The sequence below is a fragment of the Albimonas pacifica genome, from assembly GCF_900113695.1.
GTDB lineage: Bacteria > Pseudomonadota > Alphaproteobacteria > Rhodobacterales > Rhodobacteraceae > Albimonas > Albimonas pacifica.
In genome coordinates this window covers 110,332-562,894 of sequence record NZ_FOQH01000003.1, presented here as the reverse complement: position 1 = coordinate 562,894, position 452,563 = coordinate 110,332, and the positions used below count along the sequence as shown (strand labels likewise).

The following is a 452,563-nucleotide window of genomic DNA, read 5'->3' as shown; positions in this document are numbered from 1 at the left end:
CGCAGGCCCCCCGCCCGCGGGGTATGATCATCGCGACCCGGACGGTCCCTCCGACACGCCCGACACGCCAGCAGGAGAGCGTCATGCGCGACGCCCGCATTCTCCGCCAGACCGCCGCGGCGCGCGCCGAGCGCGCGCCGGGCCCGGTCGAGGCGACGCGCGCCCGCTTCCGCGGCGCGTCCGCCGCGCGCCCGGCCGCGCCGGCGCGCCGCCCCGGCCTCGGGTCCTGGCTGCGCGCGCTGGTGCTGGCGCTGGCGGCGACGCTGGCCTGGGCGGGCGGGCCCGCGCCCTTCGCCCCGACCCCGGCGGCGCAGGCGCAGGGGCTCGACGTGCGCAGCCTGTTCGCGCCGCAGTCCTCCGCCCCGCAGCGCAGCGGCCAGGACGCCGCCGCCGAAGCCGGCGCCGCCGCCGGCGGCGGCGGGAGCGGGGGCGACGCCGCGCAGGCGCCCGGCGCCCCGGTGCACGCCCGGCCCCCGGACCTCGCGGCCTACGGCCGGCTGGTGGCGACAGGCCAGTCCGACGACGACTCCGGCAGCCTCTCGATGCTGCGCCGGACCTCGGAGAACGTCTCCCTGTTCCGCCAGCGGCTGGAGCGGATGCTGCGCGAGGCGCGCTCGGGCCTCGGGCGGGTCGAGAACCGGCTGGCGGTGAACGCGCCGGACGGTCGGGCGGGCTATTTCGCGGGCGTGGCGCTGGTCTCGGTGATCCTCTTGATGATCGGGCGCGCGGTCACCCAGCTCTACGCCGTCTATCTCGCGCGGCCGGCGATGATCCGCGCCCAGCGCCACTTCCGACCCGTCGGCCTGACCGGCAAGCTGCCGGTGATCGCGCTGCGCATGCTGCTGACCGTCGCGGGCATGACCATCAACCTGGCGGTCGCGGCAGGGCTCGGCCTCGGGCTCGTCGCCGACCACCTGCCCACCCAGGTCACCGCCGGCATCATCATGGCCGCCTACGGCTCGTTCATGCTGATCGACACCGTCTGGCGGATGATCGTGAACCCCTACCTGCCCGAGTACCGGATCCCCCGGATCGGGGACCTGGGGGCGCGGCGGCTCTACCTGTGGCTGTCGGCGCTGACCGCGGTGACGGTGGTCTCGCGCTTCTACATCGCCTGGCTCAACGAACTGGGCGTGGACGTCGAGCTGGTGCGCCTGAACCACATCGTGGTGAACCTGCTGACGCTGAGCCTGATCCTCGGCCTGATCTGGACCAACCGCGCCGCCGTCTCCGAGGCGATCCGCCGGGGCCGCCCGATCGGCGAGGTCACCTGGATCGCCGCCATCGGCGCGACCATCTGGGCGCCGCTGACCACGCTCTACTTCCTCGTCGCCTGGATGGAGGAGAGCGTGCGCATCGTCATGGGGCTGGAGGCGCAGTGGTCGCTGCTGGCCGGCGCCTTCATCACCCTGCTGGTGGCGCTGACGGTGCAGGCCGCGGGCCTCTACGCGGTCGAGCGGGTGTTCGAGCGATCGCGCGCGCTGCGCGCCGCCGCAGCCGGCGGGCCGGCCCCCGAGCCCACGCCCGAGGCGATCGGCGCCGCGCCGCCGACGGTGAAGGTCGACCCGACCCCCGACCCGGCCCCGGTCGACGCCCCGGCCGCGTCCCCCGCGCGCCCGACGCCGGCGGCCGTGGCCCCGGCCCCCGCCGCCCCGACCGCGGAGGCGCCCGAGGCCGAGGCGCCGGACGCCTCCGGGTCGCCCGCCCCTGCCCCTGCCCCTGCCCCTGCCGCCGCGCCCGTCCGGCCGGCCGCCGGGCCCACGCCCCTGCGCGGCCCCACCGAGCCGGCGCCCGAGGCGACCCCCGAGCCGGACTCGACGCTCGGCCCCCGGGCGGGCGTCTCGGGCGACGACGCGGACGACGGCGACGACGGCGACGAGGAGGGCGGCGGCCCGATGACCCTGCCGCCCGAGGTCCGCCCCCATGCCCGCGACCGCGAGCGGGAGCGCGAGCGGGCGGCGGCCGCGGCCGCGGCGCATCCCGTCTACCGCCCCTCGACCACCATGCGCACCTTCGAGGACCTGGCCCGGCGCATCGTCAGCCTGTTCTCGCTGGGCGCCGCCGTCTACGTGCTGGTGCTGATCTGGGGCGGGCAGGAGATCTTCGCGGACGGCTCCGTCTTCGACGACTTCCAGGACGTCATCGACACGCTGTTCATCGGCTACATCGCCTTCCACGCGGTGCGCATCTGGCTCGACCAGAAGATCGCCGAGGAAGGCGTCGACGACGTGATGGCCGAGCCGGGGGACGAGGGCGGCGGCGCCTCGGCGACCTCGCGCCTGGGCACGCTGCTGCCGCTGTTCCGGGCCGGCATCCTGATCGTGATCGGGGGCGCGGTGGCGGTGATCGTGGCGACCGAGCTGGGCGTCAACGTCGCCCCCCTGTTCGCGGGCGCCGGCATCGTGGGCATCGCCATCGGCTTCGGCGCGCAGACCCTGGTGCGCGACATCCTCTCGGGCATGTTCTTCCTGCTCGACGACGCCTTCCGCAAGGGCGAGTACATCGACGTCGGCGAGGTGAAGGGCACGGTCGAGAAGATCTCGCTGCGCTCCTTCCAGCTGCGCCACCACCTCGGCGCGCTGAACACGATCCCCTTCGGCGAGATCAAGCACCTGACCAACTTCTCGCGCGACTGGGTGATGATGAAGCTGCCGCTGCGCCTGACCTACGACACCGACGTCGAGCGGGTGCGCAAGCTGATCAAGAAGCTGGGCCAGGAACTGCTGGAGCACCCGACCGAGGGCCACAAGTTCGTGCAGCCCCTGAAGAGCCAGGGCGTCTACATGATGGAGGACTCGGCGATGATCATCCGGGTCAAGTACATGACCCGGCCCGGCGACCAGTGGACCACGCGCAAGCTCGTCTACCAGCGCATCCGGGAGATCTTCGAGAAGGAGGGCATCCGCTTCGCCGCCCGCGAGGTGACGGTGCGCATCCCCGACCTGCCCCAGGACCGCCCCCTGACGCCCGACCAGCAGCACGCCGTCGGCGCCGCCGCCCGCCGGGCGATCGAGGAGGAGGGTCCCCAGCAGCCCTCCTCTCTCGCGGCGGCCGTCACCGGCCGCTAGGAGAGCCCGACGCGGCCCCGGCGCCGGAGGCCGGGGAGCAGCCCCCGGCCGGGGCCGCGTCGGACAGCCGGAAGCCGCCTCCCCACGGACGGTTCCGGATCGGCGGGGTTGGGCGCGCCCGCCCCGGTCGGCGCGCCTCAGGCGCGCGGGCGCCGGGCGCGCCGGCGGATCGCGCCGAAGCCCAGCAGCGACAGGGCCGAGGGCAGCAGCGCCAGCGTGGCCGGGACCGGCACGGGCGAGCCCGGGGGCTCGTCCCCGATCCCGCCGAAGCCCAGGGTGAAATAGGACGTCGAATAGGGGCCGGTCAGCGTCAGGGTCAGGGATTCGAACACCCCCTCCAGCAGCACCACGCCGGCGGAGAAGTTGTTCCCGCTCAGCTTCGTGGGGGACTCGAGCCGGAAGGGCTGGCAGCTCGCGACCCGGCTGCAGTTGTCCACGCCCTGCCCGTCGAGGTTCATCCGCGCGCCCGACAGCAGCTGGTACTCCGTTCCGAACTCCAGCGACGCGGCCAGGATCGCGAAGCTCAGGTAGATGTCGCGCACCGGCGCGTCGAAGACGAAGGTGTAGGCGCCCGTCGCGTTGATGCCGACGATGTCGGTCCCGGCGGGGATGTCGTCGACGCCCTTCGGCCCGACGCTGGTATAGGGCGAGGCGACCAGATCCCGCGCCCCGCCCGAGCCGACCGAGCCCCACAGGTCCGGCTCGCCCGCGGCGCCGGTCTGCAGCAGCGGCAGGTAGCCGGAGGAATGGGTCAGCGCGATCCCGGTCGAGTCGCCCTGCGCGTCCTGCGCCGTGCCGACCGCCCGGCGGCTGGTCGCGTCGCCGAACGGGCCTTCGAGCGCGGTCCAGTCCGTCCAGGCCACCGGGATCGCCTGCGCCGGCGCCGCGGCCCCCAGCGCCAGGCCCGCCGCCAGCAGGGCCCCCGCGAGGACCGGGCTCGCACACGTCTCTCTGACGATCATCTTCGTCTCCTGTCGTCCGCCCGGGAGCGGGCGGGGTCTCCGGAGCGCCGTTCTGATCCCGCTTCTGGTTCCTGCGAAGAGCCAGTATGATCCGATTTCATGGAACCAGATGGCCTCGCCTCGCTCGTCCCCCTCGACCCCGCCGCGGCCCGGCCGCTGACGGCGCAGATCTACGACGCCCTGCGCGGGGCGGCGCGCGAGGGGCGGCTGCCGGCGGGGGCTCGGCTGCCCTCGACCCGCGGCGCGGCGGCGGCGCTGGGGGTGGGGCGCAACACGGTCGCGGCCGCCTACGACCTGCTGCGCGCCGAGGGCGTGATCGAGATCCGGCCCGGCGCGGCGCCGGTGGTCCTCTGCGGCGCCGTCGCGCCCCGGCCGCGCCGGGGGCGCGCGAGGCCGGCCGCGGTCCCGGCGCCGGGGCCGCCGGCGCCGGCCACGCTCGGCCCCGCGGCGGCGGCGGACGTGCACAGCCCCGTGCGCCGCGCCTCCCCCGGCTGGTTCCACCCCGGCCTGCCGGACGAGGCGCTGCTGCCCCGCGATCTCTGGGCGCGGACGCTGCGCGCGCAGGCCCGCGGGACGCACGGGCGGCGGCTGACGGGGGGCGAGGACTCCCACGGGCTCGACCGCCTGCGCGCGGCGCTCGCCGAGCGGCTGCGCGCCGACCGCGGCGTGGTCGTGCCGCCCGAACGGCTGCTGGTCGTCAACGGGACCCAGGCGGCGCTGCTGCTGACGGCGATGACCGCGGCCCGGCCGGGCGAGGGGGCGCTGGTGGAATCCCCCGGCTACGGGGGCGCGCGCCTGGCCTTCGCCGCGGCGGGGCTGCGGGTCTCGGACCTGCCGGTCGACCGCCACGGCGCCGACGTCTCCCGCGCCGCCGATCCGGCCGCGCGGATCGCCTTCGTCACCCCCTCGAACCAGTATCCGACCACCGCGCGCATGCCGCTCCCCCGCCGCCAGGCGCTGGTCGACTGGGCCCGGCGGGCCGACGCGCTGGTGGTCGAGGACGACTGCGACGGAGAGTTCCACTGGCGCGGCCGGCGCATCGGCGCGCTGCAGGCGACGGGGCCGGAGGTGGTCGCGCACATGGGCTCGGCCGAGAAGACGCTGGCCATCGGCCTGCGCCTCGCCTGGCTCGCCGTGCCCGAGCGCTGGGTGGAGCCGATGCGCCGCGCCCACCGCAACCTTGGGCTCGGCGCCAACCTGCACGCGCAGGCGACGCTGGCCGAGCTGATGCAGAGCGGCGCCTGGCGCGCCCACCTGCGCCGGATCGCGCGCAGCTACCGGGAGCGGGAGGCGCTGCTCGCCGACGCGCTGACCCGGCGCCTGGGCCGCCGCGTCGGCCTGCGCCGGCCCGACGGCGGGCTGCAGTCGGCGGTCGAGCTGCCCGACCGCGCGTCCGAGCTGCGCTGCGTCGCGGCGCTGGCCGCCGCCGGCTTCTCGGTCGGCGCGCTCTCGGAATACGGGGGGGACGAGCCGGGGCCCTGCGGCCTGCTGGTGGGATTCGCCCAGGCGACGCCGGCGCTGGCCGAGCGCTTCGCGGCCGTCCTCGACGCCGCGCTGTCGGCCGGTGCGAAGGGCGAGACGACGGCCGATCCCGCCTCATTGCTTCCGCCGCGCGGGAGATCGTTTCAGTGTGGATCAAATTCCGCCTGAATCAGCCTTAATTCGACGTATTTCCTTTTTTCGGCCGCACCGCGTCGTTAACTGGGGGTCTTCCCCACAGAAGGCCCGATTTTTCTGATGAGCACCTGGTACATCCTCGATCCGATGAACCGCATCGTCGCGGCGGGCGGCGACTGGGACGCTTTCGCGGACGAGAACGACTCGCCCTCCGCCTCGGTCGAGAACGTGGTCGGCCGCAGCCTGGAGGAATACGTCTCCGGGCTGGAGACCCAGCTCTATCTCTCCTCCCTCTTCCAGCTCTGCCGCGAGGCGGAGACCGCGCATTCCTTCCTCTACCGCTGCGACGCGCCGTGGATGGCGCGCCTGTTCCAGATGCGCATCGAGCCGGGCGAGAAGCCGGGCGAGCTGCGCGTGATCCACGAGCTGATCCGCAGCCGCGCCGCCGGCGACGCCAAGGAGCTGGTGGACGCGGCCGCCGCCGAGGTCTCCGGCGCGCCGCGCTGCTCGATCTGCAACGCGGTCAAGCTCGGCGACGTCTGGCACGACGTCTACGCGCGGCCGGAGAAGAAGTTCTTCGTGTCGGGCTACGCGCTCTGCCCCTCCTGCTCGCAGCACGATCCCGCCCGGCAGGACGACAAGATGCTGCGGATCTTCGATGCGGTGCCGGCGCGCTCGGACCGCTGAGGCCGCCGCCCGCGGCCGCCGGGCGGCGCCAGGACGACACGCTGTCGCGACAAGCGGCGCCGCGGCGCGAAAAGCGCCGCCGCGGCTTGCATTGGACGGCCCGACCGGGGCTTAATCCAGATCCCGGCCCGGAGCCCCGATGCTCATCTACCTGCCCATCGCCGAAGTCTCCGTCGACGCGCTCCTGATCCTGGGGCTCGGCGGGCTGATCGGCGTTCTGTCGGGCCTGTTCGGGGTCGGCGGCGGCTTCCTGATGACGCCGCTCCTGATGCTGATCGGCATCCCGCCGGCGGTGGCGGTGGCGACCGGGGCGAACCAGATCTGCGCCTCCTCCTTCTCCGGCGCGCTGGCCCACTGGCGGCGCGGCACGCTCGACACCCGCATGGGGCTGATCCTGCTCGCGGGGGGGATCGCGGGATCCTTCCTCGGCGTGTGGGTGTTCGAGCTGCTGGGCCGGCTGGGCCAGGTCGAGCTGATGGTCTCGCTGACCTACGTGCTGTTCCTGGGCGTGGTCGGCGCGCTGATGTTCGTCGAGAGCCTGCGCGCCCTGATCCGCGCGCGCACCGGCGCCGCCCCCCGGATCCCCAAGCGCAAGCGCACGCTCGCCCACAAGCTGCCGCTGAAGATGCGCTTCCCGGTCTCGCATCTCTACATCTCGGTGATCCCGCCGGCGGCGATCGGGGCGCTGGTGGGGTTCCTCTCGGCGATCATGGGGGTGGGCGGCGGCTTCATCATGGTGCCGGCGATGATCTACCTGCTGGGGATGCCGACCTCGGTGGTGGTGGGCACCTCGCTGTTCCAGATCATGTTCGTCACCGGCGTGACCACGCTGCTGCACGCCACCCAGACCTTCACCGTCGACATGATGCTGGCGCTGCTGCTGCTGGTGGGCGGCGTGGTGGGGGCGCAGATCGGCGCCCAGCTCGGCATGAAGCTGCGCGCCGAGCAGCTGCGCATCCTGCTGGCGCTGATCGTGCTGGCGGTGTGCCTGAAGATCGCCCTCGACCTCGCCATCGAACCCTCCGAGCTCTACAGCCTCGCGCCCGCGAGCGCGCCGTGATCGGGCGCGCGCTTCTTCTGCCCGCGCTCGTCGCGGCGCTGGCCGCCCTGCCCTCCGGCGCGCAGGCGCCCCGGACCGCGGGCCCCGCGCCCGCCGAGCTGGCGCAGGAGGCCGCCTCCCCCGGCGCGCCCGAGCCCGCGGTGCGCAGCGCGCCGCGCACCGAGACGGGCGAGCCTCCCGACGGCGACGGCCCCGGCGTCGCCGCGCCCGGCCAGCGCGGCCCCCAGGCGCCCGCCGGCGGCGGCCAGGTGGTGATCCTGCCCGAGGGCCGCGACGCCCCGCGCGAGGGCGGCGACGACGAGAAGGTGGTCGCGGCGCTGTCGCACAACCAGGTCTCGATCACCACGACCTACTCGGGCTCGGAGATCTTCGTGTTCGGCGCGGTGAAGCGCTCGCGCCCGGCGCGGGCCGAGCGGCCGGACGTGATCGTCACCATCTCCGGCCCCTCGGGCCCGGTGACGGTGCGCCGCAAGGACCGCGGCTTCGGGATCTGGGCGAACCGGGAGTCGACCGTCATCGACCAGGCGCCCGCCTTCTACGCCGTCGCCGCCACCGGCCCGCTGGACGAGATCCTGTCGGCCACCGAGAACCTGCGCCACCGGGTCGGGCTGGACCTGCAGGTGCGCGCCATCGGCGCCGCCTCGGACGTCGAGGACCCCGAAAGCTTCCGCGAGGCGGTGATCCGCCTGATGCGGGTGCGCGGCCTCTACGTCGAGGCGCCGATCGAGGTCGACGTGATCGAGGACACGCTCTTCGCCACCCATGTCGCCCTGCCCGCCAACATCGTCGAGGGCGATTACATCGCCCGGGTCTTCCTGCTGAACGAGGGCAAGGTGCTGGACCTGCACGAATCCATCGTCGGCGTGCGCAAGGTGGGGCTGGAGCGGTGGCTCTACGCCCTCTCGCGCGAGGCGCCGCTGGCCTACGGGCTGCTGGCGCTGGCGGTGGCGCTGGCGGCGGGCTGGGGCGCCTCGGAAGCCTTCCGGGCGCTGCGGCGGTGAGCGCGCGCGCCCGTGCGGCGCGCCGAGGCCCCCGCCCCCCGCCTCCCCACGATGTCCAGGACCTTCCGAGGAGAGACCATGTCCGACCCCAACCCGTTCGAGGGGCGCGCCCTGCCGCCCGCGGCCGCCACGCTCGGCCACCGGTTCCTGTCCTTCGACCGCGAGGCGATGACCCTGACCCTGGGCTTCGAGGCGCGCGAGGACTTCGTGAACCCGATGGGCGTGGTGCAGGGCGGGTTCCTGACCGCGATGATCGACGACACCATGGGCCCGCTGGTGATGGCGCTCACCGGACGCGCCGGCGCGACCATCGACCTCTCGGTGCAGTTCCTGCGCGGCGTGCAGCCGGGCCCGGTCACGACCACCGCCCGCGTCACCCGCATGGGCCGCTCGGTGGCGTTCCTGGAGGGCCACCTCAAGGATTCCGAGGGCCGGATGAGCGTGCGGGCGACCTCGAGCTTCTTCCTGCGGGGCTGAACGCCCCTCCCGGGGCCCGTCGGCGGGGACGCCCGGGGCGGGCCGCTCAGGCGCCGGCGGCGAGGTCGGGGCCGGGCAGCTCCCGCTCCGCGCGGCGGGCGGCCCGGCGCAGCGCCGGCCAGGCGCCGCCCCAGCCGGGGCGGGCCTCCGGCGCCAGCGCCCGCGGCGGGGCCAGGCGCGACCAGCGCGGCGCCAGCCCCTCGGGCGCGCCGGCCGCGCGCAGGGCCGGGATCGACCAGGCGCTGCGCTCGCGCAGGATCGCGCGGTAGAGGTCCATGGCGCCGGGGCGGTCGTAGAAGCTCCAGTGGCAGACGCGGGGCGAGGCGTCGTCGAGCGGCACGCCCCGCCCCCGCGCCCAGGCGGCGAAGGCCGGCAGGTCGAGCTGCAGGTCGATCCAGTCCTCCCGCGCCTGCCCCAGCCCCGCCCGGCCTAGCGCCTGGCGGCGGCGGCCGGCGAGGCGCGGGGCCGCGGCCTCGAACAGCGCGTCGTAGGGATCGTTGTGGCGGGCGGCGACGTGGAAGACCTGGGGCCCCTCCTCTCCGCCGTCGGCCATGGCGGCGCGGGCCAGCGCCGCGTCCTCGGCCGGGCCCAGCAGCAGCGCCCGGCCCACCGCCGGCGCGACCCGCGGATCGGCCAGCGCCTGCAGCGCCACCCGCGCGCCCAGCGAATGGGCGAAGAGGTCGATCTCCAGGTCCGGGCGCAGGGCTTGGAGGTGGACGACGAGCGCGGCCAGGCTCTCGGCCGCGCCGGCGGCGCGGTCGTAGACCTCGGCGAAGCCGTTGCGCCGGCGCCGCGCGAAGCTCGGCCCATGGGCCGCCCAGGCGTCCCAGCCGAAGCCGATGCAGAGCCCGTCCGCGGGATCGAGCCGCGAGAACCCCAGCTCCGCCGGCCAGTCGGCGCCGCTGGGCCCCTCCCCCGGCAGGCCGTAGAGCCAGGCGTGCGGATCCCGCCCCCGCTCGAACGGACGATACTTGTAGCCGTGCAACAGGATCGTCACCGGGACGCCGCGGGGGATCGCCGCGACGGCCGGCCCGAGCGGGGCCGGTCGGCCACGCGCATCACGCACCAGGAGCGCTTGGGCCCTCGTCGTGACGTGCATCAGCGTCATGTCGGGTTCCTGCTCGGCCGGGTGCGGACTGTCGCCGCGTTGCCGGCCGGATACACCCAGTGTGCAACACCCCGGTTTCCGTTTCGTGACCGAAGCGCGACGCAGCGCGCGCTCCCCGGTTCCACGGCCGGAAGCTGCGGGTCCGCGCGTCTCCCTTGACGCCTCCGCGCGGAGCGCCTAGGGCAGGGGCGTGGCGATTTGGCAGACCGGATTGCGGGCCACGTTAAAGAAACCGCTAAAGAGGTCGGGCGACGCCGCACGGACCGCGTCCCGATTTCCGATCACCGGGGCAGTCGGCAAGGGGCCGGGCGTTCGCCCGGATGACGCATGACAGAACTCGACAAGACCCAGCGGGCGCTTTCGCCCCGCACCAACCTCGTTCACGCCGGGACCTGGCGCAGCCAGCATGGCGAGATGTCCGAGGCGCTGTTCCTGACCCAGGGCTTCGTCTACGACACCGCCGCCGCCGCCGAGGCGCGCTTCCTGGGCGAGGATCCGGGCTTCATCTACGCGCGCTACGGCAACCCCACCGTGCGCATGTTCGAAGAGCGGATGATGGCGCTCGAAGGGGCCGAGGACGCCTTCGCCACCGCGAGCGGCATGGCGGCGGTCAACGCCGCGCTGTTCTGCCAGCTCAAGGCCGGCGACCACGTGATCGCGGCCAAGGCGCTGTTCGGCTCCTGCCTCTACATCCTCGAGACGCTGCTGCCCCGCTTCGGCGTCGAGGTGACGCTGGTCGAGGGCACGGACCCCGACGCCTGGCGCGCCGGCCTGCGCCCCAATACCAGGGTCGCCTTCCTCGAGAGCCCGTCGAACCCGACGCTGGAGCTGATCGACGTGGCCGAGGTGGCGCAGATCGTGCACTCCGTCGGCGCGCGGCTGGTGATCGACAACGTCTTCGCGACGCCGATGTTCCAGCGCCCGCTGGAGCTGGGGGCGGACGTGGTGCTCTACTCCGCCACCAAGCACATCGACGGCCAGGGCCGGTGCCTGGGCGGCGTCGTGCTGGGCACGGAGGAGTTCATCCGCGGCCCGTTCGAGGGCTACATGCGCCACACCGGCGGCGCGATGAGCCCGTTCAACGCCTGGGTGATGCTCAAGGGGCTCGAGACGCTGGACCTGCGCTGCCGGGCCCAGGCGGCGACCGCGGCGCACCTGGCCGACATGCTCGCCGCCCACCCGCGGGTGAAGCGCGTCCTCTACCCCGGCCGCGCCGACCACCCCCAGCATGAGCTCGCCAAGCGGCAGATGAGCTCGGGCGGCACCATGATCGCCTTCGAGATCGAGGGCGGGCAGGAGGCGGCCTTCGCCGTGCAGGACGCGCTGGAGATCATCAAGATCTCCAACAACCTGGGCGATTCCAAGAGCATCATCACCCACCCCTCGACCACCACCCACCAGCGTCTGAGCGAGGAGCAGCGGCTGGGCCTGGGCATCTCGCGCGGGCTGATCCGCCTGTCGTGCGGCCTCGAGGACCCCGAGGACCTCGCCGCCGACCTCGACCAGGCCCTGCGCCGGGCCTGAGGACAGCCGCAGACCCGACGTCCGAGCCGCCCCGGGCCCCCGCCCGGGGCGGTCCGCGTTTCGGGGCGCCCCGGCCGGACCCCGGCCGCCGCCGTGGCGCGCGGAGGCCATGGCCGGGCGCCGCAGCGGCGGGGCGCGACCCGGCGCGGCGTGGCGGGGTGCGATGGGGTGGGATGCGGCGGGGCGCGGCGCATTGAAATGCGCCCTACGGGCTCTCGGGCCCCCCGCCGCACGGGCGCGCCCCGGGCTCGACGCGGGGCCTCTCCCGCCCTGCCTGACGCCGCCGGCGCGGGGCGGACGCCGGACCTCGCGGTCCGGGTTCGCCGAGCCGCCTGCCTCCAGGCAGGGGCGGCACGACAGGGCGGCGCGTCTCCCGAGGCCCGGACGGGGCGGGGCCCCGGGTCAGGCCCGGGGCGGACGCGTCGGGCGCGGGGCGCGGGATCGGCGACGTCGGGGGAGCGGCAGGGGCGCGCGCGGCCGTCCCGGCGCCCTTGCCGGTCACGGGCGGGGCGCTTTCGCGGGGCGGGCGATCCTGCGCGTTGACAGGCGGGGGGGGCCGGGCGATGCAGGCTCGATGCCGGATCTGCGCGCCGCCCTCCACCTGATCGGTCTGCTGGTCGCCGCCCTCGGCGCGACCATGGCGGCGCCGATGCTGGCAGACCTGATCGACGGCGATCCGAACTGGCGCGCCTTCGGCCTGGCGGGGTTCTTCTCGGTGCTCGCCGGATCGCTGCTGGCGGCGGCGGGCGGGGCGGACCGGGGCTCGCTCTCGGTGCAGGAGACCTTCCTGCTCACCACGCTGTGCTGGCTGCTGCTGCCCGTCTTCGGCGCCCTGCCCTTCGTGCTCGGCGTGCCCGAGGCGAGCCTGACCGACGCCTTCTTCGAGGCGATGTCGGGCTTCACCACCACCGGCTCCACCGTCTTCGTCGGCCTCGACCACATGCCGCCGGGCGTGCTGCTGTGGCGGGGGATGCTGCAGTGGTTCGGGGGCGTGGGCATCGTGGTGATGGCCATGGCCTTCCTGCCCGCGCTGCGCGTCGGCGGCATGCAGATCTTCCGCTCCGAGGCCTTCGACACCTTCGGCAAGATCCTGCCCCGGGCGGGCGAGATCGCGATGTCGATCTCCTGGGTCTACGCCGGGCTGACGCTGCTCTGCATCCTCGCCTACGCCGCCTGCGGGATGAGCGTCTTCGACGCCGTGGTGCATTCGATGACCACGATCTCCACCGGGGGGTTCGCCAATTACGACGCCTCGCTGGGGCATTTCCCGGGCGAAGTGGAGTATGTCTCGGCCCTGTTCATGATGCTCGCCTCCCTGCCCTTCGTGCGGCTGGTGCAGCTCGCCTCGGGCGAGGCGAGGCCGATCTGGCGCGATCCGCAGGTGCGCGGCTTCATGGCGGTGATCTTCGGCTTCGCGGGCGCGATCCTGCTCTACCGCATGGCGACCGACCCGGTCCCCCACGCCTGGGGGTTCGAGCAGCACCTGCGCGAGACGCTGTTCAACACCGTCTCGATCCTCACCGGCACCGGCTACGCGTCCGAGAACTACAACGAGTGGGGCCCCTTCGCCGCCGCCGCCTTCTTCCTGATGGGCCTCGTCGGGGGCTGCGCGGGCTCCACCTGCTGCTCGGTGAAGATCTTCCGCTACCAGATCCTGCTGGCGGCCGTCGCCAGCCAGGTCCGGCGCATCCACTCCCCCCACGGCGTGTTCCAGACCCGCTGGGCCGGGCGGCCGGTGGACGAGGAGGTGATCTCCTCGGTCATGGGGTTCCTGTTCCTGTTCTTCATGACGCTGGCGGTGCTGTCGGTGGCGATGGGGATGCTGGGGCACGACATCGTCACCTCCGTTTCCGGGGCGGCCACCGCGCTCGCCAACGTCGGCCCCGGGCTGGGGCCTATCATCGGGCCGGCGGGCAACTTCGCGCCGCTGTCCGACGCCGCCAAGTGGGTGCTGGCGCTGGGGATGCTGCTGGGGCGGCTGGAGCTGATGGCCGTCTACGTGATGTTCGTCTCGGCCTTCTGGCGCAACTGAGCTCAGCGGCCCGGGGCCTCCATGGCCTCCGTCTCGTCGGGGGGCAGCTGGAAGCGCCCGTGCTCCCAGTCGCCGGCGCGCCAGGCCTCCTTCGCCTCCTCGATCCGCTCCTTAGAACTCGCCACGAAGTTCCACCAGATGTAGCGCGGGCCGCCCAGCGTGGCCCCGCCCAGCAGGATCAGGCGCGAGGACGAGACGGCCCGGATCGCGATCGGATCGCCCGGGCGGAAGATCATCATCCGCCCCGCCTCGAACCGCTGGCCCGCGATCTCCACCTCGCCCGAGACCACGTAGATCCCGCGGTCCTCATGCTCGGCGTCGAAGGGCAGGACCGCGCCGGGCTCGAGCTGGGCGTCCGCGTAGACGGTCTCGGAGAAGGTCGAGACCGGCGCCCGCTCCCCCCAGCCCGAGCCGAGGATCAGGCGCAGGCGCTTGCCCTCCGCCTCCAGCTCCGGCAGGTCGGCCCTGGCGACGTGCTCGAAGCCGGGGTCGATGTCCTCCTTCCCGTCGGGCAGCGCCACCCAGGTCTGGATGCCGAAGAGGTCCGACGGCCCCTTGCGGACCTGCGTCCCGGTGCGCTCGGAATGCGTCACCCCGCGGCCGGCGATCATCCAGTTCACCGCGCCCTCGGTGATCTCGGCCGAGGTGCCGAGGCTGTCGCGGTGGTGCATCGAGCCGGAGAACAGGTAGGTCACCGTCGCGAGCCCGATATGCGGGTGCGGGCGCACGTCGATGCCCTGGCCGGTGAGGAACTCGGCCGGTCCCACCTGGTCGAAGAAGATGAAGGGCCCGACCATCTGCCGCTTCGGCGCGGGCAGCGCCCGGCGCACCTCGAAGCCGCCCAGATCGCGGGCGCGGGGGACGATCACCGTCTCGATCCGGTCGACGGCGTCGCCGGTGGGGCAATGCGGGTCGAGGGCGGGGTTCCAGGACATCGGCGGGCCTCCCTTTCCGGCGCCTCGCCAGGATAGCGCAGGCCGGCGCGAAGGTCGCGCCCCGGCCCGCACGCTCGACAGGAACCGCGCGCCATGGCCTTGTGCGGACAAAGCCCTCCCCGCCGAAGCCCCCTGCCCCCGGAGCCCGCCCCATGTCCCTCGACGCCCTCCGCCGCCATTCCGCCGTCGCGCTGCGCGAGATGCTGATCGCGCGCGAGATCTCGGCGGTGGAGCTGATGCAGGCGGTGCTGGGCGCGGCCGAGCGGCTGCAGCCCTCCCACAACTGCTTCATCACCCTCGCCCCCGAGGCCGCGATGGAGGGCGCCCGCGCCGCGGATGCGGCGCTGTCCGCCGGAGAGACCCCCGGCCTGCTGCACGGCCTGCCCTGCGGGGTGAAGGACATCGTGAACACGGCCGGCATGCGGACCACCTTCGGATCGCTCCTGCAGGCCGGGAACGTGCCGACGCAGGACGCCGTCGCGGCGGCCCGGCTGCGCGCGGCGGGCGCGGTGATCTTCGGCAAGACCACCACGCCCGAATACGGCGCCAAGTGCCTGACGGACGCCCCCCTCTTCGGCAGGACGCCCAACGCCTGGAGCCTGGAGCATTCCTCGGGCGGCTCGTCGGGCGGCTCGGCCGTGGCGACGGCGCTGGGGATCGGGCCGATCTCGGTCGCGACCGACGGCGGCGGCTCGACCCGGATCCCGGCGGCCTGCAACGGGGTGGTGGGGCTGAAGCAGAGCCTCGGCGCCATCCCGCACAGCCAGGTTCCGGACGCCTTCGGCAACTACACCTACGTGACGCCGATGACCCGCGACGTCGCCTCGACCGCGCTGATGATGCAGGCGATGGGCGGGGCGCACCCCAGCGACCCGTGGTCGGTCGGCGCGCCGGTCCCCGACTACCCCGCCGCGGCCCGGCCCGAGGGGGACCTTGCGGGCAAGCGCATCCTGTTCTGCCCCGCCCCTCCGGGCAAACCGATCTCGGCGGCGATGCAGGCGGCCTTCGACGCATCGTTGACACGGCTCGCGGACCTCGGCGCGGAGCTGGAGCCCTTCGACGGCGAGGGCCTCGACGTCGAGCCGATCTGGCGGGCGATCAACCACACCACCTGGCGCGCCCGCTTCGGCCCGATGGCCGAGCGCGACGGGGACCGCATGACCCCCTCCCTGCTGCGGCAGCTGGCGCTGGCGCAGGACGTCTCGGGCGTCGACTACCAGCAGGCGATGTTCGACCGCGCCGCCCTGTTCCGCCGGGTGCAGGGGCTGTTCGAGCGGGCAGACTTCCTCGTCACCCCCACGATCTCGCGCGCGGCGCCGGGCATCGGCCAGGACCTGTTCGACCCGCTGGAGATCGACGGCGTCGCCTACCCCGACATGCGCCCCAACTGGTTCCCCTGGTGCATGCCGTTCAACCTGACCGGCCACCCCGCGATCAGCCTGCCCTGCGGCTTCACCCCCGAGGGCCTGCCGCTGGGCCTGCAGATCGTCGGCCGGTTCCGCGAGGACGCCTCGCTCCTGCGCGCCGCCGCCCTTTTCGAGGCCGCCTCAGCCCTTCTCGACCGCTGGCCCGACGCCGCCTTCGCCTGACCCCGGCCGCGCCGGGCCCGCGAGCCGGCGCGCCAGCACGGGCGTCGCGACGGGGCGGACGCGCCGCCGGATGGAAGGGAAGCTGGAGCGGGCAGCGGGAATCGAACCCGCAACAAGAGCTTGGAAGGCTCGTGTGATACCGTTTCACCATGCCCGCGAGCCGGCCCCCGGACTAGCCCCGCGCGGGGGCGGCGTCAACAGGGGGCGTGGGCCGGGCGGCGCGCCCCGGCCGGCGCGTCGTCGGCGAGGGCGCCCTGCAAGGGCTCAGTCGGGGCCGGCCTTGCCGCCGTGGGCGGCGGACCAGCCGTAGGGGTCGTTGAGGAATGCCTCGACGGCGTCGAGGGTCTTGGCGTCGAAGGTCCGGCCCAGGTGGTCGCCGGTGCGGGCCACCGCGAGCACGTCGCGCCAGGTGGTCAGCTGGTGCAGCGCGAGACCGTGGGCGGCGAGGTTCGCGCGCGCGTCGGGGAAGATGTCGTAGTAGAAGATCACCAGCGTGTCGGTGCACTGCGCGCCCGCGGTGCGCAGGGCGTCGGCGAAGGTGAACTTGGAGCCGCCGTCGGTGGTCAGGTCCTCGACCAGCAGGACGTTGGCGCCCTCCTCGAAATGGCCCTCGATCTGGGCGCCGCGGCCGAAACCTTTCGGCTTCTTGCGCACGTAGAGCATCGGCAGACCCAGGCGTTCGGCGATCATCGCGGCCCAGGGGATGCCGGCGGTCTCGCCGCCGGCCACCGCGTCGAACTTCTCGAAGCCGCCCGCCGACAGGGCCCGGCCCGCGGCCATGTCCATCAGAGCAGAGCGCACCCGCGGGAAGGAGATCGGCTTGCGGCAGTCGACGTAGACCGGGGCAGCGAGGCCGGAGGTGAAGATGTAGGGCTCGTCGGCGCGGAAGTTGACCGCCTCGATCTCCAGCAGCATGCGCGCGGCCAGGGCGGCGGCCGTCTCGGGGTCGGGGAAGGCGAAGCTCATCGGGCGGACTCCTGCGCGGGCGGGCGGAAGGGGGATCGGGACCCGATTACAGGCTCCCCGGGGCGGAGGGAAGCCGGCGGGCGCTCAGCGCGCCCGGCCTTCGACGAGGGCCGCGGCCCGCTCGGCCACGGTCAGCAGGTGGGCGCGCATCGCGGCGGCGGCGGCCTCGGGGTCGCCGCCGGCGATGGCGTCGATCAGGGTCTCGTGGTCGCCCACGCCGTGCAGGCCCGAGACCTGGCGCCAGTCGGCGGCCTCCAGCGCGCCGCGCCAGGCGTCGCCGGCGCGCGCCGCGGCCAGCGCCTCGAAGGCGGCGAGCAGGCCGGGGTTGGCGGCGGCGACCGCGATCAGCCGGTGCAGGGCGCCGTCCCACAGCTCGCGCGCGTCGAGGTCGCCCGCGGCCTTCTCCCGCCGGGCGCAGAGGCGCATCAGGCGCAGGTCCTCGGGTCGGGCGCGCAGGGCGGCGAGGGCGGCGAGCTCCGGCTCGAGCCGCAGGCGCGCCTCGAGGATGCCGCCGACCGGGGAGAGGGGCGCGTCGCGCCGCTCGGGCAGGTTCACGAAGAGGGCGTCGGCGCGGTTGCGCCAGACCAGGCCCTCGGCCTCCAGCACCTCCAGCGCGCGGCGCAGCGCCTGGCGGCTGAAGCCGAGGCGTTTTTCCAGCGTGGGTTCCGAAGGCAGGCGTCCGTCAGGGCGTTCCAGTCCCGCGGCGAGAAGCCCGCGCAGGGCGGCGAGCGCCCGGCCGGAATGCTTCGGCTCGCCGCCGGCATCGGTCATCGTCACCAGAACCCGCCCCTCTTCTTCCGACCCCGCGCGCGATTCTCGCGATCGCGTGAGGAATCTGCCCACAGCCGACGGAACGCGAAACCGCCACGTGGCGGCCGCCGCATTCTGCGAGCGGATTGTGACGGTGAAGCCACGTTCAGGAAGAAGGCGGAGAGGAGGCGCCCGTCGCCGGCCCGTCCCGGGGCGGGGGACCGCGCCCCTGCGTCGGCCGGAGCGGCGGCGCGGCGGGGGCGCCCGGCTCCCCCTCGCCTGAGGCGGGCAGCGGCCTGGGGGAGGCGGGCGCCGGCCCGGGCGGGGCCGCGCCCGGCCTGCGGTCGGGAACCCGCGCCGGATCGACGGACGCCCAGGCCGCGCCCCCGCAGGGCAGGAGCGCGAGGACCAGCACGACCGCCCCGAGCCGAGCCCCCCAGGCGTCCCCCCGCGGGGGAAGGCGCGGCGATGGCCGGGGCTTCGGCATGGCGGATCTCCTCCTGGGCCGGACGGTCTGCGGCCCCGAGGATGCGCGAGAAGGGTTGGCGAGAGGTTTACGCCCCCCTCAGCGCGCCCCCGCCGCGAAGACGCGGGCGAGGGAGGCCACCGCGCAGGAGGCGAGCCGCGCCTTGGGCCCGTCGGCGCGCGAGGTCAGCACGATCGGCGCCCGCGCCCCCATCACCACGCCCGCGGCCTCGGCATGAGCGATGTAGCTCAGCTCCTTGGCGATCATGTTGCCGGCGTCGAGGTTGGGGGCGATCAGCACCTCGGCCTGCCCGGCCACCAGGGACTTGATCCCCTTGGTCCGCGCGGCCCCCAGGTCCACGGCGTTGTCCATCGCCAGCGGCCCGTCCACCAGTCCGCCGGTGATCTGGCCCCGCTCGGCCATCTTCGAGAGCAGCGCGGCGTCGATCGAGGAGGGGATCGCCGGGTTCACCACCTCGACCGCCGAGAGCACGCCGACCTTGGGCAGCTCGATGCCGACGGCGCGGGCCACGTCGATGGCGTTGCGCACGATGTCGGCCTTGGTCTCGAGGTCGGGCGCGATGTTGATGGCGGCGTCGGAGATCAGCAGCGGATGCGGCAGGCCCGGCACGTCCATCACGAAGACATGGGTCAGCCGCCGCCCAGCCCGCAGGCCCCGGTCGCGGTCCAGCACCGCGCGCAGCAGGTCGTCGGTGTGCAGCGCGCCCTTCATCAGGGCGGCCGCCCGCCCCTCGCGCACCAGCAGGCAGGCGGTCTCGGCGGCGGCGTGATGCCCGCAGGCCTCCACGATCTCGACCCCGTCGAGCGAGGCGCCCAGCTCCGCGGCGGCGGCGGCGATCCTGGCGGGGTCGCCCACCAGGATCGGCGTCGCCAACCCGGCCGCCGCCGCCTCCAGCGCCCCGGCGAGCGAGACGGCGTTCTCCGGCGCCGCCACCGCCAGGGTCAGCGGGCCGAGGGCGCGGGCCTCGTCGATCAGGCGGTCGAAATGCAGATGGCGCTGGACCACGAGGCCGGGGATCTCGTCCTCGACGAAGGTCATCTTGACCTGGGGCGCGCGGACCACCGCCTCGCCCCCCATCAGCGCCGTGCCGTCGTCGGCGCGGTCGACCTCCACCCGCAGGCGGATGCGGCCGCCGGGCTCCTTGGCGAGGACCTCGGCGCGGGCGACGAGCTGGTCGCCGGCCTGGGCCACGTCCATCCAGCGCACGCAGAGCGACTCCATCGCCACGCCGGGCCCGGGCAGCTTCCACCCCAGCAGGCCCGAGATCAGCGAGGCGACCCACATCTGCGGCGCCTGCGCCTCGTTCACCCCGTCGCCGTCGCCGTCGCGGTCGGCGAGATGCATCGGGTTGTGGTTGCCCGAGCAATGCGCGAAGGCGAACAGGTCGTCGGCCGCGCACAGGCGGGGCATCTCGGCCCGGTCTCCGACACGGATCTCGTCGTAGGTGCGGTTCTCGTGCATGGGGGGCTCCTGGGGACGGTGCGGCGCAACATCTAGGCGGCGCCCGGCGACGTTTCCTTGACGGGGATCAAGCGACGGGGGTCGAGCGAGGGGGATCGAGCGACGGGGGGCGAGCCCCGCCGCGTCAGCCGCAGTTCGCGCCCGGATGCAGGCGGATCAGGTTCGACAGCCGCTCCACCCCCTGCCGGTCCAGGAACCCGCAGGAATAGGAGGCGCCGCCGGAGGCGGTCTCGGGCCCCGTGCGCTCGCAGAAATCGTAGCTGCCCATGTCGAGGTTCATCGCCATCGCCGGCGCGTGCAGGCGCGCGAGCTCCTCGGCCGCGGCGTGCAGGGTCAGGGCGCGGGCGCCGCTCTGCCAGATCGCCAGCGCCCCGTCGCGGTCCTGGAACAGGATCCGGCGGATGGCGAGCGGGGCGTCGTCCACCGGGCGCAGGTCCAGCTCTCCGTCGCGGATCAGCAGGTGGGACTGCAGGGCCGAGGCGCCGGAGGATTTCGCCGCCGCGATGAAGGCGCGCCGCCCCTCGGGGTCGGTCAGGTCGTGGGCCCCGCCCGCGACCTGCGCGGCCGGGGCGGCGACGATGCGCGCGGCGCCGTCGGCCTCGATCACCAGCAGGCCGTCCATGCGCCCGTATTCCAGGCTGACCGCCCGGCCGCGGTGCAGGAACAGGCCCACGGGCTTGGGCTTGGTCTCGTCGCGCTTGTCGGTGGCGGTGTAGGCGCCGGTCACGGTCAGGGCCGCCGCCCCGTCGTCGAGCTTCGCCATCTCCTCGGGCAGCAGGATCAGGTCCAGCGCGCCCGGCCCCGGACAGGCGGCGGCGAGCACCCCCTCCCCTTCCGGAGCGGCGCCCAGCGGGCCTGCGAACATGAGCGCGGCGAGGAGGCATGCTCCCCGCCGCGCGACGGTGTGGAAATGTCTCCGGCGAACCGGGGTCGTTCGGGGCATCGTCAGCCTGGGCTCATGCCGCGCAGCCTCTCGGAGCGACGGCGCAGGATCTCCAGCGTCACCAGCAGGATCACCGAGACGCTGACCAGCAGGGTGGCCACCGCCAGAATGCTGGGGCTGATCTGCTCGCGCAAGCCCGTGAACATGCGCCAGGGCAAGGTCTGCTCGCCGGCCGAGCCGAGGAACAGGATCACCACCACCTCGTCGAAGGAGGTGATGAAGGCGAAGAGCCCGCCCGAGATCACGCCCGGCAGGATCAGCGGCATCTGCACCTTGAAGAAGGTGCGCACCGGCCCCGCCCCCATGTTCGCCGCGGCCCGCGTCAGCGAGCGGTCGAAGCCCACCAGCGTGGCGGTGACGGTGATGATCACGAAGGGCACGCCCAGGGCTGCGTGGGCCAGGACCACGCCGAACCAGGTGCCCTGCAGCCCGATGCGGGAGTAGAAGAAATACATCCCCGCCGCCGAGATGATCAGCGGCACGATCATCGGCGAGATCAGGATCGCCATCACCACGCCCCGGAACGGCATCTTGCCCGAGCTGAGCCCGATCGCCGCCAGCGTGCCCAGCGACACCGACAGAAGCGTCGCCGCCGGCGCGATCGACAACGAGTTCCACAGCGCCTGCTGCCAGGCGTCATTGTAGAAGAAGTCGCGGTAATGCTCGAGCGAGTAGGCGTCCGCCTCCAGCGCCAGCATCCCCGGCGTGAAGGTGAAGTAGGGCAGCGCGTTGAAGCTGAGCGGGATGATGATGATGATCGGGAAGATCAGGAAGAACAGGATCAACCCGCACAGCACCCGGAAGGTGTAGTACCAGATCCGCTGACCCGTGCTCGCGTAGGGCTGAAGCGCCATGGTCGTGTCCTCCTCAGCCCAGCTTCACGTTGTCGATGCCCACAATCCGGTCGTAGAGCCAGTAGAGCCCCAGCACCAGGATCAGCAGCAGCGAGCCGAGCGCGGCCGCCAGCCCCCAGTTGAGCGACGTCGAGATATGGAAGGCGATGCGGTTCGAGATGAAGGTGCCGTCGGTGCCGCCCACCAGTTCGGGCGTGATGTAGTAGCCGATGGCCAGGATGAAGACGAGGATCGCCCCCGCCCCGATGCCCGGCACCGACTGCGGGAAGTAGACCCGCCAGAAGGCGGTCCAGTCGGTCGCGCCCAGCGACTTGGCGGCGCGCAGGTAGCTCGGCGGGATGGTCTTCATCACCGAGTAGAGCGGCAGCACCATGAACGGCAGCAGGATGTGGGTCATGGCGATGATCGTGCCGGTCTGGTTGTTGATCATCACCAGCCGTCCGGCGTCGGAGACGATCCCGATGTAGACCAGGATGTCGTTGATCACCCCCTGTTCCTGCAGCAGCACCTTCCAGGCGGAGGTGCGCACCAGCAGCGAGGTCCAGAACGGCAGCAGCACCAGGATCATCAGCAGGTTGGCCGAGCGCGCGGGCAGGTTCGACAGCAGCCAGGCCACCGGATAGCCCAGCAGCAGGCACGACAGGGTGATGGTGCAGCTCAGCAGGATCGTGCGCCAGAACAGCTTGAGGTAGATCTGCTCGAACTCCGGCGCCATCTCGACCCCGCCCGGGGTCAGGCGCATGTCGGCGGCCTGCAGGAAATAACCCCAGGTGTAGCGCGGCGCGAAGGTCTTGATCACGGCCCAGGGCTCGACCTCGCCCCAGTCCTTGTCGAGGTCGACGAACTGCGGCTGCAGCGGCTGGTCGAGGTCGAACCGCTCCAGCCGGCGCTCGTTCGTCTTGCGGAACAGCGACGACATCCCCGACTCTTCGTAGTTCAGGCGGGAGCCGAGGCGGGTGTGGATCTTGAGTTCCGTGGCCTCCAGCATGTCGTCGTAGAAGGCGCGGTAGACCGGCTCGGGCGGGGGCCCGGTCTGCGGGTCCCACGCGTCCAGCGCCTCGACGGTGCGCGGCAGCGTGTCGGCGACGATCTCGTTCTCGACCGAGCGGAACAGCATGTCCGCGATCGGCGCGATGAAGGACAGCAGCACGAAGATCAGCAGCGGCGCCACCAGCAGGAAGGCGCGCAGGCGGGCGCGGGCCTCGGAGCGGCGGATCGATTTCTTGAGGGGCGTGCCGTCGGCGGCCAGGAGCTGTCCGGAGGCGCTCCGGTGCTCATCGGGCGCGATGTCCCCGTTCGCGGTCGCCTCGGCCATGCGTGATCCCCTCGCAGCGTCGGTGAATGTCTGGAACCGGGTCGGGCGGGCCGCCGGCGGCCCGCCCGGAGGTCGTCAGGCGCGTCCGTCCCGGGCCCGCGCGGGGCCCGGGAGGCGCAGGCCTTCAGCTCAGCGCAGCAGCCAGGCCTGGAACTTGGCGTCCAGGTCGTCGCGATAGTCCGCCCACCACTCGTAGTTGTAGAGGAAGGTGTTGGTGGCGTTCTCGGGGTTGGTCGGCATGTGCGGGGCCATGTCGATGCCCAGCTCGGCATGCTGGCCGACCAGCGGGGCCGAGGACTGGCGCGCGGGGCCGTAGGAGATGTACTTGGCCTGGTCCGCCAGACGCTGGGTGTCGGTGGCGAACTTCAGGAAGTGCATCACCCGGGCCTTGCGGTCCTCGGGCAGGCCGGCGGGCACGATCCAGCCGTCGAGGTCATAGACCTGCGCGTCCCACATCATGGCGACGGGCTGCTTCTGCTCCTCGATCAGCGCGAAGAGACGGCCGTTGTAGGTCGAGCCCATCACGATCTCGCCGTCGGCGAGCAGCTGCGGGGTCTCGGCGCCGGCCGACCACCACACGACGCTGTCCTTGATCTCGTCGAGCTTGGCGAAGGCCTGGGCCTGCCCCTCTTCGGTCTCCAGCGTGTCGTAGATGTCTTCCTTGGCGACGCCCGAGCAGAGCAGCGCCCACTCCATGTTGTTGATCGGACGCTTCTCCAGGGCGCGCTTACCCGGGAAGGCCTCCAGGTCGAACACGTCGCAGATGTCGTCGGGGGTCTCGCCGTTCCACTCCGCCACGTCGGTGCGGTAGCCGAAGGTGGTCGAGTAGGCGATCTGCGGGACGAAGCAGTCCGAGACGATCATCTCGCCGAAGTCCTCGGTCGCCACGGTCCCGTCGGGCGCCTCGGCGAGCGCGGAGTCGAAGTCGATCTCCTCGGCCAGGCCCTCGTCGCACAGGCGCATGGCGTCGGAGGCGACCACGTCCACCAGGTCCCAGGTGATGTTGCCGGCCTCGGCCATGGCGCGCAGCTTGGCGACGGCCTCGTTGGAGGACTCGTCCCAGACGAACTCGACGCCGGTCATCTCGGCGTAGGGCTCGGAGTAGGCCTTCTGCTGAGAGTTCTGGTAGGCGCCGCCCCAGGACACGACGGTCATCGAATCGGCGCAGCCCTCGCAGGCGGGCAGCTCGTCGGCGGCGTAGGCGGCGCCGGCGACGGCCGCGCCGGCGATCCCCGCGCCGGCCATCATCATCTTGAGCTTGAGGCTCATGAGGTCTCTCCCAGTTGCGATGCCCGATCGAATCTTCGCGGCGGCGCGCCTTCGGGCGGCGACGCGCCTTGGCCCCGCTCAGGCAGCGTCCAGAGCGCGGCAATCCTCGGCGACCCAGGACAGGGAGGCCGTCTCGCCCACCGACAGCGTCGCGTGACGAGAGGCGTTGGGCACCTTCACGACGAAGTCGTTGTTGCCCAGGACCTGCATCCGCACGCGGATGTGGTCGCCGAGGTAGATCAGTTCCTTCACCTTTCCGGCCACGCCCCATTCGCCCGGCTGGGCGAAGGTGACGCGCTCGGGGCGAAGGCTGAGGCGGGTCTTCTCGCCCGGTCCGCCGCAGTTCACGGCCAGCGCCTGCCCGGTCGAGCCGTCGACGAACTCCACCTTCACGAACTCGCCGTCGCGCTCGGCGATGGTGGCGTCGAGCGTGTTGTTCTCGCCGATGAACTGGGCGACGAAGCTGTTCTCGGGCCGTTCGTAGAGGTCGGGCGGCGGGGCGAGCTGCTGGATGCGGCCGTCGTTGAACACCGCGATGCGGTCCGACATCGTCAGCGCCTCGGACTGGTCGTGGGTCACATAGACGACCGTCACGCCCAGCTGTTCGTGGATGTGCTTGATCTCGAACTGCATCTGCTCGCGCAGCTGCTTGTCGAGCGCGCCCAGCGGCTCGTCCATCAGCACCAGCTCGGGGTCGAAGACCAGCGCGCGCGCCACCGCGACGCGCTGCTGCTGGCCGCCCGAGAGCTGGGCGGGACGCCGGCCGCCGAAGTCGCCCATCTGCACCATGTCGAGGGCGCGCTTGACGCGCGTCTCGATCTCGTCCTTGCCCATCTTGCGGACCTGGAGCGGGAAGGCGAGGTTCTCGGCCACCGTCATGTGGGGGAACAGCGCGTAGTTCTGGAACACCATGCCGATGCCGCGCTTGTGCGGAGGCACCGAGTTGATCGGACGCCCGTCGAGCCTGATGTCGCCGTGGGTCGCGGTCTCGAAGCCCGCGAGCATCATCAGGCAGGTGGTCTTTCCGGAGCCCGACGGGCCCAGCATGGTCAGGAACTCGCCCTTGCCGATGCCGAGGTTCAGGTCTTTGACGACGAGCGTCTCGCCGTCATAGCTCTTCTGCACGCGATCGAACTCGACGAAGGCGTCGTTGCTGGCGTTCATGCGTCTTCCCTGTCGTTTGCGGCGGCGCCCTCTGGCGGGGTCTTTCGTCCGACGAAGGGAGCTAAACATGCGGCTGCGGCGCCGCACAACCCCGTCCCCGGCTATTTCGTGAAGGAAAACGACCTCGGACCCGAGCCCGCGCCTGCGTCATCCCCCTGCCCCCGCAGCATTCTCCCGCAGAAATGACGCGTCGCAATGATGAACGGAAAAACATTGATGAACGAATGGTTTCGCTTTCGCCGTTTATGGTCGCACGCCCGTCGCGACGATTGACGCCCGTCGCTTTCGGGGCGATTTTGGTTGCATTGCAGCGGAGGTGGCATGGATCGGCTGAGCGAGATGGAGGCCTTCGTGCGCGTCGTGGACCTTGGCGGGTTCACCGACGCCGCGCGGAAGATGGGTCTCTCGAAATCGGCGGTGTCCAAGCACGTCGCCTCCCTGGAGGACCGGCTGGGCGCGCGTCTGCTCAACCGGACCACCCGCCGCGTCAGCCCGACCGAGATCGGGCTCGCCTTCTACGACCGCGCGATCCGGGTCCTGGCCGAGGCCGAGGAGGCCGACGCCATGGTCTCGACCATGCAGGACAATCCGCGCGGCGAACTGCGCATCTCGGCGCCCTTCTCCTTCGGGATCCGGGCGCTGGCGCCGGCGATCTCGGATTTCCTGCGCAAGTACCCCGACATCTCGGTGCACATGGTGCTCGACGACCGCTTCGTGGAGCTGGTGGCCGAGGGCTTCGACCTGGCGATCCGGATCGGCGACCTGCCCGACAGCTCGATGCGCGCGCGAAAGCTCGCCGACGCCGAGGTGATGGTGGTGGCGAGCCCGGGCTACCTGGCCGAGCATGGCACGCCCACCTCGGTGCAGGACCTCGCCTCGCACAACCTGCTGCACTACTCGAACCTCAGCTCCGGCAACGTCTGGCGCCTGTCAGGCCCCGGCGGGCAGGAGCGGCAGGTGCGCGCGGTCGGCCGGCTGACGATCAACAACGGCGACGCCCTGCGCCAGGCCGCGGCGGACGGGCTGGGCATCGCCATGCTGCCCGACTTCATCGTCGGCGACGGCGTGGCCAGCGGCGAGCTGGTCGAGCTGGTCCCCGAGGCGCGCCGCCCGCCGCTCGGCGTCTACGCCGTCTACCCCCAGGGCCGCTTCCCGCAGCCCAAGCTGCGCGCCTTCATCGACCACATGGTCGAGGCCCTGAAGGAAAGCTGCGCCTCGGGCGCGAGCCGCGCCGCCGAGTAGCGCCGCCGCGGGGCCCTGCGCCCCTCCGGGTCACTCGGCCGTGCAGACGAAGACGGTCGCCTCCATCGGGAAGGTCATGTCGGTCGGGGCGAACAGCACCTCGATCGCCCTGTGAACCGCGGCGCAGACCGTCTCGGGGTCGACGCCGCCGCGCGCCCGGATCTCGTCGATCAGCGGATTGCCGTAGACGAGGCCGCGGGCGAAGGCCTCCGCGTCGGCGATCCGGCGGCGGATGCGCAGGGTCTCGTGCGAGACGTCCCGCCAGCCGGCCGCGGCCAGGTCCGCGCGCACCTTCGCCGGGTCGCCGTAGTGGAAGGGCGCCTTGTAGAAGCCCGGCGGCTCGCCCGCGAAGAACTGCGCGGGCACGGCGTAGGCGATCTGGGAATGCGGGTTCGCCTCCATCGGGCCGAACGCGTTGAACAGGAACCGGCCCCCCGGCTTCAGCACGCGCCGCGCCTCGCGGAAGGCGGCGCGCTTGTCGGGAAAGAACATCACCCCGAACTGGCAGACCACGCGGTCGAAGGCGGCGTCGGGGAACGGCGTGCGCAGCGCGTCCGCCACCGCGAACGCCACCGTCTCCTGCGGCGCGAACTTCGCCCGCGCCACCTCCAGCATCGGCGCGCTGAGGTCCGAGACCGTCAGCGAGGCCCCCGCCGGCAGCCGGTCCCGCAGCTTGCGCGAGACGATGCCGGTGCCGGCCGCGAGCTCCAGAACCGCCGTCGGCGCGCCGGAACAGGCGGCCTCGGCCAGAAGCTCGGCGAAGCCCTCGAACAGGTTGGGCCCGAGGCCCGCGTCGTAGTGGGCGGGAATGTCCCCGATGAACCCGGATGCGTCGCCAGACATGCGCAAGCCCCCGACCGTCGAGACGGAACCTTACGCTACGTTAGCATATCTTCCGCCGGCGGCCTACCGGCCTCGCCGCCCGGTCAGACGTGCTGGCCGCCGTTGATCTCGATCTCGACGCCGGTGACGTAGGAGCTTTCGGCCGTGCACAGATAGTAGATCGTGCGCGCCACCTCCTCGGGCTTGCCGAGACGGCGCAGCGGCAGCTGCTCGGCCATCTTCTCGGTGCCGGGCGAGAGGATCGCGGTCTCGATCTCGCCGGGCGCGATGGCGTTCACCCGCACGCCCAGGGGGCCGAAGTCGTGGGCCATCTCCCTCGTCAGCGCCGCCAGCGCCGCCTTCGAGGTGCCGTAGGCCGCCCCCGCGAACGGATGCACCCGGGCGCCGGCGATGGAGGTGACGTTCACGATCGCCCCCTGCGCCGCCGCCAGCTCGGCGCGCAGGCCGCGGGCCAGAACCACGGGGGCGAAGAAGTTCACGTGGAACACCTTGCCCCAGTCGCGCAGGTCGGTGGTCAGGGTGGTCAGCCGCTCCCCCTGCGGACCCTTCGGCGAGATGCCGGCGTTGTTGACCAGCGCCTCCAGCCGGCCCCCGGGCAGGCGGGCGCGGATCTGCTCGACCGCGTCCATCGTCGACTGCGGATCGGCGAGGTCGAGCTGGATGTGGTCCTCCTCCCCCATCTCCCAGGGGCAGTCCTCGGGGAAGGGGTGGCGCGAGCAGGTGATCACCCGCCACCCCGCCGAGGCGAAGCGCTTCACGGTGGCGTGGCCGATCCCGCGCGAGGCGCCGGTCAGCAGCAGGGTCTTGCGATCGGGCATGTCGGGCTCCCGGGGCCGAGTCGGCCCCTGCATGGTTCGCGCCGATCACGCCGGGCGCGGGGATCGGATGCAACCCCCGGCGATCCGTCCGCGGCGGCGCGTCGCCGGGCGGCGAGGCGTTTCGATCAGGGGCGGCGCCGGCCGGCGCGCGCCCCGCGGCCCGCCCTGACGCCGACGGCCGGCCTGGGGCGGTCGTGGGGCTCAGGGGTTCAGGCGCCTCACGGTCCAGGTCCGCGCCTCGGGGCTGTCGCGGCGCCACTGGAAGCGGTCGTGCAGGCGGTGGGCGCCGTCGGCCCAGAACTCCATCTCCACCGGGCGCACCCGGAAGCCGCCCCAGAACGGCGGGCGCGGCGGGTTCAGCGGGTGGCGGGCGGCGACCTTCGCAACCTCGGCCATCAGATGCCCGCGCGAGCTCAGCTCCCGCGACTGCTCCGAGGCCCAGGCCCCCAGCCGCGACTGCAGCCCGCGCGAGGCGTAGTAGGCGTCGGCCTGCGGCCCCTCCTCCTTCTCCACCACGCCGCGCACGCGCACCTGGCGGCGCAGGCTCTTCCAGTGCAGCAGCAGCGCGGCCTTGCCGGTGGCGGCGAGCTCCCGCCCCTTGGCCGAGCCGTAGTTGGTGTAGAACACGAAGGCCCCGCCCGAGGGCGCGCCCATGCCCTCGATCTCCTTGAGCAGGACCATGCGCGAATTGGGCATCCCGGTCTCGTCGACGGTGGCGAGCGACATGGCGTTGCCGTCGTTGATCTCCGAGGCGAAGGCCTCCTCCAGCCAGCCCTGCGCCAGGGCGAACGGGTCGTCGCCGGCGAACTTGCCCTCGCGCCTCTCGGTCTCCTGGATGACGAACGGGCGGGGATCGACGGTGGCGTCGGCGGGCATGGGGCATTCCTCCATCAGGCCCGCCATAGGTCGCGCTCCCCCCGCCCCCCGTCAAGCCCGCCGCCCGCTTCCCGCACAGCCGAGCCAGCTTCCCGGCCGCCCCTGCCCGGCGCCCGGCCGGCCCGACGCCCTCCCCCTTCCACGTCCCTCGCCCCGCCCGCCGCCCGCGCCCCGGCGCGCCGCCGGCCGCGGGGCGCCGAGCGCCTGTTCTCCGGAGCCGTCCGTCGCTGATGCCGTGAGAGCGGCTCGCCCCCTCCGGTCAAGGATCGCGCAGCGACCGGCGAAGCCGGCTCGTCCTTGACCGGAGGGGGCGAGCCGCTCAGGCATCTTCAGCGACGGGCGGGTCCGGAGGACAGGCGCGCCCCCTGTTCTCTGGTGGGTCCCGAGCGGCCTCCCCGCGCGAAGCGCAAGCCCGAGCGAGCCCCGCCTCGCGAGGCCGCCGGCCCCGGGATCAGACCCGGGGCGTGCGCCCCGACATCACCTCCCGGTACTGCTCCGCATCGACGTTCCCGCCCGAGAGGATCGCGGCCACCTTGCGCCCCGCGATCCGCCCGCGCTCCGACAGCAGCCCCGCCGTCGCCACCGCGCCCGCGCTTTCGGCGAGGTTGTGGGTGTCGGCGTGCAGGGCGCGCATCGCTTCGGCCACCTGGTCCTCGGTGACCGTGATCACCCGGGCGGCGCCGCGCAGCAGGATCTCCAGCGCCTCGGGCGCGGGCGCGCGGCAGGCGACCCCGTCGGCGAAGGTCGCGGCGGTCTCGGTGCCCACCACCTTCCCCGCCGCGAAGCTCAGCGCATAGGCGGGGGCGGTCTCGGCCACCACGCCGACGATCTCGGTCGCAAGGCCCAGCCGGTCGCGCGCCTCGATCAGGCCGCAGCAGCCCGAGCCCATGCCGATGGGGACGTAGATCGTCGCGAGGTCGGGGACCGCGCGCATCAGCTCCAGCGCATAGGTGGCGACGCCGCGCACCAGCAGCGGGTGGAAGGGGCCGATGGCGTGCAGGTTCTCCTCGGCGGCGACGCGCATCGCCTCGAGGCGGGCGGCCTCGAAGTCGTGGCCGTGCTCGATCACCTCGGCGCCCCAGGCGCGCATGGCGGCGTTCTTCTCGACCGAGTTGCCATGCGGCACCCAGACCTTCACCGGAATCCCGTGTCGGCGCGCGGCGAAGGGGATCGACTGGCCGTGGTTGCCCCGCGTGGCGGTGGCGATCCCCGGCGCGCCCCCGCGCCGCGCGAGATCGTCCAGGTAGACCAGCCCGCCGCGCAGCTTGAAGGCGCCCGCGGGCGTGTGGTTCTCGTGCTTCAGCCAGACCTCCGCGCCCGCGCGCGCGCTCAGCAGCGGCCAGGCGTACTGGGGCGTCGGCGGCATCACGGCGTGCACCAGCTCCGCCGCGGCTTCGAGCTGGGCGAGGTCGAACAGGGCCATGGGAAACATCCTCGATCACGATCTGCGCGCCGACCCTATCCAGCCCCCGCGTCCCGCGCCACCGCCCCCGGCGCCGTCGCCCGCGCGCGCCCTCCCGCGGCCGGGCGGCGCGCCGGTGGATGCGTCGCGCGGGCGCATCGGTTCGCGCTCGCGATGCAGGGGCGTAACACTCTGAAACGCAGCGCGCCTTGATGGGGCGGGGAATATCGCATAGAGCCTGCCGCCACGAAGGAAGCCGGAGGAGCGGGGCATGGGCGGTCTGATGCAGGGCAAACGCGGCCTGATCATGGGCGTCGCGAACGACAAGTCGCTCGCCTGGGGGATCTCCAAGGCCTGCGCCGACGCAGGCGCCGAGCTCGCCTTCACCTACCAGGGCGACGCCCTGAAGAAGCGGGTCGAGCCGCTGGCCGCCTCCGTCGGCTCCACGCTGACGATGCCCTGCGACGTCTCCGACGCGGCCTCCATCGACGCGGCCTTCGCCGAGGTCGAGAAGACCTGGGGCAAGCTCGACTTCCTGGTCCACGCCATCGGCTTCTCCGACAAGTCGGAGCTGCGCGGGCGCTACGTCGACACCAGCCCCGAGAACTTCAAGCTGACCATGGACGTCTCGGTCTACTCCTTCACCGCCGTCGCGCAGCGGGCGGAGAAGCTGATGACCGACGGCGGCTCGATGCTGACGCTGACCTACTACGGCGCCGAGCGCGTCATGCCCCATTACAACGTGATGGGCGTGGCCAAGGCGGCGCTGGAGGCCTCGGTGCGCTACATGGCGATGGACCTCGGGCCGAAGAACATCCGGGTGAACGCGATCTCCGCGGGCCCGATCAAGACGCTGGCCGCCTCGGGCATCGGCGACTTCCGCTACATCCTGAAGTGGAACGAGCTGAACTCGCCGCTCCGCCGAAACGTGACCATCGAGGACGTGGGCAAGTCGGGCCTCTACCTGCTGTCGGACCTCGGTTCGGGCGTGACGGGAGAGACCCACCACGTCGACGCCGGCTACCACGTGGTCGGCATGAAGGCCGAGGACGCGCCGGACATCGACGTGGCGGTGAAGGGCAAGGCCGACTGACCGCGCCCGCCGTCGACGCAGCAAAGCGCCGGTCCCCCCAGGGACCGGCGCTTTGCGTCTCAGGGCCGAGGCGCCGCGTCCCGCGCCCGCCCGCCGCCGGCGTCCCGCCCGCGGCGCATCCCTGCGGCGCGCCCGGGGCGGCCGTCGCCGGGGGCGCGCCGCGGGGCCCGCGCCGCGGGCGCAGCGCCGGCCGCAGGCGCGGCCTCGACGCGGCGCCCCCCCTCGCGGCGCCCGTCCTGCGGCCGCGTCGCTGACGCGGACGTCTTGCCGGACGCCGCGCGCGACGCTAGGGGACGGGCGCAGCGCCCCTCGCCAGGAGACCCGAGCATGAGCCCAACCGACAGCCGCCTCCCCCACGAGAAGGGCTTCCACGTCAGCTGGGACCAGATCCACCGCGACAGCCGGGCGCTGGCCTGGCGGCTGGACAAGCGCGGGCCCGGCGAGGGCGGCGCCTGGAAGGCGGTGGTCGCGATCACCCGCGGCGGCATGGCGCCGGCGATGATCCTGGCGCGCGAGCTCGACATCCGCATCGTCGACACGATCTCGGTGAAATCCTACAACCACCAGGCCCAGATGGACGCCAAGGTGCTCAAGGCGCCCGACGCCGAGCTGATGGGCGACGGCGCGGGCATCCTCGTGGTCGACGACCTGGTCGACAGCGGCAAGACGCTGGAGCTGGTCCGCCGCCTCTACCCCAAGGCGCATTTCGCCACCGTCTACGCCAAACCCAAGGGCCGGCCGATGGTGGACACCTTCATCACCGAGGTCTCCCAGGACACCTGGATCTTCTTCCCCTGGGACATGGCCCTGCAGTACGTCGCCCCCTACCGCGGCGACTGAGCGCGCGCCGCCCCGGGGCCTGCGGGCCCCGCCGGGGCCGGCGCGGACGGCCCGGACGGCCCGAAGCCGAAAGCGGAACGCCCGAAGCCGAAAGCAGGACGGCCGCGCCCCCAGAGCGCGGCCGTCCTGCGTTCGGCGGGGTCCGCGGGGTTTCCGCGAGGGTCCGACCGGGTCGGGCGATGACGGTCCCGCGAGCCTCCCCATGGCTCGCGGGACCTGTGCCGCTGTTCAGCGCTTCGCCGTCTTGCCGCCACGGCGGAGACCTGAACGCGCGGCATCCCTGCGCGAGGCGCGGCGCGGCGGATCCTCGTCCGCAGCCCCGCCCGTCGCCTTTCAGGCGCCCCGACCGGAGATCCGCATGCGCAACAGCGCGACACGAATTCACCTGTCGTTCACCTACTAGTAGAGCGATTCCCCCCTCCGACGCCAGCGTTTTCTTCGAAACGAGATGTCTCTCCACCGGCGATGCGGATCACCCTCCGACATGCACCCTGAGGTTGCAAGCCCTTCCTGCGCCCGGCGACGCATCGGCCGGAACGCCGCCGCGCGCCCGCGAGGCCGCGGCGAGAAAAAAGCCGCGCCCGAAGGCGCGGCCAGTTCGACAGGGAGGAGTGCAGGCGCAGCCCATGTCGCGCCTGCAGGACCCACACTCGCCCAAAAAGGTTAACGCAACATGAGCCCCCGACGGTCCGTTCCCGGGCGCGACGTCCTGCGGCTCCGCCGCCCGCGCCGCGCCCGTCCTGTCCCGCTCCGCGCCCGGGCGCGCTTGACCCCGGGCGCGGCGGAACGGATGGTCGGGGCTCCGCGGGCCGCCCCCGCGCCGCGGCCCTCCCCCGGGCCCGCGCGGACCGGCCCCGCCCCCCGCCGCCGCCCGCCCCTCCGCGAGGCGGCCGCAGCGCAGGAGACCCTGATGGGAGAGATCGGCTGGTTCGCCTTCCTGATCGTCGGCATCGCCGCCGGCTGGATCGCGGAGAAGGTGATGAAGCGCAACCACGGCCTGCTGACCAACCTGGCGGTGGGCATCGTGGGGGCCTATCTGGGCGCCTACCTCTTCGGCGTGCTCGGCCTCGACCTGGGCGACGACTTCTTCGGCCGGCTCGCCACCGCCACCGCCGGCGCGGTGGCGCTGCTGGCGATCATCAACCTCGTCCGCCGGGCCTGAGCCCCGGCCCCGCGTGACCAGCAGGACCCCCATGACCGACATTCTCGAAGCCGGCGGCGCCGCGCTCGCCCCCCTGATCCGCGCAGGCCAGGTCTCGGCCGAGGAGGTGATGCGCGCCCATCTCGACCGCATCGCCGCGGTGAACGACGGCGTGACCGCCATCGTCTCCCAGCGCGACCCCGACGACTGCCTCGCCGAGGCCCGCGCCGCCGACGAAGCCCGCGCGGCCGGCGAGCCGCTGGGCCCGCTCCACGGCCTGCCGATCGCGATCAAGGACCTGACGGCGACGAAGGGGCTGCTGACCACGATGGGCTCGCCCCTCTACGCGGACCTGGTGCCCAATGCCGACAGCCCGATGGTGGCGCGCATCCGCGCCGCCGGCGCGCTGATCGTGGGCAAGACCAACACGCCCGAGTTCGGCCTCGGCTCGCACACCATGAACCCGATCTTCGGGGCCACGAAGAACCCCTGGGACCGCTCGCGCTCCGCCGGCGGCTCGTCGGGCGGCGCGGCGGTGGCGCTGGCGATGCGGATGCTGCCGATCGCCGACGGCTCCGACCAGATGGGCTCGCTGCGCAACCCGGCGGGCTGGAACAACGTCTTCGGCTTCCGCCCGTCCTGGGGGCGGGTGGCGAACGACTCGAGCTTCGACCTCTACGCCCACCAGCTCTCGACCGAGGGGCCGATGGGCCGCTCGGTCGCCGACATGGCGCTGCTCCTCGACGTCCAGGCCGGCTACCAGCCCGAGGCGCCCCTCTCCCACGGCAAGCGCGACGTCTTCACGCCCGGCCTGACCACCGACGACCCGCGCCCCTGGGCGAAGGGCCTGCGCATCGGCTGGATCGGCGACTGGAACGGCGGCTGGCCGATGGAGCCCGGCATCCTCGAGACCTGCGAGGCCGCCCTCAAGGTCTTCGAGGCCCTCGGCGCCGAGGTCGTCCCGCTGGTCCCCGACCACTCGCGCGAGGAGATGTGGGACAGCTGGACGACGCTGCGCCACTGGGGCGTCGCCGCCCGCTCGGCCGTGGAATACGAGAACCCGGAACGCCGCAAGCTCCTGAAGCCCGAAGCGATCTGGGAGATCGAGAACGGCCTCGCCCTCTCGGCGATGGACATCCACCGCGCCAGCGTCCAGCGCGCCCGCTGGCACCGCAAGCTCCTGCATGTCTTCGAGAGCGTGGACCTGCTGGCCATGCCCTCCGCCCAGGTCTGGCCCTTCCCGGTCGAGGACCGCTGGCCGCAGGAGATCGCGGGCGTGAAGATGGACACCTACCACCGCTGGATGGAGTGCGTGCTGCCCACCTCGCTGGGCGGGCGCCCCGCGGTCTGCGTCCCGGCGGGCTTCGGCCCCGCCGGCGGCCCCGGCGCCGGGCTGCCCATGGGCCTGCAGCTGATGGGCGCCCCGCGCGGCGACCTCGAGGTCCTGCGCGCCGCCGCCGCCTTCGAGGCCGAGGCCCCCTGGACCCGCCGGGCCCCGCCCGCCGCCTGACGCCTCGCGGGCGCGCCTCCCCCGGCGCGCCCGCCCCCGCGTTTCCAGCGCATCACGGGCCGCAAGCGCCCCTCGCCCCACGCCCCGCTCGGTGAGCGCCTGTTCTCCGGAGCCGTCTCTCGCTGATGCCGTAAGAGCGACTCGCCCGGAGCGGTCAAGGATCGCGAAGCGACCCCCGAAGGGGGCTTGTCCTTGACCGCTCCGGGCGAGTCGCTCAGGCATCTTCAGCGAGAGACGGATCCGGAGAACAGGCGCGGGCCCTGTTCTTGGGTGAGTCGGGAGCCCGCCGGAGGCTCCCGCCCCCGACGTCTCTTCCCGAAGCCCCTCGCAGGCGCCGCCCCTGCCAAGCCCGCCCGCAGGGCGCCTGTAGACCCATCCCCTCTCAGGACCAGGTGATCAGCTCCGGCCGGTCGTCGAGATGCGGCGTCTCGTTGAAGCTCAGCAGGCTCAGCCGCTCCGCCCGCCCGGCGAGCCGGGTATAGGAGCTGTTCTTCACCTGCATCTGCAGCCGCGCCGCCATCTCCGGCGGCGAGCCAAGGATCGTGCGCACCATCTGACCGATGGTCCCGCCCGACGAGACGCAGAACACCGGCCGGTCCGTCCCCTCCGCCGCCTGCCGCAGCGCATCGGCGACGTTCTCCTCGTAGTCCACGAAGGACTGCGAGCCGTCGATCTCGCCCCGGTGCCAGGCCATCAGCGCCTGCACCATGGTCCGGTAGTAGGTCTTGCGCTCGGCCTTGTCCGGCGCCGGGTTCCCCTTCGCGATCCAGTCCCGGATCAGGCTGTCGGCGTCGTTCTCGTTGAAGCCCGAGTGCACGATCGGCTCCGGCGCGCCGCCGAGGCCCTCGGCGAGGGCCTCCGCGGTCTCGCGCTGGCGCTTCAGCGTGCCGACCATCATCCGCGCCGGGCGGATGTCGCGGGCGGCCAGCCACTCTCCCAGCATGCGCGCCTGGGCGACGCCGTGGTCCGAGAGCTTGTCGTAGTCGGCCGCCCCGAACGAGGCCTGCCCGTGGCGGATCAGCCAGACATGGCTCATGCGCGCGTCCCCCTCTGCGGCCGCCTCACGACGGGTCCGCGCCCACGCGCACCAGCTGCTTGCCGAAGTTCTCGCCGCGCAGCAGGCCCAGGAAGGCCTCGGGGGCGTTCTCGAGCCCGTCGGTGACCGTCTCGCGGAACTTCACCCGGCCGGACTTCACCAGCGGCCCGACCTCGGCCAGGAACGGCTTCATCAGGTCCATGTGGTCCGAGACGATGAAGCCCTGCGCGCGCAGCTTCTTGACCAGCAGCGTGCGCCACAGCAGGGGCAGCTGGTTCTGGTCGCCCATGGTGTTGCCGGAATAGAGCGAGATCATCCCGCAGATCGCGATCCGCCCGAACGGCTTCATGTTGGGCAGCACGCCCAGCAGGGTCTTGCCGGCGACGTTCTCGAAATAGCAGTCGAAGCCGCCGGGCGCGGCCTGCGCCATCTTCTCGGCCATCTGCTTGCCGTCCTCGACCGAGCGGTGGTCGATGCAGGCGTCGGCGCCCAGCTCCTCGACCACATAGGCGCACTTGTCGGCCCCTCCGGCGACGCCGACCACGGTCATGCCCTTGATCTTGGCGAGCTGCGTGACGACCGCGCCCACCGCGCCCGAGGCCGCCGAGACGCAGATCGTCTCGCCGCTCTTGCCCTCCAGGATCCGGTTCAGCCCGACATAGGCGGTCTGCCCCGGCATTCCCAGCACGCCCAGCGCGGTGGAGATCGGCGCGATCGAGGGATCGACCTTGCGCATCCCCTCCCCATCCGAGACGCCATGCGTGGCCCAGCCCATCCGGCCCACCACGATGTCGCCGGGCTTGTAGTCGGGGTGGTTCGACTCGACCACCTCCGAGACGGTGCCCCCCTCCATGGTGCCGCCGATCTCGACCGGCTTGGCGTAGGAGGGGCCGTCGTCCATCCGCCCGCGCATGTAGGGATCGAGCGACAGCCAGATGGTGCGCGCGACGAACCGGCCGGGCCCGGGCGAGGGGATCTCGCCCTGCTCCAGCCGGAAGTTGTCGGCGGTGGGCCAGCCCTTTGGGCGACTGGCGAGGGCGATGCGCTGCATGGACATGAGGGGCTCCCTGGGCCTCGCGCGGCATACCCGCGCGTATGTTCTGGTCGGCCGGATAATGGCGACGGGGAAGGCGCGGATCAAGGCATGCGTCCGGGCGGGGGATCGGCGACGTGGCGGGACGGGCGCCGAGGCGCCGCGTCGGGCCGCGCGCGCGGGGCGAGGCCCCGCCCGCGGCGCAGGGCGGGCGCGGCGCCCGGGGCGGGCGTCGCCCGCGGCCGTCGCCGCACGGTCCGCGCGCAGCCTGCGCCTGCGGCGGGCCGGGCCCGCCCGCGGCCGCGCGAGGGCGAGAGCCGTCGGGCCTGTGCGCGGGGGCGGGGCGGGGGCGCGCGCGGCGGGTCCGACGCGCGGGCGCAGGCGGGCGCAGCGCGGTCTCGGCCCTTGACGGCCCGCCCCGGCGGAGCGGAGAGAGGGCCATGACGCCCGGTCCTCTCCCCCGCGCCCTGCCCGCCCCCTTGCATCGCCCATCCCGGGCGGCCGCGGGCGGCGCATGACGGGTTTCGTGCTGCCGCCGCTGCGCCCGCTCGCCTATGCGCCGCCGCCGGGCCTGCCGGTGATCCACGTGGACGCGCACCTCCTGGCCGTGGACAAGCCCTCGGGCCTGCTGACGGTGCCGGGGCGCGACCCCGGCCTCGCCGACTGCGTGGCGGCGCGGGCCGAGGCCGCCTTCCCCGGCGCCCGCATCGTGCACCGGCTGGACATGGACACCTCCGGCGTGCTGGTGCTGGCGCGCACGCCCGAGGCCCAGCGCCACCTGGGCCTGCAGTTCGAGCGTCGCCACGCCGCGAAGCTCTACGAGGCGGTGGTGGCGGGCCTGCCCGAGGCGGAGGCGGGGACCGTCGACCTGGCGCTCGCCGCCGACTGGCCGCAGCGCCCCCGACAGCGCCCCGACCCCGCCGGCCGCCGCGCCGTCACCGACTGGGAGACGCTGGCCCGCGACCCGCAGGCCCCGCCGCGCGGCGCGACCCGGCTCGCCCTGCGCCCGCTGACCGGGCGCAGCCACCAGCTCCGCGCGCATCTTCTGGCGCTCGGCCACCCGATCCTCGGCGACGCGCTCTACGCCGACGAGGCCGCCTACGCCGCCGCGCCCCGCCTGATGCTCCACGCCCGCCGGCTGGAGCTGCGCCACCCCGTCGGCGGCGCCCCCCTGACGCTCGAGGCGCCCTGCCCGTTCTGAGACGCGACGCCCGCCCCGGGCCGCGCCGCCGGCCATGCCTCGCAAAGCGCCTGTTCTCCGGAGCCGTCTCTCGCGGATGCCGGAAAGAGCGACTCGTCCCGGCCGGTCAAGGATCGCGCAGCGACCCCGCGAAGCGGGGCTTGTCCTTGACCGGCCGGGGCGAGTCGCTCAGGCATCCATCAGCGAGAGACGGCGCCGGAGAACAGGCGCGGGGCTTGTTCTTGGGTGAGTCAGGAGCCCGCCGGAGGCTCCCACGCCCGAAGCCCCCTCACCGCCCTCCGCAGCTGTGCGCCCCAGCCAAGCCCGCCCGCAGGGCGCCTGCAGACCGCTCGGAGGAGGCGCCTGCACCTCCCGCAGCCCGCGCCAGCCTAGAACTTCCCGTGGCGCCCTTCGCCCTCGCTGAAGCGGCCGGCGCCGGAGAAGCTCTCGCCGCTCGCCACCGTCTTCATGCCGATCTCGAACTCGCGCGCCAGGGCCCCGGCCTCGTCGAGGCCCCATTGCTCCATCGCCGCCTGCCGGTCGCCGCGCAGGCAGACCTGCGGGAAGGCCGCGATCTCGTGGGCGAGGGCCAGCGCCGTCGGCAGCGCCTCGCCCGGGGCGCAGACCCGGTTGGCGAGGCCGATGGAGACCGCCTCCTCGGCATGCACGGGCCGGCCGGTCAGGATCAGGTCCATGGCCCGGGAGTGCCCGATCAGCCGCGGCAGGCGGAAGGTTCCGCCGTCGACCAGCGGCACGCCGAAGCGGCGGCAGTAGACGCCCAGCACCGCGTCCGAGGCCATCACCCGCAGGTCGCACCACAGGGCCAGCTCCAGCCCCCCCGCCACCGCCGGCCCCTCGATCGCGGCGATCACCGGCTTGGTCAGCCGCATCCGCGTGGGCCCCATCGGCCCCGGCCCGTCCACGGGCATCCGGCGCCGGTCGCCCGCGGCCATGGCCTTGAGGTCGGCGCCGGCGCAGAAGAACCCGCCCTCGCCGGTCAGGATCGCGACCGAGGCGGAGGCGTCCGCCTCGAACTCGGCGAAGGCGCGGTGCAGGGCGAGCGCGGCGGCGCTGTCGACGGCGTTGCGCCGCTCCGCCCGGTTGATGGCGACGACGGTCGCGGGACCGTCCTTGAAGATGACGACGGACATGAGCTCCTCCCGGTTTCGGGGGAGCTTGCGCGGATTCGCCTCCCTGCGCGAGAGGCCGGGTCGACGGCCGGCGACCCGGCCCCGGCCCTACTCGGCCGGAGTGCGCACCTCCTCGGCCAGCGCGCGGTCGAGCTCCTGCGCCACGGCGGTGCGCGGCCGGGTGAAGCGGACCATCAGGTCGTAGAGCACCGGCGTCAGGAACAGGGTCAGCGCCGAGGCCGCCCCGAAGCCGCCGATGATCACCCAGCCGATCGCCTCGCGCGCCTCGGCGCCCGCGCCGGTGGAGACCACCAGCGGCAGCGCGCCCAGCAGCGTCGAGATCACCGTCATCATCACCGGGCGCAGGCGCGCCACCGCCCCCTCCAGCGCCGCCTCGCGCACCGAGGCGCCCTCGTCGCGCAGCTGGTTGGCGAACTCCACGATCAGGATGCCGTTCTTGGCCATCAAGCCGACCAGCAACACCAGTCCCACCTGCGTGTAGATGTTCAGCGACTGGTCGGTCAGCCACAGCGTCGCCAGCGCCCCCGACAGGCCCAGCGGCACCGTCATCAGGATCACCAGCGGGTCCACGAAGCTCTCGAACTGGGCGGCCAGCACCAGGTAGACCACCAGCACCGCGAAGACGAAGGTCCACACCGCCCCGCCCGAGGTCTCCTGGAACTCCCGGCTCTGGCCGTCGAAGGCGATCTGCGCCTCGGGGGGGAGCACCTCGGAGGCCAGGCGCTCGACCTCGGCGATGGCGGCGCCGAGGTCCATGCCGTCGGCGAGCGAGGCCGAGATCTCGATGGACGGCAGCCGGTTGAAGCGCGACAGCTCCGGCGTGGCCGCGCCCTCGGACGAGCGCACCAGCGCCGAGATCGGCACCAGCGCCCCGGTGGAGCCGGAGCGGACGTACATCGAACCCAGGTCCTCGGCCGTCCTGCGCACATCCTCGCGCGCCTGCAGGATCACGGGGTATTCGCGGCCCCGCTCGATCCAGCCGGTGACCTCGCGGCCGGCGAAGAAGGTCTGCAGCGTGGCGCCGATGTCCTCGATGGAGATGCCCAGATCGTCGGCCAGCGCCCGGTCCACCTCGATGCGCAGCTCGGGCTGCGTCTCCTCGAAGTCGGTGTCGAGGTTCTCGAGCCCCTCGATCGCGCCCATCGCCTCGAGCAGCGTGGCGCTCCATTCCTGCACCGAGAGGAAGTCCGGCCCCAGCACCTTCACCTGCAGGGGCGAGCTGGAGCCGCGCAGGCCCAGCCCCGAGGGCTGGATCGGGAAGGCGCGCGCGCCGGGGATCGAGACCATCTGCGGCACAAGCCCGTTGACGATCTCCTGGCTCGACCGCCGCCCGCTGCTCCAGTCCGACAGGCGCACCACCACGAAGGCGCGGTGGGTCTCGCCGCGGAAGCCGACGATGGAGAAGATGCGCGTCGCCTCGCCGCTCTCCAGCAGGGGCCGGAGGCGCTCTTCGACCTCGCGCACCTCGCGGTCGGTGTAGGCGACCGTAGAGCCCTGGGGCGCGGTGACCGAGACGAAGAACACCCCGCGGTCCTCGCGCGGCGAGAGCTCCTGCGCCACCTGCCCATTCAGCCACGCGGCCGAGGCGGCGATGGCGAGCGCCAGCGCCACCACCACCAACGGGAAGCCCATCACCGTCCGCAGCACGGCGCGGTAGAGCGTCTCGGTCCGGGTCAGCAGCCAGTTCACGCCGCGCTCCAGCGCCCCGCCCGAGCCCTGGCGCAGCACCTTGTGGCAGAGCACCGGGGTCAGGGTCAGGGCGACGACGGTCGAGAAGGCCACGGCGACGGCCATGACGATCCCGAACTCTGTGAACAGGCGCCCCACCTGGCCCTCGAGGAAGGAGATCGGGATGAACACCGAGATCAGCGTGACCGAGGTGGCGATGACCGCGAAGACCACCTGGTTGGCGCCGCGCATGGCGGCCGCCGCGGGGGGCTCGCCCCGCTCCACCCGGCGCTGGATGTTCTCCAGCACCACGATGGCGTCGTCGACCACGATGCCGATGGCCAGGATCAGCGCGAAAAGCGTGAGGATGTTGATCGAGAAGCCGAAGGCGTAGATGCCGGCCACCGCCCCGATCAGCGCCACCGGGATCACCACCGCCGGCGCCAGGGTGGCGCGGGGGCTGCCGAGGAAGAGGAAGATCACCAGCACCACCAGCCCCACCGCGATGGCGAGCGTGGTCAGCACCTCCTCGATCGAGGACTGGATGAAGACGGCGTCGTCGGAACTGACGAAGATCTCCATCCCCGGCGGCAGGGTGGCCTGGATGTGCTCCAGCTCCGCGCGCACCGCCTGGGAGATGGCGATGGTGTTCGCCTGGCTCTGGCGCGCGACGCCCAGGCCGATGGCGTTGCGGCCCTCGGAGCGGACCAGCGTCTCGTCGTTCTCGGCGCCGACGAAGACGGTCGCGACCTCGCCGAGGCGCACGGGCGTGCCGTCGACCATGGCCACGACCAGCTCGCGGAATTCGTCGGGCGTCTCCAGCCGGGTGGCGGCGCGCACCTGGAACTGGCGCCACAGCGAGACGACCTCGCCCGCGGGGAGTTCCACGTTGTTGGTGCGCAGGGCCTCGCCGATCTCGGTGGCGGTCAGCCGGCGGGCGGCCATCGCCGAGGGGTCGAGCCCGATGCGCATCGCGTAGCGCCGGTTGCCCCAGATGGTGACCGAGCTGACCCCCTCCAGCGTCGCCAGCCGGTCGATGATGTAGCGCTCGGCATAGTCGGTGATCTGCGGGGGCGTGTGCCGGTCCGAGACGATGGACAGGCGCAGCACCGGGTCGGCGTCGGAGTCGTTCTTGTAGATCCGCGGCTCCTCCGCCTCCTCCGGCAGGCGGGAGATCACGCGGCCCACCGCGCCGCGCACGTCGTTGGCGGCCTCGTCCACGTCGCGCGAGGTGAGGAAGGTGACGACGATGCGGCTGTCGCCCCGCTCGGACGAGCTCTCGATCCGGTCGACGCCGGCGACGCCGGCCACCGCGCTCTCGATCACCTCGGTGATCTGCGTGTCGACGACCGAGGGCGCGGCCCCGCGCCAGGAGGTCTGGATGGTGACGGTGGCCGCGTCCACGTCGGGCAGCTCGCGCACCGGCAGGCGGGTGAGCGAGACGAGGCCGATCACCACGATCAGCATCGACAGCACCGCCGCGAAGACCGGGCGGCGGATGAAGAAGCCGGGGAGCGACATGGGCGGGCTCCTCAACCGGCGGAGGCGGGGGCGGCGGCGCGCGCCTCGGGGGCGGACTCGCCGGCGTCGGTGCGCGGCTCCTCGCCCAGCACCCGCACCGGGCCGCCGTCGCGCACCTTCTGCACGCCGCGCACCACCACCCGCTCGCCCGCGCTCAGGCCCTCGAGGATCTCGGCCTCGCCGGCGCGGCGGCCGCCGACGGTCACGGCGCGGCGCTGCACGGTGTCCTCGGGGGTGACGACGTAGAGGTGGACGTCGCCCGCCTCGGTCACCAGCGCCTCTTCCGGCGCGATCACCCCGGGGCGGGAGCCCATCACCAGGTCGACCTGCATGAACACGCCCGCGGGCAGGCGCAGGCCGGGGTTGGCGAAGCGCGCCCGCACCAGGAAGGAGCGCGAGACCTCGTCCACCCGCCGGTCGATCGCCTCGACCACGCCCTCGAAGGTCTCGTCCGGGAAGATGCTGGTGCGCGCGCGCACCGGCGCGCCGATCTCGACGTCGCCGAAGAAGCGCTCGGGCACCATGAACTCGAGATCGAGTTGGGAGATGTCCTCCAGCATCGCGACGGGGGTCGAGGTCGAGACCACCGCGCCCTCGTCGAGCTCGGAGAAGCCGATCACGCCGCTGAACGGGGCGCGCAGGATCATGTGGCCGAGGTCGGTGCGCGCGGCGTCGAGGCGGGCCTCGGCGCGCAGCATCGCGGCCTTGGCGCTGTCGTAGACCGAGGCGGTGGTGCGCCCCTGCTCCTGCAGCGCCGCGGCGCGGTCGAAGGCGGCCTCGGCCTCGGCGAGCTCGGCCTGGGCGACGGCCAGCGCCGCGCGCTCGGACCCGTCGTCGAGGGTGGCGAGCGGCTCCTCCGCCTCCACCGGGTCGCCGTCGCGGAACTGGATCGCGGTCACCCGGCCGCCGACGGCGAAGCGCAGCTCGACCGAGCGCAGCGCCCGCCCGGTGCCCACGGCCGAGACCACGCGCTCCACCTCGCCGGCGGTCGCCTGCGCCACCACCACCCCGGGCGCGGGGCGGGCGCGCTGGGCCTGCTCGGCCGCGGGCTGCTCCGATTGCTGGTGGATGAACCAGCCGGCGCCGCCGGCGAGCACGGCGAGAACGAGGAGCTGCTTTGCGATCGAGGCCATTCACCGGGTCCGGAAAGACGACAGGCGCCGCGCCGGCGATTCCGGCGGGCGTCGCGCGGAATCAAGCGCGCTATGCGGCGCCGCGGCAAGCGCATTCTTCGTGACGCGCCTTCGCATTCGCGCGAGCGGGCGGGAGCCGGCGAGTCGCTCCGCAGGCCCCATTTCGGCCCCGTTTCGCCCTGAACCGGCGCCGGACGCCGCCGCGCCCGCCGATCCCGGGCGCGGCTCCGCGCGGCGCACGGGGCGGCTGCGACGGGGACAACGCGATGAAATCAATGCGCTTCCGGCCGAAGCCGGCCCGCGATCCCCCGCCATTCATCGTGTTTTTCGAATGAGAGCGATTTCAGGGCATTTCACTTTCTGTTAATCGCGGATATGAAGACTCGTACAAGTCGTGTGGTCGAGTATCGCGACGACGCTCGGTTCGATCGGGGGCAGGTCGGATCTGAAGCGTCGCCACTCGCGAATTTCCAAGCGTCAGCGTCTGTGAGTCGAGTTCGCACCGTCGGGGGGGTCCCGATGGCGCTGGGGACATGCGCGCGCTTGCCTTCTCGGGAACGGATGCGGCGCGGCATAGCGATCACGGGGATCTGCTGTGACGTACGGCTATTTGAACTATGGCTCCGGCTCGGGGTCCTTCTCGGGCTATTCGAAGGGCCATGGCGGCTCCGGCCATGACGCCTGGGGGTCCAAGGGCGGCTACGGCGGGTCGTCGGGCGGCCACGGGGGATCCTCGGGGGGCTGGGGTTCTTCGGGGGGATCGTCCGGGGGCTGGGGCGGGTCGAAGGACCACGGCGGATCCAAGGGCGGCTCCTCCTGGGGCTCTTCCTCCTCCTGGGGCGACAAGGACGATTGCGGCTGGGGCGGCTCGAAAGGCGGCTCCGGCTGGGGCGGGTCCAAGGGCGGCTCGTCCTGGGAGTCCTGCGGCGCCAAGGGCGGCTACGGCGGCTCCAAGGGCGGCGCCTCCTGGGGCGGCAAGGACGATCACGGCTGGGGCGGCAAGGGCGGCTGCGGCCCCGACGAGACGCCCGAATTCGAGCCCGGCGCCGAGGTGGCGCAGTGCAGCTTCACCCTCGAGCTCGACGGCGTGAAGGTGGTGGTCACCGTCACCCAGCTCGAGAACGACGCCCTGCGCTTCGACGTGGTCGTGGCCGACGACGCGGCCCGCATCGGCGACCTGCGCGGCCTGTTCTTCAACGTCGACGACGGGGTCGAGGGCGACCTCGCGATCTACGGCGACGACGTGACCGAGTCGAAGTTCGGCCACGAGTCGGTCAACGACCTCGGCAACGGCGTCAACGTCAAGGGAACCGGCGCCGCCTACGACGTGGGCGTCGAGTTCGGCAGCTCCGGCGTCGGCGCGGACGACGTGCGCTCGACCACGTTCTACCTGGTCAACCTCGACGGCGCGCTGACGCTCGACGACCTGGCCGACCAGGGCGTCGCCGCGCGCCTGACTTCGGTCGGCGAGGAGGGCGGCCGCCGCGAGGACTCGCTCAAGATCACCGGCGAGACCGGCGCGCTCGACTGCGGCGGCTTCAACAACGCCGCCCCGCCCGAGCCGGCCGACGACGCGGCCGCGGTCTGCGCCGGCGACCAGGTGACGATCGACCTGCTGGCCAACGACCTCGACCCCGGCGAGACCGACTTCGGCGCGGAGGAGAACTGGGGCCTGACCATCGCCGCGGTGTTCACCGCCACCGGCGCCCAGTATTTCGCCGACCTCGCCCCGGGCGAGTGGATCACCCTCGACAGCGGCGCGCGGGTGACGCTCGTCGACGGCGAGCTGGTCTACGACTCCGCCGGCGTCTGGGACGACCTGCTGATCGGCGAGCACGCGGTCGACACCTTCGAATACGCGGTGTTCGATTCGGACGGCGCCCCCGGCTTCGCCGAGGTGTCGGTGACCATCGGCGGCGCGCTGAACCTCGTCGAGACGATCGGCAACGACGACCCGGCTTCGGCCTTCGTCGACCTGCTGGGCCTGCCCGGCGGCGGCGGCATCACCGGCGCGTTCGACTTCGCGGGCGATCTCGCCGGCCTCGGCGGCGGCTACACGCAGATCTACTGCATCGACCGCGACCGGCCGCTGAACACAGCGCCGACCGACGTGCTGGTCTACTCGAGCCTCGACGCCGACGGCCTGCCCACGACCTCGTTCGACGGCGGCTCCTTCGTCGACAACCCCGAGAACCTCGACCTCGTGAACTGGATCCTGAACCAGGGCTACGAGGGGACCTACAGCTACAACGACATCCAGAGCGCGATCTGGCAGCTCGTGGACGACCGCGGCGGCATCGATACGCTGATCTTCACGCCGGGCATCCAGCTCAGCGCGGGGGCCGCGGCGATCGTGGCCGCCGCCCAGGCCGAGGGCGAGGGCTTCGTCCCCGACGCGGACCTCGGCCAGACGGTCGGCATGATCTTCCAGCCGGTCTCCGGCAGCGAGGAGAGCGGCTACGTCTCGAACGGCCAGATCTTCATCGCCGGCTTCCAGCTCGAGGACTGCGACGCGCATATGCTGATGTGATCGACGCGGGGCCGCGGGGGCGCGCCCCCGCGGCCCCGCGTCCAGGGACGGGGCGCCCGGCCGAAGGCCGGCCAGGCGCCCGCAGACGAGACCGAAACGACGCGGCACATGAGACGTGGGGGTCCATGAACATGCGATCTATCTTGATGGGAATCGTCGCGCTGCTGGGGCTGTTCCCGCTCGCGGCCGGCGCGGTGTCCATCAGCGACTACACGATCCTGATCCCGGACGGCGTGAACAGCGGCCCGGGCTACGAGGAGGGGGGCGTCGTCTATTTCGAGGACCGCTGGGTCGACGTCTGCGCGGCGACCTGCAACGACGGCGCGGTGATCACCTGGGACCTGGTGAACGACACCGCCTCGCCCTACGCGATCAGCGTCACGGGCTACGCCCAGAACGCCGGCGGCGGGAACCCCGAGTTCCTGAACTTCTTCATGTACGCCGGCAACGCCGACACCTACGCGGCCAGCACGCTGCGCTGGGTGCTGCTGCCGACCTCCGGCTCGGCCGGCAACGTCATGGCCCCGCAGCAGACCTCCCCCGCGGTGACGCTGATCATCCCGGCGATGACGACCTACTACGTGGTGGCCTCCTACGACACGGCCAAGGCGGCCGACTTCGTCGAGGTGGCGATCACCGGCGCGACCCCGATTCCCCTGCCCGCGGCCCTGCCCCTGCTGGGCGCCGGGCTGGCCGGGCTGGCGCTGACCGCCCGCGGGCGCCGGCGCGGCTGAGCCCGCGCCGCATCCCGGGACCGCCCTGCGATACGCCCGCCCCGCGCGTCGGGGCGGGCGCTTCGTTTTGCGGAGCCTCCTGCCCCCTAGGGGGTTGCGCCGAAGCCGGTCGAGGGTCTTATCTGTGTCGCCCGGGCGGGATCGTCTCCACGGCGACCGTCCGAACCGAACAAGGAGAGCGATGTGGAACTCAAGGGGTCTCGCGTCATCGCCGCGCCCCGCGCCGCCGTCTGGCTGGCGCTGAACGACCCGGACGTTCTGGGCGCCTGCATTCCCGGCTGCCAGGAGCTGACCGGCTCCCCCGAGGAAGGCTTCACGGCGACCGTCGTCCAGAAGGTCGGGCCGGTGAAGGCCACCTTCAAAGGCGAGGTCACGCTGGAGGACGTCGTCGAGGGCGAGAGCTACCGGATCGTGGGCGAGGGCAAGGGCGGCGCCGCCGGCTTCGCCAAGGGCGCCGCGGCGGTGAAGCTGACCGCACTGAGCGAAACCGAGACGCAGCTCGACTACGACGTCGAGGCGAAGGTGGGGGGCAAGCTCGCGCAGCTCGGCTCCCGCATCATCGACGGCTTCGCCAAGCAGATGGCCGACAAGTTCTTCGGCAACTTCCAGAAGGTGGTCGAAGGCGGCGACAAGGACGAGGCCGGGCCTGAGGACATGCTCGAGGCGCCGGCCGAGGAGAAACGCGGCTGGCTCAAGAAGCTGATCGGCTGAACGCCGGTCGGCCGGGCGATCCGGCGGCGAACACGAGCGAGCGAAACGCCAGCAAGACGGGGAGAACGCGGCGATGCCGACGATTTCGATGACGGTGAACGGCAAATCCGTTTCCGGCGAGGCGGAGGGACGCACCCTCCTGGTCAGCTTCCTGCGCGAAGAGCTCGGGCTGACCGGGACCCACGTGGGCTGCGACACCTCCCAGTGCGGGGCCTGCATCGTGCACGTGGACGGGCAGAGCGTGAAGGCCTGCACCATGTTCGCGGCCGAGGCCGAGGGCGCGCAGGTGACCACGATCGAGGGGATGGCCAATCCCGACGGCTCGCTGGGCGTGATCCAGCAGGCCTTCCAGGACAACCACGGCCTGCAGTGCGGCTTCTGCACCCCGGGCATGGTGATGACCGCGGCCGACCTTCTCAAGAACAACCCCAACCCCTCCGAGAAGGAGGTGCGGGAGTATCTGGAAGGCAACCTGTGCCGCTGCACGGGCTACCACAACATCGTCAAGTCGATCCTCGCCGCCGCCGCCACGATGCGCGGCGAGCAGGTCGCGGCCGAGTAAGGGGGACGCGCGCATGTACGCCTTCGATCTCGTCAAACCCAAGTCGCTGGCCGAAGCCATCGAGGCCCTGCAGGCCGACGAGGCGCAGCCGCTGGGCGGCGGCCAGACCCTGATCCCGACGCTGAAGCAGCGCCTGGCCATGCCCGGCTCGCTGGTCAGCCTTGCGGGCATCGCCGAGCTGGTGGGCATCTCCGCCTCCGGCGGCGTGCTGAGCGTGAAGGGCGCCACCACCCACGGCGCCGTGGCGGCCCAGACCGACTTCCCGGGCCTCGCCGGCCTCGCGGGCAAGATCGGCGACCCGGCCGTGCGCCACCGCGGCACCATGGGCGGCTCGATCGCCAACAACGACCCGGCGGCCTGCTACCCCTCGGCGGCGCTGGCCTGCGGGGCGACCATCGTCGTCGCCGGCAAGGACGGCACGCGCGAGATCGCGGCCGACGACTACTTCCAGGGCCTGTTCACGACGGCGCTCGAAGAGGGCGAGATCGTCACCGAGATCCGCTATCCGATCCCCCAGGCCTCGAACTACCAGAAGTTCGAGCAGCCGGCCTCGCGCTTCCCGCTGGTGGGCGTGTTCGTCGCGAAGTTCGCCGACAAGGTGGGCGTGGCGGTGACCGGCGCCGGCGAGAACGGCGTCTTCCACTGGGAGGAGGCCGAGGCGGCGCTCGCCTCGAACTTCTCCCCCGAGGCGGTCGAGGGGCTGACGGTCTCGGCCGACGGCCTGATGGGCGACATCCACGCGACGCCCGAGTACCGGGCGCACCTGATCAAGGTGATGACCAAGCGGGCCGTGGCGGCCTGCGCCTGAGACGAGTTCCGAAGCGGGCCGCCGGATCCTCCGGCGGCCCGTATGCCATCCATTGCGCCCGTGCGGAGCGGCGGCTATCGAAGGGACGCCGCGCCGCGGGGGCCCGTAGCTCAACGGTCAGAGCAGACCGCTCATAACGGTTTGGTTGCAGGTTCGAATCCTGCCGGGCCTACCAGCGCATGCCGGACATTCCCCGCCCCGACGACGCCCGCTGCGGGCGTTGTTCACGCGAAACGGGCGCCTACTTCCAGGACCAGCGAGCGCGCCACGAGACGCGGCCAGCCGGACCTGATCTCCGAAACCGGGAGGATCCCCGATGAATTACCCTGAGACCCAGCTTCTGATCGACGGCGAATGGCGCGGCGGCGTCGAGGGCAAGTGGATCGACGTGCTCGATCCCGCCACCGACGAGGTGATCGGCCGCGTCGCCCATGCGACCCGCGCCGACCTCGACGCGGCGCTGAAGGCCGCCAAGCTCGGCTTCGCCACCTGGTCGGGCATCTCGGCCTACGACCGCGCGAAGATGATGCGCAAGGCCGCCGACAACCTGCGCGCCCGCGCCGACGACATCGCCTGGATGATGACGCGCGAGCAGGGCAAACCGCTGGCTGAGGCCAAGGGCGAGGTCATGGCCGGCGCCGACGTCATCGACTGGTTCGCCGAGGAAGCCCGCCGCACCTACGGGCTGATCATTCCCGCCCGCGCCCCCGGCGTCACCCAGATGGCGATGAAGCTGCCCGTCGGCCCCGTCGCCGCCTTCACGCCCTGGAACTTCCCGATCAACCAGGTGGTGCGCAAGCTCTCGGCCGCTCTGGCCACCGGCTGCTCGATCATCGTCAAGGCGCCGGAGGAGACCCCGGCCTCCCCCGCAGCCCTGATCAAGGCCTTCCAGGATGCGGGCATCCCCGCAGGCGTGATCAACCTCGTCTACGGCGTGCCCTCGGAGATCTCCGAGTACCTGATCCCGCACCCCGTGATCCGGAAGGTGACCTTCACCGGCTCCACCCCCGTGGGCAAGATGCTGGCGGGCCTCGCCGGCCAGCACATGAAGCGCGCCACGATGGAGCTGGGCGGCCACGCGCCGGCGATCGTCTTCGACGACGCCGACATCGCGACCGCCACCAAGCAGCTCGTCGCCTTCAAGACCCGCAACGCGGGGCAGGTCTGCATCTCGCCGACCCGCTTCCTGGTGCAGGAGAAGGTCTACGACAAGTTCGTCGCCGACTTCACCTCGGCCTACGGCGCGATGGTGGTGGGCAACGGGCTGGAGAAGGAGACCCAGATGGGCCCGCTCGCCAACGAGCGGCGCATCCCGACCATCGAGGCGATGGTGAACGACGCCCGCGAGCGCGGCGCCGAGATCACCACCGGCGGCGAGCGGATCGGCAACGTGGGCAACTTCTACAAGCCCACCGTGATCGCCGGCGCGCCGCTCGATTCGAAGATCATGAACGAGGAGCCCTTCGGCCCCGTCGCCGTGATCAACCGCTTCAAGGACTTCGACGAGGTGGTGGAGGAGGCGAACCGCCTGCCCTACGGCCTGGCGTCCTACGCCTACACCGGCTCGTCGCAGACCGCGCAGAAGCTGGGGATGCAGGTCGAGGCGGGCATGACCTCGATCAACCACATCGGCCTGGCCCTGCCCGAGGTGCCCTTCGGCGGCATCAAGGACTCCGGCTACGGCTCCGAGGGCGGCTCCGAGGCGGTCGAGCCCTATCTGGTGCAGAAGTTCGTCACCACCCTGGCCTGATCGCGGGCCCAGGCGAGACAGGCGCCCGGCGGGACACCGCCGGGCGCTTTCGCGTTCTGCGGGCCTCGTCCGTCCCGACGATCCGGGCGGCCGGGCGCGGCCGCAGGATCGCGGCCCGTCCCGCGCGACAATTTGCGGTCTCAGCGCGTCGCCTAGCGGAACGCATCGCCATTGCACCCCGTCGCCCGCCCGGCGATAGTGCGCCCAACCGACAGACGGAGCGGCCATGCAGCCGCCCGCCCCCGAGGGGAGGACCCGTATGACCATAACCCGCGACCCGCGCTTTGATTTTACCGGCCGGAAGGTATTCGTGGCCGGCGGCACCAGCGGCATCAACCAGGGCATCGCCGAGGCTTTCGCCGTCAACGGCGCCACGGTCGGCGTGTTCTCGCGCAGCCAGGAGAAGGTGGACGCGGCGGTCGAGCGGCTGAAGGCGCTCGGCGACGCCCCCGCCTTCGGCATGGCCGGCGACGTGCGCAAGCCCGAGACGGTCGAGGCGGCCCTCAAGGCCTTCCACGAGGCGCATGGCGAGACCGACGTGCTGGTCTCGGGCGCCGCGGGCAACTTCCTGGCGCCGGCCGCCGAGATGTCGCCCAACGCCTTCGCCACCGTCATCGGCATCGACCTCAACGGCACCTTCAACGTGCTGCGGCTGGGCTATCGGTATACCGCCAAGCCCGGCGGCTCGATGATCGTGATCTCGGCGCCCCAGTCCACGCGCGCCACGATGTACCAGGCGCACGCCTGCGCGGCGAAGGCGGGCATCGACCAGCTGATCCGCGTGCTGGCGCTCGAGTGGGGGCCCGTGGGCATCCGCGTCAACGGCATCGTGCCCGGCCCCATCGCGGGGACCGAGGGCGTCGACCGGCTGTTCAACACCGACGCGGCGCGCAAGCAGCTGATCGAGAAGACGCCCCTGCGGGTGATGGGCGGGCTCGAGGACTGCGCCAACATGGCGATGGTGCTCTCGACCGACCTCACGAAATACGTCACCAGCGCGATCATTCCCGTCGACGGCGGCACCACCGTCGCCGGCGGATCCGACTACGGCTCCGACGTCTCGCGTCGGAACGCCTGATCCATCAGGACCTAAGGAGAACTCCATGAGCGGACTTCTGGACGGCAAGGTCGTCGTCGTCACCGGCGCGGGCGGCGGCATCGGTCGCGACATGGCGCTGGCCTGCGCCAAGGCCGGCGCCAAGGTGGTCGTCAACGACATCGGCGCCTCCGTCTCGGGCGAGGGCGGCGACACGGGCCCCGCCAAGCAGGTGGCCGAAGAGATCAAGGCCGCCGGCGGCGAGGCGGTTCCCAACACCGACTCGGTGGCCGAGCCCGCGACCGCGAACGCGATCATCCAGCAGGCCGTGGACACCTACGGGCGCGTCGACGGCGTGATCAACAACGCCGGCATCCTGCGCGACCGCATCTTCCACAAGATGTCCGAGCCCGAGTGGGACGCGGTCATCAAGGTGCACCTCTACGGCGCCTACTACATGTCCAAGGCCGCCGGGACCTTCTTCAAGGAGCAGGAGTCGGGCGCCTTCGTGCACATGACCTCGACCTCCGGGCTGATCGGCAACTTCGGGCAGGCCAACTACTCGGCCGCGAAGCTGGGGATCGCCGCGCTGTCGAAGTCGATCGCGCTCGACATGCAGCGGTTCAACGTGCGCTCGAACTGCATCGCGCCCTTCGCCTGGTCGCGCATGATCGCCTCGATCCCCGTGGACACGCCCGAGCAGGCCGCCCGGGTCGAGAAGATGAAGCGGATGACCACGGCCAAGATCGCGCCGCTGGCCGTGGCGCTGCTGTCGGACAAGGGCTCGGACGCCAACGGCCAGATCTTCGCCGTGCGCGCCAACGAGATCTTCCTGATGTCCCAGCCGCGCCCGATCCGCTCGGTCCACACCGCCGAGGGCTGGACCCCCGAGAGCGTGATCGAGACCGCCCTGCCCGCCCTGAAGGGCAGCTTCTTCGATCTCGACCGCTCGGGCGACATCTTCACCTGGGATCCCATCTGATCCCGGCCCCGGCCCGCCCAGCCGGGGCGGGCCTGCGCTTCCGGACCCGCCTCACCCGGGGCGGGCCGACCCCGGACGCGATCCCATGCGCCGGCCCCGCGCCGGCGCATCGCAACGCGCCCCAAGATCCCCGACAGGAGCTGACCATGGCCAACGCCGGCGTCGACGACGACATCTTCGAAGCCCTTCTCGAGACGGTCGAGCGCTTCGTGCGCGAACGCCTGATCCCCGCCGAGCCCACCGTCGAGGAGAACGACGAGATCCCCGCCGACATCGTGGCGGAGATGAAGGCCATGGGCCTGTTCGGCATCTCCATCGGCGAGGAGTACGGCGGACTGGGCCTGTCGACGATGCAGGAGGCCCGCCTGATCGAGGCGCTGTGCAACGCCTCCCTCGTCTTCCGCTCCCTGATCGGCACCACCGTGGGCATCGGCTCGCAGGGCATCGTCATGGACGGCACCGAGGCGCAGAAGCGCGAGTGGCTGCCCAAGCTCGCCACCGGCGAGGCGATCTCGGCCTTCGCGCTGACCGAGCCGGACTACGGCTCCGACGCCAGCCGCATCAAGACCTCGGCCCGGCGCGAGGGCGACGACTTCATCATCAACGGCACCAAGCGCTACATCACCAACGCGCCCTATGCGTCGGTGTTCACGCTGATGGCGCGGTCCAACCCCGAGATTTCGGGCGCGCGCGGCATCTCGGCCTTCATCGTGCCCGCCGACACGCCCGGCATCACGGTGGCCAAGCCCGACAAGAAGATGGGCCAGCGCGGCGCCAAGACCGCCGACGTGATCTTCGAGAACGTGCGCGTGCCGGCCGCCAGCATCGTCGGCGGGCCGGAGAACGAGGGCAAGGGCTTCGTCACCGCGATGAAGGTGCTCGACCGCGGCCGGGTGCACATCTCGGCGATGGCCACCGGCACCTCGCAGCGGATGCTCAACGAGGCGACCGACTACGCCATGGACCGCAAGACCATGGAGAAGCCGATCGCCGAGCATCAGCTGGTGCAGGCGATGCTGGCCGACTGCCAGACCGAGATCTACGCCATGCGCTCGCTCGCCCACATGGCCGCCAAGCTCTACGACGAGAAGGGCGCCGCGCCGATGGAGGCCGCCTGCGCCAAGTATTTCACCACCGAAGCCGCCGGCCGCATAGCCGACCGCTGCGTGCAGATCTTCGGCGGCGCCGGCTACATGGCCGAATACGCGATCGAGCGGCTCTACCGCGACGTGCGTCTGCTCCGCATCTACGAGGGCACCAGCCAGATCCAGCAGACCACCATCGCCAAGGGCCTGGTCAAGCGCCGCGCCGAGCAGCGCTGAGCCCCGCGACGCCGGGACCTGAGGGGGCGGGCGCGTCGGCGTCCGCCCCCTTCGCGTGCGCGCCCGGCGCGCCCCGCTCTCGCGGCCTCGCGAGCGCCCGCGGCTTGATGCATCGCCGCCGCGGGGTGTATCCATGCGGTCAGGCCGTGCGTGGGGAGCGGCGGCCGCGACCTGAATTTGGGATTGGGTGACTTCATGAAGCGCATCGCCAGCCGTCTGCCGGCCGTCGCCATCCTCGCGGCGCTCGCCGCAGCGACGGGACCGGGAGCGCCGGCGCGCGCCGCCTCCATGGACCCGTTCCTGGAGCAGCAGCAGACCGAACAGGCGCTGAACCAGGCCGTGATGCTGTTCGCCAAGGGCGAGTACGAGGAGGCGGAGAAGATCGCGCGCAACTACCTGCGCTTCGACCCCTCCTCGCCGAAGGGGCATGAGGTGCTGGGCGCCGTTCTCGCCAAGCAGGGCCGCGTGCAGGAGGCGATGGACGCCCTCGACATGGCGGTGCGCCTCGATCCCAACCAGCCCGCCCCGCACATCAACCGCGCCGTGCTGCTGATGGGCCTCGAGCGGATCGAGGAGGCGCGCGAGGCGCTGGAGACCGCCGTCGCCCTCGACCCCGAAATGATGGCCGCGCGCGAGCGCCTGGGCCGGGTCTACGAGATCCTGGGCCGCTACGACGACGCCATCGCCCAGTACGAGGCCTATGTCTCCGCCTCGGAGGAGAGCGGCCCCCCGGGCGTGCGGCTGAACCTCGCCAACCTCTACAACGCCCGGCGCGACTACGACCGCGCGCTGGCGGTGCTGTCGCCCTGGCAGCGCGACCGCACGGTGGACAGCGCCGTGCAGCGGGTGCTGGGCGACGCGATGCTGGGCCAGGGCCGCGCCGACGCGGCCGTGCGCCAGTTCCGCTTCGCCATGGACGTCGACCCGGAGAACGCCGCCAACCAGCTCGGCCTGGGCATGGCGCTGCGCGCGGCGGGCAACTACCGCCAGGCCATGGAGCTGTTCGAGGAGCTCGCCCGGCGGCTGCCGACCTCCCCCGTGCCCCGGGTGCAGATCGCCGAGACGCAGCTCGCCATGGGCGAGGTCGACGCCGCCAAGGCCACCTTCCTCGAGGCGATGGAGATGACCGACCAGCCCGGCGGGATCGAGCAGCGCTACGCCGCCGTCCTGATCGAGCAGGGCGAGGCCGCCGCCGCCGCCGAGGTGCTGGAGGCGGGCATGGAGCGCGACGGCGCCGACCCGCGCCGGCTCGCCGGGCTCGCCGCGGCCTACGGCGCCGCCGGGGACCCCGAGCGCGAGCGCGAGATCCTCGAGCGCGCCACGCAGGAGTTCCCCCAGGACGCCGGCGGCTTCGTGCGACTGGCCATGTACGAGCGCGAGCGCGGCGACGTGGAGGGCACGCTCGCCGTCGCGAGCGAGGGGCTGGAGATCCACCCCGAGGAGCCGGTGCTTCTGCGGCTGGCCGCCATCGCCTCGCGCGATCTGGGCCATGACGACGAGGCGGTGCGCCTGGGCGAGCGGCTGCTGCGCCTGCAGCCCAACAGCGTGCCGGACCGCTTCATCTACGCGACCCTGCTGGACCGCGCCGGCATGGACGGTCCCGCCGCCCAGTTCTACCGCCAGGTGGCCGAGCGGCAGCCCGACAACTGGGCGGCGATGAACAACCTCGCCCTGGTGCTCTCGCGTCTCGGCCGCGACCAGGAGGCGCTGACCTACGCCCGGCGCGCGGCCCAGCTCCAGCCCGAGAACCCCGCCGTGACCCACACGCTGGGCTACGTGCTCTACAAGGTCGGCTCGCTGGGCGAGGCGGAGAAGCTGATGGAGAAGGCGGTCGTGGCCCTGCCCGACGTCGGCGAGATCCGCTACCACTACGGCTACATCCTCCTCGCCCGCGGGCGGAGGGAGGAGGCGCGCGAACAGCTCGAGATGGGCCTGGAGATGGACCCCGAGAACAAGGAAGCCGCCAAGGCGAAGGACATGCTCCTGCAGATGTGACGCCCTGGCGCGACGCGCCGGCGCCCCGGAATGCAGAAGGCCCCGCGGTTCGCCGCGGGGCCTTTTTCGTGTCGGGCTCTCGGGCTTCGGGGCGGGCCTTGGTGCGGGCGCGCCCTGGGGCGCCGTCAGACCAGGCGGGACTGGCGGACGGCGGCCTCGACGAAGCTGCGGAACAGGGGGTGGGGGTCGAAGGGCTTCGACTTCAGCTCGGGGTGGAACTGCACGCCGACGAACCAGGGGTGGTCGGGCAGCTCCATGATCTCCGGCAGACGGCCGTCGGGCGAGAGGCCCGAGAAGCGTACCCCGCAGGCCTCCAGCCGCTCGCGGTACTTGATGTCGACCTCGTAGCGGTGGCGATGGCGCTCGGCGATGTCCGTGCCCTCGTAGATCTCGGCGACCCGGCTGCCCGGCGTCAGCACCGCGTCGTAGGCGCCGAGCCGCATGGTGCCGCCCTTGTCGTCGCCGACCTCGCGCTTGATGGTCTCGTTGCCCTCGACCCACTCGGACATGTGGAAGATCACCGGCTCGAAGCGGGCGTTCCCGTCCTTCGCCTCGTGGTCGAACTCCTGGGAGCCGGCGTTCTCGATCCCCAGCAGGTTCCGCGCCGCCTCGATCACCGCCATCTGCATCCCGAGGCAGATGCCCAGATAGGGCACCTTGCGCTCGCGCGCGAAGCGGGCGGCGTTGATCTTGCCCTCCGTGCCCCGCTCGCCGAAGCCGCCGGGGACGAGGATGCCGTGGAAGCCCTCGAGCTTGGCCGGCGCGTCGTCGGCCTCGAACACCTCGGCGTCGATCCACTCGACGCGGACCTTCACCCGGTTGGCGATGCCGCCGTGGGTCAGCGCCTCGTTGATCGACTTGTAGGCGTCCTCGAGCTGCGTGTACTTGCCCACGATGGCGATGCGGACCTCGCCGTCGGGGTTGTGCACCGCGTCGGCCACGTCGTGCCACTTGCGCAGGTCGGGGCGCGGGGCGGGGGAGATGCGGAAGGCGTCCAGCACCGCCTGGTCCAGCCCCTCCTCGTGATAGACCAGCGGCGCCTCGTAGATCGACTTCAGGTCGAGGGCCGCGATCACCCGCTCCGGCCGCACGTTGCAGAACAGCGCGAGCTTCTCCCGCTCCTTCGGCGGAATCGGCGTCTGGGCGCGGCAGACCAGCACGTCGGGGGCGAGGCCGATCGAGCGCAGCTCCTTGACCGAGTGCTGGGTCGGCTTGGTCTTCAGCTCGCCCGCCGCCGCGATCCAGGGCAGCAGGGTGAGGTGGATGAAGATGCAGTCGCCCGCCGGCTTCTCCTGGGAGAACTGGCGGATCGCCTCGAAGAAGGGCAGGCCCTCGATGTCGCCGACGGTGCCGCCGATCTCGCACAGCATGAAGTCGACCTCATCCTCGCCGATGCGGATGAAGTCCTTGATCTCGTTGGTGACGTGGGGAATGACCTGGATGGTCTTGCCCAGGTAGTCGCCGCGCCGCTCCTTGTCGAGGACGTTCTGGTAGATGCGCCCCGAGGAGATGGAATCGGTCTTGCGCGCCGCGACTCCGGTGAAGCGCTCGTAATGGCCCAGGTCGAGGTCGGTCTCGGCCCCGTCGTCGGTGACGAAGACCTCGCCATGCTCGAACGGGGACATCGTGCCCGGGTCGACGTTGAGATAGGGGTCGAGCTTGCGCAGCCGCACCGAGTAGCCGCGGGCCTGCAGCAGCGCCCCCAGCGCGGCGGAAGCGAGGCCCTTGCCGAGCGACGAAACCACGCCGCCGGTGATGAAGATGAAGCGCGCCATGTAAGCGGGTTCCCGTGGTCGATCCTGCGACGGCCGGAGGGGCGCAGGCCTGCGCCCGTCCCTCATGCACGGGACTCACGAAATACAGCATTTCGTGGCCCGCCACAAGGCGGCCGCTAGGTGGAGTGTCCTTGATTGACCGGAGCCCCAGCGGGGGCATCGGCGGATGGTGGGCGGTGACGGGATCGAACCGCCGACATCCTCGGTGTAAACGAGGCGCTCTGCCAGCTGAGCTAACCGCCCGGTCGCGCGAGGGGATAGGCGAAGCGGCGCGGAGCGTCAATCCGCTTGGCGGCCCCCTGCCCGCCTGCGCGCGACGACGCGGCCGCGCCGGCATCGCGTGGCCCCCGCGCGCGAGGCTGGGCGCGGACCGACGGACCGGGGACCTCGCGCCCCCTCGCCGGCCGCGGGCCCGGCCTGCGCGGGGTCAGTCGGTCATCGGCCCGGTCCCGACGCGCGGGTGCGGCCGGCCGCCGTCGGCGAAGGCGACGGCGAACAGGATCTCGCCCGGCAGCGGCGCGTCGGCGACGCTGACGGTCAACGTGTCGAAATGGGCGAAGGACCAGGCCTCGTCCTTGTGGCCCAGCGGGATGTCCAGCGTGGCCCCCGCCGCCCCGATCTTGGCGTTCGAGGGGATCAGCGCCGCGCCGCCCCCCGCCGCCGCCCGCATCGCGGCGCCGAGCCGCGGGTGGATCAGCGCGCCGCCATGCTCCATGTCGCCCGCCACGCCCACCAGCGCCGCCTTGCCGTAGCTGACCGGCGGCCCGGCCAGCGCCGCCACCGCCTCCTGCGCCATCTCGGGCCCCAGGCGGCGGGCGAGTTCGAACAGCGCCGAGAGGTCCGCCTCGAACCGCCCGGCGAAGGGATTCGCCACGACGGCGAGCGAGGCGACCCGGGTGATCGGCGCGCAGGGCTCGCCATGGGCGTCGGCGACGACGGTCTCGCGCCACAGCAGGCGCTTGCGGATCGGGAGAGGCAGGGGGTCGGTCATGCGGCGGGCTCCGGGGCCGGGACGGGCCCACACCCTGCGGCCGGATCCGCCCGCGGGCAAGCGCCCTGCCCGCGGCTCCGGCGTCGCGGCAGCCGCCGGCGAGGGGGCTCGACGCCCCCGAACCGGCGCCCCCGGACCGCTCGCGCGGGACGCCCGCCGCCCGGCGCGCCGGCAGGGCCGCATCGTGACGCTCGCGCGGGACGCCGGCTGCCGGTGCAGCGGCCGGGGCGGGCCCCCGGATCCGCCCGCAAACGCGGACGCCCCGCCTCCGGGCAGGAGGCGGGGCGTCGGGTCTTCGGGCCGTCAGGCGGCGATCAGTGCGGGCGCACCTCGGCGGCGGGCTGGGAGGCGCGGGCGGCGGCCTCGGCCTCGGCCTCGGTCCACTCGGTGGGCTCCGGCTGGCGGGTCAGGGCGTGGCGCAGGACCTCGGTCACGTTGTCCACGGGGATGATCTCCAGCCCCGTCTTCACGTTGTCCGGGATCTCCGGCAGGTCCTTCACGTTCTCCTTGGGGATCAGCACCGTCTTGATGCCGCCCCGCAGGGCCGCCAGCAGCTTCTCCTTCAGGCCGCCGATCGGCATGGCGTTGCCGCGCAGGCTGACCTCGCCGGTCATGGCGATGTCCTTGCGCACCGGGATGCCGGTCAGCACCGAGACGATGGCCGTGACCATCGCGAGGCCCGCCGACGGCCCGTCCTTCGGGGTCGCCCCGTCCGGCACGTGCACGTGGATGTCCACCTTCTCGAACACCGGCGGCTTCACGCCCAGGTCCACCGACTTGGAGCGGACGTAGGACGCCGCCGCGTCGATCGACTCCTTCATCACGTCGCCCAGCTTGCCGGTGGTCTTCATCCGGCCCTTGCCCGGCAGCTTCAGCGCCTCGATCGACAAGAGGTCGCCGCCGACCTCGGTCCAGGCGAGGCCGGTGACCACGCCGACCTGGTCCTCCTCCTCGGCGAGGCCGAACTTGAAGCGCGGCACGCCCAGGTGGTCGGCGATCCTGGCCTTCGTGACATGGACCGACTTGGCGCCGTCCTTCACGATCTCGGTGATCGCCTTGCGGCAGGTCTTGGCGAGCTCCCGCTCGAGGTTGCGCACGCCCGCCTCACGGGTGTAGCGGCGCACGATCTCCAGCAGGGCCTCGTCGTCGATCTGGTATTCCGCCGGCTTCAGCCCGTGCGCCTTCATCTGCTTGGGCAGCAGGTGACGCTTGGCGATCTCCAGCTTCTCGTCCTCGGTGTAGCCCGAGATCGAGATGATCTCCATGCGGTCCAGCAGCGGACGCGGCATGTTGTAGGAGTTCGCCGTGGTCAGGAACAGCACGTTCGAGAGGTCGTACTCGACCTCCAGATAGTGGTCCATGAAGGTCGCGTTCTGCTCCGGATCCAGCACCTCGAGCATCGCCGAGGCCGGGTCGCCGCGGAAGTCCTGGCCCATCTTGTCGATCTCGTCGAGCAGGATCAGCGGGTTGACCGACTTCGCCTTCTTCATCGACTGGATGATCTTGCCGGGCATCGAGCCGATGTAGGTCCGACGGTGGCCGCGGATCTCCGCCTCGTCCCGGACGCCGCCGAGCGAGATGCGGATGAACTCGCGCCCCGTGGCCTTGGCCACCGACTTGCCCAGCGAGGTCTTGCCAACGCCCGGAGGGCCGACGAGGCACAGGATCGGACCCTTCAGCTTCTGGCTGCGCTGCTGCACGGCCAGGAACTCGACGATCCGCTCCTTGACCTTCTCGAGGCCGTAGTGGTCGTCGTCCAGGATCTTCTGGGCGTTGTGCAGGTCCTTCTTCACGCGGGTGCGCTTGCCCCACGGGATCGACAGCATCCAGTCGAGGTAGTTCCGGACCACGGTCGATTCCGCGGACATCGGCGCCATCTGGCGGAGCTTCTTCAGCTCGGCCATCGCCTTGTCCTTGGCCTCGGCCGAGAGCTTGGTCTTCTCGATCCGGTCCTCGTACTCGCCGATCTCGTCGCGGCCGTCCTCGCCCTCGCCGAGCTCGCGCTGGATCGCCTTCATCTGCTCGTTGAGGTAGTACTCGCGCTGGGTCTTCTCCATCTGGGTCTTGACCCGGCTCTTGATCTTCTTCTCGACCTTGAGCACCGAGATCTCGCCCTGGATCAGGCCGTAGATCTTCTCCAGCCGCTGCTCGACCGACAGCGTCTCCAGCAGGGCCTGCTTCTCGGAGAGCTTGACCGAGAGGTGGCCGGCGATGGTGTCCGCCAGGCGCGAGGGGTTCTCGACCTCGGCGATGGAGCCGAGCGCCTCGTCCGGCACGGACTTGTTGAGCTTGACGTATTTCTCGAACTCGTCGGACAGCGAGCGGGTCAGCGCCTCGACCGCGGCCGCGTCGCCGACCTCCTCCTCGAGGATCTCGGCGGTGGCCTCGAAATAGGGGTCGGTCGAGGAAAAGTCGGTGATGCGCGCGCGCTTCTGGCCCTCGACCAGCACCTTCACGGTGCCGTCGGGGAGCTTCAGGAGCTGCAGCACGTTGGCCACCACGCCGGCGCGGTAGATGTCGTTCTCGTCCGGATCGTCCTCGCCGGGATCGGTCTGGGAGGCGAGCAGGATCGACTTGTCGGTCCGCATCACTTCCTCGAGGGCGCGCACGGATTTGTCGCGGCCGACGAACAGCGGGACGATCATGTGGGGGAAGACCACGATGTCGCGCAGCGGCAGGACCGGAAGGGTGACCTTGCCGGTGGGGGGGGCGCTCGTGGAGGTCTCGGCCATGGTGCTTCCTTTTCGGCGGATCGCCCGGTCCCGGCCAGCGGCGACGGGGGGATCCCGGGAGGGAGTCGCCGCCCGCGATACGCGGCGCGGCGATCCCTGAAAGTGGAGCGGGGAGAGGGCGGAATCAAGGAGTCGAAGGTCGCGGGGGCGGGGTCGGTCGGGACTTCACCCTGATATCCGCGGAGCCGCCCGGCAGGGGCCACGCCGGAGCAGGCGTCCCCGGCAGCCGGGTCGCGCCGCCCGCCGCAGGCCTGACCGCCGAGCACGCCGGGGCTCTTGAGGATTGCGCATGTCTGCGGAGCGGACGTGCCGGACCTTCGGAGGTCGGCCGCAGCCATGCTCGGACCGTCGCCCTTGATCCAGGACAATCCGCACGGGGAGGCGATGCCTTAGTTCTGGTCGGGGCAACCGACGACCTCGGCGGCGAATGCACCGACAGCGGGCAGCGCCCCGCGTCGACCGCAAGGAGGCGAGACATCCATGAAATTGCACCTGATCGCGACGGCCTTCTCCGTCCTGGCAGCCAGCGGATCCGTGGGAGCGGCCCAGGACTCGCAGCCGCTCTGGGCGCAGGCGCCCACGACGATCTCTCCCGACTGGAGCGCCTTCTTCGCCGAAAAGGGCAAGAACCGCGATCAGACAGTGCCTGCGCCCGACGACGTGGACGGCTGGACGACGGTTCGGACGGCGGCGGGGGCCCAGAATGCCGCCGCCGCCGAAGTCCTTGCAGCGGGCCTGGGCATCACGTTCCGCGACACCGAGATCGGAGGCGTTCCAGTCGTCGAGATCATCCCGGCCGATCCTGTCGGCGACGACAGGATCGGCGTCTACACCCACGGCGGCGCCTACGTGCTCGGCGTCGCCAAGACCCCGCAGGCGGTGCTCTTCGCCGCGGCGACCGGATTGAAGGTGATCTCCATAGAGTACACCCTCGCCCCCCACGCCCAGTGGGACCAGGCGACCGGCGAGGTCGTCTCGGTATTCGCCGCGCTGGCTGAAGCAGGCGTCGGCGGGCGCGACATCGTCCTTGCCGGGGATTCCGCGGGCGGCGGACTTGCGGCCGGAAGCGTCCTCAGGATGCGCGACGAGGGGCTCGAGATGCCCGCCGCGCTTGTCCTCTGGTCCCCCTGGGCCGACGTCACCGAGACGGGCGACACGTACAGAACGCTCCGCGATGCAGAAGCGAACTATACGTACAGGGCTGTGCTGGGTCCCTCCGCGATCGCCTATGCCGACGAGGCGGATCAGCGGAATCCCTATGTTTCGCCCGTCTACGGGGACTTCGCCGCGGGCTTTCCCCCGACGCTGATCCAGGGCGGCGGCACCAGGGAGTTGTTCGTGAGCGACTTCATCCGCCTGTATCAGGCGCTCGACCAGTCGGGGCGGACGGTGAAGCTCGATCTGTACGAAGGCATGCCGCATGTCTTCATAGCGCAACGGCCGGCGTCTCCGGAAGCCAAGGCCGCTTTCGCCAAGACCGGCGCCTGGGTGGATCAGCACCTGCTGCGGAAGTGACCGTGTTCCCCGGCGTGCGGCGACTGGCCCGCGCTGGATCCCGGCGCCTTCCCGCCCCGCCCAAACGAAACGGGAGCGCCCGGTTGGGCGCTCCCGTCGAAATCGTCGCGGCAGAGAAGGCTCAGGACGCCGACGCCTTGGCGTCCTTGTCCTGCTTCTCCGCGTAGATCAGCAGCGGCTTGGCGCGGCCCTCGACGACCTCGTCGTTGACCACCACCTCCTCGACCCCCTCGGAGCCGGGCAGGTCGAACATGGTGTCGAGCAGCACGTTCTCCAGGATCGAGCGGAGGCCGCGGGCGCCGGTCTTGCGCTCGATCGCCTTGCGGGCGACCGAGGACAGCGCCGAGTCCGTGAAGGTCAGCTTCACGTCCTCCATCTCGAACAGACGCTGATACTGCTTGACCAGGGCGTTCTTCGGCTCGGACAGGATCTGCACCAGCGCGGGCTCGTCGAGGTCCTTGAGCGTGGCGATCACCGGCAGGCGGCCGACGAACTCCGGGATCAGGCCGAACTTCAGCAGATCCTCGGGCTCGAGCTCCATCAGCACGTCGCCGATGCGGCGGTCCTCCTCGGAGCGGACCTCCGCCCCGAAGCCCATGGCCGAGCCCTTGCCGCGCTGGGAGATGATCCGGTCGAGGCCCGCGAAGGCGCCGCCGCAGATGAACAGGATGTTGGTCGTGTCCACCTGCAGGAACTCCTGCTGGGGATGCTTGCGCCCGCCCTGCGGGGGAACCGAGGCGACGGTCCCCTCCATGATCTTCAGAAGGGCCTGCTGCACGCCCTCGCCCGAGACGTCGCGGGTGATCGAGGGGTTGTCCGACTTGCGCGAGATCTTGTCGACCTCGTCGATGTACACGATCCCGCGCTGCGCCCGCTCGACATTGTAGTCGGCGGCCTGGAGCAGCTTGAGGATGATGTTCTCGACGTCCTCGCCGACGTAGCCGGCTTCGGTCAGGGTCGTGGCGTCGGCCATCGTGAACGGCACGTCGAGGATGCGGGCGAGCGTCTGCGCGAGCAGCGTCTTGCCGCAGCCGGTCGGGCCGATCAGCAGGATGTTCGACTTCGCCAGCTCCACGTCCTGCTGTTTCTGGGCGTGGTTCAGGCGCTTGTAGTGGTTGTGCACGGCGACGGACAGCACGCGCTTGGCCACCATCTGGCCGATCACGTAGTCGTCGAGCACCTGGCAGATCTCGGTCGGCGTCGGCACGCCGTCGGACGATTTCACCAGGGAGGTCTTGGTCTCCTCCCGGATGATGTCCATGCACAGCTCCACGCATTCGTCGCAGATGAACACGGTGGGTCCCGCGATCAGCTTGCGCACCTCATGCTGGCTCTTTCCGCAGAAGGAGCAGTAGAGCGTGTTCTTCGAGTCCTGTCCGGTCGGCTTGGTCATCCAGTTCTCCCGCCCCGTGGTTCGCGCCACGGGGTCACCGTAGGTCCTCGAACCTTAAGGGATCGCTAGCTTCGCGCAGCGAATCCCGGCGTTTCTCCCATTCCTGCACGCCGCGGCGGCCGAGGCAAGGGCGAAGCCCCCGCAAATCCGACGCAGCCCGACGACGAAACCGTGATCGCGTCGTCGCGCGCGGCCGTGCAGGCGCGCGCCGCGCGCCGGACTCCGTTCCGCGGAGCCCGGCGCGCCCCGATCAGGCCGAGGGGGCCTCGGGATCGGCGCGGCTGGTGACGATCTCGTCGATCAGCCCCCAGTCCTTCGCGGTCTCGGGGCTCATGAAGTTGTCGCGCTCCAGCGCCGCCTCGACCGTGGCGTAGTCCTGGCCGGTGTGGTGCACGTAGATCTCGTTCAGGCGCCGCTTCAGCGCCTCGGTCTCGCGCGCGTGGATCAGGATGTCGGTCGCCTGGCCCTGGTAGCCGCCGGAGGGCTGGTGGACCATGATCCGGGAGTTGGGCAGCGAGAAGCGCATGTCCTTCGCCCCCGCGGTCAGCAGCAGCGAGCCCATCGAGGCCGCCTGCCCCACGCACAGCGTCGAGACCTTCGGCCGGATGTACTGCATCGTGTCGTAGATCGAGAGCCCCGACGTCACCACCCCGCCCGGGGAGTTGATGTACATCGAGATCTCCTTCTTGGGATTCTCGGCCTCGAGGAACAGCAGCTGCGCCACGATCAGGGTCGACATGCCGTCATGGACAGGCCCCGAGACGAAGATGATCCGCTCCTTCAGCAGGCGCGAGAAGATGTCGTAGGCGCGCTCGCCCCGGGCGGTCTGCTCGACCACCATCGGGACCAGGGTGTTCATGTAATGCTCGACGGGGTCCTTCATGGATCGGCCTTTCGGATGCGGGCGCGCGGCCCTGAACGGGCGCGGGAGGGGTCATGGCGGGCGCCGTCGCGCGGACCCGGACGGGCGCGGAGAGGGCGATCAGAGAAACTCGCCCTTCTGTCCTATGCCTTCGCCGGGGGGCCTTCAAGGGCGCGCCCCCAAGCGGACCGACGCGGCCGGTCCCGGCGGCCACGCCGCGGCCCCCGGCCGGCCAAGAGATCCGGCGCGAAGCTTAACAAATCGTGAGCCGGCCGGGCCTCGGCCCGGAGATGCTTGCGGCTGCATTCATGTTGCTTAATCAGCCGTTTCCGATATCGGGACGCGGCGTTAGCAATTCGTTCGTCGTCTTGGGAGACAAGACGACTCGGACCCGGCCGAGGCGACCCCGCCCGCCGCCGGGCCCCTGCGCGACCGGCCGGGACGGGGGGGTGCAGGTTCAGCTTCGCGCGTCCCGCGCGGCCCGCATGGCCGCGCGACGCAGGTCGGCGGCCCGGGGGGCCGGACGGCATGCCGGATGAGACGGCGCGCCGGCATCGCATGTGGGAGGAGACGAGCCATGGCGGGTTCGAGCCTGATCGACGACCCGGCGCACCCGGGCGGGGTCCTGATCGACGGACTGGGCGGCGAGGCGGGCTTCGGCGAGGGGTCGGTCGCGCGCAGCGACGACGGCCATTCGGCGTTCGTCGACCTCACGGCCGTGTTCGAGACCGGGCTGCGCTTCTTCGGGACCGAGTACACGGGCCTCTACGTCAATACCAACGGCAACGTCACCTTCGCCCAGCCGCTGGCGAGCTTCACCCCCTTCGCGATCACCGCCGGCTCCACCGCCGGCCTGTTCGCCTTCTTCGCCGACGTCGACACCCGCTCCGGGCCCACGGCCGTCAGCCCCGGGGGGAATTCCACCGGCTCGAACCTGGTGTGGTACGACGTCGACCCCGTCCTCGACCGCGTGACGATCACCTGGGACGACGTGGGCCACTACGCCTACGGGAGCGAGCGGACCTCCGCCTTCCAGATCGTGCTCGAGGACGCCTCGGGCCAGGACGGGCGGTCGGCCGGCGACTTCAACATCATGTTCCGCTACGAGAACGTGAACTGGACCGCCGGCGACGCCTCGGGCGGCGAGGGGGGCCTGGGGGGCGCCGCCGCGCGCGCCGGCTGGACCGCGGGCGTCGACGGCGCCTATTTCGAGCTGCCCCCGTCCGGCGACCAGGCCGGCATGCTCGCGCTCGAGAGCACGCCCGGCAACACCGGCGTCCCCGGCGTCTGGTGGTGGGAGGTGACCGACGGGGAGATCCCGGTCTCGGTCTCCGTCTCCGCCCCCGCCTCGATCGTCGAGGGCGACGCGGGCGTGCAGACGCTGGAGTTCGTCGTCGCCCGCTTCGGCGACCCGTCCGAGGCGCTGGAGGTCGACTGGCTGCTGCGCGGCGACACCGGCTCCGGACGGGCGCTGGAGTCGGCCGATGTGGACGGCGCCCTGCCCCGCAGCGGCACGGTTTCGTTCGCGCCGGGCGTCGCCTCGGTCACCGTCTCGATCGACGTGCTGGGCGACACGAGCTTCGAGCGCGACGAAGTGCTCGAGATGCGGCTGACCGCGGCGCGCAACCTGACCAACGACGACCCGGTCGCGATCGGACGCGCCCGCGCCTCGGTCGAGGTCCTGAACGACGACGGGCTGCCCCCGCCGCCGCCGCCGCTGATCGCGCGGTTCTGGGGCGACCCGCACCTGACCACGCTCGACGGGCTGGGCTACGACTTCCAGGCGGTGGGCGAGTTCGTGCTGATCCGCGGGACCGCCGACCCCCTGCAGGTCCACGTGCGGACCGAGGCGCTGACCGACGCCGTCTCGGTCATCACCCAGCTCGGCACGCAGGTCGGGAACCGGCGCGTCACCCTCGACCTGACCCGCGACGATCCCCTGTGGATCGACGGCGCGGCCTCGGGCCTGCGGGAGGGCGACGGGTCGCTGAAGGTCGGCTCTGGCCGGGTCTATCTCAACGACGGCGTCTACACGATCGTCTACGCCTCGGGCGAGCAGCTGAAGGTCTCGCTGTTCGAGACCAATCTCAACGTGCAGGTGTTCCTCAACGGGGACCGGGCTGCGGGCTCGGTCGAGGGGCTGCTGGGCGACCTCGACGGCGACGCCTCCAACGACCTGCAGGTGGACGGGGTCGCGCTGCTGCTGCCGGTGGACTTCGACCTGCTCTACGGCGACTTCGCCGACGAATGGCGGGTGACCAACCGCACGTCCCTGCTCGACTACGGCGCGGGCGAGGGCACGCGCGACTACACCGACCGCGCCTTCCCGCGCGTGGCGGTCACGCTCGACGACCTGCCCGAGGATCTGGTGGCCTGGGCGACCGAGCAGGCGCAGGCGGCGGGCATCACCGATCCCGCGGCGCTGGCGGCGGCGGCGCTCGACTTCGCGCTGACCGGCGACCTGAACTTCGTCTCCGCCTCGGCCGGGCTGTCGGGGGCGACCACCTCGGCCGTCACCGCGCCCACCGATGCGCCGAGCCTGGGGACCACCCTGCTGCTGACCCGCACCGGCAACGACCCGGCGGAGGGGGACGAGGGCTCGATCCTCGTCGACTTCACCGTCGCCCGGGGCGGCGACGCGACCGGATCGCTGACGGTGAACTACGCCGTCTCGGGCACGGCGGACCGGCTGTCGGGGAACGGCTCGGTGACCTTCGCCGACGGCGAGACGGCCAAGACCATCCAGGTCGAGGTCGAATCCGACGCGGTCGCCGAGCTCGACGAGACGCTGACGGTGCGCATCTCGACCGAGGCGCCGGGGGTCTCGGTCCTCGCCGCGCAGCGCAGCGTCACGATCCTCAACGACGACGGCGACGTCGGTTCGATCTTCGCGCTGGCCGCGAACCGGGCCGCGGTCGCCGAGGGCGACCGGGGCGTGCGCGACGTGACCTTCACGGCGACCCGCACCGGCGACACGGCCGAGGCCGGCTCGGTCCGCTACGAGATCCTGACCGGGAACGGCCGGGTGGCGAAGTCGGACGTCGACGGGCGCAAGCTGACCGGGCGCATCGACTTCGAGGCGGACGAGGCCGAGCGGACCCTGACGCTGGGCGTGACCGGCGACCGGCTGGCGGAGGCGAACGAGAAGCTGATCGTGCGCCTGACCTCGGCGACCGGCGGCGTGCTGAGCGAGGAGATCCGCGCCCAGACCCTGGTGCGCGACGACGACGGCCGCGGCTCGAAGAAGGACGACCGCCTGGCCGGCGACGGGACGGACAACAAGCTCGTCGGGCTCGGCGGGGCCGACCGGCTGCTCGGCGGCGGCGGCGACGACCGGCTGATCGGCGGCTCGGGCGGGGACCTGCTGAAGGGCGGCGGCGGGCACGACCGGCTCGACGGCGGCCGCGGGAACGACGTGCTGATCGCCGGCGGCGGGCGCGACCGGATCGAGTTCGGCCGCGGCGACGGCCGCGACACGGTGAAGGACTACGACGACCGCCAGGACCGTTTCGTCATCGACGTCAAGGGCATGGGCTTCCGCGACCTGGACATCGAGCAGCACCGCAAGCACGCGGTGGTCGACTACGGCAGGGGCCAGTTCACGATCCTGAAGTTCGACGCCGACGACCTCGACCGCGGCGACTTCCTGTTCGGCTGAACCGGGGACCCGCCCAGCCGCCCGCTCCGCCCGCACGCGGACGCGGCCCTGCCGCCGTCGCGCGGGGTCGCCGGCCGCGCGCCCGCCTGGTCGCCGTCCGCCCTGCCCGCGGTCGCCGGCCGCCCGCCCGCGTGGCCGCCGTCCGCTCTGCGGGAGGCCGGCGGGGACCCCGCCGGCCTCCCGCAGGGCCGCGAGTCGCCCACCGGCGGGCGGCAGCGGCGCGGCGCGATCCCGCGGAGGCCGCCGCCCCCGGCGGCTTCCGGCCGAGGCGGCGGGCTCAGAACTCGAGGCCGCCCCCGACGCTCCAGCCGAACAGGTCGTCGCCGGTGATCGCCGAGATCCGCAGGCTGACGCCCTCGACGCCGAGGCCGCGGGCGACCTCGCGGTCGACCAGCTCGGCGCCCAGGCCGAACTCGGCGATCCAGCCGACGCCCAGCGCCTCGGCCCCGTCGCCGGTGATCCAGGCGCCGGCGGCGAACAGGATCCAGCGCAGCTCGCGCCCGAACACCGAATGGGTGGTGGGCCCGTCGAGCTCGCCATGCGCCGTGACCACGCCAAAGCGGGTGTCGCCCTCCAGCACCCGGCTGGAGGCGGAATAGGTCGTGCCGAACACCCAGTTCAGCCGCCCCCGCCCGGTGAAATTCACGTCCCCCGGCAGCGGCGTCTCGTAGTCGAGCCGCAGGGCGCCGCCGTAGAGGATCTCCTGCACGTCCCAGTTGAACAGCAGGTCGTCGGTGGCCCGGTCGAGCCGCCGCGCCCCCGGGCCCGCGAAGGTCGTGTCGTCCTGCACCATCCCCCAGCCCGCCGTGACGATGGGCGTCAGCGAGAGCGAGGGCGTCAGGTCGTAGGCCACGCCCAGCCCGCCGACGACCGTGTAGGCGTCGATCCGGTTGCGCGGCGCGGCCGCGAAGGCGGAGCCGGGCAAGAAGGTGGGGTAGTCGGTCTCGGCCGTGAACCAGCTGACCGTCGCCTCGGCGTAGAGGTCGCCGCCCAGGACGCCGAGGTCCTCGAACCGGCGGGAGGGCGCGCCGACCAGCCGGCTGAGCTCGGTCCGCGACGCGGCCCCGTCGTCGATCGTGAAGTTCGAGGCGCTGACCCCGGGCAGCGCCGCGAAGCCGGTCAGCCCCAGCACCGACTTGCCGAAATCGCTGGAACGGGCGGCGGCCCGGATCTCCTTGCGCACCTCGGCGACGGTCTGCGCCTCGGCCGCCGGCGCGCCCAGCGCGACGAGGGCGAGCGGCGCGGCCCATGCCCGGCCGCGCGGCCGCCCCGCTCCTGCGTCGCGCCCCCTCCCGCACGGGACTGAAGACCGGCGGCGGCGGGCGGCGAGGCGAGGCGTCATGCGGGGTCCTTTCGGCAAGCTGGGCCCCGGGCGGCGGCCGGCGCGCGGCGGGGCGGGCCCCGCCGTCTCACCTTACGGAAATTTCCCTGGAAACCAGCCCGAAATGTCCCCGTTTGGCCATGCGCCCGCCCCCCACGGCGCCGGACGCCCGCCCGCAAACGCGAACGGCCCGCCGCGAGGGCGGGCCGCAAGGGCGGTCGGGCCCCGCGAGGGGGCCGGATGGGCCGGATCAGGCCGAGGCGGTCTCGTCCTCGGCGTCCATCGCCTCGAGACGGGCCTGCAGCTCGTCCTTGGAGACGGTCACCTCGGTGACCTGCGCCAGCTCGAGGATGTAGTCGACGACCTTGTCCTCGAACAGCGGGGCCCGGATCTGCTGCATGGCGCCCTCGTTCTGGCGAACATACTCGAAGAACGCCTGCGGGGGCACGTTCATCTGCTGCGCCTGGCGCACGATCCGCTGCATGATCTCCTGCTCGGAGACCTGGATCTCGTGCTTGGAGCCGGTCTCGGCCAGCAGCAGGCCCAGTCGGACGCGACGGGCGGCGAGGGCCTTGTGCTCCTCGGTCGGCTCGATGGCGTCGTGGTTGTGGCCCTGCACCTCGGGGTGCTCCTCGTGCCACAGCTGGTGCGCGATCTGCTGCGCCTCGACGTCGAGCAGCGAGGCGGGCAGGTCGAACTTCACCGTCTCGTCCAGCGCGTCGAGCAGCTTGCGCTTGACCAGCGCGCGCGAGGCGACGTTGTACTCGTTGGCGAGCTGCTCGCGGACCTGGGTCTTCAGGCCCTCGAGGTCGTCGGAGCCGAACTGCTTGGCGAGCTCGTCGTCGACCTTCGCGGCCACCGGGGCGGCGACGGTCTTGGCGGTGCAGGTGAAGACCGCTTCCTTGCCCGCCAGATGCTCGGCCTGGTAGTCCTCGGGGAAGGTGACGGTCACGTCCTTCGTCTCGCCGGCCTTGATGCCCACGAGCTGCGGCTCGAAGCCGGGGATGAACTGGCCCGAGCCGATCACCAGCTGGAAGTCCTCGGCCGAGCCGCCCTCGAAGGGCTCGCCGTCGACCTTGCCCAGGAAGTCGAAGGTCAGCTGGTCGCCGTCCTCGAGGGCCGCGCCCTCCTCGCGGGGCTCGAAGGTCTGCGCGCCCTCGGCGAGCTTGGCCAGCGCCTCGTCCACCGCGGCGTCCTCGACCTCGGCCACCGGCTTCTCGAGCTGGATCTTCGAGAAGTCGGGCTCCTCGATGTCGGGCAGCTTGTCGTAGGCCAGCTCGAGGTGCAGGTCGTGGCCCTCGTCGAAGTCCTGGTTGGTGACCTTCACGTCGGGCTGCAGGGCGGGACGGTCGCCGGTCTGCTCGAAGTGCTGGCGGATGGCGCCGTCGACCGACTCCTGCACGATCTCGCCCAGCAGCGACTTGCCGAACATCTTCTTGAGGAGCGGCAGCGGGGCCTTGCCCTTGCGGAAGCCCTTCATCTGGACCTCCTCGCGGGCGGCCATGAGCTTCTCGTTCATCTTCTCCGCGAGCGCGGACGCGGGCAGCGTCATCGCGTAGGCGCGGCTCAGACCTTCGGACTTGGTTTCGACGACCTGCATTTTACGTCCTGTTCCAGCTTCTTCTCGGCCGCCGGCGTCGCCTGGTGCGGGCGGAGGGACTTGAACCCCCACGCCTTGCGGCACGAGAACCTAAATCTCGCGTGTCTACCGGTTCCACCACGCCCGCAGCGGCCGCCGCCGGCCGGAGCCGGCGCGGATTCGGGGGCTGACCTATCAGGCTTCCGCGCGGGGCGCGAGTCCTGATCGGCGATTCCGCGCGCCGGGCTGCGCCGGGCCGCAGCGGGGGCGGCGCGACGGGCGGACGCCGCGTCGCGCGGGGTCCGGGAAGGCGGCGCGCCGCGGCGCGGGCGCCTTTCCGCCGCATCCGCGGTTTTCGCGCCGCAATGCTCGTCCAGGGCGGGGGGGCGTCCTACCTCCATGCAGTGGAACGCGCGTCCGTAGCCGGGCGCATCGCCACGCACGACGGAGACCGAACCGATGGACCTGATCCGCATCATCCTGTCGATCCTGCTGCCGCCGCTGGGGGTGTTCCTCCAGGTGGGCATCGGCCTGCAGTTCTGGGTCAACATCCTGCTGACCCTGCTGGGCTACATCCCCGGCGTCGTGCATGCCGTGTGGATCATCGCGCGCCGCTGACGGCGCGCCCCCCCTCCCCTTCCCTACAGGACCCCCAGCGCCATGCGCCATGAGACCCCCATCGACGGCGAGATCCTGGAGCCCGCGGAGCGTCCCTCCGCCCGCGGCCCCGGCCGCTCGGGCGCCGACGCCGCCGCCCGCGGCTCCGCGGCCGGACCCGCCGGCGGCTTCGCCGGCTCCAGCCTGACCCAGGACGAGGTGGAGCTGCTGCGCCGGGCGGATCTCGCCTCCAAGTGGATGGACACCCGCTTCCGCCTGCCGCTGACCGAGTGGCGCTTCGGGCTCGACGGCCTGCTGGGCCTCGTGCCCGGCATCGGCGACGGCGCGGGGCTGGTGGTCTCGGGCTACGTGGCCTGGACCGCGTGGCACGCCGGGCTGCCCGCCACGCTGGTGGCGAAGATGGTCGGCAACATCGCGCTCGACGCGGTGGTGGGCGCGGTTCCGGTGCTCGGCGACCTGCTCGACTTCGGTTTCAAGGCGAACCGGCGCAACGCGGAGCTGATCCGCGCGCATCTCGAGCGGCGCACGGCAGGCCTCGCCTGACCGCGCCGCCGGCGCCGCTCTCGACCCGCGGCGCCGGGCGCGACGCGGCAGCCGGGCGCCGGGTCGAGGGCGCCGCCCCCGTTCAGGAGGAGGCGGCCAGCAGGCCCCGCATCACCCCCGGAAGCTGATCGGGCAGGTCCTCGGCGATCAGGCCGGGGCCGAACGCGCGGGCGGCCTCGACATGCAGCCAGGCCGCGAAGGCCGCGAGCCGCGCCCGCGGCGCCCCGCGCTGGGAGGCGAGCCCGGCGATGATCCCCGCCAGCACGTCCCCCGCCCCCGCCGTGGCCAGCCAGGGCGAGGCGCGTTCGCGCACCGCCGCGTGCACCCAGGCCTCCCCGTCCGGGTCCGCGATCACCGTGTCGGGGCCCTTCAGAAGCACGGTGCAGCCAGCGCGGGCGGCGGCCTCGCGCGCCGCTTCAAGGCGGCCGAAGGGCGTCCAGCGATCGTCCGACGGAACCGGGGACGAGAGGCGGGCGGCCAGGTCCGGAAACAGGCGTGCGAACTCGCCCGCATGCGGCGTCAGGATCGCGGCCCGGCCCCGGGTCAGGGCGAACAGCGCCTCCGGGTCCTGCGCGAAGACGGTCAGGGCGTCGGCGTCCAGCACCGCCGAGCGGACAGGTCCTGCCGAACTGGGCGCATCCGCCGGGGAGGCGGCGGCCAGCGCCGCCTCGACAAGGGCGCGGGTGCGGGGGGAGCGGCGCTCGTCCGCGCCCAGGCCCATGCCCAGAGCGACGCAGCGGATGCGCCGGTCCTCCAGCATCGCCGCGAAGGCGTCCGCATCGGCGACGGCGCGCAGCATCACCGCGTCGAGCCGGGCGGCGTTCTCGATCAGCGCCGAGGGCGGCGGGCAGACCGTGACCAGCCCCGCGCCCGTGCGCAGCGCCGCCCGTGCGGCCAGCCGCGCGGCGCCGCCCTTCCCGACGCCGCCCGCGGGGACGAGGACGTGGCCGTGCGCGAACTTGTGACCCTGCCAGAGGGGGCGCAGGGCCCTCATCTGCGCCCGCGCCTCCGGCGCGTCGAGCAGGAAGGACCGCGGGCCGGGCGCGTCGTCCGGCAGGCGCGCGGGAAGGCCGATGTCGAGCACCTGGACCTCGCCCAGCGCGCCGCCATGGCCGCCCGCGCGGCGGTCGATCAGCACGTGCCCGGGCTTCAGCGCCTGGATCGCCAGCGTGAGCTGGGCGGAGAAGGCGCAGCCCAGCGACGCCCCGGTCTCCGAGCACAGGCCGCTGGGAACGTCGATGGCCACGTGGCGCCGACGCGAGGGGTCGTCGGAGCCCAGGGCGGACCACACGCTCGGCTCGAAACTGTCGAAGGCGCGCAGGCTGGGCATCCGGCGCGTGGTTCCCATGCCCAGGAGGGCGTCGACAACCAGCGCGTCGTCGAAGGAACCGATCCGCTCCTCGATTTCGTCGTCGTCCCAGGGCCGGGTCTCTCCGCCCGCGGCGGCCCAGCGGCGGGCGGCCTCGGCGGCCTCCTCGGGCTGGGGCTTGTCGGGGGCGTAGCGATAGACGGTCGGGCGGAATCCCATGCCCCTCATCAGCCGCGCGATCACGTAGCCGTCGCCGCCGTTGTTGCCCGGCCCGCAGAGCACCAGCGCCGGAGCATGGCGCGGAACCCGCAGGTCGGGACGCCAGTCGAGGATCGCCTTCAGCGCCGCGGCGCCCGCCCGCTCCATCAACTCGACGCCGGAGACGCCCGAGGCCATGCCCGCGGCTTCGAGGGCGCGCATCTGCGCTGCGGAAACAAGCTCCATCGAAACCTCTTCGTTCTTGCCTATGCCTTGGGCAATCTGCCCTGATAACAGGCGCCGCCGCTCGATTCCCGGGTCCGTCCGGTCCCGGCGCAGCGGCGCCCATTGCATCCGCCGGGTCGATGCGCTTGGCATGCGGCCTGCATGAACATCACGCGCGACGTGCGGGGCGACCGGCCCCTCCGCCGCAGCGGACAACGAGGGAGCCCGGAGGTCCATGAAGAAGATCGAGGCCATCATCAAGCCGTTCAAGCTCGACGAGGTGAAGGAGGCGCTCCAGGAGATCGGCGTGCAGGGCCTTTCCGTCATCGAGGCGAAGGGCTTCGGCCGCCAGAAGGGCCACACGGAACTCTATCGCGGCGCCGAATACGTCGTGGACTTCCTGCCCAAGATGAAGCTCGAGGTCGTGGTCGACGAGGACATGGTCGAGCGCGCCGTGGAGGCGATCGTCGCCGCCGCGCGCACCGGCAAGATCGGCGACGGCAAGATCTTCGTCTCCAACGTCGAGCAGGCCATCCGCATCCGCACCGGGGAAGAGGGCGCCGACGCGCTCTGAGCGCCCCGACCGAGCCATCCGCGTCGGCCCGCCGCAGCGGCCGACGCCATACGAACGCCCCCGCCCGGCATACATGACGCCCGGGCCCGAGCGGGGCCCCATGCGACACCAAGGAGAGGATCCAGCATGACCGACGCCGCTTCCGTCGTGAAGAAGATGAAGGACGAGGAGGTCGAATACCTCGACCTGCGCTTCGTCGACCCCAAGGGCAAGCTCCAGCACGTCACCGTCATCGAGTCCGAGATCGACGAGGACTTCCTGGCGGAAGGCTTCATGTTCGACGGCTCGTCGGTCGCCGGCTGGAAGTCGATCGACAAGTCGGACATGAAGCTGCTGCCCGACTGCACCTCGGTCTACATGGATCCGTTCTTCGCCGAGAAGACGATGTGCATCCACTGCGATGTGCTCGAGCCGGACACCAACGAGTTCTATGAGCGCGACCCGCGCGCGACCGCCAAGAAGGCCGAGGCCTACCTCAAGTCGTCGGGCATCGGCGACGCCTCCTACTGGGGCCCCGAGGCCGAGTTCTTCCTCTTCGACAACGTCAAGTACGCGGTCGAGATGAACAAGGTGTCCTACGAGGTCGACGCCGTCGACGGCGCCTGGAACTCGGACGCCGACTTCGAGATGGGCAACATGGGCATGCGCCCGCTCATCAAGGGCGGCTACTTCCCCCTGCCCCCCGTCGACCACATGCAGGACATCCGCGCCGAGATGCTCTCGACGATGGCCCGCATCGGCATGAAGGTCGACAAGCACCACCACGAGGTCGCCTCGTGCCAGCATGAGCTGGGCCTGGTGTTCGGCTCGCTGACCGAGCAGGCCGACGCGATCCTGAAGTACAAGTACATCATCCAGCAGGTCGCCAACGCCTACGGCAAGTCTGCCACCTTCATGCCCAAGCCCATCGCGGGCGACAACGGCACCGGCATGCACGTCAACCAGTCGATCTGGAAGGACGGCAAGCCGCTGTTCGCGGGCGACAAGTACGCCGACCTCTCCGACGAGGCGCTGTGGTACATCGGCGGCGTGCTGAAGCACGCGAAGGCGCTCAACGCCTTCACCAACCCGTCGACCAACTCCTACAAGCGCCTGATCCCGGGCTTCGAGGCCCCCGTGCTGCTGGCCTACTCGGCCCGCAACCGCTCCGCCTCGATCCGCATTCCGTGGACCGAGTCGCCGAAAGCCAAGCGCGTCGAGACCCGCTTCCCCGATCCGTCCGCGAACCCCTACCTGGCGTTCTCGGCGCTGCTGATGGCCGGCCTCGACGGCATCAAGAACAAGATCGATCCGGGCGAGGCCGCCGACAAGGACCTCTACGACCTGCCCCCCGAGGAGCTGGCCGGCATCCCGACGGTCTGCGGGAGCCTGCGCGAGGCGCTGAACTCGCTCGAGGACGACTACGAGTTCCTGACCGCGGGCGACGTGTTCACCCGCGACCAGATCGAGGGCTATGCGGAGCTGAAGTGGGAGGAGGTCTACGCCTTCGAGCACTGCCCGCACCCCATCGAGTACAAGATGTACTACAACCTCTGATCGCTGAAGATCGGACCGAGGGAAAACCGGGGGCGGCGCCGAAAGGCGCCGCCCTTTTCCGTTCCGACGGCCTTCGTTCATCGACGGGCGCGGCGCGGGCAGGCAGGATGCCGTTGCGGAAGTCATCGCCGAGGGGGAGGGACCGCCATGGACTACATCAAGCGCCTGCCGGCGCCGGACCGGGGGAGCTACGCCTCGGCCCTGCAGCTGCTGGTCGACGCCGAGGCGGCGGACGGCTCCGGCCCGCCCGGCCAGGCGATCGTCGCGCATATCGACAGCGGGGTCGCGCCGCACGAGGGGATCGGCTGGGCGCCCGGCGCGCCGCCGCCCGCCTGGCTGCTGCTGGAGCGGGGGCGCAACTTCCTCGACGGGGCCTGCGACACGCCGGACGATCCGCCGCCGGGCACGGACGCGCGGCCGATCGCGGACATGACCCGCTCGGGCGGGGTCGGCGACGACCTGATCGAGTGGCCGGACCACGGGGTGAAGACGCTCTCCGCGCTCTGCGCCGACGTGCCGGGGCGGCTGCGGGGCGTGGTCCCGGGGGTGCGGGTGATCCCCTACCGGGTGGCGAACGGGCCGCTCTTCTACACCCCCACCGGCGCGGGCCCGCTGATGACCCGGCGCGCCACGCTGCGGGTGGCCTGGGCGATCGACCACATGCTGGCCCAGCCGCAGGTCCCGGGCGTGGCCACGATGTCGATGGGCAACCCCGGCTTCCTCGGCCCGGCCTACGAGCCGATCCGCCGGGCGCTGGGCGGCGAGATGGGCATGGACCCGGCCGTGGCCGAGGCGGTGAACCGCGCCTACGAGGCGGGCGTGATCCTGTGCTGCGCGGCGGGGCAGGTGATCGACTCGGTGATCTTCCCGGCCCGCTGGGACCGCACGCTGGGGATCTCGGGCTACGACGTGCAGGGCACCGGCGGGCAGTGCCGGCACTATCCGCCCGGGGGCTATCGCGACGACGACGCCCGCCGCTGGGTCGACATCCACTGCCAGGCGATGCGCATCAACCGCGCGGGCTACGACTTCTCCAGCCGCCCCCCGGTCCCGGAATGGGCCGAGGACGGCGAGGCGGGAGAGCCCTCCGGCACCTCCTACGCCACCCCCCAGGCCGCCGGCGCCGCCGCCCTGTGGCGCAACTTCCACCATCATCGGCTGGAGAGCCTGTGGGGCGCCGAGGGCCAGCGGTGGAAGATCGTCGAGGCCTTCCGCCACGCCCTGCGCGCCTCCGCCGCGACGATGCAGGCCGACATGCGCCCGCCGCCGGGCGCGGGCTGGAAGCCGATCCCCACGCTCGACATCCCCGCCCTGCTGGCGCTCGAGCCGCAGCCCGACTGGCCGCTCGAGAAGCGCAACCCGGCCCGTTAGGGCGCGCGCGGCCCCCGGGCCGCGCGGCCGGCGAGCGGGGGCCCGACGCCCCCCGAGCCGGCCCCCCGGCGCCCGGGCGGGGTCAGTCCGCCCGCGCCGCCTCCCGCGCCGCGCGGGCGCGCAGGGCCGGGCCCAGCTTGCGCGCGCCCTGCTCGGCCGGCAGCGCCGCGATCAGCGCGTCCAGCTCGCGCCATTGCGCGGCCGAGAGCCCGTCCGCCGGCGTCACGATCGTGCGCACCCCGAACAGGACCGCGCGGGTCCGCGGCAGGCGCGCCACCGTCTGGCGCTCGACCCGCAGCCAGGCCTCCTCGGTCAGGGCCAGGCGCTCGCGATACATGCGGGTCTTCTCGACCTCGGCCATCGGCGTCACGATCTCCGGTCCGCCCGCGAAGTGCCAGTTCGCCCGCCACAGCGGCCGCCCCGGCTGCACCCCGTCGAAGAACCGCTGCACCCGCCGCGCGAGGTCGCCGGGATACTCCGGCACCGGCAGGTGGATGCGCAGCAGCGGCCGGCCGATCTTCTCGCCCAGCGTCCAGTGCGCGGGAAAGCACAGGATGCCGGAGACCAGCACATGCTCCTCCGCCCCCTCCGGCCGCGCCATCAGCAGGAGGTCGTCCTGCACCAGCCGCCCCGCGGTCGCGATCGGCGGCAGGTCGTCCAGCCCCACCCGCACTCCGTCGGGGCGCACCAGCGCCCGCGGGCCGTCCTCGCGAAAGCCGTGGCGCGCGACCAGGTGGGGGATCATCAGCTCCAGCAGCTCGGCCTCCGCCGCCTCGCCCTGCGGCGTGCGGGCGAAGGCCCAGCCGGGGTGGTCGGCGACCAGGCGGTCGCGCTCGGCCATCTGGCCGGCGTAGTCCTCGGCGATCAGGAACCACTCGGCGGGGTCCAGCGGCTGGATGCCGGGCGCCACCGCCAGCCGCGGGCTCGCGAAGGGCGCGACGGGCGCGTAGGGCAGCGCCCAGGGCGGAAGGCTCCCCGCGGGCGCGGGCGCGGCATGGGCGGGCGTCATCGGCCGAGACCTTTCGAGCAGTGCAGCAGGTTCACCCCGACCAGCGCCCGGTACGCCGGCCCGAAGGTCGAGGCGAAGGCGAACCAGTCCATCCGCGCGGCCTTCGCGATCTCGCCGAAGCTGCGCTCGGCCGCCAGCGCCGGGATGAACGGCGCCGCGGCCTTCGGGATCGGAACCCGGTGGCGCAGGCCGGCCATGGTGATGGCGAAGCCGCCCTCGGCCTGCACCTTCGCGGCCAGCGCCCGCGGGTCCGGGCCGCCCCAGCGGGGGACCGCCTCGGCCGAGAGGCTCGCCATCGCCTGCCCCTCGCGCCCCGCCTTCACCGCATAGACCACGTGCATGCGCATGTTGCCCGACAACCGCTCGGCCAGCGCCCAGCGTTCGGCCGGGGTCATCCGCTTCAGCCGCTCGGCGAAGGCCGGCGTCGCGGGCAGGTGCGGGGCGGGGTCGTAGCGCAGCGGCTCGAGGAACGAGACGGCGGCCAGCCCCGCGGCCGAAAGCTCCGCCAGCAGTTCCGGAACGGCATAGGGGCGGTCGCGCGAGTGCAGCAGCAGGTCGTAGAGGCCGGCGTCCGAGGCCTCGTGGTCGCTCACGAACGGGTTGCGGCGGAAGCCGTTGGTCTCGGGGACCGAGGCCAGCGCCTCGCGCGCCATCGCCACCTGCACCTCCGGCGCATCCTTCCCCAGCAGCGACGCCAGCGCGTCCTGCATCGGGTAGACCCCGTCGCGGCCGTAGGGGGCGTAGACCATCAGCCCGATCCCGCCGCCCGGCGCCAGCGCCTCGCCCAACGCCCGGAACCCGGCCGAGGGATCGGGCAGGTGGTGCAGCACGCCGCAGCAGTCGATGTAGTCGAAGGCCCCCTGCTCGGCCGCGATCTGCGGCGCGTCGAGCAGCGAGCGGACCTCGTAAGTCGCGGTCAACCCCCGCGCCTCCATCCGCGCCTTCGCGATGTCGCGGGACGCCTCGGAGAGGTCGACGTAGTGGATCTCCGCCGGGCAGCCCGCGTCGGCCAGCTTCTGGGCCAGCATCACCAGGGCGTCGCCGGTGCCTCCGCCGGCGATCAGCGCCCGGAACGGGCGGCGCCAGTCGCGGCGGCCCCGGAACAGGAAATGGTCGATCTCGATCGGGTCCGAGGGCGAGCCCTCCACCAGCCGGCGCGCCTCGTCGGCGGGGTCGCGCGCGGGGTAGGGATAGCTCTCGTACTGGCGTTTCACCGGGTCCATGGGGCCTCCTCGTCCGGTCCCGTCTTCCGGCGCAGGCGCGGCCGGGTCAAGGGACGGAGGGCCGCGGTCCCCGCTGGCAATGCCCGCGCAAACCCGGTACCGTCGCGACTTAATCGCGCGATTAAACGTGCGGACCGATTGGGAGGATGCGATGCGACGCGAGACGGTTCACGTTCGGGGCCTGGAGTTCAGCTGCCTGGTCGACGGCCCCGAGGACGCCCCCCTGATGCTGATGCTGCACGGGTTTCCGGAATATTCTGGCGCCTGGGCGGACATGATCGGGCGCCTCTCGGACCGCTGGTTCTGCGTCGCCCCCGACCAGCGCGGCTACAACCTCACCGAGAAGCCGGCCGAGACCGAGGCCTACGCCACCGGCAAGATCGGCGCCGACGCGATCGCGATGATCGAGCACTGGCGCCCCGGCGGCAAGGCCCACGCCCTGATCGGCCACGACTGGGGCGCCGGCGCCGCCTACAACGCCGCCATGCGCGCGCCCGAGAAGATCGAGCGCCTGGTGATCGTCAACGGCGTCCACCCCCTGCCCTTCCAGCGCGAGCTGCTCAAGGACGGCCCCCAGCGCGAGGCCTCCCAGTACATCCGCTGGCTGCGCCGCCCCGACAGCCACGAGAAGCTGGCCGAGGACGATTGCCAGGGCGTGATCCGGATGCTCGAGCGCAAGATGGAGATGACCTGGATGACGCCCGAGAAGAAGGCCGCCTACAAAGAGGCCTGGAGCCGCCCGGGCGCGTTGAAGGCGATGGTCGACTGGTATCGCGCAACGCCGCTGGTGGTGCCCGAGATGGGCGAGGAGGCCGACGCCTCGATCCTCGAGAAACTCGATCCGGCGGCGATGCGCATCCGCATGCCGCACCTGCTGATCTGGGGCCTCGACGACGGCGCGCTGCTGCCGGAGTGCCGCGAGGGCCTGCCGGACCTTTGCGACGACCTGGAGATGGTCGAGATCGCGGGCGCCGACCACTGGATCATCCACCAGAAGCCCGAGGAGGTCGCCGGCCACATCCGCCGCTTCCTCGACCGCTAGGCCTCGCCCCGAGGTCGCAGGCGGCGCGCCGCCGTTGCCCTCTCCGCCGCCAGCGGGGAGGGTGGTCCTCGGCAACAGCAGGGGGATGCGCATGGGCGAGTGCTTCGTGGACCGCTTCGAGATCGCGGGCGCGGCCGAGGGGCCGCTCGCCGGCCTGAGCTTCGCCGCCAAGGATCTTTTCGACGTCGCCGGGCGCGTGACCGGCGCCGGCAACCCCGACTGGGCAGCGACCCATGCCCCGGCGCAGGCCCATGCCGAGGCCATCGTCCGGCTGCTCGCCAACGGGGCGACGCTGGTCGGCAAGACCGTCACCGACGAGATCTCGCTGGGCCTGCTGGGCGAGAACGCCTTCGACGGCACGCCCCTGAACCCGCGCGCGCCGGAGCGCGTGCCGGGGGGCTCGTCCTCCGGCTCCGCGTCGGCCGTCGCGCAGGGGCTCTGCGACGCGGCGCTGGGGACGGACACCGGGGGCAGCGTGCGCGTGCCCGCCTCGTTCTGCGGGCTTTTCGGGATGCGGCCGACCCATGGGCGGGTCCCCACTGCGGGGATGCTGCCGCAGGCGCCCAGCTCCGACACCGCCGGGTGGTTCGCCCGCGACGGAGGGACCTTCGCGAAGGTCGGAGAAGTCCTGATCGGCGAGGCGCCGGGCGCCCTGCCCTCCCGCCTGACCGTCGGCACGGATTGCTTCGGCTTCGCCGGGCCGGGGGTGGCCGAGGCGCTGGCCCCCGCCCTCGCCCGGCTGGAGGCGCTGGTCGGCGAGGGCCGCGAGGACCTCCTCGCCCCGCCCGGCCTCGCCGCCTGGGCGCAGGCGCAGCGCGCCCTGCAGCTGGCCGAGGCCTGGGCCACGTTCGGCCCCTGGGTGGAGGCGGAGGTTCCGCGGTTCTCCTACCTGGTCGCCCGCACCCTGATGGCCGGCTCGGCCACGACCGAGGCGCAGCAAGGCCCCGCCCGGCTGGTGCGCGACGACGCGCGGGGGCGGCTCGCGCATCTCACGAAGGGCGGAGGCGTCGTCGCCCTGCCCGCCACGCCCGATCCGGCGCCGTTGAAAAACCTGCCGCTGGCGCAGATGGATCGGGCGCGGGAGCGGATCAACGCCAATTGCGCCGTGGGCGGGCTGACCGGGCATCCGGTGCTGGTCCTGCCCGCGGGCGACGTCGAGGGCGCGCCGGTGGGGCTCGCCGTGATCGGGGCGCGGGGGGCGGACGCCTCCCTTCTCGCGCTCGCGCAAGCCTGGGAGCACGCATGACCGACCGCACGCCCAACATCCCCGAGGTGGTGGAGGAAGTCCGCGCCCTCTTCGAGCGCTACGAGACGGCGCTGGAGACCAAGGACGTGGAGGTGCTGGACGCCACCTTCTGGCGCTCGCCCCACACCATCCGCTACGCGCTGCACGAGAACGGCTACGGCTTCGACGAGATCCACGCCCACCGCGTCCGCCGTCCCCCGGGGCCGGGCATCAAGGAGAAGCGGATCCGGCTGGAGATCCTGACGCTGGGCCGCGACTTCGCCACCACGAACCTGGAGTTCAAGGTGCGCGGCAAGGACCTGATCGGCCGGCAAAGCCAGACCCTGGTCAAGTTCGACGACGTCGGCTGGAAGGTCGTCGCCGCCCATGTCTCGACGGTCAGCGAGGCGCTCTGGTAGCGCGTCAGCCTGCGCGCGACAGGGAGCGGCGGGTGAACTCGGCGTAGTGGTCGGCGAGCCAGGCGGCCCCGGTCTCCCCCCACAGCGCCGTCAGGCGGGGCAGCATCAGGGGCGCCGAGACGATCCAGCTGACCGCGGCGGAGGGATCCTCGACCTCGATCGAGCCGTCCTCGACCCCGGCCTTCACCAGGCGGATCAGGCGGCGGCCGAACCTGCGCTGCCGCGCGCGGACCTCGTCGAGGTCCGAGGGGTGCAGCGAGGTCAGGTCGGTCAGCACCGCGCAGGCGCCGAGGTCGGAGGTGATGCCCTCGACATAGAGCCGGGTGAAGGCCACGACCCGGTCGAGGGCGGCGCCGGGGCGGGTCTCGGCCTCGGCCAGGGCGGTCTCGGCCAGCTCGAAGCCGATCTCCACGCAGCTCAGCAGCACGTGGTTCTTGTCGCGGAAGTAGTAGTAGAAGACCGTCTTGGTGATCCCGAGGCGCGAGGCGACCTCGTCGAGCGAGACGTTGTGGTAGCCGCGGTCGTTGAAGGCCTGGGCGGCCTCGCGCAGGATCATCCGGCGCTTTTCGGCGTGCTGCTCGGGGGCGGCGAACCTGCCGTTCCAGCGGGCGCGCGGCTTGGCCTTCGAGTTCATACGGGTCGCCCTCGGCGGGCCGCGTCGCCCCGGGGGCGGTCGGCGGTCGGTGGTCTCGACGGGTAGCGGGCGGGGCGCGGGGTGTCCAGCGCGCCCCTGCCGCGCGGGTCAGGCGGGGTCCATCAGGGCGACCACCTGGTCCTCCTCGACCAGGTCGTCGACCCCGACCTTGATCTCGCGGAGGGTTCCGGCGCGAGGGGCGGTGACGGCGATCTCCATCTTCATCGACTCCAGCACCACGATCGGGTCGTCCTCGGCCAGCTGCTGGCCGGGGCTCGCCACCACCTCCAGCACGCGGCCGGTGATCTCGCTTTTCGCTTCCATGTCAGGTCCTTTTCAGAGGCTGGTGGGCCAGGTGGAGAGACGGTGGGCGCCGACCTCGCCCGTCGGGCGGCGGCGCATGACCTCGAGCATCCGCGACAGCCACGCCCGGGTCTCTCCCGGCCGGATCACGGCGTGGGCGGCGAACATGCCCGCCAGCTCCCACGGCGAGTTGGAGACGACCATGTCCTGCATCAGCGTCTCGTAGTCCTCGCCGTCCCCCCGCCTGCGGTTGTGGACGACCGAGACGGCGACGGCGGGGTCCACGAAGCCGACCTCGCCGGTGGTCATCACCGCCAGCGCATCGGCGATGCCGCCGCCGAGGTTGAGGTAGGCCTGCCCGTAGCTCTTGCGCACCACGACGGCCAGTTTCGGCACGGTGGCGAGCGTCAGGGCGCGGATGTTGTTCATGATCTCGCCCGCCACCCCCTCCCGCTCGGCCTGCAGGCCGACGAGGAAGCCGGGGGTGTCGGCCAGCAGGATGATGGGCACGTTGAAGCTGTCGCACAGCACCGTGAACTCGGTCATCTTGCGGCAGGACGGCCCGTCGATGGCCCCGCCCTTGCGCATCGGGTTGGAGGCGACGAGACCCACCGTGCGCCCGTCGATGCGCGCCAGCGCCGTCTCCAGCGTCCGCCCGAAGCGGGGCCGGAAGGGCATCACCGAGCCCTCGTCCGCCAGCAGCCCCACCAGCTTGCGGCCGTCGTAGATCCTGTGGCGCTCGGGCGGGATCAGCGCCTCGACCTCCTCGGGGTCGCCGCCGGGGGCGGGGGTCCCCATGGGCGGCGCCTCGGAGGCGTTGGAGGGGAGGTAGGCGAGGAACCGGCGCAGGGCGTCGATGGCCTCCTCGTCGGTGTCGGTCACCAGGTCCACCTGGCCGGTGGTCTCGGCGTGGAGGTCGGAGCCGCCCAGCTCCTCGGGCGTCACCTCCTGGCTCATGGCGACCGAGGTCACCTTGGGGCTGGAGACGGAGAAGGTCGCGTCCTTCCGCATCACCGCGAAGTCGGACATCACCGCATACCACGTCCCCATCCCGTAGCAGGGGCCGAGCACGGCGGAGACCCAAGGCGTGTCCCGGTCGCGGGACATCGAGGACAGCAGGCCGATGCGGCCCATTCCGGTGGCGCCCTGGATGTCGGGCATCCGGGCGCCGGCGCTTTCGATCAGGAAGGCGCAGGGGATGCCGGCGGCCGAGGCGCGTTTCTTCAGGAAATCCAGCTTGCGGATGTTGGTGGCGGACGACGAGGCGCCCAGCACCGTGAGGTCGAAGGAGGCGACGGCGACGTCGCGGCCCTCGACCTTGCCGAAGCCGGTGACGATGCCCTCGGCGGGGGTGCGGCCGCGGTCCTCCTCGCGGGCGGACCAGGCGAACTCGCCGATCTCGATCCAGCTGCCGGGATCGCAGAGGCGGTCGATCCGCTCGCGGGCGTTGAGGATGCCGGCCTCGCGCCGGGCGGCGAGCTTGGCCGGCCCGCCCATGGCGTGGACCTGGGCGCGGCGGGTCTCGAACTCCTCCGCGGTCACGGTCGGAGAGGGCGGGCGGGGTCGGGCGTCTGCGGTCATGGGTCCTCCGGTCGCCCGCGCGGCGCGGGCGGTGGCGGCGAGAGGGCGGAGGCGCCGGCCCGAAAGGGCCGGCAGGGGTTCAGGAACTGGCGATCACCAGCCGGTCGCGCTTGATGACGATGCCGGCCTTCTCGCGGTCCCAGGTGTCGGGGGTGATCCCCTCGGCGCGGAGCAGGTGCTTCTGCACCTTCTCGGTGGGGGTCCGGGGCAGGTCGTCGACGATGCGGAAGAAGCGCGGCACCATGAAATGCGCGAGCCGCGGTCGCAGGAATTCGACCAGCTCGGGCAGGTCGATGGTCTGGCCCGGGGCCGTGCTCATGATCGCCATCACCTCGTCTTCCGAGAGGTCCGAGGGCACGGCGACCACGGCGCAGTCGCGCACGGCGGGGTGGGCGGCGACCTCCTTCTCCACCTCGAAGGAGGAGATGTTTTCCCCGCGCCGCCGGATCGCGTCCTTCATCCGGTCGACGAAGTAGAAGTTGCCCTCGGCGTCCATCCGGAACCCGTCGCCGGTGTGGAACCAGCCGTTGCGCCAGGCCTTGGCGGTCGCCTCGGGGTTCTTGTGATAGCCGCCGTTCAGCGCATAGGGCATGTCGGCGCGCACGATCAGCTCTCCGGTCTCTCCGGGGGGCAGCTCGCAATCGTTCTCGTCCACCACCCGGCATTCCACGCCCGGCCGCGGCCGACCGGCGGTGCCGCGGGCCGTGGGCGCGGGGCCCACGAACAGCGGCGAGGACGTCTCGGTCATGTTGAAGGACGTGTAGACGTCGACGCCGAAGCGCTCGGAGAACTCGGCGTGCTGGTCCGACAGGGGGATCATCGAGACGCGCAGCAGCGGGTGGTCGCGGTCCTTGGGGCTGGGCGGCTCCTTGAGCAGGAAGGGGGTCATGGCGCCCAGCAGGATGGTGTGCTGGACGTCGAATTTCCGGACGATCTCCCAGAACTCCGAGGTGCGGAAGCTCTCGACCAGGGCGAAGGAGCCGCCGCGCATCAGGGTGGCCCAGATCGGGCCGGCGCCGCCGACATGGAACATCGGCAGGTTCACCAGGCCCCGATGCTCCATCCGCGTGGTGTCGTTGGGGATGAAGGTCGCCCACATCTGCAACTGCGAGATCAGCACCCCCTTCGAGGGCCCCGTGGTGCCGGAGGTGTAGATGATCGAGAACGTGTCCCAGGGCTGGATCGGCCGCTCCGGCTCGGGCAGCGCGTCGGGGTCGCCCTCGAGCACCCCGGCAGGCAGCAGCTCCAGGCCGGGAACCGGGGCCGCCTCGCCGCCCAGCACCACGACGTCGTGGAGCTCTGCGGTGTTCGCGCCCGCGAGGCGCTCCACCAGGGGAGCTGCGGCGATCATCAGGCGGGCGCCGGCGTTGTCGATCACGTGCTCCATCAGCCCGCCGCGATAGCCGGTGTTGATGGGCACGTAGACCGCGCCGAGGTAGTTCAGCGCCAGCATCACCCGCAGGCAGTCCTTGCCGTTGGGCAGCCACACCAGCACGAAGTCGCCCTGCCCCACGCCCAGCCGGCGCAGGCCGTCGGCGCAGCCGCGCACGGTCCGGCGCAGGTGGGCGAAGCTCCACTCCTCCCCGTCGTCGAAGATCACGAAGGTCTTGTCGGGCTGCGCCTCGGCATGACGGTCGAGGACGTGGCGGATCACGCACTCCTCGGGCGGGGGCATTCGGGGGTCCAGCATCGCGTCCTCCTCAGCTCGCCGCCGGCCCGACATGCTCGTAGCGCGGGCGCCCGAGCAGGTTGGGCCGGTAGCCGGTGAAGCGGTCCGAGACGCCGACGATGAAGACCTCGAACAGCAGCGGCACGAAGACGGCCTGCTCCAGCGCGATGCGCTGCACCTGGCTCAGCGCCTCCTTGCGGGCGGCCTGCGTGGTGCCCACGCGGGACTCGGCGATGGCGTCGTCCATGCCGGGGATCGCCTGGCGCCCGCCGTTGTAGGAGCTGTCCTTGCCGAAGATGATGTTGGGCACCATCGAGGGATCCGGCCGCGCCGTGATCGCGGCGAAGAAGCTGTTCACCGACTTCTCGAAGAAGAACTTCTGCGAGCCCTCGGCGACCGTCGTGGTGGTCACGTTCGCCTTGATCCCGACCTTGTCCCACATGCTCATCAGCACCTCGCGGCGCTGGATCGCGGCCTGGTCCTGGTAGGCGACGGCGGTGAATTCCACCTGCTCGACGCCGGTCTCCTTGATCAGCGCCCGCGCGCGGTCGGGATCGTAGGCGAGGATGTCCTCCAGCCCGTCGTCATGGGCCCAGTAGGCCTTGGGGTAGAGGGTGGTCGCGGGCTCGCCCAGCCCCCCCATCGCGGCCTTCACGAAGGCCTCGCGGTCGATGGCGAGGTTCATCGCCCGCCGCACCCGGATGTCGTCGAAGGGGGGCTTCGAGAAATCCATGTAGATCATGTGCAGGTAGAGCGAGGGCTCGGCATGCACCGTCACGTCGGGGGCCCGGTCGAGCAGCACCTTCTGCACCGCCGGCACCGTCACCACAACGTCGTTCTGCCCCGCGATGACCGAGCGGACGCCGGTGGTCACCTCGGGGATGATCGCCATGTTCAGGCGGTCGACCCTGGGCAGGCCCTCCTCCCAGAAGTCGTCGAACCGCGCGTAGGCGACGATCTGCATGTCCTGCCATTCGACGTATCGGAACGCCCCGGCCCCCACCGGATTGCGGTCGACCGAGCCGCCGTTGGCCTCGACCGCGGTCGGCGAGACCACCATCCCCGCCCGGTCCGTCAGGATCAGCGGCAGCGAGCGGTCGGGCGCCGTGAGCTTCAGCGTCACCGTGGTCGGCCCCGTAGCCTCGACCTCCTCGACCGAGCTCAGGTCCACCTTGATGTTCGAAGTCTCGGCCGAGCGCGCCCGGTCCAGATGCGCCTTCACCGCCGCCGCATCCAGGGCCGTGCCGTCGTGGAAGGTCAGCCCCTCGCGCAGCTCCAGCACCAGGGTGGTGTCGTCCGGGTAGGACCATTCCTTCGCCAGGCCGGGGATCGGCTCCATCGTCTCCGGCTTCCAGCGGATCAGCGTGTCGTAGAGGGGGTAGAGGAACTGGTGGTCCCCGCCGCTGCGCCCGGTCACCGGGTCCAGCGTGGACGGGTTGGTGTTCGCGGCCACCCTCAGCAGGGTCCCGCCCTGCGCCCGCGCGCCGCGCAGCCCGGGGGCGGCGGCCAGCGCGCCGGCGGCGAGGCCGCCCGCCAGCAGGTGGCGACGATGGATCTCGAGCGATTTGCCGTCGAGTTTCATTGTGGGTCTCCTCCCCGGGGCCGGCTTCCTGTCCGGTTCCCCATGTCAGCGTCCGGTCTCCCGCTTCAGATCGGCGAGATGTCCCGGTGTTTGGGCGGCCGGGCGCGGCCGCGGCGGCGGGGGGCGAGGCGGCTCAGCGCCTCGACCAGCACGGGGCGCGTGTCGCGCGGGTCGATCAGGTCGTCGACGCCGAAGCCCTCGGCGGCCTCCAGCGGGCCGACGCGGGCGCGGAAACCGGCGATCAGCTCCGCGCGGCGGGCGGCCGGGTCGGGGGCGGCGGCGATCTCGCGGCCGAAGGCCACGTCCGTGGCGCCCTCGATCGACATCGCGCAGATCTCGGCGCTGGGCCACGCCACGGTCAGGTCGGCCCCGAAGCTGCGCCCCCCGTTCATGGCGATGAAACCGAGCCCGTAGCCCTTCCTCAGCACCACCGAGAGCCGCGGCACCGTGGCCTTGCCCAGCTCATGGATGATGCGGGCCGAGCGGCGCACGAGCCCCGATTTCTCCGCCGGGGAGCCCACCAGGAAGCCGGGGATGTCCACGAAGAACACCAGCGGCAGCCCGAAGGCGTCGCAGAGCGCGATGAAATGCGCCGCCTTCTCGCAGGCGGGGCTGTCGAGCGTGCCGGCGAGGTGCAGCGGCTGGTTGGCGATGATGCCGACCGGCCGCCCACCCAGACGGGCCAGCGAGGTCACCACGTTGCGCGCATAGCCCGGCTTCAGCTCGAACAGGCTCTCCCGGTCCGCCACCGCCGCCAGCACCTTGCGCACGTCGTAGGCGCGGCGCGTGTTGGCGGGGACGAGGTCCAGCAGCGCCTCCTCGCGACGGTCGGCGGGGTCGTCGCAGGGCTGGATCGGCAGCGGCTCGGCGGCGTTGGAGGGGAAGTAGGAGAGGAACCTCCGGATCGCCTCCAGAGCCTCGGCGTCCGTGTCCACCGCAAGGTCGGCGATGCCGTGGCGGTCGGCCTGGGCGGCGGCGCCGCCCAGCGCCTCCTTGTCGATGTCCTCGCCGGTGGCGGCCTTCACCAGCGCGGGCCCGGCGATGCCCATGGTGGCGCCGCGGACCATCACCACGAAGTCGGCCAGCGCCGACATGTTCGACGGGCCGGCGAAGCCGGAGCCCATCATCGCCGCGCAGATCGGCGCCCAGCCCGACAGATCCACCAGCTGCTGGAAGTTGGTCGAGACCGCCGCGAAGTGGCGGCTGTCCAGCCCCTCCTGGATCCGGTGCCCGCCGCCGTCGAGCAGCGAGACATACGGGATCCCGTGATCCAGCGAGGCTTGCGTCTGCCGCAGGGTCTTCCTGGCCCCCGCCTCGCCGCTGCTGCCGCCCATCACCGAGAAGTCGTTGGCCACGATCGAGACCGGCCGCCCCCCGATCCGGGCCGAGCCCGTGACCACCCCGTCGCCCGGCGCATCGGGCTGGTCGCGCGGGCGCACCAGGGCGCCGGCCTCGACGAAGCTGCCGGGGTCGGCCAGCGCCGCGATCCGCTCGCGCGCCGTCAGCTTGCCGCGGGCGCGCTGGCGGGCCAGCGCCTCGGCCCGGGCCGCGTCGCCGACCGCCCGCTTCGCGGCCCGCACGAGGTCGAGCCGGGCGCGCAGGTCGTCGGGCGCCGGGCGCGCATCGGCGCGCAGGCTCATGCCGGCCGGGCCCGGAGGGCGGGCGGGCGCGCGCGGTCGGGCGCGCGCCGGGGGCGCAGGCGCTGGGTCATTGCGGATCCTCCCGTCGGCGCCTTCGGAGGCGCCTTGTGGTCCTCAGCCGGCGATTATACGCCAGCGTAAGTTTATCGACGCCAATGTAACCACCCTCCCCCGGCTGTCAATCGAGTCGGCGGCACGCCCCCGGCGCCGCCGGAGCCGCGTCCGCGGCGCGGCCCTCCCGCCCCCTCGGGCGCCCTGCGGGGACGGTTTTCGCCAGACGGCAGCCGGCGCCTGCCGGGGGACGCCGGGCTTGCCGCCCGTCGGTCGAGGAGGCAGGGAGGACCCGGGTCCGAAGCGCGGCCGCCCTGCGCGCCGGACCCCGGGCCTCGCCGGCCCGCGCCGCCCCGGACGCCGCCAGCGCGGGCGCCGGGGCCGCGATCCCGCCGTCCGGGCGCCCGCCCGGCAGGACCTCGCGCCGTCCGCCCGCCTCCGCCGGGCCTCGCGACGCCCCCCGGAGACCGCCGCGCCCCCGGCGCCCCGGCCTCCCAGAGACGGAAGGAGACGAGATGACCGACGACGCCCGCGACCGCGAGGTCGAGGAGGGAGCCGCCGCGCGCCCCAGCCGGTTCCCCGACCCGATGGTGATGATCTTCTACATCCTGCTGCTGGCGAGCTTCCTGACCCTGGTGGTCCCCCCCGGCGCCTACCGGCGCGAGGAGGTGGACGGCCGCGCCCGGGTCCTGCCCGACAGCTTCGCCTACACGCCCGACCCGGGGGGATTCTCGCTCGGTGGGGCCGTCGACTTCCTGTTCTCGATCTTCGTCGCGATCCCCCGCGGGCTGATCGACGCCGCCCCCTACCTCTTCATCGTCTTCATCGCCGGGGGCCTGTTCAACGTGATGACCCGCAGCCGGGCGATGGAGCACGGCATCGGCACGCTGGTGAAGCGCGTGGGGCTCGAGCGGCGGGGGCTGATCCTGTGGCTGGGGACCTTCGTCTACGGCCTGTTCGGCGTCGCCGTGGGGTTCGAGAACAACATCGCCCTGGTGCCGGTCGCGATGATCGTCTCGGCCACGCTGGGCTATTCCAACGTGGTGGGCGTGTGCATGGCGGTCGGGGGGATCGGCGTCGGCTTCGCGCTGTCGCCGATCAACCCCTACACGGTGGGCGTCAGCCAGACCATCGCGGGCCTGCCGCTGTTCTCGGGCGCGCTTCTCAGGACGGCGCTGTGCGTCGCGGCGCTGTCGCTGCTGGCGCTCTACATCAATCTTTACGTGGCGAAGACCGCCGACGCGCAGCCCGGCCGGCGCGACGCCGGCGAGGGGCTGACCCGGGACCTCGCCGACTACCGCATGCGCCGGTCTGACAAGATCGTCATCGGCGCCTTCGCGCTGGGCATCGTGGTGATCGCGGTCTGCTCCTACCTCGCGGGGACCGGCGCGCTGGGGCGGCCCTGGTACATCAACGAGATCGCGGCGGTGTTCCTGGTGATCTCGGTCGTCGCGGCGGCGGCGAGCGGGATGGGCGCCAACGCATACGCGGCCGCGATGATCGAGGGCGCCTCGAAGGTGACGGCGGGGGCGCTGGTGATCGGCCTCGCCGCCTCGATCCGCATCGTGCTCGAGGACGGGGGGATCATCGACACGATCATCCACGCCCTGAACGCCGCCGCCCAGGGCGTGCCGCTGGCGGCGCTGGCGCCTGTGATGAGCCTGATCCAGGGGGCGATCAACTTCTTCGTCCCCTCCGGCTCCGGGCAGGCGCTGGTGACGATGCCGATCCTGATCCCGCTGGCCGACCTGACGGGCCTGTCGCGCCAGCTGATGATCCTGGCCTTCCAGGTGGGCGACGGGCTGACCAACCTGATCGTGCCGACCTCGGGCGGGACGCTGGCGATGCTGGCGCTGGGCGGGGTGAGCTATCCGCAGTGGATCAAGGTGATCCTGCCCTTCATGATCGCCGTCTACCTGCTGTGCTTCGCCTTCCTCGTGGCGGGCTTCTACATCGGCTACTGAGCCGCGGCCCGGGCCGGCGCTAGAGCGCGCCGACCCGGGCCAGCGCCTGGCGCACCGCCTCGACCTGGGCGGGGGCGAGCGCGGGCTGCGGCGGCGCGGGGTCGCCGCACTCGAACCCCTGCAGGCGCAGCCCGGCCTTCACCGCGCCGGCGAGGTTGAACCGCGCGAAGACCTGGTTCACCGCCCACAGCCCGCGCTGCAGCTCCATCGCCTCGGCCCAGCGCCCGGCCTCGCACAGCTCGTAGAGGCGCACGCTCTGCTTCGGGATCAGGCACGACGGGCCGGCGAGCCACCCCCGCCCCCCGATCAGCATCACCGCGGCGGTGATGTGGGAGGAGGCGGCGAAGACCCCGATCCGTCCCTCGGTCCGCTCCAGGATCGACAGCAGCCGCCCGGTGTTGGTCGAGGCGTCCTTCACGAAGGCGACGTTGGGATGGTGGGAGAGCGCGTCGATCGCCTCCAGCGTCAGGTCCGAGCGCTGGAAGTTGGGGTTGGTGTAGAGCGTCACTGGAAGCCCGGTCGCGTCCGCCACGGCGGTGAAATAGGCGATCACCCCGGCGTCGGGGACCGGGAAATAGGCCTCCAGCACCGCGAGGATCCCGTCCGCGCCCAGCGCCGCCCAGCGTTTCGCCTGCGCGACGGCGTCCCGGGTGGCGGTCGCCGCCACGCCGGCGATCACCGGCACGCGGCCGGCCGCGGCCTCGACCACGCAGGCCACCACCCGCTCCTTGGCGGCGAAATCGAGATAGGCGAACTCGCCGGTGGAGCCGAGCGGGGTCAGCCCGTGCACCCCGCTCGCGATCAGGTGCTCGCACAGGCGCGCGAGCGCGGGCTCGTCCACCTCCCCCTCCGCGGTCAGCGGGGTGGGCAGGTAGGGGACCACGCCCCGCAGCTCTCTCGCGTCCATGGCCGGCGCCTCCCTCCGTCTCGCCCTCTCCCGGGGCTCCGCCAAAGGTGGAGCAGGCGCGCGGGCGGGGGTCAAGGCGCGGGCGTGGCCGGCCCCATGGCGCGGCGCCGACCGAGGCGCCCCCGCTCGCGCCCCGACCGCGCGCCTCCGCTGGAAGCGCCCGCTCCGCCGCACCTCCGCGCGCGGGAGAGCGGGGCAGGCCCCATGGCGCGGCGCCCCCGCGGGCTTGACCGCCGCGGCGCGGGCGCGGAAGCTCCGCGGCGCCGGAGCGGCCGGCGCGGGAGGGAAAGATGAGCGGATACGAGACCTTCGACCTCGGCCCCACGGCGCTGCAGTCGGGGATCACGCTGCCGGCGGCGCAGCTCGCCTACCGCACCTACGGCACGCTGAACGCGGACCGGTCGAACGCGATCCTCTACCCCACCTCCTACGGCGCCCAGCACGCGGACATCGACTGGCTGGTCGCCCCGGGCCGGGTGCTGGACCCCGAGCGGTGGTTCGTGATCATTCCGAACCAGTTCGGCAACGGCCTGTCGTCCTCGCCCTCCAACCTGCCGCTCCCCTTCGCGGACGGCCGCTGGCCCGTCTTCACCCACTGGGACAACGTCCACGCCCAGCGCCGCCTGCTGCGCGAGGTCTTCGGGATCGAGCGGCTGGCGATGGTCTACGGCTGGTCGATGGGCGGGCAGCAGGCGCTGCACTGGGGCGCGCTGTTCCCGCAGGAGGTCGCCACGATCTGCGCGGTCTGCACCTCGGCCCGCACCAGCCCCCACAACAAGGTCTTCCTGGAGGGCATCCGCGCCGCCCTGACCGCGGACGCGGCCTACCAGGACGGCCGCTTCGTCTCCCGCCCCCTGCGCGGCCTGCGCGCCTTCGCCCGGATCTACGCCGGCTGGGCGGTCAGCCAGACCTTCTACCGCCGCGAGATGTGGCGCGAGGCGGGCTTCGCCAGCTACGACGACTGGATCCTGCGCGGCTGGGAGGGCAATTTCCTGCGCCGCGAGGGCGAGGACCTGCTGTCGATGATCGAGACCTGGATCCGCTCCGACATCTCCGCGAACCCGGTGTTCGACGGGGACCTCGCGGCGGCGCTCAACGCGATCGAGGCGCGCACGATCCTGATGCCCTGCGACACCGACCTCTACTTCCAGGTCGCCGACAACGCGGCCGAGGTCGCCCTCGCCCCGCGGATCGAGCTGCGCCCGATCCGCTCCGACTGGGGCCACCGCGCCGGCAACCCCCAGCTCTCGCCCCCCGACGAGGCAGTCCTGCGCGCCGCCGTCGCCGAGCTGCTGGCGGGCTGATCCCGCCGCGGGCGGCGCGGCGCCGGGACCGGCCCGCGCCGCCGCGCCCGTCGCCTCAGTCGCGCGAGAACTTCAGCTCCGAGACCTTGCCCCGGTTGGTGACCACGCAGCGCCAGCTGCCCTTCTCGCCGTCGTCGTCGATCACCACCAGGGTCTCGCCCTTGCGGGGCTCGATCCGCCGGAACGACAGGCCGCCGCGGCCCGAGCGCTCGCGCACCGCCGCGCGGCAGGCCTGGCGCGCCTCGCGCGTGTCCTCGCCCCAGCGGTCGTCCCCGGCCTCGGCGCGTTCCTCCCTGCGACGCTCCTCCTGCCGCTCCTCGCGGCGCTCCTCGCGCAGCAGTCCGGCGCGGCCGGCGGGGTCCTTGCGCAGGTATTCGACATAGCCCTGGTCGTCGGCCCGGCATTCCCAGGGCGCCTCGGCCGCGTCGATGATCGTGATCTCCCAGGCCCCGCCCGCGCGGTGCGAGCGCACGATGCGCCCTCCGGGGCCGGTGTTCGGCTCGCCGCTGCGCTGGAACTGGTAGAGGCAGGCCTGCTGGGCCGTGGTCTCGCCGGCCTGCGCGGCCGGGGCCGCCAGCGCCAGCCCGGCCGCGAGCGCCGCGGCGAGGGCGGCGGTGGCGCGGGGGTCAAGGGTCATGGGTCGTCTCCTCCCTGCGGGGGCGGCCGGGGACCTTGCCGCCTCGCCCGGTCTCGTGCGCCGACGCGGCGGCCCGGGCCGTCCGTCCTCTGCGGTTCGTCCTCTGCGGCGGCCCGCTCGGCCGCGCGCCCGATCATGGGGCGCGACGCGGCCCCCGTCATATCTAATCCGCGCCGCCCGGCCGGCGAGCCTCCGCGCGATCTGCCCCCGGCGCCTGCCCCGCCGCAGATCGCCCCGCCACGCGGCTCCGCCCCGGTCTTGCGCGCCGCAAGCGCGTGGCGCCCGGCCCTGCCGCAGCCCCCTTGCGCAGGGCGCGCCGCCCAGTCGAGGATGCGCACGGCCCGCCGGCGTCGCCCGCGCGGCCGCGGCATGGCGCGGCCGCGCCTTGCCGCGATCCCATCGGCCCCCATCTGGCAGGACATGCGTCGCCGCTTCCCCTCCCTGATCGCCGCGCTGGCCGTGCTCGCGGCGCCCGGACCGGGCGCGGCGCAGACGCGCGCGGACGCCGCCGCGCCGCTGCTGGAACTGCCGGCCTCCGCCGCGCCCCTCGCCCTCTCGGCCGCGGAGCCCGCGGCGGCGGAGCTGCCCGACGTGACGCCCCCCCTGCTCGCCCTGCCGCCCGACCGCGCCGCGGTCCTGCCCGTCGCCTTCGACCCCGACGCCCGCTGCACGCCCGACGGACGGAGCTGCATCCGGCTGGAGAGCTATTTCGACGACGTCTGCGCCCTGATCGGCCGGGCGGCGGGCGACGCCGGGCTCGACGCCGGCTTCCTCGCCCGCCTGCTGTGGAAGGAGAGCCTGTTCGATTCCGCCGCCGTCTCCCCCGCCGGCGCGCTGGGCATCGCCCAGTTCATGCCGGGCACCGCGAAGATCCGCGGCCTCGACGACCCGTTCAACCCGGCCGAGGCGATCGTGGCCTCCGCCGCCTACCTCGCCGAGCTCTCCGAGCGTTTCGGCAACCCCGGCCTCGCCGCGGTCGCCTACAACGGCGGCGAGAACCGGGCCGAGCGGTTCCTGGCGAACCCCGACGCGATCCTGCCGGGCGAGACGCTGGACTATGTCGACGCGATCACCGGCCACTCCGCCCGCGCCTGGCGCGACGCCCCGCCCGAGGGGGTGGACTACCGCCTCGCCGCCGACGCGCCCTTCCAGGAGGCCTGCGTCGAGCAGGCCTCGACCCGCCGGGTGCGCGAGTTCGCGGACCCCGTGCCGCCCTGGGGCGTGGTCATCGCCACCGCCCGCCGGCGCGGCGCGGCCGAGAGCCTCGCGGGGCGCGTGCGCCGGCTCCACGGCGGCGTGCTGGGCGGGACCGACCTGCGGGTGGTGCGCGCCACGATCCCCGGGCGCGGCACGCAGCAGTGGTACACGGTCCAGGCCCCGGCCGGCAGCCGCAACGAGGCGATGAACTTCTGCCTGCGCCTGCGCCGCTCGGGCGCGATCTGCCGGATCCACCGGAACTGACGCGCCGGGGGTGACCGCGGCGCGCGGCCGCGGCAGTATGGGTCCCTGATGGAATCCGCCCGACCGAGGCGGAACCGCGACTTCAGGAGGAGACCCCCATGCAGGACGCCCCCGCGGCCTGGTCCGACATCGCCGTGGCGCGCCATGGCGACGTGTGCGTGATCACGCTGAACCGCCCCGACAAGCTCAACGCCTACACCGGGACGATGGGCGTCGAGCTCGCCCGCGCCCTGCGCGAGGCCGCCGCCGACGACGCGGTGCGCGCGGTGGTGGTCACCGGCGCCGGGCGCGCCTTCTGCGCGGGGGCCGACGTCTCCGCCGGCGCCGACGCCTTCGACAGCTCCGGCGAGGGCAAGGCGCAGATGTTCGGCGACATGGCCGGAAGCGGCAAGCGCCAGGTCGGCGGCGGCTTCGTCGAGGCGATTTTCGACAGCCCCAAGCCGGTGATCGCCGCGATCAACGGCGCGGCCGTGGGCGTGGGCCTGACGCTGACCCTGCCGATGGACGTGCGGATCGTGGCGGAGGGCGCCAAGCTCGGCTTCATCTTCGCCCGCCGCGGCCTGGTGCCCGAGGCGGGCTCGGCCTGGTTCCTGCCCCGCATCGTCGGCCTGCCCCAGGCGCTGCGCTGGTCGATGTCGGGCCGCGTCTTCGGCCCGGACGAGGCCCTCTCCGGCGGCCTCGTCTCCGAGATCGTCGCGCCCGAGGCCCTGCTCGACCGCGCCCTCGAGATCGCCGCCGAACTGACCGCCGACAGCGCCCCGGTTTCGGTGGCCCTGACCCGCCAGCTCCTGTGGCGCTTCGCCGGCGCTCCCGACCCCTGGGGCCTTCTGGAGATCGACGCGCCGATGTCGCTCGAGCGCGGCCGCCACGGGGACGTGAAGGAGGGCGTCGCCTCGTTCCTCGAGAAGCGCAAGGCCGCCTTCCCCGGCAAGGTCTCGACCGACATGCCCAGCCAGTACCCCTGGTGGCCGCAGGAGCCCTGACCCGCCCGCGCGCCCCCGCGCGCCCGCGACGCCCGCCCCCGGGCGCCCGGCCCGGCCTCCCCCGCGGAGCGCCTGTTCCCCGGAGCCGTCCGTCGCGGATGCCGGAAAGAGCGACTCGTCCGCCCCGGTCAGGGATCGCGCAGCGACCCTCCGCAGGGGGGCTTGTCCTTGACCGGGGCGGGCGAGTCGCTCAGGCATCGCAAGCGACGGACGGCTGCGGGGAGCAGGCGCGGCCCTGTTCCCGGGTGAGTCAGGAGCCCGCCGGAGGCTCCCCCCTCCCCGTCCCGCGCCTCCCTTCCCCGCGTGCGCCCCTGCCAAGCCCGCCCGCAGGGCGCCTGCGGACCGCTCCCCGGAAGGGCCCGGAGGCGCCCCGGCGGCGGGCCCGGCTGCGTCGCGCCCCTGTCGGGCGCGACGCCCTCCCCGCCGTCAGAGGCGCTTGAGGTAGGCCACCAGCGCGTCCTTCTGCCCGGGCGCGAGGTCCACCCCGTATTCGTGCCCGCAGCGGCTGTCGCCCGAGGCCGGCGCCTCGCAGCCGGTGGTCTCCAGCACGAAGGCGCCCTCGGGCTGCTCGCGCGCGAGGCCCCCCTCCTCGAGGTCGTAGACCGGCCCCACCGCGAAGGACGCGTCCCGCGCCGCCGCCGGCTCCAGCAGCTGGCGCAGCGACCGGACCGAGCCGTTGTGCAGGTAGGGCGCCGCCGCCCAGACGCCGTGCAGCGCGCGGCCCGCGTAGCGGCAGCTCGCCGGGGCCGCGGGGGCGGGCTCGTCGACGAAGGCGGTCAGCTCGGCGATCGAGCTCGAGCGGCCCGCGCCGCGGATCAGCCCCGCCGCCGTCGACAGGACCGAGGGCGCGTCGGGCAGCCCGCTCAGCTTCCACTGCACCACCGCGCCCTTCACCGTCAGCGCCAGCGCCTCCTTCGGCGTGGCCTCGTCGCCCAGCGGCCCGATGCCCCCGCCCATCATCTTGGGCAGGCGCAGGTAGCCGTCCATCAGCATCCCAGTCTTCACCTTGCCCGCGAAGACCAGGCACTGACGCACGTCGGTGCCCACGTCGGCGAGCGGCGTCGCGAAATAGGCCGGCTGGTCGGCGAAGCCCTGGGCCGGCCGCTCCCGCTCCGGCGCGAGCGCGGACCAGGCCTTGGGCTCCAGGGCGTGGCAGGCCTGGCAGCGGCGGGCGAAAAGCGCCTCGCCCTGGGCGATCAGCGCCTCCTCCTCCACCGTCGGGGGGAAGGGGAAGGCCGGGGGGCCCATCTCGGCGACCAGCGCCTCCAGCCGCTCGAGGTTCTCGAAGTTCACCGAGTTCTCGGACAGCAGGTCGAGGTTGCTCACGATCTGCAGCCCGCCCGTGCGCCGGTGCACGCCGAAGCGGGCGAAGACCCCGTAGACCTGCCCCACGTTGCGCCCAAGCCGGTCCATCGACGAGGCGTTGGAGGCGAAGCCCAGCCACTGGGTCCGGCTCTGGCGGGTGGCGTTCCACAGGAACGGGTTGCGCGCCGGCGCGGTGGCGGGACGGATGTTGCCGGGGATCCGGCGGATGTCCGGCTCGTTGATGTCGAGCCCGGTCAGCCGGTTCGAGATCATCTGCAGCGCATCGATGCGCCCCGGCCCCCAGCGCACGTCGCCGGGATCCGAGCGGGTGGTGATCAGGTCGAAGTCCGAGAACCACCGCGCCGCCGCCGCGCGCAGCGCCTGCGGGTCGGGCTCGCCGCCCGCGGCCGCGACCCGCCCGGCGAAGGCCTCGAAGGCCGCGGGGTCTGCGAGCGTCGCGCCCATCGCGTCGCGCAGCGCCTCGGTGAAGGCCAGGTGGTCGGCGAGCGCGGGGCCCCCGTCGGCGCGATAGGCGCGCCCGTCGATCTCGATCTCGCGGGTGTGGCAGGCGGCGCAGGTCATGCCCAGCACCTCCTGCCCGTCGAGCACGGCGTCGGTGAAGCCCACCGGCAGCGCGTCCGGGTCGTAGAGGTCGGCGAGGAAGCCGAACCGCGCCAGGCCGTCGTCGAGGAACCCCGGCCCCTGCGCCGCGCCGTCCACGCTCAGCGCCCGCGCCCAGGCCATCGGGATCAGCGCCGAGCCCTGGTCGAGGCGGCTCCACTCCCGCCGCAGCTCCGGCGACCAGGCGGGGCCCTGGTCGAGCACGTAGGTCCCCGGCCCCGCCCGCGGCCCTTCGCCCGCGGGCGCGAGACCGAGGCCCAGCGCCGCCGCGGCCCCCGCCGCCAGCAGCGCCAGCCGCCGCCCGCGCCGCCGCCGCGCAAGAGCCCGCCGCGCAGGGCGCGCGCCGCCCTCGCCGCCTGCGCCGGGCCGCTCCCGCACGCGGCTTGACCCTTCGTCGTACGCGACCTGCGCAGGGGTCTCCACACGCCTGGATTGCACCCCGATCCGCGCCTCTCCGGCGCCCTCGTTCCGCTCGGTCATTCCACCCCTCCCTCAGTCGCGCCCGGCGCTCGACTTCCGCCCGGCATCCGCCCTATCGTTCCGCCGACCGACCCAACGCCGCGCGTTTCGCCCGCGCGGCGCGCCCATCTCTTTGCGCCCCGCGCACAGGACCCAGACACATGCCGGCCCCGCGCGAGCGATCTTCCAGGCGCCGACGCCACCTGACCATCCTGTTTTCCGACCTGTGCGGCTCGGTCCGCCTGTCGTCGATGCTGGAGGCGGAGGTCTTCGCCGATCTCGTGCGCGCCGTGTGGACCGTGCACGAGCGCCGGGTGACCTCGCTGGGCGGGCGCATCTTCGACCTGCATGGCGACGGCATCCTGGCGGGCTTCGGCCATCCCAGCCCGGCCGAGGACGACGCCCGCCGGGCGCTGGACGCGGCCCTGTCGCTGCACGCCGCCACCGACGAGATCGCGGCCATGGCGCCGGGGGTGCCGGCGGAGCTGGTGCGCCTGCACATCGGCGTCCATTCCGGCCTGGTGCTGGTCGACGAGGGCCCCGGCGGCGCGGGCCTCAGCCTCTTCGGCCAGCCGGTGAACGTCGCCGCGCGCCTCTCGGACCTGGCCGAGGCCGGCGAGACCCTGGTCTCGGAGGCCGCGCTGGGCCCGGTGCGCCGCTTCTACGACTGCTCGCCGCCCACCGCGCTGCGGCTGCAGGGCGTGGCCGAGCCGATCCCCTGCGTGCTGGTCGGCGGCCGCCGCCGCCCGGCGCTGGACCGCGAGCCCAAGTACCGCGGCTCGATCCGCCGCCTGGTGGGGCGCCAGGCGGAGATGGCGGAGCTGCGCGAGTGCCTGTCCCCCGCCGGCCTGCGCCGGGGCGCGGCCGCGGCGGTGCTGGGCGAGGCCGGCGCCGGCAAGTCGCGCCTGCTGGAGGAGCGCCTGGCCGAGCTCGCCGCGCCCCCCGCGCCCGAGACGCCGGACGCGCCGGGCGATTCGCCCGCCCCCGGCCTCGCCGACGGGCGCCCCGCCGCGCCCCGGGCCGACGCCCCGCCCGACATCCACCGCGGCGTCTGCGAGCGGTTCCTGGGCGCCGAGCCGTTCCAGCCCTTCGTGCAGATGCTGCGCCGCCTCGGGCCCGAGGCCGTCGAGGGCGCCCCCGCGACCGAGCGCGCCGCGCTCGACCGGCTGCTGGCGCCCGGCGCCGCGGCCTCGGCCGAGGCGCTGGGCATCGACACCATGTCGGCGGCGCTGGTGGGCGTCTTCGCCCGGCGCGCCGCCCGCGCGCCGCAGCTCCTGTGCATCGACGACCTGCACTGGGCCGACGCCGGCGCGCGCCGGGTGCTCGCCGACCTGCTGCGCGCGCGGCCGCGCGGCGTCTCGGTCCTCGCCGCCACCCGCGGGGAGGGCGAGGACGCGGGCCGCGGGCTCGACGCCGCCGCGGCCGGGGGCTCGGGCGACGGGGTGGACGGCTGGCGCTTCGACCGCCTGATCCGGCTGGGCCCCATCGGCGAGGCCGCCTGCCGGGAGGCCGTGGGCCTGCTCAAGCCCGGCCTCAGCGGCTTCGAGAGCGCGCTGTGCTGCGAGGTCTCGGGCGGCAACCCGCTGTTCCTCGAGGAGGTCTGCCACGCCCTCTCCGACGTCGCCTCCGACCCGCGCGCGGCGCTGGACTGGCGGCTGGACGCCTGGCTGGAGCAGACCATCGAGACCCGCCTCCACGCCCTGCCCGAGCGGCTGCAGACCGTCGTCCACGCCTGCGCCGCGGTCGGCCCCACGGCCCCGCGCGCGCTGGTCGACGCGGTGCTCGACCCGCCCCCGGCGGAGGCGGAGCTCGAGGCGCTGGCCCATTCGGACCTGCTCTATCCCTCGGGGGGCGACGGCGCGCTGACCTTCAAGCACGGCATCGCCCGCGACGTGATCTACCGCACCATCGGGCTGGAGGACCGCCGCGCCCTGCATGCCCGCATCGCCGCCGCGCTGGAGCGCGGCGCGGGGGCCGGGCCCGAGGGGCCGTCGATCGAGCTGCTCGCCCACCACGCCTGGCGCGCGGGCGACCTGCGCGCCGCCGCCGAGCATGCCGAGAAGGCCGGCGACAAGGCCGCCGCCGCCTCGGCGCTGGACCGGGCGGGGGCGCAGTTCTCGGTGGCGCTCGACGCGCTGGAACAGCTGCCCCAGGACGCGGGCGTGCGGGCCTCGCGCGTCTCGGTCGCCTGCCGGCTGGCCTTCGCCTCGGTCTTCGATCCCTCGGCCGAGGCCATCGCCCGGGTCGAGCGCGCCCGCGCCGCGGCCGAGGCCGCGGGCGACCGCCGCGGAGCGGCGCGCATCGACTACTGGGCGGGCTACCTGCTCTACGCCGCCGGCGACGGGCGCCGGGCGGTGGCGCGGCTGGGGGCCGCGGCGAAGGCCGCCCGCCAGATCGAGGACGCGAACCTCGCCGTGCAGGCCGCGGCGTGCCTGGGCAACTGCCACGTCGCCGCCGGGCGCCACGACGCCGCCGAGGCGGTGCTGGGCCCCACGCTCGCCGCCATGCGCCCGCATCTGGCGCTGGAGCTGGTGCGGGTCGGCTACGCCTACGCGCTCGCCTCCCGCGCGGCCTCTCTGGCCGACCGGGGCGACTACGCCGCCGCCGACGCCGCCTTCGAGGAGGCGCTGGAGACGGTGCGCGGCCTCGACCACGAGGTCGAGGGCTCGGTCCTGCTGCTCTGGAACGCCGCCGCCCTCCAGCAGGGACGCTGGGAGGCGGCCGCCGAGAGGATCGCCCGCGCCCGTGCGGTGGCCGAGCGGGTGCGCAGCCTCTACCTTGCGCTGCGCGGCCGGGCGGCGGAGGCCTACGCGGGCTCGCTGACCGACCCCGGCCCCGGCTCGCTCGCCGCCCTGCTCGGCGCGACCGAGCGGCTGGAGGCCCGCGGCATGCGGCTGTGGAGCTCGCTGAGCTACGGCTGGCTGGCCGAGGCGGCGGTGGCCCGCGGCGACCTGGTGCTGGCCCGCCGCGCCGCGGCGCAGGCCCTGGCCCGGGCCCGCGCCGACGACCGTCTGGGGGAGATCATCGCCCGCCGGGCGCTGGCCCCGGCGCTGGCCGCGGCCGGCGACGCGCGCGGGGCGCGCCGCCGTCTCGCCGCCGCCTTCGCCGCGGCCGAGGCCCGCGGCTCGCGCCCGGAACTGGCGCTGTGCCGCCTCGCCGAGGGCCGCGTCGCCCTGGAGCTGGGCGAGCGCGACGCCGCCCGCGCGGGGCTCGAGCGGGCGGGCGAGGCGCTGGAGGCGCTCGACATGGCCGGGCGGGCGGCGGGGATCCCCGACCTCCTCGCCCGCCTGTAGGGCGCCCGGCCAGGTCATTCCGGCAGGGTCTCGAGCACCGCCCAGGCCATGCCGGCCAGCAGGCCCATCGCCGCCTCGCGGCCCGGGCAGGCGTGCTCCTGCCCCGGGCGGCCGTCGCGCGGCTCGCGGTCGCCGCCGAAGACCGGGCGCACGTCCAGCGTGGCCGGGTCCCGCGCGGGGCAGCCCGGCGGCGGCGTGATCGCCTGATGGCCGATGCGCTCGATGGCGATCACCACCACGTCGCCTTCCTCGAGCTGGCGGCCGCGCAGCTCGTGATCCACCGTCACCGTGCGCCAGACCTCGACCGGGGTCGGATCTTCGAGCATCGCGGCGGTCATCGCAGGGACCAGCACCGCCTTCGCCGCCGCCTCCTCCGCGGCGCCCCCGGCGAGCCGGGCGCGCATGGCCGCGGCGAGCGAGGCCTCGTCGCCCAGCTCGGCGCGGTGGCTGCGCCAGGCGGAGACGATGGCGCGGAAGTTCTCCTTGGTGGTGGGCACCATGCCCATCACGTGGCCGATCAGGGTCGAGGCCAGCGCCTCGTCGTCATGGATGCGCCGGCCCAGCTCGCAGGCGATCGAGCCGGGCAGGTCCATCTCCCCCAGCCGGAAGCCGCGCACGTGCCGGCGCAGGGCAGCGCGCAGCCGGCCCCCCGCGCCGCGCCCGCCCAGCGAGACCGGCAGGATCGGATCCTCGAAGAAGATCGCGGCCGAGAGCAGCACGAAGTCGTTGGGGCACTGCGGCGGCCCGGTGTCGAGCAGCCGCGGCAGGGGCGAGCCGCTCCAGGGCTCGCCCGGGATCACCCGGCCGCCGTGGTCGGGCAGGCCGTACCACTCCCGGCAAGCGGCGGTCAGGGCGGCGTGGCTGACCCGCTCGGGGTCCGGCCGCGCGCCCGGCTCGCGCCCGGCCAGCGCCTCGCGCCCCGCCGTCAGCGCCAGGCGGAAGCCCTGCTCCCAGCTCAGCGCGGTCACCAGCTCGTTGGCGACCGGCCCCACGGCGTCGTAGTCCGGGCCGCGGTCGTAGCCGAGGTAGAACGGCCCCAGGCTGCGCGAGGCCCGCTGGTCGTAGCCGCGCACCGAGTAGCGGCCATGGGCGTTCGACAGCACCTCCATCGCGGTGTCCTCGTCGAGGATGTACCACACGCCGCCGACCTCCTGGATCGGCCCGCGGGAGATCACCAGCTTGGTGCTGCGCGGGTCCAGCGCGCGGCGCAGGCTGGCCCCGACCAGGTCGGCGAGCCCGCCCAGCACCGCCGAGACCGACGGCCGCGGGCTCTCGTCGAAGAAATGCTCGAGCGGCGCGTGCTCCTCGTGCGCGGATTTCGGCTGCGGCGGCATGGTTGACCTCCCCCTCATGACGATCGCCCTGGGGCGAATCCTGCGGCAGCCGCCGCTCCCCGGCAAGCCGACGCCTGCTCCCGGCCCGGTCCCCCGGGACGGGGGGCGGGGCGGTCGGCGCGCGCGCGGGGTCGCGCGCGCCGGAGGCGCCGGGGAGGAGAAACGGCGCCCCGTTCGCCGACGGCGGGTCATCCCGAACCCGCCGCCGGCCGGGCCGCCCTGCGGGTCAGGAACCGCCGGACGACCGTCCCGCCGGCGAGACTCGCCAGGCGGTCCGGGCACGGACGACCCCCACGGCGCCGCGCCCTGCGGATCCTCCACCGTCGCGACGCCTCCGGCCGTGCCGGGCCGGGTCGGGTCTCGCCCGACGTCCGCCTCCCCGAGGGTCGGCATCTGGCGCCACGTTCCAATTGGTGAAAAATCCGTAAGGAAACCTTCTGCCGACTCCGCGGGGCGAATCTGTGAGAAAAGTCACAGGCCGCGCCGATTTCTCCCGCCGGGGCGGGCGCGGGGGCGGCGAAGGCGCGGGAGGGGAGGCGGCATGAACGAGGAGACGGGGTTCCTGGGCCGGCTGGCGGCGGAGGATCTGCAGGCGCTGAAGGCGCGGGCGCGGCTGCGCCAGGTGGCGCGCGGCGAGCAGATCGTGACCCAGGACGAGCCGGGGCTGGACGTCTATTTCGTGCAGAGCGGCCGGGCGACGGCGGCGATCTACACGGGCGCCGGCAAGGTGGTCGCCTACCGCGACATCGGCCCCGGGTCGATCTTCGGCGAGATCGCGGCGATCGACGGCGCGCCGCGCACCGCCAGCGTCGAGGCGACGGAGGCGATGCAGGTGCTGGTGCTGCCGCCGGCGGGGTTCCGCGAGCTCGCCGCCACCCGGCCCGGCTTCGCCTGGGCGCTGCTCGAGCATCTGGCGGGCCAGATGCGCCGTATGACCGAGCGGGTGTTCGAATACTCGACCATGCTCGCGCGCGAGCGGCTGGTGGCGGAACTGCTGCGCCTGGCCGAGCTCGCCGCCCCCGGCGCGCCGCGGGCCGAGCTTCGCCCGCCGCCCAGCCATTTCGACCTCGCCTCCCGCATCTCGACGCATCGCGAGGCGGTGTCGCGGGAGATGAGCCGCCTCGCCTCGATGGGCCTGGTGGAGCGGGGCGACGGCCGCCTGCTGATCGCCGACGTCCCCGGCCTGCGCGGCCAGATGCCCGCCCCCGAAGACGGCTAGCCTTCCGTCCGCCGCCCCGCAGCCTCGCCCTCCGCCCCCGGCGGCGCCCTGGCCGCGCCCCGGTCCGGGCGCGTGGGCCGCCGCCTCGCGCCCTGGCGTCCCCGGCCCGCGCCGGCGCGCCGCGTCCCCTCGCGCCGCCCGGACCGCCCGTCCCGTCCTTCGCATGGCCCCGCATGTCCTCCGTCCGGCGCCCCCGCGCGCCCCCGGCCAGCCGCGAGCCCTCCCGCGAGCGCCTGTTCTCCGGAGCCGTCCGTCGCGGGCGCCGATCGGAGCGACTCGCCCCCCGGGGTCAAGGATCGCGAAGCGACCCCGCGAAGCGGGGCTTGTCCTTGACCCCGGGGGGCGAGTCGCTCAGGCAGCCCAAGCGACGGACGGCTTCGGAGGACAGGCGCGGGGCTTGTTCTTGGGTGGGTCAGGAGCCCGCCGGAGGCTCCCTCCCTCCACGCCCCTCGGGACCCCTCCAGGGGCGCGGCCCAGCCAAGCCCGCCCGCAGGGCGCCTGCGGCCCGCAGACCCCGCCCCTCGCCGAGGGGCGGCGCGCCCGCGGCCCGCCGGCCGGGATCAGCCGGCGAAGCGCTCCCCCTTCACCCGGATCCCCGCCGCCTCGCGGTCCCAGGCGCCCGCCGCGCCCTGCGCGCGCAGCTCGGTCTTCATCACCTTGGCGCTGGGGGTCTTGGGGAGTTCCGGCAGCACCCGGATGTAGCGGGGGACCATGAAGTAGGCCATGCGCCCGCGCAGGAACTCCAGCAACGCCGCGGGGTCGATCTCGCGCCCCGCCACGGGCGCCACGACGACCATGACGTCGTCCTCCCCGACCTCGGAGGGCACGGCGACGGCGGCGGCCTCGTTGACGTCGGGGTGGGCGACGACCTCGACCTCGACTTCGAAGGAGGAGATGTTCTCGCCGCGCCGTCGGATCGCGTCCTTCATCCGGTCGACGAAGAAGAAGTTCCCCGCGTCGTCCTGCCGGAAGGCGTCGCCGGTGTGGAACCAGCCGTTGCGCCAGGCCTTCGCCGTGGCCTCGGGGTTGCGGTGGTAGCCCGAATTCATCGCCCAGGGCCGGTCGGTGCGCACCAGCATCTCGCCGACCGTGCCCCGCGCCACCTCGCAGTCGTTCTCGTCCACCAGCCGCACCTCCACCCCCGGCCGCGCCGTGCCGCAGGCGCCCACGGCCGAGGGGTTCGCCTCGGAGACCAGGGGCGAGCTGATCTCGGTCATGTTGAAGATGGTGCGGATCTCGATCCCGAAGCGCTTGCCGAAGCGCAGCGCCTCCTCGCCCAGCGGAACCACCAGCGCCAGCCGCAGGGGCGTGTCGGCGTCGTCGGGCGCGGGCGGGCGCTTCTCGAGGAAGGTCGCCATCACGCCCAGCAGGAAGCACACCGTCGCCCCGGTGTTGCGCACCGAGTCCCAGAAGGTCGCCGTATCGAACCGCTCCACCATCGCCAGCGAGCCGCCGCGCGCCAGCATCACGTACATCGGCCCCATGCCCCCGATGTGGAACATCGGCGCGTTGATCAGGTAGCGGTCGTCCTCGGTCACGAAGGGCCAGGTCTCGGGTCCCGCGTTGGAGAAGATGTGCAGGTAGCTCGCCAGCACCCCCTTCGACGGCCCCGTGGTGCCCGAGGTGTAGATGATCGCCATCGGGTCCCAGGGCTGGATCGGACGCGCGGGCGCCGCCAACTCGCCGGTCTCGGGCAGCAGGGCCTCCTCGTAGCGGACGGCGGGCAGGCGCGTCTCGGCCTCGGGCCCCAGGATCACCAGCCGCTCAAGCCGCGCCGTCGCCACCTCCGAGAGCCGGGGCGCGAGGTCCCCGTGCACCACGGCGAGGCGGGCGTCGGAGACCTCGACCACATGCTCCAGCAGCTTGCCGCGATAGGCGGTGTTGATCGGCACGTAGACGGCGCCGAGGTAGTTCAGGGCGAAATAGACCCGGATCTGCTCGCGCCCGTTGGGGGCGAAGACCAGCACGTGGTCGCCCTGCCCCACCCCCAGGCCCTGCAGGCCCAGCGCCGTCTGCACCACCCGGTCGCGGAACTGCGCGTAGCTCCAGGTCTCGCCGTCGTCGTCGAAGACCAGGAAGGTCTTGTCGGGGCGCTCGCGGGCCCAGCGGTCGACGAGGTCGCGGGTCACCACCCGGTCGCGGGGCGGGATGCGCGGGTCGGCGGGCTGGGCCGCCTGCGGCGCAGGGGCCACGGAAATGCGGGCGGGCGCGCGGGTCGCGTCGTCCATGTCGGTCCTCCCAGGGTCTCGCCCGTCTCCGGCGCGCCGCCGCGCGGGCTTTGACGCCGAGTGAACCCGCAGGCCGGGCGGAACGCAACGGCCGCGACGGCGGGAGGCTCGGGGACCGCGCGGCGGGGGCCGCCGCTCAGCCGCCTCCCCGCGCGGGCGGGGAGGCGGGGGAGGTCACAGCGCCTCGACCGCGTTGCGCGCGCGGCCCATGGCCCTGCCGACCAGGCGGCGGTGCTGCTGGTCGGTCCCGAAGAGCGTGCCGGCCGAGAGGATGCGCTTGACGTGGTGGCCCACCTCCAGCTCGTCCGTCGTGCCCATGCCGCCATGCACCTGCACCGCCGAGGCGCCCAGCTCGCGCCCCAGCCGCCCGACCTGGGCCTTGAGGATCGACAGATGCCGCGGCTGCGCCTCGCCCGCGTCCAGCATCGCCGCCGTCACCAGCAGGGTGGCGCGGCAGCGCTGGTGGGCCATGTACATGTCCGCGATGCGGTGGCGCAGCGCCTGGAAGCTGCCGATGGCGACGCCGAACTGCTTGCGGCCGTTGGCGTAGTCCGCGGTCGCGGCCAGCAGCGCCTCCATCGCCCCCACCGCCTCGGCGCAGAGCGCCAGCATCCCGCGGTCGAGCGCGTGGCGCAGCAGGGCGGGCCCCGCCTCGCCGTCCGCCAGCAGCGCGTCGGCCGAGAGCGTCACGTCCGCGAAGCTCAGATGCGCGCCGGTGCGGCCCTCGATGGTGCGGTAGGCGCGCTTGCCCAGGCCCTGCGCGTCGGCGGGCACCAGGAACAGGGCGACGCCGCTCTCGTCCCCCGGCGCGCCGGAGACCCGGGCGCTGACCACCAGCCAGCCGGCGATGTCGGCGCCCAGCGCCAGGCGCTTCTCGCCCGACAGGACCCAGCCGGCGCCCGATTTCGCGGCGGTCATCGCCACGCGGGCGGGCTCGGGCGTGCCGTGGCCCTCCTCATGGGCCAGCGCCAGGTGCTCGGTCCCCGCGGCGACCTCCTCCAGCAGGGCGTCGCGGGCAGGGGTCGAGGGGGCGCCGGCCAGCGCGAGGCCGCCCAGGATCACGGTGGAGACATAGGGCTCCACCGCCATCCGACGCCCCATCACCTCGCAGACCGCGGCGAGATCGGCGGCCGAGCCGTCCATCCCTCCGCGGGCCTCGGGGAAGGGCAGGCCCAGCAGGCCCATCTCGGCGAAGGCGGCCCAGACGGCTTTCGAATGCGGCTCGCCGGCGGCCAGCAGCTTCTGGCGCTTCGAGAAATCCATCTCGCGGGTCAGGCAGCGCTCGACCGACTGGCGGAAGAACTCCTGGTCCTCGGTGAAGGCGTATCCCATCGTCGTCCCCCTCAGCCCAGCACGCGGCGCGCGATCAGGTCGCGCTGGATCTCGTTCGAACCGGCGTAGATCGTCGTCGCCCGCGCGTTCAGCCAGTAGGGCATGGCCAGCATGTCGAACTCCGACGACAACGGATCGACGTCCGAGCCGACCTCCAGCGCCTCCAGCTGGCGGGGCAGGCCCTCGGTCCCCGCCACTTCGATCATCAGCGCGGCGATGGACTGGCCGAGGTCGGCCGAGAGCGTCTTCATCATCGAGGGATAGGCCGGGTCCATCTCCCCCCCGCCGCGGGGCGAGCAGACGCGGAACAGGTGGTCGAGGCTCTCGACCTCCGCCGCCAGCTCGCCCAGCCGCTCCTGGAAGGCGGGGTCGTCGGACATCCTGCCCCCGAACCCGTCGTCGCGGGCGGCGGCGGCCCTCTGCACCTGGATCAGCTTGCGGCGCAGGCCCGGCGCGGGGGCGCCGCCGCCGCGCTCGTATTTCAGCAGGTGTTTCGCCACCGTCCAGCCGTCATGCTCGGCGCCCACGATGTTGGCGCGAGGGACGCGGGCGTCGGTGAAGAAGACCTCGCACTGCTCGGGGAAGCCGTCGAGCGCGATGATCGGGCGGACCTCGATGCCGGGCGTCTTCATGTCGTCGATCAGCAGGAAGGTGATCCCCTGCTGGGGCTTGCCCTCGAACCGCGTGCGCACCAGCAGGAACATGCGGTTCGCGTGATGGGCGTAGGTGGTCCAGGTCTTGGAGCCGTTCAGGACATACTCGTCCCCGTCGGGCGCCGCGGCGCATTTCAGGGACGCGAGGTCGGACCCGGCCCCCGGCTCCGAATACCCCTGGCACCAGAAATCCGTGCCCGAGTAGATGCCGGGGAGGTATTTCGCCTTCTGCTCCGGCGTGCCGAGGTCCAGCAGCAGCGGGCCGATCATCTTGAGATTGTGGGGCAGCAGCGCAGGCGCGCCGGCGGCCTGCAGCTCCTCCTCGAAGACGTCGTGCTGGGCGTCGGTCCAGTCGCAGCCGCCCGCCTCCACCGGCCAGCGCGGCGCAGCCCAGCCCTTCGCGGCCAGCGCCTGCTGCCAGGCCATGCAGGGGGCGAAGGGCGTGAAGACCGAGGTCGACTTCACCGCCGCCTCGCGCATCTCGTCGGTCAGCTCGGCGGCGAGGAAGGCGCGGACCTCGGCGCGGAACGCGTCCAGATCGGGGGTCATGGGGCTCCTCCGGGGGGCTATTTCTTGAGGAAACGGGCGATGCGCTCGGCGGCGTCGGGGCCGCGGCCCTCGCTCTCCTGCCATTCCCAGGCGAGGCCGGCGTCCAGCGGGCGGGCGTCCGTCGCCTCCAGCAGGCGCTTGGCCGCGGCGTGGGAGAAGGGGGAGTTGTCGGCGATCCTGCGCCCCAGCTTCTCGATCTCGGCGTCGAAGGACGCGAGCGGGACCACGTATTCCGCCAGACCGATGCGCAGCGCCTCGGCGGCGGGCACGGTCTCGGCGGTGAAGGTCATGCGCTTGGCGGTGGCGATCCCCACCCGCCGCGGCAGGCGCTGGCTCATCCCCCAGACCGGGGTGAGCGCCCAGCGCCCGTGGGTGTCGGCGAATTTCGCATCGTCCGCGGCGAGGATGAAGTCGCAGGCCAGCGCCACCTCCAGCGCGCCGGTGTAGCAGTGCGAGTGCACGGCCGCGATCACCGGCTTGGGCATCTTCTCCATCATCCGCAGGGTCTCGGAGTGCCAGCCCCGCGACGGCGGCGTCTTGCCCGCGCCGATGTCGGCGAGGTCGTTGCCCGCCGAGAAGCACTTGCCCGCGCCCCGCAGCACCACGCAGCGGACCGCCTCGTCCCCCGCGATCGCCTCGACATGGTCGCGCAGCTCCTGGAACAGGGCCACGGTGAGGGCGTTGAGCTTCTCGGGGCGGTTCAGCGTCAGGACGGTCAGCCCGTCGCGATCCTCGCGCAGCACCAGCTCCGCCATGGTCATCCTCCCGGCCTGTCGCGGCCCTTGTCTGCGCCGGGGCGACGGCCCCGGCCGGCCCGTTAACCGGGCGATTGAACGCGTTCCCTACGCCAACTCCGCGCGCGGGTCGATATCCTCGCGCCCCGGCGCGGCGGTGCGGCGCGCCCGCAGACGCGTCGACGCCCGCGGCCCGAAGGCCCGTCGCGGCCCGCATCTTAACCGTGCGATTGAATTTCGCCAGAGCGCGCCGCCCGCGCGCCGTCGGAACCGACGAGCCGCCCGGCGCGACGACCTGCCGCGCGCCCGGCCGAGCCGGGCCGGCCGGCGCGGCCCCGCTCAGGCCGCGGCGAGCGGCCGGCCCAGGCCGTTGGCGCGCACGTGGGCGACGAACTCCCGGGCGGCGGGGGGCAGGTCCTCGCGCCGCCAGCACATCAGGATCCCCTGCTCGGCCCGCGCCCCGTCGACCTCGACATAGGCGACCTCGCCCAGCCCGTTGCGGGCCAGCGCCGAGGGCACCAGCGCCACCCCCATCCCCTGCCCCACCAGGGCGACGATGGTGAACCAGCTCCGGATCTGCCAGGGCGCATGGGCGGCGACCCCCGCCTCGGCCAGCAGGCCCGCGATGCGGTCATGGGCGGCGGCGGCGTATTCGCGCGAGAACAGCAGCGCCCGCTCCCCCGCGAGCTGGTCCAGCGAGATCCGGCTGCGCCCCGCCAGCCGATGGCCCCGCGGCAGGGCGCAGACCAGGCGCTCGGTCTCGATCACCCGGCTCTCCAGCGCGTCCGGCAGGGGCGCCTCGTGGATGAAGCCGACGTCGAAGCGGGCCTGCATCAGCCCTTCGACCTGGCCGGCGGTGTTGACCTCGTGCAGGGCGAGCTCGACGTCCGGGTAGCCTTCCTCGAAGCCGCGCAGGGTTTCGGGCAGGCGGCGGAACAGCATCGAGGGCACGAAGGAGACCGTCAGCCGCCCTCCCGCCCCCCGCGCCGCCCGGCTGGTCAGCGCCTGGGCGTGGTCGAGCTGGCCGAGGATCCGCGCCGCCTGCGCCGCGAACACCGCCCCCGCCTCGGTCAGGCGCACCTGCTTGGAGGACCGCTCCATCAGCGCGCAGCCCAGCTGCTCCTCGAGCTGGCGCAGCGAGGCCGACAGCGGCGGCTGCGAGATGTTCAGCTTCGCCGCGGCGCGGCCGAAATGCAGCTCCTCGGACAACGCGAGGAAGTGCTGAAGCTGCCGGAAGGTGATGGCCATCGCGTCGTCTCATAGCTGGGCGCCTATCGAACGATAGAAAATCGGTATTGGATCGGCAATCGCCTCCGGTGCAGGGTCCGCTCGGCCCCGCCCGCCCAGGGCGAGAGAGACACCCGGGAAGGACACGCCATGGCGAGCATCCACCGCAACATCCCCGACAGCGCCGGCCTGAACGTGCTGCGCGCCGACCCCGCGATGGCGGCGCTGCTCGAGGTCTATCTCGACCCCGCCGTGCACGCCCGCGTCATGCCCCAGGTCGACCGCATGGGCGCGCTCGCCGGCGGCGCGCTGGAGGAGCTGGCGCTGACCGCGGACAAGAACCCGCCCACGCTGCAGATCCGCGCCCGCAACGGCGCGAACCTCGAGCGGATCGAGAAGCATCCCGCCTATGTGGAGCTGGAGCGCGTGGCCTACGGCGAGTTCGGCCTCGCCGCCATGTCCCACCGCGCGGGCGTCTTCGGGGCCGAGGAGAAGCTCCCCCCGCTGGTGAAATACGCCCTCGTCTACCTGTTCGTGCAGGCGGAGTTCGGCCTGTGCTGCCCGTTGTCGATGACCGACAGCCTGACGCGCACGCTGGTGAAGTTCGGCGACCGCGAGCTGATCGACCGCTATTTCGATCAGCTGACCTCCCAGGACATGGACCAGCTCTTCCAGGGCGCGATGTTCATGACCGAGCAGATGGCCGGCTCCGACGTCGGCGCCATCGACACGATCGCCCGCCAGGAAGACGGCGCGTGGAAGCTCTACGGCGACAAGTGGTTCTGCTCGAACCCCGACGCGGCGCTGGCGATGGTGCTGGCCCGGCCCGAGGGCGCGGGGGACGGGACGAAAGCCCTCAGCCTGTTCCTGCTGCCGCGGCATCTGCCGGACGGCACGAAGAACGCCTACCGGATCCTGCGGCTGAAGGAGAAGATGGGCACCAAGTCCATGGCCTCGGGCGAGATCGCGCTGGAGGGGGCGACCGCCTACATGGTCGGCGACCCCGGCCAGGGCTTCAAGCAGATGACCGACATGATCAACAACTCGCGGCTCGCCAACGGCGTGCGCTCCGCGGGGATGATGCGCCGCTCGGTCAACGAGGCCCTGTTCATCGCCCGCAACCGCACCGCCTTCGGAAAGCGCCTGATCGACCTGCCGCTGATGCGCCGCCAGCTCCTGAAGATGCTGACGACGGCCGAGCAGGGCCGCTCGATGGTGTTCCAGACGGCCCGGGCGCTGGAGGCCTCCGACAAGGGCGACGCGCGCATGGCGAAGGTGCTGCGGATCATGACGCCGCTGCTGAAGTTCCGCACCTGCCGCGACGCGCGCAAGGTGGCGGGCGACGCGATGGAGGTCCGCGGCGGCTGCGGCTACATCGAGGAATGGTCCGACGCCCGCGTGCTGCGCGACAGCCACCTCGGCTCGATCTGGGAGGGGACGTCCAACATCGTCGCCCTCGACGTCTCCCGCGCCGTGAAGCGGGAGGACGCGCTGACCCACCTGACCGCCTATCTCGACGAGCTTTCCGCCCAGTCGGACGGCGATGCGGCCGCCGCCGCCCGCGCCCGCGACGCCTACCTGCGCGCGGCCGAGTTCCTCGACGCGGTGGCCCATGACCGCGAGCGCGAGGCCGACGCCCGCCAGGCCGCCTCGGCGGTCTACAACGCGACCTCGGCGGTGGTGATGTGCTGGGAGGACGCCCGCCTGCGCGAGCGCTCCAACGCCTATGCCGGCGACCGGGCGCGCCTGTCGGACGCGGTCGTCGCCCACAAGCTCTCGGTGCGCGACCCGATGCGCGGGACCGCCGGCGACGAGGGCGAGGCCTCGTCCATCCTCGAGCGCGCCCTGGCCGACGGCCCGGGCGTCGACGCCATCGCCGCGGAGTGACCCCGATGAAAGACGCCCCCGAGACCCGCCCCGCCCTCGCCCCCACCGGCGCCCTCGCCGGGCTGAAGGTGGTCGACCTCTCCCGCGTTCTGGGCGGCCCGTTCTGCGGCCAGATCCTGGGCGACCACGGCGCCGACGTGATCAAGGTCGAGCCGCCCGCGGGGGACGAGACCCGCGCCTGGGGTCCGCCGTTCCTGGACGGCACGGCCTCGTATTTCCTCGGGCTGAACCGCAACAAGCGGGCGATGGCGCTGGACCTGACCAGGCCGGAGGGGCGCGAGGTCCTGTTCCGCCTGCTCGAAGACGCCGACGTGCTGCTGGAGAACTTCAAGACCGGCACGCTGGAGAAATGGGGCCTCGGCTACGACGACGTGCTGGCCCCGCGCTTCCCGCGCCTGATCCACTGCCGGGTGTCGGGCTTCGGCGCCGACGGCCCGCTGGGCGGCCTGCCGGGCTACGACGCGATCCTGCAGGCGATGGGCGGCATCATGTCGGTCAACGGCACGCCCGAGAGCGGTCCGACCCGCGTGGGCCTGCCGGTGGTGGACATGGTGGCGGGCCTGAACGCCACGCTCGCCGTGATGCTGGCGCTCAAGAACCGCGCGGACACCGACAAGGGCCAGTTCGTCGAGAGCTCGCTGTTCGACGCCGCCCTGTCGCTGCTGCACCCGCATGCCGCGAACTACGTGCTGAACGGCAAGACCCCGCGGCTGACGGGCAACGACCATCCCAACATCAGCCCCTATTCGGCCTACGCGACCGCCACCCGGCCGGTGTATCTGGCGGTCGGCAACGACCGCCAGTTCCAGCGCCTCTGCGCGATCCTCGGCGCGCCGGAGATCGCGCAGGACCCCCGCTTCGCCACCAACGGCGACCGGGTGACCAACCGCGAGGACCTGCGCGCGGTCCTGGAAGCGGCGATGGCCGACAAGGACGGCGGCCCGCTGGCGCAGGAGCTGATCGAGGGCGGCGTCCCCGCCGGGCCGGTGCTGGACGTGGCCGAGGCGCTGGCCCAGCCCCACGCCCGCCACCGCGGCATGCGGGTGGAGATCGGCGACTACCAGGGCCTCGGCGCGCCGGCGAAGCTGAGCCGGACCCCCGCCGATTTCCGCCGCGCCCCGCCCGCCTTCGGCGAGCATACCGCCGAGATCCTGGCCGAGGCCGGCTATTCCGAGGACGAGATCGCCGCCCTCCTCGCCTCCGGCGTGGTCCCCCCCCCGAAGGCCTGACGCCCACGGCCTCCGCGCCGCCCCCGCCGCGCGCAGGCGCCGCGTCGACCGCGGCGCCTGCCTCACGCTCCCGCCCGCGGCGCAGGGCGGGCGTCGCGCCCCTGCGCCCGGCCCCGCCCCTGCGCCTGGCCCCGCCGCCCTCGCCCTGCCGGGCGCCCCTGGCCGCAAGCCCGTCCGGGAGCGCCTGTTCTCCGGAGCCGTCTCTCGCGGATGCCGAACAGAGCGACTCGCCCCCTCCGGTCAAGGATCGCGAAGCGACCCCGCGGAGCGGGGCTTGTCCTTGACCGGAGGGGGCGAGTCGCTCAGGCATCGCAAGCGAGAGACGGATCCGGAGGACAGGCGCGGGCGCTTTGTTCTTGGGTGAGTCAGGAGCCCGCCGGAGGCTCCCTCTCTCCGATCCGTCGCGACCTGCCGGCAGGCGCCCCGCAGCCAGGCCCGCCCGCAGGGCGCCCGCGTCCCCGCTCCCCTTCGCTGCATTCGCCCTCGACGCTCGACCCTCCCGCTGGCTAGGCTGCCGCTCCCGCCTGCAGGAGTCCGCCCCCCGTGCCCTACCGAGATCCCCCGCCGTGAGAGCCCCCGTCGCCGCCGGCCCGCTGTCGCGCTTCCGCATCCTCGACCTGACGCGGATCCGCTCCGGCCCGACCTGCGTGAAGCAGTTCGCCGACTGGGGCGCCGACGTGATCCGGATCGAGCCGCCGGCCGACGCCTCGGGCTATGCCGACCGCTCGGGCTCGGACTTCCAGAACCTGCACCGCAACAAGCGCTCGCTGACGCTGGACCTGAAGACGGAGGAGGGGCGCGGCCTGCTCCTGCGCCTCGTCGACGGCGCCGACGCGCTGGTCGAGAACTTCCGGCCCGGCGTGATGGACCGGCTGGGGCTGGGGTGGGAGGCGCTGCACGCGCGCAACCCGGCGCTGGTGATGGGGTCGATCTCGGGCTTCGGGCAGACCGGGCCCTACGCCTCGCGCCCCGGCTTCGACCAGGTGGCGCAGGGCATGGGCGGGCTGATGTCGGTGACCGGCCTGCCCGGCCAGGGGCCGGTGCGCGCGGGCATTCCGGTCGCGGACCTGACCGCGGGCATGTGGTGCGCCATGGGCGTCATGGCCGCCCTGCTCGAGCGCGAGGTCACCGGCGAGGGGCGCTGGGTGCAGACCTCGCTGCTTCAGGCGCAGGTGGCGATGCTGGACTTCCAGGCCGCCCGCTGGCTGATCGACGGCCAGGTCCCCGGCCAGGCCGGCAACGACCACCCCACGGCGACGCCGATGGGGGTCTACCCGGCCTCGGACGGGCTGATGAACATCGCCGTGACCGGCGCCCGCATGTGGCGGGATTTCTGCGCCGTGATCGGACGGGCGGACCTGGCCGACCACCCCGACTACGCCGCGCCGCGCGACCGCCTGCGCAACCGCCCCGCCCTCAACGCCCTGATCGGCGCGATCACCGCCACGCGAACCATCGCCGAGTGGACCGAGGCGCTGCTCGCGGCCTCCATTCCCTGCGGCCCGATCAACGCCGTCGACCAGGTCTTCGCCGACCCGCAGGTGCAGGCGATGGGGCTGGTGGGCGAGGTCGAGCATCCCTCGCGCGGGCCGCTGAAGGTGCTGAACCAGCCGGTCCGCATGTCCGGCGCCGAGCCGGTCCTGCGCGCGCCCGCGCCCGAGGCCGGCGAGCATTCCGACGAACTGCTGGCCGAACTCGGCCTTTCCGCGGCCGAGATCGCGGACCTGAAGGAGCGCAAGATCGCATGACCGCCATCCTCCCCGAGCCCATTCCCGAGGCCGACGGCTACACCCCGCAGATCCTCGCGACCGTCGAGGACGGGGTGGGCTGGATGACCGTCTCCAACCCCCGCCGCCGCAACGCGCTGACCCTGAACATGTGGCGCCAGATCCCCGCGGCGATGGCGGCGCTGGCGGGCGACGCTTCGGTGCGGGTGGTGGCGATCCGCGGCGAGGGCGAGGCGAGCTTCGTCTCGGGCGCCGACATCACCGAGTTCGGCCGCCTGCGCTCGACGCCCGAGCAGGTGGCGGCCTACGACCTCGCGGGCCGCGCGGCGGGCGAGGCGATCGCGGGCTGCCCGCTGCCCACGGTCGCGGTGATCCGCACCTGGTGCGTGGGGGGGGGCCTCGGCACGGCGCTGGGCTGCGACCTGCGCATCGCGGACGCCAACAGCCGCTTCGCGATCCCGGCGGCGAAGCTGGGCCTGGGCTACCGCTACCCGGGCGTGAAGACGCTGGTCGACCTGGTCGGCCCCTCCCACGCGGCCGAGATCTTCTACACCGCCCGCCAGTACGACGCCGAGGACGCCCTGCGCATCGGCCTGATCAACCGGGTGCTGCCCGTGGAGGGCTTCGACGAGGCCGCGGCGCGCTACCTCGCCGGCATCGCCGGCAACGCGCCGCTGACCATGAAGGCGGCGAAAATGGCGATCCGCGGCGCCACCGCGGCGGCGGAACCCGCCGGAATCGAGGAGATCGACGCCGCCATCCAGGCCTGCTTCGACAGCGAGGACTATGCCGAGGGCCGCGCGGCCTTCAAGGAGAAGCGGGCGCCGAGGTTCCAGGGGCGCTGATGCGCGCAGGCCGGCCCGCGCGAGACGCCGCCAGGCCCGCCTGCCGGCCGCTTGTCGAGGCATCGGTCTACAGGCGCCCTGCGGGCGGGCTTGGCTGCGTCGCGCCCTTGGCAACGGGAGCGAGGGATCGGGGAGGGAGGGAGCCTCCGGCGGGCTCCTGACTCACCAAAGAACAGGGCCCGCGCCTGTCCTCCGGATCCGTCTCTCGCTTCTGATGCCTGAGCGACTCGGCCGGAGGGGTCAAGGACAAGCCCGGCTTCGCCGGGTCGCTTCGCGATCCTTGACCCCTCCGGCCGAGTCGCTCTGATCGGCATCAGCGAGAGACGGCTCCGGAGAACAGGCGCTCGGCGAGGGTCGCCGGCCGCGCGCCGGGGCCCGGGGCAGGCGTGGCGCGGGTCAGGCGGCCGCGGCGCTGGCGCAGGCGGCGTCGGCGAGGGACTGGCCGCGGGGGTTCAGGAGCAGGCCGGGGCCCATCTTCGTCATCGCGTAGCCGAAGGAGAGGCCGAGCTCGGGGTCCGCGAAGCCCAGGCTGCCGCCGGCGCCGACATGGCCGAAGGCGCGCGGGCCGAGGACCAGGCTGTCGAGGCCGCGGGCGCGGTTGTCCATCGCCAGCATGAAGCCGGGGCCGAAGCGCGTCGGGATCTTCAGCGTCGCGTCGAGATGCGTGGCCGAGGTCGCGCGGTCGAAGCGCTCGGCGGTCTCGGGGCGCAGCAGGCGGGGGCCGGCCTCGGAGGCCAGCGGGGCGAACATGCCGGCCAGGGCGCGGGCGTTGGCGACGCCGCTCGCCGCTCCGATCTCGGCGGCGCGGCCCTCGGGCGTGTTCACCCCGCCCGAGGCCCAGGTCCCGTGGTTGAACAGGAACAGGTTGGGGATCGTGCCCGGCGTCTTCGCCTCGCGCGAGAAGGCGGTCTCGGGCGCGTCCTTGGGCGGGCGGAACAGGATCATCGGGGCGACGCGCGGCTCCTCCGACGCGGGCAGGCCGATGTGGAAGTCGAGGCCGAGCGGACCCGCGATCTCCTGCGCGAAGACCTGGCCGAGGCTCCTGCCCGTGGCGCGGCGGATCATCTCGCCGACGAGGAACCCGTAGGTCAGGGCGTGGTAGCCGGTGCGCTCGCCCGGGGTCCAGAAGGGGGGTTCGGCGGCCAGACGCTCGACCATGTAGTCCGGGTCCAGCAGGCAGTCGGGTTTCACAGGGTCGCGCAGCGCCGGCAGGCCCACCGTGTGGTCGAGCATCATCCGCAGCGTCGCGCCGCCCTTGCCGTGGGCGGCGAACTCCGGCCACAGGTCGGCGGCGGGCGCATCCAGGTCCAGCAGCCCCTGCTCGGCCAGGCGGTGGGCGGCCAGCGCCGTGGCGGCCTTGGTGCAGGAGAACACCACGCAGATCGTGTCCCGCCCCCAGGCGCGGCCCGTGGCGGGGTCCGCCAGGCCGCCCCACAGGTCCACCACCGTCTCGCCGCGGTGGGTGACGCAGACCGAGGCGCCGACCTCGCCCCGTTCGGCGAAATTGCGGGCGAAGGCCTCGCGCACCGGCTCGAAGCCGGGGGCGCAATGGCCCTCGATGCGCGGCTCGGGCGCGGAGGGGGCGGCGTCGGTCATGGAGATCCTCCCGGAGGTCCTCCCCGCTCTTTGCACGGCGGGGCGTTCGGCCTCCTGCATAGACCGGGCGCGGCGGGGGCGGCAACGCGCGGTTCCACGTCGACCGGCGGGCGCGATCGCTCTATCCCTTGCTGCACGACCCGCGCCCAGCCCCGGAGGAGACCGCCCCGTGATCACCCACCTCAAGACCGCCCGCTCCGCCGCCGAGCGCCAGGACGACGACGCGAAGGTGCGCGCCTCGGTCGAGGCGACGCTGGCGGAGATCGAGACGCGCGGCGACGCCGCGGTGCGGGAGCTGTCGGAGAAGTTCGACGGCTACTCCCCGCCCGCCTTCCGCCTCTCCCCCGGCGACATCGAGGGGCTGATGTCGCGCGTGGCGCCCCGCGACATGGAGGATCTGAAGTTCGCGCAGGCCCAGGTGAAGGCCTTCGCCCAGGCGCAGCGGGATTCGATGACCGACATCGAGGTCGAGCCGATCCCCGGCGTGATCCTCGGCCACAAGACCATCCCCGTGCAGTCGGTGGGCTGCTACGTGCCCGGCGGCAAGTTCCCGATGGTGGCCTCGGCGCACATGTCGGTGGCCACCGCCTCGGTCGCGAAGGTGCCGCGGATCATCGCCTGCACGCCCCCCTTCAAGGGCGAGCCGAACCCCGCCGTGATCGCCGCCATGCACCTCGGCGGCGCGCACGAGATCTACGTGCTGGGCGGCATCCAGGCCGTCGGCGCCATGGCGCTGGGGACCGAGACCATCGACCCCGTGCACATGCTCGTCGGCCCCGGCAACGCCTTCGTGGCCGAGGCCAAGCGGCAGCTCTTCGGGCGGGTGGGCATCGACCTCTTCGCCGGCCCCACCGAGACGCTGGTCATCGCCGACGAGCACGGGGCCGACGCCGAGCTCTGCGCCACCGACCTGCTGGGGCAGGCGGAGCACGGCTACAACTCGCCCTGCGTGCTGATCACCAACTCGCGCAGGCTGGCCGAGGACACGATGGCCGAGATCGACCGCCTGCTGGCGATCCTGCCGACGGCCGAGACGGCCTCGGCAAGCTGGCGCGACTACGGCGAGGTGATCCTGTGCGACAGCTACGAGGAGATGCTGGCGGCGGCGGAGGAGGTCGCCTCGGAGCATGTGCAGGTGATGACCGACCGCGACGACTGGTTCCTGGAGAACATGACCGCCTACGGCGCGCTGTTCCTGGGCGCGCGGACCAACGTGGCGAACGGCGACAAGGTGATCGGGACCAACCACACGCTGCCCACGAAGAAGGCCGGGCGCTACACGGGCGGGCTGTGGGTCGGCAAGTTCCTGAAGACGCACTCCTACCAGAAGATCCTGACCGACGAGGCGGCGGCGATGATCGGCGAATACGGCTCGCGCCTGTGCATGCTCGAGGGGTTCGTGGCCCATGCCGAGCAGTGCAACGTCCGCGTCCGCCGCTATGGCAAGCGCAACGTGCCCTTCGGCGCGGCGGCGGAGCCGGCGGGGGAGTGAGCGCGGTCCGGGGCTGAGGGAGGCCCCGGGTCGAGCCCGGGGCGTCCGTAGGGGTGGGCGTTGCGCGCGATCCGTCGGCGGGGCGCCCCTGGGGCGGGCGTCGCGCTCCCCGGGATCAGCGGCACGACAGGCCGGCGGCGCCGCCCTTGACGCGGCGGAGCGGGATCGAGCTCTCGATCGAGGCGACGCCGGGGGCGCGGGTCAGGCGGCCGACCAGGAAGGCCTCGAACTCCGGCAGGCCCGCGGTGGCGATGCGCAGCAGGTAGTCGCGCGCGCCGGTCATCAGCCAGCAGTCCACCACCTCGGGGAAGGCGGCGACGGCGGCCTCGAACTTCGCCAGCGCCTCGTCCACCTGCCGGTCCAGCTTCACCGAGACGAAGACCGAGAAGCCGCGGCCCAGCGCCCCCTCGTCGACCTGCGCCGTGTAGCCCGCGATCACGCCCGAGGCCTCCAGCATCCGCAGCCGGCGCGCGACGGGCGAGGGGCTGAGCCCCACGCGCTCGGCGATCTCGGCCACGGGGGCGCGGCCGTCGCGCTGAAGCTCGCGGAGGATGGCGCGGTCGAAGTCGTCGAGCTTGGCGGTTTCCACCAGATTCTCCCTCCCTTGCAGCGGATTTCACCAATATCGCCCGCAACCCTGCGGATAAAGGCGGAACCTGCCGCCGGCTCCGCGCTAGGATGGGAGGCCCTCCTTCCCCTCAAGCGCCAGAGCCCGCCATGCCCCGCCCCGACGCGCCCTTCCTCAAGACCATCGAGCAGCGGCTGCTGTGGCTGTCGCACTGGATGATCCACCACGCCAACCACGTCCGGCCGAAGGTGGACGGGATCAAGGTGGGCGGGCACCAGGCGAGCTCGGCCTCGATGGTCTCGATCATGACGGCGCTCTACTTCTCGGCGCTCCGGCCCGAGGACCGGGTGGCGGTGAAGCCCCATGCCTCGCCGGTGTTTCACGCCATCCAGCACCTGATGGGGAACCTGCCGCGCGAGAAGATGGAGGCGTTCCGGGGCCTCGGCGGCGTGCAGTCCTACCCCTCGCGCACCAAGGACGTGGACGACGTGGATTTCTCCACCGGCTCCGTCGGCCTGGGCGTCGCCATCACCGCCTTCGCCTCGCTGGTGCAGGACTACATCCAGGCGAAAAGCTGGGGCGAGGGCGCGCCCATGGGCCGGATGATCGCGCTGGTCGGCGACGCGGAGCTGGACGAGGGCAACGTCTACGAGACGCTGCAGGAGGGCTGGAAGAACGATCTCCGCAACTGCTGGTGGATCATCGACTACAACCGCCAGAGCCTGGACGGCATCGTGCGCGAGGGGCTGTTCGAGCGCATCGAGAAGATCTTCGGCGCCTTCGGCTGGGAGGTCGTGCGGGTGAAATACGGCGCCCTGCAGCGCGCCGCCTTCGAGGAGAAGGGCGGCGAGAAGCTGCGCGGCTGGATCGACGCCTGCACCAACCAGGACTATTCGGCGCTGACCTACATGGGCGGCGCGGTGTGGCGGAAGCGGCTGCTGGACGACCTCGGCGACCAGGGCGACGTCACCGCCCTGATCGAGCGCCGCTCGGACCGCGAGCTGGCCGCGCTGATGGAGAACCTAGGCGGCAACTGCGTGGAGACGATGGCCGACGCCTTCGCCGCCATAGACCACGACCGGCCGACCTGCTTCCTCGCCTACACGGTGAAGGGTTGGGGGACGCCCATCGCCGGCCACAAGGACAACCACGGCGGGCTGATGACGGCGAAGCAGTTCGCCGACTGGCAGGCCCACATGGGCGTCCCCGAGGGCGAGGAGTGGGAGCGGTTCGCGACCGTGCGCGACGCGGGCGCCCTGCAGGGGTTCCTGGACCGCGTCCCGTTCTTCGCCAAGGGCCCCCGCCGCCTGTCGGACGCGCGCGTCCCGGCCCCCGAGATCGACGCCGCGACGGATCGCGAGATCTCGACCCAGATGGCCTTCGGCAAGATCCTCGACGGGATCGCCAAGGGGGGCGGGGCGCTGGCGGAGCGGATCCTGACCACCTCTCCGGACGTGACCGGGACCACCAGCCTCGGCCCCTGGGTGAACCGGCGCAAGCTTTTCGCCCGCACCGCCCAGCAGGACGCCTTCATCGAGCATCGCATCCCCTCCACCGCCAAGTGGGAGTTCACGCCCGAGGGCCAGCATATCGAGCTCGGCATCGCCGAGATGAACCTGTTCCTGCTGCTGGGGGCGGCGGGGCTGTCGCATTCCCTCTTCGGGCGCCGGCTGATCCCCATCGGCACGCTCTACGACCCGTTCGTGAACCGCGGCCTCGATGCGCTGACCTACGCCTGCTACCAGGACGCGCGCTTCATCGTGGTCGGCACCCCCTCGGGCGTGACGCTGGCCCCGGAAGGCGGCGCGCACCAGTCCATCGGCACGCCGCTGGTGGGGATGAGCCAGGACGGGCTCGCCGCCTTCGAGCCCGCCTTCGCCGACGAGCTGGGCGTGATCCTGGAATGGGCCTTCGACTACCTCCAGCGCGACGGCGACCAGGCGCCGGACGCCCGCACCTGGCTGCGCGACGCGACCGGCGGCTCGGTCTACCTGCGCCTGACCACCAACCCCATCGAGCAGCCGAAGCGCGAGATGACGCCCGACCTCCGCCAGGCCATCGTCGACGGCGCCTACTGGCTGCGCGAGCCCGGCCCCAACGCCGAGCTGGTCATCGCCTTCCAGGGCGCCGTCGCCCCCGAGGCCATCGCGGCCGCGGGGATGCTGGCCGAGGGGCGGCGCGACATCGGGGTGCTGGCGGTGACCTCGGCCGACCGGCTGCATGCCGGCTGGAACGCCGCCCAGCGCGCCCGCGCCGCCGGCCGGGCGGAGGCGCGCGCCCATGTCGAGGGGCTGCTCGCCCCCCTGCCCCCGCATTGCGCGATGGTCACGGCGATCGACGGCCACCCCGCCACGCTCTCCTGGCTGGGCGCGGTGCAGGGTCACCGCACGATCCCGCTCGGCGTCGAGCACTTCGGCCAGACCGGGACCATCGGCGAGCTCTACCGCCACTACGGCATCGACGCCCGCTCGATCGCCGAGCGGGGCGCGGCGCTGACCGCGGGGCGGCCGACGCTGGCCTGGTCGCGGGGCTGACGCGAGGGGCCGGGGCGCCTAGAGCAGGAAGTCCCCGGCCTTCAGCGCGCCCCCGTCGGCGGAGACCCCGAAGACCAGATCGGCGCGCCCGTCGCCGTCGACGTCGGCCTGCACGACCACGTCGCCGTCGCGGAGCGTGCGGATGCGAAGCTGGCCCGCGCGCTCGGAGAAATCGGCCTCGCCGATGAACCTGAAGGCGTCGTCGCGGTCGCTCGCCGCCTTCGCGTCGATGGCCGAGAGGTCGATGCGGTCGCCCTGCCGGCGGGAGAAGTCCAGGATCAGGTCCAGCGCATCGCGCGCGGCGCTGTCCTCGACCGCGAGGAACACGAACCGGTCCCCGCCCTTGTCCCCGCGCAACTGGTCCGAGCCGGCGCCGCCGATCAGGACGTCGCGCGCCCCGCCGCCCTCGAGCACGTCGTCGCCGGAGTCGCCCTGCAGCCGGTCCCGCTCGGAGCCGCCCTCCAGCTGGTCGTCGCCGGCGCCGCCGAGGAGCTGATCCTTCCCCGCGCCGCCCACCAGCCGGTCGTTTCCGCTGAGGCCGAACAGGGAGTCGCCGCCGCCCTCGCCCAGAAGGACGTCGCGGTTAGCGCCGCCGTCGAGGTGGTCGCCGTCCGCGCCGCCCTCCAGCCGGTCCTTGCCGCCGTCGCCGGCCATCAGGTCGCCGCCGGCGCCGCCCTCCATCCGGTCGTCGCCGCCGCCGCCGAACAGGAGGTCGTCGCCGCCGTGGCCGAAGATCCGGTCCTTGCCGCCCTCGCCCCGGATCTCGTCGCTCTTGTCGTAGCCGGTCAGGAAATCGTCGAGATCGGTCCCCGTCACGTCGATCGCCGGGCGCAGGTCGACGGTCGTCGCGCTCGAGACGTCGCGCGTGCCGTCGCCCGCGTTCTCGGCGGCGAGCGAGGCGATCAGCAGCCGCAGACCCTCCCCCGGCGCCTGGGCGAGCGGGACGACCCGCAGGGCGGAAGCGTCGCTCCGGACCGCGCCGTCCACCGTCGCCGAGGCGATCACGTCGCCGTCGAAGTCGACGATCTGCACCTGCGCCTGGCCGCTGAAGGAGGAGCCGAGCACCACGGCGTAGCCCACGCCCGCGATCTCGACCGCGCCGGAGCGGGGCAGCAGGTCGGCGGTGGGCAGGAACTCCAGCTCCGCGACCTCCGCCGCGCCGGCGTCGGGCCTCGCCACCGCCAGCCGCAGCCCGTCCGAGGTGGTCAGCGCCGCGACGGTGTTGCCGGCCGAGGCGAAGGTCGGCGTGAAGGGCGAGGCGACGTTGAGGAAGTCGAAGTCGACGTCCGACCCGGTCCCCGCCACGCTCTCCACCGTGAAGCCGGAGGCGAAGTTCGCCGGATCGAACAGCGAGGGCGTGCGCACCAGCGTGCCGTCGTCGAGCGCCAGCACGGCGGCGTCGGTCGGAACCGCCTGGTCCAGCGCCAGCATCCGGCCGGTGCGCAGGTTGAAGCCGAAGAGCTCCCCGGTCCCGGCCATGACCGCCGTCGGCGCCGCGCCCTCGTCCGGCGCGCTCCGGTCGAGGAAAGCGGACGGCGAGAGGCGGCCCTCCAGCTTCTCCGACCGGCTCGCGACCTGCAGGCCCTCGTCGTTGAAGAGACGCGCGGTGAAGCGGGACTCCGGCGTCTCCACCCCCCTCAGCCGCCGGCCGAGGTAGAGCAGCCCCCCGTCGTCCGTCGGCGCGATCGCGGCGAGGAGCGAGATGTCGGAGGGGTTCTCCGTCTCGATCACCGTCGGCGCGCCCGCCGCCGCCAGCGCGCCCGAGGCGTCGGGGCGGAAGAACGACAGGCACAGCCGGTCGATCTCGGCGTCGTCCTCCCCCTCCAGCGAGAGGTTGACGAACAGGACCGCCACGCCCCCGTCCGAGAGGCCGACGATGTCGAGGATCTGCGCATTGTTGCGCAGTCCTCCCAGAAGCAGGCTGAAACTGGTCACGGGTCCGATCCGATCAGGCGAGGTCGCGCCAGTTGAGCGCGGGCGCGCGCCGCGTCCAACGCCTCGGCCCCCCGGACGCCACGAAACCTCACGTAGCGGCGCCGGCGCCACATGAACGCGCGGAATCAACCGGATGAATGGAAGCGCCCGCCCGCGGGACGCGGGCGGGCGCGGTCCCCTTCACGGGGCGCAGGCTCAGCCGATCAGCGTCTCGAGGTGGATCGGGAACTTGCGCGGGCGCCTGCCGGTGGCGTGCCAGATCGCGTTGGCGATCGCCCCCGCGGCGCCGGAGATCGCCAGCTCGCCGACCCCCTTCACCCCCAGCGCGTTCACGTGCGGGTCGTCCTCGTGCACCGTCAGCACCGTCATCGCCGGGATGTCGGCATGCACCGGCACGTGGTAGCCGGCGAGGTCGGCGTTGGCGATGCGCCCGGTGACGGGATCGTGCACCGCCGCCTCGTGCAGGGCGAAGCTCAGGCCCCAGATCATGCCGCCCTCGAGCTGGCTCCTGGCCAGCTTGGGGTTGATGATCCGCCCCGCCGCGAAGGCGCCGACCATGCGGGTGACGCGCACCTGCCCGAGGTCGGGGTCCACCGCCGTCTCGGCGAAGATCGCCCCGTGGGAGAAGAAGGCATGCGCCTCCGCCGCCGACTCGGGGCGGGAGGACGAGCCCTCGCCGACCAGGATCTCCTGCCCCGCGCGGGCGAGGATCTCGGCGTAGCTCTCCGAGCGGCTGTCGTCGTCGCGCCGGTGCAGGCGGCCGGCCCGCGCCTCGACGCCGGAGTTGCCGGCCCCGAAGAGCGGCGACTCGGGGTCGTTGACCGCCAGTTCCGTCAGCCGCCCGATGGCGTCGGAGCCCGCCGCATGCAGCGCCGCCCCCGCCGTCGCCGTGTGGCCCGAGCCGCCGGCGATGCCCGCGTCCGGCAGGTCGGAGGACCCGGAGCGGAACTCCACCTGATCGATGTCCAGTCCCAGGCCGTCGGCCGCGATCTGGGCGAGCGCGGTCCACGCCCCCTGCCCCATGTCGACGCCCGAGGTCTCGACCAGCGCGGTGCCGTCCGCCCTCAGCGTCGCCCGGGCCTGGGCGGCGAAGAAGGTGGCGGGGAACTGGGCGGTGCCCATGCCCCAGCCCAGCAGGCGGCCCTGCGCGTCGGTCAACGAGCGGGGCTCGAGCGGGCGCTTCTCCCAGCCGAAGGTCCTGGCGGCCTCGGCGTAGCACTCGCGCAGCGCCTTGGAGGAGAAGGGCAGCCCCGTCGCCGGGTCGCGGTCGGCGTAGTTGCGCAGCCGGAACTCCAGCGGGTCCATGCGCATCGCCCAGGCCGCCTCGTCGACGGCGCATTCCAGCGCCGCCGAGCCCGAGGCCTCGCCGGGCGCGCGCATCGCCATCGGCGTGCCCTTGTCGACCCGCACGCCGCGGTGCGTCACCAGCAGGTTGGGCGCCGCGTAGAGGTTCTTGGAGACGTTGGCCGCCGGCTCCAGGAACTCGTCGAAGCTGGAGGTCAGGCTGTCGGCGTGGTGGGCGAGCGCCGTCAGCCGGCCCTCGTCGTCCATGCCCAGGCGCAGGGTCTGGCGGGTGCCGCCGCGGTGGCCGGTGGGGCCGTACATCTGCTCGCGCCGGAAGACGTATTTCACCGGCCGTCCCAGCGCCCGCGCCGCCAGGATCGCCAGCACGTAGGGCCCGGTCGGGATCGCCTTCGAGCCGAAGCCGCCGCCCAGGAAGGGCGTGCGCACCAGGATGTTCTCGGGCGGGATGCCGAAGAAGCGCGCGAACATCGGCCGGGCCATCACCGGGGCCTGGTTGGGCATGTCCAGCGTCAGCCGGTCGCCGTCCCATTCGGCCACCACCGCATGGGGCTCCATGGCGTTGTGGTACTGGTCGGGCGTCTCCCACGTCCCCTCCAGCCGGTTGGGCGCGGCCTCTAGCGCGCCCGGCGCGTCCCCGACCGCGTGGCTGGGGGGCGAGCCGACGCCGACGCTGTCGGGGGCGAAGGGCTCGCCGCCCTCGAAGCCCAGGCGCGGGGTCTCGGCCTCGACCTGCGGGGAGAGCAGGCGCGCGGCCTCGGTCGCGGCCTCCAGCGTCTCGGCCACCACCAGGGCGATCGGCTGGCCGGCGTAGCGGATCCGGTCGCTCTGCAGCGCGTCGATCTTGAAGGCGAAGGGGAAGGGCTTGGCGTCGGGGTCGCCGGCGAGGTCGGGCCGGTTCTCGTGCGTCCAGACCTCGACCACGCCCGGGTAGGCGCGGGCGGCGGCGACGTCGAGCGAGACGATCCGCCCGCGGGCGACCGGCGCGGTCGCGGTGACCGCGTGCAGGCAGCCCTCGGGGCGGTTGTCGGCGGCGTAGGCGGCGGTCCCCGTCACCTTGGCGACGCCGTCGCGACGCGACATCGGCTGCCCGGCGTTGGAGCCCAGGCGCGTGGGGACGGAGGCGGCGATCGCATCAGACATGGGCGGGCGCTCCATATTCGGCATCGAAGGGGGAGGCCGGCAGCGCCGGCATCCGCGCAGGCGTGCCGGCCGCGGCCAGGGCCAGCGCCCGGGCCGCGGTGCGGCGCGCGAGCTCGATCTTGAAGGCGTTCTCGCCGGACGGCCTCGCATCCGCCAGCGCCAGCGCCGCGGCCTCGCCGAAGATCGCCGCCGTCGGGGCGGCGCCCGCCAGCAGCGCCTCGGCCGCCTCGGCCCGCCAGGCCTTGTGCGCGACCCCGCCCAGCGCCAGCCGCGCCTCGGCGATGGTCCCGCCCTCGATCCGCAGCGCGGCCGCGGCCGAGACCAGGGCGAAGGCGAAGGAGGTCCGCTCGCGCAGCTTCACGTAGCGGGCGTTGCCGGCGAAGGCCGCGGCCTCGCCCGGCAGGAAGAGCGCGGTCAGCAGCTCGCCCGGGGCCAGGGTCGGCGCCGCCTCCCCCGCGCCCTCGGGCAGGGCGAAGAGGTCGGACAGCGCCGCGCGGCGCGTCCCCCCGGGCCCCGCGATCTCCACCGCCGCGCCCAGCGCCGCCAGCGGCACGCAGAAGTCGGAGGGATGCACCGAGCGGCAGCTCTCGGTCCAGCCGAGCACCGCATGCTCGCGCGGCTCTCCCGCGAGCCCGCCCGACAGCGCGGCGCGCGGCCGCTGCAGGATGTTGCCGCCCACGGTGGCGGCGTTGCGCAGCTGCGCGGAGGCGCCCGACAGCAGCGCCTCGGCCACCGCCGGGAAACGGGACAGGACCGAAGCGTGGCGGGCCACGTCGGAATTGCGCGCCATCGCGCCGATGCGCAGGCCGCCGTCGGGCTGATCCTCGATCGCGTCGAGCCCCGGCAGGCGGGTCACGTCGATCAGGACCTCAGGCGTGGCGACGCCCACCTTCATCAGGTCGAGCAGGTTGGTCCCCCCCGCCAGATAGGCCGCGCCGGGGGCCGCGGCGGCGCGGACCGCCTCCTCGACCGAGGCGGGGCGCAGGTAGTCGAAGCGGTTCATGCCGCAGCCTCCTTCTCGGCGTCCTCGGCCTTCATCCGGGTCTGCGCGGCCAGCACCGCCTCGACGATCCCCGAATGCGCGCCGCAACGGCACAGGTTGCCGCTCAGCCCCTCGCGGATCCGCTCGGGGTCGGCGCCGGCCTCGCCCTCGGCGATCAGGGCCACGGCGGACATGATCTGGCCGGGGGTGCAAAAGCCGCACTGGAAGCCGTCGTGGTCGATGAAGGCCTGCTGCACGGGATGCAGGGCGCCGTCCAGCGCCAGGCCCTCGATGGTGGTGATCTCGGCGTCGTCGAGGGTCACGGCCAGCGTCATGCAGGCGTTCACCCGCCGCCCGTCCACGATCACCGTGCAGGCGCCGCACTGGCCGCGGTCGCAGCCCTTCTTGGTTCCGGTCAGGTCCAGCCGCTCGCGCAGCAGGTCCAGCAGGGTGACGCGGGGATCATCCAGCGCGATCTCGCGCCGCTCCCCGTTGAGGGTGAAGCTCATGGAGGTCATGAAGGGCTCCCGTTGGCCTGGAGGCGGTCTGGTTTCGAGTCGACCTTGGGGCGGGGCTGTGTCACGGAGGAGGGGAGGCCCCCTCCGCATCGACCGCGGCCGCGGCCTTGACCCCAATATGCGGAGGCACCCTCCGCTTTTCAAGGGCGATCCGCGGGATCGCGTGCGGAGAGGCATGGACGACGGCGAGGCGCAGGGCGCGACGACGCGCGGGACCGGGGCGGCCGAGGCGAAGCCGCCCCGCGCCCCCCGCAAGCCCCGCGCCGATTCGCTGCGCAACCGCGAGAGCCTGCTGACCGCCGCCCGCGTCGTCTTCGCCGAGGGGGGGCCGGACGCCAGCCTCGAGGCGGTGGCGCGGCGCGCGGGCCTGGGCATCGGCACGCTCTACCGCCACTTCCCCACCCGCGAGGCCCTGTTCCAGGCCGTCTACCGCCGCGAGGCCGAGGAGCTGGCGGCGCTGGCCGAAGGGCTTGCCGGCGCCAACGACCCGGTCGAGGCGCTGCGCCGCTGGCTGACCGCGGCGGTGGGGATGGTGGCGACGAAGAAGGGGATGGTCGCGGTGCTCTCGCCCACGCTCGACACCGGCGACCCGCTGTTCGCCGAGGTCAAGGCGATGCTGCTCGGCGCGCTCGAGGCGCTGACCGCCCGCGCCGTCGACGCCGGGGCGATCCGCCCCGACGTGCCGGCGGCCGACGTGATGCAGGCCCTGTTCAGCTTCTGCTACGCCATCGAGGGGCCCGCGTGGCAGCCGGCGGTGCTGCGCCTGCTCGACGTCTTCGTGGACGGGCTGCGCCTGCCTCCGGATCCCGCCCGCCCCTGACGGCCGAAGGCCCGCCCCCCGGACGAGGGGGGGCGGGCCGGCCGCAGGCGCGTCCTCGGGGGATCAGGCCGCGTCGCGGCGTCGGCGCGCCAGAAGGCCCAGCCCCCCCAGCGCCGCCCCCAGCAGCCCCAGCGCCGGCGGCGCCGGCACGGCCGCGGCCGGCCCCTCCAGCGGCGGGATCGCCGCCCCTGCCGCAGCGTAGACCGCGGTCGAGACGCGCGAGACCACGCGCAGGTGCACGGTCTCCCCCGCCCCGACCTGCATCGGCACGTAGGCGACCGCCTTGCCCGTGGTCGGGAAGCGGCCGTCCGTCTCCATGCCGTAGTCCACCAGCAGGTCGCGCTGGGGGTAGAAGGCGGTTTCGACCAGCTCGCCGGCGGCGTCGTCCATGTCGAGGCGCCAGAAGCTCAGCGTCGCCCGCGCCTGCCCGACCTCGCCCGAGACCGCGCCGCCCGAGACGCCCCCCGCCACGTCCCCCAGCACCGAGGCCGAGAGCACGTAATCGATCTGCATCCCGAAGGTCCCCAGCCAGGGGGTCGGGTTCACCAGGGTGAAGGTGCGCACCAGCTCCACCCAGCTCTCGCCGCCGTCGATCTCGGCGCCGCTGCGCGCGTCCACCCCGGACGAGGCCGAGACGATCGAGCGGTTCTGCGCCTGCACCACCGTCCCCGGCCCCGCCCAGCCCTCGCCCAGCGCGCGGCTGCGGCGGATCTGCGGCTCCTGGCTCTGGGACCAGGAGACGTAGCTGGCCGAGAAGTTCGACAGCGTCAGGTCGAGCGCGGCCTCGGCGACGGTCGTGGCGGCGGCGGGGCCCGCGGCGAGGGCGGCGGCGAGCAGGGCCGCGGCGGCGGCCCGGATCGGACGGCGGGTCATGGCGAGGGGATCTCCCGGGTCGCGGCCGCTCATTGCGGAACCGCGACGGTGAAATAGGGGGCGGAGGCGGGCTGGCCCTCCTCCACCGGCTCGGGCGTGGCGTGGGCCACGGGCGGCAGGGCGCGCAGGGCGGCGATCAGGGCCGAGAGGTCCGCCTCGCTCAGCACGGCGTAGCTCGGCCAGGGCATCACCGGCGCCAGCGCCCGGCCGTCGGGGCGGCGGCCGGTGGTCAGCGCCTCGGCGATCTCGGCGTCGCTCCAGCCGCCCAGGCCGGTCGCGTCCGGCGTCAGGTTCGGCGGCCACACGACGCCGTAGCCCGGCATCGCGAAGCCGATGTCGCCCCCGCCCAGCGCCGCGTCCTCGCGCGGGGCGCCCTGCGCGTCGCGGGGCGTGTGGCAGCCGCCGCAGTCCATGATCCGCAGCAGGTATTCGCCGCGCGCCAGCGGATCGGCCGCCTCGGCCCGGGCCGGGGCCCCGGCGTCGAGCGCGACCAGCGCGAGGAAGGAGACGGCCGGAACGGCCAGGACGGCGGCGAGACGCACGCCGAGCAGCGACAGGGGGTTGGGCCGCGTCGTCATCGCGGGGTCCTTTCGGTTCGAGGGTGGGAACGGGGGGGAGGGACGGCCGCTCAGGCGGCGGCCGTCTCCTCGCAGCCGGGGTCGTCGAAGACCCTGCGGAAGCGCCCGGCGGGGTCGTGGCGGACCCGCAGCGCGGCGAGCCGGCCAAGCGCCTCGGGCGAGAAGGCCAGGCCCAGCCGCCCGGGCGCCGCCAGGTCCGCCTCGCCGACGTAGACGCCCTTCACGTGGGGGGCGGCGTCGCGGGCGACGCCCCGGACCCAGCCGCGGGCGGCGGCGTCCCCGGACGGGTCCCGCCACATGGCGTAGACCGCCCCGAAGCTGGACCCGATCATCGAGAAGGCGGCCGAGCCCGGTGCCGGAACCGGCGCCAGCGGCGAGCGCACCAGGCCCAGCGCGAAGCACTCGGCCGTCGGCGCCCGGGCCATGCCGCGGGCGAGCGCCCCGAACAGGCCCACAGGCGCCGCGTCCGACCACATCGCGTCGACCGCCATGCGCCGGCCCCGCGGAAATCCCGCGTCGATCAGGTCGTGGAGCGCGGGGATCGGCGTCGCCAGGCCGACCTGCGCGTCCAGCGCGCCCCCGGGCGCCGCCGCGCCGATGTCGGCGAGGATCGCGTCGCCGGCCTCGGCCGCGTCGGCGAAGACGGTGGCGATGGCCATGACGACCGTCGCCGAGACCGCCGCCAGCGGCGGCGGGGCCGCGCAGAACTTGGCGGTGAATTCGACCGAGGCGGGGACCCGGGCCATGCTCGCCTGCATCCAGGCCGCCACGTCCTCCTGCGCCGACAGCGGCCAGGTCCACACGCCGGTGCGGATCGCCCGCGGCAGGGGCGCGAGCCGCAGGCGGAAGCCCACGACCACGCCGAAGAACAGCGGCCCCGCCCCGCGGGCGGCCCAGAACAGGTCGGGATGACGCTCGGCCGAGACGCGCAGCAGCGCGCCGTCGGCGGTCACGACGTCGAGGCTCTCCACCCGCTCGCAGGCGACGCCCCAGACGCCGGCGTTCCAGCCGAGGCCGCCGCCCAGCAGGTAGCCCGACATCGGCACGGCGCCGCAGTGCCCGACCGGGAAGCCCAGCCCGTGGGGGGAGAGCGCCGCGGCCAGCGCGCGGCCGGTCGCGCCGGGCCCCACCTCGGCCACGCCCGCGGCCGGGTCGAGGCGGATCGCGTCGAGGCCGGCGAGGTCGATCGCCATGCCCGCCTGCTGGGCCGCGCCGGACCAGTTGTGGCCGCCGCCGCGCGGGCTGACGGCCAGGCCGTTCGCGGCGGCGAAGCGCACCGCGCGGCGCACGTCCTCGACGTCGGCGGCGCGCACGATGACGTCGGGGCGGCGGGCGGGCTTGCGCCCCTTCCACAGCAGGGTCTCCAGCGCCAGGTCCCAGCCGGGCTCCCCGGCCGCCAGCACCAGGCCGCGCACGTCGCGGCGAAGCGTCTCGATCTGCATCATGTCCATCCTGTCCCGCGGGGCCTCGCGGCGCCTCGGGCGCCCTTCCGGGGGGCCGGCTCCCCGTGCCGGGGGAGCGGTTTCGATGGACCCGGGGATAGGCCTGACGCAGAGGGAAGGCTTGCTAAGTGTTCCCGCACGGAACGCTAAAAGAATAGTAAGCACGCAAATGATCGGGGCGGGCAGACGGGGGCGGAGCGCCTGCGGCTCGGGGCGCGGCGTCTCCCCGGCGACGGCGCGTGCGGCGGGCCGCGAGAGGCCCCGGGTCAAGCCCGGGGCGCCCGTGGGCGGCGCCAACGAGAGAACCGGCGCAGGCCGCGCGGGGGTCAGGCCTGCGGCGGGGCGGCGCTTTCCAGCTCGACGGGCACGGCGATGCACAGGCGGAAGCGGCCGCGGCCGCTCTTCTCGATGCGGATCGGCGCCTCGCGCTCGTCGAGGCGCTTGCGCAGCAGGACCAGGCGGGCGTCGAGGTTCTCGGCGTGGTCGGGCAGGCGCAGGGAGGGGTCGAGGCGCAGCTCGCGGGTGTTGAACTCCTCCCGCCCCGTGGCCGCATGTTCGCGCAGCAGCCGCCAAAGGATCGCGCCCGCCACGCCCTTGATCAGGTAGTCGTTGTCCAGGAACACGCTGTCGTCGAAGGCGAAGTGGCGCACCGTCACCGCGGGCGGCCGCTCCGCAGGGCCGAGGCGGGCGGGCGCCGGCGCCTCGGGCGCCGCGGCGGCCTGGGGCAGCAGGGCCGCCAGCGCCCCCAGGTGCCCGGCGATCAGGGCCAGCGCGTCCTCGTCGTCGTGGCAGAAGCGCAGCATCCGCCGGCTCTCGCACAGCAGTACGCCCAGCAGCCGCTCGCCGCGCAGGATCGGCAGGGCGAGCTGGCTCGACGGCGCGCCGAGGCCGGGGAACGGGATCGCGGTGGCCGCATCCCAGTCCAGCCCCGCCTCCCGCGCCTGGTCGCGGATCGCGCGCGCATAGCCGTAGGCCGAGGTCAGGTGCCCGATGCGGATGGCGGCCCGCTCCCGCGCGGCCACGCCCACCACGCCCTCGCCCAGCGCCACCTCCGAGCCGACGCCGGAGGCGGAGTAGCCGCGCGAGGCGACGGTGTAGAGCCGCTCCGACCCCTCGTCGTGCATCAGGATCATGGCGTGCTCGACGCCCAGGTCCTCGGCCAGCCGCTCCAGCGTCAGGTCGAAAAGCTCGCCCAGCTCCCGCGCCCCGGCCATGGCCGCGAAGACCCGGCGGGCGACGGCCATCAGGTTGCGATGGGGGGCGGGGGGCGCGATCTCGGGCGGGCGCACCGTCTCGACGCCCACCACGCGGAACACGTCGGCGCCGCGCAGGCGGAACACCCCGTCCATGCCGGAATGGGAGGCGAGGCCCATGAGCTGGGCGCGCATCTGCTCGAACAGCGGCCCCTCGGTCCGCGTCTCCTCGTAGACGAGCTGCAGCCGGTGCTGGGCGAGCGTGGCGGGATCGGTGATCGCCACCGAGGCCCGCCCGGTGCTGAGCAGGTTGCGCCGGGTCTTGTTGAAGAACTGGTAGCTCAGGGCCACGCGCTCGGGATCGACGTAATGGACCTGCGAGATGATCGAGACGTTGACCATCCCCTGCGCGTCGCAGGTGGCGAGCGCCGAGGCCGCCACCCCCTCCATCGCGTTGCGCAGCAGGTCCATCGAGGGCAGCGCCCGCTCCGGCGCGGGCGCCCCCGCGGGGGCGCCGGGCACGGCGCCGGGCCACAGCGAGGGATCGGGCGCGGGCATCCCCTCCGCCTCCGCGGCCGGGCTCGGGGCGCGGCTCTCGGCGCGGCTTGGAGCGTGGCTCCGGGCGCGGTCCGGCGGGCTCATGCCGAACGCTCCGCCCGGCCCAGCGGGTCGGGGAAGGCGTGGATCGCCTCGCCCGCGCCGGGGCCCGGGGTCTGGCGGAAGGCCTGCTCGGGGGCGAAGACGACGACGACCGCGGTCTGCGGGTCGCAGCGCACGAAGCCGGTGCAGAAGGCCGGCGCGAACCCCGCCAGCGCCAGCCAGTCGCGGTGCCCGCGGCTCTGGCGGGCATAGTCGGCGAGGTCGCGGGGCGTCGGCGCCTCGATCCGCGCCCGGGCGCCCTTGGCCTGGATCGAGCGATGCTCGAGGTCGGTGAAGCTCGCCGCCACGCTGCCGCCGGCGCGCACCGCCGCCAGCAGGGGGGCGGAGCCTGCGGGGTCGACCAGCACCCGCAGCTCGCCCGCCGCCGCGTCCACCGTGCAGGAGAAGCCGAAGCCCGCCACCGGGGTCCCGTGCAGGTCGCTGGCGCCGATCAGCACGGTGATCCCGCTCTGCACGAAGGCTGCGAGCTCGGCCGAGAGCGGCCCGGTCCCCTGCCCGGCCTGCGCGGATGCGGCGGCGTCCCGTTTCATGCGGCGTGATCCCGGCCCGTTCCGACCCGTGGGAAGGGCGACCGGACTCTCCTACTCCCGCCCTGCCGCCTCGGCAACGGGCGGGCGGAGGGACCGCTCAGCGCAGGCGGATCAGGGCGTCGAGCAGCGCCACGCCGTCGCGCGAGACGAGGACCGGGTTGATCTCCGCCTCCTCCACCCGCGGGTGCAGCACGATGCGCGAGACGTCGGCGACCAGCCGGGCCAGCGCCTCGAGATCGCCCGGCGGCAGCCCGCGGAACCCCCGCAGCGGGGCGAGGCCGCGCACCCCCGCCAGCATCTCCCGCGCCGTCGCGGCCGTGACGGGGGCGGGGCAGATGGCGACGTCGCGGTAGATCTCGGTCATCACGCCCCCCACGCCGACCGTGACCACCGGGCCCGCCAGCGGGTCGCGCGACAGGCCGACGAGGACCTCGCCCAGCCCGCTGCGCATCTCCTGCGCCAGCAGGCCGCGCAGGCGGAGGCCGGGGACATGCGCCTCGGCCGCCGCGCGCATCTCGGCGGCGGCCGCGCGCAGCGCGGGAAGGTCGGGGACGCCGACCCGGATCGCGCCGGCCTCGCTCTTGTGGGGCAGCTCCGTCGAGACGAGCTTGGCGACCACCGGCCAGCCGAGCCCGGGGTCCACAATCGGCAGCTCCAGCTCGAACAGCGCCTGCGCGGGGCGGGGGGCGCCCAGGGCCGCGAAGACCTCGCCGGCGTCGAGCTCGTCCATCACCCCCGCGGGCGCGCGGTCCAGCAGGGCGGCGGCGCGGGGCGGGAGGGACGCCTCGGGGATGGGATCGGGATCGCAGGGGGTCAGCAGCATCGACGCGACCTCGGCGCAGACCTCGACCGAGCGGAAGGTCGGCACGCCGCCCGCCTCCAGCATCGCCAGCCCCTCGGGCGCCTCGGGCAGCGGGAAGGCGATGACCGGCGCGGCGCCGGGGGGCGCCTCGGCGACCGCGTCGACGATGGGCTTCACGGCGAGCTCGGGCTGGAACTGGGCCGAGGAGCCGATGCAGACCAGCAGCAGCCCCGTCTCCGGGTCGGCGGCCAGCGTCGAGACCACGGATTTCATCGTGACGTAGTTGGTCCCCGCCAGCGTCACGTCCACCAGCTTGCCGTGGCCCATGGGGATCGCCTGCGCCTCCAGCGTCGCGCGCGCGGCCGGGGGCGCGCCGGCGATCGCCACGCCGCGCGCCGCCATCTGGTCGATCAGCATCGCCCCCCCGCCGCCGGTGGTCGAGACCACCGTGACCGTGCGCGGCCGCCCCTCGGGCAACGTCGCGCGGGCCAGCGCCGGGGGCGCGTCGAGCAGCGTCTCGAACTGCTCCGCCTGCCGGATGCCGCACGACCGCAGCAGGGCGGCGCAGGCCTGCGCCGAGCCGGTCAGGGCGCCGGTGTGGGAGACGGAGAGCGCCTGCCCCTCCTCCGAGCGGCCGATCATGTAGGCGACCACGGGCTTGCCGCGGGCATGGGCCGCCCGCGCGAAGGCGGCCAGCGCCTCGCGGTCGCGGATGGTTTCCAGGAACAGCAGGAACCCGTCGGTGTCGGGATCGTCGAGCAGCAGCTCGCCCAGCTCGCCCACCCCGGCCCCCGCCTCGTTGCCCACCGAGATCAGGTGGGAGAACCCCCGCCCCCGCGCCTCCCCGCGCGAGAGCAGCGTGCCGATCAGGCTGCCGCTCTGCGACAGCGCCGCCAGCCGGCCGGGGCGCAGGGCGTCCACCCGGAAGGCCGCGTTGGTGGTGCACGAGAAGCCCGAGCGGGTCGAGACCACGCCCGTCGAGTTCGGCCCGATCAGCAGCATCCCCGCCTCGGCGGCGAGCGCGGCCAGCCGCGCCTGCCGCGCGCGCCCCTCGGGGCCCGCCTCGGCGAAGCCGTCGGCGAGCAGGCTGACCACGCGCACGCCCGCCCGCGCGCAGTCCTCGACCGCGGCCAGCGCGTCCTCGGCGCCCAGCAGGATGTAGGCGTGGTCCACCGGCCCGGGGATCGCGCCGACGGACGGGCAGGCCCGCACGCCCGCGACCTCCTCCCGCCTCGGGTTCACCGGGTGCACGGCGCCCCGGAACCCGTGCCGGCGCAGGAAGGCCATCGGCCGGGCCTGCAGCTTGCCCGGCCGGTCCGAGGCCCCCACGATCGCCACCGCCCGCGGGTCGGTCAGCGCCCGCAGCAGCTCGGCCCGCGGCCGGTCGGGGATCACGACGCCCCCCGCTGGGAGAAGCGGCGCCCGAACACCCCCTCGGCGATGCGGTTCTTGAGGATCTCGGTCGAGCCGCCCGCGATCTGCCAGCCCCGCGTCCGCCGCATGCAATACTGCACCGTGCTCTCCTGCGAGAAACCGTGCCCGCCCATCACCTGCAGCGCCTCGTTCGCGGCGAAGAAGCCCGCGTCGTTGCAGGCGTATTTCGCCATCGCCGTCTCCTGGGCCGAGGGCAGCCCGCCTGCCGCGTTCACCGCCGCGCGCATCAGCAGCAGCTGGGCGGCGTCGAGCTTCGTCGCCATCTCGGCGAACTTCCACTGCAGGCCCTGGAATTCGCAGATCGGGCGGCCGAACTGGCGGCGCGTCAGGGCGTAGTCCCGCGCGGTGTTGAATGCATGCCGCCCGCAGGCCACCGCCCGCGAGGCATTGCCCAATCGCTCCACGTTGAACCCCGCGATCTGCTTCTTGAACCCGCCTGGCCCCAGCAGCGTGTTCGCCTTCGGCACCCGGCAGTTCGCGAAATAGAGCGGCGCCCAGTCCTCGCCATTCATGAAGGCGGACGCGCGGCCGATCTCGAACCCCTCCGTCCCCTTCTCGATCAGCAACGAGCCGATCCCGTCCACCCCCGGCCCGAAACGGACGTAGACGAGGAACACCTCCGCCTCCGCCGAGTGCGTGCCGAAGATCTTCTGGCCGTCGACCACCCAGTGATCGCCCGCGTCTCTCGCCGAGGTGCGCAGCTCGGTGACCGCCGAGCCCGCGTCCGGCTCGGTCATCCCCAGCGAAATGGAGGTCCGCCCCGCCAGCAGGTCCGGCAGGAAGCGCTCCTTCTGCTCCGGCGTCGCGTATTCCCAGAAGGTGCGGATCGGGCCGAAGTTGCCCGCCTGCACCACGTCGCCCGACCGCGGGCAGACCTCGGCCACGGCCTGGATGGCGAGGATCGCCTCGACCAGGGTTCCGCCCTGGCCGCCCTCGGCCTCCGGCAGGGTGATGCCCAGCAGGCCGGCCTGCGCGAGGCGCCGCGCCACGTCGCGGGGGAACTGCGGGCTGCGGGCGCGCTCGGCCGCGCCCTCGGCGAGCTCCGTACGGGCCAGGCGCTCCACGCTCTCGCGGAACATCCGCTGGTCGTCGGTCAGGGAGAAGTCCATGCGGCCCCGCTGGCGGTGGTGGGTTGATCGGGCGCGGAGCCTAGCCCAATCATCGGTTCTGAAAACCCCGCTTCGCTCAGCCCCCGGAAACCGCAGCTTATGGATCGGCCCTATCGCGCCCTGCCGCTGAACCCGCTGCGGGCCTTCGCCATCGCCTCGCGCCACCGCACCTTCACGGATGCGGCGCGCCACATGGGGGTCAGCCAGGTGGCGATCAGCCGCCAGATCGCGATCCTGGAGAACTGGCTGGGGGTGAAGCTGTTCGAGCGCGGCGCCCGCGCCGTGCGCCTGACCGAGGCCGGCCGCGCCTTCGGCCACGAGATCGCGGGCCTCTTCGACCAGCTGGAATCCGCCGCCGCCCGGATGCTGGCCGAGGAGGGGCGCGACACGGTCGACCTGCGCATCTACCCCACCTTCGCCCACCACTGGCTGCTGCCCCGCCTGCAGGGCTTCGCCCAGGCGCACCCCGAGGTCCGCATCCGCCTCGACACCAAGGTCGAGCCGCTGGACTTCCGCGGCGCCCATCTCGACGCCGCGCTGCAGCTGGGCGACGGCGCCTGGCGCGACGCCCGCGCGCGGAAACTGTTCGACGAGGTGGTGGACGTGGTCTGCGCCCCCGCCTACCTCGCCCGCTTCGGGGGCGCGATGACCCTCGACGACCTGCCGCGGGCGGAGCTGCTGCACTCCCGCTACCGCCGCCGGGAATGGGCGACCTGGGCGCGGGAGGCGGGGGTGGAGATCGACCCGCACGCGGGCACCGAGTTCGACACTTCGCTGCTCACCTACTCCGCCTGCCGGCAGGGGTTCGGGCTGGCGGTCGGCCAGCTCGACCTGCTGACCGAGGAGCTCGCCTCCGGCGCGCTGGTGCGCCCCTTCGACCGGCCCTGGCGCACCGGCGCGGCCTTCTGGGTGGCCTGGCCCACGATCACCTCGGCCGGCGCCGCCACCCGCCGCTTCGTCGACTGGCTGCTGGAGAGCGCGGGCCAGCCGCCGGAGTTCTTCCCCGGCCGGCAAGCCTGACCTGAAGTTATGCCCGCCTGCGCATCCCGCCCTCGCCCGGCCCCGCCGGGGGCGCTAGAAAGGGCCGGCGGACGCGCGAAAACGCGCGACGCGCAAGGCCAGGTCCGGGGAGGACGCATGTTCGCCGATCTGATGCGAACCGGCGGCGAGGGCACGGCCCTCGCCCGACGGGCCCGCGGCCTCTGCGCCCGGGTGATGCTGCGCGCGGGCGCGGACGAGACGCTGGTGATCGTGCAGGGCGGGGCGGTGGTCTCGGTCCAGCCGGGGCCCTTCGTGATGCCGTCCTGGGACGTGGCGATCTCGGCCCCCGCCGAGGACTGGCGCCTGTTCCTCCAGGCCGTGCCGCCCCCCGGCTCCCACGACGTGATGGCCCTGGTCCGCCGCGGCGCCATGCGCTTCGAGGGGAACCTGCACCCGCTGATGGCCAACCTGATGTATTTCAAGCTGCTGCTCGCCTCGTTGCGCCCGGAGCCGGCCGCATGAAGATCGAGCCGATCACCGGCCGCTACGGCCATCTCGAGATCGAGGGCCGCCCCCACCGCCTCTACTGGGAGGAGGCGGGCGAGGGGATCCCGCTTCTGTGCCTGCACACCGCCGGCGCCGACGGGCGGCAATGGCGGGCCCTGCTCAACGACCCCGAGATCACCCGGCGCCACCGGGTCATCGCCTACGACATGCCCCGCCACGGCAAGAGCTCTCCGGCGCCGGGCACGGTCGACGAGGACTACCGCCTGACCGCCGACGGCTACGTCGCCCAGGTGCTGGCCGTCTGCGACGCGCTGGAGCTGGAGAAGCCCGTGGTCATGGGCTGCTCGATCGGCGGCCGCGTGGTCCTGCACCTGGCCGAGCGGCGCCCCGAGCGCTTCCGCGCCCTGATCGGCCTGCAGAGCGGCGCGGCGGTCCCGCCCTACTACGACACCGGCTGGCTGCACCGCCCCGACGTCCACGGCGGCGAGATCTGCGGCGCCTTCGCCTACGGGCTGATGGCGCCGACCAGCCCCGCCGCCGAGGTCGACGAGACCCGCTGGCACTACATGCAGGGCGGCCCGGGCGTGTTCCGCGGCGACCTCTTCTACTACACCGTCGACGGCGACTTCCGCGACCGGGTGGCGAGGATCGACGTCGCGAAATGCCCGCTGCACCTGCTGACGGGGGAATACGACTATTCCTGCTCGCCGCAGGACACCCGGGCGCTGGCCGAGGCGCTGGGGATCGGGTGGACCCTGATGCCCGGCCTCGGCCATTTCCCGATGAGCGAGAATCCGCAGGCCTTCCTCGCCCACCTCCGCCCGGTGCTGGAGCGCATCCGCGCCGCCTGAGCCGCCGCCGCCCGTCGCCTGCGCCGCGCGCCGGACCGAGAGTTCGAAACGCGCCCCCCAGATTTCATCAGGGAGCCTTGCGATTGGACTCCTGCGCGACTTTGGGTTAACTAAATTCCACTTATTGGTTTCAGGAACTGAGCGCCCATGGCAACCATCTGGATCGATCTCGCTGTTTACCGCGAGTACGGCGACTACACGACGTGGACCGCCCTGCTGGCCGGGAACCAGAGCCCCCCTGCGGGGTCCGAGCTGCGAATCGACTGGGCCAGCGGCGGCATGCCCGAGGGCGGCAGTTCCAACTTCTACGGCTACCAGCTCGACGGCGTCGGAGTGACCCAGGACTACCGCGGCTCGACCTTCCTGCATGCCGACGACGTCTACGTCACGGCGACGGACTCGACCTTCTATTTCGACGCCCTGCCCGGCGTGCTGCGCGCCTGGATCGAGAACGGCGTTTCCCAGCCGGTCGGCGGCACCTTCCACCTCGGCGACTCGGACGACGCGGTGGTGATGGGCGGAACCTCGACCGTCTACGGCGGCGGCGGCAACGACACGATCAAGGGCGCTGCCTACGCGTCCGGCGGCGCGGGCGACGACCGGTTCGCCGGGGTGGCCGAGGTCCACGGCGGGGGCGGCGACGACCTCGTGGGCCAGATCAGCGACTACGGCTGGGTAGGGACCTTCTACGGCGGCGCCGGCTTCGACGAAGTGAAGCCCAACGTCGGCGTGCGCGCCCGCGTCGGCGTTCTCGACAGCGTCGAGCGCGTCTCGAGCTACCGCAACCTCGAGATCCTGACCGAGCTGCTGCCCGCGGGCGAGCTCTCCATCGACGCCTATTTCGCCGGGATCGAGCTGGTCTTCGACGACACCACGATCACCCCCAACATCATCCTCGGCGACGTCGCCGACACGGTGCTGGGGCCGGCGACCTTCGATCCGGGCTACGCGCGCTTCCGCATCGACCTCGCGGGGGGCGACGACGTCTACCGGGCGCAGGCGCGGCCGGGCAACTCGGTCACGGTGCTGCTGGGCGACGGCGCGGACCTGTTCCGCGGCGCGAGCGGGATCGACGACGTCTACGGCGGCGGCGACGACGACGACATCGCCGGCGGCGCCGGCGGCGACTGGCTGCGCGGCTCCTACGGCGACGACCTGATCCGGGGCGGCCTGGGCGACGACGGCCTGTTCGGCGGCGAGCAAGACGACGTCATCCGCGGCCACCGCGGCCACGACCTGATCGCGGGCGACGAGGGCCCCGACGACTGGCAGGCGATGCTCTACCCCGGCGACGACCAGCTCCACGGCGGGCTCGGCCGCGACCACATCTACGGCGGCGGCGGGGCGGATTCGCTCTACGGCGACGGCGGCCGCGACCAGCTCGAGGGCGGGGCGGGCGACGACTCGCTCTACGGCGGCGGCGGCAAGGACCGCCTTTGGGGCGACGAGGGCGCCGACCAGCTCAGCGGCGGCGTGAACGACGACCGCCTCTACGGCGGCGGCGGATCCGACACCGCCTGGGGCGGCGACGGCGCCGACCGGATCGCGGGCGACGACGGCGCGGACCTGCTGCACGGCGACGCGGGCGACGACACCATCGAGGGCGGCGCGGGCGACGACATCCTGCATGGCGACGACGGCGACGACTGGCTCTACGGCGGCGCGGGCGCGGACGAGGCCTACGGCGGCGACGGCGCCGACGCCCTCGTCGGCGGCGAGGGGACAAGCGAGCTCTTCGGCGGCCTCGGCGCGGACCTGCTGACGCTGGGCGTCGGCGCGACCACAGCCACGGGCGGCGCGGGCGCGGACGAGTTCGTGGCCGCGATGGGCGACGGGGCCGACACGATCCTCGACTTCGAGACCGGCCTCGACCGGATCCGCATCGTCTCCGGCGCGACCGGCTTCGACCAGCTCGACATCGCCCAGCGCGGCGCGGCGACCTACGTGACCTACGGGCTGAATACCGACGTTCTGGCGCTGATCGGGGTGTCGGCAGGCGATCTCGACGCCTCCGACTTCCTGTTCGGGTCCGCCTGAACGCACCTGCCGCGCACCACGGGAGGCTTGACCATGGCCACCATCTGGCTCGACCTCGTCGAAGTGTCCTCCGGCGAATTCGGAACCAGGTACTCCGCGCTGCTGGCAGGCGACCTGAGCCCGCCGCCGGGCTCGGAGTTCCGGATCGACTGGGGCGACACCGGCCTGCCGGACGACGGCGGCGACGACATCTTCCTAGGCTACCGGATCGAAGGCATCGGGGTGGTCCAGGACTACCGCGGCTCGACCTTCGCCTACCCCGCCGACGTGCGCGTCGCGGCGACGGATTCGACCATCTGGTTCGACGCGGCGGTCCCCGGCCCCCTGCGCCTGGCGGGCGTGCCCGAGGCGGGCGGCAACACCGTCCACATGGGCGACGGCGACGACACGGTGGCGCTGGACGACACCTCCACCGTCTACGGCGGCGGCGGCGACGACACGATGTTCACCGTCGACGAGGCCTATGGCGGGGACGGCAACGACCGGTTCCGCGGCGCCGAGCAGGCCTATGGCGGCGACGGCGACGACCAGTTCCTGGGCATGTCCCCGGGCGACGTCTACGGCGGCGCGGGCTTCGACGAGATCGTCGGCGGCGACCGCCTGAACATCACCCTGGGCCGCCTCGAGGGGGTCGAGCGGATCAACACCTATGTCGAGCTCACGCTGACCTCGGCGGCGACCTCCTTCGGCCCGTTCTCGATCGACGCCTATTTCGAGGGGGTGGAGCTGCTCTTCGACGCCCGCACCCGGGTTCCGGAGCTGCTGTTCAGCGACGCGGACCTCGACATCCTCGGGCCGGACGCCTTCAAGGTGCCCGGCTATGACGACCTGCGCCTGCTGTTCGGCGACGGCGACAACTTCTTCCGCGGCCAGGACCGCGTCGGCGGCGTCGAGAGGCTGACGGTCGAGGGCGGCCGGAACGTCGACACCATGCGCGGCGGCGCGGCGGACGAGACCTTCGTCGGAAACCTGGGCGACGACGACCTGCACGGCGGCGGCGGCGACGACGACCTTCAGGGCCGGGACGGCGACGACCTGCTGCGCGGCGGCCAGGGCGAGGACCGGATCCTCGGCGGCATCGGCGCCGACCTGATCCGGGGCAACCGTCAGGTGGACGCGCTGGGCGGCGAGGGCGGGAACGACCTGATCTACGGCGGCCTCGGGTCCGACCGGCTCTACGGCGGCGCCGACGACGACGTGGCTCATGGCGAGCGGGGCCGCGACGCGATCGAGGGCGGCGAGGGCGCCGACAGCCTGTTCGGCGGGCGCGGCTCGGACTCGATCTCCGGCGAGGGCGGCGACGACCTGATCCGCGGCGACGCGCACCGCGACGAGATCACCGGCGGGGCGGGGGCGGACTCCATCTCCGGCGGCGCCGGGCGGGACACGATCCAGGGCGACGGCGACGACGACGTGCTGCGCGGCGCCCGCGGGACCGACACGATCGACGGCGGCGCCGGCGACGACGCGGTCCACGGCGGCGCCAACGACGACCTGCTGTTCGGCGGCGCCGGGACCAACGACCTCTACGGCGGGCGCGGCGAGGACGTCATCCACCTCGAGGTCGGCGAGAACACCGCGCGCGGCGGCGAGCACGCCGACCTGTTCATCGTGGAGATGGGCGCCGGCGCCGACACGATCCTCGACTTCGAGGTCGACCTCGACCGGATCCAGGTGCTCTCGGGGGCGACCTCCTTCGAGCAGCTCGACATCACCCTGCGCGGGGACCGGACCTACGTGACCTACGGCCTCGCCACCGACGTGGTGGCCCTGGTCGGCGTGGCGCCGGGGGATCTCGACGCCTCCGATTTCCTGTTCGGGCCCGCCTGAACCGGCTCATTTTTCAGGGAGAGACATCCTCATGGCGACCATCTGGCTTGAACTTCGCGTAACCGGAAATGACTCGGTCGGCCAGCCCTACTACTCGGCCATCGTGGCCGGCGACCAGACCCCTCCCGCCGGATCCGTCTACCGGATCGACTGGGGCGACACCGGCCTGCCGGACGCCGGGGGCAATAACAGCTTCTCGGGCTACCGGTTCGAGGGCGACGGCGTGGTCCAGGACTTCCGGGGGTCGACCTTCGATTACCCCGCCGACGTGTACATCGCCGCGTCGAACTCGACCTTCTGGTTCGACGAGGCGCCCGGGCCCCTGCGCATGGCGGGCGTGCCCGGCGCCGGGTTCAACGTCTTCCACATGGGCGACCAGGACGACGCGACCGCGCTGAACTACACCTCCACCGTCTACGCCGGCGGCGGGGACGACGTCCTGATCTCCCTGGCCGAAGGCTACGGCGAGGACGGCGACGACCAGTTCCGGGGCATGGAGCTCGGCTATGGCGGCGACGGGGCCGACGTGTTCAGCGCCGTCGACACCGTCTATGGCGGCCGCGGCGACGACCATGTGCTCGACGCCGACGCCGACGTCGTCTACGGCGGCGCCGGCTTCGACCATGTCGAGGCGGCGTACGGCGAGTACCTCGTGCTCGGGCGGATCGAAAGCGTCGAGCGGCTCACGACCGGGCGCAAGCTGATCGTGCAGGGCGACAGCCTGGCGACGCCCGAGTTCTCCTTCGACACGTTCTTCGACGGCATCGAGCTGACGATGGCCCCGGCGCCGCCGGCCGCGGAGTTCGTCTTCGAGGGCGACGGGCTGGAGATCCTCGGCCCCTCGTCCTTCGCGCTGGCGGGCCACGACGCGATCAGCATCACCCTGGCCGGCGGCGCGATGACCTACCGCGCGCAGAACCACGTCTCCGGCGTCGAGGTGCTCGAGGTCGAGGGCCTGGGCGGCCCGCTCACGATGCGCGGCAGCGACGGCGACGACACCTTCATCGGGGGCGGCGGCGCGGACGACATCCGGGGCGGGCGCGGCGACGACCGCCTGCGCGGGCGCCACGGCGACGACGAGATCCACGGCAAGCTCGGCGGCGACCGGCTGTCGGGCGACGACGGCGGCGACCTGATCTACGGCAACAGGGGCGTCGACGTGATCTACGGCGCGGCCGGCGACGACGAAATCTACGGCGGTGTCGGCGGCGACCTGGTTTACGGCGGCGACGACGACGACGAGATCCACGGCGACGTGGGCAGCGACTCGCTCGAGGGCGGCGCCGGGGCCGACGTGGTGTTCGGCGACGGCGGGCGCGATTCGATCGCCGGCGGCGAGGGGGACGACGTGCTCTACGGCGGCAAGCGCCACGACCGCATCGTGGGCGAGGCGGGCGACGACGCGGCCTATGGCGGCAACGGGCGCGATTCGATCTTCGGCGACGCGGGCGACGACGCGCTGCACGGCGACCGGGGGCAGGACGCGCTCTACGGCGGCGAGGGCGCGGACGCGCTCTACGGCGGCCACGCCGACGACCTGCTGTTCGGCGGCGCCGGCGCCAACACGCTCGACGGCGGCGACGGCGCCGACGAGATCCACCTCGAGGTCGGCGACAACGAGGCCACGGGCGGCGAGGGCGCCGACCTGTTCATCGTGGAGATGGGCGCCGGGGCCGACACGATCCTCGACTTCGAGCATGGCGTGGACCGGATCCGCATCGACTCCGGCGCGACCGCCTTCGACCAGCTCCTGCTGTCGCTGCGCGGCGACCGGACTTACGTCACCTACGGGCTGAGCACGGACGTGGTGGCTCTGGTCGGCGTCGCGCCCGAAGAGCTGGACGCCGGCGACTTCCTGTTCGGAACCGGCTGAGCGCGGGGGACGGACCCGGGGACCGGGCGCTGGAACCCGGCGCGGGAACCGGGCGCCGCCCCCGCCCGACGCCGGCCGGCGGGGCCGGCCCTGCGCGGGCGAGGGGCGGTCCTGGGTGGCGCGTGCGTCATGCCGGACGCCGCGCCACCCCGAGGCGACGTCCCGGTGCGGCGCCCTCCGGTTTCCCCCCCGGGACCGGGCCGCCTCGCATCCGGGTGTCGGGCCGGCATGGCTGGTCTCGCCGCCCCGGTCGCCCCGATCCTGTTCCGCCCGGGTCTCCGTCTGCGCCGGAGCCCGTTGACGCAAGGATGCCGTCGCCCGCCGCCGCCGCTCAACGAGCATGTTTGTCCCGCGGGGCGGGATATTTGGAAGCCGTTGGAATTCGCAGGAAACCCGGCCGCCCCGGCGAGGGCCGCGCAGCCTGCGCCCGGGGCGCGCGGGCTCAGAGCGTCGCGAGCCAGATCCGGTCGGCCGCGCTGACCAGGTCGGTCACCGTCGCTGGCGACAGCGGGCGGTCCGAGGCGACCGGCCGGCGCAGCCAGCGCACCAGGTCCGGCACGAAGTCCGGCGCCCGGTCGACCGGCAGGCCCAGCGCGCGCAGGTCCGCGGCGACCTCGGCGTCGGTGTCGATGTAGCGGTTGCTCTCCGACAGGGTCTCGCCGGCCGCGGGCGGCACGCGCACCGCGGCGATGCGCGCCGCATAGGGCCGCTGCGCGCCCGGCTGCAGCGACACGAACCCCACGGTGACGCCGGCCAGCAGGCTCGCCGGCAGGGTCGGCGTGACCAGCGCGAGGTAGACCGGCCCGAAGGCGTCGCTCTCGCTGCGCAGCTCGCCCGAGAGGCCCTGCACGTTGCGCTCGATCTCGCCCGACCAGGCCGCCTCCACGCCCGCGAAGCTCTCGCGCACGCGGGCGAGGTGGCCGCTCTCCGCCTCCGCCGCCGGGGCGAGGTGAAGGTCGGCGCGGATCAGCTTGTCCTCGTAATAGGGCGACTGGGCCATGCTGTAGAGGGCGAAGCGCCCCGGCAGGAAGGCCCGCGGCTCGCGCGAGACGGCGGCGTCCGGCGGCAGCCCCAGCGAGGCGCGCAGCCCCGCGGCGGCGTCGCCGTGACGGATCTCGAGCGTGGCCACGAACGTCGCCAGGTCGCAGGCCGCGAGCCAGCTTCCCGGCCGCCCCACGTCGAGCAGCGCCGCCCACTCCTCATAGAGCTTGGCCGACCGCGGGGCCGCGCGCCCCTGCATCCACTTGTAGGACCGCGCCACGTCGAAATCGGTGTCGGGATCCGCCTCGCGGAACAGGGCCGCGAGCGCCTTCTGGCTGTCGCAGCCGAGCAGCATCGCGGTCAGGCGCAGCTTGGCGCCGAAGTCCCGGGGGCGGGCGGGTCTGCTCGTGAGGTTTCGATGAGTCAGGGCTGGGGTCCGGGGGTGCTGGGGCGGCGGGGCTCCGCCGGTTGCCGCTCCGGGGGGAGGCAGGCGCCCATGCGGACGGTCTGGGCGGATGCGGGATCGTGGCAGGAGCTTGATTCCTAATCGGTTCCGGCGACAGCATCAAGTTGTCGCATGCGTTGTCCGCCCCCCGCCCTCCGCGCGCGCCGCGCGTCCGCCGCCCCCGTCGCCGCCCCCGTCGCCGCCCGCCCGCTTCCCCCAGGGGCCGCGCGCGCCGCCGCCCCGGCGTCTTTTCCCTTCCCGCGCGTCCCCCTGCCCGCGCCGTCTCCCCTGCGCCGCTTTGCATCCCGCGCCGGGCCCGCGACCCCTTCCGCCGCCCCGACGGCGCGGCTATCGTCGCGCCCATGACCATGCCCGCCCCGACCCCGCCCTTCGCCCCGTTCCCCGGCCCGCTCGCGGCCGGGGTGGCGGCGGCCTACGATCCGCCGGTGATGGAGGCGCGGCGCTGGATCGCCGGGCGCAGCTTCCCGGCCGACCGTCCGCTGCTGAACCTCAGCCAGGCCGCCCCCGTGGACCCGCCGCCCGAGGCGCTGCGCCGGGCCATCGCCGAGGCCGCGCTCTCCGAGCCGCAGGCCCATCTCTACGGCCCCGTCCTCGGCCTGCCCGCCCTGCGCGAGGAGATCGCCGCGCAATGGTCCGCGGCCTACGGCGGCGCGATCTCGCCCGAGGACGTCGCCGTCACGCCCGGCTGCAACCAGGCCTTCTGCGCGCTGATGGCGACCATCGCCGGCCCCGGCGACGCGGTCCTGCTGCCGACGCCGTGGTACTTCAACCACAAGATGTGGCTCGACATCACCGGGGTCGAGGCGCGCCCGCTCCCCTGCGACGGCGCCCTGGTCCCGATCCTGGAGGAGGCCGAGGCCCGCATGGCCGGCGTCAAGGCCATCGTCCTGATCACCCCCAACAACCCCACCGGCGCTGAATACCCCGCCGGCGTGGTCGAGGCCTTCGCCGCGCTCGCCCGCCGTCACGGCGCGATGCTGGTGATCGACGAGACCTACCGCGACTTCGACAGCCGCGAGGGCGCGCCGCATTCCCTGTTCCAGGACCCCGACTGGCGCGACACCGTCGTCCACCTCTACAGTTTCTCGAAGGCCTACCGCCTGACCGGGCACCGCGTGGGCGCCGCCATCGCCTCGCCCGCGCGCCTCGCCCAGGCCGAGAAGTTCCTCGACACGGTGACCATCTGCCCCTCGCAGCTCGGCCAGTTCGCGGCCCTCTACGGTCTGCAGCATCTGTCGGGCTTCGTCGCCGAGCAGCGGGCCGAGATCCTCGCCCGCCGCGCGGTGGTCGAGGGCGAGTTCCGCCAGGCGCTGCCCGACTGGGAGCTGATGGGCGCAGGCGCCTATTTCGCCTGGGCCCGCCACCCGTTCGCGCAGAGCTCGGCGGAGCTGGCCAGGACCCTGGTCGAGGCGCAGAGCCTGCTGCTCCTGCCCGGCACGATGTTCACCCCCGCCGACGACCCGCTCGGGGCGGCGAGCTTCCGCATCGCCTTCGCCAACGCCGACGGCGAGGGCCTGCGCACGATGCTGGCCCGCCTCGCCGCCTTCACCGCCGAGCAGGGGGCGCGGGCGTGACCTCCCGCCCGCGGCGCCGGTTCCTGGAGTTCTTCGCCGGCGGCGGCATGGCCCGCGTGGGCCTGGGCGAGGACTGGGACTGCCTGTGGGCGAACGACTTCGACGCGGCCAAGTGCGCGGCCTACCGGGACAATTTCGGCGACGACCACCTGGTCGAGCGGGACGTCGCCAAGGTCGCCTCCGCCGACATCCCCGGCCGGGCGGACCTCGCCTGGGCCTCCTTCCCCTGCCAGGACCTGTCGCTCGCCGGCGCGCGTCGGGGGATGCGGGTCGGCGGCACGACCCGCAGCTCCGTCTTCTGGGCCTTCTGGTTCCTGGTCGAGCGTCTGGCCGAGGAGGGCCGCGCGCCCCGGGTGCTGGTGATCGAGAACGTCGTCGGCCTCGCCTCCGCCTCCGGCCACAAGGACTTCGCGGCGCTCTGCGCGGCGCTGGCGGCAGGGGGCTACCGCTTCGACGCCCACGTGGTCGACGCCGCCGGCTTCCTTCCGCAAAGCCGCCCGCGCCTCTTCGTCGTCGCCTGGAAGGGCGAGCCGCCCGCCGCGCTCGCGCAGACCCCGGGCGACGGCACGCCGGCGCGGCCCCGGGCGCTGGCCACGGCGCTCGAGCGGCTGGGCGAGGCCGCCCCCTCCCGCCGCCCCCTGCGCCTGCCGCCGCCGCCGCCGCGCAACCTCCAGCTCTCCGACGTGGTCGAGGACCGGCCCACCGGCGTCAAGTGGCGCAGCGCCGCCGAGACCAAGGCGCTGCTGGCGATGATGACCCCCCGCCACCTCGCCCGGATCGAGACGGCGAAAGAGGAAGCGCGCCGCACCGGCCGCCCGGTGGCCGGCACGCTCTACCGCCGCATGCGCCCCGACGGGGCGGGCGGCACGGTGCAGCGCGCCGAGGTCCGCTTCGACCTCGCCGGCTGCCTGCGCACGCCCGCCGGCGGCTCCTCGCGCCAGACGCTGGTGATGGTCGAGCCCTCGGGCCGGGTGCGCACCCGCCTGATCTCGGCGCGCGAGGCGGCCCGCCTGATGGGCCTGCCCGACGACTACCGCCTGCCGGCGCGCTACACCGACGCCTACAAGCTCGCCGGCGACGGCGTCGCCGCCCCGGTCGCGCGCTGGCTCGCCGCCCGGATCGTCGAGCCCCTGCTCGACCACCTCGACGCCCAGGAAGCCGCCGCCGCCGCCGAGTAAGCGCCTCCCGCGGCCCGCGCACTTCCGCCCCTCCTCCCAGGCCCCACCGCCCGCCCCAGGCGCCCCGGCGCGCGGCCGGCCATGCCTCGCAAAGCGCCTGTTCTCCGGAGCCGTCTCTCGCGGATGCCGAAAAGAGCGACTCGTCCCGGCCGGTCAAGGATCGCGCAGCGACCGGCGAAGCCGGCTTGTCCTTGACCGGCCGGGGCGAGTCGCTCAGGCATCCATCAGCGAGAGACGGCTCCGGAGGACAGGCGCGGGCTTGTTCTTGGGTGAGTCAGGAGCCCGCCGGAGGCTTCCCCCTCCCCATTCCCTCACGCCCCTTCTCATAGACGCGCCCCCGCCAAGCCCGCCCGCAGGGCGCCTGCGCCCCCGTCTCTCCCCTTCTCCTCACGACATCGCGCCCCCCTCGCCCCGTTGCCCCCGCCCCTGCGAGCCTCTAAGACGCTTGACGACCCGAAGCCTGCGATCCGAAGGCAGACCCATGCTGCATCTCCTCCGCCGCGCCGCGAAGACCTGGGCGTTCCGCATCCTGTTCGGCGTGCTGGTCGTCTCCTTCGCCGTCTGGGGGGTGGGCGACCTCGACCTGGGCGGGGCCGGCACGCCGGTCGCCTCCGTCGGCGAGGAGAAGGTCACCGTCGAGGACTTCGCCAACGGTCTCGCGCGCGAGATGCAGTCCGTCTCCCGCCAGACCGGCCAGCCCGTCGACCGCGCCCAGGCCGAGGCGATGGGCCTGCCCCAGAGCCTGCTCGGCCGCATGGTCCGCGACGCCGCCCTGAACGAGGAGGCCCGCCGCCTCGGCCTCTCGGCCGACGACCATGCCCTGCGCGAGGCGATCGTCGAGAGCCCCTCGTTCCACGGGCTCGACGGGACCTTCGACGAGGAGCAGTACCGCTTCGTGCTCGACCGTCTCGGCTTCCGCATCGACCGCTTCGAGGACGACCTGCGCAAGTCGCTGGCCCGCGACGCCATCGCCCGCGGCGTGCGCGGCGGCGCCGCCGCGGCGCCCGGCATGGCCGCGTCGCTGGCCGCCTACGGGCTCGAGCGGCGGGTCTACGCGGTGGTCGACCTGCCGCTGTCCGAGGCGCCCGATCCCGGCGCGCCCGCCGACGCCGACCTCGCCGCCTGGCACGAGGCCCACGCCGACGCCTACCGCTGGCCCGAGCGTCGCGACGCCGCCTGGCTGGAGATCTCGCCCGAGACCCTGGCCGAGACCGTCGAGATCCCCGAGGAGCGCCTGCGCGCCGCCTACGACGCCGCCGGCGAGCGCTTCTCCACCCCCGCCCGCCGCGCCGTCGACCGGCTGGTGTTCCCCGACGAGGCGAGCGCCCGGGCCGCGCTCGACGCGATCTCCTCGGGCGAGAGCAGCTTCGAGGCCGAGGTCGAGAAGCGCGGCCTGGCGCCCGCCGACGTGGACGAGGGCGAGGTGGCGCAGGACGACTACGACGCGCAGACCGGCGAGGCGCTGTTCTCGGCCGACCTCGGCGTGGTGGGCCCGCTGCCCAGCTCGCTGGGCCCCGCGCTCTACAACGTGCGCGCCGCGATCCCGGCCCGCGTCACCCCCTTCGAGCAGGCCCGCGAGACCCTGCGCGGCGAGATCGCCCGCGAGCAGGCCCGCGACCTCTCCCACCAGCGCGCCGAGGAGGCGGCCGACCTGCTCGCCTCCGGCGAGACGCTGGAGACCATCGCCGAGGAGACCGGCCTGCCCCTGCGCCGCGAGACCGGCCTGACCCGCGAGGGCATGGCCGAGGCCCCCGGCCTGATGGGCGCGCCCGAGCTGATCGAGGAGGTCTTCGCCGCCGAACCCGGCGAGGAGCGCGACCTGGTCGAGGCCTACGGCGGCGCCTACGTGCTGGTGCGCGTCGACGAAGTCACCCCCGCCGCGCCGATGACCCTCGAGGAGGCCCGCGACCGGGTCGCCGCCGACTGGGCCGACGCGCAGCGCCGCGAGGCGCTCTCCGAGCTCGCCGAGGCGGCGCTCGCCCGGCTCGAGGCCGGAGAGCCGCTCGACGCGGTCGCGGCCGACCTGCCCGGCGCCGTCTCGCGCACCCAGCCCGTGCGCCGCGACCAGACCCCGGCGGACCTGCCCGAGACCGCGGCCGAGACGCTGTCGCGCGCCGAGGCCGGCGCGGCGGCGGTCGTCCCCTCGCCGGGCGGCGTGGCGCTGGTGCAGCTCGTCGAGGTGATCCCCGCGGATCTCGCCCAGGGCCAGGGGGCCGAGCTCGTCGAGCGATGGCGCGAGGCGCTGGACCAGTCGGTCGCCGACGACCTCTACGTCTATTACGCCGCCGCCGTGCAGGAGCGGCTGGCGCCCCAGTACAACCCGCAGGCGATGGACCGCGCGATCAATTCGATCCGCTGACGGCGCCTCCGGCCCCTCCGCCGCGGCCCCCCTCCCCCGGGAGGGGGGAGAGCGCGGGACGGGCCGGACCCCGCGCCCCGCCACCGCTCCGCCCGCTTCGCGAGGCCCGTTCACGACATGCAGATCCAGCCCGATTTCGCCGCCTTCGAGGCGGCCTATGCCCAGGGCCGCAACGTCGCGGTCTACTGCACCATCCCCGCCGACCTGGAGACGCCGGTCTCCCTGATGCTGAAGCTGACCCAGGCCCGCCGGGACGCCTTCATGCTCGAGAGCGTCACCGGCGGCGACACCCGCGGGCGCTACAGCTTCATCGGCTTCAAGCCCGACCTGATCTGGCGCTGCCGGGGCGACAAGGCGGAGATCAACCGCGCCGCCCGCTGGGACGCGGACGCCTTCGAGCCGGACGCGCGCCCGCCCCTCGACAGCCTGCGCGCCGTGCTCGACGAGAGCCGGGTGGAGCTGCCGCGCGGCCTGCCGCCGGGGATGGCGGGCCTCTTCGGCTATCTCGGCTACGAGATGATCGGCCAGGTGGAGAAGATCCCCCAGACCAACCCCGATCCCCTCGGCCTGCCCGACGCGGTGATGATGCGCCCGACGATCGTGGCGGCCGTCGACGCGGTGAAGGACGAGGTGACCTTCGTCACGCCCGTCCGCCCCGGCGACGCCGCCAACGCGCGGGCGGCCTACTCGCGCGCCGCCGAGCGGCTGTCGGACGCGGTCATGGACCTCGACCGGGCGGTGGGCGACGGGCGCGCCGACGGCGACCTGCGCGAGATCGGGGAGCCGGTCTCCAACACCTCGCCGGAGCGCTACGCGCAGATGGTCGAGACGGCGAAGGAATACATCCGCGCCGGCGACATCTTCCAGGTGGTGCCCTCGCAGCGCTGGACGCTCGACTTCCCGCTGCCGCCCTTCGCGCTCTATCGCGCGCTGCGGCGGACCAACCCCAGCCCCTACATGTTCTTCTTCAACTTCGGGGACTTCCAGGTGGTCGGCGCCAGCCCCGAGATCCTGGTGCGCGTCCGCGGCGGCACGGTCACCATCCGCCCCATCGCCGGCACCCGCAAGCGCGGCGCGACGGAGGAGGAGGACCAGGCGCTCGAGGCCGAGCTGCTCGCCGACGCCAAGGAGCGCGCCGAGCATCTGATGCTCCTCGACCTCGGCCGCAACGACGTGGGGCGGGTCGCGAAGATCGGCACCGTCCACCCCACCGCCCAGTTCACCGTCGAGCGCTATTCCCACGTCATGCACATCGTCTCCAACGTCGAGGGCGAGCTGCGCGAGGATATCGACGCGCTGGGCGCCCTGCTGGCGGGCCTGCCGGCGGGCACCGTCTCGGGCGCGCCGAAGGTGCGGGCGATGCAGATCATCGACGAATTGGAGAGCGAGAAGCGCGGCGTCTACGCGGGCGGCGTGGGCTACATCTCCGGCGCGGACGAGATGGACATGTGCATCGCGCTGCGCACCTCGGTGGTCAAGGACGGCAAGATGTACATCCAGGCGGGCGGGGGCGTGGTCTACGACAGCGACCCGCAGGCCGAGATCGAGGAGACGGTGAACAAGGCGCGCGCCCTGTTCACCGCCGCCGCCGAGGCCGGCCGCTTCGCCCCGCGCGGCAACCGCTGAAGCCGTCGCCCTGAGCCGCGGCGCGGACGGGTCCGCGCCGCGCCGCCCGCCTCAGTCCACGCCGCGCCGCGCCTTCCGGCGGCGGCGCAGCCCGTCGACGCCCAGGGCCGCGACCATCAGCCATTCCGGCGCGATCGTGTGGCGCATCCGGTTCTGCTCGACGCCGTTGGCGACATGGGAGGCGGCGGTGAAGGCCGCCACCTGCAGGGTCAGCGCCATCGCCAGCCCCCTCCGCCGCCCGAACAGCCCGCAGGCGAGCCCGCCCAGCCCCAACGCCGCGATCGCCAGGAACAGCGCCAGCAGCCCCCAGCCCTCCGCCCCCTGCGCCTCGGGGGGCGGGGTGCGGGAGACGTCGGGGATCGGCATCCGCTCCCACCCCAGCGGCGCGTAGTTGGGATACTCCCAGCTCCACAGCCGGTGCGAGGCGACCAGCGCCGCGCCCCGGTCCAGCAGCCAGCGGCCGGGGCGGGAGAGGATCTCGTCCGCCGCCATCGCCACGCACTCGCGCGAGCGCGCGATGATCGCGGGGTCGTGCACGGACTTGTCCCGCTCCGCCGCCGGGCCGGGCAGCCGGCCCTCGCGGTGGGCGGCCTCGACGTCCGCGATGGCGCCGCGGAACAGGCAGCGGTCGCGCTGCTCGGGGCTCAGCCAGGAGACGGTCTGCGACAGGTTCATCCCCATCCAGGAGCCGTTCGAGAACAGCCCGTGGCGGTGAAAGTTCCAGACCGAGGGCGCCAGCGCCAGCGCCAGGGCCGCGGCGAAGGCGACCAGCGGGACCGGCCGCAGCGCCCGGCGGCGGTCGACCAGCACGAGGGCGGCGAAGGTCACGCCGATCCAGGCCGGGTGGAACAGCGGCCAGGTCAGGCACAGCAGCGCCGAGATCGCCAGCGCCGCGACCGCTCCGCCTCCCGCCCCCCGGGCGAAGGCGGCGAGCGCGAAGGCCCCGCCCGTCGCCAGCGCGCAGCAGATCTGCGCATAGAGCGCGAAGGTCTCGTAGAAAAGCGGCCCCGGCGACAGCGCGAACAGCGCCGCCGCCCCCCAGGCGATGCCCCGCGCCGCGCCTGCGAGCCGCAGCGTCCCCCAGATCAGCCCCGCCACGACCGGCGTCAGCGCCATGTGCAGCGCCAGCAGCCCCCGGCTGACGCAGAGGTTGTCGGGCCCGCAGGCCTTCACGAAGAGCCCCAGCACCAGGTTCCACAGCGGCGGCTGGGAATGCAGCCCGAGCAGCGCGCCGGGGAGGTCGGCGTCGAGCTCGGCCAGCGTCAGGTTCTGCCACAGCGCGTCCACGACCGCCGGGTCGACCGCGAGGCCCTCCCCGTAGGCCGCGACCCGGATCAGCGCGAAGGCCGCCAGGATCAGCCCCGCGGCCAGCGCGTCGGCGCGCTCCGGGCGCAGCGCCGCGAAGGGCGAGGGCGCGGCGGGTCGCCGCGCGGGGGGCGCGATCTCGGGCGAGGCGTCGGTCAAGCGGCGGCGTCTCCTGGCGGGGGTCCGGGGCTCCTGTCGCCGCGGCGCGCCGCGCCGGCCGACGGAGCGCGACCCTCGCCGGCGAACCGGGCGCAACAAGGGCGCGATCGGGGCGCGGCCGCGCCCGCACGGTCCTGGCCGGGACCGGGGCGCGGACCGCCCGCCGCCGCGCTCACTCGGTCGCGGCGGTTCCCGGGGTGGAGGCGGCCCCGCCCGTCGAGGGCGCGGGGTCCGAGGCCGCGGGCGCCGGGTCCGAGGCCGGCGCGGGATCCGAGGCGGGCGCAGGACCCGAGGCGGGCGCGGAAGCCGGGGCCGGCGCAGCGGGCGCGGGGTCGGAGGCCGGGGCGGCGGGCGCGGGGTCGGAGGCCGGCGCAGCCGGCGCGGGATCGGAGGCGGGCGCGGGCGTCGCGGCCGCGGGCTCGGGCGCAGGCGCGGGCCGGGGCATCGGGAAGGCGAGGGCCGCGGCCACCGCGGCGACGGCGCACAGGAAGACGCCCATGATCAGTCCGCGAAGCATTCGGGTCGGCTCCCTCTGTGAGATCGTCGCAGCTCGCCCCGCGCGCGGCCGGACCTCGCCTTGACGGGCGCCGGGGCATCCGCGACATGTATAGCCGCCGCGCGGGCGGCATGGCCAGTTCGGCGCACGCATGGCGCCGCAGGGTCATCGAATTCATCGAGGAGGACCGGGGATGCTGCTGCTGATCGACAATTACGACAGCTTCACCTGGAACCTGGTCCACTACGTGGGCGAGCTGGGGGTGGAGACGAAGGTCATCCGCAACGACGACATGTCGGCGGCGGAGGCCCTGGCGCTGAAGCCCGCCGCGGTGATGCTCAGCCCCGGGCCCTGCGACCCGGACCGGGCGGGCATCTGCCTCGACATGGTCGCCGCCTGCGCCGCGGCGCGGATGCCGCTCTTCGGCGTCTGCCTCGGCCACCAGACCATCGGGCAGAGCTTCGGCGGCCGGGTCCTGCGCTGCCACGAGATCCTGCACGGCAAGACCTCGGCCGTCTCCCACACCGGCGAGGGGATCTTCGCGGGCGTGCCCCAGGGCTTCACCGCCACCCGCTACCACTCCCTCGTGGTCGAGCGGCAGACCCTCCCCTCGGTCCTGCAGGCGACCGCCTGGACCGAAGACGGGACGATCATGGGCCTCTCGCACCGGGAGCTGCCGATCCACGGGGTGCAGTTCCACCCCGAATCCATCGCCTCGGAGCACGGGCGCACGATCCTCGCGAACTTCCTCAGCCTCGCGGGCATGTCGCCCCTGAAGGCGGCCGCCTGATGTCGGAGAAGCTGCGGCCGCTGATCGGCAAGGCCGCCGACGGCCCCCTGACGCGCACCGAGGCCGAGGGCGCCTTCGATGCGATCATGTCGGGCGACGCGACGCCCGCCCAGATCGGCGGCTTCCTGATGGCGCTGCGCACCCGCGGCGAGACGGTCGAGGAGATGACCGCCGCCGTCGCCGTCATGCGCTCGAAGATGACCCGGGTGCGGGCCCCTGACGGCGCGATCGACATCGTCGGCACCGGGGGCGACGGCAAGGGCACGCTCAACATCTCCACCGCCGCGGCGCTGGTGGTGGCGGGGGCGGGGGTCCCGGTCGCCAAGCACGGCAACCGCAACCTCAGCTCGAAGTCCGGGGCGGCCGACGCGCTCTCCCACATCGGGGTGAACGTGATGGTGCCGGCGGAGGTGGCGCAGCAGGCGCTGGACGAGGTCGGGATCGCCTTCATGATGGCCCCCATGCACCATCCCGCGATGCGCTTCGTGGGCCCGGCGCGGACCGAGCTCGGCACCCGGACGCTGTTCAACCTGCTGGGCCCGATGACCAACCCCGCGGGCGTGAAGCGCCAGCTCACCGGCGCCTTCTCGACCCGCTGGCTGCGCCCGATGGCCCAGACCCTGGCCAGCCTGGGGACCGAGCGCGCCTGGCTGGTCCATGGCGGCGACGGCACCGACGAGCTCTCGATCGCCGCCGCCTCCTCGGTGGTGGAGGTGGACGCGGGCGCGCTGCGCGAATTCGAGCTGCACCCCGAGGACGCGGGCCTGCCCGTGCATCCGTTCGAGGCCATCGTCGGCGGCACGCCCGAGGAGAACGCCCGCGCCCTGAACGCCCTGCTGGGCGGCGCGCCGGGGGCCTATCGCGACGCCGTGCTGCTGAACGCCGCCGCGGGCCTGCTGGTGGCGGGGCGCGTGAGCGCGCTGACGGCGGGCGTGGCGCTCGCCGCAGAGAGCATCGATTCGGGCGCCGCGCGGGGCAAGGCCCAGGCGCTGGCCCGGATCACCGCCGCCGCCAAGACCTGAGGCCGGGGGGCGGCCGAGGGGGGCGTCGAGCCCCCCTCGGCCGCGCGCGGCTGCGCGCGCCGGCCTGCGGCAGGCCGCGCGCCCAACGGGAGGAGACCGCACATGAAGCTGACCACCGCGCCCCTGCGCTACACCGACGGCGAGACCGAGTTCGAGGGCTTCTGGGCCGCGCCCGAGGACCTGGCCGGGCCCGTGCCCGGCGTGCTGATGGCGCCCGCCTACGGCGGCGTCGGCGAGCAGATGAAGCTCAACGCCGAGCGGGTGGCGAAGACCGGCCGGCCGGTGCTGCTGCTCGACCCCTACGGGATCGAGTCGATGGCCGACGCCTCGATCGACCCGATGCAGCGGATGCAGGGCATGGTCGCCGCCCGCGGCCTGCTGCAACGCCGGCTGCTGGCCGCGCTCGACGCGCTGAAGGCGCGGCCGGAGGTGGACGCGGCGAAGACCGCCGTCTGCGGCTACTGCTTCGGGGGGCTCTGCGCGCTGGACCTCGCCCGCGCGGCGCCCGAGGGGCTGCTGGGGGCGGCGGCGCTGCACGGCGTGCTCTCGCCCAGCGGGCTTGCGGCGAAGACGATCGCCGCCTCGGTGCTGGTGCTGCACGGCTGGGACGATCCGCTGGCGACGCCGGACGCGGTGCTGGCGCTGGCCAAGGAGATGGATGCGGCCGGGGCCGACTGGCAGATCCACGCCTACGGCGGGGTCGTGCATGCCTTCACCACGCCGCAGGCGGCGACGCCGGGGCGGGCGGTCTACGACGCGAAGGCCGACCGGCGCTCGTTCGCGGCGATGACCGACTTCTTCGCGGAGGTGTTCGGGGAGGTCTGAAGAGGCCGCTCCCGACTCACCCAAGAACAAGGCGCCCGCGCCTGTCCTCCGGATCCGTCTCTCGCTGAAGATGCCTGAGCGACTCGGGTCCCCCGGTCAAGGACGAGCCCGCGCAAGCGCGGGTCGCTTCGCGATCCTTGACCGGGGGACCCGAGTCGCCCTGATCGGCATCAGCGAGAGACGGCTCCGGAGAACAGGCGCTGCCGGGGGCGCATGGGGCCGGGGGGCGCGCGCGGCTAGCGGCGGAGCGACTTGATCTGGGCGATGCGCGCGGCGTCCTTCTCGGGCGTCAGCCAGCGGCCGCGCTCCATGATCTCGAGCGTGTATTCGCGCAGCGTCAGGCCGCACTCGGCGGCGTATTTCAGGCGGCGGCGCAGGACCTCGGGGCGCGGCGGGGTCCAGGCCTCGGCCTGGGCGCGGCGCCAGGCGTAGACCAGGAAGCCGCCGTGCAGCGGCGGGCCCTGGTTGTGGCCGCGCGAGGGCGTCGCGTCATGGGGCGGCGGCGGGTCGAAGGCCGCGGCGGCCGCCCGGCTGCGCGGGCGCGCGGGCGTCGCGGCCGGCTGCGGGGGCTCGGCGGCGCCCAGCGGCCGGGCCGAGAGGACCCGGCGGCCCGGGCGCGCCGACGTCGCCTGGGCGAGGTCCGGGCCAGGCCCCGCCGGCGCGGCGGCCTGCGTCCGACGCGCCGGCGGGGACGCCGGCACGGACGGGGATCCGTCGTCGGGAACGAGGGGCCTGGAAACGAGTCGCGCCATGCCTTGGCATAGCGCGTCCGCGCCCGGCTTTCACGTGCCGCGGAGGGTCGCAGGCGCCGCCCTCCGGCGCCGATGTCGCGCCCGGTCGCCACGGCGCTTTCCATCCGCGCCGCCGCGCGTTAACACGCGGGACATGAGCGACATCCTCGACCGCATCCGGGCCTACAAGCTCGAAGAGATCGCCGCCGGCAAGGCCCGGCTGCCCCTCGCCGCCGCCGAGGAGGCCGCCCGCCGCGCCGAGGCGCCCCGCGGCTTCGCCGAGGCCCTGCGCCTGAAGCAGGCGGCCGGCGGCTACGGCCTGATCGCCGAGATCAAGAAGGCGAGCCCCTCGCGGGGCCTGATCCGGGAGGATTTCGATCCCCCCGCGCTGGCCCGCGCCTATGCCGCGGGCGGGGCCGCGTGCCTGTCGGTGCTGACCGACGGCCCCTCCTTCCAGGGCGCGCCCGAGTATCTCGAGGCCGCGCGCCGCGCCGTCACCCTGCCCGCCCTGCGCAAGGACTTCCTGTTCGACCCCTGGCAGGTGATCGAATCCCGCGCGCTGGGGGCGGACTGCATCCTGATCATCCTCGCCGCCGTCTCCGACGATCTGGCCCTCGAGCTCGAGGACGTGGCGCTGGCCTGGTCGATGGACGTGCTGATCGAGGTCCATGACGAGGCGGAGATGGAGCGGGCGCTGAAGCTCTCCTCCCCCCTCGTGGGGGTGAACAACCGCAACCTGCGCACCTTCGAGACCGACATCGCCACCACCGAGCGGCTGGCCCCGATGCTGCCGCCGGACCGGCTGCTGGTGGCCGAATCCGGTCTCTTCGCCCCCGCGGACCTCGCCCGCATGGCGAAGGCCGGCGCGCGCAGCTTCCTGATCGGCGAGAGCCTGATGCGCCAGGCCGACGTCGCCGCCGCCACCCACGCGCTGCTGGCCGACCCCCTGCCCGCGGACGAGGTCTGAACCCGTGGCTCTGACCCATTTCGACGCCAAGGGCGACGCCCAGATGGTCGACGTCTCGGACAAGGCCGAGACCACGCGGATCGCCGTCGCCCGCGGGGCCGTCGAGATGCAGCCCGAGACGCTGGCCCTGATCGCCGAGGGCCGGGCGAAGAAGGGCGACGTGCTCGCCGTCGCCCGCCTCGCCGGGATCATGGCCGCCAAGCGCACCGCGGACCTGATCCCGCTGTGCCACCCGCTGCCGATCTCCTCGGTGACGCTGGAGCTGACCTGCGTGCCCGAGACCTCGCGCGTCGAGATCGAGGCGCGGGTGAAGACCACCGGCCGCACCGGCGTGGAGATGGAGGCGCTGACCGCCCTCTCGGTCGCGCAGCTGACCGTCTACGACATGGTCAAGGCCGTCGACCGCGGCATGAAGCTGGTCGACGCCCGCGTCGTCCTGAAAGAGGGCGGCAAGTCCGGGCGCTGGGAGGCCGAGTAGCCCTCCGCGCCCTCCTCCCGGAGGCCCCGATGATCCCCACCGCCGAGGCGCTGACGCGCATCCTGTCGCTGGTCTCCCCCGTGACGGGGACCGAGCGCGCGCCCCTGCTGGAGGCGGCGGGCCGGGTGCTGGCCGCCCCCGCCCGCGCCCGGCGCACCCAGCCCCCGTTCGCCGCCTCCGCGATGGACGGCTACGCGATCCGCGGCGAGGGGCTGCGCCCGGGCGCCGAATTCCGGGTGATCGGCGAATCCCAGGCCGGCCTGCGCTTCGCCGGCGAGGTCGGCCCCGGTCAGGCCGTGCGCATCTTCACCGGCGCCCCGGTCCCGCAAGGCGCCGACCGGGTCCTGATCCAGGAGGACGCCGAGCGGCTGGAGGACGGCGGCGGCGAGCGCATCCGCGCCCGCGAGACCCTCGACGCCGGATCGCACATCCGCCCCGCCGGCGGCGACTTCCGCGAAGGCGACGCCCTCCCGGCCCCCCGCCGCCTGACGCCCCGCGACATCTCGCTTCTGGCCGCGATGAACCTGACCGAGGTCGAGGTCCTGCGCCGCCCGGTCGTGGCCATCGTCGCCACCGGCGACGAGCTGGTCGAGCCCGGCGAGACCCCCGGCCCCGACCAGATCGTCAGCTCCAACAGCTACGGCCTGCACGCGCTGCTGGCCGCCCGCGGGGCGGCGCCGCGGCTGGCCCCGATCGCGCGCGACACGATGGAGAGCCTCGCCGCCGCCTTCGCCTCGGTCGCGGACGCCGACCTGGTGGTGACGCTGGGCGGCGCCTCGGTCGGCGACCACGACCTGGTGGGCCGCGCCGCCGCCGAGGCGGGCCTCTCGCTCGACTTCTGGAAGGTGAACATGCGCCCGGGCAAGCCGCTGATGGCGGGCCGCCTGCCCGGCGGCCGGCCGCTGCTGGGCCTGCCCGGCAACCCGGTCTCGGCCATGGTCTGCGCGCAGCTCTTCCTGCTGCCGGCGGTGGACGCGCTCGCGGGCCTGCCCGCCGCCGCGCCCCGCCGCCTGCCCGCGCGCCTCGTGGAGGGCGTCGGCGCCAACGGCCCGCGCGAGCACTTCGCCCGCGCCCGGCTGGAGCCCGGCCCCGACGGCCTCGGCGTGCGGGTGCTGGGGCGCCAGGACAGCTCCCTGCTCTCGGTCCTGGCCGAGGCGGATGCGCTGGCGGTACTGGCGCCGAACGCGCCGGCGATGGCGGCGGGCGAGGCGATCGAGGTCATTCCCCTGTGATTTCCCGGCCCCGCCGGCGTTCCGTTTCGTTCAGAGACCATAACCCGATGGTTGACACAAAACGGGAACGTATGTAGAACCTGAGGCCGTGGCGGCGCCTTCGCGGCGCGGAATCCATGCCGCGACGCGGAACGGACCGTGATCGCGCAGGCTTTGGGAGGACCGTGACGGATGCTGACCCGCAAGCAGCTCGATCTCCTGCGCTTCATTCATGAGCGTGTGCAGCGCGACGGGGTCTCGCCGTCCTTCGACGAGATGAAGGAGGCGCTGGACCTGCGCTCCAAGTCCGGCATCCACCGCCTGATCACCGCGCTGGAGGAGCGGGGCTTCATCCGCCGCCTCGCCCACCGCGCCCGCGCGATCGAGATCGTGAAGCTGCCCGAGAGCCTGGGCGAGCTGCCGCCCGCCTTCGCCCCCAAGGTGATCGAGGGCGGCGCCGGCAAGCCCGCCCCCGCCGTCCCCGCCTTCCCGGAGGCGGAGTTCGGCGCGGTCCCGCTGATGGGCCGCATCGCCGCCGGCACGCCGATCTCGGCGATCCAGCACCAGGAGCGGGAGGTCGGGGTTCCCCTCGACATGCTGCGCCGGGGCCGGGAGCACTACGCGCTTCAGGTGAAGGGCGACTCGATGGTCGACGCCGGGATCCACGACGGCGACCTGGTGGTGATCCAGCGTCAGGACACGGCCGACAACGGCGACATCGTGGTGGCGCTGGTCGAGGACGAGGAAGCGACCCTCAAGCGTCTGCGCCGCCAGAACGGCATGATCGCGCTCGAGGCCGCCAACCCCGCCTACGAGACCCGCCTGTTCCGCGCCGATCAGGTCTCGATCCAGGGCCGCCTCGTCGGCCTGATCCGCACCTACTGAGCCGCGGGGCCTCGCCCCCCGCGCAGCCGCGCCGGCCTCGGCACGCCGCCCGCCCCGGTCCCCCGCGCCACAAGCCCCCCCGGGAGCGCCTGTTCTCCGGAGCCGTCTCTCGCGGATGCCGAAAAGAGCGACTCGCCCGAAGGGGTCAAGGATCGCGCAGCGACCGCGCTTGCGCGGCTTGTCCTTGACCCCTTCGGGCGAGTCGCTCAGGCATCCATCAGCGAGAGACGGCTCCGGAGGACAGGCGCGGGCTTGTTCTTGGGTGAGTCAGGAGCCCGCCGGAGGCGCCCCCCTCGCCCTCCTCGCGACGCCCCTCATGAGCGCCCCCAGCCAGGCCCGCCCGCAGGGCGCCTGCGCCCCCGCCCCCCCTTGGCATGTCGTTTGCTAGCGAAACATCGGGCGGCCAGCAAGCGCCGCGGGCTTCACGACAGGGAGCGCACCATGTTCGCCAACCGGAAATTCCTCGCCGCGGGGGCCGCGGCCCTGGCGCTCGGCCTCTCCGCCGCCGCCGCGCAGGCCCAGACCTGGATCATGGCCTCGGGCTACCCCGAGGACAATTTCCTCACCCAGAACATCCGCCTGTTCATCGAGGAGGTCGAGGCCAACACCGACCTGACCATCGACCTGCAGTCCAACGACACGCTGATCAAGCTCGACGCGATCAAGACCGCCGTGCAGCGCGGCCAGGTGCCGATGGGCGAGATCCGGCTGGGCGTCTACGGAAACGAGGACCCGATGTACATCCTCGCGGGCGTGCCCTTCATCGCCCCCACCTACGAGGACGCCTGGCGCCTGAAGGAGGCCCAGAAGCCCTATTTCGCCGAGAAGCTCGAGGCGGCGGGCCTGATGGTCCTGTTCTACCAGCCCTGGCCCGGCCAGGGCTTCTACACCAAGACGCCCGTCGAGACGCTCGCGGACTTCGAGGGCAAGAAGCTGCGCATCTACTCCACCGCCACCCAGAAGATGGGCGAGATGCTGGGCTTCCAGGCCACCATCCTGCCCTTCGCCGAGATCCCGCAGGCCTTCTCGACCGGCCTGATCGAGGCGCTGTTCACCTCGCCCCAGACCGGGATCGACATCCAGGCCTGGGACAACACCGACTACTTCACCTACGCCGGCGCGATCTATTCCAAGAACGCGGTGATCGTGAACAAGGCGATGTTCGACGGCCTGCCCGAGGACGCGCGCACCGCGATCCTCAACGCGGCCTCGCTCGCCGAGGAGCGCGCCTGGAAGATGTCGGCCGAGACCACCGAGGCCCAGATCGGCATCCTCGCCCAGAACGGCATGACCACCACCGACGCGCCCGAGGCGATCATGGCCCGCATGCGCGAGATCGGGAAGACGATGGTCGAGGACTGGCGCGCCACCGCCTCCCCCGAGGCGATCGCCGTGCTCGACGCCTACCTCGCGCAGTGAGGCCGGCGTGACCGGAACGCCCGAGGGCCCGCAGGGCTTCGCCGCCGTCTCCGCCCCCGTCGCCGGCCCCCGCGGGCCGCTGCGGCGGGGGCTCGACGCGCTCTATCTCGTCTCCGGCGCGCTGTCGGGGCTGTTCCTGGTCGGCATCGCCGTGACCATCGTCGCCCAGGTGGTCGCGCGCCAGCTGGGCGGAACCATAGACTCGACCGAGACGGCGGGGTTCTGCCTCGCCGCCTCGACCTTCCTCGGACTCGCCTACGCGTTCCGGCGCGGCGCCCATATCCGCGTCACCCTGCTGATCGGACGCGCGCCGTCCGGGCCCCGCCGCTGGCTGGAGCTGTGGTGCGTGGCCTTCTCGATCCTCGCGGTGGCCTATTTCCTGTGGTGGGCCGTCGACCTCGTCTGGTTCTCCTGGGCCTTCGACGAGATCAGCCCCGGCCTGATGGCGATCCCGCTGTGGATCCCGCGCAGCGCCATGGCGCTGGGGGCGGCGGTGTTCCTCATCGCGCTTGTGGACGAGTTCGTCTCGATCCTGCGGGGCGTCGTCCCCTCCTACGAGGCGAATGCCGAGCATGTGCTGGAGGGGGGCGAATGAGCGATCCGGGAACCGTCGCCGTCGTGCTCTTCGCCGTGATGGGCCTGCTGCTGGCCTCGGGCGTCTGGGTGGCGGTGGCGCTGACCGCCGTGGGCTTCGTCGCGATGTACTTCTTCTCGGCGGCGCCGGCGGGCTCGCTGCTCGCCTCGACCGTCTGGGACGCGAGCTGGAACTGGGCGCTGACCGCGCTGCCGCTGTTCATCTGGATGGGCGAGATCCTGTTCCGCACGCGCCTGAGCGAGGACATGTTCCGCGGCCTCTCCCCCATCGTCGGCCGCCTGCCGGGCGGGCTGCTGCACGTGAACATCCTCGGCTGCGGGGTGATGGCGGCGGTGGCGGGCTCGTCGGCCGTCACCTGCGCCACCATCGGGCGGATGTCTGTGCCGGAGCTGACCAAGCGCGGCTACGATGAGCGGCTGATCATCGGCACGCTGACCGGCTCGGGCACGCTGGGGCTGCTGATCCCGCCCTCGATCATGCTGATCGTCTACGGGGTGGTGGCGCAGGTCTCGATCAGCCGGCTGTTCATCGCGGGCGTGGTTCCGGGCGCGATGCTGATCGCGCTGTTCATGGGCTACGTGGCGATCCGGGCGAAGCTGGACCCGAGCCTCGCGCCCCCGTTCGAGGAACGCCTCAGCTGGCGCGAGAAGCTCGCCCGCTCGCGCCTGCTGATCCCGGTGGCGCTGCTGATCTTCCTGGTGATCGGCTCGATCTACGGCGGCTACGCCACCCCGACCGAGGCGGCCACCATGGGCGTGCTGGGCGCGCTCGGCCTTGCGGCGGCCTCGCGCACGCTGAGCCTGACGAGCTTCATGGACGCGCTGATGGCGGCCGTGCGCACCTCGACGATGATCGCGCTGATCCTGGCGGGGGCGGCGTTCCTGTCGATCGCCATGGGCTTCACCGGCGTGCCGCGGGTGATCGCGGCGGAGGTGAAGGCGTGGAACCTCAGCGCGTGGGAGCTGCTGGCGGTGCTGACGCTGCTCTACATCGTGCTGGGGTGCTTTCTGGACGGCGTCTCGATGATGGTGCTGACCGCCTCGGTGGTGCTGCCGATGGTGAAGGATGCCGGCATCGACCTGCTGTGGTTCGGCATCTTCACGGTGATCGTGGTCGAGATGGCCCAGATCACCCCGCCGGTGGGGTTCAACCTCTTCGTGCTGCAGGGGCTGACCGGGCGGGACATCCTGAAGGTCACCCGCGCCTCGATGCCCTTCTTCGCGCTGATGCTGCTGGGGATCGTGATCATCACCGTGTTCCCCGGCATCGTCACCGCGCCGGTGAGCTGGATGATCTCCCGGTAGGGCGCATTTCAATGCGCCATGGCGGGCGGCGCGCCGGAAGCGCCGCGTCGGCCGTCGCGCCCGTGGGGGGCGTTCGGCTCGCGGCGCGGGGCGGGCGTCGCGCGCGGGGGCAGGGGCGCCCGGGGCGGGCGTCAGGAGCCCCCCGCCGCCGGCGCCCCGCCCGCCGCGCGCCGCGGGCGAGAGCTCGCCCCCGGCGCGCGCGAGGCGCGGCGCCTCCGCGCTCAGCGTTTCGCGGTGACGTAGCCCTCGGCGAGGTCGCGGGCGACCGCCTCGGCCGGGCGCTCCGCGGCCGGGCCGATGCCGCCGCCGCCGGGGGTGTTGACGATCAGGCGGTCGCCCGGCGGCACGGTCTGGAAGCCCTTGCCCTTCAGCGTGCGCCCCGAGGCCAGCGCGACCGAGCCCGCCTCGCCGTCGCCGCCCCCGTCCACGCCGCGGGCGGGGTGGTCGATGCGGTCGAAGGCGGCGAGCAGCTCGAAGGGTTTGCCGATGCGGCTCTCGACCTCGATCACCTGGCCGAGGCCGCCGCGGGTGCGGCCCGCGCCGCCGCTGTCGGCGCGCAGTTCCTTGCGGCGGAAGACGAGGGGGGTGATCGCCTCGGCGATCTCCACTGGCGTGCCCTTCACGCCGGAGGGGTAGGCGGTGGCGGAGAGGCCGTCGCGGGACGGCCGCGCCCCGGTGCCGCCGTTGGAGGTGACGGCCATCGAGAACCCGTAGTTGCCGTCGCTCTCGGCCGCCACGCCGCGGACGTTGAGGTTCCACAGGCACGAGGTGCCCTCGGCCGGGACCCGCGTCGGCACCGCCTGGCGCAGGGCCCCGAAGACCACGTCCGGCAGCATCTGCCCGATCACGTGGCGCGAGGCGACGGGCGCCGGCTTCACCGCATTGAGGATGCAGCCCTCGGGCGCCGAGACGGTCAGCGGCCCGAGGCTGCCGGCGTTGTTGGGCACGCGGGACGCCACCACGCAGCCCAGCCCGAACACCGTGTAGGCGGTGGTGTAGCTCATCGGCACGTTGATCCCTCGCGGAGACTGCGGGCCGGTGCCGTCGAAGTCCACGTGGATGCCCTCGTCATGCACCGTCACCGTGCAGGCGAGCGTCACCGGCGCGTCGTAGCCGTCCACCGTCATCGAGGACGCCCAGGTTCCCTTCGGCAGGGCCCGCACCTCCTCCAGCACCGCCTCGCGGGAGCGGTCGAGGATGTGGGTCGCCAGCGCATCCAGGCTTTCCAGCCCGAACTCGCGCATCATCGCCTGCAGGCGCAGGCAGCCGACGTCGTTGCACGCGGCGAGGGAATACACGTCGCCCTCGGTGTCCACCGGCAGGCGGGTGTTGGCGCGGATCATCGCGAGCAGGGTCTCGTTCAGCTCGCCCTTCGAGGCGAGCTTCAGGAACGGGATCGACAGCCCCTCCATGAACACGTCGGTCGCGTCCGGGCCGAAGCCGATGCCGCCGATGTCCATCAGGTGGCTGGTGCAGGAGAACAGCGCCACCAGGCGCCCGTCCAGGAAGCAGGGCGTGGTCAGAACGAAGTCATTCAGGTGTCCCGTCCCCATCCAGGGATCGTTGGTGATGTAGATGTCGCCCGCCTCCATCGTCTCCGGCGGGAAGCGGTCGAGGAAGTGGCGCACGCTCTCGGCCATCGAGTTCACGTGACCCGGCGTGCCGGTCACCGCCTGGGCCAGCATCCGGCCCTCGACGTCGAAGACGCCGGCCGAGAGGTCTCCGCATTCGCGCACGATGGGGCTGAAGGCGGTGCGCAGCAGGGTCTGGGCCTGCTCCTCGACCACCGCGATCAGGCGGGACCACATGATCTGGAGCTCGATGGGGGACAGATCGCTCATCACAGGACTCCGTTGGCGGTCAGGACCAGGGCGCCGCCGCCGTCCACCATGGCCGAGAAACGCTCGGTCACGAAGGTGGTGGTGGTCGGCTCGACGATCATCGCGGGGCCGGGGATCGAGGCGCCGGGCGCCAGCGCCAGGCGGTCGTATTCGGGCACGCTGCGCGTCTCGCGCAGGCCGGTGTCGAAGATCAGCCGCTCGCGCACCGGGACGGGGGTCGAGGGGGCGGGCGCCGCGGGCGGGGCTTCGGCCGCCGGGGTCTCGGCCCCCACGGTCACCGACCAGGACAGGATCTCTATGGTCGCGCCGGGGATGTGGCGGGCGAAGAGGCGGTCGTATTCCGCCTCGAACGCCCGGCGCATGGCCTCGGCGTCGTCGGCCGTGACGGCGCCGGGGGGCAGCTCCACCGCGATCTCGTGCCCCTGCCCGCGGTAGCGCATGAAGGCGGCGCGGCGTTCCCGGGTCGCCTCGGCGCCCTCGGCGAGCGCGGTCGCCTCGGCCGACATCGCGTCCAGCAGCGCGTTCGCGAGATCCGGATCGAAGGCGTCGAGGCGCATGTAGCGGCTCTGCAGCAGCTCGTAGGCCACCGGCGCGCGCAGGAACCCGATGGCCGAGCCGACGCCCGCGTCCGCCGGGATCATCACCCGGCCGAGCCCCAGCTTCTCGGCCACCCGGGCGGCATGCAACGGCGCCGCGCCCCCGAAGGCGATCAGCGTGTGGTCGGCGAGCGTCGCCCCCCGCTCGACCGCATGCACGCGGGCGGCGTTGGACATGTTCTCGTCCACGATCTCGGCGATGCCCCAGGCGCCCATTTCCGGGCTCAGGTCCAGCGGGCCTGCGATCGACTGGGCGATGGCGGCCAAGGCGCGCCCCACGTCCAGGTCGAAGGCGAAGCGGTCCGGCGCGATCCGGCCCAGCGCCACGTCGGCGTCGGTCACCGTCGCCCCGGTCCCCCCGCGCCCGTAGCAGGCGGGCCCCGGCTCGGACCCCGCGCTCTCGGGCCCCACGGCGATGGATTTCGTGGCGTCCAGCCGGGCGATGGAGCCGCCGCCCGCCCCGATCTCGATCATCTCGATGACGGGGATGCGCAGCGGGAAGCCCGAGCCCTTCATGAAGCGCGCCGAGCGGTCGACCTCGAAGGTGCGGGCCGACAGCGGCTCCCCCTTCTCGATCAGGCAGATCTTCGCGGTGGTCCCGCCCATGTCGAAGGACAGGACCTTGTCCTCGGCGCGCGAGGCCGCGACGTGGGCCGCCAGGATCGCGCCCCCTGCGGGCCCGGATTCCACCAGCCGCACCGGGAAGCGGCAGGCGGTGTCGACGCCCGCCAGCCGGCCGCCGGAGGTCATCAGCCGCATCGGCGCGCGGCAGCCGCGCTCGGCCGCCGCCGCCTCCAGCCGGCGCAGGTAGCCCGCCATCAGCGGCTGCACGTAGGCGTTGGCGACCGTGGTCGAGGTGCGCTCGTATTCGCGGATCTCCGGGCAGACCTCGCAGCTGAGCGACACCGCCAGCTCCGGCGCTTCCGCCTCCAGGATCGCCCGCACCCGGCGCTCGTGGGCGGGGTTGGCGTAGCTGTGCAGGAAGGCCACCGCCACCGCCGTCGCGCCCGAGGCCCGGATCGCCGGGACCAGCGCCCGCACCGCGTCCTCGTCCAGCGGCGTCAGCACGCCGCCCTCGACGTCCATCCGCTCGACGACCGTGAAGCGGCGGGATCGCGGAACCAGCGGCGCCGGCTTCTCGATATCGAGGTCGTACTGGTCGAAGCGGCTTTCGTCCGCGATCTCCAGCACGTCGCGGAACCCGTCGGTGGCGATCAGGGCGGTCTTCGCCCCCTTCCGCTCGATGATCGCGTTCGTCGCCAGCGTGGTGCCATGCACGAAGCTGGTCACCTCCCCCCAGCCGGCGCCGGCGCGCGAGAGCGCCTGCTCGGCCCCCTCCAGCAGCGCGCGCTCCGGCGCGTCATGGGTGGTCAGCACCTTGGTCGAGACCCGCTCGGGCCCGTTCGGACCGGTGCGCTCGACGACGATGTCGGTGAAGGTGCCGCCGATGTCGGCGGCGAGGCCGAGGGCGGTCACCGCGGGACCTCCGCTTGCAGGCGGCGGGCGGGGCGAGGGGCGGGTCTGGGGGCGGGGCGCGTCATGCCGCGATCCTAGCAAGCGCCGTGCCATGGGGAAGCCGTTCCGGCGCCGGACGCCGGGCTTGGGGCGTGGAGCGTGGAGCGTGGAGCGTGGAGCGTGGAGCGTGGAGCGTGGAGCGTGGAGCGTGGAGCGTGGAGCGTGGAAACGCTGGCGCGACGGGCGACGCCGGGGCAAGCTGACCGGCGTCCGATGTTTTGGGACCGGGGACTTTCGATGACGAAGCGGCTTGTGCGAGGCGCCCTGCGCGGCGCCGCGGCGGGGACCATGCTGACGGCCTGCCTGAGCGCCGGCGCGGCCCAGGCCGGGCGGCTCGACCTCGCGCCCGTCGCGGGCCTCGACGTCGAGAGCTTCGTGATCGACGCCGTGGCGCTGCCGGGCCAGCCCGACCGGATCGCGATGCTGGAATATTCCGGCCGCGTCCTCGTGGTCGACCGCGCCGCGGGGACCACGCAGGTGATGCTCGAGGCGGCGGTGGTCGACGGCGTCGACCTTGGCGCCTCGAGCGCCTCGGGCGCCTTCTCCATCGCCCTGGCGCCGGACTTCGCCGACAGCGGGCGGTTCTATCTCTCGGGCGCCACCGTCGACCGGCGCAACGTGGTGGTGGAATACGCCTCCTCCGGGCTCGTCGCCGACCCCGCCTCCCAACGGCGTGTGGCGACCATCGAGGCCCGGCCCGACGGCAGGCCGGGCCTGCACTACGGCGGCGCGATCAGCTTCGACGACGCCGGCATGCTGTTCCTGACCACCGGCGACAGCAACGGCGCCTTCGCGGGCGACGCCGGCCCTTCGCAGGACGTGACCAGCCGGCTGGGCAAGGTGCTGCGCATCGACCCGCGCGGCGACGCCTATCCCGACGACCCCGCGAACAACTACGCCATCCCGGCCGGCAATCCCGACTTCGGCCCCGGCGCCGACCCCGCCCTCTGGGCCATCGGCCTGCGCAACCCGTTCAAGGGCAAGCACGACCCGCTCTCGGGCCTGTTCCCCGTGGCCGACGTGGGCGAGAACGCGCGCGAGGAGGTGAACCTGATCGCGCCCGGCGGCAACTACGGCTGGGCGGCGTTCGAGGGCTCGGCCCCCGGCGCGGGGGACCTGAACCCGGAGGTCCCGCCCCTCGATCCGGTCTTCGAATACGTCTGGGCGGACAGCGGCGCGCGGGCCTCGATCACCGGCGGGCTCGTCTACCACGGGCCGCTGGCGGCGCTCGACGGGCGCTACCTGTTCTCCGACCTGCTGGGCTGGGGCGCGATCGGCGAGGGGCCGCCGGTGTGGTCGCTGGCCTTCGAGGGCGGGGCGGTCTCGGCCGCGACGCTTTGGGAGACGGTCGAGCGCTCGGGCGCGCTCTCGCGCACCGTGGGCTTCGGGCAGGACGGGGCGGGGCGGCTCTATCTCTTCGACCAGGACGGCGACGTGTTCGAGGTCGCCTCGGCCCTCGCCGCCCCCGTGCCCCTGCCCGCCGCCGGCCTGACGCTGGCGACGGGGCTTTCGGCGGGGCTGGGTCTGCTCGCGCTCAGGCGAAGGCGGCCGGCCCCAGCAGGGCGCCGGCGTCCATCTGCATCAGCTCGCCGGTGATCGTGCGGGCGTCGAGCGCCAGGTACATCGCCCCCGCCGCCACGTCCTCGGCCGTGCACACGTCGCCCAGCGCCGAGCCCTTCGCCGCCCGGTCGCGGATCGAGACGGCGGACTGCTCCCCCAGGCTCTGCCGGAACCAGCGCGTGTCGATCATGCCGGGCAGGATAGCGTTGACCCGCACCCGCGGCGCCAGCGCGCGGGCCAGCGACAGGGTCATCGTGTTCAGCGCCCCCTTCGAGGACGCGTAGGGAATCGAGCTCCCCATCCCCGTGACCGCCGACATCGAGGAGATCGAGACCACCGCCCCCTTCCCCGACGCCTTCAGCATCGAAGCCGCCGCCCGCGTCATCCAGAACGCGCCCTTCAGGTTCACGTCCATGATCGCGTCGAAGTCGTCCTCGGTCACGGTCTCGAGGTCGCCCAGGCTGATGAAGCGCGTGGTGCCTGCCGCGTTGATCAGCACGTCGAGCCGCCCCCAGCGCGCCTCGACCTCCCCCGCCATCCGCCGGCAGTCGGCGTCCGAGCCGACCGAGCCCTGGATCGCGAAAGCCTCGACGCCCTTCGCCCGGCAGGCCTCGGCCACGCCCTCGGCCTCCGCGGCGGAGCGCGAGTAGTTGACGGCGACGGCGAGCCCGCGCTCGGCCAGCATCAGCGCCGAGGCGGCGCCCACGCCGGTGCCGCCGCCGGTGACGAAGGCGACGGGGGTTGAATGGGGCATGGGGGGTCCTCTCCTGCTGCCGCGGCGCTGCTCCGGCCGCGCTTGGCGCGCAGGATGACCGGGCGGAGCGCCCGACGCCAGCCCCTTGCGGACCGGCCGACAGGCAAGCGCCCTGCCCCGCCCGCCGCAAGCGCCCGGCTCGAAGCCGCGCGCCCGCCCCCGGCGGGCCGGGGTGGGCGGGCGGGAGGCGCGCCGGGGGCGGGCGCGCGGCCGGCCGCAGGCGCGACGCCGCCGGCTCCCCCCGATCCACGCCTGCGCCCGGCGCAACCCGAGGGCCAGAGGCCCCGGGTCGGGCCCGGGGCGCGCCCCGCCGTCGCCCGCTCAACCCTTCTTCGCGGTGATCGCGCCGTAGTCGCCGGGCTCGCGATGCGCCTTGAAGTCGAAGATGTTCGCCCGGATCTCGGCGCAGCGGTCGAGGTCGATCTCGGCCGAGATCACCTCGTCGCCCACGGTCTGGGCCTTCGCCACGATCTCCCCCGTCGGCGCCACGATCACCGAGCCGCCGATCAGCTCCGAGCCCTCTTCCATCCCCGCCTTCGCCACCGCCACCGCCCACAACCCGTTCTGGTAGCAGCCCGCCTGCACCGAGAGCTCGTTGTGGAAATGCTGCAGGTGGTCGTGCTCGGGCGCCGGCGGGTAGTGCAGGGGCGTGTTGTAGCCCAGCACGACCAGCTCCGCCCCGCCCAGGCCCAGCACGCGCCAGGTCTCCGGCCAGCGGCGGTCGTTGCAGATGCAGATGCCCATGCGGCCGCCGAACCCGTCGACCACCGGCCAGCCGAGGTCGCCCTTCTCGAAATACTTCTTCTCGAGATGCTGGAACGGCCGCCAGGGCTGGTCGTCGAAATGCCCCGGCAGGTGGATCTTGCGGTATTTCGAGAGGATCTCGCCCGACGCATCCACCAGGATCGCGGTGTTGAAACGCCGCCCCTCCGGCGTCCTCTCGGCGTAGCCGAGGTGGAAGCCGATCCCCAGCTCGCGCGCCAGCGCGAACAGCGGCGCGACGGCGGCGTTGGGCATCTCGGTCTCGAACCAGGCGTCGATCTCGGCCGGGTCCTCCATCCACCAGCGGGGGAAGAAGGTGGTCAGCGCCAGCTCGGGGAACACCACCAGCTCGGCGCCGCGGGCGTGCGCCCGGCGCATCAGCGCGCAGAGCCGCGCCACGGCCGAGGCGCGGTCCTCGTCCCTGGCGATGGGGCCGAGCTGCGCGCCGGCGACGATCAGCTTGCGGGACATGGCGGTCTCCTCAGGCTCGGGCCGCGCGCACCTGGTCGGCGCTCAGGCCCACCAGCTCGACGTAAAGCTCGGGGTCGGTGTCGCCCTCGGTGCCGAACAGCAGCACCCGGCTGTCGGGGCCCAGACCCAGCGCCCGGGCCGCCCGCGGGTCGGCCAGCGCGTTGACCAGGGCGGCCAGCCCCGCCACCGCGCTCTCGCCCGCCACGATGGCGGGATCGCCGGCTTCGGGTCGGGCCAGCCGGTTCATCGCCTCGACCGCCGCCGCGTCCGGCGCCGTCATCGCCGCGTCGCCGTGGTCCTTGAGCACCTCCCAGGCGAGCGCCGAGACCTCGCCGCAGGCGAGCCCCGCCATCAGCGTGTCGAGCGCCCCGTCCACCGCCGTGGGCCTGCCCGCCACGATGCTCTCCAGCCAGCAGGCCGCGCGATCCGGATCGGCCAGCACGATCGTCGGCCGCGCCGCGCCCCAGCGCCTGACGGCCTGGGCGGCGACGGCCGCCGCCAGCCCGCCGACGCCGGTCTGGATGAAGACATGGGTGGGGGGCTCGGCCAGGGCGTCGCAGGCCTCCGCCGCCATCATCTCGTAGCCCTGCATGACGTCGCGCGGCACGTCCATGTAGCCGGGATAGGAGGTGTCGGAGACCACGAACCACCCCTCGCGATCCGCCGTCGCCTGCGCCTCGCGCACGCTGTCGTCGTAGTTGCCCGCGCAGCGGCGGACCTCGGCGCCATAGGCCTCGATGGCGGCCTTGCGCCCCTCCGAGACCGTGGCGTGGATGAAGATCACGCAAGCCGCCCCGAAGTTGCGCGCCCCCCAGGCGACCGAGCGGCCGTGGTTGCCGTCGGTCGCGCAGCACACGGTCGTCGCCGCGGCCGCCTGCGGATGGGCGACCGAGACCACCTCCTCCATCGAGACGTCGCGCCCCAGCGTCTCGGAGAGCCGTTTCTGCAGCAGCCGCGCCACCGCATAGGCCCCGCCCAGCGCCTTGAAGGAGCCCAGGCCGAAGCGCCCGCCTTCGTCCTTGTAGAGGAGTTCGCCCACCCCCAGCGCGCCCGCCAGCGCCGGCAGCGAGACCAGCGGCGTGGGCGCATAGCCGGGCCAGGAGGAGATCGTCGCCCGGGCGGCCGCGAAGGCGGCGTCGGACAGGATCGCGTCCTGCGCCGCGGTCCAGGGCGCGTCGCGGGAGGCGAGAGGGTTCAGGGCCAGCGCGAAATCCTTCGCGTCGCCCATCCGGCGGTCGATCACGGCGGTCATGTCCTCGGCTCTAGTCTCGGTTCGACGCTGCGGCAAGCCTCCCTGACGGCGCCTGCCGCGGGCCGCGGGAGGCCCCGGGTCAGGCCCGGGGCGCCCCGCGCGGCGGGCGGGAGGGCGCCTTCCCCTCCGCGCGTCCTGCGGCCGCGCAGGGTCCCCCGGGGCCCTCGGTTTCGGCGGCGCTCAGAACGCGCCGTTCTCCTCCTCGACCGAGGCGAGCAGGCTGTCGAGCATGGCGATCCCCGCCTCGCCGTACTGCGCCTCGATCAGGGCGCGGACGGCGGGCTGGGCGGCCTCGGCGAACCTGGCCTGCTCCTCGGGCGGGACCACGTTGACCTCCATCTTCGCGGCCAGCGCCGGCAGGCCCTTCTCCGAGGCCTCGATCACGCGCGACATGGACCGTCCGGCCTCGGTGGCGACCTCGGAGGCCCAGTTCACCAGGTACTGATGCTCCGGCGACAGCCCGTCGAAGAACGCCCGGTTCATCGTCCAGATGTAGGGCGTGATCACATGGTTGGTGATCGAGAGATATTTCTGCACCTCGTCGAACCGGGCGAAGGCGATGATCGGCACCGGGTTCATCTGCCCGTCGGCGACGCCGGTCTGCAGGGCGGTGTAGACCTCGGCCCAGGGCAGCGGGGTCGGCTGGCCGCCCAGCGAGGCGATCATCGCCTCATGCGTCGGCAGGGTCATGGTGCGGATGCGCAGCCCCTGCATGTCCGCCACCGTCTCGATGGGCTTCTTCGAGTTGGTGAAGGCGAAGAACCCGCCCGAGTCGATCAGCCCCAGCACCTTCAGCCCGGTCGCCCCCTCGAGGTCGGCGACGAAGGTCCGCCCGAAGTCGCTCTCCTTCGTGATGACCTTCGAGGCGACGCCGATGTTGGGGAAGGCGAAGGGAATGTCGAAGACCCCGACCAGCGGATAGTGCTGGGCCATGCCGCCGGACGACGAGATCGTCGACTCCACGATCCCCGCCCGCACCTGGTCGACGACCTCGTCGTCCTTGCCGAGCTGCCCGTTGGGAAACAGCTGCACCTCGATCGCGCCGTTCGAGGCGGATTCGACCAGGCTCTTGAACACGGCGGCCATGGCGCCGGAGTGGGAGGCGAACGGATCCTCCGGGTTCAGGTGCGCGACCCGGATCGTGACGTCGGCGGCCAGCGCCTGGCCGGCCAGCGCGACGGCCGCCGCGGCGCCCGTCAGGGCGGTCTTGAGAAAGGACATGGCGGTCTCCCGGCTGGGGGGCGCGTGCTCAGAGGCCGAGCAGGCGGGGAATGAACAGGGTGAGGTCGGGCCAGTAGGCGATCACCAGCAGGATCCCGACCTCGGCGAGGATGAAGGGCCACAGCTCCTTCGCGATCGCCTCGACCTTCTCCCCGGTGACGGAGGCGAGCACGAAGAGGCAGGCGCCCACGGGCGGCGTCATCAGCGAGATGTTGAGCGCGAGGATGATCATGATCCCCGCATGGACCGGGTCCATGCCGATCTTGACCGTCAGGGGCGCCAGCACGGGGGCGAGGATGATCAGGGTCGCGTTGATGTCCATCACCAGCCCGATCAGCAGCAGCAGCGCCAGGATCAGGGCCACGATCACCACCGGCTCCGACGACACCGACAGCATCGCCGCCGCGATCGCCTGCGGGATCTGGTTGAAGGTCATCCACCAGCCCAGGATGGTGGCCGAGGCGATGATCAGGAAGATCGCCCCGGTGATCCGGGTGGTCCGCACGCAGACCTCGTAGAGGTCGCGCCAGCTCAGCGCCCGGTTCACGAGCCCGCCCACGACCAGCGCATAGGCGACCGCGATGGCCGCCGCCTCGGTCGGCGTGGCGATCCCGCCGAGGATCGAGCCCAGGATGAACACCGGCAGCAGCACCGCCAGGAACCCCTCGCGCAGGGCCTGGATGACGATGCGGAAGGACGGGCGCCCCTCGCCCTTCGGCAGCCCCTTGCGGCGCGCGGTCAGGGCGATGACGCCCATGCAGATCGCGCAGATCAGCAGCCCCGGCAGGATCCCCGCCGCGAACAGCCCCGCGATCGAGACGCCCATGATCGAGCCGTAGATGATCGCCAGCGTCGAGGGCGGGATCGTCGGCCCGATGATCGACCCGGCCGCCGTCACCGCGCAGGCGTAGGGCCGCGAATACCCCGCCTTCTGCATCGCCGGCGCCAGCGTGTTGCCGAAGGCGGCGGCATCCGCCGTCGCCGACCCGGTGATGCCTGCGAACATCACCGAGGCGACCATGTTGGAATGCGCCATCCCGCCCCGCATCCAGCCCACCAGCGCCTCGGCGAGCTTCACCAGCCCCTGCGTGATGCCCGAGCGGTTCATGATCTCGCCCGCCAGGATGAAGAACGGCATGGCGAGGAACGGGAACAGGTCGAGCCCCGCGAACAGCCGGTCGGGCGCCATCGTCATGAAGCGCGGACCCATGTCGAGGATGCCGATCATCCCCGCGATGCCGATCGCGAAGCCCACCGGCATCCCGAAGGCGAGGAACCCGAAGAAGGCGAGCGGAACCAGGTAGATGCCCATCACGCGTCTCCTTCCAGCCTGCGGCCCGCGTCGGGCGTCGCGGCGCCCACGGTTTCGGGCGCGGCCTCGGCGAACCAGTCGTGCACGATCATCAGGCCGAGCTGCACGCAGGCCAGGAAGGCGGCCAGCGGCACGCCCAGGTAGGGATAGCCCTTGGGGATCGCGTAGATCATCGTCAGGCGGGAGAAGCCCCGCTCGGCGAAGGCGATCCCGTACCAGAAGAGGGCGGCGAAGAAGGCGAAGGCGCAGAGGTCGAAGGCCACCGCCAGCCAGCGCCGCACCGGGGCGGGGAGGCGGGCGAACAGGAACTCGACCCCGATGTGCTCGCGATGGGCGACCCCCGAGCTGACCGCCAGCAGCGCCATCCAGATCATCAGGTAGCGGGCCAGCTCCTCGGTGAAGGTCAGGGGCAGCGGGATCGCGTAGCGCACCGCCACGCCCAGCCAGACGTCGAGCACAAGCAGCGCCAGCAGCGCCACGCAGGCGCGCTCGACGACCCAATTGACCCGCAGGCTCCAGCGCCGCGCGGCGGCGGCGATCGCGGCGGATCGGGTGGGGCGGATCGGCATGGACGCGGGACCTCCCGGCGGTGGACGCAGGCGAAGCTCAAGCAGGATTCGGGCCAGCCCCCCGGACCGGGGCCGATCCGGGCGCCGCAAGGGCGCCGGGGGCCGGCCCCGGGCATTCCGGCAGAGCCCCCTGCCCAACCGGCGCCCAAAGGCCCAATCGGCGCCCACCCTCGTCCGCCCCGCCCGCGGCCGGCGGGAGGCCCCGGCTCGGGGCTGGGGCGCCCTGGGGGCGGGTCGGAGGGTCCGGAGGCGTTCTCCGCCGGGTCGTGCGGAGGCCAGGGCGGCGCCCGGGCGCGCCGGGAGCATCAGGCGGGAAGCGCGCCCTTCAGGACCAGCGGCAGGCCGGCGGCGACGAAGATCACGTCGTCGACCGCCGCCGCCGCCGCCTGGTTCAGCCGCCCCTGCGCGTCGCGGAAGGCGCGGCCGAGAGGGGTCTCGGGCACCAGGCCCAGGCCGAGCTCGTTGGAGACCAGGATCACCGGGCGCGGCGCCTGCGCCAGGGCGGCCAGCAGCGCCGCCGTCTCCGCCTCCGGGTCGCGGTCGTGGTGCATCAGGTTCGAGAGCCACAGCGTCAGACAGTCGACCAGCAGCACGTCCGGCGCCGCAGGTCCCGGCGCGGCGGCGGCCAGCGCGAGGGCGGCGGGCAGGTCCAGCGGCTCCTCCACCGTCGACCAGCCCTCGCCCCGCTCGGCCTTGTGGCGGGCGATGCGGTCCTCCATCTCGGCGTCGAAGGCCTGGCCGGTGGCGAGGTAGACCCGCGCCGGCCCCAGCGCCTCGGCCCAGCCCTGCGCGCACGAGGTCTTGCCCGAGCGCGCGCCCCCCAGCACCAGCGCGTGCCGCGCCTTGGTCTGCGCCATCACCGATCCTCCCGACAGCGTCCTGCGCCCACCCCTATGCGCTTGCGCCCGCCCAGGCCAGAGGGGCGGGCCGGAGGGGGCGTCGGGATCCGCCTCCGCGCCGTCGCTGGCCGAGCGCCGCGCGCGAGTCGACAGCTGTCGACCCGGCCCCCGCGGCTCGTCTTGCGCGGGGGCGCCGCCGCCCGTAGGGTCCGCGCCGATCCAGACGCTGCAGGAGCCCCCGATGCAGGACCTGACCCCCGCCGACGCCCTCGCCTGCGATCCGCAGCTCGCCGCCGCGATCCGGCGCGCGATCGACGGCAAGACCAAGCCGCTGGGCGCGCTGGGGCGGATCGAGGACCTCGCCGCCCGCATCGCCGCCCTGAAGGGCACCACCGAGCCGTCGGTGGAGACCTGCGAGCTGATCATCTTCGCCGGCGACCACGGCATCGCGGCGCAGGGCGTCTCGGCCTTCCCGCAGGCGGTGACGGCGCAGATGGCGCTGAACTTCCTCGCCGGCGGCGCGGCCGCCAACGTCTTCGCCCGCGCCACCGGCGTGGACCTGAAGGTCGTCGACACGGGCATCGCCGAGGCCATCGACCACCCCGACCTGATCGACCGCCGCATGGGCCCGGGAACCGCCGACAGCTCCCAGGGCCCGGCGATGACGCCCGGGACGCTGGCGAAGGCGATCGCCGCGGGGCGCGCGCTGGCGGAGGGCTCGGAGGCCCACGCGCTCGCCTTCGGCGAGATGGGCATCGCCAACACCGCCTCCGCCTCGCTGGTGATCCACAAGCTCTCGGGCCTGCCGCTCGACCTGCTGACCGGGCGGGGCACCGGGCTCGACGACGCGGGCCTGACGCGCAAGCTCGCGGTGCTGGAGCGGGCCGCCGCCCGCACCGGGGCGCTGACGGCCGAGCAGGCGCTCGCCGAATACGGCGGGTTCGAGATCGCGATGATGGCCGGCGCGATGATCGGCGCGGCCGGGCTGCGCAAGGTCGTCCTGGTCGACGGCTTCATCGCCACCGCCGCCGCCATGGCCGCCCGCGCGCTGGAACCGGGCTGCGAGCCGGCCTTCGTCTACTGCCACCGCTCGGCCGAACTGGGCCACCGCGCCGCGCTCGACCACCTCGGCGGGCAGGCGCTGCTGGAGCTGGACCTGCGCCTGGGCGAGGGCACCGGCGCCCTGCTCGCCTGGCCGCTGGTCAAGTCCGCCGCCGCGATGCTGCGCGAGATGGCGAGCTTCGAGAGCGCCGGCGTCTCCGGCAAGCTCTGAGCGCGATGCGCACGACAGGCCCCCGCGGGGCCGTCCGAGGCCGGCGCCCCTCCGGGGCGGCTCAGGTCGGGCGCCCCTTCGGGGTTCCTCAGGTGGGGCGCCCCTTCGGGGCGGCTCGCGCTCCCTGCGGCGCGGCCGGGCGACGGCGTGCAGGCGCCCCTTCGGGGCGTTTCGCGCGTCGCGCGGGGGCCGCGTCAACCACTTCTTCGCCCTTTCATGGGAGATCCCGGCGATGACCGGCGCCCTCGTCATGTTGATCGCCCTCGGGATCGAGGCCTTCGCCGGCTGGCCGGAACGGCTGCACCGTCGGATCTCGCATCCCGTGGTCTGGATGGGCGGGCTGATCGACCGCTTCGACCTGCGCTGGAACCGCGAGGACGAGGACTGGGAAAGCCGCCGCGCCGCCGGCCTGCGCGCCGCGCTCCTGGTGATCGGCGCCTCGGTGGCGGCGGCGGTCCTGGCTCTGGCGCTGCTGCCGGGGGGGATCCTGGGGGTGGCGCTGGCCGGCGTGCTCGCCTGGCCCTTCGTCGCCGCCCGCTCGCTCCACGACCACGTCGCCCCGGTGGCCGACGCGCTGGAGGCGCGCGACATCGACGGCGCCCGGCTCGCCGTCTCGCGCATCGTGGGCCGCGATCCCAACACGCTCGACGAGGCCGGCCTCGCCCGCGCGGCGATGGAGAGCCTGGCCGAGAACGCCTCCGACGGGGTCGTGGCGCCGCTGTTCTGGGGCGCGCTGTTCGGCCTGCCGGGGATCGTGGCCTACAAGGCGATCAACACGCTCGATTCGATGATCGGCCACCGCGACGCGCGCCACGAGGCCTTCGGCCGCTTCGCCGCGCGCCTCGACGACGTGGCGAACTGGGTTCCCGCGCGGCTGACGGGGGCGCTCTTCGCGCTCGCCTCCGGCCGGCCGGAGCAGCCGCTGCGGGTGATGCGCCGCGACGCGCGCAACCACCGCTCCCCCAACGCCGGCTGGCCCGAGTCGGCGCTCGCCGGCGCGCTCGACATCCGCCTGTCGGGCCCGCGGGTCTACGGCGCCCACGTCGCGCACGAGCCCTGGCTGAACGCCGAGGCGCCCGACCCGGTCGCCGCCGACCTGCGCCGCGCGCTCGACCTCTACCGCCGCATGGTCTGGCTGACCGCGGCGTCGCTGGGGCTGATCTGGGCGCTGACCTTCTGAGGCCGGCGGCCGGCCCGGCGCGCGCCGGCGATCGCCAGCATCCCCTCGACGTCGAGATGCGCCTCGAGATGGTCGGCGAGCGCATCCAGCGCCGCCTCCACCTCCGCCCCGTAGCCGAGACCGGAGGCGGCGGCGCCGAAGCCCTCGAGCCAGGCCGCCCGGAACCCGTCCTGGGCGAAGAGCCCGTGCACGTAGGTCCCCGCGATGCGCCCGTCGGCGGAGGCGGCGCCCTCGGGCCGCGGACCGCCCGGCCCCTCGATCTCCAGCACCGGACGGGCGCGGTCGGGCCCCTCGGTGACGCCGATGTGCATCTCGTAGCCCTCGACCCCGCGGCCGGTCGCGAGATGGCGGGCGGCCACCCGCTCGAGCCGCTTGGCGGGGGTCATGCGGGTGACGACGTCGAGGAGACCCAGGCCCGGCGTCTCCCCCGGCTCCCCCTCGATCCCATCGGCGTCGATCACCGCGCGGCCCAGCATCTGGTAGCCGCCGCAGAGGCCCAGCACCCGCCCCCCGCGGCGCACATGCCCCGCCAGGTCCACGTCCCAGCCCTGCGCGCGCAGGAAGGCGAGATCCCCGCGGGTGGACTTCGATCCCGGCAGGATCACCACGTCGGCGTCGCCCGGCAGCGGCCGGCCGGGGCGGATCATCTCGACGGCGACCGAGGGCTCCAGCTTCAGCGGGTCGAGGTCGTCGAAATTGGCGATGCGCGAGAGCAGCGGGCAGACCACCTTCAGCGCGCCCGAGCCGCCCGAGGCCACGTCCAGCGCATCCTCCGCCGGCAGGCGGGAGGCGGAGGCGAACCAGGGCGCGACGCCCAGGCCCCGCCAGCCGGTGCGCGCCTCGATCAGCCGGTAGCCGTCGTCGAAGAGGCTGGGATCGCCGCGGAACTTGTTGATCACGAAGCCCTTGATCCGGGCCGCGTCCGCCGGGTCCAGCACCGCGAGCGTGCCGACCAGCTGGGCGATCACCCCGCCGCGGTCGATGTCGCCCACCAGCACCACGGGCACGTCGGCGGCCTCGGCGAAGCCCATGTTGGCGATGTCGTTGGCGCGCAGGTTCACCTCGGCCGGCGAGCCCGCGCCCTCGACCACCACCAGGTCGCAGCCGGCGGCCAGGCGCCGGAAGCTCTCCAGCACCGGCGCCATCAGCGAGGGCTTCAGCCGGGCGTAGTCGCGCGCCTTGCAGGTCGCGACGCGCTTTCCCTGCACCACGACCTGCGCGCCGACGTCGGTCTCGGGCTTCAGCAGCACCGGGTTCATGTCGGTATGGGGCGCGACCCCGCAGGCCATGGCCTGCAGCGCCTGGGCGCGGCCGATCTCGCCCCCGTCCTCGGTGACGGCGGCGTTGTTGGACATGTTCTGCGGCTTGAACGGCCGCACGGAAAGGCCCCGGCGCGCCGCCGCCCGGCACAGCCCCGCCGCCAGCACCGACTTGCCGACGTTGGAGCCGGCGCCCTGGATCATGATCGCGGGCATGACGCCTGCCTCCCCGCGCCTGCGGCCGGCCGCGGGAGGTCCCGGGTCAGGCCCGGGACACGGCGCGACGCGGCCGCCGCGCTCAGAATTCCACCCCGATCTGCGCCTTCACGCCGGAGCGGAACGGGTGCTTGAGCAGCTCCATCTCGGTGGCGAGGTCGGCGATCTCCAGCAGCTCGTCCTTGGCGTTGCGGCCGGTGAGGACGACATGGGTCATCGCGGGCTTCTCCTCGACGAGGAAGGTCACCACCTCGTCGATGTCGAGGTAGTCGTAGCGCAGCGCGATGTTGATCTCGTCCAGCAGCACCATGCGGTGTTTCGGATCGCGGATCAGCTCCCTGGCCTTCTCCCACGCCGCCTGCGCCATCTCGATGTCGCGGGCGCGGTCCTGCGTCTCCCAGGTGAAGCCCTCGCCCATGGCGTGGAACTCGCACAGGTCCGAGAAGCGGTCCTGGATCAGGGAGCGCTCGCCGGTGGCCATGCCGCCCTTGATGAACTGCACGACGGCGCAGGGCATCCCGTGGGCGATGCAGCGGAAGATCATGCCGAAGGCGGCGGTGGACTTGCCCTTGCCCTTGCCGGTGTGGACGACGATCAGGCCCTTCTCGTCGGTCTTGGTGGCCATGATCTTGTCGCGGGCGGCCTTCTTCTTCGCCATCTTGGCGGCGTGGCGCTCGTCGTCGACAGGGGGTTTCTCGGACATCTCGGCCTCCCTCAGGCGGACTTCAGGTCGGGGCCGACGCGGTTCACCAGCAGCTCCACCAACTCGGGCTGCATGAAGGTGTAGAGGTCGGGCACGTCCAGCGTATAGACGGTGCGGCCGCGCAGCGAGCGCCCGTGCAGGGCCGCGATCCGCGTCTTGTGGCGCGGCTCGAAGCAATAGATGCGGTCGGCCCAGTCCAGCTGCTCCGGGCTCAGGCGCGCGTCGGCGCCGGGCTCGATGCCCGCGAAGTCGGCGCGCACGCCGGGCCAGTCGCCGAACACCTGGGCGGCGGTGGGGCCTCGGGTGCGGGCGAGGCCGCTCACGAACAGGGCGCGGATCATCGGCTCTCCTTGGGCAGGTCGTCGACGAAGGCGAGCCAGCCGACCCGCTCGTCCCAGCGCGCATGCGCCTCGGGCACGAGGCCGACAGGATCCTCGATCAGGGCCAGCGGGAAGTGGATCTCGGCCCCGTAGCGGTCGGCGTCGTAGGCGACCAGCGCGCCGCAGTCGGCGCAGCGCAGCCAGCGCGTGCCGGGCGAGCTTTCCCACGCCTTCGGCTCGGCCCCCGTCCAGCGCCAGGCGCCGTCGGGCACGCCGACGTAGGTGACCAGCGCCGCGCCCGAGGCGCGCCGGCAGCTCAGGCAATGGCAATGCGCGACCCAGTTCGGCGGGCCCTCGAAGTCGAAGCGGCAGGCGCCGCACTGGCAGCGGCCGGTGTAGGTCATGCGGGGCTCCGGTCGGTCAGCGTGTCGAGCAGCGCCCGCGCGGAGTTGGACCGCGGGCGCCACAGGTCGCGCTCGATCGCCTCCTGGAAGCGCTCGGCGATCTCGCGCAGGGCGGCGGGGTTGTTTTCCGCGAGGAACGCCCGGGTGGCCTCGTCCTCCAGATAGGCCGCGTGGACCAGATCGAAATGGTGGTCGCGCACGGCATGGGTCGTGGCGGCGAAGGCGAACAGGTAGTCGACCGTCGCCGCGATCTCGAAGGCGCCCTTGTAGCCGTGGCGCCTGACCCCCTCGATCCACTTGGGGTTGACGGCGCGGGCGCGGACCACGCGGCCGATCTCCTCGTCGAGCGTGCGGATGACGGGGCGTTCGGGGCGGGAGTGGTCGGTGTGGTAGCTGATCGGGGCGGTCCCGCGCAGGGTCTCGACCGCGGCCGCGATGCCGCCCTCGAACTGGTAGTAGTCGTCGCTGTCGAGCAGGTCGTGCTCGCGGTTGTCCTGGTTCTGGACGGTGGCCTCGACGAGGGCGAGGCGGGTCTCCAGATCGGCGCGGGCCGAGACCCCTTCCTCCCCCGCCCCGTAGGCGTAGCCGCCCCATTCCAGGTAGGCGTCGGCGAGGTCGGCGCGGTTCGTCCACAGCTTCTCGTCGATCATCGCCTGAAGTCCCGCGCCATAGGCCCCGGGCTTGGAGCCGAAGACGCGGCGCAGGGCGCGGGTCTCGCCGATGGTCTCGGATTCGCGGCGGAAGCGGCCGGCGGCGGGGTTTTCGGCTTCCGGCTCGTCGAGCCGCATGACCGCGGCGGCGGCCGAGGCCACCAGGTCCACCTGCGCCGGAAACGCGTCGCGGAAGAAACCGGAGACGCGGAGCGTCACGTCCACGCGGGGCCGGCCGAGCGCCGTGGCGGGGATGATCTCGAACCCCGTCACCCGGCGCGAGGCGTCGTCCCAGGTCGGCCGCACCCCCATCAGCGCCAGCGCCTGGGCGATGTCGTCGCCGCCCGTGCGCATGTTGGCGGTGCCCCAGGCGGTGACGGCCATGGTGCGGGGCCAGTCGCCCTGCTCCTGCACGTGCCGGTCGATCAGCTCGCTGGCCGAGCGCCAGCCCAGCGCCCAGGCCGCCCGCGTCGGCACGGCGCGGCTGTCGACGGAGAAGAAATTCCGGCCGGTAGGGAGAACGTCCAGCCGCCCGCGGGTCGGCGCTCCGGACGGGCCCGGCGGCACGAACCGCCCTGACAGCCCGGTCAGCAGCGCCCCCATCTCCGCCGGCCCGCAGCCGTCGAGCGTGGGCAGGATGTGGTCGCGGACATGTCCCATGACCTCGGCCGAGGCGGGGCCCGGGGGCTGCGCCCGCCCCTCCACCAGCGCGATGGCGAGCAGCTCCAGCCGCTCCACCGCGTCGCCCTGGGTGCGCCAGGGGTCCTGCGTGAGCTCGGCCAGCGCGTCCGGCTTCGGTCCGGTCCAGGGCTCGGCCATCGGGCAGTCGAGGGGATCGAAGTCGAGGGCGAGGTCGGCGGCCAGCGCCCGGATCAGCGAGGCGTCCGGCCCCCTGCCGTCGCCGCGCGGGACGCGGGCGAGGGCGATGGCGAGGTCGCGGCGCAGGCGGCCCTCGGGGCTGGCGCCGAAGATGTGGAGACCGTCGCGGATCTGGCTCTCCTTCAGCTCGCAGAGGTAGGCGTCGAGCTTCTGCAGGCGGGAATCCGCGTCGTCTCCTTCGGCGCCCACGTCGACGTCGAGGCCCGTCGCGGACATCAGGGAGAGGATCTCGCCCTTCAGGTGGTCGATGCGCCGGGGGTCGACGCCGGCGGCCTCGTAGTATTCGTCGACCAGCGCCTCGAGCGCGCGCAGGTCGCCGTAGGACTCGGCGCGGGTCAGCGGCGGGGTCAGGTGATCGACGATCACCGCCTGGGTGCGCCGCTTGGCCTGCGTGCCCTCGCCGGGGTCGTTGACGATGAACGGGTAGAGATGCGGGAGGGGGCCCAGCACGGCTTCGGGGAAATCCTCCTCGGCCAGCGCCACGGCCTTGCCGGGCAGCCACTCCAGGTTGCCGTGCTTGCCGAAGTGGACGAGGGCGTGGGCGCCGAACGCCTCGCGCAGCCAGACGTAGAAGGCGAGGTAGTTGTGCGGCGGGGCCAGGTCCGGGGCGTGGTAGGTCTCGTCGGGGTCGATGTTGTAGCCGCGCGCGGGCTGCACGCCGACCACCGCATTGCCGTAGCGCAGGATCGAGAGGGCGAAGGCCGGCTCGGCGCCGTCGGAGACCGCCAGGAACGGGTCGGCCTCGGGCGGGCCCCACCGGTCCTCGACCGCCTGGCGGGCGGCTTGGGGGAGGCGGGCGTAGGCCTTGCGGTAGGCGCTCAGGGACAGGCGCTCGCCGCCCCGGCGCTCGGCGCGGTCGGTCAGCCAGTTGGTGGGGCCGGCGAGGATCGCCTCCATCAGCGTGGCGGGGTCCGTGGGGGCGTCCTGCACGCCGTAGCCGGCGGCTTTCATCGCGGCCAGAGCCGCGACCGTGCCGGCGGGGGTATCGAGGCCGACGCCGTTGGCGAGGCGCCCGTCCTTGTTGGGGTAGTTGGCCAGCACGAGGGCCACACGCCGCTCGGCCGGGGCGGCGCGGCGCAGGCGGGCCCAGTTGGCGGCGAGGGACGCCACGAAGGCGATGCGGTCGGGTTTGGGGCGGAAGGCGGCGATGGGGCACTGGGTGTCGGGGTCGAACCAGGTCTCGCCCTTGAAGGCGATGGCGCGGGTCAGGATGCGGCCGTCGATCTCGGGCAGAGCCACGTTCATGGCGATGTCGCGGGCGGACAAGCCGCGGGCGGCCTCGGCCCAGGCCGTCTCGGACCCGGCCGAGAGCACCGCCTGCAGCACCGGCGCGCCGGAACGGTCCAGCACCGTCCCCGCGCCGGGCCTGTCGGGCGAGCCGACGGCGAAGCTGGTGCAGTTGATCACCACGTCGGGGGGCGTCTCGGCGAAGATCGCCTCGACGGTGGCGGCCGAGACCGGGTCCTTCAGGGAGGCCACGAAGATCGGCAGCGGGTTGAGCCCCCGCTCGGCCAGGGCCGCGCACAACGCCTCCACCGGCGCGAGGCCGGCGCCCTGCACCAGCGCCCGATACACGGTGACGGCAGCCACCGGCGCCCCCGCCTGCCAGGCCGCGCGAGGGGCCCCGATCAGCCCCGCGCGCAACAGCGGACGCGCGGCCTCCGGGCGCTCGGCGCCGTCCAGCATGGCGCGGGCATGCGCCAGGAATCCGCGGGCGTTGTCCGGGCCGCCCTCGACGCAGAAGGACCACAGGGCGGCGTAGTCCTCGGGGGTCACGGTCGAGAGGCGGGCCAGCGTCTCGTCGGGCTTGTCGTCGCCGGGCAGCGCGGCGAAGGGCACGCCGGCCGCGTGCAGGCGGGCCGCGAACTGCTCGAGCCCGTAGCGCCAGTAGGCGGCGCCGCCCAGCACCCGGGCGACGACCATGCGCGATTTCGTGGCCGTCCGGTCGAGGTAGAGGTCGACCGAATAGGGATGCGCCAGCCAGTTCAGATGCGCCAGGCGCAGGGAGGGCGCGTCCCCCCCCAGCGCCTGGCGGGCTTCGGAGAGCGCCGCCAGCTCGGTGTCGGCGGCCGACACGAAGACCAGGTCCGCGGGGTCCTGGGCGGGGTCGACCGGCTCGGTCCCGTCGGAGATCTCTCCCGGCGTGGCGGCGAGCAGGTGCATCAGGCGGGCGCGGTCTCGGGCGACGCCGCGGCGGTCAGGGCCGCCGTCACCGCCGGACGGTCGATGCCGGCGAGGCCGATCACCACCAGCCGGGTCGCGCGCGCCTCGCCGGCCGCGAAGGGGCGGTCGAAATGGGCGTCGACGCGGGGGCCCACCGCCTGGATCAGCAGGCGCATCGGCTTGCCGGAGACGGCCGCGAAGCCCTTCACGCGCAGCAGGTCGTGGGCGGCGATGATCTCGGAGACCGCGGCCTGGAAGGCGGCGGGGTCGGGCAGCTCGGGCAGATCGACGTGGAAGCTCTCGAACTCGTCATGGCCGTGCTCGTGCTCGTGGTCATGATCGTCGTGGTCCCCATGACCATCGTCGTCATGATCGTCGTCGTGGTGGTGGTGATGGTGGTGCACCTCGTGGCGCGCCTCCATGTCGTTCTCGGCGCCGACGCCGAGGCCCAGCAGAACCGCGGGATCGACGGCGCCCATGGCGGCCTCGATCACCTGCACGCCGCGCCGCGCGCGCTCGCGCAGGGCGGCGGCGGTCGCTCCGGCGCCGCCGTCCATCAGGTCGGCCTTGTTCACCACGATCATGTCGGCGCAGGCGAGCTGATCCTCGAACAGCTCCGAGAGGGGGGTCTCGTGGTCGATCGAGTCGTCCGCCTCGCGCTGGGCGGAGACGGCGGCCTCGTCCGCGGCGAAGCGGCCGGCGGCCACCGCGGGGCCGTCGACCACGGTCACCACGCCGTCGACGGTCACGCGGGAGCGAACCTCGGGCCAGTTGAAGGCGCGCACCAGCGGCTGCGGCAGCGCGAGGCCCGAGGTCTCGATCACGATGTGCTCGGGCGGATTCGGACGGTCCAGCAGGGCCTTCATGGCCGGCAGGAAGTCCTCGGCCACGGTGCAGCAGATGCAGCCGTTGGCGAGCTCGACCACGTCGTCGTCCGAGCAGCCCTCGATCCCGCAGGACTTCAGAATCTCGCCGTCGACGCCGAGCTCTCCGAACTCGTTGACGATCAGGGCGATGCGGCGGCCCTGGGCGTGGGTCAGCAGGTGGCGGACCAGCGTGGTCTTGCCGGCGCCGAGGAAGCCGGTGACGACGGTGGCGGGGATCTTGGCGGGCATGGGCGCTCTCCCTCCGGGGGGCGGCGGAACGGGCGGCCGGAGCAGCGGAGGCGGCGGCCGCCGAAAGGGGACGCCGGCGCGGGACGGGCCCGCGCCGGCGCGAGAGGTCAGGTCAGGCCGGGCGCGCCCGGGACCACAGGTGCCCGGCGACGCCGCCCAGCACCAGCCATCCCACCGCGCCGACCGCGAGCACGCGGGCCGCGAAGATCCCGGCGAGCTCGGGCGGGACCACGCCCCACATCTGGTCCGGATGCGGCGCGCCGACCAGGTGCGGCGCGGCGATCAGGACCAGGCCCGCCCAGCGGGCGGGACCGGGGACATAGGCCAGCACGGCGATCCCCGCGGCGGTGCCCAGCGCCGCCATCACCCACCAGGTCTGCCGGGCGCCGAGCTCGGCGGCGGCGGATCCCGGAAGCTCCGGCGGCAGGCCCACGGCGGTGGCGAGCTGGGTCGCGGCGAAGCCCGCCGCCCCCCAGGCCAGCCCCGCGCGCAGGTCGATGCGCGCGCCGGTCAGCCGCTCGGCGAGCGAGAAGCCCGCGGTCAGCAGCAGCCCGAAGCCGACCATGGCGAGCACCGTGGTCAGCGCCGTCAGCCCGGTGCGCATCAGCCCCTCGGGCCCGTCGCCATGGCTGTGGCCCTGGGCGTCGGCGGCATGGGAATGCCCGGCGTCCGCGCCCGCGGCGTGGGAATGCCCGTCGTCCGCCGTGGCGGCGTGGGAATGGCCGTCCGCCGCGTCCGCGGCATGGGAATGCCCGTCGGCCGCGCCGTCGGCGTGGGTGTGCCCGTCGCCATGATCGTGGGCGCCGGCCGCGGCCTGACCGAAGTCATGGGTCATCTCGCCGGACTCGTAGAGCTCGGCGACCTCGATGACGGGCACGGTGAACCATTGCTGCAGAGCCGCGCTTGCAAGCCCTGCAGCCAAGCCAGCGAACAGCGCGCTGGCGAGCAGTCGGGAGGTCATCGCCTCAGTGGCAGGGGAAGGCCATCGAGTGGCGCGAGTCGTGACCCGCGTCGTGCAGCGCCGCCGAGTTGGCGAAGCCCGCCCCGAACACCAGGAAGCCGCCGGCCACGATGGCGAAGACCACGGCGAGAAGCTCGCGGTCGAGCGCGCGGGAAGCGGACTTGGAAGCGGTCGTCATCTGTTCTGTCTCCTCTCCGTCCCACCCGGACGGATTCGGGGTTTCATCGGGCGCCTGGCAGGTCTCCTGGCTCGCGGCTCCGGAGGGGCCTGTCGGCTCCTCCACGTGCGCCCCGCCTTCCCGTTTCCGGTGGCGTCCTGGGGCGCGCTCGCCGCATACAGTCGCGGGGGCGGCTGCGGCTTCGGGCCCCCGACGTGGGTCGACCCTCTCCGCATTCCCGTTTTCATCCCGGCCCGCCTTGAGAGGCGGCCCATCGGAACCATGCGCTGGGTGCAGGTTTCGTCTCCCCGGCCTCCGCTGTCAAGCGACGCGAGGGCCGGGGCGGCCCGGTCTGCGGGGGCCTCAGGTCTTGGTGGCGACGGCGGGCGGGGTGACGGCGCGCCGGGCGTTCAGCCGCTCGCGATGGGCGATGTAGGTGGCCGCGGCGACCACGATGCCGCCGCCCAGGATCACCCAGGGGTCGATGGGCTCGCCGAAGGCGACGATGCCCAGGATCGTGGCCCAGACCAGCTGCAGGAACTGCACCGGCTGGGTGACGGTGATCGGGGCGCACTGGAAGGCCTTGGTCATCGTCCAGTGCCCGGCGGTGGCGAAGACCGCGCACAGGCTCAGCCAGCCGATCATCTCCCAGCTGGGCGGCACCCAGACGGCGATCGCGGCGGGCGCCAGCGCGATGGTGGTGAACAGCGACAGCATGGCGACGATCACGGTCGGATCCTCGCGCCGGGTCAGCCCCTTGGCGATCAGGAACGAGGCCGCGAAGCAGGGCGCCGCGCCGATCTGGGCGAGCTGGCCGAGCTTGATCTCCTCGAACCCCGGGCGGAGGATCACCAGCGCGCCGACGATGCCCGCGCCGATGGCGAGCATCCGGGGCAGCTGCAGCTTCTCGCCGAGGAAGATCGCCGCGCCCACGGCCACGAAGATCGGCGCCACGTAGCTCAGCGCCGTGACCTCGGCCATGGGGATGTGGGCCATGGCGTAGAACCACAGCATCACCCCCATCGCGTGCACCACCCCGCGCGAGGCGAAGAAGGTCCAGGCCCGGCGCGAGGGGGGCTTGCGCATCATCTGCCGCAGGATCGGCAGGATCAGCACGATTCCCACGCCGTAGCGGATGAAGGCGACCTCCACCGCCGGGGCCGCCGGCCCGACATGGCGCACGATGCCGGTCACGCAGACGAACAGCAGCGTCGTCACCACCATCCATCCGATTCCGGTCAGGACCTTGCGCCGTTCCCGTTCCGCCTCGGCCTCGGCCGCGGCCGTCTCGGCCAGGGCCCGGTCGCTCTGTGCGACGGCATGCGCCATGGAGCGGACTCGCCTCCCTTGTCGTCCCCGCGTCTGTCGGCGCGGTCCAGGAGGGGCCGCGGCGCGGGTTTGTCCCCTCCTTGATAATTCGGAACCCTTCCCTTTTCCAAGGGGGAGATGACCGGTCGGCCGGAAAGCAGCGTTCGACCGACGGGCGAAAGCCCCCGGACGCGAACGCCCGGCCGCGTCTCCGCGGCCGGGCGTCGAAAGGCTCCGGAGCCCGGCGCGCGCGCCGGGGCGCGCCGGTCAGCTCATGAACTGGCCGCCGTTGGCCGAGATCGTCGAGCCGGTGATGAAGCCCGCGTCGTCGGAGGCGAGGAAGGCCACGCAGCGCGCGATCTCGTCGGGCTCGCCCAGGCGGCCGACGGGGATCTGGGCGATGATCTGCTCGCGCACCTTCTCGGGCACCGCCATCACCATGTCGGTGCCGATGTAGCCCGGGCAGATCGCGTTGACGGTGATCCCGGCGCGCGCGCCCTCCTGCGCCAGCGCCTTGGTGAAGCCCAGGTCGCCGGCCTTGGCGGCCGAGTAGTTGGCCTGGCCCGCCTGGCCCTTCTGGCCGTTGATCGAGGAGATGTTGATCACCCGGCCGAACTTGCGCTCGCGCATCCCCGGCCAGACCTGGTGGGTCATGTTGAACAGGCCCGTCAGGTTGGTGTCGATCACCGCCTTCCACATGTCCGGCGTCATGCGGTGGAACATGCCGTCGCGGGTGATGCCGGCGTTGTTGACCAGCACGTCGACGGGGCCCAGGTCGGCCTCGATCTTCTCGATGCCCGCCTTGCAGTCGTCGTAGTCGGCCACCGACCACTTGTAGACCGGGATCCCGGTCTCCTTCTTGAACGCCTCGGCCGCCTCGTCGTTGCCGGCGTAATTCGCCGCGACCGAGTAGCCCGCCGCCTTCAGCGCGATCGAGATCGCCGCGCCGATGCCGCGGCTGCCGCCGGTGACCACCGCCACACGTGCCATGGGATTCCCTCCTGTCAGTCCAGTCCTGCCCCAGGCGGTCTGCGCCGCCCGAGGCCCGAGTTTCGTCCGCGTGTCCGCCCCGCCCGCCGGCCGGGGCGGGTGCGTCGGGACGCTCACCTAGACCCTAACGCGCAACATTCTTCAAGGCGTCAGGCCGTCATGCGCATGAATATTTCGCTGCGGTTTCACCGATCGCGCAGCGCGGCGCCCCCGCCGTCAGGCGGCGGGGGCGCCCGGCGGGATCAGTCCCGCTCGACGCAGACCGCGACGCCCATGCCGCCGCCGATGCACAGCGTGGCGAGGCCCTTCTTGGCGTCCCGCTTCTGCATCTCGTAGAGCAGCGTGGTCAGCACCCGCGCGCCCGAGGCCCCGATGGGGTGGCCGATGGCGATGGCGCCGCCGTTGACGTTCACGATGGCCGGATCCCAGCCCATGTCCTTGTTCACCGCGCAGGCCTGGGCGGCGAAGGCCTCGTTGGCCTCGACCAGCTCGAGGTCCTCGACCTTCCAGCCCGCCTTGGCCAGCGCCTTGCGCGAGGCGTGGACCGGGCCCATGCCCATGATCTTGGGATCGAGGCCGGCGGTCGCGTAGCCCGCGATCCGCGCCAGCGGCTTCACGCCCTTGGACCCGGCCGCGGCCGCCTTCATCAGCACGATCGCCGCCGCGCCGTCGTTGATGCCCGAGGCGTTGGCCGCGGTCACCGAGCCGTCCTTCTTGAAGGCCGGGCGCAGCTTGGCCATGGCGTCGAGCGTGGCGCCGTGGCGGATGTACTCGTCGGCGTCGACCACGACGTCGCCCTTGCGGGTCTTGATCGTCACCGGCGTGATCTCGTCGGCGAAGCGGCCGGCCTTCTGGGCGGCCTCGGCCTTGTTCTGCGAGGCCACCGCGAACTCGTCCTGCATGTCGCGGGAGATCTGCCAGCCCTCGGCCACGTTCTCGGCGGTGATGCCCATGTGGTAGCCGTTGAAGGCGTCCCACAGCCCGTCCTTGATCATCAGGTCGACGAACTGCATGTCGCCCATCTTCTTGCCCGCGCGCAGGTGGGCGGCGTGGGGGCACATCGACATGCTCTCCTGCCCGCCGGCGACCACCACGTCGGCGTCGCCGAGCAGGATGTGCTGGGCGCCCAGCGCCACCGTCCGCAGGCCCGAGCCGCAGACCTGGTTCACCGTCCAGGCGGCGCTCGCCTCGGGCAGGCCGGCGGCGATATGGGCCTGGCGGGCGGGGTTCATGCCCTGGTTGGCGGTCAGCACCTGGCCGAGGATGGTTTCCGAGACCTCGCCGGCCTCGACGCCGGCCCGGGCCAGAGCGGCCTTGATCGCCGTCGCGCCCAGCTCATGCGCCGGAACGTCGGCGAAGGCGCCGTTGAAGCTGCCCACGGCCGTGCGGGCCGCGCCCGCGATCACCACGTCCGTCATCGAGTCTTCCTCCACGTCTGGGTCCGCGCAAAGCCCGCGCGGGCCGGGATGTCCGGGTCCGCGCGCCCTGCGCGCCGAACCCGCCGATCTCTTGTTGCAGCGCAACATACCGAGGCCCGCCGCGATGTCGACCACGGGATTGACGCTGCGGCGACTTGCCCGCTCGGTTTCCTCCGCAACCTAGTCGCTCGACGGCTTTCGTGAAAGCGTCGCGGCGCAGGGCGCCCCCACGGAAGCGATGCGACCATGGGAGGAAGGGCCCCTCAGTCCCCCGCGAGAAAGCGCGCGAGGGGGCCCCAGACCTCCGCCTCGGCGCGCGAGCCGATGATCATGCCCACGTGCCCGGTGCGCGGCCGGCGCAGGCGCGCGCCGGGGATCGCGCGGGGCAGCGCCTCGGCGCAGCCCGGCGGCGCGATCCGGTCGGAGGGGGCGCAGAACGCGAGCGTGGGGGCCTCGACCGCCTCCGGCACCACCGGCTCGCCGTCGAGGATCCACTCCCCCTTCGCGGTCAGGTTGCGCATGTACCAGCCGGTCGCGATCTCGGCCGCGGCGGGGGCCGAGAGGGTGACGCCGTCGTTCAGCCAGTCCTCGGTCGCCACGAACAGCTCGGCCGACAGGCCCTCCGGCTGGCGGGCGAAGCGGCGGAACTTGCGCAGCGCCAGCGTCGGGTCGAGCGCGGCGAACAGCGTCTGCAGCGCGTCCACCGGCACCGCCCCCAGCGCCTCGCCCACCGCCAGGATGCGGGCGCGGACCGAGGCCGGGTCCTCCTTCGCCGCCAGCGCGGCGATGACCTCGCCAAGCCCCTGCAGCCGCGAGAAATCCCAGGGCGAGCCGATCAGCGCCAGCCGGCCGACGAGCGCCGGCGCCCGGGCCGCGAGCGCGGTGGCGAAGGCGCCGCCCATGCAGTAGCCGAGCTGCGCGGGCGCCCCCTGCCCCGTCTCGCGCGCCAGCGCCGCCGCGGTCTCGGCCGCCGGCGCCACGCGCTCGCGGAAATAGTCGGAGAGGTCGAAGCCCGCCTCCGCCGGCCCCGGCAGCCCCCAGTCGAGCAGCAGCGGCCGCATCCCCTGCCCCGCCAGCCAGCGCATCAGCGAGCGGGCGGGATGCAGGTCGAGGATATAGGCCCGGTTGACCAGCGAGGGCGTCGCCAGCACCACCGGTCCCCGCGCGCCCGGCAGCCCGTAGTCGAGCAGCCGCGCGGCGCCCTCGGCCCACACGACCGGCGGCTCCGGCAGGGCGCGGCGCAGGGGATGGGCCTGGTAGCGCTCGATCCCCTCGAGCATCTCGCGCAGGCGGCGGCCGGCCTCGGCGGCGACGGCGAAGGGCGCCTCGCGCCCCGCCTCCGACAGGCTCTTGCCCGAGGCGCGCCCCTCCGGCTTCACCTCGGGCGTCCAGGGAAAGCGCGGGTCGTCCGCCAGCGCCTGCAGGGAGATCGCCTGGCTGTAGTTCGCCGCCGCGGCGGCCAGATGCATCAGCAGCGGCGAGGGCAGGCCGCGCCGGTCGGGGATCTGGTCCGAGGGGTCGGGGATGGACGGACCGGGGATGGACGGATCGGGGGTCGATTCGGGACGGGGCGCCTCAGCGGCCGAAGCCGGGAACTCCGGGCAGGACCTGCGGGCCGAGGCGCGAGACTTCCGACTGGTTCGCGTCCCAGGCGTCGAGGTAACGCGCCGCCGCACGCCCCGGGGCGTCGCCCGCCGCGTCCTGCGCCGCACGCGACTGCCCCGCATGCGGCCCCGCGCCATGGGCCTGCGGGCCTGCGCCATCGCCGTCGATCTCCCTGCGCGCCACGGTCGACTCCCAACCCTCGACGGAGGTCAGCCTAGCGCCGGCGGGCCGCGGCCACAACGCGCCGCGGCGCCGAACCGCGGGCGCCGGGACGCGGCCCGGCGCCCCGGCCCCCGGCCCGGGCCGTTCGCGCGGCGGCGGAGCGGGCGATTCGCCCGCTCGCGCGCCGCGTGCGGAAACGAATTGCCGGGCGCGGGCCGCGTCGTCGCCGTCCACGCTTCGCGGCTGCGGAAATCGCGTTTGCGGCGCCGCGCCAAGCGCGATAGGGTCTGCCCCTATTCATGCGCCGGGCCGCAGGTTTCCAGGGACGGAAGCCGCGAAGCCGCGGCGGAACGGGAGGGTTGCGGTTTGGCGAAGGACATGCCGAAGGGCGACGCGCCGATCACCATCAAGAAGTACGCCAACCGGCGTCTCTACAACACGGCCAAGAGCAGCTACGTCACGCTCGATCACCTGGCCCAGATGGTGCGCGACGGGCAGGACTTCGTGGTCTACGACGCCAAGACCGGCGAGGACATCACCCGCTCGGTGCTGACCCAGATCATCTTCGAAGAGGAAGCCAAGGGGCAGAACATGCTGCCGATCAGCTTCCTGCGGCAGCTCATCCGCCTCTACGGCGACACGCTGCAGGGCGTGGTTCCGGGCTACCTGGAGGCCTCGATGGAGACCTTCACCCGCAACCAGGAACAGCTTCGCGACCAGGTCACGGCGGCCTTCGGCGCCAATCCGGCGCTGGCCAACTTCGAGTCGATGGCCAAGTCGAACATGGAGTTCTTCGAGAACGCCATGCGCATGTTCGCCCCCTTCGCCGCCGGCCGGCCCGTCGACGCGCCCAAGCCGCCCCAGGCCCCGACCGAGCCGCCCGTGCAGCGCACCACCGGCGACCTCGCCTCGCTCAAGGAGCAGCTCGAGGCGATGCAGGCCCGGCTCGACGCGCTGGCCCGCGACAAGGGCGAGTAATCGGCCGACCGTCCCCGGACGGGACGGAACGGGCGGGCCCCAGGCCCGCCCGTCCGCATGTCCGGCCACATGTCCGGCCCCCGACGCATGCGCCGGAGCCCGCAGACGCCGGCCCGGACCGGCCGCGATGGAACGGCTGCGGCAGCACGGCCGTCCCGGCGCGGACGCCCCGCGCGGCCCCTGCCGCCGCCGGCGGGCGTCCGTCTCCCGACGCAGGCCCCGGGCGTGCCGCCGCTGCCGCCCGCCCCGGTCGCCCCGCGCCTGCGGCAGATCCCTGGCCCCTCGCCTCCCGCCTCCGTCAGGCCGCCTGGCAGACCGGCTCGCCGGTGAGGCGGCCCTGCAGCGCGTCGATGCCCAGCGCGGCGAGGCGGAGGGCGTCGGCCCGACGCTCCACTCCCTCGGCCACGGTCATCGCCTCCAGCTCCCAGGCGAGCGCCACCGCCACGGCCACCGCCGCGTCGTCGGCGCACAGGCCCGCGTCCAGCTTCAGCACGTCCGGGCGCAGGGCGCGCGCGGCCTCGGCGTCGGCGTGGCCGGCGCCGAAATCGTCCAGCGCGAAGGCCGCGCCGCGCGCCGCCACCCGGTCGCGGAAGGCGAGCGCCGCGGCCGGGTCGGCGCGGGCGGTCTCGGTCAGCTCCACGATCAGGCGGCGGGCGGCGTCGGGATCGGTCTCCGCCGCCGCGTCCAGCAGCAGGCTCCAGCGCCGGTCGCCCACCGTGGTCGCCGAGACGTTCACCGACAGCCGCGCCCCCCGGTCCCGCCGCAGCAGGCCCATGGTCAGCGCCAGCGCCGCGCGGTCGAGCGCCGGCGCCAGCCCCTGCCGCTCCAGCGTCTCGGCGAAGCGGGAGGCGGAGAGCAGCGCGCCGTCCGGCGTCTCGACGCGCGCCAGCGCCTCCCTGAAACACAGCCGGTCGGGCCGCGTCGCCGGGCGCACCGGCTGCAAGGCCAGCCGCAGCCGGCCCGAGCCCAGCGCCTCCGCCGCCAGCGCCGCGTCCCGCGCGGGATCCGCGCCCGCGGGCGCCCGCAGCCCGGAACCCGCCGGGCGCCGCGCCCCGCGGCCGCGCCGGGGGTCCCCGGACGCCGGCCGCCCGGGCCCGTCGCCGCGTTCACGATCCGCCATTCCGGACCCTCCCCTGTCCGGCCGCCGCATGCCCCTGCAGGTTCTGGCGGCCGGTGCGTTCATGTTCTACTTTTGTCCCGATTCGAGTCAAGCCGGAGTTCGCCCTATGGTTGATCGCTGCCCCTGGTGCGGGACCGATCCGCTCTACGTCGCCTACCACGACACGGAATGGGGCGTGCCCGAGCGCGACGGACGCGCGCTCTACGAGAAGCTGATGCTGGACGGATTCCAGGCCGGCCTCGCCTGGATCACCATCCTGCGCAAGCGCGACGCCTTCCGCGCCCGCTTCGAGGGATTCGACCCCGCGAAACTGGTCCGCTGGGGCGAGCCCGAGATCGCCGCCGCCCTCGCCGATCCCGGCATCGTGCGCCACCGCGGCAAGATCGAGGCCGCCATCGGCAACGCCCGCGCCTGGATCGAGATCGAGGGGGAGCAGGGCTTCTCGCGCTTCCTGTGGGACTTCGTCGACGGCCGCCCCCTGCAGAACGACTTCGCCGCGATGGGCGAGGTGCCGGCCGAGACGCCGCTCTCGCGCGAGGTCTCCAGGGCGCTCAAGGCCCGCGGCTTCCGCTTCTGCGGCCCGACCATCGTCTACGCCTTCATGCAGGCCACCGGCTTCGTGAACGACCACCTCGCGACCTGCCCCCGCCACAGGGCGGTGGCGGCGATGGGCTGAGGCGCTTTCCCCCCTTCGCCCGGCCGGCGCGGATGCTATCCTCGCCCGACCACGCGAGGGGGAGGGTGCGGCCATGGACGGCTATTTCGACGTCGACGTCTATTCGCGGCGGGTGACCGCCGCCTCGCCCGAGGCGCAGCTGTGGTTCGACCGCGGGCTGATCTGGACCTACGGCTATTCCCACGAGGAGGCCGTCGCCTGCTTCCGCCGCGCGCTCGACGCGGACCCGGGCTGCGCCATGGCCTGGTGGGGCCTCGCCTATGCGCTGGGGCCCAACTACAACATGCCCTGGGCGAAGATGGACGCCACGATGCGCGCCGAGCGCCTGGGCGAGGCGCATGCGGCGACCGCGCGGGCCCTGGCGCTCGCCCCCGGCGCGAGCGAGCCCGAGCGCGCCCTGATCGAGGCCCTGCCCGCCCGCTACCCCCGGCCCGAACCGCTCGACGACATGCGCGCCTGGGACGAGGCCTACGCCGCCGCGATGCGCGCGGCCTACGCCCGCCTGCCCGACGACCTGGAGGTGGCGACCGTCTTCGTCGAGGCGATCATGAACGTGACGCCCTGGCGGATGTGGGACCTCGCCTCGGGCGAGCCGGCCCCGCGCTCCGGCGCGCTGGAGGCGCAGGCGGTGCTGGAGCGGGCCTTCCGCGAGGACCCCGCCGCCTGGGACCACCCCGGCGCCCTGCACCTCTACGTCCACCTGATGGAGATGTCGGCGACGCCCGAACTCGCCCTGAAGCAGGGCGACCGCCTGCGCGAGCTGGTCCCCGACGCGGGCCACCTGATCCACATGCCGACGCATATCGACGTGCTCTGCGGCCACTACCGCGACGTGCTGCACTGGAACCTGAAGGCGATCGAGCGCGACCGCCTCTATTACGAGCGCCTCGGGCCCTACAACATCTATGCCGGCTACCGGCTGCACAACTACCACTTCGCCATCTACGGGGCGATGTTCCTGGGCCAGATGCAGCCGGCGCTGGACGCCTGCGCCGAGATGGTCGCGATCACGCCCCCGGACCTGCTCGAGATCCCCTCGCCGCCCATGGCCGACTATTTCGAGAGCTACCTGGGGATGGAGCCCCACGTGCTGGTCCGCTTCGGCCGCTGGCGCGAGATCATCGCCGCGCCGATGCCGGAAACCCCGGAGATCTGGCGCAACCTCACCGCGCTCTGGCGCTACGCCAAGGGGGTCGCCCACGCCGCTCTGGGCGAGGTCGAGGCGGCGGAGCGCGAGCAGGCGCTCTTCGCCGAGGCCAAGGCGCAGGTGCCCGCCTCGCGCCTCCTGCACAACAACCGCTGCATCGACCTGCTGGCCATCGCCGAGGCGATGCTGGAGGGCGAGATCCTCTACCGCAAGGGCGAGTTCGACGCCGCCTTCGCCGCCCTGCGCCTGTCGGTGGCGCGGGACGACGCGCTCCCCTACGACGAGCCCTGGGGCTGGATGCAGCCCGCCCGCCACGCGCTGGGCGCCCTGCTGCTGGAGCAGGGCCGGGTCGAGGAGGCCGAGGCCGCCTACCGCGAGGACCTGGGCCTGGGGCGCAAGCTCAGCCGGGCCTGCGTGCACCCCGACAACGTCTGGAGCCTGCGCGGCCTGATGCAGTGCCTCGAGGCGCGGGGCGCGGCGGACACGGCCGAGGGCAGGCTGATCCGCCAGCGCCTCGACATCGCCGCGGCGCGGGCCGACATCCCGGTCAACGCCTCGTGCTTCTGCGCCCGCGCCGCCGCCTGAGCCCCCGCGTCGCCCGCGCCCCGAGCCCAGGGCCCCGAACCGCCTGACCCGGGCGCCGGGCCCCGAGCCGCCTGACCCGACCCGCTTGAGCGCCGGCCGGACCGCGGGCCCGACCCGCGGCCCGGCCGGACGCGCGGGCGCGCGCCCTCCGCCATGCCGGCCGTCGCCCGCCCGGGCGCCTCGGGGGACGGCGGGCGGGGCGACGCGCGCAGCGCGAGCGCCCGTCCCGTCGTCCCGTTCCGCGGCATGGAAAGTCTTGCCGCAACCGGCGCCGCGAGGGCAGGCTGCTCCCGCCCGGCGAGCGTCGGGCCCGACCGTTCGCGCAGAAAGGGCGCCCGCCATGCCGCACCGACCCTCCCCCGTCCCGGGACGCCGTCTGCGCCTGGCGCTCTCGGCCCTGCTCGCCGCCGTCCTGCTGCTGGCCGCCCCCGCCCTCCTCCGGGCCCAGGACGCCGGCGAGAACCCCCCGGTTCCCGCCGCCGTCCTCGCCCCCGGGACCCCGCTCGAGGCGCTGGTCCTGCGCCTCCTGCCCCTGACCGAGCCCGAGCTCGCCGCCGCCGCCGCCGCCTGGCAGACCCGGGTCCAGGCCAAGACCGCCGAGACCGCCGAGGCCCAGATCGCCGTGATGGGCGGCGCCGATCCCGCGACCGTGCGCCTCGCCGAGCTGAAGGCCGAGCGCAAGGCGCTCTTCGACCGCTACGCCGCCGTGCTCGACGCCTGGGAGAAGAAGGGCGGCGACCCGGCCGCGGTGCAGAAGCTGCGCGACTACCGCACCGCCATCCTGGTCGACGAGACCCGCACCGCCACCCCCGCGATGCTGGCGCGCGAGGCGCTGGACTGGCTGCTCGCGGCCGACGGCGGGCTCGCGGTGCTCAAGGACCTCGCGGTGGTCGCCGCGGCCTTCGTGGGGCTGGTGATCGCGGCGCGCTTCGTGCGCGGGCTCGTGCGGCGCTGGATCGGGCGGGTGCCGAACCTCTCCCGGCTGATGCAGGCCTTCATCGTGGTGGCGATCTACTGGGTGGTGCTGGCCATCGGGCTGATGGTGGTGCTTTCCGCCCTGGGGGTCGACGTCACGCCCGTCTTCGCCCTGATCGGCGGCGCCTCCTTCATCCTGGCCTTCGCCCTGCAGAGCACGCTGGGCAACCTCGCCTCGGGCCTGATGATCATGATCAACCGCCCCTTCGACGAGGGCGACTACGTCGACGTCGGCGGGGTGGCGGGCACGGTGCGCTCGGTCTCGATCATGTCGACCACGGTGGTCACGCCCGACAACCAGGTGATCGTGATCCCCAACGCCAACGTCTGGGGCAACGTGATCACCAACGTGACGATCTCCCCGACCCGGCGCGTCGACCTGACCTTCGGCATCGCCTACGAGGATTCGATCGAGAAGGCCCAGGCGGTGCTGGAGCAGGTCGTCGCCGCCCACCCCCTGGTGCTGGAGGAGCCCGCCCCGGTGATCCGCGTCGGCGCCCTGGGCCCGAGTTCGGTCGACTTCATCTGCCGGCCCTGGGTGAAGGGGGCGGACTACTGGACGGTCCACTGGGACCTGACCCGCCAGGTGAAGGAGGCCTTCGACGCCGCCGGCATCTCGATCCCCTACCCCCAGCAGGACCTGCACGTCCGCACCGCCGTCGCCCCCGCCGCGCTGACCGGCGCGGCCTCGCCGCCCTCCGCCCGCAAGGGCGCCCCGACCGACGCCCCCGCCGCGGACGGCGACGCCGAGACCCCCTGACCCCGGCCCCCGGCGGCCCCGCCGCCGGCCCGGCCCGCAGGGCGGCCCGCGCGCCCGGCCCCGCCTCCGCCGCAGGCCCCCGCGGATCGCGCCCGGCCGGGCGAGACCGCTCCCCGGCCCGGAGGCGCCCTGCGGGCGGGCTTGGGCCCGGGGCCGGCGGCGCGCCCGGAGGACGCCCGGCGGCGCCGGGCGCGCCGCGCTGGGCCGCGTCGGACCGAACCCTCGCGGCGGCGGCCGCCGCCAGCCGCATCGCCGACCGCCGGGCTGCGAGCGCCACGCGGCGGGCCGCGCCGCGGCCCGGGCGACGAGCAGGGCCGGCGCCGCGCGGTGGACCGCGCCGGCGGCCCCCGCGCGCCATGCCGCATCGGCCGGCGGTCGGAACCGGGGCAGTCAGGGCCGATGTTCCGCGCAGCGACCCATACCCGGGGGCTCGGCCCCGCGCTCGGCGCGCTGCTGGCGCTGGCGCTGTCGCTGCGGGTGGTGGGCGCCGCCCTGCTGGCCCCGGGCGTCGCCGGCTTCCTGCCGATCTGCACCGGGACCGAGATCGCCTGGGTCGCCGTCGACGCCGACGGCCAGGCCGTCCCCGAGACCGCGCCGACGTCCGAGCCCTGCACCCTCTTCGGCCTCGTCCTCGCCGCCGCGCCCGAGGGCCCCGCGCTCCGGCCCCGCCCCGCGCCGCTCCACGCGGCCCCCGAAACGCCCCCCCGCCCCGCGCCGCGCGCGCAGACGCCCCCCGCCTACCGCCCCCGCGGCCCCCCGCCCCTCGCCTGAGCGGTTCGAGACCCGGGACCCGAGACCCGGGCCCCCTCCCGGCCCCGCCGCCCCGCCGCGGCGCGCGGCCCCCTCACGCTTGCGAGACATCGATGACCGACCCCTCCCTGCCCGCCGGAGGCGCCCCCGCGCGCCCGGCGGCGGCCGAGCCGCGCGCCGCGGCCTCGGCCCTCTACCGCGCCGTCTGGCGCTGGCATTTCTACGCGGGCCTGCTGGTGCTGCCCGTGCTGGCGCTGCTGGCCGTCACCGGCGCCGTCTACCTGTTCAAGGACGAGATCAACGCCGCCCTCCACGCCGACCTGCGCCGGGTCGAGCCGCGGGCCGAGGCGCCCCTGCCCCCCTCGGCGCTGGCGGCCGCCGCGCTCGAGGCGATCCCCGGAACGCTGCGCGGCTACACGCCCCCCGCCGCCCCCGGCCTGAGCGCCCAGGTGAAGATCCTGCGCGCCGACGGCCTGCGCGACGTGGCCTGGGTGAACCCCTGGACGGCCGAGGTCCTGGGCTCGACCTGGGACGCGGGCGCCGCGGGCTCGCGGGCGATGTGGGTGGCGCGCAAGCTCCACAGCCTCGACTACGTGGGCTGGTGGGGGAACCGGATCGTCGAGGCGGCGGCCGGCTGGACGCTCCTGCTGACCGCCACCGGCCTCTACCTGTGGTGGCCGCGCCGCGGGCGGAGGGTCGGCGTCCTGCTCCCCCGCCGCGCCCGCGGGCGGGCGCTGTGGCGCGACCTCCACGCCGTGACCGGGGCCTGGACCGCGCTCGCCCTCGTGTTCCTGGCGCTGACCGGGCTGCCGTGGTCCGGGGTCTGGGGCAAGGCCTTCCACCAGGGCGCCCATGCGCTCGGCCTCGGCGTGCCCGACGGCTACTGGTCGTCCTACCCCCTCTCCACCGTGCCGATGGGCGAGGCGCTGGACGAAGCGCCCTGGATCCTCGCGCCGCAGCCGATGCCCGCCTCCCCCGGCCACGCCCGTCACGGCGGGGCGGCGGCCGGCGCCCCCGCCCCCGCCGCGCCCGCTATGCTCGACGAGGTGGTCGCGCGGGCCGAGGCGCTGGGGCTCGCCCCCGGCTGGACGCTCGACGCGCCGACGACGGCCGAGGGGGTGTTCACCGCCTCGGCATTCCCCGACGCCGTCTCCGGCCAGCGGGTGGTGCATTTCGACCGCTACACCGGCGAGGCGCTGGTCGACATGGGGCTCGAGGATCTGGGCGCGCTGGGCCGCGCGGCGGAGTGGGGGATCAGCGTGCACATGGGCCAGGAGTTCGGGCGGGCGAACCAGCTCGCGATGCTGCTGGCGTGCCTGGCGATCCTGCTGACGACGGTCTCGGCCGCGGCGATGTGGTGGAAGCGCCGCCCCGCCGGCGGCCTCGGCGCCCCGCGCCCGCCCCAGGACTGGCGCGCGCCCCGGGCGATCCTGGCGGCGGCCGTCGTCGCGGGGATGCTGTTCCCGCTGGTCGGCCTGTCGCTGGTCGCGATGCTGGCGATCGACCTCGCCCTGCCCCACGCCCTGCGCCGCCGGCTGGGCTGAGCCGCCGCCCCGGTCCCGGCGGCCGAGGCGCAGGCCTCGCTCGCCGGGATCTCCCCCCCGCGCCGCCGCCCGCGCGCCGCCCGCGCCAGGCGCCCGGGCGCGCGGCCCGTCAGCCCTCGCAAAGCGCCTGTTCTCCGGAGCCGTCTCTCGCGGATGCCGGAAAGAGCGACTCGTCCCGGCCGGTCAAGGATCGCGAAGCGACCCCGCGAAGCGGGGCTTGTCCTTGACCGGCCGGGGCGAGTCGCTCAGGCATCCATCAGCGAGAGACGGCTCCGGAGGACAGGCGCGGGGCTTGTTCTTTGGTGAGTCAGGAGCCCGCCGGAGGCTCCCGCCCTCGCCGATCCCTCGCAACGCCCCCAACAGGCGCGCCCTAGCCAAGCCCGCCCGCAGGGCGCCTGTGGCCCCAAGAGCCGCCCCGCCTCGGCGGGGCGGCCCGCGGCCCGGCTCAGGCGAGGGTGGCGAGCAGCCCGGCCACCACCTTGCCGCGGGTGGCGAGGGTCGGGACCAGGATGTGCTCGTGCAGCGTGTGGCCGCCCTCGCCCTCGGTGCCGAGCCCGTCGATCGTGGGCACGCCCATGGCGCCGGTGAAGTTGCCGTCCGAACCGCCGCCCGAGGGGGCGTGCGAGAAGCCCATGCCCACCTGCTTGTGGAAGGCCTCGGCCATCGCCAGCAGCTCCCGCGTGCCGTCGTCCAGCGTCCAGACCGGGCGCGTCACGCCGCGGGTCACCTCGAAGACGCCCGGCTCGTTGAGCGCCAGCATCGCCTCGACGCCGCGGTCGAGGTCGGCCTGCTCCTTGGCCATCGACAGCGCCTCGCCGAAGGCGGTGGAGCTGACGCAGTTCACCCACTGCCCGCCCTTGATCACGCCGACCGAGAAGGTGCAGTCGTCGGTGGTCATCCCCTCGATCTGCTCGATGCGCCGGCACAGCTCGCGGATCGCCGACTTGCCCTCCTTCAGCCGGGCGCCGGAGTGCGAGGGGATGCCCAGCGCCTTGAGGTTGAAGCGCGCGATGGCGTAGCGGCCCGAGGTGACGCCGCCGCCGGTCTTGCCCGGCTCGGGCACCAGCACCGCGCGGGCGCGGGAGGCTTCGGCCTCGATGATGCCGCGGGCGGCGGGGGTGCCGATCTCCTCGTCGGGGGTGAACAGGATGGTGATCGGCAGGGGCGTCTCGATCCCGGCCTTCTTCAGCTGGCGGATCGCCTCCAGGCACAGGTAGTTGCCCGACTTCATGTCCCAGATGCCGGGGCCGTAGGCGCGGTCGCCCTCGCGCCGGATCGGAAGATCCCTGAGCGTGCCCACCGGGTGGACCGTGTCCATGTGGCCGGCGATCAGGACGCCCTTCTCGCCCGCCTTCTGGTGCGTCGGCTGGGTGGCGCGCAGCACGTCGCCCAGGCCCATCGAGCCGGGGATCCGCTCGATCGTGAAGCCCATTTCCGCCAGGTCGCGGGAGGCGAGATCCAGCATCCCGTTCACCGCGCCCGCGTCCCAGGTGGGGCTCTCCTGAGCCACCCAGGCGTTGAGGCCCTTCAGCATCTCGTCGGCGTCGAAGGGAAGGGCGTTGATGTCCATGTCGGTTGTCCTCGGGGTCTTTTCTGAAGCGCGGGGAGCCCTGCCCGCCACATGAAAGCGCCGCCCCGAAGGGCGGCGCGAGGGCTCTCAGCCGGCGGCGGCGATGGTTTCCGCGACCGGTCTGAAATTGGCGAAGTCCCAGTGGCGGCCGGGCGCCGCCTCGATCAGGGAGCGGGTGTACTCGGTGCGCGGATGGGCCAGCACCTCGGCGGCGGGGCCGGCCTCGACGACCTGTCCCTTGCGCATCACCATCACCTCGTCGCAGATCTGGGCGGCGACGCGCAGGTCGTGGGTGATGAACAGGATGGCGATGCCCATCCGCTCCTGGATCTCGTCCAGCAGCTTGAGCACCTGCGCCTGCACCGACACGTCCAGCGCCGAGACCGCCTCGTCCGCGATCAGCAGGTCCGGCTGCATCGCCAGCGCGCGGGCGATGGCGATGCGCTGGCGCTGGCCGCCGGAGAACTGGTGCGGGAACCGGTCGATGGCCGAGCGCGGCAGGCCCACCAGCTCCAGCAGGCGCTTGGCGTCCTCCAGCGCCTGCTTGCGCGAGACGCCGAAGTTCAGCGGCCCCTCGATGATCGACTCGCCGACCTCGATGCGCGGGTTGAGCGAGCGGAACGGGTCCTGGAAGACGATCTGCACCCGCTTGCGGTGGGGCTTCAGCCGGTTGAGCGGGACGTCGGCGATCTCCTCGCCGGTGATCTTCACCGAGCCGGAGGTCGGATCGATCAGCCGCACGATGCAGCGCGCCACCGTGGACTTGCCCGAGCCGCTCTCGCCCACGATCCCCAGCGTCCGGCCGGGGCCGAGCGTCAGGTTCACCGCATCCGCCGCCCGCGTCTCCTTCGCCTTCCCCAGCAGGGTCTTGGTCGAATAGACCTTGGTCAGCGCCTCGGTGCTCAGCGCCGGCGTCGCCTTCTTCGGCGTGGGCCGCGGCGCGCGCGGGATCAGCGAGGGCACGGCCGACAGCAGCTCGCGCGCATAGTCGGTCCTGGGCCCGCGCAGCAGGTCCACGACCGGCGCCCGCTCCACCGCCTCGCCCAGCCGCAGCACGGTCACGTCGTCGGCGATCTCGGCCACCACGCCCATGTCGTGGGTGATGAACAGGACCGCCGTCCCCAGCTCCTCGCGCAGCTCGCGGATCAGCTTGAGGACCTGCGCCTGGGTGGTGACGTCGAGCGCGGTGGTCGGCTCGTCCGCGATCAGCAGCTTGGGCCGCAGCACCAGCGCCATGGCGATCATGATCCGCTGGCGCTGCCCGCCCGAAAGCTGGTGGGGGTAGGAGCCGTAGATCCGCTCGACGTCGGGCAGGTGCACGTGCTCCATGATCTCGAGCACGGCCTTCCTGCGGTCGCCCTTCGAGCGGCCGTGCGCCTCCATCACCTCGGCGATCTGGTCGCCGACCTTCATGACGGGGTTCAGCGCCGTCATCGGCTCCTGGAAGATCATCGCCATCTGGGTGGCGCGCATGTCGCGCAGCTTGCCCGGCGACTGCTTGAGCACGTCGACGCCGTTGACCAGGATCTCCCCGGTGGTGGCCTTCAGCGCCTTGGGCAGCAGCCCCATGGTGGCGAGCGAGGTCAGCGACTTGCCGGAGCCGGACTCGCCCACCAGGCACATGGTCTCGCCCGGCTTGATCGAGAGGCTGAGGTCCTTGACCACCCGGGCCGAGTCGTCCCCGTCCAGCGCGATCGAGAGGTTGCGGATCTCGAGAACGTTCTCGCTCATCGGTCGATCCCCCTCTTGGCCATGCGCGGGTCGAGCGCGTCGCGCACCGAGTCGCCCACCAGGTTCACCGACAGGATCGCCAGCGACAGCACCAGCCCGGGCCACAGGATGATGCCGGGGTTGATGATGAAGTAGACGCGGCCCTCGGCCATGATGTTCCCCCAGGTCGGGGTCTCCGGGTTGATGCCGGCGCCGAGGAACGACAGGATCGCCTCGGTCAGGATCGCGGCGGCGCAGATGTAGGTGCCCTGCACGATCAGCGGCGGGATGGTGTTGGGCAGCAGGTGCCGGGTCAGGATCTTCCAGGTCGGCGTGCCGACGGAGATCGCGGCCTCGACGTAGGGTTCCTCCCGCGCCGACAGCACCACCGAGCGGACCAGGCGCACCACGCGCGGCACCTCGGGGATCACGATGGCGAGCAGCACGGTCCCCAGCGTCGCCCCCGACAGCGCCACGATGGCGATGGCGAGCAGGATCGAGGGGATCGCCATCAGCCCGTCGACGATGCGCATCAGCACCGCGTCGAGCCCCCGGAAGAACCCCGAGACGAGGCCGATCCCCAGCCCGATCAGGACCGAGAGGATCGCCGCCCCCACGCCGACGGCGAGCGAGATGCGGGCCCCGTAGATGATCCGGCTGAACAGGTCGCGCCCATAGGCGTCGGTGCCCAGCAGGAACTCGTCCGAGGCGGGCTTGAGCCGCATCGCCGGGTTCAGGCGGATGGGATCGTGCGGCGCGATCAGCGGCGCGAAGATCGCCATCAGCACGATCAGGATCATCACCACGGTGGCGAGCGAGGTCACCGGCCCGGCGAAGAACATCGCGCGGGCCTGCTTCCACATCAGGGCGCCGCGCGTCGGCGCGGCCGAGTAGTTGGGCGCGGTCGTCATGCGTAACGGATCCTCGGGTCCAGGATGACGTAGGCGATGTCGATCAACAGGTTGATGCCCACGTAGAGCAGCGAGGCCAGCAGGATCACGCCCTGGATCACCGGGTAGTCGCGCGCCAGCACCGCATCCACGGTCAGGCGGCCGATCCCCGGCAGGTTGAACACGGACTCGGTCACCACCACGCCCGAGATGATCAGCGCGAAGCCGATGCCGATCACGGTGACGATGGGCACGGCCGAGTTGCGCAGCGCGTGCTTCATCAGCACCCGCCGCTCCGCCAGGCCCTTGGCCCGCGCGGTGCGCACGAAGTCCTCGCCCAGCGTCTCGAGCATCGAGGTCCGCGTGATGCGCGCGATCAGCGCGATATAGAGCGAGGTCAGCGTCAGCGTCGGCAGGGTGATGCGCTGGGCGAAGGTCCCCGGATCGTCGAAGATCGAGGTGAAGCCCTGCACCGGCAGCCACTTGAGGTTGATCGCGAAGACCTGGATCAGCACGTAGGCGATCACGAACACCGGCACCGAGAAGCCCAGCACCGAGATCGCCATCACCACCCGGTCGATGATCGTGCCGTGCTTCCACGCGGCGATCACGCCCAGCGGCACGGCGATGACGATCGAGAGCACGATGGTGGTCAGCGCCAGCGAGATCGTCGGCTCCATGCGGTCGGCGATCATCGAGGTGACAGGCGTGCCCGACAGGATCGACTCGCCGAAGTCGCCCTGCAGCAGGCGCCAGCCCCAGTCGGCGAACTGCACCAGCAGCGGGTCGTTCAGGCCCAGCCGCTCGCGGATCTGCTCGAGCTGTTCGGGCGTGGCGGTGTCGCCGGCGATGATCGCGGCCGGATCGCCGGGCGAGAGGCGCAGCAGCAGGAAGACGAACAGGGCCACGAAGATCATGACCGGGATCGCCGCCAGCACGCGCCGGAGGATGTAGGAGAGCATCGGGGAAAACCTCGCTCGCAGCCGCGGCGTCTTCTTGCGGGGACGATCCGCGCGGGGGAGTGGGTCGGCCGCTCCGCGGCCTGCCCGGGCGCGCGGCTCGGCGGGGGAACCCGGCCCCCGCGCGGGGGCCGGGCAGGCTCAGGTCACTCGGATTTCGAGATGTTCCAGAAGAACGGCGCCGGGCCGTCCAGGACGCCCTCGATCTTGCCGGTCCACGCCGCGGGAGCCGTGAACTGGCCCAGCGGGATGTACATGGCGTTCTCGTAGGCGAAGGCCTGGAGCTTCTCGGCGATCTCCTTCTGCTCCTCGACCGTGGCGGCCTTGGCGTAGGCGTCGCGCAGTTCCTCGGCCTCGGGCATGTCGGGCCAGCCGAACCAGCCGCCGTCCGAGCCCTTGCCGTTCACCATGTTGTTGGCGATCGGGTTGAACACGTCCGCGCCCACCCAGGTGGTGAAGAACATGTTCCAGCCGTTCTCGGAGATCGGCGCCTGGGAGGCGCGGCGGCCGACCAGGGTCTGCCAGTCCATCGCCTGCAGGTCGACGTTGAAGCCCGCGTCGCGGAACGCCTGCGCGGCCACCACCGGCTGCGTGCGCAGCGAGCCCACGTCGGTCGGGTGCATGATCACCAGCGGCGTGCCGTCGTAGGAGGACTCGGCCAGCAGCGCCTTGGCCTTGTCGAGGTCGTCCTTCTCCATCACGCCCTCGGCGCCCACCTCGGTCTCGAGGGGCGTGCCGCACATGAACATGGCGCCGCAGATCGTGTAGTAATCCGGGTTGCCGATCATGGCGTCCATGACGTCCTGCTGGTTCATGGCGATCATCGCCGCCTGGCGAACCTTCAGATCGTCGAACGGGGGGTGCAGGAAGTTGTAGCGCCCGATGGTGGTCGAACCCATCTTGTTGATCACGTGGATCGTCAGGTCGGGCACGGTCTCCAGCACCGGCAGCAGGTCGTAGGGCGGGGCCTCCCAGTAGTCGATCTCGCCCGACATGATCGCGTTCATGGCGGTCTGGGCGTCGGCCATCACGATCCACTCGACGCGGTCGACCTTCACCACCTTGCCGCCCGAGGCCCAGGAGGGGGGCTCGTCGCGGGGCACGTATTCCTCGAACTTCTCGTAGACCGCCTTCACGCCGGGCTGGAACTCGTCCTGCACGAATTTGAACGGGCCCGAGCCGATCTGCTCCGGCACGCCTTCGGTCGAGGGGGTCTCGGCCAGGCGCGCGGGCATGATGAAGGGCACGTTCGAGGACGGCTTGGCGATCGAGTCCATCAGCAGCCCGTAGGGCTCGGAGAGGGTGATCACCACGGTCTTGTCGTCCGGCGCGTCCCAGGACGCGATCTGCGACATCAGCTTCTGGCCCATGCCGTCGCGCTCGCCCCAGCGCTTGAGCGAGGCGATCACGTCGGTCGCGGTGACCGGCGCGCCGTCGTGGAACAGCAGCCCGTCGCGCAGCGTGATCGTGTAGGTCAGCCCGTCGTCGGAGACGGTGTAGCCCTCGGCCATCTGCGGCTTGATGTTGTACTCTTCATCCAGCGCGAACAGCGTGTCGAAGACCATGTAGCCATGGTTGCGCGACATGTAGGCGGTGGTGATGATCGGGTCGAGCACGCGCAGCGACGAGTGCATCACGACCTTGAGCGTCTGCGCGGAAAGCGGCGTGGCCAGCAGGGCCGTGGCGGCGGCGCCGGCGAGCAGAGCGGCCGCCGTCCGGCGGCGCGGCGCCGCTCGGCGTCCCGTCTTTGCGAGGAAGTCGAACATTCGCGTCTCCTGTCGGGTCAGCCGGCCGTGGGGCGCCGGCGCCCCCTTCCCCCCGGAAGGATTCGGGCGCCCGGCTCCGGCTGTTGTCTCTTTTTCGCAGCGACCCACGGAGCGTCGCGCTGCGGTTCGATGGCGCCTTTTGCAGGTGCGAGAGAAAGGTTGCGTCGTGGGTCGCGGCGTTGTCAATCTATGTCCGAACCAATAACCCCGTATCGCTGTGCGAATTGTGTCGCACTGCCCAAGGAGACGCCCGGATGACCGCCCCCCTGCCTATCGATGATGCAGACCGCGCCGCCATCGTGGCCGCGGTGGCCGAGAACTTCGCGGCGGAGACTTCGTTTCTCGCCGATTTCGTCAGGATCCCTTCGCAACGTTTCGAGGAAGGCCCGGCGCAGGACTTCATCGCCGCCGCCCTGCGCGCGCGCGGCTACGAGGTCGACGACTGGAAGATCGAGCTCGACGACCTCAAGGACCTCAAGGGCTTCGGCCCGATCGAGGGCGACTTCTCCCGCGCCCGCACCGTGGTCGGCGCGCACCGGCCCGCGACGGTCAAGGGCCGCTCGCTGATCCTGCAGGGCCACCTCGACGTGGTCCCCGTCGGCCCGCTGGAGATGTGGGAGACGCCCCCCTACGAGCCGGCGATCAAGGACGGCTGGATGAACGGCCGCGGCGCGGGCGACATGAAGGCCGGCACGGTCTGCGCGCTCTTCGCCCTCGACGCGCTGCGCAAGGCGGGGTTCGAGCCTGCGGCCCCCGTCTTCTTCCAGTCGGTGATCGAGGAGGAATCGACCGGGCTCGGCGCCCTCTCCACCCTCCAGCGCGGCTACCGCGCCGACGCGGCGCTCCTGCCCGAGCCCACCGGCCACCGCTTCTCCAACGCCCAGGTCGGCGTGCTGTGGTTCAAGCTCAAGGTCCGCGGCAAGCCGGTCCACGTCTCGGTCGCGGGCGAGGGCTCGAACGCGATCATGGCGGCCTACGAGGTGCTCAAGAAGCTCCACGCCCTGCAGGAGGAGTGGAACGCGCGCAAGGGCGACGATCCGGTCTGGAAGGACGTGCCCCACCCGCTGAACTTCAACGCCGGCAAGATCAAGGGCGGCGACTGGGCCTCCTCGGTTCCCGCCTGGTGCGACGTCGACTGCCGCATCGGCGTGCTGCCAGGCTTCGACCTCGACGCCTGCAAGCAGGAGATCGTCGACTGCGTGGCGGCGGCGGCTCGCGACAACCCGTTCCTCGCCAACAACCCGCCCGAGGTGGTCTGGAACGGCTTCCAGGCCGAGGGCTGGGTGCTGGAGAACGGCGACGAGCTGCACGAGGTCCTGTCCTCGGCCTACGCGGACGTCTTCGGCGACGAGATAATGGAGCTGCGCTCCTCCACCGCCCTGACCGACACCCGCTTCTACGAGCTCTACTACGACATCCCCGCCGTCTGCTTCGGCCCCAAGGCGCTGAACGTGCACGGCTTCGACGAGAAGGTGGAGCTCGCCTCGGTGCAGAAGGTGACCGAGACCATCGCCCTGTTCATCGCCCGCTGGTGCGGGCTCAACAAGATCGAGGCCGCGTGATGCCCGCCCCCGACCGCAAGCCCCGGATCGTCTTCGGCGGCTTCCTGCACGAGACCAACACCTTCGGCCCGTCGCTCGCCGCCTACAAGGACTTCGTCGGCGGCGGCGGCTACGGCCGCATGTCCGAGGGCGAGGACCTGCGCGAGAAGGTGCGCGGCGTGAACGCCGCCATCGGCGGCGCGATGGAGGTCGGCGAGCAGGAGGGCTGGGAGGTGATCCCCACCCTCTACTGCATGGCCTCCCCCTCCGCCCACGTCACCGAGGACGCGTTCGAACGCATCGCCGCCCGCCTGCTGGAGCTGATCGCGGCCGCGGGCGAGATCGACGGCATCTGCCTCGACCTGCATGGCGCGATGGTGACCCAGCATCTCGACGACGGCGAGGGCGAGATCCTCAAGCGGATCCGCGCCCAGGTCGGCGCCGAGCTCCCCATCACCGTCTCGCTCGATCTCCACGCCAACGTCACCCCCCTGATGGTCGAGATGGCCGACGTGCTGGAGAGCTACCGCACCTACCCCCATGTCGACATGGCCGAGACCGGCCGCCGCTCGGCCCGGATGATGGCCCGCCTGCTGGCGGGCGAGAAATTCGCCAAGGCCTTCCGCCAGATCGACTTCCTGACCGCGATCAGCTGGCAGACCACCTTCGAGAACCCCGCGAAGGCCCTCTACGAGAAGCTCGAGGAGCTCGTCTCCGACCCGCGCTGCCCCTCGCTGAGCTTCAACATGGGCTTCCCGGCGGCGGACTTCCCCGACTGCGGCATGGCGATCACCGCCTACGGCCCCGGCGCCGAGATCGCGGCCGAGCAGCTGGCGCTGGCCGTCGAGGCCGCCGAGGCCGATTTCGCCGGCCCCGTCTGGACGCCGGAGGAGGGCGTGCGCGAGGCGATGCGCATCGCCGAGACGGCCTCGAAGCCGGTGGTGATCTCCGACACCCAGGACAACCCCGGCGCCGGCGGCGACAGCGACACCATGGGCATGCTGCGCGCGCTGGTGGCCTGCGGGGCCTCGGGCGCCATCGGCAACATCTTCGACCCCGCGAGCGCCGCCGCCTGCCACGAAGCCGGCGAAGGCGCGACCATCCGGCTGGCCCTCGGCGCCAGGTCGAAGATCCCCGGCGACGCCCCCTTCGAGGCGGAGTTCCTGATCGAAAAGCTCACCGACGGCCGGTTCCTCGCCAGGGGCGGCTACTACTCCGGCCGGATGATGGACATGGGCCCGTCGGCGCTGCTGCGCATCGGCGACGTCCGGGTGGCGGTGGTCTCCACCAAGGCGCAGATGGCCGACCGCGAGATGTTCCGCTCGCTCGGCGTCCCGCCGGAGGAGGAGAAGATCCTGGTCGTCAAAAGCTCCAATCACTTCCGCGCCGACTTCCAGCCGATCGCCGAGACCATCCTGGTCTGCGCCGCCCCCGGCCCCATGGCCGTGGACCCCGCGACCCTGCCCTGGACCCGCCTGCGCCCCGGCCTGCGCACCTCCCCGCTCGGAACCCCGTTCCAGCCCTGAGCCTCACGCGCCCCCCTGTCCACCCGGGGGGCGCCGCGCCTGCCCCAGGCGCCCCGGCGCGACGCCCGCAGCCCTCGCCGAGCGCCTGTTCTCCGGAGCCGTCCGTCGCTGATGCCGTAAAGAGCGACTCGCCCGGCCCCGTCAAGGATCGCGCAGCGACCCGCGAAGCGGGCTTGTCCTTGACGGGGCTGGGCGAGTCGCTCAGGCATCTTCAGCGATGGACGGATCCGGAGGACAGGCGCGGGGCCTGTTCTTGGGTGAGTTCAGAAGCGGCCTCCGCGTCTCCCGGCGCCCCCCCCGGCCTGCAGTCCCAAGCCCGCCCGCAGGGCGCCTCCTCCCCCCGCCGGCCAAATCAGGAGCCCATGGTGCCCCCCGATCTCGTCGTCCTCAACGGCCGCCTCCTGACCATGGACCCGGCCCGCCCGCGCGCCTCGGCGCTCGCTCTCTCCGGCGGCCGGATCGCCGCCGTCGGCGAGACCGCCGAGATCCGCGGCCTCGCCGGCCCCGCCACCCGCATCGTCGACGCCCAGGGCGCGACCGTCCTGCCGGGCTTCATCGACAGCCACGTGCATCTCTTCCAGGGCGCGGTGGAGCTCGACTATCTCGACCTTTACGGCGTGACGGGGATCGAGGCGCTGACCGACAGGGTCCGCGCCTACGCCGCCGCCAACCCCGCCGACCGCGTGGTCTTCGCGATCCAGGCGGACTACGCGGTCCTCGGCCCGGGCCGGAGCACCACCCGCCAGGACCTCGACCGGGTGCTCCCCGACCGTCCCTTCGCGATGTTCGCCCCCGATCACCACACGATCTGGGCCAACACCAGGGCGCTGGAGCTCGCGGGCCTGCTGCACGGCGGCGCCACCGAGATGGGCTCCGAGATCCGCCTCGCCCCCGACGGCACCGCGACCGGGGAGCTGCGCGAGCCCGGCGCCTACGCCCCGATCCTCGCCCACACCCGCTACGGCGGGCGCGACATGTTCGGCCTGGTCTCGGGCGCCGACCCGGCGCCCGCCCCGACCGCGGCCGAGCGCGCGCTCGACGCCACCGTCATGGCCCGCGGCCTGCGCCACGCCGCCTCCCACGGGATCACCAGCCTCCACAACATGGACGGCAATTTCTACACGGCCGAGATCCTGCAGGCCTGCGAGGCCGCGGGCGACCTGCTCTGCCGCACCGAGGTCCCCTTCCACCTGAAAAGCCACGACCCCCTCTCCCGCTTCGAGGAGGCCGAGGAGATGCGCCGCCGCTTCGCCTCCGACTGGCTGTGGACCGGCCGGGTGAAGATGTTCATGGACGGCGTGGTGGAGAGCTCCACCGCCCTGATGATCGAGCCTTACCCCGGCCTGACCACCACCGGCGACGCCGTGTTCACGCCCGAGCATTTCAACGCCGCCTGCATCGAGGCCGACCGCCGCGGCTTCCAGATCGCGGTCCACGCCATCGGCGACCTCGCCGTGCGCCGCACGCTCGACGGCTTCCAGGCCGCGCGCGAGGCCAACGGCCCGCGCGATTCCCGCCACCGCGTCGAGCATATCGAGGTCCTCGACCCCGCCGACCTCCCCCGCTTCAAGGAACTCGGCGCCGTCGCCTCCATCCAGCCCGGCCACGCCCCCTTCGGCGGGGTCTTCCCCCCGGACGGCGCCGGCAAGATGCTGCACGCGCGCCAGATCCCCTGGGCCTTCGCCTGGCGAAAGATCCGGGACTCGGGCGCGCGGGTGATCTTCTCCACCGACTGGCCGGTGATGCCGGTGGACGTCACGACGAACCTCAAGGCCGCCGTCGCCCCCCTCGACCTGGGCGAGCCCTGGGTCGACAACGCCCAGACCCTGGCGGAGACGCTGGAGAGCTACACCGCCGGCAACGCCTGGGTCGAGTTCAACGAGGACCGCAAGGGCCGCCTCGCGCCGGGCATGATGGCCGACGTCGCGGTGATGTCCCACGACCTCGAGGCCCTGCCGCCCTCCGAGATCGACCAGGCCCGCGCCGCCGTCACGATCTGCGGCGGCCGCATCACCTGGGAGGCCTGAGAGGGCCTCCGAGCGGCTCCCGCGCCCCCGGCCTTGCGCCTCCGCCCGCCGGCCTCGCGCCCGCGGCGGGCCGCGCGAGGCCATCGGGACGTTGAAACCCGCCCGCGCTCCGCCGGACTGGGCGCCATGGGCGGGCCGCGATGACCGCGACGCTCGACGTGCTGATCATCGGCGCCGGCCTGTCGGGCATCGGCGCCGCCTGCCGGCTGACCCGCGCGGCGCCCGGCCGCGCCTGGGCCGCGGTCGAGGCGCGCGAGGACCTGGTCGGCGCCTGGGACCTGTTCCGCTACCCGGGCGTGCGCTCGGATTCGGACCTCTACGCCTTCGGCTACGACGTCAAGCCCTGGACCTCGCCCAACGCCATCGCCGGGGCGGACGAGATCCTCGCCGACCTGCGCGAGGCCGCGGACGAGCACGACGTCACCCCCCCGCATCCGCTTCAGCCGCCGGGTGGTCCTTGCGCACTGCGCCCTGGACCGTGCGCCGGCGCCATGAGGAGGACGGCGCGGAAAGCACGCTTCGCGCCCGCTGGATCTTCGGCGCCACCGGCTGCTGCGACTACGCCGAGGGCCATCGCCCGGACCTCCCCGGCGAGGAGAGCTTCGAAGGCCCGATCCTCCCCCCCAGTTCCGGCCCGCGGATATCGACGCCACGGGCAGGCGCATCGCCGTGATCGGCAGCGGCGCCGGCGCCGTCACCCTGGTTCCGGCGCCGGCCGAGACCGCGGCCCACGTCACCCAGGTGCAGCGCACGCCGGGCTACGTGCCGCCGATGCCCTCGGGCGACCCGCTGGCGGCCCTCGCCCGCCGCCTGCCGCCGCCGCGGCGCGCCTACGCCTTCGCCCGGCGCAAGTACGTCCTGCTGCAACGCTGGGTCTGGCGGCTCTGCCGGCGATGTCCGCAGACCGCGCGCCGGCTGATCGCCTGGATCGACCGCAGGTCCCTGCCCGAGGGTTTCGACGTCGACCGCCCCTTCAACCTGCCCTACGACCCCTGGGACCAGCGCCTCCGCGCCGTCCCCGACGGGGATTTCTGCGCGGCGATCAGGGAAGGCCGCGCCCCGCTCGTCACCGGCGCGGCGGCGCGCTTCACCCCCGAGGGCCTGCGGATGCAGGACGGGACCGAGGTCGAGGCCGACGCGATCGTGACCGCCACCGGCCTGACGCTGCAGCTCTTCGGGGGGGCCGCGCTCTCGGTCGACGGGGCGGCGGCGGTTCCCTCCGAGCATCTGGTGTTCGGGGGCATGATGCGCTCGGGCGCGCCGAACGTCTGCTTCGCCATCGGCTGCACCAACGCCGCCTGGACCCTGAAGATCGGCCTGTTGTGCGAGCATTTCCGCCGCCGGCTCGACCACATGGAGGCGACCGGCGCCGCGGTCCGCACGCCCGTGCGCCCCGCGCAGGGCCCCGCCGAGCGCGCCCGCGCCGAGGCCCGGCTGAAGGTCTGCGAGGAGAAGCTCCTGAAGACGCCCCCCGCGACCGCCGCGCGCGCGATCCTCGACGGCGTCGCGCGGGGGCGCTCGCGCATCGGGGTCACGCGCGCCGCGTCTGGCTCGACCGCTTCGTCCGCCTGCTGCCCGAGCGCTGCCCGGCCCGCGTCGCGGCCGAGCAGGCGAAGCTCTTCGCCGACCGAGCCCTGCGTCGCGCGCCGGGGCGGGACGGCGCCGACGGCCGTTGCCGACGGAGCCGCCGGGTTCCAACGTGCAACCCCAAGCGCCCCCCTGCTTTCGCGGAGCCAGGACATGACCCAAGCCGCCGCCCTTTCCTATTCCCCCGCCCAGAAGATCCTCCACTGGGCCGTCGTGGCGCTGATCGCGCTGCAATGGCTGGTCTTCGACTCGATGGGCCGCCCGTTCCACGACTCGATGGAGGCCGGCGCCCAGGTGTGGAGCACGGTCCCCGTCGTCCATCTCGTCATCGGCCTGACGGTGCTGGCGCTGGCGCTGGCCCGCCTGCGGCTGCGCCGCAGCCACGGCGCGCCCGAGGCGCCGGCGGCGGAGCCGGAGCCGTTCCGGACCGCCTCGAAATGGGCGCATGTCGCGATCTACGCGCTGCTGCTGGCGATGCCGCTCACCGGTCTCGCCGCCTGGTTCGGGCTGATCGGCGCGGCGGCCGAGCTGCACGAGATCCTGATGAACCTGCTGCTGGCGCTGGTCTTCGTCCACGTCGCCGCGGTGCTGGTGCACCAGTTCGTCTGGAAGACCGACCTGCTCGCCCGGATGAAGTGACCGACCGCCCCCCCCGCAGGGCCGGGGGGCGGCCCGCCTAGTCGTCGAGGCCCTGCCGGGCCTCGCCGCGCCCCCAGGCGCGCAGCAGCAGCTCCACCGCCGAGGCGACGGTGCGCACGATCTCCGCCTCCTCGACCCCCGCATGGGGGCCGCAGAACAGGCGCCGGCGCCAGACCCCGGCCGAGACCAGCTCGATGAACTGCACCGCCGCCATCCGCGCGTCGGGAACCGCGAGCCGGCCCGCCGCGACCTCCGCCTCGAACAGCGCCGCGAGCCGGTCGTGCATCCGGCTGGGGCCGACGCGGTAGAAGCGCTCGCCCATCCCGGGCATCCGCGCCACCGCCCCGATGACGATGCGCTGGGCGCGGATCACGTCCTCGGAGCACAGCACCCGGCTCAGCGCCTCGCCGAAGCGGGTCAGCTTGGCGCGCAGGGGCAGATCCTCCTCCAGCAGCGAGATCACGTCGGCGAACATCCGGTCGCGCTTGTCGGCGACCAGCGCCTCGAACAGCTCCACCTTGTCGGCGAAGTAGACGTAGATCGTCCCCTTCGAGACGCCGGCCGCCCGGCGCACGTCCTCCATCGAGGCGGCGTCGAAGCCCTTCTCCAGGAAGGCGCGGGCAGCCCCCTCCAGGATCTGGGCGCGCTTGGCCGGGTCGGCGCCGGCGGCGTGACGACGGGCGGGGGCGGCGTCGGCCGGGGGCGTCCCGGCCTCGGGATCGGTCTCGGGATCGGGCGCGGTCATCGTCGCTCCTGCACGGTCGTCGGGAACCGTACTTAATCGAACCGTGCGGTTCGATGAAGTCTTGATTCCGCTTTCCCCCCGCTCTATCTGCCATCGAACCGTCCGGTTCGATCCCGTCTCCCTGCGAGTCGCGCCGGCCCCCGCCCGCCCCGCCGAAGGACGCGAAGATGTCGAAGCATGACCCCCGGACCGCCGCGGCGGTCCCCGTCGCGCCCTCCCAGCGGCGCGACGCCCCCGAAGGCGACCCCGCAGCCGCCCCCGACGCCCACTCCGCCGCGCCCGCGGCCGGAGCCGGAGCCGCGGCAGGGGCGCCCGCGCGGCCGAAACGCTCCGGCCGGCGCAAGGCGGTCCTGGCGGTCCTGGGCCTCGCGGCGCTCGGCGCGGGCGGCTGGGAGGGCTGGCGGTACTGGACCGTCGGCCGCTTCCTGGTCGAGACGGACGACGCCTACGTGCAGTCCGACATCACCCTGATCTCGAGCCGCGTGCAGGGCTATGTCGCCGCCCTCCCGGTGGAGGAGAACCGCCACGTGCGCGCGGGCGAGGTGCTGGTGCAGCTCGACGACGGCGACTACCGCCTGGCGCTGCAGGTGGCGCAGAGCCGGGTGGCCACCGCCGACCGCACGCTGGCGCGCATCGACGCCCAGATCGAGGCCGCCGGCGCCGCCGTCGACCAGGCCCTCGCCGGGCGGCAGGCCGCCGAGGCCACCCTGAAGAACGCCGCGATCAGCCTCGAGCGCGCCAGGGACCTCGTCTCCCGCAAGGTCGCCGCCCAGGCGCAGCTCGACGCCGCGACCGAGGCCCACGACACCGCCACCGCCAACCTCGCCTCGGCCAGGGCCGCGGTGGAGAGCGCGCGCGCCCAGGTCGACGTCCTCGCCGCCCAGAAGGCGGAGGCCGCAGGCTCGCGCCACGAGCTCGAGCTCGCCGTCGCCCAGGCGCAGCGCGACCTCGACCTGACCACGCTGCGCGCGCCGGTCGACGGGACGCTCGCGAACCTGGCGGTGGAGGCGGGCGACCTCGTCTCCCCCGGCGCCCGGCTCGCCGCCCTCGTCCCCGACGCGGGCTATTACATCGAGGCGAACTTCAAGGAGACGCAGCTCCCCGGCCTCGCGGCGGGCGAGCGGGTCGAGATCGCCTTCGACGCCCTGCCCGACCGCAGCTTCGAGGGGCGCGTGACCTCCACCGCGCCGGCCACCGGCTCGGTCTTCTCGCTGCTGCCGGCGGAGAACGCGACGGGCAACTTCACCAAGGTCGTCCAGCGCGTGCCGGTGCGCATCGCGATCCCGGCCGAGGCGCAGGCCACCGGCGCCCTGCGCGCCGGCCTCTCGGCCATCGTGGCCGTCGATACCCGCACCGCGCCCGAGCCCGGGCCGGCCGCGGGCCCGCGCGCCGCGCCCGCCTCCGACAAGCTGGCCTCGGCCGACTGACCCCGAACGCCTCGGCCGACGATCCCGTCGCCGACCGGGCCGCGCAGACAGCACAGTGGAACGCTCCATGTCCGCCGCCCCAGAGCCCGAGCTGACGCCCCGCCGGGTGGTCGGCTTCCTGGTGATGGTCTTCGGGATGTTCATGGCGATCCTGGACATCCAGATCGTCTCGGCCTCCCTGCCCGAGATCCAGGCCGGCCTCGCCGCAGGCCCCGACGAGATCAGCTGGGTGCAGACCTCCTACCTGATCGCCGAGGTCATCATGATCCCGCTGTCCGGCTTCCTGGGCCGGATGATGTCGACGCGGCTGATGTTCACCGCCGCCGCGGCCGGGTTCACCTTCGCCTCCTTCATGTGCGCGATGTCGTCCTCGATCGGCGAGATGATCCTGTGGCGCGCGGTGCAGGGCTTCCTGGGCGGCGGCATGATCCCCTCGGTCTTCGCGGCGGCCTTCACGATCTTCCCGGCCTCGAAGCGCAGCCTGGTCTCGCCGATGGTGGGGCTGGTGGCGACGCTGGCCCCGACGGTGGGGCCGACGGTGGGCGGGTATCTCTCGTTCCACCTCTCCTGGCACTGGCTGTTCCTGGTCAACGTGCTGCCGGGCATCGGCGTCACGCTGGGCGCCTTCCTGCTGATCGACTTCGACAAGCCGGAGTGGACGCTCTTCGACCGCTTCGACTGGTGGGGGCTGCTGGCGCTGGCGGGGTTCCTCGGCGGCATGGAATACGTGCTCGAGGAAGGCCCCTCCAACGACTGGCTGCAGGACGAGGCGGTGGCGGTGCTGGCCGTGGTGATGGTCGTGGGCGGGGTCGTGACCTTCTGGCGGGCGCTGACCCGCAAGGACCCGATCGTGGACCTCTCGGCCTATACGGACGTGAACTTCTCGATCGGCTCGGCGTTCTCGTTCGTGATGGGGATCGGGCTCTACGGGCTGACCTATCTCTACCCGCTGTATCTGGCCTCCATCCGCGGGCTCGACAGCCTGCAGATCGGCGAGACGGTGTTCGTCTCGGGCCTCGCCATGTTCTGCTCGGCGCCGCTGGCGGGGATCCTGTCGCGCAGGCTGGACCTGCGGGTGATGCTGCTGATCGGCTTCCTGGGCTTCGCGAGCTCCACCTGGATGCTGACGGGGCTCACCGCCGACTGGTCTTTCGACGAGCTGCTGCTCCCCCAGATCCTTCGCGGCCTGTCGCTGATGCTGTGCATGGTGCCGATCAACAACCTGGCGCTGGGCACCCTGCCGCCGGAGAAGATGAAGGGCGGCTCGGGCCTCTACAACCTGATGCGCAACCTCGGCGGCGCGGTGGGGCTGGCGGTGATCAACACGATCATGTCCGACCGCGCCGACCTGCATTACGAGCGGCTGCGCGAGTCCGTCGGCTGGTCCAACCCCGAGGCCCTGCGCCAGATGCAGATGCTGGAGGGGAACCTGACCTCCCACGGGCTGAACCCAGACGGGGCGCTGGCGCAGATGGCCGGCCGCCTGCACGGGCAGGCGACGGTGATGAGCTTCATCGACATCTTCCTGCTGATCGCCGTGCTGTTCTCGGGCCTGGCGCTGGTGGCGCTGGTGATGAAGAAGCCGCCCGAGGACGCCTCCGTCTCGGCCCACTAGGCGCCGCCCCGGGGGCTGCGCGCCCCCTGCCCCCACGGGCGCCCCGGACTTGATCCGGGGCCTCCCGGGGCCGGCCGCGAGAGGCCCCGGATCGAGCCCGGGGCGCGCGCCCTGCCCTCAGACCCCCACCGCCAGATGCGCCTTGCCGCGCCCGCCGCGGGCGAGGCGGCGGCGCAGCAGCGTCTCGGTCATCCGCGCCACCTGCTCGGGCGCCTGGGGGGCGAGGTTGGTGGTCTCGTCCGGGTCCGCCTCCATGTCGAAGAGCATCGGCGGCAGGGCCTCGGCGGCGAAGCGGATCAGCCGCCAGCGGCCCTCGCGCAGGATCACGGCGCCGGAGTCTTCCAGGCCCGTGCCCCAGGCGCGCTGGAAGCGGGTCTCGCGGCCCGCGGGTTCGGCGAAGTCGATCTCCATCAGCGCCGAGGTCCGCCAGTCCTCCGGCGTCTCGCCGTCCAGCCAGGGCGTCAGGGGGCGGCCGTCCCAGGGGGCGGGAGGTTCCTTTCCGGCGAGGGACAGGAGTGTGGGGGCGAGGTCCACGCTCTCGGTCGGCGCCGAGATGCGCCGCCCGGCCTGGGCGGGGCGGCGCGGGTCGCGGATCATCAGGGGCACGTGGAAGGCGCCCTCGAAGACCGAGTGCTTGCCCCACATCCGCCCGTCGCCGAGCATCTCGCCATGGTCGCCGGTGAAGACGACGACGGTGCGATCCGCCTGGCCGGTGGCGTCCAGCCAGTCCAGCAGGCGCCCGATGTGGTGGTCGAGCTCGGCCACCAGCCCAAGATAGACCGCCCGCAACGCCTGCGCCTTGTCGACCGGCAGCCCCTCGCAATCGCCGTTGAAGCCCATCCACAGGCCGAAGGAATTGCGCTCGGAGAACCAGGCCCGGGTGAAGGGATGGTCGGCGCGGTCCTCGCCCGGGAGGGGGATGGCGGAGGGGGAGACGGCCTCGTTCCAGGGCGCCGGGGCGACGAAGGGCGGGTGCGGGCGGATGTAGGTCAGGTGCGCCGTCCAGGGGTGGTCGCGGCGGGCGTCCAGGTGGGCGATCGTCAGGTCGGTGAGCAGCGCGGTGTCGCTGTCCTCGGCCTTGTAGAGGGCCGGGCCGGTGATCCGGCCGTCCTGGGGGAGGTAGAGCTCGAACAGGCGCTGGGGGAGCGGGCGGGGGAGGTCGTAGCCCTTCGCGATCAGGTGCGCGAGCCAGGTGTGGGGGCTTTCGAAGCGCATCTCGACCACCTCGCGGAAGCCCGGCAGCAGTCCCTCGTAGCTGCGCAGCGTGGGGTCGGCGGGGTCGAAAGCGTCGGGGTCGGGGGTGGCGTCGGTGTAGCCGAAGAGGAGGGGCTCGCGACCGGCCTTGCGCCACTCCTTCGCGAGGTTGGTCAGGCCCGCGTCCAGCGGCGTGCCGTTGCGCAAGCTGCCGTGATTGCTGGCATAAAGCCCGGTCAGCAGGCTCGCGCGGGCGGGGCCGCAGGGGGCGGTGACGGTGACGTGGTTCTCGAAGACGACGGAGGAGCGGGCCAGACGGTCGAGGTTCGGCGTGGGGGCGATCCCCGCCAGCCGGCCGTGCAGGACGTCGGCGCGGAGCTGGTCCGCGGTGATGAAGAGGATGTTGAGGTCGGAGGGCCCCGGACCGCTCTCCTCCCCGCTCACCCCTCGGCCTCCAGTCTCTCGATCAGGGCGGGGAGGTCGGCCACCGTGTCGATGACGTGATGGGCGCCGGCGCCGCGGAGGATGCCGGCGGCCTTGGCGCGGATCGCGTCCACCTCGGCGGGCGGCAGGGCGGCGAGATCCTCGGGCGTCAGGCCGGCGATGTTGCCGGAGAGGGCGACGCCGACCGTCACCGCGCCGACGGCGACGCCCTCGGCGATGCCGGGCTCGGTATCGTCCACTTTCAGGACTTTTGCGCCCGAATTCAGAGACATCTGTTCGAAGGCGAGGAACATTTGTTCCGGGCCGGGGCGGCCGCCGGTCACGTCGTCGGCGCAGACGATGCACTCGGGGGAAAACCCCTGCTCGGCGGCCACCGGGATCACGCCCTTCATGATCGAGCGGACGTAGCCGGTGGTGGAGCCCACCCGGATGCCCTTGGCGGCGAGCGCGTCGAGGGTGGCTTTGGCGCCGGGGACGAGGGTGGCGTATTTGGGGGCCACAGCCTCGTTCATCGGGACGAAGATCTCGTAAACCGCGTCGACGTCTTCTTCGGTGGGGGCGCGGCCGTGCTTCGCCTGCCACTGGCCGCGGATCGAGGGCATGGCCATCATCGCCTGGATATGGGCGCGCTTGGGGGAGCCCATGGGGCCGCGGGCCTCGTCGATGGTGGCGGTCACGCCGAACTTGGCGAAGGCCTCGACGAAGACGCCCATGGGGGCGAAGGAGCCGAAGTCGATCATGGTGCCGGCCCAGTCGAAGATGGCTGCGTCGAATTTCATGGGGCGGCTCCTGTCAGGCGAAAAGGGCGGAGATCGTCTCCTCGCCGATGGCGAAGGAGGTGGAGGCGCCGCAGCCGGCGGTGACGATGCAAAGCCGCGTCGCCTCGTCGGGGGCGTCGGTCAGGCGCCAGCGGCCCGAATCCTTCCCCGTGGCGGAGGCGTAGGTGCCCAGCCAGCGCTCGGTCACCGCGTAGGGGCCGAGGTCGAGGGCGGCCTCCATTTCGCCGAGCATCAGCTGGTCGACGAGGGTCGAGGAGAACGGGTCCGGAGTGTCGGCGTAGTGGTGGCTGTCGCCGACCACCAGGGAGCCGTCGGCGGACTGCACCACGATCAGGTGCACGCCGTTGGAGCGGTGCGTGGGCTGCTCGGCGTCGAGGAGCGTCTTCAGGGCCTGCGCCTCGGGCAGCTCGGCGTAGCCGAGGTAGCGGGCGAGGCCGAGGTCGGACATCACCGCGGCGCCGAGCGCGGGGCGCCGGGTGGGCATGACGCGCAGCATCTGCAGCTTGCAGCGGGTGAGGCCGTAGGCGGCGAGGCGGTCCGCGAAGGGGCCGGAGTAGTCGTCGCCGGGGCAGAGGATCACCGTCTCCGCCTCGATGATGCCGGCGGAGGTGTGGATCCGCGGGGTCTCGACGGCGTGGACCTCGGTCAGCCAGCGGAAGTCAACGTGGTGGGCCTCGGCGAGCCAGGCGGCGAGTTTTGGGATCGCGGTCTTCGACTCCACCCGGAATTCGAGGGGGGAGTGCAACGCCGCGGTGACGGCCTCCGAGACGGGGGCGAGGTCAAGGGCCTCGGCGCGGGTCAGGCGGCGGCAGTCGGCGGCCATGTCGGTGGCGAGGAAGGCGTCGATGACGGCCTCGGCCTCCGGACGCCGCGCGGTGACCAGCATGCCGGGGTGGAGGATCTCGATGCCGGCCTTCGGCGCTACCTCGGCCCAGACGTCGCGGGAGCGGCGGGCCATCCCCCAGCAATCCCCGGCCTGCTGGCCGTTGACCGTCACGAAGCCGAAATTGCGGATCGAGGCGCCGTTGGCCTGCGCGTCGCGCTCGATCACCACCACGCGCTTGCCAAGGCGCGCGGCGGCGAGCGCATGGGCGAGGCCGAGGATGCCGGCGCCGACGACGGCGACGTCGTAGCTCATGGGGCTCAGGCTCGTTCGTATGTCTCGAGGAACGCCTCGACGGGGAGGCGGCGGAAGTCCGCGAGCCTAGCGCGGAGCGTGGCGTGATCCCAGTCCCACCATTCCAGCGCCAGCAGCCTTTCGGCGATGCGGGCGGGGAAGCGGGGCTTGATCTCGGAGGCGGCGACCCCGCCCACGATGGAGTAGGGGGCCACGTCCTTCGTCACCACCGCGCCGGCGGCGACGATGGCGCCGGTGCCGACCGTCACCCCGGGCATGATGATCGCATTGTAGCCGAACCAGGTGTCGTGGCCGACGGTCACGCCGTTGCGGCGACGCTCCTCGAAGACCTCGGCCTCGTCCTCGGCATCGTCCCAGTAGTTCGAGGCGCGATACATGAAATGATGCAGCGAGGCGCGCTGGTAGGGGTGGTTGGTGGGGCAGATCCGGCAGCCGGAGGCGATGTTGGCGAACTTGCCGATCCGCGAATAGGCGATCTCGTTGCGGCCGGCGCAGTAGGAGTAGGCGCCGAAGTCGACCTCCAGCAGCCAGGAATGGGCCATGACCTCGGTATAGGCCCCCAGCGTCGAGTCGATCACCCGGCTCGTGGGGTCGATCCAGGGGGTTTCGCTCAGCCGCGCCATCAGACCTCCCGCGCCTCGTGGCCCTGGATCAGGCGGCGGCGGAGCCAGCCGGACAGGGCGTCCATCGCGAAGACAACAAGGATGGTCAGGACGATGATGTAAAGCGTGTTCTCCCAGTCGCGCGACGTGCGCATCGTCTCGACCAGCATCAGGCCGATGCCGCCCGCGCCCAGCGCGCCGATGACGGTGGCCGAGCGGGTGTTGGATTCGAGGTAATAGAGCGCCTGGGAGAGGAACACCGGCAGGATCTGCGGCAGCACCCCGAAGCGGTAGCGCTGCAGCTGGGAGGCGCCGGTGGAGTGCACGCCCTCGATCTGCTTGTCGTCGACGTTCTCCAGCGCCTCGGAGAAGAGTTTGCCGAGCGAGCCGGTGTCGGTGAAGGCGATGGCCAGCGCGCCGGTGAGGGGACCGAGGCCGAAGGCGCGGATGAAGATCAGCGACCAGATCAGCATGTCGATGCCGCGCAGCAGGTCGAAGAGGCGGCGGACGCCGAAGCGCAGCGCCAGGCTGGGGGTGAAGTTGGCGGCCGCGAGGAAGGCCAGCGGCAGGCCGACGAAGGCGGCGACCAGCGTGCCCAGCAGAGCCATCATGATCGTCTCCAGCAGGGCCTTGAACACCTCGCCGTGCATCCAGTCGGGGTTGGTCCAGACCTGGTCGAAGATGAAGGCGGCGTTGGACATCGCGGGGTCGAGGCGGTCGGGGGACCAGGCGAGCGACCAGACCTCTCCGGCGCTCATGCCCCAGAGGGGAGAGCGGAAGGGGAACCAGAAGTTCTCCCACCCCCAGTGGTAGCGGTGGATCTCGAACTTGGCGCGGGAGGCCTGGACGCGCTTGCCGATCTCGGGACGCATGTCGAATTTCACCGGGTCGGTGCGCAGCCAGTCCGGCTGGGGGCCGGCGGGGAGGTCGTAGAGGAGCTCCCGCTCCTGCGCGGTGACGCGGATCGTGCCGTAGCCCGGCGCCTCGACCGTCATGCGCGGGCCGTCGAGCGTGACGCGCCAGCCGTCGCCGAGGTCCACGTCCCAGGTCTCGCCGTCGACGCGCACCCAGTCGGGAAGGGCGTCGGGGGCGTAGGTGGCGGTGCGCTCGCCCTCGATGGCGACCTCGACCTCGCCGGTGCGCAGGCTCTCCTCGACATGGGTCTTGTACATGACCGAGTCGGTGGCGAGGATCGCGGCGCGCTCCGGCCGGGCCGAGGCGATCAGGCCGGTCACGTCGAAGGCGACCCAGGCGTAGGCGAGGTAGCCCAGCGCCAGCGCCGGGGCGAGCACGGTCAGCGCCGTGCGCCGGCGGACCATGGCGCGGACCCGCGCGACGCGGTTCTCGTGGCCATGGGCGGTCTGGGCCGAGGTCTCCTCGCCCTGGCCCTGCCGGCCGGCGAGGCGGGCGCGGCCCCAGGAGCTCAGCTGGTCGATCAGGAAGATCGAGACGATCAGCAGGACGAACAGCGCGATGGTCTCGTCGCCCGAGCCCTGCCCCCAGCCGATGGTGCGGCGAAGCTCGGTGCCGATGCCGCCGGCGCCGACGAAGCCGAGGATGGCGGAGGCGCGGACGTTGATTTCCAGGCGCAGCAGGAAGTAGCTCAGCCAGTTCGGCGCCACCTGCGGGATCACGCCGTAGCGGATCCGCTGGAACCAGGAGGCGCCGGAGGAGGCGAGCCCCTCCATCGGCTTCACGTCGATGTTCTCGTTGACCTCGGAGAAGAGTTTTCCCAGCGCCCCGACGGTGTGGAAGGCCACCGCGATCATCGCGGGCACAGGGGAAGTCCCGAGGACGAAGATCAGGAACAGGGCGATGATCAGCTCGGGGAAGGCGCGCATCACGTCGAGGACGCGGCGCAGCGGCAGGCGCAGCCAGGCGGGCGCCCCGAGGTTGGGGGTGGCGGCCAGCGACAGGACCGAGGCGCCGAGGCCGCCGAGGAGGGTGGCCGCGACCGCGATGTTCAGCGTCTCGATCAGCGCGGGCAGGAAGCGCCACATCAGTTCGGCCATGCCGATCAGGCCGGTCTCCCACGCCTCGGACAGCAGGCCGGCGGGGTAGTCGAAGAACTGCCCGAGCCCGGTCCAGAACGACCCGGAGTTCATCGAATTCGAGACGTCGAACCCCGCGATCAGCACCGCGGCGACGATCAGGACCGCGAGGCCCGAATACATCTGGCGGCGGCGGGTCTGCCGGACGATCTCGGATTCCAGGTCCGCAAAGGTCATGGGGGCCTCGGGGCTGCGATGGGGGGGATGGCGGACGCACGGGCGGCGCGGATGGCGCATTGAAATGCGCCCTACGGCCGGATGCGAGGAAGGCCCCGGAGCGTCTCCGGGGCCTTCGCGGTCAGGGCTGGGCCCGGCTCACTCGGACGCGGTCTTGCGGGCGTCGATGATCGAGAGATAGGCCTCGTGGGTGATCGGCATGAAGCCCTTGGCCTCGCCGGCCATCACGCCGTAGGCGCACTCGGGGTCGAGGGACTCGAGGGACGCCATCAGCGCGGTCACCTTCAGCTTCACGTCCTCGGGCAGGCCCTTGGCGAGCACGATGGGGCCCTCGGGGATCGGCTTCGACTGCCAGATCTGCACCATCTCGGTCATGTCGACGAGGCCCGCGTCCACCGCCTTGCGCAGGGCGCCGGAGTTGTAGCCGTCCTCCCACTCGCCCAGGCCGTCGGCCCAGGTCACGCCGGCCTCGATGTCGCCGTTGTAGACCGCGACGATGGTCTGCTCATGGCCGCCGGTGAAGACGACGTCGGCGAAGTAGTCGCCCGGGGTCATCGAGTAGCCCGAGGCCGGGATCTCGATCGAGGGGATCAGGTAGCCGGAGGTCGAGTTCGGGTCGCCGAAGCCGAAGGTCCGGCCCTTCATGTCGTCGAGCGAGGCGATGCCGCTGTCGGCGCGCGCGAAGCCGATCGAGTAGTAGCCGTAGGAGCCGTCGTTGTTGACCTTGACCAGCACCGGCTCGACCGCCTCGGGGTCGGTCAGGTAGACCTTGGCGTAGCCCGAGGCGCCCAGCCAGGCCATGTCGAGGTTGCCGCCCAGCAGGCCCTCGATCACGCCGTTGTAGTCGGCGGGGGCGAAGAGCTTGGTGGGCACGCCCAGCAGGGCCTCGGCCTTCTCGCGCAGGCACTCGTTCGAGCGCATGCGGTCGGAGGCGTTCTCGCCGCCCAGCAGGCCGATGCGGAACTCGGAGATCGTCTCCTGCGCCTGGGCGGAGATGGGGGCGGCGGAGGTCAGGGCGGCGGCCGCGAGCGCGGCGAGCGCGATGGTCTTCATCGGATGTATCCCTCGAATGGTCGGTCCCCGCGGGGACCGGCTGCGATCATGGAACGGGTCGGGGCGCCCTCGGGCCGCGGGCGCGGCAGGGGTCAGCCCGTGACGGGGACGGCGCGGCGGCCGGCCTCCGATGGGAAGGGCGTCGCGAGGCTGGTCGAGGTGGTCGCCTCGGAGAATTCGGCGCCGGCGCCGTAGATCTCGCGGGCCATGGCCTCGGTCAGCAGTTCGGCCGGGCCGTCGAAGACGATGCGCCCGGCGCGCATGCCGATGACGCGGTCGCAATAGCGCCGCGCGGTGTCGAGCGTGTGCAGGTTGCAGATCACGCTCAGCCCCTGCTCGACATGGATGCGGCGCAGCGCGTCCATCACCACCTGGGCGTTGAGCGGGTCGAGCGAGGCGATGGGCTCGTCGGCGAGCACGAACTTGGGGTCCTGCATCAGGGCGCGGGCGATGGCGACCCGCTGCTGCTGGCCGCCGGACAGCGCCTCGGCGCGTTTCAGCGCGTGTTCGGCGATCCCCAGCCGGTCGAGATGGGCCAGCGCCTGGCGCACGTCGGCCTCGGAGAAGACGTTGAAGGCCGAGGCCAGCGCCGAGTGCCCGTTCAGCCGCCCCAGCATGACGTTGGTGACGACGTCGAGGCGCGGCACCAGGTTGAACTGCTGGAAGATCATCGCGCAGTCGCGCCGCCATCGGCGCAGGGCGGCGCCCTTCAGGGTCAGCACGTCGGTCCCGTCGACGAGGATCCGGCCCGAGGTGGCGGGCGTCAGCCGGTTGATCATGCGCAGCAGCGTGGACTTGCCGGCGCCCGAGCGTCCGATGATCCCGATCATCGCCGGCTTCTCGACGCGGATCTCGGCGGCGTCCACGGCCGTGGCCGTGCCGAACCTCTTGGTCAGCGACTCGATCTTGATCAGCATCCGCGGCTCCCGTTGCGCTGGGCGCCGTCTACGGGCGTCCGGCGACAGTTGGCCGACGGTTCCAATGCAGTTTCGTGACGGTCCCTGCGGCGGGAGCGCACGGCCCCCCGAGACCGCTGGGAAAATCTCCCGACTCCCGGTCTCGCCCCCCGGTCCCGAGGCCCCCCCGCCCCGGCCCTCCCGCGCGCCCTCCGCCCCGGGGCCCCGCCCGCCGCAAGCCCACCCGGGAGCGCCTGTTCTCCGGAGCCGTCCGTCGCGGGCGCCGATCGGAGCGACTCGCCCCCTCCGGTCAAGGATCGCGAAGCGACCCCCCGCAGGGGGGCTTGTCCTTGACCGGAGGGGGCGAGTCGCTCAGGCAGCCAAGCGACGGACGGCTCCGGAGGACAGGCGCGGGGCTTGTTCTTTGGTGAGTCAGGAGCCCGCCGGAGGCGCCCCCCGACGGCCTCTCGCCACGCCCCCGCCTGCGCGACGCAGCCAGGCCCGCCCGCAGGGCGCCTGTGGAGCGCTCCCTGCCCGCGCCGCGCCTCTCAGCGCCGCCCGAACAGCTTCTCGATCTGGGCCAGCGTCAGGGTCACGTAGGTCGGCCGCCCGTGGTTGCACTGCCCGGACATCGGCGTCGCCTCCATCTCGCGCAGCAGGGCGTTCATCTCCGCCGCCCCCATCCGCCGTCCCGAGCGGACCGAGCCATGGCAGGCCATGCGCGAGAGCACGGCGTCGAGCCGCGCCCGGACCGCCGCCGTCTCGCCTTCCTCGGCCAGCTCGTCGGCCACGTCGCGCAGCAGCGCGGCGGCGTCGGGGGTTCCCAGTTCGGCGGGCGTCTCGCGCACGGCGAGGGCCCCGGGGCCGAAGGGTTCGATCACCAGGCCGAGCTCGGCGAGGGGTCCGGCCGCGGCCAGCAGCCGCTCGGCGTCGTCGGCGGGGAGCTCCACGATCTCGGGGATCAGCAGGGCCTGGCGGCGCACGCCCGCCTCGGCGGCCTGGCGCTTCAGGCGCTCGTAGACCAGGCGCTCGTGGGCGGCGTGCTGGTCGACGATCACCATGCCGTCGCGGGTCTGGGCGACGATGTAGTTCTCGTGCAGCTGCGCGCGGGCGAGGCCCAGCGGCAGGTCCTCCGCCTCGGTCTCCACCGGCTCGGGCTCGGAGCGGGCGGCGCGCCAGGCCATGGGGTCCTCGGAGAGGCCGGGCTGGGCGGGCGGCGTCCCGTCCGGCGCCGGGGCGGCTTCGCCGGGCGCCTGGAAGTCGTAGGCGCGGCGCAGCTCGGCGACCGAGGGGCGGTCCATCCGCGGGCCCCAGCCGGTCAGGCGCGGGGCGGCGGGGGGCCCGGCCTCGGGGCGGAAGGCGCCCAGCGCGGCCTCGCCCACGGTCGAGGAGGCCCGATGCCCGCCCTCGGCCAGCGCATGGCGCAGGGCCGAGACCAGCAGGCCGCGCGCCACGCCGGGTTCGCGGAAGCGCACCTCGGTCTTGGCGGGGTGGACGTTGACGTCGACGAGCTGCGGGTCGCACTCGAGATAGAGCGCCGCGGCCGGGTGGCGGCCGGAGTGGAGCACGTCCATGTAGGCCGCGCGCAGGGCCCCGGTCAGCAGCTTGTCGCGCACCGGGCGGCCGTTGACGAAGAGGAACTGCGCCACCGCCGCGCCGCGCGAATAGGTGGGCAGGCCGGCGAGGCCGCTCAGCCGCAGCCCCTCGCGCTCCGCCTCGATCTCCAGCGCGTTGTCCGTGAACTCGCGCCCCATCACCCGGGCGAGGCGCAGGCGGCGGGCGTGGCGCGGCTCGCCCGGCTCGGGGTCGGCGCGGAACAGGACGCGGCCCTCGGGCGAGGCCTTGGCGCCGCCCTCGGAGAGGTCGCGCAGCACGAAGCCCACCTCGGGCGCGGCCATGGCGAGGCGGCGGACCATGTCGGCGACCGCCTGGGTCTCGGCCCGGTCGGTGCGCAGGAACTTCAGCCGGGCGGGGGTGGCGTGGAACAGGTCGCGCGCCTCGACCACGGTGCCGCGGGCGAGGGCTGCGGGCGCGGGCGCCCCCAGCCGGCCGGCGTCGCAGCGCAGGGTCCAGGCGGCGTCCGCGGCCTCCGTCCGCGAGGTCAGCACCAGGCGCGAGACGGCCCCGATCGAGGGCAGCGCCTCGCCCCGGAAGCCGAAGCTTCGGATGTCGAGCAGGTCGGCCCCGTCGGTCTTCGAGGTGGCGTGCCGCTCCAGCGCCAGGGCCAGCTCGGCTTCGGGGATGCCGTGGCCGTCGTCGGCGACCCGGATCAGGGTGCGCCCGCCGTCGGCGATGGCGATCTCGATGCGCCGCGCGCCGGCGTCGAGGCTGTTCTCGGCCAGCTCCTTCACCGCGGAGGCCGGCCGCTCCACCACCTCGCCGGCGGCGATACGGTTCTGGGCGGACTCGTCCAGGCGCCGGATCGGTCGATTTTTCGAGATATAGGGGCTGGGAGCATTCATGCCCCAAGGGCTAGCATGAGCGGGTCGAGTCGGGAAGCGCGCGTCGCCGGTGGGAAGAGGCGCGCGGACCGGCGCGGGCGTGGCGCGCAGGGCGGGCCGTGCGGCCGGGTGGTCCGTGCGTGGTCCTTTGGCGAAAGCCGGGCGGGGACCGTGCCGCGGCCCGTCGACGGCGAAGCCGTCGTGAGGCCGGATCCGCGAGCACGGCTCGCGGTCAGGGCGCAGAAGGCGCCCGCTGAGCCGGGCCCGCCGCCGCCCTCGCCGGCCCTCCGCCCGCAGCCCGCGTCCCGAAGGCCCGCACCCCGAAAGCCCGCGTCGCGACCGCCTGCGCCCCGGCGACCGACGGTGCGGAGGCCCGCGCCCCGGCGGCGCGGAGGCCCGGAGGCCCGGCGGCGCGGAGGCGCGGAGGCCGGCGGCGCGGCGGCGCGCCTCCCGGCGACCCGTCTCTCCCCACCGCCGACAGGCGGCGACCCCGCCGCCGACGTCCCGGACGGCGACCCCGCCGCCCCGGGCCGGCGACCGCCCGCGGTCGTCGCCTTGGCGGGAGGCCGCCGCCCCCCGCCCGATGCGCCCCACCCGCGCGCCTCTGCTCTCGGCCCGCCCGTCCGCTCGCACGCCCCCCGGGCCGGCCGCCGTCCTCGCCGCCCTCGCCCCGCCGCTCTCGCCCCGCCGGCCGACCCGGCGCCGCCCCCGGGCCGGCCGGGCGCCCCGTGCGCTGCCCTCGGGGAGCGCCTGTTCTCCGGAGCCGTCTCTCGCGGATGCCGCCCGGAGCGACTCGCTCCCCGGGGTCAAGGATCGCGCAGCGACCCGGCGAAGCCGGGCTTGTCCTTGCCCCCGGGGGGCGAGTCGCTCAGGCATCGCAAGCGAGAGACGGGTCCGGAGAGCAGGCGCGGGCTTGTTCTCGGGTGAGTCAGGAGCCCGCCGGAGGCCCCTGCCCTCCAGCGCCCGGGCGCCCCGCACGCCCCCGGCGCAGCGCAGCCAAGCCCGCCCGCAGGGCGCCTGTAGACCGCTGCCCGAGGTCTCCCGGCCTCAGGCCGGCGCCGCCTGCCCGCGCACCCATTCCCCGATCGCCAGCGACGAGGTCAGGCCCGGGCTCTCCATGCCGAAGAGGTTCCACAGGCCCGCGATCCCGTGGGTCTCGGGGCCGTGGAGAGTGAAGTCGGCGAAACCGCCGGGGTCCTCGCCGATCTTGGGGCGGATGCCGGCGTAGGCCGGCGCCAGCGCCCCGTCGGGCAGGTCGGGCCAGTAGCGGCGGATGGCCTCGTAGAAGCGCTCGCCGCGGGCGGGGTCGACCGAGTAGTCGACGGCCTCGATCCACTCCACGTCCGGGCCGAAGCGGGCGCGGCCCTGCAGGTCCAGCGTGAGGTGCACGCCGAGGCCCCCGCGCTCGGCCGGGGCGGGGTAGATCAGGCGGGAGAAGGGGGTGGCGCCGGTCAGGGAGAAATAGTTGCCGCGGGCCAGGGTCAGGCGCGGCAGGGTCTCGACCGGGTAGCCGCGCAGGGCGCCGGCGATGGCGATGGCGTTCAGGGCCGCGCAGTTGACGACCGTGCGGGCGCGGAGCGTCAGCTCGGGGGTCTCGATGACGATCCCCTCGCCGCCGACCTCGCCCCCGGTCACCGGGGCGCCCAGCGCCAGCATGGCGCCGTGGTCCTCGGCCTCGCCCTGGTAGGCGAGCATCAGGCCGTGGCTGTCGACGATGCCGGTCTCGGGCGACCACAGCGCGCCCTCGGCGCGCAGGGCGGGCTCCATCGCCAGCGTCTCGGATTTCGAGAGCTTGCGCATCCCCTCCACGCCGTTGGCCTGCGCCTTGGCGAGCAGGTCGTCGAGCATCGCGACCTGCCCGGGCTCGGAGGCGACGATCAGCTTGCCGCATTTGCGATGGGCGACGCCGCGTTCCTCGCAGTAGGCGTAGAGGCGGCGGCGGCCCTCGACGCAGAGCCGGGCCTTGAGGCTGTCTTTCGGGTAGTAGATGCCGGCGTGGACGACCTCGGAATTGCGGCTCGACATCTGCGAGCCGATGAGGCGTTCGGCCTCCAGCACCAGCACCTCGCGGCCGGCGGTCGCCATGGCGCGCGCGACCGAGAGGCCCACCACGCCGGCCCCGATCACGAGGCAGTCGATCTCTTCCATGCAGTCCCCCTCAGGCGCCGGCGGAGCGGCCGGCGGCGGCCCAGAGGCCCGCGCGGCGGAGCGCCTGCGCCCCCGCCTCGGCCCCGGCCATGGTCTCGAAGATGCCGAAGCAGGTGGCGCCGCTGCCCGACATCCGGGCGAGGCGGCAGCCGGGCTGCGCGGCGATTGTCTGCAGCAGGCCGGAGACGGCGGGCGCGACCTCGCGCGCCGGGGGCTCCAGCATGTTGGAGGTGTCAGACAGCCAGCCGACGAGGGCGTCGAGGCCGGGGCAGCCCTCCGCTGGCCATGCGGCGGGGGCGCCGTCGCGGTGGCGCAGGCGGCGGAAGACCTCGGGCGTGGGCGTCGGCGTGCCGGGGTTGGCGAGCAGGATCGCCAGCGGCGGGACGCCGGAGACGGCGGAGACCCGCTCCCCGATGCCGGCCATCCAGGCGGGGGCCGGGGCGTGGAGGCAGACGGGGAGGTCGGCGCCGAGGCTCAGGCCGATTTCCGAAAGGCGTTCCAGAGGCAGGTCCAGCGACCACAGGCGGTTCATCAGGCGCAGGACGGCGGCGGCGTCGGCGGAGCCGCCGCCGATGCCGCCCGCCGCCGGCAGGGTCTTCTCGAGCGTCAGGGCGACGCCGAGGGGGGCCTCGGCGGCGGGGCCCTGCCCGACCGCCTCGGCCAGCGCGATCGCGGCGCGGAGCGCGAGGTTGGAGGCGTCGGCCGGGGCGCCGGCGGCGAAGGGGCCCGCGACCTCGATCGAGAAGACGCCCGGCGGGGCGGGGCGGGCGGTCACGACGTCGCAGACGTCGGGGAACACCGTGAGGGACTCGAGCAGGTGCAGCCCGTCCTCGCGCCGGCCCAGGACGTGCAGGTGCAGGTTCACCTTGGCGGGGGCGAGGGCCGTGGCGGGCTCGAAGGCCGGGCGGCGGTCGGCGCCGCCCTCTCCCCTGCGGGAGGGCGCCGTTGCGGCGCCGGAGGCGGAGGCGACGCGCGCCGGGGCGGCGGGGCGCGGCGCGGAGATCGCGATGGCCCCGGCAGCCGGCGGGGATGCGCGACGGCGCCCGCCGGGAGGGCGGGCGCCGGTGAGGGGGGCGGAGGGGGCGGAGGCGGGGACCTCCGCCGGGGCCGGCATGTCAGCCGCCATCCGCCTTGGGCGCCTCGGCCCCCGCGGTGCGCGGCGGACCGGAGGCGCGCTCGTCGGCGAGCACCGAATCGAGGCCGCGGTCGAGCTTGGCGCGGATCCGGACGGCGTCCTTCTCCTCGGGGTCGAAGGACATGGCGCGCGACCACTGGAAGCGGGCCTCGCGCTTGCGGCCGACCATCCACAGGGCGTCGCCGAGGTGGTCGTTGATGATCGGGTCGGTGGGCGTCAGCTCGACGGCGCGTTCGAGGTGGGGCACCGCCTCCTCGAACTTGTCGAGGCGATAGAGCACCCAGCCCAGCGAGTCGGTGATGTAGCCGTCGTCGGGGCGCTGCTCGACCGCCTTCTCGATCATCGCCTGGGCCTCGTCGAGGTGCATGTGCATCTCGACCCAGGAATAGCCGAGGTAGTTGAGGACCAGCGGGTTGTCGGGCGAAAGCTCCAGCGCCTTGAGGAAGTCGGCCTCGGCGTCGGGCCAGTCGCCGGCGCGCTCATGGGCGATTCCGCGCTCGTAGAACACCGACCAGTGGCGACGCTCGACCGGCTTGATCAGCTCGAGGGCGCGGTCGTAGGCGGCGGCGCTGTCGGTCCAGCGCTCGGTCCGGCGCAGGGCGGCGGCGAGGCCGAGCTGGGCGTCGAGCTCGGACGGGTAGGCGGCCGAGAGGCTCTCGAGCACCACCACCGCCTCGTCCTGGCGGTCGAGCGCCATCAGCGCGTCGGCGCGCCCGAGCTCGGCGGAGATGAAGAGCGGCGAGCGGCGGGGGACGACCTGGAAGGCCTCGACCGCGGCTTCCTCCTGGCCCTGGGCGTCGAGCAGGCCCGCGACCAGCAGGCGCGCCTCGTGCAGGTCGGGGCGCAGCGCCAGCGCGATGCGCGCGTAGAGCAGCGCCACGGCGGCGTTGCGGTCGGAGCCCAAGGCCGCGGCGATGGAGAACAGCGCCTCGGCCGTGCCGGCGGAGGCGTCGGCCACGGGCAGCGCCGCGGGCTCGCCCTGGGCCATGCGCTGCAGGGCGGAGGCGGCGACCCGCTCGTCGCGCGAGGAGGCGACCATGCCCTCGTAGATGGCGCGGGCGGCCTCGTCGTCGCCGGTGAGCTCGAGCACGGCCCCGAGGGCGAGCGCCGGGCGGCCGGTGACGCCGCCCTCGTCGCGGGTGCGCTCGAGCGCTTCCTTTGCGCCTTCGAGATCGCCGATCACGGCGCGGGCGAGGCCGAGGTGGTAGTTGCCGAAGAGCTCGCCCATGGCGTCGCCGTCGAGGGAGGAGAACGCCTCCTCCATCGCCTCGCGGTTTCCGGCGCCGGCCTCGGCCCAGCCGCGCATCAGGGCGCCGACCAGGGCGTTGACCCGGCTGTCCTCGGTCGAGAGCGTCTCGGCGGCGCCGGCGTAGTCGCCCGAAGCCACGTCGTCGGCGGCCAGCGCCAGCTCGGCGAGCTGGGTGGCGGCGCCGGCGTCGCGCATCAGCTGCGCGATCGTCGCCGCCCCGCGCAGGTCGCCGGTCAGGAGCTTGAAGCTCATGGTCCGCTCGCGCAGGCCGGGATTCGCCGGGTCGCGGGCCAGCGCCGCGGCGAAATAACGCGCCGCCGCCTGGTAGTCGTTGCGCGCCGCAGCCGACTGGGCGGCGAGATAGGACCCCGAGAGGCCGGCCGCCGAGGCGGGCGCGACGAGCGCGATCCCGCAGCCCGCCATCACCAGCCCCGCCAGGGCCCTGTTCAGCTTCGCTCGCATCTGGGTGGTCGCTCCCGTCGCCGGACTCTGGAAGAACGTCATCGGGGGAACATATCCACGCCGGGCGCTTCCGCCAACTCGGCGACGCGCGAAAACGTGCGCGACGGCGCCCCCACGCCGAGGACTCGCCCAAATTTGAACACGGGCTGACGATCAGGTATCCGGTGAAATCAAACAGGAGCGCGACGAACGCGCAACGACGAGGCCATGACTGCAATCAAACGTTTCCTCATCGCCGCGGCGATTCTGGCGCCGCTGGCCACGGCGCCCCCGATGCTGCGCGCGCAGGACACCTTCGTGACCAGCGGCGGAATCGCGATCCGTCTGGCGCCCGCGACGCAGCTGTCCTGTCCGGAACTGCTGGCGAAGATCGACGAGATCGACGCGACCGGGTATCGAGGCCTCAGGGCCGGTCCGCGCGATCCCCGCGATCGTCGCCTGTTCGAGTACGAGAGCGCGGTGTCGAACCGCTACTACTCGTCCTGCGGGGCGACCGGGGCGAACCGGACCAGCGCGACCGAGATCCTGCGCGGCGGCTTCAAGCCTCGCGCGACCAGCAACTGACGCCGCGCGCCAGGCGCGCAGGCGGAGAAGTCCCGGAGGGCCCATGCGGTCGGGCGTCGTTCTGGCTGCGGCTTCCGCGGCCTTCCTTCTGGACCAGGCGAGCAAGTGGTGGGTGCTGGAGGGGCTGGAGCTGCGCGAGCGGCTGGTCGTGGACGTGGCCGATCCGTTCCTGCGCTTCACCCTGGCGTGGAACACCGGGGCCAACTTCGGCCTCGCGGCCGACGTCGGCCGCGGGGTCTGGATCTTCGCGGCCGTGGCGATCTCGATCGGGCTGGCGATCTGGTCGCAGCGGATGCCCCAGGTCTGGCGGCGGGCCTCGGTCGGGCTGCTGATCGGGGGGGCGCTGGGCAACGCGCTGGACCGCGCGATCCACGGCGCGGTGTTCGACTTCCTGAACATGAGCTGCTGCGGGATCCGCAATCCCTACGCCTTCAACGTCGCGGACGTGTGCATCTTCGCGGGCGCCGCCGGCTTGATCCTCCTCGACGGTTCTGACAAGCAGAGGGCCTGAACGGGCCCCGCCCGCGCCGCATGACGGCGAGGGCCGCGCCAGGGCCGACAGGAGACCGCGGGACATGACGAACCACGCCCCCACCGCCGCCCGCCGCGCTCGCGGCCTGAGCCGCGCGCTGCGCGTCGCCGCGCTGATCGGCGCGGGCGTGGCGCTGAGCGCCTGCACGGGCAGCCGCGACGCCGTGGGCACCGCGCTGGGCCTGAACTACGAGTCGCCCAACCCGTTCAACGTCGCGCCCCATGCGCCCCTGCGCCTGCCGCCGAGCTTCGAGAGCCTGCCCCCGCCCGCCCCGGGCGAGCGCAGCCCGCTGGAGCCGCGCCCCGACCAGGCCGCCCAGGCGGCGCTGGCCTCGGCCGGCGCGGGCCCGACCCCGCAGGCCCAGGCCGCGGCCCCCACGCCGGGCGAGCTGGCGCTGCTGGACGCCGCCGGCGCCGAGACCGCCGATCCGCAGATCCGCCAGCGGCTCGAGACCGAGCGGCCGCCGGAGCCGGAGCAGTGGTACGCGCTCGACAGCGTGTTCGGCTACAAGATCAACGATCCCGACGCGGCCCAGACCCTGGACGCGCGCACGGAGTCCGAGGAGCTGCGCAACCAGGGCGCCGCCACCCCGACGCCCAGCCCCGCGCCGCCCGAGAGCCCGTCGAACGCGATCTCCATCCCGCTGGGCGGCTGATCGCGCCCCGGCCGCCGATCCCGGCGGCGGCGGATTCGACCCCGATCCCCTCGGCCCGCGCCCCCGGCGCGGGACCCCGTTCTTCTCGGCCCGCGCCCCGGCGCGGGACAGGGTTCCTGCGGCCCGCGCTCCGGCGCGGGCCGTCGGCGTTCCGGCGCCCTGCCCGCCGCCCCCTGCCCCGCCCTCTCCCCCGCGCCACAAGGACGTGAAGCCCGCGCGGCGACGCGCGCCTTGCGCCGGGCGCGGCGGGGCCTAGGTTCGGTCGACCGCCCTGCGGGCGCCGCCCGGCGTCCGCGCGGCCCTGTCCGACGCAAGGGGAGCCCTGCATGACCCTTCCCGCCCCCAGGCCGGCGCGCCGCCGGGCCCGCGCGGCCCTCGTCGCCGCCTCCCTGGCCGCGAGCCTCGCCGCCCCCGCGGCCGCCGAGCCCGCCGTGACCACCTTCGAGCTGGAGAACGGCCTGCGCGGCGTGGTGATCGAGGATCACCGCGCCCCGGTCGTCACCCACATGGTGTGGTACCGCATCGGCGCCGCCGACGAGCCGCCGGGCAAGTCCGGCATCGCCCATTTCCTCGAACACCTGATGTTCAAGGGCACCGACGAGATCCCGGACGCCGCCTTCTCGAAGATCGTGGCGGCGAACGGGGGGCAGGACAACGCCTTCACCTCGCGCGACTACACCGGCTATTTCCAGCGCATCGCCGCCGACCGCCTGGGGCTGGTGATGCGGATGGAAGCCGACCGGATGCGCGACCTGGAGCTGACCGACGCCCAGGTGACGCCCGAACGGCAGGTGATCCTGGAGGAGCGGTCCTCGCGCACCGACACCAACCCGCAGGCGATCTTCGGCGAGCAGCGCGACGCGGCGCTCTACATGAACCACCCCTACGGGATCCCGGTGATCGGCTGGCGGGCGGAGATGGAGGGGCTGACGCGCCAGGACGCGCTCGACTTCTACCGCACCTACTATGCGCCCAACAACGCGATCCTGGTGGTGGCCGGCGACGTGACGCCCGAGCAGGTCGAGGACCTGGCGCGCGAGCATTTCGGCCCCCTCGCCCCCACCGAGAACCTGCCCGAGCGGGCGCGCCCGATGGAGCCCCCGCAGCTGGTCGAGCGACGGATGGTCTACGAGGACCCGCGCATCGGCCAGCCCTACGTGATGCGCGAGTACCTGACGATCGCGCGGCGCGACGACCAGGCCCGCGCGGCCGCCCTGCAGGTGCTGGCGGACGTGCTGGGCGACGGCATCAACTCGCGCTTCGCCCAGGCGATGGTGGTGGGCGGCGGCGTCGCCCTGCAGGCCGGCGCCTGGTATTCGGGCGACTGGCGCGACTACGGGGAGTTCGGCCTCTACGCCGTGCCCGCCCCCGACCATACGCTGCAGGAGGCGGAGGACGCGCTCGACGCGACGCTGGCGGACTTCCTCGCCTCCGACGGGCCGACCGAGGAGGAGCTGGCGCGCATCAAGATGGGCTACCGCTCGGCCGAGGTCTATCGCCAGGACAGCCAGATGGCGCTGGCGCGCGAATACGGCCAGGCGCTGGCCTCGGACTACACGCTCGAGCAGATCGCCGAGTGGCCGGACCGGCTGCAGGCGGTGACCGCCGCCGACGTGATGGAGGCGGCGCGGGAGGTCTTCGACCGCCGCCGCGCCGTCACCGGCTGGCTGCGCGCGCCTGCGCCCGAGGCCGCCGCCCCCACCGCCGACGCCGACACGCAGGAGCAGCAGGGATGAGCCGTCTCGCCCGCATCGTGGCGCCCGCGCTGGCGCTTCTCGCCGTCCCCTTCGTCCCCGCCCAGGCGGCCACGGACGTGGAGATCGTGACCTCCCCCGGCGGCATCGTCGCCTGGCTGGTGGAGGAGCCCTCGATCCCGATGGTGGCGATCGAGATCTCGTTCGAGGGCGGCGCCTCGCGCGAGCCCGACGACAAGGTGGGGGTGACCCACTTCCTCTCGACCATGCTCGACGAGGGGGCGGGGGAGCTGGAGTCGGCCGCCTTCTCGGCCCGCGCCGACCAGCTCGCGATGCGCTACGGGTTCGAGGCGGGGCGGGATTCGTTCACCGTCTCCGCCCGGATGCTGAGCGAGACGCGCGACGCCTCGGTGGAGCTGCTGCGCTCGGCCCTGGTGGAGCCGCGCTTCGACCCCGAGCCGATGGAGCGGATGCGCGCCTCGATCCTGGCGACGCTGCGCGACCAGGCGACCGATCCCCAGGCGATCCTGGCCCGGAGCTGGCGCGAGGAGCTGTTCGGCGACGACCCCTATGCGCGGCCGATGGAGGGGACGCCCGAGTCGGTCGCCGCCATCGACGCGGGCGACCTGCGCGCGGCCCGCGAGCGGGCGCTGAACCGCTCGCGCCTCGCCATCGGCGTGGTGGGCGACATCACCGCCGAGGAGCTGGGCCCGCTCCTCGACCGCCTGCTGGGCGACCTGCCGGCCGAGCCGTGGGAGCCGCTGGGCCCGGCGGAGCTTTCCCCGGACCGGGATCTCACGGTGATCCCCTTCGACATCCCCCAGTCCTCGGCGGCCTTCGTGCAGGAGGGGCTGGCGCGCGACGATCCCGACTTCATCCCGGCCTACGTGATGAACCACATCCTGGGCGGCGGCGGCTTCACTTCGCGCCTGACCGAGGAGGTGCGCGAGAAGCGTGGCCTGACCTACGGGGTCTATTCCTACCTCGCGCCCTACGACCGGGCGGCGCTGATGGCGGGCGGGGTCGCCTCGGCCAACGACCGGGTGGCGGAGGCGATCGAGGTGATCCGGGCCGAGTGGACGCGGATGCGCGACGAAGGCGTGACGGAGGAGGAGCTGGAGGCGGCCAAGCGCTACCTGACCGGCGCCTACCCGCTGCGCTTCGATTCCAACGCCAAGATCGCCGGCCAGCTCGCGGGCCTGATGGAGGAGGGCTTCACGCCCGCCTATCTCGAGGAGCGCAACGCGCTGATCGAGGCGGTGACGCCCGCCGACATCGCCCGCGTGGCGGCGCGCCTGCTGGCCCCCGAGGCGCTGAAGGTCACGGTGATCGGCCAGCCCGAAGGCCTCCCCGAGGCCGAGCGCGCCGCCCCCGCCGACTGAGCCCGCGCGCCATCGCGACCGCCACGGCCGGCCCCCGGGGCCGGCCGTTTGCGTTCCGCCCCCCCGACGCTCCCCGCCGCGCCCGGCTCCAACCCGCCGCCTCGCCCCGCCCTCGGAGGCGGTCCCCGCCGGCCCCAGGCCCTGCCGGGAGCGCCTGTTCTCCGGAGCCGTCCGTCGCTGATGCCGATCAGAGCGACTCGCCCGCCCCGGTCAAGGATCGCGAAGCGACCCCCGAAGGGGGCTTGTCCTTGACCGGGGCGGGCGAGTCGCTCAGGCATCTTCAGCGACGGACGGCTGCGGAGGACAGGCGCGGGCCTGTTCTTGGGTGAGTTCAGAAGCGGCCCCTGCGGGCGCCCGCCCGCCGCGCGCGAAGCGCGCGCAGGCCAGGCCCGCCCGCAGGGCGCCTCCTCACCCGCAGCCTTCGCGATAGACCAGCGCCGCGGTCCCTCCCGCGTCCCGCTCCGCCCGCGCCGTCAGCGCCTCGCGGTGGGGGGATCGGATGCAGACCGGATCGGTCGCCGCCGGATCGCCCGTCATCGCCATCGCCTGGCAGCGGCAGCCGCCGAAGTCCTTCGTCTTCCGCTCGCAGGTGCGGCAGGGCGCCTGCATCCAGTCGGTCCCGCGGTAGGCCTGGAAGGCCGGCGAGTCGCACCAGATCCGCCCCAGCGGCGTCGCCGGCGCGCGCTCGAAGCGCAGGCCGGGGAGGGTCTGGGCGGCGTGGCAGGGCAGCACGGTCCCGTCGGGGGTCACGTTCAGCCCGGTCGAGCCCCAGCCCCCCATGCAGGCTTTGGGAAAATCGGCGTGGTGGTCGGCGGGGACGTAGTCGATGGCGAGCACGCCCTTCAGGCGGGCGCGGGCCTCGCGGACCACGGCCGCGGCGCGCTCGGACTGGGCGCGGGTGGGCATCAGGGCGGCGCGGTTGAGGCTCGCCCAGCCGTGGAACTGGACGGTGGCGACCTCCAGCCGCCGGGCCCCCATCTCGACGGCGAGCGCGATGGTCGCCTCCAGCCGGTCGAGGTTCCGCCGATGCATCACCGCGTTCAGGGTCAGGGGAATGCCTCGGGCCGCCAGCCAGCGCGCGGCCTGCATCTTTCGGACGAAGCCGCCGCGGTAGCCGCCGATCTCGTCGGCCGAGTCCGCGTCCACGCCCTGCAGGGAGAGCTGGACGTGGTCGAGGCCGGCGGCTTCCAGCGCATCCAGCCGGCGCTCGGTCAGGCCGATGCCGGAGGTGATGAGGTTCACGTAGAGGTCCACGGCCCGCGCCGCGCGGACCAGGGGTTCGAGGTCGCGGCGCGACAGGGGTTCTCCGCCGGAGAGGTGCAGTTGCAGGACCCCCAGCTCGGCGGCCTGGGCGAAGATCTCGGTCCACTGGGTGGTGTCGAGCTCGGCCGCCTTGCGGGTCAGCTCCAGCGGGTTGGAGCAGTAGGGACAGGCGAGCGGGCAGCGGTGGGTCAGCTCGGCCAGCATCGCCAGCGGCGGGGGCGGCGCGGGGCGCGAGGCGGCCGAGGGGGCGAGGGCGGTCTCGGTCATCTCGCCTCCGCGATGCGGCGGTCGATCAGGGTCTGCAGGAACGTGCGGGCGTCGGCGGCGATGCGGGCGGGGGGGGCGTCGAAGCGGGCGGCCAGCGCCGCGACGATGTCCGCGAAGCTCCGCTCGCCGTCGGTCTCGGCCAGGATCGCGCAGCCGACGGGGTCGAGGCGCAGCACCCGCTCGGGCGCCAGCAGCACGTCGACGCCGCGCACCCGGTCGCGTTTCACGCGGACGCCGCGCAGCAGGCGGGGGCGGTGGTGGTCGGCGAGGCTCATGCCAGGCCCTCGCCCGGGGTCCAGGCGCCCGGCGGAACCCGGCCCTCGACATAGGCGCCCCAGAGCGCGTCGAGCTGGGACCAGAGCACGTCGGTCTTGAAGGTCAGCGCGGCGGCGGCGGCGTCCTGCTTCTCGGCCGTGTCGGCGTGGTCGAGGACCCAGGCGAGGCCGAAGGCGACGTCCTTCGGGGCCTCGGACAGGCGGGTGCGGAAGTAGCTGAGCGAGGTCTCGTCGGCGAAGGGGTAGTGGCGCAGCAGGCCCTCGATGCGGTCGGCGTGGATCTTGGGGGCGAACATCTCGGTGAGGGAGGAGGCGACGGCGTCCAGCAGCGGCATGTCGCGGACGAAGCGGACATAGGCCTCGACCGCGAAGCGGGTGGCGGGGAGGACGCCCTGCCCCGAGGCCACGTAGTCGGGGTCGAGGCCCACCGCGCGGGCCAGCGTCAGCCAGCGGGCGATGCCGCCGGGGGCGCCGTCGGAGCCGTCGTGGTTCTCGATGCGGGATCGCCATTCGCGGCGCAGGGCGGGGTCCTCGACCCGGCTCATGAAGGCGGCGTCCTTCATCGGGATCCGGGACTGGTAGAACCAGCGGTTGATCACCCAGGCGCGCACCTCGTCGGGGGAGCACCGGCCGCCGTGCAGGCGGGCGTGGAACGGGTGGCGGTCGTGGTAGCGCGCGGCGCCGATGGCGCGCAGGCGGGCCTCGAAGGCCTCGCGCGTGAGGGCCTCGCGGGACCGGGCTTTTGGGGGCGGGGGGAAGGATCCATCCATCATGCGCGGAACTCCATGCCGTCCTGGGCGAGGGTCCAGCCCGCCGCCTCCAGCGCCCGCCGCTCCGGCCCCTGGGGGAGGATCGCGGGGTTGGTGTTGTTGACGTGAACGTAGATGCGGCGGCCGATCTCCAGGTCCGCCAGCGCGGCCATCGAGCCCTCGGGCCCCGACATCGACATGTGCCCCATGCGGCGGCCGGTCTTGGCGCCGAGGCCGAGGCGGATCATCTCGTCGTCGGCCCACAGCGTGCCGTCGAAGAACAGCAGGTCCGCGCCCTCGATCCGGGCCGCCAGCGAGGGCGACAGGCGGGCGCAGCCAGGGGCGATCACCGCGCGGCGGCCGTAGGCCTCGAGCAGGACGCCGACGGTCTGCTCGCCCTCGACATCGGTCCGGAGGGTCTGCGCCTCCCCCTCCAGGTAGAGGGGGATCTTGCCGGGGGCGGCGAAGAGGGTGGCGGCGAGGCCGGGGAGAAGCTCGAAGGGGGTTTCGAGGGCGGCGGTGCGGCGGGGGACCAGGGCGGGGTCGAGGGCGGCGAAGATCGGGTTGGCGGCGAGGGCCTCGCCGATCTCGGCGGTGGACCAGAGATTGAAAGACTGTTTCTCGCGCAGGGTCAGGAGGCCGCCGACGTGGTCGATGTCGCCGTTGGTGACGAGGACCGCCTTCAGGGGGGACGTGCGCGGGGCGGTGGGGTGCAGGGCCGGGGTGGCGGCCATCTGCCGGCCGATGTCGGGCGAGGCGTTGACGATGGCCCAGTCCCGCCCGTCGGCCGAGACCGCCAGCGAGCTCTGCGTCATCGGCGGGATCCGCCCCGCCCGGGCCGCGTCGCAGTTGGCGCAGCCGCAGTTCCATTGCGGCAGGCCGCCGCCGGCCGCGGCGCCGAGCACGATGATCTCGAGTCCCGCCACGGCCGGCCGCTCCCGCTCAGTAGAGCTCGTCGGCTTCCCGGTCTTCGGCCGGGAAGTACATGTTGATCTCCATCCCGCAGGCGATCTCGTCGATCTTGGGGGTCGTCCAGGCCATGGGTTCCTCCGCTGGTGGTCGCGATCCGGATCCGTTCCGGACCCTGCGACAGTCTGGCGGAGGCGGCCGTGGCCGCAACGCGACCATGGTCGTAGGGGGCCTCCCGCGGCCGGCCGCACGCGGGCGCGGCGGCCGCCGGCCTCAGCCCCCCAGCAGGTCGAGCGCGCCGCGCAGCGCCGAGGCCGCGGCCATGGCCGCCAGCACGCCCAGCGCCACGCGGCGGTAGCCCGCGTCGGAGGTGCGGGCGAAGAGGCGGGCGCCGGCGGAGGTCGAGAGGACCAGCGCCGGCAGGGCGCAGAGGCCGAGGATCAGGACCCGCAGGTCCAGCACGCCGCTCCAGACCAGCATCGGGGCGGCGATGATCGAGGTGGCGAAGAAGAACACCATCAGGCTGGCGCGCATCACCGCCGGCGGGCGCCCGCCGCGCATGAACCACACGATGGCCGGCGGGCCGGCCATGGCGGCGAGGCCGCCGAAGAGGCCGGAGAGGACGCCCGTCGGGAGGGCGCCGCGGGAGGAGGGGGCCTCGCCTTCCGGCGTCGGGACGGGGGCGCGGCCGGGGCGGAGCAGCATCGCGAGGCCGATGCCGACCAGCGCCGCGATGGCGAGGCGCATCGCGGCGGGGTCGAGCCAGGCCAGCAGGGCGACGCCGACGGGCGTGCCGACGATGGCGCCCAGCGAGAGGCGGCCGACGGCGGGCCACTCGACCAGGCGGCCGACCTGCACCACGTCGCGGAAGCCGACCAGCGCCTGCATGCAGATGACCAATGCCACCGCCTGCGCGGGGACCAGGAACATCGACAGCAGCGGCACCGCCGCCAGCGCGAAGCCGAAGCCGGTGAGGCCGCGGAGCACCCCCGCGACGGCCACCGAGAGGCAGGCGAGGACCAGGGTCCCCGCCTGCGGCGCCTGCTCGGCGAGGAGGGTGGAGAGGGCCTCCACGCCCCTACATGCCCGCCAGGACGATGGTCTTGTTACGGGTGAAGTGGGCGACCATGGCCTCGAGGGAGGCCTCTTTCCCCAGGCCCGACCGGCCGAACCCGCCGTAAGACAGGTTGGGCTGAATCGTAAGATTCTGGTTCACCTGAACGTAGCCGGCGTTCACCCGGCGGGAGGCGTCGAGGGCCAGGCCGATGTCGCGGGTCCAGATCGTGGCGGCGAGGCCGTAGCGGGTGGCGTTGGCGGCCTCGATCACCGCCTCGTAGTCGTCCCAGGCCTGGATCACGCAGACCGGGCCGAAGATCTCCTCCTGCACGCAGGGGCTATCCTCGGGCAGGCCCAGCAGCAGGGTGGGCTGCATGAAGAGGTCGGGGGCGACGCCGGTCTCGGGCAGCTTGCCGATCCTGAGGACGGTGGCGCCGGGGGTGGCCTCGGCCAGCCGGACGTAGCGGTCCACGGTCGCCTTCTGGGTGGCGGAGACGATGGTTCCGACGTCGGTCGCCTCGTCCAGCGGGTCGCCGATCACCAGCGTCTCCAGCTTCGCCGAGAGGGCGGCGAGGAAGGCGTCGTAGAGCGTGCGGTGCACGTAGATGCGCGAGGCGGCGGTGCAGCTCTGGCCCTGGCGGGTGAAGCGCATGCCGGCGATGGCGCCGGTCACGGTCTTCTCGAGGTCCGCGTCGGCGCAGACGATCATCGGGGACTTGCCGCCCAGCTCCAGCGACACGGGGATGATGCGGTCGGCGCCGGCGCCGTAGACGGTCTCGCCGACCTCCTCGGAGCCGGTGAAGGTGATTTTCGCCACCTTGGGGTGGTTGGTCAGGGGGGCGCCGCATTCGAGGCCGTCGCCGACGACCACGTTGACCACGCCGTCGGGGAGGACCTGGTCGAGGATCGCGGCGGCGGCGAGCGTGGCGAAGGGGGCTTCCTCGGCGGCCTTCACCACCACGGTGTTGCCGGCGACCAGCGCGGGGGCGATCTTCAGCATCATCAGCACGAGGGGCACGTTCCACGGCAGGATCGCGGCGACGACGCCGAGCGGCTCCAGCGTGGTGACGGAGAGGGTTTTGGGGTCGAAGGGGATCGTCTCGCCCTTCAGCTCGGAGCCGAGGCCGCCGTAGAACTCCAGCAGATCCGCGGCCACCGCCAGCTCGCCCCGGCATTCGGTGCGCAGCGCCTTGCCGGTCTCGCGGGCGAGAAGGCGGGCGATGGGCTCGGCCTGGACGGAGAGGCGGCGGCCGGCCTCGGCCACCAGCTTGCCGCGGGCGCGGGCGGGCATGGCGGCCCAACCCGGCTGCGCCTGCGCGGCCGCGGTCACGGCGGCGTCGACCTCCTGCGGGCCGGAGGCGGCGGCCTGGCCGAGGGGGGTCATCTGGGCGGGCTCGGTCACCTCCATCCCCGCGGGGGCCTCGACCAGGGCGCCGGCGATGAGGTTGCGGCGCTCCAGCGCCGAAAGCCAGGCGAGGGCGGCGGCGTCGGGGGCCTGGGCGAGCTCTTCAGGGGCGGCGTCGAGGGGGGAGAAGGGCTTGTTCATCGGGGTCGGTCCGTTCGGGGGCGCAGATCCGGCGGGGGCGGGCGGGCGCGCGGAGAGAGCGCGGTCGCAAGGCTGCGGCCGCGGGGGGAGGTCCCGGCCCTCCTGAGAGGGCCGGGTCGGCGATGTCCGGGGGAAGCCGCGGTCAGAGCGTCGCGGCGATCTCGGCGATGGCGGCGTCGACGGCGTCGGCGATCGCATCGATGTCGGCCGCGGTGGCGATCAGCGCGGGCGACAGGCACAGCGTGTTGTTCAGGCCGGGGAGCGAGCGGTTGGTCATGCCGATCATCACCCCGCGGGCGCCCACGGCGGCGACCACCCTGGCGACGATCTTCTCGTCCAGCGGCGCCTTCGTCTCGCGGTTCGCCACCAGCTCGAGGCCCTGGAACAGGCCCATGCCGCGGACGTCGCCGACGATCTCGTGCTTGGCCTTGATCTTCTCGAGCCGGGCCATCAGCTGGGCGCCGCGCTCCTTGGTGTTCTGGAGGAGGTTCTCCTCCTCGAGGATCTTCATGTTCTCCAGCGCCGCCGCCGGGCCGGCCGTGCAGCCGCCGAAGGTGGAGATGTCGCGGAAGTAGCCCAGCGGGTCCGAGGCGTCGTCCTTGAACATGTCGAAGACGCGCTCGGTGGTCACCGTGCAGGAGATCGCCGCGTAGCCCGAGGCGACGCCCTTCGCCATGGTCACGATGTCAGGCTTCACGCCGAAGTTCTGGTAGCCGAACCACTCGCCGGTGCGGCCCATGCCGCAGACGACCTCGTCGATGTGCAGCAGGATGTCGTATTTCTCGCAGATCTCCTGCACGCGGGGCCAGTAGCCCTCGGGCGGGACGATGACGCCGCCGCCGGCGGTGATCGGCTCCAGCACCAGGCCGCCCACGGTCTCGGGGCCCTCGCGCAGGATGACTTCCTCGATGGCGTCGGCGGCGCGGCGGCCGTAGTCCTCGACGTCCCACTGGGCGCGGTATTCGAGGCAGTGCGGCACCTGGATGAAGCCTTCCGGGAAGGGGCCGTACTGCATGGCGCGCTCGGGCTGGCCGCCGGAGGCCAGCGCGGCGATGGTGGTGCCGTGGTAGTCGCGCTCGCGGAACAGGATCTTGTACTTCTTGCCGCCGTACTTCTTGTGCGCGATCTGGCGGATCATCTTGTAGGCCTTCTCGTTGGCCTCGGATCCGGAGTTCGAGTAGTAGACGCGGGACATGCCCGGCATCTTCGAGATCAGCTTCTGGGCGAACAGCGCGGCGGGGATCGAGCCGGAGGCGCCGGCGAAGTAGTTCATCTTCACCAGCTGGTCGCGCACGGCGTCGGCGATCCGCTCGCGGCCATAGCCGACGTTGACGGTCCACACGCCGCCGGAGACGGCGTCGATCATCTCGCGGCCGGTGGCGTCCCAGACGCGCAGGCCCTTGCCCTCGACGATGATCTTGGGATCGACCGTCTCGAACATCGCGTGCTGGACCAGGTGGTGCCAGACGTTGGCCTTGTCGGCCGCGATGACGTCGGAGAGGTCGTTGGGATTGGCGGCGACGTTCATATCGGAACTCCTTTCATCCCCGGACGGACGGCGGATGCATGATGCCGGTCTATCAGCGCCGGGGGGACGGGGGATAGGTCCAGGCTGACGCGAGCCTAGGACCAGATGGCGTCATCCCTCCAGAGGGAAATGGCAGGCGACCTTCGCGCCCTCGAGCGGTCGGAGCATCGGCTTCTCGTCCTTGCAGCGGGGTTGCGCGCGCGGGCAGCGGCCGGCGAAGGCGCAGCCTTTGGGCAGGTTCATCGGCGAGGGCGGATCGCCCTTCACCGCGCCCGCCCGCGAGTAGCCCGCCGACTTGCGCCGCGCGAGCGAGGGGGCCGCGTCCAGCAGGGCGGCCGTGTAGGGGTGGCGGGGGGCGGCGAAGAGGGTGGGGCGGTCGGCGTATTCGACGATCTCGCCCAGATACATCACCGCGATGTCGTCGCAGATGAACTGCACCACGCCGAGGTCGTGGGAGATGAAGAGATACGACAGCCCGAACTGGTCCTGAAGCCGGCGCAGCAGGTTCAGCACCTGCGCCTGGATCGCCACGTCGAGGGCCGAGACCGGCTCGTCGCAGACGATCAGCTTGGGGTTCGTCGCCAGCGCCCGCGCGATGGAGATCCGCTGCCGCTGGCCGCCCGAGAACTGGTGCGGGAACAGGGCCATCTGGTCGGGGCGCAGGCCGACGAGGGAGAACAGCTCCTTCACGCGGTCGGCGCGGTCCTTGCGCTCGCCCACGTCCATCAGGTCGAGGGGCTCGCGCACGATGGCGCCGACGCGGTCGCGGGGGTTGAGGGAGGAGTAGGGGTCCTGGAAGATCACCTGCATGTCGCGGCGCTGCTTGCGCAGGGCCTCGGGGCCCATCTTCAGGACGTCGCGGCCCTCGAACATCACGGCGCCGTCGTAGGCCTCGGTCAGGCGGACGGCGGCCATGGCGGTGGTGGTCTTGCCGGAGCCGGATTCGCCCACCACCCCCAGCGTGCGGCCGGCGTGGACCTTGAAGTTCACCCCCCGGACGGCGTGGAGATAATCGCGATCCGCGAACGGCGATTTCTTCGGCATCGGGAAGCGGACCGAGAGGCCGACGGCCTCGAGCAGCGGCTGCTCGGCGAGGGGCGCGGCGCCGGAGGGGCCGGCGGAGGGGTGTCCGTCGAAGCTCATGCGGCGATCTCCCGTTCGGCGGCGTGGCAGGCGACGGCGTGGCCCCCCAGAAACTCTTGGGCGGCCATGCCGTGGGGGGCGAGCGGCGGGCGCTCGCGCCGGCAACGGTCGTGGACCAGCGGGCAGCGGTCGGCGAAGGCGCAGCCGGCGCCGAGCAGGTGCAGGGGGGGGACGACGCCGGGGATCTCGGCCAGCGGGGGGAGGCGCTCGGCCGAGGCGGCCTCGCGGCCCAGCGCGGGGATGCAGCCGATCAGGCCGCTTGTGTAGGGGTGGCGCGGGTCGTCGAGGATGTCGTCGGCGCGGCCCTGCTCGATCACCCGGCCGGCGTACATGACGGCGACGCGGTCGGCCATCTCGGCGATGGCGCCCATGTCGTGGGTGATCATCACGATGGCCACGCCGAACTTCTCCTGGATGTCGCGCATCAGGTCGAAGATTTGGGCCTGCACGGTGACGTCGAGGGCGGTGGTCGGCTCGTCGGCGATCAGGACTTTGGGCCGACACGAGATCGCCATGGCGATCATCACCCGCTGGCGCATGCCGCCGGACATCTCGTGGGGGTAGGAGGCGGCGCGGCGGCGCGGCTCGGGGATGCCGACGACGCGCAGCAGCTCGACCGCTTCCTCCCAGGCCTCCTTCTTCGAGACGTCCTGGTGGAGCATGATGGCCTCGGCGATCTGGTCCCCGGCGGTGAAGACGGGGTTCAGGGAGGTCATCGGCTCCTGGAAGATCATCGAGATGTCGCGGCCGCGGAGCTGGCGCATCCGCCTGGGGCTGGCGCGGGTGATGTCCTCGCCCTCGAAGACGATCTGGCCGTCGGTGAGGTGGCCGGGCGGGTTGGGGATCAGGCCCATCATCGCGAGCGCGGTGATGGACTTGCCGCAGCCGGACTCGCCGACGATGCCGAGGGTCTCGCCGGGCATCACGTCCAGCGAAATGCCGGCGAGGGCGGTGACGCGGCCGTGGCGGGTGTCGAACTCGACCTTCAGGTCGCGGACGGAGAGGAGGGGGTCCATATCGCTCACCTCGACCGGAGTTTCGGGTTGAAGGCGTCGTTCAGGCCGTCGCCGATCAGGGAGATGGCGAAGACGGTCAGGAAGATCGCGAGGCCGGGGAGGGTGACGGGCCACCAGGCCTCGAGCAGGTAGCCGCGGTTCTGGCCGATCATCAGGCCCCAGGACATGGTGTTGGGATCGCCCAGGCCGAGGAAGGAGAGCCCGGCCTCGAACAGGATCGCCACGCCCACGGTCAGGGTGGCCGAGACGATCAGCGGCGGCAGGGCGTTGGGCAGCACCACGCGGAAGATGATGCGGCTGTTCTTCGCGCCGATGGAGCGGGCGGCGGCGACGTATTCCAGCTCTCGGATGCGGAGGAACTCGGCGCGGGTCAGGCGGGCGGTCTGGGGCCAGCTGACCACGCCGATGGCGATGGCGATGGTGGCGAGCGAGGGCGAGAACAGGGTCACCAGGACCATGGCGAAGAGCAGCGCGGGGAGGACCTGGAAGAACTCGGTCACCCGCATCAGCAGGTCGTCGACCCAGCCGCCGAAGAAGCCCGAGAGGGCGCCGACCAGGATGCCGATGCCCACCGTCAGCAGCGCCGCGGCGGCGCCGACGGCCAGCGTCGGCCAGCCCCCGGTCAGCAGGCCCGCGAGGATGTCGCGGCCGAGGTAGTCGGTGCCGAGGAGGGCGTAGTCCGGCTCCTCGAACGGCGGGGTCATCGGGGCCCAGACGATCTCGTAAGGGTCGGCGGTGACGAAGAACGTGCCGTAGAGGAGCGCCAGCAGGATGATCGCCAGGATCGCCGTGCCGACCAGCGCCGGGCGGTTCTTGAGGAAGATGCCGAGGCTTTCGCGCAGCGGGCTGACGGCCTCGACGGCGGGGCCGGAGGCGGCGGGCGCGGGGGCGGCGGCGGTCTGGGGAGGGTTGGTCGCCACGTCGGTCACTTTCGGCTGCCTCCGGTGCGGATGCGGGGATCGGCCAGGCGATAGCCCAGGTCGGTCAGAAGGTTGGCGACGACGACCATGAGGGCGGCGAAGAACAGCACGCCCAGCAGGGTCGGGTAGTCGCGGCGGAGCACGCTGTCGAAGGCGAGCCGCCCCATGCCGGGCCAGTTGAACACCGTCTCGACCAGCAGCGCGCCGGAGATCAGGTTGCCGAACTGGATGCCGGCGACGGTCATGATCGGCAGCACCGCGTTGCGCAGCGCATGCTTGAAGGTGACCTTGCGCTCGCTCAGCCCCTTGGCGCGGGCGGTGCGCACGTAGTCGGCGCCCAGCACGTCGATCATCGAGGCGCGCGACAGGCGCGCGTATTGCGCGAGGAAGATGATCCCCAGCGTCAGCGCCGGCAGGAACAGGTGGTGGAGGACGTCGAGCGCATAGAGGATCGGCCCGCCGGAGAAGCGCGCGCTCTCCATCCCCTCGACCGGGAACAGGGGGAGCATGGAGGCGAAGAGGATGATCAGCATCAGCCCCGTCCAGAACACCGGCGCGGCGTAGCCGATGGTCGAGAACACCGAGACGAAGGCCGACCAGGCCCCCTGCGGGCGGCGCGCGGCCAGCACGCCCATGCCCACGCCCAGGGTGATGGCGATCATCTGGGCCGCGACCACCAGCAGGATGGTGGGCACGATGCGGGCCCCGATCAGCTCGATCACCGGCTGGTTGAAGAAGTAGCTCTCGCCCAGGTCGCCGGTGACCACGCCGCCGAGGTAGAGGCCCAGTTGCACGATCAGCGGCTTGTCGAGCCCGTAGTCGGCGCGGATCTTGTCCATCATCTCCTGCGTGGCGCCGCCCATCTCGCCGGCGATGACCTCGGCCGGGTCGCCGGGGGCGGCGTGGATCAGCAGGAAGTTCAGGACGACCACGCCGAGCAGCAGGATCACGCCGTAGCCGAGGCGCCTGAGAATGTAGCCGGATGCGCCCATCTTCGGGGTCCTTCCGCAGGTGTCTGGCGGAACGCCGGCCCGCCCGGGGCCGCCGGTTCGCTGGATCGCGGCGCGTCGAGGGGGAGCGGCCGCGTCGGGTGGGCCGCCCCTGCAGGGACGGCCGCGCGTCAGGAGCGCGCCGCCCCCCTCGCCGGAGGGGGGGCGGGGCGGGCGGGCCTCAGCGGGCCTCGGTCCAGTAGACCTCGTCCATCGACTGCATCGGGCCCCAGATCGAGACCGGCACGTTGCCCAGCCGCGCGTCGTAGGCGGTGTGGTAGGGCAGCGTGTTGATCCAGTAGACGGGCAGATCCTCGCCCACGATCATCTGGAACTCGTCGTAGAGGGCCTTGCGCTTCGCCTCGTCGAGCTCGACGGCGGCGGCGGCCAGGATCTCGTCCACCTTGGGGTTGCTGTACCCTTGGGTGTTCGACCAGATCACCGGGCGGATGTTGTCGGTCAGGTAGGTGCGGTGCACGCCGATCACCGGGTCGCCCCAGTTGAACACCGAGTCCATGGTCATCTCGAAGTCGCCGGCGGCGACGCGCTGCGCCCAGGTGGGGAAGTCGGCCGAGGTGCGGACCTCGATGCCGATGCCGACCTTGCCCAGCGCCGAGCGCAGGTACTCGGCCACGTTGCGCTGCTGCTCGTCGTTGCCGGGGATGTAGTCCACGGTCAGGGCGAAGCGCTGGTCGCCCTGCATCGGGAAGCCGGCCTCGTCGAGCAGGGCGTTCGCCTTGTCGAGGTCGAAGTCATAGGCCGGGATGTCGGCGTTGAAGAACGGCGAGCTCTCCACGATCGGGCTGCGCTGCGGGGCGGAGACGCCGCGCATCAGGGCCTTGGTCACGAAATTGCGGTCGATGGCGTAGCCGATGGCCTGGCGCACCTTCTTCTCGGCCAGCGGGCCGGAGCGCATGTTGAACGCCAGCCAGTTGATCGGGCCGACCGCGGCGTAGCCCTGGTCGGTGACCTCGATCCCGTCGGCGTCGGTCAGGCGCGAGATGCCCTGCGAGGTGGTCAGGAACGGGAAGATGTCGGCGTCGCCCGCCTCCATCGAGAGCAGCGCGGCGGAGGTGTCGCGCACCAGGCGGATGATGATCCGGTCGAGGTAGGGGCGGCCCTCGATGAAGAAGTCCTCGTTCTTCACCAGGGTGATCTGCTCGCCGGGCGCGAAGCTCTCGAGCTTGAAGGGGCCGGAGCCGACGGGGGCGGCGTTGGCGGGATGCGAGGCGACGTCCTGCCCGTCGCCGTAGACATGCTCGGGAATGATCGGACAAAGCGCGCCCGAGAGCGCCAGGATCAGCGCCGGGTGGGGCTGGGAGAGCCGGATGACCGCGGTCAGGTCGTCGGGGGTCTCGATGCTCTCCACCGGGGCGAACATGGTCTTGAAGGGGTGGTTGGCCTTGATCGTCTCGATCGAGAAGGCGACGTCGGCCGAGGTGATCGGCTCGCCGTCGTGGAAGCGCGCGCCCTCGACCAGGTGCAGGGTCAGGGAGAGGCCGTCGTCGGCCCACTCCCAGGACTTCGCGAGATAGGGCTGGGGCTGCCAGTTCTCGTCCATGCGGAGCGGCGAGGCGAAGATCTGGGTGCCGGGGACGGCGGTGGCGATGCCCGACTGCACCGTGGGGTTCAGGTGCCGGGGCGTCTGGGTGGAGATCATCACCAGGTCGCCGCCCGGCGTCTGGGCGGCGGCGGGCTGGAGACCCATCGCGAGGGCGAGGGACGCCGCGGTTGCGATCAGGGTCCGGCGCGTGATGCTCATGTTCTGGCCTCGTGTCGGTGTTTGCCTAAACCGAAGTCAGCCTGCCCGCGGGCCGGAAGGCAAACCCCAAACGACCTGCCCAACCGACTGGCACACGAGTTCTCCGAAACTGGTCCTAAGGTCCGGACCTGCCCCCGGCGAGGGTGTAGTCTGAGGCCGCGCGCGCCGCCGGCCCGCCCCCTGCGTCCCCCCGAGGAGCCCCCGGAAAGCCCATGCCCGAGACCGTCGTCTACCGCGCCCGCAAGATCGTCACCCTGGACCCCAACCGGCCGGAGGCGACTCACGTCGCGGTCCGCGAGGGGCGGATCCTCGCTGTCGGCGGGCCGGACTGCGCCGCCCCCTGGGGCGGGGGCCGGCTGGACGAGCGCTTCGGCGACGCGGTGCTGCTGCCGGGCTTCGTGGAGGGCCACGGCCACATGATGACCGGGGCCATGTGGCGCTACGTCTACGCGGGCGACCAGGACCGGGTGGACCCGGACGGGAACCTGCACAAGGGCATGCCCTCGGTCGAGGCGGTGGTCGCCCGGCTGAAGGAGGCCGCCGCGGAGATCCCCGAGGGCGAGCCCATCGTCGCCTGGGGCTTCGACCCGATCTTCCTGCCGACCGAGCGGCTGAACTGCCGCCACCTCGACGAGGTGTCGAAGGACCGGCCCGTCGCCGTGGTGCACTCCAACTTCCACCTGCTGACGGTGAACTCCAAGGCGCTGGAGATGGCGGGCTATTCCCGCGACACCAACGTCGAGGGCGTGGCGCGGTTTTCCAATGGCGAGCCCAATGGCGAGCTGCAGGAGATGGCCGCGATGTTCCCGATCCTGCGCCGCTGCAGGATCGACTTCCGGGAGCTGTCGCGCCGCGAGCCGGCGGTGCGCGCCTATGCCAAGTCGGCGATGCGCTGCGGGGTGACCACGGCCACGGATCTGGCGGCGATGCTGGAGGACGAGGACGTCGACGGGCTGCTGCGGATCACCGCCGCGGAGGATTTCTGCCTGCGCATCGTGCCGACGCTGGTGTTCCGGGAGATGTCGCCGGCGGATTTCGTCTCGCGCGCGCAGGCCCTTGGAAAGCGGTCGTCGGACATGCTGCGGCTGGGCTCGGTCAAGATCGTGACGGACGGGTCGATCCAGGGCTTCACGGCGCGGCTGAAGTGGCCCGGGCACCTGGGCGGGCAGCCCAACGGCATCTGGAACGTGCCGCCGAAGCAGCTTTTCGAGGTGATCGAGGCGCTGAACGCGGCCCGCGTGCAGATGCATATCCACACCAACGGCGACGAGGCCTCGGAGGTGACGCTGGACGCGCTGGAGGCGGCGCTGTGCAAGTCGCCCTGGCCGGACCATCGCCACACGCTGCAGCACGTGCAGCTGGCGGGGGAGGACCAGTTCGCCCGCATGGCCGCGATGGGGGTCTGCGCGAACCTCTTCGCCAACCACATGTGGTACTTCGGGGACGCGCATTACGAGATCTCGATCGGGCCGGACCGGGCGCGGCGCATGGACGCCTGCCGCTCGGCGCTGGATCACGGGGTGACGCTGGCGATCCACTCGGACACGCCGGTGACGCCGATGGGGCCCCTGACGGTGGCCTGGTGCGCGGTGAACCGGATCACGCCGAAAGGCCGCGTGCTGGGCGAGGCGCAGCGGATCACGGTGGCCGAGGCGCTGCACGCGATCACCCTGGGCCCGGCGAAGACGCTGAAGATGGACGACGAGATCGGCTCGATCGAGACCGGCAAGAAGGCCGATTTCGCGGTGCTGGCCGACGATCCGCTGAGCGTCGCGCCCTATGAGCTGCGCAACATCGAGGTGCTGGGCACGGTCTCCGGCGGCCGGGTGTTCATGGCATGAGCGGGGCTTTCGAGACCGAGGGGGGCGGTCCCGCCCCCCTGCCCCCTCTGCCCGTCACGGTGATCTCGGGCTATCTCGGCGCGGGCAAGACCACGCTGGTCAACCGGCTGCTGACCGAGGCGCATGGGCGGCGCATCACCGTGCTGGTCAACGACTTCGGCGAGATCCCGCTGGACGAGAGCCTGATCGTGAACCGCGACGGCGACACGCTTTCGCTGGCCAACGGCTGCATGTGCTGCTCGATCGGCGGCGACCTGTTCGACGCCATCGACCGGATCCTGGAGGCGCACCCGCGGGCCGAGCACCTTGTGATCGAGACCTCCGGCGTCGCCGACCCCGCCAAGATCGCCCAGATCGCCATGGCCGAGCCGGACATGGCGCTGATCCTGACCGCAACGCTGGTGGACGCCGCGAATTTCGAGGCGGGGCTGGCCGATCCGCTGCTCGCCGACACGCTGGTGCGGCAGGTGCGGGCGGCGGGGCTGGTGGTGATCTCCAAGGCCGACCATGCGGGGGCGGAGGCGACGGCGGCGCTGGCCGCGACGCTCGCGCAGATGGCGCCGGCGACGCCCCGGGTGGAGGCCGCCTTCGGGGCGCTGCCCATCGAGATGTTGCTCGATCCCGCCGAGGCCCCCGCGCCCGCCGGTCACGTCTGCGGGCCGGACTGCGGGCACGATCACGCCCATTCCCACGACCCCGCGCAGGATCATGGGGCCCATTACCGAAGCTGGTCTTGGAGCGGGGCGGAGGCGCTGGACGCGGCCGCCGCGGAGGCGCTGATCGGGGCGGAGGACATCGGGCTCTATCGCCTGAAGGGCGTGGCGCGGACCCCTGCGGGCTGGGTGGAGTTCCACCGCGCCGGGCGGCAGTCGTCCTTCCGCCCGGCGCAGGCGCCCGCGGACGGGCTGTCGCGGGCGGTCGCCATCGGCTTCGCGGCGCGCTTCGATGCGGGCGCACTGGATGCGCGCTGGCGGGCTCTGCTAGTCTGAGCGCGGGCCGGTCCGCCGCACCTGCGGACCGGCCCGGCCGGTCCCCGCCCCCGACGCTACGTCACGCCTGCGACCGGCCCGTCAGGGCGGCGCCCGCCGCCTCGGAGGCCCTATGCGCGATATGTTGATCCATGTGGAACGGGCCGAGGGCGTCTCCCTCCAGGCCCAGATTCGCGAGCGGCTGGTCTCGGCGATCCTCGCGGGGCAGTTCCGCGCGGGGGCGGCGATGCCCTCGACCCGCGCCATGGCGCAGCGGCTGGGGGTGTCGCGCAACACGGTGATGCTGGCCTATCAGGCGATGGCCGACGACGGCTGGCTGACGGCGCGGGAGCGATCCGGCTTCTACGTCTCCGAGACCCCGCCCGAGAGCGCGCCCGGCGCCGCCGCCCCCGCGCCCGAGGGCCGGCGACCGGACTGGGCCGCGCGGTTCCGCATCGCGCCCACCGCGCAGCGCAACATCGTGAAGCCCGCGGACTGGCGGAAATATCCCTATCCGTTCCTCTACGGACAGCTGGACTCGGACCTGTTCCCGCTGGCCGCCTGGCGCGACTGCATGCGCCAGTCGATGGCCCGCAAGAGCTTCGACGCCTGGACCGACGACCGCTTCGCCGAGGACGACCCGATGCTGGTCGAGCAGATCCGCCAGCGGCTGCTGCCCCGGCGCGGGATCACCGCGCGGGCGGACGAGGTGCTGGTGACGCTGGGCGCGCAGAACGCGCTTTACCTCATCGCCCAGCTTCTGGTGGGGCGCGACACGCCGGTCGCCATCGAGAACCCCGGCTATGCGGACGCGCGCAACATCCTCGGCCTCGCCTCCGACCGGGTGACGCCGGTTCCGGTGGACGCCGAGGGGCTGGTGGTGGAGCGCCTGCCCCGGGGGCCGTCGCTGGCGTTCGTGACGCCCTCCCACCAGTCGCCGACCTCGGTGACCATGAGCCTCGCGCGGCGGCGGGCGCTGCTGGACTGGGCGGAGGCGCAGGACGGGCTGGTGGTCGAGGACGACTACGAGTTCGAGTTCAACTACCGCGGCCAGCCCACCCCCGCCCTGAAGTCGATGGATCGGGCGGACCGGGTGATCTACGTGGGCTCGCTCTCGAAATCGCTGATGCCGGGCCTGCGCATGGGCTTCATCGTGGGGCCGGCCGAGTTCGTGGCCGAGGCGCGCGCCCTGCGCCGCCTGATGCTGCGCCACCCGCCCGGCAACAACCAGCGCGCGGTGGCGCTGTTCCTGGCGCTGGGCGCCCATGACGCCCTGATCGGGCGCCTGCACCGCCATTTCGCCGGGCGGTGGGAGGCGATGCACGCCGCCCTCGACGCGCATCTGCCCGGCTGGTCCCAGGGCGCGGTCTTCGGCGGCACCTGCTTCTGGGTGCGCGGGCCGGAGGGGATGGACGCCTCGGTCCTCGCCGCCGAGGCCCGGGCCGAGGGCGTGCTGATCGAGCCGGGCGACGTGCTCTTCGCCGATCCCGGTCCCGACGGCGAGAGCCGGCCGCGCAACTTCTTCCGCATGGCCTTCTCCTCCATCGCCGAGGAGCGGATCCCCGAGGGGGTCGCGCGCCTCGCCGCCGCCGCCCGCCGCATCGGCGCGCTGTGAGGGCGCCGCCTTCGCCCGCTTCGGCACGAAACCCGCATGGCTCCGTCCGCAGCCAGCAAGGAGCCCCCATGACCGCCCTGCCCCAGATCGACGCCGACCGCCTGTGGTCCCGCCTGATGGACTTCGCCCGCATCGGCGGAACGCCCGAGGGGGGCGTGCGGCGCCTCGCCTTCGATCCGGCCGAGATCGCGGCGCACCGGCATCTGGCCGACCTCGCGCTCGCGCGCGGCTTCGCCCTGACGCTGGACCCGGCCGGCAACCTCTTCATCCGGCGCGAGGGGACCGAGCCCGGGGCGGCGCCGGTGGTCTCTGGCTCGCATCTCGACAGCCAGCCCTCGGGCGGGCGCTTCGACGGGACGTTCGGCGTGCTCGCGGCCCTCGAGGCGATGGAGACGGCGCAGGACGCGGCCCTGCTCACCCGCCGCCCGCTGGAGCTGGTGGTGTGGGCCAACGAGGAGGGCTCGCGCTTCCGCCCCGGCTGCCTCGGCTCGGCCGTCCATGCCGGGGAGACGCCGCTGGCGGAGGCGCTGGCGGTGGTGGGCGACGACGGCGGGATCTATGGCGAGGGGGTGGCGGCGCTGGCGGCCGCCCTGCCCGAGGCCGCGCCCGCGGCCCTGGGGCGGAGCTTCGCCGCGCTGCTGGAGGCGCATATCGAGCAGGGGCCGCTGCTGGAGGCGGGGGGCCAGGTGATCGGCGTGGTGGACCGGGTGCAGGGGCACCGGCGGCTCGACATCTGCGTGATCGGGCGGGAGGACCACTCCGGCGGGGCGCCGCTGAGCCTGCGCAGGGACGCCTTCGTGGACGCGATCGAGGTCTGCCGGGGGCTCGCCGAGCTCTGCCGGGACGAGACCGACGTGCTGCGCTTCACCTTCGGGCGCTTCGTGGTCAGCCCCAACGCGGTCTCGGTGGTGCCGGGGCGGGTGGACATGGTGCTGGACCTGCGCCACCCCAGCCAGGAGGAGCTGATCCGCCTGGGCGACCTGGTGCATGCGAAGGCCCAGGGGCTGGCGCGGCTGTGCGAGGTGCGCGTGGCCGACAGTTCGTGGCACGCGCCGGTCGCCTTCACGCCCGCGATCCGCGAGACTTTCGCCCGCGCCGCCGACCGCCGCGGCTATCCGCGGCGCGAGATCTATTCCGGCGGCGGCCATGACGCGCGCTGGTTCCCCGGGCGCTGCCCGACGGGGATGGTGTTCATCCCCTGCGAGAAGGGCGTCAGCCACCACCCCGCCGAGAACGTCGACCCCGCCCATGCCGCCGCCGGCGCCCAGGTGATCGCCGACGCGATGCTGGAGCTGGCGGAGCTCTGAGCCCCGGCCCGGAGCGCGCCCGCCGCGCCCGCCCGTCTCCGGGCGCGTCGCCGCCGCGGGGCGCGCCCCGGGGCTTCCGACGCCTGCCGCGCAGAACGGCGCCGGAGCGTCGCGGCGCCTGCGGCTTCGGCATCGGCAGCGCGAACTCCAAACTTGGAGTCAAATCCATTGACGGCGCAGCCCGGCTGCGGCGTGATGGGTCCAGGCGCAGGCGCGGCCGCAGGAGGCATTCATGGCGACGCTCACCCCCGACCAGCACGACCGCGCGGTCCGCTTCATCGCGGCCAACCGCTTCCCGTTCCCCGACCAGCCGCACCCGAGCTGGCCGCTGCATTACCGGACGTGGTTCAACTCGGCCACGCATCCGCGCATCGCCATCGAGGTGGACGGCGCCCCCCACCATCCCGACATCGTCATCGTCGACGGCGACGGCCGCCTGCGCGAGATCGCCGAGGTCGAGACCGACCTCTCGCCCGAGATGGTCGCCCGCTGGCAGGCGGCCTCGCTGGCCGCCGACGACACCACCGAGACCGGCGACCGCCATCTGCTGATCTACGTCCCCGAGGGTCGCGAGGCCGAGGCCCAGGCGATGCTGGAGGGGGCGGGCATCAGCTACCACGCCCTGCGCGGCGTGCGGGTGGACGAGGACGGCACGGTCCACGTCCTGCCCCACCTGACGCTGGGCAACACCAAGGACCACCGCCCCGACAGCCCGCCCCCCGCCGCCCAGGACCCGCTGCGCACGACGCTCGACGAGGACGCCCGCGAGGCGGTGATCCGCTTCCTGCTGGCCGAGCGTTTTCCGTTTCCCGGCGAGGGGACCGAGAAGTGGGGCCTCGACCTCTACTGCCTGACCAACACCCGCCTGCACGCCCGCCGCGCGATCCCGGGGCCGGAGGGGGAGTTCTTCCCCTCGGTGGTGGTGGTCGATGCGCAGGACCGCCCCTGCAAGATCGCGATGGTGGAGACCGAGATCTCCGACGCCCGCCTGCCCCTCTGGCGCGCCTGCTCGCAGGCCGCGGTCTACGAGGGCCACTACACCGACCCCGACACCGGCCGCCCCGCCAAGCATTTTCTTCTCTATGTCCCGCTGGGCCAGGAGGAGACCGCCCGCGCGATGCTGATCGACGCCGGCATCTCCTGCGCCGGCGTGCGCGGCTACGAGGTGACCGAGGCGCTGCGGGTGCGGATGCCGGCGATATTGCCGCCGGTGGCGAGGGGTTAGCTTCGGTTGCTGAGCGGCAAACGCCTCCATGCGATAGCAGGCGTCTCTGAGGAGAGCGGCGGGCTCACGAAAAACTAGCCGACTCATTGCCAATTGCCGAGACTACCTCTCCGAACATTCGGATTGGACGGCTGCCGATATGACGAAACAGACCGATTACATACCCTTCTCACAGAGAAGCGGAGCCACCCCCATCCCGCCGCAACTAGAGCTGGGCGTAGCCTCGCCAGAGCTAAGACGGCTAATTGATTATAGCTTTCACTTGGAGCTCGAACGATACACCAGCGGGCGTTATGGTGGAGTTTGGTTTCAAGACCACTGGAAACGTGTTTCGCAAGATCTGCACGTCAAACATCTTGGAAGACCAGCTTCCACCTACAAAAACGATCCCGTCGCCTTTCGCACGGAGATCGAGAAGATCTGCGCCAAGGGCAGACTGGAGGAGCTTTTTGATTTAGTCGAATTTGCAGCACGTCACAAAGACTGCAGCACTGAGTTCAAGCAGCAGATCCAGCAAGCATTTCCCGAGGCGCGTGCAGCCTACCGATTGTTGGACGGGCAGGTGGCGGCGATCGGGACCGAGCAATTGGGTGAGGCTGTCATAGCATCTCTGGACCTCTTGGACCGTGTCGGAGAACTGGCCTCCAGATCGCATCTGATCCGAGCGGGTGTCTTGCTCCGCAATGGGGATTGGGCAGGGAGCATCCGAGAAAGTATTCATTCAGTCGAGTCAGTCGCAAGACGGCTTGCCCCCGACACAAAAACGCTAAACCCTGCACTGAATAAGTTGGAACGGCAGGGCCACCTTCATGGCGGCCTGAAAGCTGCTCTAGGAATGCTGTACGGCTACACCAGCGACGAGGAAGGCATCAGGCACGCCAACATATTCCAGACAGAATCCCAGGTTGATGAGGCAGATGCTATATTCATGCTTGGTGCGTGTGCGTCTTTCAATTCTTACTTGCTATACCGGACGCAAGACAGCGACGCGCCTGCAGAAGAAGGCGCGACGCCCGACATACGTAGTGGAGCGTAAGGTCCAGCGCGGGAACCTCACTCCCGCCCCAGCACCGAGCGGATGAAGTTGCGCGTCCGCTCTTCCTGCGGGTCGTCCATCAACTGCTGCGCCGGGCCCGTTTCCACCACCCGGCCCTGGTCCATGAACACCACGCGGTCGGCGACCTCGCGGGCGAAGCCGAGCTCGTGGGTGACCACGACCATGGTCATGCCGGCGCGGGCGAGGTCCTTCATCACCGAGAGGACCTCGCCGACCAGTTCGGGGTCCAGGGCGGAGGTGGGCTCGTCGAAGAGCATCACCTTGGGGTTCATCGCCAGCGCCCGGGCGATGGCGACGCGCTGCTGCTGGCCGCCGGAGAGGTCCTTGGGGTAGCTCGACGCCTTCTCGGCGAGGCCCACGCGGGAGAGCAGGCGGCGGCCGCGGTCCTCGGCCTGGCCGCGGGGCTCGCGCAGGACCTGGACCGGCCCTTCCGTGATGTTCTGGAGGGCGGTCATGTGGGGGAACAGGTTGAAGCGCTGGAAGACCATGCCGGTCTTGCGGCGCTGACGGGCGATCTCGGCCTCGGGGAGGGGGTGGAGGCGGTCGGACTCGAGGCGCCAGCCGAGGAGTTCGCCGTCCAGCCACAGGGCGCCCTCGTCGATGCGCTCGAGCTGGTTGAGGCAGCGCAGGAAGGTGGTCTTGCCGGAGCCGGAGGGGCCGATGATGCAGACCACCTCGCCCTCCTCCACGTCGATCGAGACCTCCGTCAGGGCGCGGAAGTCGCCGAAGAGCTTGCCCACGCGGCGGCCCGAGACGATCGGCAGGCCGGGGGCGAGGGTCGCTTCGGGCTCCATGGCGGTCTCCATGCGGGTCATCGGTCGCGCACCCCCGAGGCGAAGCCGCGGCCGAAGCGGCGCTCGAGGCGGGCCTGGCCGAGGCTGAGGATCGTGACCACCACCAGATACCAGGCGGCGGCGACCATCAGCAGCTCGATCACACGGGCGTTGACGTAGTAGATGTCCTGGCTGGTGCGCAGGACGTCGGCGAAGCCGATGATCGAGGCGAGCGAGGTCATCTTCACCAGGCCGATGAACTCGTTGCCGAGCGGCGGGATCACCACGCGCATCGCCTGGGGGAGGATGATGCGCTTGAGGCTCGCCCAGTAGCTCATGCCGATGGCCTGGGCGGCCTCGTACTGGCCGCGGTCGACGGAGAGGAGGCCGGCGCGCATCACCTCGGACGTGTAGGCGCCCTGGTTGAGGCCGAGGCCCAGAAGGGTCGCCATGGCCGGCGTGATGACGTCGACGGTGCGGGCCTCGAACAGGCCCGGGATGCCGAGGCGGGGGAAGACGAGGGCCAGGTTGAACCAGATCAGCAGCTGGAGAATGACCGGCGTGCCGCGGAAGAACCACTGGTAGCCGATGGCGACCGAGCGCAGCACCGGGTTGGGGGAGCCGCGCATCACCGCCACCGCCACCCCGATGACGATGCCGATGATCATGCAGGCGATGGACATCCAGATGGTGTTGACCACGCCCATCAGGATCGAGGGCCAGAACAGGTATTCGCCCGTCACCTCCCAGGCGATCTTGCCCTCGGCGAAGGCTTTCGTCAGCCAGGCGATCAGGGCCAGCATGATCGCCACCGCCGCGATGCGGCCCCAGCGTCGGGGCCGCACGATGGTCATGGCGGAGACGTCGACCTCCGGGACGGCCTCGCGCCGCGCCGGAGCGATGGCGGAGGCGCCCCCGGCCATCAGGGCTGCGGGCCCTGGTTGACGCTGAATTCGTCCAGCGCCGAGAGGCCGAGCTTCCACTTGGCGATCAGCTCGTCGTAGACGCCTTCCTCCTTCAGCTCGGTGAGGGCGGCGAGGAACGCCTCGCGCAGCTGCACGTCCTCCTTGGCGAAGGCGATGCCCATCAGGGCGGAGGAGATCGGATCGCCCAGCGCCATGAACTCGTCGGGGTAGTCCTCGAGGATGGTGGGCACGGATTCGAGGCCCTGGACGGCGGCGACGGCGCGGCCGGTGCGCAGGTTGGTCAGCTGCTGGCCGCGGTCGGTGTCGACGATGACCTCGATCGGCTCGAGGCCCTTGTCGACGCAGGTCTTCTGGGAGAAGGCCTCGACCGTCTTGGGGTAGGACGTCCCGCGCGAGGTGGTGATGGTCTTGCCGCAGAGCTCCTCGTTCGAGGTCAGCCCGGCGGAGAGGGGGGCGTAGAACTGGGCGCCGGCGCGCAGGTAGTCGATGAAGTCGAAGATCTCGCGCCGGGCGGGAGTGTCGTAGAAGCCCGACCAGATGATGTCGACGCGGCCCGACTGCAGCGCCGGGGTCATCGCCTCGAAGGCGCCGTTGAGGTATTCGACCTCGAAGCCCAGCTTGTCGCCGACGGCCTTGAGCAGATCGACGTCGAAGCCGATGAACTCGCCGGTGGCGGGGTCCAGCATCTCCATCGGCGCGTAGCCGGCGTTGAGCGCGGACTTCAGCACGCCGCTGCTGGCGATGCGTTCGGGGAGCTCCTGCGCGCCGGCGGCCGTGGCGCCGAGCAGGACGGCGACGGCCGCGGCCGCCTGGGTGATCCGTTTCATCATGACCTCCGTGTCGGTGCGCGGGCCCTTGTTTCCGGGTCTCCGTCGCGGGGGCCGGGCGGCTCTGCGCCGCCCGGGAGGGGCTCCAGCCTCAGCGGCTGGGGTGGACGATCTGGGGGACGGCGGCGTCGTAGAAGGGCAGCGTCTCCTCGGGCGGGGTCCATTCGTTGCGGGCGATCAGGCCCGCGACGTGCTCGGCGATCTCGGCGCAGGTGGCGAACCAGACGTCGCCCCTGGCCTGCATGTGCTCGATCAGGCGGACCTGCTCCTCGGCCCGCGCGAGGCGGCCGGAGACGAACGGGTGCCAGACGGCGGTCCACAGGCCCCCATGCTCCCAGGCGGCGTCGAAATCGGCCTGGAAGACGGCGCGGGCGTCCGCGGGGGCGCGGGGCTGCATGGTCCAGCCGGAGACGGGCAGGTTGACGTACTGGTTCCAGTCGTCGGCCGTCGCCTCGTGGGGAAGTTCCACCACCGAGCGGCCGTCGGGGCGTTTGATGAGGTAGGGCACGTCGTAGCCGCCGAGCGAGGCGTCGTAGCGGATGCCATGCTCGACCATCAGGTCCAGCGTGTGCTCGGAGAAGGCGCCCGAGGGGCAGCGGTAGCCGACGGGGGGCTTGCCGGTCGCCTTCTCGATGGCGCGGATGCCGGCGAGCATCACCTTTTCCTCGTCCTCGCGGGAGAGCTGGTTGACCCGCTCGTGCAGCCAGCCGTGGTGGCCGATCTCGTGGCCGCCCTCGACCAGCAGCGCGACGGCGTCGGGGTATGCCTCGAGGCACCAGCCGGGGGTGAAGACCGTCTGGCGGATGCCGAAGTGGTTCCAGATCTTCGCGATGCGCGGGATCGCGACCGTGGCGCCGTAGCGCAGGGTCTGGGCCAGCGCGACCCGCCGGCGGACGTCGTCGGAGGGGTAATAGAGATGCAGCAGGCTCTCGGCGTCGAAGTCGTAGGCGAAGCTGACCGCGCAGCGCGCGCCGTTCGGCCAGGGAGGCGGGTTGTCGATCAGGCTCAGCATCCGGTCCGCCCCTTCGGGGCGAGGCGGGAGGCGGAATCGCGACGGCGGGCGGCGCCTGGGATCATGCCGGGAGACTCCGGTTATGCTGCGATGCGAAAACGCTGCGGCCGGCGGTTTATAATGTCAACTCCATTTTTGGAGTTTCATCTATGTATGCCCTTTTCCCGCGGTCTGATATGCGTGAAAGCCAAGGGGATTATCGCAGGAGGCGAATCGGTGGCGGCAGGCGGCCTGAGGCGGAAACACAAGCGGCAGCGGCTGCAGCAGGTTCTGGACGCGGCCGAGGAGCTGTTCTTCCGCGACGGCTACGAGGCGACCCGGATCGAGACGATCGCCGACAGCGCCTCGGTGGCGCCGGCGACGGTCTACAACTACTTCGCGACCAAGCCGAACCTGCTGATGGCGCTGGCGATCCGCCATGTGCGCACGGCGCTGCCGGAGCGGCGGGCCTATCTGGCGGACCTGCCCGACGATCCGCTGGCCGCGATCCTGGGGTTCGAGCGGCTGCTGGCCGAGCAGGCGATGCGGCACCTGTCGCGGGAATGCTGGCGGGTGATCCTCTCGGCCCAGCAGATGGAGCCGGGGGCCCGGCCGAGCCGCACGGGCGCGCGGCTCAACAACCTGATCCGCGGGCATTACGTGCGCCTGCTGACCACCTATCGCGACCGCGGGCTGCTGCGCCGGGACATCGACCTGGGGCATCTCGCGGACCTGATCGTGGGCATCACCACCTGGGATTTCAGCCGCTTCGTGGCCACCGAGACCGGCGACATCGAGGACCTGCTGCGCATGGGCGTGCCCCATGTGCGCCTGATCCTCGAGGGGCTGATGACCGAGGAGGGGGCGCGCCTGCTCGCCGCCTCGACGGCCGAGGGCGACGCGCCGCGCGCGGTGGGCGTGGCGCCGGACCCGGTTCCCGCCTGACGCCCCCTCCGCGCCGGCGTCGCCCCGCGGACCGCGGGCGCGCCCCGGACCAGCCCTGAAACCCGATTCGGCTCCAACTTTGGAGCAAACTCCATTTTCGTCTTGCCGCACTGCGGCGGGCGCGATTAGCATGACCGCGACGGCCCTGCCCGGCTTCGCCCGGCGCGCCCTGGGCCCCCTCCCGTCCCGCCAGCCCCGAGGAGCCGCCGCCCATGTCCGCGATCACCGAGAACGAGTGGCGATACAACCAGACCATCAAGCGATTCCCCTCCGAACCGGAGCCCGCCCACGAGGCGCCCGACCAGCTGGAACGCTGGTGGGGCCGCGCCTGGGGCTGCACCAACGACGTGGGCAAGCTGCGGGTGGTGCTGATGCACCGGCCCGGGGAAGAACTCCTGCAGGTGGACGCGTCGAAGAAGCTGGATTTCAACTCCTATGGCGACGAGCAGGTCGGCTGGTACTGGCGCGGCGACGTGCCCCCCGACCTGCCCGCGATGCAGGCGCAGCATGACGCCTATGTCGAGCTTCTGCGCGCCGAGGGGGTCGAGGTCGTGTTCATCGACCGCGCCGCCAAGGACCGGATGAAGACCTGCTACACCCGCGATTCCGTGGTGGGCATCGGCGGCGGGGCCATCGTCACCCGCCTGGGGCCGCGGATCCGGCGGGGCGAGGAACTGCCGGCGACCCGCACGCTGGCTTCCATCGGCTGCCCTATCCTGCGCACGATCAACGGGACCGGCGTGTTCGAGGGCGGCAGCTTCGCCTGGCTGAATTCGAAGACCGCGGTGGTGGGCGTCTCCTCGCGCGTGAACGAGGAGGGCGCCAAGCAGGTCGGCGAGGTGCTGGCGGCCCAGGGGGTCGAGCTGATCCGCGTGCAGCTGACCGGCTACCGGCTGCATATCGACGGGCTGTTCGTGATGCTGACGCCGGATCTGGCGCTGTGCAACTCCGCCCTCCTGCCCTGGTGGTTCCTGGAGGAGCTTAAGGCCCGCGGCATCTCCATCGTCGAGGTGTGCCCGGACGACGACGGCTCGATCATCAACAGCCTCGCCATCGCGCCGGGGCGGGTGGTGATGCCGGACGGGGTCTCGGCGCGCACGGAACGCGCGCTGCGGGGCGCAGGCGTCGAGATCCTGCACCTGCCCTACGACCAGGTCATTCTGGGCGGCGGCGGGCTGCACTGCTCGACCGCGCCGCTGATCCGCGACGAGGTGTGACGATGACCGGGTGGAGCGACGCGCAGGCCGAGGCGCTGGACTGGCTGAAGGCGAACCATGAGGCCCTGTCGAAGGACCACATGACGATCTACGATTTCCACGAGCCGTCCTGGCGGGAATACCGCTCCTCGGCCTGGTACATGGACCGGCTGGAGGCCGAGGGCTTCACGGTCGAGCGGGGGACGGGCGGGATGCCCACCGCCTTCCGCGCCACCTGGTCGAACGGCGAGGGGCCGGCGATCGCGGGCTACGCCGAATACGACGCGGTGCCGGGGCAGAGCCAGGCGGCCGTGCCGCGCCGCCAGCCGCGGGAGGGGACCTCGAAGCACGCGGCGGGGCATACCGACCCGCACTCGGCGCTCGGCATCGGGGCCTTCGCGGGGTTCCTGGCGGCGAAGCGAGGGATGGAGGAACACGGCATCCCCGGCACGCTGGTGTTCTTCGGGGAGCCGGCGGAGAAGCTCTGCGGCGCCAAGCCGATCCATGCGGCCAAGGGCTACTACGACGGCCTGGACGCCGCGATCAGCTTCCACCCGCACAGCTTCCCGGCGCTGACCAACGGCTGCTTCTGGGAGACGACCTCGGCCCCGCTGTGGAGCCGCATGTACACGTTCGAGTGCGAGCACCCCGAGACCTGGCAGCAGGGCCATAGCGCGGGCGGCGTCACGCACACCCATGCCGCGGCGCGGGCGCCGGGGGCCATCGACGCCGTGTGCATGATGTACACCACCTCGAAGATGATGAAGGAGTCGATGCTGCCGCACACCGGCTCCTGGGCGATGAACGAGTTCATCCCCATCGCCGGGCAGGCCACCTCGGACAACATCGCGCCGGCCGTCGGGCAGGTGCAGTTCACCCTGCGCGCGCCCTCGATCGAGATGTGCGAGGCGGCCTATGCGGTGCTGGATCGCAACGCCGAGCATGTGGCGGGCATGACCCACTGCACCTGGCGGGCGGACTGGATCGCGCGGACGCGGGCCGGCCTGCCCAACAAGGCCATGGCCGAGATCACTTTCCGGAATTTCGAGAAGCTGGGGCCTCCGAAATGGTCGAAGGAGGCCAAGGACTTCGCCCGCGAGATCCAGAAGGAGCTGGGGACGCCCGAGACGGACGAGCCGCTGCTGGCGGGCATGGAGAAGCTGACGCCCCCCTGGGAGGCGGAGAAGAGCTTCCGGGAACAGCTCCCGGCCTGGCAGCTGAATTACGCGGCCGACGACTACGTGGACTACACCTGGCACTGCCCGACGGTGCGCCTCTACGTGGCGCGGCCGACCATGGAGCCGCGGCCCGACGGCGCCCGCTGGCCGGAGTGGGTGCGCCACGCCATGAACGGGGTGCCGGCGATCATCGACCCGATGTGGTCGAAGGCGGCCGAGGTGATCTCGACCACCGTGCTGGACCTGATGACCGACAAGGACGCGCTGGCCCGCGCGAAGGCGGAGTTCGAGGAGCGCACGGGCGGCGGGATCGGGGGGACGAAATGGGTCGCTCCCCTGCTGCCCGCGGATTTCGCGCCGCCGATCCACTACCGCTGGCCCGAATACGTGGACACGCCGCGCGGGCCGGAATGGACGATGCCGTGAGCGCAGCGGCCGCGGGATCGGCGGCGACCTCGGTCTCCGCCGTCGTGGACCGGCGCCGCTCGATCCGCGCGTTTCTGGATGCGCCAGTCGAGCGGGCGCTGGTCGAGGACCTGGTGCGCCGGGCGGCGCGGGCGCCCTCGGGCTCCAACGTGCAGCCCTGGGCGGTGCGCATCGTCGACGGCGAGCGGATGGCGGCCCTGCGCGCGATGATGCGCGGCCTGCGCGCCGCGCAGCCGGGCGGGGAGCCGCTGGACCCGCCCTATCAGCCCCCCGGCGGCCCGCCGCCGGACTGGACCCGGCGGCGGGTGCGCAATGGAGAGATCCTTTACGGCGCGCTCGGCATCGACCGGACCGACGCGGCCGCGCGCGCGGCGTGGAACGAGGAGAACTTCCAGTTCTTCGGCGCGCCCGTGGGGGTGTTCCTGCTGATGCCGCGCGAGGCGGTGGCCTGGCAGTGGATGGACCTCGGCATCTACCTCCAGACCCTGCTGCTGCTGATCGAGGAGGCGGGGCTAGGGTCCTGCCCCCAGGCCGACTGGGCGATGCATGGCGAGGCGGTGGCGCGGTTTCTCGGCGTCGATCCCGCGCTGCGCCTGCCGGTGGGCGTGGCGCTGGGCCACCCCGACCGGGACGCCCCCGTCAACCGGATCCGGACCGAGCGGGACGACCCGCTGGCCGGGGACCCCACCGCCTCGCCGCCCCCTCCCGGAGCTTTCCCATGCTGAATTCCGCGAACCTGCCCGCCTCGCTGCCGCAACCGCCGGGCCCCGACCACGTGCCGACCGAGCGCGAGCTGCGCGAGGATCTCGCCGCCGCCTACCGGCTGATCGCGCTGTTCGGGATGACGGACACGGTCTTCACCCACCTCAGCGTGCGGGTCCCGGGGGAGGGGCACCAGTTCCTGGTGAACCCCTACGGGCTGCTGTTCGAGGAGATCACCGCGAGTTCCCTGGTGCTGGTCGATGCGGACGGCGAGCCGAAGCAGGAGACCTCCTGGCCGGTGAACCCGGCGGGGTTCGTGATCCACTCGGCCGTGCACCGCGAGGCGCCGAACGCCGCCTGCGTGATGCACACCCACACCCAGGCGGGGATGACGGTCTGCGCCCAGGCGGGGGGTCTGCTGATGCTCAACCAGATGTCGATGGAGTTCCACGGGCGAGTCGCGATCCACGAATACGAAGGCATCGCGGCCGACGACAACCTCTCGGAGCGGGAGCGGATCGTGCGGGATCTCGGCGACAACGCCTGCCTGCTGCTGCGCAACCACGGGCTGCTGACCGTGGGGCGCACCGTGGCCGAGGCCTTCTACACCATGTATTACCTCGAGCAGGCCTGCCGCCTGCAGGTGGCCGCCCAGTCGACGGGGGCTCCGCTCTCGATCCCGCCCACCCAGGTGGTCGAGCGCACCGCCGCCCAGTTCACGCCGGGGCCGAACAAGGGCTGGCTGCCCTGGCAGGCCCTGCGCCGGAAGCTCGACCGCGAGCAGCCGGACTATCGCCACTGACCGGGCCGGGCCCCTCGCCGGGGGCCGCCGCCCCAACGCTCCGAGGAAACGCCCCGAATGACTTCCCCCAACACGCCGACCGGCGGCGAGATCGCGGTCGAGAGCCTGATCGCCAACGGCGTCGACACGCTGTTCGCCCTGCCGGGCGTGCAGCTCGACCACCTGATGAACGCGCTGCATGGCGCGACCGACCGGCTGCGGGTGATCCACCCCCGCCACGAGCAGGGCGCGGCCTACATGGCGCTGGGCTACGCGATGGCGAGCGGGCGGGTCGGCGCCTATGCGGTGGTGCCGGGGCCGGGGTTCCTGAACACGACCGCCGCGCTCTCGACCGCCTATGCGGTGCATGCGCCGGTGCTGGCGGTGATCGGGCAGATCGTCTCGAAGGCCATCGGGCTGGGCGGGGGCGAGCTGCACGAGCTGCCCGACCAGTCGGCGATCCTCGACGGGCTGACCCGCAGCCACGGCATCGCGCGGGAGGCTTCCGAGGTCGCGGGCGTGATGCAGGACGCCTTCGCGGCGCTGGCCTCCGGCCGGGCGCCGGCGGGGGTCGAGCTTCCGGCCGACGTGCTGCGCAAACCGGCCGCTGGCGCGACGGTCGCGGCCGCCGCCCGCTCGGTCCCCGCGCCCGACGCGGTGGCGATGGACCAGGCCGCGGCGCTTCTGGCCGGGGCGAAGCGGCCGCTGATCTGGATCGGGTCGGGCGCGCTCGCCTGCGGCGAGGGGCTGGCGGCGATCGCGGCGCGCATCGGCGCCCCCGTCGTCAGCCACCTGACCGGCGTCGGCGTGCTGCCCACCGACCACCCCTGGGCGGTCGGCACCTGGGAAGGCCGCGAGCTGTGGCGCGAGGCGGACGTGATCCTGGCCGTCGGCACCCGCCTGCACGATCCCCGCCGCCGCTGGGGGCTGGCGGAGGGGCAGGCGGTGGTCCGGGTCGATCTCGACCCCGCCCAGTTCTCCCGGGGGGTCCCGCCGACGGTGGCGCTGCAGGCGGACGCGGCCGACGTGGTCCCCGCGCTCGCCGCCGCGCTGGCGCAGGGCGAGGTCGCGGCGGACGTGGAGGCCCGGGCGGCGCGCACCGCCGGGCTGAAGGCGGAGAAGGCCGCGGCGTTCGAGGCGCGGCTCGCGCCCCAGATGGCGTATCTGCGCGCGATCCGCGCCGCGCTGCCGATGGAGGCGGCGGTGGTCTGCGACTACACCCAGATCGGCTATGCGGCGACGGCGGCGCTGCCGATGGACCGGCCGCGGCGGCTGATCACGCCGGGCTACCAGGGCACGCTGGGCTTCGCCTACGCGACCGCGCTGGGGGTGAAGACCGCCCTGCCCGAGGCGCCGGTCGTGGCGCTGTGCGGCGACGGCGGCTTCCTGTTCACCGCCAACGAGATGGCGACGGCCGTGCAGCACGGGATCGCGGCGGTGGCGGTGGTGTTCTCGGACGGCGCCTACGGCAACGTGCGGCGGATGCAGGACCAGCTCCACGGCGGCAAGCTGATCGCGACCGAGCTGCGCAATCCCGATTTCGTGGCCTATGCGCAGAGCTTCGGCGCCGAGGCCCGCCGCGCCGAGGGACCCGAGGCCCTGGGCGAAGCGCTGTCCTGGGCGATCTCCCGCCCCGGTCCGACGCTGATCGAATGCCCGATGCCGGTGCTCCCCGACCCCTGGGAGCTGCTCGAGCCCCGCTGAGGGCCTGCCCGGCCCCCGGGTTTCGCCGCCTGACGGCGGCGACCCGCGCGCGCCTTCGGCGCGCGGTCCGGGCCCGCGCCGGGGCCACGGCCTTCGCAGCGACGCGCGCCCCGGGTCCTTCCGGCGTCGGCCGGGCGGCCGAGGGGGGCTCGACGCCCCCCGAGGACGCCGCGCGGCCGGCGGGCTCAGACCAGGCCGGGTTCGGTGACCTGGTGGTCGTAGGGGTCGCCGGCGGTGTGGTAGGGCACGATGCGGAAGCCCGCCTCGGTCTGCTCGAAGCCGCGCACGCCGGCGTAGGAGATCCCGGCCTCCTCCAGCATCGCCTTCGCCTCCGCCTCCAGCCCCATGGGCACGTAGAGGAAGAAGTGGCGGACCTTGGTGGGGGTGCGGTCGTCCGAGGTCTCGGAGCCCAGGCGCAGCAGCGGGATCCGGGAGGGGTCGATGGTCATCTCCACCTCGCCGACCTCGCGCACCTCGTCCCTGGGCGAGACGATGATGATGTCGGGGTAGTGGATGCCGCCGTCGGGCGTCTCGATCCCGCGCTTCGGCTCGAGGGTGTTGCAGATCGCGTAGTAGCCCTCGGGCCAGTCCTGCTGGCCGGGGAAGGGATAGCGCGTGCGCGAGATGTAAAGCGCGACCTGATCGTGGACGTCCTGGGTCATCGGAACCTCTCTGTCGGGGGGCGGAAACGGGCGGCCGTGAACTCGACTCTTGTTTTGTAGCTAACTCCAAGTTTTGCAGTGCGTCAAACGGAAACCCCCGCCGGAGGGCGCCTCCGGCGGGGGGGTCGAGAGACCCGGATCGGGCGGCCGCTCAGCCCCGGCGGCGGTCGTCGCGGGCGTCCTGCCAGGCGTGCCAGCGGGTCAGCGCCACGGCGGCCCAGGGGGCGAAGGGGCGGAACGGCACTTTCGGGAACGGGAGGTCGTCGAAGGCGGTGTCGGCGTCGGGCCGCCCGAGGATGCGGCGGGCGATCTTGTCGGCGAAATAGACGCTGCGGGTGACGCCCGAGCCGCAGTAGCCGCCCGCGAACCACACGCCGTCGATCTTGCCCAGGTGCGGCGCGTGATCCCGGGTGTAGGCGATGCGGCCGGTCCACAGGTGGGAGAAGCGCACGTCGGAGAGCTGCGGGAAGACGCGGGCGGCGGAGGCGCGCACGGCGCGGGCGCGGGCCTCGCGCGAGCCGTTCATCGGGCCGAGACGACCGCCGAAGATGAAGCGCTTGCCGTCGGGCGTGGGGCGGAACCACATGAATACCCGGCGGTTCTCGCCGAAGTTGGCGCCGGCGGGGGTGAGGTCGCGGATCAGGTTGGGCGACAGTTCCTCGGTCGCCGCGACGCCGGTCAGCATGGGGACCACGCGGGGGCCGAGGGGGGCCGTCGCGCCGGGGGCGCCGTAGCCGTTGGTGGCCATCACCACGTCGCGGGCGAGCAGCGTGCCGGAGGGGAGGCGCAGGGCGATCCGGTCGCCCTCGCGCTTCATCCCCGAGACGGGGGTGGTCTCGAACAGCATCGCGCCGGCGGCCTCGGCGCGGCTGGCCAGCGCCTCGACCAGCAGGCGGGGCTGGATGCCGCCGTCGCGCAGGTAGAGGACGCCGCCCTCGTAGAAATCCGAACCGATGTGGTCGCGCTGGCGCGCCTTGGGGATCATCTCGAAGGGGAGGCCGACGGCTTTCGACAGGCGCTCGCATTCGCGGGCGGTGGCCTCGTAGCTGGCCGCCGTGGGGGCGCCGCGGAAGCGGCCGGGCAGCGTGAGGGCGCAGTCGATGCCCTCGGCGGCCACGAAGCCCTCGAAATGGTCGAGGGCGAGCATCCCTTCGCGCATGATCGCGGCGGCCTTGGCCTCGCCATAGGCCGAGGTCAGGCCGGCCATGCCCAGCTTGTGGAAGCTGGGGCCGACCATGCCGCCGTTGCGCGAAGACGCGCCGTGGCCGATGTCGTGCGCTTCCAGCACCGCCACCGAGCGGCCGCCGCGGGCGAGTTCCAGCGCCGTGCGCAGGCCGGTGAAGCCGGCGCCGACCACGGCCACGTCGACCTCGGCGGGGAGCTTCGCGGGCTTGGGGACGTAGGGGGGGCGTCCGTCGCGCCAGTAGTTCTCCCCGTCGCCGGGGGCGATGGGGGCGGCGCTCATTCGGTCAGGGTCCAGGCCTGGCGGCGACGCTCGGTCGGGAAGCGGTCGGCGAGGTCGAGCGCCTTGATGCGGGCGACCGAGGCCTCGAAGAGCGCGCGGTTCACCGGCACGCCGTCGGGGGAGAGGGCGACCTTGCGGATCGCCTCGCCGCGGCCGCCCCAGGCCTCGTGCAGGCGGCGCAGCTGGTGCACCGCGTCGCCGTCGGCGATGTCGATGCGCAGGTCGCAAAGGTCGATCTCGTGCGGGCCGGAGACGCGCAGGGCGGCCGAGAGCAGGCGGTCGCCGACCTCGCCGCCGGCTTCGCGGCCGGCCTCCAGGCCCGCGAGGAGACGCTCGGCGAGCGGGGCGTCGGGGTGGGCGGCGAAGGCCTCGGCCATGGCGACGGGGACCTCGGGGTTGTCGAGGATGTTGCCCAGCGCCAGGCAGTCGGGGACGACGGCGTGGGCGTAGATCGAATACATCGAGCGGCCGTGGTGGACGGCGATGCGGCCCTGCGCGTCGATCACGCCGACCTGGCGCCACTCGATGTCGGGGGTGGAGCCGCAGATCTCGGTCAGCACGGCGTCGGCGGAGGCCCCTTCGGCCAGCAGGCGCACGCCGAGATCGCGCAGGCGCGGGTCGGTGCGGTGCTGGCTGAGCACGCCGCCCTTGCCGTGCACCAGCCCCACGCAGCGCGAGCCCACCGCGAGGTCCGAGGTGGTGATCGCCGCGCCATAGGCGCCGGTGCGCGCGCAGCGGCCGACAAGCGAGAAGGTCATGCAGGGTCTCCGGTCGTCAGGGCGTCGAAGCGGGGGACGGGGACGTCATGGCCCTCCGCCTCGAATTTGGTCCACATCGAGCGCGTGGCGGCCTGGGCCTCGGCGACGGCGGCGGGCTCGTCGATCGTGGTCAGGCGGCGGTCGCGCATCAGGAAGCGGCCGGCGACCATGGTGTCGGCGACCAGGCCCGGGTGTCCATAGTGCACGAGGTTGGAGATCGCCGAGACGGTCGGCGCCATGGTCGCCTGGGTGAGGTCGATCATGGCGAGGTCGGCCGCGGCGCCCTCCGCGATGCGGCCGAGGTCGGGGCGGTCGAGCGCCTTGGCGGCGTTCACGGTGGCATAGTCGAAGACCCGGCCGGGCGAAGGCCGCACCGACCGGCCCCAGGCGCCGCGATGCAGGACCAGCGCGGTCTTCATCGACTGGAACATGTCCTCGGTCATGTTGTCGGAGCCGAGCGCGATGTTGATCCCGGCCTCCTGGATCGCCTTGACCGGCGCGGGGTGGGGCCCCTTGGCGGACATCGAGGCCGGCGAGTGGATGAAGTGCACCCCGTTCTCGGCGAGGATGCCGACGTCCTTCTCGGTGCAGAAGGTCCAGTGCACCGCCAGCAGGTCGTCGCCGAGGAAGCCGTTGCGCGCCAGGTATTCGGTGGAGGTGCAGCCGTGCAGCGCCTCGACCTGGGTCTTTTCGGAGATGATCTGGGAGAGGTGGATGGTCCGGCGCAGGCCATGCCGCGCCGCCAGCTCGGAGACCTGCTCCAGCATCCAGGGGGAGCAGTTGTCCGGGCCGTGGGCGGCGGCCATGACCTGCACGCGGCCGTCCTCGGAGTTATGGAAGCGCTCGATCAGCGCCTCGGTGCGATTGAGAAAAGTCTGGCCGAAGGCGCGGTCGAAGCGATACGTGCCCTTCCCCACCTCGGTCGTCACCGCGTCCGCGCAGCTCTCGGCCAGCCACAGGCGCAGGCCGGAGGCGGCCATGGCGGGGGCGTAGTCGGCGACGTGGCGGAGCGGGTCGACGAGGGTCGTCGTCCCGGAGCGGATCGCCTCGGCGCAGGCGAGGCGCGCGATGGCGGAGCGCTCGGGACCCGTCAGCAGGTAGGAGACGGGGACCATGTACTGGTAGACGAGGTTGCCCTCGACGTCCTCGATGGTTCCGCGCAGCGCCAGCAGCACCGCGTGGGTGTGGGCGTTGATCAGGCCGGGGAGGATCAGGCGGCCGGAGCAGTCCACCGGCTCGAAATCCGCGAAGTCGGTTCCCGAGGGCGTCCCCTCGATCACCGCGGCGATGCGGCCGCCCTCGATGGCGAGGGTCGCGGGGGCGATGCGGGGGCCGTCGGTTCCGGGCGCGCCCGGCAGGGCGCAGGCGGCGCCGGTCAGGAGCAGGCGGCTCATGAGCGGCGCAGGCCCGAGATGACGGCGACGATCAGCGAGATGACCACGAGGATCGTGGCGACCGCGGCGATGGTCGGGTCGATGTTGTCCTGGATCCCCTCCCAGATCAGCTTGGGCAGGGTCTCGACCCGGCGCACGGTGATGAAGAGGACGCCGACGATCTCGTCGAACGACACGATGAAGGCGAAGACGGCGCCGGTGATCATGCCGGGACGGGCGGCGGGGACCACCACCTCCCACACCGTGCGCCAGATCGAGGCGCCGAGGCTGCGCGCCGCCTGCGGCAGCTTGGGGTCGAGGTTGGCGAGCGCGGCGAACACCGAGATCGAGACGTAGGGCAGCGCGAGAAGCGTGTGGGCCAGGATCACCCCGGTCCAGGTGTCGATCAGGCCCAGCTGCACCCAGAAGCGGTAGAAGCCCAGGGATTGCACCACCGGCGGCACCAGGATCGGCACGATCAGCACCCAGCGCGCGATGGTGGCCGCGCGCCCGCCCAGGAACCACACGCCGATCGAGAAGGCCGTGCCCAGCACGGTCGCGAAGAAGGCCACCGCCAGGCCGACCAGGATCGAGCCCAGCGTGCCGCCCAGCCAGCGGGCGGAGGTGAAATAGGCCTCGTAATGCTGGAGGGAGAGGCTCTCCTTCGGCAGGCCGATGTAGGAGGTGTCGGTCAGCGAGACCGGGATCACCACCAGGATCGGCAGGGCGAGGAAGGCCGCCACCAGCCAGCCGCCGGTGGACATGGCGATGCGGAACGGGGTGGTCCGGGCTTCGGGCGCGCTCATCAGCTCCGCTCCAGCAGGGCGTTCTTGAGGTTCAGGAACCGGCCGGCGATCACCAGCACCAGCGCGGTGGCGACCAGCAGCGCGACCGAGAGGGCGGAGCCGAGACCCCAGTTCAGGAACTCCTGGATCTGGTAGGTGATGTATTCGGAGACCATCAGCACCCGGCCCCCGCCCAGCAGCGCGGGCGTGATGTAGAAGCCGAGCGACAGCACGAAGACCAGCAGCGCGGCCGAGCCGATGCCCGGCAGCGTCTGCGGCAGGTAGACCAGCCGGAAGGCGGTGAGCTCGGAGGCGCCCAGGCCCCGGGCGGCGTCGGTGTAGGCCGGCGAGATGCCGCGCATGTTGGCCAGCAGCGGCAGCACCGCGAAGGGCAGCATGACGTGGACCATGGCCAGCACCACGCCGAATTCGTTGTGCATCAGGCGCAGGGGGCGCTCGATCACGCCCACGTCGCGCAGGGCGTCGTTGACGATGCCGGAGCGGCCCAGCAGCACGATCCAGGAGAACGAGCGGATCAGCACCGACACCCAGAACGGCAGCAGCACCAGCGCGATCAGCAGGGGCTTGGCGCGCCGGATGGTGTTGGCGATGGCGTAGGCGCAGATGTAGCCCAGGATCACGCAGAAGACGGTGGTCAGCGCGGCGACGCGGAAGGTGATCACGAAGGAGGTGGTGACGGCCTGGGACTCGGCGCCCTGGACGTAGTTGCCGAAGCCCGGCACGGGTTCGGTCACCGAGATCGCCCAGATGTTCACCAGCGGCCAGATGTAGAAGATCGCCATCACCGCCAGAGCCGGGAGGGCGAGCAGCCAGTAGCGGGCCTTGTCGGAGGTCATGGCGGGTTCCGCATCGGGGACCCCGCGGGCGGGGTCGGCAGGGTCAGGGGGCGGCCGGCGCGCGGCGCGCGCCGGCCATGAGCCGTCCCCCGGCGGACGACCGCCGGGGGACGTCGCCTCAGTTGATGAGGGCGTTGACGTATTTCTCCTCGGCCGCGATCTGGTTCGCGGCGTACCACTCGTCGTTGTAGAGGATCTGGGTGGCCACGTTCTCGGGCGAGGTCGGGTTCCACCTGGACATCGACTCCGGCACCAGCGGCGCGGCGGCGGGGTTGATGGGGGCGGAGCCGATCAGCTCGAACCACTTCACCTGCAGGGCGGGATCCTGGGCGAAGGCGATGAACTTCATCGCCTCCTCGGCGCCGGCGGGGTTGCCCTTGGGCACCACCCAGGTGCCGGGGGACATCACGCCGCCGTCGAAGGAGACGGCGAAGGTCCCCTCGTCCATCTCGTCCTTCAGAAGGTGGGCGCGGGTCGACCAGATGTTGCCCATCACCACCTCTTCCTGGAGGAACAGGTTCTGGGACTCGGAGCCCGAGCCCCAGACGATGACGTTCTCGCGGATCTTGCGGAACTGCTCGATGGCCGCGTCGATGCCGTCCTCGGTCGAGAGCACGTCGTAGACCTCGGCCAGCGGCACGCCCTGGGCCATGGTGGCGCATTCCAGCATGCCGCGCACGGCCTTGCGGAAGGTGCGCATGCCGGGGAAGTTCTTGGTGTCGAAGACGTCCGCCCAGCTGGTCGGGACCCCGCCCTCGGAGAGCTTGGGGTTGTAGGCCAGCACGTAGGAATAGACGTAGTTGCCCGCACCGTACTCCCAGTCGGTGCCTTCCATCATCTTGGTGCGGTCGATGATGTCGTAGTTCATCGGCTCGGTCACGCCGGCCTCGCCGAGGATGATCGCCGAGCCGGGGCCGGAGTCGCACACGTCCCAGACCACCGCGCCGCTCTCGACCATGGCGCGGATGCGCCCGGCGGAGGGGCCGGAGCCGTCGATGACGACGTCGATGCCGGTGGCTTCCTTGTAGGTGTCGCCCAGCACTTCCTTGATCACGTCGGCGGCGGTGCCGCCCCAGTTGACGATCACCAGTTCGGAGGGCGCGGCCATGGCCCGGCCGCCGAGGCCCGCCATCGGGATCACGCCCAGCGCGGCCATGGCCTGGAGGAAGCCGCGCTTGGTGATGCGGCCTTCGCGCAGCTTGTGCGCGGCGATCTCAGCGAGGTCGCGCTTGAAGTCGTTGTCGTGGGACATCGGTCGCTCCTTGTCGGATGGGTCTTCGGGCGCGGCTTCTGACGGCCGCTGGTCAGGACGGGTCCGGGAGGCCGGCGCGCCCCGGATTTCGGGGGAGGCGCGCGCGGCGGCCTCCCGGTTCAGGCGGCGCGCGGCGCGCCGCGGGGCCCCGGGGGCGGCGCTCAGCGCGCCTCCAGGAAGACGCAGGCGTCGCGCTCCCAGCGCAGGGTGACGGGGAGGCCCGCGTCGGGGTGGATCGCCGCCTTCCAGGTGGGGCGGGAGACGAGCAGCGGGCCCAGGCGCTCCGTGTCCACGATCAGCTGGGCGCGCTCGCCGAGGTAGGAGACCTGGGCGATGCGGCCGGGCACGCCCTCGCCGCCCTCGGGGCCGAGCGCGATGCGCTCGGGGCGCAGCGCCACGCGGGCGGCGGCGCCGACGGGGGGCGGGGCGGGGGAGGCGATCTCGATCGGGTGGCCGGCGAGGTCGCAGGCGGCGCCGCCGGGCACGTGGCCCGCGACGGTCACGTCGAGGAAGTTGGATTTTCCGAGGAAGTTCGCAACGAAATCGGTGCGCGGCGCGTCGTAGAGGGCCTCGGGCGCGCCCTCCTGCTGGATGCGGCCGCCCTCGAGGATCACGATCCGGTCGGACATCGACAGGGCCTCCTCCTGGTCGTGGGTGACGTAGATGAAGGTCACGCCCAGCTTCTCGTGGAGGGCCTTGAGCTCCCACTGCAGGTCGGCGCGCAGCTTCTTGTCGAGCGCGGAGAGGGGCTCGTCGAGGAGCAGGACGGGCGGGTGGAAGCTGAGCGCGCGGGCGAGCGCCACGCGCTGCTGCTGGCCGCCCGAGAGCTGCTGGGGCATGCGGTCGGCGAAGCGTCCCATCTGCACGAGGTCGAGGCATTCGGCGACGCGGGCCGCGATCTCGGCCTTCGACTTGCCGCGGACCTTCAGCGGGAAGCCCACGTTCTGGGCGACCGTCATGGTGGGGAACAGCGCGTAGCCCTGGAAGACCATGCCGAAGCCGCGCTTTTCCGGCGGCAGCGAGGTGATGTCGGTTCCCCGCATCGAGACCGTGCCGGCGGTGAGCTGGGTGAAGCCCGCCACCGCGGTCAGCAGCGTGGTCTTGCCGGAGCCGGAGGGGCCCAGCAGGGTCAGGAACTCCCCCTCCGCCACGTCGAGGTCCACGCGGTCCAGCGCATGGGTCTCGCCATAGCGTTTCACCGCGTCGCGAATGGAGAGGATCACGTCGGTCATGGGGCTCCGGGTCCGGCTGGCGCTGGAGGGCGGCGTCACGCCCCCGTCATGTCCAGACCACCACGGAGCCCCATCATTGGGAAATCAAAAGATCGGGCCGATCTATAGTTTCGGATTATACTCTGGGGGCCGCGCCGACGAAGTCCGCGAAGTGGCGCTGGAAGAGGAGCGCGAGGTTCGGGGTCGGGAACAGGGTCGAGGTCAGGGCGTAGATCTTGAGCGGCACGTCGGGGGTCGCGGGCCGGGCGACGACGCCGGGCGGCGCCCCGCCGATCAGGGCGAAGTCGTCGACCAGCGCCACGCCGAGACCGCCCTTCACCAGGTCGAGGGCGGTGGAGGTGTGGCGCACTTCGCAGAAATGCCGCCGCTCCAGCCCCTCGGCCGAGAACACGGCGTCGACGGCGCGGCCGAGCGGCGTGTCGACGGCGTAGGAGATATGGGGGACGTGGTTGAGGTCGGTGATCCTGACCCGGTCCGAGAGCGCCAGCTCGTGCCCCTCGGGCAGGACGCAGACCAGGCGGCCGTCGGCCAGCGGCTGGGTGGAGAGGGCGGACTGGCGCGGTCGGGTGATCGAGAGGCCGAGGTCGGCCTCCCCCGCGATCAGGCGGGCCGCGATCTCGTCGACCGTGCCGACCTCGAAGGAGATGCGCACCTTGGAGCGGCCTTTCAGGAAGGCGCTCAGCGCCCTGGGCACGATGCCGTGGCCCAGCGAGGGGGTGGCGATGATCGAGAGGCGCCCGGCGACGCCGCCCTTCAGCTCCTCGACCATGCCGGCGATGCGGCGCTGCTGGCGGAACAGGTGGCGGGCCTCGTCGGCCAGGTGCAGCGCCTCGCGCGTCGGCGTCAGGCGGCCGCGTTCGCGCAGGAACAGCGGGAAGCCGATCAGGTCCTCGGTATGGCGGATCATGTTGGAGACGGCGGGCTGGCTGACGCCCAGCGCGTCGGCGGCGCGTGCGGTGGTCCCCATCTCGATGACGGCGCAGAGGATTTCGAGGTTGCGGGCCTTGAGCATGGGCAGGGGATAATCCTGGGTTATACCGACGCGTGGATTCGTGATTTCTGGCTAATGTCCGGCGAGGCTATCTGTAAAGCGCAGAAGCGAGAGGATTGCCGGAATGAGCCGCAAGGAAGTCTTCGCCGTCGCCCAGATGGGCCCGGTGCACCTGGCCGACAGCAAGCAGGCGACCGTCGCCCGGCTGATCGAGATGCTGCGCGAGGCCCATGCCCGCGGCGCCCGCTGGGTGACCTTCCCCGAGCTCGCCCTGACCACCTTCTTCCCGCGCTACGTCTACGACGATCCCGCGGAGTACGACCGGTTCTACGAGGAGGGGCTGCCCTCCCCTGCCATGATCCCGCTGTTCGAGGCGGCCAAGGAGCTCGGCGTCGGCTTCTACCTGGGCTATGCCGAAAAGGTGGTGGAGGAGGGCGCGACGCGCCGCTTCAACACCTCGGTGCTGGTGGGGCCGGACGGGAAGATCCTGGGGAAATACCGCAAGATCCACCTGCCGGGCACCAAGGACCCGATCGGGGACCCCGAGTTCGAGCATCTGGAGAAGCGGTATTTCGAGGTGGGGAACCTCGGGTTTCCCAGCTTCGCCACGCCGTCGGGGCGGTTCGGGATGTGCATCTGCAACGACCGCCGCTGGCCGGAGACGTTCCGGACCATGGCGCTGCGGGGGGCGGAGGTGTTCCTGCTGGGCTACAACACCCCCACGCGCAACATCCACCACCCCGAGCCCGCCCATCTGCGCGAGTTCCACAACCGCCTGTCGCTGGAATCGGCCGCCTACCAGAACGGCGCCTGGGTGATGGCGGCGGCGAAATGCGGCTCCGAGGACGGGTTCGCGATGATCGGCGGCAGCGCCATCGTGGCGCCCACGGGCGAGACGGCGGCGATGTGCATGTCCGAGGAGGACGAGGTGATCACGGTCAACTGCGACCTCGACCTCGGCGCCTACATCCGCCGCTCGGTCTTCGACTTCGCCCGCCACCGCCGGCCCGAGCACTACGGCCCGATCACCCAACAGGTGGGGGTCGAGATCCCCGACTGAGCCTCCCGGCCCCGAGGCCCCGCCCGGCGCCCCTCAGGCGGCGCCGGCGCGCAGGCCGTCTTCGCTGGCGGCGGTGGGGACCAGGGCGCGGACCAGGTCCTGCATGTGCAGGACGCCGGTCTGCGCGCCGTCCTGCATCACCCGGTAGACCTTGCCCGTGTCGCCGCCCGAGAGGGCGATGACGGATTCGAGGGTCGCGTTCTCCTCGATCTCGCCCGCGGCGGCCTCCGGCGGGGCCTGCGTGCGCTCCATCACCGAGCGGACGCGCAGCACCCGGGCGCGGTTGATGTCCGAGATGAAGTCGACGATGTAGGGGTCGTTGGGGTGGAGCAGGATCTCCTGCGGCTCGCCCTGCTGGACCACGCGGCCGTCCTTCAGGATCACCAGGTGATCGGCGAGCTTCAGGGCCTCGTCGAGGTCGTGGGTGATGAAGACGATGGTCTTGTGCAGCTCGGTCTGCAACGCCAGCAGCAGGTCCTGCATGTCGGTGCGGATCAGGGGATCGAGGGCCGAGAACGCCTCGTCCATCAGCATGATGTCGCTGTCCGAGGTCAGCGCCCGGGCGATCCCCACGCGCTGCTGCATGCCGCCCGAGAGCTGGGCGGGATAGGCGTTCTCGTAGCCCGCCAGCCCCACCCGTTCGAGCCAGCGGCGGCCCTCGCGGTCCGCCACGTCCGCCGTCTCGCCGCGGATCCGGCGGGAGGCGCCGGCGTTCTCCAGCACCGTGCGGTGGGGGAACAGGGCGAACTTCTGGAAGACCATCGACATGCGGGTCTTGCGCATCTCCAGCAGGGCGCGGGGGCCGAGCTTCATCACGTCCTCGCCGTCGACCAGGATCTCGCCCGCGGTAGGCTCGATCAGGCGGTTTAGGTGGCGGATCAGGGTGGACTTGCCCGAGCCCGAGAGGCCCATGATCACCGTGATCCGGCCCGCCGCCACGTCGACGTTGATGTCCTGCAGGCCCAGGACATGGCCCTGGCTCTCCAGCAGCTCGGTCTTGCCCATGCCGCGCTTGACGGCGGCGAGCGCGCGTTCGGGATCGCCGCCGAAGATCTTGTAGAGGCCGCGGATCGAAACCTTGGGTCGGGTCATCACGGCCTCCTCAGCGCTCGGAGCGGTCGATGCGCTCGAGCGCGGCCTTGGTGGAGCGGTCGAGCACGATGGCCAGCAGCACGATGCACAGGCCCGAGACCAGGCCGACGCCGAGCTCGAGGTTGCGGATGCCGCGCAGGACCAGCACGCCGAGGCCGGGGGCCGAGACCAGCGAGGCGATGACCACCATGGCGAGGCTCATCATGATCGTCTGGTTGACGCCCGCCATGATGTTGGGAAGGGCCAGCGGGATCTGCACGCCCCAGAGCTTCTGGCGGGAGGTCATGCCGAAGGCGTCGGCGGCCTCGATCACGTCGCGGTCCACCAGCCGGATGCCGAGGTTGGTCAGCCGGATCACCGGGACGATGGCGTAGAGGATGATGGCGATGCCGTAGAGCTTCGATTCCGTCACCGAGAACAGGAAGATCAGCGGGATCAGGTAGACGAAGGTCGGCAGCGTCTGGAGCATGTCCAGAACCGGCGTCAGCCCCCCCTGCAGCCGGTCGGAGCGGGCCATGGCGATGCCGATGGGCACGCCCAGGATCACGCAGAAGATCGTGCACACGAAGACGATGGAGAGGGTCTGGACGGCGTAGTCGTAGTGGTCGATGAAGGCCATGCCCAGGAAGCTCGCCGCCACCAGCGCCAGCACCTTCCACGAGCGCGTCGCCCACCAGGTCAGCAGGGCCAGCAAGGGGATCAGCACGTACCAGGGCAGCCACATGAAGAGGGCCAGCGACTCGTCGAGCAGGAAGCTCAGCGGCTGGGTGATCGGGTCGAGGACCACCTTCAGCGGGTCCTTCACGTCGAGGAACAGCTGCTCGGCGCCGGAGGTGAAGTCGCGGGTGCGCGGGACCGCGTCGCAGGCGCGGTGCAGCTCGTCGAGCGAGGGGAAGGGCGCGGGGCCGGAGATCGCGTCCATCGCCGCCTGCGCGTCGCCGCCGGCCTCGGCCGCCTTCTTGCGGGCGAGGAGCTGGGCCATGCTGAGCGGCCCGTCCTGCTTGTCCGCGTCGCACCACTCGCGCAGCCCGAGGCTGTCGAAGACGCCGGTGTAGAATGCCATGCCGCCCCTCGTGGTCCGTCCGGCGCGCGCCGGATGCGCTTCGCGCCGGGCGGGGGTCGCCCGGCGCGGGTTCGGCGGGCCGTCGCGCCCCCGCCGCCGGGGCGGGGGCGAGGCCCGGGGATCGCTGGATCAGAAGAAGCCGGCGAGGGTGGACTTCACGTTCTCCTCGGGGATCCAGCTCATCCACAGCTCCTTCTCGGTGGTCAGGAAGTGGACGGCGGCCTCCTCGGCGGTGGCCTCGTTCTCGTCCATCCAGGCCAGCAGGGCGTTCATCTGGTCGTTGGTGAACGACAGGTTCGACATGAAGGCGGCGGCCTGGGGGTGGTTGTCGGCGAAGTCGGTGGTGACCACGGTCTTCACCGGGCCGACGGGGTATTCCGACAGGCCCTGGCCGCGGGTCGGGCACTCGGGGTCGGTGTCGCACATGTGGATCTCCTCGTCGTACTCGCCCAGCGAGATCTTGTGCATCGGGTACTTGCCCAGGATCGCGGTGGGGCCCCAGTAGTAGCCGAACCAGGGCTCCTCGTTCTCGAAGGCCGAGGCGATGGAGGCGGCCAGCGTCTCGCCGGAGCCGTGCTGGAAGATCTCGATGCCCGCCTCCTCGAGCCCGGCCGCGGCGCCCTTGGAGGCGTTGGCGCGCTGGCAGCCCCAGCCCTCGGGGCACTGGTGGAAGCGGTTTCCGACCAGCTCGGGATTGGCGAGGATGCCCTCCAGCGTCGCCGCCTCGGGGTGCGCGTCGACCACGTATTGCGGGATCCACCAGCCCTCGACGCCCCCGTCGGAGAGGACGTCGGTCAGGGTGGTGATCTTCCCCTCGGCCTGCATCCTGGCGTAGCTGGGCGCGCCGTTGATCCACAGCTCGGTGACGATGTCGGGCTCGCCGGTCTCGGCCACGGAGGCGAGCGCGGGGACGGTCGAGGAGGCGACCATCTTCACGTCGCAGCCGTAGCCCTGCTCGAGCACGAATTCGGCGACGGCGGTGACGACCTGGGAGGATTTCCAGTTCATCTCGGTCATCACCACCTCGCCGCAGTCGGCGGCGGAGGCGGAGGCGGCGAAGAGGATCGGGGGCATGGCGAGGGCGCCGACGGCGGCGGCCATGAATCTGTTCATCGAGGTCGTCTCCCTGAGGCTTCCCGGGCGGCCTGGCATTTTCTTCGGCGCCCCCCGGATCGGTCGGACGTCTGCGCGGCCCCGAACCCGTGGGCTGGCGGCGCGCGTCGTTGACTGCTCAGTCAATTAGGATTCATTCATGGGCCGATGACAACCCCGATGGCGGGTTTCCGACCTGCCGATGTCGCCAAAAGACGCTCCGCGCGGGCACGGGCGCCCCGTTCGCAGGCGGGTTGGCAAGGGCGGCTTACGGTTTTCGGCGCCGCCCTTCCAATCTGCGGAGGCGGCTTCCACGGGGCGCGCAGGGGCGCGAGGTCTGCCCCGCCGGCAGGCGCCCCGGGCCTGACCCTGGCGCCTGCGGGGCGAAGGACGCCCCCGCCTCGGGAGACGGGCGCCCTGCGGCGCGCGGCCGGTCCCGGCCCGGGCCGCGCCGCCTCAGGCGGCGGCGCGGGCCTCGGCCTTCAGGCGGTCGGCGAGCCATTCGCCGATCATCACGCAGGTCATGTGGGTGTTCGCCCGGCAGTCCATCGGCATCACCGAGGCGTCGGCCACCCGCAGCCCCGGCACGCCCTTCACCTGCAGGTCCGGGTTCACCACCCCTTGCGGGTCGCGGAAGGCGCTCATCCGGCAGGTGCCGGCGGCGTGCTGGATGTCGCCGACCTGGGCGAGGATCAGCGCGTCGAGCGCCTCGTCCGGCAGGTCGGCGGCGGCCTCGACGTCGAGGCCGGACTCGCCCAGCTCGGTCCCCGTCGAGATGCCGCGCAGCGCGGGCTGGCGGGTCATCTCGCGCACCCGGCGCACCCCGTCGCGCATCCTGAGCAGGTCGCGGGGGTCGGAGAGCATGTTCTCCTCCACCTGCGGGTCGTCCTCGGGGCGGGCGGAGGTCAGCGTGACCTCGCCGCGGGAGAAGGCGTCGAAGAGGCCGATGCCCACCGCGCCGCCGGTGTCGGGCGCGTCGTGGCCCTCGATGTTGCGGTGGTTGAAGCCGATCAGGATCATGTCGCGCACGCCCCCCTCGCCGAGGCCGGAGGAGTAGGTGACGCAGCAGTTGGTGTGGCGCGAGTCCCGCCCCGCCATGGCGTGGGCGGGGTCGAGGTGGACGCGGATGCGCAGCATCGGGTGGTCCATGAAGTTGCGCCCGACCTCGGGCATCTCGCGCTGGACGGCGATGCCGTGGGCGCGGAGCTGCATCGAGGGGCCGAGGCCCGAGCGCATCAGGATCGCGGGCGAATGCACGGCGCCGGCGCTGAGCACGATCTCGCGGCCGCGGAAGGTCCGCGCCTCGCCCCCCACGCGGGCGACGACGCCCGTGGCGCGGCCCTGCTCGATCAGCACCCGGTCGACGAGGGCGTGGCCCACGATCGTCAGGTTGGCGCGTCCGCGGGCGGGTTCGAGATAGCCGTCGTTGGTGGTCACCCGCCGCCCGTCGCGGCTGTTGATCGGATAGCAGGAGACGCCCTCGCCGTCGGGGGCGTTGAGGTCGGGGTTCCAGGGGTGGCCGACCGCGAGGGCTGCGTCGCGCAGGCCGCGGTCGATGGGGCCCCAGCTGTCCTGCGGGGCGCGGTAGATCGGCAGCGGGCCGCCCTGGCCGTGATGGTTGGCCTGGGCCATCTCGGGGTCGTGCTCCATCCGCGCGAACAGAGGGAGCACGTCGGCGGCCGACCAGCCCTCGCAGCCGGCCTCGGCCCAGGCGTCGAAGGCGGCGCCCACGCCCCAGATCGCGATCTGGGCGTTGACCAGAGAGCTGCCGCCCAGCCCCCGGCCGCGCCAGTAGTGGCGGGGCTGCTGGACGGCGGTGCGCCGGCTCCACACGCCCGGCCATTGCCATTCGGCCTGGTGGGCGGGCTGCATCATGAAGGGGAAGATGTTGGCCGAGCGCGCGGCCCAGGGCGCCTCGGCGCTGCGCCAGTCGGCGCCGGCCTCGAGCAGCAGGACGCGGCAGGCGGGGTCCTCGCTGAGCCGCCCGGCCAGCGCCGCCCCGGCGGAGCCCGCCCCGACCACGATGACGTCGTGGATCTCGCTCATCTCGTCCCGCTCCCTCTGCGGCCCCGGAAGGGGGCATGTTGGCGGCGCCCGCCGACCGGGGGCCAGCGGGCAAGTGGGCGCAGGGCGCGGGAAAATCGCCCCGCAAGGGCGCCGCGAAGGTCAGGATTTCGCGCCCCGCGGGAGCGGGCCGCGACCCCCTCGCCGCAGCGGGGAGCGGCGACGGCCCGAGGGCCGGGACGAGGCGGCGTCCGTCTCCGACCCGGGAAGGTCGCGAACGGTTGACTTGGGGGACGGCGCCTGTCTCTCCTGAGGCGTGAACAGGGCGGACCACCGCCCGTCGCTGCATCCAAGACGCCGAAAGAGCGTCTGAAATCGACACAGGGAGGTGTCATGACCCATCGCCGCATCCTGCGGACGGGCGCGAAAGGCGTCCTCGCCGCCGCCGTCCTTGGCCTCGTCGCGCCCTCGGCCGCGCTCGCCGCCAACGTCGACGGCCCCAGCGTGTTCTGGAAGTTCTCGGTCTGGGGCAACCCGCGGGCCTTCACCGCCGGCATCGAGCACATGGCCAAGCGGCTCGAGGAGGAGACCGGCGGCAATTTCAAGGTGCGCGTCTTCTTCGGCGAGCAGATCTCGAAGGCCAAGGAGAACCTGGACGGGCTGAAGGCCGGCGCCTTCGAGGCCGCCGCCTTCTGCAACTTCTACCACCCCGGCAAGAACCCGGCGAACATGGTGATGACCATGCCGTTCCTGCCGATCCCGGACTTCGATACGGCCTGGAAGGTGCGGATGGGGCTCTACGAGCACCCGATCCTGAAGGACGAGATGGCGGCCTGGAACGCCATGTACTACGTCACCACCAACCTTCCGCAGTACGAGTTCATGGGCAAGGGCGAGCCGCCGCTGAAGCCCGAGGACTTCTCCGGCCTGCGGGTGCGCGCGGGCGGCGGCGTCGGCGAGGCGGTCGAGAAGCTGGGCGCCATCCGCCAGTCGATGCCCGCGACCGAGGTCTACACCGCCATCCAGCGCGGCACCATCGACGCCGAGAGCCTGCCCTATACCTACGCGCACGCCTCCTACAAGATCCACGAGGTGGCGGACTGGTTCACCTCGAACATGGCGCCCGGCACCTCGGACTGCCCGGTGGTGATCTCCAAGACCGCCTGGGAGGCGCTGCCCGAGCAGTACCAGCAGCTGCTCGAGGACCTGAAGCCCGAGATCCGCGAGGTCTACAAGGCCGCCTACGACGAGGCCGACGCCGAGAACCTGCCGATGTTCCGCGAGGCGCTGACCGAGGTGGTCTACACCGACGAGCAGCTCGCCGCCTTCCGCGAGCTGGGCGGCCAGCCGGTCTGGGACGAGTGGGTCGCGGCCAACAAGGACCAGTTCGACGCCCAGGCGGTGCTGGACCTGGTGCTGTCCCTCGCCAAGGGCGAGGAGAGCTGAGGACCTGAGCCCCGGGGCCGGAGCGCGGGGGCCGCGGCAGGCGCCCCCGCGCGCGGGCGGTCCGCGCCGTCCGCTCCGGCCCCGGGGCGTCGCTGTTCCGCGGGGCTCCGGCCGCCCTCCTCCCGCTCCGGCCCCCGGGCCCTGCGCGGCGTCGGAGGCCGGAGCGCGCGGCTCCTGATTTTCCGACGACGTCCCCGCGCCGGCCGCCCCGCGGCCCGGAGCCGGGGGCGTTCTCGGGGCCGATGCGAAAGGAACCCGATGGCGGGCGTGGGCACGGCCGGGACAGATCCCGGCGCAACGGGCGGAGGCGGCGCGCTGGGCGCGGTCTCGGGGCTGCTGGGCAAGCTCGAGGACGGGCTGAACATCTTCGCGGCGGTGACGATCTTCGTGCTGATGATCGGCACCACGATCTCGATCGCCAGCCGGATCGCGGGCTATCCGATCACCGGCTATCTCGACATCTCCGAGCAGACGATCGCGATCTTCGCCTTCCTGGGCGCGGCCTACGCCCAGCGCCTGGGGGCCCACATCCGCATGGAGCTGATCATCGGCTCCCTGCCCGGTCGGCTGCGCTGGGCGATCGAGGCGCTGGCCACCTTCGCGGGCCTGTGCCTGGTGATCGTGCTGATCCGCTATTCGTGGGAGTTCTTCCTCAACGCCTGGCAGATCGGCGACTCCACCGTCGACATCGAGTTCCCGACCTGGCCCGCCAAGCTGCTGGTGCCCATCGCCTTCTCGATCTGGGCGCTGCGCCTCGGCATCGAGACCCTGGGCTATCTGCGCCTGACGGTCTGGCCCTCGGCCGAGCCGGTGGCCGTGCCCCTGCAGCTGACCCCGGCCCAGGAGGCGGAGCGCGAGATCCGCGAGGCCGGGATCGAGCGCGACGACGACGCGCTGGTCCATGAGCGCGAGACCGCCGGGCGGGAGGGCCGCAAATGAACCTTCAGGCCCTGATCGACGGCCAGCCGGAGGCGATCTTCGGCATCGGCTACATGAACCCGACCGAGGTCGGCATCCTGTGCATGGGCCTGCTGCTGGTCCTGGTCATTCTCGGCGTGCGGGTGGTCTTCGCCGCCGGCATCGTCGGGCTGGTGGGGCTCGTCGAGCTGATCGGCTGGCACGGCGCGGCCTCGGCCGTGGGGCAGATCCCGTTCTCGAAGTCAGTCAGCTTCGTGCTGGGGCTGCTGCCGATGTTCATCCTGATCGGCTACCTCGCCTTCCACGCCGGCATGACGCGGCAGCTCTTCGCCGCGGCGCGGGCCTGGATCGGCTGGGTGCCGGGAGGGCTGGCGGTGGCCTCGGTCTTCGCCGCGGCGGGCTTCGCCGCGGTGTCGGGCGCGTCGGTCGCCACGGCGGCGGTGTTCTCCCGCGTGGCGATCCCGGAGATGCTGGAGGCGGGCTACAACAAGCGGCTGGCCGCCGGCGTGGTGGCGGCGGCGGGGACGCTGGCCTCGCTGATCCCGCCGTCCACGATCCTGGTGATCTATGCGGTCATCGTCGAGGAATCCGTGGGCGCGCTGCTGCTGGCGGGCTTCCTGCCGGGCATCTTCTCGGCGGTGGTCTACGCGGCCATCATCATCGTCTGGGCGAGCCTGCACCCCGAGGCAGGCCCCCCGATCCGGGGCGTCACCTGGGGCGAGCGCTTCCGCTCCCTGCCCGGGCTGTTCCCGATCGCGGCGGTGGTGGTGATCATCGTCTCGGCCGTCTACGGCGGCTGGGCGACGCCGACCGAGGCCGGCGCGCTGGGCGCCTTCGTGGTGCTGGTGGTGGCCTGGATCAACGGGATGCGCTGGCCCTCGCTGCGCGCCGCGCTGATGGAGACCTCGAAGCTCGTCGTGATGATCTTCTCGCTGATCTGGGGCGTGCTGATCTTCGGGCGGTTCCTGGGCTTCTCGGGCCTGCCGGAGGCGTTCGCGACCTGGATCCTGGGCTTCGACGCCAACCCCTACCTGATCCTCGGCGGGATCCTGATGGGCTATGTCGTGCTGGGCATGTTCATGGACGCCATCGGCCTGCTGCTGCTGACGCTGCCGGTGGTCTACCCGGCGGTGATCGCGCTGAACGGGGGGCCGGACGTCTCGGCCGCCGACAGCGCCTTCGGGCTCAGCGGGGGGCAGTGCTCGATCTGGTTCGGGATCATCGTGGTGAAGATGGCCGAGGTCTGCCTGATCACGCCGCCCATCGGGCTGAACTGCTTCGTCGTCAACGGCGTGCGCCCGGACATCCCGCTGACCGACGTGTTCAAGGGCATCTTCCTGTTCTTCATCGCCGATGCGCTGACCATCCTGCTGCTGATCCTGTTCCCGCAGATCATCACCTGGCTGCCGGACCTGATGTTCGGCTGATGGAACGTCCGCAGATGCAGGCCGGCCCCGCGGCGACGCCGCGGGGCCCTTCCGACGCGCAGCCCCCCGAGTTCGCCGGCCGCGAGATGGCGGGCGCCGGCCTCGCGGTCGTGGCGCTGTGCTTCGCGATGAACATGCTCGCCCGCGGCCTGGGCGAGAGCTTCGCCGTGTTCCTGCTGCCGGTGACCGAGGACCTGGGGTGGAGCCGGGGGGCGTTCTCCTCGATCTACGCGGTCTACATGATCGCGCAGGGGCTGGCGGCGCCGTTGGCGGGGGCGCTGTTCGACCGGCACGGGGCGCGGGCGGTCTGGATCCCGGCGCTGATGCTGTTCGGGGCGGGGCTGCTGGTCGCCTCGGTCATGACCCAGTGGTGGATGGCGGTGCTCGGCCCCGGCATCATGGTCGGCTTCGGCGTCGCCGGAACCGGCATGGCGGTCGGCGCGGGCCTGATCGCGCGCTGGTTCCGGGGCGAGCTGACCATGGCCATGGCGGGCGCCTACGCGGGCCTCTCGGTGGGCATGATCACCGTCGCCCCGCTGGCGGCCGCGATCATCGAGGCGGAGGGCTGGCGCTTCGCCTACCGGCTGATGGGCGGGGCGCTGCTGGTCGCCGGCCCGGTGCTGCTGGTCGTGCTGCCGTGGCGCCGGATCGGGGCGGGGCGCTGGCCCTCGGCCCCGCGCTCCCGCTCGTTGTTCCCGCCGCGGCGGATCCTGCTGGAGAAGGAGTTCCTGGGCCTGTTCGTCGCGCTGATGATGACGGCGGTCTGCACCTGGTCGGTGCTGCTGCAGCTGGTCGCCTACCTGACCGAGCTGGGGTATTCGCCGCTGGCCGCCGCCACCGCCTACGGGGTGGTCGGGGGGCTGTCGATCGTGGGGATCCTCGCGACCGGGTGGCTGGCGGACCGCTTCGGGCGGCGGCCTGTGCTGACGGCCTCGTTCTCGATGAGCGCGCTGGGGGTCGTGGTGCTGTGGCTGCTGGAGCTGGCGCCGGGCTTCGCGCTGCTGGCGGCGTTCGTGGCGGTCTTCGGCTGCAACATGGGCTCGCGCGGGCCGGTGGTGACGGCGCTGGTGGCGCGGCTCTACCCGCAGAACGTGGGGGCGGTGTTCGGGATGATCACCATCGGGCTGGGCATCGGATCGGCGGTGGGGGGCTTCGCTTCGGGCCTGCTGCACGACCTGACGGGCGGGTATGGGGCGAGCTTCGTGCTCGCCATCGTCGCGGCCGGCCTGGGATTGGCGCCGTTCTGGCTGGTGCGCTCCATCGCCACCGGGCGGCGGGACGAGGACGGGACCGCCTGAACCTACTTACTGACCGGACGACAGGCTTGACCGCGCGAGGCCGCCCGGCCTAGCGTCCTGACGCCCGTCAGCCGGACGCACCGGCGGCGACAGAGATCGCCGGCGCCGCGACGGACCAAGGGGAGGAGACCGACCGCCATCCGCCTCGGAGGGCGAGAGATCCGTGCGCCCCCGGCGCTCCCCTCATCCGCTTTCCGCCGCGCGCGGGGCCGCCGGGCCCCTCCGCGGCCCACGATGGAGCTTCGCCCATGACCGTCTCCTCCCTCACCGCCGCCGATCCCGACAAGGAGGCGCTGTCGGCCTACATCGCCGAGGCCGGGCGCAAGACCTGGGTGATCGACGGCCTGCCCGCCGGCCTGCCCCTGCGCGAGATCCGCAAGGTGGGCGTGATCGGCGCCGGCACCATGGGCGGCGGCATCGCGATGAACTTCGCCTCGGCCGGGATCCCGGTGACGATCCTGGAGACCAAGCAGGAGGCGCTGGACCGCGGCCTGGGCGTGGTGCGCACCAACTACCAGCGCAGCGCCGACCGCGGCCGCTTCCCCCAGGAGGAGGTGGCCGAGCGCATGGACCGGCTGACCGGCACGCTGGAGATGGAGGCGCTTTCCGACTGCGACCTGATCATCGAGGCGGTGTTCGAGAACCTGGACCTGAAGAAGTCGATCTTCGCAGCTCTCGACAAGGTGGCGAAGCCCGGGGCGATCCTGGGGACCAACACCTCCGGTTTGGATATCGACGCGATCGCGGCCCAGACCTCGCGGCCCGCGGACGTGATCGGCCTGCACTTCTTCTCGCCCGCCAACGTCATGAAGCTGCTGGAGATCGTGCGCGCGGACGAGACGGCGGACGACGTGGTCGCGACCTGCATGGACATCTCGAAGAAGATCGGCAAGGTCGCCTCGCTGGTGGGGGTGTGCCCGGGCTTCGTGGGCAACCGCATCCTGCGCGCGCGGCAGGTGCAGGCCAACAAGCTGGTCTACCAGGGCGTGATGCCCTGGGACGTGGACGCGGCGCTGAACGCCTTCGGCTTCAAGATGGGGCCCTACCAGATGTCGGACCTCGCGGGCCTCGACATCGGGTGGAGCAAGGGCGCCAAGACCCAGAACCCGATCCGCGACGCGCTGTGCGAGATGGACCGCCGCGGGCAGAAGACCGGCGCGGGCTATTACGACTATGACGCGGACCGCAAGGGCTCGCCCTCCGACGTGACCGCCAGGGTGATCCGCGAGGTGACGGGGGCCGAGCCCTCGACCATGGGCCGGGACGAGATCATCGAGACCTGCATCTTCCCGATGATCAACGAGGGCGTGCGCATCCTCGAGGACTGCAAGGCGCAGCGGCCGTCGGACATCGATGTGATCTGGCTCAACGGCTACGGCTGGCCGTCCGACAAGGGCGGGCCGATGTGGTTCGGGGACATGGTGGGGCCCAAGGCCGTGCTGGCGCGGATGGAGAAGCTGGGCGCGGACGATCCCGATTTCGCCCCGGCCGCGACGCTGAAGAAACTCGCCGCCGAGGGGGGCCGCTTCGTGGACCTCGACCTGGGCGGGCTGAAGGTGGGTGAGGAGAAAGTCGCCTGATGACCTACGAATTCTGCAAGACCGAGACGCAGGGCAATATCCTGCTGGTGACCCTGAACCGGCCCGAGGTCTACAACGCCATGCATGGCCCCATGCATGACGAGCTCGCCCGCGTCTGGGACGACTTCCAGGCCGATCCCGACCTGTGGGTGGCGGTGCTGACCGGGGCGGGGGAGAAGGCGTTCTCGGCCGGCAACGACCTCAAGGCCACCGCCTCGGGCGCGCCGCTCAGCCAGAACCCGGCGGGGTTCGCGGGCCTCGCCACCCGCTACGACCGCACCAAACCGATCGTGGCGGCGGTGAACGGCTTCGCCATGGGCGGCGGGTTCGAAACCGCGCTCGCCTGCGACGTGATCATCGCGGCGGATACGGCCACCTTCGCCCTGCCCGAGGTCAAGGTCGGCCTCTTCGCCGGCGCGGGCGGCGTGCAGCGCCTGTCGCGCCAGATCGGGCGCAAGCTGGCGGTCGAGATGATGCTGACCGGCCGCCATGTCTCGGCCGAGGAAGGCGCGCGGCTGGGCTTCGTCAACCAGGTGGTCCCGAAGGCCGAGCTGATGGACGCGGCGATGAAGAAGGCCAGGGAGATCGCCTCGGTCTCGCCCTCCTCGGTGCGCGCCACCATGGAGGTGCTGGTCGCCATGGACGAGATCGAGCGCTTCAAGGAAGCGATGGCGGCCTCGAAGCCGGTGATGCAGGCTCTCAAGGACACCGAGGACTTCACCGAGGGCGTGAAGGCCTTCGTCGAGAAGCGTCAGCCCCAGTGGAAGAACCGCTGAGGCCCTGACCCCGAGGCTCTGAACTGGGAGGCGCCCATGGGCATCCATCTGCGGCAGGTCGCGCTGGTCGCGCGCGAGCTGGCCCCGGTGATCGACGACCTCTGCGCCACGTTCTCGCTCAAGCGCGGGCACGTGGATCCGGAGGTCGGCAAATACGGGCTGGAGAACACGCTGATCGCCGTGGGCGCCCGCTTCCTGGAGGTGGTCGCCCCGATCCAGCCGGGCACGGCCGGCGGGCGGTATCTGGACCGGCGCGGCGGCGACGGGGGCTACATGGTGATCTGCCAGGTCCCCACGCTGGAGGAGCAGGCGGCGGTCCGTGCGCGGGCCGCCGAGGCGGGCGTGCGGGTCGCCCACGAGATCGACCGCAGGACCTGGAACATCATGCAGCTGCACCCCGCCGACATGGGGGCGGCGTTCCTGGAGGTCGACTGGGACGAGAAGGCCGACGTGGCCGGCAACTGGATGCCCGCGGGCGGCGAAAGCTGGCGCGAGGACGTGGCGACCGAGGTGATCTCGGACATCACCGGGGTCGAGCTGCAGTCCGAGGACCCCGCCGCGCTGGCCGCGAAATGGGCCGCGGTCTGCGGCCTGCCGGTGGAGCGCGAGGGGGGGATGCCGGTGATGCGCCTCGCCGACGCGCTGGTGAGGTTCGCCGAGGCGACGGACGGGCGGGGCCCGGGGCTTTCGGCCGTGCGGCTGCAGGCGGTGGACGCGGGCCGGGCCCGCGCCCAGGCCGAGGCCCGCGGGGTGCTGACCCCCGCGGGCGACATCATGATCGGCGGCGTGCGCTTCGACCTTCGGGACTGACCCCGAGGGCCGACGCGCGCCCGCATCCGGGCAGGACCGGCGCCAAGACCGGCCCGCCCTTTTCCATGGGAGGAGACGCCGCGATGGTGGAGACCCGACTGTTCGACCTGACGGGGAAGGTGGCGCTGCTGACGGGCGCCTCGAAGGGGATGGGCCGCGCGATGGCGGCGGGGCTGGCGGCCCATGGCGCGACGGTGGTGATCTCGTCGCGCAAGCAGGACCAGCTCGACGCGGCCGCGGCCGAGATCAACGCCGAGATCGGGGCGGATCGCGTCCACGCCGTCGCCGCCAACGCCGGCCGGCCGGCGGAGCTGGAGGCGCTGGTCGCGAAGACCCGCAGGATCGCCGGGCCCATCGACATCGTGGTGGGCAACGCCGGGGTGAACATCTTCTACGGCAAGATCTCCGAGATCCCGGACGCGGCCTATGAGAAGACCATGGCGACCAACGTGCAGGCCAACCTGTGGCTGGCGCGGCTGGTGGTCCCGGACATGATCGCGAAGGGCGCGGGCTCGATGATGTTCACGTCGTCGGTGGGGGCGTTCAAGCCCTCGGCGACGCTGGGGCTTTACGGGGTGTCGAAGCTGGCGCTGATCGGGCTGGTGCGCAATCTCGCGGCCGAGTTCGGGCCGCAGGGCGTGCGCGCCAACGCCATCTGCCCCGGCCTGATCCGCACCGACTTCGCCAAGGCCCTGTGGGACAACCCCGAGGCCGAGCGCCGCGCGAACGAGGACATCCCGCTGCGCCGGCTGGGCGAGCCGGAGGATTTCGCGGGGCTGGCGGTGTATCTCGCCTCGGACGCCAGCCGCTACATGACCGGGCAGGCGCTGACCGTCTGCGGCGGCTCCAACATGTGGACCTGACGGTCCGCGCCGAAGACGACAGGGAGAACGACATGGACGTGAAGGACCGCATCGTGGTGGTCACCGGCGCCGCCGGCGGCATCGGCAAGGCGCTGGCGGAGCGTTTCGCCAGGGCGGGCGCGAAGACCGTGGTCTGCGCCGACCTCGACGAGGCCGGCGCCAGGGCCACCGCCGAGGGGATCGGCGGCGTGGGGCGCAAGTGCGACGTCTCGAAGGAAGAGGACATCAAGGCGCTGATCGAGGAGGTCGAGGACCAGATCGGGCCCATCGACCTGTTCTGCGCCAACGCCGGGATCATCCAGCGCGGCGGGCTCGAGATCCCCAACGACGCCTGGCAGAAGATCTGGGAGGTCAACGTGATGCATCACGTCTGGGCCGCCCGGCACCTGGTCCCGCGGATGGCCGCGCGGGGGGGCGGGTATTTCCTCAACACCGCCTCGGCGGCGGGGCTGCTGAGCCAGGTGGGCTCGGCCTCCTACGCGGTGACCAAGCACGCGGCGGTGGGGTTCAACGAGTGGCTGGCCCTGACGCACGGGGACGACGGGATCCGCGTCTCGCTGCTGTGCCCGCAGGCGGTGGACACCAACATGGTGCGCGGCAACGAGGGGGGCGTCGCCTCGCAGGACGGGCTGCTGGCGCCGGAGAAGGTGGCCGACGAGTGCCTGCGCTGCATCGAGGAAGAGACCTTCCTGGTGCTGCCGCACCCCGAGGTGCTGGAGTACATGCGCAACAAGACCGCCAACTACGACCGCTGGATCGGGGGGATGAAGAAGCTCAACCGCCGCTTCAACCCGAAGGCCGCGGCCGAGTGATCGCCTGCGCCGCCCCCCGGCGGCGCAGCACCCCCCGCACCACCAGCAGGCTGCACAGGGCGGCGAAGAAGCACCAGACCGAGGGCAGGGTCTTCACCTCCCACGTCGCCGCCACCAGCGCGAAGGAGGCGGTCAGCGCCGCCCAGAACAGTCGCGCCTCGCGGTGCGAGGAGGCGAGCAGCGCGCTGGCGGCGACGGCGAGGTAGACGAACTCGATCCCCGGCGGGTAGTCGACGCCGACAAGGTAGGCCAGCCGCCCGTCCAGGACCTGCGGCGCGGCCGAGCCCGCCAGCGCCCGGCCGAGCAGGTAGACGCCCAGCGCCGCCCCCAGCACGGTCAGCCCGGAGAACAGCTGCGCGCGGCGGGGCTCCGTCTCCATCAGCCGTCCGGCGAGGGGGCCGGCGACGGGCCAGAAGCACAGGGCGAAGAACAGGAAGCCGGCGGTGGTCCAGGGCGCGAGGCCGGGCGGGAGCCGGCCCTCGACCCCCAGCCAGACCAGCCCCTCGAGCGCCTGCTGCAGGCCGAAGACCAGCGGGAAGGCGGCGAAGAGGGTCCAGCCGGGCCCGAGCCGCGCCCCGAGCGCGGCCCGCAGCGCGACCGCCCCGGCGCCGGTCAGCACCGCCGCCGCCGCGAAGCTCGCCGTCGCCGAGAAGCACATGGCCGATCCTCCCTCCCCCCAGCTTCGCGCAGAGGGAGGCGGGCCGCAATCGCCGCGGCGCCGGGAGGCGACGCGGCTGGAGATGGCCCGCCTGCGCCGCGCGGGGAGGCGGCGCGCCGGGAGGCGGCGCGGGGAGGTCATGCGACGGGAGGCGGAGCGAAGGCCCCCGGGGCGCGGGGAGACGCCGCGCCCCGGGCCGGCTGCGCGGGCCGGCCGCCTGCGGGAGCCGCGGGCGCCTGCGCGGCGAGGCGGGGGCGGTCAGGCGGGGGCGACGGCGCCGCCGATGGTGTAGGCCCGCTCCTCGCGCATCTTCTTCATCATCTTGACGAAGGTGATGCCCTCGATCGCCTGGTTCTTCTTCTGCCGCTCGGCCTTCTGGATCTGCACGTAGCGGCGCAGGGCGTCGGGGTCCTTGGCGACATGGGCCAGCACCATGTCGCTCAGCGCCCGGAGATCCTCGTCGCGGGTGATCAGCGTGAAGCCGCAGGCCTTCAGCTTGTCCTTCTTGAAGGTCACCTGCAGGCCGGCGACGTCGGCGATCTGCAGCTCGCCGGTCTCGGGGTCGAGATCGGCGGGCGCGTCGAGCGGGTCGATCTCGGTCTCCACCGCGCGGGGATCGGCCTCGAGGTCGGCGGGCTTGCGGGCGTAGCCGTCGCGGACCAGCATCCGGTTGAACAGGTACGGGTCCATCTTCCGGTTCTCGGCCGCGAGCATCTTGCGGCAGGCGCCGAGGGTCAGCGTCTCGCCCTTCGCCTCGAAGGCGGCGATGTAGGCCTGCAGGACCTGGGGCGACTTGAAGCCGAAGGTGGTCGCCGCGCGCTGCCACAGCGGCGGCGGCGGGGGATCGGCGACCTCCTGGGCCACGTCGGCGCGCGCGCCGCCGCGGCGTTCGTGATGCTTGAGGAAGGCGTCGGATTTCCAGAACCGCGTCAGCGAGTCGTTGGTCATCACCTTCCTGACCTCCTCCCGCGCGTCGGAGATCAGGCGGACCCACTCGACATTGTCCCAGTCGCCCGCGGCGGCGAGCTCGTCCATCGGCTCGCGCTGCGCGGAGCTGATGTTGATCTGGTGCTTCGCGCCGAGCTGGATGAACACCGGATAGGTCGCCCGGGGATCGAAGCCGCCCAGGTAGAACAGAAGGTTCTCCGGGCTCAGCTCCGCCACCAGGTGGTTGAAGAAGACCTTCACGAAGGTGCTGTCCGCCACGATCGTGTCGATCGTGTCGGGGTAGGTGTGCGCGCCGAAGCGTTTCATGCGGGGGCTCCCTCGGGCTCCGTTCTTTTCGGTGCCCATGGGTGCGCGCGGCGGCCCGTCGGGTTCAGGGCCGCCGCGGATTTTCCGTGGCGCCTACGGAAGGTAGGCCATGCGGGAGCGGCCGAGCTGGCGCAGCAGGACGCGCTGCGCCTCCTCGACGAACTCGCAGACGCGGGCGCGGGTGTCGCGGGGGTCGATGATGTCCTGGCCGGTCGCCTCGGCCGTGCGCAGGGGGTTGGCGATGGCGGTGAGGCGGGCCTCGATTTCAAGGCGCCTGGCCTCGGGGTCGGGGGCGGCCTCGATCTCGGCGCGGTAGGCGGCCGAGACGCCGCCCGCGATATGCATCGAGCCCCAGTTGGCCGAGGGCCAGGCCATGCGCTGGAACATGCCCGAGGCGCGGTGGTGGCACTGCCCCGCCACGCCGTAGAGCCGGCCCATGACCACCGTGCACCAGGGCATGGTGGTCAGGCAGACGGTGGAGACCATGCGCGCCCCTGCCCGCTCGATCCCCTGCTTTTCCGATTCCAGCCCCACCAGGAACCCCGGCTCGTCCGCCAGCGAGATCAGGGGCAGGTTGAACAGGTCGCACAGCTGCATCAGGCGCATGGCCTTGGCGCCGGCATGGGCGTCCGTCGCGCCGCCGAGCGCGCGCGGGTTGTTGATCATGATCCCCACCGGATAGCCGTTGAAACGGGCGAGGCCGGTGATGCGGGATTTGCCGTAGAGGGGCGCGATCTCGAAGAAGGACTCCCGGTCGACGATGGCCTTCAGGATGGCGCGGGAGTCGTAGACCTTGCGGCGGTCCTTCGGCATCGCCTCCAGCAGCCAGTCCTCGCGCCGCTCGGGGTCGTCGTCGGTCTCGAGGCGGGGGGCCATCTCGTCGCGCGACTGGGGGAGGTAGCTCAGCCAGGTGCGGATCTGCTCCATCGCCTCGGCCTCGGTGGCCGCGACGTTGTCGATGCAGCCGGAGACGCGGGTGTGGATCTGGTCGCCGCCCAGCTCCTCCTTGGTGATGTCGAGGCCGAAGGCGGCCTTCACCACCGGCGGGCCGCCCGGGAAGATCTGGGAGATGCCCTTCACCATCACCGAGAAATGCGACATCGGCGCCTGCACCGCCGGCAGGCCGGCGACCGAGCCGAGCACGGCGGAGGCCACCGGAACCTCCTGCAGCAGCTCCACCTCGGGGGCGATGTAGTCGTTGCCGTCGGGGAGGTAGGTGCGGCCCAGCGCCTCGAAGCCGCGGACCGAGCCGCCGACCGCATCCAGCAGGCGGATGTAGGGGAGGCGCCATTGCAGGGCCTTCTTGGCCGAGCCGATCTCCTGCCCCAGGCCGCCCCGCGTGCCGCGGCCGGAGCCGCCTTTGACGGTGAAGTCGCCCGCGGTGACCACGACCTTGCGGCCGCGGACCTTCGCCGAGCCCTCGATCAGGCCCTTGGGGGTGAACTCCACCAGCTCCTCGCCGTCGTAGACGGCATCGGCCGAGAAGGGGTGGATCTCGCGGAAGCTGCCGGGGTCGGCGAACATCTCCAGCCGCTCGCGCGCGGTGAGCTTGCCGCGGGCGTGGTGGCGGGCGATGTTGGCCTCGCCCCCCATCTGGCGCATCCGGGCGCGGCGGGCGTCGAGCGCCTCGACCTCCGGGCCCCAGCCTTTGGGCTCTTCGTCTCTGGGCATCGTTTCCTCCCTCACCAGGCGTCCACGAAGGGGCGCTTGCGGCCCGACATCGGCGGGCGCAGGCGCGTCGAGCGCAGGCCGCCGAGGATCCATTTGCGGGTCTCCACCGGGTCGATCACGGCGTCGACCTCCAGGGTCTCGGCGACCTTGATCGCCTTGCCCTGCTGGTACATCTCGTCGAGGAGGCGGTCGTAGAGGGCCTGCTTCTCCTGCGGGTCCTCGACCGCATCCAGCTCCTTGCGGTAGCCGAGCCGCACGGCGCCTTCGAGGCCCATGGGGCCGAACTCGCCCGTCGGCCAGGCGACGGTGAAGAAGTCGTCGTAGGTGCCGCCGGCCAGCATCGCCTGGGCGCCCAGCCCGTAGCACTTGCGCAGGACCACGCCGAAGACGGGCACGGTCAGCGAGCGGGCGGTGACGAACATCCGGCAGACATGGCGCACGAGGCCGGTCTTCTCGGCCTCGGGTCCCACCATGAAGCCGGGGCTGTCGCAGAGCGAGATCAGCGGCACGTCGAAGGCGTCGCAGAGCTGCATGAAGCGGCTGGCCTTGTCCGCCGCCGGGCCGTCGATGGCGCCGCCGAGGTGCTTGGGGTTGTTGGCGATGATGCCGAAGGGCTTGCCCTCGATCCGGATGAAGGCGGTGACGATGCCGACGCCGAACTCGGGGCGCAGCTCCAGCACCGAGTCCACGTCCGCCATGCCGTGGATCGCGTCGCGCACCTCGTAGGAGCGCAGGCGGTTCTCGGGCACCACGTGGCGCAGGCGGCGGGCGTCGGGGGCTTCCCAATCGGGGACCGGGCCCTGGAAGTAGGAGAGGTACTTGCGGGCCATGGCGCAGGCCTCGGCCTCGTCCTTGACGCGGATGTCGACGACGCCGTTCTTCGACTGCACGTCGATGGGGCCGATCTCCTCGGGGGCGTAGACGCCCAGGCCCCCGCCCTCGATCATCGCGGGGCCGGCCATGCCGATGTTGGAGCTCTCGTCGGCGATGATCACGTCGCAGCAGCCGAGGAACGCCGCGTTGCCCGCGAAGCAGCGGCCGGAGACGACGCCGACCAGCGGCACCTGGCCCGAGAGCTCCGCGAAGGCGGTGAAGGTGCGGTTGGAGATGCCGGCGTAGGTGGAGCGCTCGGTGTCGCCGGGGCGCCCGCCGCCGCCCTCGGCGAAGAGGACCACGGGGATCGACCACTCCTTCGCCAGGTGGAAGATGCGGTCGAGCTTGCGGTGGTGGCGCTGCCCCTGGGTGCCCGCGAGCACCATGTAGTCGGCGACCGCGAAGGCGCAGCGGCCGAGGTCTTCGCCGACCTGCTCGCTGTTCACCAGGCCGATGCCGGTCAGGATGCCGTCGCCCGAGGTGTTCTTGCGCAGGTCGTCCAGCGTGCGGCGCTGTCGCTGGGCGGCGATGGCGGTCTCGCCGTACTCGAGGAACGTGCCGGGGTCGCAGACCTGGGCGAGGTTCTCGCGGCCGGTCTGGTGGCCCCGGGCGTGGCGCTTGGCGACGGCCTCGGGGCGGTTCTCGTCGCGGCCGTAGGCGTTGCGCTCCAGCGCCTCGGCGAGGTCGGGGCGGATCAGGTCGAGGTCGATCTCCTCCTCGGCGGCGATGGCGTCGCCGGCGTCCTCGGAGGGTTCGATCACCAGGATCGGCGCGCCGTCCATCAGGGTGACGCCGGGCTGGGCCATGACCCGGCGGACCGTGCCGGAGTGGGGGGCGACGACCACGTGCTCCATCTTCATGGCTTCGAGCACGGCCACCTGTTGGCCGGCGGCGACCGTGTCGCCCGTCTCGACGGAGACGGAGAGGACGGTGGACTGCATGGGCGCCGTCACCGCGCCCTCGGGGATCGAGCCGGGGGCGGCGGAGGCGTCCTCCAGCGGGGCTTCGCTCTCGAAGAAGAGCGGCGGGGAGATCGCGGCGGCGGCGGCGTGCAGGGCCCTGGCCTCGGCCTCGATGAAGCGGGTGGTGACGGTGTTGGCGCGGACCTCCGGGCGGGCCAGGAGGGCGCGCAGCCAGGGGAGGTTGGTGTCCAGGCCCTCGATGCGGAACTCGGCCGCCGCGCGCTCGGCGCGGGAGAGGGCGGAGGGCCAGTCGGCGCCGTGCACGATCACCTTCGCCAGCAGGCTGTCGAAGCCGGTGGAGGTCTTGAAGCCGGCGTAGGCGAAGCCGTCGACGCGCACGCCCGCGCCGGCGGGCGGCTCGTAGGCGCGGATCGTGCCGGAGGCGGGTTTCGCCGCCGCCGTCTCGTCCATCCGCTCCATGTTCACGCGCAGCTGGATGGCGTGGCCCTTGGGGGCGGGGACCGCCGTCTGGGTCAGGCCGAGGTCGGCCAGGGTGCGGCCGCGGGCGATCTCGATCTGCAGGGCGACGAGGTCGAGGCCGGTGACGGCCTCGGTCACCGTGTGCTCGACCTGGATGCGGGGGTTGGCCTCGATGAAGAAGATCTCGCCGGTCTCGGCGTCCATCAGGAATTCGAAGGTGCCGAGGCTGCGGTAGTTGGCGGAGGAGGCCAGGTTGAGGGCGTGGGCGCAGAGGGCCTCGCGGGTCGCGGCCGGCAGGGTCGGCGAGGGGGCGATCTCGACGACCTTCTGGTGGCGGCGCTGGAGGGTGCATTCCCGCTCGCCCAGGTGGATGCAGGCGCCGGTTCCGTCGCCGAGCACCTGCACCTCGAGGTGGCGGGCGGCGGGGAGGAAGCGCTCGACGTAGACGGCCGGGTCGCCGAAGGCGCCCTTGGCCTCGGAGCGGCAGCGGGTCCAGGCGTCCTCGATCTCGGCGGCCTCGCGGACCACGCGCATCCCCCGGCCGCCGCCGCCGGCGACGGCCTTGATCAGCATCGCGGCGCCGTCCGGGAGCTGGTCGAAGAAGGCGCGGGCGCCTTGCAGGTCCGTATCTTCCGCCGTGCCGGGCAGGATCGGGACGCCGACCTCCTGCGCGCGGCGCTTGGCGGAGACCTTGTCGCCCAGCAGGGCGAGCTGCTCGGGCGTGGGGCCGACGAAGACGAGGCCCGCGGCCTCGACGGCGCGGGCGAAGGCGGTGTTCTCGGACAGGAACCCGTAGCCGGGGTGGACGGCGTCGGCGCCGGTGGCGCGGGCGGCCTCGATCACGGCCTCGACCGAGAGGTAGGCGCGGGCGCCGACGCCCGACAGCGCGTGGGCGGCGTCGGCGCGGCGGACGTGGAGGGACTTGGCGTCGTCCTGCGAGTGGATGGCGACGCTCTCGACGCCCAGGTCGGCGGCGGTGCGCTGGATGCGCAGGGCGATCTCGCCGCGGTTGGCGATCAGCAGGCGGGACAGGGTGGCGGCGCGGGGGGCGGACGCGGGCTGCGCGGAGGGCATGCGGCGGGGTCTCCAGAAGGTCGGGGCGGCGCGCCCCGGGAGGGGGGCGCGCCGGGAAGGGTCAGCGCTTGCCGGAAGTCGGGTCCATCGCCTCGCGCAGGCTCTCGCCCAGCGTGTTGAAGGCGAGCGCGGTCGCGAGGATCGCGAGGCCGGGGGCGTACATCTGCTCGGGCGCGATCTGCATGTAGAGGTAGGCGCGCGCGATCATGCCGCCCCAGGAGGGCTCGGGCGGCTGCATGCCCAGGCCCAGGAACGACAGCGACGCCTCGGCCAGCAGGGCCACGGCCATCAGCAGGGTCATCTGCACCAGCACCGGCTGGATGGCGTTGGGCAGGACGTGCTTCCACAGGATCCGGGTCGGCGAGGCGCCGAAGCAGCGGGCGGCGTCGACGTAGAGCTCCTGCTTCAGGACCAGGGTGCGGGCGCGGGCCAGCCGCGCCAGCTGGGGGGCGAAGACGATGCCCACCGAGATCATCGCGTTGGTCAGGCCGATGCCGAGCACGCCGGTGACGGCGATGGCGAGCACGATGGCGGGAAAGCTCAGGAAGGTGTCGATGATGCGCGAGATGGCGTCGTCGACCCAGCCGCCGGCATAGCCCGCGATCAGGCCCACGGGGATGCCCAGGATCGCGGCCACCCCGACCGCGAGGAAGGCCGCGTAGACCGAGGCCGAGGCGCCATGGATCAGGCGGCTGAACACGTCGCGGCCCAGGTCGTCGGTGCCCAGGATGTAGTCCGGCGACGGCGGCATCAGGATGACGTTGTAGTCCTGCAGCGTCGGGTCGTAGGGCGAGATCCAGGGCGCGAAGATCGAGCAGCCGACGATGGTCAGCAGCACGATCAGCGCCACCACCGCGAACGGGTCGTCGGCGCCCCAGTCGCGGACCTTGCGGCCGAAGGAACGGCGGCTGGGCGGGACGTCGGCGACGGAGTAGCTCGCCGGCCGGGCCGCGGCCTGGGCCTGGGCGACGGCGCTCGGCGAGGCCGCGCGCGCGGCCGCGACGGCCGAGGGCGCGGGGTCCGCGTCGGGCGAGCTCCCGGAGGAGGTCTCGCCGGCGTGGAGGGAGCGGGGCGCGGAGGTCATTTCTGGCCGATCCTCGGGTCAAGCACGCTGTAGAGCATGTCCGTGATCAGGTTCACGGTGATCACCGTCAGCACCATCATCAGCACCACGCCCTGAACCACGGGGAAGTCCCGCTGCAGGGTGGCGTTGACCATCGTGGTGCCCATGCCGGGGATGGCGAAGACCGCCTCCACGACGACGGTGGCCGCGAGCGTGCGGTTCACCAGCAGCGAGATCACGGTGAGCAGGTTCACCGAGACGTTGCGCAGCCCGTGGCGCCACAGCATGGCCCGCGGGTGCAGGCCCTTGGCGTGCAGGGTGCGGAAGTGCTGGGACTGCAGGATCTCCACGAGGGAGGAGCGCAGCTGGCGCGCCACCTCGGCGACGCCGGAGGCGGCGAGCGCCACGGCGGGAAGGGTGGCGTGGGAGACGGCGGCGAAGAAATCCTCCTGCGGGGGGACGAAGCCGGTGGCGGGCAGCCAGGCGCGGTTCAGCGCGAAGGCGCCAACGAAGATCATCGCCAGCCAGAAGTTCGGCAGCGCCACGCCCACCGAGGAGAAGGTCATCACGAACTTGTCGACCCAGGTGTTGGGCCGGCTCGCGGCCAGCACGCCCAGCGGCACGCCCAGCACGATCGAGATCACGATCGCATAGGCGACGATGAACAGCGTGTTGGGGAACACCCGCGCGATGGTGGTCGAGATCTCCTCGCCCGAGAGCAGCGACTGCGAGAGGTCGCCCTGCAGCGCGCCGAGCACCCAGTCGCCGTATTGCACCAGCAGCGGGCGGTTCAATCCGTAGATCTCGCGGATCTCGGCGATGCGTTCGTCGGTCGCCTGCTCGCCTGCCAGCACCACGGCGACGTCGCCGGGCAGCAGCTTCATCAGCATGAAGACGGAGAAGGTGGCCAGGAACAGCACCGGGATCGCCTGCAGCAGGCGGCGGCGCAGCATCCGGCGCTGGAGGGGGTTGAGCACGTCGAACCTTCCGATCTCGGGGGGACAGGGGGCGCCGCGCGGGGGATCCCGCGCGGCGCGGTTTCGGCCTCAGCCGACCTTCACTTCGCGGAACTTGGGCTTGCCCAGCAGGTTCGGCAGGAAGCCCGTGACCTTGTCGGTGGCCACGTTGACCTCGTAGCGGACCGAGAGGGTGATCGCCAAAGCGTCGCGCATGACGATGGTCTGGAGCTTGTCGAACGCGGCCGCGCGCTCGGCCTGGTCGGAGGTCGCGCGGCTCTGCGCCAGGGCCTCGGCGAAGCCCTCGGGCGGAGGGGTGCGGCCGGGGTTGTAGAACGAGTTCTCCGAGAACAGCAGGTCGTAGGTCTGGGTCGGATCGGGTCGCCCGGTCCAGGCCGAGAGCATGGAATCCCCCGACTTCTCCTTGCCCATGAAGCGCGAGACGATGTCGGGCACCGGCCCGTTGCGGAAGCTGCCGCGCACGTTGATCTTGGAGAGCTGCTCGAGCACCACCTCCTGGCGCTGCACGAAGGCCTGGTCGGTGTAGCTCACGAAGTCGATCTCGAACCCGCTCTCGAGCCCGGCCTCCTTGAGCAGGAACTTCGCCTTGTCGAGGTCGAAATAGACATGCTCGGCCGCGGCCTCGGAATAGGCCCAGTGGGCCTGGGGGAGGAACATGCGTGCGGGCTCGCCGACGCCGGCCTGGGTGGCCTGCACGTAGGCCTCGCGGTCGATGGCGAGCTGCAGGGCCTGGCGGACCTTCACGTCCTGCAGCGGCCCGCGGGAGCGGTTGAGGTAGAGCTGGAAGATGTAGACCGTCGGCCCCTCGACCAGCCTCAGGTTCGGCAGCCGCTCGATCAGGGTCTTCTGCGACTCGGACAGCGAATAGGCGAGGTCCGACTGGCCCGACTGCACCGCGCGCATGGCGGTGGCGCGTTCGGGGGTGATGGTCATCACCAGGTTGTCCATCGCCGGCTGGCCGTCGCGCCAGTAGGTCTCGTTGCGCGTGCCCTCGACCTTGTCGTGGTCGGTCCAGGAGACGAATTTCCACGGACCCGCGCCGACCGCGTTGCGGTTGACGTTGGCCTCGGGGTCGTTGTTCAGCGCGGTCGGCGAGACCATCATGCCCGCGCGGTCCGAGAGGATCAGCGGCAGGGCCGTGTCGGGCTGCTTGAGGCGGATGGTGACCTCGAACTCGCCGGTGGCCTCGGTGCTCTCGATCGTGGCGAGGTCGGGCTTGACGTTGGAGGTCTCGGCCGAGCGGTTGCGCTCGAGGTTGAAGACCACCGCCTCGGCGTTGAAGGGCGAGCCGTCATGGAAGGTCACGCCTTCCTCGAGGGTCAGCACCAGGGTGGTGGGATCGGTGAACGCCCAGGCCTTGGCGAGGCTGGGGATCGGGGCGAGCGTGTCGAAGTCCCACTCGATCAGCGTGTCGTAGAAGTTCCACAGATAGACGTGGTCGCCGCCGTTGCCGCCGATCGCGGGGTCCATCGACGAGGGGTTGGTGTAGCTGGAGATGCGCAGCGTGGTCCCCGACTGGGCGGCCGCCATGCGCGGCAGGCCCAGCGCGCCGACGCCGGCCGCGGCGGCGGCCCCGGCCAGGAACTGGCGGCGACGCAGCGGGGGAAGGTGCGCGAGCATCCCCTCGGCTTTCAGTTTCGCGAGCTTGTCATCCATCGATCGTCCTCCCTGTGGGGGCCCGCGCCGTCTTCGCGGCTGTTTCGGGCGGGATCCGCGCGCCCGGGTCCGGGCGCGCGGGGCGGCGTGCGGAGCGGGCGCTCAGCCCAGTCCGACGTGCAGGAACTTCGGCTTGCCCAGCAGGTTGGCCGAGTAGCCCTGAACCTTGGTCGACAGCGCGTCGACCTCGTAGCGGATGCTCAGCGGGATGGTCAGGGCGGCGTCCATGACCAGCGCCTGCGCGCGGCCCAGCGCCGCCGCCCGCTCGGCCTGGTCGGCGGTGGCGCGGCTGTCGGCCATCGCCGCCTCGAACCCCTCGGGGGGCGCGACGCGGCCGGGGTTGTAGTAGGAGCTTTCCGAGTAGAGCAGCGAGTAGGTCAGGCTCGGGTCCGGCCGCCCGGTCCAGGCCGAGAGCAGCACGTCGCCCGCCTTCTCGGCCGAGAAGAAGCGCGACGAGGTCTCGGCGATGGTGCCGTTGGTGAAGCGCCCGGTGATGTTGAGCTTGCCGAGCTGCTGGAGGATCACCTCCGAGCGCTGCACCGAGGCCTGGTCCGTGTAGCCGCGGAAGTCGAGCTCGAAGCCGCCCTCGACGCCGGCCTCCTTCATCAGCGCCCTGGCGCGGTCGAGGTCGTGCTGGGTGTATTTCGCCGCCTCTTCCGACCAGGCCCAGTGCGCCTGGGGCAGGTTCATCCACGCCGGCTCGCCCACGCCCGCCTGGGTCGCCTTCACCCAGTCCTCGCGGTCCACCGCCATCGTGATCGCCTTGCGGATCCGCGGATCGGAGAGCGGCCCGCGCGAGGCGTTGAGATAGAGCTGGTAGACGTAGAGCGTCGGGCCGAAGGCGAGCTCCAGCGTCGGCATCTTCTCGATCAGCACCTTCTGCTGCTCGGAGATCTGGTAGGCGATGTCGGCCTGCCCGGATTGCGCGGCGCGCAGCGCGGTGGCGCGCTCGGGGATGATCTGCAGCTCGATGCTCTCGACCTTGGGGATGCCCTCGCGCCAGTGGTCGGGGTTGGCCGCGCCCGAGACCTTGTCGCCGTCCGTCCAGGCGGTGAAGGTCCAGGGGCCGGTGCCGACCGGGGCGCGGTCGACCTTCGCCTCGGGGTCGTTGCCGAGGGCGGCGGGGGAGACCATCATGCCCGCCCGGTCCGACAGGATCAGCGGCAGCGCGGTGTCGGGGGCGGAGAGCTTGAGCGTCACCTCGTGCTCGCCCGTCGCCTCGACCGTCTCGACGTTGGCGAGGTCGTTCTTGATGTTCGACAGCTCCGCGGTGCGGTTGCGCTGGAGGTTGAACGCCACCGCGGCCGCGTCGAAGGGCGTGCCGTCGTGGAAGGTCACGCCCTGGCGCAGGGTGAAGACCAGGGTCTGGGGGTCGGTGAACTCCCAGCTCTCCGCGAGCCCGGGCTGGGGCGCGAGGGTCGCGAAGTCCCAGTCCACCAGCGTGTCGTAGAAGCAGTAGAGGAACACGTGGTCCGAGCCCGCGCCGCCGGTGGCGGGGTCGAGGCTGGAGGGGTTGGCGTTGGCCACCACCCGCAGGTGGCCCGAGGGCGCCGCGCCGGCGCGCAGCGGAACCCCCGCCGCGCCGAGCGCCGAGAGCGCCGCCGCGCCCGCCAGGAACTGGCGGCGCCGAAGCTGCGGGAGACGGGCGAGCAGGCCCTGTTCGTGCGGGCCGTGCGTCTTGGACCTGTCGGTCATCTGGGTCTTCTCCTCCTGGATCCGCGCGAGCGTCTTCGTGGCGCTCCTGCGGGGTCGACGGGGGCGGGGGCCGCTCTCCCCCGCCCGCCGTCAGTCGTGTTCGCCCGCCGCCGGCGGCGCCTCGATCCCGTGGGGCGTGGCGAAATGGCAGGCGACGTAGTGGTCGGGGCGCAGCTCGCGCCACTCCGGGACCTCGGCCGCGCAGCGCGCCTGCGCCCAGGGGCAGCGGGTGCGGAAGCGGCAGCCCGAAGGCGGGTCGACGGGGCTGGGGATCTCGCCCTTCAGGTCGATGCGGCGCGCCTCGCGCAGATGCGCGGGCAGCGGGCGCGGCTCGGCCGAGAGCAGCGCGGTGGTGTAGGGGTGCAGCGGGCGCTCGGTCACGGCCTCGGCCGGGCCGACCTCCATGAACCGGCCCAGGTAGGTCACCGCGATGCGGTCCGAGACCTGGGCCACCACCGCGATATCGTGGGCGATGAAGGCGTAGGCGATGCCGAAGTCGCGCTGCAGGTCGGCGAAGAGGTTCAGGACCTCGCCGCGGATCGAGACGTCGAGGGCCGCCACCACCTCGTCGCAGACGATCAGGCGGGGGTTGAGGGGCAGCAGGCGGGCGATGTTGGCGCGCTGCTTCTGCCCGCCCGAGAGCTCGTGGGGGTAGCGGCCCAGCATCTCGGCGCGCAGGCCCACGCGCTCCATGCTGTCCTGCGCCTTGCGGCGCATCTCGTCCTCGGAGACGCCGCCGCGGATGCGGAGCGGCTCGGTCAGGCTCTCCATCAGGGTCATGCGGGGGTTCAGCGCCGCGTGGGGGTCCTGGAAGACGATCTGGTAGGCCTGGCGGGCGGTCCGACGCTCCCGCCGCGGGACGGAGTTCAGGGTGCGGCCGTCGAGCTCGACCACCCCCTCGGTCGCGTCGAGCAGCCCCACCAGCGCCCGGCCGATGGTCGACTTGCCCGAGCCGCTCTCGCCGATGATCCCGAAGGTCTCGGCGGGGCGGATCTCGAAGTCGACGCCGTCCACGGCCTTCACCGTGTCGGAGCCGTCGAGCGAGGGGAACAGGATGCGCAGGCCCTGGACGCGGACGACGGGCTGCTGGAGGTCGGCGGAGGAAGGGGCGAGGGTCAATCCACGGCTCCCGGCAAGGTCAGTTCTTCCGTGCGGCGGCAGCGCGCGCGGCGCTGGGGGCCGACGTCGGTCAGCACCTGCGGCCGCTCGCAGCCCGCCTCGGCGAAGCCGCAGCGGTCGCGGAAGCGGCAGCCTTCGGGCATCGCCATCGGCGAGGGCACGCGGCCCGGGATGAAGGCGAAGGAGCGGCGCCCGTCCTCACCCAGCCCGCGGTTGAGCTGGGGCAGCGAGCGCAGGAGCCCCGAGGTGTAGGGGTGACGCGGGCGCATCAGCGCCTCGTCGACCGGCGCGTCCTCGACCACCTGGCCCGCGTACATGGTGATCATGCGCGTGCAGGTCTCGGCCACCACGCCGAGGTCGTGGGTGATGAACAGGAGCGCGGTGCCGGTGTCCTCCGACAGGCGCGCCAGCAGGTCCATGATCTGGGCCTGGATGGTGACGTCGAGCGCGGTGGTCGGCTCGTCGGCGATGATCAGCTCGGGGCGGCAGACCAGCGCCATGGCGATCATCGCGCGCTGGCGCATCCCGCCCGAGAGCTGGTGGGGGTATTCCTGGGCGCGGCGGGCGGGGGCGGGGATGCCGACCTCGGCCAGCGCCTCGATCACCCGCTCGCGCTCCTCGGCCTTGCTCACCGGCTTGTGGATGCGAAGCGCCTCGCCGATCTGCTCGCCGATGGTGAACACGGGGTCGAGCGCGGTCATCGGCTCCTGGAAGATCATCGCGATCTTGGCGCCCCGCAGCCGGCGCATCCGCGAGGGCGAGGCCTTGAGCAGGTTCTCGCCGTCGAGCATCACCTGCCCGTCGATCCGCGCCGTCGGGGGCAGCAGGCGCATCAGGGCGAGGCCGGTGACGGTCTTGCCGCAGCCGCTCTCGCCCACCAGGCCCACGCGTTCGCCGCGGGCGATGTCGAAGCCCACGCCCTCGGTCACCCGCACGCCGCCGAAGCCGCGTCGGGGCCCGAAGGCGATGCCCAGGTCGCTGACCGAAAGCAGCGGGGCGGCGGCGGTCGAGGGACGCGTCGCGGCCTCGACCAGTCCTGCGTCGGCGCTCATTCGGCCGACCTGCCCTGCGCGTCGCGCTGTCCGGAACGGGGTCCGCCGGCGCTCATGCCCGCCGCGCCGCGGATGCCTGCCGTCGCCGCGCCGCGGATGCCTGCTGTCGCCGCGCCACGGCCGGGCCGCGCGCGGTCGCGTGTCGCCACGCCCATCGTCGTTCTCCTCCCGCAAGCCGCGGGGTTGGCCCCCGTCTGGTTCGCGTCTCCTGCCCGCCTCCGACCGAGGAACGATTCCTGACGGTCGACAGGCTGACGCTTGTCAGGCTACAGAGGGCGCCATGGAGCGTCAAGCCGCCTGCCGGCCGGTCGGGAAGATCGGGGCGGGCGGGGGACGCGCCGGCGCCGCGCTTGCGCCGCCCCGGGGCGGCGCCTAGGGTCGGCCGCCTGGCACAGCGGATGGGGATCTCGTGACGGCGAGACGGTCGACATCGGGGGGCGCGGGATCAGGGGGCGCCGGCGCGGCCCCGCCGGCGGAGCTGACCGAGGCGGTGGTCGAGGGCATCCAGAACCCCGACCTGGTGCAGATCCGGCGCGACCAGATCTGCGACGCGGCGCTGGACCTGTTCCTGGAGAAGGGCTTCGCCTCGACCACGATCCGGGACATCTGCGCCCGCTCGGGGGTCAACCAGGCGAGCCTCTACGACTACGTCGCCAACAAGCACGACATCCTGCGCAGGCTGCTGAACAAGCTGTGGTTCCGCACCGACGCCCCGACCCTGCCCGAGATGCTGGACGCCCGCCCGGGCGAGCCGCTGGAGCAGGTGCTGGTCGACTACCTGCGCCAGTTGTGGGGCACCAACCGGCAGGGGATCCTGCTGTCCTACCGCGCCGTGCCGCATCTGCGCGACGAGGACCGCCGCGCCATGCACGCCCGCGAGAAGCGGATGCTGAGGGAGCTGGCCGTGCACCTGCGCCGGCTCGCCGGCGTGCCCGAGGACGATCCCCATCCCGAGATCCTGTCCAACCTGATCATCTTCATGACCGCCTTCGGCCCGATGCGCGACTGGCTCAACAAGGGCGCGGACCCCGACGTGCTGCTGCGCACGGTGGCCTTCTCGGTCGCGGCGATGGTCGAGCGGCTGGCGGCCGAGGCCGGCGCCGCCGACGCCCCGGCCGCCGCCGGGGCGCGCAGCGCGGGCGCGGCGCCGCAGGGCTGATTCTCCCGCCCCGGCCGTCCCGGCCCCTCGCGCGCCGCCCGCGCCGGATCGCGCCGGCCGGCGCCCCTGCCCTGCCGGGGCCCGCGCGGCCCCGCGGCGGCCCCGCGGCGGCCCGGGCGAGGCCCCGGGCGGGCGAGGTCGCAAGGGAGGCTGATCGTCGGGCCTTGATTCCTGACAGCTGTCAGGCATACCCTCGGCGCGAAACCGCCCCGGCCCCCTGACGGGCCCGAGAGGTCGGACGCACACAAAGGATCTGGGAGGATCTCCATGCCGCGGCCAGCCCCGCAGGCGCGCCCGCTGGGCGCGCTCGACCGCCCGACCACCCCCGCCCCGGACGCCCTGCCATGAGCGCGCCGCTGAAGGGCCTGCGCGCCGTCGAGATCGGCGGCGGCGTGGGCGGCGCCTGGTGCGGGCGGATGCTCGCCGACCTCGGGATGGAGGTGATCCGGGTCGAGCCCGAGGGCGGCGATCCCCTGCGCCGGCGGCGCGAGGTTCCCGACGATCCCGCCACCGAGGGGCTGCTGTTCGCCTGGCTCGACCATGGCAAGACCCCGGCCGCGGGCGGGCTCGACGCGCTGATCGCGGGCGCGGACCTGCTGATCCTGGGCGAGGAGGCCGCGCGCCCCGCGCCGGCCGCGAAGCCCCGCGCCGCCACGCTCGACCTGCGCTGGTTCACGGGCGGCGGCGCGCTCTCGGACTGGAAGGGTTCGGACGCGGTGGTGCAGGCGCTGATCGGGATGATCCACATCGTGGGCCCGGTCGACGAGGCGCCCCAGCAGCTGGGCGACCTGCAGGCCGCCATGGTCGGCGGGGTCTGCGCGCTGCACGCGGGGCTCGCGGCGCTCTACGCCGGCGGCCGGCACCGGGAGTTCGAGGTGGGGATCCTGGAGGCGAACCTGTGCCTCGCGGAGCTCGCCATGGCCGACGCCATCGGCTACGGCCGCCCCTGCGAGCGCAAGGGCGTGAACCGGTTCTTCCCGACCTGCCCCGTCTCGTCCCACCGGTGCGCCGACGGCAAGTGGCTGGGCATCACCGTGCTGACCCCCGCCCAGTGGGCCGCCTTCTGCGAGATGCTGGAGCTGCCGGAGTGGGCGACGGACCCCGACCTCGCCACCATCCAGCTCCGCGGCGAGCGGGTGGACGAGATCGAGCCGGTGATCGACGCCCGCCTCAAGACCCGCGCGGCCGAGGACTGGGCCGCGCTGGGCCGCAAAATGCGGGTGCCGATGGCGGTGGTGCCGGACGCGGAGATGCTGCTCGACCATCCCATCTTCGGGCCGCGCGGCCTGATGGGCGAGATCGAGGCCGGCGGGCGGCGCCTGACCGCGCCGCGCTCGCCGATCCGGGTGGCCGACACCGGGGACGGGTTCGCGCCGCTCGACGTCTCCGCCGCGCGCGACGCGGCCCCGGGCGAGCCGCTGACCGGGCTCCGGGTCGCCGATTTCTCGATGGGCTGGGCGGGGCCGCTGATCACGCGGATCCTCGCCGACCTCGGGGCCGAGGTGATCAAGATCGAGGCCGGGCGCTACCCCGACTGGTGGCGCGGCACGCTGTGGGATGCCGAGAGCATCGCGCGCGGCCAGTACGAGGAATCCCGCCGCTTCACCGCGCTCAACCGCGGCAAGAAGAGCGTCAGCCTCGACCTGACCACCGCCGAGGGCAAGCGCCTGGCGAAGGCCCTGGTCGACGCGAGCCAGCTCACGGTCGAGAACCACGCCGCCACGGTGATGGAGCGGCTGGGCATGGGCTGGGAGGGGCTGTCGAAGGGGCGCGAGGACCTGGTGATGGTCTCGGCCTCCGCCTTCGGCTCCGGCAACGCCTGGTCGGACACGCGCGCCTACGGCTCGACGCTCGAGCAGGCCTCGGGCCTGCCGTCGTTCCGCGGCGACCCGAGCTGGCCGCCGGCGATGGGGCATATCGCCTACGGCGACCCGATCGGGGGGCTCTACGGCGCGGCGGCGGCGCTGGCGGCGCTGGTGCATCGCACCCGCGGCGGCAAGGGCCAGTGGCTGAACCTGAGCCAGGTGGAGTGCCTGGTGCCCTTCGCCGCCCCTGCCATGCTGGCCCGCGGCGCCACCGGCGAGGAGCCGGCGCGGATCCGCAACCGCCATGTCGCCATGGCGCCCCACGGCCTCTACCCCGGCGCGGGGGAGGACCGCTGGATCCATGTCGCGGCGCAGGACCAGGCCGCCTGGGAGGCGCTGGCGCGCGAGATCGGCAAGCCGGAATGGGCGGTCCTCGACCTCCCCGCCCGGCGGGCGCGGGAGGACGAGATCGACGCCGCGATCTCCGCCTGGAGCACGACGCGCGACATCCACCGCACGGCAGAGGCGCTGCAGGCCGCGGGCGTGACCGCCGCCCCGGTGCTGACGCCCGAGGAGACGCTGGAGGACGCCCATTTCGCCGCCGTCGGCGCGCATCTGGACGTCGAGCGGCCCCATATCGGGCTGCAGCGCCAGTTCGCGCTGCCGATCCTCGAGGAGGGCCGGCGCAAGCCGCCCGTGGGGCCTGCGCCGCTGCTGGGCGCGGACACCCACGCGGTGCTGACCGGCATCCTGGGCGTGGACGAGGCGGGCTACCAGGCGCTGGTCGCCTCGGGGGTGATCAGCCTCAAGCCCACCGCGCTGCGCGCCGCGGCCCCCGCCGCCGCGCCGGTTCCCGCCGAATGACCGTTCCGCGCCCCGCGCCGCCGCCGGCGCGGGGCGCGCCCCCCCGTGCAGGAGATCCCCCGATGAGCTTCCAGGAGATCCTGGTCTCGACCGCCGCGTCGGTGACCACCATCGCCCTCAACCGTCCCGACCGGCTGAACGCCTACACGCCCACGCTGGCCAACGAGCTGCAGACCGCCGTGCAGCAGGCCGGCGTCGATCCCGACTGCCGGGTGATCGTGATCACCGGCGAGGGCCGCGGCTTCTGCGCCGGCGCCGACATGGGCGTGCTGGAGAACGCGGTCGCCTCGAAAGGCACCTCGGAGAGCAAGCCCAACGGCTCGGCCGCGCCTGCGGGCGACCCGCGCTTCTCGGCCGCCCCCGGGCCGGCGCTGGGCGACGTCTACGCGGGGCGCTTCGGCTATCTCTACGCCTGCCCCAAGCCGGTGATCGCCAAGATCAACGGGCCCTGCGCGGGCATCGGGCTGATCCTCGCGCTCTACTGCGACCTGCGCTATGCGGCCGAGGAGGCCAAGTTCACCACCGCCTTCGCCGCCCGCGGGCTGGTGGCCGAGCATGGCATCGCCTGGCTGCTGCCGCGCCTGGTGGGGGAGGCGAATGCGCTGGACCTGCTGTTCACCGCCCGCAAGTTCACGGGCGCCGAGGCGCAGGGCCTGGGCCTGGTGAACCGCGCCGTGCCGGGCGAGAGCCTCGACGCGCTGGTCGACGGCGTGGCGCAGAGCATGGCGAAGGAGGCCTCGCCGCGGTCCATCGCGGTGATGAAGCGGCAGGTGCGGGCCTCGTATTTCCAGAGCTTCGGGGAGAGCCTCGCCATCGCCGACGCCGAGATGAAGAAGAGCTTCGAGAGCCCCGACTTCGGCGAGGGCGTGAAGAGCTTCGTCGAGCGTCGCCCCCCCGCCTTCCCGGCGGTGTGAGGCGGAGATGTCCGTGACCACCGCCCCGAAGTCCTCGGGCTCGCCGCAGGGCGACGGCGACACGCCGCGCACCGAGGCGCCCTCGGAGATCCACCGCTTCGACGCGGACGCGCTCGCGGCCTGGCTCGCGCCCCATGTGCCCGAGGCGGGCGAGGGGCTCGAGGTCGCGCAGTTCCAGGGGGGGATGTCGAACCCGACGTTCCTGCTGACCGGCGCCCGGGGCACGCGCTGGGTGCTGCGCAAGAAGCCGCCGGGCAAGCTGCTGCCCAAGGCCCATGCCGTCGACCGCGAATACCGCGCCATGGCGGCGATGGAGGGCACGCCGGTCCCCGCGCCGAAGATGATCGCCTATTGCGACGACCCGGGCGTGATCGGGGCGGAGTTCTACGTGATGGAACATGTGGCGGGTCGGGTGATCCCCTCCGCCGCGCTGGCGCCCATGAAGCCCGAGCACCGGCGCGAGGCCGCCTTCGCCCTGGTGGATTCGCTCGCCGACCTGCACGCGGTCGACTGGCAGGCCAAGCTCGAGGGCTTCGGACGGCCCGGCGGCTATCTGGTGCGCCAGACGGCGCGCTGGGCGGGGCAGGTGGAGGCGTCGAAGGACGTGCTGCCGCCCGACATCGACTATTCCGACCTCGACTGGCTGCGCGGCTGGCTGGAGACGCACGCCCCGAACGCGCGCGACGAATCCACGGTGGTGCATGGCGACTACCGCCCCGGCAACGTCATCCTGCACCCGACCGAGCCGCGGCTGCTGGCGATCCTGGACTGGGAGCTGTGCACCATCGGGCACCCGCTCTCGGACCTCGCCTACCTGCTGCGGCCCTGGCGGATGCCCGCGGACTCCCCCGACCGGGTGGATCCGGAGGCCGACGGGATGCCCACCGAGGCGGAGATGATCGAGCGCTACCGCCTGCGCTCGGGCCGCGAGCGGATCGACGACTGGGCGATCTTCATGGCCTTCTCGATGTTCCGACTCGGCGCCATCGCCATGGGCGTGGCGGCGCGGGCGGCGCAGGGCAACGTCAGCTCGGCGGGCGTCGACCCGCGGGCGATGTGCGACCGCGGCCGGGCGATGGCCGCCGCCGGTCGCCGCGTGGCCGAGGAGGCCGACGCGGCCGCGGGCGGCTGAGGCCGCCTGCAGACGTCTCGCGGACCGGCGCGGCAGCCGGTCCGCGGGGCGTTGGTTCCGGCCCCCGGGCCGGCCCCCGACCCCCGCCCGCGAACCCGGCCCCTGCGGCGACTTGCCGACCGGCCGACAGGCAACTTGACGGCGAGCGCGGCGCCCCCTAGCGTCGCATCCGACGTCCCCCGGGGCCCTTCGACAAGGCCCGTCCCGGACCAGCCGACAGGCGCGGTCCCAACACGCAAAGGCGCCCTCCGACGGCGCCCATCTCTGGGAGGAGATCCGTGAAACATTCCCTGCCCCATCCGGACATCAACGACCTCACGATGTCGGAAAAGGTCCGCCCGCTGCTGGACAAGGTGATCCGGCACGTGCGCGACAACTGCGACCCCGTGCTCGAGGAGTTCCAGAGCCTCGACGCCCAGAAGTCCGACCGCTGGAGCTGGCACCCCCGCCAGCTCGAGATCATGGAAGAGCTCAAGTCCAAGGCCAAGAAGGACGGCCTGTGGAACTTCTTCCTGCCCAACGCCGAGACCGGCGAGGGGCTGTCGAACCTCGACTACACCTACATCGCGGTCGAGCTGGGCAAGAACCCGCTCGCCTCGAAGTCGCTGAACTGCTCGGCCCCCGACACCGGCAACATGGAAGTGCTGGAGCGCGTGGGCACGCCGGAGCAGAAGGAGAAGTGGCTCAAGCCCCTTCTGAACGGCGAGATCCGCTCCTGCTTCGGCATGACCGAGCCGGACGTCGCCTCCTCAGACGCCAAGAACATCCACACCCGCGCGGTGCTGGAGGGCGACGAGTGGGTGATCAACGGCGAGAAGTACTACATCTCCGGCGCCGGCGACCCGCAGTGCAAGATCATGATCTGCATGGTCCTGACCGACCCGGACGCCGAGCCCTTCCGCCAGCAGTCCCAGATCCTGGTGCCGATGGACACGCCCGGCGTGAACATCGTGGGCCCGATGTGCGTCTTCGGCCATGACGACGCGCCCCACGGCCACATGCACATCAAGCTCGAGAACGTGCGCGTGCCCAAGGAGAACATCCTCTGGGGCGTGGGCAAGGGCTTCGAGATCTCCCAGGTCCGCCTGGGCCCGGGCCGCATCCATCACTGCATGCGCTCGATCGGCTCGGCGGAGAAGGCGCTGGACCTGATGATCTCGCGCGGGCTCAACCGCCAGGCCTTCGGCAAGCGGATCATCGATCTCGGCAAGAACATGGAGACCATCTCCCGCGCCCGGATCGAGATCGAGGCGATGCGCCTGATGGTGCTGAAGGCCGCCAAGGCGATGGACGTGCTGGGCAACAAGGAGGCCCGGGTCTGGGTCTCGATGGTCAAGGCGATGGTGCCCGAGAAGTGCTGCCAGATCATCGACCAGGCGATGCAGGTGCACGGCGCGACCGGCGTGTCGCAGTGGTCGCCGCTGTCGGAGATGTACACCAAGCAGCGCACCCTGCGGCTCGCCGACGGCCCCGACGAGGTCCACCACAACGTCATCGCGCGCGCCGAGGTGAAGGACTTCCAGTCCTCCAACGACCGGCAGTCGGCGATGAAGAACACGCTGGGCGGCAAGCTGTTCGAAGGGCCGTGAGGCCTGCGCGGGCGGTCTGAGCGCCGCCTGCCGACGAAGAGTCAGACGCCCCGCCCGGGTCCTCCGGGCGGGGCGTTTCGTTTGCCGCGGCCGCGCGCGGCGCCCCGGACCGCGTCGCCGCCCCGCCCCCGCCGCGGAGACCCCCTCCTGCGTCGCCGAAATCCTCCGTTGCGGAACGTCAGGCAGACGATTAATAAAAAATGAAGTTGCGTATCGTCGTTCATGCTTGAGGGGAACGCTATGAAGTTGAATATGTTGGCAGGTCTGGCCGCGGCGACGTTCGCCGCAGCGAGCCTGGCGGCGACGGAGGCCGAGGCGCTCGCCATCGATTTCGGCTACACCGGCGCCGCGCAGAGCTGGGTCGTGCCGGATTCGGTCGTCTCGATCCAGATCGAGGTCTGGGGCGCCTCGGGCTACACCGCGCAGCTCAACGCCGGCGGCGAGGGCGGCTACACCATCGGCACGCTGAGCGTGACGCCGGGCGAGATCCTGTGGATCGTGGTCGGCGGCCAGGGCCTTTCGGCGGGCACGAACCCCTCGATGCCCGCGGGCGGCGGCTTCAACGGCGGCGGGGACGGGCTTACCAACTCGACCTCGAACGACGCCTACGCCGGCGGCGGCGGCGGCGGGACCGACGTGCGTCAGGGCGGCGATGCGCTGACCGACCGCGTCATCGTCGCCGGCGGCGGCGGCGGCGCCACCGGCAACAGCGGCTCGCTCGGCGGCGATGGCGGCGGCCTGAGCGGCGAAACCGGCGGGTCCGCCGGCGGAGACAGCTTTCCAGGCGGCGCCGGGGGCACGCAGACCACCGCGGGGCTGAACGGCGGCTTCGGCTTCGGCGGCAGCGCGACGCTCGCCCAGACCCCGTGGAACGGCGGGGGCGGGGGCGGCTGGTACGGCGGCGGCACGTCCGAGGCGCATGCCGGCGGGGGCGGCGGGTCCTCCTACATCGGCGGGGTGATCGACGGCGAGGCCCTGCGCGGCGGCAACGTCGGCGACGGCATGGCCCGCTTCACCTACGAGATGGCCGCCCCGGTGCCGGCGCCCGCGGCCGGCCTGCTGCTGGCGGGCGGGATCGCCGCGCTCGGCGTCCTGCGGCGGCGCAAGGCGGCCTGACCGGCCCTTCGCAGCCCCGAGATGCGGCGCCCCGCCCGGACCACCGGGCGGGGCGCTTTCGTTTCCGTAGCAGCGCCGGAGCCCGCCGGGACGGCCGCAGGTCGCCGAGGGGGCGGCGAAATCCACGCTGTGGATCGACTTGCCGAGCGGCGGAGCCGGCGCCCTCGGGCAAGGGTGGCGAAGCGGGCGCGGAACGGGTAGAGATCGAAGCAAGAGCACCCGAAAACAGGGCGCCAAGCAGGCAAGCAGGTTCGATAGTGCAATCGACAAGTGCGCGGTCCGCCGCGACGGAACCGGCCGTCGCGGGCAAGCGGCTGCAGGTGCGTGGACGTTTCCTCACCGCCGTGGCCCTGCCGGTCGGCGGAGCGCCGGGCGCGGGCTATCTCGCGGCGCTGGACGATCTGCTGAAGCAGTCGCCCGGCTTCTTCTCGGACGCCCCGCTGATCCTCGACCTCGCCGAGGCCGAGGGGCTGGACGCCGAGGCGGGCTTCGCCCAGCTGCTGGCCGGGCTGCGGACCCGCGGCATGGTCCCCTTCGCGGTGCAGAACGCCTCCGACCGCCAGAAGGCCGCCGCCGCGGCGGTGGGGCTGACCGCGCTGAGCGCCGGGCGCGAGGCCGCCCTGCCCCGCAAGTCGGCCGAGCCGGAAGCCGCCCCCGAAGCGATCCCGCAGCCGGAGGAGCCCGTCTCGACCACCGTGCTGGTGACGGAACCCGTGCGCTCCGGCCAACGGATCTATTCCGAGCGCGGCGACGTGGTGGTGGTGGGCTCGGTCGCCTCGGGCGCCGAGATCATCGCCCACGGCAACGTCCATGTGTACGGCCGCCTGCGCGGCCGGGCGCTCGCGGGGGTGCATGGCGACGAGAGCGCGCGGATCTTCGCCCAGAGCCTGGAGGCCGAGCTGATCGCCATCGCCGGTCTCTACAAGACCTCCGAGGAGATCGGCGACGCCTTCGCCCAGCGCCCCGTCCACGCGTACCTGGAGGACGACGCCCTGCGCATCGTCCCCCTGAAGTGACCCAACCGAGAGAGAGAACCAACGTGGCCAAGATCACCGTCGTGACCTCCGGCAAGGGCGGCGTCGGCAAGACGACGTCGGCCGCCGCCATCGGGGCGGGCCTCGCGATGCGCGGGAAGAAGACCGTCGTCATCGACTTCGACGTCGGCCTGCGCAACCTCGACGTCATCATGGGCTGCGAGCGGCGGGTCGTCTTCGACTTCATCAACGTCATCCAGGGCGAGGCCCGGCTGAAGCAGGCCCTGATCGCCGACCGGCGGCTCGACAACCTGTCGATCCTCGCCGCCTCGCAGACCCGCGACAAGGACGCGCTGACCACCGAGGGCGTGGAGAAGGTGCTCGACGAGCTCTCGCAGGAGTTCGACCACATCGTCTGCGACAGCCCCGCGGGGATCGAGCGCGGCGCCCACCTGGCGATGTATTTCGCCGACGAGGCGATCGTGGTCACCAACCCCGAGGTCAGCTCCGTGCGCGACAGCGACCGGGTGATCGGGCTGCTGAGCTCCAAGACCCGCCGCGCCGAGAAGGGCGAGGAGCCGGTGAAGGCCCACCTGCTGCTGACCCGCTACGACGAGGCCCGCGTGACCCGCGGCGAGATGATGAAGATCGAGGACGTCGAGGAGATCCTCTCGATCCCCCTGCTGGGCATCATCCCCGAGAGCCCGGCGGTGCTGAAGGCCTCCAACGTCGGCACGCCGGTGATCTTCGACGAGAAGACCCCGGCCGCGAAGGCCTATTCCGACGCCGTGGGCCGCCTTCTGGGCGAACAGCTGGAGATGCGGGTGCAGCCCGGCGAGCGCCGCGGCCTGTTCCAGCGGATCCTGGGACGGACGGCATGAGCATGTTCGGCTTCTTCCGCCGCAAGCCGCAGCCCGACGGCTCGGCCGACGCCGCCAAGGAGCGCCTGTCGATCCTGCTGGCCCATGAGCGCACGGGCCGGCAGGGGCCCGACGTGCTGCCGATCATCCAGCGCGAGATCATGGAGGTGATCCTGCGCCACCTGAAGATCGGCAAGGACAACGTCGACATCCGCATCGACCGGGGCGACGATTTCTCGACGCTCGAGATCAACATCGAGCTGCCGGAAGCCGGCGGCGCGAAGCCCAAGGCCGCCTCCTCGGCGCGCTGAGACGGGGCCCGCGGTCGCGATCCTCGAACGAGGCGCGCGAGACGACGTCGCCCTCTGCGCGCCCCGGACCTGCCCCGGAGCCTCGCGCGTCCGGCAAGCGGCGAGAGGCCCCGGATCAAGTCCGGGGCGCCCTTCGTCGCGGGCGGCGAGCGCACCTCCGGCGGGATGCCCCGGGACCGCGCCGGGTCAGCCCTCGGCAGGTTCGGCGACCGAGAAGCGCTCCACCAGCAGGAACTTCTGGACCTTGCCGGTGGGGGTGCGGGGCAGCGCCTCGGTGTCGAAGAGGAAGCGCTTGGGGGTCTTGAAGCCGGCCATGCGCGCGCGGCAGTGGGCCTCGAGCGCTGCGGCGTCGACGGCGCCCGGCGTCGCCACGATCAGGGCGGTGACCGCCTCCCCCCACATCGGATGCGGCAGCGCGAAGACGGCGGCGTCCTGCACGGCGGGGTGGTCGAGCAGCACCTCCTCGACCTCGGCGGCGTGCACGTTCTGGCCGCCGGTGACGATCATGTCCTTCTTGCGCCCGCGGATCGTGAGGTAGCCCTCGGCGTCGATGGACCCGAGGTCGCCGGTATGGATCCAGCCGTTGCGGAAGGTCTCGGCGGTCTTCTCGGGGTTCTGGAAATAGGCGGTGGTGGCGTTGGGGGAGCGGCCGACGATCTCGCCGGTCTCGCCTGCGGGCAGGTCGCGCCCTTCGTCGTCCACCACCTTCACGTCGGCGAAGAGCACGGCGCGCCCGACCGATCCCGGCGCCCGCCTGCGGTCCTCGGGCGTCGAGGCGACGAGGGCGCCGGTCTCCTGCATGCCGTAGTATTCGTAGACGTTGGGGCAGAGGCTCGCCTCCGTCGCCCGCCGGATCGGCTCGGGCAGGGAGGAGCCGGCGAAGACCACGGCGCGCAGCGAACTCAGGTCCGCCTGCACCTCGGCCTGCGCGGTGAGCAGCATGGCGGCCATGGTGGGGACCAGGTTGACGATGGTCGCGCGCTCGGCCTCGATGGCCTTCAGGACCGCCACGGGGTCGAAGTTCATCAGCACGTTGGGCGCCTGGTAGACCATCGCCGCCCCGATCCAGGCGAAGCCGACCCGGCCGAAGGCGGGGAACACGGTCATCATCACGTCGCCCGGGGTGCAGTCGAAGCCGATGAACATCGGGGCCAGCGTGGCGTTGTTGTAGTGCGAGAGCAGGTAGGATTTCGGCAGGCCCGTCGTGCCGGAGGTGAGGTTGAAATAGAACGGGTCCGCCTCCTCGACCTCCACCGGCGGCGGGGTCGGCGCCCCGTCCGCGAGGAACGCCTCGTAGTCGCGGGCCGAGGCGTCGCCGTCCGCGGCCCCGATGCGCACCCGCAGGTCGCGGCCGTGGGCGCAGGTTCCGGCGGCGGCGGCGAAGCGGTCCTCGTAGATCAGGCCGCGGGCGCCCATCGCCGCCATCAGCCCGTCCAGCTCGGGCGGCGCGAGGCGGTAGTTCAGCGGCACGCCGACGATGCCGGCGCGGGCGAGGGCGAAGTAGACCTCCACGATCTCGGTGCGGTTCGAGATCAGGAAGGCCAGCACGTCGCCCTTGGCGAAGCCGGCCGCGGCGAGCGCGTTGCCGAGGCGGTTGGCGCGGGCGTCGAGCTCGGCGTAGCTCGCGCGCCTCCCGGTTCCGGCGCAGACCACCGCGGTGCGCTCCCCCCCGCGGATCGCGGCGGTCGAGAGCAGGCTTCCGGGCAGCATCTTTCCAAGGGCCCTATCCATGGTCTTCCTCCCTGACGGCGCGTCTTCGCGCGCCTGAAATCGGGCCGGGGGGCGGTTCGCCCGCCCTCCCGGCCGGGTCGTTCAACCGACGTTGCGCTGCGCCTTGTCCCACCAGGGGGCCCGCAGGTCGCGCTTGAGGATCTTGCCGGCGCCCGACAGCGGCAGCGGCTCGGCCCGCAGCTCGACCGAGCGGGGGGCCTTGTAGTGGGCGATGCGGGCGCGGCAGTGCTCGATCAGCTCGGTCTCCGAGACCTCGACGCCGGCGGCGACATGGACGACGGCGTGGACCTGCTCGCCCCAGTGCTCGTGCGGGATGCCGATGACGGCGGCCTGGGCGACGGCGGGGTGGAGGGCGAGGGCGTTCTCGACCTCGACCGAATAGACGTTCTCGCCGCCGGTGATGATCATGTCCTTCACCCGGTCGACGACGTAGACGAAGCCGTCCTCGTCGAGATATCCGCCGTCGCCGGTGTGCATCCAGCCGCCCCGCAGGGCCGCGGCGGTCTCCTCCGGGCGCTCCCAGTAGCCCATCATCACGATGTCGCCGCGCACGCAGATCTCGCCGACCGTGCCGGTGGGAACCGGATCGTCGTCGGGGTCGACGATGCGCACCTCCGCCCCCAGCGTGGCCCGGCCGGCGGAGCGGTGGCGGCCCTTCGCGCGGCCCTCGCCGACATGCTCCTTCCAGTGCAGGACGGTGGCGATGGGCGAGAGCTCGGTCTGACCGTAGGCCTGGGCGAACTCGACCCCCGGCAGGGTCTTCATGGCGCGGTCGAGCACCGCCTCCGAGATCGGCGAGGCGCCGTAGGCCACCCGGCGCAGGGAGCTCAGGTCGTAGTCCCCCGCCCGCGGGTGGTCGACGAGCATCTGGATCATGGTCGGCACCAGCAGGACGTCGGTGACCTTCTCGTCCTGGATCGCCTTCAGCACCGCTTCGGGCGCGAAGGCCCGGATCATCCGGTTCGAGCCGCCCGAGAGCAGCAGCGAGACCATCGCCGCCCCGTTGGCGAGGTGGAACATCGGCGCGGCATGCAGGTAGGTGCAGTCGGCGCCGAACAGCCCCTCGGCCAGCGCGTTGAAGGCGTTGGCGGTGAGGTTGCCGTGGGACAGCATCACCCCCTTGGAGCGTCCGGTGGTGCCGCCGGTGTAGAAGATCCCCGCCAGGTCCGAGGCCTTGCGCATCGCATCGGGGATCGGGTCGGAGGCGGTCGCCAGCGTCTCCCAAGGCGTCATGCCCGAGGGCGCGGCGTCCGCGTCGGCATAGACCAGGGCCATGCCGGGGAAGTCGGCGGCGATCTCGGCGCCCAGCTCTGCGAAGGCGCGGTCGACGATCAGCACCTGCGCCCGGCAGTCCTCGAGCGCGTCGCGGTTCTCGATCGCGCTCCAGCGGACGTTGAGGGGGACGATCACGGCGCCGGCCCAGGCGGCGGCGAGATAGGCCTCGAGGTAGAGGTCCGAGTTCAGCGACAGGATCGCGACCCGTTCGCCCTCGTCCGCGCCCAGCGCGCGCAGGCCGCCGGCGGCGCGGGCGACGCGCGAGGCGACCTCGCCCCAGGTGCGGCGTCGGCCCTCGAAGCCGGTGGCGACGCCATTGCGGTTGATCTGCGCCAGCCGGCGCAGCCCGTGCGTGAGGTTCATCCTTTTCCTCCCTGGAAGCGCGCGGAGCGTCTGCCGGCCCCGTCGCGCGGGTCTTGTCAGTCGGTCGCGAGTCCCTTCGTGAGCCGGTCCGCGAAGTCGTCCACCACCGCCTGCGGGCTCATCGGCCCGTCGTCGCGGTGCCACTGGCCGATCCAGTTCAGCGCGCCGCCGATGACGAAGGCGGCCATCTTGGGATCGCAGGGGCGGATCGAGCCGTCCTCGATCCCCGCCGCGATCCAGCTGCGGAAGGCGGCGTCGACCTGCTTCTTGCAGGCCGAGATGCGGTCGCGCTGCTCGGGCGTGAAGTCCCGGTCGTCGAAGCGGATCAGGCAGCGCCCGCGCGGGGTGGTCATCAGCAGGCCGTAGTCGCGGATCAGCGCCCGCAGGCGGGTCAGCCCGTCGCCGGGCCCCGCCTCGATGCGCGCGATGGCCTCGGCCGCCTGCTCGAAGCCCGCCATCCAGCAGGCGAACAGGATCTCGGTCTTGCCGGCGAAGTAGTTGTAGAGCGCGGGCTTGGTGATGTGCAGCCGCTCGGCGACCTGGTTGAGGGTCACGTGGTGGTAGCCCTGCTCCAGGAACAGTTCGAGCGCGGTGTCGAGGATCGCCTCACGCTTGGCCGAGCGGTCGCGGCGGCGCCGCTCGGGCGTCGGGAAGGGCGAGACCTGGCCGGTCGCTGTGCTCATCCGCGCTTCGTCTCCTGTGCCGTGGCCGGGGCCTGACTCGCCGCCCGCATCATGGCGCCGAGCGCGCCCGTTGACCATCGCGGCAAGTCGATTTATTACCCATGGGTAATCAAATGTCCACGGGTAAGAATCGCCCGGGACCGCCAGGGAGGGCCCAGGATGGCCGGCAAGGTTCAGGTGGCGGGCGTGGGGATGATCCCCTTCGCCAAACCGGGGGCGAGCGCCCCCTATCACGCGATGGGGGCGGAGGCGGCGCGGCTGGCGCTGGCGGACGCCGGCATCGACTACGCCGACGTGGGCCAGGCCTATGTCGGCTACGTCTACGGGGATTCGACCTGCGGGCAGCGGGCGCTCTACCAGGTGGGCGCCACGGGCATCCCGATCGTGAACGTGAACAACAACTGCTCCACCGGCTCGACGGCGCTGTTCCTCGCGCGCCAGGCGGTCGAGTCGGGCGCGGCCGACTGCGTGCTGGCCCTGGGGTTCGAGCAGATGAACCCCGGCGCGCTGGGCGCGTTGTTCCACGACCGCGACAACGTCTTCGCCGCGTTCGACGCGGCCACCGACGCGCTGGTGGACCAGCCGGGCGTGCCGCTGGCGCTGCGCTATTTCGGGGGCGCGGGCCAGGCCCACATGCGCCGGCACGGCACGCCGCTTTCGAGCTTCGCCAAGATCCGCGCCAAGGCCTCCCGCCACGCCGCGAAGAACCCCAAGGCGGTGTTCCGCAAGGAGGTGACGGCCGAGGAGGTGCTCGCCGACCAGGTGATCTGGCCGGGCGTGATGACCCGGCTGATGGCCTGCCCGCCGACCTGCGGGGCGGCGGCGGCGGTGCTGGTCTCGGAAGCCTTCGCCGAGCGCCGCGGCCTCGACCGGCGGGTCGCGATCCGGGCGCAGGCGATGACCACCGACACGCCCTCGACCTTCGAGGCGGGGGACATGATGCGGGTGGTGGGCTACGACATGGCCCGCGCCGCCGCGGACCGCGTCTACGAGGCGGCGGGCGTGGGGCCCGAGGACCTCGACGTGGTCGAGCTGCACGACTGCTTCGCCCATAACGAGCTGATCACCTACGAGGCCCTGCGCCTGTGCCCCGAGGGGGGCGCGGAGCGGTTCATCGACGACGGCGACAACACCTACGGCGGGCGGGTGGTGACCAACCCCTCGGGGGGGCTGCTCTCGAAGGGGCATCCGCTGGGCGCCACGGGGCTCGCGCAGTGCTACGAGCTGACCCGGCAGCTTCGCGGGACCGCGGAGGCGACGCAGGTCGAGGGCGCGCGGCTGGCGCTGCAGCACAACCTCGGGCTCGGCGGGGCCTGCGTGACCACGCTCTACGAGCGGAGCTGAGACCATGCTCGACGCCTCCGCCGTCGGCCACGCCTCGACCCCGGTCGAGGCGGCGGTCGAACCCGGGCGCCTGCGCGCCTTCCTCGACGCGATCGGGGAGACCAGCCCGGTCTACCGCGACCCGGCGGCGGCGGCGGCGGCGGGCTTCCGCGGCCTGCCCGTCCCGCCCACCTACCTGTTCTGCCTGGAGATGATGGACGCCGCCGACCCGTTCGAACTGCTCGGGGATCTCGGCATCGACCTCTCGACCATCCTCCATGGCGAGCAGAGCTTCGCCTATCACGCGCCGGCGGTGGTCGGGGACCGGCTGCGCTTCGCCTCCCGGGTCGTCTCGGTGACCGAGAAGAAGGGCGGGGCGCTGGTGCTGGTGGGGGTCGAGACCGCCGTGACCACCGACGCGGGGCTGCCCATCGCCGACTGCGCGCGCACCATCGTCGTGCGCAACGGGAGGCCGCGATGAGCGCCCCCTCCCTCGCGGTCGGCGACCGCCCCGTGGCCAAGACCTGCCCGCCGATCACCCGGACCACGCTGGCGCTCTACTGCGGGGCCTCGGGGGACCACAACCCGATGCACGTCGACCTCGATTTCGCCCGGGCGGCGGGGTTCGAGGACGTGTTCGCCCACGGCATGCTGGTGATGGCCTACCTCGGCCAGGCGCTGACCGACGCGGTCCCGCCGGAGCGGCTGCGCGCCTTCTCGACCCGGTTCGTGGCGATCACCGCGCTCGGCGACGAGATCCGCTGCGAAGGCGAGGTGGTCGAGATCCTGGAGGGGGACAGGGAGCGGCTGGCCCGCCTCGTCCTGACCGCCCGCGACCAGGCGGGTCGGGAGAAGCTCGTCGGCGAGGCGCTGGTCGCCGTCTGAAGAGGGGGGAGAGATGGGAAAGCTCGAGGGAAAGGTGGCGCTGGTCACCGGCTCCGGCCGCGGGATCGGCCTCGCGATCGCGAAGAAGCTGGCGGGCGACGGGGCCCGCGTGGTGGTCAACGACCTCGACCCGGAGCCGGGAGAGGCCGCGGCCGAGGCGATCCGGGCGATGGGCGGCGAGGCGGTCGCGGTCAACGGCTCGGTCGCCGACCCGGCCTTCCCGGCCCGGTTCGTGGGCGAGGCGATGGAGCGCTGGGGCGGGATCGACATCCTGGTCAACAACGCCGGCTACACCTGGGACGCCACCATCGGCAAGATGACCGACGAGATGTTCCAGGCGATGCTGGACGTGCACCTGGTGGCCCCGTTCCGCATCCTGCGCGCGGCCTCGGAGCCGATCCGGATGCTCGCCAGGCGCGAGGCGCAGGAGGGGCGGGAGGTGTTCCGCAAGGTGGTGAACATCTCCTCGATCGCGGGACTCTACGGGAACGCGGGGCAGGCCTCCTACAGCTCGGCCAAGGCCTCGCTGACGGGGCTGACGCGGACGCTGTGCAAGGAGTGGGGGCGCTACAAGGTCAACGTGAACTGCGTGGCCTACGGGATGATCGAGACCCGCCTGACCCAGCCCATCGAGGACGTGCAGAAGACCATCGACGTCGAGGGGCGGGCGATCCGGGTGGGCATCCAGCCCGAGCTGATCGGCGCCATGCAGCGGATGATCCCGCTGGGCCGCCCCGGCACGCCGGAGGAGGCGGCGGACGCGGTCTATCTCTTCTGCATCCCGGAATCGAACTACGTCAGCGGCCAGGTGCTGGTCTGCGGCGGGGGACTCCTGCTCTGATGCGGGCGGGACGCGAGGGAGGACGAGACCGATGGACGCTGTGAGGCCCGACGACGTGGTGCGCGAGACGCGCGAGGGCGCGGTGGCGGTGCTGCGGCTGAACAACCCCGCCCAGCTCAACGCGCTGACCCTGCCGATGATCGGGGCGCTGAAACGGGCGGTGGAGCGGGCGCTCGCCGACCCGGAGGTGCGCGCGATCCTGCTGACGGGCGAGGGGCGCGGCTTCTGCGCGGGCGCGCAGCTGGGCGGCGAGGTCTTCGCCTCCGGCGCCGCGATCGCCGACGGGATGCGCGCCGAGCTGAGCCCCCTGATCCTGGCGCTGGCCGAGGGGCCCAAGCCCGTGGTCTGCGCGGTGAACGGCCCGGCGGCGGGCGCGGGCGTGGGCATCGCGCTGGCCGGGGACGTGGTGATCGCGGCGCGCTCGGCGAAGTTCCTGCTCAGCTTCGGGCGGCTGGGGGCGGCGCTGGACGGGGGGACCTCGGTCCTCGTGCAGCGGCTGGCGGGGGCGGCGAAGGCGAAGGGCATGGCGATGCTCGCCCGCCCGATCCCCGCCGAGGAGGCCGAGCGCTGGGGGATGATCTGGTCGGTCGTCGACGACGACGCGCTGGAGGCGGAGGCGATGACCGCAGCCCGGGCCCTCGCCGAGGGCCCGCCGCTGTCGCTCGCCACGATCAAGCGGCAGCTGCGCGAGGGCTGGACGGCGGAGCTTTCTGCGGCGCTGGACGCCGAGGCGGGGGAGCAGGCGATCCTGTTCCAGACCGAGGACCTGCGCGAGGGCGCCGCCGCCTTCGTCGAGCGTCGCCCGGCGGTCTTCAAGGGCCGCTGACCGCCCGCCGGAGGCGCCGCGTCGGCCGCGCGCCCGGGCCCCGCGGCGCGCCCGCGGCGCGGGGCCGGCGGGGCGCCGGGCGGGACCGTCTCCGGCGGCGCAGGGCGCGCCCCTGCGCCCCGCGTAGGACCCCGCGCCCGGCATCGGACCCCGCGTCAGCCTGCGTTGAAATCGCCCTGCCGCTGCGCGATGCTCGGGTCCCCGCGCGCCGCCGGCGCCGCAGACCCGAAAGGCGATCTCCGATGAGCGATGCGTCCTCCGAGCCCGGGGATCCGCCGCCGTTCCTGCTGGGGCTGACGCTGGCGGGCTCGGTCTCGGCCGGGGCCTATCTCGCCGGGGTGGTCGACTTCCTGGTCCGCGCGCTGGAGGCCCATGCGGCCGCCAACCCCGACCGGCCGGTGGTGCTGAAGGTGCTCAGCGGCACCTCGGGGGGCGGCACCTCGGCCAGCCTGCTGGTCGCCTCGCTGCTCGACGGGATCGGGGGCGGGGAGGGGGCGAAGACGCTGGCCTACGTCGACCCGGACGGCGAGGCGCGGAGCTGCGGCATCGGGCTGGGCCGGCTGCACCGGCTGTGGGTCGAGGAGCTGGACCTCGCCGGCGATGCGGCGCGCACCGGCATGCTCGACGTCGAGGACCTGGAGGCGGCGTGCGCGGCGGGGCGGCCGATCCCCTCGCTGCTCAGCGGGCTCGCCATCGACCGGGCGGCGGACCGGGCGCTGGGCGGGGCGCGCTGGCGCCGCGGGCGGCCCTACCCGTTCCTCGCCCGCCCGCTGGACCTGTTCGTGACCACCACCAACCTGCAGGGCGTGGTCTACGGCGTGCAGTTCGCCGCCGGCGCCCGCCACGCCATGTCCCGTCACGGGATGGCGCGGCATTTCTCGGTGGAGGGGCTGGGCGCGCATCCCGTGGGGTCGGCCTGGCTCGACGCCTATCTCGACGCCGGGGTGCGGATCGAGACGCCGGCGCCCGGCGAGCCGGTCGACCTGCGCGCGCGCGAGGCGGTCGGCGCCGCCACCGCCTGGACCGAGCTGCGCGAGTCCGCCGTCGCCTCGGGCGCCTTCCCGGTGGGCTTCCCGGCCCGCTTCGTGCCCACCCGGATGGGCGAGCACGCGCTGCTCGACCCGGCGAAGCCGGGCGAGGGCGGGGCCTGGCCGCTGGAGGCCGCACGCTTCCGCGAGGGGACCGACCCGGCCGCGACCCGGCCCAACGTGATGCCCGCGCCCGACTGGGGCGCCGCGGACCCGGCGCCGGACGGCGACGCCACCTACGTCGCCATCGACGGCGGGGTGATCAACAACGAGCCCTTCGAATACGCCCGCTACACCCTGCGCCGCGCGCGGGAGGGGGCGGCGCGCGAGGGGGTCGACTGGCTCGCCCCCAACCCGCGCGACGCGAAGACCGCGGACCGCGCGGTGATCATGGTCGACGCCTTCCCCGAGGGCGGCGTCTTCGGCGCCGTCTCGCCCGGGAACGAGGACGACGTCGCCGCCGCCGGCCTGCCCGGGGTGATCGGGGGCATGTTCGCGGCCCTGCTCGCCCAGGCCCGCTTCAAGCCCGCCGAGCTTGTCGCCGCCTACGACGCGGCGGTGAAGTCGCGCTTCATGATCGCCCCCAGCCGCGACCCGCTGGGGGACGAGGCGCCGGTCTACAGCTCAAGCCTGCTCGCCTGCGGGGCGATGGGCGGCTTCTCGGGCTTCCTCGACCGGCGCTTCCGCGAGCACGACTTCATCCTCGGGCAGCGCAACTGCCAGCGCTTCCTCGCCCGGCACTTCACCCTGCACCCGGAGAACCCGTTCTTCGCCGCCGCCGGCCCCTGGAGCGGCGCCGAGGGCGAGGAGCGGCCGATCGTCGAGCTGACCGGCCCGCTCGCCGAGCCGATCGCGCCGCCGGCCCTGCCGAAGATGACGCTGGCTGAGCTGGAGGCGCTGGGCCCCGGCATCCTCGGGCGCGCCGACGGGCTGGCGCGCACCGCGCTGGCCTCGGCCGCGCCGGGCTGGCTCGTGCGGATCGGGCTGCGGGCCTGGTGGCGGCTCGCCGGGCGCGACCAGGCGGGGGCCCTCGTGCTGCGCCGGCTGGAGGCGGCGCTGGTCGAGCACGGGCTGATGGAGCTGGCGCTGGAGCCCGAGCTGCGGCGCGCGCTGGCGCGGGCCGACCAGGCGCCGCCCCCCGGCGCGACGCTGACGACCCCCGCCCGGCGCAAGGTGCTGGGGCTGCTGATCCTTGCCGGCGCGCGACCGCTGACCCTCGCCGAGATCGGCAAGGGCCTCGCCCGGGCGCGGCGGCGGATCGGCGACCCGGACGCCCTGCCCGCGCGCACCCTCGCCGACGCGCCCACCGACGACGCGACGGCGATGCGCGAGCTGCTGGACCTGCTGGCGGCATGTCCGCAGGACCACCCCTACCGCGTCGAGGCCACCGCCGCCCCGGACGGAACCCCGGCCTGGCGGCTGGCGCGGCTGGCCGGGCCCGGCGTCCTCGCGCGGGTGGCGACGCTGATCGGTCGCGCGGTCGGCTGAGGGGGGCGGAGGAGCGGAGGGCCGCGGAATCATTTGGAAACCTGACGACCGGCCGGTAAAGTCCGCGTCAACGACGGCCGGCGCCCGAGACCGGCCGCGCAAGAACCAAGAAGGGAGGGCCGCATGGACGACGGCTTCAACCGCGAGGCCGCGCAGGCGGCGATCGCGCCGGGGGTGCTGAACGGCATCCGGGTCCTGGATTTCAGCCGCTATATCGCCGGGCCCTACTGCGGCTCGATCCTGGGCGACCTGGGCGCGGAAGTGATCCGGATCGAGCCGCCCGGCGGCGCCGACGACCGCTTCCTGCTGACGCTGGAGGGGCTGAGCGACGGCGCCCAGTTCCTGGCGCTGAACCGCAACAAGAAGTCCCTGACCATGGACCTGCGCAGCCCGCGGGGGCGCGAGGTGCTCAACCGCCTGGTCGCCTCGGCCGACGTGACGCTGACCAACATGCCGCCCGCGGCGCTGCCGAAGCTGGGGCTGGACTATGCGTCGCTGAAACAGGCGAACCCGGCGATCATCTCGGCCAACGTCTCGGCCTACGGGCCGCAGGGGCCGCTCTCGGGGCGCAACGGCTTCGACCTGATCGGCCAGGCGATGAGCGGGGCGACCTACATGAGCGGCTGGCCCGGGCGCCCGGTGCGCACGGCGGCGAACTACGTCGACTTCGGCACCGGCCTGGGCACCGCCATCGGCATCATGGCCGCGATCATGCACCGCCGCGCGACGGGCGAGGGGCAGGAGGTGCAGGCCTCGCTGCTGCAGACCGCGCTGACCTTCATGAACGCGGTGCTGCTCGAGGCCTCGACCGGCGTCGACCGCCCGCCGGCCGAGGGCCGCAGCCCCTACGCCGGCCCCGCCGAACTGGTGCCCACGAAGGACGGCGCGGTGGTGGTGCAGGTGGTGGGCCCCGCCATGTTCGGGCGCCTGTGCGAGGCGATCGGGCGGCCGGAGCTCGCCGCCGACCCCCGCTTCGACACCGACGAGAAGCGCGGCGCCGCGGGGGCCGAGCTGTCGGCGATCCTCGGCGAATGGGCCGCGCCCCTGACCATGCAGGAGGCGATGGACGTGCTGGCGCAGGCCCGCATCCCCTCGGGCCCCGCCCTGAGCCCGATCCAGGCGATCAACGACCCGGGCGTGCTGGGCTCGGGCGTGTTCCAGCACCTGAGCCCGCGGCCGGGGGCGCCGGAGCTGCCCATCGCAGGGCTGATCGCGCGGCTCTCGGCGAGCCCGGGCACGATCCGCTCGCCCGCGCCCGAGGCGGGGGCCGACACGCTCGCCACCCTGCGTGCGGCCGGCTTCGCTGACGACGAGATCGAGGCGCTGACCGCCGAAGGCTGCGTGGTCCCGCCCGCAGGCTGACCCGACGCCCCGGCCCCCGTCCCGGGACGCCTCTGCGCGGACCTCGCCCGGGGCGCGCGCGCCGCGCGCGCCCCGGGCATTCCGGGGCCGGAGCCGCTATCGTCGCGGAAGCCCGAACGACGCCCGGGGCACGATCCCCGCGCGCATGGCGCATGGGAGGCGCTTGATGACCGACACCCCGTCCCTCGACCGGCCGGCCGAGGCGCTCGACGCCCTGCGCGCGGCGCTGGCCGCCGCCGGCCCGGACCTGCCGCCCGACCTGCTGGTCTTCGGCGACGCGATCCCCGAGCGCAACCTGCAGGACTGGTCCCGCCAGCCCCCGGTCCGCCCGCTGGCGCTGGCGCGGCCCCGCTCGACGCAGGAGGTCGCGGCGGTGCTGCGGGCCTGCGCGCAGACGGGGCTCGCGGTGGTGCCGCAGGGCGGGCTGACCGGCCTCGTGCGCGGCGCCCACCCGGTGGCGGGCGGCGTCGCCCTGTCGATGGAACGCCTGACCGGCGTCGAGGAGGTCGACGCCGAGGGCGCCACGATGATCGTGCGCGCGGGCACGCCGCTGCAGCAGGTGCAGCAGGCGGCCGAGCAGGCGGGGCTGTTCTTCCCGCTGGACCTCGGCTCGCGCGGGTCCTGCTCGATCGGGGGCAACGTCTCGACCAATGCGGGCGGCAACCGGGTGATCCGCTACGGGACGGCGCGCGACCAGGTGCTGGGGCTGGAGGCGGTGCTGCCCGACGGCACGGTGGTCAACGCGCTGAACCGGCTGGTGAAGAACAACACCGGCTACGACATCAAGCACCTGTTCATCGGGGCCGAGGGGACGCTGGGCGCGATCACCCGCATCGCGCTGAGGCTGCAGCCCAGGCCCGCCGCGCTGGACGCGGCGCTGTGCGCCCTGCCCGACTACGCCTCCCTGCTGGGGCTGCTCTCGGCGCTCCGCGCCCGCTTCGGCCCCGGGCTGACCAGTTTCGAGGCGATGTGGGACGAATACCTCGACACGATCGTCTCGACCTTCGACCTGCGCCGGCCCTTCGCGGCGGCGCACCGCTTCTACGCCATCGTCGAGATCTCCCGCTTCGGCGCCGGCGACGAGAGCCGCCTGCCCGACGCGCTGGGCGAGCTGATGGAGCAGGGTCTGATCGAGGACGCCCTGATCGCCCAGACCGAACGCGAGGCGGCCGCCTTCTGGCAGATCCGCGAGATCGTGGGCGACCTGCGCCAGAAGGCCGGCCCGCTGGTCTCCTACGACATCGGCCTGCCGGCCGGCGTCACCGACCGCTTCGTCGAGACCTCGGCCGCCCGGGTGCGCGCGCAGTGGCCCGACGCGATGCATCTCGCCTACGGGCATCTGGGCGACAACAACCTGCACCTGATCGTGCGCTCGCCCGCCTGCGGGAGCGACCAGCCGCGCGACGGCTTCGACCGGGCGATCTACGACACGGTGCGCGAGTTCGGCGGCTCGATCTCGGCCGAGCACGGGATCGGGACGACCAAGCGGCCCTACCTGGGGCACTCGCGCTCGCCCGAGGAGATCGCGGTGATGCGGATGGTCAAGCGCGCGCTCGACCCCGAGGGCCGCATGAACCCCGGCAAGGTGCTGGAGGGCTGAGGGCGGCCCCGGGGGCGCCCCGGACCCGATCCGGGGCCTCCTGCGGCAGGCGGCGAGAGGCCCCGGATCAAGTCCGGCGCGCGCGCGGGGCGGGCGTCAGCGCCCGGTGAAGCGGGGCGCGCGCTTGTCGCGGAAGGCGGCGCGGCCTTCGGCGAAGTCCGCGCTCTCGCGGCACGCGCGGGAGAGGGCGGCGATGCGCCCGGGGTCCTTCGCGGAGGGCTCGGCCAGGATGTCGGCCACCGTCGCCTTGGTGGCCCGGATCGAGAGCGGCGCGTTGCCCGCGATCTGGCGGGCGAGCGCCAGGGCGGCGGACCAGAGGGCCTCGGGGGCGTGCACCTCCTCGACCAGGCCCCAGGCGAGGGCGGTCGCCGCGTCCACCCGGTCGCCGACGTAGAGCAGGCGGCGGGTGCGGCCGGGGCCGACGGCCTCGACCAGGCGGGCCAGGCCCTCGGCGCCGTAGGAGATGCCCAGCTTCGCCGCCGGCACGCCGAAGCTCGCGTCGCTCGAGGCGAGGCGGAAGTCGCAGTTCATCGCCGTCATCAGCCCGCCGCCGAGACAGTAGCCGCGGATCGCCGCCACCACCGGCAGGGGGCAGGCGGCGAGCCGCCGCTGGCCCTCGAGGAAGGTCGGCCCCTCGCGCTGCGGCCCGTCGAAGCCGCCGATGTCGGCGCCCGAGATGAAGGCCCGCCCGCCCAGGCCGGTGAAGACCAGCGCGCGGGCCTCGGCCTCGGCCGTCTCCAGCGCCGCGACGATGCCGGCGACGGCGGGATCGTCGAGCGCATTCATCCGCGCGGGGGCGTCGATCGCCAGCACCGCCACGCCGTCCGCGTCCAGCGCATAGGCGACGCGGCCCTCGCCGAAGCGGCGCTGCGGGGTCCAGCCCTGGGGCCAGGCTTGGGGGGGACGGGTCATCGCGGTCTCCTGCGGGCCTCTGCGCCCCCCTTCTAGCGGCGGGCCGGCGGCGCCGCTACGGTCGCGAGGCGGCTTCCGCGCTTGATTGACGTACCTCAGAACGCGCCTTAGGTTTCGGGGTCGGAGGCCCCATGAGACCGACGGTTCACGACATCGCGAAAGAGGCGGGCGTCAGTCTCGCCACGGTGGACCGCGTGCTCAACGCCCGCCCCGGCGTGCGCGAGAAGACCATCGCGCGGGTGCAGGAGGCGGTGGCCCGGCTGGGCTACGTGCGCGACGCCGCCGCGGCCAACCTGGCGCGGGGGCGGTTCTATCGCCTGGCCTTCGTGCTGCCCGAGGGCCCCAACCAGTTCGTCGAGACCCTGCGCGCCGCGCTGCTGGAGGCCTGCGCGACCCAGGTCGCCGACCGCGCCTCGGTCAAGGTGGTGACGACGCCCGCGCAGGACCCCCACGCGGTGGTCCGGGCGCTGCGGGCGCTGAATCCGCGCCGCCTCGACGGGGTGGCGATCATGGCGCCCGAGACGCCGCAGGTGCGCGACGCGGTGGCCCGGCTGAAGGAGGAGGGGCTGGCGGTCGTGGCGCTGGTCTCCGACCTGCCCAACGCGCCGCGGGACCGCTTCGTGGGCATCGACAACGTGGCCGCCGGGCGCACCGCGGCCCTCTTGACGGGGCGCTTCGCGCCGCAGGGGGGCGAGGTGCTGGTGGTCACCAACTCCCTGAGATCGCGGGACAGTCTGGACCGGCGTCTGGGCTTCGACCAGGTGACGGCGACGGATTTCCCGAAGCTCTCGGTCCTGCCCACGGCCGAGTCCTACGACGACCCCGCCCGCATGGAGGCGGTGGCCTTCGAGGCGGCGATGAGCCGGCCGAAGCTGGTGGGCGTCTACTCGATGGGCTCGGGCAACACGCCGCTGCTGCGGGCGCTGCGCCGCTCCGGCCGGCTGGACGAGCTGGTGGTGATCGGCCACGAGCTGACGCCGGTCACCCGCCGGGCGCTGATCGAGAACGAGATGGCGGCCGTCATCTCGCAGGACGTGGGGCACCTGGCGCGCAGCGCGCTGCGGGTCCTGCGCGCGGCCTGCGACGCCGCCCCGGTGTTCGAGGCGCAGGAGCGGATCCGCATCGAGATCGTCCTGCGCGAGAACCTGCCCTGATTCGCCCGCCCGGCCCGCGCCGGGCCCGCCGCCCCTCCCGCCCACGCGGAAATCCCTCGCCCCGGCCCGCCGCCGGGCCGCGCCGGATTCCGCCTTTCGGCCAAGGCGCTTGCGCCCGGAATCGAGGGAAGACGCAGCGTCCGCAGGCGCCTCCGCAAATGAGGAACGTGCCTCAAAACAGTGGACGTGAGGCACGTTCCTCATTTACGACTCTTCCCGCACCCCGCGCGCATCGGAGGTGCGCAGAAAAACGACGCGCCTTCGACACGGGAGGATCCAACCATGAAGACCATGCCCCTATTGGCGAGCTCGGCCCTCGTCGCGGCGCTCGGCGCCGCGGAGGCCCGCGCCGCCGACCTGACGCTGTGCTGGGCCGCCTGGGACCCGGCCAACGCGCTGATCGAGCTCTCCAAGGACTTCGAGGCCCAGTCCGGCCACAAGATGAGCTTCGAGTTCGTGCCCTGGCCCAACTTCGCCGACCGGATGCTCAACGAGCTGAACTCCGGCGGCCAGCTCTGCGACCTGATGATCGGCGACAGCCAGTGGATCGGCCTGGGCGCCGAGGCCGGGCACTACGTGAAGCTCAACGACTTCTTCGACGCCAACGGCATCGACATGGCCGACTTCATCCCGGCGACCGTCACCGGCTACGCCGAGTGGCCCAAGGGCACGCCCAACTACTGGGCCCTGCCCGCCTTCGGCGACGTGGTCGGCTGGACCTACCGCAAGGACTGGTTCGAGAAGCCGGAGCTGCAGAAGGAATTCAGCGAAAAATACGGCCGCGACCTCGCGCCCCCCAAGACCCTCGAAGAGCTCAAGGACATCGCCGAGTTCTTCCAGGAGCGCGAGATCGACGGAAAGACCGTCTACGGCGCCGCGATCTATACCGAGCGCGGCTCGGAAGGCATCACCATGGGCGTCACCAACGCCCTCTACAACTACGGGTTCCAGTACGGCAGCCCCGAGAACCCCTACGAGCTGGACGGCTACGTGAACTCGCCCGGCGCGGTGGAGGGACTGGAGTTCTACAAGGCCCTCTACGACTGCTGCACGCCGCCGGGCTCGTCCGACTGGTACATGTCCGAGGACATCGACGCCTACAAGTCGGGCCAGGTCGCGCTGCAGATGAACTTCGCCTTCATCTGGCCCGGCGTCGAGGCCGACCCGAACGTCGGCGGCGGCAAGTCGGGCTATTTCGCCAACCCGGCCGGGCCCGCGGGGCATTTCGCCCAGCTCGGCGGCCAGGGGATCTCGGTCGTCAGCTACTCGGACCAGCAGGAGGCGGCGCTGGAATACATCCGGTGGTTCGCCCAGCCCGAGGTGCAGAAGAAGTGGTGGAGCCTCGGCGGCTACTCGGCCCTGAAGGCGGTGGTCGAGGACCCGGGCTTCGCGACCTCGCAGCCCTATGCGCAGACCTTCCTCGACAGCATGGCGATCGTGAAGGACTTCTGGGCCGAGCCCTCCTACGCCTCGCTGCTGCTCTCGATGCAGGACCGGGTGCACAAGTACGTCGTCGCCGGCCAGGGCACAGCGCAGGAGGCGCTGGACGGCCTGGTCGAGGACTGGACCGAGGTCTTCGAGGACGACGGCAAGATCTGACCCCGGCGGGGTCGATCCGGGCGCCTTTCCGTCCCTCCACACAAGGGACGGCGGGCGGGGGACCCTCGCCCCCTGCCCGAAGGCCCGCCCGGCCGGGGTCTCCTCCCCCGCGCCGGGCGGACCGCGCCCTTCCCGACGAGAGCATGAAGGACCCGAGATGACCGACACGGCGATGGGCCGCGTGGCCGAGGCGACGCCGCCGGGCGTGGCGCGCCGCATCCGCGGCCTCTCCGACCGGGCGATCGCCTGGATCTTCGTGGCGCCGACGATCTTCCTGCTGCTGGCGGTGAACATCTTCCCGCTGATCTGGACGATCCGGCTGAGCTTCACCAACTTCCGCGCCAACCGCCCCAACGCCGAGGTCGAGAGCGTCGGCCTGCGCAACTACCAGCGCATCCTGACCGACGCCGACGTCTGGGCGACGATGCAGGCGACGGCGCATTTCCTGTTCTGGACGCTGTTCTTCCAGGTGCTGCTGGGCTTCGCGTTGGCCTGGCTGATCAACCGCAAGTTCCGCCATTCGGACCTGTGGACGACGATCATCGTGCTGCCGATGATGCTGTCGCCGGCGGTGGTGGGGAACTTCTGGACCTTTCTCTACCAACCGCAGATCGGGCTGTTCAATTACGCGGTCGAGTTCCTGACCGGCGTCCCCGCCACCAGCTTCTCGATGATCGGAGAGGTCTCTCTGGCCCCCTGGGCGATCGTCATCGTCGACACCTGGATGTGGACGCCCTTCGTGATGCTGATCTGCCTGGCCGGGCTGCGCTCGATCCCCGAGAGCATCTACGAGGCCGCCGAGTGCGACCGCGCCTCCCCCTGGCGGCAGTTCTGGACGATCACCGTGCCGATGGTGCTGCCGTTCCTGATGCTGGCCGTCCTGTTCCGGGGGATCGAGAACTTCAAGATGTTCGACCTGGTGGTGCAGCTGACCGGAGGGGGCCCCGGCAACACCACCACGCTGACCTCGATCGACCTCAAGCGCGAGGCGTTCGAGAAATGGCGCACGGGCTATTCCTCGGCCTACGCCATCGTGTTGTTCGTGACGGTCTTCGGGCTGGCCTCGATCTACGTGAAGGCGCTGAACAAGGTGAAGGAGCGATGAGTTTTTCAATCACCGACCCGTCGCCGCGGCAGAAGGCCGTCGCCGGCGCGCTGGTGATCGCCTATGCGCTGATCACCATGCTGCCGCTGATCTGGATCGTCTCGACCGGGTTCAAGAGCTCCGCGGATTCCATCGCCTACCCGCCCAAGATCGCCTTCGAGCCGTCGCTGGAGGGCTACGTCAACCTCTTCACCGCCCAGACCCGGCAGACGCCCGAGTACCTGGCCGAGAACCCGCCGCAGACCTGGTACGAGGAGATCGTGCACGAGAAGGGCATGGTCATCGCCGGGCCCTCGCGGTTCGGGGAGCGGTTCCTGAACTCGGTCATCATCGGCTTCGGGTCGACGTTTCTCTCGGTGTTCCTGGGGACGCTGGCGGCCTACGCGTTCTCCCGCTACCGGATCCCGCTGAAGGACGACCTGCTGTTCTTCATCCTCTCGACCCGGATGATGCCGCCGATCGCGGTGGCGATCCCGATCTTCCTGATGTTCCGCAACCTGGGGCTCTCGGACACGCACCTGGGGATGATCCTGCTCTACACCGCGGTGAACCTCAGCCTCTCGGTCTGGCTGCTGAAGGGCTTCATCGACGAGATCCCGCGGGAATACGAGGAGGCGGCGCTGATCGACGGCTACACCCGCTTCCAGGCGTTCCGGAAGGTGGTGCTGCCGCAGGCGGCCACGGGGATCGCGGCGACGGCGATCTTCTGCCTGATCTTCAGTTGGAACGAATACGCCTTCGCGGTGCTGCTGACCTCGGGCACGGCGCAGACGGCGCCGCCCTTCATCCCCACGATCATCGGCGTGGGCGGCCAGGACTGGCCCGCCGTCGCCGCCGGCGCGACGCTGTTCCTGCTGCCGGTCATGGTCTTCACCATCCTGCTGCGCAAGCACCTGCTGCGGGGGATCACCTTCGGAGCGGTGCGCAAATGACCCGGTTCCTCTCTGGCCTCGCCCGCCTCCGCCGCGGCCCGTGGGAGATGGTCGCCTCCATCGCCATCGGGCTGGGCGTGGTGATGCTGATGCAGCCCTTCTTCCTCGCGGCCTTCACCTGGTCGTTCCTGGTGCTGCTGACCGGCACGGTCCTCTTCATCGTCGTCAGCCATTTCCCGGAGGATCGCTGATGGCCGAGATCGTCATCCGCAACGTCCGCAAGGAGTTCGGGAGCTTCACCGCCGTCCAGTCCTCCTCCTTCAAGGTCGAGGACGGGGAGTTCTTCATGCTGCTCGGCCCCTCGGGCTGCGGCAAGACCACCACCCTGCGCATGATCGCCGGGCTGGAGCTGCCGACCTCGGGCGAAATCCTGATCGGGGGCGAGGACGTGGCCCGCAAGCCCGCCTCCCAGCGCGACATCGCCTTCGTCTTCCAGATGTTCGCCCTCTACCCGCATCTGAACGTGCGCAAGAACATCGCCTATCCGCTGGTCTCGCAGGGCATGTCCCGGGCGGAGGTCCGGCGGAAGGTCGAGGAGGCGGCGCGGATCCTCGGGATCGAGGACATCCTGGACCGCCCCGTCGGCGGGCTCTCGGGCGGGGACCGGCAGCGGGTGGCGCTGGGGCGGGCCATCGTGCGCGACCCCGCCTGCTTCCTGATGGACGAGCCGCTGGGAGCGCTCGACGCCGAGTTCCGCGAGCGCATGGCCGAGGAGCTGCGCGCGCTGCACGACCGCATGGGCGCGACCACCATCTACGTCACCCACGACCAGCTCGAAGCCATGCAGATGGGCGACAAGATCGTGGTGATGAACCACGGCGTGATCGAGCAGTTCGGCGCCCCCCAGGACATCTACGACAAGCCCGCCACCCTGTTCGTGGCGGAGTTCATCGGCTCGCCCCCGATGAACTTCCTGCGCTTCCACGGCGCCCTGCCGCCGGGCGCGACGCAGGCGACGCTGCACCACGTCCCCCTCGGCCTGCCCGCCCTGCGCGAGGCCTTCGAGGGCGACATGGTCTACGGCATCCGCCCCGAGCATGTGCGCCTGTCGGACGCCGCCCCCTACCGCGGCGAGGTGCTGGCGACGGAATATCTCGGCACCACGCAGGTGGTGACGCTCGCCACCGCGAACGGCGAGGTGAAGGCCCGGATCCCCGCCGACCAGCCCGCGCGGGTCGGCGAGAGCGTGGGCCTCGACTTCGACGGGCGCACCACGACCGTCTTCGACGCGCGCTCGGGCCGGGCCCTGCGCTCGGCGCTCAACGAGGGGGTGCTGCATGGCTGAGATCGAGCTCACCGGCGTGTCCAAGGCCTTCGGCGACACGCAGGCGCTGGAGGGCGTCTCGCTGACCGTGCCGGACGGGGCCTTCGTGGTTCTGCTGGGGCCGACGGGGGCGGGCAAGACCACCACGCTTCGCCTGATCGCGGGGCTGGAGCGGCCGGACCGGGGCGAGATCCGCATCGCCGGACGCTCGGTCATCGGCGACACGCCCGCCCAGCGCAACGTGGCGATGGTGTTCCAGCAGTACTCGCTCTACCCCCACATGACGGTGCGCGAGAACCTGGCCTTCCCGCTCCGCTCGCCGATCCTGCGCACGCCCGAGGCCCGGATCGACCGCAAGATCGTGGAGGTGGCGGAGGTGCTGCGCATCTCCCACAAGCTCGACAACAAGGCGACCGCGCTGTCGGGGGGCGAGATGCAGCGCGTCTCCATCGGCCGGGCGCTGGTGCGCGACCCCGCGGCGCATCTGATGGACGAGCCGCTGAGCTCGCTCGACGCCAAGCTGCGCGCCGAGCTCAGGATCGAGCTGAAGCGCATCCAGGCGAGCCTGGGGGCCACGCTGCTCTACGTCACCCACGACCAGGTGGAGGCGATGACCATGGCGACCCACGTGGGCGTGCTGGACCACGGGAGGCTGGTGCAGTTCGGCTCCCCGCGCGAGATCTACGAGGACCCGGTCAGCCTCTATGTCGCCGGCCGGCTGGGCCTGCCGCGGATCAACGCCCTGCCCGCGGGGCTCTGGGCCGGGGCGCCCGCCGGCGCCGCCGTCATCGGCCTGCGCCCCGAGCATATCGCCCACGACCACGGCCCGCAGGCGCAGGTGATCCGCGTCGAGCGGCTGGGCGACCAGACCCGCCTGCATCTCGCGCTGGAGGGCCACGCGCTGGTCACCCTCGCCGACCCCCACACCGCGCTGGAGCCCGGGGACGTCCTCCCCGTCGCGCCGCGCAACCCGCTCTACTTCGACGCCGCCGGCGCCCGGATCGCCTGACAGGAGCAAGCCCCATGGACCAGTTCATCAACTCCAAGGACCGGCTGGTGACCGAGGCCATCGACGGCGCCCTGCGCACCGCCGGCGGCCGGCTGGCGCGGCTCGACGGCTATCCGCATATCAAGGTGGTGGTGCGCACCGACTGGGACCGCTCGAAGGTGGCGCTGGTCTCGGGCGGAGGCTCGGGGCACGAGCCCTCCCACGCGGGCTTCGTCGGACAGGGGATGCTGACGGCGGCGGTCTGCGGGGAGGTGTTCGCGTCTCCGTCGGTGGACGCGGTGCTCGCGGGCATCCTGGCGGTGACCGGCAAGGCGGGCTGCCTGCTGATCGTGAAGAACTACACCGGCGACCGGCTGAACTTCGGCCTGGCGGCGGAGCGGGCGCGCGCCCAGGGGCTGAAGGTCGGCATGGTGATCGTCGACGACGACGTGGCCCTGCCCGACCTGCCCCAGGCGCGCGGCGTCGCCGGCACGCTCTTCGTCCACAAGATCGCCGGCGCGCTGGCCGAGCAGGGCGCCGACCTCGAGACCGTGCAGGCGGCCGCCGAGAAGGTGATCGAGGGGGTCGTCTCCATCGGCATGTCGCTCGACACCTGCACCATTCCGGGCTCGCCCAAGGAGACGCGGATCGCCCATGGCAAGGCCGAGCTGGGTCTCGGCATCCACGGCGAGGCGGGGATCGAGCAGGTGGAGTTCGCCGGCGCCCGCGACGCGATGGAGCAGGTGGTCGACCGCCTCGCCCCGCATATCGGGCCGGGGCCGCAGGTGGCGCTGCTCAACAACCTCGGCGGCGCGACGCCGCTGGAGATGGGGGTGCTGGCCGAGGAGCTCGTGCGCTCCCGCCTCGGGCCGCAGGTGCGCTGGATGGTGGGGCCGGCGCCGCTGATGACCTCGCTCGACATGCAGGGCTTCTCGGTGTCGCTGCTGCCGGCGAGCCGGGAGCATGAGGCGGCCCTGCAGGCCCCCTGCGCGCCCTGGGCCTGGCCGGGCTGCCGGGCGGTGGGGGAGGTGGAGGTGCTCGACCTTCCCGACGGGCTCGCGCCGATCCAGCCGGTCCCCTCGGCCAACCCGCCGGTGCGCGCGCTGCTGGAGCGGTGCTGCGCGATCCTGGTGGAGGCGGAGGCCGATCTGAACGCGCTCGACGCCAAGTCGGGGGACGGGGACACCGGCTCCACGCTCGCGACCGCGGCCCGCGCGCTGGCGGGCGCGATGGACCGGCTGCCGCTGGCCGACCAGACGCAACTGCACCGCGCCATCGGGCTGGAGCTGAGCCAGACCATGGGCGGGTCCTCGGGCGTGCTGCTGGCGATCTTCTTCGCCGCCGCCGGCGACGGCTCGGCGGCGGGCAAGGACCTGGTGGGGGCGCTGCGCGCGGGGCTCGATCGGGTGCAGCAGGTCGGCGGGGCCCAGCCGGGCGACCGGACGCTGGTCGACGCGCTCAAGCCCGCGCTCGAGGCCCTGCCCCGGGGTCTCGCCGCCGCCGCCGCCGCGGCGCGGGCGGGCGCCGACGCCACCGCCGCCATCACCCACGCCCGCGCCGGGCGGGCGAGCTACCTCTCGGCCGAGAGCCTCGCGGGCCACAACGATCCCGGCGCCGAGGCGGTGGCCCGCCTGTTCGAGCGGCTGACCGAGAAGGCCGAAGCCTGAGTCGCGCGAACCCGCCTAGGTTGTGCATCGCAACAGACGCGCCACGGGTGCGGTAGGCTCGCAATGTCTTGAAAACGTCGCGTTTTTTAAGGTTGCTTTCGCTGCGGAAGGCGCCGCAGACTTGCCCGGCGCAGGTCGTTGTCGCCGGCCGCGCGTCCCCGCGCGTGCGCCGGTCTGCCGCCTGGCGCGTCGCGAGCGTCTGCCGCGACTCCAGGGAGTTTTTCATGAACCTGCTTCTGCGCACACTAGGCCGCCCGGCGTTGGCCGCGGCCGCGCTGCTCGCCGTCACGGGGCTCGCCGCCGCCCAGGACGCCGAGAAGCCCAACATCCTGGTGATCTGGGGCGACGACATCGGGCAGTCCAACATCTCGGCCTATACCATGGGCCTGATGGGCTACCGCACGCCCAACATCGACCGCATCGCCTCCGAGGGCATGATCTTCACCGACTACTACGGCGAGCAGTCCTGCACCGCCGGCCGCTCGTCCTTCATCATGGGCCAGTCGGTGTTCCGCACGGGCCTGTCGAAAGTGGGCCTGCCGGGCGCCGAGCTGGGCATGCGCATCGAGGATCCGACCATCGCGGGCCTCCTGAAGGCGCAGGGATACGACACCGGGCAGTTCGGCAAGAACCACCTCGGCGACAAGGACGAGATGCTGCCCACCAACCACGGCTTCGACGAGTTCCTGGGCAACCTCTACCACCTCAACGCCGAGGAGGAGCCCGAGAACGAGGACTATCCCGGCGACATGGTGCTGCCCGACGGCTCCACCTTCCGCGAGAAATGGGGCCCGCGCGGGGTGATCAAGTCCTCGGCCGACGGCACCATCGAGGACACCGGCCCCCTGACCCGCAAGCGCATGGAGACGGTGGACGACGAGACCGTCGCCGCCGCCATCGACTTCATCAAGCGCAAGACCGACGAGGGCACGCCCTGGTTCGTGTGGTGGAACGGCACCCACATGCACTACCGCACCCATGTCGCCGACGACTTCCGCCAGCGCGCGGACGAGATCGCCGGCCGCCACCTGGACGAGTACCAGGCGGGCATGGTGCTGCATGACATGCACGTGGGCCAGCTGCTCGACACGCTCGACGAGCTGGGCATCGCCGACAACACCTTCGTGTTCTACTCGACCGACAACGGGCCGCACATGAACACCTGGCCCGACGCGGCCATGACCCCGTTCTGGTCCGAGAAGAACACCAACTGGGAAGGCGGCTGGCGCGTGCCCGCCATGGTGCGCTGGCCCGGCAAGGTCGAGCCCGGCTCGGTCAACAACGAGATCGTGCACCACATGGACTGGCTGCCGACCTTCCTGAGCATGGCCGGCGCCCCGGACATCAAGGAGCAGCTCAAGGCCGGCGGCGTCCAGGCCATCGGGCGCGAGTACAAGGTCCACCTCGACGGCTACGACATCCTGCCGATGCTGACCGGCGAGACCGACGAGTCCCCGCGCGAGGAGATCTTCTACTTCACCGACGACGGCGACCTGTCGGCGCTGCGCTACCACGACTGGAAGCTGATGTTCCTCGAGCAGAAGGCCTGGGGCACGCTGCGGGCCTGGATCGAGCCGTTCACGCCGCTCCGCGTCCCGCTGGTCCTGAACCTGCGCCGCGATCCCTACGAGCGGGCCTACCGCACCTCCAACACCTACTACGACTGGATGATGGACCGCGCCTACATGCTGGTCCCCGCCCAGGCCTACGTGGCGAACTTCCTGGCGACCTTCGAGGAATTCCCGCCCCGCCAGAAGGCGGCGAGCTTCTCGCTCGACCAGGTGATGGATAAGCTGGCGCCGCCGGCGCAGTAAGCCCGCGCGACGACCGCCCGGCCGGTCCCCGCCCCGGGGCCCGGCCGGGGAAACATCGGGCGCGGACGGCCCCTGCGCCGTCCGCGCCCGCTCGAATTCAGGGCGCCGGCCGGGCCCGCCGGGCCGCAAGGCGCCCCAAAGGCCGATTTCGCGCGGCCGCGCGCCGGGCGAGGCTCTGCGCAGCCCCCGCAGGCCCCGTCCGCTTCCAGGAGACGCGCCATGTCCCGTCATATCCTCGTCGCCGCGCTCTGCGCGCCGCTCGCCGTCCCGGCGCTGGCCGACCCGCTGCCGTCGTGGGACGACGCCGGCGCCCAGGCGAAGATCGTCGCCTTCGTCGACAGCGTGACCGAGGAGGGCGGCGCCGGCTATGTCGAGCCCTCGCGCCGCATCGCGGTCTTCGACAACGACGGCACGCTGTGGTCCGAGCAGCCGGCCTATTTCCAGCTCTTCTTCGCGCTCGATTTCCTGAAGGCCGAGGCCGAGAAGGATCCGTCGATCCTGACCTCCCCGGCGCTGAAGGCGGGCGCGGCGGGCGACCTCGAGGCGCTGGCCGCGACCGGCATGGACGGGCTGCTGGAGGTGATCGAGGTCTCCCACGCCGGCCTTTCGACCGAGGCCTTCCAGGCGCGCGCCCGGGACTGGGCGACGACGGCCGTGCACCCGACCTCGGGCCTGACCTACGCGCAGATGACCTACGCGCCGATGGTCGAGCTGCTGGGCTACCTGCGCGACAACGGCTTTTCGACCTGGATCGTCTCGGGCGGGGGCGTCGATTTCATCCGCGGCTTCGCCGAGGCGGCCTACGGCATCCCGCCCTGGCAGGTGATCGGCACCCGCGGGCGGACCGAGTGGGACCCCGTCTCGAAGACCGTGATGAAGACCGGCGGCGTCGCCCTGATCGACGACAAGGAGGGCAAGCCGGTGGGCATCGCCCAGCAGATCGGGGTGCGCCCGATCCTGGCCTTCGGCAACTCCGACGGCGACTATCAGATGCTGGACTACGTGACCTCGGGCGAGGGGCCCTCGCTCGGCCTGATCGTCCATCACACCGACGCGGCGCGCGAGTTCGCCTACGACCGCGAGGGCCATATCGGCGTGCTGGACCGCGCGCTGGACGAGGCCGAGGGCCACGGCTGGGTGGTCGTGGACATGGCCGCCGAGTGGTCGACGATCTGGAGCGGCGAGTGACCCCGCGCGAGGCCGTCGAGGCCCTGCGCGAGCGCATGTCAGGGGCCATCGTCGGCCAGACCGGCGTCATCGAGCGCCTGCTGATCGGCCTGCTCGCCAACGGCAACCTGCTGGTCGAGGGGCTGCCGGGCCTCGCCAAGACCCGGGCGATCAAGGCGCTGGCGAAGAACCTGGAATGCGCCTTCTCGCGCATCCAGTTCACGCCGGACCTGCTGCCCTCCGACGTCACCGGGACCGAGATCTACGCGCAGGAGAGCGGGAGCTTCCGCTTCCAGCCCGGCCCGATCTTCGCCGACATCGTGCTGGCCGACGAGATCAACCGCGCCCCGCCCAAGGTGCAGGCCGCCCTGCTGGAGGCGATGGAGGAGCGCCAGGTCACGGTGGGGGGCGAGACCCACCGCCTGCCGCCCCTCTTCATGGTGATGGCGACGCAGAACCCCATCGAGCAGGAAGGCACCTACCCCCTGCCGGAGGCGCAGACCGACCGGTTCCTGATGCATGTCCTCGTCTCCTGGCCCTCGGTCGAGGAGGAGGTGGAGGTGATCCGCATGGTCCGCGCGGAGGAGGTCGCCGCCCAGGCCGACGCCTCCGCCGAGCGCCCCGCGCCGGCCCCCGCGATCCCGCAATCCGCGGTCTTCGAGGCGCGGCGCGAGATCGCGGCGATCCACGCCGCCCCGGCCATCGAGCGCTACATGGCCGACCTGGTGCAGGCGACCCGGACGCCGGCGGCCTTCTCCGAGGACCTCGGCCGCTGGATCGAGATCGGGGCGAGCCCCCGCGCCTCGCTGGCGCTGGACCGCTGCGGGCGGGCGCACGCCTGGCTGGCGGGGCGCGACTACGTCGACCCCGAGGACCTGCGCGCCGTGGCCCCGGACGTGCTGCGCCACCGCCTGCGCCTGAGCTACGAGGCCCAGGGCGAGGGCGTCGCCCCCGACCGCGTGGTCGAGGAGATCCTCGCCACCGTCGCCCTGCCCTGAGCGCGCGCATGGCCGCGCCCTCCCCCTCCGCCCGCGCCCGGCTCCGCGCCGGGCTCGTCGCCGCAAGGCCGCAGGCGCTGGACGATCCGCGGGTGCATGTCTCGCTGGCAGGCCTTCGGGCGCTGGAGGGGCGGGCGCGGAGCCTCAGCTTCGCCCCCCGCCAGCCGGCGCGATCGGCGATGAACGGGCGCCATGCCTCCCGCCTGCGCGGACGCGGCCTGACCTTCGAGGAGCTACGCGCCTACGTCCCCGGCGACGACGTGCGGGCCATCGACTGGAAGACCACCGCGCGGACCGGCGAGCCCTTCGTGCGCGTGACGACCGAGGAGCGCGACCGCCCCGCCCTGATCGTCGTCGACCAGCGCATGTCGATGTTCTTCGGCTCCGCGCTCAACATGAAGGCGGTGACCGCCGCCGAGGCCGCCGCGCTCGCCGCCTTCCGGATCCGCGACCAGGGCGACCGGGTCGGCGGCATCGTCTTCGGCGACGCCCATATCGCCGAGATCCGCCCCGCGCGCGCCCGCGCCTCGCTCGACCGGTTCCTGTCGTCGCTGGCGGAAGCCAACCGGATGCTCGCCGCCGACGCGCCCAACCTGGCGCCGATGCCGCTGAACCGGGTGCTGCGGGCGGTGGCGCGCATCGCGCCGCGCAACCACCTGGTGCTGGTCTTCTCCGACTTCGACGGGGTGGACGAGGAGACCCGGCGCCTCGTCTCCACCCTCGCGCGGCGCAACGACCTGGTGCTGGGCCTCGTCTCCGATCCGTTCGCCGAGGACCTGCCGGAGGGGGTCTCGCTGGTGGTCTCCGACGGCGAGCTGCAGGCGGAGGTGAACACCGCCGACCACGCCGCCCACCGCTCCTTGCGCGAGATGACCCGGGGCCGGCTCGCCGAGATCCTCGACTGGCAGCGCCGCCTCGCCGTGCCGGTTCTGCCCCTGACCTCGGCCGAGGAGACGGTCCCCCAGCTCCGCCGCCTGATGGGCCTCGCCCCCGCCGCCCCGGGCGCGCGATGAGCGGCGAGCCTCTCCCCGGCCCCGCCGCGAAGGCGGTTTTCGGCCCCGCCCCGGCGCCCGACGGCCCGGCGCAGGCGACCCCGTCCCTCGGCCTCTTGCAGGCGGACGCGCGCCTCGTCCCGCGGGAGGCGGCCCCGCCGCTCGACCCGCACGCGCCGATGCGGTTGGCCCAGGCCTCGCCCCCCGCCTCGTCCCCCGGAGCGACGTCGACCGACGCCGCGCAGGGGGCCGAAACCCTCGCCCCCGGCGCCGCGCAGCCCGGCGAGTTCGTCAGCCTCATAGACCTCCTCGACGAGCTGCGCGCGCCGCCCCCGCCGCCGCCCGTGGCGATGACCCCGCAGACGGCGGGGTGGCTCGTCGTGGGGGCCGTTCTGGCGCTGCTGCTGGGCTGGGTGCTGCTCGCGGCCCGCCGGCGGCGGCGCGCGAACGCCTGGCGGCGGGAGGCGCTGGCGGCGCTGGCGCAGGCCGGCGACGACCCCGCCGCCGTGGCGCCGATCCTGCGGCGGGCCGCGCTCGCCCTCCGGCCGCGGGCGGAGGTGGCGGGGCTGACCGGCGCCGGCTGGCTGGCCTTCCTCGACGCGACCGGCGGCCCCGGCTTCGCCGAGGGGCCCGGGCGGGCGCTGGCGAGCGGCCCCTACGACGGGCGCGGCGCGCCTGCGCCGGGGCTCGGCGCGCTGGCCGCGCGCTGGGTGCGCCGGGCGCGGGCCGAGGGGGGGCGATGATCTCGCTCGCCTTCCCCTGGGCGCTCGCGCTCCTGCCGCTGCCGCTGCTGGCCTGGCGGCTCGCGCCCCCGCACCGCGAGCCGACGCCCGCCCTGCGGGTCCCCTTCTTCCGCCGCGTGACCGAGGCCGCCGGCGCCGAGCCCCGCCGCGGCGCCGTGGTGCGCGCCCGCTCCCGCCTGCAGATGGCCGCGGCGGCGCTGGCCTGGGCGCTGCTGGTGCTGGCCCTCGCCGCGCCCGAGCGGCTGGGCAAGCCCGTCGAGATCACCAAATCCGCCCGCGACGTGGCGCTGGCCATCGACATCTCCGGCTCGATGGACACGCGGGACTTCCGGACCCCGGACGGAGAGGTCCAGCAGCGCTTCGCCGCGGTGCGAGAGGTCGTGGCCCGCTTCGTCGAGGGGCGGCAGGGCGACCGGATCGCCCTGATCGTGTTCGGCTCGAAGGCCTACCTGCAGTCGCCGCTGACCGAGGACCTGAGCGCCATCACCTCCCTGCTGGAGCGCACCGAGGTCGGCATGGCCGGCCCCCACACCGCGCTCGGCGACGCCATCGGCCTCGCCATCCGCACATTCGAGGCGAGCGCGGTCGAGCAGCGCCTGCTGATCCTGCTGTCGGACGGCGCCGACACCGCCAGCCGGATGAGCCCGGTCAACGCCGCCGAGATCGCCGCCGACCGCGGCGTCGAGATCCATGCGATCGGGGTGGGCGACCCGCAGGCCTCGGGCGAGGACCGGGTGGACCTCGACGCGCTCCGCGACATCGCGCGGCGGGGCGGGGGCGGCTACTACTTCGCCTCCGACCAGGACGCGCTGGCCCAGGTCTACGCGCGCATCGACCAGCTCGCCCCGCGCGAGGTCGAGACCCTGTCCTGGCGCCCGCGCCGGTCCCTCGCCTGGATCCCGATGGCCGGGGCGCTGGCGGTGGCGCTGGGGACGACCGTGTTCCTGCACCTCGCCTCCCGCAGGCGGGCGGCATGAGCCTCGAGGCGCTGTCCCTCGCCCTCGAGGCGTTCCGCTTCCTGCGGCCTTGGTGGCTGCTGGCGCTGCCGGCGATCGCGCTGCTGTGGGCCGCGGTGCGGCGCGCCCATGCCCGGCCGCGGACGCCCGCCGCCCGGATCGCGCCGCACCTGACCGCGGCGCTGACGCTGGACGCGGCCCGCAGGCGCCGGCCCCAGCCCATCGACGGGGTGGCGCTGGCGCTGGTCTGCTGCGCGCTGGGGGCCGCCGGCCCCGCCTGGACGCGCGCGCCCGACCCGTTCGCCGCCCAGGCGGCGCCCGCGGTGGTGGTGCTGAAGGTCGCCCCCTCGATGGAGGGGACGGACCTCGCGCCCTCGCGGCTGGAGCGGGGGCGACAGAAGATCCGCGACTTCCTCGACCTGCGCGCGGGCGCCCGCACGGCGCTGGTCGCCTATGCGGGATCGGCCCATGTGGTGATCCCGATGACCGAGGACGCGGGCGTCATCGCCCCCTATCTCGCCGCGCTGACGCCGCAGACGATGCCGCGGGAGGGCGACGCGGCGGGCGCGGCGCTGGCGCTCGCCGCCTCGCTGCTCGCCGCCGAGGGCGGGGCCCCGGGCGGCGTCCTGCTGGTCGCGGACGGGGTCTCGCCGGCGGAGACGGCGGCGCTGAACGCCTCGCCGGTCCCGCTGGCGGTGCTGGCGACGCTGCCGCCGGGGGCGCGGGACCGGGGGCTGGACGCGCTGGACGCCCCGGTGATCGCCGCCACGCCCGACGAGGCCGACCTGCGGCGCATCGACGGGCTGCTGAACGCCGCCTGGGCGCGGGCGCAGCTCGCCGACGAGAGCCGGCCGTGGGAGGATCGCGGCCGCTGGCTGGCCTGGCCGGCGGCGCTGCTGACGCTGCTGTGGTTCCGCCGCGGCTGGACGATGCGCTGGGCGGCGCTGGCGCTGGCCACGGCGCTCCTCCCCGGCGCGCCGCTCGCGCAGGACGGCGCGCGCAACCTGCGGGCCGAGGCGCCGGCGGCGGCGCCGGGGCTCTTCGACCTCGGCGGCCCGGTGGCGGGCTGGTTCCTGACGCCCGACCAGCAGGGCGACGTCGCCGCGCGCCGGCGGGAGTACGACCGCGCCGCCGCGCTCTACGCCGATCCCTACCGGCGCGGCTGGGCGCAGTATCGCGACGGCCAGTACAAGGCGGCGGTCGAGACGCTGGCCCGGCTGGAGAGCGCGGATGCGGCCATGCTGCAGGGCCTCGCCTCGATCCGCGCGCAGGCCTATCGCGACGGGGTGCGGGCCTTCGAGACGGCGCTGCGCCGGGACCCGCAGGATGCGGACGCGGCCGCGAACCTCGCCCTCGCCCGGCGGATCGTGGACTGGGTCGAGCGCCAGCAGGAGGCCTCGGACACCGGCGACCAGCCCGACCCCGGGGCCGACGACGTGACCTACGACAACGAGGAGAACCGGGGCCGGGAGATGCAGGTCCCGCGCGACCAGGACGCCGCCGGCCGCCTGCTGACCGCCGACCAGTGGATGCGCACCGTCGACACCCGCCCCGGCGACTTCCTGCGCCAGCGCTTCGCGCTGGAGGCCGCGCAGGCGCCGGCGACGGGCGACGGGGGGACGGAGTGATGAGGCGCGCGCTCGCGATCCTCGCGGCGCTGCTGCCGCTGCCGGTCCTCGCGCAGGGGCAGGCGCCGCAGCTGAGCGTCGAGTTCGCGCAGGACGAGACGCTGCCGGGTCAGCCGCTGGTTCTGCGGATGACGGTGCTGGTCCCGACCTTCCTGCCCGAGCCCCCGGTCTGGCCTGCCTTCGACGCCCCCGACCTGCGCGTGCGCCTGCCCGCGCGGGCCACCAACCCGGTCAGCGGGCGGGTGGGGGGCGCGACCTGGTCCGGCGTCTCGCGCCGCTGGCAGGTGACGCCGCTCGCCCCCGGCGCCTTCGCGCTGCCGCCGGCGCGCATCGAGGTGACCTGGGCCGACCCGGAGGCGCCGGGCGGCCCGCCGCTGCGCGCCGTGCTCGACACGCCCGCCCTGCCCTTCCGCGCCGTGGTGCCGGAGGGGGCCGAGGACCTGTCGCCGTTCCTCGCCGCCTCGGACCTGACGCTGGAGCGCGCGGTGGAGGGCGAGCCGCAGGGGATGGCGCCGGGGGAGGCGCTCTCGGTCACGCTGACGGCGCGGATCGCGGGGGCCTCGCCGATGCTGCTGCCGCCGCTGGGGGCGGCGGTGGAGATCCCGGGCCTCGCCGCCTATCCCGACGATCCGGAGCTGGTCGAGACCGAGGACCGCGGCCGCCTGGGGGGCGCGCGGACCGAGCGCCTGTCGCTGCTGGCGCAGGGCGGCGGCGCGGGGGAGCTGCCGGCGATCGCGCTGCGCTGGTGGGACCTGGACGAGGGGCGGATCCGGACCGCCGAGGTCCCGGCGCTGGCGATCTCGGTCGACGGCCCGCCCGCGCGCGCGGCGGCGCCCGACCCCGCGGCGCGGCTGCGGCTGGCGTTGCTGGCGGGGGCGGGGCTGGCCGCGGCGCTGGCGCTGGCCTGGCTGGCCCGACGCGCGGCGCCGGGGCTGCGCGCGCGGCTGGCCGAGCGGCGGGCGGCGCGGCGCGCCTCCGAGGCCCATGCCTGGGCCGGGCTGCGCGCGGCGCTGCGCGCCCGCGACGGGGCGGCGCTGCGCCCGGCGCTGGACCTCTGGGCGGGCCGGGTCGCGGGCGATCCGCGGGCCGAGCCCTCGGTCCAGGCCGCCCTGCTGGCGCTGGGGGCCGCGCGCTACGCCCCCGGCGCGACGGGCGAGGCGGCCTCCGCCTGGCGCCGGCTCTCGGCCGCGCTGGCCGCGGCGCGGCGGGCGCATCCGCCGCGCGGGCGGGGGGCGGCGCGGGAAGACGTCCGGCGGCTGCCGCCGCTCAATCCCGCCTGAGCGGGGCGGGGGCGTAGCCGCCGGGCGGCACGGGCGTCCGGGGGGGCCTCAGGGGGCGGGGCGGCGCTCGATCATCTCGAGGAAGCCTTCGGCGAAGCGCTCCAGCGGCTCGGGGCCGCGCTCGAGCTTGGCGCGCAGGACCGCGCCCTCCCAGCCGATCCAGAAATGCGAGGCGAGGCGGTCGGGGTCGGCGGTGGGGGCGATCTCGCCCGCCTGCCGCGCGGCCTCGAGCAGGCGGGCGGTGCGGGCCTCCCAGTCGGCGAGCACGGCGCGCAGGGCGTCGCGGAACGGCTCGGGGAGCACGCCGATCTCCTGCCCCAGGTTGCCCACCAGGCAGCCGCGGCGCCACTGGTGCCGCGCCATGCCTGCGCGGGCGTCGTCGACGAAGGCGCGCAGGCGGTCGAGGGGCGAGAGACGCTCGTCGAGGAACCAGCGGTCGAGCTTGCGGGCGAAATAGGCGGCGTAGGCCTCGATCAGGGCGAGGCCGAAATCCGCCTTCGACCCGAAGTAGTGGTAGAAGCTGCCCTTGGGCACGCCCACGGCCGACAGGATCTCGTCGAGGCCCACGGCGCCGAAGCCCCGCTCGGTCAGCAGCGCCACGCCCGCGCGCAGCAGCTTCTCGCGCGCCTCGGCCTGGCGGGCCTGGTCGCGGGGCGGGCGGCCGCGGCGGCGCGGAGGCTCGTCCGGCCCGGTCACGGGAACACCGCCTGGGCGGCGATCATCGCCAGCGGCACGGTGATCACGGCGACGACGGTCTGGGTGGCGACGAGGCTCGCCATCAGCGGCGCGTCGCCGCCGAGCTGGCGGGCGAGGACGTAGGACGAGGACGCCGTGGGCAGGGCGTTGAACAGCACCGCCAGCATGGCGGGGGCGCCGGTCAGCCCGAAGGCGAGGCAGCCCAGCGCGGTCAGCAGCGGCATCGCCCCGAACTTCGCGACCGAGGAGATCACCGCCAGCCGCGGCGAGCGGCCGAGCGACTCGCGGTCGAGGGCCGCGCCCACGCACAGCAGGCCCAGCGGCAGGGCCGCCTGGCCCAGCGCCTTGAAGAACCCCTCCACCCCCGGCGGCAGGCCCAGGTGGAAGGCGTGCAGCGCGATGCCCAGGACGCAGGCGAGGATCAGCGGATTGCGCGAGAGCAGCTTGAGCGTGTGCAGGACGCTGGCCTGGCCGGCGGCGGAGCCGTCCTCGGACGCCCCGCCGGGGACGTAGCGGGCGAAGACGGTGACGCAGAGCACGTTGGCGATCGGCACGATGGTGGCGATGGCGATGGCCGAGAGGGCGGCCGCCTGCGGCCCGAACAGCGCCAGCGCCGCGGTGACGCCGACGTAGTTGTTGAACCGCACGCCCCCCTGGAAGACCGAGGTGAAGGCCGCCGGCTCGATCCCCAGCGGGCGGCGCGCCAGCGCCAGCCCGGCGCCGGTGATCACCAGCGGCAGGCCGATGGCCGCGACCATCGCGCCGACCGGCACCTCGGAGAGATCGGCGGTGGCCAGCCCGTGCACGATCAGGGCGGGCAGCAGCACGAAATAGGCGAGCTTCTCGGCCGGCGGCCAGAACGCCTCGGGCAGCAGCGCGGTGCGCCAGCGCAGCACGTGGCCCAGCCCGATCAGCAGGGCGGTGGGGGCCAGCGCCACGATCATCATGCCGATCATGGGCGGGCTCCGGGCAGGGCCGAGCCGGCGGGAGGCGCGGCGGCGGAGGACCGCCGCCGCGCCGGATCGGCGGCCGTCGCCCGAAGGCGGGGGGCCGCGGAGGCGGTCACGAGGCCGGCGTCCCGGCGCCGTCCTTCGCGCCGAGCTGCTCGAAGGCCTCCATGGTGCGCATGGCGTAGCTGTAGGCGGCGCCGGCGTTCAGCGCGACGGCGGTGCCCATGGCGTCGGCGAGCTCGGCCTCGGTCACGCCGGCCTGGCGGGCGCGGTCGGCGTGGACCGCGATGCAGGTGTCGCAGCGGGTGGTCACGGCGACCGCCAGCGCGATCAGCTCGCGCGTGCGGGCGTCGAGCGCGCCGTTCCCGTTCTGCCCGGCCGAGAGGGCCTGGAAGCCCTCGACCATCCTGGGGTTGGCCTTGGCGAGCTTCGCGCCGGCGCGCCGGCCCTCGCGCAGGTAGGAGATCCAGTCGAGCAGCATGTCGTCCTCCTCAGCCGCGGCCCATGGCGTAGAACTCGGGGTTCGGCCGCATTCCGGTGACGTTGGCCATCCGGTTCGACAGCGCGAAGAAGGCGGCGATGCCGGCGATGTCCCAGACGTCGTCCTCGTCGAAGCCGTGGGCCTTGAGCGCGTCGATGTCGGCCTCGCTCACCGCCTCGGCGGTCTGGGAGACCTTGACGGCGAAGTCGAGCATCGCCTTCTGGCGGGGCGTGATGTCGGCCTTGCGGTAGTTGATCGCCACCTGGTCGGCGATCAGCGGGTTCTTGGCCCGGATCCGCAGGATCGCGCCATGGGCGATGACGCAGTACTGGCACTGGTTGAGGTTGGAGGTCGCGACCACGATCATCTCGCGCTCGGCCTTGGTGAGGTTCCCGGGCTTGTCCATCAGCGCGTCGTGATAGGCGAAGAAGGCGCGGAACTCGTCGGGCCGGTGGGCGAGGACAAGGAACACGTTGGGGATGAAGCCGGACTTCTCCTGCACGGCCTCGATCCGCTCGCGGATGTCGTCGGGCATCTCGGCGAGGGTCGGGACGGGGAAGCGGCTGACGGGCAGGTCGGCGGTCATGGGATCGGTCCTTGGGCGGGTCGCCGCGGGCGGGGCCCGGGCGGGGCGTGGAGGCCGCCCCGGCGCGCGGGCCGGGGCGGGAGGGCTCGGATCAGGAGATCGAGGGATCGATCGGCACCACCGCGCGGCCGCGGACCTGGCCGGCGAGGAGACGCTCGCAGGTCGGGATCGCCTCGGAGAGCGGGACCTCGTGGGTCATCGACTCGAGCAGCCCGGGGTCGAGGTCGGCGGCGAGACGGGTCCAGGCCTCGATCCGGTCGGGCTTGGGGCACATCACCGAGTCGACGCCGGCGAGCGTCACGTTGCGCAGGATGAAGGGCGCCACGGTCGCGGGAAGGCCCATCCCGGCGGCGAGCCCGCAGGCCGCGACCGCGCCGCGATAGCGGATCATCGAGAGCACGTTGGCGAGCACCTGGCCGCCGGCCACGTCCACCGCGCCGGCGAAGCGCTCCTTGCCCAGCGGGCGGCCCTTCTCGGAGAACTCGGCGCGGTCGAGGATCTCGGTCGCGCCCAGCGCCTTGATGTAGTCGCTCTCCTCCGGGCGGCCGGTGACGGCGTGGACCTCGTGGCCGAGCTTCGCCAGCAGGGCGACGGCGACCGAGCCGACGCCGCCGGCGGCGCCGGTGACCAGGATCGGGCCCTTGTCGGCGGTCACGCCCTGGCGCTCGAGCGCCATGACGCAGAGCATCGCGGTGTAGCCGGCGGTGCCGATGGCCATCGCCTGCCGCATGGAGAAGGCCGACGGCAGGGGGACCAGCCATTCGCCCTTCACCCGGGCCTTGCCGGCGAGGCCGCCCCAGTGGGTCTCGCCCACGCCCCAGCCGTTGAGGACCACGCGGTCGCCGGGCTTCCAGTCGGGGGAGTCGGAGGACTCGACCACGCCCGAGAAGTCGATGCCGGGGACCATGGGGAACTTGCGCACCACCGGGCTCTTGCCGGTGATCGCCAGCGCGTCCTTGTAGTTCAGGGTCGAGGCGGCGATGCGCACGGTGACGTCGCCCTCGGGGAGGGCGGCGTCGTCGAGCTGCGTGAGGCTCACGCTCTGGGCGTCGTCGGCCTTGTCGATCAGGATCGCGTCGAACATCGGGGTCTCCTTCCCTGCGGCGGGCCTCGGGACGGCCCGCGCGGCGTTGGCGACCCGATTAGACCGGGCGTCTCGCAAAAACAAGGGCGGGGTTCGGGGGCGGGCCGGCGGAGCGGCGCTGCCGCCCGCTGCGCGGACGGGACGCCCGCCCGCCGACCCCGTCGCCGGGGGGCGCAGGCGCAGGCGGCGGGGACCGCGCCGGGACCGGCCGGGCGGGACCGCATTCGGACATCGCGGAAAGGGCGGGCGAGCCGCCTTCTGAACCGCCGCTGCATGACGCGCGCGGAAACGTTGCGGCGCCTGCGAAGCGGGTGCTATGGCCGGAGGAGGCGGGCGAGTTCAACCTGGGTGGGAGCGGCCGGGCCTTGACCGATTTGAAGATTTCGCTGCTGGGCGAACTGCGGGTCGAGCGCGCGGGCGAGGCGGCGCCGCTTCCCGCCTCGCGCAAGGCGCGCGCGCTGCTGGCGCTGCTGGTGGCCACCGGGCGGCCGCACCGGCGCGAGCGGCTGTGCGAGCTGTTCTGGAACCTGCCCGACGATCCCCGCGCCGCCCTGCGCTGGTCGCTGAGCAAGCTGCGCCCGGTGGTCGACGCCCCCGACCGCCCGCGCATCGTCGCCGACCGCGAGCGGGTGCGCTTCGACGGCGAGGGCGTCTCGGTCGACCTGCTGGAGATCCACGCCCGGCTGCGCGCCCCCGACGGGGACCCCCCTCTCCCGGCGCTGGAGGAGATGGCCCGGCGCCTCGACGCGCTGCCCTTCGACGGTCTGGACGGCGCCGGGGTCGAGGGCTTCGACGCCTGGCTCGCCGCCGAGCGGGAGGACGCGCGCGCCGCGCGGGTGGAGCTGCTGCGGCGCATGGCGCTGCATCCGGATGCGGCGGGGCTCGCCTCGGAGAAATGGCGGCGCCTGTGGCGCGAGGCCGACCCGGTGGGGGTCGAGCGCCATGAGCGCGCGACCGCCGGCCGGGCCGTCGCCGTCGCGCAGGCGACGCGGGCAGAGGCCCTGGCCGCGCCGCCGGCCGCAGCCGCCCCGATGTCCGCAGCCGCCCCGACTGCCGCGGCGGCTCCGGGGCGCGATCCGGCGGCGGCGCGGCGGGCGGCGCGCGCGGCGCTGGCCGCGCGCCAGGCGGCGGATGCGGCGGCCGCGCCTCTGGTCGCGACGGGCCCGGGGCGGCGGCCGGGGGCGCGGGCGCGCTCGCGCGCGCTGCGGGCCCAGCGGATCGGATTCTGCGAGACCTCGGACCGGGTGAAGATCGCCTGGGCCACGGTCGGCGCGGGGCCGCCGATGCTGAAAGCGGCGAACTGGCTCAACCACCTCGAATACGACTGGGGGAGCCCGATCTGGGGGCGCACCTTCGCCGAGATCGCCCGCCTGCGCACCTTCATCCGCTATGACGAGCGGGGCTGCGGCCTGTCGGACTGGGACGTGGACGACCTGAGCTTCGAGGCCTTCGTGACCGACCTGGAGGCGGTGGCCGACCACCTCGGGCTGGAGCGGTTCCCCCTGCTGGGGATCAGCCAGGGGGCCGCCGTCTCGATCGAATACGCGGTCCGGCATCCCGAGCGGGTCTCGGCCCTGGTGCTGTTCGGCAGCTACGCCGCCGGCTGGCGGCTGGACGCGACGCCCGAGGAGCAGGCGCGGCGCGAGGCGGTGCGCCAGCTGACGGAGGTGGGCTGGGGCACGGACAATCCGGCCTACCGGCACATCTTCTCGCAGACCTTCATGCCCGACGCGACGCACGAGGAGCTGGCCTGGTTCGACGAGTTCCAGCGGCTGACCGCCTCGCCCTGCAACGCCGCGCGCTTCCAGGACGCCTTCGGCTGGATCGACGTGCGCGAGCGACTGGCGCTGGTCAAGGCGCCGACCATCGTGATGCATGCGCGAGACGACCTGCGGATCCCGCTGGAGATGGCGCGCGCCGTGGCCCGCGGCATCCCCGGCGCGCGCTTCGTGCCGGTGGAGAGCCGCAATCACATCCTCGTCGACCGCGAACCCGCCTGGCGGGGGGCGCTGGAGACGGTGGGGCTGTTCCTGGCCGAGCACGGGGTCTAGCCCTCCGCCCCGGCCCCGCGACGCGCCGCCCGGCCCTGCGCCGCCCAGCCCGCTCCGCGCCGCCGGCGGCGGCGGGCGCGGCCGCGAGGGGGACGGCCGGGCGGGGCGATGCGGACGCGAGGGCCGCCCGCGCCGGCCCGGCGCCGCCGGCGTCCCGCGCGCGTCCGCGCCCCGAGGCCCCCCCGGGGACCGGGCGCTTCGGGGCGGGTCGGCGAGCGGCGCTGCCGCCCGCTGCGCGGACGGGACGCCCGCCCGCCGACCCCGTCGCCGAGGCGATCGCGCAGGCCGGGGGGGGGGGGGGCGGCGGCGCGGCCGGCTCAGGGCCGGCCGGCGCGGGGGGCGTCGACGCGCACCGTCTCGACCCGGCCCGAGCGGCGGCGGCGGGTCTCCTCGCGGTCGTGGCTGTGGGCCGTGAGGATGTGCAGGGTGCGGCCGTCCTCGCCCCCCAGCATGCAGGCGAAGGCCTCGGTCTCGACCGGGATCACGTCGAGCACGGCGCCCCCCTCGGCCACCCGCACGCAGGCGCCGCGGCGGGGCGAGGCGACCCAGACCGCCCCCTCGGCGTCGAGGCAGATGCCGTCCGGGCGCAGACCCGGCGGCGCCGCCCAGGCGCGGAAGTTCGCGAGCGTCCCGCCCGGGCCGAGGTCATAGGCCGAGAGGCGCCCGCCCTGGGTCTCGCCCACGATCAGGGTCCCGCCGTCGGGGGTGATGGCCATGCCGTTGGGGAACTTCAGCGGCTCCCCCACCCGCGCGGCGGCGCCGTCGGGGGCGACGCGGATCAGCGGGGTGGCGGCGGGCTCCGCCTCGCCCCGCAGCATGGCGTCGAGGTCGAAGCCGAAGTTGCCCACGAAGGCGGTCCCGTCCTCGGCCACCACCAGGTCGTTGCAGTGGAAGTCGGCGAGCTCCCGCAGATCGGCATGCACCGAGACCGCCCCGTCCCGCACCCGCAGCAGCCGGCGCGAGGTCATCGCCACCACCAGCAGGTCGCCGTCGGGCAGCCAGCCGAGGCCGCTGGGCCGGTCCTCCAGCTCCAGCATCACCTCCTTCGCGCCGTCGGGCGAGATGGCGAGCACCTTGTGGTCGTGCATGTCCGACAGCCAGAGCCGCCCTTCATGCCAGCGCGGCCCCTCCCCGAAGCAGAGGTCGTCGGCCAGGATCTGCGTCCTGCGGGTCATCGGGTCCTCCTCCCTTGTCTGCCGGCAAGTCTGGAGGGCGCGGGGCCGCGGAGCAAGCCCGCCCGCCTCCGGAGCAGAGGGGCGGAGGGGCGGAGGGCCAGGGGAGGCGAAGGCGCCGAGGAGCGCCGGGCCCGGCCGGGTCAGCCGCGCCGGGTGCTCTCGCGCTCGATCAGCTCGAAGCCGAGGTCGACGTTGGGCTCGGCCGGGCGGCGGCCGGCGATGCGCTCGACCAGCATCTCGATGCCGAGGCGGCCCATGCGGTAGCGCCGGGTCTGGACCGAGGTGATCGAGGGCACCGCGGCGGCCATCATCTCGAGGTCGTTGAAGCCCACGATGCCGAAGTCCCGCGGCACCGCGATGCCGCGGGCCTGGCATTCGAACAGCGCGCCCAGCGCCAGGTCGTCGTTGGCGCAGAACAGCGCGTCGAGCCCGGGCTCGGCGTCCATCAGGCGCGAGGCCAGCGCCCGGCCCATGGTGGCCGAGGACGGCTCGGGCGAGATCGCCTCGCGCAAGGGCAGGCCCGCCTCGGAGAGGGCGGCGCGCCAGCCCTCCTGCCGGCGCATCAGGCGCGGGTCCATGCGCGCGCCCAGCACGCCGATCCGGCGGTAGCCGCGCCCCAGCAGGTGGCGGATCGCCGCCTGCGCGGCGTCGAAATGGGAGAAGCCGATGATCATGTCGATCGGGTCGTCGCCCTTCTCCATGATCTGCACGATGGGGAAGCCCGCGCTTTCCAGCAGGGCGCGGGTGGCGGGGGTCTGGTCGATGCCGGTCAGCAGCATCGCCGCCGGGCGCTGGGAGGCGAAGAGCGGGGCGAGGCGCGCCTCCTCCTCCGGGTCGTAGCGGGTGTTGCCGATCTGGATCTGGAAGCCGGTGCCCGCCACCCCGTCGTAGATGCCCTGCAGCACGTCCGCGTAGACGTTGTTGGTCAGGCTGGGCAGGATCACCCCGATCACGTCCGAGCGGCCGGAGGCCAGGATCCGCGCCTGCGGGTCGGGGATGTAGTTGAGCTCCGCCACCGCCTGCGCGATCCGCTCGCGCGTGGCGGGCGAGACCTGGTCGGGCCGGCGCAGCGCGCGCGAGACGGTGATCGCCCCCACCCCCGCCAGCGCCGCCACGTCGGCCAGCGTCGGACGCCCCGAGCGCCGTTGGCTCATGCGCCCCACCTGCGCGCCCGCGCGTCCATCGCCCGTCCTCCCCTGCGTCGTCCCGGTCCGGCCGGCGTCCCCGTCCCGCGCTCCCTGCACGGTTTCGACCATCCTGACCATCGCCCTACGTTTGTCGACGGATGCGGTGGTCGCGGCGGAGCGGCCGGGTCATTGACATCATGACAGCGCTATCATAGCGTCATGACAGCGCTGTCACAAGGATGTTGACGCGTGATTCCCGCGGTCAGGAAGGGCGCGGGAAACGCCGGTCCACCGGCCCGGCGCCGAGGATCCCAAGGGAGGACATCGACATGATGTGGATGAAAGCCGCGATCGCGGCGAGCTCGTTCGCGCTGATCGCCGGCTCTGCGGCGGCTCAGGAATACTCGTTCCGGTTCCAGTCGAGCGACCCCGCCGGCAACCCGAACTTCATCATGCAGCAGGAGTGGACCAAGATCGTCGCCGAGAAGACGAACGGCGCCATCTCCATCGAGCTGCTGCCCGTCGAGACGCTGGTCGCCCACAACGAGACGCAGGACGCCATCGCGGCCGGCATCCTCGACGGCCACATCACCGACGTGAGCTACTTCGCTGGCAAGGATCCGGCCTTCGGCCTGATCGCCAACCCCGTCGGCGCCTATTCCGACCCCCAGGAGATGTTCGACTTCATCTACGAGGGCGGCGGGCTGGAGCTGATGCGCGAGCTCGAGGCGCCCTACGGCCTGCAGTTCATCGGCCCGACCTCGCCCGGGCTGGAGGCCTTCGTCTCCAAGGTCCCGCTCGAGGGCGTCGCCGACCTGCAGGGCCTGAAGCTGCGCGCCCCCGAGGGCCTGGTGCAGAACGTCTTCGCCGCCGCCGGCGCAGCCCCGGTGAACCTGCCGGGCTCCGAGGTCTTCACCTCGCTCGACAAGGGCGTGATCGAGGCCGCGGACTACAACGTCTTCTCGACCAACCAGGCGCAGGGCCTGAACGACGTGGCCCCGCACCCGGTCTACCCCGGCTTCCATTCCCTGCCGCTGATCGAGATCTCGATGAGCAAGGCCAAGTGGGACGAGCTCTCGCCCGAGCTGCAGACCGCGCTCGAGGAGTCGGTGAAGGAGTTCGCCGCGCTGCAGACCTCGACCGTCAAGGAGAAGGACGCCGAGGCGGTCGCCGCGGCCAAGGCCGGCGGCGAGATCACCGTCCACGACTGGCCCGCCGAGGAGCGCGCCAAGTTCCGCGAGATCGCGATGGGCGAGTGGGAGAAGGTCGCCGCCCGTTCCGAGAACGCCCAGAAGGTCTACGACACGCTCGTGGCCTATCTGAAGGACAAGGGCCTCATGAACTGAGGCCGGATCGCGGGGGCTTCGGCCCCCGCCTTCCGTTTCGCCCCCCCGTTTCCTCGCGCGGGCCCCGTCCGCGCCGGTCCCCTGCGGCCCTTCCCCCTCCCGCGGCCGCGACGCGGAGCCTGAACCGATGACCGAGACCCATCCGCCCGAGTCCTCCCCCGAGCTGCCGGTGGACCACGAAGGCGGGTCGATCCCCGAGGCCGGACGGCTCGGGCGCTGGATCGACCGCGGCGGGCTGCTGTTCGCCGCCGGCATCGTCTTCTCGATGCTGGTGCTGATCCAGGAAGTGTTCCTGCGATACGTGTTCAACTCGCCCACCATCTGGGCGCACGAGACGACGGTGTTCCTGTGCGGGGCGGCCTTCATCTACGGCGGGCTCTACTGCGCCGCCCATGACCGCCACATCCGCGTGGTGCTGATCTACGACGCCCTGCCCGAGCGCGTGCGCCGGGGGCTGAACGTGGTCATCTCCGTGATCTGCGCGCTGGCCTCGGCGATGTTCTGCTGGGCGGCCTGGGTGATGGTCTCCCGCGCGGCCTTCTCGCCGGACGGCTCGGTGCGGCTCGAGCGTTCGGGCTCGGCCTGGGACCCGGTCTATCCGGCCCTGATCAAGATCTTCCTGATGCTGGTGATGGGCGTGATGGCCCTCCAGTTCCTGATCCTGGCGTGGGGCTACCTGCGCGGGACCCGCGCGGTCGGCACGAAGGGGCGCATGTGATGAACATCTTCTCGAAGGGGCGCGCGTGATGGACTTCTTCGGCTCTTTCCAGGCGCTGGGCGTCGAGGGCGGCACGATCGCGATGTTCGCGATGATGATGCTGCTGCTGCTGGCCGGGATCCCGCTGGCCTTCGTGACGCTGCTGGTGGCGCTGGTCTTCGCGCTGGGCTGGTTCGGCCCGATGGCGGTGCCGCTGATCACCAGCCGCGTCTACAGCTTCGTCAGTTCCTTCGTCTTCGTCTCGGTGCCGATGTTCGTGCTGATGGCGGCGATCCTCGACCGCTCCGGCATCGCGCGCGATCTCTTCGACGCGATGAAGCTGGTCGGCGGGCGCCTGCGCGGCGGCGTGGCGATCCAGACCCTGGTGGTCGCCGTGATCCTGGCCGCCATGTCCGGCATCATCGGCGGCGAGATCGTGCTGCTGGGCCTGCTGGCCCTGCCCCAGATGCTGCGGCTGGGCTACGACAAGCATCTCGCCATCGGCGTCGTGTGCGCCGGCGGCGCGCTGGGCACCATGGTGCCGCCCTCGATCGTGCTCATTCTCTACGGCCTGACCGCCAACGTCTCGATCGGCGACCTGTTCACCTCGTCCTTCCTGCCGGGGCTGATGCTGGCCGGGTTCTACGTGATCTACGTGCTGGTGCGCGCCTACCTGAACCCCGCCGTCGCCCCGATCATGGAGGAGCAGTCGGTCCCCCGCGCCGAGAAGCTGCGCCTGCTCAAGGGCCTGATCCTGCCGATCCTGGTGGTGGCCTGCGTCCTGGGCTCGATCTACGGCGGCGTCGCCTCGGTGACCGAGGCCTCGGCCGTGGGGGTGATGGGCGTGCTGCTGTCGACCGTGATCCGCGGCGAGTTCACCCTGGGCCTGCTGCAGGGCGCCGCGATGCAGACGCTGCGCACCGTCGGCATGATCGTGTGGATCGGCATCGGCGCCTCGGCGCTGGTGGGCGTGTTCAACCTGATGGGCGGCATCAAGTTCGTGACCGAGCTGATCACCGGCATCTCCGACGACCGGCTCTACATCCTGCTCTTCATGATGCTGATCCTGTTCGTGCTGGGCATGTTCCTGGACTGGACGGGCATCGCGCTGCTGACCATGCCGATCTTCGTGCCGATCATCACCGGCCTGGGCTACGACCCGGTGTGGTTCGGCGTGCTGTTCTGCATGAACATGCAGGTGAGCTTCCTGAGCCCGCCCTTCGGACCGGCCGCCTTCTACCTCAAATCCGTGGCGCCGCCCGAGATCAGCCTGGGCATGATCTTCAAGGCCCTGCTGCCCTTCATCGCGATGCAGATCCTGGCCGTGGCCGTGCTGATCGCTTTCCCCGGCATCACCGGGCGCTGAGGAACCGATGCTCTCCACTCTCAAGATCGCCAAGGTCGAGACCCTTCGCCTGAAGGAGTTCGCGAACCTGGCTTGGGTCAAAGTCACCGCCGACGACGGCACGGTGGGCCTGGGCGAGAGCTTCTTCGGCGCCTCCGCCGTGGAAGCCTATGTCCACGACTGGTGCGCGCCCCTCCTCCTGGGGCGCGACCCGCTGGCCATCCCCGCCCGGATGACCGAGCTGCGGGACTACATCGGCTGGCGCGGCGCGGGGGTCGAGACCCGCGCCCTGTCGGCCATCGACATCGCCCTGTGGGACCTGAAGTGCAAAGTCCACGGCGTCCCCCTGGTCGAGATCCTGGGCGGCCGCGCCCGCCAGTCGATCCGCACCTACAACACCTGCGCCGGCTACCGCTACGTGCGGTCCGCCGAGGGCCAGAAGGTCGCCAACTGGAACACCGAGGCCGCAGAGGGCCCCTACGAGGACCTCGACGCCTTCCTCAACCGCGCCGACGAGCTGGCTCTTTCGCTGAAGGAGCAGGGCATCGACGCGATGAAGATCTGGCCCTTCGACCCGGCCGCCGAGCGCTCCAACGGCTGGGACATCACCCCCGCCGAGATGAAGACCGCGCTGGAGCCATTTGAAAAAATCCGCTCCGCCGTCGGCGACGACATGGACATCATGGTCGAGTTCCACTCCCTGTGGTCCCCGCCCATGGCCCGCCGCCTGTCCCGCGCCCTGAAACCCTATGACACCTACTGGCACGAGGACCCCTTCCGGCTGGAGAACCTGGCCGACCTGAAGGAATACGGCCGCCACACCGACGCGCTGATCTGCGCCTCCGAGACGCTGCCCTCGATCCACGCCTTCCGCGAGTATCTCGAGACCGGCGTCGCCGGCGTCGCGATGCTGGACCTCGGCTGGTGCGGCGGCATCTCCTCCGCCCGCAAGGTCGCCGGCATGGCCGAGGCCTACGGCGTGCCGATCGCGCCGCATGACTGCACCGGCCCGGTGGTCTACGCCTCGTCCTGCCACCTGTCGCTGCACGCGCCCAACACCCTGATCCAGGAGTCGGTGCGCGCCTTCTACACCGGCTGGCACCTGGAGATCGCCGAGGCGGTCCCCACCCCCGTGAACGGCCAGATCGACGTCACCGACGCCCCCGGCCATGGCATCGTGCTGCGCGAGGGCCTGGAGTCCCGCGACGACGCCATCCTGCGCGTCTCGAAGTGAGGAACGGAACCATGACCGACGGTCCGAAAAAACTCCGCTCCCGCGCCTGGTTCGACAATCCCGACGACCCGGGCATGACCGCGCTCTATCTCGAGCGCTACCTGAACTACGGCCTGACCCGGGACGAGCTGCAGTCCGGCAAGCCGATCATCGGCATCGCCCAGTCGGGCTCGGACCTCAGCCCCTGCAACCGGCCGCTGATGGACCACGCCAAGCGCGTGCGCGAAGGCATCCGCGAAGCCGGCGGAATCTGCTTCGAGTTCCCGGTCCACCCGATCCAGGAGACCGGCAAGCGCCCCACGGCCTCGCTCGACCGCAACCTCGCCTACCTCGGCCTTGTGGAAGTCCTCTACGGCTACCCGCTCGACGGCGTGGTGCTGACCATCGGCTGCGACAAGACCACGCCCGCGATGCTGATGGCCGCCGCCACCGTCGACATCCCGGCCATCGCGCTCTCGGGCGGGCCGATGCTGAACGGCTGGCACAAGGGCAAGCGGGCGGGCTCCGGCTCGATCATCTGGCTGGCGCGCGAGATGCTGGCCCGCGGCGAGATCGACTACGAGGGCTTCATGGAGATGGCCGCCGCCTCGGCCCCCTCTCCGGGCTGGTGCAACACCATGGGCACCGCGACCACGATGAACAGCCTCGCCGAGGCGCTGGGCATGTCCCTGCCCGGCTGCGCCGCGATCCCCGCGCCGCACCGCGAGCGCGCCCAGATCTCCTACGAAACTGGAAAACGCATCGTCGAAATGGTGCGCGAGGACCTGAAGCCCTCCGACATCCTGACCCGCGAGGCGTTCGAGAACGCCATCGCGGTGTCGTCGGCCATCGGCGGCTCCACCAACGCGCCCATCCACATCGCCGCCATCGCGCGCCACGCGGGCGTCGAGCTGGACCTGCAGGAGTGGGAGCGCATCGGCAAGGACATCCCCCTGCTGGTGAACCTCCAGCCCGCCGGCGAGTACCTCGCCGAGGACTTCCACCGCGCCGGCGGCGTCCCCGCCGTGATCGGCGCGATGATGGAAAAGGGCCTGATCCGCGAGGGCGCCCTGACCGTCTCCGGCAAGACCATGGGCGAGAACTGCCGCGGCAAGGGTTCCGAGGATGCGGACGTGATCCGCGGCTTCGACAACCCGCTCCAGAAGGCCGCCGGCTTCCGGGTGATGCGCGGCAACCTCTTCGACAACGCGATCATGAAGACCTCGACGATCTCGCCGGACTTCCGCGCCCGCTACCTGTCGAACCCCGACGACCCCGAGGCCTTCGTCGGCCGCGCCATCGTCTTCGACGGCCCCGAGGACTACCACCACCGCATCGACGATCCGTCCCTCGGGATCGACGCCAACTGCATCCTGTTCATGCGCGGCGCCGGCCCCATCGGCTACCCCGGCGCGGCCGAGGTCGTGAACATGCGCGCCCCCGACTACCTGCTGAAACAGGGCATCCGGGAGCTGCCGTGCATCGGCGACGGCCGCCAGTCGGGCACCTCCGGCTCGCCCTCGATCCTCAATGCCTCGCCCGAGGCGGCGGCGAACGGCCCGCTGGCGCTGCTGAAGACCGGGGACAAGGTCCGCGTGGACCTCAAGACCGGCTCTGTGGACGCGCTGGTCTCCGAGCCCGACTGGGCGATGCGCAAGGCGCAGCTGGAGGCCGCGGGCGGCTACGCCTACCCCGACCACCAGACGCCCTGGCAGGAGATCCAGCGCGGCTGCGTCGACCAGCTCGGGAACGGCATGGTCCTGAAGCCGGCGGTCAAATACCAGCGCATCGCCTCCAAGGGCCTGCCGCGCGACAACCACTGAGGCCGCGCGTCCCGCGCGCCTCCCCAGACGGGCGGTCCCGCCTCGACTCCGGGATCGCCCCCGCCTGGCCCCCGTCCCACACCGGGGGCCAGGCCGCCTTTTCAACCGACCCGAGCGCGAAGCGACCCCGATGCCTGACGCCCCCGCGACCCTCATCGCCCTCGACTGGGGCACCTCCTCGCTCCGCGCCTACCTGCTGGACGCCGCCGGCCGCGTGCTGGGGCGCCGCGAGAGCGCCCACGGCATCCGCGCCCTCCCCGAAGGCGGTTTTCCTGCCGCCTTCGCCGAGGCCGTCGGCGGCTGGCCCGAGGCGCTGCCCGTCCTGATGTCCGGCATGATCGGCTCCCGCTCCGGCTGGCGCGAGGCGCCCTACGCCGAGGCCGGCCCCGCGGGCGTCGGCCTGCCGGAGCTCGCCGCCGAACTCACCGACATCGCCGACCTGACCGGCCGCCCCGCCTGGATCGTCCCCGGCGTCTCCGCCCGCACCGAAGCCGGCCCCGACGTGATGCGCGGCGAGGAAACCCAGGTCGTCGGCACCGGCCTGACCGCGGGCACGGTCGCCCTGCCCGGCACCCATTCCAAGTGGGTCGAGGTCAGGGAGGGCCGCATCGCCGGCTTCCGCACCTCGATGACCGGCGAGCTCTATGCGGCGCTCTCGCGCCACACGATCCTGGCCGACACGCTCTCGCCCCCGGCCGACGCCGCCGAGGACGCCGCGGGCTTCGCCGAGGGCCTCGCCGCCGCCCGCGGCTTGCAGACCCCCGGCGACCTGCTGGGCGCCTTCTTCTCGATCCGCGCCCGCGCGCTCTTCGCGGAGCTGGCGCCCGGCCGCACCGGGTCGTTCCTCTCGGGGCTGCTGATCGGGGCCGAGATCGCGGCCAACGCGCCGGAGGGCGCCCCCGAGAGCGCGCCGATCCGCCTGATCGCCAACGCGGCGCTGGCCGCCCGCTATGCCACCGCCCTGACGGCCTTCGGCCTCGCCTCCCAGACCCTGCCCCCCGACATCGCCGCCGCCGGCCTCCACGCCGTCGCCCGCGCGGCCCGCCTGACCGGAGAGACCGCATGACCACGCTCGACGCCGCCCTCGACCGCCTGCCGCTGCTCGCCATCCTGCGCGGCATCACCCCGCCCGAGGCCCTGCCCGTCGGCAAGGCCCTGGTGGACGCCGGCTTCTCGATCCTCGAGGCCCCGCTGAACTCGCCCGAGCCCTACGACACCATCCGCCAGCTCGCCGACGCCCATGGCGAGACCTGCCTGATCGGCGCCGGCACCGTGCTGACGCCCGAGCAGGTGCAGCGCACGGCGGATGCGGGCGGGCGGATCGTCGTCTCCCCCAACTTCAACGCCGAGGTGGTGCGGGCCACCAAGCGCCTCGGCATGGTCTCCTGCCCCGGCGTGTTCACGCCGTCCGAGGCCTTCGCCGCGCTCGACGCCGGCGCCGACTGCCTGAAGATCTTCCCCGGCGACGCGATCACGCCGAAGTTCATCAAGGCGATCCGCGCCGTCCTGCCCGCCTCGGCCCGCATCGTGGTGACGGGGGGCGTCGGCGCCGCCAACCTGGCCGAGTTCATGGCGGCCGGTGCCGACGGGGCGGGCATCGGCTCGGCCCTCTACAAGCCCGGGCGCCCGGCCGCAGAGGTCGGCGTCGTCGCCGCCCAGCTCGTCGCCGCCGTCCACGCCGCGCGCGAGGCCGCCTGATGGGACTCGACCTGCTCTGCCTCGGCGAGCCGCTCGTCGAGTTCAACGAGACCGAGCCCGGCCGCTGGCTGGAGGGGTTCGGCGGCGACGTCTCCAACGTCGCCATCGCCGCCGCCCGGCTGGGCGCCCGCTCCGGCGTCGCCACCCGGCTGGGCGCCGACAGTTTTGGGGATGCCCTGACCGCCCTGTGGGCCCGCGAGGGCGTCGACGCCTCCGCCGTCGCCCGGGACGACAAGGCGCCCACCGGCCTCTACTTCGTGCGCCACGGCCCCGACGGGCACGAATTCGAATACCGCCGCGCCGGCTCCGCCGCCGCCCGGATGACGCCCGCGGACCTGCCGCTGGAGGCGATCCGCTCCGCCCGCTGCCTGCACCTGTCGGGCATCACCCAGGCGATCTCCGAGACCGCGGCCGAGGCCGGGTTCGCCGCCATCGAGGCCGCCCGCGCCGCCGGCGTCCCGGTCTCCTACGATCCCAACCTGCGCCTGCGCCTGTGGCCGCTGGAGCGGGCCCGCGAGGTGATCCACGCCGCCATGGCGAAGGTGGACATCGCCCTGCCCGGCTTCGACGACGCGAAGCAGCTGACCGGCAAGGACAGCGCGGAGGCGGTCTGCGACTTCTACCTCGACCTCGGGGCCAGGGTCGTCGCGCTGACCTTGGGGGCCGAGGGGGTGATGGTGGCGACCCCGGACGCGCGCGCCACGATCCCCGCCCGCAAGGCGCAGGCGGTCGACGCCACCGGCGCCGGCGACTGCTTCGACGGCGCCTTCCTCACGCGCTGGCTGGAGACGGGGGACGCGCAGGCCTCGGCCCGCTTCGCCTCCGCCGCCGCCTCGCTCTCGGTCGAGGGCTGGGGCGCCGTCGCCCCGCTGCCCCGCCGCGCCGCGGTTGAGGCGCTGCTCGGGGACTGAGCCCGCGGCGCCGCGTCCGCCGCCGCAACGAGCGCCTTTCCTCGCCGCCCGGTTCCGGTTCATATGTCCGGACCAACCGTGACGAGGAGAGGCGGACGATGAGCTACCAGGGCCGACGCGAGGATCCGCGGCTGACCACCGGCCGGGGGCGCTACACCGACGACGTCTCGCTCCCCGGCCAGCTGCGGGCCGTGTTCCTGCGCTCGGACCACGCGCACGGCCGGATCGTCTCCCTCGACCTCGACGCGGTGCGCGAGGCCGAGGGCGTCCGCCTGGCGCTGACCCAGGCCGAGGTCGCCGCCGCCGGCTGGCGGCGCACCGCCCCGCCGATGCCCTTCCCGGGCCACGACGGCCCGCTGCTCGCCCCCGAATCCGCCGTCTTCGCCTACGACCGCGTGCGCTACGTCGGCGAGCCGCTGGCCGTGGTGATCGCCGAGACCGAGGCGCAGGCCCGCGATGCGCTGGAGCTCGCCGAGTTCGAGATCGAGCCGCTGGAGGCGGTCGTCGACCCCGTCGCCGCGCTGGCCGAGGGCGCCCCCCAGCTCCACGACAAGATCCCCGGCAACCGGGCCTTCGAATATCGCTTCGGCGATCCGGAGGCGGTGGCCGAGGGTTTCGCCGCCGCCGCCCACCGGGTGCGCATCGCCCTGACCTCGGAGCGGCTCGTGCCCAACCCGATGGAGCCCAAGGCCGCCGTCGCCAGCTGGGACGGCGACGTGCTGGAGCTTCACGCCCCCAGCCAGGGCATGCAGGGCCTGCGCGACGCGCTGGTCTATGCGACCGGCCTCGCGCCCGAGGCGGTGCGCGTCTTTGCCGAGGACGTCGGCGGCGCCTTCGGCGTGCGCGCCGACGCCTATCCCGAGTATCTCGCCATCGCGCTGGCCTCGCGCGAGCTGGGGCGGCCGGTGAAGTGGCTGTCCACGCGCTCGGAGACCATGGTCTCCGATTACCAGGGCCGCGGCATCGTGATGGAGGCGGAGCTGGCGCTGGACGCCGAGGGGCGGTTTCTGGCGCTCAGCCACGACTGGATCGCGGATCTGGGGCATCACCCGGGGACGTCGGGGCCGCTGACCTCGGTGATGAACGCGGGCGTGATGGCGACGGGGGCCTACCGGATCCCGGCCATCGACGGGCGCGTGCGGCTGTGCGTGACCAACAAGACCCAGCTCGCCGCCTATCGGGGCGCCGCGCGCCCCGAGATGGCCTATGTGGTCGAGCGGCTGGTGGACGAGGCGGCGCGGCAGACGGGCCTCGACCGCCTCGCCCTGCGCCGGCTGAACGCGATCGGACCCGACGCCTATCCCTACCCGCTGCCCTTCGCGCCGATGCCCAGCGCCTACGACAGCGGCGACCTGCCCCGGCTGCTGGAGGACGGGCTGAAGATGTCCGACTGGCAGGGCTTCGCCGACCGCCGCGCCGCGGCCGAGGCGAAGGGCCGGCTGCGCGGCATCGGCTGCGCGCTCTTCGTCGAGCCCTCGGGCGGGGTGCTGCCCTCCGACGAGGCCGCGATCACCTTCGAGGCCGACGGCACGATCCTGCTCCACGAGCTCGCCGTCGCCTCCGGCCAGGGGCACGAGACGGTGTTCCCGGAGCTGGTCGGCTCGCGGCTCGAGATCGATCCGGCGCGGATCAGCCTCTCGCTCCAGCGCAACGGCGGGCCGGCGCGCAAGGGCGCGGGCGCCTTCGGCTCGCGCACGCTGATGTCGCAGGGCTCGGTGCTGGTGGAATGCGCCCGGCAGATCGTCGCCAAGGCGCGGGATCTCGCGGCGCAGGAGCTGGCGGTCGAGCCCTCGGACCTCGACTACGCCGAGGGCGAGTTCCGCTCCCGCGCCTCCAACCGCACGCTGGGGCTGCTGGAGATCGCGGCCGCCCATCCCGGGGTGCTGGACACCACGGTCGAGCTGCCGAGCCCGCGCAACTTCCCCTCCGGCCTGCATGTGGCGGAGGTGGAGGTGGACCCCGAGACGGGGGTCACGACGATCGAGCGCTATGCCGCGCTGGACGACTGCGGGGTGGTGGTGAACGGCACGCTGGTCGCAGGCCAGGTCTGGGGCGGGCTGATGCAGGGGCTGGGCCAGGTCTTCGGCGAGCGCTGCGTCTACGACGCCGAGGGGCAGTTCCTGACGGCGACCTTCATGGATTATTTCATGCCGCGCGCGGATCTGCTGCCGGCGGCGACCGCGCTCGACAACCTCGAGATCCCCTCGCCGACCAACGAGCTGGGGGCGAAGGGCGTGGGCGAGGCCGGAACCATCGGCGCCCTGCCCGCGGCGATGAACGCGATCCTCGACGCGCTGGCCTCGCGCGGGGTGGAGGCCTTCGACATGCCCGCCACCCCCCACCGGGTCTGGCAGGCGCTGCAGGACGCCGCCGCCTGAGGCCAGCGCCGGGCGGGCGGCGCGGAGAGCGGTCGGCCCTGGCGGGATCACCCGGGCCAGGCGCCTCGCGCCCTGCCCCGGCCCGGCGCCCGCCCCGGCGAAGCCCCGCCCGCCCACCCCGCTCCGCCGGGGCGGGCGCCGGACCTGCCGTTTCGCGATCCCCCCGCCGTCCGGGGCGGACCGTCGGGGCCTTGGGCGCATCGCCGGCGTGCCCCCGCGCGGGCGGTCGCGCCGTCCTGCCGCGACGGGGTCGGCGGGCGGGCGTCCCGGCCGCGCAGCGGACGGCAGAGCCGTCCCGCCGACCCCTGTTCCTCCCTCCGCCCGCGTCCAACAACCGGACCCAACCCGGCCGGCAGGTCGAGAGAAACCGGCCGTCGCCGGACCCGACAAGGAGGACCCCCATGGATCTCGCAACGCTCTTCTCGCTCGAGGGCCGCACCGCCCTCGTCACCGGCGGCTCGCGGGGGCTCGGGCGGATCATCGCCGCGACCTTCGTCGCCGCCGGCGCCAGGGTCTACGTGACCTCCCGCAAGGCCCCCGCCTGCCTGGAGACCGCGGAAGCGCTCGGCCCCAACTGCGTGGCCCTGCCCGGCGACGTCTCCACGATCGAGGGGATCGAGCGCCTGGTCGCCGAGCTCTCCGAACGCGAGCCCGCCCTCGACATCCTCGTGAACAACGCCGGCGTCGCCTGGGGCGAGCCGTTCGAGTCCTATTCCGAGAAGGGCTGGGACAAGTCGATGGACGTGAACCTCAAGGCGCCCTTCTTCCTGATGCAGAAGCTGCACGGGATGCTGAAGGCGAACGCGAGCGCGGAGCGCCCCGCGAAGGTGATCAACGTCGCCTCCATCGACGGCCAGCGCCTGAACCCATGGGACACCTACGCCTACCACGCCTCGAAGGCGGGGCTGATCTATCTCACGCGCCGAGTGGCGGCGAAGCTGGTCGAGGACCACGTCAACGTCACCGCCATTGCGCCGGGCGCCTTCGCCTCTGACATGAACACCGCCGCGCGCGACCATGCCGACGTCGTCTCCCGCCGGATCCCCGCGAAGCGCATCGGCAACGAGGAGGACATCGGCGCCGCCGCGCTCTACCTCGCCGCCCGTTCGGGCGACTACATCGTGGGCAACACGCTGACCGTGGACGGGGGCATCGTGAACGCGCAGGTCGGGCCCTCGATCGACGAGTAGCGCCCGGCGCCCGCCCCGGGCGCCCCCGCAAGGCGGCGGGCGGCCGAGGGGGCTCGACGCCCCCGAGGACGCCCCCCCGACGCCGGCAGGACCAAGCCGGCCCGCGGAGACCGCGGGCCGGCCCGCGCCTCACACCGTCTCGGGCGCGCCGAGGACGGCCGTCACCTGGCTCGACAGGAAGCCGCCGTTGGCGTGGGAGAGCGCCAGCTTCGCGCCCTCCACCTGCCGCTCGCCGGCCGCGCCCGTGATCTGCTCCACCGCCTCGACGACGGTGAAGAGGCCGTACATGCCGGGATGCACGCAGCTCAGGCCGCCGCCGTTGGTGTTCACCGGCAACTCGCCCCCGGGCGCGATCCGCCCGCCGGAGACGAAGGCCCCGCCCTCGCCCTTCTTGCAGAACCCCAGATCCTCGAGGAACAGCAAGGTGTTGATCGAGAAGGCGTCGTAGAGCTCCACCACGTCGAAGTCCGAGGGTTTCACCCCCGCCTGAGCCATCGCCCGCGGGCCGGATTCGGCCGCGGCCGAGACCGTCAGGTCGGCCATCGAGCTCACCTGCATGTGCGTGGTGGCCGCCGCGATCCCCAGCACATGCGCCGGAACCTCGGTCAGGTCCTTCGCCCGGTCGGCGCGCGTCATCACGATCGCCGCCGCCCCGTCGGTCACCAGGCAGCAGTCGCGCACGCCCAGCGGGTCCGCCACCCGGCGCGCGGACAGCACGTCGTCTACCGTCAGGTCGCCGCGCATGAACGCGTCCGGGTTCAGCTTCGCCCAGCCGCGGGCGGCCACGGCGACCTCGGCGAGCTGCTCAGGGGTCGTGCCGTACTGGTGCATGTGCCGGGCCGCGGCGAAGGCGTAGGCCGCCACCGGCAGCACCGGCTTGTAGGGCCCGTCCCACGGGTCCGGCCGCGCCGTGGAGACCAGCTTGCCGGTCGAGCTGCGCTGGTTCGAGCCGTAGGCGATCAGCGCCACGTCGATCAGCCCCGCGTCCAGCGCCAGCGCCGCCTCGTGCATGTGGGTCAGGAACGAGGACCCGCCGACCCGGTTGTTGCCGGTGATCCTGGGATGGATCCCGAGGTATTGGGCGAAGCTCAGCCCGGCCAGCATGTCGGTGGGCTGGGCGATCCACAGCCCGTCGACGTCGGCCGGCGTCAGCCCGACCTTCTTCAGCGCCTTCACGGCGGCGGCGGCGGCGAGGTCGGTCTCGTGGAAGCCGGGGGTCTCGCCCATGCCGTGCGTGACGGCGGAGACGATGGCGGTGCGGCCGCGGGGAAATCCGGTCATGTCGTTCTCCCTCACGCCGGGTCGAAGACGACCAGCGGGCCGTCCTCGCCAGCTGCGATGCGCGCGCGCACCTTCATGCCGATGCTCACCTCCTCGGGGGCCGGCCCCTCGACCCGCGACATCATGCGGGCGCCTTCGGCGAGGTCGATCAGGGCGACGTTGTAGGGGGCGGCCGGCGGGCGCGGGCGCATGACGGTGGTCGAGTAGACCACGCCCTCGCCCGACGCCTCGACCCACTCGAGGTCGGTGTCGCCGGTGCGCGGCTCGGCCACCCGCGGCGGCCAGAAGCAGCGGCCGGAGCCCCTGGCGCGCAGGATCATGAAGCGACCCTCCGCCAGGTGCGCCTGGAAGTCGGCCTCGGGCCGGATCTCCTGAGACATGGGTTCCTCCTTGGATTCTTATGGTTCTGGGGCGCGAGGGGCCGCAGCCCCCCGCGCGGACGCTCAGCCCACCACGGCGTAGCCGTTGTCGAGCGCCACCTTCTCCCGCGCCGGGATGCGCACCCGGAAGAACACTTCCGAGCCGTCGAGCCACAGGTCCGTCTCCAGCGTCTCGCCGGGGAACACGGGCGAGGTGAAGCGGGCGTCGAGCCGCTTGAGCTTCGCCGCATCCAGCCCGCAGGCGCCCTTCAGCACCGCGAAGCCGCCGATCCCGAAGGTGCAGAGCCCGTGCAGGATCGGGCGCGGGAAGCCGGCCTTCTCCGCCACCCGCGGGTCGGCGTGCAGGGGGTTGTAGTCGCCCGAGAGCCGGTAGATCAGCGCCTGCTCCGGCCGGGTCGTGCGGGCGATCGTCAGGTCCGGCGCCCGCTCGGGCATCTTCGCAGGCTTGCGGCTGGCCTCGCCCGGGCCGCCGAAGCCGCCGTCGTCGCGCGCGAAGATGGTCTGGCGAACCGTCGCCAGCAGCGTGCCGGTCGCCTTGTCGGTGATCTCGCGCTCGCCCACCAGCAGGGCGCCGCGGCCCTCTCCCTTGTCGACGATCTCGGCCACCCGGGTCTTGCCGACCACGGTGGCGGCGGCCGGCAGGGGCGCGTGCAGCGTCAGCGCCTGCTCGCCATGCACGACCTTGAGGTAGTTCACCCCCGTGTCCATGTCGCGCACCCAGGAGCCCTTCGCCCCCAGCACGTTGGCCATCATCGGCAGGGCGGCCAGCCCCTCCTCGTAGACGAAGCCGAGCTCGTCGAGGTCCATCGGGTCGGAGCCGAGCCCCAGCCCGAGGGCGTAGAGCATCGTGTCGCGCTCCGTGTAGGTCTGCTCGACGGCGGGAATGTCGAGCTTCATCAGCTTGTCGTAGTCGATGGCCACCGGGGTCCTCCTGGTCGGGCCGCGTCATGACGGTCGCGCGGCTTGCGCGACCGGTCGCGGCCGCGGCGCGCATGATAAGGGAGACTTGGCAGGTCGTCTTCCCTCGCGTGGCGGTCGCGGGCGGCATCGACATCGCCTCGCGATTGCACGAAAACCGCCCGGCGCGGGCGCGAGGCCCCGGGGGGAGCGATGACCAGAGCCGCCGATCCGCTGGCAGACGGGGCGCGGGCCGGATGGCTCGACGCAGCCCGGGGCGTGGGGATCGTGCTGGTGGTGCTGGGCCATGCGCTGCGGGGGCTCGAAGTCTCGCGCGTGCCGCTGGATCCGGGGCTGTTCGCGGCCGTGGATTCGATGATCTACCTGTTCCACATGCCGCTGTTCTTCGTGCTGGCGGGGATGACCTTCCCCGCCTCGGCGGCGAAGGCGACGGTGGGCGGGTTCGCCCGCTCGCGGCTCGTGCGGCTGCTGCTGCCGATGGCCGTGTGGACCTACCTGTTCCTGGGGCTGCGGGTGCTGGCGGGCCCGGCGGCGAACACCGCCGCGGGGGTCGGGGACCTGCTGCGCTGGCCCCTGCCCCCCTACGAGCACCTGTGGTTCCTGTGGGCGCTGTTCCTGATCCAGGCCGTGGCCTTCGCGGGCTTCGCCGTGCACCGGCTCGTCGGCTGGGCGATGCTGGCGGTCATGGCGGCTGCGGGGCCGGCGGCGATGGCGCTGCACCTCGTGCCCCAGGGGCTGGTGAAGCTGTTCGAGCCGACGCTGAGCCACGCGCCCTTCTTCGCCGCCGGCGCGGCGCTCGGCCTGCCGCTGCTGGCGGGGCGCTGGCGGCCCTGGATCGGCTGGGCGGGGCTGGCGGTCTTCGCGCTGTGCCTCCTCGACGCCGGGCTGGAGCCGCGGGCGGAGGAGGAGCGGGCCCATTTCCTTCTCGCCCTCGCCGCCGCCGTGGGGCTGCTGCTGGCGATCCGGGGGAGCGCGCTCGGCCGCTCGCGCTGGGCGGCGAGCCTGGGGCGCGCGTCGCTGTTCATCTACCTCGCCCACACCGTGTTCTCGAGCGCCACGCGCATCGCGCTGCTGCGCGCGGGGATCGAGGACCCGGCGCTGCATGTGGCGCTGGGCGTCGCGGCGGGGATCGCGGGGCCGCTGCTGCTGGCGCCCCTGCTCCGGCGCACGCGGCTCGGGCCGGCGCTGGGGGCCTGAGGGCGAGAGGCCCCGGGTCGGGCCCGGGGCGCGCCCGTGCGGCGGGCGCCGCGACCCGAAGGCTCAGGCCGCCTCGGGCTCGAAGCCGCGCAGCGCGCCCCGGGCGACCAGGTCCGCGATCTCGGCGGCCGAGACGCCGGCCTCGCGCAGGATCTCCTCGCTGTGCTCGCCCAGCTCGGGCGGGTGACGGTCGGGGGCGGTCTCGACGTCGCGGCTCTCGACCGGGGCCCGGGTCTCGCGGCAGAGACCCTGGGAGGGGTGCTCGTAGTCGCGGAACAGGCCCACCTGCGCCAGGTGCGGGTCGCTCTCCAGCGCCGCCAGCTCGGTGCAGGGGGCGGCGGGGATGTCGAGCTCGGCGAACAGCGCCAGCCACTCGGCGGTGGAGCGGGTGGGCAGGATCTCCTCCGCCAGCAGGCGGTAGAGCTCGCCGACGTTGGCCGCGGCCGCGTAGCGGTCGGCCATCATCGGGCCGGCCAGGACGTCCTCGCGCCCCACGGCGCCCAGGAAATCGGTCCAGTGTCGGAAGTTGTAGACGGCGTGGATGATCCAGCCGTCCCGCGTCGCCACCGGCCGGCGGTGGGGCGAGCCGGTGCGGGCGTAGATCAGCCCCGCGTTCGGCGGCTGGAAGGCGTGGCCGTTGAGGTGCTGGTTCAGGCCGACGGTGGCCATCGCCTCGAACATCGCCGTCTCGAGGAAGCAGCCCTTCCCGGTCTCGGCGGCCTTCAGCATCCCCGCCAGCACGGTCTGGCCCAGGATCAGCGCGGTGATCACGTCGCACACGGCCACGGGCGCCATCTCGGGCCCCTCGCCGTGCAGGCCCATCAGGTCGGCGAAGCCCGACCAGCCCTGGATCACGTCGTCCACCGCCGGCCGGCCGGCGTAGGGCCCGGACGAGCCGAAGCCGACGGCCTGCGCGTAGACCAGGCGGGGGTTCAGCTTCGCCAGCGCCTCGTAGCCGAAGCCCAGCCGCTCGACGGCGGCGGGGCGCATGTTGTGCACGAAGGCGTCCGCACCGCCGACCAGCTTCATCAGCGCCGCGCGCGCGTCAGCGTCCTTGAGGTTCAGCGCGATCGAGCGCTTGTTGCGGTTGTTGGCCATCCACTGCGCCGTCATCCCCCCGGGGACGCGCGGCTGGCCCAGCCCGCGATAGGTGTCGCCGTCGAGCGATTCCACCTTGATCACGTCCGCGCCGAAGTCGCCCAGCATCTGCGTCGCGTAGGGCGCGAGCAGGATGTGGCCCATCTCGACCACGCGCTTTCCGTCCAGAAGCCTCAGCATGACCGGCGATCCTCCCATTCTCGGCGCCGGCTTCGGGCGTCCGGCGGCGCATGTCGCCCCGGCGGGACGCGGAAGGCAAGGGCGGCGACAGACGGCCGGCCCATATCTCCGCGCAAGGATATTGCCGCAGCGCCGCCATCATACTAACTAACCCGCGGTCGACGCGGCCGGGGAGGCGGTCGGCCATCCCGCCCTTTCTCGCCCCCCGAGCGGAGACCCTGATGATCGACGAAATCTTCAAGCGCAACAAAGCCTGGTCCGAGCGGATCCGCACCGCCTCCCCCGACTTCTTCCCGCGACTGGCCGCGCAGCAGACGCCCGAATATTTCTGGATCGGCTGCTCCGACAGCCGGGTGCCGGCGAACCAGGTGGCCGGCCTCGATCCGGGGGAGGTCTTCGTCCACCGCAACGTGGCCAACGTGATCCACTCGGCCGACATGAACATGCTCTCGGTGCTGGAGTTCGCGATCTTCGGGCTCGGCGTGAAGGAGATCATGATCACCGGCCACTACGGCTGCGGCGGCGTGCGCGCCTCGCTCGAGGATCCCACCGGCGCGCTGGTCGACCACTGGCTGGAGCCGGTGCGCCGGCTCGCCCAGATCAACGCCGAGGAACTCGGCCGCATCGAGACCCACGAGCAGAAGATCGACCGCCTGTGCGAGCTGAACGTGCTGGAGGGGGTGCGCAAGCTCGCCGACACGCCGATCATGCGCGAGGCGTGGAAGCGCGGCCTGGACATCAACCTCCACGGCCTGTGCTACGGGCTGAAGGACGGCCTGCTGCGCGACATGCGCTGCACGATCACCCCGGAGGACGCGAAGAAGCGCTGAGCGCCTTCGCACGACGGACCTCACGCACGCGCGCGCGCGCGCCCCGGGCCATCGCCCGGGGCGTTCTCGTTCGCGGCCCCTGGCGGGCGAAGGCAGGCCGGGCGCGACGCGCCCCGGCCGGCTTCCCGGGCGCCGCCCCCTCCGGCGCCGCCGCCGGGCCCGACCACCGACGCGCAGGCCCGGGGCGCGGGGCGCGGGGCGGTTGGCGCCCGGCGGCGGCGCGGGCTAGGCTCGGGCGAGGGCAACGAGGGGGGAGACCGATGCGTCCGACACGCGCGAGAAGCGCCCGGTGAGCGGCGACGCCGAGGGCGCGGCGCCGGGCCCCTCCCCGGCCGGCCTCTCCCCGTCCGGCCCCTCCCCGGCCGGCCCCTCCCCGTCAGGCGACGGGGCGCAGCCCCGGTGGCTGGCCGCCCGCGTCGGCGGGTTCCCGGCGGCCTCGCTGGCGCTGGCGGCGGCCTTCGCGCCGGCCGCCTGGGCGGCGCGCTTCCTCCAGGACGACGCCTACATCTCCTTCCGCTACGCCGCCAACATCGCCCGCGGGCTGGGCCCGGTCTGGCAGCCGGGCGAGGCCGTGTTCGGCTTCACCAACCCCGCCTGGACCTACCTGATCGCCGCCGCCGTCGCGCTGGGCGGCGCGCCCGAGGCCGCCGCCATGGCGCTGGGGATCCTGTTCGCGCTGGTCTGCCTGCTCGCCGTCGCCCGGCTGGGCGCGACGCAGGAGACGGAGCCGGCGGCGCGGCTGGCCGCGCCCCTGCTCCTCGCGGGGTGCTGGAGCGTCCTGCGCTATGCGACCGGGGGGCTCGAGACCTCGATGCAGGCGGCGGCGGTCGCGGTCTCGATGCTGGCGCTGGCGCGGTGCCTGCGGCCGGGGGCGGGGCCCGGAGCCTTCGCGGCGCTGTCGCTGGCGCTGGGGGCCGCGGGGTGGGTGCGGCTCGATTCGGCGGTCTTCGTCGCGGTCTTCGCCGGCGCCGCCGCGCTCGCCGCCTGGCGCAGCCCGCGGCGCGGCGCGGCGCTGGCGGCGCTGGCCGGGCCGGGAGCGGCGCTGCTGGCGGGGTATCTCGCCTGGTCGCTGCTCCACTTCGGCACGGCGATCCCCAACACCTTCGCCGCCAAGCAGGCGGCCGGGCTGCGCATGCAGATGGAGGCGGGCGCGATCTACGTCGCGCAGTTCCTGGTCAACTCGGGCCTCGCGATCGTGGGCCTCGGGGCGCTGGTCTTCGCGCGGAGCCTCCTGCGCTCCCCCTTCCATGCCGCGCTGCTGGCGGGCGTGCTGGCCTGGGCCGCCTACGTGGTCGCGGTGGGGGGCGACTTCATGGAGTTCCGCTTCCTCGTCCCCGGCCTGCCGCCGCTGGCGGTGCTGGGGGCGCGGGTCTTCGCGCTGGCGACCGCCGCCCTGTCGCCCGCCGCGCGGCGGGGCGCGCTGGCGGCGCTGGCGCTGGGGCTGCTGGGGCATTCCACGCTGCAGGCCGTGGGCTTCCGCGACCACCGCTGGATCGAGAGCACCTGGGAGCTGGAGGCGCACATCGCCCGCGACGGCTGGAACTGGATCGGCATGGGCGAGGCGCTGGCCCGGGCCTTCCCCCAGGGCTTCGACGGCCCGGTGATCGCGGTGACCGCGGCGGGAGCGATCCCCTACGCCTCCGGCCTGCCGACGGTGGACATGCTGGGCCTGACCGACCCCTGGACCGCGCGCCACGGGGTCGAGCTGGACCGCGTCGGCCACCGCCGGCTGGCCACGCTCGACCACCTGCTGGACCGCGGCGTGGCGCTGATGATCGGCTCGCCCGAGCCGCTGCCCGAGGCCGAGGCCGCCTCGGCCCCGCACCGCGCCAACTGGGCGCTGGCGACCGGGCCCTCGCCCTCGCCCGAGGCGCTGGCCGCCCTGCGCCGCGCCCGCAGCCTGACCCTGCCCTTCGGGGAGGGGATGCGCCTGCCGATGCTCTACCTCGTCCCCGACGCGCGCGTGGACGCGGCCATCGCCGCAGGCGTGCTGAGCGACCACGGGCCGGCGATCTGGGCGGGGGCGGAGGGAGACTGAGCGGCGCGACCCTGCGCCCGCGGCCGGCCGCGCGAGGCCCCGGGTCAGGCCCGGGGCGCGCGCGCCCCGGGCGGAACGAGCGCCCCACGTCAGGGGCGCGCCTTTTGCGGGGGGCGCGCCGCCCGGCCGGGTCGGCGCCCGGCGCGGAGGTCAGAAGGGCACGTCGTCCGCGGCGGCGACGAACTTCGCAACCACGCGCTTGAAGCCGGCTTTCTCGAATTCGATGCCCAGCTTGTCGCCCTCGATCTCGGTGACGGCGCCGTAGCCGAACTTCTGGTGGAAGACCCGGGTCCCCAGCTCGAAGGCCGGGATCGCCTCGGCGTCGATCACCAGGTTGGCGCTCTCCCGCGGCTGGCTCATCGGGCGGGAGGCGGTGCGCGCCTGCATCCGCCGCCAGCCGGGCGAGTTGTAGGCGTCCGCCCGCGCCGCCCGGTCCTCGAGCTGCGAGCCCTTCATCACGCCCGGGATGTCCGTCGGCGCCCCGGCCCGTGCGCCGCCGTGGCCGTAGAGGCCGGGCGGGGTCAGCACCTCGACATGGGCCTCCGGCAGCTCGTCGATGAAGCGGGACGGCAGCGCGTTCTGCCAGCGGCCGTACATCTGCCGGTTGGCGGCGAAGGAGACGGTCAGGTGCTCGCGCGCCCGGGTGAGGCCGACGTAGGCGAGGCGCCGCTCCTCCTCCAGCCCCTTCAGCCCGCTCTCGTCCATGCTCCGCTGCGAGGGGAACAGCCCATCCTCCCACCCCGGCAGGAACACCGCCGGGAACTCCAGCCCCTTGGCGGCGTGGAGCGTCATGATCGAGACCTTCTCGCCGCCGTCCTCGGTCTCGTTGTCCATCACCAGGGAGACGTGCTCGAGGAACCCCTGCAGGTTCTCGAACTCGCCGACGGCCTTCACCAGCTCCTTGAGGTTCTCCAACCGGCCCGGCGAATCAGGCGAGGGGTCGGCCTTCCACATCTCGGTGTAGCCGCTCTCGTCCAGCATCACCTCGGCGAGCTCGGTGTGGCTGGCGCCGGCGAGCACCTGCCCGTGCCAGCGGCCGATGCCGTCCAGCAGCTCGCGCAGCGCGTTGCGGGCGCGGGCGGCCAGCGTTCCGGCCTCCAGCACCAGCTTCGCGCCCTCGATCAGCGTCACGCTGGCGTCGCGGGCGGCGAGCTGGATCTGCTGCTGGGCCTTGTCGCCCAAGCCCCGCTTGGGGACGTTCACGATCCGCTCGAAGGCCAGCCCGTCGTCGGGGGAGACGGCGAGGCGGAAATAGGCCATCGCATCCCGGATCTCCCGCCGCTCGTAGAAGCGGGGGCCGCCGATCACGCGGTAGGGCATGCCGATGGTCAGGAACCGGTCCTCGAAGGCGCGCATCTGGAAGCCGGCGCGCACCAGGATCGCGACGTCGTCCAGCGACAGGCGGTCGTGGCCGCGGGTCCCGGTGTGGAAGGCCTCGATCTCCTCGCCGATCCAGCGGGCTTCCTCGTCCCCGTCCCAGTGGCCGATCAGGCGGACTTTCTCTCCGCCGTTCGCCTCGGTCCACAGGGTCTTGCCCAGCCGGCTCTCGTTGGCGTGGATCACGCCCGAGGCGGCGGCCAGGATATGCGGCGTCGAGCGATAGTTCTGCTCCAGCCGGATCACCTTGGCGCCGGGGAAATCCTTCTCGAATCGCAGGATGTTGCCGACCTCGGCCCCGCGCCAGCCGTAGATCGACTGGTCGTCGTCGCCCACGCAGCAGATGTTCTTCGCGCCCCCCGCCAGCAGCCGCAGCCACAGGTACTGCGAGACGTTGGTGTCCTGATACTCGTCCACCAGGATGTAGCGGAAGCGCCGGCGCCAGCCTTCCAGCACGTCCTCGTGCTTCTGGAAGATGGTGATCATGTGCATCAGCAGGTCGCCGAAATCGCAGGCGTTCAGCGTGCGCAGGCGGGCCTGATAGATCGCGTAGACCTCGCCGCCGCGGCGGTTGAAGGCGGCGTGCTCGGCCGCCGGCAGCTGTTCGGGCCGCCAGCCGCGGTTCTTCCACCCGTCGATCAGCGAGGCCATCAGGCGCGGCGGCCAGCGTTTCTCGTCGATGCCCTCGGCCTGCAGGATCTGCTTGATCAGCCGCAGCTGGTCGTCGGTGTCGAGGATCGTGAAGTTCGACTTCAGCTCCACCAGCTCCGCATGCCGGCGCAGCATCTTGGCGCACAGCGCGTGGAACGTGCCCAGCCAGGGCATCCCGTCGGTCGGCTGGTTGAGGATGTCGGCCACGCGATGCTTCATCTCGCGTGCGGCCTTGTTGGTGAAGGTGACCGCCAGGATCTCCCACGGCCGCGCCCGGCCCAGCGAGAGGATATGCGCGATCCGCGCGGTCAGCGCCCGGGTCTTGCCGGTGCCGGCGCCGGCCAGCACCAGAACGGGGCCGTCCAGCGTCTCCACCGCCTCGCGCTGGGGCGGGTTCAGACCGTCGAGATAGGGGGTCGGGCGCGCCGCCATGGCGCGCGCCGACAGGCTCAGCGAGGCCGCGGTCTCGAAGGATTCGAACTCGTCGTCGAACCCGTCGCCGTCGTACTCGCCGCCGAAATGCTCACCGCCGCTCATGCAGGAGAGACTAGCGCGAAGGGGCGCCGGGCGAAAGAGGGTGTTCGCGTTGCGTTCCGCCCTGCGGCGCCGGGCCCCGGTGGGAGGGCCGCACGCTCTCGTGAGCGCGGGCGCGGCGCGGGGAGGCCACATCGGGGCTGAATCGCGGCGGCGCACGGACTATATTGCCGCAAACCCCGGAGGAGACCGCCCCCATGTTCTTTTCGCGCCGCACGCCCGAGCTTCCCACGGCCGCCACCGCGCTGCCCGGCCGGCCCGATCCGATCCCCACGGCCGAGCTTCACCACGTGAACGGCAATCCCCTGAAGCCGCCCTTCCCCGAGGGGCTGCGCACGGCGATCTTCGCCGCCGGCTGCTTCTGGGGGGTCGAGCGCAAGTTCTGGTCGCTGCCCGGCGTCTGGACCACCGCGGTGGGCTACATCGCCGGCGTCACCCCCAACCCCTCGTATCGCGAGGTCTGCACCGGCCGCACCGGCCATACCGAGGCGGTGCTGGTGGTCTACGACCCCGCGAAGATCTCCTACGACGCGCTGCTCAAGACCTTCTGGGAAGGCCACGACCCCACCCAGGGCATGCGCCAGGGCAACGACGTGGGCACCCAGTACCGCTCGGGCGTCTACACCGCCTCGGCGGAGGAGACCGCGGCCGCCGAGGCCAGCCGCGACGCCTACCAGGCGCGCCTCGCCGCCGCCGGCTATGGCAAGATCACCACCGAGATTCTGTCCGCGCCCGAGTTCTACTACGCCGAGGACTACCACCAGCAGTATCTCTCCAAGAACCCGGCCGGCTACTGCGGCGTCGGCGGCACCGGCGTCAGCTGCCCCATCGGCGTCGGCGCCTGACGCCCGCCCCGGGCGCCCCCGGCCCCACAGCCCGCCGGGAGCGCCTGTTCTCCGGAGCCGTCCGTCGCTGATGCCGATCAGAGCGACTCGGCCGATGGGGTCAAGGATCGCGAAGCGACCCCGCGCCAGCGGGGCTTGTCCTTGACCCCATCGGCCGAGTCGCTCAGGCATCTTCAGCGACGGACGGATCCGGAGGACAGGCGCGGGCCTGTTCTTGGGTGAGTTCGGAAGCGGCTCCTGGGGGCGCCCGCCCGCCGCGCGCGAAGCGCGCGCATTCCAGGCCCGCCCGCAGGGCGCCTCCTCCCCCTCCGCCTCTTGACCTCGCGCCCGCCACCGGCCAAAGCCCGCCGCGCGCCCCCCTTCGCCCACACGGCCCCCGGAGCCCTCGCCCATGACCACCTGGACCGCGCTGACCACCCTCCCCGGCGAGGCCGAGGCCTATACGCTCGGCGACGCGGTCGAGAACCTGCCCCTTTCCCCCCTCGCCCTCGCGGTGTTGGAGGTCGAGGACGGCTCGGGCCTGTGGGAAGTCGGCGCCTACTACGACCAGAAGCCCGACCCCGTCGCGCTCGACCTGCTGGCCGCCGCCCACAGCGCCCGGCCCTTCGCAGTCTCCCGGCTCGAGGACCGCGACTGGGTCGCCCAGGTGCGGCGCGAGCTGACCCCGGTCCACGCCGGCCGCTTCATCGTCTTCGGCTCCCACGACGCCGAGACGATCCCGCTCAACCGCACCGGGCTCGAGATCGAGGCCGCCATGGCCTTCGGCACCGGCCACCACGGCACCACGCGGGGCTGCCTGCTGGCGCTGGAGGGGCTGGTGCGCGAGGGCTGGGTCTTCGACCGCACCCTCGACGTGGGCTGCGGGACGGGCGTGCTGGCGATGGCCGCGGCGGCGGCCTTCCGCCGGCTGGCGGTCGCGACCGACATCGACCCGGTGGCGGTGCGCACGGCGAAGGCGAACGCGCGCGCCAACGGGCTCGGCCCCTGGATGCGTATCGGCCAGGCCGACGGGCTGCAGGCGCCGCTGATCCGCGACGCGGGCCCCTACGGCCTGGTCTTCGCCAACATCCTCGCCCGGCCCCTGAAGCGCCTGTCGCCCTCGATCGCCAGGGCCACGGCGTCCGGCGGCTTCGCGGTGCTCTCGGGCCTGCTGGACCGCCAGGCGCCCGGCGTCGAGCAGGCGTTCCTCGCCAACGGCTTCGCGCGCCATCGCGTGATCAGGCTCGAGGGCTGGACCACCCTGGTGCTGCGCCGCCGCTGAGCGCTGCGCCGGCCGAGGCTTCCGAGATCCGGCCGACCGCCCGGGGCCGCGCCGAAGGGCCGCCCAGCGGGGTCCGCCCGGGACCGCGTTCCCGACCCTCCGCCCCGAAATGGAAAACGCCGCCCTCGCTTTCGCGAGGACGGCGCTCCGCCGTACCCGAAGGGGTGGGTCGATCAGCGGCGCAGGCGCGCCGCGACTTCTTCCAGGTCGGCGCCCAGCAGGCCGATGTCGGCGAGCTGACGGTCCGAGAGGCGGGCGAGCGCGCGGGCCGTGTTTCGGCGCGCGTTCCACAGGGCGATCTCGGCGATCAGCGACTCGATGGCGTTGATGGCGGAGTGGATGGCGAGGGCGCCGCGGGGCAGCGCAGGGGCGTTCACGTTGATCTGGGTCATGGCGGTCTCCTTCGGGCCGGCGAACTGTCCGGGTGGCGGGACGCGGCGTCGTCCCGTGAGGGCGCATCTAGAGGGCGCCGAATTCTTGTGCAACGTTGCAAAACGCATGGGCGCCTTGCACGGCGCGCATAACGAAAAACTGTAGGTTTTCAGAACCTTGCCAATCCCCGACGTCACGTCGGATTCAGACCATCCGATGTCGGTTGCAGATCGCAAACATGGCGGAATCCCGGCGGATTCCGCGCGCGGCTCTGGCCGGATGTTCGCGCTTCGTGCTAGCTTTCCCAAAATCGAGCGGAAGAAGGCGGGACGCATGCGGGTGATCGGGGTCGATCCCGGCCTCAGACGGACCGGCTGGGGGGTCATCGAGACCTCGGGCAGCCGGGTCCGGCACGTGGCCAACGGGGTCTGCGAATCGCGGGGGACGGATCTCGCCACGCGGCTGCTGTCGCTGTTCGAGCAGCTGACCGAGGTGGTCGAGGCCCAGGCGCCCGAGATGGCCGCCGTCGAGCACACCTTCGTCAACAAGGACGCCGCGGGGACGCTGAAGCTCGGCCAGGCCCGCGCGGTGGCCCTGCTGGTGCCGGCGCGTGCGGGGCTCGCGGTCGCCGAATACGCGCCCAACGCGGTGAAGAAGGCCGTGGTCGGCGTCGGCCACGCCGCCAAGGCCCAGGTCGAGCACATGGTGCGCCTGCAGCTCCCCGGCGCGAAGCTCGCCGGCCCCGACGCGACGGATGCGCTGGCGATCGCGCTCTGCCACGCCTTCCACGCCCGCGCCGGCGGCAAGCTGGAGGCGGCGCTCGCCGCCGCCGGGGCCTCTCGATGATCGGCAAGGTCTCCGGCCGGCTCGATTACATCGCCGAGGATCACGCGCTGATCGAGGCGGCGGGCGTGGGCTACGTGATCTACGCCTCGCCCCGCACGCTGGCCGCCCTCCCCCAGCCCGGGGAGCCCTGCGCCCTCTATACCGAGCTGGTGGTGCGCGAGGATCTGCTGCAGCTGTTCGGCTTCCCGACCCTGGCCGAGAAGGAATGGCACCGCCTGCTGACCTCTGTGCAGGGGGTGGGCCCGCGCAGCGCGCTCGCCATCGTCGGGCTGCTGGGGCCCGAGGGCACGGGCCGGGCCATCGTCACCGGCGACACGGCCGCCGTGCGCAAGGCGCCTGGCGTCGGCCCCAAGCTCGCCCAGCGCATCGTGCTGGAGCTGCGCGACAAGGCCCCCACCGTCATGGCGCTCGGCGGCCGCGGGGCGCGGGCCGCGGCGCCCACCCTCTCCGCCGTCGTCGACGAGACGACCGAGGCCGCGACCGCCCCGAAACGCGCCGCGAAGCCCCGGGCGAGGCCGGACGACGGCGCGGCCTCGGCCGCCGCCGCCCAGGCCGACGCCCTTTCGGCGCTGGTCAACCTGGGCTACCCCGAGTCCCAGGCCGCCGTCGCCGTGGCGGAGGCCGCCGCCGACGGCGAGACGCCGCCGACCTCCGCCGCCCTGATCCGCGCCGCCCTGCGCGCCCTGGCCCCGAAGTGAGCCGCTAGATGGCCGACGCCCCCCCCTCCGGCCGCCTGACCGACCGCGAGCCCCTGCCCGGCGACGAGGCCGACCGCGCCCTGCGCCCGCAGGCGCTGGACGATTTCGTCGGCCAGCCCGAGGCCCGCGCCAACCTGCGCGTCTTCGTGGAATCCGCCCGCAGGCGCGGCGAGGCGATGGACCACACCCTGTTTCACGGCCCCCCCGGACTGGGAAAAACCACGCTCGCCCAGATCGTCGCCCGCGAGCTGGGCGTGAACTTCCGCATGACCTCGGGTCCGGTGCTGGCGAAAGCCGGGGACCTGGCGGCGATCCTCACCAACCTCGACGCCCGCGACGTGCTCTTCATCGACGAGATCCACCGCATGTCCCCGGTGGTCGAGGAGATCCTCTATCCCGCCATGGAGGACTACGCCCTCGACCTCGTCATCGGCGAGGGCCCGGCCGCGCGCACGGTCCGCATCGACCTGCCCCCGTTCACCCTGGTCGGCGCCACCACCCGCCTCGGCCTGCTGACCACGCCGCTGCGCGACCGGTTCGGCATCCCGGTGCGCCTGGAGTTCTACTCCGTCGCCGACCTGGTGAAGATCGTCGACCGCGCCGCGCGCCTGCTGAACGCCCCCGCCACCCCCGAGGGCGCGCAGGAGATCGCGCGCCGCGCCCGCGGCACGCCGCGCATCGCCGGCCGCCTGCTGCGCCGGGTGGTGGACTTCGCCGTGGTCGAGGGCGACGGCACGGTCACTCAGGCCATCGCCGACCGGGCGCTGACGCGGCTCGGCGTCGACGACCTCGGCCTCGACGGCGGCGACCGGCGCTACCTGCGCCTGCTGGCCGAGCACTACGGCGGCGGCCCGGTGGGCATCGAGACGATCTCCGCCGCCCTCTCCGAGGCCCGCGACGCGCTGGAGGAGGTGATCGAGCCCTTCCTCCTCCAGTCCGGCCTGATCCAGCGCACCCCGCGCGGCCGGATGCTGGCGGCGAAGGCCTGGACCCACCTCGGCCTCGCGGCGCCCAGCCCGCCCGAGTCGCCGCGCCCCGGCCCCGACCTCTTCGAGGACCGATGACCGAGCACCGCCTGACCGTGCGCGTCTATTACGAGGACACCGACCTCGCCGGCGTGGTCTTCTACGCCAACTACCTGCGCTACTACGAACGCGGCCGCTCCGACGCGCTGCGGGAGCTGGGCGTGGACCAGAGCGCGCTGAAGGCCGCCGGCGTGGTCTTCGTGGTGCGCCGGATCGAGGTGGACTACGTGGCGCCCGCCCGTTTCGAGGACCTGCTGGAGGTCGTCACCCGGGTCGAGACGCTGAAGGGCGCCTCCGCCGTGATGGGACAGGAGATCCGCCGCGACGGGCTGACGCTGAACCGGGCCCGGGTCTCGGTGGCCTGCATGACGCTCGACGGCCGGCCCGTGCGTCTGCCGCCGGAGGCCCGCGCGGCGATGGAGCGCCTGGCCGGCTGACCCCGGGCGGGCAGCCAGGGCGGCGGCGCGACGGCCGCGCCGGGCAGCCCTCGCCCCGGGCGCGGCGGTCCGCCCCGCGCCGCGGGCGGGACCGGGCCCCGGGCGGGCGGGTCGACGCGGCGCCCGGGCGCCGGGGGCGACGCCGCGTCCCTGCCGCTCGGCGCCGCCGGCGCGTCGCCCTGCGCCTCGCGATCCCCCGAAAGCGCCGCAGCGAGGGAGGCCGCTCCCCCGAAATCGCCCGCGCTCCGCCGCCGCAGGGCGCCGATCCGCCATAATGCCGCCGCGCTGCTGTTTCACCGCTCGCGCTTGCTTTATACTGCGCGCGAGAGACCCGCCCGGGGTGGGCGGCGGAGGCGGGCGCGAGCGGACCAAGACCCCGGCAGACGGGTCGGCCGCAAAGGGCAGAGGCGGAGACGAGGCATGAATCCCGAGCAGGCGGCCGACGCGATCGCCGCGGCGCATGAGCTTGATTTTTCCCTGCAGGCGTTGTTCCTGCGCGCGACCCTGACGGTCCAGATCGTGATGGTGATGCTGGTCCTGGCCTCGATCTGGTCCTGGGCGGTCGCGATCTCGAAATACCTGCGGTTCCGCAGGGCGCGGACCGAGGCGACCCAGTTCGAGAACGCCTTCTGGTCCGGCCAGCCGCTGGACGAGCTGCACGAGCGGCTGGGCGACCGGCCGCGCTCGGCGCTGGAGCGGATCTTCACCGCCGGCATGAACGAGTGGCGCAAGTCGCACGCCACCGGCGGCAAGCTGATCGCGGGCGCGGAGGCGCGCATCAACCGCGTCATGAACGTCGCCATCTCCCGCGAGGCCGAGGCGCTGGGCGCGCGGCTGTCGACCCTGGCCACGGTCGGGTCGGTGACGCCCTTCGTGGGCCTCTTCGGCACCGTCTGGGGCATCAAGAACAGCTTCGAGGCCATCGCGATGAGCCAGAACACCAACCTCGCGGTGGTGGCGCCGGGCATCGCCGAGGCGCTGGTCGCGACCGCGCTCGGCCTCGTGACCGCGATTCCCGCGGTGATCTTCTACAACAAGCTGTCCGGGGACGCGGACCGCCTGGTCGGCCGCATGGAGGCCTTCTCGGACGAGTTCGGCGCGATCCTCGACCGGCAGATGCAGAAGCGGGAGAGCTGAGCCATGGTCGCCACCGTCCAGCGCCGCAGCGGCGCGCGCGGGACCCGCAGGGGCCGCAACCAGCCGATGGGCGAAATCAACGTCACGCCGATGGTCGACGTGATGCTGGTGCTGCTGATCATCTTCATGGTCGCCGCCCCGATGCTGACCACCGGGGTCCCGCTGGAGCTGCCGCAGACCGCCGCCGACCCCCTGCCCCACCAGCAGGAGGAGCCGCTGACCGTCCAGCTCGCGCCGGACGGCAAGGTCTACGTGATGAACGCCGAGGTCCCGCCCGAGAACCTGATCGAGCGCCTGACCGCGATCGCCTCCGAGCGGCGCGACGACCAGGTGTTCCTGCGCGCCGACCAGTCGCTGAGCTACGGCGCGATCATGCAGGTTATGGGCGCGCTGAACGCGGGGGGCTTCTCGTCGATCGCGCTGGTCACCGATTCCGCGCCCCAGCCCCAGAACGCTTCCCAGGCCCAGCCCGCGCCGGGGACGCCCAGCGAATGAGCCCGCGCCGCGCCCTGCGGCCCCCGGCGCGTCCGGAGGGTCCGGAACCCGAGGAGAAGCGGGGCCTGATGGTCTCGGCCGGCGCCCACGTGGCGGTCGTGCTGGTGGCGATCTTCGGCGGCCCGCTGTTCTCGGGCGATGAGGCGCAGGCGGTGCGCATCGCCGACGTCGACCTGATCACCTCGTCGGAATTCGACGCCATGGTCTCCCAGGCGCCCAAGGGCCCGCGGGGCGAGGTCGCCTCGCTGGTGCCGCCGCGCCCGGGCGAGGACCGGCCCGCGCCCGAGGCCCCCGCCTCCGACGCGCCGCCCGACCGCTCCGAGGCGCAGCGCAACGAGAGCGCGCCCGCCCCCACCCGGCCGCCGGAGCGGCAGGAGACCGCGCCCGCCCAGACCGCGGCCCCCGCCTCCCGGCCCGAAGCGCCGAGCGCGAACGACGCCCCCGTGGCGCCGCCGAGGGGCGTGACCGCCTCCTCGCCCCCGCTGCCCGCGGGGCCCGAGCGGCTGGACGCCCCCCAGCGCGACGCGCCGGCGACGCCGGACGCGGCGCCGCCGCGCGACCTCGACCGCGTGGCGCCGACGCCCGCGCCGCCCAAGGAGACCATCGCCGAGGCGGACAAGCCCACGCCCGCGACCCGGCCCTCGGAGCAGCAGGCCCAGACCCCGCCGCCGCCCGAGCAGCCCGCGGCCGCGCCGCGCGAGGCGACCACCCAGATCGTGACCGAGGCCGACGAGACCTCGGAGCAGGACACGCTCGCCCCCGTCGCCTCGGCCCCGCCGCGCGGCCGCCCCGAGGCGCCCGAGCGCACCCGCGCGCCCGAGCCCGAGACCCAGACCGCCGCGGCCGACCCGCAGCCGGCCCCGGCCGCCAAGCCCGAGCCGACGCCCGATCCCAAGCCGGCGGCGGCGAAGCCCGATCCCAAGCCCGCCGCCAAGCCGGACCCGAAGCCCGCGCAGCAGCCGTCGACCCAGACGGCCGCGGCCAATTCCGGCTCGACCGGCGCCACGACCAACGCGCCGGAGGGGCCGCGCCTGACCTCGGGCCAGGTGAACGGCGTCCGGCTGGGCGTGCAGAAGTACTGGCGCATGGACCGCGTGACCAACCTGCCCAACTACGAGGAGCTGGTGGTGGTGATCCAGGTTCAGCTCGACCAGTCGGGCAAGATGGTCGGCAAGCCGAAGGTGGTGCAGCCCAACGGCGTGCCCGACGCGCGCTGGCGGGTGGCGATCCAGGTGGCCGAGATCGCCGCCGCCCGCGCCGCCACCGAGGGCTTCCAGCTGCCGCGCGAATCCTACGGCCGCTGGAAGACCATCGAGTTCAAGTTCAATCCGGGACAGGGAGTGCAGATGTGATCCGCCTTCCCCGCCCGACCAACGAGAAACGCAGAAAGGGTAGCCCGATGATCGCCCGACGCCCGCTGAGGTCCCTGATGGCCGTCTCGTTCGCCGCCCTCGTCGCGGCCGGCGCCGCCCTCGCGCCCGCGCCCGGCGCCGCGCAGGAGCCCCTGCGCATCGAGATCACCGAGGGCGTGATCGAGCCGATGCCGATCGCGATTCCCGCCTTCGCCGCCGACGGCGGCTCCTCGACCTATGCGCAGGAGATCCGGCAGGTGGTCGTCGACGACCTGGCGGGCTCGGGCCTGTTCCGGGTCATCGACCAGTCGGCCTACCTCGCCGGCGCCGGCTCGGTCGACGCGCGCCCCGACTTCGAGAACTGGCGGGTGATCAACGCCGAGGCGCTGGGCGTCTCCGAGGCGGCGCTGACCGAGGACGGCCGCCTGCAGGTGCGCTTCCAGCTCTGGGACGTGTTCGGCGCGAAGCCGCTGGGCGACGGGCTGGGCCTGCGCGCCGCGCCCGGCGACGCGCGCCGCATCGGCCACAAGATCGCCGACGCCATCCACCTGGCCCTGACCGGCGAGCCCGGCTACTTCGACAGCCGCGTCGCCTTCGTCGCCGAATCCGGCCCCAAGAACGCGCGCCAGAAGCGGATCGCGGTCATGGACCAGGACGGCGCCAACCTGCGCTACATCACCGACGGCGGCGCGCTGGTGCTCTCGCCCCAGTTCTCGCCGGCCGGCGACAGCCTGGTCTACATCTCCTGGGGGACCGGCGCGCCGAAGGTGGTCTACCAGGACCTGCGCGGCGGCGGCTCCGAGGTGCTGGGCTCGTTCCCCTCGATGTCCTTCTCGCCGAAGTTCTCGCCCGACGGGGGCTCGGTGCTGATGTCGCTGACGGACGGGGCGAACACCGACATCTATTCGATGTCGCTCTCCTCCCGTCAGATCAGCCGGCTGACCTCGGGCCCGGCGATCGAGACCTCGCCCGACTATTCGCCCGACGGCTCCCAGATCGTGTTCGAGTCCGACGCCGGCGGCAATCCGCAGCTCTACGTGATGTCGGCCTCGGGCGGGGCGCCGCGCCGGATCTCCTTCGGGGAGGGCGCCTACGGCACGCCGGTGTGGTCGCCGCGCGGGGATCTGATCGCGTTCACCAAGCAGCTGGGCGGGCGCTTCCATGTGGGCGTGATGCGCACCGACGGGTCGAACGAGCGCCTTCTGACCGCCTCTTTCCTCGACGAGGGTCCCACCTGGTCGCCCAACGGCCGGGTGCTGATGTTCTTCCGCGAGAGCCCCGGCGCCAACGGCGCGCCGCAGATCTGGCGCGTCGACGCCAACGGGCGCAACCTGCGCCGGGCCCCGACGCCGGGCGCGGCCTCCGATCCGTCCTGGTCGCCGCTGCTCCCCTGAGAGCGGCGCGTCCGGACGCAACAAGACGGCGGGAGAACCGCCGGAGCCACCCCCCATCGCCTGGCGGAACGTCCGCCAGGCCTGAGCCAAGGACCTGAGATGACCGTGCTCAAACCCCTCGCCGCCCTCCTGCTCGTCGCGGGCCTCGCGGCCTGCTCCACCGACGTCGACGAGAACTCGACGGGCGTCGATCCCAACGCCTCCGGCTACGGCGCCGGCCAGCTCGACCCGTCGTCGGTCGAGTATTTCAACCAGTCGATCGGCGACCGCGTGTTCTTCGCCACCGACAGCTCGCTGCTGGACGCCGCCGCCCAGGCGACGCTGCGCGCCCAGGCCGACTGGCTGCGCCAGAACCCGGCCCGCACCGCCTCGATCGAAGGCCACGCGGACGAGCGCGGCACCCGCGAGTACAACCTCGCGCTGGGCGCCCGCCGCGCCGCCGCCGCCCGGTCGTTCCTGATCGGCGAGGGCATCGACGCCTCGCGCCTGCGCATGGTCACCTACGGCAAGGAGCGTCCCGACGCCCTGTGCTCGAACGAGAGCTGCTGGTCGCAGAACCGCCGCTCCGTGACCGTCATCGCCGGCGGGCCGATCAGCTGATGACCGGGCGCCTGCGTGACGGCGCCCGGGGGGCGCGCCGGCCGCGGCGCGCCGATCCGGGCCAGGCGGAGCGGGGCCTCGCGGCCGCCGCCCGCCTCGACCTTTCGCCGCTGAAGGGCCTGACCCTGGGCGGCCTGATGCTGGCGGGGGCGCTCTGCGCCCTCGCTCCCTCTCCCGCGCTCGCCCAGTCGGGCGGAGCCGCGGCGGCGCAGATCCAGTCGCTCGAGGAGGAGGTGCGCCGGCTCAACGGCCGCATCCAGCAGCTCGAGCACAAGATCGAGCAGATCGCCCGCGACGGCGGCCAGCGGATCAACGACCTCGACTGGCGGATGACCACGCTCGAGGACGGCGACCCCTCGCTGGTCGGCGACCCGCAGCCGCTGGGCCAGGCGGGGCCGCGGCCCTCGTCCTCGGGCGGCGGCGCGGTGGCGGTGTCCGAGCAGGTGGCGCTGGACGAGGCCAAGCAGGCGATCGCCACGGGCGACTGGCAGGGCGCACGCGCCCGGCTGCTGCAGTTCCTGTCCCAGTATCCCGACGGCCCGCTGACGCCCGAGGCCGAGCACCACCTGGGCCGCGCCCAGCTGGAGATGGGCCAGAGCCGCGAGGCCGCGCAGACCTTCCTGACCAACATCACCGCCTATCCCTCGGCCAGGAGCGCGCCCGACAGCCTCGCCTATCTCGGCGTGGCGCTGGGGCGGCTGAACCAGGTCAACGAGGCCTGCCTGACGCTGGCCGAGGTCGGCACGCGCTATCCCGGCGCCCCGGCCGTCGCGATGGCCGAGGCCGAGCGCGGCCGCCTCGGCTGCCAGTGATCCGGTGAGCGGGGCCGGGACCTCGCGCCCGGCCTGCGCCGGGCGGCGGGAGGGCGTCGCCGACGCCGCCCCGCCGCCCGCCTCTCCCGACGCGCCCGGGCCCTCCGCCGGGGAGCCCGACGCCCCCGGCCTTGCCCCCGGCGCCGCGGCCGCGATCCCGGCCCCTGAGCCGGACCCGGCGCCCGAGGCGCCGCGCCCCGTCGATCTCGTCTCCCATCCCGCCCAGCCCGGCGACGCCGAGCTCGCCGCCGCCGCCCGCGCCGCCCTGCGCGCGCGGCTGGACGCGCTGGCGCCCGAGGCCCTGGGCCTCGCCGTCTCCGGCGGCGGCGACAGCCTCGCCCTGCTGCTGGCGGCCGTGGAGCTCGCGCGCGAGCGGCCCCTGCGGCTCGAAGCCGTCACCGTCGACCACGGCCTGCGCGCCGAGGCGGGGGTCGAGGCCGCCTGGACCGCCGCCCTCTGCGCCCGGCTCGGCGTCCCCCACGCCACGCTGCGGTGGCAGGATCGGCCCGCCACGGGCAACCTCGCCGAGGCCGCCCGCGACGCCCGCGCCGGGCTGATCGCCGGCTGGGCCGCCGACCGTGGCCTGCCGGCGGTGGCTCTCGCCCACACCCGCGACGACCAGGCCGAGACGCTGCTGATGCGGATCGCCCGCGGCTCCGGCCTCGACGGCCTCTCCTCGATGCGCGAGGTCTCCGAGCGCGCCGGCGCCCGCTGGCTGCGCCCCGCCCTCGCGCTGGGGCGCGAAGATCTGCGCGCGATCCTGCGCGACGCCGGGCAGGACTGGATCGAGGACCCCTCGAACGAGGACCCGACCCGCGACCGGGTGAAGGCCCGCCGCGCGCTCGCCGCCCTGCGCCCGGTCGGCGTCACCGCCGAGGGGGTCGCCGCCACCGCCGCGCGCCTCGCCGAGGACAGCGACGCGCTGCGCGAGCTCGCCGCCGGCTTCCTGCGCGGGCGGCTCGCGGTCGGCGGCGCGGGCGAGCTGCGCCTGCCCCGCGCCGCCCTCGCCGAGGCGCCGCGCGCCCTGCGCCGCCGGGTGCTGGCGGAGCTGTTCCGCGCGCTGGCCGGCGCCGCCCACGCGCCGCGCGCCCGGGCGCTGGCGGAGGTGGAGGCCGCGATCCTCGCCCCCGGCCCGCTGCCCCCGCGCACGCTGGGCGGCTGCGTGATCCTCGCCGAGGGGCCCGAGGCGGGCGCCGCCGACGTCGTCCTGCACCGCGAGCCCGCGGCCCTGCCCGCCCCCGCCTCGCCCCTCGCCGCCCCCTGGGACGGCCGCTGGCGGCTGGAGGGGGAGGGCCCCGCCTACCGCCGGGCCGCCGAGCGGACGGTGATCGGGCCGCTGGGCGCCACCGGGCTCGCGCTGCTCTCGGCCGAGGCGCGTTCGGGCGCCTGGACGCCCTCCGCGGCCTGGAGCCGCGCCCCGCGGCACGCCCGCGCCGGGACGCCGGCGCTGCGGATCGGCGGACGGCTGGCCGCGGCGCCGCTGGCGGACTGGCGGATTGATCCCGGTCAAGGCGTCGCGCCCCTTGCGCAGGCGACCTTGCGCGACCTTCTTTTGGAAAGGATTCTGCGGTAGACGCCCAAGGTCATGCGACCCGGCGGCGCCGCCCAGCCAATCGAGGCGTCCGTCGGCGCGCGTCCGCGCGCGTTGACCGCCGCCGTGTGATACCTATGTGAGGGGTCAGTCCCCGCGCACCGAATCGGAGATCAGCCTTGGGCAACGCCAAGAACCTGGCCTTCTGGGCCGTCGTGATCCTGCTTCTGGTCGCGCTTTTCAGCGTGTTCCAGGAAGGCGGCGGCAGCAACCAGGGCCAGCGCATCACCTTCTCGGACTTCCTCCAGAGGGTGGAGAGCAACGAGGTGTCCTCCGTCGTCATCGACGGGGAGCGGATCTCGGGTCGGCTCGGCTCCGGCGGCGAGTTCCAGACCATCCAGCCGGGCGGCGCGGACGTGATCCCCGACCTGCGCCAGCACGGCGTCGAGATCCGGGTCGAGCCGCAGCAGTCCTCGGGCCTGCTGTCGACGCTGGGCTTCTGGCTGCCGATGCTGATCCTGATCGGCGTCTGGATCTTCTTCCTCAACCGCATGCAGGGCGGCGCCCGCGGCGGCGCCATGGGATTTGGAAAGTCCAAGGCCAAGCTGCTGACGGAGCGGGCCGGGAAAGTCACCTTCGACGACGTCGCCGGCATCGACGAGGCGAAGGAGGAGCTCGAGGAGATCGTCGAGTTCCTGAAGGACCCGCAGAAATACTCCCGCCTCGGCGGCAAGATCCCCAAGGGCGCGCTGCTGGTGGGTCCTCCGGGCACGGGTAAAACGCTGCTGGCGCGCGCCATCGCGGGCGAGGCGGGCGTGCCGTTCTTCACCATCTCGGGCTCCGACTTCGTCGAGATGTTCGTGGGCGTCGGCGCCAGCCGCGTGCGCGACATGTTCGAGCAGGCGAAGAAGAACGCCCCCTGCATCGTGTTCATCGACGAGATCGACGCGGTCGGCCGCCACCGCGGCGCCGGCTACGGCGGCGGCAACGACGAGCGCGAGCAGACCCTGAACCAGCTGCTGGTCGAGATGGACGGGTTCGAGGCGAACGAGGGCGTGATCCTGGTCGCCGCCACCAACCGTCCCGACGTGCTCGACCCCGCCCTGCTGCGTCCCGGCCGCTTCGACCGCCAGGTCGTGGTGCCCAACCCCGACGTGGCCGGCCGCGAGAAGATCCTGCACGTCCATGCCCGCAAGGTGCCGCTGGCGCCGAACGTGGACCTGAAGGTCATCGCCCGCGGCACCCCCGGCTTCTCGGGCGCGGACCTCGCGAACCTCGTCAACGAGGCCGCCCTCACCGCCGCGCGCCTCGGCAAGCGCCTGGTGACCATGGACGACTTCGAGTCGGCCAAGGACAAGGTGATGATGGGCGCCGAGCGTCGCTCGATGGTGATGACCGAGGACGAGAAGAAGCTGACCGCCTACCACGAGGCCGGCCACGCCATCGTCGGCCTCAACGTCCCCGAGCACGACCCGATCCACAAGGCGACGATCATCCCGCGCGGCCGCGCGCTGGGCCTGGTGCTGAGCCTGCCGGAGCGCGACCACCTCTCGGTCAGCTACCGCAAGTACCGCTCGAAGATCGCCATGGCGATGGGCGGCAAGGTGGCCGAGGAGCTGATCTTCGGCCCGGACAAGGTGACCTCGGGCGCCTCGTCGGACATCCAGCAGGTGACCCGGATCGCCCGCGCGATGGTGACCCAGTTCGGCATGTCCGAGAAGCTGGGCAACATCGACTACGCCAACGAGCAGCAGAGCTTCCTGGGGGCCGGCCAGGGCCCGTCCTCGGCCTCGCCCGAGACGCAGCGGGTGATCGACGCCGAGGTCCGCCGCCTGGTGGACGAGGGCTACGAGACCGCCAAGCGGATCCTGACCGAGCGGGCCGAGGACCTCGAGCGTCTGGCCCAGGGCCTGCTGGAGTACGAGACCCTGACCGGCGAGGAGATCGGCAAGGTGATCCGGGGCGAGACCCTGGACCGTTCTTCCGACGAGCCGCCGGCGCCGACGCCGGGCGAGGGCCCGGGCATCGCCTCGATCCCCAAGGCCGGCAAGCGCCGCCCGGGGGAGGACGGCGGAATGTCCCCCCAGCCCCAGGGCTGAGCGACCCTCGAGACGACGATCGGACGGCGGCCCCCCGGGGCCGCCGTTCTGCATTTCAGGCCCTGTCACGAGCGCCCCGCCCCGACGCGAGACGCCCCTCCGTCGCCGGTGCGCCGCGTCTCCGCCCGAGCGCCCTGCCCCCGGCGCGAGCGCGCCCTGCCGCCCGAACGAGGCGCCGCGTCGGCTGTCGCGCGACCCCCGGCGTCCCGACCGCGGCGCACGGCCGACGTCGGCCCCGTGGCCCCGGGGCCCGGGAGCGACCGGGGGATGACGACGGGCCGAGCGCTTCGGGGCGGGCCGGGTCGGCGCCCGGCGCAAGGAGCGAGCGCCTCGGACGGCCGAAGCTCGGCTCTGGCCGGACGAGCGAGCGCTTCCGGAACGCGCGGCGCCGGCGAATGGCAGGCGGGAGGAACGCCCCGGGCGGCTGCAGCGGGCGCCTGGCCGAACGAGCGGGCGCCTTTTGACCAGCCGCCCCCGGCCAGTCGGACGGGCGCCCGGGTGCGCCTCCGCCGGCGCCAGGCCAGCCAGGCGAACGCCCCTCGGCGGCCGGCTTGCGCCCGGTCGTTCGGGCGTGCGCCCCGGGACGACCGGGGCGGCGACAGGCTGGGCTTGCCCAGCGGGCCCCCTCGCCCGCGCCGTCGGCTAGGACGCGCGGGCGTAGGTCGAGGCGCAGGCGGCGGCGTCGCCCTCCGTGCCGCCGTAGCGCGCGGCGAGGGCGGCGAGGCCGATGCGGTGGATGTTGTCGATGATCTCGAAGGCCCGCGGGCTGGGCGAGCGGAAGGTCGCCGTCCAGAAGACCCGGCAGCCCGCCGGGCGGGCGATGCAGCGCAGCGTCGCCTCGTGAGCGTCGAGGGGGAGCAGGCTCTCCACCACCGAGACGCGCAGCAGGCGCTCGCCCTCCTCCTCCAGCCGCTCCAGGATCGGAGCGCCGTAGGTCGTCAGCACGCAACGGTGAAGGCGGCCGTCGATCTCGAGCGTCTCGCCCGAGGTCAGGGCCGGATGCCAGTCCACGATGCTGAGAAAGCCGCCGATCCGCGGCCACGCCTCGTCCGGCGGAACGGGCAGATCCGCCCACCGCTCGACACGCTCTTCACGCTCCGCACGCTCGTCTTCGGGTTCGATGGTCATTTGTCCGGACACCAGGCCAAGGTCGGCCCGGGGAGTAGGGCGTGCCGGAGAGTCGTGCAACCTTTACGAATGCGGGTTTTTAGATGCATTCGCCGAAGCTGCGCGGGCGGCGCAGGCGCAGGGCCGCCGCCGCCCGGGTCGGGATCTGCGCGCCCGCGCGGGGTCAGCCGCCGAAGCGCTCGCGCAGGCCGCGCAGGCCGGATTCGAAGATCCCGGCGATGATCTCGTCGGCCTTGGGGCTCTCGGAATCGAAGCTCGCCGACCAGTAGACGCGGCAGCCCGTGGCGCCCGGCTCCTCGCGGTCGAAGCAGGTCAGGGTGGCGAGGTAGTTCTCCACCGGCAGCCCGCTCTCGGCGATCGAGTAGCGCTGCAGGCGGTCGCCCTGCTCCTCCAGCTTCTCGAGGAAGGTTGCGCCGCCCTTGGCGCGGACGTGACGGTAGAGCTCGCCCTCCAGCTCCACCTTCTCCGAGCTCTCGACGCCCGGGTGCCAGAGGTCGAGGCGGAAGAAGTCGCCGATCAGCGCCCAGACCTCGGCGGCGGGCACGGGAAGGTCGAGCCAGCGCTCCACCCGGTCGGTCTTGTGGTGATGCTCCATGGCCTTGCCTCCCCTGGGGTTGTCGGCCCCACGAGGTATGCCGGCGGGGGCCGGGGGGCAAGCGCGGCGACGACGGTTTCGGCGGAGACTGGATTTGCGCCCGCCCCCGGCCCATGATCCCCCTCGCGACATCCCCCGCCGCCGGCGTCCCGGCGCGCGGCCCCCCCCTCCGCCCCGGAGCGCCCGTCGCCCCGCCGCGCGCCCCCCGCGCGCCGGGGCCGCCGGCGGTCGGGGCGGGCATCAGGAGAGATCCCCATGCTCGAACGCAGGCTCGGCGCCACCGGCCTTTCCATCGCCCCGGTGGTCTTCGGCGGCAACGTCTTCGGCTGGACCATCGACGAGGCCGAGAGCTTCCGGGTCCTCGACGCCTTCGTCGACCACGGCTTCGACGCCATCGACACCGCCGACGTCTATTCGCGCTGGTTCCCCGGCAACCGGGGCGGCGAGTCGGAGACGGTGATCGGCCGCTGGCTCGCCGCCCGTCCGGGGATGCGCGAGCGGGTGACGATCTTCACCAAGGTCGGCTCCGACATGGGCCAGGGCAAGCGGGACCTCTCGGCGGCCTGGATCGCGCAGGCGGTCGAGGATTCGCTCTCGCGGCTGCAGACCGACCGCATCGACCTCTATTTCTCGCACTGGCCCGACCCGACCGTGAGCCACGAGGAGACGCTGGGCGCCTACGCCAAGCTGCTGGAAGCGGGCAAGATCGCCGCGATCGGCGCCTCGAACTACGACGCCGGGCTGCTGGGGGCGGCGCTGGCGGCCTCGAAGGCGGCGGGGCTGCCGGCCTACGGGGCGCTGCAGAACGAACTGAACCTCTACGACCGCGGCGCCTTCGACGCCGAGCTGAAGGCGCTGTGCGCCGAGGCGGACGTGGGGGTGGTCACCTACTTCTCGCTGGCCTCGGGGTTCCTGTCGGGCAAGTACCGCTCCGCCGCCGACGCCGCCGGGCGGCCCCGCGGGGCGCGGCTCGAGAAGTACTTCGACGCCAGGGGCATGAAGGTGCTGGCCGCGCTCGACGAGGTCTCGGCCGCCCAGGGCGCGAAGCCCGCCGAGGTGGCGCTCGCCTGGCTGATCGCGACCGAGGGCGTGACCGCGCCGATCGCCTCCGCCACCTCCGTCGCCCAGGTGGAGAGTTTCGCGAGGGCCGCCTCGATGACCCTCGACGCCGGGCAGATGGCGCTGCTGGACGCGGCCGGGGCCTGAGCGCCGCCCCGAAGCCCCGGCCGAGGTCGCCCGTCCCCCGGCCCCTGTCCCCGCCCGGGAAGAGCCGCCGCGCGCCCCCGCCCGGTCGGGGGCGAGGGCGGGCGGGTGGGGAGCCTCCGGCCGGGCGGGGGCGCGCGGCGGCTCTGGAGCCGGCCGGGCCGCGGGAGTAGTCTCGCGCGCCAAATCGCGACCCTCGGGAGGATCCCATGAACGTGCAGTCCCCGCTTTCCGCCGTGCGCCCGGTCTCGGACGGGGTGTTCCTCGACAACGCCTGGGTCCCCTCGCTCGCCGGCGAGACGCTGGAGACCTTCGCCCCGGGCGACGGCCGCGTGCTGGGCCGGATCGCCGCGGGCGGGGCCGAGGACGTGGACCGGGCCGTGCGCTCCGCCCGGCGCGCCTTCGAGGAAGGTCCCTGGGGGCGGATGAGCGCCTACGAGCGCGGCCGGATCCTGATGCGCTTCTCGCGCATGGTCGAGGACCAGGCCGAGGCGCTGGCCCTGCTGGAATCCCAGGACGCCGGCAAGCCGATCCGCCAGGCCCGCGCCGACATCGCCGCCTGCGCGCGCTATTTCGAGTTCTACGCCGGCGCCGCCGACAAGCTCCACGGCGAGGCGATCCCGACCATCGAGGGCGTGCTGGCGGTGGCCGAGCGGGTGCCCTTCGGCGTCACCGGCCACATCATCCCGTGGAACTACCCCGCGCAGATGTTCGGCCGCTCGGTCGGGGGCAGCCTCGCCGCCGGCAACGCCTGCGTGCTGAAGCCCGCCGAGGACGCCTGCCTGAGCCTCCTGCGCATGGCCCAGATGCTGGCCGAGGCCGGCCTGCCCGAGGGCGTGCTGAACGTGGTCCCGGGCCTCGGCCGCACCGCCGGCGCGGCTCTGGCGGCGCATCCGGGCATCGACTTCGTCTCCTTCACCGGCTCGCCCGAGACCGGCGCGCAGGTGCAGATCGCGGCCGCCGCCCATCACGCCGGCTGCACGCTGGAGCTGGGCGGCAAGTCGCCCCAGATCCTGTTCGAGGACGCGGATCTGGACACGGTGACCCCGGTGATCCTGAACGCGATCATCCAGAACTGCGGGCAGACCTGCTCGGCCGGCTCGCGCGCGCTGGTGCACGAGAGCCTGGCCGACGAGCTGGGCGAGCGTCTCGCCGCCGGCTTCCGCGCGCTGCGCGCCGGTCCGCCCGAGGCGGACATGGACCTCGGCCCCGTGATCTCCGCCCGCCAGCGCGCCCGGGTCGACGGCTTCGTCGAGCGGGCCGAGGCCGACGGGGTGACGCTGGCCGCCTCCGGCGAGATCTCCGCGGACGCGCCCGCGGGCGGCTTCTACGTGCGCCCCCGCCTCTTCGCCCCCACGCCCCGCGACCATGCGCTGGCGCGCGAGGAGGTGTTCGGCCCGGTGCTCGCCCTGTTGACCTTCCGCGACGAGGCGGACGCGGTGGCGATGGCCAACGGCACCGACTACGGGCTGGTGGCGGGGGTGTGGTCGAAGGACGGCGCGCGGGCGCTGCGGGTGGCGCGGAAGATCCGCGCGGGCCAGGTCTTCGTGAACGCCTACGGCGCCGGCGGCGGCATCGAGCTGCCCTTCGGCGGCATGGGCAAGTCCGGCCACGGCCGCGAGAAGGGCTTCGAGGGCCTGCGCGAGTTCACCACCCTGCGCACGCTGGTGGTCAAGCACGGCTGACGCCGAAGCGGGCGCCGCCCTTCGGGCGGCGCTTCGTGCCTGCGGGACGGCGGAGCGGCGCCGCTCTGCGGGACGGCGGAAGGGCGCCTCCCTGCGGGAGGACGAAGCGGCGCCTCCCTGCGGGAGGACGGAGCGGGTCTTCCCCTCCGCGACGGGCCGGCCCCATCCCGGCGGCGCGGGCGCGACGACGTCCCGGGCGACGCGGGCGACGCGGGCGACGCGGGCGACGCTTTGGAAAGCTTGTCGCGGCGGGCGGTCGCGCAAGGTTTTCTTAAGAAGTCTCACCAAGACTCGGGCCCCGAACAGGCCGGAGGCGGATCTTCCGCCCCGGCCGGGACGCTCCGCCGGCGGCGGCTCCGGCGGGCGCCCTGCGGGCGGCTTGCGAAAAAACCCGGGCGACCGGCGCCTCCGGTTGATCCAGGTCATCACATCGCAACGGTTGCAGGGCTAATCGGTCCCCCGAGCTCCAGCCGCGAGGAACCCGCCATGGACCCGGTCATCGCCCGCTACGCCCGCCGCGCCGCGCCGCGTTACACCTCCTACCCGACCGCGCCGCACTTCCGGCCGGACTTCGAGGCGGCCGAGCTTCAGGGCTGGCTGCAGGCGCTGGACCCGGCGGCGGCGGTCTCGCTCTACCTGCACGTGCCGTTCTGCCGGAAGATGTGCTGGTACTGCGGCTGCAACATGAAGCTCGCCCGCCGCTACGAGCCTGTGGCGGACTATGTCGAGAGCCTGCTCGCCCATCTCGAGCTGACCGCGCAGGCGCTGCCGGGGCGGATGGCGGTCTCGCATCTCGCCTGGGGCGGGGGGACGCCGACCTCGCTCTCCCCCGACGACCTCGCCCGGGTGATGGACGCGGTGCGCGAGCGGTTCGAGCTGCGCGAGGGCTCGGAGCTCGCGATCGAGGTCGATCCCCGCACCCTGACGCCGGAGATGTCGGCGCGGCTCGGCGCCCTCGGCTTCACCCGCGCCTCCTTCGGGGTGCAGGAATTCGACCCCCGGGTGCAGCAGGTGATCAACCGCGTGCAGCCCACCGAGATGGTCGAGGCCGCGACCCAGGCGATGCGCGCCGCCGGCGTCGAGGAGGTCAGCTTCGACCTGATCTACGGCCTGCCCTTCCAGACCGTCGACAGCCTGCGCCGCACCGTGATCCGGGCGACCGAGATGGGCCCGCAGCGCATCGCCCTCTTCGGCTACGCCCACGTGCCGTGGATGGCCAAGAACCAGCGGATGATGCCGGAGGAGGCGCTGCCCGGCCCCGGCGAGCGCGCCGACCAGGCCGAATCCGCCGCCGAGACGCTGGAGGCCCTGGGCTACCAGCGCATCGGCCTCGACCATTTCGCCCTGCCCGACGATCCCATGGCCGTCGCGGCGCGGGAGGGGCGGCTGCGGCGCAACTTCCAGGGCTACACCACCGACACCGCCGAGACGCTGCTGGGGCTGGGCGCCACCGCGATCACCCGCACGCCCTTCGGCTTCGCCCAGTCCGTCTCCGAGACCGGCGCCTGGGCGCGCGAGGTCGCCGCCGGCCGCCTGCCGGTGGCGCGCGGCCTCGCGACCGACGCCGACGACCGCCTGCGCGCCTGGGCGATCGAGCGGCTGATGTGCGACTTCGCCGTGGACCTCGCCGAGGCCGCCCGCCGCCATGACGCGCCCGAGGGCTGGGCCGACGAGGCGCTGGGGCGTCTCGCCGAGCTGCGCGCCGACGGCATGGTCGAGATCGAGGGTCCGCAGGTCCGCATGACCCCCCGCGGCCGTCCGCTGGTGCGCGTCGCCGCCGCGGCCTTCGACGCCCGGCTCGCCCGTTCCGAGGCCCGCCACTCCCTCGCCGTCTGACCGGCCTCGCGCCGTCCGGGCGCGCCCCGCCCGTCCCCGTCCCGACGGCGGAGCGCCTGCGCCCCCCGGGCGATCCCCTGGCCCCGAAGGCGCGCGGGCCCCGTCTGCGGACCTGCGGACTTCCGGGCGGACCGCTCGCCCCGCGGGCGCCCCGGATTTGATCCGGGGCCTCGGCTCCGCCGCCGGCGTCCGGCGCAGGCTGGGGGAACGGAGGCCGCCGGCCCCCCCGCCCGCGGATCGTCGCGGGCGCCGCTCGCCCCTTGCGCCGCAGGGGCCGCCTCCGCTCAATGGCCCGGACCAGCAGCGGAGGCGGCGAAGATGGCGGAGCATCACCTGAAAGCGAGCGCGGAGACGGCCCACTGGGGCTGGTTCCAGGCGGGCATGGCCCCGGCGCTGACCATCGACAGCGGCGACGTGGTGACCATCGACTCGGTCTCGGGCGTGCCCGGCTCGCTGCCCGGCGAGGGCTTCCACATCCCCCCCGAACTGCACGAGATCCACGAGCGCGCGCCGCGCAACCCCATCGGCCCGCATATCCTGACCGGCCCCGTCGCCGTGCGCGGCGCCCAGCCCGGCGACGTGCTCGAGATCCGCATCCGCCGCATCGGCCTGCGCCAGGACTGGGGCTACACGCTGGTGCGCCCGCTGGTCGGCGCGCTGATCAACGAGACCGACCCGGGCTTCATCTTCTCGCGCCTCGACGAGGCCGCCGGGACCGCGACCCTGCCCTGGGGGACCGAGCTGCCGCTGGACCTGTTCTTCGGGGTGATGGGCGTGGCGCCGCCGCCGGCCTGGGGGGCGATCTCGACCATCCAGCCCCGCGCCCACGGCGGCAACATCGACTGCAAGGAGCTGCGCGCCGGGTCCACCCTGTTCCTGCCGGTCTGGGCGGAGGGGGGCCTCTTTTCGGTCGGCGACGGCCACGGCCGGCAGGGCGACGGCGAGGTCTGCGTCACCGCCATCGAGACCGCGCTGCAGGGCGAGTTCGAGATCCACCTGCGCCGCGACCTGCCCTTCGACTTCCCCCATGCCGAGACCGCGGACGAGCTGATCGCCTTCGGCACGCACTACTCGCTCGACCAGGCCGCCCGCGCGGCGCTGCGCCGGATGCTCGACTGGATCGAGCGGCTGACCACCCTGACCCGGACCGAGGCCTACATGCTGTGCAGCCTCGCCGCCGACGTGCGCGTGACCCAGATGGTCAACCAGGAGCAGGGCTGCCACGTGGTGCTGCCCCGCTCGGCGCTGACGGGCGTGATGAAGGGCTAGGCGCGCCTCAAGCTCGCGGCACCCAGGAGGCGATCAGCCGGGCGAGCCACGGGCCCAGGAACAGCACCGCCAGGAACCGCGCGGTCTGCATGGCCATGACGAAGGGCATGTCCACGTCGGAGGAGGCGGCGATGATCGCGACCGAGTCCATGCCTCCGGGGCTGGTCGCCAGCACCGCGGTCAGCAGGTCCTCGCCCGTCGCCGCCGCCAGCGCGGCCCCCAGCCCGAAGCAGAGCGCGATCAGCGCCATGATGCCGACGAAGAGCTGCGGCAGGGCGCGGGCTGCATGGGCCAGGATCGGCCGGGTGAAGCGCAGCCCGATCCCCCAGCCCGCCACCGCGTAGGCGCCGACCAGCAGCCAGTGCGGCAGCGCCGGCGTCGGCAGGTCCGTGGCGTTCAGCCCGATCGCGATCGCCATCGGCGCAAGAAACAGCGCCGAGGGCATGCGCACGATCCGCCCGATCGCGAGGCTCGCCGCCACCACCGCCGCGGTGACGCCGAGGCCCAGGAGGTCGAGGGCCGGGAACCACTCGACCGCCGCCGCCTCGCCGCCCTCGGGCACGCCCACCCAGAAGCGGGCGATCAGGGCGGCGCTGGCCGCGACCAGGCCCACGCGCAGGTATTGCATCACCGCCACCAGCCGCATGTCGGCCCCGTGGGCGTCCGACAGGATCACCATCGCCGAGGCCGCTCCCGGCCAGGCGCCCCAGACCGCGGTGGTCCCCGGCAGCACCTGGGCGCGGGCGAGCAGCCAGCCCAGCCCGCCGGCGAGCCCGACGACCGAGCCCACGCCCACCAGGAACACGACCCAGTGGTCGAGGATGTCGCCCAGGACCGTGGGGGGCGTCGCCTCGCCGACCATGCAGCCGACCACGCCCAGCGCCGCGAAATGCGCCGCCCGCGGCAGGGGCACCGCGCGGCCGCTCAGCGCCATGGCCGCGGCCGCCAGCATCGGCCCCAGCAGGAACGCCGCCGGCAGGCCGACCGCGTCCAGCCCCCCCGCCAGCGCCGCCGACAGCGCCGCCATCGCCGCCCAGCGCCCGGCGAGCGCGAGCGGCGAGGGCGCGGCGGAGGGGACGGCGTCCTCCTGGACGGGATCGGGCTTGAAGACGGGCATGCGGGCCTTGGCGGAGCAGGAGCGGGGCGGACGCGCGCGACGGCGCAGGAGAGGGCCGCGGCCGCGGCGGGACGATCGGGGCCCCGCCGGGCGGCGGGGCGTGCGGACCGCGCGGGCGCGGCGGGAAAGCCGGGCCGCGCGCGGCGGCGGAGAGGCTGGGCCACGCGCGGCGGCCGGGGGTGCGGGCCGCGCGGGGGCGGCGGGACGGGCGCCGCGTCCGCGGGGACGGCGTCGCCGGCGCTTCGGCCGGGGCCCCTCGGGACGGGCGCGAGGACCTACGCTGCAATGCAGCACTTGTCCAGACCATTAACCCGGACGGCGCCCCCTGTCCCGCGGCAGGAGCGCGCGGCGGCCCGCGCGCCGCCGCCCGCCCGGGGCGCACGGAGGCGCAGCCGACGGCGGCCGAGGGGGCTCGACGCCCCCGAGGACGCCCCCCCGCCCCCGGCCTCAGGGCCGGCGCAGCAACAGCCTTGTCATGCGGGCGAGGCCCTGGTGCAGCGGCCCCTCGTCGAGCCGCACCGTGCCCTCCAGCGCCTCGTGCAGCTCGAGGCCGGCGCCCTCCAGCCAGCCGAGGCTCTCGTCCGCGCCCCAGCGCAGCGCCTGCGCCCGGGGGCCGGGGCCGGAAACGGGGCCGTCGGCGGGGCCCTGCCCGAAGCCTTCCAGCACGAGCCATCCGCCGGGGTCGAGCGCCGCGGCGGCGGTCTCCAGCCCCCGGCGACGCAGCGCGGGGGGCCCCTGCAGGCAGATCAGCGCCGCGAGGTCCCAGCGGCGCGGGCCGGGGGACCAGTCGAAGAGGTCGGCGGCGAGGCGCTCGGCCGCCACGCCCGCGGCGCGGTCGCGGGCCTCGGCCCGGCGGGTCGCCTCGGCGGAGAGGTCCATGGCCGTCACCGCCAGCCCGCGGGCGGCCAGCCAGGTCCCGTTGCGCCCGTCCCCGTCCGCCAGGCACAGGGCCGTGCGCGGGGCGACCCCGGGCCGGGCGAGGCACATGGCGAGCCAGGCGTTGGGCGCCTCCCCGAACAGACCGCCCTGCGCGGCGGCGTATCTGGCGTCCCAGTCGGGACCGGGTCTCGCTTCGCTCATCGGGCCGCCCTCCCGCGCGGCGGAGGCATCGTGACGGTTTCCGGGCGATTTGCCGACATCGCTTGAAACCCTGCGGATCCTGCGCACCTCAAGACCCGAACCGATTGAAACCAAAGGAGGCTCTCATGGCCGACCTCACCGGCAAGCGCATCGCCATCCTCGCCACCCACGGCTTCGAGCAGTCCGAGCTTCTGGTCCCCCGCGACCGCCTGCGCGAGATGGGCGCCGAGGTCCACGTCGTCTCCCCCGACGCCGGCCCGATCCGCGGCTGGAAGGGCGCCGACTGGGGCGAGAGCGCCGAGGTCGACCGCCGGCTCGAGGATGTGAACCACGACGCGTTCCACGCCCTCGTGCTCCCCGGCGGCCAGATCAACCCCGACCTGCTGCGCGCCAACCGCGGCGCGGTGGATTTCGTGAAGGCCTTCCACGACGCCAAGAAGCCCATCGCCGCGATCTGCCACGGGCCGTGGCTGCTGATCGAGGCGGGCATCGTGCGCGGCCGCCGCGCCACGTCCTTCGGCTCGATCCGCACCGACATGATCAACGCCGGCGCGCGTTGGGAGGACGAGGCGGTGATCTGCGACGAGGGCATCGTCACCTCGCGCAAGCCCGAGGACCTCGACGCCTTCGTCAATAAGATCGCCGAGGAGGTGCTGGAAGGGAAGCACCACGCCCGCGCCGCCTGAGGGCGAGGGGGCCGCGCCCCTAGCTCTCATCGGACCCCGGCGCCTGCCTGAGCGCCTTGACCTCGCCTCGCCGCGTCTTCGCGGCGAGGCGTCTGCGTTTCGAGCCCAGGGTGGGCTTGGTCGCCACCCGCCGCTTGGGCCGGTGCAGGGCCTTCTCGATCAGCTCCGCCAGCCGCTCGCGCGCCTCCTCGCGGTTGCGCGCCTGGGAGCGGTGGGTCTCGGCGCGGATGATCACCGCCCCGTCCGCGGTCCAGCGCCGCCCGGCGAGGCGACGCAGCCGCGCCTTGGCGTCTGCGGGCAGGTGGGGCGAGCGCTCCGCCTCGAAGCGCAGCTCGACGGCCGAGGAGACCTTGTTGACGTTCTGCCCGCCGGGCCCGGAGGCGCGGGTGAACTGCTCGGTCAGCTCCCAGTCGGCGATGGAGACGGCGTCGGTGATGCGCAGCATGGGTCCGCAGGGCTGGGGGGCAGGGCTCGGGGCGGGGTCGCCGTGCAGGATGCACCCCGCGCGCGATCCTTCAAGGGCGGGGGCGCGAACGGCGCCCGAAAAGCGGGGGGCGGGGGCGCCAGGCCGGCCCGATGGCGGCAGGGGCGCCCCCGAAAAAACGGAAGGACCGCGGCTTGCGCCGCGGTCCCGTGAGCCGTGGAGCCTCAGGCGGGCAGGGACTGAACCCCTCGCGCCCGAAGCGTCGGAAAAGGAGGCTGCCCCTTAGGCGATCACCTCGAACGTGAACCCGACCTTCAGCTCCAACGTATCACTCGACATTGGATCACCTCCTTTCCTGCAGTTGAACTCGAACACGAGCATGCCGCCGCATGCCTCGACGGTCCAGAGAAAAATTCGGAGGATCACGCCGATCGTGAGCCGCCCCGCGGTCAGGCGTCCCGCGCCGTGGAGGGGCCCATCAGCGCCACCGCCGCGCGGAACGGGACCAGCGCCAGCAGGGCCAGCGCCATCTTCACCGCGAAGTCGGCGAGCGCCAGGCTGACCCACAGCGGCGCCTCGCGGCCCACGCCCAGCACCGGGACCATCTCGTTCGCCCAGGAGACGTCGTCCCAGGGGACCAGCGGCGTGAACACGGTCGCGAAGGCCACCGAGAAGAAGATCGCCGTGTCCGCCGCCGAGCCGACCAGCGAGGAGACCAGCGGCGCACGCCACCAGCTCTCGCCCCGCAGGCGGTCGAAGACGCCGACGTCAAGCATCTGCGCCACCAGGAAGGCCAGCCCCGATCCGGCGGCGATGCGCAGCGTGGTGGCCCCGAATCCCGCCGCGACCAGCGAGCAGACGACGCCGGCGGCGAAGCCCGCCAGCACCACCTGGCGGGCGGCCTTCGCGCCCAGCGCGCGGTTGGTCAGGTCGGTGACCAGGAAGGCGACCGGATAGCTCAGCGCCCCCCAGGTCAGCCAATCGCCCAGCAGGTGCTGCACGAGAATGTTGGAGGCGACGACGGTCGCCGTCATGGCGATGGCGCCGATGATCAGGCCGCGGGTGCGGGTCATGGGAAGAGGTCCTCAGATTTCGCGGGAGGCTGCGCGGGAAAGAGAAAGGGCGCGCATGCCGCGCGCCCGCTCTGGCGAGGCGCCCGGGGGCGCCGGTCGTCGGGGTCCGGTCCGGGCCTCAGCCCGGCAGCATCCCCAGCGCGTTCATGTAGAGCTCGAGCATCGCCTCCTCCTCGGAGCGCTCCTCGGGCTTCTTCTTGCGCAGGGCCACTATCTTGCGGAGGGTCTTGGCGTCGAAGCCGTTGCCCTTGGCCTCGGCATAGACCTCCTTGATCTGCTCCGAGACCTCCTTCTTCTCCTCCTCCAGGCGCTCGATGCGCTCGACGATGGCGCGAAGCTGGCCGGCCGAGACGGTGGTGGTCGAGAAATCGTTGTCGTCGTCGTCGAGCATGTCGGCTTTCCGAGTCGGGGCGGAAGGGGAGCGCGGAAGCTACTCGCGACCGCGCCCGGGGGCAAGTCAGGCGGCCGCGCTCAGCGGTTGAAGCCCGAGCGATGCGCCCAGCCGGTCATCCGCTTCTCCAGCCAGGCCATGACGGCGTACATCACGATCCCCTCGATGGCGAGCGCGATGAGGCAGGCGAAGACCAGCGGCACCTCGAAATTCGCCTGCGCGGTCAGCATCATGTGACCGACGCCGGCGTTGGCCGCCACCGTCTCGGACATCACCGAGCCGATGAAGGCCAGCGTGATCGCCACCTTCAGCGAGCCGAAGAAATAGGGCAGCGACCGCGGGATCCCGACCTTGGTCATGATGTCGAGCTTCTTGGCGCCGAGCGCGCGCAGCACGTCCTCCATCTCCGGCTCGATGGTGGCGAGGCCGGTGGCCACGTTCACCACGATCGGGAAGAAGGAGATCAGGAAGGCGGTCAGCACCGCCGGCAGCCAGCCGGTGCCGACCCACAGCACCAGGATCGGAACGACGGCCACCTTGGGGATCGAGTTGAAGCCGATCATCAGCGGGTAGAGGCCGGCGTAGATCCGCCGGTCCCAGCCGATGAAGAGGCCGAGCGCCAGGCCGAAGACGATGGCGAGCAGGAATCCCGCCACGGTCGTCCACAGCGTCTGCAGGGAGTTCTCGGCCAGCCCGCCCGCGAATTCATACGCCGCATAGGCGACCGAGCTCGGCGCGGGGAGGATGTAATAGGGCACGCCCAGGACCCGGACCGCGATCTCCCAGACCACGAACAGGCCGATGGTGCAGACCCAGGGGGCGAGGCGCACCCAGGGGTCGGACTTGTAGGCGGCGACGACCGCCTCTTCGCCGGCGTCGCTCACTGGCGGGCCTCCGCGATCAGGCCGCGCAACTCGTGCACGATGTCGGTGAACTGCTTTTCATACGTGACCTCCAGCGGGCGGGGGCGCGGCAGGTCCACGTCGCGGACCTTGATCACCCGGCCGGGGCGGGCCGAGAGGACGAAGATCCGGTCGGCGAGGAACACCGCCTCGCGCAGGTCGTGGGTCACGAGGATCGTGGTGAAGTTCTTCTGCGCGTGCAGGTCGCGCATCACGCACCACAGCTCCTCGCGGGTGAAGGCGTCGAGCGCGCCGAAGGGCTCGTCGAGCATCACCAGCTCGGGCTCGTGGATCAGGGCGCGGCAGAGGGAGGCGCGCTGCTGCATGCCGCCCGAGAGCTGCCAGGGATATTTTTCGCCCGCGCCCTCGAGGCCCACCGAAGCCAGCAGCGCGTCGGCCTTGGCCTGGTATTCCGCCTTGCGGGCGCGCATCTGGCGGCGGTGCGGCTGCACCACCTCCAGCGGCAGCAGGACGTTGTCGCGGGTCAGCCGCCAGGGCAGCATCACCGGGTTCTGGAAGGCCATGCCGGCGATCGACACCGGCCCCTTCACCGGCCTGCCCGCCACCGAGACCGACCCGCGGGTCGGGAAGTTCAGCCCGGTGGCGAGCTTCATCAACGTGGACTTGCCGCAGCCCGAGGGCCCGACGACGGCGACGAACTCCCCCTTCTCCACCGAGAGGGAGAGGCCGTCCACGGCGAGCGTCCCCTCCGCCCCGCCCTGGGGGGCGTAGCGCAGGGCGACGTCGGCGATCTCGACGAAGCTCATCGTCGGGGTCCTGCGCGCCGGATCAGTCGGGCATCCGCTCCTCGGCGGGGGGCAGGAAGGACGGGTCGAAGATCGCCTCGGCCGTCGGGCGCGACTGGAAGTCGTAGGTGTCGGCGATCTGGTCCATGGATTTGGTCAGACGCTCCATGTCCACGGCGCCGAAGCCGTTGGCCTTCACCTCGTCGGTGAGGATGTTGTCGGCGATGGCCATCTCGAGCCGCTCCAGCTCCACCTCCTCGCGGGCCACGTCGTTGTGGGCGGTCACGTATTTCACCGCGGCGGCGGGGTCGGCGACGGTCTCCTTGAAGCCCTTCACCAGGGCGGCGAGGAACGCCTTCACCGCCTCGGGGTTCTCCTCGGCGAAGGCGGGGTTCACAAGCACCACGTTGCCGTAGAGGTCGAGGCCGTTCTCGGTCATCAGCAGGACGGTGATGTCGTCCTCCGGCACGCCGTTGGCCTTGAGGTTGATGTAGGACGAGAAGCTGAAGCCGGTGATCGCGTCGACCTTGCCCTGCGCCAGCATCGGCTCGCGCACCGGGAAGCCCACGTTCTCGATGGTGACCTTCGAGGCGTCGATGCCGTTGGCCTTGGTGAAGGCCTTCCACTGGGCGTAGGCGCCGTCGGGGGCCGGGGCGCCGAGAATCTTGCCCTCGAGGTCCTTGGGGGTCTCGATGCCGAGGCTCTTGCGGCCGACCACCGCGAAGGGCGGCTGGTTGTAGATCATGAAGATCGCCTTCACGTCCAGGTCGGGGTTCTGGTCGCGGAACTTGATCAGCGTGTTGATGTCGGCGGCGCCCATCTGGTAGGTGCCCGCCGCCACGCGCGGGATCGCGTCGAGCGAGCCCTTGCCGGTGTCCATGGTGACGTCGAGGCCGGCCTCCTCGAAATAGCCCTTGTCGAGCGCCAGCAGGAACGGGGCCGCGGGGCCCTCCCACTTCCAGTCGTTGGCGAAGGCGATCTTCGTCTGCGCCTGGGCGGCGCCGGCGGCGACGAGGGTCGCGGCGACGAAGGCGAGCGTGCGGAATCGGATCATCGGGGGCCCCTTTCGCGGTGGTTCTGCCGACAGCGGAGGCATTAGGCACGCAGCCCGGCGACCCCGCAAGCAGATGAACGAAGGGCGCCCCCTTTTGCGGCGGCGCATCCTGTCGCGGCCGGCCCGCACCGCCCTGCCCCGCCGCAAGCCCGTCGCGTCCCGCCCCGGCGACCGCGCGGACGGAAACGGCCCGCGCCGGGGGGCGCGGGCCGCGGATCCGGGGCCCCGGAGGGCCGTCGCGGGCCTCAGTGCGAGACGAGGACCGGCGCCGTCGGCGCTTCCAGCACCGAGCGGCTGACGCCGGAGAAGATCGCCTCCCGCAGGCGCGAGTGGCCGTAGCCGCCCATCACCATCAGGTCGGCGCCCATCTCCTCGGCGGTCGCCATCAGGCGCTCGGCGACCGAGGCGCCGGCGCGGGCCATGGTCTTGACCTCCACCTTCACGCCGTGGCGGGCGATGACGGTGGCGATGTCGGCGCCCGGCTCCTCGCCGGTGCCGTCGACGCCGGGCTCGGGGTCGACGATGGCGATGGTCACGGCGCCGGCGGCCTTGATGAAGGGCATCGCGTCCTGCAGGGCGCGGGCGGCGACATGGCTGCCGTCCCAGCACAGCATGATCTTCGTGCCGATCGGCTTCGACCAGCCCTCGGGCAGCATCAGCACCGGGCGGCCGGAGCCGAAGAGCGCGCCCTCGAAGGCGGCCTCGGCGGCCTCGCCCGCCGGACCGTCGCCGCCGGCGGGGCCGACCACGGCGATGTCGGAGTGACGCGCGGCGCGGGCCGCCGTCTCCTCCAGGCCGGCGGCGATGGACGAGGCCCAGCGCGCGTCGGCCGAGACGCCGGCCGCCTGCATCTTCGCCTCGGCGTGCTTGGCAAGCTCCTTGGCCTCGGCGCGGGCGGTGTCGATGGCGCTGAGGTCCATGGCCATTTCGGCGCCGGGCATGGCGTAGACGCCCATGTCGAACTGGCGCGCGAAAGCCACGGCGACCACATGGGCGTCATGCTTGAGCGCCATCTCGCAGGCCGCGGCCAGCCGCGCGTCGGAGGCCGGGCCCCCGTCGACGAAAACGGTGATGGTCTTGATGGACATCTGATCCTTCTCCCCGGATCGTTGTTTCGACGAATTGTTAGCCGGTTCGACCGCCCGCCGCCTTGCGCTGGATCAAGACGGCGCGGCGTCTGCGCCTCAGACGTGCACCCGCCCCGCCTCGGCCTGGCCGTTGGCGAAGCCGCCGAGGAAGCTGGTCAGGTTCTGGCCGAGCTCCTCCGACAGGTATCCGCCCTCCTGCACCAGCAGGGTCGGCAGGCCGAAGCGCCCGATGGCCTCGCCGATGCGCGCGAATCCGGGCGTGGTCACGCCCAGCCCCGCCAGCGGATCGCCCTCGTAGGCGTCGAGGCCCAGCGCGATCACCAGCGCGTCGGTCCCGAAGCTGCGGATGCGGGCGAGCGCCGCGCCCAGCGCCTCGAGGAAGCCGTCGTCCGAGGTGCCGCGGGCCAGCGGCAGGTTGAAGTTCGCGCCCTCCCCCTGGCCGATCCCGCGCTCCTGCGCGTGGCCCCAGAAGAACGGGTAGTAGACGGACGGATCGCAGTGGATCGAGACGGTCAGCACGTCGCCCCGGTCGTAGAAGATCGCCTGGGTGCCGTTGCCATGGTGCACGTCGACGTCGAGGATCGCCACCCGCCGCCCCGCGTCCCGCAGCCGCTGCGCCGCGATCGAGGCGTTGGCGAGGAAGCAGAACCCCCCCGCCGCATCCGCCAGCGCGTGATGCCCCGGCGGGCGGCTCAGCGCGTAGGCCGAGCGCTCGCCCTCCAGCACCAGCTCGGCGCCGGTCAGGGCGGTCTGGGCCGACCAGTAGGCCGCGTGCCAGGTCGAGGCCCCGACGGGGCAGGCGGTGTCCTGCAGGTGCCAGCCCGCCTGGCCCACGGGCGAGGTCGGGTAGGACGCCGCGCGCCGGTCGGGGTGGATGTTCGGGACCACCTCGGCGTTGGCGTCGGGCAGCGCCGACCAGCGGGCGTGGATGGTCTCGAGGAAGGCGAGATACTCGGACGTGTGCACCGCCGCCAGCGGGCCGCGCCCGTAATCGGCGGGGGCGACGACCTCGAGCCCGGCCTCCCGCGCGCCGTTCAGCAGCACCTCGGCCCGTCGGGGCTGCTCGGGGCTGGGGCGCAGGCGGCCTGCGACGAGGAAGGTCTGGGGATCGTGGGCGGTCTGGCGGGCGTCGAACACGCACTGCATGGGGACTCGGGCCTCCTGGGTCTTGCGGGGGGACCCTAGACCCGCAAGGGGCGCGACGGAAAGCGGAACCTCGCGTCGCGGGCGGGGCGCCGGCCATGCTTGCCTGACCGGCCGGTCGGGAGGATGCTGGGCGCAACAGACCGGATCGCCGGCAGATGGAGGAGACGACCATGGACGGACCCGCGCCCCTCGCGACCCCCGACTACGACTGGATCCTGGAGGCCGACACCCGCGCCTTCGTCGAGACCAGCCGGCGCAATTCGCGCGTGGAGGGGGAGCCGACCGCCGCCTCCCGCCGCGCCGCCTACGACGCCAACTGCCGCTACTGGCACAACGGCCGCCCCGAGGGCGTTCAGGTCGAGGACCTGAGCTGCGAGGGTCCGCGCGGCCCGATCCCGCTGCGCCGCTACGTGCCGGCCTCGGGGCCCGGGTCGGCCTTCATCCTCTACCTGCACGGCGGGGGCTTCGTGGTCGGCGGGCTCGACAGCCATGACGACATCTGCGCCGAGATGGCCCACCGCACGGGCTACGAGACGGTCTCGGTCGACTACCGCATGGCGCCCGAGTTCCAGCACCCCGCCTTCTTCGACGACGCCTTCGCCGCCTGGGAATGGGCGGTGGCCGCGGCCGGCGGGCGGCCCCTCGTGATCTCGGGCGACAGCGCGGGCGGCACGCTCGCGGCCGCCGTCGTCCATGCCTCTCGCGGGCGGGAGGGGGCGCCGGTCGGGCAGGTGCTGATCTATCCCTCGCTGGGCGGGGACCCGACGCGGGGCAGCTTCGTCCTGCACGCCGACGCGCCGCTGCTGTCGCGCGCCGACCGGGCCTTCTACGCCTCCCAGCGGGACATGAGCCTCGTGCCCGACGACGACCCGCGGGCCTGGCCGCTGCGGGACCCGGATGTCTCCGGCCTGCCGATGACGGTGTGCATCAACGCGCAATGCGATCCGCTGGCCGACGACGGCAAGGCCTATCGCGACCGGATCCTGGCCGTGGGAGGGCGGGCCTTCTCGGTCGAGGAACCGGGGCTGACCCATGGCTTTCTGCGCGCCCGCCACGCCTCGCGCCAGGCCGGCCTCGCCTTCGACCGGATCGTGGAGAGCCTGCGCGCGCTGGGCGCGGGGGAGCGGCCGAAGCTGAGCTGAAACGCGAACGGCGCGCCGGGGGACCGGCGCGCCGCTGCGATGGATCGGGATCGAGGGGGTCGGGACCGGAGGCCTCAGCCCTCGGCGATCTTCCCGGCGGCGAGGTCGTCGAGGAAGCGGTCCACGTCGCCGTTGCGCTTGTCGATCATCGCCCCGAACTCCTGGCGCTGGGTCTGGAGCAGCGAGACGCCCTCGGCCACCACGTCGACCACCTGCACCGGGCCGCCGCGGTCGGAGACCTGCCACTCGACCTTCGAGTCCTCGACGCTGGCGCCCTTGGCGACCGAGGTCACCAGCACGCCCTTGGCGCCGAAGTCCTGGGCGCCGACCACCTCGAGGGTCTGGCCCTGGTAGTCGTTGAGCAGGCCCGCGTAGACCCGGCCGACATAGCTGACCAGCGCGTCCTGGGCCTTGGTCTTCTGGGAGTCGTTCATGTCGCGCCAGGCCTGGCCCATCACGAAGCGGGTGATCTCGGGCACCGCGGCGTTGCGCCGGAAGATCTCGGAGAACTCCAGCCGCTGGGCCTCGGCGCTCTTGCCCGAGTTCAGGAGCTGGGTCACCTCGCCCACCACCTTCTCGACGAAGGAGCGGGCGGCGGAGACCTCGACCGCCCGGGCGGCGGAGGGCAGGGACAGGCCGACCGCGGCGCTCAGCGCGCCGGCCAGCGAGAATTTCAGAAGGTCGCGTCGGTTCATGGTCATCGCATCACCCCGTTTGCGGTTGGGCGCGCCCGTCCCCTCCCCCAAGGGCTCGACGGGCGCGTGGGCGTTTCGGTCCGTGCCGCCTCAGTCGGCGAACACGTCGGTCAGCGACTCTTCCGTCGCCCCGCCCGCCAGCTGGCGGCGGCGGTACTGGATATAGCCCGCCCGCGTGGTGACGTAAGAGTCTTCGCTCTCATAGAGCGTCTGGTCGATCACGTTGGTGTTCTCGGCCCGGATCCGGGCGAGGTTGCCCACCGCCAGCGCCCGGCGGCCGAGCTGCAGCCCCTCGTAGCCGGTGAAGAAGCCGAACGGATCGAGCACGATCTCGGCCACCCGGCCGAAGCCGTCGCGGGCCGAGGCCGGGCCGAACACCGGGATCTCGACATACGGGCCCTCGCCCACGCCCCAGACGTAGAGCGTCTCGCCGATGTCGGTCTCCACCTGCGGGAGGCCGAACTCGGTGGCGGGGTCGAGCACGCCGAGGCCCATCACCAGGTTGATGCCGGTGCGCAGCACGTCGGCGCCGGCCTGCTCGAACTCTCCCTGCGCGGCGTGGTTGATGAAGTTCATCGGCATGCGCAGGAAGTTGACCGCGTTGGTCAGCAGCAGGTCGCCCAGCCCCGGCATGGCGATGTCGTAGAGACGGCTCGCCGGGCGCAGCAGGATGGTGTCGAGGCCCTTGTTGAATTCGTGGATGTCGCGGTTCGTCGATTCGTAGGGATCGGCGATCCCGCCCGGCTCCACCGGTTCGCCCGAGGCGCAGCCCGCCAGCGCCACGGCGGCGGCCAGCATCAGGATCGAGCGGAACGGGCCGCGGCGCGACGCGCGGCCGGAGGCGGAAACGGACGCGGAGGCCCTGGAGGGGGATTCGGTCAAGACGTCTCTCGATTCTTAATGATGCGGCGCGTCACGGCGCCTACGGGATTAGTGCAGCGAGCGGCGGGGCGCAATCGCGGCGCCGTTTTCGTCAAGCGCCGCTTTCAGGCGGGGCCGGCTTGTGGCTCCTGCGCGACAAGAACCTTCCACGCCACGGAAAAAAGGCTTCAATTCGCCAGGGGCGGGCGTATCTGTCCGCTGGCGCCATGGGGATGCGGGGCGTAAGAGACGGGTCCGTCGCGGATGAACCTGCGGCTCGATGATTGGAACTTAACCGCTGCGGGCGCATAAGCTCGGCAGGATCCGGGATCCGGGGGTTCAGGTTGCGAGGCAAGACGGAGAGTGGACGGGACGAACTGCGCTCGGTCCTGCGCGAGGGCCGGTCCCTGTTCGTGTCCGTGGCGGTGTTCAGCTTCTTCGTGAACCTGCTGATGCTGACCGGGCCGATCTTCATGCTGCAGGTCTACGACCGGGTGCTCAGCTCGCGGTCCGAGGCGACGCTGCTGGCGCTGACGGTCATCATGGCCTTCCTGTTCCTGATGATGGGCGTGCTCGACTACGCCCGCGGCCGGGTGCTGGCGCGCGCCGGCGCGCGCTTCCAGGCCCGGCTCGACAGCCGCGTGTTCGAGGCGATCCTGCGCCGCGCCGTCTCCCCCGTCGAACGCGCCCGCCCCGCCACCGGCCTGCGCGACCTCGAGTCGATCCAGCGGCTGATGTCCGGCCCCGCGCCCTTCGCGGTCTTCGACATGCCGTGGACGCCGGTGTTCCTGGCCGCGATCTTCACCTTCCACTGGATCCTGGGCTGCATCGCCATCGCCGGCGGCCTGCTGCTGGTCTGCCTGACCTGGCTCAACCAGGTGTTCTCCAAGAAGCTCCAGCTCGACGCCAACGTCGCCTCCGCCCAGTCGGAAGGGTTCACCGAGGCCGTGCGCTCCCAGGGGGAGACGGTGCAGGGCCTGGGGATGCGCCGCTCGGTGCTCGAGCGCTGGCAGCTGCTTCGCGGGCGCAGCCTCGAGACGACGATCCAGGCCTCCGACCGCACCGGCGGCTTCTCGACCGCCTCCAAGACCCTTCGCTTCTTCCTGCAGTCGCTGATGCTGGGCGCCGGCGCCTGGCTCGCGATCCAGGGGGAGCTGAGCCCCGGCTCGATGATCGCGGGCTCGATCCTGATGGGCCGCGCGCTGGCGCCCATCGAGCAGGCCATCGGCCAGTGGGCGCTGGTGCAGCGCGCCATGCAGGGCTGGAAGTCGCTGAGCGAACTGCTCGAGAAGACCCCGGCGCCGGAGGAGCGCACCAGGCTCCCCGCCCCCCGCTCGATCCTCGAGGCGCAGCAGGTCACCGTCGTCGCCCCGGGCGAGCAGACGGCCGCGATCCGCATGGTCTCCTTCCGGATGGAGCCGGGGCAGGCGATGGGCGTGATCGGGCCGTCGGCGTCGGGCAAGTCGACGCTGGCCAAGGCGATCACCGGGATCTGGAAGCCGGCCGCGGGCAACGTGCGCCTCGACGGCGCGGCGCTGGAGCAATACGGCGACGAGGACCTGGGCCGCCACATCGGCTATCTGCCCCAGGAGATCGCGCTCTTCGACGGCTCGGTGGCCGAGAACATCGCCCGCCTGACCGGCAAGCCGGACTCCGCGATGGTGGTCGAGGCCGCCAAGCGCGCCGGCGCCCATGAGATGATCCTCGGCCTGCCGGGCGGCTACGACTACCAGGTGGCGGCCGGGGGCGGGAAGCTCTCGGGCGGGCAGCGCCAGCGCATCGGGCTCGCGCGCGCGCTTTACGGCGACCCGGCGGTGGTGGTGCTGGACGAGCCGAACTCGAACCTCGACGCGTCCGGGTCGGACGCGCTCAACCACGCGATCCAGGACATCAAGGCGCGGGGCCGCGCGGTGATCATCATGGCCCACCGCCCCGCCGCCATCCAGCATTGCGACCTGATCCTGATGATGGAGGACGGGGTGCGGAAGGCCTTCGGGCCCAAGGACGAGGTGCTGCGCCAGCATGTGCGCAACTACCCCCAGGTCGTGACCCCGGCCGGAGAGTGACGCGAGCATGACCGAGATGCAGGGCGACGAGCGGCGGACCGGCCCGGGCGAGGCCAAGGGCGGCGCCGGGGACACCGGGCGCCACGCCTTCAACGTCTTCGCCGAGAGCGCCGAGCCCCCCTCCTGGAGCCACCGCCGCGACGAGGCCGACGACGCCGAGACCGCCGACGCGCCCGAGCCGCAGGCCCCGGCGGCAGGCCCCGCGCCTTCGCCCGAGCCTTCGCCCGAGCCTTCGCAGACCCCCGCCGCGACCCCGACCGAGGCCGGCCCTGCGGCGGATCCGGCGGCCCTGGCGGCGGCCCGCGCCCGGCTCGCCGCCGCCCGCGCCGCGCAGGAGCGACCGGCCTCGCCGCAGGCCGCCGGGACCGCGCGCGATCCCGCCCCTGCGGCCCCGCCGGAGCCGCAGGCCGCGCCCGCGCCCGACGCGGCCTCCGCCGCCGCGGCGGCGGCGCGCGAGGCGGTGCTGGCGCGCAAGCGCGCCCCGGCGCCCGCGATGGCCATGCCCTCCCGCCCCCCCGCGAAACGGGAGGAGGCGAAGGACCCGGCCGCGCCCGCAAAGCCCCGCGCCGACGTCCCGGCGCCCGCCCCCGGCGGCGGCGGCGGCGGCGTGCCGGCCCGACCCTCGGCGGGCGGCCCCGCCGCCCCGCTGGGCCCGGACGAGGCCTCGCAGCGCTACTCGGCGCGCAAGGCGCTGATCATCGGCTTCGTCGGCGTGCTGCTGCTGGTCGGCGGCTTCGGCGCCTGGGCGGCCTTCGCCAACATCGCCGGCGCGATCATCGCCATGGGCGAGGTCGACGTGGAGACGCGCGAGCAGGTGGTCCAGCACCCCGATGGCGGCGTGGTCGGCGAGATCATGGTGCGCGACGGCGACCATGTGGAGGCCGGCGACGTGCTGCTGCGCTTCGACGACACCCTGCCCCGCTCCGAGGCGATCATCCTCGAGGACCAGTACTGGGAGCTCGTCGCCCGCCGCAACCGGCTGGAGGCGGAGCAGTACGGCTGGGAGGAGATCCGCTTCGACGAGCGCCTGCTGGCCAAGGCGCAGACCGACGACGACGTGCAGCGGATGGTCGAGGGCCAGACCTCGCTGTTCGACGCACGCCTCAACAGCCTCGACGAACAGGTCCAGCAGCTCGGCGAGCGCCGCGGCCAGATCGACCGCCAAGTCGAGGGGGCCGAGGCGCAGATCGCAGCCCTCCGCCGCCAGGACGAGCTGATCCGCCAGGAGCTGGAGGGCCAGCAGAAGCTGTTCGACCAGGGTCTCGCGCAGCTCAACCGCCTGCTGGCGCTGCAGCGCGAGCAGGCCCGGCTGGAGGGCCAGATCGGCGAGCTGATCGCCTCGGTCGCCGAATCCGAGGGCCGCGCCACCGAGATCGAGATCCAGATCTCGCAGGCCCGCTCCCAGCGGCGGGAGGAGGCGATCACCCAGATGCGCGACATCCAGTACCAGGAGAACCAGGTGCGCGAGCAGCTGGCCAGCCTGCAGGAGCGCCTCGCCCGCATGGAGGTGCGCGCCCCGATCGCCGGGACGGTCTTCAACTCCAAGGTCTTCGCCCAGCAGGCGGTGCTGACGCCGGCCGAGCCGATCATGTACATCGTGCCCTCGGACGCCGACTTCGTGTTCAACGCGAGGATCGAGCCCCAGCACGTCGACGAGGTGTTCCCCGGCCAGGAGGCGACGCTGCGCTTCTCGGCCTTCGCCTCGCGCACCACGCCCGAGATCGACGGCCATGTGGTCAAGGTCTCGGCCGACGCGATCGTGGACGAGCGGACCGGCGTCCATTATTTCCCGATCGAGCTGGCGCTGAACGAGGGCGAGGAGAGCAAGCTGGAGGGCAAGACCCTGGTGCCCGGCATGCCGGTCGAGGCGTTCATCCGCACCTACGACCGCTCGCCGTTGAACTACCTGGTGAAGCCCTTCATGGATTACTTCGCCCACTCGATGCGCGAGGAATGAGCGTCCGGGGGTTCTCCCCGGGCCCAACCCCCGAAAGGACCCCCATGACCGGCAAGATCGACGCCCGCCTGGCCGAGCTCGGCATCACCCTGCCCAACCCGCCCGTTCCCGCCGCGGCCTACACGCCCTTCGTGAAGACCGGGAACCTGGTGTTCGTCTCCGGCCAGGTCAGCCAGGGCCCCGACGGGCTGGTGAAGGGCAAGCTCGGCGCGGACATGGACGTGGCCGGCGGCTACGAGGCCGCGAAGCTCTGCGCCCTGTCGCTGATCGCCCAGGCCAAGGCCGCCTGCGACGGCGACCTCGACCGCGTGGTGCGGGTGGTCAAGCTGATGGGCCTGGTGAACTCCACCCCCGACTTCCCCGACCACCCCAAGGTGGTGAACGGCTGCTCCGAGCTGCTGGGCGAGGTCTTCGGCGAGGCCGGCGTGCACGCACGCTCGGCCTTCGGCGTGGCCAACCTGCCCTTCGGCGTGGCCGTCGAGATCGAGGCGATCTTCGAGATCGCCTGAGCTGTCGCGCGGCTGTCGTCGCGCCGGGATATGCGGGGGACGGCGCCTGCCGCAGGCGTCGCGCCGCCCCCCGCCGCCGCCCCGCCCGCCCACCCCGCGGCGGCGGGGGGCGGCGCGACGCCTGTCTCCCTTTCCGCCCGTGACGGACCGTTGCCATGCCCTCCCTCCCCGCCGGTTTCCTCGACCGCGCCATCGCCCACCGCGGCCTGCACGACCGCGCCGCGGGGGTGATCGAGAACTCCCTGCCCGCCATCCGCGCCGCCGCCGCGGCCGGTTACGGCTGCGAGATCGACCTGCAGATCTCCGCCGACGGCGAGGCGATGTGCTTCCATGACGACGAGCTCGACCGGCTGACCGCCGCCTCCGGGCCGGTGCGGGCGCGCAGGGCGGCCGAGCTGGGGACGCTGGCGCTGACCGGCGCCGCGCCCGAGGCCCGCATCCCCAGCTTCGCCCAGGCGCTGGAGGCGGCAGGCCGCGCCCCCCTGCTGGTGGAGATCAAGCGCCAGCACGACGCCGTCGGCGTCGGCCCCCTGGAGGCCCGCGCGGCCGAGCTGATCGAGGGGCATCTCGCCGCCGGCGGCGGCCCCGTGGCGGTGATGAGCTTCGATCCCCGCGCCGTCGCCTGGTTCCACGACCACGCCTCCGCGATCCCCCGGGGCCTCGTCTCGATGGACTGGGACCGCGACCCGGACGGCGAGGGGCTCGCCCCCGCGGCGCGCGCCGACCTGAGCGCGATGGCGAGCTTCGAGACCTCGGGCTGCAGCTTCTGCTCCTACCGCTGGCGGGATCTTCCGACCGGGCGCACCCGGGCCCTGCGCGCGGCCGGTCTGCCGGTGCTGTGCTGGACCACCCGCAGCCCGCAGGAGGACGCCGCCGCCCGCCCCCACGTCGACAACGTCACCTTCGAGGGCTACCGCCCGTGAGCACCGCCCCGGGCGCGACGCGGCCAGGCCCGCCCGCAGGGCGCCTGCGGGCCCGCGACCCCGGACCGCGCCGCCCGGCCCATTGACCGGCCCGCCCCGCTTCCCATCCTCTAGGGCAGGCCAAACCGCGGGAGGCGCCCCATGGACGGATCCGACGTCGTCGAGATCACCGCCCTGACCTCGATCGACGAGATCGACGCGCAGGACTGGGACCGCTGCGCCGACCCCGAGGGCGCGCCCGGCCTCGCGCCCGAGAACCCGTTTCTGACCCACCGTTTCCTCAAGGCGCTGGAGGACAGCCGCTCGGTCGGGCGCGGCTCCGGCTGGGCGCCGCGGCACCTGGCGGCGCGGCTCGGCGGCCGGGTGATCGGGGTCATGCCCCTCTACGCCAAGGGCCACAGCCAGGGCGAATACGTCTTCGACCACTCCTGGGCCCATGCCTACGAGCGGGCCGGGGGCGAGTACTACCCCAAGCTCCAGGGCGCGGTGCCCTTCACCCCCGCCACCGGGCGGCGGTTCCTGACGGCGCCCGGGGAGAGCACGGCGGCCGTGGTCTCGGCGCTGGTGCAGGGCGCGGTGCAGCTCGCGGCGGGCAACGGGCTCTCCTCCCTCCACGTGACCTTCTGCACCGAGGAGGAGTGGGAGATGGGGGCCGAGATCGGCCTCCTTCAGCGCACCGGCGAGCAGTTCCACTGGAAGAACCGCGGCTACGCCGACTTCGAGGCGTTCCTCGGCGACCTCAGCTCCCGCAAGCGCAAGAACATCCGGCGCGAGCGGCGCGAGGCCGCGGCCTCCGGTCTCGAGATCCGCGCCCTGACCGGCGACGACCTGCGGCCCGAGCACTGGGACGCCTTCTGGCGCTTCTACCAGGACACCGGCAGCCGCAAGTGGGGCTCGCCTTACCTGACCCGGGACTTCTTCAACCGGGTGCAGGAGAGCCTGCGCGACGACGTGCTGCTGGTGCTGGCCGAGCGCGACGGGCGGCCGGTGGCGGGGGCGCTGAACTTCATCGGCCGGCGGTCCCTGTTCGGGCGCTACTGGGGGTGCACCGAGCATCACCCCTGCCTGCATTTCGAACTGTGCTACTACCGCGCCATCGACTTCGCCATCGCCCGGGGGCTGGAGACGGTGGAGGCCGGCGCCCAGGGCGAGCACAAGCTCGCCCGCGGCTACCTGCCGGTGAAGACCCACTCGCTGCACTGGATCGGCGAGCCGAGCTTCCGCCGCGCCGTGGCGGAATACCTGGAAGCGGAGCGCGAGGCGGTCGGCGATGAGATCGCCTGGCTGTCCGAGCGCTCGCCCTTCCGCAAGTCCGACCTGACCCGAGAGATCGAGGAGCACGACTGATGCCCGCGAAGCTGGACCCGGACACCCGCGAAACCACCCTCGCCACCCTCCAGGACGGCGGATGGTCCGTCGTCGAGGGCCGCGACGCCCTGCACAAGACCTTCAAGTTCAAGGACTTCTCAGAAGCCTTCGGCTGGATGACCCGGGTGGCCCTGCTCGCCGAGAAGATGGACCACCACCCCGAGTGGTCGAACGTCTACAAGACCGTCGAGGTCACCCTGACCAGCCATGACGTCGGCGGCCTGAGCGAGCGCGACGTGAAGATGGCCCAGGCGATCGACGAGATGGCGTGAGGAACCTGCCCCGGCCCACGCGTCGTCAGGCGCTTGCGGGGGCGGTCGCGCTCGGCGCGATCCTGGCCGCGGCGGCGGTGCTGGACCGCGACGGCGAGGGGGTCGCGCAGCGGCGCGCCCTCGCCTCGCCGGAGGTGCGGGAGGCGGCGGAGCTGTCGACCGAGGAGATCGCGCGGCGCCTCGAAGCCTCGGTGCAGCAATGGGCGCCGGCCGGCACGGTCGCGCTCGACGCCTGCCGGCTGGTCCGGGGCCAGAACCCGATGCCGGAGCGGTGCGACGACGGCGAGCACGGGGTCCTGACCAGCGCGTTGCGCATCGATGCGGGCTGGCTGGTCCCCGGCGCTGTCGGCGCCCGGATCGTCCAGCGCGGCGACGCCGACCAGGTGATCGTTCCCTACCGCCCCGAGGTCGAGAAGCGCGCCCGCGCGGTCGAGCGCCGCTGGGACCCGGAAGCCGCCGCGATCATCGCCGCCACGCCGAACAAGGCCGATTTGCCCGAGCGGTTGCAGCGGCTCCAGCGGCGCTGGCGGGAATTGTTCCCTGCCGGCGTCGACGACGTTCCGACCCAGCGCGTCGTCTACTGCTCGGGCGTCGAGGGCGTCTCGGTCGACGGCTCGACCGACCGCTTCAACCTGATCGTCGGCCCCGGCGAGGGCGAGGCGGCGCGGACCCTTCTGGCCGAGCTTTCCTGGCGCTGCGCGCCGGACTGAGCGGGCCGGATCAGGAGGGGGACGCGCCGCCGGAACCCTCCCGGACAGCGCGCCTCCGGGTCGGAGCCGGCGGTCGCCACGTAGAACGCCCGGCGGGGGACCCGCCGGGCGTTTCGTGCATCCGGTCCTGCCTGCGCCTTACTCGGCGGTCAGGAGCGGAGGCTTCTTGTCGTTGGCGAGCGACTTGGTGGGCTGGGAGATCTGGAGGTCCAGATTGCCCTCCTTCACCGCCACCTTCACCAGGCCGCCCTTGACCAGCTTGCCGAACAGCAGCTCCTCGGCCAGCGGCTTCTTGATGTGCTCCTGGATCACGCGGCCGAGCGGGCGGGCGCCCATGCGGTCGTCGTAACCCTTCTCGGCCAGCCACTCGGCGGCAGGCCGGGTGAGCTCGATCGAGACGCCGCGGTCCATGAGCTGGGCTTCCAGCTGGAGCACGAACTTCTCGACCACCTGGAGGATGACCTCCTTGGGCAGCGGGCCGAAGGAGATGATCGCGTCGAGACGGTTGCGGAACTCGGGCGTGAAGGTCCGCTCGATGGCGGCCGTGTCCTCGCCCTCGCGCCGGTCGCGGCCGAAGCCGATGGCGGATTTCGCCAACTCGGAGGCGCCCGCGTTCGAGGTCATGATCAGGACCACGTTGCGGAAATCCACCGTCTTGCCGTTGTGGTCGGTCAGCCGGCCGTGGTCCATCACCTGCAGCAGGATGTTGAAGACGTCCGGATGCGCCTTCTCGATCTCGTCGAGCAGCAGCACGCAGTGCGGGTGCTGGTCGATGCCGTCGGTCAGAAGACCGCCCTGGTCGAAGCCGACGTAGCCCGGAGGGGCGCCGATCAGGCGGCTCACCGAGTGCTTCTCCATGTATTCCGACATGTCGAAGCGCAGGAGCTCCACGCCCAGCGTCTCGGACAGCTGCTTGGCGACCTCGGTCTTGCCGACGCCGGTGGGGCCGGCGAACAGGTAGTTGCCGATGGGCTTTTCCGGTTCACGAAGGCCCGCACGCGAGAGCTTGATGGCCGAGGCGAGGGACTCGATCGCGGCGTCCTGGCCGAAGACCACGCGCTTGAGGGACGCTTCCAGGTCCCGCAGGGTCTCCGCGTCGTCCTTGGAGACGGACTTCGGGGGGATGCGGGCGATCTTGGCGACGACCTCCTCGATCTCCTTGGGGGTGATCGTCTTGCGGCGCTTGGAGTCCGGCAGCAGGTGCTGGTAGGCGCCGGCCTCGTCGATCACGTCGATCGCCTTGTCCGGCAGCTTGCGGTCGTTGATGTAGCGGGCCGAGAGCTCGACCGCGACCTTGATCGCCTCCTGCGTGTAGCGGATGTCGTGATGCTCCTCGAAATAGGGCTTGAGGCCCTTGAGGATCTTGATCGTGTCCTCGACCGTCGGCTCGTAGACGTCGATCTTCTGGAAGCGACGGCTCAGCGCGCGGTCCTTCTCGAAGTGCTGGCGGAACTCCTTGTAGGTGGTGGAGCCCATGCAGCGCAGGCCGCCCGACTGAAGCGCGGGCTTCAGCAGGTTGGAGGCGTCCATCGCCCCGCCGGAGGTCGCGCCGGCGCCGATGACGGTGTGGATCTCGTCGATGAACAGGATCGCGTCGGGATGCTCTTCCAGCTCCTTGACGACGGCCTTCAGCCGCTCCTCGAAGTCGCCGCGGTAGCGGGTGCCGGCGAGCAGCGCGCCCATGTCGAGCGAGAAGATGGTGGAGCCCGAAAGGACGTCGGGGGTCTGGCCGTCGACGATCTTCTTGGCGAGGCCCTCGGCGATGGCGGTCTTGCCCACGCCGGGGTCGCCCACCAGCAGCGGGTTGTTCTTGCGCCGGCGGCAGAGGACCTGGATCGCGCGCTCGACCTCATGCTCGCGTCCGATCAGGGGATCGACGTCGCCCTTGCGGGCCTTGACGTTGAGGTTGACGCAGTACTTGCCGAGCGCCGTCTCCTCCTTCTCCTTCTCCGGCTCGTTGCGGGAGGCGGAGGCCTGCTCGCCCTCCTCCTCCGCGCCGCGCACGGGACGCGCCTCGCCATAGGCGGGGTTCTTGGCGACGCCGTGGGAGATGTAGTTGACCGCGTCGTAACGGGTCATGTCCTGCTCCTGCAGGAAGAAGGCGGCATGGCTCTCGCGCTCGGCGAAGATCGCGACGAGCACGTTGGCGCCGGTGACCTCGGTGCGGCCCGAGGACTGGACGTGGATGGCGGCGCGCTGGATCACCCGCTGGAAACCGGTGGTGGGGGCGGCCTCGGACCCGTCGACGTCCGAAACAAGCGCTTCGAGTTCGTTGTCCACGAAGCGGGTGAGGGATTCGCGGAGGGTGTCGAGGTTCACCCCGCAGGCCTTCATCACGCGCGCCGCGTCGGGCTCGTCGATGAGGGCGAGGAGCAGATGCTCGAGGGTGGCCAGTTCGTGCTTGCGCTCGTTCGCGAGGCTCAGCGCGAAGTGGATGGCTTCCTCAAGGGTCTTCGAGAACGAGGGCATGCGCGTCACCTTTCCGCCTGGACCCGCACCCGGCTGGGCGCGGCTGCGATCCGGCCCGCCCGAGGTTCCAGCCCCGGGCATGGCCTGAGTGCACCACTAAACTTCGGCTTTGTCAGCATCGGATCAAGGGCGGGTTAGCGCGCGCACATTTTTTTGCGGTCGCGCTGCGATAAGGCGCCCATGCGGCAGGCAGGACACGCTCATTGCGCAGGCGCCGCGTTGGGCGCGGCGGTGCGGGAGAGGTTCAAGGGCGGAACGTCCCGCGCCGTGTCGGATCCGGCCGACTGGCTTGGAAGAACGGCGTATCTGGGAATGGAGGGCGCGCGGCGCAAGAGGCGCGCGCGGCCGGGCGGGAGAGCCGCGGCGGGCGTCGGGGGGAGCGGCGTCAGGTCGCGGCGGCGCCGCCCGTCACGCGCGCCGCCCCGTCATTCCTTCTCCCCCCGTCATTCCTTTTCCATCGTGCACTGCAGGGGGTGCTGGTGCTGCTGGGCGTAGTCCATCACCTGGGTGACCTTGGTCTCGGCCACCTCGAAGGAGAACACGCCCACCACCGCCACGCCGCGGCGATGCACGGTCAGCATGATCTCGACCGCCTGCTCGTGGGTGATGCCGAAGAACCGCTCCAGCACGTGCACGACGAACTCCATGGGGGTGTAGTCGTCGTTGAGCAGGAGGACCTTGTACATCGATGGCTTCTGCGGGCGGGTGCGCGGCTTGACCGCCAGCACGCCGTCCGGATCGTCCGAGGGTCGGCTCGGGCCGGCCGCGCGGGGTCGACCCGCGCGGACGGGGGGCAGGGCGCGCGCCGGAACGGCGCGCGGAGAGGTCCGGCCGGCGGCGTCCGCCAGGGTCGGCGGCGCGCCGTCCGTCAGGTCGTCCCGGTTCGCTTCGCGGTCGTGGTCCACGGCCAAGCCCATCGTCGTCGCTGTGCGCATGGCTGGATATTATATGACTCGTGCAGAAATGAAAAAGGGGGCCGAGGCCCCCTTTTCGTCACGATCCGAGGCGTCGGGCCGAAAAGGCCGCGCACGCAGCGGGATGGCGGGCCCCGACGCGCCCCTCGGGCGCGGGGGCCGCGCGCGATCAGGCCGGCTTCACCAGCTCGGCGGCGGCCGAGACGCGGGCGGCCAGCGGCTCCATCGCGTCCTTCGAGGCGGCCATGGCCATCTCGTTCATCTTGGTCGCCTGCTTCATGAAGCCGTCGAAGAAGGTCTTGGCGAAGTCGGACTGCTTCTCCATCAACTCCATCACCGACTTGGAGGCGGCGAAATCCTTCGTCGCGGCGACGCCTTCCTCCATCGACTTCTTGGAGAAGGCCATCGACTCGGCGCTGATCTCCTCGGCCGACTTCATGGCGATGTTGGCGGACTTCATGAAGGCGTCCAGGCTGGCCTGGTTGAAGGCGGCGGCGTCCTCGAAGGACTTCGCCATCTTCTCCATCGATTCGGTCATCTTGGCCTGGGCCTCGGCGGCGAAGGTCTCGAACTGGGCGGTGGTGTCGGACATCGCGTTCATGGGGCGGCTCCTCGAGGGCTCGGGTCTCTGGTCCGCCGGGCCGACTCGGGGGCGTCGGGTGGCGGTCTGCGCGCAGCCCTATATTGCTGCACAGCCGGGGATACCGCCCCATGCTGCGTCGCGTCAAGGGAATTGCCGCGGCGCAGCACAGTCGCAGGCTGCACGGCGGCCCGGCGCGCGGATTTCGCGAATCGGGCTTCGGGGATTTGAATTTGCCGCGCAGCATGTTACCGTCTTTTGTGAAGAGATCGCACGAATGAAGCGATCCAAGCGCCGACAGGCGCGACTCGGACAGGCGCCGGCAAGGCGCACGGAACGAACGAGGGCGGCTATGAGACGGACGAACCCAGGGGCGCCGGCGCGCCTGGCGATGGCCATCGGGCTCGCTTTGCTGGCGGTGTGGAGCTTCGCTTCCGCCCCGGCGCAGGCGGCGCCCTACGCAGCGCTGGTGATGGACGCCAGGACCGGCGAGGTGGTCTATGCCGAGAATGCGGACACGCGGCTGCATCCCGCGTCGCTGACCAAGATGATGACCCTCTACCTCGCCATCGAGGCGGTGAAGGAGGGTCGGCTCAAGCTCGACCAGACGGTGAAGGTCTCCGCGCTCGCCGCGCGGCAGCCGCCGTCGCGGATCGGGCTGCGCACGGGCGAGCGGGTGACGATCCGCAACCTGATGCGGGCCGCGGCCGTGAAGTCGGCCAACGACGCGGCCACCGCGCTCGCCGAGGCGACCGCCGGCTCGGTCGACGCCTGGGCGAAGATGGCGACCGCCAAGGCCCGGATCCTCGGCATGCCCAACACCACCTTCAAGAACCCCCACGGGCTGACCGAGGCGGGGCACCTGTCGACGGCGCGGGACATGGCGACGCTCGGCCGGCGGCTGTTCTTCGATCACCCCGAGTACTACAACCTGTTCTCGCGCAAGCAGACGACGGCGATGGGCAAGACGGTCTACGCGACCAACCGCCGGCTGCTGTCCTCCTACCCGGGGGCGGACGGAATCAAGACCGGCTACACCCGGGCCGCGGGCTTCAACCTGGTCTCGTCGGCGCATCGCGGCGACCAGCGGGTGATCGCGGCGGTGTTCGGGGCGCGCAGCTCCGCCGACCGCACGCAGCGGATCGCCCGGCTGATGGACATGGGCTTCTCCAAGACCCCGCGGGTGGCGAAGGTGATCCCGCCGGCCTCGGTCACCGCCGGGACCCTGGTCGCCGCGGCGCCGGTGCCCGAGGAGCGTCCCGCCCCGCCGCAGTCGCTGCTGGCGCGCGTGGGCCAGGCGATCGCCCCGGCCGCGGCGCATGCCGCGGGCCGCGACGCCGGCACCCGCTATGCGCCGCGCGTGGCCGGCCTGCCCGCGGCGCGCCCGGCCACCGAGTTCGGCCTCGCCATGGAGCTGCCGCCCCGGAGGCCCTGAGCCTCCGTGGTCCCGTCAGGCGCCGCCGGCCGCCCCTTCCCCAAGGGGCGCCCGACCGACGCAAGAGGGGTGAACGGGCCCGGGCGACACGCCCGGGCCCGTTTTCGTTCCACGGCCCCCTGCGCCCCGGCCGCCTGCGCCCCGGCCGCCTGCCTGCGGATCGCCTGCCGGCCTGGACCGCGCCTGCCGGCCTGGGCCGCGCCTGCCGGCCCGCGCGGCCGGCCTGACCGCGCCCGCCAGCCTGCGCCCCATTCGTCCCGGTCTCCGCCCTGCACGCCCTCCGCGGCCACGGCCTCCGCCGCCTGCCCCCCCGCGCCTCCCCGGTCTCTCCCGGATCCTGCCGCCGCCCCATGCCCGCGGCCCGGCGCCCGACCGGCCCTGCCGCCGCGAGCCGGACGCCCGCCCCAGGGCGCCCGCGTCGCGCGGCGGCGCCGTCGGCGCCTGCGCGCGGGCCGCAGTTCCGGGCGCCCGCCCGCCACGCGGCGGCGACGCCCGCCGCCGCGCCGCGGGCCGGACATGGGCCCCGAGCGCGTGCGTGGCGCGGCGCCGCCGCGGCTCGGGGGCGGAGCATCGGACGGTCGGGAGCGGGGGTCGGCGGCTCAGGCGGCCTCGGCCATGCCCGGCAGATTCAGGGCCCGGACCAGGTCGCGGATCTCCTGCCGGGCGGCCACGTGGCTCATCGAGAAGGCGAAGCCCTGGTCGCGCAGGTCCAGCAGCGTCAGCCCGTTGAGGAACATCTCGCGGAAGATCACCCGCTCGGAGAAGCCGGGCACCAGGCGGTAGCCGATGCGGCGGGCCAGGTGCTCCAGCGCGTCGCCGACCTTGCGCTTGTTGCGCGCGTCGATGTGGGACATGCGGTTGCGCAGCACCACCCAGTCGACAGGCTTCAGCCCCGCCCCCGCCCGCAGCCGCCGCGCCTGCCAGACCATCTCGGAGTAGATCGAGGGCCCCAGCACCCTGCCCGTCTCCGGGTCCATGCGCGCCAGCAGGTCGAAATCCACCAGGCTGTCGTTGATCGGCGTGATCAGCGTGTCGGCCGAGGCGTGGGCCATCTGGCTGTAGAAGCTGTCGGCGCCGGGGCAGTCGATCAGGATGAACTCGCACGACGCGTCGAGCGTCGCGATCGCCTGCGTGAACCAGCGCTCCTCCTCCGCCTCCGCCTCGACCCGGTCGCGCAGCGTCGAGGGCTGCAGGCCGATGCGCTCGGGCAGCGACAGGTCCTGGCCGGTGCGGCGGGCGAAGGCCTCGCGGTTCTCGAGATAGCGGAAGAAGGTGGTCTGGCGGAGGTCGAGGTCCATCGCGCCGACGCGGAAGCCCTGCCGGGCGATGGCCGCGAACAGGTGCATGGCGGTCGTGGACTTGCCCGAGCCGCCCTTCTCGTTTCCGGTCACGATCACATGAGCCACGCGCCCGCGCTCCTGCCTGCCTCTGCGCCCCCCGCGGGCCCGCGGCGGCCGCTTCGTGGGGCCGCTTCGCGGGATCCATGATCGCGCGTGCCGGGCGCGGTGGCAACGCGCGGCGGGCGGGAATGCGGCCCGGGACGGCGCCCCGGGCGCCGCCGCGTCGCCAGGCCGCGGGTCGGGGAGGCGCTGCGCGACGCGCCCCGCCCGCGGCAGGCCGCCCGTCCGCGGCGCAGGCCAGCCGAGGGCGCCGGCGGCGGGGGGCGGCGTCGGGGGGCGGCGGGCCGGGCCGGCCGGACGGGGCGCGGGCGTCCGGCCCGTCCCTGAGGCGAAGGGGGCCGCGCCAAAGCGAACGGCGCGCTCCGGGGGGAGCGCGCCGCGCAAGGGGTCGGATCGACCGCGGAGCCGGGCGGGCGCCCGGCCGGCGGGATCAGAAGTCGAGGCCGGCGAACTTCTTCTTGAACTTCGTCACGCGGCCGCCGGTGTCCATCAGGCGCGCGCCGCCGCCCGTCCAGGCGGGGTGCACCGAGGGGTCGACGTCGAGGGTCAGCGTCGCGCCCTCCGCGCCCCAGGTGGAGCGCATCTGCACGGTCGAACCGTCGACGAGCTTGACCTCGATGGTGTGGTACTCGGGATGGATGTCGTTCTTCATGGCGCGTCTCTCCCCCGGTCGCGCCGGGGCTTTCCTGATCCGGGAACCGCGAGCGGCCCGGAACTCGGCGGCGCGCCCATGCGGTAGAGCGCGTGCCTCTACCCCGAATCGCGGGCCGCGGCAAGCCGCGCGGGGAGATGCGCCCCGGCCGCGCCTCCCGGGCGCCGCTCGCGTCCTCCGGACGTGGCGCCGGTTTCCACCCTGAAGAAAGACCCGTGCCCCGCGCCGCCCCCGCCGGGCCCCTCGCCCGCCCTCCGCGCAGCACGCGAGCCCCGACGCCGCCGCAAATGACCGGCGATCGGGGCGATTGGGGCAGGTCCGCCCGAGGGCCCCGCGCCCGACCCCCGCGGACGTGCGCGCAGGCGAAGCGGCTGGCCGGACGGGGAGACTCGGCGCGGCGGTCGGCGGGCGCGTGCGCGCGGGGCCGTGCGGGAGCGCGGAGGGGGGCGAGACGGGGGCCGAGGGCGCCTCCATTCGGCCTCGATCATGGCATGATCGTGGCTAACATCCTCCTGATTTTAAATGGAAATTCATTCTCTCTGCCGGCGCCTCCGCCGCTGGCGCCGGCGCGGCGGGGCCCCTAGCTCATGGGTCCACCGGCGACGCTCACCCGGCGCCGAAGAACGACAGACAGAACGACTGACAGACGGAAGGAGACCACCATGGCCATTCGAGGCGACGACGGCGACGACCGCATCAAGGGCACGGCCGCCAGCGAGGAGATCTTCGGCCTGGAGGGCGACGATTACATCAGCGCCCGCCGGGGCGACGACACCGTCTACGGCGCCGACGGCGAGGACCTTCTCGAAGGCCAGGCCGGCGACGACCTGATCTACGGCGGCGGCGAAGAGGACGTGATCATCGGCGGCGGCGGCGCCGACGTGCTCTACGGCGGCGGCGAGGACGACCGCCTGTTCGGCGGCTTCGGCTTCGACGAGCTCTACGGCGGCGGCGGCGGCGACGTGATGAACGGCGGCAGGGGCCGCGACTTCATGATCGGCCACGACGGCGAGGACCTGCTCAAGGGCGCGGTCGGCCGCGACAAGATGCGCGGCGGCGCCGACGACGACAAGCTGGTCGGCGGCAAGGGCGACGACAAGCTGCTCGGCGGCGGCGGCGACGACTGGCTCAAGGCCGGCTCGGGCGACGACATGATGAAGGGCGGCGGCGGCGCCGACCTGTTCCAGTTCCGCACCGGCGACGACGTCGTGCGCGACTTCGACGGGCTCGAGGGCGACGTGCTCGACCTCCGCAGCTTCGACCTGCGCAGCCTGCGCGAGGTCAAGCAGCATGCCGACAACGTCGGCGACGACATGGTGCTGACCTTCGGCGACGACACCCTGACGCTGCTCGACATGCAGAAGAGCGACCTGGCCACGGACGACGTTCTGCTCTGAGCCCAAGCGCATCGTCGCCGGCCCGCTGCGTCCCCCCACCGGCGGGACGGCGACGACGGCCCCGCCCGCTCCCCGGGCGGGGCTTTTTTTCCGGCGCGCGCCCCGGCCGCGGTCCCCGCCGGGGACGGGCGCCGGCGTTGCCCAAATCCCACCCTCGCCCGTCCCGGACCGCCCGAGCCGCCGCCGGCGATTGCCGCGCGGGCGCCGCCGGCTAGGGTGCGCGCGGCCCGCGCCCGCGGGCGCGCCGGCCGGGCCTGCGCGCCCGGGCCGTTCCCGTCCCGCCTGCGCCGCCCGCGCGGCCTTCCGCCCGCGCGTCCGTCCCGAGGGGCTGCGCGCCCCGTCCCGTCCTTCGCCGCCTCCGCCCGGGGACGGCGTCGCCTGCGCCGGTCCGATCCCGATGAGCGCCGCTCTCCCGCCCGCCTCCGCCGCCGCCCCCCGCCGGGGGATCGCCTTCGCCGTCGGGGTGGTGGCGGTGGACGCGATGGGCATCGGCCTCGCCATGCCGGTGATCCCGGAGCTGCTGCACGAGATCTCGGGCCTGGGCCCGGCGGCGGCCGCGCCCTGGGGCGGCTGGATGGTCTTCGCCTATGCGGCGGCGATGTTCCTGTGCGGGCCGCTGCTGGGGGATCTCTCGGACCGCTTCGGCCGCCGCCCGGTGCTGATCGCGGCGCTGGCGACGCTGGCGCTGGACTACCTGATCGCCGCGGCGGCGCAGAGCCTGTGGCTGCTGATCCTGGCCCGCGCGGTGGCGGGGATGGCCGGCGCCACCCACTCGACCGCCGCGGCCTATGTCGCCGACGTCACCCCGCCCGAGAAGCGCGCCGCCGCCTTCGGCTGGATCGGGGGCGGCTTCGGCGTGGGCTTCGTGGCGGGGCCCGCGCTGGGGGGCCTGCTGGCGACGCTGGGGCCGCGGGCGCCGTTCCTGGCGGCCGCCGGCCTGTGCGCCGCCGCCGCCGTCGCCGGCCTGATCTGGCTGCCCGAGTCGCTGCCGAAGGACCGCCGCCGCGCCTTCTCCTGGCGCGGCGCCAACCCGTTCCCGGCGCTGGCCGAGGCCGCCCGCCTGCCCGGCATCGGCGCGCTGCTGGCCGCGACCGCGGTGTTCATGTTCGCCTTCAACGTCTACCCGGCGATCTGGGCCTTCTACCTGATCGAGCTGCACGGCTGGACCGCCGCCGGGGTGGGCCTGTCGCTGGCCGCCTTCGGCCTGTTCATGGGCGCCGCGCAGGCTTTCGGCCTGGGCTGGACCTCGGCCCGCATCGGGCTGCGCAACACGGTGCTGATGGGCCTCGGCTTCAGCGCGCTGACCCTGGGGATCTACGCCTTCGGCCCGGCCGTGTGGGTGATCTTCGCGATCCTGCCGCTGGTGGCGGTGGGCGACCTCGCCCCCATGGCCATGGCCGCGATGATGAGCGCCCGCGTCGCCGAGGACCGCCAGGGCCGCCTGCAGGGCGTGCTGGCGAGCCTGCAGGGCCTGACCGCGGCCCTCGCCCCGCCGGTCTTCACCGCGATCTTCGAGGTCTTCGCCCGCCCCGGCGCCAGCCTGCGCGCCCCCGGCGCGCCCTTCGCCCTCTCGGCGGCGCTGGCGCTGGCGGCGCTGGCGATCGTGGCGCTGTCGCGCGACCGCTCCGGCGGCAAGGCCGCCCCGCCCGAGACGACGCCCGCCGGCTGAGCCCGCCTCCCGAAACGCAAGCGGCCGGCGAAACGCCGGCCGCGAGGTCGTCCCGGGGGAGGGCCGTCAGTCGAAGCGGTAGAACGCCTCGTAGATCGGCCGCAGCGTCTGCTCGGAGAACAGCGAGCTGACCGAGGTGTCGTTGGCCACGTTCAGGATCGCCTGCGCCAGCATCGGCGCCACCGAGACGGTGCGGATGTTGTGCGCGACCTTCGCCTCGTCCGAGAGCGGGATCGAGTCGGTGATCACCAGGCTCTCCATCACCGAGTTCTTCACCCGCTCCACCGCCGGGCCGGAGAGCACGCCGTGGGTGATGTAGGCGTGGACCGCCTCCGCCCCCTCGTCCTTCAGCAGCTGCGCGGCCTTGCACAGCGTGCCGGCGGTGTCGCAGATGTCGTCGACGATGATGCAGGTGCGGCCCTCGACCTCGCCGATGATGGTCATCTCGTCGACCTCGCCGGGACGCGAGCGGCGCTTGTCCACGATCGCGAGACCGAGGTTGAGGCGCTTGGCCAGCTCGCGGGCGCGGGCCACGCCGCCGACGTCGGGCGAGATGATCGTCACCTTCGAGAGGTCCTCGAAGTGGTGGCGGATGTCCATCGCGAAGACCGGCGAGGCGTAGAGGTTGTCGACGGGGATGTCGAAGAAGCCCTGGATCTGGCCCGCGTGCAGGTCCAGCGTCAGGACCCGGTCGATGCCGGCCTCGGTCATCAGGTTGGCGACGAGCTTGGCGCTGATCGGCGTGCGCGCCGCGGTGCGCCGGTCCTGGCGGGCGTAGCCGAAGTAGGGCACCACCGCGGTGATCCGCGACGCCGAGGAGCGCTTCAGCGCGTCGGCGATGATCAGCAGCTCCATCAGGTTGTCGTTGGCGGGATTGCAGGTGGACTGCAGGATGAACACGTCCTCGCCGCGGACGTTGTCGAAGATCTCGACGAAGATCTCCTTGTCGTTGAACCGCTCCACGCGGGCGTTGGCGAGCTCGACCGGCATGCCGCGATAGACGGACATGCGCCGCGCGATGGCCTGCGCGAGGTCCATGTTCGCGTTGCCCGCGATGAGCTTGAGGTTGATGTCGGCCTTCATGGATCCCCTCCGCCGGCGTCTGGCCCCGGCGGGCGCGCGCCGCAGGGCTGCGGGGCGCGGCGGCCGCCTGCGGTCCCCGTAACACCGGGGGCGAGGATTGCAAAGACCGTGCCGCCGCGCCCGTCGCCGCAGCCGCATCGCGCCGCGCCCGGCCTTCGCCGCGCCGTCCCGCGCGGGCCCGCCCCCGTCGCCCCCGCCCGCGCGCCTCCCCGCCCGCGGGCGCCGTCGCCGCCCCTCTCCCCCCCGGCTGCCCCCGCCTGCCCGCGCCTCCGCCTCCCCGCGCCTCCGCCCGCCCCGGGCCTGCGAGGGGGACGGCCGGGCGGGGCGATGCGGACGCGCAGCGGACGCGAGGGCCGCCCGCGCCGGGCCGGACCCGCGCCTCTTGCCTTCCCCGCCCGGCCGGGCATGGTGGCGGGAGCCAGAAGAATTAAGGGGAGCGAACCATGCCGGAGACCGAGTTCAGGGGCCGCCGCGTGACCTGGCGGGCCGAGGGCCTCGACAAGCCCGGAACGCCGGTCCTGCTGGCGCACTGCTCGCTCGCGCACAGCGGCCTGTGGAAGCCGATTCTCGCCGCCCTGGCCGAGACCCGCCCCGTGGTCGCCCCCGACCTGCCCGCCCACGGCCGCTCCGACCCGCCGCCCGAGGGCGAATCCACCCAGCTCTTCGCCGCCGAGGTCTGCACCATGCTGGCCGAGCGCTTCGGCCGGCCGATCCACCTCGCCGGCCTCAGCCTGGGCGGCGCCACCCTCTCGCGCGTGGCCTGGAAGCGGCCGGAGCTCGCCGCCTCGCTGACGATGATCGAGCCGGTGCTGTTCCACCTCCTCCACCCGCCCCACGTCCAGCCCGAGGTGCAGGCCCCGCCCGCCTCGGAGGAAGAGCTCGAGGCCGACATGCGCGCCTTCGTCGGCCAGTGGGGCGCGCCGGGCCGCGACCCGTTCGGCGGGCCCGAGCGCTTCGCCGCCGCCAAGCTCTGCTTCCGCCTGCTGCGCGAGGACAACGCCTGGGTGATGGGCCGCCCGCCGGGCCAGATCGAGCTGAGCGACCTCGCCGGCCTCTCGATGCCGGTGATGCTGATCGACGGCGAGACCACCGAGGCCCGCGCCTCCGCCGTGCTCGACGCCATCCAGGGCGCGGTCCCCGGCGCGCGGCGGCGCACCATCCCCGGCGCCGGACACCTGAGCCCGGTCAGCCACTGGCGCGAGGTGCTGGCCGAGCTCGCCCGATTCTTCGACTCGGTCGACGCGACGGCCGCCGAAGGCGCCCGCGGCGTCGCCTAGACCCCGTCCCGGGGCGGCGGCGCAGGCGCCCGCGCCGGGCGCCGCATCGCCCTGCGCGATGGATCGTATCGCGCCGGGTCTTCAAGTGTCGTCAACTGGGGCGTTTCCGCGGAAATCCGTTCCATTATGCGGCGCCGCGTCATCGCGTCTTGGTGGACGCTGCGTGAACGCTGGCGCCGTCGGTCCCGCTCGGATACCTATTCAGGCCTGCGACTATCACAGGACTGCCGATGTTCGGTTTCACCCGCCCCGGAACCTCCGCTGACGACGACGTGTTCGACATGGACTTCGTGCGGTCCCAGTTCCCCGCCTTCACCGAGCCGAAGCTGACCGGCTGGGCCTTTTTCGAGAACGCGGGCGGGTCCTATCCCTGCCTGCACGCCGTGGACCGGCTGACCGAGTTCTACCGGCGCCACAAGGTGCAGCCCTATGCGCCCTACCCCGCCTCGCGCGAGGCCGGCGCCCAGATGGACGAGAGCGCCGAGGCCCTCTCCCCCTGGCTGGGCGTGCCGGCCGACTGGATCCATTTCGGCCCCTCGACCACGCTCAACGTCTACGTCCTCTCCCGCGCCTTCCGCGAGACCTGGGCCGAGGGCGACGCGATCGTGGTCACCTCGCAGGACCACGAGGCCAACTCGGGCGCCTGGCGCCGGCTCGCCGAGACCGGGATCGAGGTGCGCGAGTGGGCGGTGGACGGCGACGGCCGCCTCGACCCCGCGGCGCTGAAGCCCCTGCTGGCCGACGGCCGCGTGAAGCTGGTCGCCTTCCCGCACTGCTCGAACATCGTGGGCGAGATCAACCCCGCCGCCGAGATCTGCGCCATGGCGCGCGAGGCCGGCGCGCGCAGCGTCGTCGACGGGGTCGCCATGGCGCCCCACGGCCTGCCCGACGTGGGCGAACTGGGCGCGGACGTCTACCTGTTCTCGGCCTACAAGACCTTCGGCCCGCACCTGGGCGTGATGGTCGCCTCGCCGGAGCTCGCGATGTCGCTCGCCAACCAGGGGCATTTCTTCAACGCCGAGCTGCCCGGCAAGCGGCTGACGCCCGCGGGGCCGGACCATGCCCAGGTCGCGGCCGTGGCCGGCGTGGCGCAGTATCTCGACGCCTTCGACCTGCACCATTTCCCCGAGGCCGATCCCGACCCCCGCGCCCGCCGCACCCGGGTCCGCACCCTGATCCGCGCGCGGGAGATGCGGCTCGCCCAGCCGCTGCTGGAGTTCATCGCCGACACCCCGGCCTTCCGCCTGCTGGGCCCCGACGACCCGGAGCTGCGCGCGCCCACCATCGCGCTCGCCTGCAAGATGCCCGGCGAGACGGCGGCCGAGCGGCTCGCCGCCCGCGGGATCATGGCCGGCGGCGGCCATTTCTACGCCTGGCGGCTGATCCAGGCGCTGGGAATCGACCCGGAAGCGGGGGCGCTGCGCCTCTCCTTCCTGCACTACACCTCCCCCGAGGAGGTGGACCAGGCCATCGACGCGCTGGACGCGCTCGCCTCGGGCGAGGTCTGAGGGCGTGCGGATCGTCGGCGGCCGCTTCCGCGGCGCGAAGCTCGCGGCGCCGTCGTCGGTCGGGATCCCCGACGACGGGGGCGAGGCGCGGCTGCGCCCGACCTCGGACCGGATGCGGGAATCGCTGTTCAACCTCCTCGCCCACGGCGGCTTCGCCGAGCCCGCGCCCCCGCAGGGGATGCGGGTGCTGGATCTCTTCGCGGGCGCCGGGGCGCTGGGGCTCGAGGCGATGAGCCGGGGCGCCGTGCGCTGCCAGTTCGTCGACGACCTGGGCGCCGCGCGGGCGCTGATCCGCACCAATGTCGAAGCCCTGGGCCTGACCGGCGCCACCAAGATCTACCGTCGCGACGCCACCCGCCTGGGCCCCTGCCGGGGCGAGGCTTACGACCTGGCGTTCCTGGACCCGCCCTACGGCAAGGGTCTGGGCGAGGCGGCGCTCGCCTCGGCCCGCGACGGCGGCTGGCTGGCGCCGGGGGCGCTGGTCTGCTGGGAAGAGGCGGCCGAGGCGATCGTGACGCCGCCCGAAGGCTTCGAGATCCTCGACGAGCGCCGCTACGGCGCCGGCGCCCTGCGGATCCTGCGCGCGGCCTGAAGCGCCCGCCCTCTCCCTGTCGCGACGGCCCCTGCGGCCCCGGGATCTCCGGGCCGCCTCGCCCGGCGCCCGCTCGCCGGGGGCCCGCATCGGCCGCGGGAGGACGGGCGTCGACGTCGCGACGCCCCCGGGCACGCCGCCCACCCGCCCGCCCCGGCGCGCCCGGGGGCGTCGCGCCGCCGAATCCGGGCGCGAGACGGGGCCGGGCCCGGGCGGAGCGCCCCTCGCACCCCCCCCCGCGCGACCGCGACCGGCGACGGGATTCCGCCGTCCGCCGCGCCGCGCCGCCGTCGGCGGGGACGCAGGGCGGGGCGGTCGCGGCCGCGCAGCGGGCGCGCCGGGGCGCCCGCGTCCCCTCGCGCCGGCCCCGCTTCCGCGCACGGCCGGCGTCCCTCCCGGCCTCCCCCCGCCGCGCACTGCGCAGGGCGGGATCGGCCCCCGGCGCCGGGGACCCCCGAAACGGGAGTTGGTCGGCGGCGCGAAGCGCGCTACGCCTGTCGCCGGACCCGCCCCCCCGGGCGTCCCCGCTCCGCCCGGAGAGGGGCCCTTCCGCACGACCGAGGAGACCCGCCATGACCATCGCCGTGGGCGACACCCTGCCCGACGCCACCTTCATCGCCATCGGCCCCAACGGCCCCGAGCCCAAGTCCACCTCCGACGTCTTCGCCGGCCGCAAGGTGGCGCTGTTCGCGGTGCCGGGCGCCTTCACCCCCACCTGCTCGCTCAACCACCTGCCCAGCTTCGTCAACAACGCCGAGGCGCTGGCCGCCAAGGGCATCGAGGCCATCGTCTGCGTCTCGGTCAACGACCCGTTCGTGATGAAGGCCTGGGGCGAGTCCTCGGGCGCCTCGGCCGCCGGCCTGCACATGCTCGCCGACCCGCAGGCCGAGTTCACCAAGGCGCTCGGCCTCGACTTCACCGCGCCCCCGGCGGGGCTGATCAACCGCTCCAAGCGCTACTCGATGGTCGTCGAGGACAAGGTCGTGACCGCCTTCAACCTCGAGGAGACGCCCGGCAAGGCCGAGATCTCCTCGGGCGACGCGATGCTCGCCGCCCTCTGAGGCGCGGGCGACGGGGGGAGCGGGCGCCGCTCCCCCCTCAGCGGAAGGTTCCCAGCTCCTCGATCCGGTAGCCCTCGGGGTAGGTGGGGCGCTTCGCGCGGGTCAGCAGCCGCGGGGTGCGTCGCGGGCCGAGCCGGCGCAGGACGCGGGCGCGCAGGGCGAGCCCGCCGGCGACGAGCCGCTGAAGCCAGCCCGGCGCCGGCGCGAAGCCCATCGCCGCCAGCAGCGGCGGATCCATCAGCGCCCGCACGACCGGGCGGCCCAGAGGGATCAGCGGGCGCGGCAGATAGAAGCCCAGCAGCAGGTCCACGGTGCGGTCGGCCACCTCGCGGTTCGTCTGCGCGAAGCGGAAACGCCCGGCCTCGTAGGCCGCGTTCCAGCGCAGGGTCTCCTCGAGGCTCCCGGGGATGTCCTCGATGCCCATGCGGGCGCCCAGGGCGCGGTGGTGCTCGAACCAGGCCCGGCGCTCCGCCTCGGTCATCGGGCGGCGGCCGTGGCGCTCCAGCCAGCGGATCGGCTCGCAGACGAAGGTGGTCAGCACGTAGAGCATCTCGGCGTTCGCGATGCGGTAGCGGCCGTGCATGGCGTTCATCCGCGCCACCGCCGCCGCGCCCCGGGCGGAGTCGAGCCCGTTCTCCCCGATCTCGGCGATGATCAGCGCGGTGTCGTCGTAGCGCTTGCGGGGGCGGCGCGCGAACTCGCCGGTGCGCGCCAGCAGGCCCGAGATCTCGGGGACCGCGTAGGTGCGGAACAGGGCGAACTCCAACGCCTTCTCGATGTCCCAGGAGAATTCCAGCGTGGCGAGGCGGCGGACCGCGGCCTCGACCTCCGGCTCGACGGCGGGCGGCGCGGCGGGAGCGTCCTGAGGGATCATCGCATGGGCCTCTCGGCAAGCCGGGTCCGGTCCGGCGCCGCGGCGCCGGCGAAACGAGGGGACCATCTGCGCCCGCGCCGTTGCAACCCGCGTTGAACCGCCCGTGGAAATCCTTCCCGCCGCCCGTTGCATTTCGCCCCCGGGCGCCCCGGGCCGGGCCGATCCGGGCGCGCCGGCCTGCGCGCAGGCTCACGTCTTCGTCCGCCGCGCCTTCGCGGCGGGGGGGGCGGGCTCGCCCGCCGGCGGCGCCGCCTCGGTTCCTGCGGCGGCAGGCGGCGCGGCCGCCTCGGGCGTCGCGGCCGCCTTCGCCTTGCCCCCGGCGGCGGAGGCGCGGCCATAGGCTTCGCGGGCGCGCTCGGGTCCCGGCGGAGGCGGCGCGGGCGGGAGGGCGTCGGCGGCGGGCGCCGGTGCCTCCAGCGCCTCGGCGAGCCTGCGGAAGCTCTCGGCGTTGCCGTCGGGCGCGCGGGAGGCGCAGAAATCGTCGAGGGCGGGGTGCAGGCGCACGGCGCGGTCCGCCTCGGGGTCCGCGCCCTCCCGCCAGAGCCCCGCCTGCAGCATCGGCTCCGCCTTCTCGTGCAGGCCGAACACCCGGCGGGCGCCCGCGATCAGGCGCATCTCCTCCTCCGACGCGCAGGCGGGCAGCGAGCGGGAGACCGAGCGTCCCACGTCCACCGCCGGGAAGCGCCCGCGCTCGGCGATGGCGCGCTCCAGCACCACGTGACCGTCGAGCAGGCCGCGGGTCATGTCGGCCACCGGCTCCTCCATGTCCGAGCCGGCGACCAGCACCGAGAAGATGCCGGTGACGTCGCCGCGCAACCCGTCGGCGCGCTCGGGCCCGGGGCCCGCACGCTCCACCAGCTCGGCCAGCATGGCGGCGGTGGAGGGGGGGTAGGCGCGCAGGGAGGGCGGCTCGCCCGCGGTCAGCGCCACCTCCCGGTGGGCCTCGGCGAAGCGGGTCAGCGAATCGACCAGCAGCAGGACGTGGCGGCCGCCGTCGCGCAGCGTCTCGGCGGCCGCCATGGCGGTCCAGGCGGCGCGGCGCTTGACCAGGGGCGACTGGTCGGAGGTGGCGC

General features: G+C 73.2%; 373 protein-coding genes, 4 tRNA genes and 2 riboswitches (1 of these 379 cut by a window edge). Of the genes, 193 read left to right on the top strand and 184 right to left on the bottom strand.

What is annotated here, in order from left to right:
* Positions 1-83: 83 nt before the first annotated feature.
* A complete protein-coding gene (locus BM064_RS27750) occupies positions 84-3,068 on the top strand; it encodes a mechanosensitive ion channel family protein (RefSeq protein ID WP_245779091.1) in 2,985 nt (994 codons plus the stop codon).
* Between the two features lie 137 nt (positions 3,069-3,205).
* On the opposite strand, the gene BM064_RS08165 is transcribed toward BM064_RS27750, so the two are convergent.
* Entirely contained in the window at positions 3,206-4,030 is an 825-nt protein-coding gene (locus BM064_RS08165; RefSeq protein WP_092859242.1) for a hypothetical protein, read from the bottom strand.
* Between the two features lie 99 nt (positions 4,031-4,129).
* Between BM064_RS08165 and BM064_RS08160 the strand changes: the two genes are divergently transcribed.
* From BM064_RS08160 to BM064_RS08140, 5 genes are all read left to right on the top strand, one after another.
* Positions 4,130-5,680: an aminotransferase-like domain-containing protein gene (locus BM064_RS08160; RefSeq protein ID WP_092859241.1), complete on the top strand. Its 1,551-nt coding sequence runs from the start codon at positions 4,130-4,132 to the stop codon at positions 5,678-5,680.
* An 87-nt stretch (positions 5,681-5,767) separates the two neighbouring features.
* Positions 5,768-6,334 carry a hypothetical protein gene (locus BM064_RS08155; protein WP_092859240.1) on the top strand — a complete coding sequence of 189 codons (567 nt, stop codon included), beginning with the start codon at positions 5,768-5,770 and terminating at the stop codon, positions 6,332-6,334.
* A 139-nt stretch (positions 6,335-6,473) separates the two neighbouring features.
* The gene (locus BM064_RS08150; protein WP_092859239.1) at positions 6,474-7,394 is read left to right on the top strand and encodes a sulfite exporter TauE/SafE family protein; all 921 of its coding nucleotides are present in this window, start codon (positions 6,474-6,476) and stop codon (positions 7,392-7,394) included.
* On the top strand, positions 7,391-8,395 hold the full coding sequence (locus tag BM064_RS08145) for a TIGR02186 family protein (protein WP_342741359.1): 1,005 nt from the start codon (positions 7,391-7,393) through the stop codon (positions 8,393-8,395). The genes BM064_RS08150 and BM064_RS08145 overlap by 4 nt, the downstream gene beginning before the upstream one ends.
* Positions 8,396-8,473: 78 nt before the next feature.
* On the top strand, positions 8,474-8,872 hold the full coding sequence (locus BM064_RS08140; RefSeq protein WP_177236182.1) for a PaaI family thioesterase: 399 nt from the start codon (positions 8,474-8,476) through the stop codon (positions 8,870-8,872).
* A 46-nt stretch (positions 8,873-8,918) separates the two neighbouring features.
* Here BM064_RS08140 and BM064_RS08135 read toward each other — a convergent pair whose 3' ends face one another.
* Positions 8,919-9,980: an alpha/beta hydrolase family protein gene (locus tag BM064_RS08135; RefSeq protein WP_092859237.1), complete on the bottom strand. Its 1,062-nt coding sequence runs from the start codon at positions 9,978-9,980 to the stop codon at positions 8,919-8,921.
* A gap of 180 nt (positions 9,981-10,160) precedes the next feature.
* Positions 10,161-10,240: riboswitch (SAM riboswitch) on the top strand.
* Positions 10,241-10,307: 67 nt separating this feature from the next.
* Between BM064_RS08135 and metZ the strand changes: the two genes are divergently transcribed.
* Positions 10,308-11,504 (top strand): O-succinylhomoserine sulfhydrylase, encoded by a 1,197-nt coding sequence (gene metZ, locus BM064_RS08130; protein ID WP_092859236.1) that lies wholly within the window; start codon positions 10,308-10,310, stop codon positions 11,502-11,504.
* Positions 11,505-12,078: 574 nt separating this feature from the next.
* A complete protein-coding gene (locus BM064_RS08125; protein WP_092859235.1) occupies positions 12,079-13,536 on the top strand; it encodes a TrkH family potassium uptake protein in 1,458 nt (485 codons plus the stop codon).
* Between the two features lie 2 nt (positions 13,537-13,538).
* Here the strand turns inward: BM064_RS08125 and BM064_RS08120 are convergent, their stop codons facing one another.
* The gene (locus BM064_RS08120) at positions 13,539-14,471 is read right to left on the bottom strand and encodes a pirin family protein (protein ID WP_092859234.1); all 933 of its coding nucleotides are present in this window, start codon (positions 14,469-14,471) and stop codon (positions 13,539-13,541) included.
* 152 nt (positions 14,472-14,623) lie between these two features.
* On the opposite strand from BM064_RS08120, the gene BM064_RS08115 reads away from it, so the two are divergent.
* Positions 14,624-16,060, top strand: coding sequence for an amidase (locus BM064_RS08115; protein ID WP_092859233.1), 1,437 nt, complete (start codon positions 14,624-14,626; stop codon positions 16,058-16,060).
* A gap of 83 nt (positions 16,061-16,143) precedes the next feature.
* Here BM064_RS08115 and BM064_RS08110 read toward each other — a convergent pair.
* From BM064_RS08110 to BM064_RS08070, 9 genes are all read right to left on the bottom strand, one after another.
* A tRNA-Gly gene (locus tag BM064_RS08110) sits at positions 16,144-16,217 on the bottom strand.
* A 107-nt stretch (positions 16,218-16,324) separates the two neighbouring features.
* Positions 16,325-17,026: an orotate phosphoribosyltransferase gene (locus tag BM064_RS08105; protein ID WP_092859232.1), complete on the bottom strand. Its 702-nt coding sequence runs from the start codon at positions 17,024-17,026 to the stop codon at positions 16,325-16,327.
* 84 nt (positions 17,027-17,110) lie between these two features.
* Positions 17,111-17,797, bottom strand: coding sequence for a FadR/GntR family transcriptional regulator (locus tag BM064_RS08100; protein WP_092859231.1), 687 nt, complete (start codon positions 17,795-17,797; stop codon positions 17,111-17,113).
* Between the two features lie 544 nt (positions 17,798-18,341).
* Positions 18,342-19,724 carry a bifunctional enoyl-CoA hydratase/phosphate acetyltransferase gene (locus tag BM064_RS08095; protein ID WP_092859230.1) on the bottom strand — a complete coding sequence of 461 codons (1,383 nt, stop codon included), beginning with the start codon at positions 19,722-19,724 and terminating at the stop codon, positions 18,342-18,344.
* Positions 19,725-19,848: 124 nt separating this feature from the next.
* The gene (locus BM064_RS08090) at positions 19,849-20,547 is read right to left on the bottom strand and encodes a hypothetical protein (RefSeq protein ID WP_143103281.1); all 699 of its coding nucleotides are present in this window, start codon (positions 20,545-20,547) and stop codon (positions 19,849-19,851) included.
* A gap of 122 nt (positions 20,548-20,669) precedes the next feature.
* Positions 20,670-21,521 carry an ABC transporter permease gene (locus BM064_RS08085; protein WP_092859228.1) on the bottom strand — a complete coding sequence of 284 codons (852 nt, stop codon included), beginning with the start codon at positions 21,519-21,521 and terminating at the stop codon, positions 20,670-20,672.
* 13 nt (positions 21,522-21,534) lie between these two features.
* Complete coding sequence (locus BM064_RS08080) at positions 21,535-22,836, bottom strand: ABC transporter permease (RefSeq protein WP_092859227.1); 1,302 nt, start codon at positions 22,834-22,836, stop codon at positions 21,535-21,537.
* A gap of 129 nt (positions 22,837-22,965) precedes the next feature.
* Positions 22,966-24,081: an extracellular solute-binding protein gene (locus BM064_RS08075; protein ID WP_425426152.1), complete on the bottom strand. Its 1,116-nt coding sequence runs from the start codon at positions 24,079-24,081 to the stop codon at positions 22,966-22,968.
* A gap of 102 nt (positions 24,082-24,183) precedes the next feature.
* A complete protein-coding gene (locus BM064_RS08070; RefSeq protein WP_092859225.1) occupies positions 24,184-25,269 on the bottom strand; it encodes an ABC transporter ATP-binding protein in 1,086 nt (361 codons plus the stop codon).
* Between the two features lie 321 nt (positions 25,270-25,590).
* Between BM064_RS08070 and BM064_RS08065 the strand changes: the two genes are divergently transcribed.
* Positions 25,591-26,511: a LysR family transcriptional regulator gene (locus tag BM064_RS08065; RefSeq protein WP_092859224.1), complete on the top strand. Its 921-nt coding sequence runs from the start codon at positions 25,591-25,593 to the stop codon at positions 26,509-26,511.
* A gap of 30 nt (positions 26,512-26,541) precedes the next feature.
* On the opposite strand, the gene BM064_RS08060 is transcribed toward BM064_RS08065, so the two are convergent.
* From BM064_RS08060 to BM064_RS08045, 4 genes are all read right to left on the bottom strand, one after another.
* Positions 26,542-27,354 carry a class I SAM-dependent methyltransferase gene (locus tag BM064_RS08060; protein ID WP_092859223.1) on the bottom strand — a complete coding sequence of 271 codons (813 nt, stop codon included), beginning with the start codon at positions 27,352-27,354 and terminating at the stop codon, positions 26,542-26,544.
* A gap of 83 nt (positions 27,355-27,437) precedes the next feature.
* Entirely contained in the window at positions 27,438-28,172 is a 735-nt protein-coding gene (locus tag BM064_RS08055; protein WP_092859222.1) for an SDR family NAD(P)-dependent oxidoreductase, read from the bottom strand.
* Between the two features lie 201 nt (positions 28,173-28,373).
* Complete coding sequence (gene pdxH, locus BM064_RS08050; RefSeq protein ID WP_092859314.1) at positions 28,374-29,048, bottom strand: pyridoxamine 5'-phosphate oxidase; 675 nt, start codon at positions 29,046-29,048, stop codon at positions 28,374-28,376.
* 451 nt (positions 29,049-29,499) lie between these two features.
* Entirely contained in the window at positions 29,500-30,471 is a 972-nt protein-coding gene (locus BM064_RS08045) for a threonine dehydratase (protein ID WP_218160982.1), read from the bottom strand.
* A gap of 250 nt (positions 30,472-30,721) precedes the next feature.
* Here BM064_RS08045 and fabI point away from each other — a divergent pair, with 250 nt between their 5' ends.
* From fabI to BM064_RS08025, 4 genes are all read left to right on the top strand, one after another.
* Positions 30,722-31,543, top strand: coding sequence for an enoyl-ACP reductase FabI (gene fabI, locus BM064_RS08040; RefSeq protein WP_092859221.1), 822 nt, complete (start codon positions 30,722-30,724; stop codon positions 31,541-31,543).
* Between the two features lie 327 nt (positions 31,544-31,870).
* Positions 31,871-32,383, top strand: a complete 513-nt coding sequence (gene gpt, locus BM064_RS08035) for a xanthine phosphoribosyltransferase (RefSeq protein WP_092859220.1) — start codon at positions 31,871-31,873, stop codon at positions 32,381-32,383.
* Positions 32,384-33,293: 910 nt separating this feature from the next.
* Positions 33,294-33,545 carry a GlsB/YeaQ/YmgE family stress response membrane protein gene (locus BM064_RS08030; RefSeq protein WP_092859219.1) on the top strand — a complete coding sequence of 84 codons (252 nt, stop codon included), beginning with the start codon at positions 33,294-33,296 and terminating at the stop codon, positions 33,543-33,545.
* 31 nt (positions 33,546-33,576) lie between these two features.
* The gene (locus tag BM064_RS08025; protein WP_092859218.1) at positions 33,577-35,034 is read left to right on the top strand and encodes an amidase; all 1,458 of its coding nucleotides are present in this window, start codon (positions 33,577-33,579) and stop codon (positions 35,032-35,034) included.
* Positions 35,035-35,416: 382 nt separating this feature from the next.
* On the opposite strand, the gene BM064_RS08020 is transcribed toward BM064_RS08025, so the two are convergent.
* On the bottom strand, positions 35,417-36,070 hold the full coding sequence (locus BM064_RS08020; RefSeq protein WP_092859217.1) for a histidine phosphatase family protein: 654 nt from the start codon (positions 36,068-36,070) through the stop codon (positions 35,417-35,419).
* A gap of 25 nt (positions 36,071-36,095) precedes the next feature.
* A complete protein-coding gene (locus BM064_RS08015; protein WP_092859216.1) occupies positions 36,096-37,127 on the bottom strand; it encodes an NADP-dependent oxidoreductase in 1,032 nt (343 codons plus the stop codon).
* 490 nt (positions 37,128-37,617) lie between these two features.
* Here BM064_RS08015 and BM064_RS08010 point away from each other — a divergent pair, with 490 nt between their 5' ends.
* Positions 37,618-38,304, top strand: coding sequence for an RluA family pseudouridine synthase (locus BM064_RS08010; RefSeq protein WP_092859215.1), 687 nt, complete (start codon positions 37,618-37,620; stop codon positions 38,302-38,304).
* A gap of 368 nt (positions 38,305-38,672) precedes the next feature.
* Here BM064_RS08010 and BM064_RS08005 read toward each other — a convergent pair whose 3' ends face one another.
* From BM064_RS08005 to BM064_RS07995, 3 genes are all read right to left on the bottom strand, one after another.
* Positions 38,673-39,434 (bottom strand): crotonase/enoyl-CoA hydratase family protein, encoded by a 762-nt coding sequence (locus tag BM064_RS08005; protein WP_092859214.1) that lies wholly within the window; start codon positions 39,432-39,434, stop codon positions 38,673-38,675.
* A gap of 87 nt (positions 39,435-39,521) precedes the next feature.
* Positions 39,522-42,623, bottom strand: a complete 3,102-nt coding sequence (locus BM064_RS08000) for an efflux RND transporter permease subunit (protein ID WP_092859213.1) — start codon at positions 42,621-42,623, stop codon at positions 39,522-39,524.
* A gap of 11 nt (positions 42,624-42,634) precedes the next feature.
* A complete protein-coding gene (locus BM064_RS07995; protein WP_092859212.1) occupies positions 42,635-43,756 on the bottom strand; it encodes an efflux RND transporter periplasmic adaptor subunit in 1,122 nt (373 codons plus the stop codon).
* A gap of 595 nt (positions 43,757-44,351) precedes the next feature.
* Between BM064_RS07995 and BM064_RS07990 the strand changes: the two genes are divergently transcribed.
* From BM064_RS07990 to BM064_RS07940, 11 genes are all read left to right on the top strand, one after another.
* Complete coding sequence (locus BM064_RS07990; protein ID WP_092859211.1) at positions 44,352-46,286, top strand: thioester domain-containing protein; 1,935 nt, start codon at positions 44,352-44,354, stop codon at positions 46,284-46,286.
* 125 nt (positions 46,287-46,411) lie between these two features.
* Positions 46,412-47,020: a hypothetical protein gene (locus tag BM064_RS27390; protein ID WP_177236181.1), complete on the top strand. Its 609-nt coding sequence runs from the start codon at positions 46,412-46,414 to the stop codon at positions 47,018-47,020.
* Between the two features lie 183 nt (positions 47,021-47,203).
* Complete coding sequence (locus BM064_RS07980) at positions 47,204-47,731, top strand: SRPBCC family protein (protein WP_092859209.1); 528 nt, start codon at positions 47,204-47,206, stop codon at positions 47,729-47,731.
* A gap of 73 nt (positions 47,732-47,804) precedes the next feature.
* Positions 47,805-48,293, top strand: a complete 489-nt coding sequence (locus BM064_RS07975; RefSeq protein WP_092859208.1) for a (2Fe-2S)-binding protein — start codon at positions 47,805-47,807, stop codon at positions 48,291-48,293.
* Positions 48,294-48,306: 13 nt separating this feature from the next.
* Complete coding sequence (locus tag BM064_RS07970) at positions 48,307-49,101, top strand: FAD binding domain-containing protein (RefSeq protein ID WP_092859207.1); 795 nt, start codon at positions 48,307-48,309, stop codon at positions 49,099-49,101.
* A 99-nt stretch (positions 49,102-49,200) separates the two neighbouring features.
* Positions 49,201-49,276: transfer RNA gene (locus BM064_RS07965), tRNA-Ile, on the top strand.
* Positions 49,277-49,417: 141 nt separating this feature from the next.
* Positions 49,418-50,851, top strand: a complete 1,434-nt coding sequence (locus BM064_RS07960) for an NAD-dependent succinate-semialdehyde dehydrogenase (protein ID WP_092859206.1) — start codon at positions 49,418-49,420, stop codon at positions 50,849-50,851.
* A 259-nt stretch (positions 50,852-51,110) separates the two neighbouring features.
* Positions 51,111-51,929, top strand: coding sequence for an SDR family oxidoreductase (locus BM064_RS07955; protein WP_092859205.1), 819 nt, complete (start codon positions 51,111-51,113; stop codon positions 51,927-51,929).
* Positions 51,930-51,954: 25 nt separating this feature from the next.
* Positions 51,955-52,869, top strand: a complete 915-nt coding sequence (locus tag BM064_RS07950) for an SDR family NAD(P)-dependent oxidoreductase (RefSeq protein ID WP_092859204.1) — start codon at positions 51,955-51,957, stop codon at positions 52,867-52,869.
* A gap of 146 nt (positions 52,870-53,015) precedes the next feature.
* Positions 53,016-54,191 (top strand): acyl-CoA dehydrogenase family protein, encoded by a 1,176-nt coding sequence (locus tag BM064_RS07945; RefSeq protein ID WP_092859203.1) that lies wholly within the window; start codon positions 53,016-53,018, stop codon positions 54,189-54,191.
* 195 nt (positions 54,192-54,386) lie between these two features.
* A complete protein-coding gene (locus tag BM064_RS07940; RefSeq protein WP_092859202.1) occupies positions 54,387-56,186 on the top strand; it encodes a tetratricopeptide repeat protein in 1,800 nt (599 codons plus the stop codon).
* A 125-nt stretch (positions 56,187-56,311) separates the two neighbouring features.
* On the opposite strand, the gene BM064_RS07935 is transcribed toward BM064_RS07940, so the two are convergent.
* From BM064_RS07935 to lon, 4 genes are all read right to left on the bottom strand, one after another.
* Positions 56,312-57,961, bottom strand: coding sequence for a CTP synthase (locus BM064_RS07935; RefSeq protein ID WP_092859201.1), 1,650 nt, complete (start codon positions 57,959-57,961; stop codon positions 56,312-56,314).
* Positions 57,962-58,128: 167 nt separating this feature from the next.
* Positions 58,129-58,204 (bottom strand) — tRNA-Val (locus BM064_RS07930).
* Between the two features lie 184 nt (positions 58,205-58,388).
* A complete protein-coding gene (locus tag BM064_RS07925; protein WP_092859200.1) occupies positions 58,389-58,952 on the bottom strand; it encodes an amino acid synthesis family protein in 564 nt (187 codons plus the stop codon).
* Positions 58,953-59,266: 314 nt separating this feature from the next.
* Entirely contained in the window at positions 59,267-61,684 is a 2,418-nt protein-coding gene (gene lon, locus BM064_RS07920) for an endopeptidase La (RefSeq protein WP_092859199.1), read from the bottom strand.
* Positions 61,685-62,164: 480 nt separating this feature from the next.
* Between lon and BM064_RS07915 the strand changes: the two genes are divergently transcribed.
* The gene (locus BM064_RS07915) at positions 62,165-63,199 is read left to right on the top strand and encodes an alpha/beta hydrolase (protein WP_092859198.1); all 1,035 of its coding nucleotides are present in this window, start codon (positions 62,165-62,167) and stop codon (positions 63,197-63,199) included.
* A 121-nt stretch (positions 63,200-63,320) separates the two neighbouring features.
* On the opposite strand, the gene clpX is transcribed toward BM064_RS07915, so the two are convergent.
* Together clpX and BM064_RS07905 are read right to left on the bottom strand one after the other, a co-directional pair.
* The gene (gene clpX / locus BM064_RS07910) at positions 63,321-64,592 is read right to left on the bottom strand and encodes an ATP-dependent Clp protease ATP-binding subunit ClpX (protein ID WP_092859197.1); all 1,272 of its coding nucleotides are present in this window, start codon (positions 64,590-64,592) and stop codon (positions 63,321-63,323) included.
* Between the two features lie 250 nt (positions 64,593-64,842).
* Complete coding sequence (locus tag BM064_RS07905; protein WP_092859196.1) at positions 64,843-65,475, bottom strand: ATP-dependent Clp protease proteolytic subunit; 633 nt, start codon at positions 65,473-65,475, stop codon at positions 64,843-64,845.
* Positions 65,476-66,031: 556 nt separating this feature from the next.
* On the opposite strand from BM064_RS07905, the gene BM064_RS07900 reads away from it, so the two are divergent.
* Positions 66,032-69,112 (top strand): nidogen-like domain-containing protein, encoded by a 3,081-nt coding sequence (locus BM064_RS07900; protein WP_177236180.1) that lies wholly within the window; start codon positions 66,032-66,034, stop codon positions 69,110-69,112.
* Between the two features lie 277 nt (positions 69,113-69,389).
* Here BM064_RS07900 and BM064_RS07895 read toward each other — a convergent pair whose 3' ends face one another.
* The 3 genes from BM064_RS07895 to BM064_RS07885 form a co-directional block, all read right to left on the bottom strand.
* Entirely contained in the window at positions 69,390-70,454 is a 1,065-nt protein-coding gene (locus tag BM064_RS07895) for a hypothetical protein (RefSeq protein ID WP_143103280.1), read from the bottom strand.
* A gap of 229 nt (positions 70,455-70,683) precedes the next feature.
* Positions 70,684-72,033 carry a trigger factor gene (tig, locus tag BM064_RS07890; RefSeq protein ID WP_092859193.1) on the bottom strand — a complete coding sequence of 450 codons (1,350 nt, stop codon included), beginning with the start codon at positions 72,031-72,033 and terminating at the stop codon, positions 70,684-70,686.
* Positions 72,034-72,075: 42 nt separating this feature from the next.
* Positions 72,076-72,160 (bottom strand) — tRNA-Leu (locus tag BM064_RS07885).
* Positions 72,161-72,471: 311 nt separating this feature from the next.
* Between BM064_RS07885 and BM064_RS07880 the strand changes: the two genes are divergently transcribed.
* Complete coding sequence (locus tag BM064_RS07880) at positions 72,472-72,630, top strand: YqaE/Pmp3 family membrane protein (protein WP_092859192.1); 159 nt, start codon at positions 72,472-72,474, stop codon at positions 72,628-72,630.
* Positions 72,631-72,672: 42 nt separating this feature from the next.
* On the top strand, positions 72,673-73,173 hold the full coding sequence (locus BM064_RS07875; protein WP_092859191.1) for a DUF4112 domain-containing protein: 501 nt from the start codon (positions 72,673-72,675) through the stop codon (positions 73,171-73,173).
* Positions 73,174-73,255: 82 nt separating this feature from the next.
* Here the strand turns inward: BM064_RS07875 and BM064_RS07870 are convergent, their stop codons facing one another.
* Positions 73,256-74,926, bottom strand: a complete 1,671-nt coding sequence (locus tag BM064_RS07870) for an NAD(P)H-hydrate dehydratase (RefSeq protein WP_092859190.1) — start codon at positions 74,924-74,926, stop codon at positions 73,256-73,258.
* Positions 74,927-75,140: 214 nt separating this feature from the next.
* Here BM064_RS07870 and BM064_RS07865 point away from each other — a divergent pair, with 214 nt between their 5' ends.
* From BM064_RS07865 to BM064_RS07855, 3 genes are all read left to right on the top strand, one after another.
* Positions 75,141-75,479, top strand: coding sequence for a P-II family nitrogen regulator (locus BM064_RS07865; RefSeq protein WP_092859189.1), 339 nt, complete (start codon positions 75,141-75,143; stop codon positions 75,477-75,479).
* A 126-nt stretch (positions 75,480-75,605) separates the two neighbouring features.
* The gene (gene glnA / locus BM064_RS07860) at positions 75,606-77,015 is read left to right on the top strand and encodes a type I glutamate--ammonia ligase (RefSeq protein WP_092859188.1); all 1,410 of its coding nucleotides are present in this window, start codon (positions 75,606-75,608) and stop codon (positions 77,013-77,015) included.
* Between the two features lie 147 nt (positions 77,016-77,162).
* A complete protein-coding gene (locus BM064_RS07855; protein WP_092859187.1) occupies positions 77,163-78,386 on the top strand; it encodes a S8/S53 family peptidase in 1,224 nt (407 codons plus the stop codon).
* 82 nt (positions 78,387-78,468) lie between these two features.
* Here BM064_RS07855 and BM064_RS07850 read toward each other — a convergent pair whose 3' ends face one another.
* Both BM064_RS07850 and BM064_RS07845 read right to left on the bottom strand, forming a co-directional pair.
* Positions 78,469-79,395, bottom strand: coding sequence for a heme-dependent oxidative N-demethylase family protein (locus tag BM064_RS07850; protein ID WP_092859186.1), 927 nt, complete (start codon positions 79,393-79,395; stop codon positions 78,469-78,471).
* Entirely contained in the window at positions 79,392-80,618 is a 1,227-nt protein-coding gene (locus BM064_RS07845) for a class I SAM-dependent methyltransferase (protein ID WP_092859185.1), read from the bottom strand. The genes BM064_RS07850 and BM064_RS07845 overlap by 4 nt, the downstream gene beginning before the upstream one ends.
* A 151-nt stretch (positions 80,619-80,769) precedes the next feature.
* On the opposite strand from BM064_RS07845, the gene BM064_RS07840 reads away from it, so the two are divergent.
* The 3 genes from BM064_RS07840 (at position 80,770) to BM064_RS07830 (ending at position 83,304) form a co-directional block, all read left to right on the top strand.
* On the top strand, positions 80,770-81,660 hold the full coding sequence (locus BM064_RS07840) for an alpha/beta fold hydrolase (protein ID WP_177236179.1): 891 nt from the start codon (positions 80,770-80,772) through the stop codon (positions 81,658-81,660).
* A gap of 91 nt (positions 81,661-81,751) precedes the next feature.
* On the top strand, positions 81,752-82,906 hold the full coding sequence (locus BM064_RS07835) for an amidase (protein ID WP_218160981.1): 1,155 nt from the start codon (positions 81,752-81,754) through the stop codon (positions 82,904-82,906).
* A complete protein-coding gene (locus tag BM064_RS07830; RefSeq protein WP_092859182.1) occupies positions 82,903-83,304 on the top strand; it encodes an AtzH-like domain-containing protein in 402 nt (133 codons plus the stop codon). The genes BM064_RS07835 and BM064_RS07830 overlap by 4 nt, the downstream gene beginning before the upstream one ends.
* Before the next feature lie 4 nt (positions 83,305-83,308).
* Here the strand turns inward: BM064_RS07830 and BM064_RS07825 are convergent, their stop codons facing one another.
* From BM064_RS07825 to BM064_RS07800, 6 genes are all read right to left on the bottom strand, one after another.
* Positions 83,309-83,938, bottom strand: a complete 630-nt coding sequence (locus tag BM064_RS07825; RefSeq protein ID WP_092859181.1) for a TetR/AcrR family transcriptional regulator — start codon at positions 83,936-83,938, stop codon at positions 83,309-83,311.
* A gap of 108 nt (positions 83,939-84,046) precedes the next feature.
* Positions 84,047-84,262 (bottom strand): acyl-CoA carboxylase biotin carboxyl carrier protein subunit, encoded by a 216-nt coding sequence (locus BM064_RS07820; protein WP_092859180.1) that lies wholly within the window; start codon positions 84,260-84,262, stop codon positions 84,047-84,049.
* 12 nt (positions 84,263-84,274) lie between these two features.
* Positions 84,275-85,822 carry an acyl-CoA carboxylase subunit beta gene (locus tag BM064_RS07815; RefSeq protein WP_092859179.1) on the bottom strand — a complete coding sequence of 516 codons (1,548 nt, stop codon included), beginning with the start codon at positions 85,820-85,822 and terminating at the stop codon, positions 84,275-84,277.
* A gap of 79 nt (positions 85,823-85,901) precedes the next feature.
* A complete protein-coding gene (locus BM064_RS07810) occupies positions 85,902-87,512 on the bottom strand; it encodes an AMP-binding protein (RefSeq protein ID WP_245779090.1) in 1,611 nt (536 codons plus the stop codon).
* 10 nt (positions 87,513-87,522) lie between these two features.
* A complete protein-coding gene (locus tag BM064_RS07805; protein ID WP_092859178.1) occupies positions 87,523-89,073 on the bottom strand; it encodes an ABC transporter substrate-binding protein in 1,551 nt (516 codons plus the stop codon).
* A 65-nt stretch (positions 89,074-89,138) separates the two neighbouring features.
* Positions 89,139-90,713 (bottom strand): acyl-CoA carboxylase subunit beta, encoded by a 1,575-nt coding sequence (locus tag BM064_RS07800; protein WP_092859177.1) that lies wholly within the window; start codon positions 90,711-90,713, stop codon positions 89,139-89,141.
* Between the two features lie 566 nt (positions 90,714-91,279).
* Here BM064_RS07800 and BM064_RS07795 point away from each other — a divergent pair.
* Complete coding sequence (locus BM064_RS07795) at positions 91,280-92,728, top strand: YfcC family protein (RefSeq protein ID WP_218160979.1); 1,449 nt, start codon at positions 91,280-91,282, stop codon at positions 92,726-92,728.
* A 19-nt stretch (positions 92,729-92,747) separates the two neighbouring features.
* On the opposite strand, the gene BM064_RS07790 is transcribed toward BM064_RS07795, so the two are convergent.
* On the bottom strand, positions 92,748-93,635 hold the full coding sequence (locus BM064_RS07790) for a dihydrodipicolinate synthase family protein (protein ID WP_092859176.1): 888 nt from the start codon (positions 93,633-93,635) through the stop codon (positions 92,748-92,750).
* A gap of 290 nt (positions 93,636-93,925) precedes the next feature.
* On the opposite strand from BM064_RS07790, the gene BM064_RS07785 reads away from it, so the two are divergent.
* Positions 93,926-94,939, top strand: coding sequence for an alpha/beta fold hydrolase (locus tag BM064_RS07785; protein WP_092859175.1), 1,014 nt, complete (start codon positions 93,926-93,928; stop codon positions 94,937-94,939).
* Positions 94,940-94,994: 55 nt separating this feature from the next.
* Here BM064_RS07785 and BM064_RS07780 read toward each other — a convergent pair whose 3' ends face one another.
* Positions 94,995-95,576 carry a hypothetical protein gene (locus BM064_RS07780; protein WP_092859174.1) on the bottom strand — a complete coding sequence of 194 codons (582 nt, stop codon included), beginning with the start codon at positions 95,574-95,576 and terminating at the stop codon, positions 94,995-94,997.
* A gap of 420 nt (positions 95,577-95,996) precedes the next feature.
* Here BM064_RS07780 and BM064_RS07775 point away from each other — a divergent pair, with 420 nt between their 5' ends.
* Positions 95,997-97,037 carry a lytic transglycosylase domain-containing protein gene (locus BM064_RS07775; protein ID WP_092859310.1) on the top strand — a complete coding sequence of 347 codons (1,041 nt, stop codon included), beginning with the start codon at positions 95,997-95,999 and terminating at the stop codon, positions 97,035-97,037.
* 98 nt (positions 97,038-97,135) lie between these two features.
* Positions 97,136-98,020, top strand: coding sequence for an enoyl-CoA hydratase-related protein (locus BM064_RS07770; RefSeq protein ID WP_092859173.1), 885 nt, complete (start codon positions 97,136-97,138; stop codon positions 98,018-98,020).
* Positions 98,021-98,446: 426 nt separating this feature from the next.
* Here the strand turns inward: BM064_RS07770 and BM064_RS07765 are convergent, their stop codons facing one another.
* Positions 98,447-100,426, bottom strand: a complete 1,980-nt coding sequence (locus BM064_RS07765) for a di-heme-cytochrome C peroxidase (protein ID WP_092859172.1) — start codon at positions 100,424-100,426, stop codon at positions 98,447-98,449.
* A gap of 140 nt (positions 100,427-100,566) precedes the next feature.
* On the opposite strand from BM064_RS07765, the gene BM064_RS07760 reads away from it, so the two are divergent.
* Positions 100,567-103,698, top strand: a complete 3,132-nt coding sequence (locus BM064_RS07760; RefSeq protein WP_092859171.1) for an ATP-binding protein — start codon at positions 100,567-100,569, stop codon at positions 103,696-103,698.
* Between the two features lie 14 nt (positions 103,699-103,712).
* On the opposite strand, the gene BM064_RS07755 is transcribed toward BM064_RS07760, so the two are convergent.
* Positions 103,713-105,032, bottom strand: a complete 1,320-nt coding sequence (locus BM064_RS07755) for a hypothetical protein (protein ID WP_092859170.1) — start codon at positions 105,030-105,032, stop codon at positions 103,713-103,715.
* A 541-nt stretch (positions 105,033-105,573) separates the two neighbouring features.
* On the opposite strand from BM064_RS07755, the gene BM064_RS07750 reads away from it, so the two are divergent.
* A complete protein-coding gene (locus BM064_RS07750; RefSeq protein WP_092859169.1) occupies positions 105,574-106,251 on the top strand; it encodes a Crp/Fnr family transcriptional regulator in 678 nt (225 codons plus the stop codon).
* Positions 106,252-106,811: 560 nt separating this feature from the next.
* On the opposite strand, the gene BM064_RS07745 is transcribed toward BM064_RS07750, so the two are convergent.
* The 5 genes from BM064_RS07745 to BM064_RS07725 form a co-directional block, all read right to left on the bottom strand.
* Positions 106,812-108,479, bottom strand: a complete 1,668-nt coding sequence (locus BM064_RS07745) for an AMP-binding protein (protein WP_092859168.1) — start codon at positions 108,477-108,479, stop codon at positions 106,812-106,814.
* A 174-nt stretch (positions 108,480-108,653) separates the two neighbouring features.
* Positions 108,654-109,811: an acyl-CoA dehydrogenase family protein gene (locus BM064_RS07740; RefSeq protein WP_092859167.1), complete on the bottom strand. Its 1,158-nt coding sequence runs from the start codon at positions 109,809-109,811 to the stop codon at positions 108,654-108,656.
* Positions 109,812-109,822: 11 nt separating this feature from the next.
* Complete coding sequence (locus tag BM064_RS07735; RefSeq protein ID WP_092859166.1) at positions 109,823-111,013, bottom strand: acyl-CoA dehydrogenase family protein; 1,191 nt, start codon at positions 111,011-111,013, stop codon at positions 109,823-109,825.
* A gap of 17 nt (positions 111,014-111,030) precedes the next feature.
* Complete coding sequence (locus BM064_RS07730; RefSeq protein ID WP_092859165.1) at positions 111,031-111,768, bottom strand: enoyl-CoA hydratase/isomerase family protein; 738 nt, start codon at positions 111,766-111,768, stop codon at positions 111,031-111,033.
* Positions 111,769-112,086: 318 nt separating this feature from the next.
* A complete protein-coding gene (locus BM064_RS07725; protein WP_092859164.1) occupies positions 112,087-112,995 on the bottom strand; it encodes a LysR family transcriptional regulator in 909 nt (302 codons plus the stop codon).
* A 129-nt stretch (positions 112,996-113,124) separates the two neighbouring features.
* On the opposite strand from BM064_RS07725, the gene BM064_RS07720 reads away from it, so the two are divergent.
* From BM064_RS07720 to BM064_RS07705, 4 genes are all read left to right on the top strand, one after another.
* Positions 113,125-114,861 carry an acyl-CoA dehydrogenase family protein gene (locus BM064_RS07720; protein ID WP_092859163.1) on the top strand — a complete coding sequence of 579 codons (1,737 nt, stop codon included), beginning with the start codon at positions 113,125-113,127 and terminating at the stop codon, positions 114,859-114,861.
* A 5-nt stretch (positions 114,862-114,866) separates the two neighbouring features.
* The gene (locus tag BM064_RS07715) at positions 114,867-116,090 is read left to right on the top strand and encodes a CaiB/BaiF CoA transferase family protein (protein ID WP_092859162.1); all 1,224 of its coding nucleotides are present in this window, start codon (positions 114,867-114,869) and stop codon (positions 116,088-116,090) included.
* Positions 116,091-116,656: 566 nt separating this feature from the next.
* A complete protein-coding gene (locus BM064_RS07710; RefSeq protein WP_092859161.1) occupies positions 116,657-117,838 on the top strand; it encodes a CaiB/BaiF CoA transferase family protein in 1,182 nt (393 codons plus the stop codon).
* On the top strand, positions 117,835-118,662 hold the full coding sequence (locus BM064_RS07705; protein WP_092859160.1) for an enoyl-CoA hydratase: 828 nt from the start codon (positions 117,835-117,837) through the stop codon (positions 118,660-118,662). Before BM064_RS07710 ends, BM064_RS07705 begins: the two co-directional genes overlap by 4 nt.
* 396 nt (positions 118,663-119,058) lie before the next feature.
* Here BM064_RS07705 and BM064_RS07700 read toward each other — a convergent pair whose 3' ends face one another.
* Entirely contained in the window at positions 119,059-120,258 is a 1,200-nt protein-coding gene (locus BM064_RS07700) for a serine hydrolase domain-containing protein (RefSeq protein ID WP_092859159.1), read from the bottom strand.
* Positions 120,259-120,427: 169 nt separating this feature from the next.
* Here BM064_RS07700 and hisD point away from each other — a divergent pair, with 169 nt between their 5' ends.
* Positions 120,428-121,750, top strand: a complete 1,323-nt coding sequence (hisD, locus tag BM064_RS07695; RefSeq protein ID WP_245779089.1) for a histidinol dehydrogenase — start codon at positions 120,428-120,430, stop codon at positions 121,748-121,750.
* A gap of 115 nt (positions 121,751-121,865) precedes the next feature.
* On the opposite strand, the gene BM064_RS07690 is transcribed toward hisD, so the two are convergent.
* The gene (locus BM064_RS07690; protein WP_245779088.1) at positions 121,866-122,339 is read right to left on the bottom strand and encodes an Lrp/AsnC family transcriptional regulator; all 474 of its coding nucleotides are present in this window, start codon (positions 122,337-122,339) and stop codon (positions 121,866-121,868) included.
* A gap of 128 nt (positions 122,340-122,467) precedes the next feature.
* On the opposite strand from BM064_RS07690, the gene BM064_RS07685 reads away from it, so the two are divergent.
* Positions 122,468-124,852, top strand: coding sequence for a transketolase (locus BM064_RS07685; RefSeq protein WP_092859157.1), 2,385 nt, complete (start codon positions 122,468-122,470; stop codon positions 124,850-124,852).
* A gap of 18 nt (positions 124,853-124,870) precedes the next feature.
* On the opposite strand, the gene BM064_RS07680 is transcribed toward BM064_RS07685, so the two are convergent.
* From BM064_RS07680 to BM064_RS07665, 4 genes are all read right to left on the bottom strand, one after another.
* Positions 124,871-126,787 carry a calcium-binding protein gene (locus BM064_RS07680; protein ID WP_092859156.1) on the bottom strand — a complete coding sequence of 639 codons (1,917 nt, stop codon included), beginning with the start codon at positions 126,785-126,787 and terminating at the stop codon, positions 124,871-124,873.
* 195 nt (positions 126,788-126,982) lie between these two features.
* Positions 126,983-129,232 (bottom strand): xanthine dehydrogenase family protein molybdopterin-binding subunit, encoded by a 2,250-nt coding sequence (locus BM064_RS07675; protein ID WP_245779087.1) that lies wholly within the window; start codon positions 129,230-129,232, stop codon positions 126,983-126,985.
* On the bottom strand, positions 129,225-130,235 hold the full coding sequence (locus BM064_RS07670) for an FAD binding domain-containing protein (RefSeq protein WP_092859154.1): 1,011 nt from the start codon (positions 130,233-130,235) through the stop codon (positions 129,225-129,227). The genes BM064_RS07675 and BM064_RS07670 overlap by 8 nt, the downstream gene beginning before the upstream one ends.
* Positions 130,232-130,732, bottom strand: coding sequence for a (2Fe-2S)-binding protein (locus BM064_RS07665; protein ID WP_092859153.1), 501 nt, complete (start codon positions 130,730-130,732; stop codon positions 130,232-130,234). The genes BM064_RS07670 and BM064_RS07665 overlap by 4 nt, the downstream gene beginning before the upstream one ends.
* A gap of 175 nt (positions 130,733-130,907) precedes the next feature.
* Here BM064_RS07665 and BM064_RS07660 point away from each other — a divergent pair, with 175 nt between their 5' ends.
* Complete coding sequence (locus BM064_RS07660; RefSeq protein ID WP_092859152.1) at positions 130,908-131,552, top strand: TetR/AcrR family transcriptional regulator; 645 nt, start codon at positions 130,908-130,910, stop codon at positions 131,550-131,552.
* Positions 131,553-131,615: 63 nt separating this feature from the next.
* On the opposite strand, the gene BM064_RS07655 is transcribed toward BM064_RS07660, so the two are convergent.
* From BM064_RS07655 to BM064_RS07625, 7 genes are all read right to left on the bottom strand, one after another.
* Positions 131,616-132,425 carry a hypothetical protein gene (locus BM064_RS07655; protein WP_092859151.1) on the bottom strand — a complete coding sequence of 270 codons (810 nt, stop codon included), beginning with the start codon at positions 132,423-132,425 and terminating at the stop codon, positions 131,616-131,618.
* Between the two features lie 29 nt (positions 132,426-132,454).
* The gene (locus BM064_RS07650) at positions 132,455-133,003 is read right to left on the bottom strand and encodes a c-type cytochrome (RefSeq protein WP_092859150.1); all 549 of its coding nucleotides are present in this window, start codon (positions 133,001-133,003) and stop codon (positions 132,455-132,457) included.
* A 50-nt stretch (positions 133,004-133,053) separates the two neighbouring features.
* On the bottom strand, positions 133,054-134,448 hold the full coding sequence (locus BM064_RS07645) for an FAD-binding oxidoreductase (protein ID WP_177236178.1): 1,395 nt from the start codon (positions 134,446-134,448) through the stop codon (positions 133,054-133,056).
* Positions 134,449-134,771: 323 nt separating this feature from the next.
* Positions 134,772-136,196, bottom strand: a complete 1,425-nt coding sequence (locus BM064_RS07640; protein WP_218160978.1) for a GAF domain-containing protein — start codon at positions 136,194-136,196, stop codon at positions 134,772-134,774.
* A gap of 80 nt (positions 136,197-136,276) precedes the next feature.
* Complete coding sequence (locus tag BM064_RS07635) at positions 136,277-136,828, bottom strand: hypothetical protein (RefSeq protein ID WP_092859148.1); 552 nt, start codon at positions 136,826-136,828, stop codon at positions 136,277-136,279.
* Between the two features lie 97 nt (positions 136,829-136,925).
* Positions 136,926-139,025 carry an acetate--CoA ligase family protein gene (locus BM064_RS07630; protein WP_177236177.1) on the bottom strand — a complete coding sequence of 700 codons (2,100 nt, stop codon included), beginning with the start codon at positions 139,023-139,025 and terminating at the stop codon, positions 136,926-136,928.
* The gene (locus BM064_RS07625; RefSeq protein WP_092859146.1) at positions 139,022-140,173 is read right to left on the bottom strand and encodes an acyl-CoA dehydrogenase family protein; all 1,152 of its coding nucleotides are present in this window, start codon (positions 140,171-140,173) and stop codon (positions 139,022-139,024) included. Before BM064_RS07625 ends, BM064_RS07630 begins: the two co-directional genes overlap by 4 nt.
* 99 nt (positions 140,174-140,272) lie before the next feature.
* Between BM064_RS07625 and BM064_RS07620 the strand changes: the two genes are divergently transcribed.
* The 6 genes from BM064_RS07620 to BM064_RS07595 all read left to right on the top strand — a co-directional run bounded on the left by BM064_RS07620 (position 140,273) and on the right by BM064_RS07595 (position 148,252).
* A complete protein-coding gene (locus BM064_RS07620) occupies positions 140,273-141,193 on the top strand; it encodes a LysR substrate-binding domain-containing protein (RefSeq protein WP_218160977.1) in 921 nt (306 codons plus the stop codon).
* Between the two features lie 117 nt (positions 141,194-141,310).
* Positions 141,311-141,676 carry a hypothetical protein gene (locus tag BM064_RS07615; protein ID WP_092859145.1) on the top strand — a complete coding sequence of 122 codons (366 nt, stop codon included), beginning with the start codon at positions 141,311-141,313 and terminating at the stop codon, positions 141,674-141,676.
* Positions 141,673-142,512, top strand: a complete 840-nt coding sequence (locus BM064_RS07610) for an alpha/beta fold hydrolase (RefSeq protein ID WP_092859144.1) — start codon at positions 141,673-141,675, stop codon at positions 142,510-142,512. The genes BM064_RS07615 and BM064_RS07610 overlap by 4 nt, the downstream gene beginning before the upstream one ends.
* A 147-nt stretch (positions 142,513-142,659) precedes the next feature.
* Positions 142,660-144,549 (top strand): calcium-binding protein, encoded by a 1,890-nt coding sequence (locus BM064_RS07605; RefSeq protein ID WP_092859143.1) that lies wholly within the window; start codon positions 142,660-142,662, stop codon positions 144,547-144,549.
* Positions 144,550-144,582: 33 nt separating this feature from the next.
* Entirely contained in the window at positions 144,583-146,379 is a 1,797-nt protein-coding gene (locus BM064_RS07600; protein WP_092859142.1) for a calcium-binding protein, read from the top strand.
* Positions 146,380-146,410: 31 nt separating this feature from the next.
* Positions 146,411-148,252: a calcium-binding protein gene (locus BM064_RS07595; protein ID WP_092859141.1), complete on the top strand. Its 1,842-nt coding sequence runs from the start codon at positions 146,411-146,413 to the stop codon at positions 148,250-148,252.
* Between the two features lie 442 nt (positions 148,253-148,694).
* Here the strand turns inward: BM064_RS07595 and BM064_RS07590 are convergent, their stop codons facing one another.
* Positions 148,695-149,588: a hypothetical protein gene (locus BM064_RS07590; RefSeq protein WP_092859140.1), complete on the bottom strand. Its 894-nt coding sequence runs from the start codon at positions 149,586-149,588 to the stop codon at positions 148,695-148,697.
* 458 nt (positions 149,589-150,046) lie between these two features.
* On the opposite strand from BM064_RS07590, the gene BM064_RS07580 reads away from it, so the two are divergent.
* The 4 genes from BM064_RS07580 (at position 150,047) to trpE (ending at position 156,436) form a co-directional block, all read left to right on the top strand.
* Positions 150,047-151,273: an aminotransferase gene (locus BM064_RS07580; RefSeq protein ID WP_092859306.1), complete on the top strand. Its 1,227-nt coding sequence runs from the start codon at positions 150,047-150,049 to the stop codon at positions 151,271-151,273.
* Positions 151,270-152,451 carry a DNA cytosine methyltransferase gene (locus BM064_RS07575; RefSeq protein ID WP_245779085.1) on the top strand — a complete coding sequence of 394 codons (1,182 nt, stop codon included), beginning with the start codon at positions 151,270-151,272 and terminating at the stop codon, positions 152,449-152,451. Before BM064_RS07580 ends, BM064_RS07575 begins: the two co-directional genes overlap by 4 nt.
* 481 nt (positions 152,452-152,932) lie before the next feature.
* Positions 152,933-154,810, top strand: coding sequence for a peptidylprolyl isomerase (locus BM064_RS07570; protein WP_092859138.1), 1,878 nt, complete (start codon positions 152,933-152,935; stop codon positions 154,808-154,810).
* Positions 154,811-154,927: 117 nt separating this feature from the next.
* Positions 154,928-156,436, top strand: coding sequence for an anthranilate synthase component I (gene trpE, locus BM064_RS07565; RefSeq protein ID WP_092859137.1), 1,509 nt, complete (start codon positions 154,928-154,930; stop codon positions 156,434-156,436).
* Between the two features lie 51 nt (positions 156,437-156,487).
* Here the strand turns inward: trpE and BM064_RS07560 are convergent, their stop codons facing one another.
* Together BM064_RS07560 and BM064_RS27385 are read right to left on the bottom strand one after the other, a co-directional pair.
* Complete coding sequence (locus tag BM064_RS07560) at positions 156,488-157,900, bottom strand: hypothetical protein (RefSeq protein ID WP_092859136.1); 1,413 nt, start codon at positions 157,898-157,900, stop codon at positions 156,488-156,490.
* Positions 157,901-158,072: 172 nt separating this feature from the next.
* Positions 158,073-158,417, bottom strand: coding sequence for a hypothetical protein (locus tag BM064_RS27385; RefSeq protein ID WP_177236176.1), 345 nt, complete (start codon positions 158,415-158,417; stop codon positions 158,073-158,075).
* 172 nt (positions 158,418-158,589) lie between these two features.
* Here BM064_RS27385 and BM064_RS07550 point away from each other — a divergent pair, with 172 nt between their 5' ends.
* The 3 genes from BM064_RS07550 (at position 158,590) to BM064_RS07540 (ending at position 161,033) form a co-directional block, all read left to right on the top strand.
* The gene (locus BM064_RS07550; protein ID WP_092859135.1) at positions 158,590-159,186 is read left to right on the top strand and encodes an anthranilate synthase component II; all 597 of its coding nucleotides are present in this window, start codon (positions 158,590-158,592) and stop codon (positions 159,184-159,186) included.
* Positions 159,186-160,208 (top strand): anthranilate phosphoribosyltransferase, encoded by a 1,023-nt coding sequence (trpD, locus tag BM064_RS07545; protein WP_092859134.1) that lies wholly within the window; start codon positions 159,186-159,188, stop codon positions 160,206-160,208. The genes BM064_RS07550 and trpD overlap by 1 nt, the downstream gene beginning before the upstream one ends.
* Positions 160,209-160,310: 102 nt before the next feature.
* Positions 160,311-161,033: a dienelactone hydrolase family protein gene (locus tag BM064_RS07540; protein WP_092859133.1), complete on the top strand. Its 723-nt coding sequence runs from the start codon at positions 160,311-160,313 to the stop codon at positions 161,031-161,033.
* Between the two features lie 236 nt (positions 161,034-161,269).
* Here the strand turns inward: BM064_RS07540 and BM064_RS07535 are convergent, their stop codons facing one another.
* Positions 161,270-161,734 (bottom strand): hypothetical protein, encoded by a 465-nt coding sequence (locus tag BM064_RS07535; RefSeq protein WP_092859132.1) that lies wholly within the window; start codon positions 161,732-161,734, stop codon positions 161,270-161,272.
* Between the two features lie 184 nt (positions 161,735-161,918).
* On the opposite strand from BM064_RS07535, the gene trpC reads away from it, so the two are divergent.
* The 7 genes from trpC to BM064_RS07500 all read left to right on the top strand — a co-directional run bounded on the left by trpC (position 161,919) and on the right by BM064_RS07500 (position 168,623).
* Positions 161,919-162,731, top strand: coding sequence for an indole-3-glycerol phosphate synthase TrpC (gene trpC, locus BM064_RS07530; protein ID WP_092859131.1), 813 nt, complete (start codon positions 161,919-161,921; stop codon positions 162,729-162,731).
* Positions 162,732-162,774: 43 nt separating this feature from the next.
* Positions 162,775-163,209, top strand: a complete 435-nt coding sequence (gene moaC / locus BM064_RS07525; RefSeq protein WP_245779097.1) for a cyclic pyranopterin monophosphate synthase MoaC — start codon at positions 162,775-162,777, stop codon at positions 163,207-163,209.
* Positions 163,210-163,238: 29 nt separating this feature from the next.
* On the top strand, positions 163,239-164,441 hold the full coding sequence (locus tag BM064_RS07520) for a molybdopterin molybdotransferase MoeA (RefSeq protein WP_092859129.1): 1,203 nt from the start codon (positions 163,239-163,241) through the stop codon (positions 164,439-164,441).
* Between the two features lie 171 nt (positions 164,442-164,612).
* On the top strand, positions 164,613-165,305 hold the full coding sequence (gene lexA / locus BM064_RS07515; RefSeq protein WP_092859128.1) for a transcriptional repressor LexA: 693 nt from the start codon (positions 164,613-164,615) through the stop codon (positions 165,303-165,305).
* A gap of 441 nt (positions 165,306-165,746) precedes the next feature.
* The gene (locus tag BM064_RS07510; RefSeq protein ID WP_092859127.1) at positions 165,747-166,724 is read left to right on the top strand and encodes a TRAP transporter substrate-binding protein; all 978 of its coding nucleotides are present in this window, start codon (positions 165,747-165,749) and stop codon (positions 166,722-166,724) included.
* Between the two features lie 7 nt (positions 166,725-166,731).
* A complete protein-coding gene (locus tag BM064_RS07505; RefSeq protein ID WP_218160976.1) occupies positions 166,732-167,319 on the top strand; it encodes a TRAP transporter small permease in 588 nt (195 codons plus the stop codon).
* Complete coding sequence (locus tag BM064_RS07500; RefSeq protein ID WP_092859126.1) at positions 167,316-168,623, top strand: TRAP transporter large permease; 1,308 nt, start codon at positions 167,316-167,318, stop codon at positions 168,621-168,623. Before BM064_RS07505 ends, BM064_RS07500 begins: the two co-directional genes overlap by 4 nt.
* Positions 168,624-168,844: 221 nt before the next feature.
* Here the strand turns inward: BM064_RS07500 and BM064_RS07495 are convergent, their stop codons facing one another.
* Positions 168,845-170,464, bottom strand: coding sequence for a hydantoinase B/oxoprolinase family protein (locus tag BM064_RS07495; RefSeq protein WP_092859125.1), 1,620 nt, complete (start codon positions 170,462-170,464; stop codon positions 168,845-168,847).
* Positions 170,464-172,536 carry a hydantoinase/oxoprolinase family protein gene (locus BM064_RS07490; RefSeq protein WP_245779084.1) on the bottom strand — a complete coding sequence of 691 codons (2,073 nt, stop codon included), beginning with the start codon at positions 172,534-172,536 and terminating at the stop codon, positions 170,464-170,466. Before BM064_RS07490 ends, BM064_RS07495 begins: the two co-directional genes overlap by 1 nt.
* A gap of 276 nt (positions 172,537-172,812) precedes the next feature.
* On the opposite strand from BM064_RS07490, the gene BM064_RS07485 reads away from it, so the two are divergent.
* On the top strand, positions 172,813-174,171 hold the full coding sequence (locus tag BM064_RS07485; RefSeq protein ID WP_177236175.1) for a PQQ-dependent sugar dehydrogenase: 1,359 nt from the start codon (positions 172,813-172,815) through the stop codon (positions 174,169-174,171).
* On the opposite strand, the gene BM064_RS07480 is transcribed toward BM064_RS07485, so the two are convergent.
* From BM064_RS07480 to cobU, 7 genes are all read right to left on the bottom strand, one after another.
* Positions 174,110-174,889, bottom strand: a complete 780-nt coding sequence (locus BM064_RS07480; RefSeq protein WP_092859122.1) for an SDR family NAD(P)-dependent oxidoreductase — start codon at positions 174,887-174,889, stop codon at positions 174,110-174,112. The genes BM064_RS07485 and BM064_RS07480 overlap by 62 nt on opposite strands.
* 321 nt (positions 174,890-175,210) lie before the next feature.
* Positions 175,211-176,122, bottom strand: coding sequence for an N-carbamoyl-D-amino-acid hydrolase (locus BM064_RS07475; protein WP_092859121.1), 912 nt, complete (start codon positions 176,120-176,122; stop codon positions 175,211-175,213).
* Positions 176,123-176,132: 10 nt separating this feature from the next.
* The gene (locus tag BM064_RS07470) at positions 176,133-177,374 is read right to left on the bottom strand and encodes a diaminopropionate ammonia-lyase (RefSeq protein ID WP_092859120.1); all 1,242 of its coding nucleotides are present in this window, start codon (positions 177,372-177,374) and stop codon (positions 176,133-176,135) included.
* A gap of 180 nt (positions 177,375-177,554) precedes the next feature.
* Complete coding sequence (locus tag BM064_RS07465) at positions 177,555-178,595, bottom strand: TRAP transporter substrate-binding protein (protein WP_092859119.1); 1,041 nt, start codon at positions 178,593-178,595, stop codon at positions 177,555-177,557.
* 28 nt (positions 178,596-178,623) lie between these two features.
* Positions 178,624-179,907, bottom strand: coding sequence for a TRAP transporter large permease (locus BM064_RS07460; protein ID WP_092859118.1), 1,284 nt, complete (start codon positions 179,905-179,907; stop codon positions 178,624-178,626).
* Positions 179,907-180,476, bottom strand: coding sequence for a TRAP transporter small permease (locus tag BM064_RS07455; protein WP_092859117.1), 570 nt, complete (start codon positions 180,474-180,476; stop codon positions 179,907-179,909). Before BM064_RS07455 ends, BM064_RS07460 begins: the two co-directional genes overlap by 1 nt.
* Positions 180,477-180,781: 305 nt before the next feature.
* On the bottom strand, positions 180,782-181,333 hold the full coding sequence (gene cobU / locus BM064_RS07450) for a bifunctional adenosylcobinamide kinase/adenosylcobinamide-phosphate guanylyltransferase (RefSeq protein ID WP_092859116.1): 552 nt from the start codon (positions 181,331-181,333) through the stop codon (positions 180,782-180,784).
* A gap of 223 nt (positions 181,334-181,556) precedes the next feature.
* Between cobU and cobT the strand changes: the two genes are divergently transcribed.
* Positions 181,557-182,588 carry a nicotinate-nucleotide--dimethylbenzimidazole phosphoribosyltransferase gene (gene cobT, locus BM064_RS07445; RefSeq protein WP_092859115.1) on the top strand — a complete coding sequence of 344 codons (1,032 nt, stop codon included), beginning with the start codon at positions 181,557-181,559 and terminating at the stop codon, positions 182,586-182,588.
* A 232-nt stretch (positions 182,589-182,820) separates the two neighbouring features.
* Positions 182,821-183,768 carry an adenosylcobinamide-phosphate synthase CbiB gene (cbiB, locus tag BM064_RS07440; RefSeq protein WP_092859114.1) on the top strand — a complete coding sequence of 316 codons (948 nt, stop codon included), beginning with the start codon at positions 182,821-182,823 and terminating at the stop codon, positions 183,766-183,768.
* On the opposite strand, the gene BM064_RS07435 is transcribed toward cbiB, so the two are convergent.
* The 13 genes from BM064_RS07435 to BM064_RS07375 form a co-directional block, all read right to left on the bottom strand.
* Positions 183,705-185,243, bottom strand: a complete 1,539-nt coding sequence (locus BM064_RS07435) for a cobyric acid synthase (RefSeq protein WP_092859113.1) — start codon at positions 185,241-185,243, stop codon at positions 183,705-183,707. The genes cbiB and BM064_RS07435 overlap by 64 nt on opposite strands.
* 82 nt (positions 185,244-185,325) lie before the next feature.
* The gene (gene cobO / locus BM064_RS07430; RefSeq protein ID WP_092859112.1) at positions 185,326-185,946 is read right to left on the bottom strand and encodes a cob(I)yrinic acid a,c-diamide adenosyltransferase; all 621 of its coding nucleotides are present in this window, start codon (positions 185,944-185,946) and stop codon (positions 185,326-185,328) included.
* An 11-nt stretch (positions 185,947-185,957) separates the two neighbouring features.
* Positions 185,958-186,287 carry a phosphotyrosine protein phosphatase gene (locus BM064_RS07425; protein WP_092859111.1) on the bottom strand — a complete coding sequence of 110 codons (330 nt, stop codon included), beginning with the start codon at positions 186,285-186,287 and terminating at the stop codon, positions 185,958-185,960.
* Positions 186,284-186,670 carry a GFA family protein gene (locus BM064_RS07420; protein ID WP_092859110.1) on the bottom strand — a complete coding sequence of 129 codons (387 nt, stop codon included), beginning with the start codon at positions 186,668-186,670 and terminating at the stop codon, positions 186,284-186,286. The genes BM064_RS07425 and BM064_RS07420 overlap by 4 nt, the downstream gene beginning before the upstream one ends.
* Entirely contained in the window at positions 186,667-190,362 is a 3,696-nt protein-coding gene (cobN, locus tag BM064_RS07415) for a cobaltochelatase subunit CobN (protein ID WP_092859109.1), read from the bottom strand. Before cobN ends, BM064_RS07420 begins: the two co-directional genes overlap by 4 nt.
* On the bottom strand, positions 190,362-191,477 hold the full coding sequence (gene cobW, locus BM064_RS07410) for a cobalamin biosynthesis protein CobW (RefSeq protein ID WP_092859108.1): 1,116 nt from the start codon (positions 191,475-191,477) through the stop codon (positions 190,362-190,364). The genes cobN and cobW overlap by 1 nt, the downstream gene beginning before the upstream one ends.
* A gap of 112 nt (positions 191,478-191,589) precedes the next feature.
* Positions 191,590-192,438 (bottom strand): CbtA family protein, encoded by an 849-nt coding sequence (locus BM064_RS07405; protein WP_092859107.1) that lies wholly within the window; start codon positions 192,436-192,438, stop codon positions 191,590-191,592.
* Between the two features lie 4 nt (positions 192,439-192,442).
* Entirely contained in the window at positions 192,443-192,616 is a 174-nt protein-coding gene (locus BM064_RS07400; RefSeq protein ID WP_092859106.1) for a CbtB domain-containing protein, read from the bottom strand.
* Positions 192,617-192,655: 39 nt separating this feature from the next.
* A riboswitch (cobalamin riboswitch) is annotated at positions 192,656-192,895 on the bottom strand.
* A 63-nt stretch (positions 192,896-192,958) separates the two neighbouring features.
* Entirely contained in the window at positions 192,959-193,924 is a 966-nt protein-coding gene (locus BM064_RS07395; protein ID WP_092859105.1) for a DMT family transporter, read from the bottom strand.
* 246 nt (positions 193,925-194,170) lie between these two features.
* A complete protein-coding gene (phbB, locus tag BM064_RS07390; RefSeq protein WP_092859104.1) occupies positions 194,171-194,893 on the bottom strand; it encodes a beta-ketoacyl-ACP reductase in 723 nt (240 codons plus the stop codon).
* Positions 194,894-195,135: 242 nt separating this feature from the next.
* Complete coding sequence (locus tag BM064_RS07385; RefSeq protein WP_092859103.1) at positions 195,136-196,311, bottom strand: acetyl-CoA C-acetyltransferase; 1,176 nt, start codon at positions 196,309-196,311, stop codon at positions 195,136-195,138.
* 263 nt (positions 196,312-196,574) lie between these two features.
* Complete coding sequence (locus tag BM064_RS07380; protein WP_092859102.1) at positions 196,575-197,780, bottom strand: alpha/beta fold hydrolase; 1,206 nt, start codon at positions 197,778-197,780, stop codon at positions 196,575-196,577.
* A gap of 106 nt (positions 197,781-197,886) precedes the next feature.
* Positions 197,887-198,099 (bottom strand): hypothetical protein, encoded by a 213-nt coding sequence (locus BM064_RS07375; protein ID WP_092859101.1) that lies wholly within the window; start codon positions 198,097-198,099, stop codon positions 197,887-197,889.
* Between the two features lie 345 nt (positions 198,100-198,444).
* On the opposite strand from BM064_RS07375, the gene phaR reads away from it, so the two are divergent.
* Entirely contained in the window at positions 198,445-199,056 is a 612-nt protein-coding gene (gene phaR, locus BM064_RS07370; protein ID WP_245779083.1) for a polyhydroxyalkanoate synthesis repressor PhaR, read from the top strand.
* A gap of 298 nt (positions 199,057-199,354) precedes the next feature.
* Here phaR and BM064_RS07365 read toward each other — a convergent pair whose 3' ends face one another.
* Positions 199,355-200,176 carry an EAL domain-containing protein gene (locus BM064_RS07365; protein WP_143103278.1) on the bottom strand — a complete coding sequence of 274 codons (822 nt, stop codon included), beginning with the start codon at positions 200,174-200,176 and terminating at the stop codon, positions 199,355-199,357.
* A gap of 106 nt (positions 200,177-200,282) precedes the next feature.
* On the opposite strand from BM064_RS07365, the gene BM064_RS07360 reads away from it, so the two are divergent.
* From BM064_RS07360 to BM064_RS07340, 5 genes are all read left to right on the top strand, one after another.
* Positions 200,283-200,852, top strand: coding sequence for a DNA-3-methyladenine glycosylase I (locus BM064_RS07360; RefSeq protein ID WP_092859099.1), 570 nt, complete (start codon positions 200,283-200,285; stop codon positions 200,850-200,852).
* A gap of 73 nt (positions 200,853-200,925) precedes the next feature.
* On the top strand, positions 200,926-202,584 hold the full coding sequence (locus tag BM064_RS07355; protein WP_092859098.1) for a tetratricopeptide repeat protein: 1,659 nt from the start codon (positions 200,926-200,928) through the stop codon (positions 202,582-202,584).
* 340 nt (positions 202,585-202,924) lie between these two features.
* Positions 202,925-204,319: a mechanosensitive ion channel family protein gene (locus tag BM064_RS07350; RefSeq protein WP_092859097.1), complete on the top strand. Its 1,395-nt coding sequence runs from the start codon at positions 202,925-202,927 to the stop codon at positions 204,317-204,319.
* 399 nt (positions 204,320-204,718) lie between these two features.
* On the top strand, positions 204,719-205,090 hold the full coding sequence (locus BM064_RS07345; RefSeq protein WP_092859096.1) for a hypothetical protein: 372 nt from the start codon (positions 204,719-204,721) through the stop codon (positions 205,088-205,090).
* A gap of 92 nt (positions 205,091-205,182) precedes the next feature.
* Positions 205,183-206,613 carry a PepSY-associated TM helix domain-containing protein gene (locus BM064_RS07340; RefSeq protein WP_092859095.1) on the top strand — a complete coding sequence of 477 codons (1,431 nt, stop codon included), beginning with the start codon at positions 205,183-205,185 and terminating at the stop codon, positions 206,611-206,613.
* Between the two features lie 445 nt (positions 206,614-207,058).
* Here the strand turns inward: BM064_RS07340 and BM064_RS07335 are convergent, their stop codons facing one another.
* The 5 genes from BM064_RS07335 to BM064_RS07315 form a co-directional block, all read right to left on the bottom strand.
* Positions 207,059-208,183 carry a M20/M25/M40 family metallo-hydrolase gene (locus BM064_RS07335; RefSeq protein WP_092859094.1) on the bottom strand — a complete coding sequence of 375 codons (1,125 nt, stop codon included), beginning with the start codon at positions 208,181-208,183 and terminating at the stop codon, positions 207,059-207,061.
* Positions 208,184-208,270: 87 nt separating this feature from the next.
* Positions 208,271-209,914 (bottom strand): dipeptide ABC transporter ATP-binding protein, encoded by a 1,644-nt coding sequence (locus BM064_RS07330; RefSeq protein ID WP_092859093.1) that lies wholly within the window; start codon positions 209,912-209,914, stop codon positions 208,271-208,273.
* Positions 209,911-210,804 (bottom strand): ABC transporter permease, encoded by an 894-nt coding sequence (locus tag BM064_RS07325; protein WP_218160975.1) that lies wholly within the window; start codon positions 210,802-210,804, stop codon positions 209,911-209,913. Before BM064_RS07325 ends, BM064_RS07330 begins: the two co-directional genes overlap by 4 nt.
* Positions 210,801-211,745, bottom strand: coding sequence for an ABC transporter permease (locus BM064_RS07320; RefSeq protein ID WP_092859092.1), 945 nt, complete (start codon positions 211,743-211,745; stop codon positions 210,801-210,803). The genes BM064_RS07325 and BM064_RS07320 overlap by 4 nt, the downstream gene beginning before the upstream one ends.
* Before the next feature lie 143 nt (positions 211,746-211,888).
* A complete protein-coding gene (locus BM064_RS07315; RefSeq protein WP_092859091.1) occupies positions 211,889-213,508 on the bottom strand; it encodes an ABC transporter substrate-binding protein in 1,620 nt (539 codons plus the stop codon).
* 254 nt (positions 213,509-213,762) lie between these two features.
* On the opposite strand from BM064_RS07315, the gene BM064_RS07310 reads away from it, so the two are divergent.
* The 4 genes from BM064_RS07310 to BM064_RS07295 all read left to right on the top strand — a co-directional run bounded on the left by BM064_RS07310 (position 213,763) and on the right by BM064_RS07295 (position 220,828).
* Positions 213,763-215,070: an ArgE/DapE family deacylase gene (locus BM064_RS07310; protein ID WP_092859090.1), complete on the top strand. Its 1,308-nt coding sequence runs from the start codon at positions 213,763-213,765 to the stop codon at positions 215,068-215,070.
* Entirely contained in the window at positions 215,070-216,575 is a 1,506-nt protein-coding gene (locus BM064_RS07305; RefSeq protein WP_092859089.1) for a M81 family metallopeptidase, read from the top strand. The genes BM064_RS07310 and BM064_RS07305 overlap by 1 nt, the downstream gene beginning before the upstream one ends.
* Before the next feature lie 362 nt (positions 216,576-216,937).
* Positions 216,938-218,602 (top strand): amidohydrolase, encoded by a 1,665-nt coding sequence (locus tag BM064_RS07300; protein ID WP_092859088.1) that lies wholly within the window; start codon positions 216,938-216,940, stop codon positions 218,600-218,602.
* Positions 218,603-219,271: 669 nt separating this feature from the next.
* Complete coding sequence (locus tag BM064_RS07295; RefSeq protein WP_092859087.1) at positions 219,272-220,828, top strand: cytochrome b/b6 domain-containing protein; 1,557 nt, start codon at positions 219,272-219,274, stop codon at positions 220,826-220,828.
* A 37-nt stretch (positions 220,829-220,865) separates the two neighbouring features.
* Here the strand turns inward: BM064_RS07295 and BM064_RS07290 are convergent, their stop codons facing one another.
* Positions 220,866-221,573, bottom strand: coding sequence for a TetR/AcrR family transcriptional regulator (locus BM064_RS07290; protein ID WP_092859086.1), 708 nt, complete (start codon positions 221,571-221,573; stop codon positions 220,866-220,868).
* A gap of 167 nt (positions 221,574-221,740) precedes the next feature.
* Between BM064_RS07290 and BM064_RS07285 the strand changes: the two genes are divergently transcribed.
* Both BM064_RS07285 and BM064_RS07280 read left to right on the top strand, forming a co-directional pair.
* Positions 221,741-223,000 (top strand): HlyD family secretion protein, encoded by a 1,260-nt coding sequence (locus BM064_RS07285; RefSeq protein WP_092859085.1) that lies wholly within the window; start codon positions 221,741-221,743, stop codon positions 222,998-223,000.
* 67 nt (positions 223,001-223,067) lie between these two features.
* Positions 223,068-224,615: a DHA2 family efflux MFS transporter permease subunit gene (locus BM064_RS07280; protein ID WP_092859084.1), complete on the top strand. Its 1,548-nt coding sequence runs from the start codon at positions 223,068-223,070 to the stop codon at positions 224,613-224,615.
* A 117-nt stretch (positions 224,616-224,732) separates the two neighbouring features.
* On the opposite strand, the gene BM064_RS07275 is transcribed toward BM064_RS07280, so the two are convergent.
* The 11 genes from BM064_RS07275 to BM064_RS07220 form a co-directional block, all read right to left on the bottom strand.
* Positions 224,733-226,253 carry a sulfatase-like hydrolase/transferase gene (locus tag BM064_RS07275; protein ID WP_092859083.1) on the bottom strand — a complete coding sequence of 507 codons (1,521 nt, stop codon included), beginning with the start codon at positions 226,251-226,253 and terminating at the stop codon, positions 224,733-224,735.
* The gene (gene phnX, locus BM064_RS07270) at positions 226,250-227,032 is read right to left on the bottom strand and encodes a phosphonoacetaldehyde hydrolase (protein WP_092859082.1); all 783 of its coding nucleotides are present in this window, start codon (positions 227,030-227,032) and stop codon (positions 226,250-226,252) included. Before phnX ends, BM064_RS07275 begins: the two co-directional genes overlap by 4 nt.
* 13 nt (positions 227,033-227,045) lie before the next feature.
* Positions 227,046-228,170: a TIGR03364 family FAD-dependent oxidoreductase gene (locus tag BM064_RS07265; RefSeq protein ID WP_092859081.1), complete on the bottom strand. Its 1,125-nt coding sequence runs from the start codon at positions 228,168-228,170 to the stop codon at positions 227,046-227,048.
* A 5-nt stretch (positions 228,171-228,175) separates the two neighbouring features.
* The gene (locus tag BM064_RS07260; protein ID WP_092859080.1) at positions 228,176-228,793 is read right to left on the bottom strand and encodes a DapH/DapD/GlmU-related protein; all 618 of its coding nucleotides are present in this window, start codon (positions 228,791-228,793) and stop codon (positions 228,176-228,178) included.
* Positions 228,793-231,000: a phosphonate ABC transporter, permease protein PhnE gene (gene phnE, locus BM064_RS28430; protein WP_342741358.1), complete on the bottom strand. Its 2,208-nt coding sequence runs from the start codon at positions 230,998-231,000 to the stop codon at positions 228,793-228,795. The genes BM064_RS07260 and phnE overlap by 1 nt, the downstream gene beginning before the upstream one ends.
* 138 nt (positions 231,001-231,138) lie before the next feature.
* Positions 231,139-232,053, bottom strand: a complete 915-nt coding sequence (gene phnD / locus BM064_RS07245) for a phosphonate ABC transporter substrate-binding protein (protein WP_092859079.1) — start codon at positions 232,051-232,053, stop codon at positions 231,139-231,141.
* A 92-nt stretch (positions 232,054-232,145) separates the two neighbouring features.
* A complete protein-coding gene (gene phnC / locus BM064_RS07240) occupies positions 232,146-232,967 on the bottom strand; it encodes a phosphonate ABC transporter ATP-binding protein (RefSeq protein WP_092859300.1) in 822 nt (273 codons plus the stop codon).
* A gap of 530 nt (positions 232,968-233,497) precedes the next feature.
* Positions 233,498-235,411 carry a DNA mismatch repair endonuclease MutL gene (gene mutL, locus BM064_RS07235; RefSeq protein WP_092859078.1) on the bottom strand — a complete coding sequence of 638 codons (1,914 nt, stop codon included), beginning with the start codon at positions 235,409-235,411 and terminating at the stop codon, positions 233,498-233,500.
* Positions 235,412-236,437: 1,026 nt separating this feature from the next.
* The gene (locus BM064_RS07230; protein ID WP_092859077.1) at positions 236,438-237,538 is read right to left on the bottom strand and encodes an NAD(P)/FAD-dependent oxidoreductase; all 1,101 of its coding nucleotides are present in this window, start codon (positions 237,536-237,538) and stop codon (positions 236,438-236,440) included.
* Between the two features lie 10 nt (positions 237,539-237,548).
* On the bottom strand, positions 237,549-238,652 hold the full coding sequence (locus BM064_RS07225) for a 4-(cytidine 5'-diphospho)-2-C-methyl-D-erythritol kinase (protein WP_092859076.1): 1,104 nt from the start codon (positions 238,650-238,652) through the stop codon (positions 237,549-237,551).
* Between the two features lies 1 nt (position 238,653).
* Positions 238,654-240,426: a tetratricopeptide repeat protein gene (locus BM064_RS07220; protein WP_143103277.1), complete on the bottom strand. Its 1,773-nt coding sequence runs from the start codon at positions 240,424-240,426 to the stop codon at positions 238,654-238,656.
* Between the two features lie 165 nt (positions 240,427-240,591).
* On the opposite strand from BM064_RS07220, the gene BM064_RS07215 reads away from it, so the two are divergent.
* From BM064_RS07215 to BM064_RS07195, 5 genes are all read left to right on the top strand, one after another.
* Positions 240,592-240,948, top strand: coding sequence for a hypothetical protein (locus BM064_RS07215; protein ID WP_092859074.1), 357 nt, complete (start codon positions 240,592-240,594; stop codon positions 240,946-240,948).
* A 43-nt stretch (positions 240,949-240,991) separates the two neighbouring features.
* The gene (gene lspA, locus BM064_RS07210; protein WP_092859073.1) at positions 240,992-241,459 is read left to right on the top strand and encodes a signal peptidase II; all 468 of its coding nucleotides are present in this window, start codon (positions 240,992-240,994) and stop codon (positions 241,457-241,459) included.
* 64 nt (positions 241,460-241,523) lie between these two features.
* Complete coding sequence (locus tag BM064_RS07205) at positions 241,524-242,135, top strand: DUF3035 domain-containing protein (RefSeq protein ID WP_092859072.1); 612 nt, start codon at positions 241,524-241,526, stop codon at positions 242,133-242,135.
* A 326-nt stretch (positions 242,136-242,461) separates the two neighbouring features.
* Positions 242,462-243,871, top strand: coding sequence for a M16 family metallopeptidase (locus BM064_RS07200; RefSeq protein ID WP_092859071.1), 1,410 nt, complete (start codon positions 242,462-242,464; stop codon positions 243,869-243,871).
* Positions 243,868-245,211: a M16 family metallopeptidase gene (locus BM064_RS07195; RefSeq protein ID WP_092859070.1), complete on the top strand. Its 1,344-nt coding sequence runs from the start codon at positions 243,868-243,870 to the stop codon at positions 245,209-245,211. The genes BM064_RS07200 and BM064_RS07195 overlap by 4 nt, the downstream gene beginning before the upstream one ends.
* Before the next feature lie 408 nt (positions 245,212-245,619).
* Here BM064_RS07195 and pqqE read toward each other — a convergent pair whose 3' ends face one another.
* The 13 genes from pqqE to BM064_RS07130 form a co-directional block, all read right to left on the bottom strand.
* Positions 245,620-246,741, bottom strand: coding sequence for a pyrroloquinoline quinone biosynthesis protein PqqE (gene pqqE / locus BM064_RS07190; protein WP_092859069.1), 1,122 nt, complete (start codon positions 246,739-246,741; stop codon positions 245,620-245,622).
* On the bottom strand, positions 246,738-247,016 hold the full coding sequence (gene pqqD, locus BM064_RS07185; protein WP_092859068.1) for a pyrroloquinoline quinone biosynthesis peptide chaperone PqqD: 279 nt from the start codon (positions 247,014-247,016) through the stop codon (positions 246,738-246,740). Before pqqD ends, pqqE begins: the two co-directional genes overlap by 4 nt.
* Complete coding sequence (gene pqqC, locus BM064_RS07180; protein WP_245779082.1) at positions 247,013-247,789, bottom strand: pyrroloquinoline-quinone synthase PqqC; 777 nt, start codon at positions 247,787-247,789, stop codon at positions 247,013-247,015. Before pqqC ends, pqqD begins: the two co-directional genes overlap by 4 nt.
* Positions 247,786-248,691 carry a pyrroloquinoline quinone biosynthesis protein PqqB gene (gene pqqB / locus BM064_RS07175; RefSeq protein WP_177236174.1) on the bottom strand — a complete coding sequence of 302 codons (906 nt, stop codon included), beginning with the start codon at positions 248,689-248,691 and terminating at the stop codon, positions 247,786-247,788. Before pqqB ends, pqqC begins: the two co-directional genes overlap by 4 nt.
* Before the next feature lie 16 nt (positions 248,692-248,707).
* Positions 248,708-248,806 carry a pyrroloquinoline quinone precursor peptide PqqA gene (gene pqqA / locus BM064_RS26790; protein ID WP_143103276.1) on the bottom strand — a complete coding sequence of 33 codons (99 nt, stop codon included), beginning with the start codon at positions 248,804-248,806 and terminating at the stop codon, positions 248,708-248,710.
* A 141-nt stretch (positions 248,807-248,947) separates the two neighbouring features.
* Positions 248,948-249,748, bottom strand: coding sequence for a sulfite exporter TauE/SafE family protein (locus BM064_RS07165; protein ID WP_245779081.1), 801 nt, complete (start codon positions 249,746-249,748; stop codon positions 248,948-248,950).
* Positions 249,749-249,752: 4 nt separating this feature from the next.
* Positions 249,753-251,276 (bottom strand): aldehyde dehydrogenase family protein, encoded by a 1,524-nt coding sequence (locus BM064_RS07160; protein ID WP_092859066.1) that lies wholly within the window; start codon positions 251,274-251,276, stop codon positions 249,753-249,755.
* Between the two features lie 142 nt (positions 251,277-251,418).
* On the bottom strand, positions 251,419-252,804 hold the full coding sequence (locus BM064_RS07155; protein ID WP_092859065.1) for an aminotransferase family protein: 1,386 nt from the start codon (positions 252,802-252,804) through the stop codon (positions 251,419-251,421).
* A 111-nt stretch (positions 252,805-252,915) separates the two neighbouring features.
* On the bottom strand, positions 252,916-253,947 hold the full coding sequence (locus BM064_RS07150; RefSeq protein ID WP_092859064.1) for an ABC transporter ATP-binding protein: 1,032 nt from the start codon (positions 253,945-253,947) through the stop codon (positions 252,916-252,918).
* Positions 253,944-254,963, bottom strand: a complete 1,020-nt coding sequence (locus BM064_RS07145) for an ABC transporter ATP-binding protein (RefSeq protein ID WP_092859063.1) — start codon at positions 254,961-254,963, stop codon at positions 253,944-253,946. The genes BM064_RS07150 and BM064_RS07145 overlap by 4 nt, the downstream gene beginning before the upstream one ends.
* Before the next feature lie 5 nt (positions 254,964-254,968).
* Entirely contained in the window at positions 254,969-255,892 is a 924-nt protein-coding gene (locus BM064_RS07140; protein ID WP_425426150.1) for an ABC transporter permease, read from the bottom strand.
* Complete coding sequence (locus BM064_RS07135; RefSeq protein ID WP_092859062.1) at positions 255,889-256,875, bottom strand: ABC transporter permease; 987 nt, start codon at positions 256,873-256,875, stop codon at positions 255,889-255,891. The genes BM064_RS07140 and BM064_RS07135 overlap by 4 nt, the downstream gene beginning before the upstream one ends.
* A gap of 178 nt (positions 256,876-257,053) precedes the next feature.
* Positions 257,054-258,634 carry an ABC transporter substrate-binding protein gene (locus BM064_RS07130; RefSeq protein ID WP_092859061.1) on the bottom strand — a complete coding sequence of 527 codons (1,581 nt, stop codon included), beginning with the start codon at positions 258,632-258,634 and terminating at the stop codon, positions 257,054-257,056.
* Between the two features lie 212 nt (positions 258,635-258,846).
* Here BM064_RS07130 and BM064_RS07125 point away from each other — a divergent pair, with 212 nt between their 5' ends.
* From BM064_RS07125 to BM064_RS26785, 6 genes are all read left to right on the top strand, one after another.
* Complete coding sequence (locus BM064_RS07125; protein ID WP_092859060.1) at positions 258,847-260,475, top strand: amidohydrolase; 1,629 nt, start codon at positions 258,847-258,849, stop codon at positions 260,473-260,475.
* A complete protein-coding gene (locus tag BM064_RS07120) occupies positions 260,472-261,464 on the top strand; it encodes a CobW family GTP-binding protein (RefSeq protein WP_092859059.1) in 993 nt (330 codons plus the stop codon). The genes BM064_RS07125 and BM064_RS07120 overlap by 4 nt, the downstream gene beginning before the upstream one ends.
* 112 nt (positions 261,465-261,576) lie before the next feature.
* Positions 261,577-263,058: a MocR-like pyridoxine biosynthesis transcription factor PdxR gene (gene pdxR, locus BM064_RS07115; protein ID WP_092859058.1), complete on the top strand. Its 1,482-nt coding sequence runs from the start codon at positions 261,577-261,579 to the stop codon at positions 263,056-263,058.
* 68 nt (positions 263,059-263,126) lie between these two features.
* Positions 263,127-264,365 carry a hydantoinase/carbamoylase family amidase gene (locus BM064_RS07110; protein ID WP_092859057.1) on the top strand — a complete coding sequence of 413 codons (1,239 nt, stop codon included), beginning with the start codon at positions 263,127-263,129 and terminating at the stop codon, positions 264,363-264,365.
* A gap of 232 nt (positions 264,366-264,597) precedes the next feature.
* Positions 264,598-265,590: a hypothetical protein gene (locus BM064_RS07105; protein WP_092859056.1), complete on the top strand. Its 993-nt coding sequence runs from the start codon at positions 264,598-264,600 to the stop codon at positions 265,588-265,590.
* Between the two features lie 139 nt (positions 265,591-265,729).
* Positions 265,730-266,626, top strand: coding sequence for an AbiJ-NTD4 domain-containing protein (locus tag BM064_RS26785; RefSeq protein ID WP_143103275.1), 897 nt, complete (start codon positions 265,730-265,732; stop codon positions 266,624-266,626).
* Between the two features lie 17 nt (positions 266,627-266,643).
* On the opposite strand, the gene BM064_RS07100 is transcribed toward BM064_RS26785, so the two are convergent.
* The 4 genes from BM064_RS07100 to BM064_RS07085 all read right to left on the bottom strand — a co-directional run bounded on the left by BM064_RS07100 (position 266,644) and on the right by BM064_RS07085 (position 270,185).
* On the bottom strand, positions 266,644-267,453 hold the full coding sequence (locus tag BM064_RS07100) for an amino acid ABC transporter ATP-binding protein (RefSeq protein ID WP_281244855.1): 810 nt from the start codon (positions 267,451-267,453) through the stop codon (positions 266,644-266,646).
* A gap of 5 nt (positions 267,454-267,458) precedes the next feature.
* Positions 267,459-268,343 (bottom strand): amino acid ABC transporter permease, encoded by an 885-nt coding sequence (locus tag BM064_RS07095; RefSeq protein WP_092859054.1) that lies wholly within the window; start codon positions 268,341-268,343, stop codon positions 267,459-267,461.
* Complete coding sequence (locus BM064_RS07090) at positions 268,343-269,173, bottom strand: ABC transporter substrate-binding protein (protein ID WP_177236173.1); 831 nt, start codon at positions 269,171-269,173, stop codon at positions 268,343-268,345. The genes BM064_RS07095 and BM064_RS07090 overlap by 1 nt, the downstream gene beginning before the upstream one ends.
* Positions 269,174-269,264: 91 nt before the next feature.
* On the bottom strand, positions 269,265-270,185 hold the full coding sequence (locus BM064_RS07085) for a polysaccharide deacetylase family protein (protein ID WP_092859052.1): 921 nt from the start codon (positions 270,183-270,185) through the stop codon (positions 269,265-269,267).
* 216 nt (positions 270,186-270,401) lie between these two features.
* Here BM064_RS07085 and BM064_RS07080 point away from each other — a divergent pair, with 216 nt between their 5' ends.
* The 6 genes from BM064_RS07080 to BM064_RS07055 all read left to right on the top strand — a co-directional run bounded on the left by BM064_RS07080 (position 270,402) and on the right by BM064_RS07055 (position 277,096).
* A complete protein-coding gene (locus BM064_RS07080; protein ID WP_218160974.1) occupies positions 270,402-271,109 on the top strand; it encodes a TetR/AcrR family transcriptional regulator in 708 nt (235 codons plus the stop codon).
* Between the two features lie 212 nt (positions 271,110-271,321).
* Positions 271,322-272,326, top strand: a complete 1,005-nt coding sequence (locus tag BM064_RS07075; RefSeq protein ID WP_092859050.1) for a dimethylarginine dimethylaminohydrolase family protein — start codon at positions 271,322-271,324, stop codon at positions 272,324-272,326.
* A 2-nt stretch (positions 272,327-272,328) separates the two neighbouring features.
* A complete protein-coding gene (locus tag BM064_RS07070; protein WP_177236172.1) occupies positions 272,329-273,909 on the top strand; it encodes a zinc-binding metallopeptidase family protein in 1,581 nt (526 codons plus the stop codon).
* The gene (locus BM064_RS07065) at positions 273,906-274,634 is read left to right on the top strand and encodes a nitroreductase (protein ID WP_177236171.1); all 729 of its coding nucleotides are present in this window, start codon (positions 273,906-273,908) and stop codon (positions 274,632-274,634) included. The genes BM064_RS07070 and BM064_RS07065 overlap by 4 nt, the downstream gene beginning before the upstream one ends.
* Positions 274,628-275,413 (top strand): class II aldolase/adducin family protein, encoded by a 786-nt coding sequence (locus BM064_RS07060; protein WP_092859047.1) that lies wholly within the window; start codon positions 274,628-274,630, stop codon positions 275,411-275,413. Before BM064_RS07065 ends, BM064_RS07060 begins: the two co-directional genes overlap by 7 nt.
* A gap of 57 nt (positions 275,414-275,470) precedes the next feature.
* The gene (locus BM064_RS07055) at positions 275,471-277,096 is read left to right on the top strand and encodes a thiamine pyrophosphate-dependent enzyme (RefSeq protein ID WP_092859046.1); all 1,626 of its coding nucleotides are present in this window, start codon (positions 275,471-275,473) and stop codon (positions 277,094-277,096) included.
* Positions 277,097-277,281: 185 nt separating this feature from the next.
* Here BM064_RS07055 and BM064_RS07050 read toward each other — a convergent pair whose 3' ends face one another.
* The 9 genes from BM064_RS07050 to BM064_RS07010 form a co-directional block, all read right to left on the bottom strand.
* Positions 277,282-277,758 (bottom strand): hypothetical protein, encoded by a 477-nt coding sequence (locus BM064_RS07050; protein ID WP_092859045.1) that lies wholly within the window; start codon positions 277,756-277,758, stop codon positions 277,282-277,284.
* A gap of 151 nt (positions 277,759-277,909) precedes the next feature.
* Positions 277,910-279,223 carry an NAD(P)/FAD-dependent oxidoreductase gene (locus tag BM064_RS07045; RefSeq protein ID WP_092859044.1) on the bottom strand — a complete coding sequence of 438 codons (1,314 nt, stop codon included), beginning with the start codon at positions 279,221-279,223 and terminating at the stop codon, positions 277,910-277,912.
* Positions 279,220-279,981 (bottom strand): DUF1028 domain-containing protein, encoded by a 762-nt coding sequence (locus BM064_RS07040; protein ID WP_092859043.1) that lies wholly within the window; start codon positions 279,979-279,981, stop codon positions 279,220-279,222. Before BM064_RS07040 ends, BM064_RS07045 begins: the two co-directional genes overlap by 4 nt.
* Positions 279,978-281,375, bottom strand: a complete 1,398-nt coding sequence (locus BM064_RS07035) for an amidohydrolase family protein (protein ID WP_092859042.1) — start codon at positions 281,373-281,375, stop codon at positions 279,978-279,980. Before BM064_RS07035 ends, BM064_RS07040 begins: the two co-directional genes overlap by 4 nt.
* Positions 281,372-282,160, bottom strand: a complete 789-nt coding sequence (locus BM064_RS07030) for an ABC transporter permease (RefSeq protein WP_092859041.1) — start codon at positions 282,158-282,160, stop codon at positions 281,372-281,374. Before BM064_RS07030 ends, BM064_RS07035 begins: the two co-directional genes overlap by 4 nt.
* Positions 282,160-282,996 (bottom strand): ABC transporter permease, encoded by an 837-nt coding sequence (locus BM064_RS07025; RefSeq protein WP_092859040.1) that lies wholly within the window; start codon positions 282,994-282,996, stop codon positions 282,160-282,162. The genes BM064_RS07030 and BM064_RS07025 overlap by 1 nt, the downstream gene beginning before the upstream one ends.
* Positions 282,997-283,114: 118 nt before the next feature.
* Positions 283,115-284,248: an ABC transporter substrate-binding protein gene (locus tag BM064_RS07020; protein ID WP_092859039.1), complete on the bottom strand. Its 1,134-nt coding sequence runs from the start codon at positions 284,246-284,248 to the stop codon at positions 283,115-283,117.
* 161 nt (positions 284,249-284,409) lie between these two features.
* Positions 284,410-285,480 carry an ABC transporter ATP-binding protein gene (locus BM064_RS07015; RefSeq protein ID WP_092859038.1) on the bottom strand — a complete coding sequence of 357 codons (1,071 nt, stop codon included), beginning with the start codon at positions 285,478-285,480 and terminating at the stop codon, positions 284,410-284,412.
* Between the two features lie 115 nt (positions 285,481-285,595).
* Positions 285,596-286,492: a LysR family transcriptional regulator gene (locus BM064_RS07010; RefSeq protein WP_092859037.1), complete on the bottom strand. Its 897-nt coding sequence runs from the start codon at positions 286,490-286,492 to the stop codon at positions 285,596-285,598.
* A gap of 103 nt (positions 286,493-286,595) precedes the next feature.
* Between BM064_RS07010 and BM064_RS07005 the strand changes: the two genes are divergently transcribed.
* Complete coding sequence (locus BM064_RS07005; RefSeq protein WP_218160973.1) at positions 286,596-287,531, top strand: N-carbamoyl-D-amino-acid hydrolase; 936 nt, start codon at positions 286,596-286,598, stop codon at positions 287,529-287,531.
* 33 nt (positions 287,532-287,564) lie between these two features.
* Here BM064_RS07005 and BM064_RS07000 read toward each other — a convergent pair whose 3' ends face one another.
* From BM064_RS07000 to BM064_RS06985, 4 genes are all read right to left on the bottom strand, one after another.
* A complete protein-coding gene (locus BM064_RS07000) occupies positions 287,565-288,623 on the bottom strand; it encodes a quaternary amine ABC transporter ATP-binding protein (RefSeq protein WP_092859036.1) in 1,059 nt (352 codons plus the stop codon).
* A gap of 10 nt (positions 288,624-288,633) precedes the next feature.
* Positions 288,634-289,686, bottom strand: a complete 1,053-nt coding sequence (locus tag BM064_RS06995) for an ABC transporter permease (protein WP_092859035.1) — start codon at positions 289,684-289,686, stop codon at positions 288,634-288,636.
* 129 nt (positions 289,687-289,815) lie between these two features.
* The gene (locus BM064_RS06990; protein WP_092859034.1) at positions 289,816-290,799 is read right to left on the bottom strand and encodes a glycine betaine ABC transporter substrate-binding protein; all 984 of its coding nucleotides are present in this window, start codon (positions 290,797-290,799) and stop codon (positions 289,816-289,818) included.
* Between the two features lie 435 nt (positions 290,800-291,234).
* Positions 291,235-292,824 (bottom strand): GMC family oxidoreductase, encoded by a 1,590-nt coding sequence (locus BM064_RS06985; RefSeq protein WP_218160972.1) that lies wholly within the window; start codon positions 292,822-292,824, stop codon positions 291,235-291,237.
* A gap of 351 nt (positions 292,825-293,175) precedes the next feature.
* Here BM064_RS06985 and dctP point away from each other — a divergent pair, with 351 nt between their 5' ends.
* From dctP to BM064_RS06940, 9 genes are all read left to right on the top strand, one after another.
* Positions 293,176-294,228, top strand: a complete 1,053-nt coding sequence (gene dctP / locus BM064_RS06980; RefSeq protein ID WP_092859033.1) for a TRAP transporter substrate-binding protein DctP — start codon at positions 293,176-293,178, stop codon at positions 294,226-294,228.
* Positions 294,229-294,486: 258 nt separating this feature from the next.
* Entirely contained in the window at positions 294,487-295,167 is a 681-nt protein-coding gene (locus BM064_RS06975) for a TRAP transporter small permease (protein ID WP_218160971.1), read from the top strand.
* Positions 295,168-295,220: 53 nt separating this feature from the next.
* The gene (locus tag BM064_RS06970) at positions 295,221-296,573 is read left to right on the top strand and encodes a TRAP transporter large permease (RefSeq protein ID WP_092859292.1); all 1,353 of its coding nucleotides are present in this window, start codon (positions 295,221-295,223) and stop codon (positions 296,571-296,573) included.
* Entirely contained in the window at positions 296,573-297,871 is a 1,299-nt protein-coding gene (locus BM064_RS06965) for an MFS transporter (RefSeq protein WP_092859032.1), read from the top strand. The genes BM064_RS06970 and BM064_RS06965 overlap by 1 nt, the downstream gene beginning before the upstream one ends.
* A 248-nt stretch (positions 297,872-298,119) precedes the next feature.
* Complete coding sequence (locus tag BM064_RS06960) at positions 298,120-299,451, top strand: 3-hydroxyacyl-CoA dehydrogenase (protein WP_092859031.1); 1,332 nt, start codon at positions 298,120-298,122, stop codon at positions 299,449-299,451.
* A complete protein-coding gene (locus BM064_RS06955; protein WP_092859030.1) occupies positions 299,451-300,227 on the top strand; it encodes an enoyl-CoA hydratase-related protein in 777 nt (258 codons plus the stop codon). Before BM064_RS06960 ends, BM064_RS06955 begins: the two co-directional genes overlap by 1 nt.
* A gap of 36 nt (positions 300,228-300,263) precedes the next feature.
* The gene (locus tag BM064_RS06950) at positions 300,264-301,037 is read left to right on the top strand and encodes a VOC family protein (RefSeq protein WP_092859029.1); all 774 of its coding nucleotides are present in this window, start codon (positions 300,264-300,266) and stop codon (positions 301,035-301,037) included.
* Between the two features lie 83 nt (positions 301,038-301,120).
* The gene (locus BM064_RS06945; protein WP_092859028.1) at positions 301,121-301,900 is read left to right on the top strand and encodes an SDR family NAD(P)-dependent oxidoreductase; all 780 of its coding nucleotides are present in this window, start codon (positions 301,121-301,123) and stop codon (positions 301,898-301,900) included.
* 32 nt (positions 301,901-301,932) lie between these two features.
* Positions 301,933-302,712: an SDR family oxidoreductase gene (locus tag BM064_RS06940; RefSeq protein ID WP_092859027.1), complete on the top strand. Its 780-nt coding sequence runs from the start codon at positions 301,933-301,935 to the stop codon at positions 302,710-302,712.
* On the opposite strand, the gene BM064_RS06935 is transcribed toward BM064_RS06940, so the two are convergent.
* The 10 genes from BM064_RS06935 to BM064_RS06890 form a co-directional block, all read right to left on the bottom strand.
* A complete protein-coding gene (locus BM064_RS06935) occupies positions 302,687-303,370 on the bottom strand; it encodes a DUF6629 family protein (RefSeq protein WP_092859026.1) in 684 nt (227 codons plus the stop codon). The genes BM064_RS06940 and BM064_RS06935 overlap by 26 nt on opposite strands.
* A 258-nt stretch (positions 303,371-303,628) precedes the next feature.
* Complete coding sequence (locus BM064_RS06930; protein WP_092859025.1) at positions 303,629-304,624, bottom strand: regulator of G-protein signaling domain-containing protein; 996 nt, start codon at positions 304,622-304,624, stop codon at positions 303,629-303,631.
* A gap of 93 nt (positions 304,625-304,717) precedes the next feature.
* Complete coding sequence (locus BM064_RS06925; protein WP_177236170.1) at positions 304,718-306,295, bottom strand: acyl-CoA carboxylase subunit beta; 1,578 nt, start codon at positions 306,293-306,295, stop codon at positions 304,718-304,720.
* An 11-nt stretch (positions 306,296-306,306) separates the two neighbouring features.
* Positions 306,307-309,624, bottom strand: a complete 3,318-nt coding sequence (locus BM064_RS06920) for a carboxyl transferase domain-containing protein (RefSeq protein WP_092859023.1) — start codon at positions 309,622-309,624, stop codon at positions 306,307-306,309.
* 61 nt (positions 309,625-309,685) lie between these two features.
* Positions 309,686-310,708 carry an ABC transporter permease gene (locus BM064_RS06915; protein WP_092859022.1) on the bottom strand — a complete coding sequence of 341 codons (1,023 nt, stop codon included), beginning with the start codon at positions 310,706-310,708 and terminating at the stop codon, positions 309,686-309,688.
* Complete coding sequence (locus tag BM064_RS06910) at positions 310,705-311,664, bottom strand: ABC transporter permease (RefSeq protein ID WP_218160970.1); 960 nt, start codon at positions 311,662-311,664, stop codon at positions 310,705-310,707. Before BM064_RS06910 ends, BM064_RS06915 begins: the two co-directional genes overlap by 4 nt.
* Positions 311,665-311,733: 69 nt before the next feature.
* On the bottom strand, positions 311,734-313,320 hold the full coding sequence (locus tag BM064_RS06905) for an ABC transporter substrate-binding protein (protein WP_218160969.1): 1,587 nt from the start codon (positions 313,318-313,320) through the stop codon (positions 311,734-311,736).
* 102 nt (positions 313,321-313,422) lie between these two features.
* The gene (locus BM064_RS06900; RefSeq protein WP_092859021.1) at positions 313,423-315,015 is read right to left on the bottom strand and encodes an ABC transporter substrate-binding protein; all 1,593 of its coding nucleotides are present in this window, start codon (positions 315,013-315,015) and stop codon (positions 313,423-313,425) included.
* A gap of 90 nt (positions 315,016-315,105) precedes the next feature.
* A complete protein-coding gene (locus tag BM064_RS06895) occupies positions 315,106-316,134 on the bottom strand; it encodes an ABC transporter ATP-binding protein (protein WP_092859020.1) in 1,029 nt (342 codons plus the stop codon).
* On the bottom strand, positions 316,131-317,186 hold the full coding sequence (locus tag BM064_RS06890; RefSeq protein ID WP_092859019.1) for an ABC transporter ATP-binding protein: 1,056 nt from the start codon (positions 317,184-317,186) through the stop codon (positions 316,131-316,133). Before BM064_RS06890 ends, BM064_RS06895 begins: the two co-directional genes overlap by 4 nt.
* 490 nt (positions 317,187-317,676) lie before the next feature.
* Here BM064_RS06890 and BM064_RS06885 point away from each other — a divergent pair, with 490 nt between their 5' ends.
* The 9 genes from BM064_RS06885 to minE all read left to right on the top strand — a co-directional run bounded on the left by BM064_RS06885 (position 317,677) and on the right by minE (position 327,910).
* Positions 317,677-318,345, top strand: coding sequence for a TetR/AcrR family transcriptional regulator (locus tag BM064_RS06885; protein ID WP_245779080.1), 669 nt, complete (start codon positions 317,677-317,679; stop codon positions 318,343-318,345).
* 344 nt (positions 318,346-318,689) lie between these two features.
* The gene (locus tag BM064_RS06880) at positions 318,690-321,014 is read left to right on the top strand and encodes a CaiB/BaiF CoA-transferase family protein (protein WP_092859017.1); all 2,325 of its coding nucleotides are present in this window, start codon (positions 318,690-318,692) and stop codon (positions 321,012-321,014) included.
* A 62-nt stretch (positions 321,015-321,076) separates the two neighbouring features.
* Positions 321,077-321,928, top strand: coding sequence for an enoyl-CoA hydratase (locus BM064_RS06875; protein ID WP_092859016.1), 852 nt, complete (start codon positions 321,077-321,079; stop codon positions 321,926-321,928).
* Positions 321,929-321,941: 13 nt separating this feature from the next.
* Positions 321,942-323,060: a phosphotransferase family protein gene (locus tag BM064_RS06870; protein ID WP_245779079.1), complete on the top strand. Its 1,119-nt coding sequence runs from the start codon at positions 321,942-321,944 to the stop codon at positions 323,058-323,060.
* 320 nt (positions 323,061-323,380) lie between these two features.
* Positions 323,381-324,649 (top strand): acyl-CoA dehydrogenase family protein, encoded by a 1,269-nt coding sequence (locus BM064_RS06865; protein WP_177236185.1) that lies wholly within the window; start codon positions 323,381-323,383, stop codon positions 324,647-324,649.
* Positions 324,650-324,889: 240 nt separating this feature from the next.
* On the top strand, positions 324,890-325,765 hold the full coding sequence (locus tag BM064_RS06860; protein WP_177236169.1) for a glycine-rich protein: 876 nt from the start codon (positions 324,890-324,892) through the stop codon (positions 325,763-325,765).
* Between the two features lie 320 nt (positions 325,766-326,085).
* Positions 326,086-326,781: a septum site-determining protein MinC gene (minC, locus tag BM064_RS06855; protein ID WP_245779078.1), complete on the top strand. Its 696-nt coding sequence runs from the start codon at positions 326,086-326,088 to the stop codon at positions 326,779-326,781.
* Positions 326,782-326,804: 23 nt separating this feature from the next.
* A complete protein-coding gene (gene minD / locus BM064_RS06850) occupies positions 326,805-327,620 on the top strand; it encodes a septum site-determining protein MinD (RefSeq protein ID WP_092859012.1) in 816 nt (271 codons plus the stop codon).
* Complete coding sequence (gene minE, locus BM064_RS06845) at positions 327,617-327,910, top strand: cell division topological specificity factor MinE (protein ID WP_342741357.1); 294 nt, start codon at positions 327,617-327,619, stop codon at positions 327,908-327,910. The genes minD and minE overlap by 4 nt, the downstream gene beginning before the upstream one ends.
* Before the next feature lie 186 nt (positions 327,911-328,096).
* Here minE and BM064_RS06840 read toward each other — a convergent pair whose 3' ends face one another.
* The 3 genes from BM064_RS06840 to BM064_RS06830 form a co-directional block, all read right to left on the bottom strand.
* Complete coding sequence (locus tag BM064_RS06840; RefSeq protein ID WP_092859010.1) at positions 328,097-329,641, bottom strand: class I adenylate-forming enzyme family protein; 1,545 nt, start codon at positions 329,639-329,641, stop codon at positions 328,097-328,099.
* 81 nt (positions 329,642-329,722) lie between these two features.
* Complete coding sequence (locus BM064_RS06835; protein WP_092859009.1) at positions 329,723-331,279, bottom strand: acyl-CoA synthetase; 1,557 nt, start codon at positions 331,277-331,279, stop codon at positions 329,723-329,725.
* A gap of 56 nt (positions 331,280-331,335) precedes the next feature.
* Entirely contained in the window at positions 331,336-331,962 is a 627-nt protein-coding gene (locus BM064_RS06830; RefSeq protein WP_177236168.1) for a TetR/AcrR family transcriptional regulator, read from the bottom strand.
* A 159-nt stretch (positions 331,963-332,121) separates the two neighbouring features.
* Here BM064_RS06830 and BM064_RS06825 point away from each other — a divergent pair, with 159 nt between their 5' ends.
* The 8 genes from BM064_RS06825 to BM064_RS06790 all read left to right on the top strand — a co-directional run bounded on the left by BM064_RS06825 (position 332,122) and on the right by BM064_RS06790 (position 341,315).
* Positions 332,122-333,306 (top strand): lipid-transfer protein, encoded by a 1,185-nt coding sequence (locus BM064_RS06825; protein WP_092859008.1) that lies wholly within the window; start codon positions 332,122-332,124, stop codon positions 333,304-333,306.
* 4 nt (positions 333,307-333,310) lie between these two features.
* A complete protein-coding gene (locus tag BM064_RS06820; RefSeq protein WP_092859007.1) occupies positions 333,311-333,766 on the top strand; it encodes a MaoC family dehydratase N-terminal domain-containing protein in 456 nt (151 codons plus the stop codon).
* Positions 333,763-334,170, top strand: a complete 408-nt coding sequence (locus BM064_RS06815) for a MaoC/PaaZ C-terminal domain-containing protein (protein ID WP_092859006.1) — start codon at positions 333,763-333,765, stop codon at positions 334,168-334,170. Before BM064_RS06820 ends, BM064_RS06815 begins: the two co-directional genes overlap by 4 nt.
* Before the next feature lie 13 nt (positions 334,171-334,183).
* Entirely contained in the window at positions 334,184-335,011 is an 828-nt protein-coding gene (locus tag BM064_RS06810) for an SDR family NAD(P)-dependent oxidoreductase (protein ID WP_092859005.1), read from the top strand.
* A gap of 31 nt (positions 335,012-335,042) precedes the next feature.
* Entirely contained in the window at positions 335,043-335,837 is a 795-nt protein-coding gene (locus BM064_RS06805; protein WP_092859004.1) for an enoyl-CoA hydratase/isomerase family protein, read from the top strand.
* Positions 335,838-336,079: 242 nt separating this feature from the next.
* Complete coding sequence (locus tag BM064_RS06800) at positions 336,080-338,353, top strand: hypothetical protein (protein WP_092859003.1); 2,274 nt, start codon at positions 336,080-336,082, stop codon at positions 338,351-338,353.
* 123 nt (positions 338,354-338,476) lie between these two features.
* On the top strand, positions 338,477-339,715 hold the full coding sequence (locus BM064_RS06795; protein WP_092859002.1) for a CaiB/BaiF CoA transferase family protein: 1,239 nt from the start codon (positions 338,477-338,479) through the stop codon (positions 339,713-339,715).
* A gap of 166 nt (positions 339,716-339,881) precedes the next feature.
* Positions 339,882-341,315, top strand: coding sequence for an FAD-binding oxidoreductase (locus tag BM064_RS06790; RefSeq protein WP_092859001.1), 1,434 nt, complete (start codon positions 339,882-339,884; stop codon positions 341,313-341,315).
* A gap of 96 nt (positions 341,316-341,411) precedes the next feature.
* Here the strand turns inward: BM064_RS06790 and BM064_RS06785 are convergent, their stop codons facing one another.
* Positions 341,412-342,227 (bottom strand): enoyl-CoA hydratase-related protein, encoded by an 816-nt coding sequence (locus BM064_RS06785; protein WP_092859000.1) that lies wholly within the window; start codon positions 342,225-342,227, stop codon positions 341,412-341,414.
* Positions 342,228-342,358: 131 nt separating this feature from the next.
* Between BM064_RS06785 and BM064_RS06780 the strand changes: the two genes are divergently transcribed.
* The 16 genes from BM064_RS06780 to BM064_RS06705 all read left to right on the top strand — a co-directional run bounded on the left by BM064_RS06780 (position 342,359) and on the right by BM064_RS06705 (position 360,514).
* Positions 342,359-343,381, top strand: a complete 1,023-nt coding sequence (locus BM064_RS06780; protein WP_092858999.1) for a LacI family DNA-binding transcriptional regulator — start codon at positions 342,359-342,361, stop codon at positions 343,379-343,381.
* A 282-nt stretch (positions 343,382-343,663) separates the two neighbouring features.
* Positions 343,664-344,980 carry an ABC transporter substrate-binding protein gene (locus BM064_RS06775; protein ID WP_092858998.1) on the top strand — a complete coding sequence of 439 codons (1,317 nt, stop codon included), beginning with the start codon at positions 343,664-343,666 and terminating at the stop codon, positions 344,978-344,980.
* Positions 344,981-345,137: 157 nt separating this feature from the next.
* Complete coding sequence (locus BM064_RS06770; protein ID WP_092858997.1) at positions 345,138-346,085, top strand: carbohydrate ABC transporter permease; 948 nt, start codon at positions 345,138-345,140, stop codon at positions 346,083-346,085.
* Positions 346,082-347,017 carry a carbohydrate ABC transporter permease gene (locus tag BM064_RS06765; RefSeq protein WP_092858996.1) on the top strand — a complete coding sequence of 312 codons (936 nt, stop codon included), beginning with the start codon at positions 346,082-346,084 and terminating at the stop codon, positions 347,015-347,017. Before BM064_RS06770 ends, BM064_RS06765 begins: the two co-directional genes overlap by 4 nt.
* Positions 347,014-347,208, top strand: a complete 195-nt coding sequence (locus BM064_RS06760) for a hypothetical protein (RefSeq protein WP_092858995.1) — start codon at positions 347,014-347,016, stop codon at positions 347,206-347,208. The genes BM064_RS06765 and BM064_RS06760 overlap by 4 nt, the downstream gene beginning before the upstream one ends.
* On the top strand, positions 347,208-348,302 hold the full coding sequence (locus BM064_RS06755) for an ABC transporter ATP-binding protein (protein ID WP_092858994.1): 1,095 nt from the start codon (positions 347,208-347,210) through the stop codon (positions 348,300-348,302). Before BM064_RS06760 ends, BM064_RS06755 begins: the two co-directional genes overlap by 1 nt.
* Positions 348,295-349,290 carry an ABC transporter ATP-binding protein gene (locus tag BM064_RS06750; protein WP_092858993.1) on the top strand — a complete coding sequence of 332 codons (996 nt, stop codon included), beginning with the start codon at positions 348,295-348,297 and terminating at the stop codon, positions 349,288-349,290. Before BM064_RS06755 ends, BM064_RS06750 begins: the two co-directional genes overlap by 8 nt.
* Before the next feature lie 14 nt (positions 349,291-349,304).
* Positions 349,305-350,936, top strand: a complete 1,632-nt coding sequence (locus BM064_RS06745) for a dihydroxyacetone kinase subunit DhaK (RefSeq protein WP_092858992.1) — start codon at positions 349,305-349,307, stop codon at positions 350,934-350,936.
* A 224-nt stretch (positions 350,937-351,160) separates the two neighbouring features.
* Complete coding sequence (locus tag BM064_RS06740) at positions 351,161-352,750, top strand: arylsulfatase (RefSeq protein ID WP_092858991.1); 1,590 nt, start codon at positions 351,161-351,163, stop codon at positions 352,748-352,750.
* A 219-nt stretch (positions 352,751-352,969) separates the two neighbouring features.
* Complete coding sequence (locus tag BM064_RS06735; RefSeq protein ID WP_092858990.1) at positions 352,970-353,938, top strand: HAD family hydrolase; 969 nt, start codon at positions 352,970-352,972, stop codon at positions 353,936-353,938.
* Positions 353,935-354,915 carry an AAA family ATPase gene (locus BM064_RS06730; protein ID WP_245779077.1) on the top strand — a complete coding sequence of 327 codons (981 nt, stop codon included), beginning with the start codon at positions 353,935-353,937 and terminating at the stop codon, positions 354,913-354,915. Before BM064_RS06735 ends, BM064_RS06730 begins: the two co-directional genes overlap by 4 nt.
* A gap of 8 nt (positions 354,916-354,923) precedes the next feature.
* Positions 354,924-355,928: a DUF58 domain-containing protein gene (locus BM064_RS06725; protein WP_092858989.1), complete on the top strand. Its 1,005-nt coding sequence runs from the start codon at positions 354,924-354,926 to the stop codon at positions 355,926-355,928.
* Between the two features lie 158 nt (positions 355,929-356,086).
* Entirely contained in the window at positions 356,087-356,650 is a 564-nt protein-coding gene (locus tag BM064_RS06720; RefSeq protein WP_092859287.1) for a DUF4381 domain-containing protein, read from the top strand.
* Positions 356,647-357,627, top strand: a complete 981-nt coding sequence (locus tag BM064_RS06715) for a VWA domain-containing protein (protein WP_092858988.1) — start codon at positions 356,647-356,649, stop codon at positions 357,625-357,627. The genes BM064_RS06720 and BM064_RS06715 overlap by 4 nt, the downstream gene beginning before the upstream one ends.
* Positions 357,624-359,234, top strand: coding sequence for a vWA domain-containing protein (locus BM064_RS06710; protein WP_092858987.1), 1,611 nt, complete (start codon positions 357,624-357,626; stop codon positions 359,232-359,234). Before BM064_RS06715 ends, BM064_RS06710 begins: the two co-directional genes overlap by 4 nt.
* Positions 359,234-360,514: a BatD family protein gene (locus tag BM064_RS06705; RefSeq protein WP_092858986.1), complete on the top strand. Its 1,281-nt coding sequence runs from the start codon at positions 359,234-359,236 to the stop codon at positions 360,512-360,514. The genes BM064_RS06710 and BM064_RS06705 overlap by 1 nt, the downstream gene beginning before the upstream one ends.
* Before the next feature lie 48 nt (positions 360,515-360,562).
* On the opposite strand, the gene acuR is transcribed toward BM064_RS06705, so the two are convergent.
* From acuR to acuI, 5 genes are all read right to left on the bottom strand, one after another.
* On the bottom strand, positions 360,563-361,210 hold the full coding sequence (gene acuR / locus BM064_RS06700; protein ID WP_218160968.1) for an acrylate utilization transcriptional regulator AcuR: 648 nt from the start codon (positions 361,208-361,210) through the stop codon (positions 360,563-360,565).
* Positions 361,207-362,166: an AEC family transporter gene (locus tag BM064_RS06695; protein WP_092858985.1), complete on the bottom strand. Its 960-nt coding sequence runs from the start codon at positions 362,164-362,166 to the stop codon at positions 361,207-361,209. Before BM064_RS06695 ends, acuR begins: the two co-directional genes overlap by 4 nt.
* A gap of 106 nt (positions 362,167-362,272) precedes the next feature.
* Positions 362,273-362,641: a carboxymuconolactone decarboxylase family protein gene (locus BM064_RS06690; RefSeq protein WP_092858984.1), complete on the bottom strand. Its 369-nt coding sequence runs from the start codon at positions 362,639-362,641 to the stop codon at positions 362,273-362,275.
* 10 nt (positions 362,642-362,651) lie between these two features.
* Positions 362,652-363,227: a peroxidase-related enzyme gene (locus tag BM064_RS06685; protein ID WP_092858983.1), complete on the bottom strand. Its 576-nt coding sequence runs from the start codon at positions 363,225-363,227 to the stop codon at positions 362,652-362,654.
* 91 nt (positions 363,228-363,318) lie between these two features.
* On the bottom strand, positions 363,319-364,311 hold the full coding sequence (gene acuI / locus BM064_RS06680) for an acrylyl-CoA reductase (NADPH) (protein WP_092858982.1): 993 nt from the start codon (positions 364,309-364,311) through the stop codon (positions 363,319-363,321).
* Between the two features lie 365 nt (positions 364,312-364,676).
* Between acuI and BM064_RS06675 the strand changes: the two genes are divergently transcribed.
* A complete protein-coding gene (locus BM064_RS06675) occupies positions 364,677-366,362 on the top strand; it encodes a bifunctional AfsR/SARP family transcriptional regulator/alpha/beta hydrolase (RefSeq protein WP_245779076.1) in 1,686 nt (561 codons plus the stop codon).
* A 317-nt stretch (positions 366,363-366,679) separates the two neighbouring features.
* On the opposite strand, the gene BM064_RS06670 is transcribed toward BM064_RS06675, so the two are convergent.
* Entirely contained in the window at positions 366,680-367,537 is an 858-nt protein-coding gene (locus tag BM064_RS06670; RefSeq protein ID WP_092858981.1) for an SMP-30/gluconolactonase/LRE family protein, read from the bottom strand.
* Between the two features lie 140 nt (positions 367,538-367,677).
* A complete protein-coding gene (gntR, locus tag BM064_RS06665) occupies positions 367,678-368,691 on the bottom strand; it encodes an HTH-type transcriptional regulator GntR (RefSeq protein WP_092858980.1) in 1,014 nt (337 codons plus the stop codon).
* A gap of 302 nt (positions 368,692-368,993) precedes the next feature.
* Here gntR and BM064_RS06660 point away from each other — a divergent pair, with 302 nt between their 5' ends.
* The 10 genes from BM064_RS06660 (at position 368,994) to BM064_RS06615 (ending at position 381,265) form a co-directional block, all read left to right on the top strand.
* On the top strand, positions 368,994-370,010 hold the full coding sequence (locus tag BM064_RS06660) for a TRAP transporter substrate-binding protein (protein ID WP_092858979.1): 1,017 nt from the start codon (positions 368,994-368,996) through the stop codon (positions 370,008-370,010).
* A 127-nt stretch (positions 370,011-370,137) separates the two neighbouring features.
* Entirely contained in the window at positions 370,138-370,728 is a 591-nt protein-coding gene (locus BM064_RS06655; RefSeq protein ID WP_092858978.1) for a TRAP transporter small permease subunit, read from the top strand.
* A 28-nt stretch (positions 370,729-370,756) separates the two neighbouring features.
* Positions 370,757-372,073, top strand: a complete 1,317-nt coding sequence (locus BM064_RS06650; protein WP_092858977.1) for a TRAP transporter large permease — start codon at positions 370,757-370,759, stop codon at positions 372,071-372,073.
* A gap of 7 nt (positions 372,074-372,080) precedes the next feature.
* Entirely contained in the window at positions 372,081-373,286 is a 1,206-nt protein-coding gene (locus tag BM064_RS06645; protein WP_092858976.1) for a mandelate racemase/muconate lactonizing enzyme family protein, read from the top strand.
* A gap of 11 nt (positions 373,287-373,297) precedes the next feature.
* Positions 373,298-375,088 carry an IlvD/Edd family dehydratase gene (locus BM064_RS06640; RefSeq protein ID WP_092858975.1) on the top strand — a complete coding sequence of 597 codons (1,791 nt, stop codon included), beginning with the start codon at positions 373,298-373,300 and terminating at the stop codon, positions 375,086-375,088.
* A gap of 130 nt (positions 375,089-375,218) precedes the next feature.
* Positions 375,219-376,154, top strand: coding sequence for a 2-dehydro-3-deoxygalactonokinase (locus tag BM064_RS06635; RefSeq protein WP_092858974.1), 936 nt, complete (start codon positions 375,219-375,221; stop codon positions 376,152-376,154).
* Positions 376,151-376,786 carry a 2-dehydro-3-deoxy-6-phosphogalactonate aldolase gene (locus tag BM064_RS06630; RefSeq protein ID WP_092858973.1) on the top strand — a complete coding sequence of 212 codons (636 nt, stop codon included), beginning with the start codon at positions 376,151-376,153 and terminating at the stop codon, positions 376,784-376,786. The genes BM064_RS06635 and BM064_RS06630 overlap by 4 nt, the downstream gene beginning before the upstream one ends.
* Complete coding sequence (locus BM064_RS06625) at positions 376,786-377,697, top strand: sugar kinase (protein ID WP_177236167.1); 912 nt, start codon at positions 376,786-376,788, stop codon at positions 377,695-377,697. Before BM064_RS06630 ends, BM064_RS06625 begins: the two co-directional genes overlap by 1 nt.
* A gap of 98 nt (positions 377,698-377,795) precedes the next feature.
* Positions 377,796-380,075, top strand: coding sequence for a xanthine dehydrogenase family protein molybdopterin-binding subunit (locus tag BM064_RS06620; RefSeq protein ID WP_092858971.1), 2,280 nt, complete (start codon positions 377,796-377,798; stop codon positions 380,073-380,075).
* A gap of 401 nt (positions 380,076-380,476) precedes the next feature.
* Complete coding sequence (locus BM064_RS06615; protein WP_092858970.1) at positions 380,477-381,265, top strand: SDR family oxidoreductase; 789 nt, start codon at positions 380,477-380,479, stop codon at positions 381,263-381,265.
* A 129-nt stretch (positions 381,266-381,394) separates the two neighbouring features.
* On the opposite strand, the gene BM064_RS06610 is transcribed toward BM064_RS06615, so the two are convergent.
* The 3 genes from BM064_RS06610 to BM064_RS06600 form a co-directional block, all read right to left on the bottom strand.
* Positions 381,395-382,546, bottom strand: a complete 1,152-nt coding sequence (locus BM064_RS06610) for an acetyl-CoA acetyltransferase (RefSeq protein ID WP_092858969.1) — start codon at positions 382,544-382,546, stop codon at positions 381,395-381,397.
* Between the two features lie 11 nt (positions 382,547-382,557).
* A complete protein-coding gene (locus BM064_RS06605; protein WP_092858968.1) occupies positions 382,558-382,926 on the bottom strand; it encodes a Zn-ribbon domain-containing OB-fold protein in 369 nt (122 codons plus the stop codon).
* A gap of 63 nt (positions 382,927-382,989) precedes the next feature.
* Entirely contained in the window at positions 382,990-383,847 is an 858-nt protein-coding gene (locus tag BM064_RS06600; RefSeq protein WP_092858967.1) for a MaoC/PaaZ C-terminal domain-containing protein, read from the bottom strand.
* Between the two features lie 189 nt (positions 383,848-384,036).
* On the opposite strand from BM064_RS06600, the gene BM064_RS06595 reads away from it, so the two are divergent.
* Entirely contained in the window at positions 384,037-385,041 is a 1,005-nt protein-coding gene (locus tag BM064_RS06595) for an acyltransferase family protein (protein WP_092858966.1), read from the top strand.
* 63 nt (positions 385,042-385,104) lie between these two features.
* On the opposite strand, the gene BM064_RS06590 is transcribed toward BM064_RS06595, so the two are convergent.
* Positions 385,105-386,319, bottom strand: a complete 1,215-nt coding sequence (locus tag BM064_RS06590; RefSeq protein ID WP_177236166.1) for a CaiB/BaiF CoA transferase family protein — start codon at positions 386,317-386,319, stop codon at positions 385,105-385,107.
* 221 nt (positions 386,320-386,540) lie between these two features.
* Between BM064_RS06590 and BM064_RS06585 the strand changes: the two genes are divergently transcribed.
* A complete protein-coding gene (locus tag BM064_RS06585) occupies positions 386,541-387,149 on the top strand; it encodes a carbonic anhydrase (RefSeq protein ID WP_092858964.1) in 609 nt (202 codons plus the stop codon).
* Between the two features lie 289 nt (positions 387,150-387,438).
* Positions 387,439-389,187 (top strand): hypothetical protein, encoded by a 1,749-nt coding sequence (locus tag BM064_RS06580; RefSeq protein ID WP_092858963.1) that lies wholly within the window; start codon positions 387,439-387,441, stop codon positions 389,185-389,187.
* A 150-nt stretch (positions 389,188-389,337) separates the two neighbouring features.
* Here the strand turns inward: BM064_RS06580 and BM064_RS06575 are convergent, their stop codons facing one another.
* A complete protein-coding gene (locus BM064_RS06575) occupies positions 389,338-391,752 on the bottom strand; it encodes an ATP-dependent helicase (RefSeq protein WP_092858962.1) in 2,415 nt (804 codons plus the stop codon).
* A 194-nt stretch (positions 391,753-391,946) separates the two neighbouring features.
* Between BM064_RS06575 and msrA the strand changes: the two genes are divergently transcribed.
* Positions 391,947-392,594 carry a peptide-methionine (S)-S-oxide reductase MsrA gene (msrA, locus tag BM064_RS06570; protein ID WP_092858961.1) on the top strand — a complete coding sequence of 216 codons (648 nt, stop codon included), beginning with the start codon at positions 391,947-391,949 and terminating at the stop codon, positions 392,592-392,594.
* Between the two features lie 391 nt (positions 392,595-392,985).
* Entirely contained in the window at positions 392,986-393,855 is an 870-nt protein-coding gene (locus BM064_RS06565) for a 50S ribosomal protein L11 methyltransferase (RefSeq protein ID WP_092858960.1), read from the top strand.
* Between the two features lie 173 nt (positions 393,856-394,028).
* On the opposite strand, the gene BM064_RS27380 is transcribed toward BM064_RS06565, so the two are convergent.
* Positions 394,029-394,247 carry a DUF1127 domain-containing protein gene (locus BM064_RS27380; RefSeq protein ID WP_177236165.1) on the bottom strand — a complete coding sequence of 73 codons (219 nt, stop codon included), beginning with the start codon at positions 394,245-394,247 and terminating at the stop codon, positions 394,029-394,031.
* A 313-nt stretch (positions 394,248-394,560) separates the two neighbouring features.
* Between BM064_RS27380 and ruvC the strand changes: the two genes are divergently transcribed.
* The 12 genes from ruvC to ftsH all read left to right on the top strand — a co-directional run bounded on the left by ruvC (position 394,561) and on the right by ftsH (position 406,653).
* A complete protein-coding gene (gene ruvC / locus BM064_RS06555; RefSeq protein ID WP_092858958.1) occupies positions 394,561-395,073 on the top strand; it encodes a crossover junction endodeoxyribonuclease RuvC in 513 nt (170 codons plus the stop codon).
* Complete coding sequence (gene ruvA / locus BM064_RS06550) at positions 395,070-395,771, top strand: Holliday junction branch migration protein RuvA (RefSeq protein WP_092858957.1); 702 nt, start codon at positions 395,070-395,072, stop codon at positions 395,769-395,771. The genes ruvC and ruvA overlap by 4 nt, the downstream gene beginning before the upstream one ends.
* 8 nt (positions 395,772-395,779) lie before the next feature.
* Positions 395,780-396,835: a Holliday junction branch migration DNA helicase RuvB gene (gene ruvB, locus BM064_RS06545; RefSeq protein WP_092858956.1), complete on the top strand. Its 1,056-nt coding sequence runs from the start codon at positions 395,780-395,782 to the stop codon at positions 396,833-396,835.
* Complete coding sequence (gene ybgC / locus BM064_RS06540; RefSeq protein WP_092858955.1) at positions 396,832-397,233, top strand: tol-pal system-associated acyl-CoA thioesterase; 402 nt, start codon at positions 396,832-396,834, stop codon at positions 397,231-397,233. Before ruvB ends, ybgC begins: the two co-directional genes overlap by 4 nt.
* A gap of 420 nt (positions 397,234-397,653) precedes the next feature.
* Positions 397,654-398,370 (top strand): protein TolQ, encoded by a 717-nt coding sequence (tolQ, locus tag BM064_RS06535; RefSeq protein WP_092858954.1) that lies wholly within the window; start codon positions 397,654-397,656, stop codon positions 398,368-398,370.
* Between the two features lie 3 nt (positions 398,371-398,373).
* Positions 398,374-398,865, top strand: a complete 492-nt coding sequence (tolR, locus tag BM064_RS06530) for a protein TolR (protein ID WP_092858953.1) — start codon at positions 398,374-398,376, stop codon at positions 398,863-398,865.
* A complete protein-coding gene (locus BM064_RS06525; RefSeq protein ID WP_092858952.1) occupies positions 398,862-400,217 on the top strand; it encodes a hypothetical protein in 1,356 nt (451 codons plus the stop codon). The genes tolR and BM064_RS06525 overlap by 4 nt, the downstream gene beginning before the upstream one ends.
* A 77-nt stretch (positions 400,218-400,294) precedes the next feature.
* Positions 400,295-401,611, top strand: coding sequence for a Tol-Pal system beta propeller repeat protein TolB (tolB, locus tag BM064_RS06520; RefSeq protein WP_092859284.1), 1,317 nt, complete (start codon positions 400,295-400,297; stop codon positions 401,609-401,611).
* Between the two features lie 99 nt (positions 401,612-401,710).
* Positions 401,711-402,211, top strand: a complete 501-nt coding sequence (pal, locus tag BM064_RS06515; protein WP_092858951.1) for a peptidoglycan-associated lipoprotein Pal — start codon at positions 401,711-401,713, stop codon at positions 402,209-402,211.
* The gene (gene ybgF, locus BM064_RS06510; RefSeq protein ID WP_092858950.1) at positions 402,211-403,023 is read left to right on the top strand and encodes a tol-pal system protein YbgF; all 813 of its coding nucleotides are present in this window, start codon (positions 402,211-402,213) and stop codon (positions 403,021-403,023) included. The genes pal and ybgF overlap by 1 nt, the downstream gene beginning before the upstream one ends.
* A gap of 4 nt (positions 403,024-403,027) precedes the next feature.
* Complete coding sequence (gene tilS, locus BM064_RS06505; protein WP_143103271.1) at positions 403,028-404,596, top strand: tRNA lysidine(34) synthetase TilS; 1,569 nt, start codon at positions 403,028-403,030, stop codon at positions 404,594-404,596.
* Positions 404,597-404,733: 137 nt separating this feature from the next.
* Positions 404,734-406,653, top strand: coding sequence for an ATP-dependent zinc metalloprotease FtsH (ftsH, locus tag BM064_RS06500; RefSeq protein WP_092858948.1), 1,920 nt, complete (start codon positions 404,734-404,736; stop codon positions 406,651-406,653).
* Positions 406,654-407,295: 642 nt separating this feature from the next.
* On the opposite strand, the gene BM064_RS06495 is transcribed toward ftsH, so the two are convergent.
* Positions 407,296-407,781, bottom strand: a complete 486-nt coding sequence (locus BM064_RS06495; protein ID WP_092858947.1) for an SRPBCC family protein — start codon at positions 407,779-407,781, stop codon at positions 407,296-407,298.
* Between the two features lie 163 nt (positions 407,782-407,944).
* Positions 407,945-408,376, bottom strand: coding sequence for an SRPBCC family protein (locus BM064_RS06490; RefSeq protein ID WP_177236164.1), 432 nt, complete (start codon positions 408,374-408,376; stop codon positions 407,945-407,947).
* 255 nt (positions 408,377-408,631) lie between these two features.
* On the opposite strand from BM064_RS06490, the gene BM064_RS06485 reads away from it, so the two are divergent.
* From BM064_RS06485 to BM064_RS06470, 4 genes are all read left to right on the top strand, one after another.
* Positions 408,632-409,582: an aldo/keto reductase gene (locus BM064_RS06485; RefSeq protein ID WP_092858945.1), complete on the top strand. Its 951-nt coding sequence runs from the start codon at positions 408,632-408,634 to the stop codon at positions 409,580-409,582.
* 206 nt (positions 409,583-409,788) lie between these two features.
* Entirely contained in the window at positions 409,789-411,264 is a 1,476-nt protein-coding gene (locus BM064_RS06480) for an aldehyde dehydrogenase family protein (RefSeq protein ID WP_092858944.1), read from the top strand.
* Positions 411,265-411,750: 486 nt separating this feature from the next.
* Entirely contained in the window at positions 411,751-413,100 is a 1,350-nt protein-coding gene (hemN, locus tag BM064_RS06475; protein ID WP_092858943.1) for an oxygen-independent coproporphyrinogen III oxidase, read from the top strand.
* Positions 413,101-413,418: 318 nt separating this feature from the next.
* Complete coding sequence (locus BM064_RS06470) at positions 413,419-414,369, top strand: acetamidase/formamidase family protein (protein ID WP_092858942.1); 951 nt, start codon at positions 413,419-413,421, stop codon at positions 414,367-414,369.
* 7 nt (positions 414,370-414,376) lie between these two features.
* On the opposite strand, the gene BM064_RS06465 is transcribed toward BM064_RS06470, so the two are convergent.
* Positions 414,377-415,486, bottom strand: coding sequence for an AbrB family transcriptional regulator (locus BM064_RS06465; RefSeq protein WP_092858941.1), 1,110 nt, complete (start codon positions 415,484-415,486; stop codon positions 414,377-414,379).
* A 447-nt stretch (positions 415,487-415,933) separates the two neighbouring features.
* Positions 415,934-416,566, bottom strand: a complete 633-nt coding sequence (locus BM064_RS06460; protein WP_092858940.1) for a class I SAM-dependent methyltransferase — start codon at positions 416,564-416,566, stop codon at positions 415,934-415,936.
* 125 nt (positions 416,567-416,691) lie between these two features.
* Between BM064_RS06460 and BM064_RS06455 the strand changes: the two genes are divergently transcribed.
* Positions 416,692-417,252, top strand: coding sequence for a type 1 glutamine amidotransferase domain-containing protein (locus tag BM064_RS06455; protein ID WP_092858939.1), 561 nt, complete (start codon positions 416,692-416,694; stop codon positions 417,250-417,252).
* A gap of 19 nt (positions 417,253-417,271) precedes the next feature.
* Here the strand turns inward: BM064_RS06455 and arfB are convergent, their stop codons facing one another.
* The 8 genes from arfB to BM064_RS06415 form a co-directional block, all read right to left on the bottom strand.
* Complete coding sequence (gene arfB / locus BM064_RS06450; RefSeq protein WP_092858938.1) at positions 417,272-417,697, bottom strand: alternative ribosome rescue aminoacyl-tRNA hydrolase ArfB; 426 nt, start codon at positions 417,695-417,697, stop codon at positions 417,272-417,274.
* A 428-nt stretch (positions 417,698-418,125) separates the two neighbouring features.
* Positions 418,126-418,749: a VUT family protein gene (locus BM064_RS06445; protein ID WP_092858937.1), complete on the bottom strand. Its 624-nt coding sequence runs from the start codon at positions 418,747-418,749 to the stop codon at positions 418,126-418,128.
* 118 nt (positions 418,750-418,867) lie between these two features.
* On the bottom strand, positions 418,868-419,140 hold the full coding sequence (locus BM064_RS06440) for a DUF2312 domain-containing protein (protein WP_092858936.1): 273 nt from the start codon (positions 419,138-419,140) through the stop codon (positions 418,868-418,870).
* Positions 419,141-419,220: 80 nt separating this feature from the next.
* Complete coding sequence (locus BM064_RS06435) at positions 419,221-420,024, bottom strand: ABC transporter permease (protein WP_092858935.1); 804 nt, start codon at positions 420,022-420,024, stop codon at positions 419,221-419,223.
* Positions 420,021-420,809, bottom strand: a complete 789-nt coding sequence (locus BM064_RS06430; protein ID WP_092858934.1) for an ABC transporter ATP-binding protein — start codon at positions 420,807-420,809, stop codon at positions 420,021-420,023. Before BM064_RS06430 ends, BM064_RS06435 begins: the two co-directional genes overlap by 4 nt.
* A 22-nt stretch (positions 420,810-420,831) precedes the next feature.
* Positions 420,832-421,842 (bottom strand): ABC transporter substrate-binding protein, encoded by a 1,011-nt coding sequence (locus tag BM064_RS06425; RefSeq protein ID WP_092858933.1) that lies wholly within the window; start codon positions 421,840-421,842, stop codon positions 420,832-420,834.
* Positions 421,843-422,087: 245 nt separating this feature from the next.
* Positions 422,088-422,930 (bottom strand): universal stress protein, encoded by an 843-nt coding sequence (locus BM064_RS06420; protein ID WP_092858932.1) that lies wholly within the window; start codon positions 422,928-422,930, stop codon positions 422,088-422,090.
* A gap of 96 nt (positions 422,931-423,026) precedes the next feature.
* Positions 423,027-424,076, bottom strand: coding sequence for a histone deacetylase family protein (locus tag BM064_RS06415; RefSeq protein ID WP_092858931.1), 1,050 nt, complete (start codon positions 424,074-424,076; stop codon positions 423,027-423,029).
* 170 nt (positions 424,077-424,246) lie between these two features.
* On the opposite strand from BM064_RS06415, the gene BM064_RS06410 reads away from it, so the two are divergent.
* The gene (locus BM064_RS06410; protein WP_092858930.1) at positions 424,247-425,218 is read left to right on the top strand and encodes an alpha/beta hydrolase; all 972 of its coding nucleotides are present in this window, start codon (positions 424,247-424,249) and stop codon (positions 425,216-425,218) included.
* A 74-nt stretch (positions 425,219-425,292) separates the two neighbouring features.
* Here the strand turns inward: BM064_RS06410 and BM064_RS06405 are convergent, their stop codons facing one another.
* Together BM064_RS06405 and BM064_RS06400 are read right to left on the bottom strand one after the other, a co-directional pair.
* Positions 425,293-425,919, bottom strand: a complete 627-nt coding sequence (locus BM064_RS06405) for an MlaC/ttg2D family ABC transporter substrate-binding protein (RefSeq protein WP_092859283.1) — start codon at positions 425,917-425,919, stop codon at positions 425,293-425,295.
* An 84-nt stretch (positions 425,920-426,003) separates the two neighbouring features.
* Positions 426,004-426,795 carry an MlaA family lipoprotein gene (locus BM064_RS06400; protein ID WP_092858929.1) on the bottom strand — a complete coding sequence of 264 codons (792 nt, stop codon included), beginning with the start codon at positions 426,793-426,795 and terminating at the stop codon, positions 426,004-426,006.
* A 323-nt stretch (positions 426,796-427,118) separates the two neighbouring features.
* On the opposite strand from BM064_RS06400, the gene BM064_RS06395 reads away from it, so the two are divergent.
* The 7 genes from BM064_RS06395 to BM064_RS06365 all read left to right on the top strand — a co-directional run bounded on the left by BM064_RS06395 (position 427,119) and on the right by BM064_RS06365 (position 434,579).
* Complete coding sequence (locus BM064_RS06395; RefSeq protein ID WP_092858928.1) at positions 427,119-428,840, top strand: type I secretion system permease/ATPase; 1,722 nt, start codon at positions 427,119-427,121, stop codon at positions 428,838-428,840.
* A gap of 7 nt (positions 428,841-428,847) precedes the next feature.
* The gene (locus tag BM064_RS28425) at positions 428,848-430,797 is read left to right on the top strand and encodes an HlyD family type I secretion periplasmic adaptor subunit (RefSeq protein ID WP_342741356.1); all 1,950 of its coding nucleotides are present in this window, start codon (positions 428,848-428,850) and stop codon (positions 430,795-430,797) included.
* Positions 430,798-430,841: 44 nt separating this feature from the next.
* Entirely contained in the window at positions 430,842-431,306 is a 465-nt protein-coding gene (locus BM064_RS06385; RefSeq protein WP_092858927.1) for a RidA family protein, read from the top strand.
* 155 nt (positions 431,307-431,461) lie between these two features.
* Positions 431,462-432,229, top strand: a complete 768-nt coding sequence (locus tag BM064_RS06380; protein WP_092858926.1) for a glycerophosphodiester phosphodiesterase family protein — start codon at positions 431,462-431,464, stop codon at positions 432,227-432,229.
* Positions 432,230-432,370: 141 nt separating this feature from the next.
* On the top strand, positions 432,371-433,576 hold the full coding sequence (locus tag BM064_RS06375; RefSeq protein ID WP_092858925.1) for a GNAT family N-acetyltransferase: 1,206 nt from the start codon (positions 432,371-432,373) through the stop codon (positions 433,574-433,576).
* Positions 433,576-433,869: a 4a-hydroxytetrahydrobiopterin dehydratase gene (locus BM064_RS06370; protein ID WP_092858924.1), complete on the top strand. Its 294-nt coding sequence runs from the start codon at positions 433,576-433,578 to the stop codon at positions 433,867-433,869. The genes BM064_RS06375 and BM064_RS06370 overlap by 1 nt, the downstream gene beginning before the upstream one ends.
* Positions 433,866-434,579, top strand: a complete 714-nt coding sequence (locus BM064_RS06365) for a hypothetical protein (RefSeq protein WP_092858923.1) — start codon at positions 433,866-433,868, stop codon at positions 434,577-434,579. The genes BM064_RS06370 and BM064_RS06365 overlap by 4 nt, the downstream gene beginning before the upstream one ends.
* A 138-nt stretch (positions 434,580-434,717) precedes the next feature.
* Here the strand turns inward: BM064_RS06365 and clpA are convergent, their stop codons facing one another.
* The 3 genes from clpA to BM064_RS06350 all read right to left on the bottom strand — a co-directional run bounded on the left by clpA (position 434,718) and on the right by BM064_RS06350 (position 438,563).
* Positions 434,718-437,048, bottom strand: coding sequence for an ATP-dependent Clp protease ATP-binding subunit ClpA (clpA, locus tag BM064_RS06360; protein WP_092858922.1), 2,331 nt, complete (start codon positions 437,046-437,048; stop codon positions 434,718-434,720).
* Between the two features lie 443 nt (positions 437,049-437,491).
* Positions 437,492-437,776 (bottom strand): ATP-dependent Clp protease adapter ClpS, encoded by a 285-nt coding sequence (gene clpS / locus BM064_RS06355; RefSeq protein ID WP_092859281.1) that lies wholly within the window; start codon positions 437,774-437,776, stop codon positions 437,492-437,494.
* A gap of 355 nt (positions 437,777-438,131) precedes the next feature.
* Positions 438,132-438,563 (bottom strand): phasin family protein, encoded by a 432-nt coding sequence (locus BM064_RS06350; RefSeq protein ID WP_092858921.1) that lies wholly within the window; start codon positions 438,561-438,563, stop codon positions 438,132-438,134.
* Between the two features lie 110 nt (positions 438,564-438,673).
* On the opposite strand from BM064_RS06350, the gene BM064_RS27375 reads away from it, so the two are divergent.
* Both BM064_RS27375 and BM064_RS06345 read left to right on the top strand, forming a co-directional pair.
* Positions 438,674-438,823 carry a hypothetical protein gene (locus tag BM064_RS27375; protein WP_177236163.1) on the top strand — a complete coding sequence of 50 codons (150 nt, stop codon included), beginning with the start codon at positions 438,674-438,676 and terminating at the stop codon, positions 438,821-438,823.
* 71 nt (positions 438,824-438,894) lie between these two features.
* Positions 438,895-439,977, top strand: a complete 1,083-nt coding sequence (locus BM064_RS06345; protein WP_425426146.1) for a D-alanyl-D-alanine carboxypeptidase family protein — start codon at positions 438,895-438,897, stop codon at positions 439,975-439,977.
* Between the two features lie 599 nt (positions 439,978-440,576).
* Here BM064_RS06345 and BM064_RS06340 read toward each other — a convergent pair.
* Positions 440,577-441,383 carry a division plane positioning ATPase MipZ gene (locus BM064_RS06340; protein ID WP_092858919.1) on the bottom strand — a complete coding sequence of 269 codons (807 nt, stop codon included), beginning with the start codon at positions 441,381-441,383 and terminating at the stop codon, positions 440,577-440,579.
* A 424-nt stretch (positions 441,384-441,807) separates the two neighbouring features.
* Entirely contained in the window at positions 441,808-442,029 is a 222-nt protein-coding gene (gene rpmE, locus BM064_RS06335; protein ID WP_092858918.1) for a 50S ribosomal protein L31, read from the bottom strand.
* Positions 442,030-442,691: 662 nt separating this feature from the next.
* On the opposite strand from rpmE, the gene BM064_RS06330 reads away from it, so the two are divergent.
* On the top strand, positions 442,692-443,426 hold the full coding sequence (locus BM064_RS06330; protein WP_092858917.1) for a calcium-binding protein: 735 nt from the start codon (positions 442,692-442,694) through the stop codon (positions 443,424-443,426).
* A gap of 397 nt (positions 443,427-443,823) precedes the next feature.
* Complete coding sequence (locus BM064_RS06325) at positions 443,824-445,095, top strand: MFS transporter (protein ID WP_092858916.1); 1,272 nt, start codon at positions 443,824-443,826, stop codon at positions 445,093-445,095.
* A 66-nt stretch (positions 445,096-445,161) separates the two neighbouring features.
* Here the strand turns inward: BM064_RS06325 and BM064_RS06320 are convergent, their stop codons facing one another.
* Positions 445,162-446,178: a ribose-phosphate pyrophosphokinase gene (locus tag BM064_RS06320; protein WP_092858915.1), complete on the bottom strand. Its 1,017-nt coding sequence runs from the start codon at positions 446,176-446,178 to the stop codon at positions 445,162-445,164.
* A 443-nt stretch (positions 446,179-446,621) separates the two neighbouring features.
* Between BM064_RS06320 and BM064_RS06315 the strand changes: the two genes are divergently transcribed.
* The 4 genes from BM064_RS06315 (at position 446,622) to BM064_RS06300 (ending at position 450,616) form a co-directional block, all read left to right on the top strand.
* On the top strand, positions 446,622-447,455 hold the full coding sequence (locus tag BM064_RS06315) for an alpha/beta fold hydrolase (RefSeq protein ID WP_092858914.1): 834 nt from the start codon (positions 446,622-446,624) through the stop codon (positions 447,453-447,455).
* A 230-nt stretch (positions 447,456-447,685) separates the two neighbouring features.
* Positions 447,686-448,963, top strand: coding sequence for an aminotransferase class V-fold PLP-dependent enzyme (locus BM064_RS06310; RefSeq protein WP_092858913.1), 1,278 nt, complete (start codon positions 447,686-447,688; stop codon positions 448,961-448,963).
* Positions 448,964-448,967: 4 nt separating this feature from the next.
* Positions 448,968-449,555 carry an RsmD family RNA methyltransferase gene (locus BM064_RS06305; protein WP_092858912.1) on the top strand — a complete coding sequence of 196 codons (588 nt, stop codon included), beginning with the start codon at positions 448,968-448,970 and terminating at the stop codon, positions 449,553-449,555.
* Between the two features lie 572 nt (positions 449,556-450,127).
* On the top strand, positions 450,128-450,616 hold the full coding sequence (locus BM064_RS06300; RefSeq protein WP_092858911.1) for a peroxiredoxin: 489 nt from the start codon (positions 450,128-450,130) through the stop codon (positions 450,614-450,616).
* Positions 450,617-450,653: 37 nt separating this feature from the next.
* Here BM064_RS06300 and BM064_RS06295 read toward each other — a convergent pair whose 3' ends face one another.
* Positions 450,654-451,490: an oxygenase MpaB family protein gene (locus tag BM064_RS06295; protein ID WP_092858910.1), complete on the bottom strand. Its 837-nt coding sequence runs from the start codon at positions 451,488-451,490 to the stop codon at positions 450,654-450,656.
* A 189-nt stretch (positions 451,491-451,679) separates the two neighbouring features.
* Positions 451,680-452,563, bottom strand: partial view of a FliI/YscN family ATPase gene (locus BM064_RS06290; RefSeq protein ID WP_092858909.1) — the 3' portion only. Its footprint extends 652 nt past the window's final position; the window shows 884 of its 1,536 coding nt (coding positions 653-1,536); its start codon lies beyond the right edge, outside the window; it ends in the stop codon at positions 451,680-451,682.

What these genes read in the sequence shown, in the direction of transcription:
- BM064_RS07145 (WP_092859063.1), bottom strand. Translation starts at nt 254,963, where the DNA reads ATGGACCCCCTCCTCTCCGTCCGCGACCTGAAGGTCGAGTTCGACACC.
- pal (WP_092858951.1), top strand. Translation starts at nt 401,711, where the DNA reads ATGACCGTGCTCAAACCCCTCGCCGCCCTCCTGCTCGTCGCGGGCCTC.
- BM064_RS07865 (WP_092859189.1), top strand. Translation starts at nt 75,141, where the DNA reads ATGAAGAAGATCGAGGCCATCATCAAGCCGTTCAAGCTCGACGAGGTG.
- BM064_RS07750 (WP_092859169.1), top strand. Translation starts at nt 105,574, where the DNA reads ATGAACGAGGAGACGGGGTTCCTGGGCCGGCTGGCGGCGGAGGATCTG.
- BM064_RS06625 (WP_177236167.1), top strand. Translation starts at nt 376,786, where the DNA reads ATGGGACTCGACCTGCTCTGCCTCGGCGAGCCGCTCGTCGAGTTCAAC.
- BM064_RS07895 (WP_143103280.1), bottom strand. Translation starts at nt 70,454, where the DNA reads ATGACGCCTCGCCTCGCCGCCCGCCGCCGCCGGTCTTCAGTCCCGTGC.
- ruvA (WP_092858957.1), top strand. Translation starts at nt 395,070, where the DNA reads ATGATCGGCAAGGTCTCCGGCCGGCTCGATTACATCGCCGAGGATCAC.
- cobO (WP_092859112.1), bottom strand. Translation starts at nt 185,946, where the DNA reads ATGTCCGAGAAACCCCCTGTCGACGACGAGCGCCACGCCGCCAAGATG.
- clpA (WP_092858922.1), bottom strand. Translation starts at nt 437,048, where the DNA reads ATGCCCTCGTTCTCGAAGACCCTTGAGGAAGCCATCCACTTCGCGCTG.
- BM064_RS08155 (WP_092859240.1), top strand. Translation starts at nt 5,768, where the DNA reads ATGAGCACCTGGTACATCCTCGATCCGATGAACCGCATCGTCGCGGCG.
- BM064_RS06620 (WP_092858971.1), top strand. Translation starts at nt 377,796, where the DNA reads ATGAGCTACCAGGGCCGACGCGAGGATCCGCGGCTGACCACCGGCCGG.
- cbiB (WP_092859114.1), top strand. Translation starts at nt 182,821, where the DNA reads ATGACCGGCGCCCTCGTCATGTTGATCGCCCTCGGGATCGAGGCCTTC.
- BM064_RS07635 (WP_092859148.1), bottom strand. Translation starts at nt 136,828, where the DNA reads ATGAAACGGGACGCCGCCGCATCCGCGCAGGCCGGGCAGGGGACCGGG.
- BM064_RS06900 (WP_092859021.1), bottom strand. Translation starts at nt 315,015, where the DNA reads ATGACCGACAGGTCCAAGACGCACGGCCCGCACGAACAGGGCCTGCTC.
- BM064_RS07285 (WP_092859085.1), top strand. Translation starts at nt 221,741, where the DNA reads ATGTCGAAGCATGACCCCCGGACCGCCGCGGCGGTCCCCGTCGCGCCC.
- gpt (WP_092859220.1), top strand. Translation starts at nt 31,871, where the DNA reads ATGAGCCCAACCGACAGCCGCCTCCCCCACGAGAAGGGCTTCCACGTC.
- BM064_RS07105 (WP_092859056.1), top strand. Translation starts at nt 264,598, where the DNA reads ATGGCGACGCTCACCCCCGACCAGCACGACCGCGCGGTCCGCTTCATC.
- BM064_RS06905 (WP_218160969.1), bottom strand. Translation starts at nt 313,320, where the DNA reads ATGGATGACAAGCTCGCGAAACTGAAAGCCGAGGGGATGCTCGCGCAC.
- BM064_RS06430 (WP_092858934.1), bottom strand. Translation starts at nt 420,809, where the DNA reads ATGAGCTTCGTCGAGATCGCCGACGTCGCCCTGCGCTACGCCCCCCAG.
- BM064_RS08065 (WP_092859224.1), top strand. Translation starts at nt 25,591, where the DNA reads ATGGATCGGCTGAGCGAGATGGAGGCCTTCGTGCGCGTCGTGGACCTT.
- BM064_RS07495 (WP_092859125.1), bottom strand. Translation starts at nt 170,464, where the DNA reads ATGAGCGATCTGTCCCCCATCGAGCTCCAGATCATGTGGTCCCGCCTG.
- BM064_RS06975 (WP_218160971.1), top strand. Translation starts at nt 294,487, where the DNA reads ATGGCGGGCGTGGGCACGGCCGGGACAGATCCCGGCGCAACGGGCGGA.
- BM064_RS07940 (WP_092859202.1), top strand. Translation starts at nt 54,387, where the DNA reads ATGAAGCGCATCGCCAGCCGTCTGCCGGCCGTCGCCATCCTCGCGGCG.
- BM064_RS07335 (WP_092859094.1), bottom strand. Translation starts at nt 208,183, where the DNA reads ATGGACATCAACGCCCTTCCCTTCGACGCCGACGAGATGCTGAAGGGC.
- BM064_RS06685 (WP_092858983.1), bottom strand. Translation starts at nt 363,227, where the DNA reads ATGACCGCCGACCTGCCCGTCAGCCGCTTCCCCGTCCCGACCCTCGCC.
- BM064_RS07040 (WP_092859043.1), bottom strand. Translation starts at nt 279,981, where the DNA reads ATGACCTTCTCGCTTGTCGGCCGCTGCGCGCGCACCGGCGCCTATGGC.
- BM064_RS06745 (WP_092858992.1), top strand. Translation starts at nt 349,305, where the DNA reads ATGGACCAGTTCATCAACTCCAAGGACCGGCTGGTGACCGAGGCCATC.
- BM064_RS07470 (WP_092859120.1), bottom strand. Translation starts at nt 177,374, where the DNA reads ATGACCGCCGTGATCGACCGCCGGATGGGCGACGCGAAGGATTTCGCG.
- BM064_RS08080 (WP_092859227.1), bottom strand. Translation starts at nt 22,836, where the DNA reads ATGGCCGAGGCGACCGCGAACGGGGACATCGCGCCCGATGAGCACCGG.
- BM064_RS07095 (WP_092859054.1), bottom strand. Translation starts at nt 268,343, where the DNA reads ATGGCCGGGGGCGCCTCCGCCATCGCTCCGGCGCGGCGCGAGGCCGTC.
- BM064_RS06315 (WP_092858914.1), top strand. Translation starts at nt 446,622, where the DNA reads ATGCCGGAGACCGAGTTCAGGGGCCGCCGCGTGACCTGGCGGGCCGAG.
- pqqD (WP_092859068.1), bottom strand. Translation starts at nt 247,016, where the DNA reads ATGAGCCTCGCCGACCACCACCGCCCCCGCCTGCTGCGCGGCGTCCGC.
- BM064_RS27390 (WP_177236181.1), top strand. Translation starts at nt 46,412, where the DNA reads ATGAACATGCGATCTATCTTGATGGGAATCGTCGCGCTGCTGGGGCTG.
- BM064_RS07740 (WP_092859167.1), bottom strand. Translation starts at nt 109,811, where the DNA reads ATGGGATACGCCTTCACCGAGGACCAGGAGTTCTTCCGCCAGTCGGTC.
- BM064_RS07010 (WP_092859037.1), bottom strand. Translation starts at nt 286,492, where the DNA reads ATGCTCAAGGCCCGCAACCTCGAAATCCTCTGCGCCGTCATCGAGATG.
- BM064_RS07700 (WP_092859159.1), bottom strand. Translation starts at nt 120,258, where the DNA reads ATGACCGACGCCGCCCCCTCCGCGCCCGAGCCGCGCATCGAGGGCCAT.
- BM064_RS08085 (WP_092859228.1), bottom strand. Translation starts at nt 21,521, where the DNA reads ATGGCGCTTCAGCCCTACGCGAGCACGGGTCAGCGGATCTGGTACTAC.
- BM064_RS07125 (WP_092859060.1), top strand. Translation starts at nt 258,847, where the DNA reads ATGCCCGAGACCGTCGTCTACCGCGCCCGCAAGATCGTCACCCTGGAC.
- BM064_RS06935 (WP_092859026.1), bottom strand. Translation starts at nt 303,370, where the DNA reads ATGTGCTTCTCGGCGACGGCGAGCTTCGCGGCGGCGGCGGTGCTGACC.
- BM064_RS06940 (WP_092859027.1), top strand. Translation starts at nt 301,933, where the DNA reads ATGGACGTGAAGGACCGCATCGTGGTGGTCACCGGCGCCGCCGGCGGC.
- BM064_RS06615 (WP_092858970.1), top strand. Translation starts at nt 380,477, where the DNA reads ATGGATCTCGCAACGCTCTTCTCGCTCGAGGGCCGCACCGCCCTCGTC.
- BM064_RS07380 (WP_092859102.1), bottom strand. Translation starts at nt 197,780, where the DNA reads ATGCATCTGGCCGCCGCGGCGGCGAACTACAGCCAGGCGATCTCCCTG.
- BM064_RS07640 (WP_218160978.1), bottom strand. Translation starts at nt 136,196, where the DNA reads ATGCCCGCGCCCGATCCCTCGCTGTGGCCCGGCGCCGTGCCCGGCGCC.
- BM064_RS07405 (WP_092859107.1), bottom strand. Translation starts at nt 192,438, where the DNA reads ATGACCTCCCGACTGCTCGCCAGCGCGCTGTTCGCTGGCTTGGCTGCA.
- pdxH (WP_092859314.1), bottom strand. Translation starts at nt 29,048, where the DNA reads ATGCCCGCCGACGCCACCGTCGATCCCCGCCCGTTCGTCATCCAGGAG.
- BM064_RS08160 (WP_092859241.1), top strand. Translation starts at nt 4,130, where the DNA reads ATGGAACCAGATGGCCTCGCCTCGCTCGTCCCCCTCGACCCCGCCGCG.
- BM064_RS06740 (WP_092858991.1), top strand. Translation starts at nt 351,161, where the DNA reads ATGAACCTGCTTCTGCGCACACTAGGCCGCCCGGCGTTGGCCGCGGCC.
- BM064_RS07510 (WP_092859127.1), top strand. Translation starts at nt 165,747, where the DNA reads ATGTTCGCCAACCGGAAATTCCTCGCCGCGGGGGCCGCGGCCCTGGCG.
- BM064_RS07960 (WP_092859206.1), top strand. Translation starts at nt 49,418, where the DNA reads ATGAATTACCCTGAGACCCAGCTTCTGATCGACGGCGAATGGCGCGGC.
- BM064_RS06645 (WP_092858976.1), top strand. Translation starts at nt 372,081, where the DNA reads ATGCTCTCCACTCTCAAGATCGCCAAGGTCGAGACCCTTCGCCTGAAG.
- BM064_RS07195 (WP_092859070.1), top strand. Translation starts at nt 243,868, where the DNA reads ATGAGCCGTCTCGCCCGCATCGTGGCGCCCGCGCTGGCGCTTCTCGCC.
- arfB (WP_092858938.1), bottom strand. Translation starts at nt 417,697, where the DNA reads ATGCTGCGCATCACCGACGCCGTCTCCATCGCCGACTGGGAGCTGACC.
- BM064_RS07745 (WP_092859168.1), bottom strand. Translation starts at nt 108,479, where the DNA reads ATGGACGACGCGACCCGCGCGCCCGCCCGCATTTCCGTGGCCCCTGCG.
- BM064_RS07790 (WP_092859176.1), bottom strand. Translation starts at nt 93,635, where the DNA reads ATGGACGCGAGAGAGCTGCGGGGCGTGGTCCCCTACCTGCCCACCCCG.
- BM064_RS07590 (WP_092859140.1), bottom strand. Translation starts at nt 149,588, where the DNA reads ATGCTGCTCGGCTGCGACAGCCAGAAGGCGCTCGCGGCCCTGTTCCGC.
- lon (WP_092859199.1), bottom strand. Translation starts at nt 61,684, where the DNA reads ATGGCCGAGACCTCCACGAGCGCCCCCCCCACCGGCAAGGTCACCCTT.
- BM064_RS06815 (WP_092859006.1), top strand. Translation starts at nt 333,763, where the DNA reads ATGAGCGCCCCCTCCCTCGCGGTCGGCGACCGCCCCGTGGCCAAGACC.
- BM064_RS07020 (WP_092859039.1), bottom strand. Translation starts at nt 284,248, where the DNA reads ATGTCCCACGACAACGACTTCAAGCGCGACCTCGCTGAGATCGCCGCG.
- BM064_RS07325 (WP_218160975.1), bottom strand. Translation starts at nt 210,804, where the DNA reads ATGACGACCGCGCCCAACTACTCGGCCGCGCCGACGCGCGGCGCCCTG.
- BM064_RS08075 (WP_425426152.1), bottom strand. Translation starts at nt 24,081, where the DNA reads ATGGCCGGCGCGGGGATCGCCGGCGCGGCCGTCGCCGGCGCCGCCTAC.
- acuI (WP_092858982.1), bottom strand. Translation starts at nt 364,311, where the DNA reads ATGTTCGACGCGATCCTGATCGACAAGGCCGACGACGCCCAGAGCGTG.
- BM064_RS06835 (WP_092859009.1), bottom strand. Translation starts at nt 331,279, where the DNA reads ATGAACCTCACGCACGGGCTGCGCCGGCTGGCGCAGATCAACCGCAAT.
- BM064_RS07420 (WP_092859110.1), bottom strand. Translation starts at nt 186,670, where the DNA reads ATGACCTACACCGGCCGCTGCCAGTGCGGCGCCTGCCGCTTCGACTTC.
- BM064_RS07760 (WP_092859171.1), top strand. Translation starts at nt 100,567, where the DNA reads ATGCCGGCCCCGCGCGAGCGATCTTCCAGGCGCCGACGCCACCTGACC.
- BM064_RS07810 (WP_245779090.1), bottom strand. Translation starts at nt 87,512, where the DNA reads ATGCTGGACCCCCGAATGCCCCCGCCCGAGGAGTGCGTGATCCGCCAC.
- BM064_RS07085 (WP_092859052.1), bottom strand. Translation starts at nt 270,185, where the DNA reads ATGCTGAGCCTGATCGACAACCCGCCTCCCTGGCCGAACGGCGCGCGC.
- BM064_RS06630 (WP_092858973.1), top strand. Translation starts at nt 376,151, where the DNA reads ATGACCACGCTCGACGCCGCCCTCGACCGCCTGCCGCTGCTCGCCATC.
- BM064_RS06710 (WP_092858987.1), top strand. Translation starts at nt 357,624, where the DNA reads ATGAGCCTCGAGGCGCTGTCCCTCGCCCTCGAGGCGTTCCGCTTCCTG.
- BM064_RS06995 (WP_092859035.1), bottom strand. Translation starts at nt 289,686, where the DNA reads ATGGCATTCTACACCGGCGTCTTCGACAGCCTCGGGCTGCGCGAGTGG.
- tolR (WP_092858953.1), top strand. Translation starts at nt 398,374, where the DNA reads ATGGTCGCCACCGTCCAGCGCCGCAGCGGCGCGCGCGGGACCCGCAGG.
- ybgC (WP_092858955.1), top strand. Translation starts at nt 396,832, where the DNA reads ATGACCGAGCACCGCCTGACCGTGCGCGTCTATTACGAGGACACCGAC.
- BM064_RS08045 (WP_218160982.1), bottom strand. Translation starts at nt 30,471, where the DNA reads ATGGCCCTGTTCGACCTCGCCCAGCTCGAAGCCGCGGCGGAGCTGGTG.
- tolQ (WP_092858954.1), top strand. Translation starts at nt 397,654, where the DNA reads ATGAATCCCGAGCAGGCGGCCGACGCGATCGCCGCGGCGCATGAGCTT.
- gntR (WP_092858980.1), bottom strand. Translation starts at nt 368,691, where the DNA reads ATGAGCCAACGGCGCTCGGGGCGTCCGACGCTGGCCGACGTGGCGGCG.
- BM064_RS08150 (WP_092859239.1), top strand. Translation starts at nt 6,474, where the DNA reads ATGCTCATCTACCTGCCCATCGCCGAAGTCTCCGTCGACGCGCTCCTG.
- BM064_RS07110 (WP_092859057.1), top strand. Translation starts at nt 263,127, where the DNA reads ATGACCGCCCTGCCCCAGATCGACGCCGACCGCCTGTGGTCCCGCCTG.
- BM064_RS06370 (WP_092858924.1), top strand. Translation starts at nt 433,576, where the DNA reads ATGCCCGCGAAGCTGGACCCGGACACCCGCGAAACCACCCTCGCCACC.
- BM064_RS07880 (WP_092859192.1), top strand. Translation starts at nt 72,472, where the DNA reads ATGGACCTGATCCGCATCATCCTGTCGATCCTGCTGCCGCCGCTGGGG.
- BM064_RS07305 (WP_092859089.1), top strand. Translation starts at nt 215,070, where the DNA reads ATGCCCGCCCCCGACCGCAAGCCCCGGATCGTCTTCGGCGGCTTCCTG.
- pqqA (WP_143103276.1), bottom strand. Translation starts at nt 248,806, where the DNA reads ATGGCCTGGACGACCCCCAAGATCGACGAGATCGCCTGCGGGATGGAG.
- BM064_RS06825 (WP_092859008.1), top strand. Translation starts at nt 332,122, where the DNA reads ATGGCCGGCAAGGTTCAGGTGGCGGGCGTGGGGATGATCCCCTTCGCC.
- BM064_RS06415 (WP_092858931.1), bottom strand. Translation starts at nt 424,076, where the DNA reads ATGCAGTGCGTGTTCGACGCCCGCCAGACCGCCCACGATCCCCAGACC.
- BM064_RS06705 (WP_092858986.1), top strand. Translation starts at nt 359,234, where the DNA reads ATGAGGCGCGCGCTCGCGATCCTCGCGGCGCTGCTGCCGCTGCCGGTC.
- BM064_RS06650 (WP_092858977.1), top strand. Translation starts at nt 370,757, where the DNA reads ATGGACTTCTTCGGCTCTTTCCAGGCGCTGGGCGTCGAGGGCGGCACG.
- BM064_RS07100 (WP_281244855.1), bottom strand. Translation starts at nt 267,453, where the DNA reads ATGGAGACCGCCATGGAGCCCGAAGCGACCCTCGCCCCCGGCCTGCCG.
- BM064_RS06670 (WP_092858981.1), bottom strand. Translation starts at nt 367,537, where the DNA reads ATGACCCGCAGGACGCAGATCCTGGCCGACGACCTCTGCTTCGGGGAG.
- BM064_RS06655 (WP_092858978.1), top strand. Translation starts at nt 370,138, where the DNA reads ATGACCGAGACCCATCCGCCCGAGTCCTCCCCCGAGCTGCCGGTGGAC.
- BM064_RS07875 (WP_092859191.1), top strand. Translation starts at nt 72,673, where the DNA reads ATGCGCCATGAGACCCCCATCGACGGCGAGATCCTGGAGCCCGCGGAG.
- BM064_RS07000 (WP_092859036.1), bottom strand. Translation starts at nt 288,623, where the DNA reads ATGACCCGACCCAAGGTTTCGATCCGCGGCCTCTACAAGATCTTCGGC.
- BM064_RS06920 (WP_092859023.1), bottom strand. Translation starts at nt 309,624, where the DNA reads ATGCCCTCCGCGCAGCCCGCGTCCGCCCCCCGCGCCGCCACCCTGTCC.
- BM064_RS07035 (WP_092859042.1), bottom strand. Translation starts at nt 281,375, where the DNA reads ATGAGCCGCCTGCTCCTGACCGGCGCCGCCTGCGCCCTGCCGGGCGCG.
- BM064_RS06310 (WP_092858913.1), top strand. Translation starts at nt 447,686, where the DNA reads ATGTTCGGTTTCACCCGCCCCGGAACCTCCGCTGACGACGACGTGTTC.
- BM064_RS06820 (WP_092859007.1), top strand. Translation starts at nt 333,311, where the DNA reads ATGCTCGACGCCTCCGCCGTCGGCCACGCCTCGACCCCGGTCGAGGCG.
- BM064_RS07310 (WP_092859090.1), top strand. Translation starts at nt 213,763, where the DNA reads ATGACCGCCCCCCTGCCTATCGATGATGCAGACCGCGCCGCCATCGTG.
- BM064_RS07855 (WP_092859187.1), top strand. Translation starts at nt 77,163, where the DNA reads ATGGACTACATCAAGCGCCTGCCGGCGCCGGACCGGGGGAGCTACGCC.
- BM064_RS06610 (WP_092858969.1), bottom strand. Translation starts at nt 382,546, where the DNA reads ATGACCGGATTTCCCCGCGGCCGCACCGCCATCGTCTCCGCCGTCACG.
- BM064_RS06300 (WP_092858911.1), top strand. Translation starts at nt 450,128, where the DNA reads ATGACCATCGCCGTGGGCGACACCCTGCCCGACGCCACCTTCATCGCC.
- msrA (WP_092858961.1), top strand. Translation starts at nt 391,947, where the DNA reads ATGTTCTTTTCGCGCCGCACGCCCGAGCTTCCCACGGCCGCCACCGCG.
- BM064_RS07520 (WP_092859129.1), top strand. Translation starts at nt 163,239, where the DNA reads ATGATCCCCACCGCCGAGGCGCTGACGCGCATCCTGTCGCTGGTCTCC.
- BM064_RS06590 (WP_177236166.1), bottom strand. Translation starts at nt 386,319, where the DNA reads ATGCTGAGGCTTCTGGACGGAAAGCGCGTGGTCGAGATGGGCCACATC.
- BM064_RS06765 (WP_092858996.1), top strand. Translation starts at nt 346,082, where the DNA reads ATGAGTTTTTCAATCACCGACCCGTCGCCGCGGCAGAAGGCCGTCGCC.
- BM064_RS06490 (WP_177236164.1), bottom strand. Translation starts at nt 408,376, where the DNA reads ATGGAGCATCACCACAAGACCGACCGGGTGGAGCGCTGGCTCGACCTT.
- BM064_RS06805 (WP_092859004.1), top strand. Translation starts at nt 335,043, where the DNA reads ATGGACGCTGTGAGGCCCGACGACGTGGTGCGCGAGACGCGCGAGGGC.
- pdxR (WP_092859058.1), top strand. Translation starts at nt 261,577, where the DNA reads ATGCGCGATATGTTGATCCATGTGGAACGGGCCGAGGGCGTCTCCCTC.
- BM064_RS07765 (WP_092859172.1), bottom strand. Translation starts at nt 100,426, where the DNA reads ATGACCGAGCGGAACGAGGGCGCCGGAGAGGCGCGGATCGGGGTGCAA.
- BM064_RS06860 (WP_177236169.1), top strand. Translation starts at nt 324,890, where the DNA reads ATGAAGTTGAATATGTTGGCAGGTCTGGCCGCGGCGACGTTCGCCGCA.
- BM064_RS06865 (WP_177236185.1), top strand. Translation starts at nt 323,381, where the DNA reads ATGTCGGAAAAGGTCCGCCCGCTGCTGGACAAGGTGATCCGGCACGTG.
- BM064_RS06925 (WP_177236170.1), bottom strand. Translation starts at nt 306,295, where the DNA reads ATGCCCAGAGACGAAGAGCCCAAAGGCTGGGGCCCGGAGGTCGAGGCG.
- BM064_RS07030 (WP_092859041.1), bottom strand. Translation starts at nt 282,160, where the DNA reads ATGAGCGCGCCCGAAGCCCGGACCACCCCGTTCCGCATCGCCATGTCC.
- BM064_RS06915 (WP_092859022.1), bottom strand. Translation starts at nt 310,708, where the DNA reads ATGACCTCCGCGCCCCGCTCCCTCCACGCCGGCGAGACCTCCTCCGGG.
- BM064_RS07025 (WP_092859040.1), bottom strand. Translation starts at nt 282,996, where the DNA reads ATGACCTCCGACAAGGCCCGCTACTGGCTGCTCGCCCTCCCGGCTCTG.
- BM064_RS07550 (WP_092859135.1), top strand. Translation starts at nt 158,590, where the DNA reads ATGCTGCTGCTGATCGACAATTACGACAGCTTCACCTGGAACCTGGTC.
- BM064_RS07645 (WP_177236178.1), bottom strand. Translation starts at nt 134,448, where the DNA reads ATGATGCAGATCGAGACGCTTCGCCGCGACGTGCGCGGCCTGGTGCTG.
- BM064_RS27380 (WP_177236165.1), bottom strand. Translation starts at nt 394,247, where the DNA reads ATGACCCAGATCAACGTGAACGCCCCTGCGCTGCCCCGCGGCGCCCTC.
- BM064_RS07570 (WP_092859138.1), top strand. Translation starts at nt 152,933, where the DNA reads ATGCTGCATCTCCTCCGCCGCGCCGCGAAGACCTGGGCGTTCCGCATC.
- BM064_RS07600 (WP_092859142.1), top strand. Translation starts at nt 144,583, where the DNA reads ATGGCCACCATCTGGCTCGACCTCGTCGAAGTGTCCTCCGGCGAATTC.
- BM064_RS06460 (WP_092858940.1), bottom strand. Translation starts at nt 416,566, where the DNA reads ATGAGCGAAGCGAGACCCGGTCCCGACTGGGACGCCAGATACGCCGCC.
- BM064_RS08165 (WP_092859242.1), bottom strand. Translation starts at nt 4,030, where the DNA reads ATGATCGTCAGAGAGACGTGTGCGAGCCCGGTCCTCGCGGGGGCCCTG.
- BM064_RS07900 (WP_177236180.1), top strand. Translation starts at nt 66,032, where the DNA reads ATGGCGGGTTCGAGCCTGATCGACGACCCGGCGCACCCGGGCGGGGTC.
- BM064_RS07320 (WP_092859092.1), bottom strand. Translation starts at nt 211,745, where the DNA reads ATGCTCTCCTACATCCTCCGGCGCGTGCTGGCGGCGATCCCGGTCATG.
- BM064_RS07225 (WP_092859076.1), bottom strand. Translation starts at nt 238,652, where the DNA reads ATGCCGGCCCCGGCGGAGGTCCCCGCCTCCGCCCCCTCCGCCCCCCTC.
- BM064_RS07715 (WP_092859162.1), top strand. Translation starts at nt 114,867, where the DNA reads ATGAAAGACGCCCCCGAGACCCGCCCCGCCCTCGCCCCCACCGGCGCC.
- BM064_RS07870 (WP_092859190.1), bottom strand. Translation starts at nt 74,926, where the DNA reads ATGGAGCTTGTTTCCGCAGCGCAGATGCGCGCCCTCGAAGCCGCGGGC.
- BM064_RS07260 (WP_092859080.1), bottom strand. Translation starts at nt 228,793, where the DNA reads ATGGCGCGGCTGAGCGAAACCCCCTGGATCGACCCCACGAGCCGGGTG.
- BM064_RS06445 (WP_092858937.1), bottom strand. Translation starts at nt 418,749, where the DNA reads ATGACCCGCACCCGCGGCCTGATCATCGGCGCCATCGCCATGACGGCG.
- BM064_RS07840 (WP_177236179.1), top strand. Translation starts at nt 80,770, where the DNA reads ATGCGACGCGAGACGGTTCACGTTCGGGGCCTGGAGTTCAGCTGCCTG.
- tolB (WP_092859284.1), top strand. Translation starts at nt 400,295, where the DNA reads ATGGCCGTCTCGTTCGCCGCCCTCGTCGCGGCCGGCGCCGCCCTCGCG.
- BM064_RS07805 (WP_092859178.1), bottom strand. Translation starts at nt 89,073, where the DNA reads ATGAAACTCGACGGCAAATCGCTCGAGATCCATCGTCGCCACCTGCTG.
- BM064_RS06785 (WP_092859000.1), bottom strand. Translation starts at nt 342,227, where the DNA reads ATGACCCGTCCCCCCCAAGCCTGGCCCCAGGGCTGGACCCCGCAGCGC.
- BM064_RS08000 (WP_092859213.1), bottom strand. Translation starts at nt 42,623, where the DNA reads ATGTCGCTCCCCGGCTTCTTCATCCGCCGCCCGGTCTTCGCGGCGGTG.
- BM064_RS06350 (WP_092858921.1), bottom strand. Translation starts at nt 438,563, where the DNA reads ATGAACGCGATGTCCGACACCACCGCCCAGTTCGAGACCTTCGCCGCC.
- BM064_RS07780 (WP_092859174.1), bottom strand. Translation starts at nt 95,576, where the DNA reads ATGACCCTTGACCCCCGCGCCACCGCCGCCCTCGCCGCGGCGCTCGCG.
- BM064_RS07350 (WP_092859097.1), top strand. Translation starts at nt 202,925, where the DNA reads ATGCCGCACCGACCCTCCCCCGTCCCGGGACGCCGTCTGCGCCTGGCG.
- pqqE (WP_092859069.1), bottom strand. Translation starts at nt 246,741, where the DNA reads ATGACCGAGACCGCCCTCGCCCCCTCGGCCGCCTCGCGCCCCGCGCCG.
- BM064_RS07845 (WP_092859185.1), bottom strand. Translation starts at nt 80,618, where the DNA reads ATGGACCCGGTGAAACGCCAGTACGAGAGCTATCCCTACCCCGCGCGC.
- BM064_RS07610 (WP_092859144.1), top strand. Translation starts at nt 141,673, where the DNA reads ATGAAGATCGAGCCGATCACCGGCCGCTACGGCCATCTCGAGATCGAG.
- phnE (WP_342741358.1), bottom strand. Translation starts at nt 231,000, where the DNA reads ATGACCTTTGCGGACCTGGAATCCGAGATCGTCCGGCAGACCCGCCGC.
- BM064_RS06695 (WP_092858985.1), bottom strand. Translation starts at nt 362,166, where the DNA reads ATGATCGGCATGATGATCGTGGCGCTGGCCCCCACCGCCCTGCTGATC.
- BM064_RS06795 (WP_092859002.1), top strand. Translation starts at nt 338,477, where the DNA reads ATGGACGACGGCTTCAACCGCGAGGCCGCGCAGGCGGCGATCGCGCCG.
- BM064_RS06955 (WP_092859030.1), top strand. Translation starts at nt 299,451, where the DNA reads ATGACCTACGAATTCTGCAAGACCGAGACGCAGGGCAATATCCTGCTG.
- BM064_RS07130 (WP_092859061.1), bottom strand. Translation starts at nt 258,634, where the DNA reads ATGAGCATCACGCGCCGGACCCTGATCGCAACCGCGGCGTCCCTCGCC.
- BM064_RS07230 (WP_092859077.1), bottom strand. Translation starts at nt 237,538, where the DNA reads ATGGAAGAGATCGACTGCCTCGTGATCGGGGCCGGCGTGGTGGGCCTC.
- BM064_RS08120 (WP_092859234.1), bottom strand. Translation starts at nt 14,471, where the DNA reads ATGTCCTGGAACCCCGCCCTCGACCCGCATTGCCCCACCGGCGACGCC.
- trpD (WP_092859134.1), top strand. Translation starts at nt 159,186, where the DNA reads ATGTCGGAGAAGCTGCGGCCGCTGATCGGCAAGGCCGCCGACGGCCCC.
- BM064_RS07725 (WP_092859164.1), bottom strand. Translation starts at nt 112,995, where the DNA reads ATGGCCATCACCTTCCGGCAGCTTCAGCACTTCCTCGCGTTGTCCGAG.
- BM064_RS07150 (WP_092859064.1), bottom strand. Translation starts at nt 253,947, where the DNA reads ATGAGCTTCGACGGACACCCCTCCGCCGGCCCCTCCGGCGCCGCGCCC.
- BM064_RS06770 (WP_092858997.1), top strand. Translation starts at nt 345,138, where the DNA reads ATGACCGACACGGCGATGGGCCGCGTGGCCGAGGCGACGCCGCCGGGC.
- BM064_RS07820 (WP_092859180.1), bottom strand. Translation starts at nt 84,262, where the DNA reads ATGGAAGCGAAAAGCGAGATCACCGGCCGCGTGCTGGAGGTGGTGGCG.
- phnD (WP_092859079.1), bottom strand. Translation starts at nt 232,053, where the DNA reads ATGAAGACCATCGCGCTCGCCGCGCTCGCGGCCGCCGCCCTGACCTCC.
- BM064_RS06800 (WP_092859003.1), top strand. Translation starts at nt 336,080, where the DNA reads ATGAGCGATGCGTCCTCCGAGCCCGGGGATCCGCCGCCGTTCCTGCTG.
- BM064_RS08020 (WP_092859217.1), bottom strand. Translation starts at nt 36,070, where the DNA reads ATGAGCCATGTCTGGCTGATCCGCCACGGGCAGGCCTCGTTCGGGGCG.
- BM064_RS06380 (WP_092858926.1), top strand. Translation starts at nt 431,462, where the DNA reads ATGCCCTCCCTCCCCGCCGGTTTCCTCGACCGCGCCATCGCCCACCGC.
- BM064_RS07615 (WP_092859145.1), top strand. Translation starts at nt 141,311, where the DNA reads ATGTTCGCCGATCTGATGCGAACCGGCGGCGAGGGCACGGCCCTCGCC.
- BM064_RS06410 (WP_092858930.1), top strand. Translation starts at nt 424,247, where the DNA reads ATGGACGGACCCGCGCCCCTCGCGACCCCCGACTACGACTGGATCCTG.
- BM064_RS06465 (WP_092858941.1), bottom strand. Translation starts at nt 415,486, where the DNA reads ATGCCCGTCTTCAAGCCCGATCCCGTCCAGGAGGACGCCGTCCCCTCC.
- BM064_RS07825 (WP_092859181.1), bottom strand. Translation starts at nt 83,938, where the DNA reads ATGAACTCGAAGGCCAAGCCGCGCGCCCGCTGGAACGGCAGGTTCGCC.
- hemN (WP_092858943.1), top strand. Translation starts at nt 411,751, where the DNA reads ATGGACCCGGTCATCGCCCGCTACGCCCGCCGCGCCGCGCCGCGTTAC.
- BM064_RS07850 (WP_092859186.1), bottom strand. Translation starts at nt 79,395, where the DNA reads ATGACGCCCGCCCATGCCGCGCCCGCGCCCGCGGGGAGCCTTCCGCCC.
- BM064_RS07995 (WP_092859212.1), bottom strand. Translation starts at nt 43,756, where the DNA reads ATGGCCTCGATCGCAAAGCAGCTCCTCGTTCTCGCCGTGCTCGCCGGC.
- BM064_RS06440 (WP_092858936.1), bottom strand. Translation starts at nt 419,140, where the DNA reads ATGCTCGACGACGACGACAACGATTTCTCGACCACCACCGTCTCGGCC.
- BM064_RS07280 (WP_092859084.1), top strand. Translation starts at nt 223,068, where the DNA reads ATGTCCGCCGCCCCAGAGCCCGAGCTGACGCCCCGCCGGGTGGTCGGC.
- BM064_RS07005 (WP_218160973.1), top strand. Translation starts at nt 286,596, where the DNA reads ATGAGCCGCAAGGAAGTCTTCGCCGTCGCCCAGATGGGCCCGGTGCAC.
- ruvC (WP_092858958.1), top strand. Translation starts at nt 394,561, where the DNA reads ATGCGGGTGATCGGGGTCGATCCCGGCCTCAGACGGACCGGCTGGGGG.
- cobW (WP_092859108.1), bottom strand. Translation starts at nt 191,477, where the DNA reads ATGCCCGCCAAGATCCCCGCCACCGTCGTCACCGGCTTCCTCGGCGCC.
- BM064_RS07730 (WP_092859165.1), bottom strand. Translation starts at nt 111,768, where the DNA reads ATGGCGGAGCTGGTGCTGCGCGAGGATCGCGACGGGCTGACCGTCCTG.
- BM064_RS06640 (WP_092858975.1), top strand. Translation starts at nt 373,298, where the DNA reads ATGACCGACGGTCCGAAAAAACTCCGCTCCCGCGCCTGGTTCGACAAT.
- phnX (WP_092859082.1), bottom strand. Translation starts at nt 227,032, where the DNA reads ATGAAATTCGACGCAGCCATCTTCGACTGGGCCGGCACCATGATCGAC.
- BM064_RS07215 (WP_092859074.1), top strand. Translation starts at nt 240,592, where the DNA reads ATGACTGCAATCAAACGTTTCCTCATCGCCGCGGCGATTCTGGCGCCG.
- BM064_RS28425 (WP_342741356.1), top strand. Translation starts at nt 428,848, where the DNA reads ATGACCGAGATGCAGGGCGACGAGCGGCGGACCGGCCCGGGCGAGGCC.
- BM064_RS06575 (WP_092858962.1), bottom strand. Translation starts at nt 391,752, where the DNA reads ATGAGCGGCGGTGAGCATTTCGGCGGCGAGTACGACGGCGACGGGTTC.
- tig (WP_092859193.1), bottom strand. Translation starts at nt 72,033, where the DNA reads ATGCAGGTCGTCGAAACCAAGTCCGAAGGTCTGAGCCGCGCCTACGCG.
- BM064_RS27385 (WP_177236176.1), bottom strand. Translation starts at nt 158,417, where the DNA reads ATGCTTCGCGGACTGATCATGGGCGTCTTCCTGTGCGCCGTCGCCGCG.
- BM064_RS06480 (WP_092858944.1), top strand. Translation starts at nt 409,789, where the DNA reads ATGAACGTGCAGTCCCCGCTTTCCGCCGTGCGCCCGGTCTCGGACGGG.
- BM064_RS07800 (WP_092859177.1), bottom strand. Translation starts at nt 90,713, where the DNA reads ATGAGCCTGCGCGCCGATGCGCGCCCGGCGCCCGACGACCTGCGCGCC.
- BM064_RS07200 (WP_092859071.1), top strand. Translation starts at nt 242,462, where the DNA reads ATGACCCTTCCCGCCCCCAGGCCGGCGCGCCGCCGGGCCCGCGCGGCC.
- BM064_RS07950 (WP_092859204.1), top strand. Translation starts at nt 51,955, where the DNA reads ATGAGCGGACTTCTGGACGGCAAGGTCGTCGTCGTCACCGGCGCGGGC.
- BM064_RS27750 (WP_245779091.1), top strand. Translation starts at nt 84, where the DNA reads ATGCGCGACGCCCGCATTCTCCGCCAGACCGCCGCGGCGCGCGCCGAG.
- BM064_RS06775 (WP_092858998.1), top strand. Translation starts at nt 343,664, where the DNA reads ATGAAGACCATGCCCCTATTGGCGAGCTCGGCCCTCGTCGCGGCGCTC.
- BM064_RS08135 (WP_092859237.1), bottom strand. Translation starts at nt 9,980, where the DNA reads ATGACGCTGATGCACGTCACGACGAGGGCCCAAGCGCTCCTGGTGCGT.
- BM064_RS07675 (WP_245779087.1), bottom strand. Translation starts at nt 129,232, where the DNA reads ATGTCTGATGCGATCGCCGCCTCCGTCCCCACGCGCCTGGGCTCCAAC.
- BM064_RS07340 (WP_092859095.1), top strand. Translation starts at nt 205,183, where the DNA reads ATGACCGACCCCTCCCTGCCCGCCGGAGGCGCCCCCGCGCGCCCGGCG.
- BM064_RS07385 (WP_092859103.1), bottom strand. Translation starts at nt 196,311, where the DNA reads ATGACGGACGTGGTGATCGCGGGCGCGGCCCGCACGGCCGTGGGCAGC.
- BM064_RS06945 (WP_092859028.1), top strand. Translation starts at nt 301,121, where the DNA reads ATGGTGGAGACCCGACTGTTCGACCTGACGGGGAAGGTGGCGCTGCTG.
- BM064_RS06790 (WP_092859001.1), top strand. Translation starts at nt 339,882, where the DNA reads ATGACCGACACCCCGTCCCTCGACCGGCCGGCCGAGGCGCTCGACGCC.
- BM064_RS07925 (WP_092859200.1), bottom strand. Translation starts at nt 58,952, where the DNA reads ATGACCGACCCCCTGCCTCTCCCGATCCGCAAGCGCCTGCTGTGGCGC.
- BM064_RS06760 (WP_092858995.1), top strand. Translation starts at nt 347,014, where the DNA reads ATGACCCGGTTCCTCTCTGGCCTCGCCCGCCTCCGCCGCGGCCCGTGG.
- BM064_RS06840 (WP_092859010.1), bottom strand. Translation starts at nt 329,641, where the DNA reads ATGGATAGGGCCCTTGGAAAGATGCTGCCCGGAAGCCTGCTCTCGACC.
- BM064_RS08010 (WP_092859215.1), top strand. Translation starts at nt 37,618, where the DNA reads ATGACGGGTTTCGTGCTGCCGCCGCTGCGCCCGCTCGCCTATGCGCCG.
- BM064_RS07775 (WP_092859310.1), top strand. Translation starts at nt 95,997, where the DNA reads ATGCGTCGCCGCTTCCCCTCCCTGATCGCCGCGCTGGCCGTGCTCGCG.
- BM064_RS08005 (WP_092859214.1), bottom strand. Translation starts at nt 39,434, where the DNA reads ATGTCCGTCGTCATCTTCAAGGACGGTCCCGCGACCGTCGTCGCCATC.
- ruvB (WP_092858956.1), top strand. Translation starts at nt 395,780, where the DNA reads ATGGCCGACGCCCCCCCCTCCGGCCGCCTGACCGACCGCGAGCCCCTG.
- BM064_RS07120 (WP_092859059.1), top strand. Translation starts at nt 260,472, where the DNA reads ATGAGCGGGGCTTTCGAGACCGAGGGGGGCGGTCCCGCCCCCCTGCCC.
- BM064_RS06330 (WP_092858917.1), top strand. Translation starts at nt 442,692, where the DNA reads ATGGCCATTCGAGGCGACGACGGCGACGACCGCATCAAGGGCACGGCC.
- BM064_RS07360 (WP_092859099.1), top strand. Translation starts at nt 200,283, where the DNA reads ATGGTTGATCGCTGCCCCTGGTGCGGGACCGATCCGCTCTACGTCGCC.
- BM064_RS06485 (WP_092858945.1), top strand. Translation starts at nt 408,632, where the DNA reads ATGCTCGAACGCAGGCTCGGCGCCACCGGCCTTTCCATCGCCCCGGTG.
- BM064_RS07625 (WP_092859146.1), bottom strand. Translation starts at nt 140,173, where the DNA reads ATGGACTTCTCCCTGACCGACGACCAGCGGATGTTCCGCGAGAGCGTG.
- ybgF (WP_092858950.1), top strand. Translation starts at nt 402,211, where the DNA reads ATGACCGGGCGCCTGCGTGACGGCGCCCGGGGGGCGCGCCGGCCGCGG.
- BM064_RS07650 (WP_092859150.1), bottom strand. Translation starts at nt 133,003, where the DNA reads ATGACGACGCGGCCCAACCCCCTGTCGCTGCTCGGCGTGCGTCTCGCC.
- lspA (WP_092859073.1), top strand. Translation starts at nt 240,992, where the DNA reads ATGCGGTCGGGCGTCGTTCTGGCTGCGGCTTCCGCGGCCTTCCTTCTG.
- dctP (WP_092859033.1), top strand. Translation starts at nt 293,176, where the DNA reads ATGACCCATCGCCGCATCCTGCGGACGGGCGCGAAAGGCGTCCTCGCC.
- BM064_RS06565 (WP_092858960.1), top strand. Translation starts at nt 392,986, where the DNA reads ATGACCACCTGGACCGCGCTGACCACCCTCCCCGGCGAGGCCGAGGCC.
- BM064_RS07485 (WP_177236175.1), top strand. Translation starts at nt 172,813, where the DNA reads ATGACGAAGCGGCTTGTGCGAGGCGCCCTGCGCGGCGCCGCGGCGGGG.
- BM064_RS07665 (WP_092859153.1), bottom strand. Translation starts at nt 130,732, where the DNA reads ATGACCTCCATGAGCTTCACCCTCAACGGGGAGCGGCGCGAGATCGCG.
- BM064_RS07070 (WP_177236172.1), top strand. Translation starts at nt 272,329, where the DNA reads ATGACCGGGTGGAGCGACGCGCAGGCCGAGGCGCTGGACTGGCTGAAG.
- BM064_RS07670 (WP_092859154.1), bottom strand. Translation starts at nt 130,235, where the DNA reads ATGAACCGCTTCGACTACCTGCGCCCCGCCTCGGTCGAGGAGGCGGTC.
- BM064_RS08060 (WP_092859223.1), bottom strand. Translation starts at nt 27,354, where the DNA reads ATGTCTGGCGACGCATCCGGGTTCATCGGGGACATTCCCGCCCACTAC.
- BM064_RS07460 (WP_092859118.1), bottom strand. Translation starts at nt 179,907, where the DNA reads ATGGGCATCTACCTGGTTCCGCTCGCCTTCTTCGGGTTCCTCGCCTTC.
- BM064_RS07705 (WP_092859160.1), top strand. Translation starts at nt 117,835, where the DNA reads ATGACCGCCATCCTCCCCGAGCCCATTCCCGAGGCCGACGGCTACACC.
- BM064_RS06495 (WP_092858947.1), bottom strand. Translation starts at nt 407,781, where the DNA reads ATGACCATCGAACCCGAAGACGAGCGTGCGGAGCGTGAAGAGCGTGTC.
- lexA (WP_092859128.1), top strand. Translation starts at nt 164,613, where the DNA reads ATGCTGACCCGCAAGCAGCTCGATCTCCTGCGCTTCATTCATGAGCGT.
- trpE (WP_092859137.1), top strand. Translation starts at nt 154,928, where the DNA reads ATGCAGATCCAGCCCGATTTCGCCGCCTTCGAGGCGGCCTATGCCCAG.
- BM064_RS06595 (WP_092858966.1), top strand. Translation starts at nt 384,037, where the DNA reads ATGACCAGAGCCGCCGATCCGCTGGCAGACGGGGCGCGGGCCGGATGG.
- BM064_RS06890 (WP_092859019.1), bottom strand. Translation starts at nt 317,186, where the DNA reads ATGAGCGCCGACGCAGGACTGGTCGAGGCCGCGACGCGTCCCTCGACC.
- BM064_RS07595 (WP_092859141.1), top strand. Translation starts at nt 146,411, where the DNA reads ATGGCGACCATCTGGCTTGAACTTCGCGTAACCGGAAATGACTCGGTC.
- BM064_RS06325 (WP_092858916.1), top strand. Translation starts at nt 443,824, where the DNA reads ATGAGCGCCGCTCTCCCGCCCGCCTCCGCCGCCGCCCCCCGCCGGGGG.
- BM064_RS08095 (WP_092859230.1), bottom strand. Translation starts at nt 19,724, where the DNA reads ATGCACGAGAACCGCACCTACGACGAGATCCGTGTCGGAGACCGGGCC.
- BM064_RS07315 (WP_092859091.1), bottom strand. Translation starts at nt 213,508, where the DNA reads ATGTTCGACTTCCTCGCAAAGACGGGACGCCGAGCGGCGCCGCGCCGC.
- BM064_RS07330 (WP_092859093.1), bottom strand. Translation starts at nt 209,914, where the DNA reads ATGAGCGAGAACGTTCTCGAGATCCGCAACCTCTCGATCGCGCTGGAC.
- minE (WP_342741357.1), top strand. Translation starts at nt 327,617, where the DNA reads ATGAGCATGTTCGGCTTCTTCCGCCGCAAGCCGCAGCCCGACGGCTCG.
- BM064_RS06880 (WP_092859017.1), top strand. Translation starts at nt 318,690, where the DNA reads ATGAGCGCGCCGCTGAAGGGCCTGCGCGCCGTCGAGATCGGCGGCGGC.
- BM064_RS07015 (WP_092859038.1), bottom strand. Translation starts at nt 285,480, where the DNA reads ATGACCGACGTGATCCTCTCCATTCGCGACGCGGTGAAACGCTATGGC.
- BM064_RS07935 (WP_092859201.1), bottom strand. Translation starts at nt 57,961, where the DNA reads ATGGCGCGCTTCATCTTCATCACCGGCGGCGTGGTTTCGTCGCTCGGC.
- BM064_RS06405 (WP_092859283.1), bottom strand. Translation starts at nt 425,919, where the DNA reads ATGACCATGAACCGACGCGACCTTCTGAAATTCTCGCTGGCCGGCGCG.
- BM064_RS08025 (WP_092859218.1), top strand. Translation starts at nt 33,577, where the DNA reads ATGACCGACATTCTCGAAGCCGGCGGCGCCGCGCTCGCCCCCCTGATC.
- BM064_RS07975 (WP_092859208.1), top strand. Translation starts at nt 47,805, where the DNA reads ATGCCGACGATTTCGATGACGGTGAACGGCAAATCCGTTTCCGGCGAG.
- BM064_RS06950 (WP_092859029.1), top strand. Translation starts at nt 300,264, where the DNA reads ATGGGCATCCATCTGCGGCAGGTCGCGCTGGTCGCGCGCGAGCTGGCC.
- mutL (WP_092859078.1), bottom strand. Translation starts at nt 235,411, where the DNA reads ATGAATGCTCCCAGCCCCTATATCTCGAAAAATCGACCGATCCGGCGC.
- BM064_RS06295 (WP_092858910.1), bottom strand. Translation starts at nt 451,490, where the DNA reads ATGATCCCTCAGGACGCTCCCGCCGCGCCGCCCGCCGTCGAGCCGGAG.
- glnA (WP_092859188.1), top strand. Translation starts at nt 75,606, where the DNA reads ATGACCGACGCCGCTTCCGTCGTGAAGAAGATGAAGGACGAGGAGGTC.
- BM064_RS07835 (WP_218160981.1), top strand. Translation starts at nt 81,752, where the DNA reads ATGGGCGAGTGCTTCGTGGACCGCTTCGAGATCGCGGGCGCGGCCGAG.
- BM064_RS07425 (WP_092859111.1), bottom strand. Translation starts at nt 186,287, where the DNA reads ATGATCCGCGCCCTGTTCGTGAGCGGCCTCGCCCGCACCCGAGGCCCC.
- BM064_RS07300 (WP_092859088.1), top strand. Translation starts at nt 216,938, where the DNA reads ATGGTGCCCCCCGATCTCGTCGTCCTCAACGGCCGCCTCCTGACCATG.
- BM064_RS07135 (WP_092859062.1), bottom strand. Translation starts at nt 256,875, where the DNA reads ATGGGCGCATCCGGCTACATTCTCAGGCGCCTCGGCTACGGCGTGATC.
- BM064_RS07355 (WP_092859098.1), top strand. Translation starts at nt 200,926, where the DNA reads ATGGACGGCTATTTCGACGTCGACGTCTATTCGCGGCGGGTGACCGCC.
- BM064_RS07500 (WP_092859126.1), top strand. Translation starts at nt 167,316, where the DNA reads ATGAGCGATCCGGGAACCGTCGCCGTCGTGCTCTTCGCCGTGATGGGC.
- BM064_RS07785 (WP_092859175.1), top strand. Translation starts at nt 93,926, where the DNA reads ATGAGCGGATACGAGACCTTCGACCTCGGCCCCACGGCGCTGCAGTCG.
- BM064_RS07770 (WP_092859173.1), top strand. Translation starts at nt 97,136, where the DNA reads ATGCAGGACGCCCCCGCGGCCTGGTCCGACATCGCCGTGGCGCGCCAT.
- BM064_RS07945 (WP_092859203.1), top strand. Translation starts at nt 53,016, where the DNA reads ATGGCCAACGCCGGCGTCGACGACGACATCTTCGAAGCCCTTCTCGAG.
- BM064_RS08030 (WP_092859219.1), top strand. Translation starts at nt 33,294, where the DNA reads ATGGGAGAGATCGGCTGGTTCGCCTTCCTGATCGTCGGCATCGCCGCC.
- BM064_RS06875 (WP_092859016.1), top strand. Translation starts at nt 321,077, where the DNA reads ATGAGCTTCCAGGAGATCCTGGTCTCGACCGCCGCGTCGGTGACCACC.
- BM064_RS06455 (WP_092858939.1), top strand. Translation starts at nt 416,692, where the DNA reads ATGGCCGACCTCACCGGCAAGCGCATCGCCATCCTCGCCACCCACGGC.
- BM064_RS06725 (WP_092858989.1), top strand. Translation starts at nt 354,924, where the DNA reads ATGGCCGCGCCCTCCCCCTCCGCCCGCGCCCGGCTCCGCGCCGGGCTC.
- BM064_RS06715 (WP_092858988.1), top strand. Translation starts at nt 356,647, where the DNA reads ATGATCTCGCTCGCCTTCCCCTGGGCGCTCGCGCTCCTGCCGCTGCCG.
- BM064_RS07075 (WP_092859050.1), top strand. Translation starts at nt 271,322, where the DNA reads ATGTCCGCGATCACCGAGAACGAGTGGCGATACAACCAGACCATCAAG.
- BM064_RS06810 (WP_092859005.1), top strand. Translation starts at nt 334,184, where the DNA reads ATGGGAAAGCTCGAGGGAAAGGTGGCGCTGGTCACCGGCTCCGGCCGC.
- cobN (WP_092859109.1), bottom strand. Translation starts at nt 190,362, where the DNA reads ATGCACCTGCTCGCCGCCACGCCGGGAGAGATCTCCGACGGGACCGAG.
- BM064_RS06635 (WP_092858974.1), top strand. Translation starts at nt 375,219, where the DNA reads ATGCCTGACGCCCCCGCGACCCTCATCGCCCTCGACTGGGGCACCTCC.
- BM064_RS07265 (WP_092859081.1), bottom strand. Translation starts at nt 228,170, where the DNA reads ATGAGCTACGACGTCGCCGTCGTCGGCGCCGGCATCCTCGGCCTCGCC.
- BM064_RS27375 (WP_177236163.1), top strand. Translation starts at nt 438,674, where the DNA reads ATGCTGCGTCGCGTCAAGGGAATTGCCGCGGCGCAGCACAGTCGCAGG.
- BM064_RS07955 (WP_092859205.1), top strand. Translation starts at nt 51,111, where the DNA reads ATGACCATAACCCGCGACCCGCGCTTTGATTTTACCGGCCGGAAGGTA.
- BM064_RS07365 (WP_143103278.1), bottom strand. Translation starts at nt 200,176, where the DNA reads ATGGCGGATCGTGAACGCGGCGACGGGCCCGGGCGGCCGGCGTCCGGG.
- BM064_RS07685 (WP_092859157.1), top strand. Translation starts at nt 122,468, where the DNA reads ATGCCCCGCCCCGACGCGCCCTTCCTCAAGACCATCGAGCAGCGGCTG.
- clpX (WP_092859197.1), bottom strand. Translation starts at nt 64,592, where the DNA reads ATGACCAAGCCGACCGGACAGGACTCGAAGAACACGCTCTACTGCTCC.
- BM064_RS06735 (WP_092858990.1), top strand. Translation starts at nt 352,970, where the DNA reads ATGTCCCGTCATATCCTCGTCGCCGCGCTCTGCGCGCCGCTCGCCGTC.
- phbB (WP_092859104.1), bottom strand. Translation starts at nt 194,893, where the DNA reads ATGGCACGTGTGGCGGTGGTCACCGGCGGCAGCCGCGGCATCGGCGCG.
- BM064_RS07795 (WP_218160979.1), top strand. Translation starts at nt 91,280, where the DNA reads ATGACCGACGACGCCCGCGACCGCGAGGTCGAGGAGGGAGCCGCCGCG.
- BM064_RS06780 (WP_092858999.1), top strand. Translation starts at nt 342,359, where the DNA reads ATGAGACCGACGGTTCACGACATCGCGAAAGAGGCGGGCGTCAGTCTC.
- BM064_RS08125 (WP_092859235.1), top strand. Translation starts at nt 12,079, where the DNA reads ATGCCGGATCTGCGCGCCGCCCTCCACCTGATCGGTCTGCTGGTCGCC.
- BM064_RS06750 (WP_092858993.1), top strand. Translation starts at nt 348,295, where the DNA reads ATGGCTGAGATCGAGCTCACCGGCGTGTCCAAGGCCTTCGGCGACACG.
- BM064_RS06960 (WP_092859031.1), top strand. Translation starts at nt 298,120, where the DNA reads ATGACCGTCTCCTCCCTCACCGCCGCCGATCCCGACAAGGAGGCGCTG.
- BM064_RS06755 (WP_092858994.1), top strand. Translation starts at nt 347,208, where the DNA reads ATGGCCGAGATCGTCATCCGCAACGTCCGCAAGGAGTTCGGGAGCTTC.
- rpmE (WP_092858918.1), bottom strand. Translation starts at nt 442,029, where the DNA reads ATGAAGAACGACATCCATCCCGAGTACCACACCATCGAGGTCAAGCTC.
- BM064_RS08015 (WP_092859216.1), bottom strand. Translation starts at nt 37,127, where the DNA reads ATGTCCATGCAGCGCATCGCCCTCGCCAGTCGCCCAAAGGGCTGGCCC.
- BM064_RS07045 (WP_092859044.1), bottom strand. Translation starts at nt 279,223, where the DNA reads ATGAGCGCCGCCCCCATCGCCCCCGGCGACGGGGAGAACTACTGGCGC.
- moaC (WP_245779097.1), top strand. Translation starts at nt 162,775, where the DNA reads ATGGTCGACGTCTCGGACAAGGCCGAGACCACGCGGATCGCCGTCGCC.
- BM064_RS07455 (WP_092859117.1), bottom strand. Translation starts at nt 180,476, where the DNA reads ATGCCGATCCGCCCCACCCGATCCGCCGCGATCGCCGCCGCCGCGCGG.
- BM064_RS07465 (WP_092859119.1), bottom strand. Translation starts at nt 178,595, where the DNA reads ATGTCCTTTCTCAAGACCGCCCTGACGGGCGCCGCGGCGGCCGTCGCG.
- BM064_RS08070 (WP_092859225.1), bottom strand. Translation starts at nt 25,269, where the DNA reads ATGAACGCCAGCAACGACGCCTTCGTCGAGTTCGATCGCGTGCAGAAG.
- pqqC (WP_245779082.1), bottom strand. Translation starts at nt 247,789, where the DNA reads ATGATGGATGGATCCTTCCCCCCGCCCCCAAAAGCCCGGTCCCGCGAG.
- metZ (WP_092859236.1), top strand. Translation starts at nt 10,308, where the DNA reads ATGACAGAACTCGACAAGACCCAGCGGGCGCTTTCGCCCCGCACCAAC.
- BM064_RS07205 (WP_092859072.1), top strand. Translation starts at nt 241,524, where the DNA reads ATGACGAACCACGCCCCCACCGCCGCCCGCCGCGCTCGCGGCCTGAGC.
- BM064_RS07345 (WP_092859096.1), top strand. Translation starts at nt 204,719, where the DNA reads ATGTTCCGCGCAGCGACCCATACCCGGGGGCTCGGCCCCGCGCTCGGC.
- BM064_RS07395 (WP_092859105.1), bottom strand. Translation starts at nt 193,924, where the DNA reads ATGGCGCATGCCGTCGCACAGAGCGACCGGGCCCTGGCCGAGACGGCC.
- BM064_RS07480 (WP_092859122.1), bottom strand. Translation starts at nt 174,889, where the DNA reads ATGCCCCATTCAACCCCCGTCGCCTTCGTCACCGGCGGCGGCACCGGC.
- BM064_RS07060 (WP_092859047.1), top strand. Translation starts at nt 274,628, where the DNA reads ATGCTGAATTCCGCGAACCTGCCCGCCTCGCTGCCGCAACCGCCGGGC.
- BM064_RS06830 (WP_177236168.1), bottom strand. Translation starts at nt 331,962, where the DNA reads ATGAGCACAGCGACCGGCCAGGTCTCGCCCTTCCCGACGCCCGAGCGG.
- BM064_RS06375 (WP_092858925.1), top strand. Translation starts at nt 432,371, where the DNA reads ATGGACGGATCCGACGTCGTCGAGATCACCGCCCTGACCTCGATCGAC.
- BM064_RS07090 (WP_177236173.1), bottom strand. Translation starts at nt 269,173, where the DNA reads ATGAAACGGATCACCCAGGCGGCCGCGGCCGTCGCCGTCCTGCTCGGC.
- BM064_RS07155 (WP_092859065.1), bottom strand. Translation starts at nt 252,804, where the DNA reads ATGAACGTCGCCGCCAATCCCAACGACCTCTCCGACGTCATCGCGGCC.
- BM064_RS06525 (WP_092858952.1), top strand. Translation starts at nt 398,862, where the DNA reads ATGAGCCCGCGCCGCGCCCTGCGGCCCCCGGCGCGTCCGGAGGGTCCG.
- BM064_RS07160 (WP_092859066.1), bottom strand. Translation starts at nt 251,276, where the DNA reads ATGAACAAGCCCTTCTCCCCCCTCGACGCCGCCCCTGAAGAGCTCGCC.
- BM064_RS07580 (WP_092859306.1), top strand. Translation starts at nt 150,047, where the DNA reads ATGCCCGCCCCGACCCCGCCCTTCGCCCCGTTCCCCGGCCCGCTCGCG.
- BM064_RS07915 (WP_092859198.1), top strand. Translation starts at nt 62,165, where the DNA reads ATGAAATTGCACCTGATCGCGACGGCCTTCTCCGTCCTGGCAGCCAGC.
- BM064_RS07050 (WP_092859045.1), bottom strand. Translation starts at nt 277,758, where the DNA reads ATGACCCAGGACGTCCACGATCAGGTCGCGCTTTACATCTCGCGCACG.
- BM064_RS07290 (WP_092859086.1), bottom strand. Translation starts at nt 221,573, where the DNA reads ATGACCGCGCCCGATCCCGAGACCGATCCCGAGGCCGGGACGCCCCCG.
- BM064_RS06720 (WP_092859287.1), top strand. Translation starts at nt 356,087, where the DNA reads ATGCGGTTGGCCCAGGCCTCGCCCCCCGCCTCGTCCCCCGGAGCGACG.
- cobT (WP_092859115.1), top strand. Translation starts at nt 181,557, where the DNA reads ATGCAGGACCTGACCCCCGCCGACGCCCTCGCCTGCGATCCGCAGCTC.
- BM064_RS07830 (WP_092859182.1), top strand. Translation starts at nt 82,903, where the DNA reads ATGACCGACCGCACGCCCAACATCCCCGAGGTGGTGGAGGAAGTCCGC.
- BM064_RS07735 (WP_092859166.1), bottom strand. Translation starts at nt 111,013, where the DNA reads ATGACCCCCGATCTGGACGCGTTCCGCGCCGAGGTCCGCGCCTTCCTC.
- BM064_RS07660 (WP_092859152.1), top strand. Translation starts at nt 130,908, where the DNA reads ATGGACGACGGCGAGGCGCAGGGCGCGACGACGCGCGGGACCGGGGCG.
- BM064_RS06425 (WP_092858933.1), bottom strand. Translation starts at nt 421,842, where the DNA reads ATGATCCGATTCCGCACGCTCGCCTTCGTCGCCGCGACCCTCGTCGCC.
- BM064_RS07540 (WP_092859133.1), top strand. Translation starts at nt 160,311, where the DNA reads ATGAAGCTGACCACCGCGCCCCTGCGCTACACCGACGGCGAGACCGAG.
- BM064_RS07400 (WP_092859106.1), bottom strand. Translation starts at nt 192,616, where the DNA reads ATGACGACCGCTTCCAAGTCCGCTTCCCGCGCGCTCGACCGCGAGCTT.
- BM064_RS08100 (WP_092859231.1), bottom strand. Translation starts at nt 17,797, where the DNA reads ATGACCGATGCCGGCGGCGAGCCGAAGCATTCCGGCCGGGCGCTCGCC.
- BM064_RS08140 (WP_177236182.1), top strand. Translation starts at nt 8,474, where the DNA reads ATGTCCGACCCCAACCCGTTCGAGGGGCGCGCCCTGCCGCCCGCGGCC.
- BM064_RS07815 (WP_092859179.1), bottom strand. Translation starts at nt 85,822, where the DNA reads ATGACCGCAGACGCCCGACCCCGCCCGCCCTCTCCGACCGTGACCGCG.
- BM064_RS07655 (WP_092859151.1), bottom strand. Translation starts at nt 132,425, where the DNA reads ATGACCCGCCGTCCGATCCGGGCCGCCGCCGCGGCCCTGCTCGCCGCC.
- BM064_RS07970 (WP_092859207.1), top strand. Translation starts at nt 48,307, where the DNA reads ATGTACGCCTTCGATCTCGTCAAACCCAAGTCGCTGGCCGAAGCCATC.
- BM064_RS08115 (WP_092859233.1), top strand. Translation starts at nt 14,624, where the DNA reads ATGTCCCTCGACGCCCTCCGCCGCCATTCCGCCGTCGCGCTGCGCGAG.
- BM064_RS06605 (WP_092858968.1), bottom strand. Translation starts at nt 382,926, where the DNA reads ATGTCTCAGGAGATCCGGCCCGAGGCCGACTTCCAGGCGCACCTGGCG.
- BM064_RS07475 (WP_092859121.1), bottom strand. Translation starts at nt 176,122, where the DNA reads ATGTCCCGCAAGCTGATCGTCGCCGGCGCGCAGCTCGGCCCCATCGCC.
- BM064_RS08055 (WP_092859222.1), bottom strand. Translation starts at nt 28,172, where the DNA reads ATGCCCGATCGCAAGACCCTGCTGCTGACCGGCGCCTCGCGCGGGATC.
- BM064_RS06385 (WP_092858927.1), top strand. Translation starts at nt 430,842, where the DNA reads ATGACCGGCAAGATCGACGCCCGCCTGGCCGAGCTCGGCATCACCCTG.
- BM064_RS07605 (WP_092859143.1), top strand. Translation starts at nt 142,660, where the DNA reads ATGGCAACCATCTGGATCGATCTCGCTGTTTACCGCGAGTACGGCGAC.
- BM064_RS07220 (WP_143103277.1), bottom strand. Translation starts at nt 240,426, where the DNA reads ATGACGTTCTTCCAGAGTCCGGCGACGGGAGCGACCACCCAGATGCGA.
- BM064_RS07435 (WP_092859113.1), bottom strand. Translation starts at nt 185,243, where the DNA reads ATGCCCGCGATCATGATCCAGGGCGCCGGCTCCAACGTCGGCAAGTCG.
- BM064_RS06420 (WP_092858932.1), bottom strand. Translation starts at nt 422,930, where the DNA reads ATGTCCATCAAGACCATCACCGTTTTCGTCGACGGGGGCCCGGCCTCC.
- BM064_RS06585 (WP_092858964.1), top strand. Translation starts at nt 386,541, where the DNA reads ATGATCGACGAAATCTTCAAGCGCAACAAAGCCTGGTCCGAGCGGATC.
- trpC (WP_092859131.1), top strand. Translation starts at nt 161,919, where the DNA reads ATGAGCGACATCCTCGACCGCATCCGGGCCTACAAGCTCGAAGAGATC.
- BM064_RS07620 (WP_218160977.1), top strand. Translation starts at nt 140,273, where the DNA reads ATGGATCGGCCCTATCGCGCCCTGCCGCTGAACCCGCTGCGGGCCTTC.
- BM064_RS06930 (WP_092859025.1), bottom strand. Translation starts at nt 304,624, where the DNA reads ATGAAACGCTTCGGCGCGCACACCTACCCCGACACGATCGACACGATC.
- BM064_RS06990 (WP_092859034.1), bottom strand. Translation starts at nt 290,799, where the DNA reads ATGAACAGATTCATGGCCGCCGCCGTCGGCGCCCTCGCCATGCCCCCG.
- BM064_RS06320 (WP_092858915.1), bottom strand. Translation starts at nt 446,178, where the DNA reads ATGAAGGCCGACATCAACCTCAAGCTCATCGCGGGCAACGCGAACATG.
- BM064_RS06690 (WP_092858984.1), bottom strand. Translation starts at nt 362,641, where the DNA reads ATGCTGCTCGACTGGATCTCCTACCTGCGCGAGGGCCGGCGCGCCGGC.
- BM064_RS06965 (WP_092859032.1), top strand. Translation starts at nt 296,573, where the DNA reads ATGGAACGTCCGCAGATGCAGGCCGGCCCCGCGGCGACGCCGCGGGGC.
- BM064_RS06985 (WP_218160972.1), bottom strand. Translation starts at nt 292,824, where the DNA reads ATGAGCGAGATCCACGACGTCATCGTGGTCGGGGCGGGCTCCGCCGGG.
- fabI (WP_092859221.1), top strand. Translation starts at nt 30,722, where the DNA reads ATGGGCGGTCTGATGCAGGGCAAACGCGGCCTGATCATGGGCGTCGCG.
- BM064_RS07905 (WP_092859196.1), bottom strand. Translation starts at nt 65,475, where the DNA reads ATGAAGGACCCCGTCGAGCATTACATGAACACCCTGGTCCCGATGGTG.
- BM064_RS06660 (WP_092858979.1), top strand. Translation starts at nt 368,994, where the DNA reads ATGATGTGGATGAAAGCCGCGATCGCGGCGAGCTCGTTCGCGCTGATC.
- BM064_RS07720 (WP_092859163.1), top strand. Translation starts at nt 113,125, where the DNA reads ATGGCGAGCATCCACCGCAACATCCCCGACAGCGCCGGCCTGAACGTG.
- BM064_RS06345 (WP_425426146.1), top strand. Translation starts at nt 438,895, where the DNA reads ATGAGACGGACGAACCCAGGGGCGCCGGCGCGCCTGGCGATGGCCATC.
- BM064_RS26785 (WP_143103275.1), top strand. Translation starts at nt 265,730, where the DNA reads ATGACGAAACAGACCGATTACATACCCTTCTCACAGAGAAGCGGAGCC.
- BM064_RS06470 (WP_092858942.1), top strand. Translation starts at nt 413,419, where the DNA reads ATGGCGGAGCATCACCTGAAAGCGAGCGCGGAGACGGCCCACTGGGGC.
- BM064_RS07055 (WP_092859046.1), top strand. Translation starts at nt 275,471, where the DNA reads ATGACTTCCCCCAACACGCCGACCGGCGGCGAGATCGCGGTCGAGAGC.
- BM064_RS06970 (WP_092859292.1), top strand. Translation starts at nt 295,221, where the DNA reads ATGAACCCGACCGAGGTCGGCATCCTGTGCATGGGCCTGCTGCTGGTC.
- BM064_RS08105 (WP_092859232.1), bottom strand. Translation starts at nt 17,026, where the DNA reads ATGAGCTTCGCCTTCCCCGACCCCGAGACGGCCGCCGCCCTGGCCGCG.
- BM064_RS07755 (WP_092859170.1), bottom strand. Translation starts at nt 105,032, where the DNA reads ATGCCGCCGCAGCCGAAATCCGCGCACGAGGAGCACGCGCCGCTCGAG.
- cobU (WP_092859116.1), bottom strand. Translation starts at nt 181,333, where the DNA reads ATGGCGCAGACCAAGGCGCGGCACGCGCTGGTGCTGGGGGGCGCGCGC.